This is a genomic window from Micromonospora sp. WMMA2032, from assembly GCF_002688545.1.
GTDB lineage: Bacteria > Actinomycetota > Actinomycetes > Mycobacteriales > Micromonosporaceae > Micromonospora > Micromonospora sediminicola.
Window position 1 is genome coordinate 5,180,752 of record NZ_CP024052.1, and the last position, 416,749, is coordinate 5,597,500.

At 73.7% G+C, this 416,749-nt stretch carries 385 protein-coding genes, 6 tRNA genes and 6 pseudogenes; 237 read left to right on the forward strand and 160 right to left on the reverse strand.

Annotation, left to right across the window (positions count from 1 at the left end; translation table 11 throughout):
* Window positions 1-33 precede the first annotated feature (33 nt).
* The 3 genes from CO540_RS24090 to CO540_RS24100 form a co-directional block, all read right to left on the reverse strand.
* Complete coding sequence (locus tag CO540_RS24090; protein ID WP_099163739.1) at window positions 34-1,440, reverse strand: TldD/PmbA family protein; 1,407 nt, start codon at window positions 1,438-1,440, stop codon at window positions 34-36.
* Window positions 1,437-2,873, reverse strand: a complete 1,437-nt coding sequence (locus tag CO540_RS24095; RefSeq protein WP_099163740.1) for a TldD/PmbA family protein — start codon at window positions 2,871-2,873, stop codon at window positions 1,437-1,439. The genes CO540_RS24090 and CO540_RS24095 overlap by 4 nt, the downstream gene beginning before the upstream one ends.
* Window positions 2,874-2,985: 112 nt before the next feature.
* Window positions 2,986-3,534 carry a Uma2 family endonuclease gene (locus CO540_RS24100; RefSeq protein WP_099164911.1) on the reverse strand — a complete coding sequence of 183 codons (549 nt, stop codon included), beginning with the start codon at window positions 3,532-3,534 and terminating at the stop codon, window positions 2,986-2,988.
* A 237-nt stretch (window positions 3,535-3,771) separates the two neighbouring features.
* Here CO540_RS24100 and CO540_RS24105 point away from each other — a divergent pair, with 237 nt between their 5' ends.
* The 5 genes from CO540_RS24105 (at window position 3,772) to CO540_RS24125 (ending at window position 9,881) form a co-directional block, all read left to right on the forward strand.
* Window positions 3,772-4,875 carry an ABC transporter ATP-binding protein gene (locus CO540_RS24105; protein WP_099163741.1) on the forward strand — a complete coding sequence of 368 codons (1,104 nt, stop codon included), beginning with the start codon at window positions 3,772-3,774 and terminating at the stop codon, window positions 4,873-4,875.
* A 74-nt stretch (window positions 4,876-4,949) separates the two neighbouring features.
* The gene (locus CO540_RS24110) at window positions 4,950-6,023 is read left to right on the forward strand and encodes an ABC transporter ATP-binding protein (RefSeq protein WP_253866773.1); all 1,074 of its coding nucleotides are present in this window, start codon (window positions 4,950-4,952) and stop codon (window positions 6,021-6,023) included.
* Window positions 6,020-7,027: an ABC transporter permease gene (locus CO540_RS24115; RefSeq protein ID WP_099163742.1), complete on the forward strand. Its 1,008-nt coding sequence runs from the start codon at window positions 6,020-6,022 to the stop codon at window positions 7,025-7,027. Before CO540_RS24110 ends, CO540_RS24115 begins: the two co-directional genes overlap by 4 nt.
* A gap of 11 nt (window positions 7,028-7,038) precedes the next feature.
* Window positions 7,039-8,025, forward strand: coding sequence for an ABC transporter permease (locus CO540_RS24120; RefSeq protein WP_099163743.1), 987 nt, complete (start codon window positions 7,039-7,041; stop codon window positions 8,023-8,025).
* A gap of 113 nt (window positions 8,026-8,138) precedes the next feature.
* Entirely contained in the window at window positions 8,139-9,881 is a 1,743-nt protein-coding gene (locus tag CO540_RS24125) for an ABC transporter substrate-binding protein (protein WP_099163744.1), read from the forward strand.
* 93 nt (window positions 9,882-9,974) lie between these two features.
* Here CO540_RS24125 and CO540_RS24130 read toward each other — a convergent pair whose 3' ends face one another.
* Window positions 9,975-12,122: a prolyl oligopeptidase family serine peptidase gene (locus CO540_RS24130; RefSeq protein ID WP_099163745.1), complete on the reverse strand. Its 2,148-nt coding sequence runs from the start codon at window positions 12,120-12,122 to the stop codon at window positions 9,975-9,977.
* Window positions 12,123-12,209: 87 nt separating this feature from the next.
* Here CO540_RS24130 and mshB point away from each other — a divergent pair, with 87 nt between their 5' ends.
* The 3 genes from mshB to CO540_RS24145 all read left to right on the forward strand — a co-directional run bounded on the left by mshB (window position 12,210) and on the right by CO540_RS24145 (window position 14,173).
* Window positions 12,210-13,133, forward strand: a complete 924-nt coding sequence (mshB, locus tag CO540_RS24135; protein ID WP_099163746.1) for an N-acetyl-1-D-myo-inositol-2-amino-2-deoxy-alpha-D-glucopyranoside deacetylase — start codon at window positions 12,210-12,212, stop codon at window positions 13,131-13,133.
* On the forward strand, window positions 13,130-13,624 hold the full coding sequence (locus CO540_RS24140) for a hypothetical protein (RefSeq protein WP_099163747.1): 495 nt from the start codon (window positions 13,130-13,132) through the stop codon (window positions 13,622-13,624). The genes mshB and CO540_RS24140 overlap by 4 nt, the downstream gene beginning before the upstream one ends.
* A gap of 84 nt (window positions 13,625-13,708) precedes the next feature.
* Window positions 13,709-14,173, forward strand: a complete 465-nt coding sequence (locus CO540_RS24145; RefSeq protein ID WP_099163748.1) for a hypothetical protein — start codon at window positions 13,709-13,711, stop codon at window positions 14,171-14,173.
* Between the two features lie 2 nt (window positions 14,174-14,175).
* Here the strand turns inward: CO540_RS24145 and CO540_RS24150 are convergent, their stop codons facing one another.
* On the reverse strand, window positions 14,176-15,132 hold the full coding sequence (locus CO540_RS24150) for a GNAT family N-acetyltransferase (protein ID WP_099163749.1): 957 nt from the start codon (window positions 15,130-15,132) through the stop codon (window positions 14,176-14,178).
* Window positions 15,133-15,211: 79 nt separating this feature from the next.
* Between CO540_RS24150 and fdxA the strand changes: the two genes are divergently transcribed.
* Window positions 15,212-15,538 carry a ferredoxin gene (gene fdxA / locus CO540_RS24155; protein WP_007464872.1) on the forward strand — a complete coding sequence of 109 codons (327 nt, stop codon included), beginning with the start codon at window positions 15,212-15,214 and terminating at the stop codon, window positions 15,536-15,538.
* Complete coding sequence (gene dapC, locus CO540_RS24160; RefSeq protein ID WP_099164912.1) at window positions 15,535-16,644, forward strand: succinyldiaminopimelate transaminase; 1,110 nt, start codon at window positions 15,535-15,537, stop codon at window positions 16,642-16,644. The genes fdxA and dapC overlap by 4 nt, the downstream gene beginning before the upstream one ends.
* Window positions 16,645-16,687: 43 nt before the next feature.
* Here the strand turns inward: dapC and CO540_RS24165 are convergent, their stop codons facing one another.
* Complete coding sequence (locus tag CO540_RS24165; protein WP_099163750.1) at window positions 16,688-18,529, reverse strand: M48 family metallopeptidase; 1,842 nt, start codon at window positions 18,527-18,529, stop codon at window positions 16,688-16,690.
* A gap of 221 nt (window positions 18,530-18,750) precedes the next feature.
* Between CO540_RS24165 and CO540_RS24170 the strand changes: the two genes are divergently transcribed.
* Genes CO540_RS24170 through CO540_RS24180 form a run of 3 tightly spaced genes read left to right on the forward strand, consistent with a single transcriptional unit; the run spans window position 18,751 to window position 21,070 of the window.
* The gene (locus CO540_RS24170; RefSeq protein WP_099163751.1) at window positions 18,751-19,776 is read left to right on the forward strand and encodes a prephenate dehydrogenase/arogenate dehydrogenase family protein; all 1,026 of its coding nucleotides are present in this window, start codon (window positions 18,751-18,753) and stop codon (window positions 19,774-19,776) included.
* Window positions 19,777-19,781: 5 nt separating this feature from the next.
* Entirely contained in the window at window positions 19,782-20,423 is a 642-nt protein-coding gene (locus CO540_RS24175) for an SIMPL domain-containing protein (RefSeq protein WP_099163752.1), read from the forward strand.
* The gene (locus CO540_RS24180; RefSeq protein WP_099163753.1) at window positions 20,423-21,070 is read left to right on the forward strand and encodes a nucleoside/nucleotide kinase family protein; all 648 of its coding nucleotides are present in this window, start codon (window positions 20,423-20,425) and stop codon (window positions 21,068-21,070) included. The genes CO540_RS24175 and CO540_RS24180 overlap by 1 nt, the downstream gene beginning before the upstream one ends.
* On the opposite strand, the gene CO540_RS24185 is transcribed toward CO540_RS24180, so the two are convergent.
* Window positions 21,047-23,635, reverse strand: a complete 2,589-nt coding sequence (locus tag CO540_RS24185) for a hypothetical protein (RefSeq protein WP_099163754.1) — start codon at window positions 23,633-23,635, stop codon at window positions 21,047-21,049. The two genes, CO540_RS24180 and CO540_RS24185, sit on opposite strands and share 24 nt — an antisense overlap.
* Window positions 23,636-23,721: 86 nt before the next feature.
* Window positions 23,722-24,288 (reverse strand): sugar O-acetyltransferase, encoded by a 567-nt coding sequence (locus CO540_RS24190; protein WP_099163755.1) that lies wholly within the window; start codon window positions 24,286-24,288, stop codon window positions 23,722-23,724.
* A gap of 142 nt (window positions 24,289-24,430) precedes the next feature.
* Here CO540_RS24190 and CO540_RS24195 point away from each other — a divergent pair, with 142 nt between their 5' ends.
* Window positions 24,431-27,757 carry a S8 family serine peptidase gene (locus CO540_RS24195; protein ID WP_099163756.1) on the forward strand — a complete coding sequence of 1,109 codons (3,327 nt, stop codon included), beginning with the start codon at window positions 24,431-24,433 and terminating at the stop codon, window positions 27,755-27,757.
* 52 nt (window positions 27,758-27,809) lie between these two features.
* On the opposite strand, the gene dapD is transcribed toward CO540_RS24195, so the two are convergent.
* Window positions 27,810-28,769, reverse strand: a complete 960-nt coding sequence (gene dapD / locus CO540_RS24200) for a 2,3,4,5-tetrahydropyridine-2,6-dicarboxylate N-succinyltransferase (RefSeq protein ID WP_099163757.1) — start codon at window positions 28,767-28,769, stop codon at window positions 27,810-27,812.
* Window positions 28,770-28,872: 103 nt separating this feature from the next.
* Between dapD and dapE the strand changes: the two genes are divergently transcribed.
* On the forward strand, window positions 28,873-29,946 hold the full coding sequence (gene dapE, locus CO540_RS24205) for a succinyl-diaminopimelate desuccinylase (RefSeq protein ID WP_099163758.1): 1,074 nt from the start codon (window positions 28,873-28,875) through the stop codon (window positions 29,944-29,946).
* Between the two features lie 44 nt (window positions 29,947-29,990).
* On the opposite strand, the gene CO540_RS30455 is transcribed toward dapE, so the two are convergent.
* Complete coding sequence (locus tag CO540_RS30455; protein WP_172967923.1) at window positions 29,991-30,152, reverse strand: hypothetical protein; 162 nt, start codon at window positions 30,150-30,152, stop codon at window positions 29,991-29,993.
* 156 nt (window positions 30,153-30,308) lie between these two features.
* Here CO540_RS30455 and CO540_RS24210 point away from each other — a divergent pair, with 156 nt between their 5' ends.
* From CO540_RS24210 to CO540_RS30460, 7 genes are all read left to right on the forward strand, one after another.
* On the forward strand, window positions 30,309-31,175 hold the full coding sequence (locus CO540_RS24210) for a TIGR00730 family Rossman fold protein (RefSeq protein WP_091570715.1): 867 nt from the start codon (window positions 30,309-30,311) through the stop codon (window positions 31,173-31,175).
* Window position 31,176: 1 nt separating this feature from the next.
* Window positions 31,177-31,722, forward strand: a complete 546-nt coding sequence (locus CO540_RS24215; RefSeq protein WP_091570718.1) for a TIGR00730 family Rossman fold protein — start codon at window positions 31,177-31,179, stop codon at window positions 31,720-31,722.
* A gap of 378 nt (window positions 31,723-32,100) precedes the next feature.
* Window positions 32,101-35,715, forward strand: coding sequence for an ATP-dependent DNA helicase (locus tag CO540_RS24220; RefSeq protein WP_099163759.1), 3,615 nt, complete (start codon window positions 32,101-32,103; stop codon window positions 35,713-35,715).
* Window positions 35,712-39,146 (forward strand): ATP-dependent helicase, encoded by a 3,435-nt coding sequence (locus tag CO540_RS24225; protein WP_099163760.1) that lies wholly within the window; start codon window positions 35,712-35,714, stop codon window positions 39,144-39,146. The genes CO540_RS24220 and CO540_RS24225 overlap by 4 nt, the downstream gene beginning before the upstream one ends.
* Before the next feature lie 229 nt (window positions 39,147-39,375).
* A complete protein-coding gene (locus CO540_RS24230; RefSeq protein ID WP_013288421.1) occupies window positions 39,376-39,579 on the forward strand; it encodes a cold-shock protein in 204 nt (67 codons plus the stop codon).
* 213 nt (window positions 39,580-39,792) lie between these two features.
* A complete protein-coding gene (locus tag CO540_RS24235; RefSeq protein WP_245666141.1) occupies window positions 39,793-41,052 on the forward strand; it encodes a DEAD/DEAH box helicase in 1,260 nt (419 codons plus the stop codon).
* A 198-nt stretch (window positions 41,053-41,250) separates the two neighbouring features.
* On the forward strand, window positions 41,251-41,415 hold the full coding sequence (locus CO540_RS30460; protein WP_172967924.1) for a hypothetical protein: 165 nt from the start codon (window positions 41,251-41,253) through the stop codon (window positions 41,413-41,415).
* Window positions 41,416-41,637: 222 nt separating this feature from the next.
* On the opposite strand, the gene CO540_RS24240 is transcribed toward CO540_RS30460, so the two are convergent.
* Genes CO540_RS24240 through CO540_RS24255 form a run of 4 tightly spaced genes read right to left on the reverse strand, consistent with a single transcriptional unit; the run spans window position 41,638 to window position 44,824 of the window.
* On the reverse strand, window positions 41,638-42,108 hold the full coding sequence (locus CO540_RS24240; RefSeq protein WP_099163761.1) for an Rrf2 family transcriptional regulator: 471 nt from the start codon (window positions 42,106-42,108) through the stop codon (window positions 41,638-41,640).
* 4 nt (window positions 42,109-42,112) lie between these two features.
* A complete protein-coding gene (locus CO540_RS24245; RefSeq protein ID WP_099163762.1) occupies window positions 42,113-42,997 on the reverse strand; it encodes an ABC transporter permease in 885 nt (294 codons plus the stop codon).
* On the reverse strand, window positions 42,987-43,766 hold the full coding sequence (locus CO540_RS24250) for an ABC transporter ATP-binding protein (RefSeq protein ID WP_099163763.1): 780 nt from the start codon (window positions 43,764-43,766) through the stop codon (window positions 42,987-42,989). Before CO540_RS24250 ends, CO540_RS24245 begins: the two co-directional genes overlap by 11 nt.
* On the reverse strand, window positions 43,763-44,824 hold the full coding sequence (locus CO540_RS24255) for an ABC transporter substrate-binding protein (RefSeq protein ID WP_099163764.1): 1,062 nt from the start codon (window positions 44,822-44,824) through the stop codon (window positions 43,763-43,765). The genes CO540_RS24250 and CO540_RS24255 overlap by 4 nt, the downstream gene beginning before the upstream one ends.
* A 147-nt stretch (window positions 44,825-44,971) precedes the next feature.
* On the opposite strand from CO540_RS24255, the gene CO540_RS24260 reads away from it, so the two are divergent.
* The 3 genes from CO540_RS24260 to nudC are packed head-to-tail and all read left to right on the forward strand — an operon-like array spanning window position 44,972 to window position 48,571.
* On the forward strand, window positions 44,972-46,282 hold the full coding sequence (locus tag CO540_RS24260) for a pitrilysin family protein (protein WP_099163765.1): 1,311 nt from the start codon (window positions 44,972-44,974) through the stop codon (window positions 46,280-46,282).
* Window positions 46,279-47,610: a pitrilysin family protein gene (locus CO540_RS24265; RefSeq protein ID WP_099163766.1), complete on the forward strand. Its 1,332-nt coding sequence runs from the start codon at window positions 46,279-46,281 to the stop codon at window positions 47,608-47,610. The genes CO540_RS24260 and CO540_RS24265 overlap by 4 nt, the downstream gene beginning before the upstream one ends.
* A 13-nt stretch (window positions 47,611-47,623) precedes the next feature.
* A complete protein-coding gene (nudC, locus tag CO540_RS24270; protein WP_099163767.1) occupies window positions 47,624-48,571 on the forward strand; it encodes an NAD(+) diphosphatase in 948 nt (315 codons plus the stop codon).
* 459 nt (window positions 48,572-49,030) lie between these two features.
* On the opposite strand, the gene CO540_RS24275 is transcribed toward nudC, so the two are convergent.
* The 3 genes from CO540_RS24275 to CO540_RS24285 all read right to left on the reverse strand — a co-directional run bounded on the left by CO540_RS24275 (window position 49,031) and on the right by CO540_RS24285 (window position 50,786).
* Window positions 49,031-49,300 (reverse strand): hypothetical protein, encoded by a 270-nt coding sequence (locus tag CO540_RS24275; protein ID WP_099163768.1) that lies wholly within the window; start codon window positions 49,298-49,300, stop codon window positions 49,031-49,033.
* 195 nt (window positions 49,301-49,495) lie between these two features.
* Window positions 49,496-49,735 (reverse strand): DUF397 domain-containing protein, encoded by a 240-nt coding sequence (locus CO540_RS24280; protein WP_091570763.1) that lies wholly within the window; start codon window positions 49,733-49,735, stop codon window positions 49,496-49,498.
* Between the two features lie 70 nt (window positions 49,736-49,805).
* On the reverse strand, window positions 49,806-50,786 hold the full coding sequence (locus CO540_RS24285) for a helix-turn-helix transcriptional regulator (protein ID WP_091570767.1): 981 nt from the start codon (window positions 50,784-50,786) through the stop codon (window positions 49,806-49,808).
* A 204-nt stretch (window positions 50,787-50,990) separates the two neighbouring features.
* Here CO540_RS24285 and CO540_RS24290 point away from each other — a divergent pair, with 204 nt between their 5' ends.
* Complete coding sequence (locus CO540_RS24290) at window positions 50,991-52,256, forward strand: MFS transporter (protein WP_099163769.1); 1,266 nt, start codon at window positions 50,991-50,993, stop codon at window positions 52,254-52,256.
* Window positions 52,257-52,314: 58 nt separating this feature from the next.
* On the opposite strand, the gene CO540_RS24295 is transcribed toward CO540_RS24290, so the two are convergent.
* The gene (locus tag CO540_RS24295) at window positions 52,315-52,557 is read right to left on the reverse strand and encodes a mycoredoxin (RefSeq protein WP_091570776.1); all 243 of its coding nucleotides are present in this window, start codon (window positions 52,555-52,557) and stop codon (window positions 52,315-52,317) included.
* A gap of 91 nt (window positions 52,558-52,648) precedes the next feature.
* Here CO540_RS24295 and CO540_RS24300 point away from each other — a divergent pair, with 91 nt between their 5' ends.
* From CO540_RS24300 to CO540_RS24310, 3 genes are all read left to right on the forward strand, one after another.
* Window positions 52,649-54,802, forward strand: coding sequence for an ATP-dependent DNA helicase UvrD2 (locus CO540_RS24300; protein ID WP_099163770.1), 2,154 nt, complete (start codon window positions 52,649-52,651; stop codon window positions 54,800-54,802).
* Between the two features lie 130 nt (window positions 54,803-54,932).
* The gene (locus CO540_RS24305) at window positions 54,933-55,187 is read left to right on the forward strand and encodes a hypothetical protein (protein WP_099164913.1); all 255 of its coding nucleotides are present in this window, start codon (window positions 54,933-54,935) and stop codon (window positions 55,185-55,187) included.
* A gap of 131 nt (window positions 55,188-55,318) precedes the next feature.
* On the forward strand, window positions 55,319-55,684 hold the full coding sequence (locus tag CO540_RS24310; protein WP_073828771.1) for a WhiB family transcriptional regulator: 366 nt from the start codon (window positions 55,319-55,321) through the stop codon (window positions 55,682-55,684).
* Between the two features lie 306 nt (window positions 55,685-55,990).
* Here the strand turns inward: CO540_RS24310 and CO540_RS24315 are convergent, their stop codons facing one another.
* The 3 genes from CO540_RS24315 to CO540_RS30235 all read right to left on the reverse strand — a co-directional run bounded on the left by CO540_RS24315 (window position 55,991) and on the right by CO540_RS30235 (window position 58,809).
* A complete protein-coding gene (locus CO540_RS24315; protein WP_091570788.1) occupies window positions 55,991-57,337 on the reverse strand; it encodes an AarF/ABC1/UbiB kinase family protein in 1,347 nt (448 codons plus the stop codon).
* A 10-nt stretch (window positions 57,338-57,347) separates the two neighbouring features.
* Entirely contained in the window at window positions 57,348-58,460 is a 1,113-nt protein-coding gene (locus CO540_RS24320; RefSeq protein ID WP_157779175.1) for a TOMM precursor leader peptide-binding protein, read from the reverse strand.
* A gap of 181 nt (window positions 58,461-58,641) precedes the next feature.
* Window positions 58,642-58,809: a DUF5679 domain-containing protein gene (locus tag CO540_RS30235; protein WP_007464795.1), complete on the reverse strand. Its 168-nt coding sequence runs from the start codon at window positions 58,807-58,809 to the stop codon at window positions 58,642-58,644.
* A 475-nt stretch (window positions 58,810-59,284) separates the two neighbouring features.
* On the opposite strand from CO540_RS30235, the gene CO540_RS24325 reads away from it, so the two are divergent.
* Window positions 59,285-59,806: a M48 family metallopeptidase gene (locus CO540_RS24325; protein WP_091570795.1), complete on the forward strand. Its 522-nt coding sequence runs from the start codon at window positions 59,285-59,287 to the stop codon at window positions 59,804-59,806.
* A gap of 133 nt (window positions 59,807-59,939) precedes the next feature.
* Entirely contained in the window at window positions 59,940-60,557 is a 618-nt protein-coding gene (locus CO540_RS24330) for a hypothetical protein (protein ID WP_099163772.1), read from the forward strand.
* Window positions 60,558-60,785: 228 nt separating this feature from the next.
* On the opposite strand, the gene CO540_RS24335 is transcribed toward CO540_RS24330, so the two are convergent.
* The gene (locus tag CO540_RS24335) at window positions 60,786-62,057 is read right to left on the reverse strand and encodes a zinc-dependent metalloprotease (protein ID WP_091576975.1); all 1,272 of its coding nucleotides are present in this window, start codon (window positions 62,055-62,057) and stop codon (window positions 60,786-60,788) included.
* 115 nt (window positions 62,058-62,172) lie between these two features.
* Between CO540_RS24335 and CO540_RS24340 the strand changes: the two genes are divergently transcribed.
* From CO540_RS24340 to CO540_RS24370, 7 genes are all read left to right on the forward strand, one after another.
* Window positions 62,173-63,186 carry a PDZ domain-containing protein gene (locus CO540_RS24340; protein WP_172967925.1) on the forward strand — a complete coding sequence of 338 codons (1,014 nt, stop codon included), beginning with the start codon at window positions 62,173-62,175 and terminating at the stop codon, window positions 63,184-63,186.
* A gap of 125 nt (window positions 63,187-63,311) precedes the next feature.
* Window positions 63,312-66,293 (forward strand): UPF0182 family protein, encoded by a 2,982-nt coding sequence (locus tag CO540_RS24345; protein WP_253866171.1) that lies wholly within the window; start codon window positions 63,312-63,314, stop codon window positions 66,291-66,293.
* 150 nt (window positions 66,294-66,443) lie between these two features.
* The gene (locus CO540_RS24350) at window positions 66,444-66,953 is read left to right on the forward strand and encodes a SigE family RNA polymerase sigma factor (protein WP_099163774.1); all 510 of its coding nucleotides are present in this window, start codon (window positions 66,444-66,446) and stop codon (window positions 66,951-66,953) included.
* The gene (locus CO540_RS24355) at window positions 66,943-67,878 is read left to right on the forward strand and encodes a hypothetical protein (protein ID WP_099163775.1); all 936 of its coding nucleotides are present in this window, start codon (window positions 66,943-66,945) and stop codon (window positions 67,876-67,878) included. Before CO540_RS24350 ends, CO540_RS24355 begins: the two co-directional genes overlap by 11 nt.
* Before the next feature lie 50 nt (window positions 67,879-67,928).
* Window positions 67,929-68,002: transfer RNA gene (locus CO540_RS24360), tRNA-Met, on the forward strand.
* A 125-nt stretch (window positions 68,003-68,127) separates the two neighbouring features.
* A tRNA-Met gene (locus CO540_RS24365) sits at window positions 68,128-68,201 on the forward strand.
* 106 nt (window positions 68,202-68,307) lie between these two features.
* The gene (locus tag CO540_RS24370) at window positions 68,308-68,556 is read left to right on the forward strand and encodes a hypothetical protein (RefSeq protein WP_091570819.1); all 249 of its coding nucleotides are present in this window, start codon (window positions 68,308-68,310) and stop codon (window positions 68,554-68,556) included.
* Window positions 68,557-68,604: 48 nt separating this feature from the next.
* Here CO540_RS24370 and CO540_RS24375 read toward each other — a convergent pair whose 3' ends face one another.
* Window positions 68,605-69,924, reverse strand: a complete 1,320-nt coding sequence (locus tag CO540_RS24375) for an ABC transporter substrate-binding protein (protein ID WP_099163776.1) — start codon at window positions 69,922-69,924, stop codon at window positions 68,605-68,607.
* Window positions 69,925-70,046: 122 nt separating this feature from the next.
* Here CO540_RS24375 and CO540_RS24380 point away from each other — a divergent pair, with 122 nt between their 5' ends.
* Together CO540_RS24380 and CO540_RS24385 are read left to right on the forward strand one after the other, a co-directional pair.
* Window positions 70,047-70,880 carry a phosphoribosylaminoimidazolesuccinocarboxamide synthase gene (locus tag CO540_RS24380; RefSeq protein WP_099163777.1) on the forward strand — a complete coding sequence of 278 codons (834 nt, stop codon included), beginning with the start codon at window positions 70,047-70,049 and terminating at the stop codon, window positions 70,878-70,880.
* Between the two features lies 1 nt (window position 70,881).
* Entirely contained in the window at window positions 70,882-71,619 is a 738-nt protein-coding gene (locus tag CO540_RS24385) for a VOC family protein (RefSeq protein WP_099163778.1), read from the forward strand.
* 99 nt (window positions 71,620-71,718) lie between these two features.
* On the opposite strand, the gene glpK is transcribed toward CO540_RS24385, so the two are convergent.
* Window positions 71,719-73,203, reverse strand: a complete 1,485-nt coding sequence (glpK, locus tag CO540_RS24390; RefSeq protein WP_216642301.1) for a glycerol kinase GlpK — start codon at window positions 73,201-73,203, stop codon at window positions 71,719-71,721.
* A gap of 65 nt (window positions 73,204-73,268) precedes the next feature.
* Here glpK and CO540_RS24395 point away from each other — a divergent pair, with 65 nt between their 5' ends.
* On the forward strand, window positions 73,269-74,207 hold the full coding sequence (locus tag CO540_RS24395; protein WP_099163780.1) for a ribose-phosphate pyrophosphokinase: 939 nt from the start codon (window positions 73,269-73,271) through the stop codon (window positions 74,205-74,207).
* Window positions 74,208-74,227: 20 nt separating this feature from the next.
* On the opposite strand, the gene CO540_RS24400 is transcribed toward CO540_RS24395, so the two are convergent.
* The gene (locus tag CO540_RS24400; RefSeq protein WP_099163781.1) at window positions 74,228-74,695 is read right to left on the reverse strand and encodes an ATP-binding protein; all 468 of its coding nucleotides are present in this window, start codon (window positions 74,693-74,695) and stop codon (window positions 74,228-74,230) included.
* A 115-nt stretch (window positions 74,696-74,810) separates the two neighbouring features.
* On the opposite strand from CO540_RS24400, the gene macS reads away from it, so the two are divergent.
* Both macS and CO540_RS24410 read left to right on the forward strand, forming a co-directional pair.
* Window positions 74,811-75,932: a MacS family sensor histidine kinase gene (macS, locus tag CO540_RS24405; RefSeq protein WP_099164914.1), complete on the forward strand. Its 1,122-nt coding sequence runs from the start codon at window positions 74,811-74,813 to the stop codon at window positions 75,930-75,932.
* A gap of 11 nt (window positions 75,933-75,943) precedes the next feature.
* Window positions 75,944-76,576, forward strand: coding sequence for a response regulator transcription factor (locus tag CO540_RS24410; protein ID WP_172968067.1), 633 nt, complete (start codon window positions 75,944-75,946; stop codon window positions 76,574-76,576).
* A gap of 4 nt (window positions 76,577-76,580) precedes the next feature.
* Here the strand turns inward: CO540_RS24410 and CO540_RS24415 are convergent, their stop codons facing one another.
* From CO540_RS24415 to CO540_RS24425, 3 genes are all read right to left on the reverse strand, one after another.
* On the reverse strand, window positions 76,581-77,153 hold the full coding sequence (locus CO540_RS24415; RefSeq protein ID WP_091570855.1) for a DUF5709 domain-containing protein: 573 nt from the start codon (window positions 77,151-77,153) through the stop codon (window positions 76,581-76,583).
* 80 nt (window positions 77,154-77,233) lie between these two features.
* Window positions 77,234-77,917, reverse strand: coding sequence for an ATP-binding protein (locus tag CO540_RS24420; RefSeq protein WP_253866173.1), 684 nt, complete (start codon window positions 77,915-77,917; stop codon window positions 77,234-77,236).
* 56 nt (window positions 77,918-77,973) lie between these two features.
* Entirely contained in the window at window positions 77,974-78,975 is a 1,002-nt protein-coding gene (locus tag CO540_RS24425; protein ID WP_099163783.1) for an SDR family oxidoreductase, read from the reverse strand.
* 192 nt (window positions 78,976-79,167) lie between these two features.
* Between CO540_RS24425 and CO540_RS24430 the strand changes: the two genes are divergently transcribed.
* Entirely contained in the window at window positions 79,168-80,421 is a 1,254-nt protein-coding gene (locus CO540_RS24430) for a glycosyltransferase (RefSeq protein WP_099163784.1), read from the forward strand.
* On the opposite strand, the gene CO540_RS24435 is transcribed toward CO540_RS24430, so the two are convergent.
* From CO540_RS24435 to aroA, 4 genes are all read right to left on the reverse strand, one after another.
* On the reverse strand, window positions 80,319-81,275 hold the full coding sequence (locus CO540_RS24435; RefSeq protein WP_172968068.1) for a hypothetical protein: 957 nt from the start codon (window positions 81,273-81,275) through the stop codon (window positions 80,319-80,321). The two genes, CO540_RS24430 and CO540_RS24435, sit on opposite strands and share 103 nt — an antisense overlap.
* A 59-nt stretch (window positions 81,276-81,334) precedes the next feature.
* Window positions 81,335-82,153 (reverse strand): histidinol-phosphatase, encoded by an 819-nt coding sequence (hisN, locus tag CO540_RS24440; RefSeq protein WP_099163786.1) that lies wholly within the window; start codon window positions 82,151-82,153, stop codon window positions 81,335-81,337.
* A gap of 61 nt (window positions 82,154-82,214) precedes the next feature.
* Complete coding sequence (rsgA, locus tag CO540_RS24445) at window positions 82,215-83,342, reverse strand: ribosome small subunit-dependent GTPase A (protein ID WP_172967927.1); 1,128 nt, start codon at window positions 83,340-83,342, stop codon at window positions 82,215-82,217.
* A complete protein-coding gene (gene aroA / locus CO540_RS24450) occupies window positions 83,312-84,613 on the reverse strand; it encodes a 3-phosphoshikimate 1-carboxyvinyltransferase (protein ID WP_099163787.1) in 1,302 nt (433 codons plus the stop codon). The genes rsgA and aroA overlap by 31 nt, the downstream gene beginning before the upstream one ends.
* 102 nt (window positions 84,614-84,715) lie before the next feature.
* On the opposite strand from aroA, the gene CO540_RS24455 reads away from it, so the two are divergent.
* From CO540_RS24455 to rsrA, 5 genes are all read left to right on the forward strand, one after another.
* Window positions 84,716-85,423, forward strand: a complete 708-nt coding sequence (locus tag CO540_RS24455) for an SOS response-associated peptidase (RefSeq protein ID WP_099163788.1) — start codon at window positions 84,716-84,718, stop codon at window positions 85,421-85,423.
* 212 nt (window positions 85,424-85,635) lie between these two features.
* Window positions 85,636-86,028 (forward strand): WhiB family transcriptional regulator, encoded by a 393-nt coding sequence (locus tag CO540_RS24460; protein ID WP_091570883.1) that lies wholly within the window; start codon window positions 85,636-85,638, stop codon window positions 86,026-86,028.
* Window positions 86,029-86,566: 538 nt separating this feature from the next.
* Window positions 86,567-87,181 carry an alpha/beta family hydrolase gene (locus CO540_RS24465; protein WP_099163789.1) on the forward strand — a complete coding sequence of 205 codons (615 nt, stop codon included), beginning with the start codon at window positions 86,567-86,569 and terminating at the stop codon, window positions 87,179-87,181.
* Between the two features lie 241 nt (window positions 87,182-87,422).
* Window positions 87,423-88,229 carry a sigma-70 family RNA polymerase sigma factor gene (locus CO540_RS24470; RefSeq protein ID WP_099163790.1) on the forward strand — a complete coding sequence of 269 codons (807 nt, stop codon included), beginning with the start codon at window positions 87,423-87,425 and terminating at the stop codon, window positions 88,227-88,229.
* Between the two features lie 2 nt (window positions 88,230-88,231).
* Window positions 88,232-88,519, forward strand: coding sequence for a mycothiol system anti-sigma-R factor (gene rsrA / locus CO540_RS24475; protein ID WP_091576980.1), 288 nt, complete (start codon window positions 88,232-88,234; stop codon window positions 88,517-88,519).
* A gap of 87 nt (window positions 88,520-88,606) precedes the next feature.
* Here rsrA and CO540_RS31395 read toward each other — a convergent pair whose 3' ends face one another.
* Complete coding sequence (locus CO540_RS31395; protein WP_369700219.1) at window positions 88,607-88,681, reverse strand: 50S ribosomal protein bL37; 75 nt, start codon at window positions 88,679-88,681, stop codon at window positions 88,607-88,609.
* Window positions 88,682-88,904: 223 nt separating this feature from the next.
* On the opposite strand from CO540_RS31395, the gene CO540_RS24480 reads away from it, so the two are divergent.
* Both CO540_RS24480 and CO540_RS24485 read left to right on the forward strand, forming a co-directional pair.
* Window positions 88,905-89,120, forward strand: a complete 216-nt coding sequence (locus tag CO540_RS24480) for a biotin/lipoyl-binding carrier protein (RefSeq protein ID WP_091068708.1) — start codon at window positions 88,905-88,907, stop codon at window positions 89,118-89,120.
* Window positions 89,117-89,629 carry a GNAT family N-acetyltransferase gene (locus CO540_RS24485; protein WP_099163791.1) on the forward strand — a complete coding sequence of 171 codons (513 nt, stop codon included), beginning with the start codon at window positions 89,117-89,119 and terminating at the stop codon, window positions 89,627-89,629. Before CO540_RS24480 ends, CO540_RS24485 begins: the two co-directional genes overlap by 4 nt.
* A gap of 6 nt (window positions 89,630-89,635) precedes the next feature.
* Here CO540_RS24485 and CO540_RS24490 read toward each other — a convergent pair whose 3' ends face one another.
* Window positions 89,636-90,199 carry a TetR/AcrR family transcriptional regulator gene (locus CO540_RS24490; protein ID WP_091570899.1) on the reverse strand — a complete coding sequence of 188 codons (564 nt, stop codon included), beginning with the start codon at window positions 90,197-90,199 and terminating at the stop codon, window positions 89,636-89,638.
* A 117-nt stretch (window positions 90,200-90,316) separates the two neighbouring features.
* On the opposite strand from CO540_RS24490, the gene CO540_RS24495 reads away from it, so the two are divergent.
* Window positions 90,317-91,906 carry an MDR family MFS transporter gene (locus CO540_RS24495; RefSeq protein ID WP_099163792.1) on the forward strand — a complete coding sequence of 530 codons (1,590 nt, stop codon included), beginning with the start codon at window positions 90,317-90,319 and terminating at the stop codon, window positions 91,904-91,906.
* A 102-nt stretch (window positions 91,907-92,008) separates the two neighbouring features.
* Here CO540_RS24495 and CO540_RS24500 read toward each other — a convergent pair whose 3' ends face one another.
* Window positions 92,009-93,625 (reverse strand): tetratricopeptide repeat protein, encoded by a 1,617-nt coding sequence (locus tag CO540_RS24500; RefSeq protein ID WP_099163793.1) that lies wholly within the window; start codon window positions 93,623-93,625, stop codon window positions 92,009-92,011.
* A gap of 183 nt (window positions 93,626-93,808) precedes the next feature.
* Between CO540_RS24500 and CO540_RS24505 the strand changes: the two genes are divergently transcribed.
* Both CO540_RS24505 and CO540_RS24510 read left to right on the forward strand, forming a co-directional pair.
* The gene (locus tag CO540_RS24505) at window positions 93,809-94,837 is read left to right on the forward strand and encodes an SIS domain-containing protein (protein ID WP_099163794.1); all 1,029 of its coding nucleotides are present in this window, start codon (window positions 93,809-93,811) and stop codon (window positions 94,835-94,837) included.
* Window positions 94,838-94,862: 25 nt separating this feature from the next.
* On the forward strand, window positions 94,863-96,425 hold the full coding sequence (locus tag CO540_RS24510) for a PAS domain-containing sensor histidine kinase (protein ID WP_099163795.1): 1,563 nt from the start codon (window positions 94,863-94,865) through the stop codon (window positions 96,423-96,425).
* Here CO540_RS24510 and CO540_RS24515 read toward each other — a convergent pair.
* The gene (locus CO540_RS24515) at window positions 96,400-98,004 is read right to left on the reverse strand and encodes a glycosyltransferase family 39 protein (protein ID WP_371682242.1); all 1,605 of its coding nucleotides are present in this window, start codon (window positions 98,002-98,004) and stop codon (window positions 96,400-96,402) included. The two genes, CO540_RS24510 and CO540_RS24515, sit on opposite strands and share 26 nt — an antisense overlap.
* A gap of 555 nt (window positions 98,005-98,559) precedes the next feature.
* Between CO540_RS24515 and CO540_RS24520 the strand changes: the two genes are divergently transcribed.
* The 4 genes from CO540_RS24520 to CO540_RS24530 are packed head-to-tail and all read left to right on the forward strand — an operon-like array spanning window position 98,560 to window position 101,910.
* Window positions 98,560-100,269 (forward strand): nitrite/sulfite reductase, encoded by a 1,710-nt coding sequence (locus CO540_RS24520; protein WP_099164917.1) that lies wholly within the window; start codon window positions 98,560-98,562, stop codon window positions 100,267-100,269.
* Entirely contained in the window at window positions 100,266-100,424 is a 159-nt protein-coding gene (locus CO540_RS30465) for a hypothetical protein (protein ID WP_172967928.1), read from the forward strand. The genes CO540_RS24520 and CO540_RS30465 overlap by 4 nt, the downstream gene beginning before the upstream one ends.
* On the forward strand, window positions 100,421-101,179 hold the full coding sequence (locus tag CO540_RS24525; RefSeq protein ID WP_091570927.1) for a phosphoadenylyl-sulfate reductase: 759 nt from the start codon (window positions 100,421-100,423) through the stop codon (window positions 101,177-101,179). Before CO540_RS30465 ends, CO540_RS24525 begins: the two co-directional genes overlap by 4 nt.
* Window positions 101,161-101,910 (forward strand): sirohydrochlorin chelatase, encoded by a 750-nt coding sequence (locus tag CO540_RS24530; protein ID WP_371682243.1) that lies wholly within the window; start codon window positions 101,161-101,163, stop codon window positions 101,908-101,910. The genes CO540_RS24525 and CO540_RS24530 overlap by 19 nt, the downstream gene beginning before the upstream one ends.
* 62 nt (window positions 101,911-101,972) lie before the next feature.
* Here CO540_RS24530 and CO540_RS24535 read toward each other — a convergent pair whose 3' ends face one another.
* Together CO540_RS24535 and CO540_RS24540 are read right to left on the reverse strand one after the other, a co-directional pair.
* A complete protein-coding gene (locus CO540_RS24535) occupies window positions 101,973-102,230 on the reverse strand; it encodes a WhiB family transcriptional regulator (protein ID WP_013288358.1) in 258 nt (85 codons plus the stop codon).
* 446 nt (window positions 102,231-102,676) lie between these two features.
* Window positions 102,677-103,627, reverse strand: a complete 951-nt coding sequence (locus CO540_RS24540) for a diacylglycerol kinase family protein (RefSeq protein ID WP_099163797.1) — start codon at window positions 103,625-103,627, stop codon at window positions 102,677-102,679.
* Window positions 103,628-103,670: 43 nt separating this feature from the next.
* On the opposite strand from CO540_RS24540, the gene CO540_RS24545 reads away from it, so the two are divergent.
* Complete coding sequence (locus CO540_RS24545; protein WP_099163798.1) at window positions 103,671-104,072, forward strand: hypothetical protein; 402 nt, start codon at window positions 103,671-103,673, stop codon at window positions 104,070-104,072.
* Between the two features lie 29 nt (window positions 104,073-104,101).
* On the opposite strand, the gene CO540_RS24550 is transcribed toward CO540_RS24545, so the two are convergent.
* From CO540_RS24550 to sodN, 3 genes are read right to left on the reverse strand one after another with little or no spacing between them, the layout of a single operon-like run.
* Window positions 104,102-104,509, reverse strand: coding sequence for an ATP-binding protein (locus CO540_RS24550; protein ID WP_091570942.1), 408 nt, complete (start codon window positions 104,507-104,509; stop codon window positions 104,102-104,104).
* A gap of 32 nt (window positions 104,510-104,541) precedes the next feature.
* Window positions 104,542-105,066, reverse strand: coding sequence for a GNAT family N-acetyltransferase (locus CO540_RS24555; RefSeq protein WP_099163799.1), 525 nt, complete (start codon window positions 105,064-105,066; stop codon window positions 104,542-104,544).
* The gene (sodN, locus tag CO540_RS24560; RefSeq protein ID WP_089155059.1) at window positions 105,063-105,467 is read right to left on the reverse strand and encodes a superoxide dismutase, Ni; all 405 of its coding nucleotides are present in this window, start codon (window positions 105,465-105,467) and stop codon (window positions 105,063-105,065) included. Before sodN ends, CO540_RS24555 begins: the two co-directional genes overlap by 4 nt.
* Window positions 105,468-105,551: 84 nt before the next feature.
* Between sodN and CO540_RS24565 the strand changes: the two genes are divergently transcribed.
* The 3 genes from CO540_RS24565 (at window position 105,552) to CO540_RS24575 (ending at window position 108,270) form a co-directional block, all read left to right on the forward strand.
* On the forward strand, window positions 105,552-105,902 hold the full coding sequence (locus tag CO540_RS24565; protein WP_253866177.1) for a S26 family signal peptidase: 351 nt from the start codon (window positions 105,552-105,554) through the stop codon (window positions 105,900-105,902).
* A 152-nt stretch (window positions 105,903-106,054) separates the two neighbouring features.
* Window positions 106,055-107,230, forward strand: coding sequence for an NADP-dependent malic enzyme (locus CO540_RS24570; protein ID WP_099163801.1), 1,176 nt, complete (start codon window positions 106,055-106,057; stop codon window positions 107,228-107,230).
* 77 nt (window positions 107,231-107,307) lie between these two features.
* Complete coding sequence (locus tag CO540_RS24575) at window positions 107,308-108,270, forward strand: zinc-binding dehydrogenase (protein WP_172967929.1); 963 nt, start codon at window positions 107,308-107,310, stop codon at window positions 108,268-108,270.
* Between the two features lie 62 nt (window positions 108,271-108,332).
* On the opposite strand, the gene CO540_RS24580 is transcribed toward CO540_RS24575, so the two are convergent.
* From CO540_RS24580 to CO540_RS24590, 3 genes are all read right to left on the reverse strand, one after another.
* Window positions 108,333-109,298, reverse strand: a complete 966-nt coding sequence (locus tag CO540_RS24580) for a chlorophyllase (protein ID WP_099163802.1) — start codon at window positions 109,296-109,298, stop codon at window positions 108,333-108,335.
* A 41-nt stretch (window positions 109,299-109,339) separates the two neighbouring features.
* Window positions 109,340-109,876, reverse strand: a complete 537-nt coding sequence (locus CO540_RS24585; RefSeq protein WP_099163803.1) for a nucleotidyltransferase domain-containing protein — start codon at window positions 109,874-109,876, stop codon at window positions 109,340-109,342.
* Between the two features lie 73 nt (window positions 109,877-109,949).
* On the reverse strand, window positions 109,950-110,900 hold the full coding sequence (locus tag CO540_RS24590) for an alpha/beta hydrolase (protein WP_099163804.1): 951 nt from the start codon (window positions 110,898-110,900) through the stop codon (window positions 109,950-109,952).
* 181 nt (window positions 110,901-111,081) lie between these two features.
* Between CO540_RS24590 and CO540_RS30470 the strand changes: the two genes are divergently transcribed.
* Window positions 111,082-111,255 (forward strand): hypothetical protein, encoded by a 174-nt coding sequence (locus CO540_RS30470; protein WP_172967930.1) that lies wholly within the window; start codon window positions 111,082-111,084, stop codon window positions 111,253-111,255.
* A gap of 185 nt (window positions 111,256-111,440) precedes the next feature.
* Here the strand turns inward: CO540_RS30470 and CO540_RS24595 are convergent, their stop codons facing one another.
* The 7 genes from CO540_RS24595 to CO540_RS24625 form a co-directional block, all read right to left on the reverse strand.
* Window positions 111,441-112,553, reverse strand: coding sequence for an acetate/propionate family kinase (locus CO540_RS24595; RefSeq protein ID WP_099163805.1), 1,113 nt, complete (start codon window positions 112,551-112,553; stop codon window positions 111,441-111,443).
* Complete coding sequence (gene pta / locus CO540_RS24600; RefSeq protein ID WP_099163806.1) at window positions 112,550-114,616, reverse strand: phosphate acetyltransferase; 2,067 nt, start codon at window positions 114,614-114,616, stop codon at window positions 112,550-112,552. Before pta ends, CO540_RS24595 begins: the two co-directional genes overlap by 4 nt.
* Before the next feature lie 156 nt (window positions 114,617-114,772).
* Window positions 114,773-114,952, reverse strand: a complete 180-nt coding sequence (locus CO540_RS24605; RefSeq protein WP_091570976.1) for a DUF6104 family protein — start codon at window positions 114,950-114,952, stop codon at window positions 114,773-114,775.
* 64 nt (window positions 114,953-115,016) lie between these two features.
* The gene (locus CO540_RS24610; protein WP_099163807.1) at window positions 115,017-118,763 is read right to left on the reverse strand and encodes a multifunctional oxoglutarate decarboxylase/oxoglutarate dehydrogenase thiamine pyrophosphate-binding subunit/dihydrolipoyllysine-residue succinyltransferase subunit; all 3,747 of its coding nucleotides are present in this window, start codon (window positions 118,761-118,763) and stop codon (window positions 115,017-115,019) included.
* Between the two features lie 256 nt (window positions 118,764-119,019).
* Window positions 119,020-119,844 (reverse strand): ABC transporter permease, encoded by an 825-nt coding sequence (locus CO540_RS24615; protein WP_099163808.1) that lies wholly within the window; start codon window positions 119,842-119,844, stop codon window positions 119,020-119,022.
* Window positions 119,841-120,782 carry an ABC transporter ATP-binding protein gene (locus tag CO540_RS24620; RefSeq protein ID WP_369700213.1) on the reverse strand — a complete coding sequence of 314 codons (942 nt, stop codon included), beginning with the start codon at window positions 120,780-120,782 and terminating at the stop codon, window positions 119,841-119,843. Before CO540_RS24620 ends, CO540_RS24615 begins: the two co-directional genes overlap by 4 nt.
* A 137-nt stretch (window positions 120,783-120,919) precedes the next feature.
* Window positions 120,920-121,576, reverse strand: a complete 657-nt coding sequence (locus CO540_RS24625; RefSeq protein WP_099164919.1) for a hypothetical protein — start codon at window positions 121,574-121,576, stop codon at window positions 120,920-120,922.
* A 164-nt stretch (window positions 121,577-121,740) separates the two neighbouring features.
* Between CO540_RS24625 and CO540_RS24630 the strand changes: the two genes are divergently transcribed.
* From CO540_RS24630 to CO540_RS24670, 9 genes are all read left to right on the forward strand, one after another.
* Complete coding sequence (locus CO540_RS24630; protein WP_099163809.1) at window positions 121,741-122,520, forward strand: GNAT family N-acetyltransferase; 780 nt, start codon at window positions 121,741-121,743, stop codon at window positions 122,518-122,520.
* A complete protein-coding gene (locus CO540_RS24635) occupies window positions 122,517-123,512 on the forward strand; it encodes a lysophospholipid acyltransferase family protein (RefSeq protein ID WP_099163810.1) in 996 nt (331 codons plus the stop codon). The genes CO540_RS24630 and CO540_RS24635 overlap by 4 nt, the downstream gene beginning before the upstream one ends.
* 471 nt (window positions 123,513-123,983) lie before the next feature.
* Window positions 123,984-124,823: a DUF4097 family beta strand repeat-containing protein gene (locus CO540_RS24640; RefSeq protein WP_099163811.1), complete on the forward strand. Its 840-nt coding sequence runs from the start codon at window positions 123,984-123,986 to the stop codon at window positions 124,821-124,823.
* Window positions 124,820-125,443: a PadR family transcriptional regulator gene (locus CO540_RS24645; protein ID WP_099163812.1), complete on the forward strand. Its 624-nt coding sequence runs from the start codon at window positions 124,820-124,822 to the stop codon at window positions 125,441-125,443. Before CO540_RS24640 ends, CO540_RS24645 begins: the two co-directional genes overlap by 4 nt.
* A gap of 64 nt (window positions 125,444-125,507) precedes the next feature.
* Entirely contained in the window at window positions 125,508-126,209 is a 702-nt protein-coding gene (locus CO540_RS24650) for a response regulator transcription factor (protein WP_088646020.1), read from the forward strand.
* Entirely contained in the window at window positions 126,206-127,750 is a 1,545-nt protein-coding gene (locus CO540_RS24655; protein ID WP_099163813.1) for a HAMP domain-containing sensor histidine kinase, read from the forward strand. Before CO540_RS24650 ends, CO540_RS24655 begins: the two co-directional genes overlap by 4 nt.
* 62 nt (window positions 127,751-127,812) lie before the next feature.
* Complete coding sequence (locus tag CO540_RS24660; RefSeq protein ID WP_099163814.1) at window positions 127,813-129,414, forward strand: trypsin-like peptidase domain-containing protein; 1,602 nt, start codon at window positions 127,813-127,815, stop codon at window positions 129,412-129,414.
* A 135-nt stretch (window positions 129,415-129,549) separates the two neighbouring features.
* Window positions 129,550-130,221, forward strand: a complete 672-nt coding sequence (locus tag CO540_RS24665; RefSeq protein ID WP_099163815.1) for a BON domain-containing protein — start codon at window positions 129,550-129,552, stop codon at window positions 130,219-130,221.
* 166 nt (window positions 130,222-130,387) lie between these two features.
* On the forward strand, window positions 130,388-131,449 hold the full coding sequence (locus CO540_RS24670) for a glycosyltransferase family 4 protein (RefSeq protein WP_172968069.1): 1,062 nt from the start codon (window positions 130,388-130,390) through the stop codon (window positions 131,447-131,449).
* 4 nt (window positions 131,450-131,453) lie between these two features.
* Here the strand turns inward: CO540_RS24670 and CO540_RS24675 are convergent, their stop codons facing one another.
* A complete protein-coding gene (locus tag CO540_RS24675; RefSeq protein WP_099163817.1) occupies window positions 131,454-132,875 on the reverse strand; it encodes a serine/threonine-protein kinase in 1,422 nt (473 codons plus the stop codon).
* 180 nt (window positions 132,876-133,055) lie between these two features.
* Here CO540_RS24675 and CO540_RS24680 point away from each other — a divergent pair, with 180 nt between their 5' ends.
* From CO540_RS24680 to CO540_RS24705, 6 genes are all read left to right on the forward strand, one after another.
* Entirely contained in the window at window positions 133,056-133,889 is an 834-nt protein-coding gene (locus CO540_RS24680) for a patatin-like phospholipase family protein (protein WP_091571019.1), read from the forward strand.
* Entirely contained in the window at window positions 133,889-134,911 is a 1,023-nt protein-coding gene (locus tag CO540_RS24685) for a 1-acyl-sn-glycerol-3-phosphate acyltransferase (RefSeq protein ID WP_099163818.1), read from the forward strand. The genes CO540_RS24680 and CO540_RS24685 overlap by 1 nt, the downstream gene beginning before the upstream one ends.
* Window positions 134,912-134,966: 55 nt before the next feature.
* Window positions 134,967-135,287: a divalent-cation tolerance protein CutA gene (cutA, locus tag CO540_RS24690; protein ID WP_099163819.1), complete on the forward strand. Its 321-nt coding sequence runs from the start codon at window positions 134,967-134,969 to the stop codon at window positions 135,285-135,287.
* A gap of 47 nt (window positions 135,288-135,334) precedes the next feature.
* Complete coding sequence (locus CO540_RS24695) at window positions 135,335-138,817, forward strand: SCO7613 C-terminal domain-containing membrane protein (RefSeq protein ID WP_099163820.1); 3,483 nt, start codon at window positions 135,335-135,337, stop codon at window positions 138,815-138,817.
* A 140-nt stretch (window positions 138,818-138,957) separates the two neighbouring features.
* Window positions 138,958-140,010 (forward strand): acyl-CoA desaturase, encoded by a 1,053-nt coding sequence (locus CO540_RS24700; RefSeq protein WP_099163821.1) that lies wholly within the window; start codon window positions 138,958-138,960, stop codon window positions 140,008-140,010.
* A gap of 204 nt (window positions 140,011-140,214) precedes the next feature.
* Entirely contained in the window at window positions 140,215-141,366 is a 1,152-nt protein-coding gene (locus tag CO540_RS24705) for an FHA domain-containing protein (RefSeq protein ID WP_099163822.1), read from the forward strand.
* A 58-nt stretch (window positions 141,367-141,424) separates the two neighbouring features.
* Here the strand turns inward: CO540_RS24705 and rocD are convergent, their stop codons facing one another.
* The 4 genes from rocD to CO540_RS24725 form a co-directional block, all read right to left on the reverse strand.
* On the reverse strand, window positions 141,425-142,639 hold the full coding sequence (gene rocD / locus CO540_RS24710) for an ornithine--oxo-acid transaminase (protein ID WP_172968070.1): 1,215 nt from the start codon (window positions 142,637-142,639) through the stop codon (window positions 141,425-141,427).
* Window positions 142,639-143,454, reverse strand: a complete 816-nt coding sequence (gene ddaH, locus CO540_RS24715) for a dimethylargininase (RefSeq protein ID WP_172968071.1) — start codon at window positions 143,452-143,454, stop codon at window positions 142,639-142,641. The genes rocD and ddaH overlap by 1 nt, the downstream gene beginning before the upstream one ends.
* Before the next feature lie 308 nt (window positions 143,455-143,762).
* Window positions 143,763-144,560, reverse strand: coding sequence for a thrombospondin (locus CO540_RS24720; RefSeq protein WP_253866179.1), 798 nt, complete (start codon window positions 144,558-144,560; stop codon window positions 143,763-143,765).
* Window positions 144,561-144,707: 147 nt separating this feature from the next.
* Window positions 144,708-145,439 carry a cellulose binding domain-containing protein gene (locus tag CO540_RS24725; protein ID WP_099164921.1) on the reverse strand — a complete coding sequence of 244 codons (732 nt, stop codon included), beginning with the start codon at window positions 145,437-145,439 and terminating at the stop codon, window positions 144,708-144,710.
* A gap of 291 nt (window positions 145,440-145,730) precedes the next feature.
* On the opposite strand from CO540_RS24725, the gene CO540_RS24730 reads away from it, so the two are divergent.
* Window positions 145,731-146,540, forward strand: a complete 810-nt coding sequence (locus CO540_RS24730) for an Fpg/Nei family DNA glycosylase (RefSeq protein WP_099164922.1) — start codon at window positions 145,731-145,733, stop codon at window positions 146,538-146,540.
* 1 nt (window position 146,541) lies between these two features.
* Here the strand turns inward: CO540_RS24730 and CO540_RS24735 are convergent, their stop codons facing one another.
* Window positions 146,542-147,414 carry an aminoglycoside phosphotransferase family protein gene (locus CO540_RS24735; protein ID WP_099164923.1) on the reverse strand — a complete coding sequence of 291 codons (873 nt, stop codon included), beginning with the start codon at window positions 147,412-147,414 and terminating at the stop codon, window positions 146,542-146,544.
* Window positions 147,415-147,502: 88 nt separating this feature from the next.
* A complete protein-coding gene (locus CO540_RS24740; RefSeq protein WP_099163824.1) occupies window positions 147,503-148,756 on the reverse strand; it encodes an Ig-like domain repeat protein in 1,254 nt (417 codons plus the stop codon).
* Window positions 148,757-148,926: 170 nt separating this feature from the next.
* Between CO540_RS24740 and CO540_RS24745 the strand changes: the two genes are divergently transcribed.
* Window positions 148,927-149,442, forward strand: a complete 516-nt coding sequence (locus CO540_RS24745) for a SigE family RNA polymerase sigma factor (RefSeq protein WP_099163825.1) — start codon at window positions 148,927-148,929, stop codon at window positions 149,440-149,442.
* Window positions 149,439-150,668: a hypothetical protein gene (locus tag CO540_RS24750; protein ID WP_157779176.1), complete on the forward strand. Its 1,230-nt coding sequence runs from the start codon at window positions 149,439-149,441 to the stop codon at window positions 150,666-150,668. The genes CO540_RS24745 and CO540_RS24750 overlap by 4 nt, the downstream gene beginning before the upstream one ends.
* Before the next feature lie 208 nt (window positions 150,669-150,876).
* Here the strand turns inward: CO540_RS24750 and CO540_RS24755 are convergent, their stop codons facing one another.
* The 4 genes from CO540_RS24755 to CO540_RS24770 form a co-directional block, all read right to left on the reverse strand.
* Window positions 150,877-151,620 (reverse strand): ABC transporter permease, encoded by a 744-nt coding sequence (locus tag CO540_RS24755; protein WP_099163827.1) that lies wholly within the window; start codon window positions 151,618-151,620, stop codon window positions 150,877-150,879.
* Window positions 151,617-152,558, reverse strand: a complete 942-nt coding sequence (locus CO540_RS24760; protein WP_099163828.1) for an ATP-binding cassette domain-containing protein — start codon at window positions 152,556-152,558, stop codon at window positions 151,617-151,619. The genes CO540_RS24755 and CO540_RS24760 overlap by 4 nt, the downstream gene beginning before the upstream one ends.
* Complete coding sequence (locus CO540_RS24765; RefSeq protein WP_099163829.1) at window positions 152,555-152,977, reverse strand: hypothetical protein; 423 nt, start codon at window positions 152,975-152,977, stop codon at window positions 152,555-152,557. Before CO540_RS24765 ends, CO540_RS24760 begins: the two co-directional genes overlap by 4 nt.
* 188 nt (window positions 152,978-153,165) lie before the next feature.
* Complete coding sequence (locus tag CO540_RS24770; protein WP_099163830.1) at window positions 153,166-153,966, reverse strand: GNAT family N-acetyltransferase; 801 nt, start codon at window positions 153,964-153,966, stop codon at window positions 153,166-153,168.
* Window positions 153,967-154,151: 185 nt separating this feature from the next.
* On the opposite strand from CO540_RS24770, the gene CO540_RS24775 reads away from it, so the two are divergent.
* Window positions 154,152-155,039 (forward strand): LysR family transcriptional regulator, encoded by an 888-nt coding sequence (locus CO540_RS24775; protein WP_099163831.1) that lies wholly within the window; start codon window positions 154,152-154,154, stop codon window positions 155,037-155,039.
* Window positions 155,040-155,049: 10 nt separating this feature from the next.
* Here CO540_RS24775 and CO540_RS24780 read toward each other — a convergent pair whose 3' ends face one another.
* Together CO540_RS24780 and CO540_RS24785 are read right to left on the reverse strand one after the other, a co-directional pair.
* Window positions 155,050-156,429 carry an FAD-dependent oxidoreductase gene (locus tag CO540_RS24780; protein WP_099164924.1) on the reverse strand — a complete coding sequence of 460 codons (1,380 nt, stop codon included), beginning with the start codon at window positions 156,427-156,429 and terminating at the stop codon, window positions 155,050-155,052.
* Window positions 156,430-156,470: 41 nt separating this feature from the next.
* Window positions 156,471-157,619: a glutamate--cysteine ligase gene (locus CO540_RS24785; protein WP_099163832.1), complete on the reverse strand. Its 1,149-nt coding sequence runs from the start codon at window positions 157,617-157,619 to the stop codon at window positions 156,471-156,473.
* A gap of 299 nt (window positions 157,620-157,918) precedes the next feature.
* Between CO540_RS24785 and CO540_RS24790 the strand changes: the two genes are divergently transcribed.
* The 3 genes from CO540_RS24790 (at window position 157,919) to CO540_RS24800 (ending at window position 160,696) form a co-directional block, all read left to right on the forward strand.
* Window positions 157,919-158,194, forward strand: coding sequence for a DUF6412 domain-containing protein (locus tag CO540_RS24790; RefSeq protein ID WP_099164925.1), 276 nt, complete (start codon window positions 157,919-157,921; stop codon window positions 158,192-158,194).
* A gap of 256 nt (window positions 158,195-158,450) precedes the next feature.
* Entirely contained in the window at window positions 158,451-159,194 is a 744-nt protein-coding gene (locus CO540_RS24795; protein WP_099163833.1) for a membrane protein insertase YidC, read from the forward strand.
* A gap of 77 nt (window positions 159,195-159,271) precedes the next feature.
* Window positions 159,272-160,696 carry a carbohydrate-binding protein gene (locus tag CO540_RS24800; protein ID WP_099163834.1) on the forward strand — a complete coding sequence of 475 codons (1,425 nt, stop codon included), beginning with the start codon at window positions 159,272-159,274 and terminating at the stop codon, window positions 160,694-160,696.
* Between the two features lie 9 nt (window positions 160,697-160,705).
* Here CO540_RS24800 and CO540_RS24805 read toward each other — a convergent pair whose 3' ends face one another.
* Together CO540_RS24805 and CO540_RS24810 are read right to left on the reverse strand one after the other, a co-directional pair.
* Window positions 160,706-161,371 (reverse strand): DedA family protein, encoded by a 666-nt coding sequence (locus tag CO540_RS24805; RefSeq protein ID WP_099163835.1) that lies wholly within the window; start codon window positions 161,369-161,371, stop codon window positions 160,706-160,708.
* 70 nt (window positions 161,372-161,441) lie between these two features.
* Window positions 161,442-162,035: a DUF1349 domain-containing protein gene (locus CO540_RS24810; RefSeq protein WP_099163836.1), complete on the reverse strand. Its 594-nt coding sequence runs from the start codon at window positions 162,033-162,035 to the stop codon at window positions 161,442-161,444.
* 53 nt (window positions 162,036-162,088) lie between these two features.
* Here CO540_RS24810 and CO540_RS24815 point away from each other — a divergent pair, with 53 nt between their 5' ends.
* Both CO540_RS24815 and fabG read left to right on the forward strand, forming a co-directional pair.
* On the forward strand, window positions 162,089-163,741 hold the full coding sequence (locus CO540_RS24815; protein WP_099163837.1) for an alpha-amylase family protein: 1,653 nt from the start codon (window positions 162,089-162,091) through the stop codon (window positions 163,739-163,741).
* Window positions 163,742-163,798: 57 nt separating this feature from the next.
* Entirely contained in the window at window positions 163,799-164,557 is a 759-nt protein-coding gene (gene fabG, locus CO540_RS24820; protein ID WP_099163838.1) for a 3-oxoacyl-ACP reductase FabG, read from the forward strand.
* Between the two features lie 22 nt (window positions 164,558-164,579).
* Here fabG and CO540_RS24825 read toward each other — a convergent pair whose 3' ends face one another.
* Both CO540_RS24825 and CO540_RS24830 read right to left on the reverse strand, forming a co-directional pair.
* Complete coding sequence (locus tag CO540_RS24825; protein ID WP_099163839.1) at window positions 164,580-164,996, reverse strand: hypothetical protein; 417 nt, start codon at window positions 164,994-164,996, stop codon at window positions 164,580-164,582.
* Window positions 164,989-165,384 (reverse strand): hypothetical protein, encoded by a 396-nt coding sequence (locus tag CO540_RS24830; protein WP_099163840.1) that lies wholly within the window; start codon window positions 165,382-165,384, stop codon window positions 164,989-164,991. The genes CO540_RS24825 and CO540_RS24830 overlap by 8 nt, the downstream gene beginning before the upstream one ends.
* Before the next feature lie 150 nt (window positions 165,385-165,534).
* Between CO540_RS24830 and CO540_RS24835 the strand changes: the two genes are divergently transcribed.
* From CO540_RS24835 to CO540_RS24860, 7 genes and pseudogenes are all read left to right on the forward strand, one after another.
* Window positions 165,535-166,431 carry a Gfo/Idh/MocA family protein gene (locus CO540_RS24835; protein ID WP_099163841.1) on the forward strand — a complete coding sequence of 299 codons (897 nt, stop codon included), beginning with the start codon at window positions 165,535-165,537 and terminating at the stop codon, window positions 166,429-166,431.
* A gap of 44 nt (window positions 166,432-166,475) precedes the next feature.
* Window positions 166,476-166,598 (forward strand): hypothetical protein, encoded by a 123-nt coding sequence (locus CO540_RS31155; RefSeq protein WP_256385999.1) that lies wholly within the window; start codon window positions 166,476-166,478, stop codon window positions 166,596-166,598.
* 386 nt (window positions 166,599-166,984) lie between these two features.
* Window positions 166,985-167,770, forward strand: a pseudogene (gene erm / locus CO540_RS24840) (ErmE/ErmH/ErmO/ErmR family 23S rRNA (adenine(2058)-N(6))-methyltransferase); the annotation flags it as partial.
* Window positions 167,771-167,870: 100 nt separating this feature from the next.
* Window positions 167,871-168,500, forward strand: a complete 630-nt coding sequence (gene sigK / locus CO540_RS24845; protein ID WP_099163843.1) for an ECF RNA polymerase sigma factor SigK — start codon at window positions 167,871-167,873, stop codon at window positions 168,498-168,500.
* The gene (locus CO540_RS24850) at window positions 168,497-169,234 is read left to right on the forward strand and encodes an anti-sigma factor domain-containing protein (protein ID WP_099163844.1); all 738 of its coding nucleotides are present in this window, start codon (window positions 168,497-168,499) and stop codon (window positions 169,232-169,234) included. The genes sigK and CO540_RS24850 overlap by 4 nt, the downstream gene beginning before the upstream one ends.
* Window positions 169,235-169,320: 86 nt before the next feature.
* Window positions 169,321-169,956 carry a fasciclin domain-containing protein gene (locus tag CO540_RS24855; RefSeq protein WP_091571105.1) on the forward strand — a complete coding sequence of 212 codons (636 nt, stop codon included), beginning with the start codon at window positions 169,321-169,323 and terminating at the stop codon, window positions 169,954-169,956.
* Window positions 169,957-169,985: 29 nt separating this feature from the next.
* Entirely contained in the window at window positions 169,986-171,596 is a 1,611-nt protein-coding gene (locus CO540_RS24860; RefSeq protein WP_099163845.1) for a molybdopterin-dependent oxidoreductase, read from the forward strand.
* Between the two features lie 15 nt (window positions 171,597-171,611).
* Here the strand turns inward: CO540_RS24860 and CO540_RS24865 are convergent, their stop codons facing one another.
* On the reverse strand, window positions 171,612-171,806 hold the full coding sequence (locus CO540_RS24865; protein ID WP_091571113.1) for a DUF2795 domain-containing protein: 195 nt from the start codon (window positions 171,804-171,806) through the stop codon (window positions 171,612-171,614).
* Between the two features lie 79 nt (window positions 171,807-171,885).
* On the opposite strand from CO540_RS24865, the gene CO540_RS24870 reads away from it, so the two are divergent.
* Window positions 171,886-173,142, forward strand: a complete 1,257-nt coding sequence (locus tag CO540_RS24870; protein WP_091571117.1) for an erythromycin esterase family protein — start codon at window positions 171,886-171,888, stop codon at window positions 173,140-173,142.
* A 60-nt stretch (window positions 173,143-173,202) separates the two neighbouring features.
* On the opposite strand, the pseudogene CO540_RS24875 reads toward CO540_RS24870, so the two are convergent.
* From CO540_RS24875 to CO540_RS24885, 3 genes and pseudogenes are all read right to left on the reverse strand, one after another.
* A pseudogene (locus tag CO540_RS24875) lies at window positions 173,203-175,385 on the reverse strand (MMPL family transporter).
* Between the two features lie 34 nt (window positions 175,386-175,419).
* Entirely contained in the window at window positions 175,420-175,965 is a 546-nt protein-coding gene (locus tag CO540_RS24880) for a TetR/AcrR family transcriptional regulator (RefSeq protein ID WP_099164926.1), read from the reverse strand.
* A 91-nt stretch (window positions 175,966-176,056) separates the two neighbouring features.
* On the reverse strand, window positions 176,057-176,650 hold the full coding sequence (locus tag CO540_RS24885; RefSeq protein WP_216642302.1) for a PadR family transcriptional regulator: 594 nt from the start codon (window positions 176,648-176,650) through the stop codon (window positions 176,057-176,059).
* Between the two features lie 55 nt (window positions 176,651-176,705).
* On the opposite strand from CO540_RS24885, the gene CO540_RS24890 reads away from it, so the two are divergent.
* A complete protein-coding gene (locus tag CO540_RS24890; RefSeq protein WP_099163847.1) occupies window positions 176,706-177,884 on the forward strand; it encodes an NAD(P)/FAD-dependent oxidoreductase in 1,179 nt (392 codons plus the stop codon).
* A 1-nt stretch (window position 177,885) separates the two neighbouring features.
* Here CO540_RS24890 and CO540_RS24895 read toward each other — a convergent pair whose 3' ends face one another.
* Complete coding sequence (locus CO540_RS24895) at window positions 177,886-178,287, reverse strand: helix-turn-helix domain-containing protein (protein WP_099163848.1); 402 nt, start codon at window positions 178,285-178,287, stop codon at window positions 177,886-177,888.
* Between the two features lie 107 nt (window positions 178,288-178,394).
* On the opposite strand from CO540_RS24895, the gene CO540_RS24900 reads away from it, so the two are divergent.
* The gene (locus CO540_RS24900; RefSeq protein WP_099163849.1) at window positions 178,395-178,874 is read left to right on the forward strand and encodes a cupin domain-containing protein; all 480 of its coding nucleotides are present in this window, start codon (window positions 178,395-178,397) and stop codon (window positions 178,872-178,874) included.
* A gap of 56 nt (window positions 178,875-178,930) precedes the next feature.
* Entirely contained in the window at window positions 178,931-179,890 is a 960-nt protein-coding gene (locus tag CO540_RS24905; RefSeq protein WP_099163850.1) for a DNA polymerase domain-containing protein, read from the forward strand.
* 45 nt (window positions 179,891-179,935) lie between these two features.
* On the opposite strand, the gene CO540_RS24910 is transcribed toward CO540_RS24905, so the two are convergent.
* A tRNA-Arg gene (locus CO540_RS24910) sits at window positions 179,936-180,010 on the reverse strand.
* A 74-nt stretch (window positions 180,011-180,084) separates the two neighbouring features.
* Entirely contained in the window at window positions 180,085-180,780 is a 696-nt protein-coding gene (locus CO540_RS24915; RefSeq protein WP_099163851.1) for a winged helix-turn-helix domain-containing protein, read from the reverse strand.
* 965 nt (window positions 180,781-181,745) lie between these two features.
* Here CO540_RS24915 and CO540_RS24920 point away from each other — a divergent pair.
* Complete coding sequence (locus CO540_RS24920) at window positions 181,746-182,300, forward strand: hypothetical protein (protein WP_099163852.1); 555 nt, start codon at window positions 181,746-181,748, stop codon at window positions 182,298-182,300.
* Between the two features lie 54 nt (window positions 182,301-182,354).
* On the opposite strand, the gene CO540_RS24925 is transcribed toward CO540_RS24920, so the two are convergent.
* Both CO540_RS24925 and CO540_RS24930 read right to left on the reverse strand, forming a co-directional pair.
* The gene (locus CO540_RS24925; RefSeq protein ID WP_099163853.1) at window positions 182,355-183,029 is read right to left on the reverse strand and encodes a DUF305 domain-containing protein; all 675 of its coding nucleotides are present in this window, start codon (window positions 183,027-183,029) and stop codon (window positions 182,355-182,357) included.
* Window positions 183,030-183,039: 10 nt separating this feature from the next.
* The gene (locus CO540_RS24930; protein WP_099163854.1) at window positions 183,040-183,876 is read right to left on the reverse strand and encodes a DUF3105 domain-containing protein; all 837 of its coding nucleotides are present in this window, start codon (window positions 183,874-183,876) and stop codon (window positions 183,040-183,042) included.
* A gap of 99 nt (window positions 183,877-183,975) precedes the next feature.
* Here CO540_RS24930 and argS point away from each other — a divergent pair, with 99 nt between their 5' ends.
* The 12 genes from argS (at window position 183,976) to prfA (ending at window position 204,263) form a co-directional block, all read left to right on the forward strand.
* Complete coding sequence (argS, locus tag CO540_RS24940; RefSeq protein WP_099163855.1) at window positions 183,976-185,640, forward strand: arginine--tRNA ligase; 1,665 nt, start codon at window positions 183,976-183,978, stop codon at window positions 185,638-185,640.
* Between the two features lie 6 nt (window positions 185,641-185,646).
* Complete coding sequence (lysA, locus tag CO540_RS24945; RefSeq protein ID WP_091571162.1) at window positions 185,647-187,032, forward strand: diaminopimelate decarboxylase; 1,386 nt, start codon at window positions 185,647-185,649, stop codon at window positions 187,030-187,032.
* Complete coding sequence (locus CO540_RS24950; RefSeq protein ID WP_099163856.1) at window positions 187,029-188,333, forward strand: homoserine dehydrogenase; 1,305 nt, start codon at window positions 187,029-187,031, stop codon at window positions 188,331-188,333. The genes lysA and CO540_RS24950 overlap by 4 nt, the downstream gene beginning before the upstream one ends.
* Window positions 188,334-188,448: 115 nt before the next feature.
* Window positions 188,449-189,498, forward strand: a complete 1,050-nt coding sequence (thrC, locus tag CO540_RS24955) for a threonine synthase (RefSeq protein WP_099163857.1) — start codon at window positions 188,449-188,451, stop codon at window positions 189,496-189,498.
* Between the two features lie 547 nt (window positions 189,499-190,045).
* Complete coding sequence (locus CO540_RS24960) at window positions 190,046-193,303, forward strand: efflux RND transporter permease subunit (RefSeq protein ID WP_099163858.1); 3,258 nt, start codon at window positions 190,046-190,048, stop codon at window positions 193,301-193,303.
* A 133-nt stretch (window positions 193,304-193,436) separates the two neighbouring features.
* Window positions 193,437-194,258: a polysaccharide deacetylase family protein gene (locus CO540_RS24965; RefSeq protein ID WP_099163859.1), complete on the forward strand. Its 822-nt coding sequence runs from the start codon at window positions 193,437-193,439 to the stop codon at window positions 194,256-194,258.
* Window positions 194,259-194,267: 9 nt separating this feature from the next.
* Window positions 194,268-195,512, forward strand: coding sequence for an MFS transporter (locus CO540_RS24970; protein ID WP_099163860.1), 1,245 nt, complete (start codon window positions 194,268-194,270; stop codon window positions 195,510-195,512).
* 63 nt (window positions 195,513-195,575) lie between these two features.
* Window positions 195,576-196,478 (forward strand): homoserine kinase, encoded by a 903-nt coding sequence (gene thrB / locus CO540_RS24975; RefSeq protein WP_099163861.1) that lies wholly within the window; start codon window positions 195,576-195,578, stop codon window positions 196,476-196,478.
* A 340-nt stretch (window positions 196,479-196,818) separates the two neighbouring features.
* Window positions 196,819-198,942: a transcription termination factor Rho gene (gene rho, locus CO540_RS24980; RefSeq protein WP_099163862.1), complete on the forward strand. Its 2,124-nt coding sequence runs from the start codon at window positions 196,819-196,821 to the stop codon at window positions 198,940-198,942.
* Window positions 198,943-199,081: 139 nt separating this feature from the next.
* Window positions 199,082-202,519, forward strand: coding sequence for a phosphodiester glycosidase family protein (locus CO540_RS24985; protein WP_099163863.1), 3,438 nt, complete (start codon window positions 199,082-199,084; stop codon window positions 202,517-202,519).
* Between the two features lie 340 nt (window positions 202,520-202,859).
* A complete protein-coding gene (rpmE, locus tag CO540_RS24990) occupies window positions 202,860-203,084 on the forward strand; it encodes a 50S ribosomal protein L31 (RefSeq protein WP_013288272.1) in 225 nt (74 codons plus the stop codon).
* Between the two features lie 90 nt (window positions 203,085-203,174).
* Window positions 203,175-204,263 (forward strand): peptide chain release factor 1, encoded by a 1,089-nt coding sequence (gene prfA / locus CO540_RS24995; RefSeq protein WP_099163864.1) that lies wholly within the window; start codon window positions 203,175-203,177, stop codon window positions 204,261-204,263.
* 67 nt (window positions 204,264-204,330) lie between these two features.
* On the opposite strand, the gene CO540_RS25000 is transcribed toward prfA, so the two are convergent.
* Window positions 204,331-205,884, reverse strand: a complete 1,554-nt coding sequence (locus CO540_RS25000) for a diguanylate cyclase (protein ID WP_091571201.1) — start codon at window positions 205,882-205,884, stop codon at window positions 204,331-204,333.
* Between the two features lie 73 nt (window positions 205,885-205,957).
* On the opposite strand from CO540_RS25000, the gene prmC reads away from it, so the two are divergent.
* The 4 genes from prmC to CO540_RS25020 all read left to right on the forward strand — a co-directional run bounded on the left by prmC (window position 205,958) and on the right by CO540_RS25020 (window position 210,385).
* Complete coding sequence (gene prmC, locus CO540_RS25005; protein ID WP_172967931.1) at window positions 205,958-206,905, forward strand: peptide chain release factor N(5)-glutamine methyltransferase; 948 nt, start codon at window positions 205,958-205,960, stop codon at window positions 206,903-206,905.
* A complete protein-coding gene (locus CO540_RS25010) occupies window positions 206,905-207,549 on the forward strand; it encodes an L-threonylcarbamoyladenylate synthase (protein ID WP_099163866.1) in 645 nt (214 codons plus the stop codon). The genes prmC and CO540_RS25010 overlap by 1 nt, the downstream gene beginning before the upstream one ends.
* Entirely contained in the window at window positions 207,550-208,161 is a 612-nt protein-coding gene (locus tag CO540_RS25015) for a phosphotyrosine protein phosphatase (protein WP_099163867.1), read from the forward strand.
* A 112-nt stretch (window positions 208,162-208,273) separates the two neighbouring features.
* Window positions 208,274-210,385, forward strand: a complete 2,112-nt coding sequence (locus CO540_RS25020; RefSeq protein WP_099163868.1) for a transglycosylase domain-containing protein — start codon at window positions 208,274-208,276, stop codon at window positions 210,383-210,385.
* An 81-nt stretch (window positions 210,386-210,466) separates the two neighbouring features.
* On the opposite strand, the gene CO540_RS25025 is transcribed toward CO540_RS25020, so the two are convergent.
* Window positions 210,467-211,939: an SDR family oxidoreductase gene (locus CO540_RS25025; RefSeq protein WP_099163869.1), complete on the reverse strand. Its 1,473-nt coding sequence runs from the start codon at window positions 211,937-211,939 to the stop codon at window positions 210,467-210,469.
* A gap of 35 nt (window positions 211,940-211,974) precedes the next feature.
* On the opposite strand from CO540_RS25025, the gene glyA reads away from it, so the two are divergent.
* The 14 genes from glyA to CO540_RS25095 all read left to right on the forward strand — a co-directional run bounded on the left by glyA (window position 211,975) and on the right by CO540_RS25095 (window position 224,720).
* Window positions 211,975-213,264 carry a serine hydroxymethyltransferase gene (gene glyA / locus CO540_RS25030; RefSeq protein ID WP_172967932.1) on the forward strand — a complete coding sequence of 430 codons (1,290 nt, stop codon included), beginning with the start codon at window positions 211,975-211,977 and terminating at the stop codon, window positions 213,262-213,264.
* Entirely contained in the window at window positions 213,257-213,688 is a 432-nt protein-coding gene (locus tag CO540_RS25035) for a hypothetical protein (protein WP_099163871.1), read from the forward strand. The genes glyA and CO540_RS25035 overlap by 8 nt, the downstream gene beginning before the upstream one ends.
* A 174-nt stretch (window positions 213,689-213,862) precedes the next feature.
* Window positions 213,863-214,099 (forward strand): AtpZ/AtpI family protein, encoded by a 237-nt coding sequence (locus CO540_RS25040; RefSeq protein ID WP_091577014.1) that lies wholly within the window; start codon window positions 213,863-213,865, stop codon window positions 214,097-214,099.
* An 11-nt stretch (window positions 214,100-214,110) separates the two neighbouring features.
* The gene (atpB, locus tag CO540_RS25045; RefSeq protein ID WP_091571229.1) at window positions 214,111-214,908 is read left to right on the forward strand and encodes a F0F1 ATP synthase subunit A; all 798 of its coding nucleotides are present in this window, start codon (window positions 214,111-214,113) and stop codon (window positions 214,906-214,908) included.
* A gap of 70 nt (window positions 214,909-214,978) precedes the next feature.
* Window positions 214,979-215,212: an ATP synthase F0 subunit C gene (locus CO540_RS25050; protein ID WP_091571232.1), complete on the forward strand. Its 234-nt coding sequence runs from the start codon at window positions 214,979-214,981 to the stop codon at window positions 215,210-215,212.
* A 30-nt stretch (window positions 215,213-215,242) separates the two neighbouring features.
* Window positions 215,243-215,782: a F0F1 ATP synthase subunit B gene (locus CO540_RS25055; protein WP_091571235.1), complete on the forward strand. Its 540-nt coding sequence runs from the start codon at window positions 215,243-215,245 to the stop codon at window positions 215,780-215,782.
* On the forward strand, window positions 215,782-216,603 hold the full coding sequence (locus CO540_RS25060) for a F0F1 ATP synthase subunit delta (RefSeq protein WP_099163872.1): 822 nt from the start codon (window positions 215,782-215,784) through the stop codon (window positions 216,601-216,603). The genes CO540_RS25055 and CO540_RS25060 overlap by 1 nt, the downstream gene beginning before the upstream one ends.
* Before the next feature lie 85 nt (window positions 216,604-216,688).
* Window positions 216,689-218,341: a F0F1 ATP synthase subunit alpha gene (gene atpA, locus CO540_RS25065; RefSeq protein WP_099163873.1), complete on the forward strand. Its 1,653-nt coding sequence runs from the start codon at window positions 216,689-216,691 to the stop codon at window positions 218,339-218,341.
* Between the two features lie 4 nt (window positions 218,342-218,345).
* Window positions 218,346-219,275: a F0F1 ATP synthase subunit gamma gene (locus CO540_RS25070; protein ID WP_099163874.1), complete on the forward strand. Its 930-nt coding sequence runs from the start codon at window positions 218,346-218,348 to the stop codon at window positions 219,273-219,275.
* Complete coding sequence (gene atpD / locus CO540_RS25075; protein ID WP_099163875.1) at window positions 219,275-220,720, forward strand: F0F1 ATP synthase subunit beta; 1,446 nt, start codon at window positions 219,275-219,277, stop codon at window positions 220,718-220,720. The genes CO540_RS25070 and atpD overlap by 1 nt, the downstream gene beginning before the upstream one ends.
* Before the next feature lie 214 nt (window positions 220,721-220,934).
* Window positions 220,935-222,077, forward strand: a complete 1,143-nt coding sequence (locus CO540_RS25080) for an LCP family protein (RefSeq protein ID WP_099164927.1) — start codon at window positions 220,935-220,937, stop codon at window positions 222,075-222,077.
* A 109-nt stretch (window positions 222,078-222,186) separates the two neighbouring features.
* Entirely contained in the window at window positions 222,187-222,465 is a 279-nt protein-coding gene (locus CO540_RS25085) for a F0F1 ATP synthase subunit epsilon (protein WP_047893558.1), read from the forward strand.
* 12 nt (window positions 222,466-222,477) lie between these two features.
* Complete coding sequence (locus tag CO540_RS25090; protein WP_099163876.1) at window positions 222,478-222,933, forward strand: DUF2550 domain-containing protein; 456 nt, start codon at window positions 222,478-222,480, stop codon at window positions 222,931-222,933.
* Between the two features lie 1,235 nt (window positions 222,934-224,168).
* The gene (locus tag CO540_RS25095) at window positions 224,169-224,720 is read left to right on the forward strand and encodes a hypothetical protein (RefSeq protein WP_099163877.1); all 552 of its coding nucleotides are present in this window, start codon (window positions 224,169-224,171) and stop codon (window positions 224,718-224,720) included.
* Window positions 224,721-224,766: 46 nt separating this feature from the next.
* Here CO540_RS25095 and CO540_RS25100 read toward each other — a convergent pair whose 3' ends face one another.
* Window positions 224,767-225,360 (reverse strand): class I SAM-dependent methyltransferase, encoded by a 594-nt coding sequence (locus CO540_RS25100; RefSeq protein WP_216642303.1) that lies wholly within the window; start codon window positions 225,358-225,360, stop codon window positions 224,767-224,769.
* Window positions 225,361-225,489: 129 nt separating this feature from the next.
* On the opposite strand from CO540_RS25100, the gene CO540_RS25105 reads away from it, so the two are divergent.
* From CO540_RS25105 to CO540_RS25115, 3 genes are all read left to right on the forward strand, one after another.
* Complete coding sequence (locus CO540_RS25105; RefSeq protein ID WP_099163878.1) at window positions 225,490-226,665, forward strand: sensor histidine kinase; 1,176 nt, start codon at window positions 225,490-225,492, stop codon at window positions 226,663-226,665.
* The gene (locus tag CO540_RS25110) at window positions 226,662-227,354 is read left to right on the forward strand and encodes a response regulator transcription factor (RefSeq protein ID WP_099163879.1); all 693 of its coding nucleotides are present in this window, start codon (window positions 226,662-226,664) and stop codon (window positions 227,352-227,354) included. The genes CO540_RS25105 and CO540_RS25110 overlap by 4 nt, the downstream gene beginning before the upstream one ends.
* 81 nt (window positions 227,355-227,435) lie before the next feature.
* On the forward strand, window positions 227,436-228,164 hold the full coding sequence (locus tag CO540_RS25115) for a DedA family protein (protein ID WP_099163880.1): 729 nt from the start codon (window positions 227,436-227,438) through the stop codon (window positions 228,162-228,164).
* A gap of 42 nt (window positions 228,165-228,206) precedes the next feature.
* Here CO540_RS25115 and CO540_RS25120 read toward each other — a convergent pair whose 3' ends face one another.
* Complete coding sequence (locus tag CO540_RS25120; protein WP_099163881.1) at window positions 228,207-228,626, reverse strand: VOC family protein; 420 nt, start codon at window positions 228,624-228,626, stop codon at window positions 228,207-228,209.
* Complete coding sequence (locus CO540_RS25125) at window positions 228,602-229,174, reverse strand: cob(I)yrinic acid a,c-diamide adenosyltransferase (RefSeq protein ID WP_047893386.1); 573 nt, start codon at window positions 229,172-229,174, stop codon at window positions 228,602-228,604. Before CO540_RS25125 ends, CO540_RS25120 begins: the two co-directional genes overlap by 25 nt.
* On the opposite strand from CO540_RS25125, the gene murA reads away from it, so the two are divergent.
* Window positions 229,173-230,603, forward strand: a complete 1,431-nt coding sequence (gene murA, locus CO540_RS25130) for a UDP-N-acetylglucosamine 1-carboxyvinyltransferase (protein ID WP_099163882.1) — start codon at window positions 229,173-229,175, stop codon at window positions 230,601-230,603. The two genes, CO540_RS25125 and murA, sit on opposite strands and share 2 nt — an antisense overlap.
* A gap of 65 nt (window positions 230,604-230,668) precedes the next feature.
* Window positions 230,669-231,517, forward strand: coding sequence for a 3-hydroxyacyl-CoA dehydrogenase family protein (locus CO540_RS25135; RefSeq protein WP_091571292.1), 849 nt, complete (start codon window positions 230,669-230,671; stop codon window positions 231,515-231,517).
* Between the two features lie 57 nt (window positions 231,518-231,574).
* On the opposite strand, the gene CO540_RS25140 is transcribed toward CO540_RS25135, so the two are convergent.
* The 3 genes from CO540_RS25140 to CO540_RS25150 all read right to left on the reverse strand — a co-directional run bounded on the left by CO540_RS25140 (window position 231,575) and on the right by CO540_RS25150 (window position 234,180).
* Complete coding sequence (locus CO540_RS25140) at window positions 231,575-232,384, reverse strand: alpha/beta hydrolase family protein (protein ID WP_099163883.1); 810 nt, start codon at window positions 232,382-232,384, stop codon at window positions 231,575-231,577.
* Between the two features lie 105 nt (window positions 232,385-232,489).
* Complete coding sequence (locus CO540_RS25145; protein ID WP_099163884.1) at window positions 232,490-233,335, reverse strand: ABC transporter permease; 846 nt, start codon at window positions 233,333-233,335, stop codon at window positions 232,490-232,492.
* The gene (locus CO540_RS25150) at window positions 233,332-234,180 is read right to left on the reverse strand and encodes an ABC transporter ATP-binding protein (protein WP_091571304.1); all 849 of its coding nucleotides are present in this window, start codon (window positions 234,178-234,180) and stop codon (window positions 233,332-233,334) included. Before CO540_RS25150 ends, CO540_RS25145 begins: the two co-directional genes overlap by 4 nt.
* Window positions 234,181-234,331: 151 nt before the next feature.
* Between CO540_RS25150 and CO540_RS25155 the strand changes: the two genes are divergently transcribed.
* Both CO540_RS25155 and CO540_RS25160 read left to right on the forward strand, forming a co-directional pair.
* Window positions 234,332-236,335 carry a protein meaA gene (locus CO540_RS25155; RefSeq protein WP_099163885.1) on the forward strand — a complete coding sequence of 668 codons (2,004 nt, stop codon included), beginning with the start codon at window positions 234,332-234,334 and terminating at the stop codon, window positions 236,333-236,335.
* Between the two features lie 57 nt (window positions 236,336-236,392).
* Window positions 236,393-236,689 (forward strand): DUF1540 domain-containing protein, encoded by a 297-nt coding sequence (locus CO540_RS25160; protein WP_091577020.1) that lies wholly within the window; start codon window positions 236,393-236,395, stop codon window positions 236,687-236,689.
* A gap of 13 nt (window positions 236,690-236,702) precedes the next feature.
* On the opposite strand, the gene CO540_RS25165 is transcribed toward CO540_RS25160, so the two are convergent.
* Complete coding sequence (locus CO540_RS25165; RefSeq protein ID WP_091571311.1) at window positions 236,703-237,320, reverse strand: DUF4126 domain-containing protein; 618 nt, start codon at window positions 237,318-237,320, stop codon at window positions 236,703-236,705.
* 71 nt (window positions 237,321-237,391) lie between these two features.
* On the opposite strand from CO540_RS25165, the gene nucS reads away from it, so the two are divergent.
* Complete coding sequence (nucS, locus tag CO540_RS25170) at window positions 237,392-238,051, forward strand: endonuclease NucS (protein WP_091577023.1); 660 nt, start codon at window positions 237,392-237,394, stop codon at window positions 238,049-238,051.
* Window positions 238,052-238,054: 3 nt separating this feature from the next.
* On the opposite strand, the gene CO540_RS25175 is transcribed toward nucS, so the two are convergent.
* The gene (locus tag CO540_RS25175; protein WP_099163886.1) at window positions 238,055-239,557 is read right to left on the reverse strand and encodes an aldehyde dehydrogenase family protein; all 1,503 of its coding nucleotides are present in this window, start codon (window positions 239,555-239,557) and stop codon (window positions 238,055-238,057) included.
* 240 nt (window positions 239,558-239,797) lie between these two features.
* On the opposite strand from CO540_RS25175, the gene CO540_RS25180 reads away from it, so the two are divergent.
* From CO540_RS25180 to CO540_RS25210, 7 genes are all read left to right on the forward strand, one after another.
* Window positions 239,798-240,244: an FHA domain-containing protein gene (locus tag CO540_RS25180; protein ID WP_099163887.1), complete on the forward strand. Its 447-nt coding sequence runs from the start codon at window positions 239,798-239,800 to the stop codon at window positions 240,242-240,244.
* Between the two features lie 95 nt (window positions 240,245-240,339).
* Window positions 240,340-241,404: an alpha/beta fold hydrolase gene (locus tag CO540_RS25185; RefSeq protein ID WP_099163888.1), complete on the forward strand. Its 1,065-nt coding sequence runs from the start codon at window positions 240,340-240,342 to the stop codon at window positions 241,402-241,404.
* A 123-nt stretch (window positions 241,405-241,527) separates the two neighbouring features.
* Window positions 241,528-243,318, forward strand: a complete 1,791-nt coding sequence (locus tag CO540_RS25190) for a 3-hydroxyacyl-CoA dehydrogenase family protein (RefSeq protein WP_099163889.1) — start codon at window positions 241,528-241,530, stop codon at window positions 243,316-243,318.
* 40 nt (window positions 243,319-243,358) lie between these two features.
* Window positions 243,359-243,853 carry a SigE family RNA polymerase sigma factor gene (locus CO540_RS25195; RefSeq protein WP_091571332.1) on the forward strand — a complete coding sequence of 165 codons (495 nt, stop codon included), beginning with the start codon at window positions 243,359-243,361 and terminating at the stop codon, window positions 243,851-243,853.
* A complete protein-coding gene (locus CO540_RS25200; protein ID WP_099163890.1) occupies window positions 243,850-244,926 on the forward strand; it encodes a hypothetical protein in 1,077 nt (358 codons plus the stop codon). The genes CO540_RS25195 and CO540_RS25200 overlap by 4 nt, the downstream gene beginning before the upstream one ends.
* A gap of 57 nt (window positions 244,927-244,983) precedes the next feature.
* On the forward strand, window positions 244,984-245,316 hold the full coding sequence (locus CO540_RS25205; protein WP_098747099.1) for a hypothetical protein: 333 nt from the start codon (window positions 244,984-244,986) through the stop codon (window positions 245,314-245,316).
* A 66-nt stretch (window positions 245,317-245,382) separates the two neighbouring features.
* On the forward strand, window positions 245,383-246,192 hold the full coding sequence (locus tag CO540_RS25210; RefSeq protein ID WP_099163891.1) for an alpha/beta hydrolase: 810 nt from the start codon (window positions 245,383-245,385) through the stop codon (window positions 246,190-246,192).
* A 4-nt stretch (window positions 246,193-246,196) separates the two neighbouring features.
* Here CO540_RS25210 and CO540_RS25215 read toward each other — a convergent pair whose 3' ends face one another.
* From CO540_RS25215 to mce, 5 genes are all read right to left on the reverse strand, one after another.
* Complete coding sequence (locus CO540_RS25215) at window positions 246,197-247,276, reverse strand: AI-2E family transporter (protein WP_099164929.1); 1,080 nt, start codon at window positions 247,274-247,276, stop codon at window positions 246,197-246,199.
* Window positions 247,277-248,026: 750 nt separating this feature from the next.
* Window positions 248,027-250,078, reverse strand: a complete 2,052-nt coding sequence (locus CO540_RS25220) for a hypothetical protein (RefSeq protein ID WP_099163892.1) — start codon at window positions 250,076-250,078, stop codon at window positions 248,027-248,029.
* A 169-nt stretch (window positions 250,079-250,247) separates the two neighbouring features.
* Window positions 250,248-251,504, reverse strand: a complete 1,257-nt coding sequence (locus CO540_RS25225) for a DivIVA domain-containing protein (protein ID WP_099163893.1) — start codon at window positions 251,502-251,504, stop codon at window positions 250,248-250,250.
* Window positions 251,505-251,757: 253 nt separating this feature from the next.
* A complete protein-coding gene (gene ccrA, locus CO540_RS25230) occupies window positions 251,758-253,113 on the reverse strand; it encodes a crotonyl-CoA carboxylase/reductase (protein ID WP_098747380.1) in 1,356 nt (451 codons plus the stop codon).
* Between the two features lie 305 nt (window positions 253,114-253,418).
* Entirely contained in the window at window positions 253,419-253,883 is a 465-nt protein-coding gene (gene mce / locus CO540_RS25235) for a methylmalonyl-CoA epimerase (RefSeq protein WP_091571352.1), read from the reverse strand.
* Window positions 253,884-253,945: 62 nt separating this feature from the next.
* Between mce and CO540_RS25240 the strand changes: the two genes are divergently transcribed.
* From CO540_RS25240 to CO540_RS25265, 6 genes are all read left to right on the forward strand, one after another.
* Window positions 253,946-255,145 (forward strand): acetyl-CoA C-acetyltransferase, encoded by a 1,200-nt coding sequence (locus CO540_RS25240; protein ID WP_098747096.1) that lies wholly within the window; start codon window positions 253,946-253,948, stop codon window positions 255,143-255,145.
* Between the two features lie 5 nt (window positions 255,146-255,150).
* The gene (gene meaB / locus CO540_RS25245) at window positions 255,151-256,134 is read left to right on the forward strand and encodes a methylmalonyl Co-A mutase-associated GTPase MeaB (protein ID WP_371682313.1); all 984 of its coding nucleotides are present in this window, start codon (window positions 255,151-255,153) and stop codon (window positions 256,132-256,134) included.
* 93 nt (window positions 256,135-256,227) lie between these two features.
* Window positions 256,228-256,641, forward strand: a complete 414-nt coding sequence (locus tag CO540_RS25250) for an Asp23/Gls24 family envelope stress response protein (RefSeq protein WP_099164930.1) — start codon at window positions 256,228-256,230, stop codon at window positions 256,639-256,641.
* Window positions 256,642-256,738: 97 nt separating this feature from the next.
* Window positions 256,739-258,427, forward strand: a complete 1,689-nt coding sequence (locus CO540_RS25255; protein WP_091571372.1) for a methylmalonyl-CoA mutase — start codon at window positions 256,739-256,741, stop codon at window positions 258,425-258,427.
* A gap of 137 nt (window positions 258,428-258,564) precedes the next feature.
* The gene (locus tag CO540_RS25260; RefSeq protein ID WP_099163895.1) at window positions 258,565-259,482 is read left to right on the forward strand and encodes a tetratricopeptide repeat protein; all 918 of its coding nucleotides are present in this window, start codon (window positions 258,565-258,567) and stop codon (window positions 259,480-259,482) included.
* A 63-nt stretch (window positions 259,483-259,545) separates the two neighbouring features.
* Window positions 259,546-260,757: an arginase family protein gene (locus tag CO540_RS25265; protein ID WP_099163896.1), complete on the forward strand. Its 1,212-nt coding sequence runs from the start codon at window positions 259,546-259,548 to the stop codon at window positions 260,755-260,757.
* A 17-nt stretch (window positions 260,758-260,774) separates the two neighbouring features.
* Here the strand turns inward: CO540_RS25265 and CO540_RS25270 are convergent, their stop codons facing one another.
* Window positions 260,775-262,739, reverse strand: coding sequence for a penicillin-binding transpeptidase domain-containing protein (locus CO540_RS25270; RefSeq protein WP_099163897.1), 1,965 nt, complete (start codon window positions 262,737-262,739; stop codon window positions 260,775-260,777).
* 288 nt (window positions 262,740-263,027) lie between these two features.
* On the opposite strand from CO540_RS25270, the gene CO540_RS25275 reads away from it, so the two are divergent.
* Window positions 263,028-268,097 (forward strand): NAD-glutamate dehydrogenase, encoded by a 5,070-nt coding sequence (locus tag CO540_RS25275; protein WP_098747088.1) that lies wholly within the window; start codon window positions 263,028-263,030, stop codon window positions 268,095-268,097.
* A 64-nt stretch (window positions 268,098-268,161) separates the two neighbouring features.
* Here CO540_RS25275 and CO540_RS25280 read toward each other — a convergent pair whose 3' ends face one another.
* Both CO540_RS25280 and CO540_RS25285 read right to left on the reverse strand, forming a co-directional pair.
* The gene (locus tag CO540_RS25280) at window positions 268,162-268,995 is read right to left on the reverse strand and encodes a class F sortase (protein ID WP_253866182.1); all 834 of its coding nucleotides are present in this window, start codon (window positions 268,993-268,995) and stop codon (window positions 268,162-268,164) included.
* Window positions 268,982-270,169, reverse strand: coding sequence for a hypothetical protein (locus tag CO540_RS25285; protein ID WP_099164932.1), 1,188 nt, complete (start codon window positions 270,167-270,169; stop codon window positions 268,982-268,984). The genes CO540_RS25280 and CO540_RS25285 overlap by 14 nt, the downstream gene beginning before the upstream one ends.
* A gap of 663 nt (window positions 270,170-270,832) precedes the next feature.
* Between CO540_RS25285 and CO540_RS25290 the strand changes: the two genes are divergently transcribed.
* On the forward strand, window positions 270,833-272,635 hold the full coding sequence (locus CO540_RS25290) for a glycoside hydrolase family 6 protein (RefSeq protein WP_099163898.1): 1,803 nt from the start codon (window positions 270,833-270,835) through the stop codon (window positions 272,633-272,635).
* 105 nt (window positions 272,636-272,740) lie between these two features.
* Here the strand turns inward: CO540_RS25290 and CO540_RS25295 are convergent, their stop codons facing one another.
* The 5 genes from CO540_RS25295 to CO540_RS25315 form a co-directional block, all read right to left on the reverse strand.
* Window positions 272,741-273,124: a hypothetical protein gene (locus tag CO540_RS25295; RefSeq protein WP_091571392.1), complete on the reverse strand. Its 384-nt coding sequence runs from the start codon at window positions 273,122-273,124 to the stop codon at window positions 272,741-272,743.
* Between the two features lie 86 nt (window positions 273,125-273,210).
* The gene (locus CO540_RS25300) at window positions 273,211-273,534 is read right to left on the reverse strand and encodes a hypothetical protein (protein ID WP_091571396.1); all 324 of its coding nucleotides are present in this window, start codon (window positions 273,532-273,534) and stop codon (window positions 273,211-273,213) included.
* Between the two features lie 16 nt (window positions 273,535-273,550).
* Complete coding sequence (locus CO540_RS25305) at window positions 273,551-275,206, reverse strand: sodium:solute symporter family protein (protein ID WP_098747084.1); 1,656 nt, start codon at window positions 275,204-275,206, stop codon at window positions 273,551-273,553.
* A 138-nt stretch (window positions 275,207-275,344) separates the two neighbouring features.
* Window positions 275,345-276,433, reverse strand: coding sequence for a hypothetical protein (locus tag CO540_RS25310; RefSeq protein WP_099163899.1), 1,089 nt, complete (start codon window positions 276,431-276,433; stop codon window positions 275,345-275,347).
* Between the two features lie 13 nt (window positions 276,434-276,446).
* Window positions 276,447-277,040, reverse strand: coding sequence for a hypothetical protein (locus CO540_RS25315; protein WP_099163900.1), 594 nt, complete (start codon window positions 277,038-277,040; stop codon window positions 276,447-276,449).
* A 303-nt stretch (window positions 277,041-277,343) separates the two neighbouring features.
* Here CO540_RS25315 and CO540_RS25320 point away from each other — a divergent pair, with 303 nt between their 5' ends.
* The 7 genes from CO540_RS25320 (at window position 277,344) to CO540_RS25350 (ending at window position 285,855) form a co-directional block, all read left to right on the forward strand.
* Window positions 277,344-279,707, forward strand: a complete 2,364-nt coding sequence (locus CO540_RS25320; RefSeq protein ID WP_099163901.1) for a nitrate- and nitrite sensing domain-containing protein — start codon at window positions 277,344-277,346, stop codon at window positions 279,705-279,707.
* Entirely contained in the window at window positions 279,707-280,129 is a 423-nt protein-coding gene (locus CO540_RS25325; protein ID WP_091571415.1) for a roadblock/LC7 domain-containing protein, read from the forward strand. Before CO540_RS25320 ends, CO540_RS25325 begins: the two co-directional genes overlap by 1 nt.
* The gene (locus CO540_RS25330; RefSeq protein ID WP_091571419.1) at window positions 280,119-280,508 is read left to right on the forward strand and encodes a DUF742 domain-containing protein; all 390 of its coding nucleotides are present in this window, start codon (window positions 280,119-280,121) and stop codon (window positions 280,506-280,508) included. Before CO540_RS25325 ends, CO540_RS25330 begins: the two co-directional genes overlap by 11 nt.
* Window positions 280,489-281,091 carry an ATP/GTP-binding protein gene (locus CO540_RS25335; RefSeq protein ID WP_091571424.1) on the forward strand — a complete coding sequence of 201 codons (603 nt, stop codon included), beginning with the start codon at window positions 280,489-280,491 and terminating at the stop codon, window positions 281,089-281,091. Before CO540_RS25330 ends, CO540_RS25335 begins: the two co-directional genes overlap by 20 nt.
* Before the next feature lie 103 nt (window positions 281,092-281,194).
* A complete protein-coding gene (locus CO540_RS25340; protein WP_172967933.1) occupies window positions 281,195-282,229 on the forward strand; it encodes a lactonase family protein in 1,035 nt (344 codons plus the stop codon).
* Window positions 282,230-282,407: 178 nt separating this feature from the next.
* Window positions 282,408-284,162, forward strand: coding sequence for a substrate-binding domain-containing protein (locus CO540_RS25345; RefSeq protein ID WP_099163902.1), 1,755 nt, complete (start codon window positions 282,408-282,410; stop codon window positions 284,160-284,162).
* A 211-nt stretch (window positions 284,163-284,373) separates the two neighbouring features.
* A complete protein-coding gene (locus CO540_RS25350; protein ID WP_099163903.1) occupies window positions 284,374-285,855 on the forward strand; it encodes a sugar transferase in 1,482 nt (493 codons plus the stop codon).
* A 9-nt stretch (window positions 285,856-285,864) separates the two neighbouring features.
* On the opposite strand, the gene CO540_RS25355 is transcribed toward CO540_RS25350, so the two are convergent.
* Window positions 285,865-286,995, reverse strand: coding sequence for a PP2C family protein-serine/threonine phosphatase (locus tag CO540_RS25355; RefSeq protein ID WP_099163904.1), 1,131 nt, complete (start codon window positions 286,993-286,995; stop codon window positions 285,865-285,867).
* A 95-nt stretch (window positions 286,996-287,090) separates the two neighbouring features.
* On the opposite strand from CO540_RS25355, the gene CO540_RS25360 reads away from it, so the two are divergent.
* Window positions 287,091-287,669: a MarR family winged helix-turn-helix transcriptional regulator gene (locus CO540_RS25360; protein WP_253866184.1), complete on the forward strand. Its 579-nt coding sequence runs from the start codon at window positions 287,091-287,093 to the stop codon at window positions 287,667-287,669.
* A gap of 31 nt (window positions 287,670-287,700) precedes the next feature.
* Here CO540_RS25360 and CO540_RS25365 read toward each other — a convergent pair whose 3' ends face one another.
* From CO540_RS25365 to CO540_RS25375, 3 genes are all read right to left on the reverse strand, one after another.
* The gene (locus CO540_RS25365) at window positions 287,701-288,696 is read right to left on the reverse strand and encodes a B12-binding domain-containing protein (protein ID WP_099163905.1); all 996 of its coding nucleotides are present in this window, start codon (window positions 288,694-288,696) and stop codon (window positions 287,701-287,703) included.
* Window positions 288,693-290,288 carry a PP2C family protein-serine/threonine phosphatase gene (locus CO540_RS25370; RefSeq protein ID WP_253866186.1) on the reverse strand — a complete coding sequence of 532 codons (1,596 nt, stop codon included), beginning with the start codon at window positions 290,286-290,288 and terminating at the stop codon, window positions 288,693-288,695. Before CO540_RS25370 ends, CO540_RS25365 begins: the two co-directional genes overlap by 4 nt.
* Window positions 290,289-290,498: 210 nt before the next feature.
* On the reverse strand, window positions 290,499-291,758 hold the full coding sequence (locus CO540_RS25375) for an ROK family protein (protein WP_099163906.1): 1,260 nt from the start codon (window positions 291,756-291,758) through the stop codon (window positions 290,499-290,501).
* A gap of 52 nt (window positions 291,759-291,810) precedes the next feature.
* On the opposite strand from CO540_RS25375, the gene xylA reads away from it, so the two are divergent.
* The 3 genes from xylA (at window position 291,811) to CO540_RS25390 (ending at window position 296,008) form a co-directional block, all read left to right on the forward strand.
* Window positions 291,811-292,998 (forward strand): xylose isomerase, encoded by a 1,188-nt coding sequence (gene xylA / locus CO540_RS25380; protein ID WP_091571451.1) that lies wholly within the window; start codon window positions 291,811-291,813, stop codon window positions 292,996-292,998.
* An 11-nt stretch (window positions 292,999-293,009) separates the two neighbouring features.
* Window positions 293,010-294,467, forward strand: a complete 1,458-nt coding sequence (gene xylB, locus CO540_RS25385) for a xylulokinase (RefSeq protein ID WP_099163907.1) — start codon at window positions 293,010-293,012, stop codon at window positions 294,465-294,467.
* A gap of 110 nt (window positions 294,468-294,577) precedes the next feature.
* Window positions 294,578-296,008 carry an MFS transporter gene (locus CO540_RS25390; RefSeq protein WP_099163908.1) on the forward strand — a complete coding sequence of 477 codons (1,431 nt, stop codon included), beginning with the start codon at window positions 294,578-294,580 and terminating at the stop codon, window positions 296,006-296,008.
* Between the two features lie 59 nt (window positions 296,009-296,067).
* Here CO540_RS25390 and CO540_RS25395 read toward each other — a convergent pair whose 3' ends face one another.
* The 5 genes from CO540_RS25395 to CO540_RS25415 form a co-directional block, all read right to left on the reverse strand.
* Window positions 296,068-297,708, reverse strand: a complete 1,641-nt coding sequence (locus tag CO540_RS25395) for an alpha-amylase family glycosyl hydrolase (RefSeq protein WP_099163909.1) — start codon at window positions 297,706-297,708, stop codon at window positions 296,068-296,070.
* 40 nt (window positions 297,709-297,748) lie between these two features.
* The gene (locus CO540_RS25400; protein ID WP_099163910.1) at window positions 297,749-298,819 is read right to left on the reverse strand and encodes a LacI family DNA-binding transcriptional regulator; all 1,071 of its coding nucleotides are present in this window, start codon (window positions 298,817-298,819) and stop codon (window positions 297,749-297,751) included.
* A 61-nt stretch (window positions 298,820-298,880) separates the two neighbouring features.
* A complete protein-coding gene (locus CO540_RS25405; RefSeq protein ID WP_091571470.1) occupies window positions 298,881-299,840 on the reverse strand; it encodes a carbohydrate ABC transporter permease in 960 nt (319 codons plus the stop codon).
* 1 nt (window position 299,841) lies between these two features.
* A complete protein-coding gene (locus CO540_RS25410) occupies window positions 299,842-300,891 on the reverse strand; it encodes a carbohydrate ABC transporter permease (RefSeq protein ID WP_091571473.1) in 1,050 nt (349 codons plus the stop codon).
* Between the two features lie 73 nt (window positions 300,892-300,964).
* Window positions 300,965-302,305, reverse strand: a complete 1,341-nt coding sequence (locus tag CO540_RS25415; protein ID WP_099163911.1) for an ABC transporter substrate-binding protein — start codon at window positions 302,303-302,305, stop codon at window positions 300,965-300,967.
* Window positions 302,306-302,545: 240 nt separating this feature from the next.
* Here CO540_RS25415 and CO540_RS25420 point away from each other — a divergent pair, with 240 nt between their 5' ends.
* Window positions 302,546-303,325, forward strand: coding sequence for a M23 family metallopeptidase (locus CO540_RS25420; protein WP_099163912.1), 780 nt, complete (start codon window positions 302,546-302,548; stop codon window positions 303,323-303,325).
* Window positions 303,326-303,368: 43 nt separating this feature from the next.
* Here the strand turns inward: CO540_RS25420 and CO540_RS25425 are convergent, their stop codons facing one another.
* The 5 genes and pseudogenes from CO540_RS25425 to CO540_RS25440 all read right to left on the reverse strand — a co-directional run bounded on the left by CO540_RS25425 (window position 303,369) and on the right by CO540_RS25440 (window position 305,782).
* Window positions 303,369-303,866: a TspO/MBR family protein gene (locus CO540_RS25425; RefSeq protein WP_099163913.1), complete on the reverse strand. Its 498-nt coding sequence runs from the start codon at window positions 303,864-303,866 to the stop codon at window positions 303,369-303,371.
* 146 nt (window positions 303,867-304,012) lie between these two features.
* On the reverse strand, window positions 304,013-304,156 hold the full coding sequence (locus CO540_RS30475; RefSeq protein WP_007464364.1) for a GPGG-motif small membrane protein: 144 nt from the start codon (window positions 304,154-304,156) through the stop codon (window positions 304,013-304,015).
* Window positions 304,147-304,924, reverse strand: a pseudogene (locus CO540_RS25430) (metallophosphoesterase). The gene CO540_RS30475 and the pseudogene CO540_RS25430 overlap by 10 nt, the downstream one beginning before the upstream one ends.
* A 10-nt stretch (window positions 304,925-304,934) precedes the next feature.
* Window positions 304,935-305,144, reverse strand: coding sequence for a hypothetical protein (locus tag CO540_RS25435; protein WP_245666557.1), 210 nt, complete (start codon window positions 305,142-305,144; stop codon window positions 304,935-304,937).
* Window positions 305,145-305,200: 56 nt separating this feature from the next.
* Window positions 305,201-305,782, reverse strand: coding sequence for a nucleotidyltransferase (locus tag CO540_RS25440; protein ID WP_099163915.1), 582 nt, complete (start codon window positions 305,780-305,782; stop codon window positions 305,201-305,203).
* Window positions 305,783-305,931: 149 nt separating this feature from the next.
* On the opposite strand from CO540_RS25440, the gene CO540_RS25445 reads away from it, so the two are divergent.
* On the forward strand, window positions 305,932-306,663 hold the full coding sequence (locus CO540_RS25445) for a dTMP kinase (RefSeq protein ID WP_099163916.1): 732 nt from the start codon (window positions 305,932-305,934) through the stop codon (window positions 306,661-306,663).
* On the opposite strand, the gene CO540_RS25450 is transcribed toward CO540_RS25445, so the two are convergent.
* Entirely contained in the window at window positions 306,648-307,325 is a 678-nt protein-coding gene (locus tag CO540_RS25450) for an SDR family NAD(P)-dependent oxidoreductase (RefSeq protein WP_099163917.1), read from the reverse strand. The two genes, CO540_RS25445 and CO540_RS25450, sit on opposite strands and share 16 nt — an antisense overlap.
* 246 nt (window positions 307,326-307,571) lie before the next feature.
* Between CO540_RS25450 and CO540_RS25455 the strand changes: the two genes are divergently transcribed.
* From CO540_RS25455 to CO540_RS25465, 3 genes are all read left to right on the forward strand, one after another.
* Entirely contained in the window at window positions 307,572-308,486 is a 915-nt protein-coding gene (locus tag CO540_RS25455) for a MurR/RpiR family transcriptional regulator (protein WP_099163918.1), read from the forward strand.
* A complete protein-coding gene (locus CO540_RS25460; protein WP_091571499.1) occupies window positions 308,483-309,430 on the forward strand; it encodes an N-acetylmuramic acid 6-phosphate etherase in 948 nt (315 codons plus the stop codon). The genes CO540_RS25455 and CO540_RS25460 overlap by 4 nt, the downstream gene beginning before the upstream one ends.
* Before the next feature lie 456 nt (window positions 309,431-309,886).
* The gene (locus CO540_RS25465; protein ID WP_172968072.1) at window positions 309,887-310,876 is read left to right on the forward strand and encodes an RNA polymerase sigma factor RpoD/SigA; all 990 of its coding nucleotides are present in this window, start codon (window positions 309,887-309,889) and stop codon (window positions 310,874-310,876) included.
* A 69-nt stretch (window positions 310,877-310,945) separates the two neighbouring features.
* On the opposite strand, the gene CO540_RS25470 is transcribed toward CO540_RS25465, so the two are convergent.
* Window positions 310,946-311,911: a C40 family peptidase gene (locus tag CO540_RS25470; protein WP_099163920.1), complete on the reverse strand. Its 966-nt coding sequence runs from the start codon at window positions 311,909-311,911 to the stop codon at window positions 310,946-310,948.
* A gap of 465 nt (window positions 311,912-312,376) precedes the next feature.
* Here CO540_RS25470 and CO540_RS25475 point away from each other — a divergent pair, with 465 nt between their 5' ends.
* Window positions 312,377-312,895 carry a DUF6232 family protein gene (locus CO540_RS25475; protein ID WP_091571507.1) on the forward strand — a complete coding sequence of 173 codons (519 nt, stop codon included), beginning with the start codon at window positions 312,377-312,379 and terminating at the stop codon, window positions 312,893-312,895.
* A gap of 21 nt (window positions 312,896-312,916) precedes the next feature.
* Here the strand turns inward: CO540_RS25475 and CO540_RS25480 are convergent, their stop codons facing one another.
* Together CO540_RS25480 and CO540_RS25485 are read right to left on the reverse strand one after the other, a co-directional pair.
* The gene (locus CO540_RS25480; RefSeq protein ID WP_091571510.1) at window positions 312,917-313,246 is read right to left on the reverse strand and encodes a DUF3817 domain-containing protein; all 330 of its coding nucleotides are present in this window, start codon (window positions 313,244-313,246) and stop codon (window positions 312,917-312,919) included.
* A gap of 25 nt (window positions 313,247-313,271) precedes the next feature.
* Window positions 313,272-313,688 (reverse strand): hypothetical protein, encoded by a 417-nt coding sequence (locus tag CO540_RS25485; RefSeq protein WP_099163921.1) that lies wholly within the window; start codon window positions 313,686-313,688, stop codon window positions 313,272-313,274.
* Window positions 313,689-313,810: 122 nt separating this feature from the next.
* Between CO540_RS25485 and CO540_RS25490 the strand changes: the two genes are divergently transcribed.
* The 3 genes from CO540_RS25490 to CO540_RS25500 are packed head-to-tail and all read left to right on the forward strand — an operon-like array spanning window position 313,811 to window position 315,006.
* Complete coding sequence (locus CO540_RS25490) at window positions 313,811-314,113, forward strand: DUF6158 family protein (protein ID WP_098747077.1); 303 nt, start codon at window positions 313,811-313,813, stop codon at window positions 314,111-314,113.
* Window positions 314,113-314,430, forward strand: coding sequence for a hypothetical protein (locus tag CO540_RS25495; RefSeq protein ID WP_091571520.1), 318 nt, complete (start codon window positions 314,113-314,115; stop codon window positions 314,428-314,430). Before CO540_RS25490 ends, CO540_RS25495 begins: the two co-directional genes overlap by 1 nt.
* Window positions 314,431-314,466: 36 nt before the next feature.
* Complete coding sequence (locus CO540_RS25500) at window positions 314,467-315,006, forward strand: DUF1360 domain-containing protein (protein WP_091571524.1); 540 nt, start codon at window positions 314,467-314,469, stop codon at window positions 315,004-315,006.
* A gap of 55 nt (window positions 315,007-315,061) precedes the next feature.
* Here the strand turns inward: CO540_RS25500 and CO540_RS25505 are convergent, their stop codons facing one another.
* The 3 genes from CO540_RS25505 to CO540_RS25515 are packed head-to-tail and all read right to left on the reverse strand — an operon-like array spanning window position 315,062 to window position 316,670.
* A complete protein-coding gene (locus CO540_RS25505) occupies window positions 315,062-315,271 on the reverse strand; it encodes a hypothetical protein (RefSeq protein ID WP_091571527.1) in 210 nt (69 codons plus the stop codon).
* Between the two features lie 27 nt (window positions 315,272-315,298).
* The gene (locus tag CO540_RS25510) at window positions 315,299-315,532 is read right to left on the reverse strand and encodes a hypothetical protein (RefSeq protein ID WP_369700212.1); all 234 of its coding nucleotides are present in this window, start codon (window positions 315,530-315,532) and stop codon (window positions 315,299-315,301) included.
* 40 nt (window positions 315,533-315,572) lie between these two features.
* A complete protein-coding gene (locus CO540_RS25515) occupies window positions 315,573-316,670 on the reverse strand; it encodes a 3-deoxy-7-phosphoheptulonate synthase (RefSeq protein WP_099163922.1) in 1,098 nt (365 codons plus the stop codon).
* 253 nt (window positions 316,671-316,923) lie between these two features.
* Between CO540_RS25515 and CO540_RS25520 the strand changes: the two genes are divergently transcribed.
* The gene (locus CO540_RS25520) at window positions 316,924-317,139 is read left to right on the forward strand and encodes a hypothetical protein (RefSeq protein WP_099163923.1); all 216 of its coding nucleotides are present in this window, start codon (window positions 316,924-316,926) and stop codon (window positions 317,137-317,139) included.
* On the opposite strand, the gene CO540_RS25525 is transcribed toward CO540_RS25520, so the two are convergent.
* Window positions 317,114-317,827, reverse strand: a complete 714-nt coding sequence (locus CO540_RS25525; RefSeq protein WP_099163924.1) for a phosphodiesterase — start codon at window positions 317,825-317,827, stop codon at window positions 317,114-317,116. The two genes, CO540_RS25520 and CO540_RS25525, sit on opposite strands and share 26 nt — an antisense overlap.
* Before the next feature lie 81 nt (window positions 317,828-317,908).
* Here CO540_RS25525 and CO540_RS25530 point away from each other — a divergent pair, with 81 nt between their 5' ends.
* The 7 genes from CO540_RS25530 to CO540_RS25560 all read left to right on the forward strand — a co-directional run bounded on the left by CO540_RS25530 (window position 317,909) and on the right by CO540_RS25560 (window position 325,539).
* Complete coding sequence (locus CO540_RS25530) at window positions 317,909-319,201, forward strand: pitrilysin family protein (protein ID WP_099163925.1); 1,293 nt, start codon at window positions 317,909-317,911, stop codon at window positions 319,199-319,201.
* Window positions 319,198-320,541, forward strand: a complete 1,344-nt coding sequence (locus tag CO540_RS25535; protein WP_099163926.1) for a pitrilysin family protein — start codon at window positions 319,198-319,200, stop codon at window positions 320,539-320,541. The genes CO540_RS25530 and CO540_RS25535 overlap by 4 nt, the downstream gene beginning before the upstream one ends.
* Before the next feature lie 97 nt (window positions 320,542-320,638).
* Window positions 320,639-321,661, forward strand: a complete 1,023-nt coding sequence (locus tag CO540_RS25540; RefSeq protein WP_099163927.1) for an aspartate-semialdehyde dehydrogenase — start codon at window positions 320,639-320,641, stop codon at window positions 321,659-321,661.
* Between the two features lie 118 nt (window positions 321,662-321,779).
* The gene (locus CO540_RS25545) at window positions 321,780-322,469 is read left to right on the forward strand and encodes a TMEM175 family protein (protein ID WP_099163928.1); all 690 of its coding nucleotides are present in this window, start codon (window positions 321,780-321,782) and stop codon (window positions 322,467-322,469) included.
* A 67-nt stretch (window positions 322,470-322,536) separates the two neighbouring features.
* Entirely contained in the window at window positions 322,537-322,953 is a 417-nt protein-coding gene (locus CO540_RS25550) for a CBS domain-containing protein (RefSeq protein WP_091571557.1), read from the forward strand.
* 154 nt (window positions 322,954-323,107) lie between these two features.
* Window positions 323,108-323,479 carry an SCP2 sterol-binding domain-containing protein gene (locus CO540_RS25555; protein ID WP_099163929.1) on the forward strand — a complete coding sequence of 124 codons (372 nt, stop codon included), beginning with the start codon at window positions 323,108-323,110 and terminating at the stop codon, window positions 323,477-323,479.
* Window positions 323,479-325,539, forward strand: a complete 2,061-nt coding sequence (locus tag CO540_RS25560) for a glycogen debranching N-terminal domain-containing protein (RefSeq protein ID WP_099163930.1) — start codon at window positions 323,479-323,481, stop codon at window positions 325,537-325,539. Before CO540_RS25555 ends, CO540_RS25560 begins: the two co-directional genes overlap by 1 nt.
* A gap of 9 nt (window positions 325,540-325,548) precedes the next feature.
* Here CO540_RS25560 and CO540_RS25565 read toward each other — a convergent pair whose 3' ends face one another.
* Both CO540_RS25565 and CO540_RS25570 read right to left on the reverse strand, forming a co-directional pair.
* On the reverse strand, window positions 325,549-325,941 hold the full coding sequence (locus CO540_RS25565) for a VOC family protein (protein WP_099163931.1): 393 nt from the start codon (window positions 325,939-325,941) through the stop codon (window positions 325,549-325,551).
* 11 nt (window positions 325,942-325,952) lie between these two features.
* Window positions 325,953-326,612: an alpha/beta hydrolase gene (locus CO540_RS25570; protein ID WP_099163932.1), complete on the reverse strand. Its 660-nt coding sequence runs from the start codon at window positions 326,610-326,612 to the stop codon at window positions 325,953-325,955.
* Between the two features lie 99 nt (window positions 326,613-326,711).
* On the opposite strand from CO540_RS25570, the gene CO540_RS25575 reads away from it, so the two are divergent.
* Complete coding sequence (locus CO540_RS25575) at window positions 326,712-327,464, forward strand: 1-acyl-sn-glycerol-3-phosphate acyltransferase (protein WP_099163933.1); 753 nt, start codon at window positions 326,712-326,714, stop codon at window positions 327,462-327,464.
* A 75-nt stretch (window positions 327,465-327,539) separates the two neighbouring features.
* On the opposite strand, the gene CO540_RS25580 is transcribed toward CO540_RS25575, so the two are convergent.
* The 5 genes from CO540_RS25580 to CO540_RS25600 all read right to left on the reverse strand — a co-directional run bounded on the left by CO540_RS25580 (window position 327,540) and on the right by CO540_RS25600 (window position 332,335).
* Window positions 327,540-328,283, reverse strand: coding sequence for a hypothetical protein (locus CO540_RS25580; protein WP_099163934.1), 744 nt, complete (start codon window positions 328,281-328,283; stop codon window positions 327,540-327,542).
* Between the two features lie 74 nt (window positions 328,284-328,357).
* The gene (locus CO540_RS25585) at window positions 328,358-329,074 is read right to left on the reverse strand and encodes a response regulator transcription factor (RefSeq protein WP_099163935.1); all 717 of its coding nucleotides are present in this window, start codon (window positions 329,072-329,074) and stop codon (window positions 328,358-328,360) included.
* Window positions 329,044-330,246 (reverse strand): hypothetical protein, encoded by a 1,203-nt coding sequence (locus tag CO540_RS25590; protein WP_099163936.1) that lies wholly within the window; start codon window positions 330,244-330,246, stop codon window positions 329,044-329,046. The genes CO540_RS25585 and CO540_RS25590 overlap by 31 nt, the downstream gene beginning before the upstream one ends.
* On the reverse strand, window positions 330,236-331,408 hold the full coding sequence (locus CO540_RS25595) for a sensor histidine kinase (protein WP_099164935.1): 1,173 nt from the start codon (window positions 331,406-331,408) through the stop codon (window positions 330,236-330,238). The genes CO540_RS25590 and CO540_RS25595 overlap by 11 nt, the downstream gene beginning before the upstream one ends.
* 126 nt (window positions 331,409-331,534) lie before the next feature.
* On the reverse strand, window positions 331,535-332,335 hold the full coding sequence (locus CO540_RS25600) for a class I SAM-dependent methyltransferase (RefSeq protein ID WP_099163937.1): 801 nt from the start codon (window positions 332,333-332,335) through the stop codon (window positions 331,535-331,537).
* 73 nt (window positions 332,336-332,408) lie between these two features.
* Here CO540_RS25600 and CO540_RS25605 point away from each other — a divergent pair, with 73 nt between their 5' ends.
* Window positions 332,409-332,849: a hypothetical protein gene (locus CO540_RS25605; RefSeq protein ID WP_099163938.1), complete on the forward strand. Its 441-nt coding sequence runs from the start codon at window positions 332,409-332,411 to the stop codon at window positions 332,847-332,849.
* Here CO540_RS25605 and CO540_RS25610 read toward each other — a convergent pair.
* Entirely contained in the window at window positions 332,815-333,666 is an 852-nt protein-coding gene (locus CO540_RS25610) for an alpha/beta fold hydrolase (RefSeq protein WP_099163939.1), read from the reverse strand. The genes CO540_RS25605 and CO540_RS25610 overlap by 35 nt on opposite strands.
* 123 nt (window positions 333,667-333,789) lie before the next feature.
* Between CO540_RS25610 and CO540_RS25615 the strand changes: the two genes are divergently transcribed.
* A complete protein-coding gene (locus CO540_RS25615; RefSeq protein WP_099164936.1) occupies window positions 333,790-334,266 on the forward strand; it encodes a GNAT family N-acetyltransferase in 477 nt (158 codons plus the stop codon).
* A 21-nt stretch (window positions 334,267-334,287) separates the two neighbouring features.
* Complete coding sequence (locus CO540_RS25620; protein ID WP_099163940.1) at window positions 334,288-334,848, forward strand: hypothetical protein; 561 nt, start codon at window positions 334,288-334,290, stop codon at window positions 334,846-334,848.
* A 43-nt stretch (window positions 334,849-334,891) separates the two neighbouring features.
* Here CO540_RS25620 and CO540_RS25625 read toward each other — a convergent pair whose 3' ends face one another.
* Complete coding sequence (locus tag CO540_RS25625; protein WP_099163941.1) at window positions 334,892-335,329, reverse strand: hypothetical protein; 438 nt, start codon at window positions 335,327-335,329, stop codon at window positions 334,892-334,894.
* A gap of 115 nt (window positions 335,330-335,444) precedes the next feature.
* On the opposite strand from CO540_RS25625, the gene CO540_RS25630 reads away from it, so the two are divergent.
* Window positions 335,445-336,665 (forward strand): Clp protease N-terminal domain-containing protein, encoded by a 1,221-nt coding sequence (locus CO540_RS25630; protein WP_099163942.1) that lies wholly within the window; start codon window positions 335,445-335,447, stop codon window positions 336,663-336,665.
* Window positions 336,666-336,685: 20 nt separating this feature from the next.
* Here CO540_RS25630 and CO540_RS25635 read toward each other — a convergent pair whose 3' ends face one another.
* The 5 genes from CO540_RS25635 to CO540_RS25655 form a co-directional block, all read right to left on the reverse strand.
* Window positions 336,686-337,165 (reverse strand): hypothetical protein, encoded by a 480-nt coding sequence (locus CO540_RS25635; RefSeq protein WP_099163943.1) that lies wholly within the window; start codon window positions 337,163-337,165, stop codon window positions 336,686-336,688.
* 169 nt (window positions 337,166-337,334) lie between these two features.
* Window positions 337,335-337,589 (reverse strand): hypothetical protein, encoded by a 255-nt coding sequence (locus CO540_RS25640; RefSeq protein ID WP_157779177.1) that lies wholly within the window; start codon window positions 337,587-337,589, stop codon window positions 337,335-337,337.
* A 3-nt stretch (window positions 337,590-337,592) separates the two neighbouring features.
* Entirely contained in the window at window positions 337,593-338,288 is a 696-nt protein-coding gene (locus CO540_RS25645) for an HAD family hydrolase (protein ID WP_099164937.1), read from the reverse strand.
* 136 nt (window positions 338,289-338,424) lie between these two features.
* The gene (locus CO540_RS25650; protein WP_157779178.1) at window positions 338,425-338,943 is read right to left on the reverse strand and encodes an ATP-binding protein; all 519 of its coding nucleotides are present in this window, start codon (window positions 338,941-338,943) and stop codon (window positions 338,425-338,427) included.
* A 161-nt stretch (window positions 338,944-339,104) separates the two neighbouring features.
* Window positions 339,105-339,177 (reverse strand) — tRNA-Arg (locus CO540_RS25655).
* A gap of 169 nt (window positions 339,178-339,346) precedes the next feature.
* Here CO540_RS25655 and CO540_RS25660 point away from each other — a divergent pair.
* Window positions 339,347-340,081 (forward strand): hypothetical protein, encoded by a 735-nt coding sequence (locus CO540_RS25660; protein ID WP_099163946.1) that lies wholly within the window; start codon window positions 339,347-339,349, stop codon window positions 340,079-340,081.
* A gap of 5 nt (window positions 340,082-340,086) precedes the next feature.
* Here CO540_RS25660 and CO540_RS25665 read toward each other — a convergent pair whose 3' ends face one another.
* Both CO540_RS25665 and CO540_RS25670 read right to left on the reverse strand, forming a co-directional pair.
* Window positions 340,087-341,112, reverse strand: coding sequence for an alpha/beta hydrolase (locus CO540_RS25665; RefSeq protein ID WP_172967935.1), 1,026 nt, complete (start codon window positions 341,110-341,112; stop codon window positions 340,087-340,089).
* Window positions 341,113-341,190: 78 nt separating this feature from the next.
* Window positions 341,191-341,601: an HPF/RaiA family ribosome-associated protein gene (locus tag CO540_RS25670; protein WP_099163947.1), complete on the reverse strand. Its 411-nt coding sequence runs from the start codon at window positions 341,599-341,601 to the stop codon at window positions 341,191-341,193.
* Window positions 341,602-341,885: 284 nt separating this feature from the next.
* Between CO540_RS25670 and ssb the strand changes: the two genes are divergently transcribed.
* The 3 genes from ssb (at window position 341,886) to CO540_RS25685 (ending at window position 345,540) form a co-directional block, all read left to right on the forward strand.
* Window positions 341,886-342,821, forward strand: a complete 936-nt coding sequence (gene ssb / locus CO540_RS25675; protein WP_099163948.1) for a single-stranded DNA-binding protein — start codon at window positions 341,886-341,888, stop codon at window positions 342,819-342,821.
* Window positions 342,822-342,913: 92 nt separating this feature from the next.
* Window positions 342,914-343,999, forward strand: a complete 1,086-nt coding sequence (locus CO540_RS25680) for a cobalamin biosynthesis protein (RefSeq protein ID WP_371682244.1) — start codon at window positions 342,914-342,916, stop codon at window positions 343,997-343,999.
* On the forward strand, window positions 343,996-345,540 hold the full coding sequence (locus CO540_RS25685) for a cobyric acid synthase (RefSeq protein ID WP_099163949.1): 1,545 nt from the start codon (window positions 343,996-343,998) through the stop codon (window positions 345,538-345,540). The genes CO540_RS25680 and CO540_RS25685 overlap by 4 nt, the downstream gene beginning before the upstream one ends.
* A 34-nt stretch (window positions 345,541-345,574) precedes the next feature.
* On the opposite strand, the gene CO540_RS25690 is transcribed toward CO540_RS25685, so the two are convergent.
* Entirely contained in the window at window positions 345,575-345,976 is a 402-nt protein-coding gene (locus CO540_RS25690) for a rhodanese-like domain-containing protein (RefSeq protein ID WP_091571639.1), read from the reverse strand.
* Window positions 345,977-346,087: 111 nt separating this feature from the next.
* Here CO540_RS25690 and CO540_RS25695 point away from each other — a divergent pair.
* From CO540_RS25695 to CO540_RS25710, 4 genes and pseudogenes are all read left to right on the forward strand, one after another.
* Window positions 346,088-346,788: pseudogene (locus CO540_RS25695) on the forward strand (uridine kinase); the annotation flags it as partial.
* Window positions 346,763-348,124, forward strand: a complete 1,362-nt coding sequence (locus tag CO540_RS25700; RefSeq protein WP_099163950.1) for a dipeptidase — start codon at window positions 346,763-346,765, stop codon at window positions 348,122-348,124. The pseudogene CO540_RS25695 and the gene CO540_RS25700, both read left to right, overlap by 26 nt.
* 221 nt (window positions 348,125-348,345) lie before the next feature.
* Window positions 348,346-348,552 (forward strand): hypothetical protein, encoded by a 207-nt coding sequence (locus tag CO540_RS25705; protein WP_091571646.1) that lies wholly within the window; start codon window positions 348,346-348,348, stop codon window positions 348,550-348,552.
* A gap of 170 nt (window positions 348,553-348,722) precedes the next feature.
* On the forward strand, window positions 348,723-350,306 hold the full coding sequence (locus CO540_RS25710) for an ATP-dependent DNA ligase (protein ID WP_099164940.1): 1,584 nt from the start codon (window positions 348,723-348,725) through the stop codon (window positions 350,304-350,306).
* A 4-nt stretch (window positions 350,307-350,310) separates the two neighbouring features.
* Here the strand turns inward: CO540_RS25710 and CO540_RS25715 are convergent, their stop codons facing one another.
* On the reverse strand, window positions 350,311-351,126 hold the full coding sequence (locus CO540_RS25715; RefSeq protein ID WP_091571652.1) for an SURF1 family protein: 816 nt from the start codon (window positions 351,124-351,126) through the stop codon (window positions 350,311-350,313).
* A gap of 135 nt (window positions 351,127-351,261) precedes the next feature.
* Between CO540_RS25715 and CO540_RS25720 the strand changes: the two genes are divergently transcribed.
* Together CO540_RS25720 and CO540_RS25725 are read left to right on the forward strand one after the other, a co-directional pair.
* Window positions 351,262-352,632 (forward strand): cobyrinate a,c-diamide synthase, encoded by a 1,371-nt coding sequence (locus tag CO540_RS25720; protein WP_099163951.1) that lies wholly within the window; start codon window positions 351,262-351,264, stop codon window positions 352,630-352,632.
* Window positions 352,629-353,198, forward strand: coding sequence for a GNAT family N-acetyltransferase (locus tag CO540_RS25725; RefSeq protein WP_091571659.1), 570 nt, complete (start codon window positions 352,629-352,631; stop codon window positions 353,196-353,198). The genes CO540_RS25720 and CO540_RS25725 overlap by 4 nt, the downstream gene beginning before the upstream one ends.
* 107 nt (window positions 353,199-353,305) lie before the next feature.
* On the opposite strand, the gene CO540_RS25730 is transcribed toward CO540_RS25725, so the two are convergent.
* Window positions 353,306-355,438, reverse strand: coding sequence for a transglycosylase domain-containing protein (locus tag CO540_RS25730; protein ID WP_099163952.1), 2,133 nt, complete (start codon window positions 355,436-355,438; stop codon window positions 353,306-353,308).
* 121 nt (window positions 355,439-355,559) lie between these two features.
* Between CO540_RS25730 and cobC the strand changes: the two genes are divergently transcribed.
* From cobC to cobA, 3 genes are read left to right on the forward strand one after another with little or no spacing between them, the layout of a single operon-like run.
* On the forward strand, window positions 355,560-356,642 hold the full coding sequence (gene cobC / locus CO540_RS25735) for an Rv2231c family pyridoxal phosphate-dependent protein CobC (RefSeq protein ID WP_099163953.1): 1,083 nt from the start codon (window positions 355,560-355,562) through the stop codon (window positions 356,640-356,642).
* A complete protein-coding gene (cobT, locus tag CO540_RS25740) occupies window positions 356,642-357,781 on the forward strand; it encodes a nicotinate-nucleotide--dimethylbenzimidazole phosphoribosyltransferase (RefSeq protein WP_099164941.1) in 1,140 nt (379 codons plus the stop codon). Before cobC ends, cobT begins: the two co-directional genes overlap by 1 nt.
* Window positions 357,778-359,031: a uroporphyrinogen-III C-methyltransferase gene (gene cobA, locus CO540_RS25745; protein ID WP_099163954.1), complete on the forward strand. Its 1,254-nt coding sequence runs from the start codon at window positions 357,778-357,780 to the stop codon at window positions 359,029-359,031. Before cobT ends, cobA begins: the two co-directional genes overlap by 4 nt.
* A 130-nt stretch (window positions 359,032-359,161) precedes the next feature.
* Here the strand turns inward: cobA and otsB are convergent, their stop codons facing one another.
* Window positions 359,162-361,681, reverse strand: a complete 2,520-nt coding sequence (otsB, locus tag CO540_RS25750) for a trehalose-phosphatase (protein WP_253866775.1) — start codon at window positions 361,679-361,681, stop codon at window positions 359,162-359,164.
* Window positions 361,682-361,758: 77 nt separating this feature from the next.
* On the reverse strand, window positions 361,759-363,159 hold the full coding sequence (locus tag CO540_RS25755) for a trehalose-6-phosphate synthase (RefSeq protein ID WP_099163956.1): 1,401 nt from the start codon (window positions 363,157-363,159) through the stop codon (window positions 361,759-361,761).
* Between the two features lie 307 nt (window positions 363,160-363,466).
* Between CO540_RS25755 and ettA the strand changes: the two genes are divergently transcribed.
* From ettA to CO540_RS25775, 4 genes are all read left to right on the forward strand, one after another.
* Window positions 363,467-365,143 (forward strand): energy-dependent translational throttle protein EttA, encoded by a 1,677-nt coding sequence (gene ettA / locus CO540_RS25760; protein ID WP_091571685.1) that lies wholly within the window; start codon window positions 363,467-363,469, stop codon window positions 365,141-365,143.
* Window positions 365,136-365,579, forward strand: coding sequence for a thioesterase family protein (locus CO540_RS25765; RefSeq protein WP_099163957.1), 444 nt, complete (start codon window positions 365,136-365,138; stop codon window positions 365,577-365,579). The genes ettA and CO540_RS25765 overlap by 8 nt, the downstream gene beginning before the upstream one ends.
* On the forward strand, window positions 365,576-366,244 hold the full coding sequence (locus tag CO540_RS25770) for a hypothetical protein (protein WP_099163958.1): 669 nt from the start codon (window positions 365,576-365,578) through the stop codon (window positions 366,242-366,244). Before CO540_RS25765 ends, CO540_RS25770 begins: the two co-directional genes overlap by 4 nt.
* Before the next feature lie 131 nt (window positions 366,245-366,375).
* On the forward strand, window positions 366,376-366,960 hold the full coding sequence (locus CO540_RS25775; protein WP_099163959.1) for a YbjN domain-containing protein: 585 nt from the start codon (window positions 366,376-366,378) through the stop codon (window positions 366,958-366,960).
* A gap of 19 nt (window positions 366,961-366,979) precedes the next feature.
* On the opposite strand, the gene CO540_RS25780 is transcribed toward CO540_RS25775, so the two are convergent.
* The 3 genes from CO540_RS25780 to CO540_RS25790 form a co-directional block, all read right to left on the reverse strand.
* A complete protein-coding gene (locus tag CO540_RS25780; protein WP_099163960.1) occupies window positions 366,980-367,366 on the reverse strand; it encodes a globin in 387 nt (128 codons plus the stop codon).
* Between the two features lie 78 nt (window positions 367,367-367,444).
* On the reverse strand, window positions 367,445-368,812 hold the full coding sequence (locus tag CO540_RS25785) for an MFS transporter (protein WP_172967937.1): 1,368 nt from the start codon (window positions 368,810-368,812) through the stop codon (window positions 367,445-367,447).
* Window positions 368,813-369,047: 235 nt separating this feature from the next.
* Window positions 369,048-370,103, reverse strand: a complete 1,056-nt coding sequence (locus tag CO540_RS25790; protein ID WP_371682245.1) for a mechanosensitive ion channel family protein — start codon at window positions 370,101-370,103, stop codon at window positions 369,048-369,050.
* Between the two features lie 187 nt (window positions 370,104-370,290).
* On the opposite strand from CO540_RS25790, the gene CO540_RS25795 reads away from it, so the two are divergent.
* Both CO540_RS25795 and CO540_RS25800 read left to right on the forward strand, forming a co-directional pair.
* The gene (locus CO540_RS25795) at window positions 370,291-371,751 is read left to right on the forward strand and encodes a D-glucuronyl C5-epimerase family protein (RefSeq protein ID WP_099163962.1); all 1,461 of its coding nucleotides are present in this window, start codon (window positions 370,291-370,293) and stop codon (window positions 371,749-371,751) included.
* Between the two features lie 200 nt (window positions 371,752-371,951).
* A complete protein-coding gene (locus CO540_RS25800) occupies window positions 371,952-372,491 on the forward strand; it encodes an HNH endonuclease (protein ID WP_091571705.1) in 540 nt (179 codons plus the stop codon).
* 6 nt (window positions 372,492-372,497) lie between these two features.
* Here CO540_RS25800 and CO540_RS25805 read toward each other — a convergent pair whose 3' ends face one another.
* The 3 genes from CO540_RS25805 to CO540_RS25815 all read right to left on the reverse strand — a co-directional run bounded on the left by CO540_RS25805 (window position 372,498) and on the right by CO540_RS25815 (window position 374,496).
* A complete protein-coding gene (locus CO540_RS25805) occupies window positions 372,498-373,412 on the reverse strand; it encodes a class F sortase (protein ID WP_099163963.1) in 915 nt (304 codons plus the stop codon).
* Between the two features lie 13 nt (window positions 373,413-373,425).
* Complete coding sequence (locus tag CO540_RS25810) at window positions 373,426-373,938, reverse strand: hypothetical protein (protein ID WP_099163964.1); 513 nt, start codon at window positions 373,936-373,938, stop codon at window positions 373,426-373,428.
* 111 nt (window positions 373,939-374,049) lie between these two features.
* The gene (locus CO540_RS25815) at window positions 374,050-374,496 is read right to left on the reverse strand and encodes an Lrp/AsnC family transcriptional regulator (protein ID WP_099163965.1); all 447 of its coding nucleotides are present in this window, start codon (window positions 374,494-374,496) and stop codon (window positions 374,050-374,052) included.
* A gap of 147 nt (window positions 374,497-374,643) precedes the next feature.
* Between CO540_RS25815 and CO540_RS25820 the strand changes: the two genes are divergently transcribed.
* The 16 genes from CO540_RS25820 (at window position 374,644) to CO540_RS25895 (ending at window position 388,284) form a co-directional block, all read left to right on the forward strand.
* Entirely contained in the window at window positions 374,644-375,522 is an 879-nt protein-coding gene (locus CO540_RS25820; protein WP_099163966.1) for a tryptophan 2,3-dioxygenase, read from the forward strand.
* Window positions 375,523-375,536: 14 nt separating this feature from the next.
* Complete coding sequence (gene kynU, locus CO540_RS25825) at window positions 375,537-376,814, forward strand: kynureninase (protein ID WP_099164943.1); 1,278 nt, start codon at window positions 375,537-375,539, stop codon at window positions 376,812-376,814.
* Window positions 376,811-378,142 (forward strand): NAD(P)/FAD-dependent oxidoreductase, encoded by a 1,332-nt coding sequence (locus CO540_RS25830; RefSeq protein WP_099163967.1) that lies wholly within the window; start codon window positions 376,811-376,813, stop codon window positions 378,140-378,142. The genes kynU and CO540_RS25830 overlap by 4 nt, the downstream gene beginning before the upstream one ends.
* Before the next feature lie 20 nt (window positions 378,143-378,162).
* Window positions 378,163-379,644 carry a 2-hydroxymuconic semialdehyde dehydrogenase gene (locus CO540_RS25835; protein ID WP_091577061.1) on the forward strand — a complete coding sequence of 494 codons (1,482 nt, stop codon included), beginning with the start codon at window positions 378,163-378,165 and terminating at the stop codon, window positions 379,642-379,644.
* Window positions 379,645-379,688: 44 nt separating this feature from the next.
* Complete coding sequence (locus CO540_RS25840) at window positions 379,689-380,483, forward strand: 2-keto-4-pentenoate hydratase (RefSeq protein ID WP_099163968.1); 795 nt, start codon at window positions 379,689-379,691, stop codon at window positions 380,481-380,483.
* Window positions 380,480-381,418 carry an acetaldehyde dehydrogenase (acetylating) gene (locus CO540_RS25845; RefSeq protein WP_099163969.1) on the forward strand — a complete coding sequence of 313 codons (939 nt, stop codon included), beginning with the start codon at window positions 380,480-380,482 and terminating at the stop codon, window positions 381,416-381,418. The genes CO540_RS25840 and CO540_RS25845 overlap by 4 nt, the downstream gene beginning before the upstream one ends.
* Window positions 381,415-382,470, forward strand: a complete 1,056-nt coding sequence (gene dmpG, locus CO540_RS25850) for a 4-hydroxy-2-oxovalerate aldolase (protein ID WP_099163970.1) — start codon at window positions 381,415-381,417, stop codon at window positions 382,468-382,470. The genes CO540_RS25845 and dmpG overlap by 4 nt, the downstream gene beginning before the upstream one ends.
* 58 nt (window positions 382,471-382,528) lie before the next feature.
* Entirely contained in the window at window positions 382,529-383,302 is a 774-nt protein-coding gene (locus tag CO540_RS25855; protein ID WP_099163971.1) for a 2-keto-4-pentenoate hydratase, read from the forward strand.
* Window positions 383,299-383,724 carry a RidA family protein gene (locus CO540_RS25860; RefSeq protein ID WP_099163972.1) on the forward strand — a complete coding sequence of 142 codons (426 nt, stop codon included), beginning with the start codon at window positions 383,299-383,301 and terminating at the stop codon, window positions 383,722-383,724. Before CO540_RS25855 ends, CO540_RS25860 begins: the two co-directional genes overlap by 4 nt.
* Entirely contained in the window at window positions 383,717-384,241 is a 525-nt protein-coding gene (locus CO540_RS25865) for a 3-hydroxyanthranilate 3,4-dioxygenase (RefSeq protein ID WP_091571745.1), read from the forward strand. The genes CO540_RS25860 and CO540_RS25865 overlap by 8 nt, the downstream gene beginning before the upstream one ends.
* Window positions 384,241-385,251: an amidohydrolase family protein gene (locus CO540_RS25870; protein ID WP_099163973.1), complete on the forward strand. Its 1,011-nt coding sequence runs from the start codon at window positions 384,241-384,243 to the stop codon at window positions 385,249-385,251. Before CO540_RS25865 ends, CO540_RS25870 begins: the two co-directional genes overlap by 1 nt.
* A gap of 28 nt (window positions 385,252-385,279) precedes the next feature.
* Window positions 385,280-385,498 carry a type II toxin-antitoxin system VapB family antitoxin gene (locus CO540_RS25875; protein WP_091571753.1) on the forward strand — a complete coding sequence of 73 codons (219 nt, stop codon included), beginning with the start codon at window positions 385,280-385,282 and terminating at the stop codon, window positions 385,496-385,498.
* Window positions 385,495-385,923 (forward strand): PIN domain-containing protein, encoded by a 429-nt coding sequence (locus tag CO540_RS25880; protein ID WP_099163974.1) that lies wholly within the window; start codon window positions 385,495-385,497, stop codon window positions 385,921-385,923. The genes CO540_RS25875 and CO540_RS25880 overlap by 4 nt, the downstream gene beginning before the upstream one ends.
* A 141-nt stretch (window positions 385,924-386,064) precedes the next feature.
* Complete coding sequence (locus tag CO540_RS25885) at window positions 386,065-387,525, forward strand: amidase (RefSeq protein WP_099163975.1); 1,461 nt, start codon at window positions 386,065-386,067, stop codon at window positions 387,523-387,525.
* A 74-nt stretch (window positions 387,526-387,599) separates the two neighbouring features.
* Window positions 387,600-387,884 (forward strand): hypothetical protein, encoded by a 285-nt coding sequence (locus CO540_RS25890; protein ID WP_091571767.1) that lies wholly within the window; start codon window positions 387,600-387,602, stop codon window positions 387,882-387,884.
* Window positions 387,871-388,284 carry a DUF5130 family protein gene (locus tag CO540_RS25895; RefSeq protein ID WP_099163976.1) on the forward strand — a complete coding sequence of 138 codons (414 nt, stop codon included), beginning with the start codon at window positions 387,871-387,873 and terminating at the stop codon, window positions 388,282-388,284. Before CO540_RS25890 ends, CO540_RS25895 begins: the two co-directional genes overlap by 14 nt.
* A 64-nt stretch (window positions 388,285-388,348) precedes the next feature.
* Here the strand turns inward: CO540_RS25895 and CO540_RS25900 are convergent, their stop codons facing one another.
* Both CO540_RS25900 and pepN read right to left on the reverse strand, forming a co-directional pair.
* Window positions 388,349-388,912 carry a Uma2 family endonuclease gene (locus CO540_RS25900; RefSeq protein ID WP_253866190.1) on the reverse strand — a complete coding sequence of 188 codons (564 nt, stop codon included), beginning with the start codon at window positions 388,910-388,912 and terminating at the stop codon, window positions 388,349-388,351.
* A gap of 85 nt (window positions 388,913-388,997) precedes the next feature.
* On the reverse strand, window positions 388,998-391,544 hold the full coding sequence (gene pepN, locus CO540_RS25905) for an aminopeptidase N (RefSeq protein ID WP_172967938.1): 2,547 nt from the start codon (window positions 391,542-391,544) through the stop codon (window positions 388,998-389,000).
* A gap of 229 nt (window positions 391,545-391,773) precedes the next feature.
* Between pepN and CO540_RS25910 the strand changes: the two genes are divergently transcribed.
* From CO540_RS25910 to CO540_RS25925, 4 genes and pseudogenes are all read left to right on the forward strand, one after another.
* Window positions 391,774-392,397 carry a disulfide bond formation protein DsbA gene (locus CO540_RS25910; protein WP_091571778.1) on the forward strand — a complete coding sequence of 208 codons (624 nt, stop codon included), beginning with the start codon at window positions 391,774-391,776 and terminating at the stop codon, window positions 392,395-392,397.
* 202 nt (window positions 392,398-392,599) lie between these two features.
* Window positions 392,600-392,926 (forward strand): hypothetical protein, encoded by a 327-nt coding sequence (locus tag CO540_RS25915; RefSeq protein ID WP_253866192.1) that lies wholly within the window; start codon window positions 392,600-392,602, stop codon window positions 392,924-392,926.
* 128 nt (window positions 392,927-393,054) lie between these two features.
* Window positions 393,055-394,253 (forward strand): annotated as a pseudogene (locus CO540_RS25920) (DUF1015 family protein).
* 72 nt (window positions 394,254-394,325) lie between these two features.
* Window positions 394,326-394,796: a ribose-5-phosphate isomerase gene (locus CO540_RS25925; RefSeq protein WP_091571788.1), complete on the forward strand. Its 471-nt coding sequence runs from the start codon at window positions 394,326-394,328 to the stop codon at window positions 394,794-394,796.
* A gap of 34 nt (window positions 394,797-394,830) precedes the next feature.
* Here the strand turns inward: CO540_RS25925 and CO540_RS25930 are convergent, their stop codons facing one another.
* Together CO540_RS25930 and CO540_RS25935 are read right to left on the reverse strand one after the other, a co-directional pair.
* Window positions 394,831-395,319, reverse strand: a complete 489-nt coding sequence (locus tag CO540_RS25930) for a hypothetical protein (RefSeq protein WP_099163980.1) — start codon at window positions 395,317-395,319, stop codon at window positions 394,831-394,833.
* Between the two features lie 27 nt (window positions 395,320-395,346).
* The gene (locus CO540_RS25935) at window positions 395,347-396,567 is read right to left on the reverse strand and encodes a GNAT family N-acetyltransferase (RefSeq protein ID WP_172967939.1); all 1,221 of its coding nucleotides are present in this window, start codon (window positions 396,565-396,567) and stop codon (window positions 395,347-395,349) included.
* Window positions 396,568-396,666: 99 nt separating this feature from the next.
* Here CO540_RS25935 and CO540_RS25940 point away from each other — a divergent pair, with 99 nt between their 5' ends.
* Window positions 396,667-397,191, forward strand: a complete 525-nt coding sequence (locus tag CO540_RS25940; RefSeq protein ID WP_099163982.1) for a hypothetical protein — start codon at window positions 396,667-396,669, stop codon at window positions 397,189-397,191.
* A 49-nt stretch (window positions 397,192-397,240) separates the two neighbouring features.
* Here CO540_RS25940 and CO540_RS25945 read toward each other — a convergent pair whose 3' ends face one another.
* A complete protein-coding gene (locus CO540_RS25945) occupies window positions 397,241-397,732 on the reverse strand; it encodes a hypothetical protein (RefSeq protein WP_253866194.1) in 492 nt (163 codons plus the stop codon).
* Window positions 397,733-398,047: 315 nt separating this feature from the next.
* On the opposite strand from CO540_RS25945, the gene CO540_RS25950 reads away from it, so the two are divergent.
* Window positions 398,048-399,928 (forward strand): propionyl-CoA synthetase, encoded by a 1,881-nt coding sequence (locus tag CO540_RS25950; RefSeq protein WP_099163984.1) that lies wholly within the window; start codon window positions 398,048-398,050, stop codon window positions 399,926-399,928.
* A 43-nt stretch (window positions 399,929-399,971) separates the two neighbouring features.
* Here CO540_RS25950 and CO540_RS25955 read toward each other — a convergent pair whose 3' ends face one another.
* Entirely contained in the window at window positions 399,972-402,086 is a 2,115-nt protein-coding gene (locus tag CO540_RS25955) for a M14 family zinc carboxypeptidase (RefSeq protein WP_099163985.1), read from the reverse strand.
* A 95-nt stretch (window positions 402,087-402,181) separates the two neighbouring features.
* A complete protein-coding gene (locus CO540_RS25960) occupies window positions 402,182-405,103 on the reverse strand; it encodes an Hsp70 family protein (protein WP_099163986.1) in 2,922 nt (973 codons plus the stop codon).
* 128 nt (window positions 405,104-405,231) lie between these two features.
* Here CO540_RS25960 and CO540_RS25965 point away from each other — a divergent pair, with 128 nt between their 5' ends.
* Together CO540_RS25965 and CO540_RS25970 are read left to right on the forward strand one after the other, a co-directional pair.
* Window positions 405,232-405,924: an MOSC domain-containing protein gene (locus tag CO540_RS25965; protein ID WP_099163987.1), complete on the forward strand. Its 693-nt coding sequence runs from the start codon at window positions 405,232-405,234 to the stop codon at window positions 405,922-405,924.
* Window positions 405,921-406,346 carry a nucleoside deaminase gene (locus tag CO540_RS25970; RefSeq protein ID WP_099163988.1) on the forward strand — a complete coding sequence of 142 codons (426 nt, stop codon included), beginning with the start codon at window positions 405,921-405,923 and terminating at the stop codon, window positions 406,344-406,346. The genes CO540_RS25965 and CO540_RS25970 overlap by 4 nt, the downstream gene beginning before the upstream one ends.
* 171 nt (window positions 406,347-406,517) lie before the next feature.
* Here CO540_RS25970 and CO540_RS25975 read toward each other — a convergent pair whose 3' ends face one another.
* Entirely contained in the window at window positions 406,518-407,120 is a 603-nt protein-coding gene (locus tag CO540_RS25975; RefSeq protein ID WP_099163989.1) for a hypothetical protein, read from the reverse strand.
* A gap of 352 nt (window positions 407,121-407,472) precedes the next feature.
* Here CO540_RS25975 and CO540_RS25980 point away from each other — a divergent pair, with 352 nt between their 5' ends.
* A complete protein-coding gene (locus CO540_RS25980; RefSeq protein WP_172967940.1) occupies window positions 407,473-408,249 on the forward strand; it encodes an aminoglycoside adenylyltransferase domain-containing protein in 777 nt (258 codons plus the stop codon).
* Window positions 408,250-408,352: 103 nt separating this feature from the next.
* Window positions 408,353-408,706 (forward strand): annotated as a pseudogene (locus CO540_RS31075) (hypothetical protein); the annotation flags it as partial.
* Window positions 408,707-408,936: 230 nt separating this feature from the next.
* Here the strand turns inward: CO540_RS31075 and CO540_RS25990 are convergent.
* Window positions 408,937-409,010 (reverse strand) — tRNA-Gly (locus CO540_RS25990).
* Between the two features lie 254 nt (window positions 409,011-409,264).
* On the opposite strand from CO540_RS25990, the gene CO540_RS25995 reads away from it, so the two are divergent.
* The 5 genes from CO540_RS25995 (at window position 409,265) to clpX (ending at window position 413,847) form a co-directional block, all read left to right on the forward strand.
* Window positions 409,265-409,338 (forward strand) — tRNA-Pro (locus tag CO540_RS25995).
* 148 nt (window positions 409,339-409,486) lie between these two features.
* Window positions 409,487-410,833 carry a trigger factor gene (tig, locus tag CO540_RS26000; RefSeq protein ID WP_157779179.1) on the forward strand — a complete coding sequence of 449 codons (1,347 nt, stop codon included), beginning with the start codon at window positions 409,487-409,489 and terminating at the stop codon, window positions 410,831-410,833.
* Between the two features lie 174 nt (window positions 410,834-411,007).
* On the forward strand, window positions 411,008-411,649 hold the full coding sequence (locus tag CO540_RS26005) for an ATP-dependent Clp protease proteolytic subunit (RefSeq protein WP_091571833.1): 642 nt from the start codon (window positions 411,008-411,010) through the stop codon (window positions 411,647-411,649).
* A 14-nt stretch (window positions 411,650-411,663) separates the two neighbouring features.
* Window positions 411,664-412,326, forward strand: a complete 663-nt coding sequence (locus CO540_RS26010) for an ATP-dependent Clp protease proteolytic subunit (protein WP_013288034.1) — start codon at window positions 411,664-411,666, stop codon at window positions 412,324-412,326.
* Window positions 412,327-412,554: 228 nt separating this feature from the next.
* On the forward strand, window positions 412,555-413,847 hold the full coding sequence (gene clpX / locus CO540_RS26015; RefSeq protein ID WP_089158259.1) for an ATP-dependent Clp protease ATP-binding subunit ClpX: 1,293 nt from the start codon (window positions 412,555-412,557) through the stop codon (window positions 413,845-413,847).
* A 23-nt stretch (window positions 413,848-413,870) separates the two neighbouring features.
* Here clpX and CO540_RS26020 read toward each other — a convergent pair whose 3' ends face one another.
* Complete coding sequence (locus CO540_RS26020; protein ID WP_099163991.1) at window positions 413,871-414,494, reverse strand: helix-turn-helix domain-containing protein; 624 nt, start codon at window positions 414,492-414,494, stop codon at window positions 413,871-413,873.
* A 41-nt stretch (window positions 414,495-414,535) separates the two neighbouring features.
* Between CO540_RS26020 and CO540_RS26025 the strand changes: the two genes are divergently transcribed.
* Entirely contained in the window at window positions 414,536-415,369 is an 834-nt protein-coding gene (locus CO540_RS26025) for an EamA family transporter (protein ID WP_099163992.1), read from the forward strand.
* 40 nt (window positions 415,370-415,409) lie between these two features.
* On the forward strand, window positions 415,410-416,207 hold the full coding sequence (locus tag CO540_RS26030) for a carbon-nitrogen hydrolase family protein (protein WP_099163993.1): 798 nt from the start codon (window positions 415,410-415,412) through the stop codon (window positions 416,205-416,207).
* A 4-nt stretch (window positions 416,208-416,211) separates the two neighbouring features.
* Here CO540_RS26030 and CO540_RS26035 read toward each other — a convergent pair whose 3' ends face one another.
* Window positions 416,212-416,433, reverse strand: a complete 222-nt coding sequence (locus CO540_RS26035; protein ID WP_099164944.1) for a hypothetical protein — start codon at window positions 416,431-416,433, stop codon at window positions 416,212-416,214.
* Between the last annotated feature and the right edge of the window lie 316 nt (window positions 416,434-416,749).

Genomic DNA, 416,749 nt, shown 5'->3' on the forward strand with positions numbered 1-416,749 from the left:
ATGCGGACGGCGTCGCCGCGTCGGTGTTCCGGATCAGCCGGACGCGCCGCCGGTGAAGTTCCACGACGACAGCCGCAGGGCGGGCCCCTCCCACCAGGACCCGTCCATCCGGTCCGGCTGGCGGACCGGCGACCGGCCCAGGCCGAGCACCCGGCCCGGCCCCAACGCCCGCGGGTACGACTCGGTGAACCGGAGATCCCGGACCGCCCGCACCGGCACGCCGTCCTCGACCAGCCAGACCCCGTTGCGGGTCAGCCCGGTGACGACCAGCTGCTTCGGGTCCAGCACCCGGGTGTACCAGAAGTCGCTGACCAGCAGTCCGCGCCGCACGCCGGCCACCAGGGCCGCGGTGTCCGGGTCGCCCACCGCCCCGGTCACCCCGGCGCTCACCGGTCCGGCCGCGACCCCGGCGTCGACCGTGTCCGGCGCGCCCGGCAGCAGGCGGAGGTTGTGCGGGATCGGCCCGAACGTCGACCCGCCGGCCATGCCGTGCCCGGTGGACGCGACGCCCGCGTCCGCGCCGCTGCGCCGGTCGTGGGCCACCGCCCGGGTGGTGCCGGCCTCCACCAGCGGCAGCGCCCGCCGGGGCGTGCCCTCCAGGTCGAACGGCAGCGTCGAGGCGTGCAGCGGGTCGTCCACCAGCGTCACCGCCGGGTCGAACTGGGCGGCGCCCGGCTCGGCGAAGGACTGGCGTTCGGCGTACCGCTTGCCGTTGAAGCCGAACCAGGCGAGGTTCTGCAACAGGTCGGCCACCGCCGCCGGTTCGAGCACCACCTCGTAGCGCCCGGGCGGCAGTTCCACCGGGTCGGCCGCGGCCCGTGCCTTGGCCGCCGCGCGGGCGCCGAGCGCGGCGCCGTCGAGGTCGGCGAGGCGGTCGGCGCAGTTCCGGGCCACGCCGTCGACGCCCCCGGTGCGGGCGATGCCGTCCATGGCCGCCTCCGCCGCCCGCCCCTGCGCCGAGTGCCCGGCGGAGTTGGCGAACGCGCCGGACCGGTACGCCGTGCGGCAGTAGCCCGCCGCCTCCAGCCCTTCGACCGCGTCCACGAAGGCGCGTACCCGGGCCGCCCGCTCGTCGGGCGAGGCGAACGCGGTGGCCTCGTCGACGCCCGGGCCGGACGGCGTCGGCGTCGGCGCGGTGAGCCCGGGCCAGGCCGGGTCGGCCGGGGCCAGCCGGGCCGCGGCCCGGGTCCGCTCGACCAGCGCGGCCAGCCCGTCGGCGTCGACCCGGTTGCCGCCACCCGCGGCGGTCCGCCCGTCGACGTGCAGCCGCAGCTGGATCGCGGTGCCGGTCTCGGCGACGTTCTGATGGATCGAGGAGTTGGCGAAGCGGGTGAGCGCGAGGTCGGTGCGGGTCACCAGCACCTCGGCCTCCGCGCCCGGCCCGGCCACGCGCCGGACCAGCTCCACCACCCGGGCGGCGAGATCCTGTTCGGCGCTCACGCGCGCACCCCCACACGGACGCCGCGGAAGCGGGCCGGGGCGGCCGGATGGCCGGTGTGCCCGACCTGGCCGGGTTGCCCCTTGCCGCAGTTGGGCGTGCCCCACGGGACGATCTCCGAGGAGAGCATGTCCATCGACCGCCAGAAGACCGGCCCGATGCCGGTGTAGGTGGGATTGCGCAGCATCCGCCCCCGGCGGCCTTTCTTCACCTCCCAGCCGACCTCGCAGCCGAACTGGAAGTTGAGCCTCTTGTCGTCGATCGACCAGGACCGGTTGATGTCCATCAGCACCCCGTCGTCGGTGGCCGCGACGATCTCGTCGAGCGTGTGCGGGCCGGGTTCCAGGCCCACGTTCGTCATCCGCACCATCGGCAGCCGGGCCCAGCCGTCGGCGCGTACGCTGCCGCCGTAGCCCAGGCCGGCGACGGCGGCCGAGTCCCGGCCGGCGAGCACCCCGACCCACCGCCCTTCGCGGACCGCGTCCCGGGCGACCGCCGGGGAGCCCTCGTCGTCGAAGCCGAAGCTGCCCAGCGCGCCCGGGATGGTCGGGTCGATGGTCACGTTCATGAGCTCGGAGCCGTAGCGCAGTGAGCCGAGGCGGGCCAGGTCGAGCCAGGAGGTGCCGGCGAAGGCCGCCTCCCAGCCCAGGATGCGGTCCAGCTCGATGGCGTGCCCGACCGACTCGTGGATCTGCAACGCGAGCTGCTCGCCGCCGAGGATCAGGTCGGTCTCGCCGGCCGGGCACTCCGGGGCGGTGAGCAGCTCGCGGGACTCCTCGGCGATCCGGGCGGCGTGCGCGGCCAGGTCGAGTGAGGTGACCAGCTCCCACCCCGTGGTGCCGTACTGCCCCCGGTAGCTCGGATAGGACCGGCGCTGGGTCTCGCCGTCGCCGATCGAGGTGGCCGAGATGCCGCCGCCGCACTCCCGGATGTGCTGGTCGATCCGGTGGCCCTCGCTGGAGACGAACCACTTCGTGGTGTCCCAGATCTGGTAGAGCCCCTCGGCCAGGTCGGCCCCGTGCTCCCGCATGGTCGCGGTGGCGCCGACCAGCAGGTCGCCCTTGTCGGAGAGCGGCACCCCGAGCGGATCGACCGCGCAGGTCGAGGCCCAGCTCGCCACCGCCGCCTCGACCGGCACGAGGTCGATCGGCGGGCCGGAGACGCGCGCGCTCGCGGTGGCGATCGCCGCGGCGCGCCGGCCGGCGTCGCGGGCCGAGGCGTCGGACAGCTCGGGTACGGCCTGGAAACCCCACCCGGAGCCGACCAGGGCGCGCACCCCCAGGCCGACGCTCTCGTGCTGGGTCAGCTCCTCGACGTCACCGTTGCGCGCCGACATCGACTCGTACCGGCGGTGCATCACCCGGGCGTCGGCATAGCGGGCCCCGGCGTCGAGGGCGGCCTGCACGGCGGCGGTGGCCGCGTCGAACTCGCTCATGACGGCACTACGCTTCGCTCCGCGCGGCCAGGAGGCACGGCCGCACTGCGGTGACGATTCGCTCGATGGCGCTCGCTCATGGGCCGACCCTAGGCGAGCGCACCGACATCCGTCAGGGGACGAGATCCTCCGGCCGGATCGTCGCCCGGACGGGGTCCGTCAGCTCCAGCACCTCGGCGGGCTTGGTCACCGACACCTCCCGGTAGTGCCGGCCCTGGCGGCGGTAGAGGTGCAACGTGCCGGTCTCCTGCTCGACCAGCAGGTACCACTCGATGCCGGCGGCGGCGTAGTAGTGCATCTTGAGCACCTTGTCCGTCGCCGCGTTGCTCGGTGAGATGACCTCGCAGACGAGCCGGACGTCCCGCGCCTCGATCATCGGTTCGTCGAAGTCGATCGGCTCGGTGACGACCAGGTCGGGAATCGGTATCCGGCCCGGCTTGAGCCGGACGTTGACCGTCTCCAGCAGCTCCAGGCCCACGCGCCGCGCCGCGGTTTCGAGCAGGTTGCCGAGGTTCCGCTGGATCCGCTGGTGCCGCGGGGTGGGCGCCGGCGTCACGTGGAGGCTCCCGTCGAAGAGTTCGACGCGTTGCTGCGTCTCGCTGAGGGCGAGGTACTCCTCTTCGGTCCACGGGCCGTCGTGGCCGAACACCGCCGCGGTCATGGTCACCTCCACCTCGTGCCGCGGGAATCTTCCCTTCGTCGCCGGGACCATGGTCGCACCTCAGGTGCGCCGACGAGACGACGATGCCCACTCGCGTCGGTGAATGTCCCTGGTGAGGGCTGTTCAGGTCGGAAACCGAGTCGTTACGCTCTGACCGCTGACAGCCCGGCCTTTGTAGCTTATTTTCGCCTCCAGAGGTTTCCTGTAGGTTCTCTTCATCAGGAGGGGGAGGCGGTCATGGGCAGGTCGGATGCAGTGCCGTCCGGGGAGCCGGACCGCCCGGAGGTGCCGGAGCAGCGCTCCGGCGAGGGCCCCTATCTCCAGGTCCGGGACCTGCGGGTGCGGTTCGACACCGAGGACGGTGTGGTCCGGGCTGTGGACGGGGTGTCGTTCGCCGTCGAGCGGGGTCGCACGCTCGGGATCGTGGGTGAGTCCGGCTCGGGGAAGAGCGTGACGTCGTTGGCGATTCTGGGTCTGCACAACTCCAGGCGGGCGTCCGTCACCGGGGAGATTTCGGTGGGTGGGCGTCAGTTGGTGGGTCTGCCGGAGGAGGAGGTGCGGCGGCTGCGGGGTCGGGACATGGCGATGATCTTCCAGGATCCGCTGTCGGCGTTGCATCCGTACTACACGGTCGGGAAGCAGATCGCTGAGGCGTACCGGGTGCACCACCCGAAGGCCGGTAGGCGGGAGGCGCGTAGCCGGGCGGTGGACATGTTGGGCCGGGTGGGGATTCCGCAGCCGGCGCGGCGGTTCGAGCAGTATCCGCACGAGTTCTCCGGTGGGATGCGGCAGCGGGCGATGATCGCGATGGCGTTGGTCAACGATCCGGATCTGGTGATCGCGGACGAGCCGACGACGGCGTTGGACGTGACGGTGCAGGCGCAGATCCTGGACCTGCTCAATGATCTTCAGGAGGAGTTCCGTTCGGCGATCATCCTGATCACCCACGACCTGGGTGTGGTCGGTCAGGTGGCCGATGACGTCCTCGTCATGTACGGCGGTCGGGCGGTGGAGCACGGCAGTGTGGAGCAGGTGTTGCGGCGGCCGCAGCATCCGTACACGTGGGGGTTGTTGTCGAGCGTGCCGTCGCTGCACGGTGACGCCGACGCGGACCTGGTGCCGATCCCGGGCAACCCGCCGAGTCTGATCAACCTGCCGTCGGGCTGCGCGTTCCATCCCCGCTGCCGCTATGCCGACGTCAACGGCGACCGCTCCCGCACTGAGGTACCGGAGCTGGTTTCGGCGGGGGTGGCAGGGCATCTGGTGGCGTGTCATCTGCCGGTCGCCGCGCGGGAGCGGATCTACCGCGACGAGGTAGCCCAGGTGGGGGTGGCCCGATGAACGTTGTGCCGAACGGACACACGCCGGTGGCCGGCACGTCGGAGGCGGGCCGCGATCCGGGCGGCGCCGCCCGGATCGCGGCTGAGCCGCTGTTGTCGGTGCGGGGGTTGACCAAGCACTTCCCGGTGCGGCAGGGGCTGCGGGGCAGGGCCGCGGTGCGGGCGGTCGACGGGCTGGACTTCGACGTCCGCCCCGGCGAGACCCTCGGTCTGGTGGGCGAGTCGGGGTGTGGGAAGACCACGACCGGGCGGATGCTGGTGCGGCTGTTGGAACCCACCGCCGGCAGCATCACCTTCGCCGGGCGGGACATCACCCACGCCCGCCGGGGCGCGTTGGGGCCGCTGCGCCAGGACCTGCAGATCATCTTCCAGGACCCGTACGCGTCGTTGAACCCCCGCCACACCGTCGGGCGGATCGTGGCCATGCCGCTGCAGGTCAACAACATCACCCCACCCGGCGGCGTCAAGAAACGCGTGCAGGAACTGCTGGAACTGGTCGGACTCAACCCCGAGCACTACAACCGCTACCCGCACGAGTTCTCCGGCGGGCAACGCCAACGCATCGGCATCGCCCGCGCCCTGGCCCTGCAACCCAAGCTCATCGTCGCCGACGAACCCGTGAGCGCCCTCGACGTGTCCATCCAGGCCCAGGTCATCAACCTCCTGCGCGACCTGCAACGCGACCTCGACCTGGCGTTCGTGTTCATCGCCCACGACCTCGCCGTGGTCCGCCACTTCTGCCACCGAGTCGCCGTCATGTACCTCGGCACCATCGTCGAGATCGGCGACCGCGACACCATCTACACCCGCCCCCAACACCCCTACACCCGCGCCCTGCTCTCGGCCATCCCCGACGTCACCACCCTCGGCCCCGCCGGCCGCATCCGCCTCACCGGCGACGTCCCCACCCCCCTGGACCCACCCAGCGGCTGCCGCTTCCGCACCCGCTGCTGGAAAGCCACCGACCGCTGCGCCACCGAAACACCCGCCCTGACCACCCGCGACGGCGGCACCCAACTCACCGCCTGCCACCACCCGGAGAGCGGACCGGTGGACGCCGCCGGGCCGGCGACGGTCGGCGGTGGCACTGTCGCGCCCGCGGCGGTCGGCGGCGGCGACGCCCCGGAACTGAAGGAGGTGGCGGAATGAGCCTGTCCCCGGTCGAGGGCGTGGCGCTCGCGGAGATCGAGTCGCCCGGTGACGGCGACGAGCGCCGGGACAAGGAGTTCGTCGGCCGCTCACCCGGCCAACTCGCGCTGGCGCGGCTCCGGCGGGACCGCACCGCCCTGGTCAGCGGCGCCCTGCTCGTCTTCTTCGTCCTGGTCGCGCTGGCCGTGCCGCTGATCGAGGCGCTGTACGGGGTGGGGCCGAAGGAGCAGTTCCAGAGCCGTCTCGACGGCTACGGCATGCCGCTGGGCTACGCCGGCGGCGTCACCGGCGACCACTGGTTCGGGCTGGAGCCCGGCCTGGGTCGGGACATCTTCATCCGGATGGTGCACGGGCTGCGGACGTCGCTGTTCATCGCGTTCGCCGCCGCCGTGCTGACCGCCGTCATCGGCGTGACGCTGGGTACGCTCGCCGGCTACCTCGGTGGCTGGCTGGACTCGGTGATCAACTGGATCACCGACCTGACCCTGGCGATGCCGTTCCTGATCATCGCGCTGGCACTGATGCCGACCGTCGCGCTGCGCTTCTACGGCCAGCGGGAGGCCGTCCCGGCGTACTTCCAGATCGGCGTGCTCATCTCGATCTTCGCGTTGTTCGGCTGGACCAGCACCGCCCGCCTGGTCCGGGGCCAGATCATCGCGCTGCGCGAGCGCGAGTTCGTGGAGGCGGCCCGGGCCAGCGGGGCCGGTCTCGGGCACATGCTGTTCCGTCAGCTGCTGCCGAACGTGTGGGCGCCGATCCTGGTCGCCTTCTCGCTGGCGGTGCCGCAGTACATCACCAGCGAGGCGGCGCTGTCGTTCATCGGCGTCGGCCTCACCGACGCGACGCCGAGCTTCGGCCGGATGATCTACCGCAGTCTCGACTACCTGCAGACCGACCCGGCGTACGTCTTCTTCCCCGGCATCACGATCTTCGCGCTCGTGTTCGCCTTCAACCTCTTCGGCGACGCGCTGCGCGACGCGCTCGACCCGAAGTCGTCCCGGTAGGAGGCCGACCCATGACGCGTTTCCTCGTCCGCCGGCTGCTCTCGGCCGCGCTCACGCTCTTCGCGGTCAGCGTGCTGAGCTTCCTGATGTTCTTCGCCCTGCCGCGCGACCCGGTCACCGGCATGTGCCCGAAGAACTGCAACCCCGAGCGGCTGGAACGGGTCCGCCAGGAGCTGGGCCTGAACGACCCGCTGATCAGCCAGTACGCCGGCTACATGAAGGGCATCGTCACCGGGCGGGACCTGGGCAGCGCCCAGGGCGGCCAGTGCGACGCGCCCTGCCTCGGCTGGTCGTACGTCTCCAACGAGGCGGTCTCGGACACCATCGCCCGGGTGCTGCCGGTGACGCTGAGCATCGTCATCCCGGCGGCCGTCCTGTGGCTGCTGCTCGGCGTCGGCCTGGGCATGTTGTCCGCGCTGCGCCGGGGGAGCTGGCTGGACCGGGCGGCGATCGGCTTCTCGCTGACCGGCGCCTCGCTGCAGCTCTACTTCGTCGGCGCGGTGCTGCTCATCGTGTTCGTCTACAACCTGCGCCTGCTACCGGTGCCCAGCTACACCTCGTTCTTCGACGACCCCCTGAAATGGAGCAGCGGGCTGGTGCTGGCCTGGTTGGCGCTGGCCTTCCTCTTCTCCGCCATCTATGCCCGGCTGTCCCGGGCGCAGATGTTGGAGACGCTGTCGGAGGACTTCGTCCGCACCGCCCGCGCCAAGGGCCTGGCCAAACGCAAGGTGTACGGCCGACATGCGCTGCGGGCCGCGATCACGCCGGTGGTGACCATCGCCGGCCTGGACGTGGGCGGGGCGCTCGGCGGCACCGTCATCACCGAGACGACGTTCGGCCTGAACGGGATGGGTCGGACCGCGGTGGACGCGGTCCGCTCCGGTGACCTGCCGACCATCATGGCGACCGTGCTGATCGCGGCGGTCTTCGTGGTGCTCGCCAACATGATCGTGGACCTGCTCTACGCGGTGATCGACCCCCGGGTGCGCCTGGGCTGACCGACGGTCCGACGAAATTTATCGAGAACTGTTACACAACTCGTAGTTTTTCTTCTTTACGATCCTCGGGACGTCGGCGGATGCGCCCGGCGTACGGGTGGAGGAGGTAGGACATGCGACCACGCGCAGCGGCCGCCGTCGGCGGCGCCATCGCACTGGTTGTGGGGCTGGGCGCCTGCTCGGAGAACACGGGCGAGGGCACCAAGGTGGACGGCAGCCGGCAGCAGACCGGGGTCATCGCCACCGACCCCAAGGACTCGCAGGGGCCGGCGCCGGAGGTGGAGGGCGCGGCCAAGGGCGGCACGTTCACCATCATCCGGGAGACCCCCATCTCCCACCTGGACCCGCAGCGGACGTACTCGTTCGCCGGGCTGATGGCCAGCCCGCTCTTCGCCCGCTACCTGACCACGTGGAAGGACGACGGCAAGGGCGGCCTGGTCCTGGTGGGCGACCTGGCCGAGACGCCGGGCAAGAACGTCAACAACGACTGCAAGGTCTGGGAATTCACGATCAAGGACGGGGTGAAGTTCGAGGACGGCAGCCCGATCACCGCCAAGGAGATCGCGTACGGCATCGCCCGCTCCTTCGACCCGGACCTCACCAGCGGCCCCACCTACATCCAGGAGTGGCTGGCCGACACCGCGCAGTTCGACACCAAGTGGGACTTCAAGAAGAACAAGACGTCGCTGCCGCCGGGCCTGACCACGCCGGACGACAAGACGCTGCGGTTCGAGTTCGCCAAGCCGCGCTGCGACCTGCCGTTCGCGGTCTCGCTGCCCACCACGGCGCCGCTGAAGCCGGAGAAGGACACCGGGGTCAACCTGGACCAGAAGCCGTTCTCGTCCGGCCCCTACAAGATCGCCAAGAACCAGGTCGGCGTGCAGCTCACGCTGGACCGCAACCCGAACTGGGACGCGAAGACCGACCCGGTGCGCCACCAGTACCCGGACCAGTTCGTCTGGACCTTCGGCCCGACCCAGGACGCCGCCAACAACCGGGTGATCGCGGACAACGGCGCCGACCAGAGCGCGCTGGCGTTCAACTCGGTGCCGCCGGCGCTGGTCGCCAAGGTGGCCGGTGACCCTGCGCTGAAGGCCCGCACCCTGCTGTCCCCGACCCCGAGCGCCAACCAGCTCGTGATCAACACCCAGCGGGTCAAGGACCTGAAGATCCGCCAGGCGCTCAACTACGCGATCGACCGGGAGGGCCTGGTCAAGGCGCTCGGCGGCCAGACCGTCGCCCAGCCGATGACCACCCTGATGCCGTCGTCGACCATCGGTTACAAGGCGTACGACGCCTACCCGGCGGGTGCCAACGGCAACCCGGAGAAGGCGAAGGAGCTGCTCGGCGGACAGACGCCGGAGCTGGTCCTCGGCGTCGCGGACAACACCGACGAGCAGCAGATCGCGGTCCAGCTCAAGGGCAACCTGGAGCGCGCCGGCTTCAAGATCACCGTCCGGAACATCCCGGACGACGCGAAGCTGGACGAGGTCAAGAAGAAGGACAACCCGTGGGACCTCTACATCGGTAACTGGGCCGCGGACTGGCCGAGCGGCGCCTCGATCCTGCCGGTGCTCTACGACGGCCGCACCATCAAGGCCGAGGGCAACAGCAACCAGTCGTACTTCAACGACGACGCGATCAACGCCGAGATGGACCGGATCCTGGCGCTGCCCCCGGCCGACCAGGGCCCGGAGTGGGGCAAGCTGGATGAGCGGATCATGAAGGAGCACGCGCCGGTGGTGCCGCTCTACGTGGACGTGGCCTACAACGTGCACGGCTCCAAGGCCGGAGGGGTCTTCATCTCCTCCGTGTTCGGCTACCCGAACTTCGTGAACGCCTTCGTCAAGCAGTAGCCGTACCTGTGGTTGAAGGAAGGGCCCCTTCTTAACGCGCGACGTTAAGAAGGGGCCCTTCCTCTACCGCAGGCGTTAATAAGGGGCCCTTCCTTACGCCAAGTAGCGGCGGAGGAAGTCCAGTTCCAGGCGGAGCAGGCGTTCGGACACCCCGCCGGCGGCCAGGTGGCTCGCGCCGGTGAGCGGCAGCACCGCGTGCGGGCGGCCGGTGGCCAGCAGCGCGGCGGAGAGCCGCAGCGTGTGCGCGGCCAGCACGTTGTCGTCCACCAGCCCGTGCACCAGCAGCATCGGCCGGGCCTGCGCCGGGTCGCCGAGCGGCTCGGCGGCCAGCTCGACCAGCGAGTGGTGCGCGTAGACGTCCATCCCGTCGTCCGGCATGCCGAGGTAGCGCTCGCTGTAGGCGGTGTCGTACAGCGCCCAGTCGGTGACCGGCGCCCCGACGATCGCGCACTTGAACAGTTCGGGGTGGCGCAGCACCGCCAGCCCGGCCAGCCAACCGCCGAACGACCAGCCGCGCACCGCCACCCGCTCCAGGTCCAGGTCGGGGTGCTTGCCGGCGAGCGCGGTGAGCGCGTCCACCTGGTCGCTCAGGATCACGTCGGCGACCCGGCGGTGGATCGCCTTCTCGAACGACGGCGCGATGCCCGGGGTGCCCCGGTTGTCGATGGTCACCACCGCGAAGCCCTGCTCGGCCCACCACTGCCGTTCCAGCCAGGCGCCGCGGGCCGCGATCACCTCCTGGTGGCCGGGGCCGCCGTAGATGTCCAGCAGCACCGGCAACCGCGTGCCCTTGACGTGCTCGACCGGGTAGAGCACCGCGCTGGGCAGCCGCCGGTCGGTCACCCGGACCAGCGTCGGCCGCGGCGCGTACGAGCAGGTGGCGGCCAGTGAGCGCAGCTCGCCCACCTCGCGGTCGCCGTGCCACACCCGCCACCGCACGCCCGGGTGCTCCAGCGAGGCGATGCCCACCACCAGCGTGGATCCGCCGATCGCGGCGGTGTGCCAGCCCGGGTCGCTGCCCATCCGGCGGGCGTCCATCCCACCGCCGATGGTGGTCCGCACCCGGTAGAGGTGGCGTTGGCTGGGCTCGCCCTCGCTCGCCTCCACCAGCAGGTCGGCCGCCGTGCTGGGACCGGCCGGCAGCCGCCCGACCACTCGCCGCACGTACAGCGAGGGCGGGGTGAGCAGCGTCCCGTCGGCGAAGAGGCAGCGGGCGTCGTACCCGTCGTGGGCCAGCTCGCCGCCGACCAGCACCCGCCCGTCCGGCAGGTGCGCCGGGGTGCCCGGGATCGGCTCCACCCAGCGCGGGTCGGCCAGCTCCGCGTGCACCTGCGTCTCCCCGGTACGCGGGTCCACCGCCAGCACCAGGCCGTGCTGTTGCGAGCGGCGCAGCACGGTGATCAACGGCCCGCCGTCCGCCCAGTCCACCGAGCTGAGGTAGGGGTAGGTCTCGCGGTCCCAGTGCACGTCGACCCAGCCGCCGTCGAGGTCGAGCAGGTGCAGGCTGACCTCCGCGTTCGGGCCGCCGGCCACCGGGTACGCCAGCGACGTCGGCGGGCTCGCCGGCTCGGCCGGGTCGTGCAGGTACCAGCGCGGCAGGCGGGACTCGTCGACCCGGGCGGCCAGCACGCTGCGACCGTCCGGCGCCCACCAGTAGCCCCGGTAGCGGTGGAACTCCTCGGCCGCGATGTGCTCGGCCAGCCCCCAGGTCACCCCGCTGTCCTCACCGGCGAGCAGGTTGTCCGTACCGTCCGGCTCGACGACCCGCAGCTGGCCCCGGCGGACGCCCTCGGCCGCGTCGGTGACGTAGGCCAGCCGTTCGCCGGCCGGGTCGGGGCGCGGGTCGATCACCGGCCCCACGGCGGCGACCTCGACCACGTCACCGTGCACCAGGTCGGCCCGGAACAGCCGCCCGGCCAGCGCGAACGCGGCCACCCGGCCGGCCGCGTCCAGCGCGTACGAGCCGATGCCGCCGGAGCTGAGGCGCAGCCGCTCGCGCAGCGCCCGCTCGCCGGGGGCGAGGCGGGCCGGCTCGGCGTCCGTGCCCAGCAGCACCGCCGGGTCCGCGACCAGGCGTTCCTCGCCGCTGTCGACGTCGAGCAGCCAGAGTGCGTCGGCCGGGTCCTCCGGTCCCGCGGACCGCAGGAAGAGCACCCGGGAGCCGTCCCCCGCGACGGAGACGGCGCGCGGCGCCCCGTGGCTGAACCGACGGGTACGGGCGGCCAGCTCGGGAAAGTCCACGCCTGCAGATCGTAGGCGGGTGCCGGGCGTGATGTGGCCGACCTGGGCGGACGCATGAGCGCCGAGCGGGCAGGACCGCCGGTTAGAGTGACGGGCGTGACGACGCTGCCCGACCGACGCCTCCTGCTGGTCCACGCGCATCCCGACGACGAGTCGATCGGCACCGGCGCGACGATGGCACACTACGCCGCCGCCGGCGCCCACGTCACGCTGGTGACCTGCACGCTGGGCGAGGAGGGCGAGATCCACGTCCCCGAGCTGGCGCGGCTCTGCGCCGCCGAGGCGGACCAGCTCGGCGGCTACCGCATCGGCGAACTGGCCGCGGCCTGCGCCGCGCTCGGCGTCACCGACCACCGGTTCCTCGGCGGCGCCGGCCGCTACCGCGACTCCGGGATGATGGGGCTGGCCACCAACGACCACCCGCGGGCGTTCTGGCGCGCCGACCTCGACGAGGCCGCCGGGCACCTGCTGGAGGTCATCCGCGAGGTCCGCCCGCAGGTCGTGATCACGTACGACCCGAACGGCTTCTACGGGCACCCCGACCACATCCAGGCGCACCGGGTGGCGATGCGGGGCGTGGAGCTGGCCGCCGCCGAGGGGATCGCCCCGGCCAAGGTCTACTGGACGGCCATGCCGCGCAGCGTGCTGGACGCCGGCCTGGAGGCGTTCACCGAGTCGTCGGACAATCCCTTCGCCGGCATCGACGACGTCGACGACCTGCCCTTCGGCACGCCGGACGCGCAGATCGCGGCGCGGATCGACGCCACCGAGCAGCACGCCGCGAAGGAGGCGGCGATGCGCGCCCACGCCACCCAGATCCCGGCCAACTCGTGGCTCTACTCGATCGCCGGCAACTTCGGCGCCGAGTTCATGGGGGTCGAATACTTCACGCTCGCGGTCGGCGGCAAGGGCCCGGGCGTCGGCCCGTACGGCTGGGAGGACGACCTCTTCGCCGGGTTGGGCCTGGACGGGCCGGACCGCACCCCGGTCGCGGCGGCCGGTCTCCGGTGACGCTGCCCGCCGCACCCGTGTCGATCCTTCCCGAGCCGCAGCCACCCGCGTCGCCGTCGCGCGCCGAGCGGGCGTTCGACCGTGCGCTGCGCGTGGCCGGCGGCGTGGTGACGGTCTGGGCCGGTGTCCTGGCCGCGCTGCTCGACCTGATCTTCGCGACCTGGGCGTGGGAGACGGTGCAGGGCCGCTCCGGCGGCGCCCAGGCGCTGGTCGGCATCGGTCTGGTGCTCGCCGGGATCGCGGCCGTGGTCGCGTCGACGGTGCTGCTGGGCTCGTTCGCGCACCGGTCGACCGGCACCCGGTGGGCGGTGGCGCTGGCCGCGTTGCCCTGGTTCCTGGTGATCGTCGTGGGCGGCTTCCGCACCACCGAGGGGGACCTGGCGCTGGCCGGCGACAACGTGCTCGGCCTGGCGCTGATCGTCGCCGGTGCGGTCACCTTCGCGGTGCTCGGCTTCCGGCAGATCGTGGTGCCGCCGCCGGTCTCCCGGTAGGTGCTGACGCCGCACAGGTGGCGGTGGTAGACATTCCTGCCAGAGGCCCGCCGTGGGGGCGGGTGGTACGGCGGGAGGCGTGCGATGGCTCAGAGGTGGCGTGCGGTCGGCGTGCTGGCGGCCGCGTTGTTCGCGGTGAACGTGGTGGCCCGGCTGGTCATCCGGTTCGCGTTCCCGGACGACGACACCGCCTCCGGCCGGGTCTCCCTGGCGATGTTCCTGGTGATCGGGCTGATCCTGGCCGTCACCTCGTTCCGCTGGGGTGCCGATCGGCCGCTCGGGCACTGGGCGGGCGACCTGGCCGTCGGCGTGGTCGTGGCGCTGGCGCTGACCGTGTTCGTCGGCCCGCTGCTGGTCGGGGAGAACCCGTTCGGCGGGGGCGCGGGTCTCTTCTTCGCCCAGATCTGGCTCTACCTCGCGGCCACCCTGGCCGGCGTGCTGGTGGGCTACCTGATCCTCACCGCGCTCGGCCGGGACCACCGGTCCCGCCAGCTGAAGCGGTACGCCGAGATGAAGGCGTCCCGGCCCCGCAAGATCGTCCGCCGCTGACCTCAGGGGGCGACCCGGGTCAGGTAGGTGTGGTGGGTGGTGAAGCCGAGCCGACGGTAGAGCGCCACCGCGCCCACGTTGCGCTGCTCCACCTGGAGGAACGCACGGGACGCTCCCTCCGCCGCGGCCCACCCGGCCAGGGCGCGCACGACCGCCGCGGCGAACCCCTGCCGGCGGGCCTCCGGCAGCACCTCCAGCAGGCTGACGCCGAACCAGCGGCCCTCGCCGGTGACGGTGCCCCGGCCCACCGCGAGCAGCCGCCCGTCGACCCGCAGCTCGGCGAAGCGGACCCGGTCCACGGCGGTGAGCACGTGCCGCGCCTCCGCCGGCAGTCCGCCCTTGCGGTCGGCGGCGACCGCCAGCCAGTCGTCGGCGGGCGCGTCGGCCAGCGTCACCCGCCGCTCCGGCGCGGCGTCGGCGTCCGGTGCGGTCAGGGTGGCCAGCGGGACGGTCTGGACCAGCACCGGCGGGCGGGACGTCCAGCCGCGCGCGTCCAGTTCCGCGCCGACCGGGGCGGCCAGCGGCAGCGGGGTGTTCACCAGCGCCGGTTGGCCCCGGTCGGCGTACCAGTGCTGCACGGCGTCCAGCGCGGCGGGCAGCGGGCGATCGGGGTCGCCGATCGGCAGGGCGCTGTTCGCCCGGCCGGTCCAGCCGGCGGCCGAGCGCAGGCGCCAGTCGCCGAGCCGTCCGCGTACCGGGGCGGGCCAGGCCTCGTCGGCGGCCACCTCCAGGTCGACCACGGCGGCGGCGGTGGGCCGGCGGGCCGGCGGCACCCGCTTGGCCCGGTGCACCTCGCCGACCGGTACGCGCAGCGGACCGGCGTCGGTGGCGAGCGTGATGTGCGTCTCGCTCAGCTCGACCAGCTCGCCGAGCGCGTCGGAGAACAGCGGCCGGCCTCCCCGAATCCCCACAATCCGGCGGACCACGATCCGGTGTCCCACGTCCTGCTGTCGGAGCACGATCGACCCCCTCCCCGGCGAGATACTAGGCTCTTACCGTTGCGGATGATCGCGACGAGTCTTGCGGAGGAGAAGACCGGTGACCTACATCATCGCCGAGCCGTGCGTGGACGTGCTCGACAAGGCATGCATCGAGGAGTGCCCGGTCGACTGCATCTACGAGGGCAACCGGATGCTCTACATCCACCCCGACGAGTGCGTCGACTGTGGTGCCTGTGAGCCGGTCTGCCCGGTCGAAGCGATCTTCTACGAGGACGACGTGCCGGAGCAGTGGAAGGACTACACCGGCGCGAACTACGAGTTCTTCGAGGACCTGGGTTCGCCCGGGGGCGCCTCCAAGATCGGCAAGGTGGAGAAGGACGCCACCTTCGTCGCCGCGCAGCCGCCGCGCGGCGAGGGCCACTGAGCCGGCCCACGCCGGTCTCGGCACGGCTGCCCGAGTTCACCTGGGACACGCTGGACGCCGCGGCCGCCACGGCCGCGGCGCACCCGGGTGGTCTCGTCAACCTCTCCATGGGCACGCCGGTCGACCCGGTGCCACCGTTGATCCGGCAGGCGCTGGCCGACGCGTCGGACGCGCCGGGCTACCCGTTGACCGCGGGCACGCCCGCCCTGCGGGACGCGATCGCGGCCTGGGTGGCCCGCGCCTGCGGCGCGGGCGTCGACGGGCTGGGTGTGCTGCCGACGATCGGCTCCAAGGAGCTGGTGGCCTGGCTGCCCACGCTGCTCGGCCTCGGCCCCGGTGACGTGGTCGTGGTGCCGCCGGTCGCCTACCCGACCTACGAGGACGGGGCCCGGCTGGCCGGCGCGACCACGGTGCGCAGCGACTCGCTGACCGCCCTCGGCCCGGATCCCCGGGTGCGCCTGGTCTGGGTCAACTCGCCCGGCAACCCGACCGGCCGGGTGCTGCCCGCCGCCCACCTGCGCAAGGTGGTCGAGTGGGCGCGGGAGCGCGGGGCGGTGGTCGCCAGCGACGAGTGCTACCTGCCGTTGGGGTGGGACGCGCAGCCCGTCTCGATCCTCTCGCCCGAGGTCTGCGGCGGGTCGTACGCGGGCGTGCTGGCGGTGCACTCGCTCTCCAAGCGCTCCAACCTGGCCGGCTACCGGGCCGGGTTCGTCGCCGGCGACCCGGCGCTGGTGGCCGAGCTGCTCAAGATCCGTAAGCACGCCGGCATGATCGTGCCGGCCCCGGTGCAGGCCGCCATGGTGGCCGCGCTCGGCGACCAGGCCCACGCCGACGCCCAACGGGAGCGCTACCGGGCCCGGCGGGAGAAGCTGCGGGCCGCGTTCACCGGCGCCGGCTTCACCGTCGAGCACTCCGAGGCCGGGCTCTACCTGTGGCTGACCCGCGACGAGGACTGCTGGGACACGGTCGACTGGCTGGCCCGGCGGGGCATCCTGGTCGCCGCCGGGGTGTTCTACGGCCCGGCCGGTGCCCGGCACGTCCGGGTGGCGCTGACCGAGTCCGACGAGCGCGTCGACGCGGTGGCCGGCCGGCTGGCCGAGTCCTGACCACCCGGCCGCCGACCCTGACCGGGGTCGGCGGCCGGAAGGGTCAGCCGTTGATCCTCCGGAACACCGTCAGCAGCGTGTCCCGGCTGCGCTTCTCCAGGAACTCGCTGGCCATCAGCTCCTGCATCTGCACGGTGCGGCCGTCGAACAGGGTCAGCGTGGCCTTCAACGGCACCTCCCGCCGCACCTCCACCGAGGTGATCTCCTCGTACGGCAGGTACGGGTGCCGGCCGGCCAGCTCGGCGACCGGCACCGAGCCGACCAGCGCGGTCAGCCGCTTCTCGCCCTCGCCGGCCTTGCCCGGGTCGGGGATCAGCACCAGGCCGTTGTCGAGCACCAGCACGTCGTGCTCCCGGCCGTCGATCTTGATGTTGGCCAGCCCGCCGATCAGGTCGGCGTCCCGGGCCGACGCGCGGGCCTGCACCACCGTGGCGGCGCCGACGTCGATCCCCAGCGCGGCCAGCCGGGCCAGCGCCTCGTCCAGGCTCTCCGGCGCGACCGCCAGCTTGGCCACCTCGGCCAGGTCCCACGGCTCGCCCGCCGGACCGACCAGCTGCGCCGGCCCGGACCAGGAGAGCTGCCACCGGGCCCGCCCGGCGCGGACCGCCGCGTTGTCCAGCAGGGTCTCCATCGGGCCGGCGAAGGCGGCGGCGGCCTCCTCGCGGGTGGCGCCGCCGAAGAACCGCTCGGCGAACTCGCCGAGCCGGCCGGCGCGGACCAGCTCCAGCACGGTCGGCAGTCCCGGCCCGGCGTTGCCGGTGAACCGGCCGGCCGCCCGGTAGATGCCGTCCGCCTGCTGCTGCACGCCGGCGGCCACCGACTCGGCGACGAACTGCGGCCAGGGCAGCAGCCGCCGCGAGCCGTGCTCGACCACCAGTGACTGGAGCGCACGGCCGGCCCCGGCCACGTCGGCGAGCAGGATCCAGGCCGGTCGGTCGTCCGCACCCGCCGCCGTCGGCGGCACGGACGTCATCGCGGCGACGCGGACGCCGATCGGCGGGTGGGTGTCCCACCGGGACGGAGTGCCCTCCGGGGCGTTCTCCCGCAGCTCGTCGATCTCGTCGCGGCGCGCCTGGAGCAGGTGCGCGAAGCCGCCGAAGAGGTCGTCCGGCGCGAGCCCGGCCGACCAGCCCGGCTCGACGTAGCGGCGCATGTAGAAGCCCCAGGCGGCGTCCAGCGCCGGCAGCGTGCGCAGCGCCGAGGTGGCCGCCTCGGTTCCGGCGAGCGCGACGGAGGCGCGGTCCGCCTCCAGCTCCTGACGGCGCGACGCGGCGTTGTCGACCATCAGGTAGAGCATCGCGTAACCCTTGAACACCCAGCCGATCGGGTTGCGCGGGCTGATCCGCTCGATGGTCTCCCCGATCGCCACCCGGCCCCGGTAGGCGACGCCGCCCAGCCGGGTGTGCCGGCCGGAGTAGTGGCCCAGCTCGTGCGCCAGGACCGACCGGAGCTGGTCGATCCGCATGGCCTGGAGCAGCGGCAACCCGAGGTAGAGGGTGCGCCGTCCGGCGACCAGGCCGAGCAGCCTGCTCTGCTCGCCGACCGCCGCGTTCACCTCCGGCACCAGCCGGATCTCGTCCGGCGCCCGGGTGCCGACCGCCGTCGCCAGCTCACGCACGGTGGCCCAGAGTTGGGGCGCCGCGCGCTCGTCCAGGATCAGGCCGGGCGCCGGCTCGTTCTTCGTACGGATCGCCTTCCACATCCCCACGCCGACCGCGCCGAGCGCGACCACCAGCGGCAGCAGCAGCTTGCCGGTGATCACGCCGCTGGTGTGGCCGAACAGCCAGACCCCGAGCGCGACCACGGCGGCGAGCTGGAGCAGCGCGACGACGTAGAAACCGATCAACATGACCACCGAGGCGAGCGCCCGGTACGTCGCGGACATGCGTCTTCCTTCCCCCGTTGACGAGGGCCCGACCGGTCGATCCGGTCGAGCCGCCGGGGGACCGTACGACGCGGGTCCCACGGGGACAACCCCCGTCCGTCCGAATCGATCTCCCCCGAGGGCCCGACCGTGATCCCGGGCGGGGCGGCGGGCGATATCCTCGGCGGGACTTCCCGCGGGGCCGCCCGGCTCCGGGACGACGCGGACGCCGAGGTGGGCCGATGGTGGGCGAGGCCGGCGGGCTGGCGCGCGCGGCGGTGGTCGGCACCGGGTTGATCGGCGGCTCGGTGCTGCTCCGGCTGCGCGACGCGGGCCTCGACGTGGCCGGCTGGGATCCGGAGCCGGCGGTCCGGCGTCGGCTGCGGGATCGGGGCGTCGCGGTGTCCGACGCGGTCGAGCAGGCGGTCGCCGGCCGGGACGTGGTGTTCGTCTGCGGGCCGCTGCCCACGTTGCCCGCCATGCTGGCCCGGGTGGCCGCCGCCACCGACGACCGGTGCGTGCTCACCGACGTGGGCAGCACCAAGGCGGAGGTGGCCACGGCGGCCACCGCGCAGGGGCTCGGGCGCCGGTTCGTGCCCGGGCACCCGATGGCCGGCGCCGACCGGGCCGGTCTCGGTGCGGCCGGCGCGGACCTGCTCGACGGCGCCGCCTGGGTGCTCTGCCCGGGGCCGACCGGCCTGGACGCGTTCCGTCGGCTCACCGCGCTGCTCGTCGACGTCTTCCACGCGCGGGTGGTGCCGATGTCGGCGCCGGAGCACGACGCCGCCGCCGCGCTCGCCTCGCACGTGCCGCACGTGCTGGCCGGCGCGTTGGCCGGCACGGTGCAGCGCTCGGCGCTGCGGGACGCGGTGCTGGCGCTGGCCGCCGGCAGTTTCGCCGACGGCACCCGGGTCGCCGGTGGCCCGCCCGAGCGGACCGCGAACATGCTGCTCGCCAACCGGGACCGGGTGCTGGTCGAGTTGACCGCCGTCGGCGCGTTCCTGGACGAGGTGGCCGCGGCGTTGCGGGCCGGCGACGCCGACGCGCTGACCGGCCGGCTGGCCGAGGCGCGGGCGGCCCGGGCCACGCTGTACGCGCGGGGGTTCACCGCGCACCAGCGGGAGTTCCCGGCCGGCGCGGACCACGCCGGCGAGCTGGCCTACCTGCGTGAGCTGGGCGCGGCGGGCGGTCACCTGACCGGGTGCCGGGTGACGGCCGGCGCGGTCGGCTACACGGCGCACCTGCCGGCCACCCCGCCGTTAGGCTGAGCGGCATGGCGGACGCACCGGTCGTGGCGGTACGCGGCGAGGCGTACCGGGAGGTGGCCCCCGAGCTGGCCCGGTTCACGGTGACCGCGGTCGCGCGGGACCGCGACCGGGAGACCACGCTGACCCGCCTCGCCGAACGGGCCGCCGCGGTGCGCGCGCTGCTCGACGCCGCCGGGTCGACCGTGGAACGGCGGGAGACCGGCCAGGTCCGGGTCTGGCCGGTGACGAAGCGCTCCGGCGAGCGGGTGGTGGCCTACCAGGGCAGCGTGAGCACCACGGTCACGGTCACCGACTTCACCGCGCTGGGCGAGCTGATGCTGCGCCTGGCCGACCAGGAGCAGGTCGAGGTGGCCGGTCCGGTGTGGTCCCTGCGGCCGGACAGCCCGGCCTACCGGGAGGCGCGGCACGCCGCGATCGCCGACGCGCTGGTCCGCGCCCGGGAGTACGCGGAGGCGCTCGGCGCCCGGGTGACCGCCTTGCGGGAGCTGGCCGACACCGGTCTGACCGCCGCGCCGCCGATGCTGGCGAAGGCCGCGTTCGCCCGGTCCGGCGACTCCGCTCCGGAGCTGGAGCTGGATCCGGCCCCACAGCCGGTGCAGGCGGCGGTCGAGGCGCGGTTCACCATCAGCGAGCCGGTGCTCGACTGATGCCGCCGCCCCAGGTGCTCCCGCTCCGCGAGCTGGTCGCCCGCGCCCGGGCGCTGGCCGGGGACGGCCCCCGGCAGCTGCTCGGCATCGCCGGCGCGCCCGGGGCGGGCAAGTCCACGCTGGCGGAGCGGATCGTGGCCGAGGTCGGCCCGACCGCCCGACTGGTGCCGATGGACGGCTTCCACCTGGCCGGGTCGGCGCTGGCCCGGCTCGGCCGCACGGGCCGCAAGGGCGCGCCGGACACGTTCGACGTCAACGGGTTCGTCACCATGCTGCGCCGGCTGCGGCGGCTGGAGCCGACGTCGGTGTGGGCGCCGGAGTTCCGCCGCGACCTGGAGGAACCGGTCGCCGGGGCGATCGAGGTGCCGCCCGAGGTGCGCCTGGTGGTCACCGAGGGCAACTATCTGCTGCTGCGCGACGACCCGTGGGAGGAGGTGCGTTCGCTGCTGCACCAGGCGTGGTTCCTCGACCTGGACGCCGAGCTGCGGCTGCGCCGGCTCACCGCCCGCCACGAGGCGTACGGGAAGTCGCCGGAGCAGGCACGCGCCTGGGCGCTCGGCAGCGACGAGGAGAACGCCCGGCTGGTGGCCGGCACGGCGGGGCAGGCCGACCTGGTGGTCCGGTTAGCCGATCCGTTGCCGGGGTGACGGCACGGTCCGGCGCAGCAGCCGGGCCACCACGGCCCGCTCGCGGGCGAACTCGACCGCCTCGGGATATCCGCTGTGGCTGCGGATCGGCGGGTCGGCCACCTCGCCGCCGGAGGGGTGCAGCGCTTCCGGGTCGGTCACCGGCACGTCCCGCTGTCCGGCGCTGACCGGCCAGCCGAGCGGGTCGGTGTTCCGCCAGAAGTTCGTCCAGGCGACGTGCCCGCCGGGCCAGGTGACCGCCCGGGCCAGCGTGCGCAGGCGCTCGGGTCCGAAGTAGGCCGGGAAGACCCGACCGTAGAGCCGGGTGAGCTGGCAGCCGTAGGAGAAGAACCAGGTCCGTCGCCGCCACCGGCGGGGCAGTTGGAGCAGCACCGCGGCGCAGATGACGGTGCCCTGGCTGTGCCCGGAGAGGATCACCCCGTCCATCCGGTCGGGATGGTGTGGTGGCAGCGCCAGCAGCCCGGCCACCCGGGTCTGGAGTTCCGGCACGGCGCGCTCGGCGTAGCTGGGCGGGGCGAGCGGGTGCGCCCCCCGGGGCCAGAACGTGCACACGTCCCAGATGACGCCCACCGACCGGCGGACCGAGTCGGTGCGGTAGATCAGCAGCCCGAGCGCGCTCGTCATCACCGGCAGCCAGCCGAGCAACGCGTCACCCCGCTCGGCGGCCCAGTGGACCGCGGCCTGCCAGCCGGCCGGGGAGAGCGGGCTGGGCCGGTGGCCGGAGAGTGCCGCGGCGCAGCAGAGGGTGACCAGCGCCGCGGAGACGGTGGCGTAGCAGCCGACCAGCCGGACGGCGTGCTCGCCGACGAGCCGGTGCAGGGCCCGGTAGGTGCTGACGTCACGGCACCGACGCAGGTCGTGGGCGGAGAGGCCGCCGGCGGCGGTCAGTCGGCCGTACTCGGCGCGGCGCAGGCGGTGCAGCAGGACCGCGACCCGCACCAGCAGCGCGAGCAGGGCGAGCAGGCCGATCACGCAGGCCAGCCCGGCCCAGAACACGGCGAGCGGCGGCACCACCCGGCTCGGCCCGCTCGGCTCCGCCTGCCCGTCGAGCCGGTCGCTGACCCAGTAGAGCAGCCCGGCGCAGTACGCCACGGCCATCATCCAGCCGAAGCCTGCGATGACCGCCGGCGCGCACCCGCGCCAGGCGAGATCGGTGTACGCCCCGAGCGGCTGGGCGGGCACGGCGGGCCGGAGGCGGGGCAACAGCAGGCCGGCGACGGCCAGCGCGACCACCGGGCCGACGAGCATCCAGGTGTTCACTCCGTCCGGCGCGGGGGGAAGACCCGGTAGGCCGCGCTCGATCCAGGTCGTTCCGAGCGGCAGTAGTACCGCGCCGAGCACCGGTCCGAGCAACGCCCGCCGGCCGGAGCGGTTCGCCGCGGCGATGGCCACCAGCAACAGCACCTGGTAGGTGACGAGCCAGGCGACCGCGGTGTCGTACCCGGGCAACGATCGGTCGGTGCGGCATCCGGCCAGGTGGGGTTGCGCGACGCACCCGATCGGCGGTCGGTAGGTCGACAGCGGCTGACCGGCCGGACCGTCCGGGAGCAGCAGCAGGGCGAACGTGCCGACCAGACTCAGCAGGGTGAGCCCGGCCACCGCCGCGCTCCACCGGCCGAGCGGGGTCGCGCCCTGGCGCCGGCTGAGCCAGGGGCGACCCACCGCGACCACGGCGATCGCCACCACGGCGGCGAACAGCGTCACCGTCGACCAGGCGATCACGGCCCGCGTGCCACGTGGCGGATCCATGATCATGACGGCGGCCACCGGCACGGCGGCGGCCACCACCGCCCCGGTGCACAGGTGCAGCACCGCGGCCCGGCGCAGCTGGCCCTCCCCGTTCCAGAACGTCGGGTCCTGCAACGGGTTCTCCGGCACTTCCGGCGGTTCCGGTCGCTCGACCGGCTGACCGCCGTCCTCCGGCGCGATCTGGCGGTGGCGGGGCTCGGCCGGCATCTGCGCCTCGTACTGGTAGGTGCGCCAGGCCACCAGGCCGATCGCGCCGACCACGAGCAGCGGGAGCAGCAGGCCGAGGGCGAGCGCCCGGGTGCCCTGGCGCCACCAGGAGTTGCCGAGGAACTCCCACGGCCCGGGGAGCTGGCCGAGGCAGTCCCGTCCGACGCACTGCCAGCCGATGAGGTCTACGCCGACCCCGGTCACCGCGATCACCAGGGTGCAGGTCAGGCTCAGGCAGAACAGCCGGATGAGCCAGGCGGTGATGCCGGACCGGCTGCCCCAGCGCTCCTGGTCCGGGTCCGGCGGGATGCCGGTGCGGGCGTGCAGGGCGACGTTGGCCAGCGCGAAGGGCAGCAGGAGCGTCCACAGGGCCCGCTCGACGTCCCGCCGGGTCCGCGCGCCGGAGGTCAGCCGCCCCCAGCTGTACGCCTCGACCGTGACCGGGTCGTCCCGCTGGGCCGCGCTCGACCGGTAGAAGCCGGTCACCGGCCCGCCGGCGACCTGTGCGGGTTGCGGACCGTCACCGCCTGGCGTGCCATGGAGACCGAGCAGCTGATCGGGCGGGGTGTTGGACACCCCGTGCACCCGCAGCTCCAGCACCCGTTCCATCGCGCCTCCCCGGAGTGAACTCCTCACTACCCAGGGTGCACGCCCGTCCCGGAATCCGCATCCGCTGGAACGCTTGTTTTTGCAGGTCAGGCCGGATCCCCGAGGGTTCTGACCGGACGCGCAGGGTTACCGACCGCCACCACGTTCGCCGGCAGGTCCCGGGTCACCACCGCGCCGGCACCCACCACCGTGTTGTCGCCGATGGTCACCCCGGCGAGCACGATCACTCCGCCGCCGAGCCAGACGTTGTCACCGATGGTGATGGGTTCGGCGGCTTCCCACTTGGCTCGCCGGGCCTCCGGCTCCACCGGGTGGGTGGCGGTGAGCAGTTGCACGTTCGGTCCGATCTGGACGTCGGCGCCGATGGTGATCCGGGCGACGTCGAGGAAGACCGCGTTGAAGTTGACGAAGCTGCGCGGCCCGATGTGGGTCTGGAAGCCGTAGTCGCAGTGGAACGGCGGCCGTACCCAGGTGTCCTCGCCCAGCGTGCCGAGCAGGTCGCGCAGAGCGGCGAGTCGGCCCTCCGGGTCCTCCGCGGAGCTGCGATTGAAGCGTTCGGTGAGGCGTGCGGCGCGGTCCAGGTCGGCGATGATCGCGGGGTCGTCGGCGATGTACGGCTCGCCGGCGAGCATCCGGTCCCTCATGGCGGTCATCGGTGGATCATGCCCGGTCCGCCCGGCGGTGCGGTACCGGTTCGGTCGGATTGGCGACTTCCCGTTGCATACCCGGTATGCAATTCTGATAACTCGTATCGATGTGTTCCCCATCGATGAAACGTCTGACGGAGGAGGAAGGTTGCTCCGGAACCGCAGAAAACTGGCCGCGTTCGGCCTCGCCCTGGGGCTGACGTTCGGTCTGCCCGTACCCGCACAGGCCGCCCCGACCGGCACGCCCGCGCCGACCCGGGCGCCCGGCCACCCGGTCACCGTCACGCTGATCACCGGCGACCAGGTCACCGTCGCGGCCGGCGGCCGCGCGGCGGTGCGCCCCGGCGCCGGCCGGACCGGCCTCCAGTTCGTGGTCGGCCGCGACCGCGACCGCCTCACCGTGCTGCCCCAGGACGCGCTGCCGCTGGTCCGGTCCGGCCGGCTCGACAAGCGCCTGTTCGACGTCACCGGGCTGATCGAGGCCGGCTACGACGACGCCCGCCGCGACACCGTGCCGCTGCTGGTGTCGTACCGGCCCGGGGTGGCCCGGCGGGCGACGACGCCGCTCGCCGGCACCCGGGTGACCCGGGACCTGCCGGCCATCGGCGGCGCGGCGGTCGTCGCGACCAAGCGCGACGCCCGCGCGCTCTGGGACGCGGTCGGTGCCGGCCGGTCCGGTGCGCGGCTCGACGCGGCGGGGGGTGTCGACCGGATCTGGCTGGACGGCCGACGGCGGGTGACGCTGGACCACAGCGTGCCGCAGATCGGCGCGCCGGCGGCCTGGGCCGCCGGCTGGACCGGCAAGGGCGTCAAGGTCGCCGTGCTCGACACCGGCGTCGACCTCACCCACCCGGACCTGGCCGGCAAGGTCGCCGAGGCGCGCAACTTCAGCGAGGAGGCCAACCCCGACGACATCGTCGGCCACGGCACCCACGTCGCCTCGACCATCGCCGGCAGCGGGGCCGCCTCCGGCGGGAAGTACCGGGGTGTGGCCCCGGACGCCACGCTGCTCTCCGGCAAGGTCTGCGAGGTCTTCGGCTGCACCGAGTCGGCGATCCTGGCCGGCATGCAGTGGGCCGCGGCCGAGCAGCACGCCGCCGTGGTCAACATGAGCCTGAGCGGCCCCGACAGTCCGGAGGTCGACCCGCTGGAACAGGCGGTCGAGACGCTCACCGCGCAGACCGGCACGCTGTTCGTCACCGCCGCCGGCAACGACGGCATCGACGGTTCGGTCGGCTCGCCGGCCAGCGCCGACGCCGCGCTGGCGGTCGGCGCGGTGGACCGCGACGACGAACTGGCCGACTTCTCCAGCCGCGGCCCGCGGGTCGGCGACGGGGCGATCAAGCCGGACATCACCGCGCCCGGCGTGGAGATCGTCGCCGCCCGGGCCGCCAACGGGCAGATCGGCGACCCGGTGGGGGACCGGTACGTCTCCCTCTCCGGCACCTCGATGGCGACCCCGCACGTGGCCGGCGCGGTGGCGCTGATCGCCCAGCAGCACCCCGGTTGGACGGCGGGCCGCTACAAGGCGACGCTGATGGCCTCGGCGCGGCCGCACCCCGACCAGACCGCGTACCAGCAGGGCGCCGGCCGGGTCGACGTGGCCCACGCGATCACCGAGCGGGTGACCAGCGAACCGGCCTCGGTCTCGTTCGGCGTCGCGGCCTGGCCGCACACCGACGACCAGCCGATCAGCCGGACGGTCACCTACCGCAACGACGGGCCGGCGCCGCTGACCCTCGACCTGGCCACCACGTTCGCCGGTCCCGGCGGCCGGTCCGCGCCGGCCGGGATGATCACCCTCAGCGCCTCCCGACTCACCGTCCCGGCGGGCGGCGCCGGGCAGGTCACGGTCGTCGTGGACACCCGCCTCGGCGGCGTCGACGGCTACTGGACCGGCCGGCTGACCGCCCGGTCCGGCGACACCGTCGCGGTGACGCCGCTCGCGGTGGACCGCGAGGTGGAGAGCTACGACCTGACCGTCACGCACCGGAACCGGGCCGGCGCCCTGACCGGCGACCACTACACCAGCCTGCTCGGTCTCGACGACGGCAGCTACCGGGACGTGTACGACGCCGACGGCGACGCCAGGGTCCGGGTGCCCAAGGGCCGCTACGGGGTGCAGAGCCTGCTCTTCGTGGACGGCGACCAGGGCTGGTCCGAGGTCTCCATGCTGGCGCAGCCGGAACTGGTAGTGAAGCGCGACCAGCGGGTCGTCCTGGACGCCCGGCGGGCGAAGCCGGTCCGCACCACCGTGCCGCAACGCGGCGCGGCCCCGCTGCTGATCGACTTCACCGCCGCGTGGGGGTTCGGTGACTACTACGCCAGCTTCGGACTCTGGACCGACCGCTTCGACGGCCTCTACTCGGCCCAACTCGGCCGGTCCGTCTCCGACAAGGTCTTCGTCGGCTCGCTGACCAGCCAGTGGCTCGAACCGACCGCGCCGGAGCGCAGCCCCTACTTCTACGGGTTGAGCGACCTGTTCCCCGGCCGCTTCCCGACCGGGTTCACGCGGCACTACCGGGCGGCCGACCTGGCCCACGTCACCAGCCGGTTCGCGAACGGGTACGCGGGTCTGGAGAACGAACGGATCGTCTACCCGGAGCCGGACTACAACATGGGCGGCTCGGCGATCGTCGTGCCCGTCCAGGTGCCGGGCAAGCGGGTCGAGCACCTCAGCACCGTCCGGACCCGCTGGAACTTCGAGCTGGACCTCGGCCGGCGGGACCCGGACGGCTGGCTCGAGACGCAGGCGGTGCTGGAGTCGGGGCCGACGCGCTACCGGGCCGGACGCGACCACCGGGAGGACTGGAACAACGCGCCCTACGGCCCGTCCTTCCCGCAGCCGCGCTGGCCGGAGCAGGGGATCACCCGCACCGGTGACACGATCGTGGTCTCGCTGCCGGTGCACAGCGACGCGGCCGGGCACGGTGGCGGTTCGCTGAACGACACCGAACGGACCGCGCTCTACCGCAACGGCAAGCTGGTCGGCGAGTCGCCCTACCCCGGGTACGGCGACTTCGAGGTGCCGCCCGGCGCGGCGAACTACCGGGTGGAGACCAGCGCGACGCGGTCCTTCACGGACCTGAGCACCGAGGTGTCGGCGAGCTGGACGTTCCGCTCGAAGCGGGTGCCGGGCGAGGTGCCGGCGCGGCTGCCGGCCATGGCGGTCCGGTTCACCCCGGCGCTCGCGCTGGACGGCACCGCGCCGGCCGGTCGGACGTTCACCGTCCCGGTGGCGGTGCAGCGCCAGCCCGGCGCGCCGTCGGGCAAGGTCGCGGCGCTCACCGTCGACGTCTCCTACGACGGCGGGAAGACCTGGCGGAAGGCGGCCCTGAAGAAGCAGGGCGGCGGCTGGACGGCCACCGTCCGGCACCCGGCCGGGCCGGGCTACGTGTCGCTACGGGCCTCGGCCCGCGACGACGCCGGCAACACGGTGACCCAGCGGATCATCCAGGCGTACCGCCTGCGGTGAGCCGGACCGTCCGGGTCCGCGGCGATGCCGTCGCGGACCCGGACTCCGAACCTCAGTCGTTGGCGTGCAGGGCGGCGTTCAGTTCGATGCCCCGCCCGGTGCGCGGCTTCGCCTCCAGCGCACCGGTCACCGAGTTGCGCCAGAACAGCAGCCCGTCGACGCCGGACAGCTCGCGGGCCTTGACCACCCGGCCGTCCGGCAGCGTGACCTTGGAACCGGCGGTGACGTAGCAGCCCGCCTCCACCACGCAGTCGTCACCCAGCGAGATGCCGATGCCCGCGTTCGCGCCGACCAGGCTGCGCTCGCCGATGCGGACCTTGTCGGTGCCGCCGCCGGAGAGCGTGCCCATGATCGAGGCGCCCGCGCCGACGTCGGAGCCGTCGCCGACCACCACGCCCTGCACGATCCGGCCCTCGACCATCGAGGTGCCGAGCGTTCCCGCGTTGAAGTTGCAGAAGCCCTCGTGCATGACGGTGGTGCCGGAGGACAGGTACGCACCCAGCCGGACCCGGTCCGCGTCGGCGATCCGCACCCCGGCGGGCACCACGTAGTCGGTCATCCGCGGGAACTTGTCCACCCCGTGGACGGCCAGGTGGCGGCCGGCGGCGCGCTCGATCACGCGCAGCTCGTCCACCCGCTCCGGCGGGCACGGCCCCGCCGAGGTCCAGGCCACGTTGGCCAGCTTGCCGAAGATGCCGTCGAGGTTCAGCTCGTTGGGCCGCACCAGGCGGTGGGAGAGCAGGTGCAACCGCAGGTACGCGTCGGCGGCGTCCTTGATCGGGTCGTCCAGCGAGCCGATCACCGTGGTCACCTCGACCGTGCGCAGCCCGGGGAGCGCCCGCTCGCCGATCGCGCCCGGAGGCAGGTCGAGCACGTCGGCCTGGTCCTCCCCGGGCACCAGCGGAAGCTCGCCGAGGCCCAGCTTGCCGGTCGGGTACCAGGTGTCGAGCACCTGGTCGTCGGCGGTCACGGTGGCCAGGCCGATGCCCCACGCGGATGGTGCGGACGTCACGATGTCACCCTCTCGTCAAGGCGGCGGCGTCCGCCGCTGCTCGCGGCCGCGGGCGCGGAACGTGTGCCTCGCGCCCACCGAGGATGACGGTACCGTGCGAGACATGCAGAACCCGTTGACCCCCGAGGTCCTGGCCGATCCGGTGGCGCTCACCCGTGCCCTGGTCGACATCGAGTCGGTCTCCCTCAACGAGAAGGCGATCGCCGACTGCGTCGAGGAGGTGCTGCGGGGCGTACCGCACCTGACCACCTACCGGCACTCGAACACCGTGATGGCCCGCACCGACCTGGGCCGGGCCCAGCGCGTGGTGCTCGCCGGCCACCTGGACACCGTCCCGCTCAACGGCAACTTCCCGTCGACCATGCGCGGCGACCTCATGTACGGCTGCGGCACCTCCGACATGAAGTCCGGGGTGGCGTTCGCGCTGCACCTTGCGGTGACGCTGCCCGACCCGCGCTACGACGTCACCTACTTCTTCTACGAGGCCGAGGAGATCGAGTCGCGCTACAACGGCCTCACCCTGGTCGGGCAGACCCACCCCGAATGGTTGCAGGCCGACTTCGCGGTGCTGCTGGAGCCCACGTACGGCATCGTCGAGGCGGGCTGCCAGGGCACGATGCGGGCGATCGTCACCACGCACGGCGAGCGGGCCCACGCGGCCCGGTCCTGGCACGGGGTGAACGCCATCCACGGCGCCGGGGAGGTGCTGCGCCGGCTGACCGCGTACGAGGGGCGCCGGGTGACCATCGAGGGCTGCGACTACCGCGAGGGGCTCAACGCGGTGCGGATCACCGGTGGCGTGGCCGGCAACGTGATCCCCGACCACTGCGAGATCGAGATCAACTACCGGTACGCGCCGGACCGCGACCCGGCGGCGGCCGAGGCGCACCTGCGCGAGGTCTTCGTCGGCTTCGACCTGGCGGTCACCGACGCGGCGGCCGGCGCGGCGCCGGGGCTGGAGAGCCCGGCGGCGCAGGAGTTCCTGGCGGCGGTCGGCGCCGCGCCGATCGGCAAGCTGGGCTGGACGGACGTGGCCCGCTTCGCGGCCATGGGCATCCCGGCGCTGAACTTCGGCCCCGGCGACCCGAACCTGGCCCACCACAAGAACGAGCACGTCGAGCTGACCAAGATCCGGGACGGTGCGGCCACCCTGCACCGCTGGCTCGCCCCGGCCTGACGTACGCGATCCGGGGCCCGCGCGTCGGCGCGGGCCCCGGACCGTCAGACGGTCGTGGTCAGCGGCGCGTCCGCCTCGCCGGCGTCACCGGCGAGATCGGAGCGGTGGGCCTCCATCATCCGGGTGCGGCGGCGCTCGGCCACCACGTCCCGGATCCGTCGCTGCATCTGCCGGCGGATCCGGATCATCTCGCTGTTGCTGATCAACGCTGGCTCCTCCCCCGAAGGCGCGTCGCCCGGGCATACCGGGTATGTGAATAGTAAGACGTACGGGCGAGCGAATTAGTTGCCCTTGATCGCAAAGAATTTCTCGGGCTCGCCGGCCTCCGCGCCGCGCCGCCGGCGCTCCACTACGGTGGCCCCATGAGCGAGAGCAGCGGGAGGCCGGCTGAGCGGGGGCCGCGAGGGGAGCGGCACCGGGGAGCGGTCACGTTGCGCAACCGGGCGATCCCGACCAGCACCGCGGACCAGCGGCTGCTCGACTCCCGGGGGCGCAGCGACTGGAAGACCAAGGACGCCTGGCGGGCGCTGCGGATCCTGTCCGAGTTCGTCGAGGGGTTCGACACCCTCGCCGACCTGCCGCCCGCGGTCAGCGTCTTCGGCTCGGCGCGGAGCAAGCCGGACAGCCCGGAGTGCCGGCTGGCCGAGGAGCTGGGCGGTGCGCTGGCCCGGGCCGGCTACGCGGTGATCACCGGCGGCGGTCCGGGCGTGATGGAGGCCGCCAACCGGGGCGCCGGCGAGGCGGGCGGTCTCTCCGTCGGGCTCGGCATCGAGCTGCCGTTCGAGCAGGGCCTCAACGACTGGGTCGACCTGGCCATCGACTTCCGCTACTTCTTCGCCCGCAAGACCATGTTCGTCAAGTACGCCCAGGCGTTCGTGGTGCTGCCCGGCGGCTTCGGCACGATGGACGAGCTGTTCGAGGCGCTGACCCTGGTGCAGACCGGCAAGGTGACCCGGTTCCCGGTCGTGCTGATGGGCGCCGACTACTGGCGCGGCCTGCTCGACTGGCTGCGCGACAGCATGGCCGCCGAGGGCAAGATCGGCCCGAACGACCTGGACCTGATCTGCGTCACCGACGACGTCAACGAGGCGGTACGACACATCGTCGAGGCCGAGGCGGTGCTCTCGGCCGAGCAGGAGGCGGTCCGCGAGGAGGCCGTGGCCCGGGTGGCCGCCGACCAGCGTGCCGCCGCCGACGCCGCCCCCGAGGGTCCGGCGGGGCAGCCCTGACATGGCCAACGTCTGCGTGTTCTGCGCGTCCTCCCGTACCCTCGACGACCGCTGGCTGGCGCTGGCCACCGAGACCGGCGCGGAGCTGGCCCGGCGGGGCCACACGCTGGTCAGCGGCGGCGGCTGCGTCGGCATGATGGGCGCCGTGACGGACGGCGCGCGCGCCGCCGGCGGTCGCACGGTCGGCGTCATCCCGCAGTCCCTGGTCGACCTGGAGGTCGCCGACCTGGCCGCCGACGAGCTGCTGGTCACCGACGGGATGGCCAGCCGCAAGACGCTGATGGTCGACAAGTCGGACGCGTTCGTCACGTTGCCCGGCGGCCTGGGCACGCTCGACGAGCTGTTCGAGGTCTGGACCACCGCCACCCTCGCCCTGCACGCCAAGCCGATGGTGCTGGTCGACGCCGACGGGTTCTACCGGCCGCTGCTCGACTGGCTCGGTTCGCTGGCCGACCGCCACTTCCTCAAGCCGGCCGGCATGGACCTGCTGATGGTCGCGGACAGCGTGCCCGCCGCCCTCGACCTGATCGACGCCCGCCTCACCTAGCCGCCCTTCCCCGCGCCGCCCCGTTGACACCCATACCGTTCCACTCACCCGTAGCGAAGCGGGCCGGTGGAACGTCATGGGTGTCTGCGGCCCCGTTTGACACCCATACCGTTCCACTCACGGCGTGCGGGCGGGGCGGGTGGAACGTCATGGGTGTCTGCGGGCCCGCCGGCGGGGTCGGGATTCCGCTGCGGGCGGGCTTCGCACGGGGTTCGAGGGACTGTTCGGGGTGCGGGAGGCCGCGAGCGACCGGCGCTCGGGGCACGCCGGGCCCACTGCCGGCCCGTGTGCCAACCGTTCCCGATGCCCGGGTGAGCTGCGGCGCGTGGGGTGGCGTCGGTTTCCGGGTGTCGTACCGGCGTGGTGGGATGTCGGGTGATGCAGGCGTACCGGTTGGTGCGCCGGCCCGGCGACGCGGGGGCGGGGGTCACCCACGACGCCGGGGCGGGGCAGGGGGTGAGCCGGTCCGACGGGCCGGCCGTGACGCAGCCGCGATCCGGGGGGTCGACGGGCGATGCCGCGCACCCCTCGCACGCCCGGGCCGGGGCCGACGCCGAGGTGGGGTCGGCCGGAGGCGCTCGCCGGCGGGTGGATCCGGTGCAGGCCGAGGTCGTCGCGCACACCGACGGGCCGATGCTGGTCGTGGGCGGTCCCGGCACCGGTAAGACCGCCACCCTGGTCGAGGCGGTGGCCGCGCGGGTGGCCGAGGGCGTCGATCCGGAACGCGTCCTGGTGCTCACGTTCGGCCGGCGCGCCGCCACCGAGCTGCGCCACCGGATCGAGGCGCGGATCGCCGGCGACGGGCACCGGGTGCTGCGCGAGCCGCTGGTCCGGACCTTCCCGGCGTACGCCTTCGGGCTGCTCCGCCGGGCCGCCGCCGAGCGCGGCGAACCCTCGCCCCGGCTGCTCACCGGGCCGGAGCAGGATCTGATCATCCGGGAGCTGCTCGACGTGGTCGGCGAGGACCCGGACGACGACCCGGTCGGCTGGCCGGAGGACCTGCGCCCCGCGCTGCGGACCCGGGCGTTCGCCCAGCAGCTCCGCGACCTGCTGATGCGGGCCGCGGAGCGGGGCGTCGGCCCGGTCGAGCTGGCCCGGCTGGGCGAGAAGTTGGGCCGCGCCGACTGGCCGGCCGCCGCGCGCTTCCTGCGGGAGTACGTCGCCGTCCTCGCGCTGCGCGACGTGAGCAACCGGGGCTCGGTCGCGTACGACCCGGCGGAGCTGGTGCGGGCGGCCACCGGGATGCTGCTCGACGACCCGGAGCTGCTCGCCGCCGAACGCCGCCGGCTGGCCCACGTCTACGTGGACGAACTGGCCGACACCGACCCGGCCCAGCTCGACCTGCTCGCCGTGGTGGCCGGCGGCGGCGCACCCCTGGTCGCCTTCGCCGACCCCGACTCGTCCACGTACGCCTTCCGCGGCGCGGACCCGGCCGGGGTCACCACGTTCCCGCACCGCTTCCGGACCGCCTCCGGCGCACCGGCCGCCCAGGTCACGCTGACCACCTCCTACCGGGCGGGGCCGGAGCTGCTGGCGGCCACCGCCCGGCTGGCCCGCCGGCTGCGCGGCCCGGCGGCGCACCGGCGGCTGCGCCCGCTCCCGGACGCCCCGGCCGGCGCGGTCGAGGTACGCACGTTCCGCTCGGCCACCAGCGAGTCGGCCTGGCTGGCCCACGCGTTGCGCGAGGCGCACCTGCTCGACGGCGTGCCCTGGTCGCGGATGGCGGTGCTGGTCCGGTCGACCGGCCGGCAACTGCCGTCGTTGCGCCGGGCCCTGCACACCGCCGGCGTGCCCACCGTCGTGCACGGCGAGGACCTGCCGCTGCACCTTCAGCCGGCGGTGGCCCCGCTGCTGCTCCTGCTGCGGTGCGCGCTCGAACCCGACCGGCTGGACGAGGAGGCGGCGGTCGCGTTGCTGCACTCGCCGCTGGGCGGGGCCGACCCGCTGGCCGAGCGGCGGCTGCGCCAGGGATTGCGGGCGCTGGCGCTGGCCGGGGGCGACCGCCGTCCCTCGGGCGAGCTGCTGGTGGAGGCGCTGCGCGACCCGGCCGAGCTGGCCGCGATCGAGCGGCGCTGGGCGGCTCCCGCGCAGGCCGTGGCCCATCTGCTGGCGACCGCCCGGGAGGCCGCCGGCACCCCCGGCGCCACCGCCGAGGACGTGCTCTGGGCGGTGTGGCGGGAGAGCGGGCTGGCCGAGCGCTGGGCCGGGCAGATCACGCGGGGGCGGGCGGCCACGGGTGAGCACGAGACCGCCCAGCGCTGGCGGGCCGAGGCGGCCGACCGGGACCTGGACGCGGTGCTGGTGCTCTTCGACGCGGCGGCCCGGTTCACCGACCGCCTGCCCGGCGCGCGCACCGAGGTCTTCCTCGACCACGTGCTCGGGCAGGAGCTGCCGGCGGACACGCTGGCCGCCTCGGCCGACCGGGGCGAGGCGGTACGCCTGCTCACCGCGCACGCCGCGAAGGGCCTGGAGTGGGACCTGGTGGCCGTCGCCGGGGTGCAGGAGGGCGTCTGGCCGGACCTGCGGCTGCGCGGCAGCCTGCTCGGCTCGGAGCGTCTGGTCGACGTGCTCGCCGGCCGCGCCGACGGGGCCGGCCTGCGGGCCAGCCTGGTCGGGCAGACGTCGGCGTTGCTGGACGAGGAGCGGCGGCTGTTCCACGTCGCGGTCAGCCGGGCCCGGCGCCGGCTCCTGGTCACCGCGGTCGCCTCCGCGGCGGTCGGCGGCGACGACCACGAGGAGCAGCCCAGCCGGTTCCTGCACGAGCTGGCCGTGACCGACCCGCCCGCCACCGGCGCGGGCGGCACCACCCCGCCGAGCCCCGACGGCGACGGCCCGAACGGCGACGGCCCGCACGGCGAGCGACGTGACGCCGCGACGCCGAACGGTGGCGGCCCGGCGGGCGGAAGCGGCACCCGTGGCCCGGGACAGCAGCCGGACGGGCCGGTGCCGCACGGCGACGAGCAGCCGCAGGACGCGACGCCCGGCGTGCTCCCGGTGACGTTGCCGCCGCGCGGGCTCACCCTGTCCGCGTTGGTGGCGGAGCTGCGTACCGCGGTCACCGACCCGGCGGCGCCGATCACCCGGCGGCACGCGGCGGCGGGCGAGCTGGCCCGGTTGGCCGCCGCCGGGGTGCCCGGCGCGCACCCGGAGGACTGGTGGGGGCTGCGCGGGCTCTCCGACGACCGGCCGCTGGTCGACGAGGGCGAGCCGGTGCGGGTCACGCCGTCGGCCATGGAGAGCGCGTTGCGGTGCAGCCTGCGCTGGCTGCTGGAGCGGCACGGCGGCAGCGGGCCGGCCAGCGCCGCGCAGGGCGTCGGCAACCTGGTCCACGCCGCCGCGATGCTGGCCGAGGACGCCAGCGTCGACCGGGAGGCGCTGCTGGAGTACGTGGCCGCCCGGTTCGACGCGATCGAGCTGGCCGCCCGGTGGATGGCCGGGCCGGAACGGCAGCGCGCCGAGGCGATGGTCGACAAGTTGCTGCGCTGGTTGGCCGGCAACCCGCGCCGGCTGCTCGCCATCGAGCACGAGTTCGCGGTCCGCCTCGACGACCCGTCCCGCCCGGTCGAGCTGACCGGCCGGGTGGACCGGCTGGAGGTCGACGCCGAGGGGCGGCTCGTGGTGATCGACCTGAAGACCGGCAAGTCGACGGCGGTCACCGAGCGGGAGGTCGCCGAGCATCCGCAGCTCGGGGCCTACCAGGCGGCCGTGGAGGCGGGCGGGTTCGCGGAGTTCGGCGGGGAGTCCGGCGGAGCCGCGCTGGTGCAGCTCGGCACCGGCGCCCGGGACGCCAAGGAGCAGGCCCAGGCCGCCGCCGGCGAAGGCCCCGAGGCCGGTTGGGCGACCGCGTTGGTCCGCCGCACCGCCGACACGATGGCCGCCTCGACATTCGCCGCCGTGGCCAACTCGAAGTGCCGGGTCTGCCCGGTACGCACCAGCTGCCCGGTCTCCGGCCAGGGCCGCCAGGTGGTCGAGCCGCCCCCGGAGAGCTCATGACGATCCAGCCGGCGCTGTTCGGCGCCACCGCCACCCCGACGCCGCGCGCCGCCGACGCCGGGCCCCGCTACACACCTGTCGAGCTGGCCCGGCTGCTCCGGCTGCCGGCGCCCACCCGGGAGCAGGCGGCGATCATCGCGGCGCCGGTGGAACCGCTGCTGGTGGTCGCCGGCGCCGGTTCGGGCAAGACCGAGACGATGGCGGCCCGGGTGGTCTGGCTGGTCGCCAACTCCTACGTCCGCCCCGAGCACATCCTCGGGCTCACCTTCACCCGCAAGGCGGCCGGCGAGCTGGCGCACCGGGTGCGGACCCGGCTCGACCAGCTCGTCCGCCGGCTGGGCCGGCAGGGGCGGGACCCGCAGGACGACCCGCTCGCGGGCGAGCCGACCGTCTCCACCTACCACTCGTACGCCGGGCGGATCGTCACCGAGCACGGGCTGCGGGCCGGGTACGAGCCGACCACCCGGCTGCTCACCGAGGCGTCCCGCTGGCAGCTGGTCGACCTGCTGGTCCGCAACTACGACGGCGACATGTCCGAGGTGGACCGGATGCCGTCCACCATCACCGACGCGGTGCTCGCCCTCGCCGGCGAGCTGGACGAGCACCTGGTCGACCCGGACGAGCTGGCGGCCTGGACCGGCCGGTTCTTCGCCGAGGTGCAGTCGCGTCCCGGGCGGGTCTACGCCGACGTGCGCAAGGCGCTCCAGCTCCAGCAGACCCGGCTGAAGCTGCTGCCGCTGGTGCGCGCGTACGCCCGGCGCAAGGACGACTTCGAGGCGATGGACTTCGCCGACCAGCTGGCCCGGGCGGCCCGGGTGGCGCGCGACCACCCCGGCGTCGGCGTGATCGAGCGGGACCGGTTCCGGGTGGTGCTGCTCGACGAGTACCAGGACACCAGCCACGCCCAGGTGGTGCTGCTCAACGCGCTGTTCGGCGGCGGCCACCCGGTGACCGCGGTGGGCGACCCCTGCCAGTCCATCTACGGCTGGCGCGGGGCCAGCGCCGGCACGCTCGACCGGTTCCCGGGCGAGTTCGCCCGCGCCGACGGCACGCCCGCCGCCGTGCTCGGCCTCACCACGAGCTGGCGCAACCGGCCGGAGATCCTCGCGGTCGCCAACGCGCTCTCGGTGCCGTTGCGGGCCGCCGGCGCGCGGGTGCCGGAGCTGCACGCCGCGCTCAGCGTCCGCGACCCGATCCCGCACCGCACGCCGGGCGGGCAGGCCGCCGGCACCGTGCACTGCGCGCTCCTGGAGACGTACGCCGACGAGGCCGACTGGATCGCGGACAGCGTGCTGGCGGCCTGGCGGGGCGCGGCCGCAATGCCGGGCGCGCTGCCGGAGCACATCCCGGCCGACCGCCGGCCGACCACGGCGGTGCTGGTGCGGCTGCGCAGCCAGATCCCGGCGATCGAGGCGGCGCTGCGGGCCCGCGGGCTGCCGGTCGACGTGGTGGGCCTCGGCGGCCTGCTGGACACCCCGGAGGTACGGGACGTGGTCTGCACCCTGCGGGTGCTCGCCGACCCGACCGACGGGGCGGCGCTGCTGCGCCTGCTCACCGGCGCGCGCTGGCGGATCGGCCCGCGTGACCTGGTGGCCCTGCACCGGCGCGCCCGCGCGATCGCCCGGGGTCGCCGGGAGCTGACCGGCGACGACGGGCCGGAGATCACCGTGGACGCGCTGGACGAGGCGACGCTGGTCGAGGCGCTGGCCGACCTGGGGCCCGCGCAGGCGTACTCGGCGGAGGGCTTCGCCCGGCTGCGGTCGTACGGGATGGAGCTGGCGCTGCTGCGCTACCGGCTGGACCAGTCGCTGCCGGAGCTGATCGCGGACATCGAGCGCACGATCGGGCTGGACGTCGAGGTGGCGGTCCGGGCCGGCCGGGACGGCGCCGGCGACGCCGGCCTGGCCCGGGCCCACCTGGACGCGCTGGGCGACGTCGCGGCCCGGTTCAGCGGCGAGACGCCCGGTGCCACGCTCGCCGGTTTCCTCGCCTACCTGACCGCCGCCGAGGACGAGGAGCGCGGGCTGGCGCCGGGCGAGGTCGAGGTGGTGGCGGGCGCCGTGCAGGTGCTCACCGCGCACGCGGCGAAGGGCCTGGAGTGGGACGTGGTGGCGGTCGCCGGTCTGACCCGGGGCGTCTGGCCGGGGCCGGTCCGCAACTCCGACCACTGGCTGGGCGGCCTCGGCGTGCTGCCCTTCCCGCTGCGCGGCGACGCGGACGGGCTGCCCGAGCTGGGCCTGCCGGATGCGGCGGACCAGCGCGGCGTGGCCCGGGCGGTGACCGACTTCACCGACGCCTGGCGGGCGCACGACGAGCGGGAGGAGCGCCGGCTGGCGTACGTGGCGGTGACCCGGCCCCGTCGGCTGCTGCTCTGTTCCGGCTACTGGTGGGGTGAGGGGACGAAGCGGTTCCGTGGCCCGTCGGTGTTCCTCCGCGAGATCTACGACGTCGGCCTGGCCGGCGTCGACGGACACGTGGTCGACGCCTGGGCGCCGGAGCCGGCCGGGGACGCGGTCAACCCGACCACGGAGACGGTGCTGCGCGCCGAGTGGCCGGCCGACCCGCTCGGCGCCCGGCGGCCCGCGCTCACCGACGCGGCGGCGCTGGTCCGCCGTCACCTCGCCGATCCGGAGGCGGCCCGCCGCGAGGCGGCCCTGCTGGCCACGGTCGGTCCCGTCGCGACCCCGCTGGCCCCGCCCGACCCGGCGTCGCCCCCCGCCGACCCGGCGGGCGACGATCCGGAGGTGGCCCGCTGGCGGCGCGAGGCCGACCTGCTGCTCGCCGAGCGGGCCGAGCTGGCCCGCCGGGCCGAGGCGGTCGAGGTCGAGCTGCCCGGCCAGCTCTCGGTGACCCAGCTGGTGGCGTTGCGCCGCGACCCGGAGGCGCTGGCCCGTACGCTGCGCCGGCCGATGCCGAGCGAACCCAACCCGTACGCCCGGCGTGGCACCGCCTTCCACGCCTGGCTGGAGCAGCGCTTCGGCGCCGACCGCCTGCTCGACGTCGACGAGCTGCCCGGCGCGGCCGACGACGACGCCGCCCCGGACGAGGCGCTCGCCGAGCTGCAGGAGCGCTTCCTGGCCAGCGAGTGGGCCGACCGGGTGCCGCTGGAGGTGGAGGTGCCGTTCGCCACGGTGATCGCCGGTGTGGTGGTCCGGGGTCGGATGGACGCCGTCTTCGCCCGCCCGGGCGGGCGCTACGACGTGGTCGACTGGAAGACCGGCCGGCAGCCCGTCGGCCGGGAGGCGGACGCCGCGGCGGTACAGCTGGCGGTCTACCGGCTGGCCTGGGCCGAACTGGCCGGGGTGCCGGTCGACCGCGTCGGTGCCGCCTTCCACTACGTCCGGGACTCCGCCACGGTCCGCCCGACCGACCTGCTCGACGCCGCCGGTCTGACCGCGCTGGTCGCCGACGTCCCGGAATTTTCCCGGTGATCTCCCCACCGGCCGAGATCCGTGATACGTTGTCCGGGTTGCAGTTTTGGTTTCCAGAGACTCTGTGTGCGCCTGGCGGATTGTGGCCCCAGGCGCTCTTTGTTGTGTCCGGAGTTCTCCGGGCGGGGCGACCAGCAGCGACAGGCACGCCGTGCGACCATCGCGCGGTGGGCTCCTCTCCGGCCCGCAACACGTGCGGGCCGACCGTTCCGTCAAGGAGACGAAACACATGGCAATTGGCACCGTCAAGTGGTTCAACGCTGACAAGGGCTTCGGCTTCATCACCCCGGACGACGGCGGCGCCGACGTCTTCGCCCACTTCTCGGCGATCCAGACCTCCGGCTACCGGAGCCTGGACGAGAACCAGCGGGTCGAGTTCGAGGTGACCCAGGGCCAGAAGGGCCCGCAGGCGGAGAACATCCGTCCGCTCTGATCTTCGGATCAACCGGCACCACCACCGCGCCCCGTCGGGCGTGGTGCACGGGCCGGCCCGCCGCGCCGCCCTCCCGTTCGCGGGACGTGGCGCGCCGAGGCGGGCCGGCCCGTACCCTTTTCGGTTCGTGCTTGTGACCACCGGTGACGCCGGTGACGCGCCGGCTCCCGGCGCCCTTCCTCGACACGTGCCGCCTCGAGGAAGGCTTTCCGCATGACCGTGAGCACCACTGCGCCCACTTTCGCCGACACCGGCCTGGCCCCGGCGCTCGTCGCCGAGTTGACCCGGCAGGGCATCACCGCGCCGTTCCCGATCCAGTCGGCCACGCTGCCCGACTCGCTGGCCGGCCGGGACGTGCTCGGTCGCGGTCGCACCGGCTCCGGCAAGACGCTGGCGTTCGGGCTCCCGCTGCTGCACCGCACGGCCGGTCACCGGGCCCGCCCCGGCCGCCCGCTCGCCCTGGTCCTGGTACCCACCCGGGAACTGGCCCAGCAGGTGACCGCCGCGCTCACCCCGTACGCGGGCGCGCTCAAGCTGCGGTGCGCCACCGTGGTCGGCGGGCTGTCCCTGACCCGTCAGGCGGACGCGTTGCGCGCCGGCGCCGAGGTGCTGGTGGCGACGCCCGGCCGGCTGCACGACCTGATCGACCGGGGTGACGCCCGGCTGGACCAGGTGGCCGTCACCGTGCTGGACGAGGCCGACCAGATGGCCGACATGGGCTTCCTGCCGCAGGTGACGAAGCTGCTGGAGCAGGTCGCGCCGGGCGGGCAGCGGATGCTGTTCTCGGCCACCCTGGACCGGGGCGTGGACCGGCTGGTCCGGCGCTTCCTGACCGATCCGGTGACGCACTCGGTCGACCCGGGCACCGCCACGGTGACCGCGATGACCCACCACGTGCTGCACCTGGAGGCGGAGGACAAGCAGACCGCGCTGGCGCACATCGCCGCCCGCGAGGGCCGCACCATCGTGTTCATCGCCACCAAGCACCGCGCCGACCGGGTGGCCCGGCAGTTGCTCTCCAAGGGCGTACGCGCGGCGGCGCTGCACGGCGGCAAGTCGCAGCCGCAGCGCACCCGGATCCTGGAGCAGTTCCGCACCGGACTGGTCACCGCGCTGGTGGCCACCGACGTGGCCGCGCGGGGCATCCACGTGGACGGGCTGGACCTGGTGGTCAACGCCGACCCGCCGACCGAGGCGAAGGACTACCTGCACCGGGGCGGCCGGACCGCCCGCGCGGGGGAGTCGGGCACGGTGGTCACCCTGGTCCTGCCGGAGCAGCGTCGGGACGTCGCCCGACTGATGAGCACCGCCGGGATCAACCCGCAGACCACCCGGGTACGCGCCGGGGACGCGGAGCTGGGCCGGCTGACCGGGGCGCGGGAGCCCTCCGGCGTGCCGGTGACCATCACGCCGCCCGCCGCCGCGCACCCCGCCCCGGCGACCCGGCCCCGCCGCCGCCCGCGTCGCCGCTGACCGGCCGTTTTCCGGTGGTCCTTCCCGGCGTCGCCGACCGGTAGTTCGCCGGCGTCCCGGACCGGTCGCTCCGCGCTGCCCGCTGAGTCGGGGATCAGCGGATGTTCAGTCGGGTGGCCGACTGTCCGCTGCCGGCCGGGCGACGATGCTGAGTCCCGGGGCGGTCCGGGGGGACCAGCCGGATGCGGAGGGGCGGCCATGGCGGGTGACGCCGGCCCGGGCGGTGCCCGGGAGGTGCTGCTGGTGCTCGCGGTCGCGGGCGCCGGTCTGGCGCTTGCCGTGGTGGCCGCGTTCGGCCCGTGGCACCCGGCCGTGGACGGTCCCCAGGACCGTGGCGCGGCCCGCACGTTCAACCCTGGGTGATCCGCACTGTCGACCGGATCGAGGATGTCACGCAGTGTGACGTCCTCCGGCGACTGTCCGGTAGGAACGCATATACCGCTGAGGCATACATATGCCTCAGCGGTATATCGCCTCGGAGGGATGCCTTCGCCTGTGGGGCACTCACCACAGACGAGCGTCCCGACACGACCGCCGGGGGCGCGAGCAGCCGGGCGGGGCCCCGGCACCGGGCCCCGCCCGGCGTCAGGGCGCCGGCGCGCGGTCCGCCAGCAGGTCCGCGAGCGTGGTCCGGTCCACCACCAGCGCGATCGCCCCGTCCACCGCCAGCCACACGTCCCGCAGGCCGGTGGCCACGCCGTGGTAGCCGGTCCGGTCGGCCGGCATCCCCCGGACGCTGGTGAGCGCGCCCCCGACCGCGCGGAGCACGTCACCGACGCTGATCTCCGCCGGCGGCCTGGTCAGCGCGTAGCCGCCCTCGGTGCCGCGATGGCTGTGCAGCAGCCCGGCCCGCCGCAGGTCGAGCAGGATCCCCTGGAGGAAGCTGAGCGGGATGTCCTGGCTGTCGGCCAGACTGGCCGCCTTGACCAGCTCGCCGCCGCCGGCACCCCCGCCGCCGGCACCCCCGTCGCCGGCACCCCCGTCGCCGGTGGACCCGGCGGCGGCGACGGCGAGCATGGCCCGGAGCGCGTAGTCGGCGCGCGCGGAGATGTACACGGCGTCAGTTGCCGGCCTGGTCCAGCACACCCCAGCGGCGGCGGATCGCCTTGTCGGCCGCGCCGAACGCGGTGTCCACCAGCAGGCCCACCACCAGGATGACGATCATGATGGCCATCAGCCGGGGCGCCTCGCTCAGCTCACGGGCGTAGGTGAGCTGCGCGCCGATCGAGGTGCGGGTGGCGATGACGACCAGCAGCTCGCCGGCCATCAGGCTGCGCCAGGCGAACGCCCAACCCTGCTTGAGCCCGGCCACGATGGCGGGCAGCGCGGCCGGCGCGATCACGTACCGGTAGAGGTTGAGCCCCCGGGCGCCGAGGTTGCGACCGGCCCGGACCAGCAGCGGCGGCACGTAGTCCACGCCGTGGATGACGCCGTTGGCGACGGACGGCGCGGCGCCCAGCACCACGACGAAGAAGATCGCCTGCTCGCTGAGCTGGAACAGCAGGATGGCCAGCGGGAACCAGGCGATCGACGGCATGGTCTGCAACGCGGTGATCATCGAACCGAGCGCGGCGCGGAGCACCTTGACCCGGGCCACCCCGAGACCGAGCAGCAGGCCGACCGCGACCGCCGCGGCGAACCCGACCGCCGCACGCCGGGCGGTGGTGGCCAAGCCCTCCCAGAGCGCCGAGCTGAGCAGGTAGTCCCCGAGGTCGCCGAAGACCACCGCCGGGCCGGGCAGCGCCCACGGCTCCTTCCACCCGGACCAGACCACCGCCTGCCAGATCGCGACGGCCAGCGCGAGCGCGGCGAACTTCGGCCAGGTGGCCGACCACAGGCGGCGGACCCGGGACGGGCCCTTCTCCCGGCCGGCGATCTCCAGCGCGTCCAGACCGGAGATCTCCGCGTCGGTACGCGCCGAGGCGGCGAGGGTGTCACTGGCCATGGCGGCCCACCTCCTTGCGCAGCCGGTCGGTGACCTCGGCGGCGATGGCCGAGACCTCCGGCGAGTCGATCCGCCGGGGCCGTGGCACGTCGACCCGGGTGGAGTAGATGATCCGGCCGGGTCGGCTGGACAGCAGCACGATCCGGTCGGCGAGCCGGGCCGCCTCGCGCACGTTGTGCGTGACGAACAGGACGGTGAGCTTGCGCTCGCCCCAGATCCGCTCCAGCTCGTCGTGCAGGATGTCCCGGGTCATCGCGTCGAGAGCGCCGAACGGCTCGTCCATCAGCAGCACCGGGGTGTCCAGCGCGAGCGTGCGGGCCAGCGCGACCCGCTGCCGCATGCCGCCGGAGAGTTGGTGCGGACGCTTGCGGCCGAAGTCGGACAGGTGGACCGTACGCAGCAGCTCGGCCACCCGCGCCTTGCGCTGGTCGCGGGGGAGCCCGCGCAGCTTCAGCGGCACCTCGACGTTGCCCTCGACGGTCGACCACGGGAACAGCGCCGGCTCCTGGAACATCAGGCCCGGGTTGACGCCCTCGCCCAGCTCGATCGTGCCGCCGCTGATCCGGTCCAGGCCGGCGACCAGGTTGAGCAGCGTGCTCTTGCCGCAGCCGGACGCGCCGACCAGGCAGACGAACTCGCCGGGCGCCACGTCCAGCGACAGCCCGTCCAGCGCCAGGACGGCCTGCTCGCCCTGGCCGTACACCTTGGTCACGCCGCGCAGCGCGACCGAGCCGGTCGCGCCGCGCGGGGTCGTCGTGGTCGACGTCACGGCTGGGTGACCTCGGGCTTGCCCTGCGCCTTGAGCACCTCGTTGAGGTACGTCAGGTCGTAGAGGCCGTTCAGGTCGACCGGCTGGGTCAGCCCGACCGCGACGGCGTGGTCCAGGCCGGCCTTCAGCGAGGCCGCGATCGGGTCGTTGGTGAACTCCAGCGTCGGCCAGGCCTGCTTGATCAGCTTGACGTCCAGCGGCTTGCCGGTGATCTTGCCGATGTGCTCGGAGATCGCCTGCTGGGCCTCGTCCGGCTTGGTGTTGACGAACTCGTTCGCCGCGACCTGCCCCTCGACCAGCTTCTTCACCACGTCCGGGTGCGCCTTGAGGAACTTCGTGCTGACCAGCAGGTTCGTGATGACGAACTTCTTGTCCGGCCAGAGGTCGCGCTCGTCGACCAGCACCTTGCCGCCGGCGTTGACCAGGCGGGAGACGAACGGCTCCGGCACCCAGGCGCCGTCGATGGCGCCGCTGCCGAACGTCTCGACGGTCTGCGCGTTCTCCTGCGGGACGACCTTGACGTCGCCGCCGCCCTCCTTGGTGGTCTGCAGGCCCTTCTCCTTGAGCCAGTAGCGCAGCGCGACGTCCTGGGTGTTGCCGAGCTGCGGGGTGGCGATCTTCTTGCCGCGCAGCTGCTCCACCGAGGTGATGCCGGGCTTGACCACCAGCGCCACGCCGCCGGACGCGGCGCCGGAGACCACCCGGACCGCCTCGCCCTTGGACTTGGAGAAGGCGTTCACGGTCGGGTTCGGACCGATGTACGTGGCGTCGAGCGCGCCGGAGAAGACCGCCTCGATGGCCGCCGGGCCGGCGTTGAACGTCTTCGTCTCCAGCGTGACGTCGCCGCCCAGCTTCTCCTTGAAGATCCCCTTCTCCACGCCGACCACGGCGGGCGCGTGGGTGATGTTGGGGAAGTAGCCCAGGCGCAGCGTCACCGGGCCGGAGTCGCCCGCGGCGTCGCTGTCGTCGCCGCAGGCGGCGGTGGCGCCGAGCGTGGCCGCGCCGACCACGGCCAGGGTGGCCAGGGTGGCCAGGCGGCGCAGGGGGAGCCGTCTCATCACATGTCCAATCCGCAGTATTCCTATTTAGTTGGTAGGAAGAGTGGGGCAAGCGGCCGCCGCCGTCAAGACCGTCCCGCGACAGTCCACCGTTCGGCCGGGGCACACCGCCGGTGCGGTCGGTACGGAGGCGCTAGTGTCGATCTCGTGCCGACGCGCAGAGCGAAGATCCCAGCGACGAAGTACCCGGTCGAGCGGTTCGTCCTCGACAACGGCCTGCGGGTGGTGCTCACGCCGGACCGCAGCGCCCCGGTGATCGGGGTGGCGGTGGTCTACGACGTCGGCATCCGCTCCGAGCCGGAGGGGCGCACCGGCTTCGCCCACCTCTTCGAACACCTGATGTTCCAGGGCTCGGAGAACCTGGAGAAGCTGGCCCACTTCCGGCACGTGCAGGGCGCCGGCGGCACGTTCAACGGCTCCACCCACCTCGACTACACCGACTACTTCGAGACGCTGCCGAGCAACGCCCTGGAACGGGCGCTGTTCCTGGAGGCCGACCGGATGCGCGGCCCCCGGCTGACCGAGGAGAACCTGCGCAACCAGGTCGACGTGGTCAAGGAGGAGATCCGGGTCAACGTGCTCAACCGGCCGTACGGCGGCTTTCCCTGGCTCACGCTGCCCCCGGTGATGTTCGACACCTTCCCCAACGCGCACGACGGCTACGGGTCCTTCGACGACCTGGAGTCCGCCACGGTGGCCGACGCGGCCGACTTCTTCCGCCGCTACTACGCCAGCGGCAACGCCGTGCTCGCGGTCAGCGGCGACATCGACGTGGCCGAGGCGACCACCCTGATCGAGCGGCACTTCGGCGACGTGCCGGCCCGCCCCGCCCCGGAGCGACCCGACTTCGCCGAGCCGGACCTGACCGCCGAGCGACGCAGCTCGTACACCGACGCGCTGGCCCCGCTCCCGGCCGTGGCGGGCGCCTGGCGGGTGCCCGACCCGATCGGCGACTTCACCGGCTACCTGCCCTACGTGGTGCTGGCCGAGGTGCTCACCGACGGCGACGCGTCCCGGCTGGTCGAGCGGATGGTGCAGCGGGACCGCTCGGTCACCGGGCTGGGCGGCTACCTCGGCTTCATGGGCGACCCCTTCGACGTCCGCGACCCCACCGCGCTGCTGCTCCAGGCGCACCTGCCGCCCGGTGGCGACGTCGACAAGGTGCTGCGCACCGTCGACGAGGAGCTGGACCGGCTGGCCACCGACGGGCTGACCGAGGGGGAACTGGCCCGGACCCAGGCCCGGATGGCCACCCACCTGCTGCGCGACACCGACGCGGTGCTCGGTCGGGCGCTGCGGATGGCCGTCCTGGAGCAACAGCGCGGCGAGCCGGGCCTGCTCAACGAGCTGCCCCGGCTGGTCGGCGAGGTGACCGAGGAGCAGGTCCGCGCCGCCGCCGCCACCCTGCGGCCCGAGCGCCGCGCGTCCGTCGAGGTCGTCGCCGGAGGTCTGAAATGAGTACGCCGACCACCGTCCGGCCGCTGCCGGCGCTCGGACCCAACCGTCGCCTCAAGGTGCCGAAGCAGGCCGAGCGCACGCTCGGCAACGGCCTCACCGTGATCGCGGTCCGGCGGCCCGCCGTACCGCTCGTGGAACTGCGCCTCTGGATGCCGTTCGGGCGCGCCCACCTGGCCCGCGGCGCCATGCTGGCGCAGACCGTGCTCGCCGGCACCGAGGCACACAGCGCCACCGAGATCGCCGCCGAGCTGCAGAAGGTCGGCGGCGGGCTCTCCGCCGGCGTGGACCCGGACCGGCTGATGCTCTCCGGCGCGGCCCTGGTCACCGGGCTGGACCGGGTGCTGGAACTGCTCGCCGAGGTGCTCACCGGCGCCACCTACCCGGGTGACTGGGTCCAGACCGAGCGGGACCGCCTGGTCGACCGGATCCAGGTGGCCCAGAGCCAGCCGTCCCACCTGGCCCGGACCGCGTTGCTCAAGCGGGTCTACGGCCGCCACCCGTACGCGGTGCAGACCCCGGAGCCCGACCAGGTCCGGGCGGTCCGCCCGGCCGCGTTGCGCCGGCTGCACGCCGAGCGGGTCCACCCGGCGGGCGCGGTGCTGGTGCTGGTCGGCGACGTCCAGCCGGAACGGGCACTGGACGCCGCCGAGCGGGCGCTCGCCGGCTGGCGGGGGGACGGGCACACCGCCGAGCTGCCGTCCGCGCCGCCGCTCGAACCAGGCCCGCTGGTGCTGGTCGACCGGCCCGGCTCCGTGCAGTCCTCGCTGCGCCTCGCGCTGCCCGCGGTGCCCCGCACCCACCCCGACCACGCCGCGTTGCAGCTGGCGAACCTGATCTTCGGCGGCTATTTCTCCTCCCGCTGGGTGGAGAACATCCGCGAGGACAAGGGCTACACCTACGGCCCGCACTCGCTGGTCGAGCACTCGGTGGCCGGGTCGGTGCTGGTCGCCGGCGCCGACGTGGCCACCGAGGTGACCGCGCCGGCGCTGGTGGAGACGCTGTACGAACTGGGCCGGCTGGCCACCGTGCCGCCGAAACCGGAGGAGCTGGAGCAGGCCCGTCAGTACGCGCTCGGCACGCTCCAGCTCGGCATGTCCACCCAGGCCGGTCTCGCGTCGCTGACCAGCGCGTACGCCGGCAACGGGCTCCGGCTGGACTTCCTCGCCGAGCACGCCGCCCGGCTGGCCGCCGCGACGGTGGACGACGTGGCCGAGGCGGGGGCCCGCTACCTGGCCCCGGCCCGGGCGGTCACCGTGGTGCTCGGTGACGCCGCCCGGGTGGCGGACTCGCTGGCCGTGCTGGGGCCGGTGCGGACGGAGACCCCGTGACGGGGGGCGGCCGGTGACCGGCGAGTCCGCGCCGCCGCTGGCCCGGTCCACCCTGGACCGGGCCGCCCACCTGCGGACCGACCCGGCCTGGTTGGCCGAGGCCTGGGAACGGGCACGGGTGCTGGTGCTGGACTCGGCCGACGAGGGGCGCGCGCTCGTCCGGGGCGTGGCGGCCCCGCCCGAGCTGGTCCTGATCGGCCCCGGTGAGCTGCCCGAGGTGCCCCGCTCGGTACCGATGTTCCTCGGCGTCGAGCCGGACGGGGTGCCGGTCTTCGCGGTGGACGGGCCGCTGCCGGAGCTGCCGGGCACCCGCCGGGCGCACCTGCGCGAGGTCGGCCACCTCATGAGCGACCGGGACGCCGGCGTGTTCACCACCGCGTTGGCCCTGCTCAACTGGCACCTCCGGCACGAATACTCGTCCCGCACCGGGCACCCGACCCGGATCGACGAGGCGGGTTGGTCGCGGATCGATCCCGACGGCGACCGGGCCTGGCCGCGTACCGATCCCGCCATGATCGTGCTGGTGCACGACGGGGTGGACGGCCCGGACGGCCGGTGCCTGCTCGGCAACAACGCGGCCTGGCCGAACACGCCCGGGCTGCGCCGCTACTCCTGCCTGGCCGGCTACGTCGAGCCCGGCGAGTCGGCCGAGGCCGCCGTCCTGCGCGAGGTCCGCGAGGAGGTCGGCGTCGAGGTCGCGGAGATCGCGTACGTGGCCAGCCAGTCCTGGCCGTTCCCCGGCTCGCTGATGCTCGGCTTTCTCGCCCGGGCCGACGCCGACGCGCCGATCCGGGTCGACCCGACCGAGATCGCGCACGCCCGCTGGTTCAGCCGCCGGGAGATCGGTGCGGCGTTGGCCGACGAGCCGGTGACGGTGGACGGCGGGGACCGCCTGCTCCTGCCCCCGCCGTCGTCGATCGCGCTCTTCCTGGTGCACCGCTGGCTCGACGGCCACTGCTGACCCGCTCGGTCCGAGGTGCACGGTCCGTGACCGGCCCACCCGAAGAGTGGGGTTGAGTGCGATATACCGCTGGGTCATAAATATGACCGAGCGGTATATCGCACTCGTCGAGGGTGACTGGGCGGCGAGCGCGACAGGACGATCCGCCGGCCACGCGTCGCGGGGTCCGGCGCGCGCGTCGCGCAACCTCGGCGTGGTGGAGTGGTCCGCAGCGGGTTGTTGCCGCCAGTTCGGCGAGGTGGCGGGCCAGGCGGATTCCGGCGGGCCGGGCGGGCCGGGCGGGCCGGGCGGGCGGGCCGGGCGGGCCGGGCGGGCGGGCCGGGCGGGGGCGGACACGGTCCCGGCCCGGACCGTCGTTGCCGCGGCGGTCGCGGGCCGGGAACACGGGCCGTCATGGCCGGGTGAGGCGTGGAGCGCGGCGGGGGAGCCGGTCCGGCCACGACGGACGTCAGCGGCCGGTCATCCGCCGTCCCAGCGGTAGGGGTGGCCGGGCGCGGTCTCCTCGACGGGCAGCACCTTGACCCGGTGCCGGCCGGCGCGTACCGCACCGACGGCGGACAGGGCGCGGGCGAGCAGGAGGGCGGCGTCCCGGTCCTCCGCGTGCACGACCTGACGGCGGGCCTCCGGCGCGCTCGTCTCGTCCCGCAGGCGGCCCCCGCCCGCCCAGGCGGCGGCGATGTCGGCGTCGGCGGCGTTACGGATCTCGGTGCGGACGATCAGGAACCGCATGGTGTCCCCCGGAGAGCGGACGGATGCGCTGGAACTTCCACGTCACTCCCGCGTCATGTTACGCCCGCATGTCGTCCCAGCAAGTGAAACCGGCCGGCTCGACCGATCGGGGGACCCCAGGTCAGCACGGTTGTCGGGGATGGACACGCGAGGGGCCGTCGGCGTGACGCCGACGGCCCCCGGGCACTCGCCGGATCAGTTCAGGTCGAACCGGCCGTTCTTCGCCCCGGCGATGAAGCCGAGCCAACCGGCCCGGTTGAACAGCAGCACCGGCCCGCTCGGGTCCTTGCTGTCCCGCAGCGCCACGGTGGCCGGCCCGGTGCCGAGCGGCGCGACCTCCACGCAGTTCGAGGTCTGGCTGCGGGTGCTCTTGCGCCAGGCGGCGCCGGCGAGCTGCCCCGAGAGGGAGGTCGTGCTGGTGCGGATCTCGTTCATGGTCCTGCTCCTGATGTGGTGCTCCGATGGGAACGAGCGACGCCGGAGCGCGGGCGGTGTCCGCGAGGGATCACCGTTCCGTGGTGAGGCGCCCCGAGTCCCGGCGACGCTGGGTCGGCGCCGTTGCCGGCCCGTACGCCACCGTGGACTCGACTGCCGTGCCGGTCAGCCGTCCCGTCGCCTCGATCAACCAGGAGAGGGTGTCCGATGCGGAGAGTGCCGACGCGCATAGCCACTCGAACACCACTTTATAGCGATTTAGGGTGTTTACCTCGGTCGACATGACGTCGGTGAACCCACCTTCGATGGCCAGTGTCTCCGGATCGAGGGGATCGGCGAACCGGTAGACCGAGAAGGCGGTCGGCGGAAGGTACCAATCGCCCACCCGCGTGTCCCGCAGCAGCAGCCGCAGCGTCACGTTCGGCAGCAGGGCCAGCTCGCACAGGTGGACGAGCTGCTCGTGCAGCACCTCGGGCGGCCCCGCCCGCCGGCCGAGCGCGGCCTCCTCCAGCACCGCGGTGTAGCGGGGCACGTCGGGGGAGCGGGTCAGCAACGACTGGCGGGACTGCCGGGCGCGTACCTCGGTCTCCGGGTCCTCGGTCTCCGGGTCGCCTGCCTCGGCGGCCACCTGGGCCGCGGACATGATCCGGTGCCGGGCGTAGCCCGGGGTCTGCAGCAGCCCCGGCACCAGCACCGGGTTGTACTCCGAGATCTCCGCGCAGCCGGCCTCCAGCTCGGCGAAGGCGCGTTGCTGCTGGGTCATCACCGGGAAGTTACGCAGCCAGCCCCGCATGTCACCGGCCTCGTGGGTGATCCCGGTCAGCTCCGCGCGCAACTCCTCGTCGGCGCCGTAGAGCGTCAGCAGGACGTCGACGTCGTCCGGGTCGGGCCGGCTCCGGCCGTTCTCCAGCCGGGACAACTTGGATGCGGAGGCCCAGCCGATCCGCTCGATGACCTGGTCACCGGTGAGACCGGCCTGTTCGCGGAGCCGACGCAGCTCGGTGCCGAGTCGGCGACGGCGCAGAATCGGGCCTGGTGCGGCAGGAGGCACGGCGTCCTCTTTCCCGTCGACCGTCGCAGGACGCGACGGTAACTGTATGAAATTCGCCCCCCACGGTCAGTATGGACGGCGCGACCGGTGTCGGAGGTTCCGGCGAGGGCGTGTCACGAGACAAAAAGAGGACCGTGGAGAGCGCCTTCACCGGCGCCCGCCCCCGACGCGCCCGGAGTGGCGCACCCCCGCCGGAGGGAACCGATGCGCACCGTCCTGCGCCGCCCCGACTTCCGCCTCCTGTTCGCCGCGCTGGTGGCGAGCATGGCGGCGGAGTCGATCCTGCTGCTCGCACTGGCCGTCTGGGTGAAGGACCTGACCGGTTCGGACAGCATGGCCGGAGCGACCATCTTCGCCGTCATCGCGCCGATGGCGCTGGCACCGCTCGTCGGCTGGGTGGTCGACCGCTACCGCCGGCGGCCGTTCTTCATCGCCGCCAACCTGGTCGCCGCCGTGCTGCTCGGCCCGCTGCTCACCGTGCGGGACCGGACCGACGTCTGGGTGATCTACGTGGTCGCGGCGCTCTACGGCCTGTCCTACATCACCCTGACCGCCGTGCTCAACGCGCTGATCCGGCAGCTGGTGCCGGCCGAGTTGCTGCCCGACGCGAACGGCGCGTTGCAGACGGTCCGGCAGGGGCTGCGGTTGATCGGCCCGCTCGCCGGGGCCGGCGTGTACGCCGCCGTCGGCGGCTGGCTGCTGGTCACCCTGGCGATGACCGGGTTCCTGGTCGCCGCGGCGGTGGTCGGCCGGCTCCGGGTGCAGGAGAGCGGGCCGCCGCGACCGGTCCGGCGCGGCCCCGCCGAGCTGGGCGCGGGGCTGCGCCACCTGGCCGGCGAGGCAGCGCTGCGCCGGGCGCTGCTCGGGTACGGGCTGGGCTCGCTGGTGATGGGCTTCACCGAATCGTTGATCTTCGCGTACGTCGACCTGGGTCTGGGCCGCGACGCCGCGTTCGTCGGCGTGCTGGTCATGGTGCAGGGCGTCGGTGGCCTGGTCGGCGGCCTGTTCTCGGCCGCGGTGGTGCGCCGGTTCGGCGAGGTCGGCGCGCTGGCCGCCGGGGTGACGTTCTTCGGCCCGGCCGCGCTGGCGCTCGCGTACCCCCGGCTCTGGCTCGGGGTGGTGGCGCTGCTGCTGGCCGGCGTCTCGCTGCCGCTGACCATGGTGGGGTTGCACACGCTGGTCCAGCGGCGGACGCCGCCGGCGCTGCTGGGCCGGGTGACCGCCGCCTCGGAGGCACTGGTCAGCGGGCCGCAGGCGGCTTCGATCGGCACCGGCGCGCTGCTCGTCGGCGTGTTCGACTACCGGCTGCTGTTCGCCCTGGTGGGGGCGGTCACCACGGCCGCCGGCCTCTACCTGTGGCGGGGCCGCGGCCTCACCCCGCCGGCCGTGGGCGCGGCGCGTGTCCCGACCCCGCGCCGGCCGCTCGACGACGAGATGCTGGCCACCGCCCGCCGACGCCGGGCCCCCTGAACGGCGACGAGCGGCCGTACCCGCAACCGGGTACGGCCGCTCGCGCGGCGTGGGCAGGTCAGCCGGGCAGGCTGGCCAGGTGCTGCTTGACCTGGTTGATCGAGGGGTTGGTCAGGGCGCTGCCGTCGTCGAAGCGCAGGGTCGGCACCGTCTGGTTGCCGCCGTTGACGCCCATCACGAACTCCGCGGCCGCGGTGTCCTGCTCGATGTCGACCACCTCGTACGCGATGCCCTCCCGGTCGAGCTGCGACTTCAGCCGGTGGCAGTAGCCGCACCACGGGGTGGAATACATCGTCAACATGGTCTGGTCCTCCAAGGGGTGGCTCGCGCCCGGTCCGATCAGGCCAGGCTAACCGCTGCAACGTCACACGATGCTGGGATGATTCCCTGCTGTGGGCGTTCACTCAGCGGCGGAACGGGTGCTGGCCGGTCTGGATCCGGAGCAGCGGTCCGCGGTGACCGCCCCGGCCGGCCCGGTCTGCATCCTGGCCGGCGCCGGGACCGGCAAGACCCGGGCGGTGACCTCGCGGATCGCCCACCGGGCGCTGACCGGCGACATCGCCGGCCGGCACGTGCTGGCGGTCACGTTCACCGCCCGCGCCGCGGCCGAGATGCGCAGCCGTCTCACCGTGCTCGGGGTGCAGGGCGTGCAGGCGCGCACCTTCCACGCCGCGGCGCTGCGGCAGGTCCGCTACTTCGCGCCCCGGCTGCTCGCCGGCCGGGCCATGCCGGAGCTGCTGGACAGCAAGGTGCGGGTGGTCACCCTGGCCGCCGCCAAGGTGGGCCTGCGCGCCGACCGGGCCGCCGCGCGGGACCTCGCCGGCGAGATCGAGTGGGCGAAGTCGTCCCTGGTCGAGCCCGGGGAGTACGTGGTGGCCGCGGCCAAGGCGCTGCGCGAGACGCCGTACGAGCCGGCCCGGGTGGCCGAGGTGTTCGACGCGTACGAGCGGCTCAAGCGCGGCAACGGGGTGATCGACTTCGAGGACATGCTGCGCGCCGCGGTGTGGGGCATCGAGGAGCACCCGGACGTGGCCGAGCAGGTGCGCAACCAGTACCGGCACTTCGTCGTCGACGAGTACCAGGACGTCAACCCGCTCCAGCAGCGGCTGCTGGAGGCCTGGCTCGGCGGTCGCGACGACCTGACCGTGGTCGGCGACGCCAGCCAGACCATCTACTCGTTCACCGGCGCGACCTCGTCGTACCTGGTCGACTTCCCGCGCCACCACCGGGGCGCGACGGTGGTCCGGCTGGTCCGCGACTACCGTTCGACCCCGCAGGTGGTGGGGCTGGCCAACGCGGTCATCGCGCAGGCCCGGGGCGCCGAGGCGCGGCTGCGGCTGGAGCTGCACGGCCAGCGTCCACCCGGCCCGGAACCGGAGCTGCGGATCTTCACCGACGAGCCGGCCGAGGCCAACGCGGTGGCGGCCCGCTGCCGGGCGCTCGTCGCCGGTGGCACCCCGGCCCGGGAGATCGCGGTGCTGTTCCGCACCAACGCGCAGTCCGAGGCGTACGAGAAGGCGCTCACCGAGGCCGAGGTGCCCTACGTGCTCCAGGGCGCGGAGCGGTTCTTCGAGCGGCCCGAGGTGCGCCAGGCGATGATCGCGCTGCGCGCCGCCACCCGGTCGGTCCCCGGCGGGACGCCGCTGCGGGCGGCCGTCGTGGAAGGGCTCGCCGCGGTCGGCTGGGCACCGGACGCGCCCCCGGCCGGCGGCGTCGCGCGGGAGCGCTGGGAGGCGCTCGCCGCGCTGGTCCAGCTCGCCGAGGAGTACGCGGCCACGCCCGACCTGCTGCCGATCGGCGAGGCCGCGGCGGTGGAACGGCAGCGTGGCCTGGCCGACTTCACCGAGGAACTCGCCCGGCGGGCCGCCCAGCAGCACGTGCCCACCGTGGAGGGGGTCACGCTGGCCTCGCTGCACTCGGCCAAGGGCCTGGAGTGGGACGCGGTGTTCCTGGTCGGGCTCGCCGAGGGCACGTTGCCCACCACCTACGCGAAGACCCCGGAGCAGGTCGAGGAGGAGCGGCGGCTGCTCTACGTGGGGATCACCCGGGCCCGGGAGTGGCTCTGGCTGTCGTACGCGACGGCGCGCTCGCCCGGCGGCCGGGCGCGGCGCCCGTCCCGCTTCCTGCCCCAGCTGGACCGCTCGGGCGGCGGCGAGCGGGCCGCCGCCGGGCCGGCCCGGCGCGCCGAACGGCGCCGGCCCCAGGTGGTCTCGTGCCGGATCTGCGGCGCCACGCTGCTCGCCGGCGCGGACCGGAAGCTGGGCCGCTGCCCCACCTGCCCGTCCGACCTGGACGAGGAGCTGTACGAGCGGTTGCGCGAGTGGCGGCAGCGGGTGGCCGGCGCGCAGAAGGTGCCGGCGTACGTGGTGTTCACCGACGCCACGCTCACCGCGTTGGCGGAGCGGAAGCCGGCCCGCACCGAGGACCTGGTCGCGATCGCCGGGATCGGGCCCCGAAAAGTGGGGCTTTACGGGGATACGGTGCTGGCCCTGGTGGCCGGCGCAGCGGTCGACGACGTCTGCCCGCAGAAAACTTTTGAAATCTAGCCGTAAATCGTTTGCCCTCGCCCGCGGGCGAGGAATAGCCTCAGGACACACCTCGCGAGCAGCGCCGTTCTGGCTGCTCAAGGGGGATGAGTCCATGGTCGGCACGAGGAAAGTCAGGGAGGTGGCCCCAATGGAGATCTACACCTACGAGCGTCCGGCGGCGATGCCAGCTGCCGGCGTTCCGCTGTCGGCCGTGCGGGTGGCCCTCGCCGCCCGACCGTCGGCTCCGCAGGTGCACCAGGTCCGGGTTCAGGCCGAGCTGAACCTGACCGTCGCGCCGCTCACCGGAGTCGAGGGGACCAGTGGCTTCACGGGCATGGACATCGATGGCGGCAAGAAGCGCACGGATGTCCGCGGCGTTCCACCTCGAGGTAGACCGGTCTGATCCACAGACCACCGGCTCACCTCGAGGCCGCGGAACCCGCATACCGGGATCCGCGGCCTCAGTTTTTTGCCCGTCGAAGTACGTCGGAAATGCGATCCACGAGATCGAAGTGAGAGAGAGGTGACCGGAGGATGAGTCTGGCGTTGGCCCCACTCGACGTGAGCGTCGAGGTGGAGGCGAACCTGCCCTGCCGGAAGTTCGACCCCGACCTGTGGTTCTCCGACTCGCCCGCCGAGCTCGAGCTGGCCAAGTCGCTCTGCGGGGACTGCCCGCTGCGCGTCGAGTGCCTGGCCGGGGCGGTGGAGCGGGCCGAGCCCTGGGGCGTCTGGGGCGGCGAGATCTTCGAGCGTGGCGCGGTCGTCCCGCGCAAGCGGCCCCGTGGCCGGCCGCGCAAGGAGGACCTCGCCCGTGACGCCCAGCTCCGGGTCGAGGCGGAGGCGCGACTGGCGGCCAGTGGGCTGTCCGAGTCGCGCAGCGCCGTCCGACTGGCAGCCTGACACACCTGCGTTCCGAAACCGACCGATGCCGGTGTCCCTCCACCGGCCGACCTGAGAGAGAAAACCGATGCTGCACCTGCCGAACGGAACCGAGATGCAACTACTCCACGAAGCGTTGTCCCGGGCTCGAATGCGCCGGCCTCAGGCCGGTCGCACCACCACGAGCACTGAGGCAGCCCGTTCCGCCCGTACCGTCGCCATGCGGGGTCGTAGCCAGTCGGCCCGCGACCTGGGCGTTCTCTAGTACCACCACGATGACGAAAGGGGCGGTGACCGGATGGTCACCGCCCCTTCGGCGTATCCGCGTCAGGCCACCGGAGCGAAGCCGGGCAGCCAACGCTCCAGGATCGCCCGGTAGGACGCCTTCGCCTCCAACTGGCACAGCACCCCGATCGAGCCCAGCGTGACCCGGTGGATCATCAGGTACGACGGCGGCAGGTTGAGCTGCCGACTGAGCTGGTAGGCGGGGGAGCGGGGGCTGGCCAGCCGGGTCGCCTCACCGCGCAGCCAGGCGCGGGTGAAGCGGAACTCGTCGGCGGCGATCGGCTCCAGCATCGGACGGAGGAAGTCGAGCACGCCCTGGGCGTCGATCGGCTCGGTCCGGCTGACGAAGCCCTCGGCGCGCAGCCCGTCCACCACGCCGTCGGCGTCGCCGCGCAGCGCGAGCGCGGCGATCCGGCCGATCGGCTCGGGCGTGCCCTCCGGCATCCGGGCCACCGCGCCGAAGTCGATCACGCCGAGCCGGCCGTCCGGCAGCAGCCGGAAGTTGCCCGGGTGCGGGTCGGCGTGCAGCAGCCCGGCCCGCTCCGGCGCGGAGAGGTGCAGCTCGGCCATCAGCCGCCCGGCCTCGTCGCGCTGCTCCTCGGTGCCCTCCCGGATGATGTGGGACAGCGGGATGCCCTCGACCCACTCGGTGATCAGCACCCGGGGCGCGGCGTCGAGCACCTCCGGGATGTAGATGTCCGGGTCGTCCGCGTACGCGGCGGCGAAGGCGCGCTGCGACTCGGCCTCCAGTTCGTAGTCCAGCTCCTCGGTGATCCGCTCGCGCAGCTCGGCCAGGAGCGGCTTGACGTCCAGCCCCGGCTGGATCGCCCGGAACATCCCGCCCAGTCGGGAGAGCTGCTTGAGGTCGGCGAGCAGGGCCTCGCCGGCGCCCGGGTACTGGATCTTCACGGCCACGTCCCGGTGTCGGGGGCCGCCGTTCGGCCCGTACCCCGGGTCGCGCCAGACCGCGCGGTGCACCTGGCCGATGCTGGCCGCGGCGGCCGGGGTGTCGTCGAAGGAGACGAACCGGTCCCGCCAGTCCGGCCCGAGCTGCTCGGCGAGCACCTTGTGCACGGTCGCCACGGGCAGCGGCGGGGCGGCCTCCTGGAGCTTGGTGAGCGCCTGCCGGTAGGGGGCGGCGACCTCCTCGGGCAGTGCGGCCTCGAAGACCGACAGGGCCTGGCCGAACTTCATCGCCCCGCCCTTGAGCTGCCCGAGGACGCTGAACAACTGCTCGGCCGTGCGCTGCTGGATCTCGGCGGAGATGACGTCGGACGCGAGCCCGGTGACCCGCTTGCCCATGCCCAGGACGGTTCGACCGGCGAATCCGAGCGGCAGGGCGGCGAGTTTGGCGGTGCGGGACACGGCCCGGCGCGGGATGTCGGTCACCCGGCCATTGTTACCGACGCGAGGGGCTCGCTGCTGCCGTGCGGCCGGGAGCGGACGCGGCCGACCGGATCGGGCGACGCCCGGAACAGCCGCAGGAGGGGTGCGGCGACCAGCGGCGGTGCCGGAGGCGGCCGGCGGCCCGGACCTCCACCGCGCCGCCGAGCGTCTCCGGTGTGCCCCCGTCGAGCTGGGCCAGCGCCTCGGCCGCCGCCACGGCCACCGCGGCGAGCCGGGTGGTCGCCGCGCAGGCCCGCTCGTCCCGGTCGGCCGCGAGCTGGGCGGCGAGCGCCGGCCAGTCCGGGTCGCGGTCGGCGCGGTGCAGGTCGAGGCAGCGCAGGCAGGGGCCGGCGGGTGGCCGGACCAGGGGCCCGACGACGGGTACGCCGCCCCGCAGGTCGAGCAGGAGGTGGGGTTGGCGACGGCGGGCGTACCCGGTGGCGAGCGCGTCGGCCGGCCGGTCGACTCCGAGCTGTACCACCAGGTCGGGTCGGGTCGAGCGCAGCGGGTGGCAGCTCGTGCCCGGCGCGCAGCGCCCCAGCGCCGCGCGCAGCGCCGGGGCCAGCGGCCGACCCAGCTCCGCGGCGGTCAGGCCGGTCCCGACCAGGTCGCCGGCGCGTACCGGGCCGGTCAGATCGGGTACGACGTGCCCGATCCCGGCCTGGGCCAGCGCGACGGCGACCGCCGCGCCGAGCCGGCCGGCGCCGGTGACCAGCACCCGGGCGGCGCGACGGCGGCGCAGCAGCGCGGCCGGTGTGCCGGGCAGGTCGGGTGTGGCCAGGGCGAGGGCGTCGGCCTCCGTGCCGAGCCGGGCCCGGACCGGCCCGGAGAGGCCCCGGGGGACCAGGCTCTGCGCCGGTACGACGAGCCCGGCGGCCCGCAGCGCGTCGAGCAGGGCGCGCGCCTCGCCGGCCGGCACCCGGGCGGCGGTGGCCGCGACCAGCACCGCCCGCTCGCTGCGGGAGCCGTCGAGCAGGTCGAGCAGGTGCACGGTGGCCGGGGTGGTCACCTCCAGCAGCACCGCCGGGCCGGGCTCCACGCCGAGCTGGAGCGTGTGCCGGTCCCGCCAGAGGCGGGTCAGACCGGGCAGCAGGGTCGGGCGGGTGATCGGATTCGGTTCGGTCACGCCACGAACAGTGACCGCATCCACGCGCTCCGTCGTTCGTTGTCCACAGGTGCGGCGCGCCGTGGCCAGCGTTGTCCACAAGACATCGCCGGTTTTCCACAACTGGCCGGTAACCGTGTCGGATAGGCGACGGGGGAGGGGCGGCCCGACGGCCGCCCCTCCCCCGTGCGACCCGGACGGGTCAGACCTTGGCCTTGCCCAGGATGCGGTTCACTGTTGTGCCGCACACCGGGCACTTGCCCTTGGCCATGTTCATGCCGGTCTTCGAGACCTCCACGTGCCCCTCGAAGTCCCGCTTCTCCTTGCACTTCACGCAGTAACCGTTGTAGGTCTGGGCCTGGTCGGCCACGGTAGCCTCCTCGTCTCGTCCGCCGGAGGTGCCCGGCGGGTCTCCCTGCGGCGGGGCCACCTGTGGCTCCGGCGCCGGGGGTTCTCCGCGGTCAGTCACCTGACCGCTGGTTGGCGGACCCTACCCAGGTCTGGGCAGTTCCATGTCAGCTGCACGCCGACTCTGTGAGCAAGTCGACGGCAAGAGTGTGCACGCCGGGTAACGTCTGATAAGTCAGTTTCGCGGGGACACGCCGGTTAAATACGCTCAGATCCCCTTCGCGTGGCCCCACCGCCGACGACCCGTGGTAGATCACCTAACGTGGTGGACGGCCGCCAGGTGATGGTCAACTTCCCCCGCAAAGAATTTTTTCAGGACTCCTGACAATCAACCGCCATTTTCCGGGCGCGTGTCGTCGTGTTGACTCTTGCGGAGTCCTGGTCAGTACGCATTAGCTTTCCCTCGTGACAGTCAACCGAGGCTGCGCGGGTCGGTAATGGCCGGGACGCGGAAGCCCGTCGTCGAGGTGCGGCGCAGCCAGCGTCGGCGGCGCACGGTGTCCGCGTACCGGGACGGGGAGCGCGTCGTCGTGCTCATCCCGGACCAGTTCTCCCGGGCCGAGGAGAGCGAGTGGGTCGACCGGATGCTGGCCCGGCTCGCCGCCCGCGAGGGTCGGCTGGCCCGCTCCGACGCCGAGCTGCTCGCCCGCGCCACCCGCCTGATCGGGCTCTACCTGCCGGAGCACATGTCGGCCGCCGCGCCGGCGAGCGTGCGGTGGGTGACCAACCAGAACGGCCGTTGGGGCTCCTGCACCCCCGCCGACCGCACCATCCGGATCTCCCACCGCATCCAGGACATGCCCGACTGGGTGATCGACTACGTGCTCCTGCACGAGTTGGCGCACCTGATCGTGCCGAGCCACAACGCCGAGTTCTGGTCGCTGGTCGCCCGCTATCCGCGCTCCGAGCGCGCCCGCGGCTACCTGGAGGGCGTAGCCGCCACCGCCGCCGTCCCCTGACCCGCCCCCACCGCCTTTCGTGGTCGATCATGAAGGTGGCGGCACCAGTCGGTCCGATTTGTCGCGGCCAACTTCATGATTGACGCTGCCGGTGGGGGCGGGGTGGGGTGGGGGTGGGCGCTAGGGTCGGCGGATGGTGCGACGTGTGGTGGTGGCGTTGCTCGGCCCGGTGAGCTGGTCGCCGCCGGGGATCGAGCCGGCGCGGTGGCGGACCGCCCTGGCCGAGGACGTGGTCGACCTGCTGGCCACGCTCAACGAGGTGGAGACCGCGGTGGCGGTGACCCCGGCGGACCGCTGGCTCGCCGACGCCGTGGTGTGGCCCGGCACCCCGGTGTACGAGGTGCCCGAACCGACGCCGAACGCGGTGTTCGCGGCCCTCACCGGCGACGACCGGCCGGCCTTCGACCAGGTGGCCGTGGTGGCCGCCGACGCTCCGGACGTGCCCGGCCTGACGCTGGGCAAGCTGCTGCGGCCGCTCTCCTCCCGGCCGGTGGCGGTGGCCCCGGTGGACGGGGGTGGACCGGGGCTGCTGGGGGTGGCGGCGCGGCTGCCCGTACCGGCGTGGTTGCCGACGGTGCACCTCGACACGACCGCCCCGGCCGAGGTGCGGCGGGCGGCCCCGAGTCCGGGGGAGGTAGCGGTCGGTGCCGGATGGCGCCGGCTGCGCGGACCCGCCGACCTGGCCACGCTCGACCCGGCCGTCGAGGGCTGGGAGGCCACCCGCGCCCTGCTGTCCGCCCGCCCCGCCTGACCCACCGCCTGCGCCGTCCCACCCGTCGAACGCGTCGATCTTGGACTTGTGGCACCTAACGAAAGGCGCTACCCGGGCATCTTGGGCGCCACAACTCCAAGATCGATGGGCCGGGCCGGGCCGGGGCCGGGGCCGGGGCCGGGGTCGGGGTCGGGGCGGGCTGGGCGGCGGGGTGGGGACGCGGACGGGGCCCGCACGGTGATCCGTGCGGGCCCCGTCGCGTACGTGTCAGTGCTTGTCGTCGTCCTCGCCGGGGGGCTTCTCCTCCGGCGCGCCCGGCGCGGTGAAGTCGAAGTTTGCCAGTTCGTCGTCGAGATCGGTGCTCGTCCTGGCGAACGCCTCCGGGGCGGCGAAGTCGTCGTCCGAGGGGAGCAGGTCGGGGTGGCCCCAGACCGCGTCCCGGCCGGCGATGCCGCGGTGCTCGGTCAGCGCCGCCCAGAGCACCGTCGCCTCGCGCAGCCGGCGCGGCCGCAGTTCGAGGCCGACCAGCGCGGCGAACGTCTGCTCGGCCGGACCACCGGCGGCGCGGCGGCGGCGGAACGCCTCGCCGAGGCGTACGACGTTGGGGAGGCGGTCACCGGCGGCGCTGTCCACGACGTGGCACACCCAACCCTCGACCAGGGCGAGCACGGTCTCCAGCCGGGCCAGCGACGCCTTCTGCGCCGGGGTGTCCTCCGGGGTGAAGATGCCCTCCAGCGCGATCGCCTGCATCGACTCCGGGTCGGTCGGGTCGACCCGGCCCATCGCCTCCTCGATCGCCTCCCGGTTGACCCGGATGCCGGCGGCGTAGTTCTCCACCGCCGTCAGCACGTGCCCGCGCAGCCACGGCACGTGCTGGAAGAGGCGCTGGTGGGCGGCCTCGCGCAGGGCCACGTAGAGGCGTACCTCGTCCTCGGGCAGCTCCAGGCCCTCGCCGTACGCCTTGATGTTGGCCGGGACGAGCGCGGCGGTGCCGGCGGGGCCCAGCGGCAGGCCGATGTCACCGGCGGAGAGCACCTCGGCGGCGAGCGAGCCGAGCGCCTGGCCGAGCTGACCGCCGAAGAGGGCGCCGCCGAGCGTGGCGACCATCGACTGCATCGGGCCGAGCTGCGCGCGCGCCTCCGGCGGCACCAGGTCACCCATCGCGCCCACCATCCGGCTGGCCACCGGGTCGCAGAGCTTGCGCCACACGTCGAGCGTCTTGAAGATCCACTCGTTGCGGTTCCAGGCGACCGAGGTGCGGATGCCGGAGGGCCACGAGGTCGCCGGTTCCAGCCAGAGGTCGGCGATGCGCAGCGCCTCCTCCACCGCGTTGCGCTCGAACGGCGAGACCGCCGGGTCCCCGGCGGCGGCGAGCTGACTCGCGGCCACCTGCCGGGCCAGGTCCCAGTTGACCGGCCCGCTGCCCGGCGCGGACAGCAGGTGCTGCAACTGCGACATGAACTGCTGCATCTGCGCGGGATCGTTGGGGTCTGGTGGTTGACCACCCGGGAGCGCGAAACCGAACGGAATATCAGGCACGACGTCTACGGTACGCGGGCCGCGCCGCAGGTCGTGCCCGTCGGCGTTGCGCTGAGGGCGAAGTCCACCGGTCACCGCGCCGGACGGCGCGGGACGGATCGGTACGCTCTGGCGCATGAGACGTCGCGGCGTGACCGTCCTGCTCGGTGCCCTGCTCACCGCCCTGCTCAGCGTCGGCGTGCTGAGCGTCCCCCTGCCGTACGTGGTGCTCGGCCCCGGTCCGACGGTCAACACGCTCGGCAGTGAGAACGGCAAGGAGATCATCCAGGTCAGCGGCCGCGCGACGTCGACCTCCGCCGGTCAGCTCCGGCTCACCACGGTCGGCGTGCAGCCCACCGTGCGGCTCCGGTCGGCGCTGGCCGGCTGGTTCTCCTCCGACGAGGCGGTGGTGCCGCGCGAGCTGGTCTACCCGCCGGGCGAGTCGCAGGAGGAGGTCGAGAAGCGCAACGCGGAGGACTTCCAGAACTCGCAGACCAGCGCCGAGACGGCGGCCCTGCGGGAGCTGGGCTACCCGATCAAGGTGCTGGTCAAGGCGGTCACCCCGGGCGGGCCGTCGGTCGACGTGCTCCGGCCGGACGACGTGCTGACCTCGGTCGACGGCGCGCCGGTGACCAGCGCGGCCAAGCTCACCGAGCTGATCCGGGCCAAGCCGGCCGGCACCGCGCTGACGATCGGCTACACCCGGGACGGCGCCCCGGGGACGGCCAGGGTGACCAGTCGCGAGCAGGACGGCCGTCCGCGCATCGGGGTGGAGATCGACCAGCAGCAGCCGCACCCGTTCACCCTCAAGATCGACCTCGGGGACATCGGCGGCCCGAGCGCCGGGCTGATGTTCACCCTGGGCATCATCGACAAGCTGGAGCCGGCCGACCTGACCGGCGGCCAGGTCATCGCGGGCACCGGCACCATCGACGACGAGGGCCGGGTCGGCCCGATCGGTGGCATCGCCCAGAAGCTGGTCGGCGCCAAGGATGCCGGCGCGAAGGTCTTCCTGGTGCCCGCCGACAACTGCGCCGAGGCGGTCCGCAACCCGCAGCCCGACCTGCCGCTGCTGAAGGTGGCGACGGTGGACGACGCGCTGACGGCACTGGAGAAACTGCGCGCCGGAGGTCAGCCGACCCGCTGCTGAACCGGGCCGCCGACGGCCCCGGGCGATCGTGACGTGACCTTGACCCGACGTGTACAGGAACACCCCGTACTCTGGGGTGCCTGGTCGGAGCCGATCACATCGAGCGTGCGGAGCCAACAGTGGTCATGCGTAGCAGTCCCCTGCCGAGGATGAGCCGGCGCGGACGCGTCACCATCGGGGTCCTGGTCGGGGTGTTCGTGCTGTTCACCCTGCTCGGTTGGGGGGTCAACGCCTGGACCGACTGGCTGTGGTTCGACGAGGTCCGCTACACCCAGGTCTTCACCGGCGTGCTCGCCACCCGGCTGCTGCTGTTCCTGGTGGTCGGCGTCGGCATGGCGCTGATCGTCGCCGGCAACCTCTGGCTGGCCTACCGGCTGCGGCCCCGGATGCGCCCGCACTCGGCCGAGCAGGCCACGCTGGAGCGCTACCGGATGCTGCTGAGCCCTCGGCTGGGCACCTGGATCGCGCTGGCCTCCGCCGTGATCGGGCTCTTCGCCGGGCTCTCCGCGCAGAGCCGGTGGACCCAGTGGCTGCTGTTCCGCAACGGTGGCGACTTCGGCGTGAAGGACCCGGAGTTCGGCGTCGACGTCGGCTTCTACGTCTTCCAGCTCCCGTTCTGGCGCTACCTGCTCGGTGTCGGCTTCACCGCGGTGGTGCTGGCCCTGCTCGGCGCGCTGGCCGTGCACTACGTGTTCGGCGGGGTGCGGCTGCAGGGTGTCGGCGACCGGATGACCAACGCCGCCCGCGCCCACCTCAGCTCGCTGGTCGCCGTCTTCGTCCTGCTCAAGGCCGTCGCGTACGTGCTGGACCGGCGCGCCATGCTGCTGGAGTACAACGAGGGCGCGAAGCTCTACGGCGCCGGCTACGCCGACGTGAACGCGTTGCTGCCGGCGAAGGAGATCCTCGCCTGGATCTCCGTCCTGGTGGCCGTCGCGATCATCGTGTTCTCCAACGCGGTGATGCGGAACCTGGTCTGGCCGGGCATCTCGCTGGCCTTGCTCGGGGTCTCCGCGGTGGCGATCGGCGGCATCTACCCGTGGGCGGTGCAGACGTTCGAGGTGAAGCCGAGCGCCCGCGACAAGGAGGCGCCGTACATCGAACGCAGCATCGAGGCGACCCGGGCCGCGTTCGGTCTCGAGGTCACGAAGACGACGCCGTACGCGGCGAGCAACCTCGTGCCACCCGCCAGCCTGGCCACCGACACCTCGGTCGTCCCGAACGTCCGGCTGCTCGACCCGCAACTGGTCTCCGAGACCTACACCCAGCTCCAGCAGGTCCGCGGCTTCTACGACTTCGGCTCGAAGCTGGACATCGACCGCTACGCGGTCAAGGACAAGACGTCCGACTACGTGGTCGGCGTCCGTGAGATCAACTACGGCGAGCTGACCGACCAGCAGAACAACTGGATCAACCGGCACACCGTCTACACCCACGGGTACGGCCTGGTGGCCGCCCCGGCGAACCAGGTGGTCTGCGGCGGCCAGCCGTACTTCGTCTCCGGCTTTCTCGGCGAGAAGGCGCAGGAGGCGTGTTCTTCGCCGACCGAGGAGATCACGGCCCAGCAGCCGCGGATCTACTACGGCGAGCGGATGGAGGCCGACGACTACGCGATCGTCGGGCAGACCGGTGACCGCAACGTCGAGTTCGACCGGCCCACCTCCACCGGTGGCGAGCAGTACTACACCTACACCGGCGAGGGTGGCGTCAAGGTCGGCTCGTTCCCCCGGCGGCTGCTCTACGCGATCAAGGAGCAGGAGACCAACTTCCTGCTGTCCGAGGCGGTCAACGAGAACTCGAAGCTGCTCTACGTGCGCAACCCGCGCGACCGGGTGGAGAAGGTCGCGCCGTTCCTCACCCTCGACGGCGACCCGTACCCGGCCTCGGTGAACGGCCGCGTCCTGTGGATCATCGACGGCTACACCACGGCGGCGACCTACCCGTACGCCGAGCGGGTCAACCTCCAGGCGGAGACCGCCGACGAGCTGACCGGCCGGGGCACGTTCCAGCTCGCCCGGGAGAACGTCAACTACATCCGCAACTCGGTGAAGGCGACGGTCGACGCGTACGACGGCACGGTCAAGCTCTACTCGTACGACGACACCGACCCGGTGCTGAAGGCGTGGAACAAGGCGTTCGGCGGTGACCTCGTGCTGCCCAAGGGCGACATCCCGCCGGAGCTGGCCGAGCACTTCCGCTACCCGGCCGACCTGTTCAAGGTGCAGCGCAACCTGCTCACCAAGTTCCACGTCACCGACCCCGGCGACTTCTACTCCGGCCAGGACTTCTGGCAGGTGCCGAACGTGCCGGACGCGCCGGACAGCGGGCAGAAGCAGCCGCCCTACTACCTGTTCACCCAGTTCCCCGGGCAGGACGGGCCCCGCTTCCAGTTGACCTCCGCGGTCACGCCGAACGGGCGGCAGAACCTCGCCGCGCTGGTGTCCGGCTCGTACGTCGACGGCAAGCCCCAGCTGGAGGTGCTGGAGTTGCCGGACCAGACCCGGGTCTCCGGGCCGACCCAGGTGCATCAGCAGATGACCAACAACGGCGACATCCGGCAGCAGCTCAACCTGCTCTCCTCCAACCAGGCCCAGGTGCAGTACGGCAACCTGCTGTCGCTGCCGTTCGCCGACGGGATGCTCTACGTCGAGCCGGTCTATGTGAAGAGCAGCAGCCAGGACGCGTACCCGCTGTTGCAGAAGGTGCTGCTCTCCTACGGCGACGGCGGCTCGTACGTGGTGCTCGCCAACAACCTCAGCGACGGCATCAAACAGCTCGTCGAGCAGGGCAAACGCGCCCAGAACGGCACCCCGCCGCCGAGCGACGACGAGAACACGCCGCCGCCGCCCGGGGGCACGAACACCCCGCCGCCGCTCACCGGTGAGCTGGCCCAGGCCGCCAGCCAGGTGCAGGCCGCGATCGCCGAGGTCAAGGCCGCGCAGACGTCCGGCGACTTCGAGCGGTACGGGCGGGCGCTCAAGGCGCTCGACGAGGCGATGGCCGCCTTCCAGCAGGCCCAGGCGGCGGCCAACGGGCCGGCCGGCCCGGCGCCCTCGGGCAGCGCCTCGCCGTCGGCGCCGGCCTCACCCGCCCCCTCGCCCAGCGGCTGACGCCGAGCGACACCACGAGCCCGTGCTCCGGGACCCGCAGCGGTCACCGGAGCACGGGCTCGTGTCGTGTACCGGACTTCCCGGCCGCAACCCGGCACCCCGCTCCACCGTCAACAGAGCAGGTGGACGTGAGGGGAGGCGGGAGGGCAGATGCGTGACGCGAACAGCTTCGACGACTTCTACCGCAGCACGTCGGGGCGGGCGCTCCGGTACGGCCACGCGGTGGCCGACGACCCCGCCGAGGCCCAGGACCTGGTGCAGGAGGCGTACGCCCGGGCCTGGCGGCAGTGGGCGAAGCTCGCCGGCCATCCCGCGCCGGAGGCCTGGCTGCGGCTGGTGATCAGCCGGCTCGCCACCGACCGGTTCCGACGGCTGCGCGGTTGGCGACTGGCGGTCAGCCGCACCGGTCCGCCCGACGACGTCGGACCACCGGGCGAGGACACCGTCCTGCTGGTGGCGGCGCTACGGCGGCTGCCCGCCCGGCACCGGCAGGCGCTCGCCCTGCACTACCTGTTCGACCTGCCGGTGGAGGAGATCGCCCGGGAGGCGGGCGTCCCCGCCGGCACCGTGAAGTCCTGGCTGTCCCGCGGACGGGCCCGGCTGGCCGAGCTGCTGCCCGGTGTCGCCGCCGAGGAGCTGGAGGTCAACGATGTCGCGTGAACTGCACCGCTACTACCGGGCCCTGGCCGACGACACCGACGAGCGGGTGCTGCCGTCGCCGGACCGGCTGCGTCACGGCGCGGACCGCCGGGCCCGGCACCGGGCCGCGCTCGCGTCGCTGGCGGTCGCCGGTCTGGTCGCCGCCACGGTGGCCGGCAGCCAGTTGGTGCTGGCCGCCGGGCCGGAACCGGTCGCGCCGCCGCCCGCGGGTACGCCGGTGCCCACCCCACCGCCCACCACCGCCGGGCCGGCCGAGGCGCCCTCGCCCGCCCCGCCGACCCCTACCGGCGCCCGTACCTCCGGGGGGCGGAGCCCGGCCGCGCCGTCGAGCGCCGGACGTCCGACGGCGGGCGCCCCGACCACCATCCCGGACCGGGCGTTCTTCGCCCTGCCCGCCGCCAACGACGCCGGTACGGGCAACCAGTTCGGCCCGGGAGCGGTGCTGCCGGTGCTCTGCGGATCGAGCCCCGGCACCGAGTGGGTCGTCGCGTCGCGGGCCCGGACGTTGCCGTACCGCCGGGCCGGCGCGCCGGCCGACGCGGTGCCCTCCGGCAGCTACCGGCACAGCATCACGATCTACCGGGCCGGGCGCGCCGACGAGGCGCTGGCCGAGCTGCGGGTGGCCGTCCGGGCCTGCCCCGCCCAGCCGGTCCCCGAGGCACCCTCGACGACCGTGCGCCAGCGCCTGCTGCCCGACTCCGGGTACGGCGACGAGTCGGTGCTGTTCGAGACGCGCAGGCCCTACCTGGACGCCAACGGCGAGCCGAGCGGCGGCGACGAGGTGCACCTGGTGCGCGCGGTGCGTTCCGGTGACGTGGTGACGGTGCTGTGGGAACAGGGCTGGGAGAGCACCTCGACCGAGCGCGCCCAGTTCGACGCGGACAGCCGGCGGGCGGTCGACGCGGTCCGGCGGTGGCTGGACTGACGACCCGTTTTGCGCCTCCCCGGGTCGGTGCGCTACGGTTGTCGAGCCGACGCGGGGTGGAGCAGCTCGGTAGCTCGCTGGGCTCATAACCCAGAGGTCGCAGGTTCAAATCCTGTCCCCGCTACTCGTGACGAAGGGCCCCGGAGTTCGTTCCGGGGCCCTTCGCCGTTCCCCCCGTCGGGCCTCTTCGGCGGGATCGGGGACCCGGCTGATCTCCACGATTCCAGTGCGATAAGCTGTACGAGCCGACGCGGGGTGGAGCAGCTCGGTAGCTCGCTGGGCTCATAACCCAGAGGTCGCAGGTTCAAATCCTGTCCCCGCTACTCGTGACGAAGGGCCCCGGAGTTCGCTCCGGGGCCCTTCGCCGTTTCCGGATTCCTCCGCCGCGTCCGGCGTGCCCCGGTTGCGCACCTCGGCGAGGATGGGGGCATGGCTGGATGGAACAGATGGTGGGGCCGCCTCGGTGCGGTCCTCGGAACGGTCGCGCTCTCGGTCTTCGTACCGGTCGCGGCCTGGGCGTCGACCGGCACCGGTGAACTCGTGGTGGAGGCCGCACGACGGCGGTCCCGGGGCGGCTTCGGCTTCCTCGGCCTGCTCTGCTGCCTCGTGGTGGTCGGCGGGATCGTGCTGCTGGTGGTGCTGTTGACGCGGAACCGGCGGAACCGCCCGCCGCGCTGACGACCACCCGGGGCTCCGCCCGCCGCGCCCACGCGCGGCGGGCGGCGGTCACTCGGCCAGGGCGGCGTTCGCCCGGGCCATGAACCGGGAGGTCGCGGAGCGGGCGCCGGCCCGCTTGCCCCGGATGCTCTCGGCCGCCTCGATGAGCAACGTCCGCACCTTGGCGTGCCCCTTCGGCGGCGGCGCGGGCGCCGGGCCGGCCAGCTCGTCCAGCTCCGCGCCCAGGCTCGTCACCCGCTTCTCGGCCCGGTCGGTCACGCCCGCGGCCACGTACGTGCGGACCTGGGTGCTGGGGTTCACGCCACGCTCCACGCCGAGGATCCGGCCGGCCGCCACGTTGCTGGTGAGGAAGTTGAGCACGTCCACCACCACACCCGGGTGCCGGGTGCCGCGGAAGCCGGCCCAGTACATCGACGCCCGGGGCCACTGTGCGGCCGGCGTGCCGGGGAAGGCGACCGCGCCCAGCTCGTCCTCGGTGAGGCGTTGCAGCTCCGGCAGCTGGTGGGACCAGGCGAAGGAAGCCGCGGTGTGGCCGGTGACCACGAGCTGGCGGTTCAGTTCGCCGGTGTCCGCCTGCTCCACGAGCGCGGCGCTCGGGGTGGCCCGGTCGAAGCGGGCGACCTCCCAGAACTCGAACCACGAGAGCAGCTCCGCCGAGCTGAAGCCGAGCTGCCGCCCCTGGTACAGCTCGCTGCCCTGGCCGCGCAGCCAGAGCCAGAGCGCCCGGTAGTCGCCGGAGGCGTCCATGGAGCCGGCCACCCGGTTACCGGACGCCCGGGTGACCTGGGCGGCCCAGCGGGCGTACTCCTTCCAGGACATGCCGGTGCGCGGCTCGGGCTGGTCCAGCGAGCGCAGCAGGTCGCGGTTGTAGACCAGCGCCGCGTTGGTCTGGGCGGCGGGCACCGCCACGGTCCGCTCGTCCACCCGGCCGTAGCGGGCCAACTGCTCCGGCAGGTCGCGCAGGTCGAGCCGGCCGTCGTCGGCGTACGCGGTGAGGTCGAGCAGGATGTCGCGGCGGGTGTACTCGGTGAGCAGCGTGTCGTCGATCTGGAACAGGTCCGGCACGTTGCCGCCGGTGCCCTGGGTGGCGAGCCGGTCGTAGTAGCCGGCCAGCCCCTGCCAGGTGATCCGGAAGCTGACCCGGGGGTTCTGCTGGGTGTAGAGGCGCAGCGCCTGCTCGGTGGCCTGGGCCCGGCGGCTGCCGCCCCACCAGAACACCGACAACTCGATCGGGCCGTCCTCGGCGGCCGCCTCCTCCTCCGGGGCGCAGCCGGCCAGTCCGCCGGCGAGCAGCGGCAGCCCGGTGAGCGCGCCGAGGAACCGTCGCCGGTCGAGGCCGGGACGGGGGACGGACCGTTCAGCGCGCACGGTTCTCTCCGAAACTGGGGTGGACGGATCATTCCACCGGCCCCGGCCCGGGGTGTCAACGCCGGACGGGACGGCCGGTGGGCGCGCCGGGCGGGCGGTCGCGCCCATGGTGTACTAGCGCCGTGGAACTTCTGCACTCGGGCAAGGTCCGGGACGTCTACGCCGACGGCGCGGACCTGATCCTGGTCGCCTCCGACCGCATCTCCATCTACGACGTGGCGCTGCCGACCCCCGTCCCGGACAAGGGCAGACTGCTCACCGCGCTCTCGCTGTGGTGGTTCGAGCAGTTGTCGGACCTGGTGCCGAACCACGTCATCTCCGCCACCGACGTACCGGCGGAGTTCGCCGGCCGGGCGATCCGGTGCCGCCGGCTGGAGATGGTGCCGGTCGAGTGCGTGGCCCGGGGCTTCCTGACCGGCGGTGGCTTCGCCGAGTACCAGCGCACCGGCTCGGTCTCCGGCGTGCCGCTGCCCCGGGGCCTGGTGGAGGCGTCGATCCTGCCCGAGCCGATCTTCACCCCGTCGACCAAGGCGCCCAAGGGTGAGCACGACGAGCCGATCACCTACGACCAGGTGGTCGACAAGGTGGGGCCGGAGACCGCCGAGCGGCTGCGGCAGATCACCCTGGACGTCTACCGGCGCGGTGCGGAGATCGCCGCGGACCGGGGCATCCTGATCGCCGACACCAAGCTGGAGCTGGGCTGGGCGCCGGACGGCACGCTGATGCTCGCCGACGAGCTGCTCACCTCGGACTCGTCCCGGTTCTGGCCGGCCGAGTCCTACCAGCCGGGCCGGGCCCAGTTCTCCTTCGACAAGCAGTACGTGCGGGACTGGGCCACCGGCAGCGGCTGGGACAAGCAGCCGCCGGCGCCGGAGGTGCCGGCGGAGGTCGTCGAGGCGACCCGGGCACGCTACGTCGAGGTGTACGAGAAGCTCACCGGAAACCGTTGGGACTGACATGACGACGCGGCTTGTCCAGATCAACCTGAAGGCCCGCGACGAGGTCGCGCTGGGCGCGTTCTGGGCGAAGGCTCTCGGCTGGGAGACCTCCAGCGAGGCGCCCGGAGTGATCAACCTCGAACCGCCGGGCGTCCCGTATCCCGATCCCTCCGCCCTCTTCATCGACCTCGTGGTCTCCGCGGAACCCAAGACGGCGAAGAACCGGGTGCACGTCGACCTGGCCACCACCTCGCCGGACCACCAGGCGGAGCTGGTCGCGCGGCTGACGGGCCTCGGCGCGACAGCCGTCGACATCGGCCAGGGCGACGTCCCGTGGACGGTCATGGCCGACCCGGAGGGCAACGAGTTCTGCGTGCTGGAGCCGCGCGAGGTCTACCGGGACACCGGGCCGATCGCCGCGGTGGTGGTCGACTGCGCGGACCCACGGGAGATGGCGCGGTTCTGGGGCGAGGCGACGGACTGGACCCGGCACGAGGTCACCGACCGGCACGCGTCACTGCGTTCCGCCGCCGGCGTCGGCCCCTACCTGGAGTTCGTCCGCAGCACCGACGCGAAGCCCGGGTGGAACCGCGTCCACCTCGACGTCCGCCCCTATGCGGGGGACGACCTGGCGGCCGAGGTGGCCCGGTTGGGCACGCTCGGCGCCACCGCCATCGACCTGGGCGACCCCGAGATCCACTGGCGGGTCATGGCCGACCCCGAGGGCAACGAGTTCTGCGTCCTCACCCCGCGCTGACCGCCCCCCACCCTCGCGATCTTGCACTTTCGGCCGCCGATTCGCCCGGGAATGTCCCTTGCGTCAGGGCAGTAAGTGCAAGATCGCGGAAAACCGGGGTTAGTCTTCCCAGTTCAGGGTGCGTTGGACGGCCTTGTGCCACTGGTGCAGCTCGTGGTCGCGGTGCGTCGGGTCCATGGCCGGTTCCCACTGGGCGTCGGAGCGCCACTTGTCCCGCAGCGTGGGCAGGTCGGGCCAGAAGCCGACCGCCAGGCCGGCGGCGTACGCGGCGCCGAGGCAGGTGGTCTCGGTGATCCGGGACCGCACCACCGGCACGTCGAGCACGTCGGCGAGGAACTGCATGAGCAGCGCGTTGCCGGTCATCCCGCCGTCCACCCGCAGCCGGCGCAGCGCCACGTCGGAGTCGGCGTTCATCGCGTCGACCACCTCGCGGGTCTGGAAGGCGGACGCCTCCAGCACCGCGCGGGCCAGGTGCCCCTTGGTGATGTAGCCGGTCAGGCCGGCGATCACGCCCCGGGCGTCGCTGCGCCAGTGCGGGGCGAACAGGCCGGAGAAGGCCGGCACCACGTAGCAGCCGCCGTTGTCGTCGACGGTGCGGGCCAGCTCCTCGACCTGCGGGGCGGTGGAGATCAGGCCGAGGTTGTCGCGCAGCCACTGCACCAGCGAGCCGGTGACCGCGATCGCGCCCTCCAGCGCGTACACGGCCGGCTGGCCCTCGATCCGGTAGGCCACGGTGGTGAGCAGGCCGTGCCGCGACGGCACCGGGCTGGCGCCGGTGTTGAGCAGCAGGAAACTGCCGGTGCCGTAGGTGCACTTGGCCTCGCCGGGCTGGAAGCAGGTCTGTCCGAACAGCGCGGCCTGCTGGTCGCCGAGCGCGCTGGCCACCGGCACCCCGGCGAGGACTCCGTCGGCGGTGCCGTAGACCTCGGCCGAGCAGCGGATCTCGGGCAGCATCGCGGCCGGGATGCGCAGCGCGTCGAGCAGCTCCGGGGCCCAGTCGAGGGTCTCCAGGTCCATCAGCAGGGTGCGGCTGGCGTTGGTGACGTCGGTGACGTGCCGCCCGGTCAGCTTCCAGATGATCCAGCTGTCCATCGTGCCGAACAGCACCTCGCCCCGCTCGGCCCGCTCGCGCAGCCCGTCGACGTGGTCCAGCAGCCACCGCAGCTTCGGGCCGGCGAAGTAGGTCGCCAGGGTCAGCCCGGTGCGGGCGCGCAGTCGCTCCTCGTCGTACGCCTCGGCCAGCTCGCGCAGCAGCGGGCCGGTGCGGGTGTCCTGCCAGACGATCGCGTTGGCCACCGGCCGACCGGTGGCCCGGTCCCAGACCACTGTGGTCTCGCGCTGGTTGGTGATGCCCACCGCGGCCAGCTGCTCCGGACCGATGTCGGCGCTCGCCAGCGCCTCACGCACCACGTGCTCGACGTTGGTCCAGATCTCGTCCGCGTCGTGCTCCACCCAGCCGGGCCGCGGGAAGATCTGCCGGTGTTCGCGTTGGGCCACCGCGACGATCTCGCCGTCGGCGTCGAAGACGATGCACCGCGAGGAGGTGGTGCCCTGGTCGATGGCGGCGACGAACTCTCCGGTCACCGCAGCACCGTACCCGCCGGGAGCATCCACCGTCTCCCCTCGATCGACCCGTACGATCAGCAGACGTGCGTGACATTGCCGTGTTCAGCGGGACCGCCCACCCGGACCTCGCCGCCGAGATCTGTGCCCACCTCGACGTTCCGCTGCACCCGGTGCGGGTGTCCCGGTTCGCCAACGACTGCCTCGAGGTGCAGTTGCAGGCCAACTGCCGGGAGCGCGACGTCTTCCTCATCCAGCCGCTGGTGCCGCCGGTGCAGGAGCACCTGGTCGAGCTGCTGCTCATGATCGACGCCGCCCGGGGCGCGTCGGCCGGCCGGATCACCGTGGTGCTGCCGCACTACGCGTACGCCCGGTCGGACAAGAAGGACGCCCCGCGGATCTCCATCGGCGGGCGGCTCGTGGCCGACCTGCTCACCTCGGCCGGCGCGCACCGGGTGCTGGCCATGACGCTGCACTCGCCCCAGGTGCACGGTTTCTTCAGCGTCCCGGTGGACCACCTGCACGCGTTGCGCGAGCTGGCCGCCCACTTCAAGGGGTACGACCTCAGCAACGCGGTGGTCGTCTCGCCGGACCTCGGCAACGCCAAGGAGGCCGCCGCGTTCGCCCGGATGCTGGGCACCCCGGTCGCGGCCGGCGCCAAGCAACGCTTCAGCGACGACCGGGTGCAGATCAGCACGATCATCGGTGACGTGGCGGACCGGGACGTGATCGTGCTCGACGACGAGATCGCCAAGGGCAGCACGGTGATCGAGTTGATCTCGCACCTGCGCGAGCGGCAGGTCCGGTCGATCCGGCTGGCCTGCACGCACGGTCTGTTCTCCAGCGGGGCGCTGGAGCGGCTGAGCGCCCAGGACGGTGTGCTGGAGATCGTCTGCACCAACACGGTGCCGATCCCCGCGGAGAAGCGGGTGCCGAAGCTGGAGGTGCTCTCCGTGGCGCCGGCCCTGGCCGAGGCGATGCGTCGGATCCACAACGGCGAGTCGGTGAGCGCCCTCTTCGGCTGAGGGGACGGCCCGGTGGCCGGTCAGCCGTCCAGCGGACGGTCGGCGGGCTGCCGGGCGCCCAGAGCCGCGGTGATCCGGACGACGGTGCCGGCGTCGCCGGTCTCCACCTCCATCGAGTCACTCAGCTCCCGGGCCAGCCAGAGCCCCCAACCGCCGGCGGTGTCCGGCGCCGGCCGGTCGCGGTCGCGCAACCGTCGCTCGCTGATCCCGTGGCCGTGGTCGGCCACCTCGCAGACCAGGTCGCCGCCCCGGCGCCAGAGCCGCAGCCGGCCCTGCCCGCCGCCGTGCCGAACCGCGTTGGTGATCAGCTCGTTGACCGCCAGCACGAAGTCGTCGAGTCGCTGGCCGGCCAGCCCCGTCGCGTGCGCGCAGGAGGTGACCGAGTGCCGAAGCTCGGTCACCTGGGCCTGGTCGAAGGCCTCGGCGATGAGGAGGGAAGGTTCGATGGGCACAACCGTACGCTGTGCGGGGGATTCTCCGTCCGTCATGACCCCGTCCCAGCGCTGCTTCTCGACGACTTTCGCGGCATTTCCACCGTACGTCAGGGTTTATCGGCCCGCACCAGGCGGCCCGCCGGTGACGGGCTGTGGCATGGTGACGCCCATGCCGTCGTCCTCCGGCCTGGAAGGCCCGTTCTGGCGGTCCATCGCGGTGTTCCGCTTCGCCTCGCTGGCGTACGTCGGCCTGCTCGTGCTGCGCGACGCCACCCGGTACGCGCACCCGGTCGCCGCGGGCGCCGTCCTGCTGGCGATGCTGGCCTGGACCGGTGTCACGGCGGCCGGCTACGGACGCCCGGGCGGACGCCGCTGGCCGCTGCTCCTGGCCGACCTCGGCGTGGTGCTCGCGATCATCCTGGCCACGCCCTGGGTGGTGGGCCGCACGGCGCTCGCCGCCGGCGTGCCCACGCTGACCGTCGCCTGGCTGGCCGGGCCGGTGCTGGCCTGGGCGGTCTCCGGCGGCCGGCGGCGCGGCGCGGTGGCCGCGCTGGTGCTCGGCGGCGCCGACCTGGCCACCCGGGACCGGATCAGCCCGTCCGCGCTGACCGGCGCGATCCTGATGCTGTTGGCCGGCGTCGTGGTCGGGCACGTGGCCCGGCTGGCCGTCGAGGCGGAGGCCCGGTTGCAGCGGGCGGTGGAGCTGGAGGCGGCGACCCGCGAGCGGGAACGGCTGGCCCGGGACATCCACGACTCGGTGCTCCAGGTGCTCGCGCTGGTCCGGCGGCGCGGCGCGGACCTGGACGGCGAGGCGGCGGAGCTGGCCCGGCTGGCCGGTGAGCAGGAGGCCGCGTTGCGGGCGCTGATCGGCCGGGCGGGCGTCGCGCCGGACCGGGACACCGACGAGCGGGACCTGCGGGACCTGCTCGACCGGTACGCCTCGGCCACGGTCCAGGTGGCCGCCCCGGCGACCCCGGTGCCGCTGCCGGCGCGGACGGCCGGGGAGCTGGCCGCGGCGGTCGGCGCGGCGCTGGACAACGTGGCCCGGCACGCCGGCGGGCGGGCCTGGGTGCTGATCGAGGACGAGGAGGAGACGGTGACCGTCTCGGTACGCGACGAGGGGCCGGGTATCCCGGACGGGCGGCTGGCGGAAGCCGCCACCCAGGGGCGGCTCGGGGTGGCCCAGTCCATCCGGGGTCGGGTGGTCGATCTGGGCGGTGAGGTGCGGATCGTCTCCACGCCGGGCGCCGGGACCGAGTTCGAGCTGATCGTGCCGAGGAGCCGGCGGTGAGCATCCGGGTGATGGTGGTCGACGACCACCCGATGTGGCGGGAAGGGGTGGCCCGCGACCTCACCGAGGCCGGCCACCAGGTGGTGGCGACCAGCGGTGAGGGACGGCAGGCGGTCCGGGTGGCCGCGGCGGCCCGGCCCGACCTGGTCGTGCTCGACCTGCAACTGCCGGACGTCTCCGGCGTGGAGGTGATCCACGGGCTGCGCGCCGCCCTGCCCGACGTGCGGGTGCTCATGCTGTCGGCCAGCGGCGAGCCGCAGAGCGTGCTGGACGCGGTCAAGGCCGGGGCCACCGGCTACCTGGTGAAGTCGGCCGCCCCGGCCGAGTTCCTCGACGCGGTGCGCCGCACCGCGGCCGGAGAGCCGGTGTTCACGCCCGGCCTGGCCGGGCTGGTGCTGGGGGAGTACCGGCGGCTCGCGGCCGCGCCGCCGACCCCGCACGACGACGCACCCCGGCTCACCGAACGGGAGACCGAGGTGCTGCGTCTGGTCGCCAAGGGGCTGTCCTACAAGCAGATCGCCGAGCGGCTCGGGGTGTCCCACCGGACGGTGCAGAACCACGTGCAGAACACCCTGGGCAAGCTCCAGCTGCACAACCGGGTCGAGCTGACCCGGTACGCCATCGAGCGCGGCCTGGACGGCTGAGAGCTCAGCGCGCCTCGGGCGGCCGGGTCTCGTGGATCGCCAGCTCCTCCGCGGTGGCGCCGCCGCCGGCCGCGCCGGCGTCGTAGGCGACGTTGTCGGTCTCCTGGTCGGTGCGCGCGCCCTCGTCCGGCTCGACCAGCCGGCCCACCTGGTGGTCGGCGACGGTGCCGAGCTGGCCGTGGTCGTAGATCGAGACCGGGGAGTTCGGGTCGGAGACCGGCCCCGGGTCGATCACGTCCGCGTCGAGCTGGGCCTGCGCCGCGGCCTCCTCGCTGTCCGCCTCGGCGGCGATGTCCGGGTCGACCGGGCCGGCGAGCGGGTCGTCGGCGGGCCGCTCGTACTGCTCGCGGTCGAGCTTGTAGTCCAGCGACTCGCCGTCGAGCTGCTCCTCCGCCGTGGTGCCGAACCGGTCCACCGCGACCGGCGTGCGGTCACCCGGGATCTGGGCCGGCTCGGGACCGTCCGCCTCGCGCCCGGTCAGGACGTCGTCGTTGGCGGTCGAGTCGTCGTCGGCGGTGTCGGGCAGGCCCTCCGCCTCGGGGTCGGACACGGGGGTGGGGTACTCGTCGTCGCGCATGGGGGTGAACTACCCACTGCGTTGACCGCATTAACCGCGACCGAGCGGGTGGATCGGGAGCAAGAGGGCGAAATCCCGCCTCAGTTGCGGAAGGCCGCCTCGTCCTCGGCGTGCAGCACGCACCACACCACCTTGCCGTCGGGCAGCGCGGTGCTGCCCCAGCGCCGGGCCACCACGTCGATGAGCAGCAGTCCCCGGCCGCCCACCGAGTCGACCGGCGCCGGCCCCGCGTACGTCGGACGCCCGGCGGCGTGGTCCCGTACCGCCACGTGCAGGGCGCCGCCGCGGGACGCCAGCCGGAGCGTCATCGGCGTCGCCGCGTGCGCCACCACGTTGTTGACCATCTCGGTGACCGCGATGCAGGCCGGCTCGGCCAGCTCCGGCAGTCCCCAGCGGGCACAGCCGTCGGTGACCAGCGCGCGGGCCTCGCGCGCGGCCTCCACCACCGGGAGCAGCTCGACGTCGAGCAGCTCGGGCGGCGCGTCCGCCGGTCGGGGGACCGGCCGGCCACCGGAAACGAACAGCAGGTCGGTGGCGGGCCAGTCGGCGACCGCGCGGCCGACCTCGTCGAGCGCCTCGCGCGCCTGCGGGTCGGGGATCCGGACCCCGGACAGGTCGACCACCATCGGCCCCGGCCGGGCCCAGAGTCGGCCGAGCAGCGCGCCCCGCACGGCGTCCACCCCGGCCCGGTCGAGCACACCGGTCAGCCGGACCGTCGCGGAGGATTCGGCGGTCTCGACCAGGCAACGTGCGTCCGTCGGCATGATCGTCCCATTGTGCACGTCGGCCTCCCCCCGCGCATCGGTCCGGTCGACGGGACTCATGAGCGACCGGCCCGGGACCGTCGGCCGATCGCCGCGACGGTGCCGACCGCCGTGCCGGCCGCCGCCAGCCCGAACGCCGCGGTCAGCCGCAGGAGTTGGCCGCGCCGACCCGACCAGCCGTCGGTCCGCTCGGCCGCCGCGTCGGGGGTGAACACGTTGCCGGTGGCGTCCAGGCGTACGCCGGGACCGAACTGGGTGCGCGCGGTGTACCAGCCGAGCACCCGCTCGGCCACCGCCGGGGCGAGCCGCCACTGGAGCCCGATCAGCCGGGCCGCGCCCCCCGCGTACGCCTCCCGGCGGGGACGGCGCAGCAGCCGGACGATCGTCTCCGCCACCATCTCCGGCGGGTAGACCGGCGGCGGCGGGGTCAGCTCCCGGCCGGTGTGGTTCGCCGCGTGCCGGAAGAACGGCGTGTCGATGGTGGCCGGCAGCACGGTGCAGATCGAGATGGCGCCCCGGCCGGTCACCCGCAGCTCCTGCCGGACCGTGTCGGCCAGTCCCCGGATGGCGTGCTTGGTGGCGTTGTACGCCGACTGGTACGGCATGGCCACCTCGGCCAGCACGGAGGCGTTGTTGACCAGCACGCCGCCCCCGGCCGCCCCGAGCCAGGGCAGCGCGGCCCGCATTCCGTGCACGGTGCCGAGCAGGTTCACCTCGACCACCCGGCGGAACTCGGCCACCGGAATCTCGTCGAACAGCCCCACCGTGCCGACGGCCGCGTTGTTGACCCAGGCGTCGATCCGGCCGAACTCGGCCGCCGCGCGCGCCGCCAGCCGCTCCACCGCATCCGGATCGGTCACGTCGGTGGGCACCACCAGCGCGCGCCCGCCCAACTCCCGGCAGTGCGCGGCGACCCGCTCCAACGCCGCCTCGGTCCGGGCGGCCAGCACCACGGCGGCGCCCCGACGGGCCAGCGCGTAGGCGGTGGCCGCGCCTATCCCGCTGGAGGCGCCGGTGATGACGACGGTGGCGTCGGCGAGGGTGCGGGTGAGCGGCATCCTTCGCCGGTACCCCCGCGCCGGCCGGTCATGCCGCCCGAGTCGGCCTGATCGGGACCGGTCGGCGCGGTGTCCCGCCCGCGCGACGCTCCGTCGCCACCGGCGATCTGCCAGGTTTGGGCGCACCGGACCCGGGTTAATGGGACGCTCTGACCGGGAGACCCCGCTCGCGAGAACGCATGGAGGTGCACCATGCGCGTCGGCCTTGTATGCGCGCACGCCGGCTCGTCCACCGACGGTCCCACCGTCGGGACCCAGGAGCACATTGCGCGTGTGGCGGCGGAACTCGCCGCCCGGGGCCACGAGGTCCGGGTGTACGAACGCCGCGACGCGGCGGCCCAGCCCGCGCTCACCGAGCTGGACGGCTACCGCCTGGAGCGGGTGCCGGTCGGCCCGGCCGACCCGCTGCCCACCGCCGAACTGGTGCCGTACGTGTCCGAGTTCGGCCGCTGGCTGGCGCAGGAGTGGACCGGTGAGTGGGCCCCCGAGGTCGTGCACGGTCACTACTGGGTGGGCGGTCTCGCCGCCGCCCACGCGGTCCGGGCCACCGACATCCCGGTGGTGCAGACCTTCCACTCGCTCGGCGTCGAGCAGCTGCGTCACCTCGGCCGGAGCTACGGCGGGCCGGGCGAGCGCATCCCGCTGGAGCGGGCGCTGACCCGGGCCGTGGACGTGGCGGTCGCCCAGTGCAACGACGAGGTCGACGAGCTGACCCGGATGGGCCTCCAGCGCACCTCGGTGGCGATGGTGCCGACCGGCGTGGACCTCGGCCAGTTCCACCCGGACGGCGAGGCCGCCCCCCGGGACCAGCGCGCCCGGATCCTCTCCGTGGGCGGGCTCTCCGCCGGCCACGGCCAGGACGACCTGATCCGGGCGATGCGGCTGGTCGGCGACGCCGAGCTGGTGATCGCCGGCGGACCGCCGGCCGAACGGCTGGCCGGCCACGCCGAGGCGCGCCGGCTGCGCGAGCTGGCCGAGCGGGCCGGGGTGGCCGAGCAGGTGAAGCTGGTCGGCGCGGTCCCGCACGACCAGATGGCCACCTGGTACCGCTCCGCCGACGTGGTGGCCTGCACGCCGCACTACTCGTCCGCCGGCCGCGTCTCGCTGGAGGCGATGGCCTGCGGGGTGCCGGTGGTCGGCTACGCCATGGGCGGCATCGCCGACGCCGTGGTGGACGAGGTGACCGGCAAGCTGGTGCCCCCGGGCGACGTCCGCACCCTCGGGGTGACGCTGCGCCGGATGCTCACCGACAACGCCGGGCGGTTCGCGTACGGCCACGCCGCGGTGGACCGGGTGCGGTGCAGCTACACCTGGGAACGGACGGCGGCGGCGCTGGAGCGTCTCTACGAGCGGGTGATCGGGCGCCGTCGGCCGGCCACCCCGGTGGAGCCGACCCCGCCGGTCGAGGTGGTCGTCGAGGCCCGGGGACCGGTCGAGGCGGCCTGAGCGGGCACCACCCCGGCGCCGATCATCGCCGGCCCCCGGTCGCGGGCGGTCGCGTGGTGGTGCTGCGGCTCGGCATACCGGGTCAGGCCCACCACGGCCGCCAGCGTGACCAGGAAGCCGAGCCCGGCCAGCCACTCCCGCCCCGGCCAGATCTTGTCGTTGAGCAGCAGCAGGCCGACGATCGCCGCGGGCACCGCTCCGGCGGCGTCCATCGCGGCCACCGCGGCCGTGGTCGAACCGCGCTGCATCGCCAGGCCGAGCAGCAGCTGACCGACCACCGAGTGGGCGATCAGCAGGTAGAGCAGGGGGTCGCGGACGAACGCCTCCGCCGAATCGGCCGAGGCGAGCGGTCGGGCCGCCACCGCGGCGGCGGAGAACGCCATCCCGGCCAGCGAGCCGAGCACCACCGACCCGGGCGCGCCGTGCAGCCGGGCGGCGAAGAAGCCGGACACGGCGATCGCGCCGAGCGCCACCACCAGACTGATCAACCCGGCGGTGCCCAGCTGCCGCGACGGCGCCGGCTCGGCGGAGAGCACCAGCGCGGTGATCCCACCGAAGAGCAGCACCAACAGGGCCACCTCGGCGGCCGGCAGGCGCCACTTCAGCACCAGCACACCGAGCACGGCGGTCACCCCGAGCCCGGCCGCCACACTGGCCTGGACCAGGAACAGCGGGAGGTCGCGGCGGGCCAGGAAGGCCAGCACGAAGCCGACGACCTGGCAGGCCAGCCCGATCAGGTACGTCCGGTGACCGGCCAGCCGCAGCAGCAGCCCCGGGTCGAACGTGTGGTGCACGGTGGTCCGCGCGGCGGCGACCGACTGGAGAAGGTTGGCGAAGCCGTACGCGACGATCATCGCCGCGAGGAAGCACCAGCCGGAGGAGACCACCTGGCGAGGATAGAGCTCCCGCCGGGTCAGCGCTCGGCCGGCCGGCCGAGCCGGCGCAGGATGTCGCCGTGCAGCGCGCCGTTGCTGGCGATCGCGCTGATGTCGCCGGAGTCCGCGCCGGCCGGCGCGGGCCGCCCGGCCAGGTCGGTGAACGTGCCGCCGGCCTCGGTGACGATCGGCACCAGCGCGGCGATGTCCCACAGCGACAGCTCCGGCTCCACCATCACCTCCAGCGCGCCCTCGGCCAGCAGCATGTAGCCGTAGAAGTCGCCGTACGCCCGGCTGCGCCAGGTGTCCCGCATGAGCTGGAGCATCGCGTCCAGCCGACCGGCCTGCTCCCAGCCGGTGAGCGAGGAGTAGCAGACGCTGGCGTCGGCCAGCGCCGTGACGCCGGAGACCCGGATCGGCGTCGCCTCGGCCGGGCCGGGCCCGGCGAACGCGCCCGCGCCCACCGCGCCCCACCAGCGCCGTCCGAGCGCCGGCGCGGAGACCAGGCCGAGCACCGGCCGGTCGTGTTCCAGCAACGCGATCAGGGTGGCCCAGACGGGTACGCCCCGGACGAAGTTCTTCGTCCCGTCGATCGGGTCGACCACCCAGCGCCGCCCGTCCGGGCCGGCGGCGGGCTGCTCCCCGTACTCCTCGCCGAGCAGGCCGTCGGCCGGCCGGTGCGTGGCCAGCAGGGCCCGGATCTCCCGTTCCACGGCGGTGTCCGCGTCGGAGACCGGGGTCAGGTCCGGCTTCGACTCGACCCGCAGGTCGAGGGCGCGGAACCGGGCCGTGGAGACGGCGTCGGCGGCGTCGGCGAGCAGGTGGGCGAGGGCGAGGTCGTCGGCGTACCCGGTCATGGTCGACACGCTAGCGTCGGCCGCGCCGGTGGCACCGGCGGGTGGGGCGTCCGTCCGCCGGTCAGGACCCGGCCAGCGGATCGCCCGGGTTGCGCTCGGGCTCGCGCGGGTCGCCCTCGCCGCTGCGCGAGGCCAGCAACCGCCGGTACGAGGCCAGCCGGCGCGGGTCCGCCTTGCCGGCGGCCACCCAGGCGTCCAGCGCGCAGTCCGCCTCGTCGGCGGTGTGCGGGCAGTTGGCCGGGCAGTCGACGGTCGCCTCGACCAGGTCGGGGAAGCCGTGCAGCAGGCTCTCCGCCGAGACGTGCGCCAGCCCGAAGCTGCGGACGCCGGGCGTGTCGACGATCCACCCCGGGTCGCCGACCGGGTCGGGCGGCGGCGGCAGGCGCAACGCCACCGCGCTGGTCGAGGTGTGCCGGCCGCGGCCGATCGCGCTGACCGTGCCGACCGCCCGCTCCGCGTCCGGGCAGAGGCGGTTGACCAGCGTCGACTTGCCCACCCCGGAGTGGCCCACCAGCACCGAGATCCGGCCGGCGAGCAGCGCCCGCAGCTCGGCGAGGTCGGACTCCGGGCGGATCAGCACGTACGGCAGCTCCAGCTCGGTGTAGTAGCCGAGCACCGCCTCCGGACCGGCCAGGTCGGCCTTGGTGAGGCAGAGCAGCGGCTCGATGTCGGCGTCGTACGCGGCCACCAGGCAGCGGTCGATGAACCCGGTGCGCGGCGGCGGGTCGGCCAGCGCGCTGACGATCACCAACTGGTCGGCGTTCGCCACCACCACCCGCTCCAGCCGGCCCTCGGCGGTGGTCTCGTCGTCGTCGGCGGTGCGCCGCAGCACGGAGCGGCGCTCGGCGATGCGGACGATGCGGGCCAGCGCGCCGGACGCGCCGGAGGTGTCGCCGACCAGCCCCACCCGGTCGCCCACCACCACCGACTTGCGTCCCAGCTCGCGGGCGCGCATGGCGGTGACGACCGGGGTTTCGGGACCGGCGTCGGGCAGCACGCAGGTGTAGCGCCCTCGGTCCACGGCGATCACGAACCCGTCGACGGCGTCGGCGTGCCGGGGCCGGGTGCGCGTACGGGGCCGCGACGACCGGCCGGGACGTACCCGGACGTCGTCCTCGTCGTACTCCCGCCGCTTCGTCGCCAGGACGTCCCCCGCTCTCAGTTCTTGCCGGTCACCATCCCCGACCATAGTGCCGGGAACTCCGGCATGGTCTTCGAGGTGCACGTCACGTCGTCGACCTCGATGCCGGGGACGGCCAGGCCGGCCACGGCCGCGGCGTGCGCCATCCGGTGGTCGGCGTACGTCCGGAACGTGCCGCCGCGCAGCGGCCGGGGTCGGATCTCCAGGCCGTCGTGGGTCTCGGTGACGTCCGCGCCCAGCCCGGCGAACTCCTTGGCCAGCGCGGTGACCCGGTCGCTCTCGTGGCCCCGGATGTGACCGATCCCGGTCAGCCGGGACGGGCCGTCGGCCAGCAGGGTGAGCGCGGTCAGCACCGGGGTCAGCTCACCCACGTCGGAGAGGTCGGCGTCCAGCCCCCGGACCGTGCCGGTGCCCCGCACGGTCAGCCCGTCGGTGCCGAGCGTGACCTCGCCGCCCATCCGGTGCAGCAGCTCGCGCAGCTGCTCGACCGGCTGGAGGCTGCTGCGCGGCCAGCCCTGGAGGGTGACCTCACCGCCGGTGACCAGCGCGGCGGCGAAGAACGGCGCGGCGCCGGAGAGGTCGGGCTCGATCTCCCAGCCGCGCCCGGTGAGCGGGCCGGGCTCGACCACCCAGACATCGGGCGTGGTGTCGTCCACCGCCGCCCCGGCGGCCCGCAGCATCTGCACGGTCATCCGCAGGTGCGGCGCGGACGGCACCGGCGGGCCCTGGTGCCGGACCACCACGCCCCGGTCGAAGCGGGGGGCGGCCAGCAGCAGCCCGGAGACCAGCTGGCTGGACGCGGAGGCGTCGATGACGACCTCGCCGCCGGTCACCCGGCCGGCGCCGAGGACCACCAGGGGCAGGCTGCCGGTCGGTGGGGTGTCGATGCGGACGCCGAGCGTGCGCAGCGCGTCGATCAGCGGGCCGAGCGGACGGGTGCGCGCGTGCGGGTCGCCGTCGAACGTGACCCGCCCGGCGGCCAGGCCGGCCACCGGCGGCAGGAAGCGCATCACGGTGCCGGCCAGCCCGACGTCGACGTGCGCCGGGCCGACCAGCGCGTGCGGGCGGACCAGCCAGCGGTCGTCGTCGGAGGCCGACATGTGGGCCCCCAGCTCGCGCAGGCCGCCGGCCATCAGCTCGGTGTCGCGGGCGCGCAGCGGCCGGGCGAGCGTCGACGGCCCGCTGGCCAGCGCGCCGAGCACCAGGGCCCGGGCGGTCATGGACTTGGAACCGGGCAGGCGCAGCGTCGCGGCGACCGGGTCGCTCGCGGTCGGCGCGGTCCACGGCTGCGGCGGACGCGTCGCGGTCAGATTCCCCACGCCTCCATTCTGCCAACCCGACGGCCCGGTGGAACCGTCCCCGCGCCCTGCTCCCGGTGAGCGGGACAGCCGAAACGCCCGGGTGGGGCTAGCGTGGGCGCCATGTGCGGGAGGTATGCGACGACCCGGAGCGCGGGGGACCTGAGCGCGCTGTTCGAGTCGGTCGACTCCACCGGCGGCGTCGGGCCCGACTTCAACGTCGCCCCGACCGATCCGGTGCCGCTGGTCCGGCTCGCGCCCGAGGGGCACCGGCTGCTCTCCCTCGGGCGTTGGGGCCTGCTCCCGCCCTGGTCCCGCAGTGCCGCCGGCGCCGCCCGCATGATCAACGCGCGGGCCGAGACGGTCGCCACCAGCCGCGCGTACGCCCCGTCCTTCGCCCGCCGGCGCTGCCTGGTCCCGGCCGACGGGTGGTACGAGTGGGTCCGTCGCACCGACGGCCGCCGGCAGCCCTACTTCATGACCCCACGGGACGGCTCGGTGCTGGCGTTCGCGGGCATCTGGTCGCTCTGGGAGTCGGCCGGCCAGGCCCGGCTGACGTTCAGCGTGCTGACCACCGCGGCGCTCGGCGAGCTGGCCGAGGTGCACGACCGGATGCCGCTGCTGCTGTCCCCGGACCGCTGGGCGGCGTGGCTCGGCCCGACCGACGAGCCCGCCGCGTTGCTCGTCCCGCCCGACGACGCGCAGCTCGCCGGGTTGGAGATCCGGCCGGTCTCACCGGCCGTCGGCGACGTCCGCAACGACGGGCCGGAGCTGGTCCGACGGGTCGGCCCGGCGGGGGCGGAGGCGGATTCCACACTGACGCTGTTCTGATCACGCTCGGCACATTGTCGTGTGCTGATTTGCCGGGGTTACGCCTGAAACGTCGCCCGGACGTTCAGCCATGTTTACCGGAGACCCTTGTCCCCGCGTGCGCGAGTGCGATAGAACACAGCGCCGGTGGTGGGTGTCCGTTCGCACGGGGCGGATGACACCCATCGATCTCTTCGAAGATCCTCGCCGGTCCCACGGGGGAGGTGGGTGTATTGACACGGGCACGCATGCCCCGCCCGCACGAGGTGGCCGCCGCACGGCGCGATCCACGACTGCTACGGGCTCTGCGCGAACGGCGACAGGATGATGCCTGGCGCACCAGAGGCACCTGCCAGAGCGTCGATCCGGAGACGTTCTTCCCGGCGCCCAACGAGCCGGCCGACGCGGCGGTGGCGCTCTGCCGCACCTGCGACGTCCAGGGCTCCTGCCTGGCCTGGGCGCTGGAGGTCGGCGACTGTCACGGCGTCTGGGGCGGCACCACGCCGCGTGAGCGGCGAGCCATGCTCGTCGCCTGGCGCAGCGAGGTGCAGCCGGATCCGGACGCGATCGACGAGGCCGGCCCGCCGGTCCGGGACCGTCTGCTCACGCTGGTGCCGTTGAGCTGATCACGCCCGTCGCCCGCGGTCCGGTCCGCCGGCCCGCGGGCGCCGGGCATCGCCGATCTCGCGCCGAGCGGTGTCGCCGGCCCGCCGGCAGTGCCGATCTCACGTTGGTCGGTGCGGACGGGTCGTCCTGCCGCGCTGATTCGGCGTCGGCGTCGGCGGCGGTGCGGAGCTGGGGCGTTGCCGACGGGCGTTGTCGTGCGCGGCCGGTTCGAGGTGTCGGTTCCCGTCGGTCCGGCCGCGATGGCGTTCACCGTGCGCGGCTCATCCGTCGCCGTTGCCGCTTCGGTTGGCAGTTCGCCACTCGGTGGGATTCCGCTTCCACGGCACGAGACAGCTAGAGATCTTGGTAGAAGAAGGCCCCTACAGGGGCCATTCCGTACCAAGATCTCTAGGGTTCCGAGCCGAATGCGCAGGATCGTGAGCGGTGAGTCGTGGGCCGTGAGTCGTGGGCCGTGGGCTGTGGGCGGCTGAGGCCGTGGTCGGGCGGGATGTCTGCTCCCGTCCGCGTCGCGCGGGGCGTCGCGCGCAGAATGAGGCGGTGCGGCACGACGACGAGATCGACACTGCGCGGGGGCCGGCCCGGATCCGGCTCGACCGGCCGGCGGCGGCCGGCTCCACGGTCCTGGTGCTGGGCCACGGGGCGGGCGGCAGCGTGGACGCGCCGGACCTGGTCGCGGTCCGCGACGCGGTGTGCGACGCCGGGGCGGGAGTGGTGCTGGTGACCCAGCCCTACCGGGTCGCCGGCCGGCGCGCGCCGGCGCCGGCCGGGCACCTCGACGAGGCCTGGACGGCGGTGCTGGCCGAACTGCGTCGACGCCTGCCCGACGCCGGCCGCTGGGTGGTGGGCGGCCGGTCCAGCGGCGCCCGGGTGGCCTGCCGGACCGCCGGGACGGTCGGGGCGTCGGGTGTGGTGGCGCTGGCGTTCCCGCTGCACCCGCCGGGGCGGCCGGAACGCTCGCGGGCGGCGGAACTGGACACCGGCCTGCCGACGCTGGTGGTCAACGGCGACCGGGACCCCTTCGGCGTACCCGCTGCGGGGCCGGGGGTCGAGGTGGTGGTCCGGCCGGGGGAGCGCCACGACCTGCGGGTCGATCCGACGGGTACGGCGGCGGCGGTCCGCGACTGGCTCGCCGCTCGCGGTTGGTTGACCTGAACCACGGCCCGGGACGCGTGACCCTCCCCGGCGGTGGTCGTTGCACCGGGTGGCGCCGGCCGCCCGGTTCGGGCGCGCCGGGGTCACCTCCCAGGCCCTTCCTGGTCCCAGCGTCGGTCGCGGCCGAGGCTGGGGCCGGGAACGGGTGGACGGGTGGTCGAGCCGGTGCGATGGAATGCGACGGCCCGCGCTTCGCGTTGAAGCCCCTTGGATGACATTGTCAGCGCGAGGGGGGTGACCGGTGCCGATCGAGACACGGAACCGGGAGCGGGACGAACGGGACGAACGGCGGCTCCGGCGGCTGCTCGACGCGCCGGAGTGGCCCGCGTCGGGGTCGGCCGTGAGCACCGGCACACACTCGGGAAGTGAATCTGCTGGCTCCCGGGTACGCGTATCCTCGGCGGGAAAGCATCCGACGCGAGGGGATGTGCGGTTGACCACCGAGAAGACGGACGAGCGCAGGGCCCGCTTCGAGCGGGACGCGATGCCCTTCGTCGATCAGCTCTACGCTGCCGGGCTGCGGATGACCCGCAACCCGGCGGATGCCGAGGACCTGGTCCAGGAGACCTACCTGAAGGCGTACGCCGCCTTCCACCAGTTCGAGCAGGGCACCAACCTGAAGGCCTGGCTCTACCGGATCCTGACCAACACCTACATCAACTCCTACCGGAAGCGGCAGCGCCAGCCGGTCCAGGCGCCGACCGACGAGATCACCGACTGGCAGCTCGCCGAGGCGGAGTCGCACACGTCCAGCGGTCTGCGCTCGGCCGAGACCGAGGCGCTCGACCGGCTGCCGGACAGCGACGTCAAGGAGGCCCTCCAGCAGTTGCCGGAGGAGTTCCGCCTGGCCGTCTACCTGACCGACGTCGAGGGCTTCTCCTACAAGGAGGTCGCCGACATCATGGGCACGCCGATCGGCACCGTGATGTCCCGCCTGCACCGAGGCCGACGTAATCTGCGCAAGCTGCTCGAGGGGTACGCGTCGGAGCGAGGTTTCAGCGCCGCGTCGTCGAAGGGCTCGACCGCCACCGCCGGCCGGGAGGTGTGACCGTGAGCTGTGGAGAACCGCACGAGACGGACTGCCGCGAGGTGCTCGCCGAGGTCTACCTCTACCTCGACCTGGAGTGTGCCGAGGAGCGTCGGGTCCTGATCCGGCACCACCTCGACGAGTGCGGCCCATGCCTGCGCGAGTACGGCATCGAGCAGGAGGTCAAGGCGCTGGTCGCCCGGTGCTGCGGCAACGAGGCCGCGCCGGAGAAGCTGCGCGAGCGGCTGCGGCTGCGGCTGACCGAGCTGGTGGTCTTCGAGACGACCGAGTCGCGCGAGCTGGCTGACTGACTGGGCACGTACACCGGTGGCCCGGGTCCGCACGGACCCGGGCCACCGGTCTGTCCGGCCTCGGGCCGGCGCGCTGATCGCGGACGATCAGGAGTTGGGGCGCTTGCCGTGGTTCGCGCCGCTCTTCTTCCGGGCCTTCTTCTTCCGGGCCTTCTTCGCCATGCTCTGCCTCCTTGTGCTGGTCACGGTCCGTCCGCGGCGGAGCGCGGCGGAGGTCGCGTGTGGTCCCCGGCGCGCCGGGAGCCGACCCGCACGATGCTAGTGCCGCCCGGTCCGTCCCGTGGGCGGCGGGGCGGGTCAGCGCGCGGGTGGTCCGAGGGCCGGCGTGACCGGCGTCATGATTGGATACCGTCGCAGGACTGTCGGACAGAGGGAGGGCCGGGACATGGCCGAGGAGATCCGCGCCGAGATGGTGGCGAACGTCTGGAAGGTCGTCGCGTCGGCCGGGGACACCGTGTCCGAGGGCGACACGCTGGTGATCCTGGAGTCGATGAAGATGGAGATCCCGGTGGTCGCCGAGTCCGACGGCGTGGTGCAGCAGCTCGCGGTCAACGAGGGCGACGTGGTGCAGGACGGCGATCTGATCGCGGTGATCGGTTGAGCGGCCTGCTCGTCCGCCGCGCGCAACCGGCGGACTTCCCGGCGGTGGCCCGCCTGACGGTGGCCGCGTACGAGGCGGACGGCCAGCTCAAGGGCGAGAACGGGTACGCCGTGGTGCTCGCCGACGTGGCCGGCCGGGCGGAGACTGGTGAGGTGCTGGTGGCGGTGGACGAGCCCACCGGCGCGGTGCTCGGCGCGGTCACGTTCGTGCTGCCCGGGACCCCGTACGCGGAGCTGGCCGGGCCGGGCGAGGCGGAGTTCCGGATGCTCGCGGTGGACCCGGCCGCCCAGGGCCGGGGCGCCGGCGCGGCGTTGGCGCGGGCGTGTGTGGCGCGCGCCGTCGAGCTGGGTTGCACGGCGGTGGTGATCTGCGTTCGCGACGGCATGGCGGCGAGCGCGCGGCGCCTCTACGACCGGCTCGGGTTCGTCCGGCTGCCGGAGAAGGACTGGTCTCCGCTGCCCGGCGTCGACCTGCTCGGCCTGCGTCTGGCGCTGACCGCCGAGGGCTGAGCCGGCTCAGCCGCCGATCTTCGCCAGCAGCTCGTCGGCCACCTCCAGGGCGATCTTCTTCCGCTCGTCGTCGGAGATGCCCGGCGCGCGCACCGCGAACCAGCTGGTGTGCACCGCGAACAGGGTGAGCGCGGCCCGCAGCTGGGCGGCCGGTGACTCGTCGCCCCGGCACAGCTCGCCGGCCAGCCGCATCATCCGCTCGCGCATCTGCTGGCCGGCGGCGAGGCTCTTGAGCACGGTCTGGTTCTGCTCGAAGAAGCGCATCACCTTGGGCAGTTCGCCGGCGAACATGGCGTCGGCGTACCGGCCGATCAGCGCGCGCCGGGTCTCCAGCGTGGCGGGCTGCTCGGCGGCCCAGGCGATCAGCTCGTCCATCCGGCGGAGCCGGTCGTCGACGAAGCTGGTGACGATCTCGTCCTTGCTCTTGAAGTGGTAGTAGAGCGCGGCCTTGGTCACGTTGAGGCGCTCGGCGATCTCCCGGAGCGAGGTCTTCTCGTATCCCTGCTCGGTGAACAGCTCCAGCGCGACCGCCTGGATCCGCTGGCGCGTGCCGCCTGTGCCCTCGCTCACCGACCGACACCTTCCAATCCGCTTGACGCTCGTCCGTACCCAGCTTACCGTGCGGCTAGTAAGCAAACTAGCCGGGCGGCAAGTAAGTCGATCACCGATCTGCGGGGGAGCCTACCCATGAGTCAACCAGCCGAGGTCACCGCGAGACCCAACGTCCGCGTCGTCCTCTTCGGCCTGATGATCGCGATGATGCTCGCGATGCTCGACAACATGATCGTCAGCACCGCGCTGCCACGCATCGTGTTCGAGTTCGGCGGCGCCGACCACTTCACCTGGGTGGTCACCGCGTACGTGCTCGGAACGACGGTCTCCACCCCGATCTGGGGCAAGCTCGGCGATCTCTACGGCCGCAAGGCGGTCTTCCTCACCGCGGTGGTCGTCTTCCTGATCGGCTCCGCGCTCTGCGGCATGTCCGGCTCCGGCGTCTTCGGCGGCACCGACAACGGCATGGTCGAGCTGATCGCGTTCCGGGCGGTCCAGGGTCTCGGCGCCGGCGGTCTGATGGTCGGCGTCATGGCGATCATCGGCGACCTGGTCCCGCCCCGGGAGCGGGGCCGCTACCAGGGCATGATCGCCGGCATCATGGCCATCGCCATGGTGGCCGGCCCGCTGGTCGGCGGCTTCATCACCGACAACCTGTCCTGGCGTTGGGCGTTCTACGTCAACCTGCCGCTGGGCGGCGTGGCGCTGCTGGTCCTCGCCACCACCATGCACCTGCCGAAGTACCGCACCGAACACAAGATCGACTGGCTGGGCGCGGCGCTGCTCTCGGTCGGCATCACGGCGCTCGTGCTGGTCACCACGTGGGGCGGCAACGAGTACGACTGGGGTTCGCCGCAGATCCTCGGCCTCGCCGCGCTGGCCGTGGTCGCGCTGGTCGCCTTCGCCCTGGTCGAGCGGCGGGTGCCCGAGCCGATCCTGCCGCTGGGCCTGTTCGCCAACCGCAACTTCGCGCTCATCTCGGTGATCGGGTTCCTGCTCGGCTTCGCCATGTTCGGCGCGATGAACTTCCTCCCGCTCTACCAGCAGACCGTCCAGGGCGCGTCCGCCACGAACAGCGGACTGCTGCTGCTCCCGCTGATGTTCGGCATGCTCGTCGTCTCGCTGGTGGTGGGCCGGACGATCACGAAGACCGGGCGCTACCGCGCCTTCCCGATCATCGGCGGCGTGGTGATGGCGCTCGGCATGGGGCTGCTCAGCCTGCTCGACCTCGACACCAGCAAGACGCAGTCCTCGATCTACATGGTCGTGCTCGGCGTCGGCATGGGCTTCCTCATGCAGACCTCGATGCTGATCGCCCAGAACAGCGTCGAGCAGAAGGACCTGGGCGCGGCGAGCGGCGCGGCGACCTTCTTCCGGTCCATCGGCGGCTCGTTCGGCGTCTCGCTCTTCGGTGCCGTCTTCGCCAACCGGCTGGCCGACTCGGCGGCCGGCCCGGCGTTCGCCGGCAAGGGCGGCGGCGAGGGCGGAGCGCTGGACCTGGAGAAGCTCAAGCAGCTCACCGGCGCCACCCGGGAGGTGGTGCTGGGCGCGCTCGCCGACGCCATCTCGCACGTCTTCCTGTGGGCCGTCTTCTTCACCGTGGCGGTCCCGGTGCTCGCCTGGTTCATCAAGGAGGTGCCGCTGCGGGCGACGAACGACGCCCCGCCGGCCGGCGCCACGCCGGAGGACGAGGCCGAGATCGCGCTCGGCAAGGCCCCCGTCTGACGTGTAAGGAAGGGGCCCCGCTTAACGCCTGGCGTTGTACCGGGGCCCCTTCTTAACACCGTGTACCGGCAGCACCGTCCCGGGGGACCGCCCCGGGCGTCGTCAGGCGCGACGGAACAGGGCGGCGAGGTGCCGCCACAGCCGGCGCAGCGGGCCGGCCCCGGCATCGGCGACCAACGCCTCGGCGGTGGCGCGGGCGGCCGGGTCGAGGGCCGGAGTGGCCCGGGCCAGGTGCGCCAGCGACACCGCCGCCGGGGTCCGGCGGGCCCGCCCGCCCGCCACCTCGGCGAGCCGCCCGGCCACCAGGCCGGCCACGTCGGCGCGTACCCCGGGTTCCACCCACGCGGCGGTGACCAGCGCGAACAGCGCCGCCTCGGCGACCGGGCCGGGACCGGCGGCGGCCAGTGCCCCCAGCACCCGGCGGCGGGTGGACTCCGCCCACGGCTCGTCGGTGCGGTGGTGGAGCAGGCCGAGGCAGGCCCAGACCTGGGCGCACCGCACCCAGAGCGCGGGATCCTGGCCGGCGAGCACCCGCCCCAGCGCGGTGGGCGGCGTCTCCGGCGGATGCGCCAGCAGGCCGAGCAGGTCGGCGAGGTCGACGGTGGCGAGGCCGACCGCGGCGTCGTACGCCGCCGGGGGATGGGCCCAGGCCGGCTGGGCGAGCTGCTGGAGCCGTCGTACCGCGCCGGCCGACGGGAGCGTGCTGTCGGCGAGGCTCTCCGGCACCAGCGGATCGTCCGCGCCCACCGGGGTCACCTGACCCAGCCAGGGGCGGCCCCGGCAGCACTCGGCGAGGTCGCCGTGCTCGTGCGAGTCGTCCGGGTGGTCGCGGACGAAGTCGGCCAGGGCCACCAGGTGGTCGACGTTCCCGTCGCGCTGGAAGCGCAGCCGGTGGGCGGTGTGCACGGCGCAGTCGAAGGACGGGTCCTTCGCCAGCGCGCGGTCCACCCAGTCCAGCGCGGCGTCCAGCCGGCCGTGGTCGGCCAGCGTGCCGGCGATGTCCGCGTAGACCGCCAGGTCGTCCGGGTCGAGCGCGACGGCGCGCTCCAGCGCGGCCAGCGCGTCGGCGGTCCGGCCGGCGCTGCGGTACGCGTACCCGAGCCAGACCTCGCCGAGCTTGGTCTGCTCCGCGCGTACCCCCCGGGTGGCCCAGGTGACCGCCAAGGCGACCTCGCCCAGGCGTCGGGCCAGCGCGGACGCCGCGCCCAGCAGCAGCGGGTGCTCGGGGTGCACGGTGATCGCGTTGCGGGCCAGCGCCAGGTAGGGCTGGAGCGGTTCGCGCAGCCGGCGCGGCACCGGGTCCGGCACGGCCGCGCAGACCTGCATGAGGATCCGCGCGGTGCGCTCCGGATCGAGGCGTTCCGGCAGGTCGGCGGCGGTCACCCAGGGCACGGCGGCCCACGGCGCGCCGGGCGCGTAGCCGGTGGCGGCGGCCAGCAGGTCGAGCCCTTCGGCGGGGCGGCCGGCGGCGGCGAGCAGGTGTGCCCGCGCCACCACGGCGCCGACGAACGCGTGCTGTCCCAGCGGGAAGAGGTCCAGGTCGCCTCCGCTGGCCGCGGCGAGCCGGGCGAGCGTCTCGTGCGCCTCGGGCAGGGTGGGGGAGCGGACCAGCGCCGCGGCCACGTGGTCGGCGGCGTGCCGCAGGTCGCCCTCGCCCAGCGCCAGGCGGGCCAGCGCGAGTTCCTCCTCCGCGGAGAGCGCGGCGTCGTCCTCGGGCACGTCGTCCTCTCGCCGGTCGGGTCGTCAGCCGGGCAAGCGTAGGGGATCTTGTCCAGCATTGGTGATCCACTGCGCACTACTGTTCGTTGCGTTGCCCGCGACCGCTCAAACGTGCAAGACTGAGCATCGAACGCGCGGCAATCGCGCAGAAGGGGGTGCGGGGTGACCCGTCCAGGGGTCGGCATGGCCGCCGACATCGACGAGCAGCCGGCCGGCTACGAGCGCCTGCTCTCCACCGAGCACGCCACCGCGATCGCCGAGGTCGCGGCCGTCGTCGCGGACCGGCGGCCCCGGCACGTGGTCTTCACCGCCCGGGGCACCTCCGACCACGCCGCGCTCTACGCCGCCTACCTCACCGAGATCCGCCTCGGGCTGCCCGCCGGGCTCGCCTCGCCGAGCGCGATCACCGTCTTCGGCGCCCGGCCCGACCTTTCCGACGCGCTGGTCGTCGGCGTCAGCCAGAGCGGCGGCTCGCCCGACCTGGCCGAGGTGCTGCGGGTCGCCCGGGCCTCCGGCGCGCTCACCCTCGCCGTCACCAACAACCCCGACTCGCCGCTGGTCGAGACCGCCGAGCTGAGCGTCGACATCGCCGCCGGCCACGAGCGGGCCGTCGCCGCCACCAAGACCTACACCGCCGAGCTGCTCGCGCTGCTCATGCTGGTCGAGGGGGTACGCGCCGGCGACGGCGCGCTGCCCGCCGAGGAACGGGACGCGCTGGCCCGCCTGCCCGAGCTGGCCGCGCGCACCCTCGCCGACGACACCCCGGCCCGGCTCGCCCCGCGCTACCGGTTCGCCGCCCAGCTCGTCACCACCGGCCGGGGCTACGCGTACCCGACCGCCCGGGAGGCGGCGCTGAAGCTGATGGAGACGTCGTACCTGCCGGCGCTCGCCTTCTCCGGCGCCGACCTGCTGCACGGCCCGCTCGCCATGACCGACCCGGACGTGCCGGTGCTGGCCGTGGTCGGCTCCGGCCCCGGCGGCACGTCGATGCGCGAGGTGCTGCCCCGGCTCGGCGAGCGCCGCGCCGACGTGGTGGTGGTCGGCTCCGCCGACGTCGGGGAGACCCGGATGGCGGTGCCCGAGGTCGACGAGCGGTACGCGCCGCTGCTCGACATCCTGCCGCTGCAACGGCTCGCGCTGGCCCTGGCGCTGGCCCGTGGCGAGGACCCGGACGCACCACGCGGGTTGAAGAAGGTCACGGCGACGATGTGAGGTCCGGCGTGGCACGCTGTGGGGCGTGTCCACCCTCCGTGACCTCGCCGAGGAGCACACCGCGCTCCGTCCGGCGGACATCGACCACCTGCACCGGATCGCCGGCGACTGGCAGCTGCTGTCCGACCTCTCCTTCGCCGACCTGCTGCTCTGGGTGCCGGTGGACGGTGACGGCACCTTCCTCTGCGTGGCTCAGGTCCGCCCGACCACCGCGCCGACCGCCTACCTGGACGACCAGGTCGGCCGGATCGTCGGCGGGCCCGAGGTGGCGCACCTGGAGGTGGCCCACCGGCAGGGCCGGATCTGGCGCGAGGGCGACCCGGTCTGGTACGGCGACGTGCCCGCCCGGCACGAGGCCATCCCGGTGCGGCTGCGCACCGGTGACGGGGAGAACGGCGAGGTGATCGCCGTGGTGGGGCGCGACACCAACCTCTCCACCGCGCGCACCCCGAGCCAGCTCGAACTGAACTACCTGACCACCGCCGACGACCTGGCCCAGATGATCGCCGACGGCACGTTCCCGCCGCCCCGGCACCCGGGCGAGACCACCTCGGCGCCCCGCGTCGGCGACGGGCTGGTGCGGCTCGACGCCAACGGGAAGGTCACCTACGCCAGCCCGAACGCGCAGTCCGCGTACCGCCGGCTCGGCTTCGCCTCCCACCTGGTGGGGGAGGACCTGGCCAAGCTGCACCGCCGGCTGGCCGGCGACCCGCTCGAGGGCACCGACGCCGGCAACGCCGTGCTCGCCGCGTTGCGCGGCGAGGCGCCGCCCCGGCGGGAGATCGACGCCCGGGGCGCCACCATGCTGACCCGGGCCCTGCCGCTGATGCCCGCCGGAGTGCCGATCGGCGCGCTGGTGCTGGTCCGCGACATCACCGAGGTACGCCGCCGGGACCGCGCCCTGATCACCAAGGACGCCACCATCCGGGAGATCCACCACCGGGTGAAGAACAACCTGCAGACCGTCGCCGCGCTGCTGCGCCTCCAGGCCCGCCGGGTGGCCATGCCCGAGGCCCGGGTCGCGCTGGAGGAGTCGGTACGCCGGGTCGCCTCGATCGCGCTGGTGCACGAGACGCTCTCCATGTCCAGCGACGAGGCGGTGGAGTTCGACGGCATCGTCGACCGGGTCGCCAGCGCCGCGACCGAGGTGGCCGCCACCGAGGTGACCGTCGGCATGCGCCGCAAGGGCAGCTTCGGCGTGCTGCCCGCCGAGATCGCCACCTCGCTGGTGATGGTGCTCAACGAGCTGCTGCTCAACGCCGTGGAGCACGGCTTCCCGCCGGCCGACGAGGACGGCGCTCCCGCTGCGCCGGACGGGCCGAAGCCGGAGGTGGTGGTCTCGGTGCACCGGCTCCGCAAGGAGCTGCACGTCTCGGTCACCGACAACGGGCGCGGCCTGCCCGGGCAGTTCGACGCCGAACGGGGCGGCAACCTCGGCCTCCAGATCGTCCGGGCGCTGGTCACCGGTGAGCTGCGCGGCACCATCGAGCTGCGCAACGGCGCCGGCGGCGGCACCGAGGCGGCGCTGGTCGTCCCGCTGGCCCGGGGCACCACCGACCGCCTCACCGGGCGAGCAGGGCCACCGTGAGGCCCGGGCGCGGCCAGACCTGACGCACCGTGAAGCCGTCGCGCAGCGCCGCGCCCTTCGCGCCGGGCACCGCCGCCAGCGGGTCCGCCCGACGCCCGGTGACCACCAGCCAGACCCGGTCCACCCCGGCCAGGCACCGCGCCGGGGCCTCACACTCGGTGGCCCACAGGTCCGCGCCCTGCCGCTGGTCGCGGACCACCAGCACGTCACGGGGCAGCCGCGACCCCAGGTGGTACGCCATGCCCAGATCCGGGAACAGCCAACTGTCGCGGGGCGAGTAGACGATCGCGTCACCCGGCCGTTCGCCGGCGGCGATCACGCGGGCCGCGCCCGCGTAGTCGACGGGCGCGCCGCGCGGCCACTCGTGGGTACGGCGCAACGCCGCCTGGTCGGGCAGCCCCAGCAGCCCGGCCAGCGCCACCAGGGCCAGCGCCGCCCCGAGCCCTGCTCCGGCCGGAGCGGTCCCCGTCGGCTTCGTCCCGCTGACCGCCGCCCGGGCGGGCGTGGCCCCGGCGGGCGTGGCCCCGGTGGGCGTGGCCCCGGCCGGCGTGGCCCCGGTCGGTGTCGTCCCGGCCAGGGCCGCGCCGGCGAGCAGGCAGGCGAACGGCACGGTGAAGACCAGGTAGCGGCTCACCCAGAGCGGCACCACCGTGCCGGCCGCGAAGAGCAGCAGCACCGGCAGCAGCACGGCGGCGGCGGGCAGCAGCGCCCGCCGGCCCAGCCGGACCGCGCCGAGCGCCGCGAGGGCCAGCAGGAACCCGCCCACCACGCCGCTCTGCGCCAGCCCACCGGGCAGCGCCGCCAGGTCGGGCAGGCGGGCCGGGTCGACCCAGTCGAGCTGCCGACCGCGCTGGCCCCGGGCGACCAGCGCCAGTGGGGTGACGAGCACGACGGCCGGCACCAGCGCCAGCAGCCACCGCGCCAGCACCCGCCGGCCGGGTACCGGCGCCCCTCGGGCGTCGCGGGCCGCGCCGGCGTCGAGCCTCTCGGGCCGGGACCGGTCGGGCGGGTCGACGGCCGTCGCCGGGCCGCGTGCGGCGGTCAGCAGCACCACCACGGCGTGCACCGCGAGCAGGGTGAGCGCGATCAGGTGGACCAGGGCGAGCGCGGCGACGGCGAGCGCGTACCCGGCCCAACGCCTCCAGGTCGGCCGGCGCAGCGCGTCGACCAGCAGCAGCGTGGCGAGCACGGCGAGCAGCGTCGCGAGGGCGTACGGGCGGGCCTCCTGGCCGTAGCGCGAGGTGGCCGGCAGCACCGCGAACAGCAGCCCGGCCAGCAGCCCGGCCCGGTCGCCGACGAGGCGCGCGCCGAGCCGGGCGGTCAGCGCGGCGGCGGCGGCCATGGCCAGCGCGGAGGGCAGCCGCAACGCGGTCGGCGAGGTGCCGACCAGCGCCGTCCATCCGTGCATGAGCGCGTAGTACGGCCCGGTGGCGGCGTCGATGACGCGGGTCAGCCGGAGCAGGTCGGGCAGCGGGCGGGTGGCGGCGCTCCAGGTGGCCAGCTCGTCGCGCCACGGCTGCGCGTGTCCGATTCCGACCAGCGTGATCCCCAGCGTGAGCAGCCCCGGTACGACCCACACCGGCCGACCGAGGCGGGCTCGGGACGGCGCAGGCCCGGCGAACGCGCTCACATCCCGCAGCGTCACACGCCCGCCCACCCCCGCCACCCCGCTCCGCCGATTCCACCCCCGACCGGGCCCCCCACCCCCGGCCCCCAGCGGTCGATCATGAGGTTGACGGCACCCGCCGTTCCTTTTGCCGCCGCCAATTTCATGATCGACGATCTCGGGTGGGGTGATGCTGGTCACGGGGGGTGGGGGGTGGATGGGTGTCGATCTGGGCGGGGGCGCCCGTGATGTGGGATCACCGGGGCGGGCGGTGGTCGGTGGGACGGTGGTGTGGCAGCATGAGGCCCATGACCGCCGCTGTCGTCCGCCGCTTCGTGGCCCGTCGCCACGTCGACTACGGCCGCGTGCGCAGCGCGATCTGTCCGGCCCACTGACGACGCCCGACCCTTCCGTCTCGGGCGCGTACTCGCGCCGGCCGTCATCGACATCGCCGTCCACGGCCCTTCTCAGGGCCGGCCGCCGCGTCCGCGCTCCAGGCACCACAGCAGACCGATGGAGGACGCCGCGATGGCGGTCAGCAGCACCCCGACCCGTCCCGACAGCCCGGCGCCTGCCGCCCGTGCGCCCCGCCGGCCACGCGGCGAGGGGCAGTGGGCGCTCGGGCACCGTGAGCCGCTCAACCCCAACGAGCGGATCAAGAAGGACGACGACCCGCTCAACGTGCGGGACCGGATCGAGAACATCTACGCCCACCGGGGCTTCGCCTCGATCGACCCGCAGGACCTGCGCGGCCGGTTCCGTTGGTGGGGGCTCTACACCCAGCGCAAGGCCGGCATCGACGGCGGGCGCACCGCCGTGCTGGAGCCGCACGAGCTCGAGGACGAGTTCTTCATGCTCCGGGTCCGGGTGGACGGCGGCCAGCTCAACCTGGCCCAGCTGCGCGTGGTCGCGGACATCTCCCGCGAGTTCGCCCGGGACACCGCCGACATCACCGACCGGCAGAACATCCAGTACCACTGGATCCGGGTCGAGGACATGCCGGAGATCTGGCGCCGGCTGGAGTCGGTCGGCCTGCAGACCACCGAGGCGTGCGGCGACTGCCCCCGGATCGTGCTCGGCAGCCCGGTCGCCGGGGTGGCCCGCGACGAGCTGCTCGACCCCACGCCGGCCATCGACGAGATCGTCCGCCGGTACGTCGGCGACAAGGCGTTCTCCAACCTGCCGCGCAAGTTCAAGACCTCGATCTCCTGGCTGGTCGACACCCCGTACGAGGCGAACGACATCGCGCTCCTCGGCGTCGACCACCCCGAGCACGGCCCCGGCTTCGACGTCTGGGTCGGCGGCGGGCTCTCCACCAACCCGATGCTGGCCAAGCGGCTCGGCGTCTGGGTGCCGCTGCACGAGGTGCCGGACGTGTGGGCGGGCGTGGTCGGCATCTTCCGCGACTACGGCTACCGGCGGCTGCGCAACCGGGCCCGACTGAAGTTCCTGGTCGCCGACTGGGGCGTGGAGCGCTTCCGCGAGGTGCTGGAGAAGGAATACCTGGGCCGCGCGCTGCTCGACGGCCCGGCCGCGGAGCTGCCGGCGAAGCCGGTCGACCACATCGGCGTGCACCCGCAGCGCGACGGCGCCAACTACGTGGGCGCGGCGCCCGTGGTGGGCCGGGTCTCCGGCACCCAGCTGGCGCAGCTCGCCGACGTGGTCGAGGCGCACGGCAGTGACCGGGTACGGCTCACCCCGTACCAGAAGTTGCTGGTGCTGGACGTGGCGCCGGAGCGGACCGAGTCCCTGGTGGCGGCGCTGCGTGGGATCGGCCTGGAGGCCCGGCCGTCGGCCTGGCGGCGCGGCACCATGGCCTGCACCGGCATCGAGTTCTGCAAGCTGGCCATCGTGGAGACCAAGCGGCGCGGCGAGGAGCTGGTGGCCCGGCTGGAGGAGCGGCTGCGCGACTTCGACGCGGACATCTCCATCCACCTCAACGGCTGCCCGAACGCCTGCGCCCGCACCCAGGTCGCGGACATCGGGCTCAAGGGCCAGCTCGTGGTCGGCCCGGACGGCCGGCAGGTCGAGGGCTTCCAGGTGCACCTCGGCGGCGGCCTCGGCATGGCCGCCGGCCAGACCGCCGGTTTCGGCCGCAAGCTGCGCGGCCTGAAGACCACCGCCGACGACCTTCCGGAGTACGTGGAACGGCTGGCCCGCCGCTACCTGGCCGGCCGGACCGAGGGCGAGACCTTCGCCCGCTGGGTGATCAGAGTCGACGAGGAGGAGCTCCGATGAGTGATGCCCGATCCGCGCCTCTCTACTGCCCCTACTGCGGGGAGGAGGACCTGCGACCGCACGAGGCCGGGCACGGCGCCTGGGAGTGCCACGCCTGCGCGCGGGTCTTCTCGGTGAGGTTCACCGGTCTGCTGGGCCGGGCGGTGACCCGGTGAGCGGCCTGGTCTCCGCCGCGGGCCTGGGCCTGGTCGGCGCGGGCGGTGCGGCCGACCCGGCCCGGCGCGACCCGGAGGAGCTGCGTCTGCTGGCCGAGGAGGCCGGGCGGGAGCTGGCGGACGCGCCCGCGCTGGAGATCGCCCGCTGGGCGGTGGAGACGTTCGGCGAGCGGTTCTGCGTGACCAGCTCGATGGCCGACGGTGTGCTGGCGCATCTGGTCTCGCGGGTCGCCCCCGGCGTGGACGTGGTGTTCCTGGACACCGGGCTGCACTTCCCGGAGACGCTGCGGGTCCGCGACGAGGTGGCCCGGCGGATGCCGGTGCGGGTCCGCTCGATCCGGCCCCGGATGACCGTCGGGCAGCAGGACGGCCAGTACGGCCCGCGCCTGTTCAACCGGTCCCCGGACGACTGCTGCCAGTTGCGCAAGGTGGAACCGCTGGAGCGGGCGCTCGCCGGGTACGACGCCTGGGCCGCCGGGCTGCGCCGGGACGAGTCGCCGACCCGCGCGAACACGCCGGTGGTCGGGTTCGACCCGCGTCGCGGCAAGGTCAAGGTGAACCCGATCGCCGCCTGGACGCAGCGCGAGGTGGACGCGTACGTGGCCCGCCACGACATCCCGGTCAACGAGCTGTTCGCCCGGGGCTACGGCTCGATCGGCTGCTGGCCGTGCACCCGCCGGACGAAGGCGGGGGAGGACCCCCGGGCCGGCCGGTGGGCGATGTTCGAGAAGACCGAGTGCGGGCTGCACACCTGACGGCCGCGCCACCGGTGGTGCTGGTGGCGCACGGCAGCCGCGATCCCCGGGCGGCCGAGGCCACCCGGGCGTTGGCCCGGGCGGTGGCGGTCGCGTGTCCCGGCCGCCCGGTGCTGCCGAGCTGGCTCGACCACACCGACCCCGGTCCGACCGAGGTGCTGCGGGGACTGGCCGCCGACGGGCACTCCCGGGTGGTGCTGGTGCCGCTGCTGCTCACCGCCGCGTACCACCGGAAGGTGGACATCCCGGCGGCGGTGGCGGCGGCCGGCGCGGACCTCGACGTGCGGGTGACCGACGTGCTGGGGCCGACCGGCGGCACGGTGGACGGCCGGCTGCTGGCCGGGCTGCGACGCCGGCTGGCCGAGGCCGCCGGGGACGACCCGGGCGACCTGGACGCGGTGGTGCTGGCCGCGGCCGGGACCCGGGACCCGGCCGCGCGGGCGTCGGTGGGTCGGGTCGCCGCGGCGCTCGGCGCCGGCCTGGGCGTGCCCTGCCGTGTCTCCTACGCCTCGGCGGCGCCCCCGGAGGTCGGCGACGCGGTGGCACGGCTGCGCGCGGCGGGGGCCGGTCGGGTCGCGGTGGCGGCCTACTTCCTGGCCCCGGGCCGGTTCCACGACGGGGTACGCGCGGCGGCCCGCTCGGCCGGGGCGGTGGCGGTCGCCGACCCGCTCACCGATCTGCCGGAACTCGCCGACCTGGTGCGTCGGCGGGTGGACGCGGCGGCGCGTTGAGCGCCCGGGGACAGCAGAACGCCCCGGCCGGAATCCCGGCCGGGGCGTCTCGCGTGTGCGGGTCAGGCGGAGTGAGCGCGCAGCACCCGGAGACCGCCGCGGCGCTTCACCGCGCGGCGCTCCTCCTCGCTCATCCCACCCCAGACGCCGGCGTCCTGACCGGACTCCAGCGCCCACTGCAGGCACTGGTCGGTCACGGGGCAGCGCCGGCAGACGGCCTTCGCCTGCTCCACCTGCAGGAGAGCCGGACCGGACGTCCCGATCGGGAAGAACAGCTCCGGGTCCTCGTCGCGGCAGACCGAATCGTGGCGCCAGTCCATGGCGGCAACACTCCTCATTCTTAGTGGATGGCCAGATAACGCTTCGTTGCTATTCCTATATGCATCCGCATTGCCGATAGGTGACGGTCAGCATCCATCAATTCGGCGCTGCGTGAGCAGGCTGCGGGCCCCTGGACCTGCTGGAACAGCTCAACCTGCCGAGCATATCCAGGCAATGTCCCGGTAACACGAGTTCGCTTGTGAATACTTTCACGAACTACAGCGATGTCAAGGGTGACGCTCGGAAAAACTCCGAACAGTGAGCGGGCTCACCACCCATTTGTCCGGGTTTCCGAAGTCTCTCGTTACCCGGCGTGCCACAGTCGAGGATCAATATAGTACGGTCTGCGTGACGTTGCTGACATTTCCGGCACCCTTCCTCGGCGTGGCGGCCACCGCACCCGCGCGGCGGGGGGTCCGCGTCAACCGACTGGGATACCCGAGACCTAGCAGATTACTCTGAGTGCGGCCGGCACGGAGGTAAATCTGACTTTTTCCCGCTCGCCGAGGTAGTCGCCGTCCAGTTGGAACGGCAGCGGACGCGCCGCGAGCAGGGTGAACTCCGCCACGTCGTGCAGCCGGAGCACCTGCTTGCCGTGCGGATCGGGCTTCCGGGAGAAGAACTGGGTCACCGTCCGTGCGGTGCTGGCCACCTTGAGCTGCCGGATGGCGAGCACGTCCAGCCCGAGGTCGAACGACGCCTCCGGATTCGGGTTGATCTCCCGGTCGCCGAGGTACGTCCACGGCGCGGTGTTCTGGATGATGGCGGTGGCCAACTCCGTGGCCGGCGCCTCACCCGGCCGCTCCAGCGTGATCGGCGGATGCCGACGGTCCGAGCCGACGAAGTACTGGCTCGCGGTGGACCGGAAGTAGAGCGCCGGGGTGGAGACCCGACCCCGCTTGCGGGCCTGCTCCACCCGGCGGATGACCGCCGCGTCGAGCCCGAAGCCGGCGCAGAACGTGAAGTAGCGGTCGTCCGCCCGACCCAGCCCGATGGTGCGGGACCGGCCCAGCCGCAACCCCTCCAGGATCATGCTGGTGCCGTCCGGCCACTCGCGGGGCAACCCGAGGGCGCGGGCGAAGACGTTGGTCGAGCCGCCGGGCACGGTCGCCAGCGCCGGCAACCGCTCGGCCGAGGTCTGCCCGGTGCGGAACGTCGGCGGCTCGGCCGCCATCAACCCGTTGACCACCTCGTTGACCGTGCCGTCGCCACCGAGCGTGACCACCAGGTCGACGCCCTCCTGGGCGGCCTCCCGGGCCAGATCCATGGCGTGGCCCCGTCGGCGGGTGTACCGCACCGACAGGTCGACTTCACTGCGCAGCGCCCGGACGAGCACGTCCCGGCTGCGTTCGCTGGTGGTGGTGGCCTTCGGATTGACCACCAGGACGGCCCGCATGGGCGGCACTGTACCGCGACTACCCACCGGTATCGTGGCGCCCGTGACGATCGACTCCGACCCGACCCCCGGCCCGCTCCGCGCGGCGGTGCTCCTGCTGCGCGCCGAGGCGGTGGCGCTCGGGCTGGTCGCGGCGTGGCTGATCTGGTCCGACCTCACCGCACGGACCACCGATCTGGCCTCGGCGCTGCTCGTGACCGCGTTCGCCGTCGGCGGCGCGGTCGCGCTCTGGGCTCTCGGCGGGGCGCTGTCGCGTCGGCGGGCCGGCGCCCGCGCGCCGGCCATCGTGCTCCAGCTCATGCTGCTGCCGGTCGGCTGGTTCATGATCGAGGGCGGCCTGGGCTGGCTCGGGCTGCCGCTCATCGCGCTCGGGCTCGGCATGGTGGGTCTGCTGGTGAGCGGCCCGACCAACCGGGCGCTCGGTTTCGGCGACCCGACCCCCTGACGGCCGCCCCTGCGGCAGCTCCCGGTGGGTCAGTAGCCGCGGGCGCGACGGGTCAGCAGCGAGATGGTGGCCCGGCCGTCGGCAGCGTGAGCGCCGGCCGAGGTGGTCAACGCGGTGAGCACCTTCCAGGCGAAGGACGACTCGGACGGGAGCGTGGCCCCTCGCACGGTCGGCACGGTCACCTCGACGGTCAGCGCGTCCTCGGTGACCGCGAAGCGGCACTCCAACTCGGCGTCCCGGGTCGCGATGGCGAGCAGCATGGCGCACGCCTCGTCGACGGCGATGCGCAAGTCCTCGATCTCGTCGAGGGCGAACTGGAGCCGGGCCGCGAGGCCGGCCGTCGCGGTGCGGAGCACGCCGAGGTAACCACCGTCGGCGGGCACGGTGAGGTGCACGACGTCGTCGTCCGTCGTCGGCTGCCCGGTCAGTTGAGTCACGCCTCATCCCCCCGGTGCGGGACTCTACCCGGTCAGGCGGCCGGGTGGGTGGGTGCGGGCGTCGACTGCGCGGCGAGCTCGCGCAACGCGGGTCCGGTGAGCCGGTACGGGGTCCACTCGTCCATCGGCGTGGCCCCGATCGAGGCGTAGAAGCGGGCCGCCGGGTTCCAGTGCAGCATCCACCAGTCGAGGCGCTCGTAGCCGCGCTCGACGCAGATCCCGGCGAGGGTGGCCAGCAGCATCCGACCCGCGCCGGTGCCCCGGGCCGCCGGCCGGACGTAGAGATCCTCCAGGTAGATGCCGTGCACGCCGGCCCAGGTGGAGAAGTTGAGGAACCAGAGGGCGAAGCCCACCGGCTCGTCGGCCGCGTCCACCGCGACGTGGCCGAAGAGCGCCGGAGCGGCCGGGAAGAGCGCCGCGTGGAGCTGTTCGGCGGTCAGGTGGCACTGCTCCGGGGCGCGCTCGTACTCGGCGAGTTCGTGCACCATGGCGACGACGGCCGGTACGTCCTCGGGACGTACCGGCCGGATCGTCGGTGCCGCGACGGGCGACGTCACGCCTGCTTGGTCTCCCAGAAGATCTTCGAGATCTCGTCGATCTTCGAGAGCAGCTCGTCGGCCTTGGCCGGGTCGGTGCCACCCTTGGCGCCGGCCGCGCCGGCCAGCTTGGTGGCCTCGTTGAAGAGCTGGTGCAGGTGCGGGTACTTCTCGAAGTGCTGCGGCTTGAAGTAGTCGGTCCAGAGCACCCACAGGTGGTGCTTGACCAGGTCCGCCCGCTGCTCCTTGATCAGGATGGCGCGGGTGCGGAACTCCGGGTCGGTGTTGGCCTGGTACTTCTCGCAGATCATTTTGACCGACTCGGCCTCGATCCGGGCCTGCGCCGGGTCGTAGACGCCGCACGGCAGGTCACAGTGGGCACTGGCGGTCACACGGGGCGTGAGGATGCGGGGAAGGCGCATCAGGGTCCTCCATGGGATGTTTGCGATGATCCAAGACGACACTACTCCTGGAGATGCTTTCCAGCGGGCGGGAGGTGAAACCCGGTGCCAGGTGTGGACGAACACGCCGTGCCCGCGCTGCGCGGCCCGCTGGTGCCGGTCCTGGTCACCGGCCCGTCCATGTCGCCCACGCTGCGCCACGGCGACGCGGTGCTGGTCCGCACCGGTGGCCGGCCGGTCCGCCCCGGCGATGTGGTGGTCGCCGTCTTCCGCACCCGCCCCGACCTGCTGGTGGTCAAGCGCGCGGTCGAACCGCGCGCCGGCGGCTGGTGGCTGCGCGGCGACAACGACCTGGTCGCCGACGACTCCCGGGCCTACGGCGTGGCCGACGTCCGCGGGCGGGTGGTGGCCCGCTGGTGGCCGCGTCCGGCCCGGATCAGGGGCCGGCAGGGGTAGCGGCGGATATGACCCCGCTCACATCCTGGGAGCCGGTGCGTGACTATGCTCGGAAAGTGCCCGGGTGACCCCCGCACCGCCGCCCCGCCGGTCGCTGACCACCGCTGACCACGCCGGCCGGTCCGTCTGCATCGACAGATCCTGGAGTCACCATGTCTTCGTCCACCCCGGACCCCGCTGATCCCGTCTTCCGGCTGCACGTCGGCGGCAAGATGGCCGTCACCTCGACGGTGCCGCTGACCAGTCGGGAGGACCTCTCCCTCGCGTACACCCCGGGTGTGGCCCGGGTGTGTGAGGCGATCGCCGCCGACCCCGACCTCGCCGACACCTACACCTGGGTGTCGCACACCGTCGCGGTGGTCACCGACGGCTCCGCCGTGCTCGGTCTGGGCAACATCGGCCCGCGCGCCGCGCTGCCCGTGATGGAGGGCAAGGCGGTGCTGTTCAAGCAGTTCGGCGGCGTGGACGCGGTGCCGGTCTGCCTGGACACCCAGGACGTGGACGAGATCGTCGCGGCGGTCCGGGCGATCGCGCCCTCGTTCGGCGGGATCAACCTGGAGGACATCAGCGCCCCCCGTTGCTTCGAGGTGGAGCGCCGGCTGGACGAGGCGCTGGACATCCCCGTCTTCCACGACGACCAGCACGGCACCGCGATCGTCGTGCTGGCCGCGCTGCGCAACGCGGCGACGCTGCTCAACCGCAAGCTCGGCGACCTACGGGTCGCGGTCAGCGGCGCCGGGGCGGCCGGGGTGGCGGTGACGAAGATGCTGATCGCCGGCGGCGTCGACCCGGCGCGGGTGGTGGTCTGCGACTCCCGCGGCATCATCGGCCGGCACCGCGAGCTGACCGGCACCAAGGCCGAGCTGGCCGACCTCACCAACGCCGAGGGCCGCCAGGGTGACGTCACCGAGGCGCTGCGCGGCGCGGACGTGCTGGTCGGCGTCTCCGGCGGCCAGATCCCCGAGGCGGCGGTGGCCGGCATGGCCCCCGGCGGCATCGTGTTCGCGCTGGCCAACCCCACCCCGGAGGTGCACCCCGAGGTGGCCGCCCGGCACGTGGCGGTGGTCGCCACCGGGCGCAGCGACTACCCGAACCAGATCAACAACGTGCTCGCCTTCCCGGGCGTGTTCCGGGGCGCGCTGGACGCCGGCGCCACCCGGATCACCGACGCGATGAAGGTGGCCGCCGCCGACGCCATCGCGGGCGTGGTCGCCGAGTCGCTGACCGCGGACGCGATCGTGCCGTCCCCGCTCGACCCGCGGGTCGCCCCGGCGGTCGCCGACGCGGTGGCCGAGGCCGCCCGGCGCGACGGCGTCGCCCGCCGCTGAGGGTGTAAGGAGGGGCACCTTCTTAACGCCTCCGGTAGAGGAAGGGCCCCTTCTTAACGGCCGCTCAGCTTGTTACCGTGCCGATCATGCGTGCCGCCTATGCCTCGGCCTTCGACGCCGACAACCCGCTCGCCGCGCTCACCGTCGGCGACCGTCCCGAGCCGACCCACCCGCAGGACGACTGGGTCACCGTGCGGGTGCGGGCCAGCTCGCTCAACCACCACGACCTCTGGTCGCTGCGCGGCGTGGGGCTGACCGCCGACCAGCTCCCGATGATCCTCGGCTGTGACGCGGTCGGCACCGACCCGGACGGCAACGAGGTGGTCATCTACCCGGTGGTGCCCACCCCGGGCGACCCGCGCGGGGTCTCCATCCTCTCCGAGCACTACCAGGGCACCTTCGCCGAGCTGGTCGCCGTACCCCGGATGAACCTGCTGCCGCTGCCCGACGGCCTGTCGGCGACCGACGCGGCGTGCCTGCCCACGGCCTGGCTCACCGCCTGGCGGATGCTCACCACCAAGGGCCGGGTCGCCGACGGCGAGTCGGTGCTGGTCCAGGGCGCCGGCGGTGGCGTCGCCACCGCGGCGGTCGCGCTCGGCGTCGCGCTCGGCAAGCGGGTGTACGCGACCAGCCGCGACGCCGCCAAGCGGGAGCGCATCACCGAGCTGGGGGCGACCGCGCTGGAGCCCGGTGCCCGCCTGCCCGAGCGGGTCGACGTGGTGATCGAGACGGTCGGCGCGGCCACCTTCGACCACTCGCTGAAGTCGGCCGCCCCGATGGCCCGGATCGTGGTCTCCGGCGCGACCGCCGGCCACGAGCCCGCCGTCAACCTGCGCCGGGTCTTCGCCATGCAGCTGGAGATCCTCGGCACCTCGATGGGCACCCCGGACGAGCTGGCCGAACTGCTCGCGTTCTGCGCCGAGCACGAGGTCCGCCCGGTGGTGGACCGGGTGGTGCCGTTCAGCGGGATCGCCGAGGCGTTCGCCCGGCTGCACTCCGGCGAGGTCTTCGGCAAGGTCGTCATCGACCACACCGCCTGAGACGGATGGCGTGTTAAGAGGGGGCCCCTTCTCTACCGGAGGCGTTAAGAAGGGGCCCTTCCTTACAGGCGGTCGTCGAGGGTGGCCAGGCCGCCCCTGGCGGCGTCGGCGGGGAGGCGCTTCTTCGCCGCCGGGTCGCCGTAGAGCGTCCAGCGCAGGAACTCGACGGTGGTGTCGGCGACCACGCCCAGCGCCCTGCCGTCACCCAGCAACGCCCGACCGTGGTCGCCCTTCGGCAGGCTGAGCATCGCCTTGGGCCACGGCACCGCGTCGTAGACGGCCCGGCCGGCCGCGTACGACACCACCTCGTCGGCCTCGCCGTGCACGAACAGTTGCGGCGCGGCGGCCCCGGCGAACGCGGTGCCGACGCCGAGCGCCGTGCCGGCGAAGACGATGCCGGCGTCGAGCCGCTCGTCCCGCCCGGCGGTGAACAACCCGATGGTGGTCACCCCGCCGGCGCTGTGCCCGGTCGCGGCGACCCGCTCCGGATCCAGCCGGCCGCGCAGCCGGTCGCCCGCCTTCTCGCCGAGGGCGAGCACCCGGGTCAGCACGTACGACACGTCGGCCGGCTGGTTGAGCACGTCCAGCGGGTTGCCGTCGCCACCCCGGCCGGTGTGCGGGAAGCGCGGCGCGGCGACCACGAAACCGGCCGCCGCCCAGCGCGTGAGCAGTACCTGGTAGTCCTCCGGCCGGGCGCCGAGGCCGTGACTGAACAGCACCACCGGGAACCGCCCGTCCGCCGCCGGCGCGGACCGCTCGGCCGCGCCACCGGCCGCGCCCTCCGCCGGGTACCAGAGCGTCACCGGCAGCGGCCGGTCGCCGTCGCGGTTCAGCTTCACCTGGCGTACGCCGACCGCGAAGCTCTTCGTGGGCGCCTTCCCGGCGGGTACGCGCGGCGTGGGCGCCGTGGTCGTCGGCGGGGTGTCGGGTGCGGGCCGCCCGGTCGGGGCGGTCGGCTCGGAACAGCCGGTCAGGCCGGCGCCGAACAGGGCGGCGGCGGTGGCCAGGGCGACGGGACGACGACGCATGAACTCGATTGTGCCTCGCGATCGGGGGCGACCCGGGCGGGTCAGCGCACCGAGGGCCCGCCGCCGGTCGACGCCCGGAGGCGGGCCAGGTCGGCGGCGTCCTTGGCGCGGCGCGGCCGGTCGGGCATCCAGACCGGGAACATCTCCTTGAACTCGATCTGCGCGGCCACGCTGATCACCGGCGCGGTGAGCGGACCGATCCGGCCGGACGGGCCGCCCAGCATCCCTTCCGGCAGGGGAGTGCCCGCCCACGGGCCGGCCCCGACCACCACCCGTCCCACCTCGTCCCGGTCCAGGTACGCGAAGCTCAGCTCGACGTCACCCCGGAGCACGTCGAGCTGCGTCGCCGCCGGCATCCGCGGGTCGGGCCGCCAGCCGAGCGCGCCCAGCCGGGCGGACAGTCCCGCGGCGTCCCGGCGCCAGCAGTACCAGTCGACGTCGACGTGCGGGCGGCTCACCGCGCCGAGGTGGAAGTCCATCGCCCAGCCACCCCGCAGCCACACCTCGATCCCGGCCGCCCCGGCCAGCTCGACCACCTCCCGAATCGCGTCCAGTTGCCGCCCGGCCACCCCGTCCACGCCCGCACCCTAACCGTCGATCATGAGGTGGGCGGGTCCGGTGTCCGGTTTGTCGCCGTCAACTTCATGATCGTCAGGTGGGGAGGGAGCGGGTGGTGAAGGTGGTCAGGGCGGGGGCGGTGGCGTCGGCGGGGAGGCGGCGCAGGGCGGCCCGGTCGGCGTAGAGCGTCCAGCGCAGGAAGTCGGTGGTGGTGGCGAGCACCTGGGGGAAGCCGGGTCGGTTGGGGTTCAGGTACTCGCCGTGGCCCTGACCGGGCAGGCTCAGGAACGCGGCCGGCCCGAGACAGCGGGCGTACGCGGCCCGGCCGATCGACTCCGGCACGACGCGATCGGCACCGCCGTGCACGAACAGCATCGGCGCGAGCGGCCGGGCGACGCCGGCGACCGGCCGGCCACCGGCGATCACGATCCCGGCCCGTACCGGGAACGGCTGTCCGGCGGCGAACATGCCGAGCGTGGTGTGACCGCCGGCGGAGTGCCCGGCGGCGGCGAACCGGTCCACGGCCAGGTGCGCGCCGAGCGGGTCACCGGGGCGGGCGCCCAGGCGGACCAGGTGACGGACCAGCCGCCAGGCGTCGGCCGGCTGGTTGCGGACGTCGTCGCGGGTGAAGCTCCGGGCGCGCAGGTTGGTGCGGGGGTAGGTGGGCGCCGCCACCACGAAACCGGCGGCGGCCCAGCGGGTGGTCAGCTGCGCGTGCAGCGCGGGCAGGCTGCGCAGGCCGTGACTGAACACGACCACCGGGAACCGCCCGACGGCCACCCGGGCCCCCGCCCGGACACCCGGCGCGGCGGGAGGGGCGGTGACCGGGCCGGGGGAGGCGGACGGCTCCACCGGGTACCAGACGGTGACCGGCAGGGGACGGACGCCGCCCGGGTCGACGGTGAACTGCCGCATCCCCACCGCGTACGGGCGCTTCGGCGCGGCCCGGACGCCGGCCGGGACCGGACCGGTGGTGGCGACGGCCGACCCGCAGCCGGCCAGCAGCGCCGTCATCAGCACGGCCACCAGCCGCTGCCCCGTCATGCCTGCACGGTAGGCAGCCGAGCGGCCCGGCCGCGCCCGCCGTCCGGGCCGGCTGCCTCCGCCACCCGGCCGGGCCGTGCCTCCACCGCCCGGGCGGGTTTGCGCGCGCCGGCCGCCCGGGTCCGTCGACGCCGGCACGGCGGGGCACGCGGGAACGGCGGGCTTCGCTAGGGTCACCGGCATGGCTGAGAACTACACCGACCCGAGCGGCAACACCGCGCAGTTCCGCGCCTTCGTGGACGCGCCCGAACCGGCCGCCGCCGCGGCCGCGCCGTCCCGGTTGCCGCTCATCGCCGGCCTCGCCGTCGCCGCCGTGGTGGTCGTCGCGCTCGTCGCCTGGCTCGCCCTGGGCTGACCGGGCGAGCCGGCTCCCGGCGTGCTCGTCCTGGGCCGGCGCTCCCGCTCCCGCCCCAGTTCCGCCGGGCATGATCAACACCAGTTCGGCGAGGTTGCCGCATCCAGGGCCCGATGATCCCGCCACTTCGGCGAGGTGGTGTCGATCATGGTTTGCGGTCCTGAGTCGGGCAGGCGGGATTGGGGTCAGGCGGCGAGCACCTCGCGGGTCTCGCGGGCGATCTCCCGCTCCTCGTCGGTGCCGACCACGAGCACGGTGACCTCGGCGCCGGCCGGGGAGATCACCCGGTCGCCCGTGCCGTCGTTGCGGCCCGGGTCGACGGCGACGCCGAGCCGTTCCAGCCCGGCCAGCGACGCCGCCCGGACGGGCGCGGCGTGCTCACCGACGCCGGCGGTGAACGCGATCGCGTCGACCCGCCCGAGCAACGCGTAGTACGCCCCCACGTAGCCGGTGATCCGGCGGCAGTAGACGTCGAACGCCAGCGCCGCGTGCGGGTCACCGGCGTCCCGGCGGGCCAGCACCTCCCGCATGTCGTTGACGCCGGTCAGCCCGAGCAGGCCGCTGCGGTGGTTGAGCAGGTCGTCGATCTCGTCCACGCCCATCCCGCCCTCGCGGCGCAGGTGGAAGATGACGGTCGGGTCGAGGTCGCCGCTGCGGGTGCCCATCACCAGGCCCTCCAGCGGCGACATGCCCATCGACGTGGCCACGCTCCGGCCGCCCTCCACCGCGCACGCGCTCGCCCCGTTGCCCAGGTGCAGCGTGATCGTGTTCAGCTCGGCGTACGGCCGGTCGAGCAGCTCCGCCGTGCGCCGCGAGACGTACGCGTGCGAGGTGCCGTGGAAGCCGTACCGGCGCACGTCGTAGCGCTCGGCGGTCTCCCGGTCGATCGCGTACGTGGCGGCGGCCTCCGGCAGCGTGTGGTGGAACGCGGTGTCGAAGACGGCCACCTGCGGGGTGTCCGGCAGCGCCTCCCGGGCCACCCGGATGCCGGCCAGGTTGGCCGGGTTGTGCAGCGGGGCGAGCGGGACGAGTTCCTCGATCCCGGTGACGACCGCGTCGTCGATCAGCACCGGAGAGCTGAACCGCCGTCCGCCGTGCACCACCCGGTGCCCGACGGCGGCCAGGCCGGTCAGGTCGAGCCGTTCGATGATCTCCCGGACCGCGCTCTCGTGGTCGGCCGGCCCGCCGCCGGGTTCGCCGATCCGCTCCACGGTGCCCTTGTCGCGCACCTCGTCGCCGTCGTACAGCCGGTACTTGACCGACGAGGAGCCGCTGTTGAGGACCAGGATGCGGCTCATTCCGACGCCTCCGCGGCGGCCTGGATGGCGGTGATCGCCACCGTGTTGACGATGTCGGACACGGTGGCGCCCCGGGACAGGTCGTTGACCGGCCGGCGCAGGCCCTGCATGACCGGGCCGACCGCGACCGCGCCGGCCGAGCGCTGCACCGCCTTGTACGTGTTGTTGCCAGTGTTCAGGTCCGGGAAGATGAACACCGTGGCGCGTCCCGCCACCGGGCTGTCCGGCAGCTTGGTCGCGGCGACCTGCGGGTCGATCGCCGCGTCGTACTGGATCGGGCCGTCGACCAGCAGTTCCGGCCGCCGCTCGCGGACCAGCTCGGTGGCCGCCGCGACCTTCTCCACGTCCGCGCCGGCGCCGGAGCTGCCGGTCGAGTACGACAGCATCGCCACCCGCGGCTCGATGCCGAACCGGGCCGCGGTGTCGGCGGAGGAGATGGCGATGTCGGCGAGCTGGGCCGCGTCCGGGTCCGGGTTGACCGCGCAGTCGCCGTAGACCAGCACCCGGTCGGCGAGCAGCATGAAGAAGACGCTGGACGCGACCGAGACGCCGGGCACGGTCCGGATGATCTCGAACGCCGGCCGGATGGTCGCGGCCGTGGTGTGCGTCGCCCCGGAGACCATTCCGTCCGCGTGGCCGGTCTGCACCATCATCGTGCCGAAGTAGTTGGGCTGCGCCACGATGTCGTGCGCCAGCTCCGGCGTCACGCCCCGGTGCGCGCGCAGCTTCGCGTACGTGGCGGCGAACTCGTCCCGCCACTCGCTGGTCGCCGGGTCGACGATCTGCGCGTCGCCGACGTCGACGCCCAGTTCCCGGGTCCGTCGGGCGATCTCGTCCGGGCGGCCGAGCAGGGTCAGCTCGGCGACACCCCGGCGTAGCAGCACCTCCGCCGCGCGAAGGATCCGCTCCTCGGCGCCCTCGGGCAGCACCAGCCGACGGCGGCGGGCCCGGGCCCGGTCGATCAGGTCGTTCTCGAACATCAGCGGGGTGACCCGGGCGGAGCGGGTGACCCGCAGCCGGCGGGCCAGGTCGTCGGTGTCCACGCAGCGCTCGAACGCGCCCAGCGCGGCGTCGACCTTGCGCGGGTTGGCCGTGCTGGGGCGGCCCTCGATCCGGCTGGACGCCTCGACCGTGTCGTAGCTGTCGGTGGGCACCGACAGCACGGCCAGCCCGGTGTTCATCCGCTCGACCAGGCGCATCGCCCGGGGGTCGGGTTGTTCGCCCAGCGTGAGCACCAGCCCGGCCAGCGACACCTGCCCCGCCACGTGCGCGGCGCCGGCCGCGACCAGCAGGTCGGCCCGGTCGCCCGGGGTGATCACCAGCGCGCCGTCGGTGAGGTGGTCCAGCAGCGTCGGCACGTGTGCGGCGCCCACCACGTAGTCGAGCACGTCGCGGTCCAGCGCGGCCTGGTCGCCAGCGAGCAGGGTGGCCCCGAGCGCCGCCGCCACCTCGGCCACCGTCGGCGCCGACACGGCCGGCACCTCCGGGATCGCGTACGCGGGGACCGGCAGCTCGGGCAGCGTCATCGGCCCGGGCACGCGGTTGGCGACCACCGCGACCACCGTCGCGCCGAGGTCGGCCAGATCGTGGTACGCGCCGCGCAGCGCCGCCGCGACCGCCTCGGGCGGCTGCCCGAAGCCGTCCACCACGGGCACCACGACGCTGCCGAACTCGGTCGCCAGCCGGGCGTTGAAGGCCAGTTCGCGGGGGCCGGCGCCGTCGCCGTCGGCGAAGTCGCTGCCCACCACCACGACGGCGGGGCAGCGTCGTTCCACCTCCCGGTAGCGGGCCACGATCGCCGAGATCAGCTCCTCCCGGCGGCCGTTCGCGACCAGCTCGGTGGCCTCGGCATAGGTGGCGCCGTGCAGTTCGCCGACCGGCAGCTCGATCCGGTAGCGCTCGGTGAGCAGGGCCAGGATCGGGTCGGCGCCGTCGCCGGCGACCAGCGGCCGGAACGCGCCGATCCGCCCGACCTGTCGGGACAGCAGCTCGGCCAGCCCGAGCGCCACCGTCGACTTGCCCCCGCCCGACCCCACACTGGTCAGGTACACGCTGCGCGCCACGACCTCACGCTACAAGATCGCACGAACCCGCGCCCGGGTCCTTCGCCCCCCGGCCAGCCCTCGTCGATCTTGCACTTACGGCCCGGACAAAAGCCGCCGTCCGGGCATTTGCCGGGCCGCAACCGCACGATCGCGGGGGAGACGGGAGGGAGGGGACTAGTCCTCGTCCTCGTCGTCGAGGCGGGCCAGCCAGGTGGCGAAGCGTTCGATCGGGGTCTCGAACTCGGGGTTCAGGTCGACGAAGTCCCGCAGGCGCTCGCCGAGCCACTCCAGGCTGACCTGCTCGTCGCCCCGGCGCTCGACCAGCTCCTCGATGCCACGGTCGGTGAAGTACACGGTGTTCCTCTCGTCGTACGGCAGCGGCCCGCCCCGATGTCGGGGCGGGCCGCTGCGGGTGATGTCACGGGCGGGGGAGAGCCGCCTCGATCAGCGCGTTCTGCTCGACCTCGTGCATCTTCGCCGAGCCGACCGCCGGGGCGGCGGCGGACGGGCGGGAGATGCGGCGCAGCCGGACCTCGGGCAGGTGCTCCAGCAGGTTGAGCGCGACGAACGACCAGCCGCCCTGGTTCGCCGGCTCCTCCTGGACCCAGGCGAAGTCCTCGGCGTTCGGGTACTGCGCCAGCGCGGCCCGGACCTCCTCGACGGGCAGCGGGTAGAGCTGCTCCATCCGGAGGATCGCGGTGTCGGTGACGCCCCGCTCCTGCCGGGCCTGGAACAGGTCGTAGTAGACCTTGCCCGAGCAGAGCAGCACCCGCTTCACCTGCTCCGGCGCCGGGGCGGCGGTGTCGGCCAGCACCGGCTGGAAGGTGCCCGTGGTGAAGTCCTCCACCGGCGACACGCAGAGCTTGTGCCGCAGCAGCGACTTCGGCGTGAACACCACCAGCGGCTTGCGCTTGGGCGACAGAGCCTGGCGACGCAGCAGGTGGAAGTAGTTCGCCGGGGTGGTCGGGATGGCCACCCGCATGTTGTCCTCGGCGCAGAGCTGGAGGAAGCGCTCCGGGCGGCCGGAGGTGTGGTCCGGCCCTTGCCCCTCGTGGCCGTGCGGCAGCAGCAGGGTGACCGCGGAGCGCTGGCCCCACTTCACCTCGCCGGAGGAGATGAACTCGTCGATCACCGACTGGGCGCCGTTGACGAAGTCACCGAACTGGGCCTCCCAGGCCACCAGCGCGTTGACGTTCTCCACCGAGTAGCCGTACTCGAAGCCCATGGCGGCGTATTCCGAGAGCAGCGAGTCGTGGACGAAGAAGCGGGACCGCTCGCCGTCGGCGGTGAGCGACTTCAGCGGCAGGTAGTCGTCGCCGGTCTTCGAGTCGACCACCGAGGCGTGCCGCTGGACGAACGTGCCCCGGCGCGAGTCCTGCCCGGCGAGCCGGACCGTCACGCCGTCGTGCAGCAGCGAGCCGAACGCGATGATCTCGCCGAAGCCCCAGTCGATGCCGCCCTCGACGGACATCTTCCGGCGCCGCTCCAGCAGCTGCTGGATCCGCTTGTGCGGGGTGAAGCCCTCCGGCAGGTTGACGTGCGCCTCGCCGATCGCCTTGACCACGGCGGCGTCGGTGGCGGTGTCGACCTGCGGCTCCGGCTCGTCCTCCCGCTTCGGGCGGCTGAGCTGGCGCGGGCTGGTGGCGGCGTCCCGGGTGGCCTTGAAGACCCGCTCCAGCTGCCCCTGGTAGTCGCGCAGCAGCTCCTCGGCGTCCTCCACGGTGATGTCACCGCGCCCGATCAGCTCCTCGGTGTAGAGCTTCCGGACCGACCGCTTCGAGTCGATGATCTTGTACATCTCGGGGTTGGACATCGACGGGTCGTCGCCCTCGTTGTGCCCGCGCCGGCGGTAGCAGACCATGTCGATCACGACGTCCTTGTTGAACGCCTGCCGGTACTCGAAGGCGAGCCGGGCCACCCGGACCACGGCCTCCGGGTCGTCGCCGTTCACGTGGAAGATCGGCGCCTGGATCATCCGGGCCACGTCGGTGCTGTAGAGGCTGGACCGGCTGTACTCCGGGGCGGTGGTGAAACCGACCTGGTTGTTGACCACCACGTGCACGGTGCCGCCGGTGCGGTAGCCGCGCAGCTGGGACAGGTTGAGCGTCTCGGCGACCACGCCCTGGCCGGCGAAGGCGGCGTCGCCGTGCACCGCCAGCGGCAGCACGGTGTAGCCCTCCAGCTTGAGGTCGATCCGGTCCTGCTTGGCCCGGACGATGCCCTCCAGCACCGGGTCGACGGCCTCCAGGTGCGACGGGTTCGCCACCACCGACACCTTGACCGCGTGCTCGCCGTCCGGGGTGGTGAACTTGCCGTTCTGGCCGAGGTGGTACTTCACGTCGCCCGAGCCCTGCGTGGAGCGCGGGTCGAGGTGCCCCTCGAACTCGGAGAAGATCTTCTCGTACGGCTTGCCGACGATGTTGGCCAGCACGTTGAGCCGGCCCCGGTGGGCCATGCCGATGACGACCTCGTCCAGCCCCGCCTCGGCGGAGGACTCCAGCACCTCGCCGAGCAGCGGGATCAGCGACTCGCCGCCCTCCAGCGAGAAGCGCTTCTGGCCGACGTACTTGGTCTGCAGGAAGGTCTCGAACGCCTCGGCGGCGTTGAGCCGGTTGAGCACGTGCTTCTGCTCGTCGGTGCTGGGCTTCTCGTACTTGCGCTCGACCCGCTCCTGGATCCAGCGCCGCTCCTCCGGGTCCTGGATGTGCATGTACTCGATGCCGACCCGGCGGCAGTAGGAGTCACGCAGCACGCCGAGGATCGAGCGCAGCTTCATCCGCTGCTGGCCGGCGAAGCCGTTGACCGGGAAGACCCGGTCGAGGTCCCACAGCGTCAGCCCGTGCTGGAGCACGTCCAGGTCGGGGTGCTTGCGGATCTTGAACTCGAGCGGGTCGGTGTCGGCCATCAGGTGGCCGCGCACCCGGTACGCGTGGATCAGCTCGTGCACCCGCGCGGTCTTGTTGATCTGGCCCTCGCTGTCGACGGCCACGTCGCGCATCCAGCGCACCGGCTCGTACGGGATCCGCAGCGAGGTGAAGATCTCGTCGTAGAAGCCGCGCTCGCCGAGCATCAGCTCGTGCATCACCTTGAGGAACTCGCCGGACTGCGCGCCCTGGATGATCCGGTGGTCGTAGGTGCTGGTCAGCGTGATGACCTTGCTGACCGCGTTCTCGGCCAGGGTGGCCTCGCTCATGCCCTGGTAGGGCGCCGGGTATTCCATCGCGCCGACGCCGATGATGGCGCTCTGGCCCTGCATCAGGCGCGGGATCGAGTGCACCGTGCCGATGCCGCCCGGGTTGGTCAGCGAGATGGTGGTGCCGGAGTAGTCCTCCATGGTCAGCTCGTTGCGGCGGGCGCGCCGGACCACGTCCTCGTACGCCTGCCAGAACTGCCGGAAGTCCATCTGCTCGCAGGCCTTGATGGACGGCACGACCAGGTTGCGGGAGCCGTCCGGCTTGACCAGGTCGATGGCGATGCCCAGGTTGACGTGCTCCGGGCGGACCATCGCCGGCTTGCCGTCGACCTCGGCGAAGGAGTTGTTCATCTCCGGGTGCTCGACCAGCGCCCGGACCATCGCGTACCCGATCAGGTGGGTGAAGCTGACCTTGCCACCACGGCCGCGGGCCAAGTGGTTGTTGATCACGATGCGGTTGTCCACCAGCAGCTTGGCCGGGACGGAGCGCACGCTGGTGGCGGTGGGGACGGAGAGCGAGGCGTCCATGTTCTGGACGATCTTGGCGGCCACGCCGCGCAGCGGGGTGGTGCCGGCGGCGCTCGCGGTCGGCGCCTTCGCGGCCGGCTTGGCCGGAGCGGCCTTCTTCGCCGGGGCCGGCTCGGGCGCCTTCGCCGCCGGCTTGGCAGCGGGCTTGGCGGCCGGCTTGGCCGGAGCGGCGGGGGCGGCCTTGGCGGGGGCGGGCTGCTCGGTGACCGTGGCGACGGCCTCCTGCTGCTCCGCGGGCTCGGGCTTGGCGGCCGGCTTGGCCGGCGCCTCCGGGCGCGGTGTGGCGGAGCCCGGCGCCGGCCGGTAGTCGGCGAAGAAGTCGTGCCAGGCCGAATCGACGCTCGAGGGGTCGGCGAGGTAGCGCTGGTACATCTCCTCGACGATCCACTCGTTCGGGCCGAAACCCGCCAGTGGGTTCTCCTGCGATGTCTGCTGGGTCGACACGGCCGCTAATCGCCTCTTTCACGCGGTTGTGAATGTCACGCGGTGGCTCCCGTGCCCGCTTCGCCGGGGCACGGAAGACGGATCCCAGGCTACGCCGTGCGATTGCCGCAGGCATTCTCGCCTCCGGCTGGTGGCCCGTTTCACAGAAGATGCCAGAAGTTCGGCAAACGCTGCGTGATCCGGCGACTCCTGCTAGACGACGGCGGCCCCGACCGGTGACACGGGGTCACCGGCCGGGGCCACGGAGCGCGGCGACTCAGGAGATGTCGCGCCGGCGGATCGTCAGCACGCCGATCGCGCCGGTCACCACCGCGTACCCGATGAGCACCGCGGCACCCGCCCACCGGGGTGGGTTGCCGGGGATCTCGGCGCCGCTGACCATCAGGCCGGAGGCCAGCGACGGCACCAGCAGCTGGAGCTGGTTGATCCAGTCGCCGAACCGCTGCGCCAGCAGGCCGATGGCGATGGCCGCGCCGATGGTGCCACCCAGGTAGAGCAGGATGCCGGTCACGGTGGCGCCGATCTGGCTGCGGATCAGCACGCCGAGCCCGACGCCGAGCACCGACCAGAGCAGGTAGGCCAGCCCGTTGAGGGCCACCGCGCGCCAGACCGCCCCGCTGCCGAACTGCGCGCCGACGTCCGTGGCGTTCAGGATCAGCGGCGCGAAGATCAGGTTGAGCACCGTGGTGCCGATCCAGAACAGCAGCGCCAGCACACCGGCGGCGGCCAGCTTGGCCAGCATCACCGCGGTGCGGTGCGGCGCGGTGAGGAACGTGGTGGTCACCGTCTGGTGGAAGAACTCGCTGGTCACCACCACGATGCCGAGCAGCATCACGATGAGCAGCCCGAAGAACTGCCCGTTCGTGTAGAGGTTGGCCGCGATGCTGTCGGCGCTGGATACCGCCTGCACCTGGTCGGCCTGGTCGGCCGGCACGTCGCCGACGTTGCCGCTGGCCAGCGCGTCGGTCTGCAGCCAGTTGAAGAGCAGCGCGAGCCCCCACAGGGGAACGCTGATCAGCGCGAAGATCCACCAGGTGCTGGTGGTGCGGATCTTGAGCAGTTCGGATCGGACCAGCGTCATCGGATCTCCGCCTTTCCGGCCGTCAGCTCCAGGAAGACCCCTTCGAGGTCGGGGCGCTCGGTGGTCAGCTCGTGCAGCTCCACCTTTGCCGCCAGCGCGACGCGGCCCACGGTCGGCGCGTCCACGCCACCGACCAGGAGCGCGCCGTGCGGGTCGGCGTCGACCGTGGCGGACTGCTCGCGCAGCGCCGCGGCCAGCTCGTCCGCCTGCGGGGTGCGCACCCGCACCCGGGCGCCGTGCGTCATCGAGCCCATCACCTGCTCGACCGGACCCTGCCGGACCAGCTTGCCGGCCGCGATGATCACCACGTCGTCGGCGAGCAGCTGCATCTCGGAGAGCAGGTGGCTGGAGACCAGCACGGTACGACCCTCGGCGGCCAGCCCTTTGAGGAAGCCGCGCATCCAGCGGATGCCCTCCGGGTCGAGGCCGTTGGCCGGCTCGTCCAGGATCAGCACCTGCGGGTTGCCGAGCATCGCGGCGGCGATCCCGAGCCGCTGCTTCATGCCCAGCGAGTAGCCCTTGAACTTGCGCTTCGCCGCCGGGGAGAGCCCGACCAGGGCGAGCGCCTCGTCCGCCCGCTCCTTCGGCAGCCCGGCCGCCGCGCAGATCACCCGCAGGTGGTTGATGCCGGTGCGGCCCTTGTGCGCGCTGGACGCCTCCAGCACCGCGCCCACCGTGCGCAGCGGGTCGGTCAGGTCGGCGTACCGGTGGCCGCCGATGGTGGCCGTGCCGGCGGTCGGCGTGACCAGGTTGAGCAACATGCGCAGGGTGGTCGTCTTACCGGCGCCGTTCGGGCCGAGGAAGCCGGTGACCCGGCCCGGCTCGACGGTGAACGACAGGTTGTCGACCGCCCGGACGTTCTTGTATTGCTTGGTCAGGCCGGACACGATGATCTGGCCGGTCGCGGCACTGGGGCGTGGCTGCCCGTCGGACATCATTCTCCTCTCCTGCCCCGGCGCGCTGGACGCACGCCGGTGGGGGCGCCGTTGCGGGGGCGCCCCGCACAGCCTTCCAACCCGGCGCAAGGGGGTCAATCAGGCGGGATGCGTACGCGCCGTCCTCCTCAGGGAGGAGATCAGCCCGCCGGCACCGCGACCCAGGTGGCACGGGCCCGGCCGAGCAGGGCGCCGTCCGGCCCGTACAGGCTGGTGTGCACCTCCGCCTTCCGCCCCTCGCCGCCCACCGCGAGGCCGGTCACCACGCACTCGTCGCCGGGCCGCGGCAGCGCGGTGACCTGCGCGGCGATCCGGCCCAACACGTACGGGCGGCCGGCGGAGAGCACCGCCCAGCCGCCCGGGCAGTCCAGCGCCGCCCAGACCGTCGCCGGCACCACCTCGGCCGGCGCGCGGAACGGCGCGGCGGTCCGCCCGTCGGGCAGCCGGCCGGGGAAGATCCGCAGCCCGTCCGGGCGTGTCGGCCCGCAGACGTAGCAGCCGGGGAACGGGTGGTCCACCAGACCGGGGTACGCCCGCGCGGCCTGCTCGGCCGTCGCCCGGTCCACCGGCGGCACGACCGCGTCGACCGGCGCGACCCGGCGTACCTCGGCGACCAGCCGGCCCTCCGGGTCGCGCACCTCGCCGTCGCCGGCGGTCAGCGGGGTGTCCAGCGGCGGCGGTCGGCGCAGGGTGACCTCCACCGGCCCCCGGTCGTCGATCAGCGCGGCGAAGATCCCGGCGCTCCAGCCGCCGTTGCCCGAGCCGTCCGGTCCGTGGAAGCGGGCCTCGACGAGCATGTGCACCTCCGGGTTCCGTGCGCCGCCGGCGCCGTCGTCGGCGGTCGCCCGGCAGCCTCGCACACCCGCCGTCACCGGTTCGCGCACGCCGCCGCCGACGGGCGTTCACCGGATCGACACCCCTCACCCCGGGGGCGGCAACCCGGGGCCCTTACACAGGACCCATGGCCGTTCTGCACGCCGCTGGCGCACCGCTCACGACCAGCGGTTACACCCTGCTGATCGCCGACGACCCGACCCTGGTCGCGGCCGCGCAACGCCTGCGCCACGAGGTGTTCGCCAGCGAACTCGGCGCCACCCTGCCGCCGGGGTCCGCCGGGCTCGACGCCGACGAGTTCGACGCCCACTGCGACCACCTGGTGGTGGTCCGCGAGGGCACCGAGGAGGTGGTCGGCACCTACCGGCTGCTGCCGCCCGGACGCACCGACCGGCGGTACGCCGACGGCGAGTTCGACCTGGCCCCGCTCGCCCCGCTCCACGACGACCTGGTCGAGGCGGGGCGCTCCTGCGTGCACCCGGACCACCGCACCGGGGCGGTGATCAACCTGATGTGGGCCGGGATCTGCCGCTACCTGCACCTGCGTGGCTCGCGCTGGCTCGGCGGCTGCGCCTCGGTGCCGGTCGCCGACGGGGGGACCGCCGCCGCCGAGGTGTGGGCGCAGGTGCGGGCGCGGCACCTCGCCCCGCCGCCGCTGCGGGTCACCCCGCGCCGGCCCTGGCTCGCCGAGGCGTCGGCCGCCGTCGACCCCGCCACGCTCACCCCCGCCGAACGCCGCGCGCTCGTGCCGCCGCTGCTCCGCGGCTACCTGCGGCTCGGCGCGTGGGTCGGCGGCGAGCCCGCGTACGACCCGGACTTCGGCTGCGCCGACTTCTACGTGCTCTTCTCGCTGGACCGGATGAATCCGCGCTACCTGAAGCACTTCCTCGGCGAGGCCGGCTCGTGACCGCCGAGGGGCTCTGGCGGCCCGCCTCGGGCTGCGGGCCGGACTGCCTGCCGCCGCCCGCCGCGCCGGACGTGTCGTGGGCGCGCCGGACCGGGCGGCTGCTCGGCGTACTCGGGATGCTGCTGGCCGGGGCCGGCCTGGCGGCGGTGCTGCCGCTGCTGCCGGCGGCCGACCGGCGGGCGGCGCTGCGACGCTGGGCCCGGGGAACGCTGCGCGCCCTCGGCGTCCGGCTGACGGTCCGGGGCCGGCCGCCGCGCCGCCGCGCGCTGCTGGTCGCCAACCACGTCTCCTGGCTGGACATCCTCGCGGTGCTCGCCGTCGCGCCGGCCCGGATGCTGGCCAAGCGCGAGGTCCGGAGCTGGCCGGTGGTCGGCGCGCTGGCCGCCGCGGCGGGCACCGTCTTCGTGGACCGGTCCCGACCGCGCGAACTGCCGGCCACGGTCGACCGGGTGGCCGGGGCGTTGCGCGCCGGGCACCCGGTGGCGGTGTTCCCGGAGGGCACGACCTGGTGCGGCGCGGCGACGGACTGCCGCCCCGCCCGGGGCTTCCGACCGGCGATGTTCGAGGCCGCGGTCGTCGCCGGGGCGCCCGTGGTGCCGCTCGGCCTCGCCTACCGGTACGCCGGCGACCCGAGCACGCTGCCCGCGTTCCTGGGCGAGGAGACGCTCTGGGCGTCGGTGCGCCGGGTGTTGGCGGCCCGGGACCTGACCGTGGCGGTGACCGTGACGGCCGCCCTGCACCCGGCCGACGGGGCGGACCGGCGGCTGCTGGCCCGAGCCGCCGAGTCCGCCGTCCACCCGGCCCCGCCCACCCGGACCCGGGTGGCCCGTCCCGCCCCCGTGCTCGGTGGCCCGACCGTGTATTCGCTCTTGTCGGCACCCCGGTCCCGCTCCCTCATCGATGTCGTGTCCCGGGCCGACGTTTCGTCCTCCCCGGGCGTCGTGCCGTCGCCGTCGGGCGTGGCCGGGCCGGACCTCGACCTGGTCGCCTGACCACCACCCCGCCGCCGCGTCACCGCACCGCACCGCCCCGCCCCGCCCCCCTCCCGCCGACAGCGGTTCGCGCTTCACCCCCCCCGGAACCCTTCCACCCAAAGGGATCGATCTTCCACCTCTCAGAACGTCCGCAGATCTTGGTACAGAACGGCCCCTATGAGGGCCCTTTCGTACCAAGATCTCGGCGTCCGCAGCGTGAGCGGAGCCTCGCGGCCCCGGACGGTGGACGACCGAGGCCGGCCTCGGGCTGACGTCCCGGGCTTCCCGGTCCGGGGACTCGTCTCGTTGATCAAGGAGTTTGCGTCGGCGGTCTTGCCGGAAGTCGACGCGAACTCCTTGGTCAACGGGGGAAGTGCGAGGGGAGACGCGATACGGTCGCGATAGGGACTTGTTCAGTCGCGATGTATCGCGTTATAGTTCTCCTTCACCGGGCGTGCCATCGGGGGGCGCGCGACGAGGGGAGGACCCATGGCCAGCTGGACGGTCGACAGCCCGCAACGGCTCACCCTGGACGAGCCGGTCACCCGGCTCGAGGTCCGGCTGGTCAGCGGCCGGCTCAACGTGGTGGCCACCGACGGCCCGGCCCGGATCGACGTCACCCGGATCAGCCGCCGACCCCTCGTGGTCGAGCTGCGCGACGGCCGGTTGACCGTCCGGCACGAGCGGACCACCCACTGGCCGGGCGTGCTCTGGTGGCTGGGTCAGCTCCGCCGCCGCTACCGCGCCGAGGTGTCGGTGGCGGTGCCGGCCGAGGCGCTGGCCGACCTGCACCTGGTCGACGGCGCGCTGGTCGCCTCTGGACTGCGTCGCGACACCCGGGTCGACGTCACCTCCGGCCAGGTCACCCTGATGGGGCTACGTGGCCGCACCACCGCCAAGGTCGTCTCCGGCCCGGTGGAGGCGCTCGGCATCGGCGGCGACCTCGACCTGGAGACGGTCTCCGGCGAGCTGATCCTGGCCGACAGCGCGCCCGAGCGGGTCCGCGCCCACGCGGTGTCCGGCTCGATCACCTGCGACCTGGACAACCCGCGCGGCAGTGAGATCCGGCTCAGCGCCATCTCCGGCAGCATCACCGTGCGGGTCCGCGAGGACAGCGACCTCAGCGTGCACCTGCACACCACCTCCGGCCGGATCACCAGCGGCTTCCCGCAGATCTGCGGCGGTCAGCACGGCTTCGGCGCGGTCAAGGACAGCCACGGGGTGCTCGGCGGGGGCGCCGGTAAGCTCTGGGCGTCCGCGACGTCCGGCAGCATCGCGCTGCTGGCCCGCCCGGTCGCGGACGCCGACGACGTGGAGGACCTGCCGTGACCGCCGTGTTCAGTCACGGGCGGCTCCGGCTCTACCTGCTCAAGCTCCTCGACGACGGGCCCAAGCACGGCTACGAGCTGATCCGCCTGCTGGAGGAGCGCTTCCTCGGCCTCTACGCGCCCAGCGCCGGCACCATCTATCCCCGGCTCCAGCGGCTGGAGGTGGAGGGTCTGGTGACCCACACCGCCGTGGGTGGGCGCAAGGTCTACGAGATCACCGACGCCGGTCGGGCCGAGCTGCGGCAGCGGGCCGACGAGCTGGCCACCCTGGAGGCCGACATCAGCGCCTCCGTCGAGGACCTCTCGGCGCTCGCCGGCGAGATCCGCACCGAGGTACGCGGTTCGGTGCGCGACCTGAAGCGGGAGCTGCGCGAGGTGGCCCGGCAGACCCGGCAGGGCCGCTGGACACCCCCGCCCCCGCCCCCGCGCCCGGGCGGCGACGGGAGCCCGCCCGGCCCGGCCGAGTCGCCGTTGCTCGCCGAGTTCGACACGCGGCTGGCCGCGTTCACGGTCGAGGTGGGCGCCCTGGTCCGGGCCGGGCGGCTCAGCGACAACCAGCTCCGCACCGCGATCCGGGTGCTCGACGGCGCGCTCGACGGGCTGCGACGACTGCTCCGCTGAGCTCACAGGTTGTTTCCAGGTGGCGCCCAGCGCGACCGCAGCCGGAGCACGGATGATGGGAGCCATGGCGGCTACCCAGACCGAGGCCCGACTGCTCGTCGTCGAGGACGATCCCAACATCCTCGAACTGCTCTCCGCGAGCCTGCGCTTCGCCGGTTTCGACGTGGCGACGGCGACCAGCGGCAGCGCCGCGCTGCACGCCGCCAAGGACCACCGGCCCGACCTGGTCGTGCTCGACGTGATGCTGCCCGACCTCGACGGCTTCGAGGTCATCCGGATGCTCCGCGAGGGTGGCACGCGTACCCCGGTGGTGTTCCTGACCGCGCGGGACGCCACCGACGACAAGATCCGTGGGCTGACCCTGGGCGGCGACGACTACGTCACCAAGCCGTTCAGCCTGGAGGAGTTGACCGCCCGGATCCGGGCCGTGCTGCGGCGCACCGCGACCGGCGAGCACGCGCCGTCCCGGCTCACCTTCGCCGACCTGGAGCTGGACGAGGAGACGCACGAGGTGCACCGGGCCGGCCAGCGGGTGCAGCTGTCGCCGACCGAGTTCAAGCTGCTGCGCTACCTCATGCTCAACGCCAACCGGGTGCTCAGCAAGGCGCAGATCCTCGACCACGTCTGGAACTACGACTTCCGCGGTGACGACAACATCGTCGAGTCCTACATCTCCTACCTGCGGCGCAAGGTCGACAACACCCAGCCCCGGCTGATCCACACCCTGCGCGGGGTGGGTTACGTGCTCCGCAAGCCGGCGGCGTGAGCGCCGTCCACGACGCGAAGGGCTGGCTGCGCGGGATCCCGCTCCGGCTCAAGCTGGTCACCGCCGTGCTGGCACTGGTCGGCGGGGCACTGCTGGTCATCAGCGTCTCCACCGCGTACTTCCTGCACGACTATCTGGTGGGCCGGATCGACGGCGAGCTGGACGACCAGCTCGACCGCGGTGTGACGGTCAGCCAGGAGAACCTGAGCACGCTTCCGACCGACTACCTGGTCGCGCAGTGGAACAGCACCGTCCGGCAGGGCAAGGTGGCACGCGACCGCGCGCTCGACGACCAGGACCTGCCGGCGGGCATCGGCCAGCAGAGCTGGTACGACGAGCACGCCAACGGGGAAGCGTTCACCGACGACGGCGCCGACAAGCGGGTCCGGTGGCGGTTGATGGTGCGGCAGGACGGCGACGACTCGTACCGGGTGGTCGGCCAGAACCTCGACGACGTCGATCTCTCCGTCCGGCAGCTGCTCTGGATAGACCTGCTGGTCGGTGGAGCGGTGATGATCATCCTGGCGTCGGTGGGTGCGGGCATCGTGCGTACCAGCCTGAAGCCCCTGGTGGAGATCGAGCGGACCGCGGCGGCCATCGCCGGCGGCGACCTGACCCGGCGGGTGCCCGACCCGGAGGAGGGGCGGGCCTGCCCGACCTCCGAGCTGGGCCGGCTCTCCCGGGCGTTGAACGCGATGCTGGCCCAGATCGAGGCCGCGTTCACCGCGCGGGCCGCCTCCGAGGCGGCGGCGCGCAGCGCCGAGATGGGCGCCCGGGACGCGGCCGCCTCGGCGCAGGCGTCGGAGGCGCGGGCCCGCCGCTCGGAGGAGCGGATGCGGCAGTTCATCGCGGACGCCTCGCACGAGCTGCGTACCCCGCTGACCACCATCCGGGGCTTCGCCGAGCTGTACCGGCAGGGCGCGGCGCGGGAGCCGGAGCAGACCGCCGACCTGCTGCGCCGGATCGAGGACGAGGCGTCCCGGATGGGGCTGCTGGTCGAGGATCTGCTGCTGCTGGCCCGGATGGACCGGGAGCGGCCGATCGCGCTGGCCCCGGTGGAGCTGCCGGTGCTGGCCTCGGACGCGGTGGAGGCGGCCCGGGTGGTGGATCCGGACCGGCGGATCGAGCTGGAGCGGGAACCGGGTTCCGGCCCGCTGGTGGTGCTCGGCGACGACGCCCGGCTGCGCCAGGTGATCGGCAACCTGATGACCAATGCGCTCACCCACACGCCGTCGGACGCCGCGGTGACGCTGCGGCTGCGGGCGGAGACCGGCAACGTCGCCGTGGTGGAGGTCGCGGACACCGGGCCCGGCCTGACGCCGGAGCAGGCCGAACGGGTCTTCGAGCGGTTCTACCGGGTGGACGCCGCCCGGACCCGGCGGGCCGGCGGGCCGACCAGCACCGGGCTCGGCCTGGCCATCGTCGCCGCGCTGGTGGCGGCGCACCACGGCACGGTCGAGGCGGCCGAGACGCCGGGCGGGGGCGCCACGTTCCGGGTGAAGCTGCCGCTGCTGCCGGAGTCGCCGGAGCCGGGCGAGTGACTTACAGAAAACATTCAGGCGGATTCCAGGCTGGTGACAGTGCCACGGGGAAAGCTGGTGTCATGACCGAGCACGAGACCGATCCGCAGCGGTCGCCGGCCCCCGCCGACGCCGAGCCGTCGCACCACACCGCCGAGCTGCCCCGCGTCGAGAGCGGGACGTCGGACTCCACCACCACCCCGGCCGCCGCGCCGGTTCCGGCCGACTCCCCGGCCGCCGGAACCACAGCCCACGCCGGCTCTCCCGACACGCCGACTCCGTCGGGGTGGGCGACCCGGCCCGGCCCGGATTCGCCGGCCGCCGCCGGCGCCCAGGCCGACCCGGCAGCCCACGGCGGCCAGAGCACCCCCGCCGGCTCGCCGGGCCACCCGTACGGGCCGTCCGCCGCGACGCCGTCCGCCCCGCCGTACCCGGTCTCCGGGCAGTCGCAGCAGCCCTACCCGTGGTACGGGGGCCAGCACCAGGGCGGTTGGGCGCAGCAGGGCAGCGCCGGCTACCCGTCGTCGCCGCACTCCGCCGGCCCGGTACCGACCTACCAGGCCCAGCCGCACCAGCAGTACCCGCACCAGGCCGGGCAGCCGGTCCCGCCGTGGGGTCCGCACCAGCCGGCGCGGCCGAGCCGGGCCGGCAAGTTCGTCGGCGCGGGCGCGCTGGCGCTGGCCCTGATGCTCGGTTCGGGCGTGGCCGGCGGCGCGCTGGCCCTCGCGCTCGACGACGGCGGCGGCGTCACCCGCACCTACTCCGCCGCCCCGGTGATCAACAGCGCCGACCTGCCCAAGATCGCGGCTGCGGTCCAGGACAGCATCGTCACGATCATGACGAACAGCGGTGAGGGCTCCGGGGTGATCCTCAGCGCCGACGGGTACGTGCTGACCAACAACCACGTGGTCGCCTCCGCCGGCGGGGACACCGTCAAGGTGGTCTTCGCCGACGGCAAGACCGCCTCGGCGAAGATCGTCGGGACCGACCCGAAGACCGACCTCGCGGTGGTCCAGGCCAGCGGCGTGAGCAACCTGAAGGCGGCGAAGTTCGGCGACAGCGACGCCATGCAGGTCGGCGACCAGGTGCTCGCCCTGGGCAGCCCGCTCGGCCTCCAGGGCTCGGTGACCGCCGGCATCCTGAGCGCCCGCGACCGCACCATCGCCGCCGGCGAGGGCGGCCAGCAGCAGAACCCGCAGCAGGGCGCCAGCTCGATCTCCGGGCTGCTGCAGACCGACGCGCCGATCAACCCGGGCAACTCCGGCGGCGCGCTGGTCAACACCCGGGGCGAGGTGATCGGGATCAACACCGCGATCGCCACCGCCGGGCAGGGCAGCAACGGCAACATCGGCGTCGGCTTCGCCATCCCGAGCAACAAGGCCAAGGACGTGGCCGAGAAGCTCCAGCGGGGCGAGAAGGTCAGCCACCCGTCGCTCGGGGTGAGCGTGAACGCCGCCGAGGACGGCGGCGCCCTGGTCGCCGCCGTCACGCCGGGCAGCGCCGCCGAGAAGGCCGGGCTCCAGCGGGGCGACGTGATCACCAAGTTCGGCGACACGGTGGTCAACGACTCCAACGATCTGGTCGGCGCCGTGCAGGCCGGCAAGGTCGGCGACCGGGTCGAGGTCCAGTACAAGCGAAACGGATCGGCCGAGACGGCAACCGTGACGCTCGCCGAGACGTCATAGTCCGCGAGACCTGCCTCCCTCCCGGGCGGCGGGTGACGGAGCCAAGGGGGTTGGCTCCGTCACCCGCCGCCCTTTTTCGTGCCTCACCCGGTCCGGGTGACCCGGGCTCACCCCCACCGGCGGCACCCTCGGGACATGACCACCACCGTCGCCGTACGCACCGACCAGGAGATCCAGCGGGACGTCCTCGCCGAGCTGGACTGGGACGCGCAGACCCGGCCCACCGAGATCGGCGTGACCGTCGCCGACGGCGTGGTCACGCTCACCGGCCACGTGGACAGCTACGCCCGGCGCTGGGCGGCCGAGCGCTGCGCGCACCGGGTACGCGGGGTGCGTGCCGTCGCCAGCGAACTCGACGTCGACCTGCCGGTCACGGACCGGCGTACCGACGCCGACATCGCGATCGCGGCCAGCCGGGCGCTGGAGTGGGACAGCTTCGTGCCGGCCGAGCGGCTGGACGTGACCGTCGCCGACGGCTGGGTCATGCTCCGCGGCGAGGTGGAGTACGGCTTCCAGCGTCGGACCGCCGAACGCGAGCTGCGCCGGCTGCGGGGCGTACGCGGGGTGACCAACCTGGTCGAGGTGCGCCCGCCGACTCCGCCCAGCGACGAGCAGAACCGCCGTGACCTGCGCCGCCTGCTCGTCCGGCGGACCGGGACCGAACGCGTCGACGCCCGGGTCGAGGGCGACACCGTGGTGCTCGCCGGCGTGGTGCGCGCCTGGTGGCAGCGGGAGGAGGCGGAACGGGCGGCCTGGGCCCTGCCCGGCGTACGGGAGGTGCACGTCGGGATCGTGGTGACCGACTGAGCGTCGGCCGCCCGCCGTCGCCGTCGGCCGAGGGCCGGCGGCGCCGCCGTTTACCGCCGGTCGGGTCGGGAACCCGCCGCCGATCGGGTACGCCGGGGACCAACGGGGAGGGCTCGTGGCCGTGAACCAGCCGGACCGCGCGTGGACCGGACCTCTCCGGATCGCGATGGTGGTGCCGCCGTGGCTCTCGGTGCCGCCACCCGGGTACGGCGGGCTGGAGACGCTGGTGGCCGGGCTGGTCGACGCGCTGATCGACCGGGGGCACGCGGTGACGTTGTTCGGCGCGGGCACGGAGCACGGCACGAACGCCCGCTTCGTCTCCACCTGCGCGGAGTTGCAGTACGACCGGCTCGGCGAGTCGCTGCCCGAGCTGGCCCACCTGGCCCACGTCGACCGCCTGGTGGACCCGGCCGACTTCGACCTGGTGCACGACCACACCACCATCGGCCCGATGGTGGCCGGCCGCCGCCGCGTCCCCACCGTGGCCACGGTGCACGGCAACCCGGTCGGCGAGTACGGCACGGTGCTCAGCAACACCGACCGGGGCGTGGGCCTGATCGCGATCTCGCACGCCCAGCGTCGGGCCAACCCGGGCCTGCCGTGGGTCGGCACGGTGCACAACGCGATGCCGCTGCGGGACGTCCCGCGCAAGCGGTCGCCGGGGGCCGGGCCGGTGCTCTGGCTCGCCCGGTTCAGCCCGGACAAGGGCCCGGACGTGGCGATCCGGGCCTGCCGCGCGGCCGGGCTGCCGCTCACCCTGGCCGGCAAGTGCCACGAGCCGGCCGAGCGCCGCTACCTGGAACAGGTGGTCGAGCCGATGCTGGACTCCGACGTGACGCTGGTGGTGAACGCGGACCGGGAGGCCACGCTGCGGCTGCTGCTCGACGCCCGCTGTCTGATCATGCCGATCCAGTGGGCCGAGCCGTTCGGCATGGTGATGGTGGAGGCGATGGCGACCGGTACGCCGGTGGTCGCGCTGGGCCGGGGCGCGGTGCCGGAACTGGTCCGACCGGGCGTCACCGGGCTGGTCTGCGACCACGCCGACGAGCTGCCGGCGGCCCTGCGGGCGGCGGCCGGCCTGGACCCGGCGGACTGCATCGCGCACGTCGCGGAGAACTTCTCGGTGGAACGGATGGCCGCCGATCACGAGGCGGTGTACCGGGGCTTCCTGGCCGCGCGGGCCACCACCGACCGCCCGCGCGCGGTCACCCCGGTCGTCGCCGGCTGACCGGTCAGGTCGGTCCGGCCAGCAGCCGCGCGGCGGCGGCGTCGAGCTGCCGCGCGTACCCGGGACTGATGCTGCCCTCGCGCCGGCGCTCGGCGATCTTGCCGCGGAGCCGGTCCACGGCGGCGGTCACCTCGCCCTCGTCGGCGGCGACCGCGTTGCGCAGCAGGTTGCGCAGGTCGACGCCGACGTCGTCGCGGATCTGCCCCTCCGCCAGCCCGGCCGCGATCAGCCCGTCGACCCGTTCGGCCGCGTCGGCCGGGTCGGCGGCCGGAGCGGTCGGCCCGACGGTGGCGGCCGGCGGCGTCGGCTCGGTGGACGGGGTGCCGGCCGTCTCCTCCGGCGCGGTGGACGGCACCCGCACCGGCGCGGTGGTCGGCAGCGCCCCGGGCTGGCTCGGCCGGTCCGGGGTGAGCGCGGGCACCAGCAGCGCGGCGGCGGCGACCACCGCCACGCCGGCCCCCGCCCACGCGAGCGCGCGTCGCCGGTCCGGCGCGGGACCCGGCGTCGCCGCGGTCGCCGTCGTCGGGTTCGGGGGAGCGGGCAGCGCGGGCAGGGTCATCGTCGGTGCCAGCATGGTGGCCGCCTGCGGGTCGGCGGGCAGCAGCTGGTCGCGGAGCACGGCCGCCACCCGGTGCGCGGTCGGCCGGCGGCGCGGGTCCCGGTCCAGGCAGCGCAGGCAGATCTCCGCGACCGGCCGGGGCAGCCCCGGCACGCCGTCCAGGGTGGGCGCCGGGCTGTCCGCCAGCGCGGCGCTCAGCTGCTCCCAGGTGTCCGCCGGGTACGGCGGCTGGCCGGTCAGCGTCTCGAACAGCAGCACGCCCAGCGAGTAGACGTCGGTGGCCGGCTGGGCCGGGGCGCCGTCCAGCCGCTCCGGCGCCACGTACGCCGGGGTGCCGAACGTGCCGCCGTCCTCGTCCTCGTCCGGCTCGCCGATCCGGGTGGCGATGCCGAAGTCGAGCACCTTGGCGCCGTTGCCGGTCATCATCACGTTGGCCGGGGTCACGTCCCGGTGCACGATGCCGAGCCGGTGCGCCGCGGCGAGCGCCTCGGCCACCTGGGCGCCCGTCTCCACCGCCGTCGGCCAGGGCAACGGCCCCTCGGTCAGCCGGTGCTCCAGCTCCTCGCCGCTGAGCAGCTCCATCACCACGAACGAGGTGATCGCACCGTCCGGGGCCACCGTCTCGCCGTAGTCGTGCACGGCGGTGACGTGCGGGTGGTCGAGCTGGGCGGCGGAGCGGGCCTCCTCGCGCACCATGTCCCGGAAGCGGGCGTCCGCGGCGAGCGAGGGGGCGAGGACCTTGACCGCGACCACCCGGTCGAGCACCTCGTCGCGGGCGCGCCAGATCACCGACATGCCGCCGGCGCCGATCCGGTCGATGAGCCGGTACCGCCGGGCCAGCAGACGGCCGGCCTGCAGTGTCGCCATCGCCTCGCACCTGCCTGGGCTCGGGAGCGCTACCAGGTTGCGGGAATGTGTCCGACCTGTCAACGGCCGTCCGATCCCGGGTCGCGGCCCGCGCGCCGCCGCTGACCGTCCGTGACGGCCGTGGTCGGCCCCGCCGCCACCGACGGGCCGGGCTGTGGGCCGCGTGCCAGGATGAACGGCATGGCGGGTGGTCCGGTGGCGTTCGTGCTCGGCGGCGGGGGAGTGCTCGGCGCCGTCGAGGTGGGCATGCTGCGGGCCCTGTTCCGCCACCGGATCCGACCCGACCTGGTGCTCGGCACCTCGATCGGCGCGGTCAACGGCGCCCTGGTGGCCGCCGACCCGACCGAGGCGGTGACCGACCGGCTGGTCCGCCTCTGGGCCTCCCCGGAGGCCAGCGAGGTGTACGGCGACTCGGTCGCCCGGCAGCTGCGCCGCTTCGCCGCGCGCACCCACCTGCACTCGCCCCGCCCGCTGCGCCGCCTGCTGGAGAGCGAGCTGGGCGAGGGCACCACGTTCGCCGACCTGGCCGTGCCGTTCCGCTGCTGCGCCGCGAACATCGAGCGCGCCGCCGAGCACTGGTTCAGTGAGGGCCCGCTGGTGCCGGCCGTGCTCGCGTCCGCCTCGGTGCCGGGGCTGCTGCCACCCACCCAGATCGCCGGGCAGCACTACATCGACGGCGGGGTGGTCAACTCGATCCCGGTCGGCGAGGCGGTGGCCGCCGGCGCGACGCAGATCTTCGTGCTCCAGGTGGGCCGGATCGACCGCGAGCTGAGCCCACCGCGCCGGCCCTGGGAGATCGCCCAGGTCGCGTTCGAGATCGCCCGCCGGCACCGCTTCGCCCGCGAGATGGCGGCGCTGCCCGACGGCGTCGCGGTGCACGTGCTGCCGACCGGCGGTCTGGACCCGCGCGACGACAGCCCGTGGGCGTACCGGGACATGGCGGCCGTGGGGCGGCGGATCAGCCGGGCGTACACCGCCTCGCGCCGCTACCTGGACACCGCGCTGGAGCGTTGATGCCGCTGCCACCCCGCTGGCTACGCCGGTTGCTGCTCGCACCCGGCGTGGTGCTGCTCGCCGTCGCCGTGGTGACCACGCTCCCGGTCTGGGCGCTGCTGGCGCTGGCCGCGTCGCCGCTGGTGCCGGGGCGGCTGCGCCCGCTGCGACTGCTCTGGATCGGTGCCGTCTACCTGGTCTGGGACGCCGCCGCGCTGCTCGCCCTCTTCCTGCTCTGGGTGGCCTCCGGCTTCGGCGCGTACAAGCGGTCGCCGGCGTTCCAACGGGCCCACTACGTGGTCGCCGGCCGTTTCCTGCGGGTGCTGTTCTGGCAGGCCCGGTGGACGCTGCGGCTGAGCATCGACGTGGTCGGCACCGACCCGGACACCGCGCTGCCCGGCCGGCCCGAGTTGGTGCTCTGCCGGCACGCCGGGCCCGGTGACTCGTTCATCCTGATCCACGCGCTGGTGAACTGGTTCCACCGGGAACCCCGGATCGTGCTCAAGGAGAGCCTCCAGTGGGACCCGGCCATCGACGTGCTGCTCAACCGGCTGCCCAACCGCTTCATCGCGCCCGGCGCGGACGGCCGGGACTCGGCGGTCCGGCAGATCGGCCACCTGGCCACCGGCCTGGACGACGACGACGCCTTCGTGATCTTCCCCGAGGGCGGCAACTTCACCCCGTCGCGCCGGCTGCGCGCCATCGCCCGGCTGCGGTCGCTCGGCCTGGAGCGGATGGCGCTGCGCGCCGAGCGCATGCAGCACGTGCTCGCCCCGCAGCCCGGCGGGCTGCTCGCCGCGCTCGACGCCGCGCCGGACGCCGGGGTGATCTTCGTGGCGCACACCGGGCTCGACCAGATGCTCACCGTCGCGGACGTGTGGCGCGAGCTGCCGATGGACAAGCGGATCGTGATGCGGTTCTGGTCCGTCCCACCGGAGGAGATCCCGGCCGGCAAGCAGGAACGCGTCGACTGGCTGTTCGACTGGTGGGGTCGGATCGACCGGTGGGTCGCGGCCAACCGGGACGACACGGCCGACGCCTGACCGGATTCCCGCGCGGTTCGCGGCGGCGGCGCGGTCGTCCGCGTAGGGTGCGCTGGTGGAGCAGATCTGCGTGGTGACGACGGTGGTGGACGCCCGCGGGGTGGCGGACGTCCTGGCGGCTGCCGCCGTCGCCGGCCGGCTGGCGGCGTGCGCCCAGGTCGGTGGGCCGGTGGACAGCACCTACTGGTGGCAGTCGGCGATCCAGACCACCGCCGAGTGGTCGGTGCGGTTCAAGACCGCGCCGGACCGGGTGGACGCGCTGGTCGACCAGCTCCGCGCCAACCACCCGTACGAGGTGCCGGAGATCCTGGTCAGCCGCGAGGACAGCGGCAACCCCGGCTACACCGCCTGGGTGCGCGAGCAGACCCGTCCCTAGGTACGCCTACTCTGTCCGCCCGCCCCGGGGGCGACGAAGCTGGCGGGGTGGAGAACACCGGTTACCCCTGTCCCGGTTGCGGCGCCCCGGCCGACCTCGTCGCCGGATGCCGCGGCTGCGGCCGCCCGCCGTACCCGCCCGCCGCCGAGGTGGTCCGGCTGGACCGGGAGATCGCCGCGCTGACCCCGAAGGTCGAGGCGGCCCGGGCCGCGTACCAGGATCTCGCCGGCCGGCTCTCCACGGTCCGTCAGGCCCGGGCGGCGCTGGCCGCCCGGATCCGCCTGGAGATCCCCGCGCCGCGTCCGGTCGCCGCGCCGGCGCCGGTCGTCGCCGGACCGCCGCCGGTACGACCGCTGCCGCCCGTCGCGTCGGCCCGCCCCGGCGGCGCGGAGACCTCCACCCGGGCCGTGCAGGGCCTGCTCTTCGTCCTGGGTGGACTGTTGCTCGGCACCGCCGCGGTGGTCTTCACCGCGGTCGCGTGGGCCGCGTTCGGGGTGGCCGGTCGGGCGCTGATCCTGCTCGCGGTCACCGTGGTCGCCCTCGCCGCGCCGCTGGTGGCCCGGGCGCGCGGGCTGCGCGGCACCGCCGAGACGATCGCCGCGGTGGGTCTGCTCCTGGTGCTCCTGGACGGGTACGCCGCCTGGTCGGTGAACCTGTTCGGGGTGGCCGGCTGGCCGGGCAGCCGGTACGCCGCGCTGGTGGCGGCGGCCGCTGCGCTGGTGGCCGCCGGGTACGGGCGGCTCAGCCGCCTCACCGGGCCGTGGTTCGCGGCGTGGCTGGCCGCGCAGCCGGTGCTGCCGCTGGCCGTGGCGGCGGCCCGGCCGGGCGCGGCGGGTTGGGCCTTGGTGCTGACCGCGTCGGCGCTGGGCGACCTCGTGGTGGTGGTCGCCCTGCGTCGCCGGACCCGCGCCGGTGGGGGGTCGGCCGCCGGGGCGGTGCTGGCCGGCGAGGTGCTCGGCTGGGTCGGGCACGGCGCGGCGCTGGCCCTGGCGGCCGGCTGCGCGCTGGTGCCGTTGGCCCTCGGCCGGGCCGCCGGCACGCCGCTGCTGGCCGGTGGCCCGCTGCTGGTGGTCGCGCTGGCCCTGCTCGCCGGCGCGGTCGCGGCCGGCGGGCGGCTCTGGCGGGCGGTGACCGCCGGCCTGCTGGTGCCGGTGCTCGCGGCCGCGCTGCTGCGGCCGGTGGCCGAGCTGCGTCCCGGGCTGCTGCTGCTCGCGGCCGGGCTCGCGGTGGCGGTACTGGCCGGAGCGGTCCGGGCGTTGCCGGCGGGGCTGCGGACCGGCCCCCGGGTGGGCGCCCTCGCGGTGACCGCCGGGCTGGGCCAGGTCGCCGTCGTGCTCACCGGGCTGGTGGCCGCCGCGAGCGCGGCCGTCGCCTTCCCGGCCTGGCAGGGCGGCCGGATCGCGCCGGCCCCGTCCTGGGGCTGGCAGCTGCCGCCGGCGTTGCTGCTCACCGCCGGCGCGGTCGCGCTGCTGACGCCCCGGGCCGCCCGGCCGCTGGTGGGGGCGGTCGCCGCCGGGCTGACCGCCCTGGCCGTGCCGGCCGTGGCCGCGACGCCGTGGCCGCTGGTGCTGGTCGTCGACCTGGTGGCGGCCACCGCGCTGCTGCTGGCCGCCGTGGCCCGCCCGCGCCCGGGCCGGGTCGTCGTCCCCGTCGCCTCGTCGACCGGCGCGGTGCTGCTCGGGCACGCGCTGCTGGTCGGTTGCGCCGCGCCGGCCGGGGCGGGCGCGGTGCTCGCCGTGTCGGCCGCGCTCGGCGTGACGGTGGCCGCGCTCGGCCGGCGTGGGCGGGGCGCGCAGCCGGTCGTCGCCGGCGTCGCGTTGGCAGTGGCGCTGGTCGCCGTCCCGGCCGGGGTGGTCGTCGGGCTGCTCGGCCTGGGCGCGCCGCCCTGGTGGCAGCTGCGGGGCGGGACCGCCGCCGTCGTGGTGCCGGTGCTCGCCGTCCTGGCGGCCCGCCGCACCTGGCCCGACCTGAGCGGGTACGCCTCGGCGGGGCTGGCCGTCACGCTCGCCGCGGTCGGTCTCGGGTCGCTGGTCGGGGCGGGCGCGGAGCCGGTGGGGCTCTACGCCGTGGCGGGTGCGCTGCTGGCGCTGGCCGCCGGCGGCGGGGCCCGGCCGGCGCCCGTCCTCCGCGCGGTGGGCTTCCCGCTGGCCGGGCTCGCGCTGCTGATCGCCGCGCCGGTGGCGCTGGCCGTGCTGGTGGACCTGCCGGTCCGACCCTGGTCCGGGGTGCCCGCCGCCACGGCGGCGCCGGTGGAGGCGGCCCGGGCCGGGCTGGCGCTGCTGCTCCTGGGTGTCGCCGCGGCGGCGTACACCCGGGTCGCGTCGCCGGGCGGGCGTCGGTGGCTGCCGGCGCTGGCCGCGTCGCCGTTCGGCGCGGTGGCCCTGCCGGTGCTGCTGTCGGCGGCGGGGGCGCCCTGGCCGGTGGTGCCGGCGCTGGCGTTCGGGACCGGGCTCGTCGCGCTGCTGGTCGCCGCGTCGGCCGGCCCGCGTCCGGCGCTGCCGGCGGTGCTGACGCCGTTGGGGACGGTCCTGGTGGCGACCGGCTTCGGTGGCCTGCTGGCCACCCGCGCCGGGACGCTCGCCGGGCTGGGCGCGCTGGTGGTGGCCGGCGCCGTGGCCGGGGTGACGGGGCGCCCGGTCGTGGTCCGGCTCGCCGGCTGGCTGGGCGCGGTCGCCTCGGCCACCGGCTTCGCGCTCACCGCGTCGCTGGCCGCCGGGCTGCCGCCGCGTACCGCCGGGTTCGCGGTCCTGGCCGTCGCGGCGGTGACCCTGCACGCGGTGCCATCGCTGCGCGGCGGCGTGTCGGGGGTGCCGGCGGCGGGCGGGCGGCCGGGGGAGCGGGCCGCCTCGCCCGGCGGGGTGGCCCGAGCCGGTGCGCCGGCGCTGGAGGCGGCGGCCCAGGCGGTGGCGCTGCTCGCACTGCTGCTCACCGTGGGCGCGCTGCGCCACGCGGCGGCGGTGTGCGTGCTGTGGGGGGCGGTCGTCGCGCTGCGGGTGCTGCGTCGGGGCGAGACGCCGGCCGGGCGGCGGGCGCTGGCGGGCGGCGCGGCCGGAAGTGAACTGTTCGGCGGCTGGCTGCTGCTCGGTGCCGGCGGGGTGACGGTGCTGGAGGCGTACACCGTGCCGGCGGCGGTGCTCGCGCTCGCCGCCGGTCTGGTGGCGCTGCGGCACCGGCCGGGGCTGACCAGTTGGCTGGCGCTCGGCCCGGGGCTCGGCGCGGCGTTGCTGCCCAGCCTCGTCTCGGTGCTGGCGTCCGGGGAGCCGCAGCCGTGGCGACGCCTGGCGCTCGGGGTGGTGGCGCTCGGTGTCGTGCTCGGCGGGGCGGTCCGGCGCTGGCAGGCCCCGGTCGTGCTGGGCGCGGCCACGCTGGTGCCGTTGGCGCTGCACGAGCTGGCCCGGGGCTGGGACCTGCTGCCCCGTTGGATCTTCCTCGGGCTGGGCGGCGTGCTGCTGATCGCCCTGGCCGCCACGTACGAGCGCCGCCGCCGCGACCTGGCCCGCCTGCGCACCCTGGTCGGTCGCCTGACCTGACCCCCCGACGGGACGGGTGGGGGTAGCACCACCGGGGATCCGGGGGTGTGCGGGATTAACTCCGGGTGTTCAGGTCGGGAGGATCGGTGACGGAGAGTCGCGCGGCGTGCGCGGCTCGCGGCACCGGGGGGCGACACCGCATGAGCACTTCCACGTTGGCGGCGCCGGGGGCGCGGCGGGGCAGCGACTACGCGCGCCTGTCCCGCCGGGTCGCCGAGGCGGGCCTGTTCCACCGGCGGCCCGGCCGGTACGCCGTCCGCATCGTCCTCACCCTGGGCGCCTTCCTGGCCGGCTGGGCGCTGGTGGCGGCGGTCGGGGACTCCTGGTGGCAGCCGGCGCTGGCGGTCGCGATGGCGGTGGCCACCACCCAGGTGGCGTTCCTCGGCCACGACGCGGGGCACCGGCAGATGTTCCGCCGGCGCGGCCCGAGCGAGGTGGCCGGCCTGGTCGCCGGCAACCTGGCGGTCGGGCTCAGCTACGGCTGGTGGGTGGACAAGCACAACCGGCACCACGCCAACCCGAACCACACCGACGAGGACCCGGACGTGGGCGCCGGCGCGCTGGTCTGGACGCACGAGCAGGCGCGGTCCACCCGGGGCCTGAGCCGGTGGATGGCCCGTCGGCAGGCGTGGCTGTTCTTCCCGCTGCTGCTGCTCGAAGGGTTGGCGCTGCACGTGGCGAGCGTCCGGGCGCTGACCGGCCGGGAGCCGGACGGCCGGTGGCGCGTCCCGGTGCGGCACCGGGTGGTGGAGGGGCTGCTGCTGGCGGCGCACGGCGTCGGCTACGTCGGACTGCTCCTGGCGGTGATGTCCCCGGGCAAGGCGTTGGTCTTCGCCGCCGTGCACCAGGGCCTGTGGGGCCTCTACATGGGGTGTGCGTTCGCCCCCAACCACAAGGGCATGCCGATGCCGACGGCCGAGGACGACCTCGACTACCTGCGCAAGCAGGTGCTCACGTCCCGCAACGTGCGCGGCGGCCGCGTCGTCGACCTGGCGCTGGGCGGCCTGAACTACCAGATCGAGCACCACCTGTTCCCGAACATGCCCCGCGCCAACCTGCGCCGGGCCCGGCCGCTCGTCCGGGCGTACTGCGCCGAACAGGGCATCCCCTACGCGGAGACCGGGCTGATCGAGTCGTACCGGCAGGCGTTGGCGCACCTGCACGACGCGGGCCGCCCACTGCGGACGGGCTGAGTCGGGGGGAGACACGGCAGGGGGCGTCGGGGGGACGTCCCCTGCCGTGGCGCGCGCCCCTTCCGGGCGGGCGGCACCGGGCCGCCGTCGGGAGCGGCCGGTAGGGTCGTCGCCAGGTGGAGGGCGCGCCACGGTGGTGGCGCGCGGCCCAACGGGGCGGATCGCCCCGGGCGGGTCAGGCGACGACATCGTGCGGAGCGCGGCATGAGATTCGAGATCAGCAAGGTGCTGGACGCCATCGAGGGGCGGGTCTGCACCGACCCCTCGCTGGCCCGGGCCGTGGTCGACCTGGCCGAGGTCATCCGCTGGCAGAACCTGGACGGTGGCCGCCCGGCCAGCCTGTTGCGGCTCGGCATGGTGATCGACGCCCTGTCCCGGCAGATCGGCGAGGACAGCGTCCCGGTCTACGCGATCGTGCACCGGGCGCTCCTGTCCGACGCGGACCTGACCTCCAACGAGCGGATGGTGGTCCGCCGCTGGGCCGACGACGGCCTGGTGGAGGTGCTCGACCAGCCCGGTGACCGGATGTTGGAGGTGGCCGATCTGCTCGGCCTGCCGGTGCTCACCCGGGCCCGGTTGGACGGGCTCGTCGGCCGCTACCCGTGGCTCGGCCAGGCCGGCCGGGTGCTCGCCCCGGTGCCCGGCGCCGGCGGTCCGGTCTTCATCGCGCACGTCGGCGGCGGCCAGGACCCGACCACGGGCAGTCGCTCGCCGGCCGGGGTCAAGGTGCTCTCCCGGCAGTGGCGCTGCCCCGAGCCGGGGTGCGCCCTGTTCGGCGGCGGCGGGGGTGGCGGCGCGTTCGCCGACCTGGCCGCGGTGGACCGTGCCCCGGCCGAGCAGCCGCCACCCACGCTGCGCACCGGCGTACCGACGTGTCCGCGGCACGGCGCTCGGCTCTCCGACGGCGGACCGCGTCCGCGCAGCGAGGTGCTGGCGGTGCGGATCGGCGGGCTGGTGCGGCGGCGCTTCGCGCTCACCGAGACCGAGCCGGTGGCGGTCGGGCGGGCGCCGGACGGGCCGGGCGGGGTGACGCTCGGCCAGTGGCTCAACGACGAGGCCCGGCGCTGGATCAGCCGCAGCCACGTCCAGTTCGCGCTGGGCCGCGGCGGCGAGGTGGTGGTCACCGACATCAGCACGAACGGCTCCGGCGTACGACCGGGCGGATCCATGGTCGAGACGGAGCGGATCCCGCTGCCGCCGCAGCAGTCCCGGGTGCTGGGCGAGGGCGACCTGATCGAGCTCTACCCGGGCGTGCAGGTCGGCCGCGCCGGCGAGATGGCCAGCGACGCGACCTACACCCCGAACTCGGTGATGGCCGAGGCGCCGACCATGGCGATGCGGCTGCCGCGCCCCTGACCGTCGCACGCGAGGGCGCCGGGACCGTCGTGGTCCCGGCGCCCTGTCGCGTACGGAGTCAGCCGGCCAGCACGGCGGCGAGCTGCGCCACCGCGTGGTCGATCTCCTCGGCGGTGATCACCAACGGCGGGGCGAGCCGGATGGTCGAGCCGTGGGTGTCCTTGGCCAGCACCCCCCGCTCCATCAGCCGCTCGCAGGCCTCCCGGCCGCTCATCAGCGCCGGGTCGATGTCGACGCCCGCCCAGAGGCCGCGGACGCGCACGGCGACGAGGCCCTTGCCGAGCAGCGCCTCCAGACCGGTCCGCAGCCGCTCGCCCAGCTCGGCCGAGCGCCGCTGGAACTCGCCGGTGGCGAGCAGGCGGACCACCTCGGTGGCGACCGCGCAGGCCAGCGGGTTGCCGCCGAACGTGGAGCCGTGCTGACCCGGCTGGAGCACGCCGAGCACGTCGGCGTTCGCGGCCACCGCGGAGACCGGCACGATGCCGCCGCCGAGCGCCTTGCCCAGCAGGTACATGTCCGGGACGACGCCCTCGTGGTCGCAGGCGAAGGTGTGGCCGGTGCGGCCCAGGCCGGACTGGATCTCGTCGGCGACGAAGAGCACGTTCCGGTCGGTGCAGAGCTGGCGCACACCCGGCAGGTAACCCTCCGGCGGCACCACCACGCCCTGCTCGCCCTGGATCGGCTCCAGCAGCACGGCCACCGTGTTCTCGTCGATCGCCGCGGTGAGCGCGTCCAGGTCGCCGTAGGGGACCACGGTGAAGCCCGGCGTGTACGGCCCGAAGTCGGCCCGTGCGTCCTCGTCGGTGGAGAAGCTGACGATGGTGGTGGTGCGGCCGTGGAAGTTGCCCTCCGCCACCACGATGTTGGCCTGGCCCGGGGCCACACCCTTGACCTGGTAGCCCCACTTGCGGGCGACCTTGATGCCGGTCTCCACCGCCTCGGCGCCGGTGTTCATCGGCAGCACCAGCTCCTTGCCGCAGAGCGCGGCGAGTTCCCGGCAGAAGTCGGCGAACTGGTCGTGGATGAACGCCCGGCTGGTCAGCGTGAGCCGGTCGAGCTGCGCGTGCGCGGCCTCGATCAGCTTCGGGTGCCGATGGCCGAAGTTCAGCGCGGAGTAGCCGGCCAGGCAGTCCAGGTAGCGGCGGCCGTCCACGTCGGTCAACCAGGCGCCCTCGGCCGAGGAGATCACCACGGGCAGCGGGTGGTAGTTGTGCGCCGTGTGACGCTCCGCGTCCCGGACCGCGGACGGAGTCCGCAGCATGTCGTCGATGATCACTTGCTCGCCTTTCCCTGACGGAGTCGCAACGTGCAGCACTTCGGTCCGCCGCCGGCCTTGCGCAGCTCGGACAGGTCGATCCCGATGGTCTCGTAGCCCCGGTCGCGCAGCTTCGCGGCCAGGTCGGTGGCCTGCGCTGGCAGCACCACGTGCCGGCCGTCGCTGACCGCGTTCAGGCCCAGCACCTCGGCGTCGGCCATGGTGGCGTGGATCGCGTCCGGGAAGAGCCGGCGCAGCACCGCCCGGCTGCCCGGGGAGAACGCCTCCGGCAGGTACGCCACGGTCCGCTCGTCGAGCACGGTGAGCGCGGTGTCCAGGTGGTAGAAGCGCGGGTCCACCAGCTGCATGGTGATCACCGGATAGCCGAAGACCTCCTGGAGCTGCGCGTGCGAGGCGTGCGCGGTGCGGAACCCGGTGCCGGCGAGCAGGTGGTCGCCGACCAGCAGGACGTCGCCCTCGCCCTCGTTGACGTGCTTCGGGTCGTACATCTCGAAGCCGGCGGCCTCGAACCAGGCCCGGTAGGCGGGCGCCTCGTCGGCGCGCTGCGGGTCACGGAACTGCACCGCCATCGCCCTGTCGTCGATCACGGTGCCGCCGTTGGCGGCGAAGACCATGTCCGGCAGCCCGGCGACCGGGTCGATCAGCTCGACGTCGTGACCCAGGTCGAGGTAGGTCCGGCGGAGCTGCTCCCACTGCCGGATCGCCAGGTCGGCGTCGACCGGGGCGGTCGGGTCCATCCACGGGTTGATCGCGTAGTCGACGGCGAAGTACGTCGGCCGGCACATGAGGAAGCGCTGGCGGGTGGCGTCCATCGTCATGTCGTGCTCCCAGGGTCGGGCGCGCCCGGCCACGGTCGGCCCACGGGCTGGCGCCGTGGTCCAACGTTATGCGCCCCGGTACGACGACATCCACCGCGATAACGTGCGTCGAGCAGCGGATCGTTGCGTCTGGACCGCTCGGCACGACGGAACGTTGCGTCGACAGCTCACGCTGGCCGCCCGTACCCCGGACACAACTTCGGGGGCGGCGAACCGCCGCCCCCGAAAGAGGTTGTGCCCGGCCGGTGAACCACCGGAGCTGGTCGGGCTGCCGGCGCTGCCGGCGATCGGAAATGTGCCCGTCAGAACCGATCGGCAAACTGTGAGTCGAGCCACTCGCGCAGCCGGCCCACCCACTCGCCGTCGGTCGTCGGCCAGTCGAACTGGCCGGTCATCGCCACCACGCCGAGCACCACGGCGGCGATGCCGACCGCCACGCCGATCAGCGCGTCGGTCTTCCCGGCCACGTGCCGGCGCCGGGTGGCGATCAGCCCCAGGACGGCCAGCACCGCGCCGACCGCGCCCAGCCCGATGCCGTAGCCGGCAAGCGTGCCGGAGAGCACGAACAGCGCGCCGACCACGGAGACGATCAGGCCGAGCGTGGCGAGGAAACTGGCCCGCGGCTTCTTCGTCAGCGCCGGGTCGGGCTCGCGGTCGGGACGGCCGTCGCCGTCGGCGTCCACCGGACGGTCGGGACGGCCGTCGCCGTCGGTGTCGACGGGGCGGGCCACGGGGCCGGCCACGGTCGGGTCGACGGGACGGTCGGGACGCCCGTCACCGTCCAGGTCGACGGTGCGGTCCCTGGTGGGGTCCGGGTCGACGGGCGTCGCGGTCGAGCCCGACGGGCGTCGGGTCACCGCGCGCGCCGCGGCGGCCCGCTGCGCCGCCCGCCGCTCCGGCTCGCCGGTCCGCTCCGCGACCTCGACCCGGTCGGCGTCCGCGACCCGGTCGGCCTCGGCGGCCCGCTCCGACTCGGTGGCGGTCGCGCCGCTGCGGTACGTGGTCTGCGTGGCGTCCCGGTCGGTCACCACCGGCCGGTCGGCCGGCGCGTCCGCGGCGGTGTTCCCGTCGCGGGCGTCCACCACGCCGTCGCCGTTCACATCGGTATTCGACGCCGGAGGGTTCCGGCGGGACAGGATCTTCACGATGGCACCTCCTGATCCAGGCGCGGAGGCCGCGCATGACAGGGAAGGGATACCCAGGCGCGCGGAAATCGACACCCGTCGCCCGCTCCGCGCCTCCCCGGGTCACCCGCGGCAGTCCGGCGTGATGGTGCCGGGCGCCGCGCTGGTCGCCACGAGCAGGCCGAACATCGTCGAACCGCCCGGGGGCAGCGTCCCGTTCCAGGAGGCGTTGCGGACCGTGACGTCCGGGCCGACGCCCTCCGCGACCCCGCCCCAGACCGACTGGACGCGTTCGTCACCGGACCACCGCCAGGAGGTGAGCCAGCCCGACATCGGCGCGGTCCCGTTGTTGCGCACGGTGACCGTGGCGACGAAGCCGCCGCCCCAGCTGCTGTCGATCGTGGCCGTCGCGGCGCAGAACGACAGGGTCCGCGCCGGCCCGCCGATCACGTACGGATCCCGGACGCCCTTGGTGTCGCCGAACCGGAACCAGTAGGCGGTGCCGGGTGTCAACCCGCCGACGGTCACCGACCCGGAGCGTTCCGGGCCCGTGACGGCCTCGGCCACCGGATCGCGCCACTGCGTGGCGTCCTCGCGGCTGGCGAAGAGGCTGACGACCAGCGGGGGGTCGTAGCCGCAGGGTGGGCTGAGCACCATCCAGTAGGCGATGGTGAGACTGCTGGTGGTGGCCCCGGTGACCTGGCCGCTGACCGGCAGCGCGGGCGGGCAGGTCAGCGTCGGGGCGGGCGTGGGCGTCGCCGCCGTGGAGGCGGGCGAGCGGAGGGCGCCGGCCGGAGCGGCCAGGCCGGTCAGGGCGAGCGCGGCGGCCAGGGCCGCGCCGAACGTGCGAACCATGGGGTACTCCTGGGACTGCGGGCGCCGGGCCGGGCCGACGCCGGACGGGAGACGGTCACGGCCCCGCCGCGCGATCGCCTCGGCGCGGCCCTGCGCCGTGGCGCGACCAGCGGGACGGGTGGGGGAGAGGCTGCCCGGCGCCGGGTGGCGCACCACCCCGCGCGTCCCTCCCCGGATCGAGCGGCTCGCACCGGCTCCCGGGCGCGAACGCGACCAGTCTGGCATTCGACAGGCGTCGATTCAATGACGTCCCGTGGCGGGGCCCGGCCCGGCTGGCTAACCTTGGCGGTCGTGCCAGAGGGACACACCATCCACCGCCTCGCCGCCCGGCACGCCGAGCTGTTCGCCGGCGACAAGGTGCACGCCGACAGCCCGCAGGGGCGCTTCGCCGAGGGCGCCGCCCGCCTCAGCGGCACCGTCCTCGACGGCACCGAGGCGTATGGCAAGCACCTGCTGCACCACTACGCGGGCGAGCTGACGCTGCACGTGCACCTCGGGCTGTACGGGAAGTTCGCCGACGGGTCGGGGGAGCCGCCGCCGGCGGTCGGGCAGCTGCGGCTGCGGCTGCGCAGCGACCGGCACTGGCTGGAACTGCGTGGACCCACCGCCTGCGAGCTGCTCACCTCGCCTGAGGTGGCGGCGCTGCGCGAGCGGCTCGGCCCCGACCCGCTGCGCGCCGACGCCGACCCGGACCGGGCGTACGCGCGGATCCGGCGCAGCCCCACCCCGCTGGCCGCGCTGCTGCTGGACCAGTCCGTGGTGGCTGGCACCGGCCTGATCTTCGTGACCGAGGCGCTGTTCCGCGCCGGCCTGCCGCCGCTGCTGCCCGGCCGGGACCTGACGCCGGCCGGGTGGGCGGACCTCTGGGTGGACCTGGTGACCCTGATGACCCGCGCGGTCGAGCGGGGCCGGATCGACACCGTGCGCGACGAGGACCTGCCGGAGGCGACGGGCCGGGCGCCCCGGGTCGACCGGCACGGTGGCGAGGTCTACGTCTACCGCCGTCCCGGCGCGCCCTGCCACGTCTGCGGCGCCGAGGTGCGCCGGGGGACGCTGGCGGGCCGCAACCTCTACTGGTGCCCCACCTGCCAGGCGGGCTGAGTCACCCCTCGTCCAGCAGCCAACGGACCGTCTCGACCTGGCCGGGGAAGACCTGGTCGCCGCCGATGCTCCAGGCCAGCGTCTGACCGACCGCCCAGCCGCGCACCCGCTCCCGGTCCAGGCCCAGCTCCGCGCTGAGCCGGTCGAGCCGGTGCCGGACCGCCGCCGGGGAGTGACCCAGCTCGGCGCCGCGCACCAGCGGCACCACCGCGAACTCCCGCTCGCCGACCAGCGGCTTCGGGTCGATGACCAGCCACGGCTCACGACCGGCGGCCAGCACGTTGCCGGCGTGCAGGTCCTGGTTGACCAGCACCTGCTCGCCCTGGTCCGGCGCCAGCTCGGCCAACAGCCCGAGCGCGGCGTCCAGCAGTCGTCGCTCGTACGGGCGGTTGGCCCGCCGCCAGTTCCCCGGCATCCGCTCCGCCCAGCCGGCCGCCTCCTCGGCGAGCGGGGTGAACGGCGGCCCGGCCGGCACCCCGAGCCGGGGCAGCAGGCCGACCGCGACGTCGAGCGCGGCGTCGGGCGGCAGCGCGTGCAGCGGCGTACCCGGGTCGCACCGCTCGACCAGCAGCGCCCGACGCCCGGCGTCGTGGGCGAGCAGCCGGATCGCGCCCTGACCGGCCCAGTGCGCCAGCGCGGTGGCCTCGTGGACGCTGTCGTCGTCCGGGTACTGGAGCTTCAGCACCGCCCGCGTCCCGTCCGGCAGCTCGGCCGGCAGGGCCAACGACGCGAACGCGTAGGCGAACGGCGGGCCGAGCGTCAGCTCCCAGCGCGCCGCGCAGTCCGCCAGCCGGCCGGGCAGATCGGTCAGCCACGCCCGTCCGGCCGGTGCCCGCTCGACCCACCGCAATCCGTTCGGAATCTCCCACCGCATCCGGTCATCCTGACCGACCCGGGCGACCGACACCGCCCCGCCGTGCCGGGGCCGGAGAAGCCGGGCAAGCGTCGGCATCCTGCCGTGCCTAGCGGCCGGTGACGTGGCCCTCCGTCGCGGTGACCACCCGGCGTCGCCGGGCCACCAGCATCAGGCCGGCGCCGGCGAGCAGGAGAGCCGCCGCGCCACCGACCAGCGACGGAATCGCGGGGCCGGTGATCGGCAGCGTCCCGGAGCCGCCGCCGGAGCCGCCGTCGGGCTGGCCGGCACCGCCTGGCGCCACCACCCGGACCGTGACGGTCTCGGACACGCCCGCCAGCGCCGGGTCGTCCTTGGGCGCCACCACCCGGTAGCGGAAGGTGCCGGCTGTTGGCGGGGTCACGGAGAGGGTGTAGCGGCCGCCGTCGCCGACCGACGCGCCGGCCACCTTGCGCCACGTCCCGCCGCGCAGCTGCTGGAGCACGACGTCGGGCGTGCTGGGCTTGACCGTGCCGGTGAAGGTGACCTTCCTGCCCGGTGCGACGCTGGTGCTGCTGGCGGTCACCGAGACAAGCGGCCTGACCCGCGGGTGACGCGCCGCGACGACGATGAACGAGGTGGCGATCCTGATGTCGGACGGGCGCAGGATGCCGACGCAGTGCAGGAAGTCGTCGCCCCTCGGGTAGACCCGGGAGAAGGTGCCGTCCGCCCGGGTGGTGCCGTTGGGTGGGCTCGGGGACTCGACGCAGAGGTTGTCCTGGCCGAAGTAGATCGGTTGGTTGCCGATGCCCTTGCCGGTGTCCTCGTCGTAGAACCGCCCCTCGACCGTGAGCGGACCGTCGCCGGCCAGCGGATCCGGCGCGAACCGCATGGTGACCGCGGGCTTGTGGGTGCCGGTGACGGCGAGCCTCGTGTCCGCCGAGGCCGGCGGGTCGACGTCGAGACGGTTGGCGGCCGAGTCCACCGCGACCAGCCGGCTGACCTCCCACTCACCGTCCCAGGTGGACGGCACCTGGATCGTCGCGCTCCAGACGCCGTCCTGCGGTGTGCCGGAGGTGAGCGACAGCTCGGCGGACTGGGAGGCGGTCGCGTCGGCGCCGGCAGCCCGCAGGAGGGTGACGGCCGGCAGGTTGCTGCCGTCCATCTCGCCGCTCGGCTCGACCCCGGTCTCGTCGGTCAGGTGCGCGGACACGGTCACCGGCACCAGGTCCACCCCGGACACGGAGACCGCGTCGGGGGAGACGGTGATGCCGGCCAGCACCGGCGGCGCCTGATCGGCCGCGGCGCTCGCGGCCGGAGCGCCGGCGACCAGGCCGCCCGGCAGCAGGAGGAGACTCGCCGCAGCCGTTCGCCACCACCGCATGTCAGGTGCCCCTTCCGGGTCGGATCGACGCGACGGAGAGTCGCTGTCTGGGCACCGTACTGAATTCCGTTCCGCCTCCGCTGCCCCGTTGCGGGCAACGAACCGGCGGATCCGTACAACCGAATCCGGCCGGACCCCGTCTGAACGGGTGGAGCGACGGAGGTAACCGGATGCCAGACGCATCGGACCAGGAGTACATGGAGTACGTCAGCGCTCGCCTGCCTGCGCTGCACCGTCTGGCGTACGCGCTCAGCGGCGACGTCGACCAGGCGGACGACCTGGTGCAGGAGACCGTGACCCGGCTGTTCCAGCGCTGGTCCCGGGTGGCTCGGGCCGAGCACCGGGACGCCTACGTCCGGTCGGTCCTGGTGCGACTGTTCCTCGACGGCCGGCGCACGGGCTGGTGGCGGGTGCGGCTGTTCGGGTCGCCGCCGGACACCCGACCGGTCGAGGACCGGGGCGCCGACGACCGGACGACGCTGCGCGCCGCGCTCGACCGGGTGCCGCCCCGGCAGCGGGCCGTCCTGGTGCTCCGCTTCCTGCACGACCTGCCGGTCGAGGAGGTGGCCCGGATCCTGGGCTGCTCCCCGGGCACGGTGAAGAGCCAGACCTCGCACGGTCTGACCGCGATGCGCCGGCTGCTCACGGAGACAGCGCCGGCCGGGACGACGGGAGTGACGCGATGACATGGGACGAGGACCGGATCACGCTGCTCCTGCGCGAGGCGGGGGATGAGCCGCCCCGGGGGCCGAGGGTGGATCTGGGCGACGCCCTGCGCGAGGGCCGTCGGCGTCGTCGCCGACACCGGGGCGCCGTGGCGGGAGGGGTGGCGGTGGCCATCGCGCTGGCGGCCGGCGCGACACCGCTGTTCCTCCGCCCCGCCCCGCCGCCCGCGCCGTCCGCGGTGCCGCCGCCGACGGCCTGCACCGTCGCGCCCCTGCCGCTGCCCGAGGGCACGGACGGCGGCGCGGTGAGCGGCGGCGACCGGACCGGCCGGTGGCTGATCGGCTCCGCCGCGCGACGCGGTTCGGATCAGCAGACGGCCGTGCTCTGGCACGGTGACCGGGTGACGGAGCTGCCGGGTGCCCTGCGTCACGGGGTGGCGGCGGCCGTCAACTCGGCCGGCACGGTCGTCGGGGCCGCGGACGACCGGGCGTACGTCGTCCGGGACGGCCGCGTCGACCGCCTCCCCGGAGGCGACGGCCTCCGGCCGACAGCGGTGGACGACGCGGGTCGGGTGGTGGGGGAGCGGCTGCAGCCGGTGGGACGGCGGGTCCGGCCGGTCCCGGTCCTCTGGGCCTCGGCCACGAGCGAGCCGGTGGACCTCGCGCTGCCCGGGCCGGGGTGGGAGGGGACGGCGATCGGCATCGCCGGCGACGGCACGATCATCGGTACGGTGAGCGAGGAGGGGCTGGAGCTGACCGATGGCTACGGACCGAACCTCAACCGGGGCTACCGGTGGCGGCCGGACGGAACCGGTGAGTTCCTGCCGATGCCGACCACGGCGGGCAACGGGGCGCGCGGATTCCTGCCCCGGTCGGTCGGGGGAAACTGGTTGCTCGGTTCCACCCCCCGTGAGCAGCCGCGCGCACTGTACGCGCCGACGCTGCTGGACCTGCGGACCGGTGACTTCGTCGCCCCGCACACGAGCGCGGAGTTCGTACCGGTCGCGGTGAACTCCCGGGGTTGGACCGTGGGCTCGTACGGCCAACCGGTGGCGCATCCGACCGGCGCCCTGCTGACCGGTTCCCGCCTGCTCCACCTGCCGGCTCCCGAACCGGGCGTCGGCCTGCGCCACACAGTGCCGTGGGTCGTGAGCGACGACGGGCGGATCATCGCGGGCGAGCAGCTCGGTGACACGGACGCCGACCCGTCGGCGGTGGGACGACCGATCCGCTGGCTCTGCCGGTGAGCCGGCAGCAGCTCCGACCGCGGAGCCAGCGTGACGGCGGGCGCGAGGCGGGAACGCTCCCCACCGGACGGCGTGCCGCGCGCCACGCCTGGCGCGCGGGTGCCGCGCGCCAGGCGTTCTCGATCCGGCGGTGCCCTGACGTCCGCGGCACTGCCGGATCGGGCCAGGGCCGCCGGGGCGGCGCCGCGAACAACTCCACCGGCGAAGGTCACGCTCGCTTGCGGAAGGTCGAGCGCGCCCACAGGTAGCCGACGAGCGCGATGGCCACGCACCAGGCGACCGCGAGGGACGCGTCGGTGGTGTCGGGCGCGCCGTCGAGCAGCCCGCGCACGGTCTCGATGATCGGCGTGAAGGGCTGGTACTCGGCGAACTGCCGCAGGCCGGGGCCCATCTTCTCGGCCGGGACGATGGCGCTGCTGAAGAACGGGAGCATGACCAGCGGGACGGCGGCCATGCCCGCCGTCTCCGGCGACTTCGCGGACAGCCCCAGCGCGACGGTGAACCAGCCCGCCGCGAACGCGAGCAGCACCGTGACGCCGCCCACCGCGAGCCAGTCGACCAGGCCGGCATTCGGGCTGAACCCCAGCAGGAAGGCCACCCCGACGAGCGCCGCGACGGCGATCAGGTTGGTCAGCAGGCTGGCGATGACGTGGCCCGCCAGGATCGCGCCGCGGGAGACGTCCATGACCTTGAACCGGTTGATGATGCCCTTGGTCATGTCGGAGTTCACCGCCGTGGCGGTGCCGCCCAGCCCGTAGCAGACGGCCAGCAGGATCAGGCCCGGCGTCGCGTAGTCGATGTAGTCGACGCCGACGTCGAAGGCGTCGCCGAACATGTAGACGAACATCAGCATGATGATGATCGGCATCAGGACGGCGTTGAACACCGACGTCGGGTTCCGGCCCAGGTGTTTGACGTTGCGGCGCAACATGACGAATGAGTTGGCGCTCATTTCGCGTCCACCTCCGTGGGGTGGCCCGTCAGGGCGAGGAAGACGTCGTCGAGGTCGGGGGTGTGCACGGAGCACCCCTCGGCGCTGAGGGAGTGCTCGTCCAGTCGGTCCAGCACGGCCCGCAGCGACTTCGTGCCGCCGTCGGCGGGCACCCGCAGGGCCAGCGCGTCGTCGTCGCGGGCCGCCTCGGGGAATACCCCCGCGGCGGCGTCGAGGTCGGCGGCGGTGGCGAACCGCAGGCGTACATGGGTCCCGGGAACGAGGCGTTTGAGCTCCTCGGGCGTGCCCTGCGCGACCAGGCGACCCCGGTCGAGCACCGCGACGCGGTCGGCGAGCTGGTCGGCCTCCTCCAGGTACTGCGTGGTGAGGAGGACGGTCACACCGTCGGCGACCAGGTCCCGCACGATCGACCACATGGTGCGGCGACTGCGGGGGTCCAGGCCCGTCGTCGGCTCGTCCAGGAAGATGATCTTCGGGTCGCCGACCAGCGTCATCGCCAGGTCGAGCTTGCGCCGCATGCCGCCGGAGTAGGTGGAGGCCGGCTTGTCCGCCGAGGCGGCCAGCTCGAACCGGTCCAACAGACCCGCGACGATCCGCCTGCCGTCGCCGGTCACCCGCCGGTTGAGGTCGACCATCAGCTGGAGGTTCTCCCGGCCGGTCAGCAACTCGTCGACGGCCGCGAACTGGCCGGTGACGCCGATCGCGGCGCGGACCGCGCGGGCGTCGGTGGCGAGGTCGTGGCCGGCGACACGGACCGTGCCCCCGTCGGCGTCCAGCAGCGTGGTCAGCACGTTGACCGTGGTCGTCTTGCCCGCGCCGTTGGGGCCGAGCAGGGAGAAGATGGTGCCGGCGGGAACCTCGAAGTCGATGCCGTCCAGGACGGACTTGTCCTTGTACGCCTTGCGCAGCCCCGAGACCGAGATCGCCGGGGCCGTCACGCGATCACCTCGGCGGCGTCGAGGGCCGCGACGATCTTGTCGATCATATCGGTGACGGCGGGGCCGGGCCCGCCCTGCCGACTCCGCACGCCCGCGTCGAGGGCGACCACCACGGTACGGCGGAAGTTGTCGGCCTCGCTCGGGTCCTGCCGGGCGAGCAGGCGCATCGCCTCGGTCAGTGCGGGCAGCACCCGGTCGGCGATCGCGGCAACCGACCTGCCGCTGAGGTCCACGCCCGTCGACTTCTCGGCGAGCACGTGCCCGACCAGGCCGGTTGCCGAGGCCAGGGCGATGGATCCGTCGGTGGCGATCCGATGGGGTGAGCCGCCGGCGGCTCCGGCGGCGGACAGCAGCGTGACGGCGCCGTAGGCGGCTGTTCGGAGCGTGAGTTTGTCGTGGGCGGAAAGGGTGACGGACATGGTGACGGACTCCTGAGTGGGTGACGTCGGTCGGATTCGGGGGGGCGGCGGAGCCGCGATCGTGCGGCGGGTCCCTGCCTCCGGCCGGGGCGACGCAGTCTCTCGGGCATACTTCACCTTTCATGACAAACCTCTCCTTGATGGCGCGCGTGGGCTCCGCGCGCTGTCGTGGTGGTCGGGGCCGCCGGTTACGGCAGGGTGAGCTCGTAGCGGACACTCCGCCCGAGAGGTCGGAAGCCCAGGTGCCGGCGCAGGGCCAGCTGGGCCGGGTCGTCGTGGGCGGTACGGGTCTCGACCTCTTCGACGTGCGGGTGGATCTCCCGTATCCGCTTGATCAGGGCGGCGTTGACCCACAGGCCCAGTCGCCGTTCGCGATGGTCGCCCCGCACCGCCGGCCCGTACTGGCGGGCGCGCCGCCGCCGCGGTCCGTCGCTCCGTGCCAGGGCGTACGCGACCAGGTCGCCGTCCGCCTCCGCCGCGCTCACCACCGCGTCACCGGGGCGGCTCGGGCGCCGGAGCAACTGCTCGACGCTCGTCGCGTCGCCCGGGTCCCCGGCCCAGTGCCGCAGGCGGTAGCCGGGGTGCTCGACGTCGACCAACTCGCCCAGCCAGGCGTGGTGGACATCGCAGTAGGTGAGCAGGTCGTGATCCCAGGACCCGGTGCGTCGGAAGCCGTGCCGGACACAGAACGACTCCCCGGCCGAACCCGCCCCGACCTCGGCGACCAGCCGCCGGCCCGCGGCGTGCGCACCGGCGGCGGCCAGCAGCCGCGAGCCGATCCCCCGTCGGCGCCACGGCGGCTCCACGTGCAGGCTCAGTTCGAGAGCGCCGGAAGGCGCGGCCGTCGGCGGCGGCCACCCGCACTCGAACGGCTCGACCGGGCGCAGACCGGCGAACCCCGCCACCCGGCCGGGGGAAGCCACGGCGTGCCACCGCGCGACGCCGAGCTGATCCGGCTCCGCCACGATGTCGATCCGGCCTTCGCTCATGCGTCCACCCTCGTCCGGCCGCCCTCGCCGAACAACGCAGAAGATCGCATCGCCGCATGAGCCACGGGTAATCGATCGACGCCGGCCCTCACGGTGACGCGTGGCCCGGATCGCACCGGGCGGCGCGTCTCCGCCGCGGCCTAGACTCTGCGGTCGAGTGTGACGATGGGAGACAGGGCCGCCCGGTGGAACTACGTGACATCGAGATCTTCCTGACGCTGACCGAGGAGCTCCACTTCGGCCGCACGGCGGAACGCCTGCACGTGTCGCAGTCGCGGGTCAGTCAGTCGATCAAGCAGCAGGAGCGTCGGATCGGCGGGGGCCTGTTCGAGCGTACGAGCCGCGCCGTCCGGCTCACGCCACTCGGCGAGCGGCTGCGGGAGCGTCTCCGCGCCGGCTACGACGAGATCATGTCCGGCATCGAGGAGGCCACCGCCACCGCCCGCGGCCAGGCCGGCACGCTGACCGTCGGCACCATGGCCACCCAATACCTGTCGGTCGAGGCCGCTCTCGACCTGTTCCGGCAGCGACACCCGCAGTGCGAGCTGCGCCTGCGCGAGATCCTGCCCACCGACCCCCTCGGGCCGCTGCGGGCCGGCGCGATCGACATCGGGATCCTCTGGCTACCCATCCGTGAGCCCGACCTCACGGTCGGGCCGGTCCTGCACCACGAGGATCTGGTGCTGGCGGTCGCCGCCGATCATCCGCTGGCCAGCCGGGGCAGCGTCGAACTGGAGGATCTCGGCGACCATCCGGTGGTCTACCCCGAGGGACCCATTCCCGACTACGTGTGGGAGGCGCACACCCCGTCCACCACCCCGGCCGGGCGACCCGTCCGGCGCGGACTGGGCGTGCACACCCTCGAGGAGGCCTTCCGGGGGATCGCCGGCGGCAAGGTGGTGTCTCCGGTCGGATCGGACGTGGCATCCACCCGGCAGCGAGGCGACATCACCTTTCTGCCCATCACCGACGGGCCGGTGTTGCACTACGCGCCGGTCTGGCGCACCGGCGGGGAGACCGCCCTGGTCCGCGCCTTCGTCCAGGCCGCCACGGAGTCGCGGCAGACGACATAGCCGGCCCGGGTCAGCGACCCGTGCCGGCCAGGGCGTCGACGGCCTTGCGGGCGGCGATCAGCACCGGATCCCAGACCGGGGCGTACGGCGGGGCGTAGCCCAGGTCGAGCGCGGTCATCTCGTCCACCGTCATGCCGTTCCAGAGCGCCACGGCGAGCGCGTCGATCCGCTTGGCCGCCTCGGACCGGCCGACGATCTGCGCCCCGAGCAGCCGCCCGCTGGGTCGCTCGGCGATCAGCTTCACGGTCATCTTCTCCGCGCCCGGGTAGTAGCCGGCCCGGCTCGTCGACTCGGCAAGCACGGTGACGAACTCGAAGCCGGCCTTGGCCGCGTCCTGCTCGCGCAGCCCGGTGCGCCCGACCTCCAGGTCGCACACCTTCGTCACGGCGGTGCCGATCACGCCGGGGAAGGTGGCGTACCCGCCGCCGATGTTGATCCCGACCACCCGGCCCTGCTTGTTGGCGTGGGTGCCGAGGGGGACGTGCACCGGCATGCCGCTGACCCGGTGCAGGCTCTCCACGCAGTCGCCGGCCGCCCACACGCCGGGCACGCCGGGCACCCGCATCCGGCGGTCCACCCGGATCCCGCCGGACGGGCCGAGCGGCAGGCCGGCGGCCTCGGCGAGCGCGGTGTTCGGGCGTACGCCCAGACCCAGCACCACGACGTCGGCCGGGATCGGTCCCTCGGTGGTGACCACCGCGGCGATCCGCCCGTCCCGCTCATCCAGGCCGGTGACCTTCATCCCGGTGCGGATGCCGATGCCGGTGCCCCGCATCGCCTCGGCCACCAGCTCGCCCATGTCCGGGTCGACCGTCGACATCGGCTGCGCGGCCTGCTCGACCAGCTGCACCGAGAGCCCGCGCTGCACCAGCGCCTCGGCCATCTCCACGCCGACGTAGCCGCCACCGACCACCACCGCGTGCCGGGGCCGGGGCTCGCGTTCGAGCCAGTCGAGCAGTGCGGCGCCGTCGTCGAGCGTCTGCACGCCGAACACGCCGGCCACGTCGTCGCGCGCCCACTCCGGCTGCACCGGTCGGGCGCCGGTGGCGTATACCAGGGTGTCGAAACCGACGCGGACCTCGCGGTCGCCGTCCAGGTCGCGCGCGACCACCTCGCGACGGTCGAGGTCGATGGCGGTGACCTCGTGCCGCATCCGGACGTCGATGTCGAAGTCGTCGCGGAAGGCTTCCGGGGCGCGGGCCACGAGCTGGTCGCGTTCCGGCACCAGGCCGCTGATCCAGTAGGGGATGCCGCAGGCCGAGTAGGACGTGAAGTGACCCCGCTCGAAGGCGACGATCTCCAGGTCCGTGCGGTCACGACGGCGTCGCGCCTGGGAGGCCGCCGACATGCCGGCGGCGTCCCCGCCGACGACGATCATCCGCTCCGCCACGCCGCTCATCCTGTCACGCCGGGCCCCGGCCGGCGGGCAGCTCAGCCACGGGTCTGCCGGGCCACGTCCGCGACCACGTCGACCATCTTGCCGGTACGCGCGAACACCGCCCGCTGCCGCGCCGCGCCGCTGCCGTGCCGGCGCAGCCCGCCGAGCAGGTCGGTCACGCGCTCGAGGTCGCCGTGCCGCTCCAGTTCCGGGCGGAGCCGGTCGACCAGCCGGTCCAGCAGCTCCCAGGCCGGGCGCAGCTCGCCGTCGGTCAGGTCGACGCCCTCGCCCTCCAGCCCGTCGTGGGCGGCCCGCCAGTGCGCCGCGACCAGCAGGTGGTGGTCGGTGTTGACGGCCGGCCGGCCGGCCGCGATGTCGGTCAGCGCGGTCGCCACGAGCGCCCGGACCAGCGCCGCGACCAGCACCGCGTCGTCCACGGATGGGCAGACGTCGCCGATCCTGATCTCCACGGTCGGGTACTTCGCGGAGAGCCGGGCATACCAGTAGAGCATCCCCTCGTCCAGCATCACGCCGCTGGCGATGAGCTGGCGGATCAGGCGCTCGTAGTGCTCGTGCGACTCCAGGAAGGGAGTGGGCGCGACCGACGGCCAGCGTTCCCACTCGACCGAGCGCCAGCTCGCGTAGCCGGTGTCCGCACCCCGGGAGAACGGGGAGTTGGCGGTGACCGCGTGCAGGATCGGCAGCCAGGGGCGGACGTGGTTGAGCACGTGGACGCCGGTGTCCGGGTCCGGGATGCCGACGTGCACGTGCATGCCGTTGTTGCCGGGGCCGGGCACCAGCAGCCGGAACCGTTCGATCATCCGGTCGAAGCGGGGCTTGTCCACCACCGGCGGCACCGGGCCGTCGACCGGACCGGTGCCGATGGCCAGCAGCCGTACGCCGGCCCGCTCGGCGGCGTCGGCCAGCTCGGTGCGGAGCATCGCCAGCGAGTGCCGGATCGAGGACAGCTCCAGCCCGGGCGGGCTGCCGATCTCGATCTGGCTGGTCTGGAACTCGCGCTCCACCTGCCCCCGCAGCTCGGCCGGCACCTGCTCCATCACCAGGTCGACGGCGGGTACGGCGGCGCCGGTGTGCGGGTCGGCCAGCAGGAACTCCTCCTCGACGCCGACCGTCAGCAGGTCCGTTCCGCCCGGCGCGGCGTTCCGTTCCCGCTCCGCCACTGAGCCGCCCATCGTCACCACCGCTTCCTCCGGACCCGCTGCGGCACCGTGCCGCGTGGTCGAGGCCCTGTTACCCACCGTGTCGTCGCCCGGAAACGCGCCGTTCGGCGTGTCGGCCCGTTTCGCCCGTTCGAGCCCCCGTGATCCCTCCAGTTCGGGGAGGTGGGGGGATCAGGCGGGCTTCGATACCGCCACCTCGCCGTAGTGGCGGGTCCGGGCCGCGTGGGTCGGGCGGGAGGGGATTGCGCCAGCTCGGCGAGGTGGTGCGAAGGGGCACTCCGGACGTGACACGGGGGGCTACGGTGGTGTTCGTGGCGGGGATGCTGGGGGTGCTGACGGGGCTCTGGGCCTATGGCCTCGCCCTGGTCGCGGACCGGCCGGTCGGGCTGCTCGCCGGCGCGGCGGTCGCCGCCGCGCTGTTGCTGGCCACGCTGCTCGCATTGCGCGTCCGGGCGCTGCCCGCGCCGCCCGGCAGCCGCTACGCCGCCGCCCTGCGGGCCCGCGCCCGCCGGCGCGGGGTGCCCCGGCAGGTCGACCCGGACGCGGCGGGCCGTCCGCGTCCCCGGGCGCCGGGGCTGCGCCCCTCGGCCGCGTAGCCACACCGGACCGGGCAGCCGCACCCCACACGGACCACCGGGCAGCCACATGCCGGCGGCCGCACGCCGGACGCCCGGCGGGCAGCCACCCGCACCAGGCGCCGCCCGGCTGCGGTCCCGTCGCCCGCCCCTGGGGGGCGAACCGGTGTCCTCCGCCTGTCCTTCCTGCTGGCTTTCCTGGCCGACTCCGTCGTCCTCCGTCCCGCCGCGCGTCGCCGCCCCGGGGCATCCGGAATCGCCACCGAGGGGTCTTCCCATGCTTGCCTTCGCACCGTTGCACGCCGCGGCCTCGGCCGCCGCGGTCGTCGTCACCTGGCTCGCCGACACGCTCGCCCCGCTCGCCGGCGGCGCCGCGACGGCCGCCGCCATCGTCCTGTTCACCGCCGGGGTCCGGCTGCTGATCTCGCCGCTCACCGTGGCCCAGGTCCGTGGGGAGCGGCGCCGCGCGGCGCTCGCGCCCGAGGTCCGCGACCTCCAGCGCCGGTACGCCGACGACCCCACCCGCCTGCAGAGCGAGCTGTTCGCGCTCTACCGGCGGGCCGGCGCCAGCCCGGTCGCCGGTTGCCTGCCGGCGCTGTTGCAGGCGCCGTTCTTCCTGGTCATGTACCGCCTCTTCGCCACCGGTGACGGCGCGCCGGAGCTGCTGGGGGAGCGGTTGGCCGGCGTACCGCTGGGGTGGCACCTCGGCGACGGGCTGGCCGGGCCGGTGCCGGTCGTGTTCGGGGTGCTGCTGGCGGTCCTGCTGGCGTTGGCCTGGTGGTCCTCCCGGCGGGCGCGTCGGGCGGCCGCCGCCACCGGCACGGTGGCCGGCGCGCCGGCCGAGGGCCCCGGCGCGGCGGTGCTCGGCCGGCTGGTGCCGCTGCTGCCGTTCGGGACCGTGCTGGTGGCGCTGGTGGTGCCGCTCGCGGCCGTGCTCTACCTGGTCACCACCACCGCGTGGACCGCGGTGGAGCAGGCGGTGCTGCGCCGCCCGGTTCCGGAACCCATCGACAAGCGTTGACAAGTGCGGGGGCGGGCGCGTAGAAATCGCTCTCAGAGAGCGCTCTCCGCCCCGTCCCCGCAGAGAGGCACCCCGACATGGACCCGATCCCGGCGGCCCCGGCCGCCCCCACCACCGTGCCCCGGCCACGCCGCCGGCTCGCCCTGGCCGCCGCCGTGCTCGCCGCCACCACCGCGCTCGCCGGCGTCTCGATGACCGCGCAGGCGGCCGTGCCGGCCCCACCCTCCGGATGGAGCCTGGTCTGGAGCGACGACTTCACCGGCGCCGCCAACACGCTGCCCTCGTCCGCCAACTGGATCGTCGACACCGGCACCAGCTATCCGGGCGGGCCGGCCAACTGGGGCACCGGCGAGATCCAGACCTACACCTCCAGCACCGCCAACCTGGCCCACGACGGCGCCGGCAACCTGCGCATCACGCCGCTGCGGGACGCCGCCGGCCGCTGGACCTCGGCCCGGATCGAGACGGTACGGGCCAACTTCAAACCGCCGTCCGGCGGCGTGCTGGCCCTGGAGGGCCGGATCCAGATGCCCAACGTCACCGGCGCGGCGGCGGCCGGCTACTGGCCGGCGTTCTGGGCGCTCGGTTCCCCCTACCGGGGCAACTACCAGAACTGGCCGGGCATCGGCGAGTTCGACGTGATGGAGAACGTCAACGGGATCAACTCGGTCTGGGGCGTGCTGCACTGCGGGGTCGCGCCGGGCGGCCCGTGCGGCGAGTTCAACGGCATCGGCGCGTCCCGGGCCTGCCCTGGCAGCACCTGCCAGTCGGCGTTCCACACCTACCGGTTCGAGTGGGACGCCTCGGTGAGCCCGCAGCAACTGCGCTGGTACGTCGACGGCCAGCTCTTCCACACCGTCGGGCAGAACCAGGTCGGCGAGCCGTACTGGGGTCAGATGACCAACCACGCCGGCTACTTCCTGCTGCTCAACGTGGCCATGGGCGGCGGCTTCCCGGACGGGGTGGCCGGCTCGGCCACGCCGACCTCGGCCACCGTGTCCGGCCGGTCCATGCTCGTCGACTACGTGGCGGTCTACACCCGCGGCGGCGGGGGCAACCCGTCGCCGACCCCGACCACCCCGCCGCCCGGCGGGGTGCGGGACGCCTACGCCACCATCCAGGCCGAGTCGTTCAACGCGCAGAACGGCGTGCAGGTGGAGACGTGCGCCGAGGGCGGCCAGGACATCGGCTGGCTGGCCAACGGTGACTGGGCCCGCTACGACAACGTCGACTTCGGGTCGACCCCGCCGCGCGACTTCGTGGCCCGGGTCGCCTCCGGCGCGGCGGCCGGCGTGAGCGGGCTGGTCGAGGTCCGGGTGGACAGCCCGACCGCGCCGCCGATCGGCAGCTTCGCGGTCGGGAACACCGGTGGCTGGCAGACCTGGCGGTCGGTCCCCGGCAACGTGGGCGGGGTGACCGGGCGGCACACGGTCTACCTGACGTTCAGCAGCGGCCAGCCGTCCGACTTCGTCAACGTCAACTGGTTCACGTTCCGTCGCTGAGGCGGGCGGTCAGCGCCCGGCGGTCACCGACTGCCGCCGGGCGCGCCGCCGGCGTACCTTCTTCACCGCCCAGCTCACGATCATGACGCCGAACACGGCGAAGATCGCGTAGTTGAACCACTGGCTGTACCGGTCGACGTCCTTCCACCGCGACCCGAGGGTGAAGCCGGCGCCGACGATCAACGCGTTCCACACCCCACTGCCCAGCGTGGTGAGCAGGACGAACTCGCCCAACGGCATGCGGTTGGCGCCGGCCGGGATCGAGACCAGGCTGCGGACCACCGGCACCACCCGGCCGATCAGCACCGCCCAGCGGCCGTGCCGCTCGAACCACCGGTCGGCCTTCTCCAGGTCCTCCAGGTCGACCAGCGGGATGTGGTCCAGCCACCGCTTCAGGCGGTCCTCGCCGAGCGCCGCGCCGAGCCAGTAGAGCACCAGCGCGCCGAGCAGCGAACCGACCGTCGCGGCGAGCACGATCAGCAGGACGTTGAACCGGCCCTCGGCGGAGAGATAGCCGGCCATCGCCAACACGATCTCGCTCGGGATCGGCGGGATGATGCTCTCCAACGCCACCAGCAGGGCCACGCCGACCGCGCCGAACGAGTCGATCACGCTGGCCACCCAGCCGGTCAGCCCGGTGAACTGGTTCGGGTCGACGTCTTGGGCCAGGGCCATCGTGGTCCTTCCACAGGGTTGCCGGGGATCCGGGGGTAGTACCCGGCCCGGCCCCGCCCACACCTGTGGCTCAGCTCTCCGGATGCAGCGCCGCGTCCGCCGGTCCCCGCCGCCAGCCGGTGAAGCGGACCACCAGGCCGCCCCGGCTGGGGGAGCAGCAGTACGGCCCGGCCGACGCCTCGGCGGCCGGGTCGAGCGGTGCGACCCGGACCAGTCGCCACGGCTCGTCCGCCACCCGGGCCCGTACGGTCAGCGCGTCCCCGGCCCGGCTCACCCGCACCGTCACGTCCCGCCCCGACCAGTCCGGCACCGGCGCCACCGACCAGTCGGAGAACTCGTCCGTCACCACCGCGCCGACCTGCGGGGCGCCGTCGCTGACCTCGACGCCGGCCTTGGTCCACCGCCGCTCGTCCACCCGGACCAGCACGCCGGCCTGGTCGAACTGCGCGCCGTAGTCCAGCCGGAAGGAGACCTCGACGGCGCTGTCCACCGGGAACGGCGCGAGCAGCGCCGAGCCGTCGTCGTGCACGAAGCCGTAGCTGGTGCGCCGCCAGAAGTCGCTGCCGCCGCGCGGCTCCACCAACAGGCCACCGTCGACCGGCTCGGCGCGCTCCGGCGGGTTCAGCCAGACACCGGCGGACCAGTCCGAGGCCTCCTCGCTCATGGGGGCACCGTACCGGGTTTGCCGGATCGGCCGTTCGGAGAAGTAGTTGCCGCATGGGTGACAGGTGGTATCAGGAGGCGGTCGTCTACTGCCTCGACGTGGACACGTACGCGGACTCCGACGGCGACGGGGTGGGTGACTTCCAGGGCCTGATCGGGCGACTGGACTACCTGGCCAGGCTGGGAGTGACCTGCCTCTGGCTGAACCCGATCCACCCCTCGCCGAACAAGGACGACGGGTACGACGCGACCGACTTCTACAACGTCGATCCGCGCCTCGGCACCCTGGGCGACTTCGCCGAGCTGCTGCACCAGGCGCAGAACCGCGGCATCCGGGTGATCATCGACCTGGTGGTCAACCACACCTCGGACCAGCACCCCTGGTTCCAGTCCGCCCGGTCCTCACCGGACTCGCCCTACCGCGACTGGTACGTCTGGGCCGACCACGAGCCGGACGACCGGCACCAGGGCATGGTGTTCCCGGGCGAGCAGCACGAGACGTGGACCTATGACCGCACCGCCAAGGCCTGGTACTACCACCGCTTCTACAAGTTCCAGCCGGACCTCAACATCGAGAACCCGAAGGTCCGCGCGGAGATCAAGAAGATCACCTCGTTCTGGCTCCAGCTCGGCGTCTCCGGCTTCCGGATGGACGCCGTGCCGTTCATCATCGAGAAGACCGAGCCGGGCAACCCGAACTCGCCCAAGGACTTCGACTTCCTCACCGACCTGCGCCAGCACGTGCAGTGGCGCCGGGGTGACGCGGCCCTGCTGGCGGAGGCGAACGTCGAGCCGGACCAGTTGCCGGTCTACTTCGGCGACGGCAGCGGCTCGGGCAACCGGATCCACATGCTCTTCGACTTCATGCTCAACGGCCGGCTGATGCTCGCCCTCGCCCGGGAGGACCCGGAGGCGATCATCGACGCGCTGCGCGACACCCCGAAGCTGCCCACCGGCGGCCAGTGGGCGACGTTCCTGCGCAACCACGACGAGATCGACCTGTCCCGCCTCACCGCCGACCAGCGCAAGGACGTGCTGGCGAAGTTCGGGCCGGACGAGAACATGCAGCTCTACGGCCGGGGCATCCGCCGCCGCCTCGCCCCGATGCTCGGCAACGACCGGCGGCACATCGAACTGGCGTACGCGCTCCAGTTCTCGCTGCGCGGCACGCCGGTGCTCCGCTACGGCGAGGAGATCGGAATGGGGGAGGACCTGGCGCTGGACGGCCGGGACGCGATCCGCACCCCGATGCAGTGGTCGTACAAGGAGAACGCCGGCTTCTCCACGGCCGAGCCGGAGAAGCTGGTCCGCCCGGTGATCGACAAGGGGGACTTCGGCTACCAGCAGGTCAACGTCACCGTCCAGCGCAAGGACCCGCGTTCGCTGCTGGGCTGGTTCGAGCGCATGATCCGCACGCTGCGGGAGGCGCCGGAGATCGGCTCCGGCAGCACCACCCACATCGACGTGCCGATGCCGCCCGGCGTGCTCGCGCACCGCGCCGACGGGCGTACCGGGACCATGGTCTTCCTGCACAACCTCGGCACCGAGGACGTGGAGATCGACCTGAGCACGCTGGCCCCGGAGGCGGACCTGCCGATCGACGTGCTGACCGACCGCAACTACGAGGACGTCGGCAAGCTCGACCGGCTCAAGCTCGCCGGCCACGGCTACCGCTGGATCCGGCTCTGCCGGGGCCGGGACCTCTGATCGCGGCGCGCGCGGGTTAGGCTCCTTCGATCGACCCCAAGTTACCGGGAGGTAATCATGTCGGAGGAGCCCCGCGTCGCCATCGTGACCGGAGCCGCGCGCGGCATCGGCGCGGCCACCGCCCGCCGGCTGGCGGCCGACGGCATGGTCGTCGCCGTGGTCGACATCGACGAGTCCGCCACCAAGGAGACCGTGGACGCCATCGGCTCGGCCGGTGGCCGGGCTCTCGGCGTCGGCGCCGACGTCTCCGACCGGGCCCAGGTCGAGGCCGCCGTGGCACGGATCGCCGCCGAACTGGGCGCCCCGACCGTGCTCGTCAACAACGCCGGCGTGCTCCGGGACAACCTGCTGTTCAAGATGACCGACGTCGACTGGGACACGGTCATGGGCGTGCACCTGCGCGGCGCCTTCCTGTTCAGCCAGGCCGCGCAGAAGCACATGGTCGAGCGCAAGTGGGGCCGGATCGTCAACCTCTCCAGCACCTCGGCGCTGGGCAACCGGGGGCAGGCGAACTACTCGGCCGCCAAGGCCGGCCTCCAGGGCTTCACCAAGACGCTGGCGATCGAGCTGGGCCCGTTCGGGGTGACCGTCAACGCCGTCGCGCCGGGCTTCATCGTCACCGACATGACCGCGGCCACGGCAGCACGGATGAAGGTCGACTTCGAGGCGCTCCAGCAGCACGCCGCCGCCGAGATCCCGGTACGCCGTGCCGGCCGTCCGGAGGACGTCGCGCACACCATCTCGTTCCTGGCCAGCGAGGGCGCGTCGTTCGTCTCCGGCCAGGTCATCTACGTCGCCGGCGGCCCGAAGGACTGACCGCTGCCCGGCGCGGCCCCGCTCAGGCGGGGTCGCGCCGGGTGCGCCAGAGCCAGAACAGGCCGAGCACCGGCAGCACCAGCGGGATGTAGCCGTAACCGCTGCCGAAGTCCGACCACACCGTCTCGTCCGGGAACAGCTCGGGGTCGGCGATGCTCAGCACGCCGACCGCGAGGACCCCGACCAGCTCGACCGAGCAGCAGGCCAGCGCCACCCGGCGGCCGGCGTGCCCGGCGCGGGCCAGCCCGACCGCCGCCACGATGTAGATCAGCGCCGCCAGCGCGGAGAGCAGGTACGCCACCGGCGCCTCGCCGAACTTCGTGGCGATCTGCAGCCCGGCGCGCGAGGTCGCGGCGATGGCGAACAAGATGTAGACCGCGATCAGCAGCCGGCCCGGCCCCCGGTTGGTGGCACGTTCCGGCGTCCGGGTCTCAACCACCGACGACCTCCCAGGTCTGCTGCAGCCGGACCACCACGACCGGCGTCACCAGGCAGATCGCGCAGACGATCGCGGAGCCCCACCGGGTCGGTTCCATCCGGGCCAGCACCCAGGCCAGCGGCGGCAGGCAGACCAGCGTCACCAGATAGCCGAAGAACGCGCCCGGCTCGCCCGGCCGGTCGCCCCCGCCGAGCGCGACGAGCGCGACCACGGTCAGCGCGAGCAGCGCCACCTCCAGCACGGCCAGGCCGACGAACTGGAGCCGGTCCGGCGGCTGCCGGCGCACGGCGGCCACCAGGGCCCAGACCGCGACCACCAGCGAGAGCACGATCGGGATCGTGGCGAGGATCCCGTCCACCGGCGAGCCGGCCGCCGCGGCGCTGGTCATCGACGCTGTGTCGTTCACCGGCCCAGTCTACTAATCCGTGTAGTAGCGCCGTCCCCGCCGGGTCGGGGCGCGCCGGGCGGTTCGGACGACTAGCGTGGATCACGGCCCCGGGCGTACGCCGGTGGCCGACGACGACGGCAGGGGGTCGGGGTGCGCTTCGGGTTGTTCGGCACCGGTCACTGGGCGGCGGAGACGCACGCCGCGGCCATCGACGCGCATCCGCGGGCGCGCCTGGCCGGCGTGTGGGGACGGAACCCGGCGAAGGCGGAGGAACTGGCCACCCGGCACGGCGTCCCGGCCTTCACCGAGGTCGACGCGTTGCTCGACGCGTGCGACGCGGTCGCCGTGGCGCTCCCGCCCGACGTGCAGGCCGACATCGCCGTCCGGGCCGCCACCGCCGGGCGGCACCTGCTGCTGGACAAGCCGCTCGCGCTCGGCCTGGCCGACGCCGACCGGGTGGTCGCCGCCGCCCAGGGGTCCGGGGTGGCCTCGGTGGTCTTCTTCACCCAGCGCTTCCACCCGAACGTCACCGGCTTCCTCGCCTCGACCGCCGCCGCCGGCGGCTGGCAGCACGCGCGGGCCACCATGTTCGCCTCGATCTACCAGCCCGGGAACCCGTACGGCGACTCGCAGTGGCGGCGGGACCGGGGTGCGCTCTGGGACATCGGCCCGCACGCGCTGTCGCTGATCCTGCCGGTGCTCGGTCGGGTCACCCGGGTCGCCGCGATGGACGGGCCGAGTGGCCTGGTGCATCTCCTGCTCACCCACGACGGCGGCGCGACCAGCTCGCTCTCGCTCACCCTGGACGCGCCGGCCGACGCGGTCGCCCGGGACTTCGTCTTCTTCGGCGAGAACGGCACCGAGAGCGTCCCGCCCGGCGACGGCAGCGTGCTCCAGGCGTTCGGCGCCGCGCTGGACCAGCTGCTGGAGGAGGTCGACGCGGGCACCCGGGACCACCGCTGCGACGTGCGCTTCGGTCGCGAGGTGGTGGCGGTCCTCGACGCGGCGGAGACCGCCCGGGCCCAGGGCCGCACGGTCGAGCTGTAGAAATCCCGTCGCGGGCCGAGCGGCCCGCCGCTAGCGTGGCCGGCATGTTCACGCATGCCCTGATCGACGTGGCCGCCGCGCCGGCCGCGTGGGGGCCCCTCCTGGTCGCCCGCCCGCGGGTCCGGCGCCCGGCCCTGGCCGGCCGGGACGCCCACCGCCGCGCCTGACCCGACCACCTGCCCCGAGCCTCCCCGGCCCGGGCACCCGCCGGTCCCGCCACCTCCCGGAGGTGGCGTTCCTCGGCTCAGGCCCGCCATCTCCCCGAGGTGGCGGCATCCGGTATCCGCCGACCGCGCCACCTCGCCGAGGTGGTGGCGTCGGGCGGTCACGGGCCACCCCACCTCACCGAGGTGGCGCGGTGGTCCGGCCGGTCCGCGTCCCGACCAACCCTCCAGGGTCGTCCGAGTCCCGATCCGCTCGGACCGCCCGACCGATCCACGCCGGCTCACCCACGCCGACGGCACCCGGCCTGTCCGGAGCGCCGCCGGCCCGGCGTCGACACCCGCGCAGCGGTCCGTACCCGTCGCCGTCCGGCGACAGACAGGACGAACCCGTGGCGCCCCGCCGACCCACCGCACGCGACCGGTCCCGTCGCGTACTGTCCCAGAACTTCCTCGCCGACCCGGCCGCCGTCGCGCGGATGGTCCGGGCGGTCCGGCCCGAACCGGACGACCTGCTGCTGGAGGTGGGCGCCGGACGTGGACAGCTGACCCGGCCGCTCGCCGCGCGCTGCGGCCGGCTGGTCGCCTACGAGGTCGACCCGACCGTGCTGCCGGACCTGGCGGCGACCTGCGCGCGGCTGCCGCACGTGGAGATCCGGTCGGCCGACTTCCTGTCCGCGTCCCCGCCCGACCAGCCGTTCTCGGTCGCCGGCAACATCCCCTGGTCACTGACCGCGGCGGTGGTCCGGTGGTGTCTCGCCGCGCCCGGACTGCGGGCCGCGACGCTGCTCACCCAGCTCGACTACGCCCGCAAGCGCGCCGGTGACCACGGCCGGTGGAGCCGGCTGACGGTGTCCACCTGGCCGGAGCACCACTGGCGGCTGGCCGGGCGGGTGCGTCGGGACGCGTTCCGGCCGGTGCCGGCCGTGGACGGCGGCATCCTGCGCCTGGAGCGCCGCGCCGTGCCGCTGCTCGCGCCGGACGTGCTGCCCGCGTACCGGCGGATGGTGGAGCTGGGGTTCGGCGGCGTCGGCGGCTCGCTCGCGGCGTCGCTGCGCGCCGCTCATCCCGGCCGCCGGGTGGACGGTGCGCTGCGCGCCGCCCGGGTCGCGCCGGACACCCCGGTCGGGCTGGTCTGGCCCGAGCAGTGGCTGGTGCTGTTCCGGCTGCTGCACGCGAGCGACAGCGGCCGGAGCGGGAAACCCCGCCCATCCGGGACGGCCCCGGCTCCGAATGCCTACCGTGCTGGCAGACGGAGCGGACGGAAGGCGGGACCGGATGACCCACGGCGACAGCGCCGGTGACGTGCCGGGGCGGTCGAGGCTGCACGCGCTGTCCCCGGCCGCCCCGGACCCGGGGGTCGAGGCCGACGACCTGTTGCGGGCGGTGGCGCGCGGCGACGAGACCGCGTTCGAACGGCTCTACGGCATCGTCTCGCCCCGGGTCTACGGCCTGGCCCGGCGGGTGCTGCGGGATCCGGCCCAGGCCGAGGAGGTGGCCCAGGAGGTGCTGGTGGAGGTGTGGCGCACCGCCGCGCGCTTCGACCCGGCCCGGGGCTCGGCGACCGCCTGGGTCTTCACCATCGCCCACCGCCGCGCGGTGGACCGGGTCCGGTCGGAACAGGCGGGCGCCGAACGCGCCCGTCGGGTCGCCGCCGGTTCCCGGGAGACGCCGTACGACGAGGTGGCCGAGGAGGCGGCGGCGCGGCTGGAGCGGCAGCAGGTGCGGCGCTGCCTGGACGTGCTGACCGAGGTGCAGCGCGAGGCGATCACGCTGGCCTACTACGGCGGACACAGCTACCGCGAGGTGGCCGGCCTGCTGGACGCCGCGCTGCCGACCGTCAAGACCCGCATGCGGGACGGGCTGATCCGTCTCCGCGACTGCCTGGGAGTGGAGCTGAGCCGATGACCGACATCCACGCGCTCGCCGGGGCGTACGTGCTCGACGCGGTGGACGACGTCGAGCGGGCCGCGTTCACCCGGCACCTGGACCACTGCGAGAGCTGCGCGCTGGAACTGGCCGAACTGCGCGAGACGGTCGCGCGGCTGGCCGACCCGACCTGGTCGGTGCCGCCGCCCACGTTGCGCGCGGCGGTGCTGGCGGAGATCCGGCGCACCCCGCAGGAACGGCCCGGCCGGGCGGGTCGCGCGGAGCCGCCCGGCGCCGGGACCTGGCGGCGCCGGGTGGCCGTCGCGGCCGCCGCCGTGCTGCTGGCCGGCGGCGCGGGCGCGGCCACCTGGGTGGCCCAGGAGCAGCGGGTACGCGACGCGCGCACCGAGGCCGGCGCGGCCCGGGACGAGGTGGGCCGGATCCGGGCGGTGCTGGCCGCCCCGGACGCGGTCGTCCGCGGCGCCACCGCACCGGCCGGTGGCCGGGTGACAGTGGTCGCGTCGGCGAGCCGGGACGAGGGGGTGGCGCTGCTGGACGGACTGGCCGCGCCGGCGCCGGGGCGGGCCTACCAGCTCTGGCTGATCGAGGGCGGCACCGCCACCTCGGCCGGGGTGCTGCCGTCCGGGCAGGGCGCCGGCACCCGGCTGCTGGTGGGCGTACGCGGCAAGGGGTCCTTCGGGGTGACCGAGGAGCCGGCGGGCGGGTCGACGCGCCCGAGCACGACGCCGCTGGTGGCGTTCGCGCTCACCTGATCTTTTCCGTACCGGACCCATCCGCGCGGCGATCCGCGCCGAATCCCTTCCAGACCGACAGTTCACCACTTGAAGGGATTCACCCGATGCGCCCTGTGAAGCTCACCGCCGTCGCCCTCGCCGCCATGCTCGGCCTCGGACTCGCCGCCTGCGGCGGGGACGGCGAGGACAGCGGCGCCGCCGCGCCGGCCGGCAGCGCCCCGATGAGTTCCGCGCCGGCCAGCAGCGCCCCGGCGATGGCCGACGGTCAGTTCGGACCCGGCTGTGCCGCGGTGCCGACCGACGCGTCGAACCCCGGCAGTTTCGCGGCCATGGCCAAGGTGCCGGTGGCGACCGCGGCGTCCGGCAACCCGGTGCTGAGCACGCTGGTCACCGCCGTCAAGCAGGCCGGACTGGTCGACTCGCTGAACAGCGCCCCGGGGGTGACGGTCTTCGCGCCGACCAACGACGCCTTCGGCAAGCTGCCCAAGGCCGATCTGGACAAGGTCCTCGCCGACAAGAAGATGCTCACCGACGTGCTGACCTACCACGTGGTGGAGGGGCGACTCAGCCCGGACCAGCTCGCCGGCACGCACAAGACCCTCCAGGGCGGCGAGGTGACGGTCGCCGGCAGCGGTACCGAGTTCACCGTGAACGGCGCCTCGACGGTCGTCTGCGGCAACGTGCAGACCGCCAACGCCACCGTCTACATCGTCGACTCCGTGCTGATGCCGAAGTCCTGACCCGGACCGGCCGGTGAGGGGAGGAACCGATGATCCGCCGCACCTCGGCGGCCGCCGGGACGGGGCTGCTCGCGGCGGCCGCCGGGGTGGCGGTCGCGGAACTGCTCGCCACCGCCGTCCGGCCACAGGCGGCACCCCTGGTCGCGGTCGGCGGCGCCGTCGTGGACGGCGCGCCGACCCCGGTCAAGGAGTGGGCGGTGCGCACCCTCGGCACCTACGACAAGCCGCTGCTCCTGGGCGGAATCGCGGTGGCGGTGGTCGTGCTGGCCGCGCTCACCGGCGTCGCCGTCCGCCGTCGCCCGACGCTGGGCCTGCTCGGGCCGGCGGTGCTCGGGATCGCCGGCGCCGCCGCCGCCCTGAGCCGCCCCGACGCCCGCCCGGCCGACGCCCTGCCGGCCCTGGCCGGCGCCGCCGTGGCCGCCGCCCTCCTGCGCTGGCTGCCGCTGCCCGGCCGGCCGGCCGCCCCGGGCGCCGCACCCGACCCCGTGGGGGTGGGCCGGGCGGCGTCCGGGGCCGACGCGGCCGGTCCGGGCGCAGCCGGTTCGGACCCGGCCGGTTCCGGTGCGGCCCGTTCCCGCCGTCCGGCGGCGACGCGGCGGGCGGTGCTGCGCAACGCCACGCTGGTGGCGGTCGGGACCGCCCTGGCCGGGGCCGGCACGGTCGCGCTGCGCCGGCTGAACCTGGCCGACGCCACCCGCGGCCGGGACGCCGTCCGGCTGCCCGCCCCGGCCTCGCCGGCCCCTCCGCTGCCCGCCGGGGTGGGGCCGGGGTTCCGCACGCCGACCGCGGACTTCTACCGGGTGGACACCGCGCTGACCGTGCCGCGGCTGGACGTGGACGCCTGGCGGCTGCGGCTGCACGGGATGGTGGAGCGGCCGGTCGAGCTGACCTTCGCCGACCTGCTCGACCGAGGGCTGATCGAGCGCGACGTCACGCTGAGCTGTGTGTCCAACGAGGTCGGTGGCCCGTACGTGGGGACCACCCGGTGGCTCGGCGCGCCGCTGGCCCCGCTGCTGCGCGCCGCCGGCATCCGGGCCGGCGCCGATCAGCTGGTGGCCCGCTCCGACGAGGGGATGACCATCGGTACGCCGATCGCCACCCTCCTCGACGGACGGGACGCCATGCTCGCGGTGGGCATGGACGGCGCACCGCTGCCGTTCGTGCATGGCTTTCCGGTCCGGATGCTCACCCCCGGCCTGTACGGCTACGCCGGGGCGTGCAAATGGGTCACCGAGCTGGAGGTGACCACCTTCGACGCGTTCGACGCGTACTGGGTGCGGCGGGGCTGGGCCCGGGAGGCGCCGGTGAAGACGGCGTCGCGGATCGACCGGCCCGCGCCGTTCGCCCGACTTCCCGCCGGTCCGGTGACCGTGGCCGGCGTGGCGTGGGCCCAGCACCGGGGCATCGCGGCGGTGGAGGTCTCGGTGGACGACGGCCCGTGGCGGACGGCGGAGCTGCTGCCCACCGCCTCCTCCGACACCTGGGTCCAGTGGCGGTTCGCCTGGTCCGCCCCGGCCGGCCCGCACCGCCTGCGGGTACGCGCCACCGACGGCACCGGCGCGCCGCAGCCCGAGGACCGCCGCCCACCGTTCCCCGACGGCGCCACCGGCCACCACACCGTCGCGGTCACGGTGCGGTGAGAGGCGGGCTCCCGCTCAACGGGTCACGACGACGAGCGCCTCGCCCAGCTCCGCCGGCGTGCCGAACTCCTCGGCCGGCAGCGTCCGCAGCGTCTGGAGCGTCTCGGTGCTGGCGCCGTTCTCCTGGGCCCACCGGACCAGGTCCTCCCGGGAGACCGGGTAGTCGAGCCCGGCCAGGAACTCCTGCAACTGCGCGCCGCTGACGGTCATGCCGCGCGGCTACCCGCTGGGCGGGGTGGCATGCCCCGGGACGCCGGTTTGCCCCGACCGGTCCCGGGTAGCCGCGGGCATGCTGGTACAGCGGCTCGGCGCGCCGAGCGACTTCGACCCGTTGCTGGAACGCGTCCGGGACGCCCGCATCGTGATGATCGGCGAGGCGACGCACGGCACCTACGACTACTACCGGTTGCGGGAGCAGGTGACCCGGCGCCTCATCGCCGAGCAGGGGTTCGACTTCGTGGCGGTGGAGGGGGACTGGCCGGACTGCGACCGGGTGCACCGGTCCGTGGTGGGTGCGCCGGGCGGACTGGCCGACCCGCTGGTCGCGCTGGAACGGTTCGAACGCTGGCCCACCTGGATGTGGGCGAACGCCGAGGTGGCCCGCTTCTGCCGTTGGCTGCGGGCCTGGAACCTGGAGCGGTCGGAGGGGGAACGGGCGGGATTCCACGGCCTCGACGTCTACTCCCTCTGGGAGTCGATGCAGGCCATCTTCGACTACCTGGGCGAGGAGGACCCGGCGTCGCTGGAGGCGGCCCAGGAGGCCTACCGCTGCTTCGAGCCGTACGGCAAGCAGGTCGAGGAGTACGGGATGGCCAGCCGGTTCGTCTCCGCACGCTGCGAGGAGGAGGTGGTCCGGCTGCTGGCGCGTACCCGGGAACAGGCCGCCGCGGACGGCCCGGACCGCTTCTCGGCCTGGCAGAACGCGGAGGTGGTGGCCGGCGCGGAGCGCTACTACCGGGCCATGGTCGGCGGCGGGCCGGAGTCGTGGAACGTCCGGGACATCCACATGGCGGACACGCTGGACCGGCTGCTCGACCGCTACGGCCCGGACGCGCGCGGCGTCGTCTGGGCCCACAACACGCACGTCGGGGACGCCCGGGCCACCGAGATGGCGGCGGACGGCATGGTGAACATCGGTCAGCTCGCGCGGGAACGGCACGGCCGGGACGCGGTGGCGCTGATCGGCTTCGGCAGCTACCGGGGCACCGTGGTCGCCGCCCCGCGCTGGGGTTCGCCGGCCGAGACGATGGTGGTGCCGCCGGCCCGCGAGGGGTCGGTCGAGCGCCGGCTGCACGAGCTGATGCCGGATCGGGCGGTGCTGGTCTTCGGCGGGGAGGACCAGCCGGAGTGGGTGACCGGCGAGGTCGACCACCGGGCCATCGGCGTGGTGTACGACCCGAGCTTCGAGTCCTGGGGCAACTACGTGCCGACCCGGCTCGGTGAGCGGTACGACGCGTTCGTCTGGTGCGACGAGACGACCGCGCTGCACCCGCTGCCGGCGCTGGTGACGCCGGGCGAGATGGAGACGTACCCGGCCGGTGTGTGAGGTCAGGCGTTAGGAGGGGCCCCCTGTTATACGCCAGGCGTTAACAGGGGGCCCCTCCTTTCACCTCACCTCGGCGGGCTCGCGCTCGGCGAGGTGGGCGCGCAGGCCCTCGCCCTCGACGTCCACGTTGGGCAGGATCCGGTTCAGCCAGCGCGGCAGCCACCAGGCGGCGTTGTTCAGCAGCGACATCACCGCCGGGACGATGGTCATCCGGACCACGAACGCGTCGATGGCGACGCCGATCGCGAGCGCGAAGCCCATCGACTTGATGATCGGGTCCTCCAGGAAGACGAAGCCGCCGAACACCGAGATCATGATCAGCGCGGCGGCGGTGACCACCCGGGCGCCGTGCCCCATCCCGTTGATGGTGGCCTGACGCGCGGTGTCGCCGTGCACGTAGTCCTCGCGCATCCGCGACACCAGGAAGACCTCGTAGTCCATGGCCAGGCCGAACAGGATGCCGATGAGCAGGATCGGCAGGAAGCTGACCAGCGGGGCCGGGGTGTCCAGACCGACCAGGTCGGCCAGGTGACCCTGCTGGAACACCGCGACCGTGATGCCGAACGTGGCCGCCACGGTGAGCAGGAAGCCCAGCGCCGCCTTCACCGGCACCAGGATCGACCGGAACACCAGCATCAGCAGCAGCACGGACAGGCCCACCACCAGCAGCAGGTAGACCGGCAGCGCGTCGGAGAGCTTCTCCGACACGTCGATGCCGATCGCGGTCACGCCGGTGAGCAGCACCTCCGCGTTCTGGATGCCGCCGACCTGCTCGCGGATGTCGTGCACCACCGTCTCGGTCGCCTCGTCGGTCGGCCCGGTCTTCGGGATCACGCCCAGCAGCGCGGTACGGCCGGACGGGTCGAGCTGCGGCGGGGCCACCGCCAGCACCCCGTCGGTCTTCTGGATCAGCGCGGTGACCTGCGGCACCGCCGCCTGGGTGGCCTGCGGGGAGTCGGCCGTCACGACGACCGCGAGCCGGCCGGTGAAGCCGGGGCCGAAGCCCTCCTGGATCAGGTCGTTGCTGACCCGGGCCGGGGTGCCCTCGGCGGCGGCGGACGCGTCCGGCAGGGCCAGGCGCATGTCCTGGGCGGGGATCGCGAGCAGCCCCAGGCCGAGCAGGCCGACCAGGATCACCGGGATGCGGAACCGGGTCACCCAGTGCGCCCAGCGGAACCCGAAACCGGATCGGTCCTCCGAGCCGGTGCCCGGGTACGTGACCGCCTCCCGGTTGCGCAGCTTGCGCGGCAGCACCTTGCGGCCGGCGAACCCGAGCAGCGCGGGCGCCAGGGTGATCGCCACCAGCACGGCCACGGTGACGGTGCCGGCGGCGGCCAGGCCCATCACGGTGAGGAACGGGATGCCCACCACGGCCAGGCCGGCCAGGGCCACCACGACGGTCGCGCCGGCGAAGACCACGGCGGAGCCGGCGGTGCCGACCGCCCGGCCGACGGCCTCCTCGGGGAGAGCCCGTCGAGCAGGTTCTGCCGGTGCCGGGAGGTGATGAAGAGCGAGTAGTCGATGCCCACCGCGAGGCCGAGCATCAACGCAAGGATCGGGGCGGTGCTGGTCAGCTCGACCGCGCCACTGAGCGCGAACAGGCCGGCCATGCCGACGCCGACGCCGATCAGCGCGTTCAGCATGGTCATTCCGGCCGCCACCAGCGAGCCGAACGTGATGATCAGGACGATCGCCGCGACCAGCACGCCGATGGCCTCGGTCGAGCCGACCTCCGGCTCGGCGTTGAGCACCTCGCCACCGGGGGCGACCTGCCAGCCCTGCGCCTCGGCCTGCGCGCCGACCTTCTCGTACGCGTCGCGCTGCTCGGTCGTGACGTCGTCGGCCCGGCCGGCGAACTGCACCTGGATCAGCGCGTACCGGCCGTCGGGCGTGAGCGCCCGGGCCTGGTACGGGTCGACCGCACCGACCACGCCGGGCAGCGTGGCCGCCTCCTGGGTGAGCTGTCCGACCACCGCCTGACCGGCCGGGGTGGTGAGCGCGCCGTCCTGGGGCGCCTTCACCGCGATGGTGCCGGTCGCGCCGCTGGCCGCCGGGAAGCGGTCGGCGAGCAGGTCGATCGCCTTCTGCGACTCGGTGCCCGGCATGGTGAAGTTGCTCGCCGTCGGGCCCTTCAGCGTGGCCGCGGCCAGGCCGAGACCGACGAGTACGACGAGCCAGACGACGGCGACGAGTCGCCGCCGGCGCAGGGATGCCCGGCCGAGCCGGTACAGCAGGGTCGCCATGGACCTTCCTTCGTCCTCGGGTTGGACAGTGCAATCAGGTGGTGGGTTCGAGCGCGCGGTGTGCCACGGCGAGCAGCGCGGGTCGCAGCTCCTCGTCGGGGATGTCCAGGAACTCGCCGCAGGTCTCGGCGATGCCGGCGAGGACGACCAGCGCGGCGACGCGGGCCGCCGGCCGGTCGGAGAAGCCGGCGAAGGCGGCGACCAGCCGTTCGGAGATCTGCTGGATGTGTGCGAACGCCGGCTGCTGGAGCAGGTCCGGGAACTCGCCCCGGAGCAGCGCGATCTCCCGGCGGAAGCGGACCGCCAGGTCGACGAAGCCCTCCGCGGCGACCCGCTGGGCGTCCGCCCCGGTGCGTCCGGCGAGGCGGGTGTCGAGTTCCTCCAGCACCGCGATGGCCGGGGCCATCAGCTCGCAGAGCAGGGCGTCCTTGCTGGCGAAGTGGTAGAGCACGGTGGCCTTGGAGCAGCCCACCTCGCGGGCGATGTCCTGCAACGAGGTGCCCTTGTAGCCGGTGACGGCGAACCGACGGGCCGCCGCGGTGAGCAGCTCGTCGTGGGTGGCCGGGGTCGCGCGTGCCATGTCCTCCAGCATGCCTGACCGATCGGTCAGCACCTGACCGATCGGTCAGACGGAAGACGTGGTCTTCGCCACAGCGCCGGGTCGCCGCAGGTCAGGTGGCCGGTGCTCCGGTCCAGTCGGCGAGCCAGTCGCCCGACCAGGTGAGCGCGCCCGACCGCAGGTCGGCCACCAGACCGCGTACCCAGTCCAGTTCGGTGCGGAGCAGGGCGAGCTGGTACTCGTCCTCGACCAGGAAGAGTCGGGGCAGGTCGACCGCGCCCAGCGCCGCCTCGCGTTCGCGCAGCCGCGCCTCGATCGCGTCGGCCCGCTGGTCGAGCCGCCGGACCGCCTCCTCCGGCGGCAGGATGGGCAGGAAGGACAGCGCGGCGGGGAACTCGGGGAACTCCCGCGCGGGGGTGGCGAGCGCCTCGGCGAGCCAGGCGTCGAGGGCGCGGCGACCGGCCGGGGTGAGCGCGTACACGGTCCGTTCCGGCCGGCCCTCCGCGCGTGTCGTCTCCGCGACCCGGATCAGCTCGTCCCGGCGCAGCCGCTCGATGGCCTGGTAGATGCTGTTGCGCTGCGCGACGTTGACCACGTCCTGCTTCTCCCGCTCCCGGACGAGCTGCTGCATCCGGTACGCGTGCATCGGCTCCTCGACCAGGAGGGCCAGCACCATCATCGCCAGCGGCGAGCGACGAGCCGTCATGGGCCCACCCTAGGTGACCCTGTTCTTCATTAGTCATTTTATGTATAGTCATCACATGACTAAAGCTCTCGTCGTCGGTGCGGGACTGGCCGGTCCCGTCGCCGCCATGGCACTTCTGCGCGCCGGGATCGACGCGGTCGTCCACGAGGCGTACGAGCGGGACGCCGTCGGGGTGGGCGCGTTCCTCACGCTCTCGGTCAACGGGCTGGACGCGCTGCGCGCCGTCGGGCTCGACGACCTGGTCGCCGGGCTCGGGCATCCCACGCCGCGGATGGTCATGCACAACCACCGGGGGCGCCGGCTCGCCGCGTTCGACGCGGCGGGCAGCCGCACGGTCGGCCGCTCCGACCTCTACCGCGCGCTGCGGGACGAGGCGCTGAGCCGGGGTGTCGAGTTCGTCCACGGATCCCGGCTGACCGGCGCCGCGCCGACCGAGGGCGGGGTGACCGCCCGGTTCGCCGACGGTCGCACCGAGCACGGCGACCTGCTGGTCGGCGCCGACGGGCTGCGGTCCCGGGTCCGCACGCTCATCGACCCGGCCGCCCCCGCGCCGCGCCGGGTGCCACTGCTCAACGCCGGCGGGTTCGCCCGCGGGCTGCGCCTGCCCGACGAGCGCGGCACCATGCAGATGATGTTCGGCCGACGCTGCTTCTTCTGCTGGATCGTGGTGGGGGAGGACGAGGTGTGGTGGTTCGCCAACCCGCCGCAGCCGGTCGAGCAGAGCCGGGAGCAGCTCGCCGCGGTCGGCCCGGAGGAGGCCCGCTCCCGGCTGCACGCCCTGCTCGCCGACGATCCCGGCCCGGCGGCGGCGATCCTCGACCACACCCCGCGGATCGAGTACGGCTGGCCCACGTACGACCTGCCCTCGGTGCCGGTCTGGCACCGGGACCGCATGGTCGTGATCGGCGACGCCGCGCACACCGCCGCGCCCTCCTCGGGGCAGGGTGCGGCGATGGCCTTCGAGGACGCCGTCCAGCTCGCCCGCTGCCTGCGCGACCTGCCGGACGTGCCGGCCGCGTTCGCGGCGTACGAGCGGCTGCGCCGCGCTCGGGTGGAGCGGGTGGTCGCGCAGGGGCGGCGGACCAGCACCGCCAAGGTGGCCGGCCCGGTCGGGCGCCTGGTCCGGGACCTCGGCATGCCGGTGTTCGCCCGTCTCCTGGCGCGCAACGGGGGCGCCGCGCAGGCCTGGCTCTTCGACCACCACATCGAGTGGGCCGAGCGGGTCCGGGCCTGACTCAGCCCGCCGACGTGCCGTGCTCCCGGTCGTACGTCGTCCGGGCCGCGCTGATCGCCTCCCGGTGCCGCTCGGCCCAGCGGGTGAGGGCGACCAGCGACTCGTACAGCTCCCGGGCCATCGGGGTGGCGGTGTACTCGACCTTCGGCGGCACGGTGGGGTGCACGTGCCGGACGAGCAGGCCGTCGCGCTCCAGGTTGCGCAGGGTCAGCGTGAGCATCCGCCGGCTGATCCCCTCCACCCGCCGCTCCAGCTCGGTGAAGCGGACCGGACCGGTCGAGGCGGCGATCAGGATGCCGATGCTCCACTTGCCGCCGACCCGGTCCAACGCCTCCCGCACGGTGCAGGCCCGGGCCTGGTCCGCCGCGCCGGGCCCACACCGGTTCGCCTGTTCGTCACGCACGCCCTCATCGTCACAGGCCGGGGGCCCGGTGACAAAGCGCGCGGGACGGGGCGGCGGCCCGAGCGAAACGGACGTACGGTCGGGATTCCACCGGCAGAGGAGGGACCGTGACGTATCCACCGCCGCGTTACACCGGGGACCGGGGCGAGACGACCGCGACGTTCCGACCGGCCGGGCACCCGCCGGAACTGGTTCACACCGGCGGCGGCTCGGCCGGCTACCTCGCCACCGGGGCGACCACCAACGGCCAGTTCGGGCTCTACCGCTGGGAGATGGGTCCGCAACCGTCGGGCCCGGCCCCGCACTTCCACCGGTCCATCTCGGAGTCCTTCTTCATCCTCGCCGGCACCGTGCGCATCTACGACGGCCGCCGCTGGATCGACGCGGAGCCCGGCGACTTCGTGCACGTCCCCGAGGGCGGGGTGCACGCGTTCCGCAACGAGTCCGGCGAGCCCGCGTCGATGCTGCTGCACTTCGCCCCCGGCGCGCCCCGGGAAGGCTACTTCGAGGGGCTGCGCGACCTCGCCGACCGCAGCGAGGAGGAGCGGGCCGAGTTCTTCCTGCGACACGACACGTTCTGGGTCTGACCGCCGGCGACCGTGTCGGGGTTGCCGAGACGGGCCCGGCCCGGGAAGGTGGGCGGATGGCCGCCGCTGACGAGACCCGGGCCGGGGTGTCGCTGACCAACCTGGACCAGCCGCTGTTCGACGGGGCGGGCGCGACCAAGCGTGACCTGGTCGACTACCTCGACGCGGTGCACGGGCGGATCCTGCCGGAGTTGCGGGACCGGCCGCTGTCGGTGCTGCGGGTGCGGCCCGGGCAGGAGCCGTTCATGCAGAAGAACCTGCCGAAGTACACGCCGGACTGGGTGCGCCGCACCGACGTCTGGGCGGAGGCGTCGCACCGGCGCATCGCGTTCGCCCTCTGCGACGACCGGCGGACGCTGCTCTGGTTCGCCAACCAGCGGGCGGTGGAATACCACCCCACGCTGGCCCACGCCGGTCAGCCCGAGCACCCCACCCACCTGGTGCTCGACCTGGACCCGCCGGAGGGCGACTCCTACCCGGCGGCGGTCCGGGTCGCGCTGCTGGTGCGGCAGGCGCTCACCGACGCCGGCCTGGCCGGCGCGGTGAAGACCAGCGGGGCCAAGGGCCTGCACGTCATCGTGCCGGTGGATCCGGCCACCACGGCCGAGGAGGCCGCCGCCGCGACCCGGGCGCTCGCGGCCCGTACCGAACGGCTCGACCCGGCGCTGGCCACCACCGCGTTCATCGTGGCCGACCGCGGCGGCCGCGTCTTCGTCGACTCCACCCGCGCGTACGGGACGACGGTGGTGGCCGCCTACAGCCCCCGGATCCGGCCCGGCACGCCGGTGTCGTACCCGGTCGGTTGGGCCGACCTGGAGTCGGCGACGCCGGCCGACTTCACCGTGCGGACCGTGCCCGGCCTGCTGGGGGAGCGGGACCCGTGGGCGGAGGCGCTGCCCGCCCCGCAGCCGCTGCCGGCCGACCTGGTCGCCGAGGGGCGCACCATCCCGGTGGCCCGGGTCCAGGCGATGCACGAGGGCAAGCGGCGGGCGAAGGCGCGGCGCGAGGCGGGCTGACCACACGCGAAAGCCCGGGCACTGTGGCCCGGGCTTCGACGTGACTGGTGCCCCCGGCAGGATTCGAACCTGCGCCCCCGCCTCCGGAGGGCGGTGCTCTATCCCCTGAGCTACGGGGGCTCAGCGACCCGAGAAGAGTAGCAAACCCCTCCCCGGATCACCGAATCGGTATCCGCGAGTCGATCTTCGCCGGCTCAGGCGGCGGCGAGGGCGCGCCCGCAGCTCGGCAGCGGGTGCAGCACGATCCGACGGGGCAACCGCCGGGGCCACTCGTTGCGCGGCCAGGAGCCGTCCACGATGAGGTGCACCGTACGCTCCTCGGCGCCGCTCAACCGCAGGACGAAGTCCCGGGGCAGTGGCGGGTCCACCGAGGGCGTGGTGACCATGAACCGCACCCGTCCACGGGACGACACCGCCGACACCACGTCCGCGGCCGGCATGGTGCCCCGCAGGCGCACCCGGCCGATCCAGTAGACCTCCGCGGCGTGCTCCTGGGCCGCCCGGGTGATCGCCGGGTACTCGCTGCGTACCCAGCGCTCGACCGCGCCGACGCAGAGGCCGCAGGCGCGCTCGCGCGGCTCGCGCGGCCCCAACCCCCAGGCCCGCAGGTACGCCCCGACGAGGCCGGCGTCCATGCTCAGCCCGAACCGGCGCTCGATGAGAGTGGTCAGGCTCTGGCGCGTCCAGAGCTCCTCGTCGATGCCGAACTCGTCGGGGTGGACGCCCCGCAACACGTCGATCAGTTCGAGTTCCTGTTCGCGGCTGAGCGTTCCCGGCTCGCCCTGCCGCAGTCCGCGACGGACGGCTGCCACCGCCCCGTCACCGCCGATGGTGTGGCGTCGGCACCAGCTGGTCACCGACCGCCCTGCGTCTCTGAGTGCAACCCCCACGTCCTGCGCAACGAGCCCGAATCGCAACTGGTCACGATATGTATGGAGAAACTTCTCAGAGCGCCGCAATGACCCGTTAGCCCCAAAACGTTACAAAGCGGCATATCCGACATACCACCCGCGCCCTCCCGGTGATCAAGGAGATCATGTCGGCGGCGAGGGCGTGACCCGACACAAACTCCTTGAGCACCACACTGCCCCAGCTCCAGGGCGCGCAGCGCCCGGCCCGGCAACGGGCAGCCGGCCGGTGGCCCGTGTAGCCGCCGGCTGGGTGGGGTGTTCTGGTCATTGCGCCGCGCTTGGCCGGTGCGAGGTCCGGGCGCTCTCCCGGCGGCCCCAACCTTGAACGGCGGGGTAGACGAGCGGGGCTGGTGTCTCCCGGCCGGCACACCCGTGGCGTTCCACTCGCAGGGCTGCCGGGCGCTGGGTGGAACGGGGTGGGTGTCTCCCGGGCCGGGACACACCCATGGTGTTCCACCGACGGCGTTGGCGGGCGCTGGGTGGAGCGTCATGGGTGTCTCCGCGGCCGGGATGCACCCATGGTGTTCCACTGACCGGGTTGCCGGCCGGTGGGTGGAACGTCATGGGTGTCTGCGGGGTTCCGGATGCACCCGTGGTGGTCCACCCGCCCGGCCCGTGTGGGGTGGGTGTCCGGTTCGGTGGTGGTGGGCGGCACCCCGGGCGCGGAATCGTCGTGGGCCGGGCGGCGTTGTAGACGGGTGAACGACCGAGCAGGCGACCCCCCGAGGCCGCCGCCGCGCCTGCGGGAATGACGGCAGGCCGCCGGTCGTTACACATCATCCGGCGCCGCGTGCAGGCCCCCCGGCCCCGCGAGCCAGCCGGACACCCGGCCCCCGTGAACTGGCCCCCCGGCCCCACGAGCCTGCCGGATCCCCTCAAGACTTTTCGAGCGCCTGACGGTGCCCACACCCCCCGGTGTGTTGACCCCCGAATGGAGCCCCCTCATGAACACGATCCTGCGTAAGAGCATTCTCGGTATCGCTGGTCTGGCCTTCACCGGTGGCGTGTTCGCCGGTCCGGTCGCCGCCCACGCCGACACCCCCGCCCACGCCGCCGCTGGTAAGCCCGTCGCGGTCGCGTCCGTGCAGGGTGAGCAGTCGACCATCAAGCTGAACGACGAGCAGCTGGCCAACGCGAAGGCGATCATCGCCGCGACGAAGAAGGCCGGTCTGCCGGAGCGGGCCGCGGTCATCTCGATCGCCACGAGCCTGCAGGAGTCGAAGCTGGAGAACCTCGGGCACCTCGGCGACAAGAATGACCACGACTCGCTGGGCCTGTTCCAGCAGCGCCCCTCCTCGGGTTGGGGCACGCCGGAGCAGATCACCGACCCCGAGTACTCGACCCTGGCGTTCCTCAAGGGTCTGAAGCAGGTCGACGGCTGGGACACCATGCCCCTGACCGACGCCGCCCAGACCGTCCAGGTCAGCGCGTACCCCGACGCCTACGCGCAGTGGGAGAAGCAGGCCACCGACATCGTGGCCCAGCACTGGACCAAGTAGGACCAACGCGAAAGGCCGGCACCCCCAACCCGGGGTGCCGGCCTTTCGCGTCTGTTACGGGGTGCCGCCCAGGCGCTTCAGCGCCGCGCTGAGGTTGGTCAGGTCGTTCTGCTGCGTGTTCTTCATGGTCTGGGCCACCGCGAGCACGTCGTCGTCGTGCCCCTCGGCCAGGATGCCGTCGATCATGTGCACGCCGCCGATGTGGTGCCGGATCATCATGTTCAGGAAGAGCAGGTCGAACTGACGTCCGCTGGCCGCCTTCAGCTTCGCCATCTCCTCGGGAGTGGCCATGCCGGGCATCAGCCCGTTCTTCACCAGCCCGGCCCCGTCCGGCATCCACGCCATCGCCGGCTGGTCGCCGGTCGGGTCCAGCTTCCAGGAGCGCAGCCACGTCTGCATGGTGCCGATCTCGCCCTGCTGGCCGGTGGCGATGTCGACGCCGACCTGGCGGACCTCCGCGTCCTGCCCCTGCCGGAACGCCAGCAGGCCCATGGCCACCGCCTGGTTGTGGTGCGCGGTCATGTCCCGGGCGAAACCGGCCTCGGCCGAGTTGTCACCCGGCCGGGTGAGCGTCGGCGTGAGCAGGCCGCCGGCGTACCCGAGCAGGAGCCCGACCACGATGGCGGCGGCCACGGCCAGCAGGCCGTAGCGGCGCGCCGCCGGCCGGCCGCCCTCGTCGGTGGCCGGTGCCTCGTCGAGCTCGCTGTCGGTGGTCACCGGAGCGGTCATCGCGACGTCCTTACTGGGTCGGCTGCTCGGGCATGTTGTTCTGCAGGTTGTCCCGCGGGGTGGTGCCGGTGGCGGTGACGCCCTGGTCGCAGAGGGCGTTCGGGCCCTCGATCGAGGCGTTCACCCGCAGCGTCTTGATGAAGTCGTCGATCCGGCTGTCGTCGGCGTTGTCGACCTTGAGCTGGAAGCCCCAGGCCTGCAGCGAGATCGGCTTGTCCAGCCCCTCGTACGGGCTGAGCATCAGCTTCTCCTTGCCCTGCACCTTGCTCTTGAGCTTCTCCACCTGGTCGGCGGGCAGGTCCGGGCGGTAGGTGATCCAGACGGTGCCGTGCTCCAGGCTGTGCACCGCGTGCTCGTTGGCGATCGGGGCGTCGTAGACGTCACCCATGCAGTTCTGCCAGGCCTGGTTGTGCGGGCCGGCGACCGGCGGGGAGACGTCGTACTTGATCGTGCCGGGCTGGTGGTTGCCGCCCTTGACCAGGTCCTTGTCCTTCTTGCGGAAGTCGACCATGCCGTTGATGGCGTCCGCCCGCTTCTGCCACGGCTGGGCGCCCTGGTAGACGGCCCAGGCGCCGATGCCGATGATGCCGACGGCGAGCACGCCGACCGCGACGAACAGGGCGATCGGACCCCACGAGCGACCCTGGCTCACCTTCACCGGGGTGACCGGCTTGCGGCCCTTGCCCCCGGCGCCCGGCCGTGGCGTGCCCTTGCCGCCCCCGGCCTTGCCCGCGCCGGCCTTCGCGGCGGGCTTGTCGCCGGCCGCCGGACGGCCTGCGGCCGGCTTCTTGCCGGTGCTGACCACGGTGGGACGGCGCTCCGGGCCGCCCGGGGTGCTGATGCTCATCGTGCCTCGTCAGGTCGGTCGGTCAGGGGGACCGCGGGGCCGGTTCACATGCTGGGTCGCCTCCGCGGTGCCCGAGTCTACCCCCGATAACATGGTTCAGTGACTCCCGCAGAACTCGCCGAGGTCGTCCTCGCCGCAGCCCACGCCGTCTTCGACGAGCGGGGCCTGGACCGTGCCGCGCTGCCCGCGCAGACCACCGTCGAGCGACCCCGTAACCCCGATCACGGCGACTACGCCTCGACGCTGGCGTTGCAGCTCAGCAAGAAGGTGGGCGTCCCCCCGCGGGAGCTGGCGTCGGCCCTGGCCGACCAGCTGGGCCGGGCGCCGGGGGTCAAGTCGGTGGAGATCGCCGGCCCGGGCTTCCTGAACATCCGGCTCGACGCGGGCGCCGCCGGCCAGTTGGCCAAGGTGATCGTCGAGGCCGGCCCGGCGTACGGGCGCTCCGACACCCTGGCCGGGCAGCGGATCAACCTGGAGTTCGTCTCGGCCAACCCGACCGGCCCGGTGCACATCGGCGGGGTCCGCTGGGCGGCCGTCGGAGACGCGCTCAGCCGCCTGCTCCGGGCCACCGGGGCCGACGTCGGCACCGAATACTATTTCAACGACGCCGGCTCGCAGATCGACCGGTTCGCCCGCTCGCTGCTGGCCGCGGCCAAGGGCGAGCCGGCGCCGGAGGACGGCTACGGCGGCGCGTACATCGCCGAGATCGCGGCGGAGGTCGTCAAGCGCCGGCCCGACGTGCTGGACCTGCCCGAGGACGCCGCCCAGGAGGTGTTCCGGGTCGAGGGCGTCCAGCTGATGTTCAGCGAGATCAAGTCCTCGCTGCGCGACTTCGGGGTGGAGTTCGACACCTACTTCAACGAGAAGGACCTGCACGACCGGGGCGAGCTGGAGAAGGCGCTGCTCCGGCTGCGCGAGCACGGGCACGTCTTCGAGTCCGAGGGCGCCACCTGGCTGCGCACCACCGACTTCGGTGACGACAAGGACCGGGTGCTGCGCAAGTCCAACGGTGAGTGGACCTACTTCGCCGCCGACTGCGCCTACTACCTGGACAAGCGGGAGCGCGGCTTCGAGCGGGTCGTGATCATGTTGGGCGCCGACCACCACGGCTACATCGGCCGGATGAAGGCGATGGCCGCCTGCTTCGGCGACGACCCGGCGCGCAATCTCGAGATCCTCATCGGCCAGCTGGTCAACCTGCTCCGCGACGGCGCACCCGTGCGGATGAGCAAGCGGGCCGGCACCGTGGTCACCCTGGAGGACCTGGTCGACGCGATCGGCGTGGACGCCTCCCGCTACGCGTTGGCCCGTTACTCCAGCGACTCGCCGATCGACATCGACGTGGAACTCTGGACCCGGGCCACCCGCGACAACCCGGTCTACTACGTCCAGTACGTGGCCGCCCGGACCGCCAGCGTCGGCCGCAACGCGGCCGAGGCGGGGCTGACCCGGGGTGACGCCGCCGACTTCCGGGCCGAGCTGCTCGTGCACGAGAAGGAGAACGACCTGCTCAAGGCGCTCGCCGAGTTTCCGGCCGTGGTCGCCTCGGCGGCCGAGCTGCGCGGGCCGCACCTGGTGGCCCGCTACCTGGAGCGGCTCGCCGGGGCCTACCACCGGTTCTACGACAACTGCCGGATCCTGCCGCGCGGCGACGAGGAGGTCACCGACCTGCACCGGGCCCGGCTCTGGCTCAACGACGCCACCCGGACGGTCATCGCCAACGGCCTCCACCTGCTCGGCGTCTCCGCCCCGGAGAGGATGTAATTCCCGATGCGCGCGCACGAAGCCGGTGCCCTGCACGGCGACATCGGCAACCGCAGTCCGGCCTGGTTGCGCACCCCGGTCGACGTCAACGCCCTGGTGCCGCAGCTCTGGCCGCGTCACGTGGCGCGCGGCCCGGCCGGCGCGCTGACCGTCGCGGGCCTGGACGTCCGCGACCTCGCCGCCGAGTTCGGCACCCCGGCGTACGTGCTGGACGAGGACGACCTGCGCGAGCGCTGCCGCGAGTTCCGCGCCGCGTTCCCGGACGCGGACGTCTACTACGCCGGCAAGGCGTTCCTCTGCCGCGCCGTGGTCCGGATGATCGCCGAGGAGGGCATGTTCCTCGACGTGTGCACCGGCGGGGAGCTGGCCACCGCGCTCTCGGCCGGGATGCCGGCGGAGCGGATCGGCTTCCACGGCAACAACAAGTCGGTGGCCGAACTGACCCGGGCGGTGGACGCCGGGGTCGGCCGGATCATCGTCGACTCGTTCGCCGAGATCGACCGGCTCTCCGAGCTGGCCCGCGAGCGCGGGGTACGCCCGCGGGTGCTGGTCCGGGTCACGGTCGGCGTGGAGGCGCACACCCACGAGTTCATCGCCACCGCGCACGAGGACCAGAAGTTCGGCTTCTCCCTCGCCGGCGGCGCGGCGGCCGCGGCCGCCTTCAAGATCCTCGACGAGGACGTGCTGGAGCTGCGGGGGCTGCACTCGCACATCGGCTCGCAGATCTTCGACGCCAGCGGCTTCGAGGTCTCCGCCCGCCGGGTGCTCGCCCTGCAGGCGCAGATCCGCGACGCCCGCGGCGTGGAGCTGCCGGAGCTGGACCTGGGCGGCGGCTTCGGCATCGCGTACACCACGCAGGACGACCCGGCGTCGCCGCACGACCTGGCCAAGCGGCTGCGCAAGATCGTCGACGGCGAGTGCGCGGCGGAGAACCTGGCCGTGCCGCACCTGTCGGTGGAGCCGGGCCGCGCCATCGTGGGGCCGGCCGTGTTCACCCTCTACCAGGTGGGCACGGTCAAGGACGTCGACGGCATCCGCACCTACGTGAGCGTCGACGGGGGGATGAGCGACAACATCCGGACCGCGCTCTACGACGCCTCCTACTCGGCCACGGTGGCGAACCGCACGTCGGCGGCGGAGCCGATGCTCGCCCGCGTGGTGGGAAAGCACTGTGAGTCCGGGGACATCGTGGTGAAGGATGAATTCCTGCCCGCCGACGTGCAGCCCGGAGATCTTGTCGCGGTGCCCGGCACCGGGGCCTACTGCCGGAGCATGGCCAGCAACTACAACCATGTCCCGCGGCCCCCGGTCGTCGCGGTCCGCGACGGTCGGGCCCGGCTGATCGTCCGCCGGGAGACCGAAGACGACCTGCTCGCATTGGATGTGGGATGACCTCACCGGTTCGCTTGGCGCTGCTCGGCTGCGGCACGGTCGGCAGCGACGTCGTGCGGCTGCTGCACGAGCAGTCCGCCGATCTCGCCGCCCGGATCGGCGCCCCGCTGGAGATCGCCGGCATCGCCGTACGCCGGCTCGGCCGGGACCGGGGCGACCTGCCGGTCGACCCGGCGCTGTTCACCACCGACCCGCTCGGGCTGGTCAAGCGGGACGACGTGGACGTGGTGGTCGAGGTCGTCGGCGGCATCGAGCCGGCCCGGGGCTGGTTGGTCGAGGCGCTGCGCGCGGGCAAGAGCGTGGTGACCGCCAACAAGGCGCTGCTCGCCGAGGACGGCGCCACGCTGCACGACGCCGCCGCCGAGGGCGGCGCGGACCTCTACTACGAGGCCAGCGTCGCGGGGGCGATCCCGCTGCTGCGCCCGTTGCGCGAGTCGCTGCACGGCGACCGGATCACCCGGGTCACCGGCATCGTGAACGGCACCACCAACTTCATCCTCTCCGCCATGGACGCCACCGGCGCCGGCTTCGCCGAGGCGCTGGAGGAGGCCACCGAGCTGGGGTACGCGGAAGCCGACCCGACGGCCGACGTGGAGGGCTTCGACGCCGCCGCCAAGGCCGCCATCCTCGCCTCGCTGGCGTTCCACACCCGGGTCACCGCCGCCGACGTGCACCGTGAGGGCATCACCGAGGTGACCGCCGCGGACGTGGCCAGCGCCAAGGCCATGGGCTGCACGATCAAGCTGCTCTGCATCGCCGCCCGGGGCGTCGACGCGGACGGCCGCGAGACCGTCAACGTCCGGGTGCACCCGGCGATGATCCCGCTGACCCACCCGCTGGCCGGCGTCGGCGACGCGTTCAACGCGGTCTTCGTCGAGGCCGACGCGGCCGGTCAGCTCATGTTCTACGGTCGGGGCGCGGGCGGCGCGCCGACCGCCAGCGCGGTGCTCGGCGACGTGGTCGCGGTGGCCCGCAACCGTCTCGCCGGGGTGCACGCGGCCAGCGAGTCGGCGTACGCGGACCTGTCGGTGCGGCCGATGGGCGAGGCGCTCACCCGCTACCACATCAGCCTCGACGTGGCCGACCGGCCGGGTGTGCTGGCGGCGGTGGCCGGGGTGTTCGCCCGGCACGAGGTCTCCATCGCGACCGTGCGGCAGGGGCCGGCCGGGGGCGACGCCGAGCTGGTGATCGTCACCCACGTGGCGCCGGACGCGGCGCTCGCCGCCACCGTCCGCGAGCTGCGCGGGCTGGACATCGTCCGTTCGGTGGCGAGCGTGCTGCGGGTCGAGGGCGGCGCGTAACCCGGGCGTCCCGCCTGATGGTTAGGACGGGGTGTGCCGGTGACCGGTCGGGGAGGCTGGTCCACGCTGTTGGCGGGTCCCGGTCGGCCGGGGCCGGAGAGGCGAGGAGCGCGACATGTGGCGGGGACTCATCGAGGCGTACCGGGACCGTCTGCCGGTCACCGACGCCACTCCCGTCGTCACCCTGCACGAGGGGAACACGCCGCTGCTGCCGGCGCCGGTGCTCTCCGCCCGGGTCGGCGCGGACGTGTGGCTCAAGGTCGAGGGGGCGAACCCGACCGGCTCGTTCAAGGACCGGGGCATGACCCTCGCCGTCTCCAAGGCCGTCGAGGCGGGGGACAAGGCGATCATCTGCGCCTCCACCGGCAACACCAGCGCCTCGGCCGCCGCGTACGCGGCCCGGGCCGGGATCACCTGTGCGGTGCTGGTGCCCCAGGGCAAGATCGCGCTGGGCAAGCTGGCCCAGGCGCTGGTGCACGGCGCCAAGCTGCTCCAGGTGCAGGGCAACTTCGACGACTGCCTGGGCCTGGCCGGCAAGCTCGCCCAGGACTTCCCGGTCGCGCTGGTCAACTCCGTCAACATCGACCGGCTGCACGGGCAGAAGACGGCCGCCTTCGAGATCGTCGAGGCGCTCGGCGACGCGCCGGACATCCACTGCCTGCCGGTGGGCAACGCCGGCAACATCTCCGCCTACTGGATGGGCTACTCCGAGGACCTGCGCGACGGCAACGCCACGAAGGCACCCAGGATGTACGGGTTCCAGGCGGCCGGTGCGGCCCCGATCGTCACCGGCCAGGTGGTGCCCGAGCCGTCGACCATCGCCACCGCCATCCGGATCGGCAACCCGGCGAGCTGGACCAAGGCCGTCGACGCGCGGGACGCTTCGGACGGTCTGATCTCGGCGGTCACCGACCGGGAGATCCTGTCGGCTTACCGGCTGCTGGCCCGTGAGGTCGGGGTCTTCGTCGAGCTGGGCAGCGCGGCCAGCGTGGCCGGGCTGCTCCAGCAGGCCGCCGCCGGGCGCGTGCCGGCCGGGTCGCGGGTGGTCTGCACGGTCACCGGCCACGGCCTGAAGGACCCGGAGTGGGCCATCTCGACGGCTCCCGCGCCGGTCACCATCGCCAACGACGCCCTCGCCGCCGCCCGCTCCCTCGACCTCGCCTGAGTCGACCCGCTCGGCGTGCCCCGACCGGTGCGGTGCTGATCTCCGTCGGGTGCGGGCCGGCGTGCTCGCTGGTCGTCGTCGTCCGTGCCCGGCTCCCTCGCTGCCGCCGTGCGCGACGGCATGTGCCCGCCTCCGACCACCTCGCCGCGCGCCTTCGCCGACGTGGCAGACACCCATGACGTTCCACTCACGGCCGTCGCAGGGCACGAGTGGAACGCCATGGGTGTCTCCGGGCCGTCCAGACACCCATGGTGTTCCACTCACTGCCGTTTCCGAGCACGGGTGGAACGTTGTGGGTGTCTGGACGGGTCGTTCCGACGCCACTACGGGTTCCCGCCTACCGACACCGGTCCCGGGCGGCGCCAGGCCGGGGAGGCGCGACGCCCCGCCCGCACGTGGTGGTGGGCGAGGTCGAACGGGGGTGAGGAGGTCAGCTTGGAGCGTGAGCGGGGCCCGATACCTCACCCGGGGCGGATGCGGGGCCGGCGAGCGTGTGCGGCAGACTCAGGGCACCCCGTAGACCCCTCTTCAGGAGTGAGTAACGCCCATGTCGCTGCTCGCCAGATTCAGTCTCGCCAACCGGGGCCTGATCGCCCTCATCGCGTTGGTGACCACGGCGTTCGGGGCGTTCGCCGTGCCGTCGCTGAAGCAGCAGCTGCTGCCGTCGCTGGAGTTCCCCGCCGCGTTCATCGTGGCCCCGTACCCGGGCGCCGCCCCGGAGATCGTCGAGTCCCAGGTCGCCGAGCCGATCGAGAACAGCCTCCAGGGCATCCCGGGGCTGGAGAAGGTCACCTCGACCTCCCGGGAGGGCGCGGCCACGGTCCAGGTGCAGTACGAGTTCGGCACCGACCTGGACGACGTGGTCAACAAGATGGAGACCGCGCTCAACCGGATCGACGCCCAGCTCCCGGAGGGCGTCGACCCGCAGGTGATCGCCGGCAGCACTGACGACCTGCCCGCCGTGGTGGTCGCCGCGACCGGCGACGGGGACGAGCGGGCGCTGGCCGAGAAGCTGCGCGCCACCGTCGTACCGGAGCTGGAGGGGCTGGACGGGGTCCGCTCGGTGGACGTCACCGGCGCCCGCGACCAGGTGGTGACCGTCACGCCGGACCCGGTGAAGCTGGCCGCCGCGAAGGTGGCGCCGACCGCGATCGCGCAGGCACTCAAGACCAATGGGGTGGCCGTGCCGGCCGGCGCGCTGGCCGACGGCGACCGCTCGCTGCCGGTGCAGGTCGGCACGCCGATCCGCACCGTGGACGACCTGCGGGGCATCGTGCTCACCACGGCGCCGGCCGCGCCGGTGCGCCTCGGCGACGTGGCCCGGGTGGAGCAGCAGCTCGCCCCGGCGACGTCGTTCACCCGCACCAACGGCAAGCCGAGCCTCGGGATCGCGGTCACCGCCAGCCCGGACGGCAACGCGGTCGGCATCTCGCACGACATCCGGGACCGGCTGGACGAGTTGGAGGCCGCCTCCGGCGCCGAGCTGACCGTGGTGTTCGACCAGGCCCCGTTCGTCGAGCGGTCCATCGAGAGCCTCACCACCGAGGGCCTGCTGGGCCTGCTGATGGCGGTGGTGGTGATCCTGGTCTTCCTGCTCTCGGTGCGGTCCACGGTGGTCACCGCGGTCTCCATCCCGCTCTCGGTGCTGGTCGCGCTGATCGTGCTCTGGGCCGGCGACTACTCGCTCAACCTGCTGACCCTCGGCGCGCTGACCATCGCGGTCGGCCGGGTGGTGGACGACTCGATCGTGGTGCTGGAGAACATCAAACGGCACCTGGAGTACGGCGAGGAGAAGCGGGCGGCGATCCTGACCGCGGTCCGCGAGGTGGCCGGCGCGGTGACCGCCTCCACGCTCACCACGGTCGCGGTGTTCGCGCCGATCGCCCTGGTCGGCGGCTTCGTCGGGCAGCTGTTCGCGCCGTTCGCGATCACCGTTACGGTGGCCCTGCTCGCCTCGCTGCTGGTGTCGCTGACCGTCATCCCGGTGCTGGCCTACTGGTTCCTGCGCCCGCGGCGCGGGGCCGACGACGCCGCCGCCCGGGCGGCCGCCGAGGAGAAGGAACTGCGCAGCCCGTTGCAGCGGGCGTACCTGCCGGTGATCGGCTTCGCCACCCGATCCCGCAAGAGCCGGTGGGCCACCGTGGCGCTCGGCCTGCTGGTGCTGCTGGGCACGTTCGGTCTGGCGCAGAAGCTGGAGACCAACTTCCTGGACGACTCCGGCCAGGACACGCTGGCGATCCGCCAGGAGATGCCGGCCGGCACCGGACTCGCCGGCACCGACCGGGCCGCCACCCGGGTCGAGGAGGTGCTGAAGCATACGTCGGGGGTGGAGACCTACCAGGTCAGCGCCGGCGGCGGGGACAACCCGTGGGCGGGGGGCGGCAGCGACAGCGCCTCCTGGTCGTTGGCGCTCTCCGACGACACCGACGCCACGGCCGTGCGGCAGGTGCTGCGCAAGGAGTTCGACGCGCTCGGCCCGGAGGTCGGCGAGCTGACCTTCGGCGGTGGCCAGAACGCCTCCGCCAACCAGGTCGAGGTGGTGGTGCAGGCCGCCGACCAGGAGACGCTGACCCGGGCGGCGGAGGAGGTCCGCGCCGCGATGGCCGACACCCCCGGCGTGGAGGACGTCACCAGCGGCCTGGCCACCCGGGTGCCCCGGGTGGAGGTGACAGTGGACCGGGCCGCCGCGGCCCGCGCCGGTCTCACCGAGGCGGCCGTGGGGCAGCTCGTCGCGCAGACGTACCGGGGCGCGCCGCTCGGCCAGGTCACGCTGGACGGCACCGCGCAGGACGTGGTGCTGAGCACCGGGGCCCGGCCGCCGGTGAACGTGGCCGAGCTGCGGGCGCTGCGGGTGGGCCCGGTGACGCTGGACGCGATCGCCGACGTCAACCAGGTCGACGGCCCGCAGCAGGTCACCCGGATCGACGGTGAGCGCAGCGTCTCGGTCACCGGCACCGCCACCGGTTCGAACCTCGGCGCGACCACCCAGGAGCTGCAGAAGCGACTGGACGCGCTGGACGTGCCGGGCGCCACGTACGTGATCGGCGGGGTGAGCGCCGACCAGGCGGACGCGTTCGCGGACCTCGGCCTGGCCGTGCTGGCCGCCATCGCGATCGTCTTCCTGATCATGGTGGCGACGTTCCGGAGCCTGACCCAGGCGCTCATCCTGCTGATCTCGGTGCCGTTCGCGGCGACCGGGGCGATCGCGCTGCTGCTGGCCACCGGGACGCCGCTGGGCGTGCCGGCGCTGATCGGCGTGCTCATGCTGGTCGGCATCGTGGTGACCAACGCGATCGTGCTGCTCGACCTGATCAACCAGTACCGGGCGCAGGGCATGGGCGTCACCGAGGCCGTGGTCGAGGGCGGCCGGCGTCGGCTGCGACCGATCCTGATGACCGCGGTGGCCACCATCTTCGCGCTGCTGCCGATGGCGTTCGGGCTGACCGGCGAGGGTGGCTTCATCTCGAAGCCGCTGGCCGTCGTGGTGATCGGCGGCCTGCTCAGCTCGACGCTGCTGACGCTGGTCCTGGTGCCGACGCTCTACACCATGGTGGAGCGGACCAAGGGCTCGCTGCGGGCCCGCCGGGACCGCCGCCGGGGCGCTCCGGAGCAGGTCGAGGCGGCCGAGCCGGCCGAGGCGCCCGCCCCGGAGCCGGTCCCGGTGGGAGTCGGCGGCGGGGAGCGCCCGGCCGAGGTGGCCGCGCCGCCGGCCCGGCCGTCGGGCGCGCTGATCGACGGTACGGACCAGTTCGAGGTGCTCCGCCTGCCCAAGAGCCGGCAGTCCCCGCTGCCCCCGACCGAGTGAGAGGGGGCCCCCGGCTCGACGCCTCCTGGACGAGCGGGGGCCCTTCCACGCGTGTGCCCGCGCGGGGCACATGGTGAGCCACCTCGGACGGTACGCTCAGTGAGCTGGTGCCTACTCGGGGTGCGGGGGCGTGATGGTCGACGGCGGGGGCCGGTGGGGTCGGCGCACGCTGCTGCGCCGGTCCGCGCTGCTGCTCGGCGGAGCCGCGCTCGGCTCCGCCGCCACGCTGGAGAGCGCCCGGGTGGCCGACCGCCGGCTGCCGCTCGCGGGCGGCCCGGCCAGTGCCACCCTGGGTAACCGCCGGCAGGACGTCGGCTCGGGCGGGGTGCAGGTCGTCTGGGGCGTCCGCACCGACACGCCCCTGGTCGCGCTGACGTTCGACGACGGGCCGCGCCCACAGTGGACGCCGATGGTGCTGGACACGTTGGCCGAGCACCGGGTGCCGGCCACGTTCTTCCTGGTGGGCGAGCGGGCCCGGCGGCACGCCGCGCTGGTGCGGGGGCGGATGGGCGGGCACGAGGTGGGCAACCACAGCTGGGCCCACCACGACCTCGCCCGGATGGACGCCACCAAGGCCCACGACGACCTGAGCCGCAGCCACGACGCGATCACGGCGGCCACCGGGGCGGCTCCCCGGCTGCTCCGTCCGCCCTGGGGGCACCTGGGCGGGTCGGTGCTGCACGCGGCCGCGCGGCTGGACTACCGGCTGGTGCTCTGGACGCTCCAGATGGTCGAGAGCGAGTTCCCGCACGACCCGGCCGGGCACGCCCGGCGGATCGTCGCCGACATCCGGCCCGGCACCATCCTGCTCGGCCACGACGTCGGTGACGAGCGGCGGTTGGTCGCCCTCCGCGGCCTGCCCGACATGATCACCGGGCTGAAGGCCCGGGGCTACACCTTCGTCACCGTCTCCGACCTGCTGCGTCACGCTGCCGGTCCGGGGGCGGCCCGATAGGGTGCCGGCGTGTCGCCCACCCTCTCGGTCCTCGTCCGCAACCGCGACTTCCGCAACCTGTTCCTCGCCGAGTTGGTGGTGTTCGGCGCGGACTGGTTCGTCATGGTGCCGTTGCTGGTGCTGCTGCCGCAGCTGACCGGCAGCGGCGTCTGGGGCGCGCTGGTGCTGGCGGTGGACACCGGCACCACCGCGCTGCTGCTCCCGTACGCCGGCACCGTGGCCGACCGGTTCGACCGCCGCAAGGTCATGATGGTGGCCAACCTGGCCGCGCTCGCCGGCATCCTGCTGCTGCTCGGCGTCCGTGACGCCGGGACGGCCTGGCTGGCGCTGGTGTCGATCGCGATCGTGGCGGTGGCCAAGGCGTTCTACTCGCCGGCCGCCCAGGCGGCCCTGCCCAACGTGCTCGATCCGGCGGACCTGGCGGCCGGCAACGCGGTCGCCGGCTCGGCCTGGGGCACGATGACGGTGGTCGGCGCCTCGCTCGGCGGCATCCTGAGCGCCGCTGCCGGCGCGTACGCCAGCTTCTGGGTGGCCGCCGCGGCGCTGGCCGGGGCGGCGGGCCTGGCGGCGTTGATCCGTCGGCCGCTCCAGGCGCCCCGCGACCCGGCGGCGACAGTGCCGCGCACCTGGGCGGCGATCCGCGAGGCGCTGGGCTACATCGCGCACCGGCCGCGCGTGCTCGCGCTGGTCACGGTGAAGTCGGCGGTCGGTCTGGGCAACGGCGTGCTGACCGTCTTCCCGCTGCTGGCCGGCGTCTACGGGGTCGGGGCGGTCGGCGCGGGCCTGCTCTTCGCCGCCCGGGGCGCCGGCGCGCTGGTCGGCCCGATCCTGATGCGCCGGGTGCTCAGCAACCGGGCCTGGCTGCTCACCGGCCTGGCGCTGTCGATGTCGCTGTACGGCCTGGCCTACCTGGGCGCCTCGGCGGTGTCCTGGTTCCCGCTGGTCCTGGTCCTGGTCTTTCTCGCCCACCTCGGCGGCGGCAGCAACTGGGTGTTGTCCAACTACGCCCTGCAGGGCGAGGTGCCGGACCGGCTGCGGGGCCGGGTCTTCGCCACCGACATGATGCTGGCGACGCTGGCCATCGCGGTCAGCCAGCTGGTGGTGGCGCTGGTCGTGGACCGGGTGGACGAGCGGACCGTGCTGGCCGGCTGCGGCCTGGTGACCGTCGTCTACGCGATCGGCTGGCGGTTCGCGACGCGTCGCCTCTCGCTCGCCGACCCGGTGCCGGCGCAGGCGCCGGGCGGCGCCGGGTGACCCGTGGGTCCCACGCTGCGGGCGATCCGGCCGGCTGTCGGTGGCACGCCCTAGCATGAGCCGGTGCCGACCACTCTCACCTCCGGCCCGGTCCGGGTCCGGGTGCCCGCGACCAGCGCCAATCTCGGCCCCGGGTTCGACGCGCTCGGGCTGGCGCTCGGTCGCTACGACGACGTCACCGCCGAGGTGACCGACGGCGGCGTGCGGGTGGCGGTCACCGGCGAGGGCGCCGGTGAGTTGCCGGCGGACGAGCGGCACCTGGTGGTGACCGCCATGCGGGCCGCCTTCGACGTGCTCGGCGCGCAGCCGGCCGGCCTGGCGCTGGAGTGCGTCAACCGGATCCCGCAGGCCCGTGGCCTCGGCTCGTCCTCGGCCGCCATCGTGGCCGGGGTGCTGGCGGCCCGCGCGCTGGTGGCCGACGGCGGGCAGCGGCTCGGTGACGACGCGGCGCTGCGGCTGGCGGCGGAGCTGGAGGGGCACCCCGACAACGTCGCGCCGTGCCTGCTCGGCGGCTTCACCATCGCCTGGACGGAGCCGTCCGGCGCCCGGGCGGTCTCGCTGCCGGTGGCGTCGGCCGTCCGCCCGACCGTCTTCGTGCCCGCCGAGCGGGGCCTGACCGCGGAGGCCCGGGCCGCGCTGCCGACCACCGTGCCGCACGCCGACGCGGCGTCCAACGCGGGTCGGGCGGCCCTGCTGGTGCACGCGCTGACCGCCGACCCGGCCCTGCTGCTGCCGGCCACCGTCGACCGCCTGCACCAGGACCAGCGGGCGCCGGGGATGCCGGCCACCGCCACGCTGGTGAGCGCGCTGCGTGGGGCGGGTGTGGCGGCCGTGGTCAGTGGGGCCGGTCCGACCGTGCTGGCGTTGTCCGAGGTCCCGGCGGGATTCGACCCGGGAACACAATGGCGCCGCTGGGAGTTGCCGATAGATGTCAGCGGGGCCCGGGTTTCCCGGGGTAGACTTTGACACGCCGAGCGGGACCCTGTTGCCGCAGGTCGGAAGAGTTGATTACGCTCTAGACCGAGCACAGCCGCGAAGCATGCGATCTTCCTGCGGTTCGGCGCACCCCCGAAGCTCTCGGCGGTCAGCCCGTCACCCCTGCCCAAGGCCCACGCCGCACCGCAGTTTCCACAGGTCGCCGCAGACGGCGAGACCTGCTCACCGATGGTTGGTGAGTCGGGAAACCGACCGGCTGCTGTGTTACAGACTCCCGCGACGCGTCCTTGCGAGGCGGGTGCACCGAGGCCGCCCGGCCACCTGGTTCCACGACTCCGGGCAGCCCCGGCCTATCGAGGGAAGGAATCCATTGAGCGACACCACCGACGTGACGTCGGATGTTTCCAACGTCGCTGGCGATGCCACCACCGCCGCCCCCACGCGTCGTCGGCGTAGCGGCACCGGCCTGTCGGCGATGCTGCTGCCGGAGCTCCAGAGCCTGGCCGCGTCGCTCGGCATCTCCGGTACGGCTCGCATGCGCAAGGGCGAGCTGATCAGTGCCATCACCGAGCGGCAGGGCGGCGCCGCCGCCGGAACCCCTCGACCGCGGGCCGAGGTCGCGGCCGCGGCCGCTCCCGCCCGCGAGGAGGTGCACGCCGAGGTCCGTGAGGAGCGGGCCGAGGCGCGTCCCACCGAGCAGGCGCCCACCGCCGAGGCGACCGAGGGCCGTACCCGTGGCCGTCGCAGCCGGGCCACCGCCGCCACCGCCGAGACGCGGCCGGCCGAGACGCGCGCCGAGGAGGCTCCCGCCGTCGAGACCGGCGAGCGGGCCGAGCGCGGCGAGCGTGGTGACCGGGCGGATCGTGGTGACCGGGCCGAGCGTGGTGAGCGCAACGACGGCCGGGGCCGCGAGCGCAACGGCGAGCGGGCCGACCGCAACGAGCGGGCCGACCGCAACGAGCGGGCCGACCGCACCGAGCGGGCCGACCGGGGCGAGCGAACCGACCGGGGCGAGCGCAACGACCGGGGCGACCGCGGCGACCGGGGCGAGCGGGCCGAGCGCAACGACCGGGGCGAGCGCGGCGACCGGGGCGAGCGCGGCGACCGCAATGACCGGGGCGAGCGCAACGACCGGGGCGAGCGCGCCGACCGCAACGACCGTGACCGCAACGACCGCAACGACCGCGGTGACCGTAACGACCGGGGCCAGCGCGCCGAGCGGGGCGACGACGGTGACGACGACGGCGAGGGCGGCGGCCGGCGGGGCCGGCGCAGCCGGTTCCGGGACCGTCGACGCGGCCGTGGCGAGCGGGGCGAGGTCGGCGACAACGGCGGCGGCCGCGAGCCGCAGGTCGGTGAGGACGACGTGCTCGTCCCGGTTGCCGGCATCATCGACGTGCTCGACAACTACGCCTTCGTCCGGACCACCGGCTACCTGGCCGGTCCGAACGACGTGTACGTCTCGATGTCCCAGATCAAGAAGTACGGCCTGCGCCGCGGTGACGCCATCACCGGCGCCGTGCGGGCCGCGCGGGACGGCGAGCAGCGGCGCGACAAGTACAACCCGCTGGTCCGGCTGGACACCATCAACGGCATGGAGCCGGACGAGGCGAAGCGCCGGCCGGAGTTCTACAAGCTCACCCCGCTCTACCCGCAGGAGCGACTGCGGCTGGAGACCGAGCCGCACATCCTGACCACCCGGGTGATCGACCTGGTCATGCCGATCGGCAAGGGCCAGCGTGCGCTCATCGTGTCGCCGCCGAAGGCCGGTAAGACGATGGTGCTGCAGGCGATCGCGAACGCGATCACCCGCAACAACCCGGAGTGCCACCTGATGGTGGTGCTGGTCGACGAGCGGCCGGAAGAGGTCACCGACATGCAGCGGTCGGTGAAGGGCGAGGTCATCGCGGCCACGTTCGACCGTCCGCCGCAGGACCACACCACCGTGGCGGAGCTGGCGATCGAGCGGGCGAAGCGCCTGGTCGAGCTGGGGCACGACGTGGTCGTGCTGCTCGACTCGGTGACCCGGCTCGGCCGGTCGTACAACCTGGCGGCGCCGGCCAGCGGTCGGATCATGTCGGGTGGTATCGACTCCACCGCGCTCTACCCGCCGAAGCGCTTCCTCGGCGCCGCCCGCAACATCGAGAACGGCGGCTCGCTGACCATCCTCGCCACCGCGCTGGTGGAGACCGGGTCCATGGCGGACACGGTCATCTTCGAGGAGTTCAAGGGCACCGGCAACGCCGAGCTGAAGCTGGACCGGAAGATCGCCGACAAGCGGGTCTTCCCGGCGATCGACATCAACCCCTCCGGTACGCGCAAGGAGGAGGTCCTGCTCGCGCCGGAGGAGCTGGCGATCATCCACAAGCTCCGCAAGGTGCTGCACTCGCTGGACTCGCAGGCGGCGCTCGACCTCCTGCTGGACCGGCTCAAGCAGTCCCGCACCAACATCGAGTTCCTGATGCAGATCGCGAAGTCCACTCCGGGCGAGTGACCTGACGGATCCGACGACGAGGGGCACGGCCGACGGCCGTGCCCCTCGTTCGCGTACCGGCCCCGACGGCGTGAAGTTTTTCTACGGTTAAGCCGTCAGGTATTGAAACTTCTGTTCACGGTCGGGTTGACTGTCGTCCATGCGAATCCGCAGACGATCCGCCCGTTTCGCCGGCGTCCTGCTGCTGACGCCCCTGCTCACGCTCACCGCGCCGGTGTCACCGCCCGCTGCCGTGGCCGCGCCGCCGGTGTCCACTTCGGCCGAGGACGCTCCGGCGGCCTCCTCCCGTCCCGATTCCGCGGTCGCGTTGGCCGGCGTGGAACCGGCCGGCGGGCTGGAGACCACGAAGACCACCCGGCCGGTCGCGCCCGGCCTCGACCTGACCTCCTTCGACCGGTACGACGCGGCCGGCTGGCTACGCGCCGACGCGCTCACCGCGGACCTGTCCGGCGGGCTGACCGTCGACTACGTGAACTCCGGCGCGGTGACCCGGGACGAGCCGCTGCGCGCCGCGGTGGACCGCTCCCGGGCGGTGGCGGCGGTGAACGGCGACTTCTTCGACATCAACAACTCGGGCGCGGCGCAGGGCGTCGGCATCCGCTCCGGTGAGCTGGTGCAGTCGCCGATCGCCGGGCACTCGAACGCCGTGGGAATCAGCGCCCAGGGCATCGGCCGGGTCGTCCAGGTCGGCTTCGAGGGCACCGCCGCGCTGCCCACCGGCCCGGTGTCGCTGACCCAGTTCAACAACATGGTGCAGCGCGACGGCGTGGGCGTCTTCACCCCGCTCTGGGGCTCGTACCCCCGGCAGCGCGCGGTGGACGGCGCGGCGCGGGTGGTCGAGGTGACGCTGACCGGCGGCCGGGTGGCCGCCGTGGCCTCCGCGGCGGGGGAGGGCCCGATCCCGGCCGGCAGCACCGTGCTGCTCGGCCGGGAGGCCGGCGCCGACGCGCTCGCCGCGCTGCGCCCCGGCGACGCGGTGGACCTGTCCTGGCGTCCGCGCTCCTCCGACGGCGGCGACCTGCGGGCCGCCGTGGGCGGTGGCAGCGTGCTGGTCCGCGACGGCGTGGTGCAGACCGTCGCCGACCAGTCGCTGGCCCCGCGTACCTCGGTGGGCTTCTCCGCCGACGGCCGAAAGATGATCATGCTGACGGTGGACGGGCGGCAGGTGGACAGCCGCGGCGTCACCCAGACCGAGATGGGCCGGATGATGGCCGAGCTGGGCGCGGCGAACGCGCTCAACCTCGACGGCGGCGGCTCCTCCACCCTGCTGGCCCGCGAGCCGGGCGCGCCGGCGGTCCAGGTGGAGAACAGCCCGTCCGACGGCAGCGAGCGCCCGGTGCCGAACGGCCTGGCCGTCTACGCGCCGAAGGGCAGCGGCCGGCTCACCGGCTACTGGCTGGAGACCGCCAGCGACCCGACCGCCGCGCCGGGCGTCGCCCCGGTGCGGGGCGGTCGGCCGGACCGCGTCTTCCCCGGCCTCACCCGCCGACTCACCGCCGCCGGCTACGACGAGACGTACGGCCCGGCCGCCGGCGAGCCGCGCTGGCGCGCCACCCACGGCCGGGTCGACGGCGACGGCGTGTTCCGGGCCACCGTCCCCGGCCGGAGCACCGTCACCGCCTCCCGGGGCCGGGCCCGGGGCACGATCGAGCTGACCGTGCTCGGCCCGCTGGAGCGGATCGACGGCACCGTCGACCGGGTCGGGCTGGACCGGGCCGGCGACACCGGCCTGTTCGGCGTGGTCGGCTACGACGCCGAGGGGAACACCGCGCCGATCGAGCCCGGCGACCTGACGCTGGAGTACGACCACGACCTGCTCTCGATCACGCCCACGAGCGACGGCAACCTGGCCGTGAAGGCGCTCGGCGGGTCCGGCTCGGCGCTGGTCACCGCCCGCGTCGGCGCGCGCAGCACGGTGCTGCCGGTGACCGTCGGGCTGACCGACGTGCCGGTGGCCGGCTTCGACGACGCCGCATCCTGGAAGTTCAGCCAGGCCCGCGCCTCCGGGTCGGTCGCTCCGGCCGAGGGGCACACCGGCACCGGCCTGCGGATGTCGTACGACTTCAGCCAGTCGACCGGCACCCGGGCCGCGTACGCCGACCCGCCGGCCTGGATCGACGTGCCCGGTCAGCCGCAGGCGTTCGGGATGTGGATCAAGGCCAACGGCACCGGGGAGTGGCCGAGCCTGCACCTGCACGACGCGCAGGACACCCAGTTCGTGCTCCGCGGCCCCTACCTGGACTGGACCGGCTGGAAGTACGTCGAGTTCGCGGTGCCGCCCGGGGTGCAGTACCCGGTGCGGGTGCGCCGGTTCTACGTGGCCGAGACCGACCCGGCCGAGCAGTACCGCAGCGAGGTGGTCATCGACGACCTGGTGGCCCGGGTGCCGCCGGACGTGCAGGCGCCGCCGGAGCCGAACCGGACCGACCGGGTGGTGCTGCGCGACGGCACGGTGGACGGCGCGCCCTGGCGCTTCGCGGTGCTCTCCGACGCCCAGTTCGTCGCCGCCGACCCGGACAGCGAGCTGGTCGCCCAGGCCCGCCGCACGCTGCGCGAGGTCCGCGCCGCCCGACCGGACTTCCTGATCATCGATGGCGACTTCGTGGACACCGCGTACCCGGCGGACTTCGCGTTGGCCAAGCGGATCCTGGACGAGGAGCTGGGCGGCCAGGTGCCCTACTACTACGTGCCGGGCAACCACGAGATCATGGGCGCGCCGATCGACAACTTCCGGAGCGTCTTCGGGGACACCTCGCGCGTCTTCGACCACGCCGGGACCCGTTTCGTCACCCTGTCCACGGCGACCGGGTCGCTGCGCGGGGGCGGGTTCGACCAGGTGGAGCTGCTGCGCCGGACGCTCGACGCGGCGGCCGCCGACCGGTCGGTCGGCTCGGTCGCGGTGTTCTTCCACCACCCGCCGCGTGATCCCAGCCCGGCCAAGGCCAGCCAGCTCGGCGACCGGAAGGAGGCCGCCCTGGTCGAGCAGTGGCTGGCCGACTTCCAGCACCGCACCGGCAAGGGCGCGCTGGTGGTGAACGGGCACGTCGGCACGTTCCACGCCGACCGGGTGGACGGGGTGCCGTACGTGATCAACGGCAACGCGGGCAAGGATCCCTCCACCCCGGCCGGCCTCGGCGGTTTCACCGGCTGGACCGAGTTCGGGGTGGACCCGGTGACGCCCCGGGAGGCCGAACGGGCCCGCCGGGACCCGCTGGCGGAGGGGCCGCGGTGGGTGGCGGCGGAGACGCACGCCCACGTCGACCGGCTCGACCTGACCGCGCCCGCCGAGGTGCGGGTGGGGACCCCGGCGGCCGTCGCCGCCACGCTCACCCAGCCCGGCGGCCGGCAGGTGCCGGTGGCCGCGCCGGTCAGCGCGGACTGGTCCGGCTCGCCGAACCTGCACATCGGCAGCGCGGCGGGCGTCCGTCCCTGGCACGCCGCCCGCTTCGACCCGGTGACCGGCAAGCTGACCGCGCTGCGCCCCGGCGTCCAGGTCCAGCTGAGGGTGACGGTGAACGGAGTGAAGGCCGAGGCGCAGGTGACCACCGTCGCCGCGGTCCGGGCCCCCGCGGCCTGACCCCAGGGCCGGGGCTCCTCGACCTGGGGGAGGAGCCCCGGCACCGGCTCGTCGATCATGAAGTTGGCCGGGACAAAAGCGACAGGAAACGCGGCCAACTTCATGATCGACCGGCTCGGCGCGGGTGGGTTGGGGCGGGTCGGGGGCGTGGGCGGAGTGGGGGCGGGAATGCGGTGGGGCGGGCGGGCGTTGTGGCAGCCGGACCTGCTGTGTCGAGTGGGCGACGCCCATGGCACACTGGTCAATCGGCCACCGGTTCCGGTTCACGCCCGAGCCCGTCGCGGACGACGGGGAGCACCGACGGCGACCCGGCGACCACCGACGAAAGGACCGAGGCGACATGAAGCCCAACATCCACCCGGAGTACGTGACCACCGAGGTCCGCTGCTCCTGCGGCAACACGTTCACGACCCGCAGCACCGCCAAGGGCGGCGCCATCAGCGTCGAGACCTGCAGCGCCTGCCACCCGTTCTACACCGGTAAGCAGCGCGTGCTGGACACCGCCGGTCGGGTCGCGAAGTTCCAGCAGAAGTACGCCAAGGTTCAGGCCAAGAAGGCCAAGTAGCTCCGTCGACGACGCCCGTGTCCGGCTCCGTGCCGGGCGCGGGCGTTCGTCCGTTTTTCGCCCGGCGTCTTCCGAAGGAGCATCCGCAGCATGAGCAGTGAGCGCCTGGCCGCCCTCCTCGACGAGTACGCCGAGCTGGAGAAGCGGCTCGCCGACCCGGCCATCCACGCCGACCAGGGCGCCGCCCGGCGGGTCGGCCGCCGGTACGCCGAGCTGGTGCCGCTGCACAAGGCGGCCGGCGAACTGGAGCAGGCTCGGGCCGACCTGGCCGCGGCCCGTGAGCTGGCCGCCGAGGACGCGGCCTTCGCCGCCGAGGCGGAGACCATCGCGGCCTCGCTGCCGGCGTTGGAGGAGCGGCTGGCGGAGCTGCTCATCCCGCGCGACCCGCACGACGCCAAGGACGTGATCGTCGAGATCAAGGCCGGCGAGGGCGGCGAGGAGTCCGCGCTGTTCGCCGGTGACCTGCTGCGGATGTACACCCGCTACGCCGAGCGGCGCGGCTGGGTCACCGAGGTGATCGACGCCCAGGACTCCGACCTCGGCGGCGTCAAGGACGTCTCGCTGGCGATCAAGACCAAGGGTGTGCCGGACGGCGGCAACGGCGTCTGGTCCCGGCTCAAGTGGGAGGGCGGCGTGCACCGGGTGCAGCGGGTCCCGGTCACCGAGTCGCAGGGCCGGATCCACACCAGCGCCGCCGGCGTCCTGGTGCTGCCCGAGGCGGAGGACGTCGACGTCACCATCGACCCGAACGAGCTGCGGATCGACGTGTTCCGCTCGTCCGGCCCCGGTGGCCAGTCGGTCAACACCACGGACTCGGCGGTCCGGATCACCCACGTGCCGACCGGCATCGTGGTGTCCTGCCAGAACGAGAAGTCGCAGCTGCAGAACCGGGAGCAGGCCATGCGGATCCTGCGCGCCCGGCTGCTCGCCGCGGCCCAGGAGCAGGCCGACGCGGCGGCCTCCGACGCGCGCAAGGCGCAGGTCCGCACCGTGGACCGGTCGGAGCGGATCCGCACCTACAACTTCCCGCAGAACCGGATCACCGACCACCGGATCGGCTACACCGCGTACAACCTCGACCTGGCGTTGGCCGGCGAGCTGGACGGGGTGCTCGACGCGCTGGCCGAGGCGGACCGCGCGGCCCGGCTGGCCGGCGAGACCGAGCTGTCCCGCCGCTGACCGCCGGGGCGTTAAGCGGGGGCCCCTCCTCTACCGGAGGCGTTAACAGGGGGCCCTTCCTTACCGCTCAGCTCGCGCGGAGCCGGTCCTTGGCGCGCAGCATCGCCCGGTCGGCCAGCTCGAACGCGGTGCCGAGCGCCTCGCGGACGCTGACCGTGGTGCTGCCGTCGACCTCGGCGAAGCCGATCGTCACGCCGACCGGGGTGCCCGGGACCAGCGACTCCCAGTCCTCGGTGCGGACGGCCGCCTCGATCCGCCGCGCCACCTCGACCGCCTCCGCCATGCCGGTGTCCGGGAGCACCACGACGAACTCGTCGCCGCCGTAGCGGGCGACGAAGTCGCCCCGCCGCATCACCCGGTTGATCACGCCGGCGATCCGTTGCAGCACCAGGTCGCCGGAGTGGTGGCCGTGCCGGGTGTTGACCGCCTTGAACCCGTCGAGGTCGCACACGCCGATCACCACCCGCTCGCCCCGGGACACCACCGCGCCGAGGTAGCGCTCCAACCGCCGCCGGTTGGGCAGGCCGGTGAGCGGGTCGGTGAGGGCCTCGCCCTCGTACCGGGCCGCCTCGCGGCGCATCTCCTCGTGGTCGATCCGGGCGGCGATGCCGTCGATGTAGACGTCCCGCAGGCGGTCGCTGCGCCGCGCGGCCAGCCGGAACGCGTGCCGGTCGGCCCGGTGTGCGCCGGCGTGGTCGCCGGCCCGGGCCAGCGCGACGCTGCGCAGCCGGGGCGCCTCGGCCGCGCCCAGCGTCTCGTCGGAGACCCGCAGCGCGTCCAGTCGGGTGACCGCCTCGATCGGCCGGCCGGCGGCGACCGCCAGGCAGACCTGGCCGAGCTGGCGCAGGTCGCGGGCGCGGGCGCTGTCGCCGCCGTGGCCGAGCAGGCGGTTCGGGTCGGCGTCCCCGGCCGACTCCACCCGGTCGCCGAGCGCGGCCCGCCGGGCGGCGGCGTAGCCGTAGGCGGCGAGGCTGCTGGGGCGCAGGTTGCCGGCCCGCCCGCCGCGCAGGAACCGGGCCAGGTCGCCGGCCACGTCGCGGAGCACCCGCAGGCAGCCGTCGCTGTCGCCGTTGTGGTCCAGGGCCACCGCGTTGCGCAGCCGGATCCCCGGCGCGGCGAACGTCTCCTCCGGGATGCCCGCGCTCAGCCCGACCTCGCGGGCCCGCTCGATCGCGCCGAGGGCGTGGCCGTGGAAGCTGAGGTACGAGTACGCCATCGCCAGGTCGTGCCAGCCCCAGGCGGTGTCCCGGTCCGGGGTGTCGTCGGCGCCCAGCGCCCGGGCGGCCCGGACCAGGTGCATGACGCACCGGTCGAGCGCGCCCTGGTGGTGGGCGGCGAGCGCGGCGAGGGCGTTGAGGTGCCCGTGCAGGTAGGGCTCGGCGAGATCCCGCACGGCGGCGGAGGCGTCCTCGATCGCGCGGGTGAACTCGGCCGTCCGACCGAGATTGATCAGCGCGGAGAGGCGTTGCACCAACGCGTCGGCGCGCGCGTACGGGTCGTCGGTGGTGCGGATCACCCGGTCGAGCAGGACGCAGGCCTCCGCCGAGCGGCTGACCTCCTGCAACGCCCGGGCACGTCGGAGGGCGTCAACCTGGTCCTCGACCTGGTCGAGCCAGCCCACTCGCGACCTCCCTGCCGTGTGCGCCCGGACGCACCCGCTCGTGAGGTGACCCGCGACGCTTCATGATTATTGCGTGAGCACACTCCCGCAACACCCGTCCGAAGGGACAGAACGCGAACGGGCCTCGCTGGTGGTGGCCCGGGTCGCCCGGGCGCTGGCCGCGGCCGGGGTCGAGGCGCCCCGCGCGGAGGCCGAACAGTTGGCCGCGTACGTGCTGGCGGTGCCGCGCGGCCGGCTGGCGCTGGCCGACGGGTTCGGTCCGGCCCAGCGGGACCGCCTGGACGCGCTGGTCGCCCGGCGGGTGGCCCGGGAGCCGTTGCAGCACCTGGTCGGCGCGGCCGGGTTCCGGCACCTGGAGCTGGCGGTCGGGCCGGGGGTGTTCGTGCCCCGGCCGGAGACCGAGCTGCTCGCCGGTTGGGGGATCGACCGCGCCCGCCGGCTCGCCGCGCCGCTCGTGGTGGACCTGTGCAGCGGCTCCGGCGCGATCGCCCTCGCGGTGGCGCAGGAGGTGCCGGCGGCCCGGGTGGTGGCGGTGGAACGGTCCCCGGCCGCGCTGGCCTGGCTGCGCCGCAACGCCGCCGCCCGCGCCGGGGCGGGGGACCGGCCGATCGAGGTGGTGGTCGCCGACGTCACCGACCCGGAGCTGCTGGCCGACCTGGCGGGCCGGGTCGACGTGCTGCTCTGCAATCCGCCGTACGTGCCCCGGTCGGTGGTGGTGCCGCCGGAGGTGGCCGGTCACGACCCGGACGAGGCGGTGTTCGGCGGCGCGGACGGGCTGGACGTGATCCGCCCGGTGGTGGCCCGGGCCGCGACGCTGCTGCGACCGGGTGGCGCGATCGGCGTCGAGCACGACGACACGCACGCCGCGGCGGTGCCGGCGCTGCTCGCCGGCGACGGCCGCTACGAGCGCGTGGCGGAGCACCGGGACCTGGCCGGGCGGCCCCGCTGGGCGACGGCGTCCCGCCGGGCGGACGGCCGACACGCCGACCCCGGCGCGGCGTGGCAGACTGACTCCTCGTGATGCTCTACGACTGTCGGTCGCCCGCCGACCGGGACCGCGGCATCGCCGCTGCCATCGAGGCGGTCAAGAACGGGGAACTGGTCGTCCTGCCGACCGACACGGTCTACGGGATCGGGGCGGACGCCTTCACCCCGTACGCGGTGAAGGCGCTGGCGGACACCAAGGGCGGCGCCCGGCAGGCGCCGCCGGTGCTGATCGGCTCCCGGCACACGCTCGACGGCCTGGTGTTCTCGCTGCCGCAGGCGGCCCGCGACCTGGTCGAGGCGTTCTGGCCGGGCGCGCTGACGATCGTGGTGGAGCACTCGCCGAGCCTGGCCTGGGACCTGGGCGACACCAGCGGCACGGTGGCGGTGCGGATGCCGCTGCACCCGGTCGCGCTGGAGGTGCTGCGGGAGACCGGGCCGATGGCGGTGGCCTCGGCCAACAAGATCGGCCAGCCCGCCGCGCTCACCGCGGAGGAGGCCCGCGACCAGCTCGGCTACGGCGTGCGGGCCTACCTGGAGGCCGGGCCGGCGGTGGACCCGGTGCCGAGCACCATCGTCGACCTGACCGGCGAGGTGCCGCGGGTGCTGCGGCAGGGCGCGGTGACGCTGCCCAAGCTGCGCGACGTGGTGCCGGGCATCCTCGACGAGCGGGGGCTCTGAGTGCCGCCCTTCACCGTCCTGCACGTCTGCATGGGCAACATCTGCCGTTCCCCGATGGCCGAGCGGCTGCTGCTGCTCGCGGTCCGGGAGCGGCTGGGCCGCCTCGACGTCGACCCGGCCGGTTCGGACGCGCTGGTGCACAGCCACAGCGCCGGCACCGGTGGCTGGCACGCGGGTGAGGAGATGAACCCGCCCGCCGCCCGGCAGGTGACGGCGCGCGGCGGTGACGTGGCCGGGTTCGCCGCGCGCCGGCTCCGCTCGGACCTCATCGACGCCGCCGACCTGGTGCTCACCGCCACCGCCGACCAGCAGGAGTACGTGGTGGCGCTGCGTCCGGACGCCGCCGGGCGCACGTTCGTGCTGGGTGAGTTCGGCCGGCTGCTCGGCGGCCTCGAGCGCTCCGCCCTGCCGCCCGCCGAGCCGACCCCGGATGCCGTGCACGCCCGCGGGGTGGCGCTGGTGGCGGCGGTCGACGCGCTCCGCCGGGGCGCCGCCGCGCTGCCCACCGACGATCTGGACGACCCGTGGGGTCGGGGTGACCAGTGCTTCAGCCGGGTGGCCGACGAGATCGAGGAGACGGTCCAGCCGCTCGCCGCCGCGCTGCTGCCCTGACGTTCATCCTTTCTCGCGAACTTCCTGCGCATTTCGCCGAAGATGGCGGTGAAAGCGGCGATTCCGGTCATTCTTGACGGGTCCGTACGGCCGGCTCCTGCGGGGAGAGCTGATGAACCGGGCCCATCTCGACAAGCTGTTCACCGTTCTGCTCGCCGGCGTGCTCGCCGGACTGGCCCTGGCCGCCGCGGCGCTGCCGGCCGCGCTGGTCCTCGGGTTGGGCGTGAAGAACCTGATGCCGTACACCACGCTGCCGGAGGCGCTCAAGGCGCCGCAGCCGGCGCAGCGATCCAACCTCTACGCCAACGACGGCCAGACGCTGATCACGTCGTTCTACGTCGAGGACCGGGTGGACGTGCCGGTCGGCGAGGTGGCGTCGGTGATGCGGGACGCCATCGTGGCCGCCGAGGACGTGCGCTTCTACGAGCACCACGGCGTCGACGTGCGCGGCGTGGTGCGGGCGTTCACGGCCAACCGCCGGGAGGGCACCCGGCAGGGCGCCTCCACGCTGACCATGCAGTACGTGCGCAACGCGCTGGCCGGTGACCCCCGGCTGACCGAGGAGCAGCGGGCCGCGGCCACCGAGATCACCGTCGGCCGCAAGATCCGCGAGATGCGGTACGCGCTGACGTTGGAACGGCAGGTCGGCAAGGACGAGATCCTGGGGCGGTACCTGAACATCGCGTACTTCGGCGCGGGCGCGTACGGCATCGCCGCCGCCAGCAAGCGCTACTTCTCCACCACCCCGGACCGGCTCACGCTGGCCCAGGCCGCGCTGCTCGCCGGGCTGGTCCGCTCGCCGGCGAGCGACGACCCGATCAACGGTGACGCCGACGCGGCGGTGGCCCGCCGGGCGTACGTGCTGGACCGGATGGTGGAGACCGGCCGGGTGAGCGCGGCGGACGCCGCCGCGGCGAAGGCGACGGAACTGGCCCTCGACCCCAAGAGCACCCCGAACGACTGCGCCGCCGTGCCGGCCGGGCACAACGACTGGGGCTTCTTCTGCGACTGGTTCACCCAGTGGTGGAACGCCCAGCCGGCGTTCGGCAAGACCGTTGACGAACGCCAGCGCACGCTGCGCCGGGGCGGGTGGTCCATCGTGTCCTCGCTCGACCCGGACGTGCAGGGCAAGACCAGCGAGCAGGTACGCGCGATCTACCCGGAGACGATCCAGCGCGCCGCCCCCACCGCGGTGGTGCAGCCGGGCACCGGACGGGTCCTGGCCCTGGCGGTCAACCGCACCTACGGCGTGGCCGAGAACCCGGCCGGGCAGCAGAACTACCCGAACACGGTCAACCAGCTGGTGGCCGGCGGCGGTGGCATCACCGGCTACCAGGCCGGTTCGACGTTCAAGCTGTTCGCGCTGCTGGCCGCGCTGGAGTCCGGGCTGCCGCTGGACACCGAGTTCGACGCCCCCCGGGTCTACGTCACGAAGTACCCGATCGACGGCGGTCCGGCCAGCTGCGGCGGCCGGTGGTGCCCGGAGAACGCCAACACCTACTGGATGGACGGCGACCGGGACATGTGGGACGCGTTCGGTCGCTCGGTCAACACCTACTTCGCCTGGCTGACCGAGCGGGTCGGCGCGGACCGGGTGGTCGAGATGGCCGAGCGGCTGGGCATCGTGTTCCGCGCCCCCGAGGACGCGCGGATGGCCCGCGACGGGGCGAAGAACTGGGGGCCGTTCACGCTCGGCGTCTCCGCCACCACGCCGCTGGACCTGGCCAACGCGTACGCCACGGTGGCCGCCGAGGGCACCTGGTGCCGGCCCACCCCGGTCACCTCCATCACCGACCCGTCCGGCCGCAAGGTGGCCGCCGGGAACACCGACTGCCGGCAGGTGCTGGACACCGAGGTCGCCCGCGCGGCGGCCGACGCCAGCCGCTGCCCGGTCGGCGACCAGTCGATGTACCGCAAGTGCGACGGGGGCACGGCCGAGGAACTGGCCCCCGGCCTGCGCCGCCCGCTCGCCGGCAAGACCGGCAGTTCGGAGCGGAACGCCACCGAGACGGTCGTCGCGTTCACCCCGCAGCTCTCCGTGGCGACCATCGCCGCCAACCCGGACGACCCCCGGGACGCGGTCGGCGGCGGCGTGCAGAAGCGGCAGATCGCCGCCGTCGGCCGCATCCTCGCCTGGGCCCTGCGAGACCAGCCGGTCGAGGACTTCGTCCCCCCGGGCCAGCCCGTCGCGTTCGAACACACCAGCCCTCGCACCGGCAACTGACCCGACCCACCTTGCTGATCTTGCAGTTGCGGCCCGGGCGAAAGCGGCACAAGCCGCGAAAGCCGGGCCGCAACTGCAAGATCAACGGGAAGGGGGGCTCTGTTCGGCGCCTCGGGCTATGTTGCGGGCCATGCCGCCGAAGACGACGGCGTGGAACGGGGCGACCGAGGCCCAGTAGAGGTGGCCGGGGAGGCCGTGCGGGAGGAAGACCGCGCGCTGGACGTAGCGGCTGCGGCCCTCGCCGGTCGGCTCGGCGCGCATCTCCAGCCAGGCCCGGCCGGGCAGCCGCATCTCGGCCCGCAGCCGCAGCAGCTCACCCGGGACGATCTCCTCGACCCGCCAGAAGTCCAGCGCCTCGCCGACCTGGAGCCGGTGCGGGTCGCGCCGGCCCCGGCGCAGCCCGACGCCGCCGACCAGCCGGTCCAGCCAGCCCCGCACCGACCAGGCCAGCGGGAACGAGTACCAGCCGTGCTCGCCGCCGACGCCCTCGATGACCCGCCACAGCGCCGCCGGTGGCGCGTCCACGGCCCGCTCCCGCAGGTCGGTGTAGGTCGTGCCGCCGGACCAGTGCGGGTCCGAGGGCAGCGGCTCGGCCGGCGCGTCCGGCCCGCTCGCGGTCGACCAGCGCGTCTCCACCTGCGCGTCGCGCACCTTCGCCAGCGCCAGCGCGACCGCCTGGTCGAAGCCGGTCAGCCCCTCCGGCGGGTCCGGCACGTAGCGGGCGATGTCGTGTTCGTGCGCCACCGCCTCGTGGACCAGGCTCTCCACCAGCGGCCGGGCGATCGCGTTCGGCACCGGCGTGATCAGGCCGACCCAGTGCGAGGAGAGCGACGGGGTGAGCGGCCGCACCGGCAGGATGAGCCGGCGCCGCAGCCCGGCCACCCGGGCGTAGCGCTGCATCATCTGGGCGAACGTCAGCACGTCCGGGCCGCCGATGTCGAAGCCCCGGTTCACGTCCGGCGGCAGGGAGGCGCAGCCGACCAGGTAGCGCAGCACGTCCCGGACCGCGATCGGCTGGATCCGGTTGCGCACCCAGCGCGGGGTGACCATCGCCGGCAGCCGCTCGGTCAGGTGGCGCAGCATCTCGAACGAGGCCGAGCCGGACCCGATGATCACCGCCGCGCGCAGCACCGCGGTGGGCACGCCGCTGTCCAGCAGGATCCGGCCGACCTCCGCCCGGGACCGCAGGTGCGCCGAGGGCAGCCCCTCCCGTTCCGCCGGCTCCGGCCCGCCCAGGTAGACGATCCGGCGTACGCCGGCGGCGCGCGCCGCCTCGGCGAAGTTCGTCGCCGCCTCCCGGTCGGCCGCCTCGAAGCCGCGCTGGCCCAGCGAGTGGACCAGGTAGTACGCGACGTCCACGCCCTCGAACGCGGCCGGCAGCGTCTCCGGCCGGCTCAGGTCGCCCTCGGCGATCTCCGCCTCGGCCGCCCAGGGCACGTCGCGCAGCCGACCCGCCTTGCGGGCCAGGCAGCGTACGGTGTGCCCCTCGGCCAGCAGCCGGGGCGCCAGGCGCCCGCCGATGTAGCCGGTCGCACCGGTGACGAGGCATCTCACGGCATCCAGTGTGCGGCTCCGTAGACTCCTTCGCTGTGGAGAACGCGAGGGACACCTTCTGGGGACCGGACTTCCAGCAGCTCAGCGCCGTCGACCCGGAGATCGCCGAGGTGGTGCTGGGTGAGCTGGACCGGCTGCGTGGCGGCCTGCAACTGATCGCCAGCGAGAACCTCACGTCGCCGGCGGTGCTGGCCGCGCTCGGCTCCACGCTCACCAACAAGTACGCCGAGGGCTACCCGGGCCGGCGCTACTACGGCGGCTGCGCCGAGGTGGACCGCGCCGAGGAGCTGGGTATCGCCCGGGCCAAGGAGCTGTTCGGCGCCGAGCACGCCAACGTCCAGCCGCACTCCGGGGCGAGCGCCAACCTGGCCGCGTACGCCGCCCTGGTGCAGCCCGGCGACACCGTGCTGGCGATGGACCTGCCGCACGGCGGGCACCTGACCCACGGCAGCCGGGTGAACTTCTCCGGCAAGTGGTTCCACCCGGTCGGCTACCCGGTGCGGCCGGACACCGAGACGATCGACTACGACGAGGTGCGCGACCTGGCCCGGGCGCACCGGCCGAAGCTGATCATCTGCGGCGCGACCGCGTACCCCCGCCTGATCGACTTCGCCCGGTTCCGGGAGATCGCCGACGAGGTCGACGCGTACCTGATGGTGGACGCCGCCCACTTCATCGGCCTGGTGGCCGGCGGCGCGATCCCGTCGCCGGTGCCGCACGCCGACGTGGTCACCGCGACCACCCACAAGGTGCTGCGCGGCCCGCGCGGCGGCATGATCCTGTGCCGGGAGTCGCTCGCCGCCCGGATCGACAAGGCGGTGTTTCCGTTCACCCAGGGCGGCCCGCTGATGCACGCGGTCGCCGCCAAGGCGGTCGCGCTGCGCGAGGCCGCCCAGCCGGAGTTCCGCACCTACGCCGCCCAGGTGATCGGCAACGCCCGCGCGCTGGCCGACGGGCTCGCCGCCGAGGGCCTGCGTCCGGTCTCCGGCGGCACCGACACCCACCTGGCCCTGCTCGACCTGCGGGAGGCCGGCGTGACCGGCGCCCAGGCCGAGGCGCGCTGCGACGCCGCCGGCGTCACGCTCAACAAGAACGCGATCCCGTACGACCCGCAGCCGCCGATGGTCGCCTCCGGCATCCGGGTGGGCACCCCGAGCGTCACCACGCAGGGCATGCGCGAGGGAGAGATGCGGCGGATAGCGGCGTTGGTCGGCCGGGCGGTGCGAACCGATCCGGAGGCGCCCGGGGGCGCCGACGAACTGGCCCGGATCGCCGCCGACGTGACCGAGCTGGTCACCGCGTTCCCGGCGTACCCCCGTGGCTGAGCCGGGGACGCGCGCGGCGGAGGCGGCCGCGGACCGGGGCTGGCGACTGCGTCACCTGCCCGTGCTGCTGGCCGCGGTGGCGGTCGTGGCCGCGGTGGCGGCGGTGGCCGGCGGGGTGTGGCGCGGCGCGGACGGCGCGCTCGGCGCGGCGGCCGGGGTGGCGGTCACGGCGGCCAGCTACACGCTGACCACCGTCGTGCTGGCCTGGGCGGACGCCCGGGACCCGCAGCTCGTGCTGCCGTTCGGGCTGGGCCTCTACGTGGCCAAGATGACCGCGCTGGGCGGGGTGATGGTGCTGGTCGCCTCGACCGGCTGGCCGGGGCTGATCCCGTTCTGCGTGGGCGTCGCGGCGGGTGTCGTGGTCTGGACCGGAGTGCACATCTGGTGGTTGGCCACCGTCCACGCGCGACGGCAGGCGCGCTGAGCTGTCCCACCCTTCGGGCGACGCGCCGGTGTGTCCGCGATCGGTCATTCTCTCAGTGGCGGGGGAGGAGTACGGTGCCTCCAGACGACTTCGCCCGCCCGTGTCCCACACAACCAGGTTGTGCGGGGGGTGAGGCACAACCTCTTCTGCTCGACTGATATCGTTCGCCCCGTCATGGCCGGTGACCAGAAACCCCCCAACACTGGCGGCCCGGGCGACGTTCCGTCCGGTGCCGGTCAGGGTTGGACCGCGCTCTCATACCTCATCGGAGGCATGCTCGTCTGGGGTTTCATCGGCTGGTTGGTCGACCGTTGGCTCGATACCGGCGGCATCGCCACCGGCATCGGGGTCGTGCTCGGCATGGCCGGGGGCATCATCCTGGTCGTCCGCCGGCTGGGCACGCCTACATAGGAAGGGACGCGGTGTTCGGACAGGCGAACGTCCTGGCTCAGGGCCAGGCGGAATTCCCACCGAGCGTGGGGGACTTCTACCTGCCCAGCATCCTGCCCTGGGGTGCGGAGAACTCGTACTGGTTCACCAAGATCACGGCGATGGTGTGGGTCGCCGTCGGTATCTTGATCATCTTCTTCCTGGTCAGCTACCGGAACCCGCAGCTCGTGCCCACCAAGAAGCAGTGGTTCGCCGAATCCATCTACGGCTTCGTGCGCAACAACATCGCGGTGGACATGATCGGGCACGCGGGGGTGCGGTTCGCGCCGTACTTCACCACGCTCTTCTGCTTCATCCTGCTGACGAACTTCTTCGCGATCGTGCCGTTCTTCCAGATCTCGCCGAACTCGCACATCGCCTTCCCGGCCTTCCTCGCCGTGATCAGCTACGTGATGTTCAACTACGTGGGCATCCGGCACCACGGCTTCGTGAAGTACTTCAAGAACTCTCTGGTTCCGCCGGCGCCCTGGTTCATCCTGCCGCTGCTGATCCCGATCGAGCTCTTCTCGACTTTCATCGTCCGGCCGTTCTCGCTGGCCGTCCGTCTCTTCGCGAACATGTTCGCCGGCCACATGCTCCTGCTGGTCTTCACGCTCGGCGGGTTCGCCATGATCAGCGCCAACGCCTGGCTGGCACCGGTCTCGGTACTGTCCTGGACGATGACGATCGCGCTGACCTTCCTCGAGTTCCTGGTGATCTGTCTGCAGGCGTACGTCTTCACGGTGCTGACCGCCAGCTACGTGCAGGGCGCCCTCGCCGACGAGCACTGATCCGATCTTTCGCACCAACCGTTGTCGTCCCGCGTGACCGTCACGCGTGATAACCAGGAGGAACCAACCAATGGACATCTACGCCGCGGTAGAGGGCAGCACCGCCGCCATCGGCTACGGTCTCGCGGCCATCGGCCCGGGCATCGGCGTGGGCCTGGTCTTCTCGGCCTACATCCAGTCGACCGCCCGTCAGCCGGAGTCGTCCCGGATGACCCTGCCGTACGTCTGGATCGGCTTCGCCGTCATCGAGGCCCTGGCGCTGCTGGGCATCGCGTTCGGCTTCATCTGGCAGGGCCAGCTCTAATCCAGCCCCCCTTCGACCGGGAGGTCTTCCATGTTCTTCCTCGCCGCTGAGGGTGGTGAGACGACCCACAACCCGATCATTCCCGTCTGGGAGGAGATCGTGGTCGGTGGGATCGCCTTCATCGTGCTCTGCTTCGTGCTGATGAAGTTCGTCTTCCCGCGCATGGAGCAGACGTTCCAGGCCCGGGTCGACGCGATCGAGGGTGGCATCAAGCGCGCCGAGGCCGCCCAGGCCGAGGCCAACCAGCTGCTCGAGCAGTACCGGGCGCAGCTCGCGGAGGCGCGTACCGACGCCGCCAAGATCCGCGACGACGCCCGGGCCGACGCCGAGGGCATCCGTCAGGACATCCTCGCCAAGGCGCGCGAGGAGTCCGACCGGGTCATCGCGGCCGGCAAGGAGCAGCTCGCCGCCGAGCGGGCCACCATCGTGCGCGAGCTGCGCACCGAGGTCGGCACCATCGCGGTGGACCTGGCCAGCAAGATCGTCGGTGAGTCGCTGGCCGACGAGGCGCGTCGCAAGGGCACCGTGGACCGGTTCCTGAGCGGTCTCGAGAGCACGGGGGCCCGCTGATGCAGGCCGCCAGCCGGGAGTCGTACAAGGTCGGGGCCGAGCGCCTCGACGCGTACGCCCGCGGCGCGGAGCCGTCGGCGGTGGCCTCCACCGCCGACGACATCCTCTCCGTCGCCGCCCTGCTGCGGCGCGAGCCGCGGCTGCGCCGGGCGCTCTCCGACCCGGCCCGCTCGGGCGAGGACCGCAGCGCGCTGCTCACCGGGATCCTGGGCGGCAAGGTCGGCGCGGACGCGCTCGACCTGCTCACCACGCTGGTCTCCGGCCGCTGGTCGGCCCCGTCCCAGCTGCTCGACGGCGTCGAGCGGCTGGGCGTGGAGGCGCTCCTGGCGAGCGCCGACTCGGCCGGCGAGCTGGGCGAGGTCGAGGACGAGCTGTTCCGCTTCGGGCAGGTCGTCTCCGGCTCCACCGAGCTGTCCAACGCGCTCTCCGACCCGATGGCCCCGGTCGAGCGGCGGGCCACCCTGGCCCAGCAGCTGCTCTCCGGCAAGGCCCGGCCGGTCACCGTCCGCCTCGTCGAGGTCGCGCTCGCCGGCTTCGGGGGGCGCTCCTTCAGCGGAGCGCTGACCCGGCTGGTCGAGCTGGCCGCCGACCGGCGGGACCGGCAGGTCGCGTACGTGACCGTGGCGGCCCCGCTGACCGACGAGGAGGAGCGACGCCTCGGTGCCCGCCTCACCGAGATGTACGGTCGGGAGGTGTCCGTCAAGCAGACGGTCGACCCCGACGTGCTCGGCGGGGTGCGCGTACGGGTCGGCTCCGACCTGTACGACGGCACCGTCCTGCGCCGCCTCAACGAGACCCGCAACGCGCTCGCGAAGCGCTGACCAGCGTCTTAGCAGCCCTGATTCGACGCCATCGGACCGGTCGGTACTAGGTATCCCGGGCCCCTGAACTTTAAGGAAGCAGAGGATGGCCGAGCTGACCATCTCGACGGAGGAGATCCGCGGCGCCCTGGAGCGCTACGTCTCCTCCTACTCGACCGACGTCTCCCGCGAGGAGGTCGGCACCGTCGCCGACACCGGTGACGGCATCGCCCACGTCGAGGGCCTGCCCTCGACCATGACCAACGAGCTCCTGGAGTTCGAGGACGGCACGCTCGGCGTGGCGCTGAACCTCGACGTCCGGGAGATCGGTGTCGTCGTCCTGGGTGACTCCGCCAAGCTGGAGGAGGGGCAGCGCGTCAAGCGCACCGGCCGGGTGCTCTCGGTTCCGGTCGGCGACGCCTTCCTCGGCCGCGTGGTCAACGCCCTCGGCGACCCGATCGACGGCCTCGGCGACATCGCCAACGAGGGTTACCGCGAGCTGGAGCTCCAGGCCCCGAACGTGATGGCCCGGCAGTCGGTGTTCGAGCCGCTGCAGACCGGCATCAAGGCCGTCGACGCGATGACCCCGATCGGCCGTGGCCAGCGCCAGCTGATCATCGGCGACCGGAAGACCGGCAAGACCACGGTCGCCCTGGACGCGGTGCTCAACCAGCGCGACAACTGGCGCTCCGGCGACCCGACCAAGCAGGTCCGCTGCATCTACGTCGCGATCGGCCAGAAGGCCTCCACCATCGCCTCCATCAAGGGGACGCTGGAGGAGGCCGGCGCGATGGAATACACCACCATCGTCGCCTCCCCGGCCTCCGACCCGGCCGGCTTCAAGTACCTCGCGCCCTACACCGGCTCGTCCATCGGGCAGCACTGGATGTACGGCGGCAAGCACGTCCTGATCATCTTCGACGACCTGAGCAAGCAGGCCGAGGCGTACCGCGCCGTGTCGCTGCTGCTGCGCCGCCCGCCGGGCCGCGAGGCCTACCCGGGTGACGTCTTCTACCTGCACTCCCGCCTGCTGGAGCGCTGCGCGAAGCTCTCCGACGAGCTGGGCGGCGGCTCGATGACCGGCCTGCCGATCATCGAGACCAAGGCGAACGACATCTCGGCGTTCATCCCGACCAACGTCATCTCGATCACCGACGGCCAGATCTTCCTCGAGACCGACCTGTTCAACCAGGGCGTCCGACCGGCCATCAACGTCGGCACCTCGGTGTCCCGGGTCGGTGGCGCCGCGCAGGTGAAGCCGATGCGCAAGGTCGCCGGTTCGCTCCGGCTGAACCTGGCCCAGTACCGGGAGCTGGAGGCGTTCGCCGCCTTCGCGTCCGACCTGGACCGGGCGTCGCAGAACCAGCTGAACCGTGGCGCCCGCCTGGTCGAGCTGCTCAAGCAGCCGAACTACTCGCCGTACCCGGTGCAGGAGCAGGTCGTCTCCGTCTGGGCCGGCGTCGAGGGCAAGCTCGACGACGTCCCGGTCGGCGAGATCCGCCGCTTCGAGTCGGAGTTCCTGCAGTACCTCCGGCACAAGCACGAGGGCGTGCTCGCGGCGATCGCGGACAACAAGTGGGACGACGACATCATCTCCTCGCTGGACTCGGCCATCGCCGAGTTCAAGCAGGTCTTCCTGGGCAAGGAGGACGAGGTCCGGGTCAACGACGCGCCGGCGCAGCCGCTGGAGGGCGAGGAGACCCGCGAAACGGTGACCCGCTTCCGCGACGGCACCACCGACCGCCCGGCCGAGAGCTGATCCGATGGCCGCCCAGGTACGCGTTCTCCGACAGCGGATCCGTTCCGCCAAGGGGATGAAGAAGATCACCAAGGCGATGGAGCTCGTCGCGACGAGCCGCATCGCCAAGGCCCAGGCCAAGGTGGCGGCCTCGCTGCCGTACGCCGAGGCGATCACCGGCGTGCTGACGGCGCTGGCCTCGAACGCGCGGATCGACCACCCGCTGCTCACCCCGCGCGAGCGGGTGCGGCGGGCGGGCGTCCTGCTGGTCACGTCCGACCGGGGTCTGGCCGGCGGCTACAGCTCGAACGCGATCCGGACCGCCGAGTCGCTGATCGCCCGGCTCCGCGCCGACGGCAAGGAGCCGGTGCTCTACGTCATCGGTCGCAAGGGCGTGGCGTACTACCGGTTCCGCAACCGGGAGATCGCCGGCAGCTGGACCGGATTCTCGGAGCAGCCGTCGTTCGAGGACGCCCGCGAGGTCGGTGAGACGCTGATCAAGGCGTTCACCGCCGGCGCGGACGACACCGACGGCAGCGCCGGCGCGGACGGGATCCTCGGGGTCGACGAGCTGCACATCGTCTACACCGAGTTCAAGTCCCTGATGACGCAGAACCCGGTGACCCGGATCGTCGGCCCGATGCAGGTCGAGGACCGCCCGCGGTCCGAGGGCCTGCTTCCGGCGTACGAGTTCGAGCCGGAGCCGGAGTCGCTGCTCGACGCCCTGCTGCCGAAGTACATCAACACGCGGATCTACGCGGCGTTGCTGGAATCGGCGGCGAGCGAGTCGGCCGCCCGTCGGCGGGCGATGAAGAGCGCCACCGACAACGCCGAAGAGATGATCGAGAAGTACACGCGCGAGATGAACTCGGCCCGTCAGGCCGGGATCACCCAGGAGATCAGTGAGATCGTCGGCGGCGCGAACGCGCTGGCCGCGTCGGGAAGTGAAGTGTGATGACTGTATCCGCAGTTGAGACCAAGACGGCCACGGGTCGCGTGGTCCGGGTCATCGGCCCGGTCGTCGACGCCGAGTTCCCGCGTGACGCGATGCCGGAGTTGTTCAACGCCCTGCACGTCGACGTGACGCTCTCCGGTGGTGAGAAGACGCTGACCCTGGAGGTCGCCCAGCACCTGGGTGACAACCTGGTCCGCGCCATCTCGATGCAGCCGACCGACGGTCTGGTCCGCGGCACCGACGTGCGGGACACCGGCGCCCCGATCAGCGTGCCGGTCGGCGACGCGGTCAAGGGCCACGTGTTCAACGCGATCGGCGAGTGCCTCAACCTCACCGAGGGCGAGACGATCAACGCCGACGACCACTGGGGCATCCACCGCAAGGCTCCGGCCTTCGCGGACCTGGAGCCGAAGACCGAGATGCTGGAGACCGGCATCAAGGTCATCGACCTGCTCGCCCCGTACGTCAAGGGCGGCAAGATCGGCCTGTTCGGCGGCGCGGGCGTGGGCAAGACGGTGCTCATCCAGGAGATGATCACCCGGGTGGCCCGGAACTTCGGTGGTACCTCGGTCTTCGCCGGCGTGGGTGAGCGCACCCGTGAGGGCAACGACCTCATCGCCGAGATGACCGAGTCGGGCGTCATCGACAAGACCGCGCTGGTCTACGGCCAGATGGACGAGCCGCCGGGCACCCGGCTGCGGGTCGCGCTCTCCGCGCTCACCATGGCGGAGTACTTCCGCGACGTGAAGAAGCAGGAGGTGCTGCTCTTCATCGACAACATCTTCCGCTTCACCCAGGCCGGTTCCGAGGTCTCCACGCTGCTCGGCCGCATGCCGAGCGCCGTGGGTTACCAGCCGACCCTGGCCGACGAGATGGGCGAGCTCCAGGAGCGGATCACCTCCGTCCGGGGCCAGGCCATCACCTCGATGCAGGCGATCTACGTGCCCGCCGACGACTACACCGACCCGGCGCCGGCCACCACGTTCGCCCACCTCGACGCGACCACCAACCTGGAGCGGTCGATCTCCGACAAGGGCATCTACCCGGCCGTGGACCCGCTGGCGTCCTCGTCCCGGATCCTCGCCCCGGAGTTCGTGGGCGAGGAGCACTTCGCCGTCGCCACCGAGGTGAAGCGGATCCTGCAGCGCTACAAGGACCTGCAGGACATCATCGCCATCCTCGGCATCGAGGAGCTCTCCGAGGAGGACAAGCTCACCGTCGGCCGCGCCCGCCGGATCGAGCGGTTCCTCTCGCAGAACACCTACGCCGCCGAGCAGTTCACCGGCGTCCCGGGCTCGACGGTTCCGATCGCGGAGACCATCGACGCCTTCCGCCGGATCAGCGAGGGGGAGTTCGACCACTTCCCGGAGCAGGCGTTCTTCATGTGCGGTGGCCTGGAGGACCTCAAGGCCAAGGCCAAGGAGCTGATGGGTGAGGAGGGCTGAGAGCCCGATCACACCCACGGAGGCCGCCCCGACGATCGTCGGGGCGGCCTTCGCCTGTTCAGGGCGCCTCTCTACCAGATGCCCGGTTCACCGGCAAGCGGTTCGCCGACGCGCGCGGTACCGTTCCTGACACGACTTCACATCCCGACCGTCGATCTCTGCAACGAAACGGACCCCCGCGCCCGTCTCCTCCTCGTGGGCGCGACGATTGGAGATGCTCGTGGGTAAGGGCGGCACGGACCGCGGCAAGCGGTCCATGTGGCGTGGCGTGCCCCGGTGGGCCCGCGTCAGCACCATCCTCGGCATCGTCATGATGGTGCTCAGCGGCTCGGTGCTGGTGGGCTATCACGCCCTGGTCGCCCGCTACGAGGGCTCGGTCGGCAAGGGCGACCTCTTCGGCGACCAGGCGGCCGGCGCGACGGAGAAGAAGAGCGACATCAAGGGGCCGCTCAACATCCTCCTGGTCGGCGTGGACCCCCGCACCCCGACGGCCCGCCCGCTCTCCGACTCGATCATGATCCTGCACGTGCCGGCCGGCATGGACCGGGGCTACCTCTTCTCGCTCCCGCGCGACCTGCGGGTGGAGATCCCGGCCTTCCCCAAGGCCGACTACGCCGGCGGCACCGACCGGATCAACGCCGCCATGTCCCACGGCAGCAACGTGCCGGGCAAGAACCCGAGCGCGGCGCAGGGCTTCGAACTGCTCGCGAAGACCGTCCAGCAGGTCACCGGCATCAAGCGCTTCGACGCCGGCGCCATCATCAACTTCAGCGGGTTCAAGAAGATCGTCGACGCCATGGGCGGCGTCGACATGTACATCGAGCGGGACGTCAAGTCCGAGCACCTCAAGCCGGACGGCACGCCCCGCCAGCTCAAGCCCGGCGGCGGGGGCTACCTCGGCCCGCAGGCCAAGTACGAGAAGGGCAACGCCCACCTGAACGGCTGGCAGGCCCTGGACTACGTGCGGCAGCGCTACCCGAAGAACGGTGTACCGGACGCGGACTACGGCCGGCAGCGGCACCAGCAGCAGTTCGTCAAGGCGATGGTGAGCCAGGCGTTCAGCGCCGACGTGGTGGCCAACCCGATCAAGCTGGACCGGGTGCTGCGCGCGGCCGGGCAGTCGCTGATCTTCAACGGCCGAGGCAACAGCGTGGTCGACTTCGGAGTGGCACTGAAGGGCATCCGCCCCGACGCGATCGAGACGATCAAGCTGCCGGGCGGCCCGATCGGCAGCGGCAGCGCCTACCGAGGTGAGCAACTGCTGCCCCCGGCCGACGACTTCTTCGCGGCCCTGCGCGCCGAGCAGCTGGACGCGTTCCTGCTGGAGCACCCCGACTTCAAGCAGAAGACCAAGTAGCCTGAGCGGGTGCGGGGCCGTCGTGGCCCGGCTCTCACCACCCGCGTTGGGTGGGCGGCGGGGGCGCGACTAGACTTTCGGCAATCCGCCGCCGCAGCAAGGAGACAGCGTGGCACAGCAGCTTCACGTCGAGCTCGTAGCCGTCGAGGAGAAGGTCTGGACCGGCGAGGCCGAGATGGTCGTCGCCCGGACGACCGAGGGTGAGCTTGGTGTGCTGCCGGGGCACGCGCCCCTGCTCGGCCAGCTCGCGGAGCCCAGCCAGGTGCGCATCAAGCAGGCCGGTGGCCAGCAGGTCGCGTACGACGTCGCCGGCGGCTTCCTGTCGGTGACCGGCGAGGGCGTGACCGTCCTGGCCGAGAGCGCCACCCCGGCCACCCCGGCCCGCTGAGCCGACCCGCCGATGGAGATCGTCGAAGGGATCGGAATCGGCGTCGCGGTCGTCGTCGTCGCGCTTCTGGTTCTCTTCGTCCGGCGGGCCCTGTTCACCCGTAGCGGGGGCATCATCCGACTGAGCGTCCGGGTCACCACGGTGCTCGACGGTCGCGGATGGTCCCCCGGCTTCGGTCGCTTCGTCGGCGACGAACTCCGCTGGTACCGCATGTTCAGCTTCGCGCTCCGCCCGAAGCGGGTGCTCTCCCGCAAGGGGCTCGCGGTGGAGCGGCGCCGGTTGCCCGAAGGGCAGGAGCGCCTCTCCATGCCGTCCGACTGGGTGATCCTCCGCTGTACCAGTCACCACGCTCCGGTCGAGATCGCCATGGCGCGCTCCACGGTCACCGGATTTCTCTCCTGGCTCGAGGCCGCCCCTCCGGGGGCGGTCTCGCCGCGTCTGGCCTCTCAGGACTGGCCCGCCGCCTGACCCCAGCCATCGTCCGAGCGGTCCGACTGACTCCGCTGCGGCGAGGTGGCGGGATCACCCCCGGCCGGACACACCATCTCCACGTCGTTGCGCTCCGCCTCCCCACGCGGGCGCCGCTTCCGTCCCGGTCCCGGCACCGAACTAGGCGTCGCGAGATCTTGGAAGCTGAGCGCCCTCCTGGCGGCCCTTACCTTTCAAGATCTCGCCCTGTCGCCACGCGCCCGCCCCCGCGCCCTCCCTCCTCGACCGACTGGTTGATCAAGGAGTTTGTGTAGTGCCTCCGGGCGATTGTCGACACAAACTCCTTGATCGACGTGCCGTGGGGGTTTGTGGGTGGTGGGTGGAACGTGGCGGGGTCGGGATGCGCCCGTGGTGTTCCACTCGCGGGGTTGGCTTGCGCCGGGGGGAACGGTGTGGGTGTCTGCGGGGGCGGGACACCCCATGGCGTTCCACCCGTGGGTCTGCCGGGCGTTGGATGGAACGCCGTGGGTGTCTCGATGGCCGGGACACACCCACTGCGTTCCACCGATAGGGCTGGCGGGCGCTGGGTGGAACGTCATGGGTGCCTCGGCGGCCGGGATGCACCCATGGTGTTCCACTGGCCGGGCTGGCGGGCGCTGGGTGGAACGTCATGGGTGTCTCGGCGGCCGGGATGCACCCATGGTGTTCCACTGGCCGGGCTGGCGGGCGCTGGGTGGAACGTCATGGGTGTCTCGGCGGCCGGGATGCACCTATGGTGCTCCACTCGCGGGGTTGGCGAGCGCTGGGTGGAACGTCATGGGTGTCTCCGCGGCCGGGTGCACCCATTGGTGTTCCACGCACGGGGTTGGCGGCCGGTGGGTGGAACGTCATGGGTGTCTGCGGGGTTCCGGATGCACCCGTGGTGGTCCACCCGCGCGGCCTGTGTGGGGTGGGTGTCCGGTTCGGTGGTGGTGGGCGGCACCCCGGGCGCGGAATCGTCGTGGGCCGGGCGGCGTTGTAGACGGGTGAACGACCGAGCAGGCGACCCCCCGAGGCCGCCGCCGCGCCTGCGGGAATGACGGCAGGCCGCCGGTCGTTACACATCATCCGGCGCCGCGTGCAGGCCCCCCGGCCCCGCGAGCCAGCCGGACACCCGGCCCCCGTGAACTGGCCCCCCGGCCCCACGAGCCTGCCGGATCCCCTCAAGACTTTTCGCGCGCCTGACGGTGCCCACACCCCCCCCGGTGTGTTGACCCCCGAATGGAGCCCCTCTGATGAACACGATCCTGCGTAAGAGCGTTCTCGGTATTGCTGGTCTGGCCTTCACCGGTGGTGTGTTCGCCGGTCCGGTCGCCGCCCACGCCGACACCGCCCACACCGCCGCCAAGCCGGTCGTGGCTGTCGCGTCCGTGCAGGGTGAGCAGTCGCGCATCGACCTGAACGACGAGCAGCTGGCGAACGCGAAGGCGATCATCGCCGCGACGAAGAAGGCCGGTCTGCCGGAGCGGGCCGCGGTCATCTCGATCGCCACCAGCCTGCAGGAGTCGAAGCTGGAGAACCTGGGCCACCTCGGCGACAAGAATGACCACGACTCGCTGGGCCTGTTCCAGCAGCGCCCGTCCTCGGGTTGGGGCACGCCGGAGCAGATCACCGACCCCGAGTACTCGACCCTGGCGTTCCTCAAGGGCCTGAAGCAGGTCGACGGCTGGGACAAGATGCCGCTGACCGAGGCCGCGCAGACCGTCCAGGTCTCCGCCTACCCCGACGCCTACGCGCAGTGGGAGAAGCAGGCCACCGACATCGTGGCCCAGCACTGGACCAAGTAAGACCGAAGGCCGGCACCCCGAACACGGGGTGCCGGCCTTTCGCATGTCAGCGCGGCACGGGCCGGCGGCAGTGGTAGACCAGGGCCGGTGGCACGTTCGACCAGACCGTCCGGCCGACGGTCACCTCCTCGAAGGCTCCGGTCAGCAGCCGTCGGAAGCGACGGGCCGGCCGCGTCGCGAGCGCGTGCCGGTACGCGAACGTGGTGAACGCGCCGCTCGGCCGGAGCGTCCGCAGCACCGCGTCGAGGACGGCGAGTTGACGCCCCGCGCCGAACGCCGCCCACGGCAGCCCGCTCACCACCACGTCGGCGGCGGGCAGGTGCCGGTCGGACAGCACCCGGTCGAGGGTGGCGGCGTCCGCGCGGATGACCTGTACGGCCGGGTGACGTCGGGAGAGCGCGGCGGCGAAGCTGGGGTTCACCTCGACCGCCAGGTGCTGGCCGCGTCCGGCCAGCCGCTGCTGGATGGTCCGGGTGAAGGCACCGGTGCCGGGGCCGAGTTCGACCACCAGCGGCTGTCCGGTCCGGGGGACGGCGGCGGTGATGTCCCGGGCCAGCGCCGATCCGCTGGGCAGCACCGCGCCGGTGGCGAGCGGGTGCCGGGCGAACTGGCCGAGGAAGGCGGGGGCGTCGCTGATCACGGTCACCGACGCTAGGCGGGCGTACGCGGTCGGGGTCTCGTGCGGTGGGCCGGCACACCGGCCAGTCGGAGGAGGGGCACCGGCCGGTGGAAGGGCCGACCTGCCCTTCCCGCTCCGTATCGTGGCCGCATGAGGGGCGGGCGGTGGACCGGGTGGCCCGAGCTGCTGCTCGGGCTCGGCACGGCCGCCCTGGGTCTGATCAGCACCCGGATCGTGATACCCGGCATCCCGCGCGAGGCGTGGGCCGGCGTCTTCGCGGTGCTCGCCGGGCTCCTCCTGATCGGGGTGCGCCGCTGGCCGTGGCCGGTGCTGCTCGCCACGTCGGCGCTGCTGGTCGTCGCCGACACGGTGACGGTGACCGGTGCGGACACCGCCCAGTTCGCCGCCTCGGTGGCGTTGGGCTACGTCGCGTACCGCTCGGGATGGCCGGGCACCGCCGTCGCGTACGGGCTCTTCCTGGCGGTGACGCTGGTCAACGTGATCGACCCGGGGAACGCGGAGTTGCTCCGTGGTGGTGTCGGCGTGCTCCGGGTGCTGATGCTGGCCGGGTTCGCCGCCGCGCCGGTGACGTTCGGCCGCTATCTGCGCGGGGTACGGCAGGCGGCGGCGGCGGCCGAGGAGCGGGCCCGGGAGGCCGAGGAGCGGCGGACGACCGAGGCGCGGATGGTCCGGCTGACCGAGCGGACGGCCATCGCCCGCGACCTGCACGACATCGTCGCCCACCACGTCGCGGCGATCGCGCTGCGGGCCGGGTCGGCGCGGTACGCCGTGCAGCACACCGGCCGGCCGGAGGAGGCGGTGACGGCGCTCGGCGAGTTGCGCGACACCGCCGGGCAGGTGCTGGACGAGTTGCGGGAACTGCTGGAGGTGCTCCGCGACCCGGACGCGGTGGAACCGGCGGAGTCGCAGGTCGAGCCGGTCCAGGTGATCCGCGACGCGGCCCGGCGGGTACGCGAGGCCGGCCTGGCGGTGCAGGTGCGGATGCCGGAGATGCTGCACCGGGTGCCGTTGGTGGTCGGGACGACCGCGGCCCGGGTCGTGCAGGAGGCGTTGACCAACAGCCTGAAGCACGCCGGGCCGGGCGCGGTCGTCTCGGTCGACGTCCGGGTGACCGACGGGGCGCTCCTCCTGGAGGTGCTGGACAGCGGCCCGGCGCGCCCGCGTACCCGGCTGCCCGTGTCGGGCCACGGCCTGCGCGGCATGCGCGAGCGGGTCGGCCTGCTCGGTGGGACGCTCGTCGCGGGCGGCACCGACGGCGGCGGCTGGCGGCTACGGGTCCGACTGCCGATCAGGGAGAACGAATGATCAGAGTGCTGGTGGTCGACGACCAGGCCCTTGTCCGCGCCGGCGTGGGCCTGGTGCTGCGGACGGCCGGCGGCTTCGAGGTGGTCGGCGAGGCGGGGGACGGGCACGAGGCGGTCCGGCTCGCCGAGCGGCTGCGGCCGGACGTCATCCTGATGGACCTGCGGATGCCCCGGCTCGACGGCATCGAGGCGACCCGGCGGATCCTGCGGCAGCAGCCGGCGGCCCGGGTGCTGGTGCTGACCACGTTCGCCGACGACGCGAACGTCTACGGTGCGCTCGGCGCCGGCGCGCAGGGCTACCTGGTGAAGGACGGCGCCCCCGAGGATCTGGTCGACGCGGTGCGGCGGGCGGCATCCGGTGAGCCGCTGCTCGCCGCGCCGGTGTTGGCCCGGGTGCTGCGCCGGGCGCTCGCCGCGCACGACCGCGAGCGCGCCCCGGACCCGGCCGCCGCCGGGCTCGGCCTGCTCACGCCCCGGGAGCGGGAGGTGCTGGCGCTGGTCGGCGCGGGGCTGTCCAACGCCGAGATCGGGGCGCGGCTGCACCTCGGGGTGACCACGGTGAAGACCCACGTCTCGGCCGCGATGGAGAAGCTGGAGCTGCGCAACCGGGTCCAGGCCGCGGTGGTGGCGCACCGGCTCGGCCTGGTCGACGACGGCTTCAACCCGGTGCCGGATCCGGGTGGACCCTAGGGCGACGACCGGCCACCCGGAGGACCCGGCCCGACCGTGGGCAGGACGTCGTCGCCCGGCCGGGGCGCGACGCTGGTAGGCATGACCTTCCCGGATTCCCTGGTGGACCGGCTCGACGCGCTGCCGCCGGGCCTCCTGCTGCTGGTCGCGGCGGCGGTGCTCGCCGGCGAGGTGGGGCTGCTGGCCGGTGTGGTGCTGCCGGCCGCGACCACCATGCTGACGGTCGGGTTGCTGGCCCGCGCCGGTCGCGTCGACCTGGGCGTCGCGCTGGCGGTGACCACCGCCGCCGCGTTCGCCGGGGACCAGCTCGGCTATCTGGAGGGGCGGCTGCTCGGCCCGAGGCTGCGGCGCGGACCGCTGGGCCGTCGGGTGGGGGAGGAACGGTGGCGGCGCGCCGAGGCGCTGGTCGCCGCCAAGGGTGGGAGCGCCGTGCTGCTCGGCCGCTGGACCGCGTTCGTCCGGACGCTGGTGCCCCGGGTGGCGGGGGCCGCCGGCCTGCCGTACCGCCGGTTCGTGCTCGCCGACGGCCTGGCGGTGGTCGTCTGGGTGCCCGGCACGGTGCTCGTCGGTTGGGCGGCCGGCGGCCTGCCGGCCGGTGTGCCGGCCGCCGCCGGGGTGGCGGTGGTCGCGGCGGTCGCGCTCGCGCTGGGGTTCCGGCGGCTGCGGGTACGCCGACGGCGCGCCGTCCGTCGTGCCTGCACCGGGCCGGTCCGCGGCCGGAGCGGCCCGACCCGCCGCCGGCCGGGCTCGCGGCGGCCGGGGGCCGGTCGGACCGCGCCCGTCCGCCGGGGCGCGATCGACCGGTGCTGAGGTCGGGCGGGGGCGTGGGGCGGTGTCACCCGCGCCCCCGGATCAGCTCGTCTCGCCGACCAACTCGACCTCGTAACCCTGACCGTCGGTCAGGTAGGCGGCGTAGCTGTCCGGGCCGCCCGCGTGCGGGTGCCGGTCCGGGAAGAGCAGCGTCCAGCCGTGCTCGGGCGCGCCGGCGACCAGGCGGTCGACGGCCGCCGGCGGGCCGGCGTGGAAGGCCAGGTGGTTGAGGCCCGGCGCGAGCCGGTCGTGGGTCCGGCCGGTGAGCGCCGGCGACTCCTCCAGCACCAGGTAGGTGGGCCCGTGCCGCCAGGACCGGCCGGCCGGCCAGTTCTGGTACGGGGCCCAGCCCAGCTCGCCGAGAAGCCAGCCCCACGAACGACTGGCCGCCTCCAGGTCGGGTACCCAGACCTCCACGTGGTGCAGGCCGCCGACGGTCAGCGCTTCCCGCCCGGCACCCATAGCACGTCTCCGTCCGGATTTGCCGTTCTTGACAGGATAAAGAGCAGATCGGAGAGCCGGTTGAGATACTTTGCCGGGAGGGGGCTGGTCCGATCGGGGTCGTGTGCGACCAGCGCCCATGCCGCACGCTCGGCGCGCCGGGCGGTCGTCCGTGCCACGTGCAGCAGTGCCGCGCCTGCGGTGCCGCCGGGGAGGATGAAGGAGTCGAGCTTGCTCAGGCGCGCGTTGTACTCGTCGCACCAGCCTTCGAGGCGCTCGACGTACTCCTCGGTGACCCGCAGCGGCGGATACTTCGGGTCCGGCTCCACCGGCGTGGCCAGGTCCGCGCCGACGTCGAACATGTCGTTCTGCACGGACTCCAGCACTGCCCGCAGCTCGTCCGGGAGCTGCCCCAGGGCGAGCGCGACGCCGATCGAGGCGTTGCACTCGTCCACGTCGGCGTACGCGGCGATCCGCGGATCGGTCTTCGGCACCTGCTCGTTGTTGCTCAGCCTGGTCATGCCGGCGTCGCCGGCCTTGGTGTAGATGCGCGTGAGGTGGACGGCCATGACGCACAGCCTACGGATACCGGACCTGACGATCCCGGTGCGGCCGGACCGGCCGACCGCGGTGGGGCCGGGTGACGCCGGCGACCCGGCGATCAGCGACGTCGACGTCATCCGGGTACGGGGGGACGCCCGGCTGGCCGGCACCGTGCACGTGGTGGGTGCGAAGAACTCGGCGTTGAAGCTGATGGCCGCCGCGCTGCTCGCGCCCGGCCGCAGCGTGATCACCAACGTGCCCCGGATCACCGACATCGCGATCATGGGCGAGGTGCTGCGCCGGCTCGGCTGCGGCGTACGCTTCGGCCCGGACGACCCGGTCGACCCGATGGTGGCCCGCGGCGGTGTGGAACGGTCCCGCTCGGTCGTCATCGACGTGCCGGAGCGACCCGGCGCGGAGGCCGACTACGACCTGGTCCGCCGGCTGCGCGCGTCGATCTGCGTGCTCGGCCCGCTGCTCGCCCGTCGGGGCTACGTCCGGGTGGCCCACCCCGGGGGCGACGCCATCGGCTCGCGCGGCCTGGACATGCACATCGCCGGCCTGGCCCGGATGGGCGCGGAGATCTCCGGCGAGCACGGCTTCGTCATCGCCGAGGCCCCGGACGGCCTGCACGGCGCGGACATCGTGCTGGACTTCCCGAGCGTGGGCGCCACCGAGAACCTGGTGATGGCGGCGGTGCTGGCCCGGGGCGGCACGACGATCGACAACGCGGCCCGGGAGCCGGAGATCGTCGACATCTGCACCATGCTCAACCGGATGGGCGCGCGGATCTCCGGCGCCGGCAGCTCGACGCTGCACATCGTCGGCGTACCCGAGCTGCGTCCGGTCCGCCACGCCACGGTGGGGGACCGGATCGTCGCCGGCACCTGGGCGTTCGCGGCCGCGATGACCCGGGGGGACGTCACCGTGACCGGCGTCGACCCGGCCTACCTGGAGGTCGCGCTGGACAAGCTGGTCACGGCCGGCGGCCTGGTGGAGACCCGGGGCGACGGCTTCCGGGTACGGATGGACGACCGCCCCAGGGCGGTCGACGTGGTCACGCTGCCGTACCCGGGCTTCGCCACCGACCTGCTGCCGATGGCGATCGGCCTGGCGGCGGTCAGCGACGGCGGCTCGCTGATCACCGAGAACATCTTCGACGGCCGGTTCATGTTCGCCAACGAGATGATGCGGCTCGGCGCGGAGATCCGCACCGACGGGCACCACGCGCTGGTCTGCGGCCGGGAGCGGCTCTCCGGCGCCCCGGTACGCGCCACCGACATCCGGGCCGGCGCCGGCCTGATCATCGCCGGGCTGTGCGCCGACGGGACGACCGAGGTCTCGCACGTGCACCACGTGGACCGGGGCTACCCGGACTTCGTGGCGGATCTGCGGGCGCTCGGCGTCGAGGTGGAGCGCGGCACCGCGCCGGAGGAACCCGACCTGGCCATCTGACGGCCCTTATCCCTCGTTAAGTAGGGTTCTGGAGGACATTCCAGAACACGGCGAGGGAGAAGCAGATGGCGGGTCGACTCGCGGTCGTCGGTGCCGGGCTGATGGGCTCGGGCATCGCCCAGGTGGCGGCGCAGGCGGGCTGGCAGGTGACGCTGCGCGACGTGGACGACGCGGCCACGAAGCGGGGCGTCGACGGCATCCGGAAGTCGCTGACGAAGTTCGCCGAGAAGGGCAGGATCGAGGCGTCCGACGTCGAGGCGACGCTGGGTCGGATCACCCCGACCACCGAGCTGGAGGCGGCGGCCGACGCGGACATCGTGGTCGAGGCGGTCTTCGAGAAGATCGAGATCAAGCACGAGGTGTTCCGCGCGCTGGACAAGATCTGCAAGGCGGACGCGGTGCTGGCCACCAACACCTCGGCCATCCCGGTCACCCAGATCGCCACCGCCACCGAGCGCCCGGAGTCGGTGGTGGGTACCCACTTCTTCTCGCCGGTGCCGATGATGAAGCTCTGCGAGCTGGTCCGGGGCTACAAGACCAGTGACGCGACCATGGACACCGCCCGGTCGTTCGCCGAGGAGATCGGCAAGACCGTGGTGGTGGTCAACCGGGACATCGCCGGTTTCGTCACCACCCGGCTGATCTGCGCGCTGGCGATGGAGGCGGTCAAGCTGGTCGAGTCCGGCGTGATCTCCGCCGAGGACCTGGACACCGCCTGCAAGCTGGGCTTCGGGCACGCCATGGGCCCGCTGGCCACGGTCGACCTGACCGGGGTGGACGTGCTGCTCAACGCCACCCGCAACATCTACACCGACACCGCGGACGAGAAGTTCTTCCCGCCGGAGCTGCTCCAGCGCATGGCCACCGCCGGCGACCTGGGCCGCAAGACCGGCCAGGGCTTCTACTCGTACTGACCGGCTGGTCCCGCCCCCGGCCCGTGCGGCCGGGGGCGGTTCACGTCCGCGGCCCGTTCACGGCCGGGGCGGGGTGAGCGCGGCGCCGATCAGCGCGAACGCGTCCGGGAGGACGGTGCCCCAGTAGCCGAAGTTGTGCCGCCCGTCGGCCCAGGCCGCGCGTACCGGCTTCTCGGGCAGCACCCGGGCCAGCGCGCGGACGTCGGAGAGGAAGTTGTCCTGCCGGCCGCACCAGAGCCCGACCGGGGTGCCGCGCAGCTTGTCCACGCCGGTGAAGACCGCGTCGCCGGGGCGCACCGCGGGTGAGAAGGCCGCCGCCATCCTCAGCCAGCCCGGGTACGTCTCGGCCAGCAGCAGCGCCCCGAAGCCCCCCATCGACCAGCCCCAGACGGCCGTCCGGCTGATGTCGAAGCCGCGCCGGGCGCACCAGGCCGGCACCTCCTCGCGCACCATCCGTCGCGGGTCGTCGTCGCCGGCGGGACGCCAGGAGAGCCGGCCGCCGGTCGCTCCGGCGAGCGCGAACGGCGGGGCGCCGCGCCGCACCGCGTCGGTGAGGAAGCGGGCCAGCCCGAACCGGCCGTAGTCGCGCGGGGTGGCCGAGGCGCCGTGCAGGACCAGGCAGACGGGCAGGCCGCGGCCGTCGCCGTACCCCTCGGGCACGGCGGTCCAGAAGTCCACCTCGCGCCCGCGGGCACCGGAGGCGATCCGGATCAGCCGCTCGTCCCCGACCGGTGCGTCCGGCACTGTGGGTTCCGGTCCGGGCCGGGCAGTGGAGAGCTGCCGGGCGGCCAGGCCGCCGACCAGGCCGGCGCCGGCGATCCCTCCGGCGGCGGTCAGCAGTGTCCGCCGGCTCAGCGTGCGTGCCATGCCGGGCAGTGTGCCACCTCGCGCGAGGCGCGTGCGGTCGTGTGCGTGGTTAGGAAGGGGCCCTTCCTCTACCGCAGGCGTTAAGAAGGGGCCCTTCCTTACACCTCAGCCGTCGCGGCGGGTGGTCCACCGGAAGGTGCTCAGGCAGAGCACCAGACCGATCACGCACCAGGCTGCCAGCACCAGCGCCACCTTGCCCAGCTCGAACGACCCGCCCGGCTCCTGGCCGCCGAAGCTGTCCGGCAGGAAGACCGAGCGCAGCCCCTGGCACATCCACTTGAGCGGGAAGATCGCGGCGACCTGCTGCATCCAGGTGGGCAGGCTGGTGAAGACGAAGAACACGCCGGAGATGAACTGGAGGACCAGCGCGACCGGGGTGACCACCGCGGAGCCGCTGCGGGCGGTGCGGGCCAGCGACGAGATGGCGATGCCGCAGAGCGTGCAGGCGGTGACGCCGAGGACGGCGACCCAGCCGAAGGTGAGCCACTTGGCGGCGGTCTGCGGCAGGTCCAGGTCGAACAGCGCGACCGAGACGGCGAGCAGGAGCGCGGTCTCGGCGATGCCGATGACCACCACCATGATCACCTTGCCGGCGAACCAGACCCACTTCGGCATCGGCGTGCCCCGGTAGCGCTTGAGCACGCCCCGGTCCCGCTCGATCGGGATCCAGATGCCGAGGTTCTGGAAGCTCACCGTCATCAGCCCGGTCGCGATCATGCCGGTGATGAAGTACTGCGTGTAGCTGACGCCCGGGGCGATCTCGTCGCTGAAGATCGCCGCGAAGATCAGGATCATGATGATCGGGAAGCCCATCGTGAACACGACGGACTCCCGGCTGCGCAGGAACTGGGTGATCTCCAGCCGGCCCTGGCGCAGCGCCAGCGTGCCCGCGCCGAGCCGCCGGGCCGGTGCCGCGGCGACCGGGGCCGTCGGCTTCGTCGTGGTGGTCATGAGTGTCCGATCATCCGCAGGTAGACGTCTTCCAGGGTCGGCCGGGTCACGGTCAGGCCGGGCACCTCGCCGCCGAAGCGCGCGGCCAGCTCGGCCACCAGCGCCGTCGGCGTCGCGGTCTCCGCCGAGCCCGGCGTTCCCTCCGGGGTACGCCAGGAGACGGTCGCCAGCGACTCCTGCCGGTTGCCCAGCGCGTTCGGCGGCGCGACCTCGATCACCCGCCCGGCGGCGATCACGCCGACCCGGTCGGCGAGCGCCTCGGCCTCGTCCAGGTAGTGGGTGGTGAGCACGATCGTGGTGCCGGCGGCGGAGAGGTCCCGGATCAGCTCCCAGAACTCGCGCCGGGCCTCCGGGTCGAAACCGGTGGTCGGCTCGTCGAGGAAGAGCAGCTCGGGCCGGCCGATGATGCCCAGCGCCACGTCGAGGCGGCGCTTCTGCCCGCCGGATAGCGTGTGCGTACGCGCCCTGGCCTTGGCGCCCAGCCCCACCCGCTCGACCACCTTGTCCGGGTCGTCGGCGTCGGGGTAGAAGCCGGAGAAGTGCCGGACCACCTCGCCGACGGTCAGCTCGTCGAACTCGCCGGTGCCCTGGAGCACGATGCCCACCCGGGAACGCCAGCCGGCGTCGGGCCTGGCCGGGTCGACGCCGAGCACCCGCACCTCGCCGGCGTCGCGGTGCCGGTAGCCCTCCAGGATCTCCACCGTGGTGGTCTTGCCCGCGCCGTTCGGGCCGAGCAGGGCGAACACCTCGCCCCGGTGGACGTCCAGGTCCACCCCCGCCACCGCGACGTTGTCGCCGTACGTCTTGCGCAGTCCCCGTACGGAGATCGCGAGCTCGTCTTCCATGACGTCCAGTGTGCGACTGCCGCGTGCCCGGCCGCGGGCCGGGGTGTGGTGGTGTCGCCCATCTGTCGCCGTCCGTGCCCGTCGGTCCGCTCCATGGACCTGTGTGGTTTTCCACAGCCCGTTTTACTGAACGGTAACTTAAACTCCGGCCATGGATGACGCGACGCCGGGACGCCTGCCGGAGCGGGACCGCCCGTGGGTGATGCGCACGTACGCCGGGCACTCCTCCGCCGCGGCCACCAACGCGCTCTTCCGCCGCAACCTGGCGAAGGGGCAGACCGGGCTGTCGGTCGCGTTCGACCTGCCGACGCAGACCGGATACGACCCCGACCACGAGCTGGCCGCCGGCGAGGTGGGCCGGGTCGGCGTGCCGGTGGCGCACCTCGGCGACATGCGGGCGCTCTTCGAGGGCATCCCGATCGCCGAGATGAACACCTCGATGACGATCAACGCGCCGGCCATGTGGCTGCTCGCCCTCTACGGCACGGTCGCCGCCGAGCAGGGCGCGGAGCTGAGCCGCTGCGCCGGCACCACGCAGAACGACATCATCAAGGAGTACCTGTCCCGGGGGACGTACATCTTCCCGCCGGCCGCCTCGCTGCGGCTGACCGCCGACGTGATCGCGTACACGCTGCGGGAGATGCCGCGGTGGAACCCGGTCAACATCTGCTCGTACCACCTCCAGGAGGCCGGCGCGACGCCGGTGCAGGAGGTCGGCTTCGCGCTCGCCACCGCCGTCGCCGTGCTCGACACCGTGCGCGACTCCGGCCAGGTGCCGGCCGAGCGGATGGGCGACGTGGTCCAGCGGATCTCGTTCTTCGTCAACGCCGGGGTGCGCTTCGTCGAGGAGATCGCCAAGATGCGCGCGTTCGGCGCGCTCTGGGACGAGATCACCCGCGACCGCTACGGCGTGGAGAATCCGAAGCAGCGCCGGTTCCGCTACGGCGTGCAGGTCAACTCGCTGGGCCTGACCGAGGCGCAGCCGGAGAACAACATCCAGCGGATCGTGCTGGAGATGCTCGGCGTCACCTTCTCCCGGGACGCGCGGGCCCGGGCGGTGCAGCTGCCCGCCTGGAACGAGGCGCTCGGTCTGCCCCGCCCCTGGGACCAGCAGTGGTCGCTGCGCATGCAGCAGGTGCTGGCGTACGAGTCGGACCTGCTGGAATATCCGGACCTGTTCGAGGGCTCGCACGTGATGACCGCGCTGGTCGACGATATCGTGACCGGCGCGCGGGTCGAGTTGGAGAAGGTGCTGGAGATGGGCGGCGTGGTGACCGCCGTGGAGTCCGGCTACCTCAAGAGCGCGCTGGTCGCCTCGCTGGCCGACCGGCGTCGGCGGATGGAGTCCGGCGCGGACGTGGTGGTCGGCGTCAACCGGTTCACCGAGACCGAGCCGTCCCCGCTGACCGCGGCCGGCGCCGAGGCGGTCGAGCAGGTCGACCCGGCGGTCGAGGCGGCCGCCGCGGACGGCGTACGCCAGTGGCGGGCCGGCCGGGACGCGGCGGCCGTGGACGCCGCGCTGGACCGGCTGCGCGCGGACGCCGCTACCACCACGAACCTGATGGACGCGACGCTGGCGTGCGTGCGGGCCGGGGTGACCACCGGCGAGTGGGCGGGCGCGCTGCGCCGGGTCTTCGGCGAGTACCGGGCGCCGACCGGGCTCTCCGGCGCGGCCGGGGTCGGTGGCGACGCCGGGCTCGCGTCGGTCCGCGAGCGGGTCGCCGCCACGGCCCGGGAGTTGGGCAGCGGCCGGCTGCGGCTGCTGGTCGGCAAGCCGGGGCTGGACGGGCACTCCAACGGCGCCGAGCAGATCGCGGTACGCGCCCGCGACGCCGGCTTCGAGGTGGTCTACCAGGGGATCCGGCTGACCGCCGGGCAGATCGTGGCCGCCGCCGTGGAGGAGGACGTCGACCTGGTCGGTCTCTCCGTGCTCTCCGGCTCGCACCTGGCGGCCGTGCCGGCCGTGCTGGACGGGCTGCGCGCGGCCGGGCGGGGCGACCTGCCGGTGGTGGTGGGCGGCATCATCCCGGCCGGTGACGCCGACGCGCTGCGGGCCGCCGGCGTGGCCCGGGTGTTCACGCCGAAGGACTTCGCGCTCACCGGCATCATCGACCAGCTGGTCACCGTGATCCGCGAGGCCAACGGGTTGAGCTGACGCGGAGGGCGCAAAAGCCTAAAATCGGGGCAAGACACCCACGGAAGGGCGGGAATGATGACCGCGTCGATGGAGATGCCCCGGGTCCAGGAGTGCGCCGTCCGGTCCTGCGCCTACAACCACACGAACGACTGCCACGCGTTCGCCATCACGATCGGCAGCAGCGACCACGCCCACTGCCACACCTTCGTGGAGCTGCCGGTGCGCGGCGGCATCGACCAGTTGGTCGCCCAGGTCGGCGCCTGCTCACGCTCCGACTGCCAGCACAACTCCGACCTGGAGTGCCACGCCCCGGCCATCACGGTGGGCCCGGACATGGACATGGCCGACTGCATGACCTACCGGAGCCGCTGACCGGCCCAGCCGGCTAGACGCGGAAGCCGGCCGCGCGGGCGGCGGCGCGTTCCCGGCGTCGGTGCCGGCGGCGGCGGACCAGCCAGACCGCGAACACCACCAGGCCGACCGCGAACACCAGCACCAGCACCGGCAGCAGGATCGCCACCACCGACATGACCACGCTCGTCGCGTCCTCGGCGGTGCTGGCCACCGGCGCGCCGAAGCCGGCCGTGGTCGCGTTGACCACCGGCCGGGCGGCGGCCTTGAGCAGGTGCACCCCGAGCGCGATCAGCACCCCGACCACCACCGGCACCCACTGGTGGGTGGAGAAGAACGTGTCCGGGTCGCTGACCGTGACCGTCTCCGAGCCGGAACCGGCGCCGAAGGCCAGGCCGCCCGCGGTCGGCCGGACCACCGTCTGCACCATGTCGTTGACGTGGTCGACCACCGGCACCTTGTCGGCCACCACCTCGACCGCGAGCAGCACGGCGAGGATCGCCAGCACCCAGCCGTTGCCGAGCCACTGCCAACCGCTGGGCAGCTCGATCAGGTCGGTGTAGCGGGCCAGCAGGCCCATCAGCATCAGCGGGATGTAGGCGTTCAGACCCGCCGAGGCGGCGAGTCCGGAACCGGTGAGGACTTCGAGCACGATCTCAATATGGCACCGGTGCGCCAGTGGCGCTCGTCGGCGGCGGCCGGGGGCTCCGCTACCCTCGTCGGGTGCGGTTGGTCATTGCGAAGTGCTCGGTGGACTATGTCGGACGGCTCTCGGCCCACCTGCCGCCGGCCACCCGGTTGCTCATGGTGAAGGCGGACGGCTCGGTGTCGATCCACGCGGACGACCGGGCGTACAAGCCGTTGAACTGGATGAGCCCGCCGTGTCGCCTGGAGGAGGCGCCCGGCGTGTGGCGGGTGGTCAACAAGGCCGGCGAGGAGCTGCGGATCACCCTGGAGGAGATCTTCCAGGACACCTCGTACGAGCTGGGGGTCGACCCGGGCCTGCGCAAGGACGGCGTCGAGGCGCACCTGCAGGAGCTGCTCGCCGCCAACCCGGAGACGCTGGGGGAGGGCTTCACGCTGGTCCGCCGGGAGTACATGACCGCGATCGGCCCGGTCGACCTGCTCTGCCGGGACGCGAACGCCCGCGCGGTGGCGGTCGAGGTGAAGCGGCGCGGCGAGATCGACGGCGTGGAACAGCTCACCCGCTACCTGGAGCTGATGAACCGCGACCCGCTGCTCGCGCCGGTGACCGGCGTGTTCGCCGCGCAGGAGATCAAGCCGCAGGCCCGGGTGCTCGCCACCGACCGGGGCATCCGGTGCGTGGTGGTCGACTACGACAAGCTGCGCGGCATCGAGCGCGACGAGCTGACGCTGTTCTGAGGCTCAGCGCCCCCGGCCGTACATCAGCTTGGCGACCTTGACCAGGCGGGCGACGTCGGCCGGGGTGCGCTCGAACGTCATGGCCGGCAGCAGCGAGCGGGCCCGGCGGCGGGTGACCGCCTTGGGGCGGCCGAACTCGCGCAACCCGTCCTCGCCGTGGATCCGGCCGAAGCCGGACTCGCCGGTGCCGCCGAACGGCAGCGTGGACATGCCGGCGAAGGTCAGCGCCGAGTTGACCGAGGCCATCCCGGAGCGCAGCCGCCGCGCCACGGCCACCGCCCGCGCCCGGCCGAAGACCGAACCCCCGAGGCCGTACGGGAGGGCGTTGGCGCGCTCCACGGCCTCGTCGACGTCGCGGACCCGGTTGACGGTCAGCGTCGGGCCGAACGTCTCCTCGCGGACGGCCACCGAGTCCTCCGGCACGTCGACCAGCACGGTCGGGTGCACGTACGGCGGTTGGACCGCCTCCGGGCCACCGAGCACCGCACGGCCACCCCGGGCGACCGCGTCGTCGATGTGGCGGCGGATGACGTCGATCTGGGACGGCATGGTGATCGGGCCGAGGTCGGTGCCGTCCGCGCCGACGGTGAGTCGGCCGGCCCTCGTCACCACCTTGTCGACGAACGCGTCGAAGACCTGGTCGACCGCGTAGACCCGTTCGATGCCGATGCAGGTCTGGCCGGCGTTGGTGAGCCCGCCCCAGACGGCGGCCTCGGCCGCGGCGTCCAGGTCGGCGTCGGCGTCCACGATCATCGCGTCCTTGCCGCCGGCCTCCAGCAGCACCGGGGTGAGCGTCTCGGCGCAGGCGGCCATCACCTTCTTCGCGGTGGCGGTCGAGCCGGTGAACGCCAGCTTCGCCACCCCGGAGCGGCACAGCGCCGCGCCGACGTCGCCGAGCCCGTGCACCGCCTGGAACACCGGCTGCTCCGGCACCACCTCGGCGAAGCGGTCGACCAGCCACTGGCCCACGGCCGGGGTGTACTCGCTGGGCTTGAACACCACCGCGTTGCCGGCGGCCAGCGCGTACGCGGCGGAGCCGATCGGGGTGAAGACCGGATAGTTCCACGGGCCGATCACGCCGACCACGCCGTAGGGCTGGTATTCCAGGTGACCGGTGAACTCGGCCAGGATCAGCCGGGAGCGGACCCGCCGGGGGCCGAGCACCCGGCGGGCGTTGCGGGCCGCCCAGTCGATGTGCTCCAACGCGGTGAGGATCTCCACCACGGCGTCGCCGACCGGCTTGCCGCCCTCGGTGTGCATCAGCTCGGCCAGCTCCTCGATCCGCCGGGCGAGCACGCCGCGCCAGCGCTGGAGCCGGTCCCGCCGGCCGGCGAAGCCGAGCCCGGCCCACCAGTCGGCCGCCGGGCGGGCCCGGTCGACGGCGGCGCGCACGTCCGCCTCGGTCGCCACCGGGAGTCGCCCGGCCTCCGCGCCGGTCGCCGGGCTCGTCGACACCAGTCGACCGGCCTCGATGAGCGGGGTTCCGGGGACATGCACAGCGGTCATGGCCGCAGTCTAGACCCGAACATTACTCACCGGTAGGTGTCACGGACCCCGTACGCTGCCCGGACCGGCCCGCGTCGCATCGACGCCGGTGCCACCCGATCGCGCCGCGGCCGACTGCCCGAACGGCGAACGGGAGATGGCCGGCCGGGGTCACGGGGGTGACCGCGCGGTGGTGGGAGCCACTACGGTGAGGTGGCAGGCTGACGCCGCGGGGCGATGTGGGGTGGAGGTCGACGGTCCATGGAGGATCATCCGGAGCTGATGCCGCTGCTGACGGTGTCCGGTGGGGCGATGCGTGGGCTCAGTTTCCGGGTCGGACGGGGCGTCCAGGTGATCGGTCGGGCGCCGAGCGCCGACATCGTGCTCGCCGACCCCCACCTGAGCCGGCGGCACGCCACCGTCCAGGCCACCACCGACGGGGTGCTGCTCACCGACCTCGGCTCGACCAACGGCACCTGGCTCAACGACCGACGGATCAGCGGCAGCGTGCCGCTCGCCGACGGCGACGTGGTCCGTCTCGGTCGCACCGACCTGCGCCTCTACGACCCGGGCGTGGCCCGCACCGACCCGGTCGGGATGAGCTTCGGCGCGCCGCGGCGCGACCAGCGCCCGACCCTGCCGCTGCCGGTCCCGGCGCCGCGCCAGCCGATCGAGTCGCGCGAGGCGCTGCCGGTCGACGCCCGCTGACCGCCGGCGCCGCCCCCGGCGGCGACAGGCCCGGGCCGACCGGTGTGGAGGTCGGCCACATGGCTGCGGGCGGGCTGATGTGCCAGCATGCGCTGATGCGGAGCGCACGGCACACGGTCCAGGCCAACGGCATCACCCAGGCGGTCCGGGTGGCCGGCCCGCCGGACGGCGTGCCGGTGCTGCTGGTGCACGGCAACGTCTCCTCCTCCGCGTTCTGGGAGCCACTGCTGCCCCGGCTGCCGGAGACGCTCCGGGTGGTCGCCCCCGACCTGCGCGGCTACGGCGAGACCGACACCGCGCCCGTCGACGCCACCCGGGGCCTCGGCGACTTCGCCGACGACGTGGCCGCCCTGCTGGACGCGCCCGGGCTGTTCGCGCCCGGGTCCCGGCCGGTGGTGGTCGGGCACTCGCTCGGCGGCGGCGTGGCGATGCGGCTGCTGGTCGACCACCCGGAACGGGTGGCCGGGCTGCTGCTGGAGGCGCCGGTCTCCCCGTACGGCTTCGGCGGCACCCGGGACCTCGACGGCACCCCCACCACGCCCGACTTCGCCGGCACCGGCGCGGGCGGCGCGAACCCCGACTTCGTGGCCCGGCTCGCCGCCGGCGACCGGGGCGCGGACGGCCCGACCAGCCCGCGCAACGTGCTGCGCGCCGCGTACGTGGCCGACCCGGCGTCGCTCGGCGACGACGAGGACCTGCTGCTGGAGAGCATGCTCACCACCGCCACCGGGGACGACAACTACCCGGGCACCGCGGTCGCCTCGGCCCACTGGCCGGGGACCGCCGCCGGGCGGCGCGGCGTGCTCAACACGTTGGCCCCGGCCCACTTCCGACTCGCCGACGAGTTGGTCGCCGTGCCGGTCAAGCCGCCGGTGACCTGGGTACGCGGCGACGCCGACGTGATCGTCTCGGACACCTCGCTGTTCGACCTGGCCTACCTCGGTCAGCTCGGCATGGTGCCCGGCTGGCCCGGCGCCGAGCAGTGCCCGCCGCAGCCGATGCTCGGGCAGACCCGGGCGGTGCTGGAGCGGTACGCGGCGGCCGGCGGGACGTACCGGGAGGTGGCGCTGCCCGGCTGCGGGCACAGCCCGCACCTGGAGCGGCCGGCCGAGTTCGTGGCCGAGCTGCTGGCGCTCGCCGGGGTCGCCGCGCCCGCCTGAGACGCGGTGCGTGAAATATCCCACGGCGTCTCGACAACGCAGCGTCACGTGGCAGACTCCGGCGCATAACCTTAGCGGCCGTTCATGTCGGCAACGGCGGAGTCAACCAAGGGGAGGCCGGTCGTGGCGCGCGAGTTCACCAGGGTGGGTGTGGTGGGTCTGGGCACCATGGGTGCCGGCATCGTCGAGGTGTTCGCCCGCAACGGCCTCGACGTGACCGCCGTGGAGATCTCCGACGCCGCGCTGGAGCGGGGTCGGGTGACGCTGACCGGCTCCACCGACCGGGCCGTCGCCAAGGGCAAGCTCGCCGAGGCCGACCGGGACGCCCTGATGGCGCGGGTCGACTTCCGGGTCGGGCTGGACGCGCTGCACGACGTGGACCTGGTGATCGAGGCGGTGCCCGAGCACCTGGACCTCAAGCAGCGGATCTTCGCCGAGCTGGACCGGGTGTGCAAGCCCGAGGCCATCCTGGCCACCAACACGTCGTCGCTGAGCGTCACCGAGATCTCCGTCGCCACGACCCGGCCCAACCAGGTCATCGGCATCCACTTCTTCAACCCGGCCCCGGTGATGAAGCTGGTCGAGGTGGTTCGCACGGTGGTCACCTCGGCCGACGTGGTGGCCGACGTGGAGGCGCTCTGTGAGCGGCTCGGCAAGGTCGACGTGACGATCAGCGACCGGGCCGGCTTCATCGCCAACGCGCTGCTGTTCGGCTACCTGAACCACGCGGTCGGCATGTTCGAGGCCCGCTACGCCACCCGCGAGGACATCGACGCCGCCATGAAGCTCGGCTGCGGTCTGCCGATGGGCCCGCTGGCGCTGATGGACCTGATCGGCCTGGACACCGCGTACGAGATCCTCGACACGATGTACCGGCGCGGCGGCCGGGACCGCCGGCACGCCCCGGCCCCGCTGCTCAAGCAGATGGTCACCGCCGGGCTGCTCGGTCGGAAGTCCGGCCGTGGCTTCTACACCTACGAGCGGCCGGGCTCGCCGAGGGTGGTCGCCGACGAGCACACGCCGGCGGCCGGCGACGCCGCGCTCGCCGACGGCGCCCGGGTGGTCGCCAAGGTCGGCGTGGTCGGCTCCGGGACCATGGCCACCGGCATCATCGAGGTCTTCGCGAAGGCCGGCTACGAGGTCATCTCGGTGACCCGGGGCGCGGAGAAGTCCGCCAAGGTCTGCGAGGCGGTCAAGACCTCGCTCAACAAGGGCGTGGTGCGGGGCAAGCTCAGCGAGACCGACCGGGACGCCGCGCTGGGCCGGATCACCTGGTCCGCCACGCTGGAGCACCTCGCCGACGTCGACCTGGTGGTCGAGGCCGTGGTCGAGGAGCTGAGCGTCAAGAAGGCGCTGTTCGCCAGCCTCGACGAGATCTGCAAGCCGGGCGTCGTGCTCGCCACCACCACCTCGTCGCTGCCGGTGATCGACGTGGCGATGGCCACCCAGCGGCCGGCCGACGTGGTCGGCCTGCACTTCTTCAACCCGGCGCCGATCATGCCGCTGGTGGAGATCGTGCAGACCATCCGCACCTCGACCGAGACGTCGGCCACCGCGCGCGCGGTCTGCGCGAAGCTGGGCAAGACCGGCGTGGTCTGCGGCGACCGCTCCGGCTTCATCGTCAACGCGCTGCTCTTCCCGTACCTGAACGACGCGGTGAAGATGCTGGAGGCCAGCTACTCCACCGCGGACGACATCGACTACGCGATGAAGCTGGGCTGCGGCTACCCGATGGGCCCGTTCGAGCTGCTCGACGTGGTCGGCCTGGACGTCTCGCTGGCCATCCAGCGGGAGCTGTACCTGGAGCTGCGTGAGCCCGGGTTCGCCCCGGCGCCGCTGCTGGAGCACCTGGTCACCGCCGGCTACCTGGGCCGCAAGAGCGGCCGGGGCTTCCGCGACCACACCCGGCGCTGAGCCGGTCAACAACCGGCGCCGGTGACGGCGTCATGAGGGTGTGACCTTCGAGGAGTACGTCGGCAGTCGCGGCCCGGCCCTGTTGCGCCTGGCCCGGCTGCTGACCGGCGACGCGCACCGCGCCGAGGACCTGACCCAGGACGTGCTGGCCCGCGCGTACGTGCACTGGCGGCGGATCGCCCGCGCCGACCGGCCCGACGTGTACGTGCGCCGGATGCTGGTCAACGCCCACAACTCCTGGTGGCGCCGGCGCGTCAACCGGGAGCTGGCGGTGGACACCTTCGCCGAGCGGCCCGAGCGGGGCGACCTCGACGGCGAGGCGGCCGACCGGGACGCGATGTGGCGACTGATCCGCGCCCTGCCCGACCGCCAGCGCGCCGTGCTGGTGCTGCGCTACTACGAGGACCTGGACGACGCGACGATCGCCCAGATCCTCGACTGCTCGCCGGTCACCGTCCGCACCCACGCGATGCGGGCGCTCGCCCACCTCCGGGAGCGCTGCGGCGTCCCGACGACCAAGGGGAGCCGGCAGTGACCGACCTCGACCAGCGGATCACCTCGGCGCTGCGGGAGCGTGCCGAGGGGGAGATCGACACCGGCCGTCTGCTGCGGGACGCCCGCACGCTCGGCCGCCGCCGGCAGGTGCGTCGCCGGCTCACCGCCGGAACCGCGCTCGCCCTGGTCGGCGTGCTCGGCCTCGCCGGCGCGGTACGGACGGACGTCGGCGGGCTGCCCGGACGGATGCCCTGGGCCGCCACGACACCGACGGCGGTCGCGCCGGTCCCGCCGAGGGCCGACGCGGCGCCGGGTGCCGCCTGGCACCCCGACCTGGTCGGCGGCGACCCACGTGTGCTGCACCTGGGGCTGGACACCCGCCGGGCCCGTTACCTGGGATGGGCGGTCTACACCGCGAACCGGACCGAGTCGATCCGGTACCGCGTCGGCGACGGGCGACCGGTGCTGGTCGAGGTGAGCCCGGACCGCCGGGCGGTGAACGAACTTCTGCTCAACGGCCTCCCCGGCGCCGAGGGCGCGATCCCGGTGACCTTCGACGGCAGGGTCCGCGAGTTCCGTGTCGGGGGCGGCGGCGTGGTCCGGGCCTGGCAGCCGGTCCCCGGCCTGTACGCCCGGGCGAGCATGCTCGGCGGCGACCGGAGTGCCCTGACCGAGGCGGTGGGCGCCATCCGCTGGAACGAGGCACGCCGGTGCGACGCGCCGCTGCGGCTGGGCGCCGTGCCGCCGGACGCCCAGGTGGCCACCTGCGCGGTCGACGTCGACGCCTTCCCGGGTGGCCTCACCGTCGAGCTGACCATCGTCCGCTCGCCGACGGCGACGATGAGTGTGCAACTGGTGCATGGGGCGCAGATCGCCCAGGACGTCACCAGCGGCAACCGGACGGTGGACGGGCGTCCCGCCCGCCTCTCCGCGGACGGACACCAGCTCGAACTGCTCGGCATCCCGAAGGCGCACCTGACCGCCACGTTCGGCTGGCTGTGGCCGAACGAGCCGCCCGCGGGACAGGTCGACTTCACCGAGGCCGAGGCCACGAGCGTGCTGGCCGGGACCCGGGTGGCGCCGGACCTGACCGATCCGGCGACCTGGGACTGACCCCCGCCGGCCGGGCCGCCCGACCCGGACCGGTCCGGCCGGCGGCCCGTACGCTTGGTGACCGTGAGCCCCCGTCGCAACCGCCCCCGCCGGGACGAGACCACCGGCCTGGACGCCGAGCGCGCGCGCCACGGCGTGCCGACCGTGCAGCAGTGGCGCGACGGCGACTGGCAGGTGCGCGCGATCAGCGGTGGGGCGTCCGTCAAGACGTACCGCTGTCCCGGCTGCGACCAGGAGATCCGCCCGGGCGTGGCGCACCTGGTGGCCTGGCCGGCCGACGACCGGGGTGACCTCACCGACCGCCGGCACTGGCACAGCGGCTGCTGGCGGGCCCGGGACCGGCGTGGTCCCAACCTCCAGCGCGGCCGCGGCGCCCCCCGCTACGGCTGAGCGATCTGGATCACCAGGTTCCCGCCCCGGCGGGCGGCGGGGCCGGTGGCGCGGGAGACTGGCACGGTGAGCACTCCGATTCGCGCGTCGTCGATCCTGCCCGGCCGCCGGGAGGACATCGAGCTGCACACCGCCGACGGCCTCACGCTGGTCGGCGAGCTGGCCCGGCCGCTGGAGCGCGAGCCGGTCGCCACCCTGGTCTGCCTGCACCCGCTGCCCACCCACGGCGGAATGATGGACAGCCACGTGTTCCGCAAGGCGGCCTGGCGGCTGCCCGCGCTGGCCGACCTGGCCGTGCTCCGGTTCAACACCCGGGGCACCAGCAGCGTCCGCGGCACCAGCGAGGGGGCGTTCGACGGCGCGGTCGGCGAGCGGTTCGACGTGGCCGCCGCGATCGAGTACGCCGAGTTCCACGAACTGCCGAACATCTGGCTGGTCGGCTGGTCGTTCGGCACCGACCTGGCGCTCAAGTACGGCTGCGACCCGGCGGTGACCGGCGCGATCCTGCTCTCCCCGCCGCTGCGCTTCTCCGCACCGGAGGACCTCGCGGTGTGGGCCGAGTCCGGTCGGCCGCTCACCGCGGTGGTGCCGGAGTTCGACGACTACCTGCGCCCGGAGGAGGCCCGGCAGCGCTTCGCCGCGATCCCGCAGGCCGAGGTCGTCGGCGTGGACGGCGCCAAGCACCTCTGGGTCGGTGACGCGGAGAGGGTGCTCGACGAGATCGTCCGGCGGGCCGCCCCCGACGTGCCCCTGCCGCTGCCGACCACCTGGGACGGGCCGATGGAGACCGGCGACGTCAGCGCGTACGCGGACCGCACCGTGGCCGCCTTCGCCGACACCCCGGTCCCCGGGCCGGCCCAGCGGCGCGCGGAGTAACGGCTCAGCGGGCGTCCTGCCGGGGCAGCACCACCTCGCGCAGGATCAGCTGCAACGCGGCCACCGTGGGAATCGCGATGAGCGCGCCCACCACGCCCAGCAGCGACACCCCGAGCAGCGCGGCCAGCAGGGCGGCCACCTCGTTCACCGACACCGCCCGGCGCATGATCTTCGGATAGATCAGGTAGTTCTCCACCTGCTGGTAGACCAGGAAGAACACCAGGCAGGCGATGCCCACCGGCAGGTCGGTGGCGAGCCCGACGAGGGTCACCACCACCGCGCCGAGGGTCGCCCCGATCTGCGGGATCAGGTCGGTCACCGCGACCACCACCGCCAGCGCGAACGGATACGGCAGGCCGACCACCAGCGCGAACACGAACGTGCTCGCCCCGGCCAGCACCGCGATGGCCAACGCGCCGACCATGTACGCCCCGACCCGGGTCAGGATCTCGTCGCCGATCAACCGGACCCGCTCCCGGCGCGAGCGCGGCACCAGCGCGTACCCGAGGTCGCGCAGCCGGTCGAAGTAGGCCAGGAAGTAGATCGTCAGCACCAGCACGGTCAGCACGCGGAAGATCGTGCCGAAGATCAGCTGCGCGCCGCCCAGCACGCCGCCGAGCGCCCGGCCGATCGTGCCGGCGTCCGCCGCCGACCGGACCCGCTCCATCACGTCGTAGCGGACCACGAGGTCGTTGACGGTGGGATTGCGGCGCAGGTCCTCGACATAGCCGGGAAGCTGCTGCACGAACTGCCCGGACTGGGTCACCACCGGCGGCACCAGCGCCAGCAGCCCGCCGATGATCAGCAGCAGGACGGTCAGCGTCACCACCGCCACGGCCAGCCCGTGCGGCAGCCCCCACCGGCGCAGCCGGACCACCGCCGGGTGCAGGCCGACCGCGAGGAAGAGCGCGATCACCACCAGCACCAGGATGCCGGCCGCGTTGCGTACGCCCAGGAAGACCGCATACGCCAGCAGCACCCCGAGCGCCCCGGTGAACCCGACCAGGAAGCTGCTGCGCCGCAGCGGCCGGCCGGGAACGCCGAACCGCCCGCTCGGCTCGAACTCGCCCGGTTCGACGAGCACGTCGGTGTCGCCCGCTTCCGTTGCGGTGTCTGCGGCGCGGCTCGGCCGACCCCGGTTGACCGGGCCCGTGCGGTGCCCGGGCTGGCCGGCGTCAGGCACGGTCTCGGTGCTGCCGTCCTCGGGGCGGCCGATGTCGTCCCGGACCGGCCCGCTGCCGTCCCCGGGGCGGCCGATGTCGTCCCGGACCGGCCCGCTGTCGTCCCCGGCCGGGGTGGTGCCGTTCTGGTCCGGGGTGGCCGATCCCTCCTGCGACACCCGTTCCTCCCGGCTCCCGCTGCTCCGGCCGACCCGCGGAGCGGCCTCCTGGCAAGCCGCGCTACGGACGCCGCGACCCCTGCCCGCAGGTTAGCCGCCACCGCCCGGGCGGACCATCCTTCCGAGGCTTCCCGCCGCATCGAGGCAGACCCCTGTTGCCGATTCGAGACGGTGGGAGCGCCCCGGGCACGTCGGTTTCGAGCGATATACCGCTGAGTCATAAATATGACCCAGCGGTATATCGCCTTCGACGGGTGCCATGGGCCGACGGCGTCACCGTCCGTCACGCGCGGACGACGCAGGTTGGCGACTGACCTGCGGCGGTGGCGGGCGGAACGTGGTAGGTGCCGACGTGGTGCGCACGGGACACGGGGATGCCGCCCTCGGGGCGACCTGGTGTGGATCTTGCCGGGTCGGAGCGCGAGCGCGGGCTCGGGGAGGTCGAGCGACGGCGGGTCCGGCGAGCGGCCGAACCCGCCAGAACGCGGGGTCGGGTCAGTCCTTGTCGACCGTGACGGTGCTCGGCTTGGCGCTGCGCTCGTCGGTGGTGGGCTTCGTCGGGCGCTTCCCGTTCTCCCCGGTGCTGGTGATCTTCGTCGGGGTGGCGCCGCGGCCGCCCTCGCCCGGCACGGCGGCCACTGTGGGCTCGCCGTCGACGCCGGCGCCGCCGGGGGAGTCCATCGTGGTCACCGGCTCGGCGACCGGCTTGGTCTTTCCCGCCTCAGCCGGCTCACCTGCCGACGTCACCGGCGCGGACCCGTTGACCGGAGCCGGGCCGGCCCCCTTGCCCACCGCCGGCGCGCCACTGCCCACCGGCGTGCCGTCACCCGTCGGGCGGCCGGTGTCGCCGCCGGCGGCGGCCGCGAGGTCGCCCGGGTCGACCGGGGTGGCGGCGATGCCGGCCGAGTCGGCGTCGCGCCGCAGCTCGGTGAGCCGGTGCTGCAGGTCGTCGGACTCCTGTCGCGACTTCCACGTCTCGGTGCGCAGGTCGGCCAGCTCCTGCTGCGCCTTGGCGATCTCCAGCATCACCTGGGCGAGCTGCTGCCGGCCCGCGGCCACCTCCTGCTGGGTGGCGGCCAGGTGCTGCTGGGTGGTGGCGAGGTGCTGCTGGGTCGTGGCCGCGTACTCCTCGAACTGCCGCCGCGAGGCCGCGACGTGCTCGTCGGCCTTGCGGCGCTGGGCGGTGGCGTCCGCCTCGGCCCGGCGCAGCAGCTCGGCGGCCTCCAGCTCGGCCTGCTGCCGCATGCCGAGCGCGTCTTCCTCGGCGGCCTGCCGGACGCTCGCGGCGGTCCGTTCGATCTCGTCGCGCCGGGTGGCGTACGCCTTCTCCAGCTCCTCGTGCCGCTTGGTGTGCTGGTTGTCCAGCTCGTCGCGGCGCTTGGCGTACTCCTGCTCGGCGGTGGCCCGGCGCTGGGCCAGCTCCTTCTCCGCCTTCTCCCGCCGCTCGGCGACCTCCTTCTCCACCCCGGCCCGCCAGGCGCCCAGCTCCTGCTGGGTCTGCGCGCGGGCCTGCTGCACGTACGCCTCGGTCTCGGTGCGCATGCGCTGCACGTACGCCTCGACCTCGGAGCGGTTGCGCTTGCCCGCCTCGACGGCCTCGGTGGTGAGCCGGTTGGCCTCGGTCCGGGCGCGGCCGCGGGTGACCTTGGCGGCCTCCTCCGCGTCGTCCACGATCTTCTTGGCCTCGGCCAGCGCCTTGGCGTGGGTGGCCCGCCCTGCCTCGGCGGCGGCGTCGGTGAGCCGCTTGGCCTCCTGCTGGCCCTTGGCGTGCACCTCCTTGGCCGCCTCGCGGAGCTGGTTGGCCTCCTGCTGGGCCTTGGCCAGCGCCTCCTTGGCCGACTCGCGCAGCCGGGCGGCCTCCTGCTGGGCCCGGGAGTGGATCTCCTTGGCGGTGTCCCGCAGCTGGGTGGCCTCCTGCTGGGCCTTGGCCAGCGCGTCCTGGGCGGTCCGGCGCAGCTTCTCGGCCTCGTCCCGGGCGGCCGTGCGCAGCCGGTCCGACTCGTCCTTGGCGGTGGTCCGCAGCTTCGCCGACTCGTCCTTGGCGGCCTTCAGCGTGGCCTCGGCCTCGGCCTTACGAGCGGCGGTGTGCCGCTCCTCCTCGGCCCGGCGGGCGGCGAGCGCTATCTCGAAGTCCTTGAGCGCCTGGGCGGCCTGCTCCCGGGCCTCCTCGACGATGTGCTCGGCGGCGGCCCGGCGGGCCTCGATCTCCTCGTTGGCGGCGGCGAGGATGTCGTCGGCCTGCTCCTCGGCCATGGTGAGGATCTGCTCGACCCGCGGACCGAGGTGGCGGAACGAGGCCCGGTCCACCACACCTATCTGCTTGCGCACCTGGGCGAGGTCGCGTTGCAGCACCTCGACCTGGCCGGCCAGCTTGTGGATCTGGGTGTACGCCTGTTCCCGCTCGGTGGTCAGCGCCGCGATCTCGTGTTCCGCGCGGGCGACGTAGCGGTCGACCTGTCGTTTCTCGTATCCCCGCAGCGCGGACTCGAAGCTGGGCTCCGTGGTCACGTCCCCGCCGAGCGCGAACAGTTCCTCGCCGTGCGACATGCCCCCATCCTCACACGCATCCGGCTCTGCTGGGGCGATACGGACGCCCCTTCTGGGACCTACTTCACCCTCGTGGCGAAACGGGCCGGACAGCATGACGGCGCGGGGCGGCACCGGTCACCCGGTGTCACCCCGCGCCGTGGCTCATGCCCCGTCAGCGGGTGGTCGATCAGCTGGCCGACTCGGCCGTCACCTTCTGCCCGGAGGCGTCGGCCTTCGGCGCCTCGGCCTTGTTGGCGCCGCCGGCCGGCACGCCCGGCACGATGCCGGCCAGGCCGGAGAGCATCTGCCCGAGCTGCGAGGTGACCGCGTCCTTCTGGCGGGTGAGGTCCTCGACCTCGCGGCGGGCGGCCTGCGTGGTCAGCTCGGCCTCGGTGCGGGCCTCGTTGAGCACGCGCTGCGCCTCGGCGCGCGCCTCGTTGAGCGTCTTGTCGGCCAGCGCCTTGGCCTTGTCGACCGTGTCGTTGGCGGTGCGCTCGGACTCGACCCGGCGGGCCTCGGCCCGCTGCTCGATCTCCTTCGCCCGCTCCTGGGCGGCGCGGGCCCGCTGCTCGGCCTCGTTCACCAGCTTCTGGGTCTGCGCGACCTGGGCGGCGTGCCGCTCCGACTCCTGGCGCTCGGCCTTCTCGCGCCGCTCGGCGAGCTGGAGCTCCAGGGCCTGGAGGTCCTTGTCGCGCTTGTCGCGCGCGTCGGTGAGCAGCTTGGTCGCCTCGGCCCGCTTCTCCTCGGCCTCCCGCGCGGCCTTGGCCCGCTGCTGGGTGATCTCCCGCTCGGCGGTCGCGCGCAGGGTGGCGACCTCCCGCTCGACAGTCGACTTCAGCTCGGCCACCTCGTGCGCGGTGACCGTACGCAGCTGCTTGGTCTCGCGGTCGGCGTCGGCGCGGAGGGTGTCCGCCTCGCGGCGGGCCTGCACGCGCACCTCGGCGGCCTCCCGCTCGGCGGCGGTACGCACGCTGCCGGCCTCGCGCTCGGCGGTGGCCTTCATGGCGGCCGCCTCGGCGCGGGCCTTGTCGGTGATCTCCCGCGCCTCGAGGCGGGCGGCGGAGAGGATGCCCTCCGACTCGCGCTTGGCCTCGTTGCGGTGGTCGTTGGCCTGCTCCTCGGCCAACCGGAGGATCTGCTCGACGCGAGTGCCCAGGCCGCTGAGCGTCGGCCGGCTGTTCTCCTCGAGCTGCTTGTTGGTCTCGGTCAGCTTCTGCTCGAGCGCGCCTTGGCGCTGCTCGGCCTGGCGGAGGCGGCGCTGCGCGTCGTTCATCCGCTGCTCGGCCTCGGCGCGGGCCTGCTCGGACTGGCTCAGTGCGGCGCTCAGCCGGCCGATGAAGTCGTCGACCTGGTTGGTGTTGTAACCGCGCAGGCCAACGGTGAAATCGGGCTGTGAGTTCGCGTTATCGAAGAACGCAAGAGGGGAGGACTGCTGCTGGGGCATTGGGACATACTCGCAGACGCCCCAGGGTGGTTCGCAAGAGTGGTCGGCAGCTTTCGCGTCCTGTTTACATGGTCAACTCCGCCCGGCGGCGGGACCGGACCAACCGGCGATCTTGGCAGGTCCCGGGCGGGTCGGACCGGACCCGGACCGGGGCGCGAAAAGGGCCGCGAGGCGGTGCCCGCGGCCCTTTGTCATCACGACAGTCGAATGGTGTCCCGGTCGTCCGGAAAGGCAATCCGGGACAACCGTACGGTCAGTGCCCGCGGAACCGGTTGATCGCGCTTTCGTGGCGGGACCGCAGCTCGGTGTCGCGGACGCCGAGTCCGTCGGTGGGGGCCAGGCAGCGCACGCCGACCTTGCCCTGGTGCGCGTTGCGGTGCACCTCGTACGCGGCCTGGCCGGTCTGCTCCAGCGCGTAGGTCTTCGACACGGTCGGGTGCACCTTGCCGAGCGCGACCAGGCGGTTGGCCTGCCACGCCTCGTGGTAGTTGGCGAAGTGGCTGCCGACGATGCGCTTGAGGTGCATCCAGAGGTAGCGGTTGTCGTACTGGTGCAGGAAGCCGCTGGTGGACGCGCAGGTGACGATCGTGCCGCCCTTCTTGGCGACGTAGACGCTGGCGCCGAACGTCTCCCGGCCCGGGTGCTCGAAGACGATGTCCGGGTCCTCGCCGCCGGTCAGCTCGCGGATGCGCTCGCCGAAGCGACGCCACTCGTCCTGGTCCTGGGTCTCCTCGTCCTTCCAGAACCGGAAGCCCTCGGCGCTGCGGTCGATGACCAGCTCGGCGCCCATCTTCCGGCACAGCTCGGCCTTCTCCGGGGAGGAGACCACACAGACCGGGATCGCGCCGCCGTTGAGCGCCATCTGGGTGGCGTAGCCGCCGAGGCCGCCGGAGGCGCCCCAGATCAGCACCACGTCACCCTGCTTCATGTTCGCGCCGTGGTGCGAGACGAGCTGCCGGTAGGCGGTGGAGTTGACCAGGCCGGGGCTGGCCGCCTCCTCCCAGCTCAGGTGGCGTGGCTTCGGCATCAGCTGGTTGGCCTTGACCACGCACAGCTCGGCCAGACCGCCGAAGTTGGTCTCGAAGCCCCAGATCCGCTGCTGCGGGTCGAGCATCGTGTCGTCGTGGCCGGCGGCGTCCTCCAGCTCGACCGACAGGCAGTGCGCGACCACCTCGTCACCGGCCTTCCACCGGGTGACGCCGGGCCCGGTGCGCAGCACCACGCCCGCCGCGTCCGACCCGACCACGTGGTACGGCAGGTCGTGCCGCCGGGTCAGCTCGGAGAGCCGGCCGTAGCGCTGGAGGAACTTGAAGGTGGGCAGCGGCTCGAAGATGCTGGTCCACACGGTGTTGTAGTTGATCGCGCTGGCCATCACCGCGACCAGCGCCTCGCCCGGGCCCAGCTCGGGGGTGGGCACCTCCTGGACGTGCAACGCCTTGCGCGGGTCCTTGTCGCGGGTGGCCATGCCGTCGAACATCCGGGTGTCCTCGGCGCGGACCACCACGCCCCGGTAGCTCTCCGGCACCGGCAGGCCGGCGAGGCCGGCAAGGTCCCGCTCGGGCTGCGCCGAGCCCTCCGCCGCCATGATCGCTTCGAGGATGTCCTGCACGGTGACCTCCCGTTCGTCCGCACCCACACCGGGGGCAGGGGTGCTGCCATCGTCGGCGCCGGTGCGACGGGACCGCCATGTCGGCAATCGACACATCCGGCACCGGTCGCGTTCCTGTGGGGCCGGACGTTACTGAACGGTAGCTAGGGCGGGAACCCCTCTGTGAAAAACTGCATCGACCGATGCGTGGAGGTGTCCGTGGGAAGGTTCAACCGCGCAGGGCCGCGCGCGTTCCCACGTGTTAGGACGCAAGGAAGGGCCCCTTGTTAACAGACGTCTGTTAACAAGGGGCCCTTCCTTGCGTCTCAGGCGGGCTGGACCAGCTCGATCAGCACGCCGCCGGCGTCCTTCGGGTGCACGAAGTTGACCCGCGAGTTCGACGTGCCCCGCCGCGGGGCCTCGTAGAGCAGCCGGACGCCGCGCTCGCGCAGCGCCGCGCAGGCCGCGTCGATGTCCGCCACCGTGTACGCGACCTGCTGGATGCCGGGACCGCGCTTGTCCAGGAACTTGCCGATCGTGGTGTCCGGCGAGAGCGGGGCGAGCAGTTGCACCATGCCGCCGGAGGCGTCCGGCCCGACCGCCAGCATCGCCTCGCGTACGCCCTGCTCGGTGTTCGTCTCGGTGTGCACGCAGCGCATGCCGAACGTGCGCTGGTAGAAGTCGATCGCGGCGTCCAGGTCGGCCACGGCGATCCCGACGTGGTCGATGCGGCGCAGGCCGATGTCTGTGACAAACTCGGCAGCGGGCTCGACGGGGGAGTTCTCAGCCATGGCGCTAGTCTGACCGAACAATCGTTAAGGCGTACAGGTCGGCACCCCCTCGGAGGCAGGCAATGGCTTCGGTGATCGTCAGCGGCGCGCGAACCCCGATGGGGCGCCTGCTGGGCAACCTCAAGGACCTCCCCGCGACCAGACTCGGTGGCATCGCGATCAAGGCGGCCCTGGAGCGCGCCGGCGTGGCGCCCGAGCAGGTGCAATACGTGATCATGGGGCAGGTGCTCCAGGCCGGCGCCGGGCAGATCCCGGCCCGGCAGGCGGCCGTCGAGGCCGGCATCCCGATGTCCACCCCCGCGCTGACCATCAACAAGGTCTGCCTCTCCGGGCTGGACGCGATCGCGCTGGCCGACCAGCTCATCCGGGCCGGCGAGTTCGACGTCGTGGTGGCCGGCGGCATGGAGTCCATGACCAACGCCCCGCACCTGCTGCTCGGGCAGCGCTCCGGCTACAAGTACGGCGACGTGACGGTCAAGGACCACATGGCCCTGGACGGCCTCACCGACGCCTGGGACTGCTGCTCGATGGGTGAGTCCACCGAGCGGCACGGCGCGAAGCACGGCATCAGCCGGGAGGAGCAGGACGCCTTCTCGGCGGCCAGCCACCAGCGCGCCGCCGCCGCGCAGAAGAACGGCCACTTCGCCGACGAGATCACCCCCGTGATCATCCCGCAGCGCAAGGGCGACCCGCTGGTGATCAGCGAGGACGAGGGCATCCGGCCGGACACCACCGCCGAGTCGCTGGGCAAGCTGCGTCCCGCCTTCACCAAGGACGGGACCATCACCGCCGGCAGCTCCTCGCCGATCTCCGACGGCGCCGCCGCGGTGGTCGTGATGAGCAAGGCCAAGGCCAAGGAGCTGGGGCTCACCTGGCTGGCCGAGATCGGCGCGCACGGCAACGTGGCCGGGCCGGACAACTCCCTGCACTCGCAGCCGTCCAACGCCATCAACCACGCCCTGAAGAAGGGCGGCCTGAGCATCGACGACCTCGACCTGATCGAGATCAACGAGGCGTTCGCGGCGGTCGGCATCCAGTCCACCCGTGACCTGGGGATCGACGCGGACAGGGTGAACGTCAACGGCGGCGCGATCGCGCTCGGCCACCCGATCGGCATGTCCGGCGCCCGCCTCGTCCTCACGCTCGCGATGGAGCTGAAGCGGCGCGGCGGCGGCACCGGCGCGGCCGCGCTCTGCGGCGGTGGCGGGCAGGGCGACGCGCTGATCATCCACGTGCCGACGGGTGGCGAGACCCAGGCGTGAGCGACGTGAACAGCCGGGCCGCCGGTCCGGTGCGCCGCAGCCGGGACGTACCCCTGCTGGTGGAACGGGCCCGCGCGGGTGACCCCCGCGCGGTGGCCCGGCTGATCACCCTGGTCGAGTCCGGCGACGAGGTGCTTCCGCAGGTCGCGGCCGCGTTGGCGCCGTACGCCGGGCAGGCCCAGGTGGTCGGTCTCACCGGCTCGCCCGGGGTGGGCAAGTCGACCACCACCAACGAGCTGGTACGGGCGCTGCGGGCGCGCGGTCACCGGGTCGGGGTGTTGGCCATCGACCCGTCCAGCCCGTTCACCGGCGGGGCGATCCTCGGCGACCGGGTGCGGATGCAGGACCACGCCACCGACCCCGGCGTCTACATCCGCTCGATGTCCAGCCGGGGCCACCTGGGCGGGCTCTCCGCGGCCACGCCCCAGGCGGTACGGGTGCTGGAGGGCGCCGGCTGCGACGTGGTGCTGGTCGAGACGGTCGGGGTCGGGCAGGCCGAGGTGGAGGTGGCCTCACTGGCCGACACCACGCTGGTGCTGCTCGCCCCGGGCATGGGTGACGCGATCCAGGCGGTCAAGGCCGGCATCCTGGAGATCGCCGACGTCTTCGTGGTCAACAAGGCCGACCGGGACGGCGCCGACGCCACCGTCCGCGACATCCAGGGCATGATCGCGCTGGGTGAGCGCGGTCCGGGGGAGTGGCGCCCGCAGGTGGTCCGCGCGATCGCCGCCCGGGCCGAGGGCATCGACGACATCGCCGCCGCGATCGACAAGCACCGCGACTGGCTGGAGCGGCACGGCGAGCTGCGCCGCAGGCGGGAGGCGCGGGCCGCCGCCGAGATCGAGGCGATCGCGCTGGGCGCGCTCCGCGCCCGGATCGGTTCGCTGCGCGACGGTACGCAACTGCCGACGCTCGCGGCGAAGGTGGCCGAGGGCGCGATCGACCCGTACGCCGCCGCCGACGACCTCCTGGCCCAGCTCGCCACCTGACGCCGCCGGTCCACCCTCGACGGTGGGTCGGGCGGGCGGCGGTGCGGCTTGTACGCTCCCGGGGTCGGTAGGAGCGAGGGTGTGGGGGAGAGCGTGGAGCACGAGGCGACGCAGGAGCTGTCGGTGACGCCCGCCACCACCGCGGGCGGGACGACGCACGTCTCCGACGAGGTGGTGGAGAAGATCGCGGTGGCCGCCGCGAAGTCGGTGCCCGGCGTGGCCGAGCTGGGCGGCGACGTGGCCCGGTTCTTCAACTCCGTGCTCGACCGGATCGGGCTGGACCAGGTCGGCGACGCGCGGCGCGGCTGCTCGGCGCACGTGACGAACGGCGCGGCGGTGGTCAACCTGGTCATCGTGATCGACGGCGGCCGGCCGGTGCCCGAGGTGACCGAGGCGGTCCGCGCGGCCGTGACCTCGGCCGTCGAGGCGTACGGGCTGCGGGTCGACGAGATCAACATCAAGGTGGACGACGTGGCGCTGGGTGGCCCGGCGGTGCCCTCCGCCTGAGTCGGGTTACCGGCCGGTACGCCCGTCCTTAGCGATCGTTCAGGCCAGCGTTCTACACTCGGTCTTCGGCACGAGGACTCGAGGAGGAGCTCCGCGCATGGACGCTGACGAGATCGCCGCCGGCCGGGCCCGCTGGCAGGCCCGCTACGACGCTGCCCGCAAGCGCGACGCGGACTTCACCACGCTCTCCGGGCTGCCCGTGGAGCCGGTCTACGGCCCGCCTGAGGGCACCGCCTACCCGGGCTTCGAGCGGATCGGCTGGCCGGGCGAGTTCCCGTACACCCGGGGTCTGCACCCGACCGGTTACCGCGGGCGGACCTGGACCATCCGGCAGTTCGCCGGGTTCGGCAACGCCCGGCAGACCAACGAGCGCTACAAGATGATCCTCGGCGCCGGTGGCGGCGGGCTCTCCGTGGCCTTCGACATGCCGACGCTGATGGGCCGCGACTCGGACGACCCGCAGTCGCTCGGCGAGGTCGGCCACTGCGGCGTCGCGGTCGACACGGCCGCCGACATGGAGGTGCTCTTCGACGGCATCGACCTGGCCGCCGTGACCACCTCGATGACCATCTCCGGCCCGGCCGTGCCGGTCTTCTGCATGTACCTGGTCGCCGCCGAGCGGCAGGGCGCCGACCTGTCCACGCTGGACGGCACGCTCCAGACGGACATCTTCAAGGAGTACATCGCGCAGAAGGAGTGGCTGTTCGACCCCGAGCCGCACCTGCGCCTGATCGGCGACCTGATGGAGTACTGCGCCCGGGAGATCCCGCGCTACAAGCCGCTGTCGGTGTCCGGCTACCACATCCGCGAGGCCGGCTCGACCGCCGCGCAGGAGCTGGCGTACACCCTGGCCGACGGCTTCGGCTACGTCGAACTGGGGCTCTCGCGTGGGCTGGACGTCAACGTGTTCGCCCCCGGCCTGAGCTTCTTCTTCGACTCCCACGTGGACTTCTTCGAGGAGATCGCCAAGTTCCGGGCCGCCCGCCGGATCTGGGCCCGGTGGCTGCGCGACGTCTACGGCGCGACCAGCGAGAAGGCGCTCTGGCTGCGGTTCCACACGCAGACTGCCGGGGTGTCGCTGACCGCCCAGCAGCCGGTCAACAACGTGGTCCGGACCGCGGTGGAGGCGCTCGCCGCGGTGCTCGGCGGCACCAACTCGCTGCACACCAACGCGCTGGACGAGACGCTCGCCCTGCCCACCGACGAGTCGGCCGAGATCGCCCTGCGGACCCAGCAGGTGCTGATGGAGGAGACCGGGGTGGTCAACGTGGCCGACCCGCTCGGCGGCTCCTGGTACGTCGAGGCGCTCACCGACCGGATCGAGGCCGAGGCGGAGGAGATCTTCGCCCGGATCCGTCAGCTCGGCGGCGAGGGCCCGCACACCATCGGCCCGATGACCTCCGGCATCCTGCGGGGCATCGAGGACGGCTGGTTCACCGGGCACATCGCCGAGTCGGCGTTCGTCTACCAGCAGGCGCTGGAGAAGGGCGACAAGAAGATCGTCGGCGTCAACTGCCACACCGGCACGGTCGCCAAGGACCTGGAGATCCTGCGCATCTCGCACGAGGTGGAGCTGGAGCAGCGCCGGGTGCTCGCCGAGCGCAAGTCGGCCCGCGACGAGGCCGCGGTCACCGCCGCCGTCCGCCGGATGGTCGAGGTCTCCCGCACCGGCGAGAACATGATCCCGGCGATGCTGGACGCGGTCCGCGCCGAGGCCACCCTGGGCGAGATCTGCGACGCCCTGCGCGCCGAGTGGGGCGTCTACCGCGAGCCCGCCCGCTTCTAGTGCAAGGAGGGGCCCCTTCTTAACAGACGTCTGTTAAGAAGGGGCCCCTCCTTGCACCTCTGAGCAGGGGTGAGAGTCGCAACGTCGCCGTTGCGGGTGAGCGGCGTTCCGTGTGACACGTGCGAGACTAGACAACCATGAGCGACCCACGGATCACCTCGTCGATCTTCACCCGCGGCGCGGTCGACCTCAGCGCGCTGCGCACCCCCGCACCGGCCGACACCCCCTCCGCCACACCGTCACCGGGCGGTCCGCCCGCCGGGCTGCCGGGCAGCCCCGCCGGCTCGGCCGCCGTGATCGACGTGACCGAGGCGAACATCCAGTCCGAGGTGCTCGAACGCTCGCTCTCCACACCGGTCGTGGTCTTCTTCGGCGCGGCCGGCTACCCGGAGAGCGACCAGTTCGCCCCGGTGCTGGAGCGGCTGGCCGCCGAGGGCGCGGGAGCGTGGCTCCTGGCCCGGGTCGATGTGCAGCAGCAGCCGCGGCTCGCGCAGATGTTCCAGCTCCAGACGTTGCCGACCACGTACGCCATCGTCGGCGGTCGCCCGGTCGACGCCTTCCCCGGCGTGGTGCCCGAGTCCCAGCTGCGGCAGTGGCTCCAAGCCGTGCTCAAGGCCGCCGGGGTCACCGTGGCCGAGCCCGAGGACCCGCGGCTCGACGCGGCCGACGACGCGCTGATGAGCGGTGACCTCGACGCCGCCGAGGCGGCGTACCGGAAGATCCTGGCCGAGTCCCCGGCGGACGCGGCGGCGGAGGCGGGCCTGGCGCAGGTCGGGCTGGCCCGCCGGGTGGCCGGCGCGGATCCGCAGGGCGCGCTCGACGCGGCCGCGGCCGCCCCCGACGACGTGGCGGCGCAGCTGCTGGCCGCGGACATCGAGGTGCTCAGCGGCCTGGCGGACCAGGCCTACCAGCGGCTGGTCGGCCTGGTCCGCCGGACCGCCGGCGACGAGCGGGACACGGTACGCCAGCACCTGCTCAGCCTGTTCACGATCGCCGGCCCGGACGATCCCGCCGTGGCCTCCGCCCGACGCGCCCTGGCCAGCGCGCTGTTCTGAGTTCGTCGCACACGTGCGGGCCGGCGCACCGCCGGCCCGCCCGACCACCGAGGACGGGAGCCCATGATGCGCCGGATCGCCGTCCTCGACGCGCCGACCAACCTCGGCCTGCGGCCACCCACGCCCAGCTCCGTCCCGGGCTGCGGCAAGGCCCCCGGGGCGTTGCGCGACCACGGGCTGCTCGCTCGGCTGCGGGCCCGGGACGCCGGCTGCCTGACCCCGCCCCGCTACGACCCCGGTGACTGGCGGCCCGGCGACGGCGTCTGCCACGCGCCGGAGATCTCCGGATACTCCGTGGCGTTGGCCGACCGGATCGGCGCGATCATCGACCGCGGCGAGTTCCCGCTGGTGCTCGGCGGGGACTGCTCGGTGCTGCTCGGCTCGGCGCTGGCCATGCACCGGCTCGGTGAGGCGGTCGGCGGACGGATCGGGCTGGTCTTCGTCGACGGCCACTCCGACTTCCGGCACCCCGGCAACGCCTCCTACGTGGGCGCCGCCGCCGGGGAGGACCTGGCGCTGGTCACCGGGCGGGGGCAGCCCGACCTGGCCGCCATCGAGGGGCGACGCCCCTACTTCCGCGACATCGACGTGGTGGTGCTCGGCATCCGCGCGCAGGACGAGTACCGCCTCGACCTCCAGGCCGCCGGCATCACCACCCGTCCGGTGCCGGCGCTGCGCGCCGAGGGCGCGGCCCGGACCGCCCAGTGGGCGCACGAGCAGCTCGTCGACTGCGCCGGCTACTGGGTGCACATCGACGTGGACGTGCTCGACCCGGCCGTGATGCCGGCCGTGGACGCGCCCGACCCCGGCGGGATCGCCTTCGCCGAGCTGGAGATCCTGCTCGCCGGGCTGGTCGACACCCCGCACTGCCTCGGCGTCGAGCTGACCGTCTTCGACCCCGACTACGACCCGGACGGCGCGTACGCGGCGGAGATCGTGAACACGGTGGTGGCCGGGCTCGCCCCGGTGGTGGCGCCGGGCGCGGTACCGCCCCGGCTGCTGCCGGCCACCCCGCCGGCGCCGGCGCCCCGGGCGGGCAACGGCCGGCCGGAGCGGGACCGGCTGTCCGCCCCCGTTGCCGTACCGGCCCCCGCCGTGGCCGTGGAGCCGATCGGCCCGGTTCCCACCGCCGACGGCGACGGGCCGGACGACGTCGACGACCGTCCGCCGGGTGAGCCCGTCGGTGACGACCCGTTGGGGCCGGGCCGCCTCCGGCGTCCGCCCGTCGAGGACGACGAACCGGCCGTGGACCGGCCGGGCATCGACGTCACCTGAGGACGCCGGCGCGCTGCTCAGCGGGCGAGGCCGCGCAGGAAGCGCTCGGCGATCGGCACCGCGCTCGTCGTGCTCGACCCGCCCTGCTCGACGAAGACGGCGAACGCCACGTCGCCCTGCCAGCCGACGAACCACGCGTGGGTGTGCGCCGGGTTGTTGTCGTACTCGGCGGTGCCGGTCTTGCCGTGCACCGGCTCGCCGGGCACCTTCGCCAGCGCCGTGCCGGTGCCGGACGTGACCACGCCGCGCATCATCGTCTTCAGCGCCGCGACGGACTCCGGCTTGAGCGCCGGCCCGGCCGGTGCGGGCTTCGCCGGCGCCGGGTCCAGCAGCAGCTTCGGCTGCTCCCAGCGGCCCCGCGCCACCGCCGCGGTGGCGCCGGCCATCGCCAGCGGACTCACCACGGTGGTGCCCTGGCCGATCGCGGCGGCGGCCTGCTCGGTGGGCCCACCGTTCGCGGAGACCTTGCCGGTGAACACGTCCGCGCCGAGGTCCCAGCCGGCCTCCAGGCCGAGCGTACGGCCCGCCTGCGCGAGCCCGTCCGGGCCGAGCTTCGGCGCGAGCGCGGTGAAGGCGGTGTTGCAGGACTTGGCGAAGTCGGTGGCGAAGGGCACCGGGCCCAGCTCGAAGTTGTCGGAGTTCTTGAAGATCCGGCCGTCGACCTCGGAGGTCTTCGGGCAGTCCACCGTCGTCTGCGGGGTCACCGCGCCCCGGTCGAGCAGGCCGAGCGCGCTGACCATCTTAAACGTCGAGCCGGGCGGCACCTGGGCGGTGAAGGCGAGGTTCTCGCCGGCCGCGCCGGGCCCGTTCGCGGCGGCCAGCACGGCGCCGTCGCTGATCCGCACGGCGACCAGCGCCGAGCGCCGGGTCTGGCCGCGCAACGCGGCGTCGGCGGCGTTCTGGGTGGCGACGTCGAGCGTGGTCCTCACCGGCTGCCCGGCCTTCGGGTCGCTGCGGAACAGTTCGGCGCCGGTCGGTTCGGTGGCGCCCTCCGGGGTGAGCCGCTCGGTGATCACGGTGATCCCGGGGACGCCGCGCAGGCGCTCGTCGTACCGGCCCTGCAGGCCGCCGTGGCCGACCAGGTCGCCGCGGGCGTACCGGTCGGGGTGGGCCTGGAGGTCGTCGGCCTGGGCCGGGTCGACCGAGCCGAGCAGCGCCCGGGCGAACTCCCGGGTCGGGGCGAGCATCAGCTTGTCGGTGGGGAACCGGGTGCCGGGCAGCTCGTAGATCCGGGGCTTGATCTGCCGGTAGGCCTCCTCGCGGAGGGTCACCACCTCGACCTGCGCGTCCCGGTCCGCCTCCTTGAGGCGTTTGGGCAGGTCGCTCAGGTCGACCGGCGGGGTGAGCGCGGGCCGCACCGCCTTGAACGCGGCGTCCAGCCGGCGCACCAGGCCCGGCACGTCGGTGACCTCGCCGGGGGCGATCTGCACCCGGACCACCGGGCGCGGCGTGACGATCGGCTGACCGGCGGCGTCCAGCACGCCGGCCCGTTGCGCCGCCTCCCGGCGCAGGGCGAGGCGGTCGCCCTCCTCCAGCTTCTCGTGCACCACGGCCGGCTCCCAGATCACCTGCCACCGGTCGTCGCCGCCGCGCTTGAGGCGCAGCGGGTTGTCGTAGGACCAGCGGACGCCACCGGGCAGCGGCCAGGTCAGCCGGACCCGGGCGGTCGCGATGTCGCCCTTGGTGGTGATCTCGCCGGTGCGCTCCAGGGCCGGTGGGTCGGCGGCCAGCTCGCCGGAGAGCGTCTTGAGTCGTTTCGTCACCTCGGCGGCCGGCACCCGCGCGCCGGTCGGCTCGACGAAGCCGACCGGTTGCAGGTCACCGGAGCGCCAGCCGGTCAGGAACGCGTCGACGGCCTGCTCCGGCCCGTCCTCGCCGGAGCAGGCGGTCACCGCACCGGCCGCCATCAGGACGGCGGTCGCCGTCGCGACCAGGCGGTGACGGGTGTGACGGCGGGGGCGGACGGGGTACGACACGGGCATGAAGCGGTCCCTCCGGTGCTCAACTGCCCTGCACGCTAGTACGACCCGCGGCTCCCCACCGTCCCGCCGCCTCGTCCGCCGGGGTGACACGCGGCGCGTGGCAGTGTGATGAACATCGCCAGTCGGGGTACTCCGCGACCGGCCGACCACGAACCCGCAACGGGTGAAAGGACAGAGTCCCGATCCGGACGTCCGGCCGGTGGTCCGCCGACGAAGGCACACAGCGGCAGGGCCTAGGCTGGGCGGCAGAGTGACCCACAACGCGGTGGGTCGAGGGGAGTGGCACCGATGGACCGGCGTCCGGCGATCAAACCGGGACCCGACCTCCGGCAGGCTGACACCAGCCGGGACGATGACAGCTTCGATTCGGCGACCGACGGGGACGGTTACGGCCGTCTCGACACAGGAGTGACCGGGATGACCGGTTCCAGCATCGACACCCTCTACGACCTGGGTCTGCCCGCGCAGGCACTGGCCGACGAGTCCGAGGACGCCGAGCTGGACGAGCCCGTACCCAACGCGGAGCGCCTGGTCGCCCAGGCGGTGGCGCTGGCCGGCGACGACCACGACGCGGCCACCCTGGTGGACCGGTTCTGGCGGTTCGCGCCGGACGAGGAGTTGATCGGCTTCACCGCCGAGGAGATGCTGGAGGCGGCCCGGGCCCACCGGGACCTGGCCCAGCAGCGGGTGCCGGGCGAGCTGAAGCTGCGCATCCACGAGCCGGACGCCGAGCAGCACCACACGGTCGTCGAGATCGTCACCGACGACATGCCGTTCCTGGTCGACTCGGTCACCGCGCTGCTGAACTCCCGTCACCTCGACGTGCACCTGCTGGTGCACCCGCTGGTCGTGGTCCGGCGCGAGCCGCTGGGCCGGCTCACCGAGGTCTCCGCCGACGTGGAGCCGGACGACGCGATCGCCGGTGACCTGGTCGAGAGCTGGATGCGGATCGAGATCGACCCGGTCCGCGACCCGGCCGAGCGGGAGGCGCTGCGCCGCGAGTTGCAGCGGGTGCTGACCGACGTGCGGGAGGCCGTCGAGGACTGGCCCAAGATGCGGCAGCGGGCGCTGGCGCTCGCCGACGAGCTGGCCGCCGCCCGGACGTCGGACAACCGGCCGCCGGTGCCGGAGAAGGACATCACCGACTCGGTGGAGCTGCTGCGGTGGCTCGCCCACGACCACTTCACGTTCCTCGGCTACCGGGAGTACCGGCTGGTCGACACGGACGGGACGGGCGGCGGCGGGCAGGCCCTCGAAGCCGTCCTCGGCACCGGGCTGGGCATCCTGCGCTCGGACTCGCCGGAGGCCCGGTCGCTCAACTCGATGACGCCCGAGGCGCACGAGAAGGTGCTGGAGAAGCGCCTGCTCATCATCACCAAGGCCAACTCGCGGGCCACCGTGCACCGGTCGGCCTACCTGGACTACATCGGCTTCAAGATCTTCAACGAGGCCGGCGAGGTGGTCGGGGAGCGTCGGTTCCTCGGTCTGTTCTCCACCGCCGCGTACCGGACCAGCGTGCAGGAACTGCCGGTGGTGCGCCGCAAGGTCGCCGAGGTGCTGGACCGCTCGGGCCTGAGCCTGCGCAGCCACTCCGGCAAGGACCTGCTCCAGATCCTGGAGACCTACCCGCGCGACGAGCTGTTCCAGATCAAGACCGACGACCTCTACCACGCGGTGATCGGCGTGCTGCGGATGGCCGGCCGCCGGCAGCTGCGGGTCTTCCTGCGCCGCGACGCGTACGGGCGGTTCATCTCCTGCCTGATCTACCTGCCGCGGGACCGGTTCACCACGCAGAACCGGTTGCGCATGCAGGACATCCTGCTGCGCGAGCTGAACGGCGTCGGCGTCGACTACACCACCCGGGTGACCGAGTCGATGCTGGCCCGGGTGCACTTCATCGTCCGCACCGACCCGAACAACCCGCCCGGTGAGATCGACGCCGACCTGCTGGCCGAGGAGCTGGCGGACGCCACCCGGCTCTGGGACGACGACTACCGGCTGGTGCTGGAGCGCAAGCTCGGCGACGAGCAGGCCAAGCACCTGTTCAGCCGGTACGCCGACGCGTTCCCGGAGGGCTACAAGGACGGGCACACGCCGTACGAGGCGATGAAGGACCTGGCCAAGCTGGAGCTGCTGGAGGAGCCCGGCCAGCTGGAGATGCACCTGTTCCGCAAGCAGCTGGCGCCGCGCCCGTACGCCGCCGGTCGCGCCGCCGAGGCCGACGAGGCCATGGACGTGCGGTTCAAGGTCTACCGGTACGGCGAGCCGATGATGCTCTCCGCCGTGCTGCCGGTGCTGCACTCGCTCGGCGTGAAGGTGGTCGACGAGCACCCGTACGAGGTGGAGCGCGTCGACGGCCGGATCTGGCTCTACGACTTCGGTCTGGAGCTGCCCGAGCGGCACCAGGACCTGGCCGAGGTACGGCCGCACGTGGAGAACGCGTTCGCCGCCGCGTGGCGGGGCGAGGCCGAGGTGGACGGCTTCAACGAGCTGGTGCTGCGGGCCGGGCTCACCTGGCGGCAGGTGGTCGTGCTGCGGGCGTACGCGAAGTACCTGCGGCAGGCCGGCACCGTGTTCTCCCAGGAGTACATGGAGCAGACGTTCATCGCGTACCCGCGGATCGCCGGGCTGCTGGTGGAGCTGTTCGAGACCCGGTTCGCGCCCGGCGCGACCACGCTGGACGAGCGCCGGCAGCGCAGCGGCGAGCTGGTCGAGGCGATCGGCGAGGCGCTGGACGAGGTGGCCAGCCTGGACCAGGACCGGATCCTGCGCGCCTACCTGACGCTGATGCAGGCCACGCTGCGCACCAGCTTCTACCAGAAGCCGGTGGGCGGGCGGCCGAAGGCGTACGTGGCGTTCAAGCTGGACCCGCAGGCGATCCCGGACCTGCCGGCGCCCCGGCCCAAGTTCGAGATCTTCGTCTACTCGCCCCGGTTCGAGGGCGTGCACCTGCGGTTCGGGCCGGTGGCCCGGGGCGGCCTGCGCTGGTCCGACCGGCGCGAGGACTTCCGCACCGAGGTGCTCGGCCTGGTCAAGGCGCAGATGGTCAAGAACGCGGTGATCGTGCCGGTGGGCGCCAAGGGCGGCTTCGTGCTCAAGCAGAAGCCGGGCGACCGGGACGAGGCGGTGGTCTGCTACAAGGAGTTCATCTCCGCGCTGCTCGACGTCACGGACAACATCGTCAGCGGCGAGATCGTGCCGCCGGTCGACGTGGTCCGGCACGACGGCGACGACCCCTACCTCGTGGTGGCGGCGGACAAGGGCACGGCCACGTTCTCCGACATCGCCAACGAGATCTCCACCGCGCACAACTTCTGGCTGGGCGACGCGTTCGCCTCCGGCGGCTCGGCCGGCTACGACCACAAGAAGATGGGCATCACCGCCCGGGGCGCCTGGGAGTCGGTGAAGCGGCACTTCCGCGAGCTGGGCCACGACACCCAGACCCAGGACTTCACCGTGGTCGGCGTCGGCGACATGTCCGGCGACGTGTTCGGCAACGGCATGCTGCTGTCGAAGCACATCCGGCTGCTCGCCGCCTTCGACCACCGGCACATCTTCCTGGACCCGGACCCGGACGCGGCCCGCTCCTGGGACGAGCGCAAGCGGTTGTTCGACCTGCCCCGGTCGTCGTGGGAGGACTACGACGCCGAGCTGATCTCGGCCGGCGGCGGCATCTACCCGCGTACCGCGAAGTCGGTGCCGATCACGCCGCAGGTGCGCGCGGTGCTCGGCCTCGACGACGACGTCACGCAGCTCAGCCCGCAGGAGCTGATGAAGGCGATCGTCACCGCGCCGGTGGACCTGTTCTGGAACGGCGGCATCGGCACCTACGTCAAGGCGTCGACACAGACCAACGCCGAGGTCGGGGACAAGTCCAACGACGCCATCCGGGTGGACGGCCGCGCCCTGCGCTGCCGGGTGGTCGGCGAGGGCGGCAACCTGGGCTTCACCCAGCAGGGCCGGATCGAGTACGCCTCCGGCGGTGGCCGCATCTACACCGACTTCATCGACAACGCGGCCGGGGTGGACTGCTCCGACCACGAGGTGAACATCAAGATCCTGCTCAACACGGCGGTCGCCGACGGTGAGCTGGACCGGCCGGAGCGCGACGAGCTGCTGGCCCAGATGACCGACGAGGTCGCCGAGCTGGTGCTGCGGGACAACTACGACCAGGCCCGGGCCGTCAACAACGCCCAGGCGCAGGCCGCCTCGCTGCTCCCGGTGCACCGGCGCATGATCAACGAGCTGGAGCGCTCCGGTGCGCTGGACCGGGCGTTGGAGGCGCTGCCGCCGGACGAGGAACTGGCGGTCCGCGCCGAGAACGGGCTGACCGCGCCGGAGTTCGCGGTGCTGCTCGCGTACGTGAAGATCGTGCTGGAGCGCGAGATCGTCGGCGAGGGACTGGCGGACGAGGAGTGGACGACCGACGTCCTGGTCAACTACTTCCCGACCCCGCTGCGGCAGCGCTTCGCCGACCGGATGGGCCGGCACCGGCTGCGTCGGGACATCGTCACCACGGTCCTGGTCAACGAGGCGATCAACCGGGGCGGCATCTCGTTCGTCTTCCGGGTGGTCGAGGAGACGGCGGCCTCCGCGGCCGACGTGCTGCGGGCGTACGTGGTGGTCCGCGAGGTGTTCGGGCTGGGCGAGCTGTGGAACGCGGTCGAGGCCCTGGACAACAAGGTCTCGCCCGAGCTGCAGACCGCCGTCTACCTGGACACCCGGCGGCTGCTCGACCGCGCGGTGCGCTGGCTGGTGACCAACCGGCGCTCACCGATCGACGTGCCGGCGGAGATCGCCCGGTTGCGCGACGGGGTGACCCGGCTCCTGCCGGACCTGGAGCACCTGTTCTGGGGCACCGAGCGCGAGGCGATCGCGGCGCACATCGAGTCGCTGGTCGGCAAGGGGCTACCGCGTGACCTGGCCGAGCAGGCGACCCGCCTGATGTACAGCTTCGGCCTGCTCGACATCGTCGAGACCGCGCAGACGACCGGGCGGGACGTGAGCGAGGTGGCCTCGGTCTACTTCGTGCTCAGCGACCGGTTCCGGGTGGACGCCCTGCTGTCGAAGATCTCCCTGCTGCCCCGGGAGGACCGGTGGCAGACCCTGGCCCGGATGGCGCTGCGCTACGACCTGTACGCCGCGTTGGCCGCGCTCACCGCGGAGGTGCTCGGGTCCACCCCGGACAGCCTCCCGCCGGCGGAACGGGTGCAGGAGTGGGAGCAGGCGAACGCGACCTCGATCCACCGGGCCCACCGGGCGATGGGGGAGTTCGACGAGTCCCGCGCCGACCTGTCCGCGCTGTCCGTGCTGCTGCGTCAGATCCGTACCCTGGTCCGGACCTCGGCGGCGGCCTGACCGCTTCCGTCCGCGCGTGGCCCGGTGGTCGGGGAACCGACCGCCGGGCCACGGCCGTTCGCGGCTACGCGGTCATCCGGGCGTAGACGACGATGTTGTTCAGGTAGCTGCCGGCGGTCCGGTCGAACACCCCGCCGCAGGTGACCACCCGCAGGCCGGGCACGTCGGACGGGCCGTAGACCTGCTCCGCCGGGAACGCGGTCTTCGGGTACGACCGGACCTCGTCCACGGTGAACGTGGCGGTCGAGCCGTCCTGCCGGACGACGGCGATGGCGTCGCCCGGCACCAGCGCGCCCAGGTTGAAGAAGACCGCCGGGCCGAGCTGGGCGGAGTCGACGTGCCCGACGACCACGGCGTTGCCGACCTCGCCGGGACTGGCGCCGGGGGAGTACCAGCCGGCCTTCATCGCCTGGTCCAACGGGGGCACCTGGACCGTGCCGTCCGGGTTGGTGCCGAGCGTCATGATCTCGGCCCGCACCCCGATCCGGGGGATCGAGATGGTGGTCGGCGCCGACCGGGGCAGCGCGACCGGCGCAGCGACCGGCGCGGCCGGTGAACCCGGAACGGCCGGTGTGCCGGAGACGGCCGGTGCCGGCGGGGTGGCGACCGCCGGGGTGGGGGAGCCGACGGCGGCGTCGGGCGGCGTGACCGGCACGTCGGGGGAGGACGTCTCCTCCGCTGTCGGGTCGAGGTCGACGTCCGGGGCCGGGTCGGTGGCGACCGGCCCGGCCTGCGCGATCGGTTGCGGCGGGGTGGGTGCTGGGACGGTCCGTACGGACGCGCCGATCAGCCCCGCGCCCACCATGGCGAGCAGGACGACGACGGCCGCGCCGGCGGCACGCCACGGTCTCCCGTGACGGCCGCCGGCCCGGGTCGTCGTCCGGTCAGACCAGGCCACCGGCCCGCCGCCGGCGCAGCAGCACCAGGCCGCCCAGCGCCGCGGCGCCGATCATGCCCGCGCCACCGGTGGCGAGACCGCGGTCCACGCCGGTGGTGGCCATCCCGCCGTCACCGCCGTCGACCCCGCCGCGGGGCAGGACCACCAGCTCGCCCTCGCCGCAGGAGCCCCTGAGCTCGTAGCGGCCCGGGCGGGCGTGCTCGGAGACGGTGGCCTCGCCGTAGTAGACGAAGTCCTTCCCGTGCTCCCAGCCGGCCTCGTCGCCCCCGCGGCCGTACTCGTCCCCGCCGCGGCCGTACTCGCCGCCGGACTGCCAGTCCTTGCCGTGGTCGTCCTTGGCGTAGTCGTCCTTGCCGTGCTCGTCCTTGCCGTGCTCGTCCTTGCCGTCCTGCCAGGCGCTGTGCTCGTCCTTGGCGTAGTCGTCCTTGCCGTCCTGCCAGGCGCCGTGCTCGTCCTTGGCGTCCCGGCCGTGGCCGTCCTTGCCGTCCTTGCCGTGCTCGTCCATCGCCCAGTCGGCGGCGTTCCGGCCCGGCTGTTCCTTCTCCCAGCCCGGTTCGGCGTCCTGGCCGTACTCCTCGTGGCCCTTCCAGTCGGCCTGGTCGCCGTGGTCGGCGGCCACACCGCCGCCCATGCCACCGGGCTGGCCGCCCGGCTGCGGCACGTCGGCCGGCGGCTGCGGCATGCCGTTGCCACCCGGGCCGTGCTCGTCCTTGCCCTGCTCGCCCTTGCCCTGCTCGCCCTTGCCGTGGTCGTCCTTGCCCTGCTCGTCCCTGCCGTGGTCGTCCTTGCCCTCGGGGCCCTTGCCGTGGTCGTCGCGACCGTGCCCGTCCTTGCCGTCGGGGCCCTGGTCGGCGTCCCAGCCCCCGTCGGACCAGTCGCCGCCCTTGTCGGACCAGTCACCACCCTTGTCCGACCAGTCGCCGTGCTCGCCGTCACGGGCCGGGTGGAGGTCGACCTTGCCGGTCACCTTCGACCAGACGGAGGCGTGCTCCTGGGGCTCGGAGCAGATCTCGAGCAGTTCGACGGTGTCACCCGCCTTGACCACGTGCGGCTTGGCGATGACCTTCCCCTCGTCGTGTCCGCCCGCGTAGGCCATCCCCGGGGTGAACACGAGAAGGCCCGCGCCGCCCAGAGCGGCACCCGCGACGACCTTCCCGAGCATCTTCTTAGCCATGACCAGCGTCACTCCATCCCTGTTCGTCCTGAGCCCGACGTCAGTCGAGCTACCGCCGACGTTAGACCTTTTCGCGACTTATTCGGGGAAAGATTCGTTTTTAGGAGTTTGCCGATGATGTGCCGATCCTGGTGCTAAGCCGCCTGAGATCCGATGTGCGTGCGTTCGGGCCCACCCCGCCCTGCTGCCCCGTTCGCTCTGCTACTCCAACCACCCCCTGCGTCCTGCTCGCTGGGACGGTCGTTCCGCATTGCGGACAAGCTGGAGATCTTGGTACGGCGAGGCCCCTCTGGGGGCCGTGTCGTACCAAGATCTCGCCGCGCTAGCCGCGCGAGCCCGCGTGGGGCGGGAGGTCGGGGGTAGGGTCGGGGAGGCGTATCGAGGCATTGCCATGGAAGCGCTCCCATGCAAGAATCGCTGCACGCGGTTCGGGGAGCCACACCGCGAGCTGAGGCGTCGAGGGCAACCGGTCTCACCGGGCGACGTCGGGCTCCCATCGGCCGGTCCTGCGGACCGGTCGGCACCACCACCACCTCACGCCCGTCCGGGTCGGGCGTCCCCCGAAGAAACCCGTGGCGCGCACGGCCGTTCCCGCAGGACGACCGCCGCCGCCATTCCGCCGGGCCGTACGCGGATCCGGTCTCGCCCAAGGAGATCAGTGGCATGAATCTGTGGAGAAGGCTGTCCGGCCGAAGCCGGACGCTCGCGCTCACCGGCGCCGGCGTCCTCGTGGCCGGCGGGCTGGTGACCCTCCCGGTCACCGCGGCTCAGGCCGCCACCCAGTGCAGCGTGGACTACACCACCAGCGACTGGCCCGGTGGCTTCACCGCCACCGTGGTCATCAAGAACCTCGGTGACCCGGTCAGTTCCTGGAACCTCGGCTTCACCTTCCCGAACAGCTCGCAGCGCGTGCAGCAGGGCTGGTCGGCGAAGTGGTCGCAGACCGGCCAGAACGTCACCGCGCAGAACGAGTCCTACAACGGTTCGCTGGCCACCGGCGCCAGCACCAGCATTGGCTTCAACGGCGCGTGGAGCGGCAGCAACCCGAAGCCGACCCAGTTCACCCTGAACGGCACGGTCTGCAACGGCGGCACGCCGCCCACCACGACCCCGCCGACCACCACCCCGCCGACGACGACGCCGCCCACCACGACGCCGCCGACCACCACCCCGCCCACCACGACCCCGCCGACCACGACCCCGCCGGGGCAGAAGGTCGACAACCCGTACGCCGGGGTGAAGGGGTACGTGAACCCGGAGTGGAAGGCCAAGGCCGAGTCGGTCGCCGGTGGCAACCGGGTGTCGAACAACCCGACCGCGGTCTGGCTCGACCGGATCGCCGCCATCAACGGCACCACCGGTAGCAGCTCCAACGGCGCGATGGGGGTCCGTGACCACCTGGACGCCGCGCTCGCCCAGGGCGCCGGCTACATCCAGTTCGTCATCTACAACCTGCCCGGCCGGGACTGCTCCGCGCTGGCCTCCAACGGCGAGCTGGGCCCGGACGAGCTGCCGCGCTACAAGTCCGAGTACATCGACCCGATCGCCGCGATCCAGGGCGACGCGAAGTACAAGAACCTGCGCATCGTCAACATCATCGAGATCGACTCGCTGCCCAACCTGGTGACCAACACCTCGGGCAACCCGGGCGGCACCGCGATGTGCGACACGGTCAAGGCCAACGGCGCCTACGTCAACGGCGTCGGCTACGCGCTGGCGAAGCTCGGCGCGATCGGCAACGTCTACAACTACATCGACGCAGCGCACCACGGCTGGATCGGCTGGGACAGCAACTTCGGCCCGGTCGCCGACCAGCTCAAGGCCGCCGCCGTCGCGTCCGGCAGCACGGTGCGCAACGTGCACGGCTTCATCGTCAACACCGCCAACTACTCGGCGCTCAAGGAGCCGTACGTCAAGGTCACCGACTCGGTGAACGGCCAGACCGTGCGGCAGTCCAAGTGGATCGACTGGAACCAGTACGTCGACGAGCTGTCGTTCGCCCAGGCGTTCCGGCAGAAGCTGGTCTCGGTCGGCTTCGACAGCAACATCGGCATGCTGATCGACACCTCCCGCAACGGCTGGGGCGGCTCGGCGCGCCCGACCGGCCCTGGCCCGCTGACCAGCGTGGACGCGTACGTCGACGGGGGTCGGGTCGACCGCCGCTACCACACCGGCAACTGGTGCAACCAGGCCGGCGCGGGCCTCGGCGAGCGGCCGAAGGCCAACCCGGAGCCGGGCATCGACGCCTACGTGTGGGTGAAGCCCCCGGGTGAGTCGGACGGCTCCAGCAAGGAGATCCCGAACAACGAGGGCAAGGGCTTCGACCGGATGTGCGACCCGACGTACACCGGCAACGCCCGCAACGGGAACAACCTCTCCGGCGCCCTGCCGGACGCGCCGATCTCCGGCGCGTGGTTCCCGGCCCAGTTCGCGCAGCTGATGCAGAACGCCTACCCGGCGCTCTGAGTCACGCCGGACCACCCGCGGCGGCGGGAGTGAGGCACCGCCGCGCGGGTTCCCCGGGCCCCTGGTCGACGCCCACGTCGGCCAGGGGCCCCCGGCCGTCCGGGGTCAGGGGACCGTACGCTCGATCGCCGCCCGGCCCAGCTCGGCCAGGTCGTGGCGGGCCCGCTCCAGGTTCTCCGGGGTCATGTCCTGACCCCGGGCCCGCACCAGGTCCTCCGGTTCCCACGGCTGCTCCGCGCCGGTGCGGATGTTGTCCCCGCCGGCGCCCGTGCCGGTGCCGGTCGCACCGGTGCCGGCCGCGTAGGGGTCGCCGATGATGTCCGGCGCGCCGGTGTCGGCCACCGCGCCGTCCGGCTCGGTGAAGGTCGGGTTGTCCGGGTCGGTGCCGCCGGTACGCAGCTGCGGCACCGTGCTGTCGTCGTCCACCGCCGCCGCCACCTCGGGGGTCTCCTCCAGCGGCCGCTCGCCACCGCGGTCACGATCGGTCATGCTGCTGCCCTCCTGTCCCACTGCGTGATCCCCGGCGTACCCCGTGCGGGCCCGGCCATGCCGACCGGGCCCGACAGCCCGCCGGATCAGGACTCGTCCGGCCCGGGCTCCGGCGCCTCGGTCGGGCTCAGCCGCTGCCACAGCAGCATGAGCAGCCCGAAGACCAGCATCACCGCGCCGGCCCACAGGTTGATCCGGACGCCCTGCGCCTTGTCGATCTCGGCCGAGGAGTCGAAGAGTCCCATCAGCCCGACGATCAGGCCGTACACGACGAACAGCCCGCCGATCACCCGGCGGATGTCGAACAGCCGGGCCGCCGCCGAACGCGCCTCCCGGGCGTCCTCGGTCTCGTCGACCAGCGGGTCGTGGGCCTCGCCGCCCTGGTAGTGGCGGTCCTCGTTGTCTGCCATGGCGTGGGTCCCTTCCTCAGAAGACCGGGATGTAGAAGAGGGCGGCCAGGATCACGGCGACGACGCCGAGCAGCACCGGCGAGCGGTACCAGGCCGCGTCGCCGGCCAGCGAGTCGTCGGCCAGCGTGGTGTCGCTGCGGCCGTACACCAGCCCGGTCAGCTCGCTGTCGGTCTTCGGCCGGGTCAGCGGCGTGACGATCGCGGCCACCACCGCGACGGTCACGAAGGCCAGGCCCGCGCCCCAGAAGCTCTCCTCCAGGTCCGAGTTGAAGCTGATCACGCCGGTCTTGTAGAGCACGTAGGTGGCGATCGCCACCACCGTGCCGGACAGCAGCGACCAGAAGCCGGCCAGCGCGCTCATCCGCCGCCAGAACATGCCGATGATGAACGTGCCGAAGAGCGGGGCGTTGAAGACCGAGAAGAGCGCCTGGATGTAGTTCATGATGTTGCTGAAGCCGGCCGCGATGAACGCGGTGCCGATGCCGACCACCACGGCCACGACGGTGGCGATCCGGCCCACCTTCACGTAGTACCCGTCCGGCCGGTCCCGTCGGAAGTACGCCTGCCAGATGTCGTACGTGAAGACGGTGTTGAAGCCGCTGACGTTGGCCGCCATGCCGGCCATGAACGAGGCCACCAGGCCGGTGACCGCGATGCCGAGCACGCCGTTGGGCAGCAGGTCGCGCATGAGCAGCGGGATGGCGTTGTTGTAGACCAGGTCGCCCTGGTCGGCGCCCAGTCCCTTGACCGTGATCAGGGCGATCAGGCCGGGGATCACGGTGACCACCGGGATGAGCAGCTTCGGGTACGCCGCGATGATCGGGGTACGCCGGGCGGCGCTCATGTTGCGCGCCGACAGCGCGCGCTGCACCTCGGCGAAGTTGGTGGTCCAGTAGCCGAAGGAGAGCACGAAACCGAGGCCGAAGACGATGCCCAGCCAGTGCGCGCCGAGGGGGTTGTCGGTGCTGCCGGTGCCCTGCCAGGCGTGCAGGCCGGCCTCTCCGAGCTTGGACTCCCGTACCGCGTCCATCAGCCCGTTCACGCCGCCGACCTTGACCAGGCCGATCACCGTGATCGGCACCAGGCCGGCGATGATCACGAAGAACTGGAGCACCTCGTTGTAGATCGCGCCGGAGAGGCCGCCGACAGTGATGTACGCCAGCACGATCACCGCGCCGACCACGATCGCGACCCAGAGCGGCCAACCCAGCAGCGCCTGCATGATCAGCGCCAACGCGTAGAGGTTCACGCCCGCGATCAGCACCTGGGCGACCGCGAAGCTGATCGCGTTGAGCAGGTGGGTGGGGCGGTTGAAGCGCAGCCGCAGGTACTCCGGGACGCTGCGGACCTTCGAGCCGTAGTAGAAGGGCATCATCACGATGCCGAGGAAGACCATCGCCGGCACGGCGCCGATCCAGTAGTAGTGGACCGTCATGATGCCGTACTGGGCGCCGTTGGCGGCCATGCCGATGATCTCCAGCGCGCCCAGGTTCGCCGAGACGAACGCCAGGCCGGTGACCCAGGCGGGCAACGACCGCCCGGACAGGAAGAAGTCCACGCTGGTCTTGATGGCGCGGCGGGCGGCGAAGCCGACCCCCAGCACCGTGACGAAGTAGAGCGCCAGGATCAGGTAGTCCAGGGCGTTCATGTTCAACCGTAGGCCGCTGCCCATGCCCGTTGCTCCCCTCGTGTGGGTGCGTGCTGCGCCGGCAGGTACCCCGATTGCGAAATTTCATGCCTCCTGCGTGGTCCGTCGGGCACGACGGAGCCCCGGCCGTCGGCGGCCGGGGCTCCGGGGCAGGTCAGGGCCTCAGCGGCCCAGCACGCGGTCCAGGAAGTCGCGGTAGCCGCGCACGGCCACCCGGAGCTGCTCGGTGTCGGTCGAGCCGGACTCCTGCCAGGCGCCGAGCCGGGTGCGCTGCTCCCGCAACGCCGTGGCCAGCGCCTCGATCGCCTCCTCGACCAGTGACTCGGCCTCGCCGACCGCGGCGCGCGGGTCGTCCACGAAGCGCAGCTGGACGTCGCGCCAGCGGTCCCGGAAGCCCTGCGCGGCCTCCGGGGCGAACAGCGTCGCCGCGTCCGCCGGCACCGCGCCCGGCGTGGGCCGGTCCGCGCCGGCCAGCGCCGCGCCCGAGCCGGCCGCGCCGACCGCCGCCGCGCCCGCCGCCGTGGCGGTGTCCGGGTCGACGGTGTGGTGCCGCCCGCCGTCCGCGTCCGCGGGCACCGGCTCGCTGTCCGGGTCGACCAGACCGGGCTCGGCGCTGCCGTACCCGACCGCGCCGTCCGCCGGCGCGCCGTCCCGGACCACCCCGTCGGTGGACCGGTCGTCGCGGACCGCGTCGGCGCCCGGGCCGGCGTCGGAGTGCTCCGCCTCCCAGCGGTCCCGGTCGTGCAGCCGGTCCCCGGCGGTCGGGTCGGCCCGCTCGTCGTCCAGCGGCTCGGTGCGGCCCGGCGCGCCGTCACCCGGAACGGCGGTGTCCTCGTCGCGCGCGTCCCGCTCGTCCTGCGGCCGGCCGCTCGCCAGCGCCGACGCGGCCACCGCGTCGCCCACCGAGGCCGCCCCGAACGTGGTCGGCAGCGGCGCCGGCTCGTGGAACTCCGGCCGGCCGTCGTCGTCGCGCGTGGTGTCGGTGTCGTCCGTCCGGTCGGCCGCGTCCCGCAGCTCCCCGGCGTCGTACCCGCGGGTCTCGTCGAGGTCCGCGTCCCGCCGGTCGGTCACGGCCGGGTCGTCGAAGGTGCCCCGGTCGTCGAGCGCGTCCTCGGGCACGTCGGCCCGGTCCGCGCGGTCGGCCCCCGGCCGGTCGGCGTCGGTGTGGTCACCCGGCGGGGGGACCGGCACCGGCGCGGACCGTACGGCCTCGGGGTGGTCCTGTGTGACCTGCTGCTCTTCCTGGCGCATGGCGGCGGCCTCCTCAGCGGCTCGTGGCGTCGTGCTCGTGGTCGGGGTGGCGCTGCTCCGGCGGCTGCTGGCCGACCGGGTCCTCGCCGAGCAGGTCGGCGAAGAGGGCCCGGTAGTGCACCAGCGCCTGCCGGAGGTCCTCGGTGCCGGCCTCGCCGCGCTCGTTGCGCTGCCGGATCTCGTGGGCGTCGCGGTAGTGGGTCAGGGTGCGGGCGTGCTCGACGGAGAGGTGGGCGATCTGGTCCGAGAAGTCCCCGGTGGGGTATCCGCGCTCGGCGATCAGGCGGCCGACCAGTTCGTCGGCGTCGCCGACGGTCTCCGCCGGCGAGTCGACGAAGCGCACCTGGAGGTCCTCCCAGGCGGCGGCGTACCGGGCCCGGGACTCCGGGCTCAGCGGGGTCAGCTCCAGCTCGGCGTGCCGGCGCTCGCGCTCGCGCAGCTCACGCTCGGCGGCGCCCCGGCTGTCCTGCTCGGCGACGGCCCGGTCGTACTCCGGGCCGAAGCGCTGCTTGAGGGCCCGCCGGCGGTTGGCGACCACGGCGAGCGCGACCAGCGCGGCGATGACGGCGACGACGATGACTATGACGACTACCTGGGTGGGCGACATGGCTCCTCCTTCGCCCGCAGGTATTCCCTCCTGCGGGTGATCGCCAATCCCGTTCCGGAGCACTTTCCGCCGCGGTCCGCGGGAGCCGGCGGTTCGGCGACGCCCTAACGGCCCGCGGCCGGAGTCCATCGGTGTCCGGCGTGACCGTTCCGGACCGTAGTGAGCGGCGAGACGGCCGGTAGTGCATCCGTCCGGGATTACGTATCCTGCCCAAGGCGTCCGGGTCGGGGCCCGGCGTCGTGGCCGGCGATCTGGCGGCCGCTGCCGGCGCCACCCAGCGACACCTTCCCGGGCGAGGTCTGATTGAACACCCGCGACTGGCCGATCCGCGCCAAGCTGACCGCGCTGGTCATCGGCCCGGTGACCGGGCTGCTGGCGCTGTGGATCTTCGCCACCACGCTCACCTTCGGCCCCGCCCTCGACCTGCTCGCCGCGCGTACCCTCCTCTACGACCTCGGCCGCCCGGGCGAGACCGTGGTCGCCGAGCTGCAACGGGAACGGCGGCTCTCGGTGGTCCAGCTCGCCGGTGACGCCGCCCTGCCGGAGCTGGGCGAGCAGCGGGCCCGCACCGACCGGGCGGTGGCCGAGCTGCGCCGCCGGCTCGACGGCGAGGACCTGCGCGACGCGGCCGACGACCAGCTCGACGCCCGGCTCGACCAGCTGGGCTCGGCGCTGGAGGCGCTGCCCGCGGGGCGGGCCTTCATCGACGACCGCAAGGTGGACCGGGCCGGCGCCGTCGGCCTCTACAGCGGGATGGTCGGTTCCGCCTTCCAGGCGTTCTCCGCCATGGCCGCGCTGCCCGACGTGCAGCTCAACCGGGAGGCGTCGGCGCTCACCGCGCTGGGCCGCTCCCGCGAGCTGCTGGGCCAGGCCGACGCGCTGCTCGCCGGCGCGGTCACGGCCGGCCGGTACGCCGAGGGCGAGCACGAGCAGCTCGTGCGCACCGTCGAGAACCAGCGCTTCCTGGCCGAGAACGCGGTCGCCGACCTGCCGCCCGACGAGCGCGCCGGCTACCAGCGGCTGACCGAGGGCCCGGGCTTCCTCCGGCTGCGCGCCCTGCAGGACACCCTGATCCGCTCCGCCGAGCTGCCCGCCCGGTTCGACGTCCGGGCCTGGGAGAGCAGCCACACCGAGGTCTGGCAGGGACTGCGGGACTTCGAGCTGCGCGGTGCGGACAGCCTGGCCGAACGGTCGGTGCCGATGGCCGTGCGCATCCTGGTCCAGCTGGCCGCCGCCGGGGTGCTGGGCCTGGTGGCCGTCGTGGTCTGCGTCCTGGTGGTGCTGCGGGTCGGCCGGTCGCTGGCGCACCGGCTGACCGGCGTGCGGGGCGCCGCGACCGACATGGCCGAGCGGCGGCTGCCCGACGTGGTCGCCCGACTGCGCCGGGGCGAGGAGGTCGACGTCGACCGGGAGGCCCCCGAACTCGACCACGGCGGCGACGAGATCGGCCAGGTGGCGCGCGCCTTCAACGAGGTGCGGCGGACCGCGGTGCGGGCCGCGGTGGACGAGGTCACCCTGCGCCGCGGGTTCAACGAGGTCATCCTCAACCTGGCCCGCCGCAGCCAGGGCCTGGTGCACCGGCAGTTGGCGCTGCTGGACCGGCTGGAGCGCCGCACCGAGGACCCGGACGAGCTGGCCGGGCTGTTCCAGGTCGACCACCTGGCCACCCGGCTGCGCCGGCACGCCGAGGACCTGGTCATCCTCGCCGGCGCCGCGCCCGGACGCGGCTGGCGCCGCCCGGTCGCCGCGGTGGACGTGATGCGCGGGGCGATCTCCGAGGTCGAGGCGTACGACCGGGTCGACGTGGGCGAGGTGCAGTCCGCCGGGGTCCTCGGCCGGGCCGTCGGTGACGTGATCCACCTGCTCGCCGAGCTGATCGAGAACGCCACCGCGTTCTCCCCGCCCGGCACCCGGGTGGACGTCACCGGCCGGACCGTCCCGGGCGGTTACGCCATCGAGATCACCGACCGGGGCCTGGGCATGTCACCGCCGGCGCTGGCGGCGGCCAACCGCAAACTGGCCGCGCCACCGGAGTTCGACCCGGCCGACAGCGCCCGGCTGGGCCTGTTCGTGGTGGCCCGGCTGGCCGCCCGGCACGGGGTCCGGGTGGAGCTGCGACCGGCCGGGCCGGCCGGCACGACCGCCTCGGTGCTCGTCCCCTCCGATCTGATCACCGACGAGCCGCCGGTCGGCGCGGACGCCACGCCGGCCGGGCCGGAGCGGCGGCGGATGGCGAAGGTGACCCGGCTGACCACGGTGCCGCGGGGGCGGCCGGGCCGGCCGAACCGGGACCGATCCGAGCCGACCGTGGTGCCGTTGCCGACGGCCCGCGCGTCGACCGTGGAACCGCCGGCCGACGGCGACGGGCTGCCCCGCCGGGTGCGCCGACGCGGGCCGACGGCGCGTCCCCGGGCGGCCGTCGCCGACGTGCCGGCCCACCGGACGCCGGAGGAGGCCCGCCGGGCCATGTCCGCGTTGCAGGCGGGCACCGCCCGGGGGCGTCGGGACGGCTCCCGCGCCACCGGCGGCCCGTCCGCCACCCGGCTGCGGGACGCGTCCGCCGCCGAGCCGGCCGAGACCGGTACGCCGTCCACCGCGCCGGAGCCGGCGGCGGAGCCCTCTTCGCCGGCGCCGGACCATCGAACCGCGACTGAGAGGGACGCCTAGTGGTGCACACGACGCGGCAGAACGCCGATCTCGACTGGCTGCTCGACGACCTGGTGGAACGGGTCCCCGCCGCCCGCCAGGCGGTGGTCCTCTCCGCGGACGGGCTGCTGCTCGGCGCCTCCGCCGACCAGGACCGCGCCGACGCGGAGCACCTCTGCGCGCTGGCGTCCGGCTTCTCCGGCCTGGCCAAGGGGGCCACCCGGCACCTGGGCGGCGGCGCGGTCCGCCAGACGGTGGTGGAGATGGAGTCGGCGTACCTGTTCGTCACGGCCGCCGGGCAGGGCGCCTGCCTCGCCGTGGCCAGCGACGCCGACGCCGACATCGGCCTGGTGGCGTACGAGATGGCGATGCTGGTGATCCGCGTCGGGGAGAATCTGGCCGCACCGGCCCGGGCCGTGGGGGAGCCGACCGATGCGCGCTGAGTCCCCGGGCCCCCAGCACGAGTGGCTGGACGCCGACGCGGGCCCGGTGGTCCGCCCGTACACGCTCACCGGTGGGCGGGTGCGCCCCCCGGTCGACGGCTTCGACCTGCTGGCCTTCGTGCTGACCACGCCGGCGGCCGAGCCGGCCGGCGCGCCCGGTCTCCAGCCGGAGCACCGCCGCCTGGTCGAGCTGGCCCGGCGGCCGAAGGCCGTCGCCGATCTCGCCGCCGACCTGGACCTCGCCGTCGGCGTGGTCCGGGTGCTGCTCGGCGACCTCCTCGCCCACGGGTTCGTCGCGGTGCACCGTCCCCCGGCCACCGCGTACCTGCCCGACGACAACATCCTCAAGGCGGTGGTCAGTGGACTCCGTGCGCTTTGACCGGGAGCCGGCCGCGTCGCGGTTGCCGCTGGCCCTGAAGATCCTCATCGCCGGCGGCTTCGGCGCCGGCAAGACGACGCTGGTCAGCGCGTTGAGCGAGGTGCGGCCGCTGCAGACCGAGGAGGTGCTGACCGGGGCGGGTCTCGGCACCGACGACGTCTCCGGGGTGGAGCAGAAGTCCACCACCACCGTGGCCATGGACTTCGGCCGGATCACCATCAACGACGACCTCCAGGTCTATCTGTTCGGCACCCCGGGGCAGGACCGGTTCTGGTTCCTCTGGGACGAGCTGGCCTTCGGGGCGCTGGGCGCGGTGGTGCTCGCCGACACCCGCCGGCTGGCCGACTGCTTTCCCTCGATCGACTACTTCGAGCAGCGGGGCGTGCCCTTCGTGGTGGGGGTGAACTGCTTCGAGGGCTCCCGGCGGTTCGGGCTGGAGGCGGTGCGGGACGCCCTGGACCTCGATCCGGACGTTCCGCTGGTGCTCTGCGACGCCCGGGACCGGCAGTCCGGCAAGCTGGTGCTGATCTCGCTGGTCGAGCACGTCGCGCGGCAGCGCGGCGAGCCGGTGCCGGTGGGCTGAGCGCCGCCCCGTCCTGGATCCGGTCCGCGAATCACGAGTGACCGGGCGGTTCTCCGGGAAGCCTCTGGTGGGATCGCGGCAGGATCGGCGGAAGGTGGGAGCGGTGACCGGCACGGGCGAGGTCGTCCACATCGGCGGCTACACGGCGGAGGCGGGGGGACGGGCGGAGGGGATCGTCGCGGCGCGGCGGGACCCGGCGACCGGGGCGCTGACCCCGCTCGGCACGGCGGCGGTCACCCCGTCGCCGTCGTTCCTCGTCCGGCATCCGGTGCTTCCGGTGCTCTACGCGGTCAACGAGTTGTCCGAGGGGCGGCTGAGCGCCTTCCGGGTGGCGCCGGACGGCGACCTCGCGCCGCTGGGCGTCCTCCCGACCGGCGGTGGCGAGCCGTGCCACCTCGCGGTGGCGCCGGACGGCCGGCACGTCTTCGTGGCCAACTACGGCGGCGGCAGTGTGGCGGTGTTCCCGGTGGACGCCGAGGGCGTGCCGGGGGAGCGCACCGACCTGGTCCGGCACGAGGGGCACGGCGCCGACCCGGAGCGGCAGGAGAAGGCCCACTGCCACATGGTCTCGCCCGACCCGGGGGACGGGCCCCTGCTCGCCGTCGACCTGGGCACCGACTCGGTCTACCGGTACGACCTCGACGTCGCCTCCGGGCGGCTGGTGCCCCGGGCGCCCCGGTTGCGGACGCCGGCCGGCACCGGCCCCCGGCACCTGGCCCGGCACCCGGACGGCCGCCGGGCCTGGCTGGTCGGTGAGCTGGACGCCACGGTGACCGCGTACGACCTGACGGCGGAGGGGTTGCACCAGCGGGTCCGGGTCGACGCCAGCGGCCGGACCGGGCACGTGCAGCCCTCGGAGGTGGCCGTCGGACCGGACGGCCGCTTCCTCTACGTGGGCAACCGCGGCGTGGGCACGGTCTCCGTCTTCGCGCTGGACGGCGCCGCGCCGGAGCTGGTGGCCGAGGTCGACACCGACGGTGGGTGGCCCCGGCACTTCGCCCTGGCCGGGGAGCACCTCTACGTCGCCGACGAGCGGGCCGACCTGATCGGCGTCTTCCGGGTGGACCCGGGCAGCGGCGTGCCGGAGCGGGTCGGTGAGCCGGTTCCGGTGGCGAGTCCGACGTGCGTGCTGGTGTGACGGAACGGTGACGGACAGCACTGTCCGGAGTGGACCGGAATCACCTGGGATCACTGGCTCGTGACTCAGTGTATCGATTAGGTGATCAACTGTTTCTCCTGCGTAACTTTCGTCCGAACGGTTGTGGCAGTAACCCCACGAGATACGCAAGATGGTCACCGTGTCTGGCCGCCATCGCATGCGTACTAACCTTCGTGGGGCAGGTGCCGCCGCGGCGGCGACCGCTCTCGTCGCCGTCGTAGCCGGCTCCTGGTTCGGATACCAGCAGCTGGCCGGCCCGAACTGCTCGGGTCGGATCGAGCTGTCGGTGTCGGCCGCCCCGGAGATCGCCCCGGCGGTACGCGGCGCTGCCGACGACTGGGTCGCCAACGGCGCCCGGGTCGGTGACACCTGCATCGCCGTCAACGTCACCTCGGCCGATCCGGTCGACGTGGCCGCCGCCGTGGCGAGCAAGCACGGCGCCACCCTGGCCGGCGTCGGCCAGGCCAGCGGCACCGCTGTCACCCCTGACGTCTGGGTGCCCGACTCCTCCACCTGGCTGGTCCGGCTGAAGAGCGGCGGCGCCACCGCGTTCGCGCCGGGCAACGGCGCCTCGATCGCCCGCAGCCCGGTGGTGGTCGCGCTGCCCGAACCGGTGGCCTCTCGTCTCGGCTGGCCGGACAGGGACCTCCGCTGGACCGACCTGCTGAGCCAGGTCACCAGCGGCAAGCCGTTGCGCGCCGGGATCGTCGAGCCGACCCAGGACGCGGCCGGCCTGTCCGGCCTGCTGTCGCTGACCGCCGCCGCCAGCTCCACCGGTGAGGCCGGTTCCCCGAAGGCCCAGGAGGCCATGGTCGGGGCACTGCGGGCGCTGGCCACCAACCGCTCCTCGCTGCGGCAGGACCTCCTCGCGCGGTTCCCGCGCTCGTCCGACCCCACGGCCATCGCCAACGGGCTGGGCGCGGCGGCGCTGTCCGAGGAAGACGTCATCGCCTACAACAACACCAAGCCGCCGATCTCGCTGGCCGCGCTCTATCTCAAGCCGGACCCGATCGCGTTGGACTACCCGTTCGCGGTGCTGCCCGGCATCGAGCCGAGCAAGGCGTCGGCCGCGCGGGTGCTCTACGAGGCCCTGCGCTCCGGTGACTTCAAGGACCGGCTCGCCGCGCAGTCGCTGCGCGCGCCCGACGGCAACTGGGGTAACGGGTTCAAGGCGCCGCAGGGGGCGCCAAGCCCGGCGAACGGCGGGGCGACTCCCGTCCCGGCGTCCGGCCAGGGCGGGGCTGCCGACCTGGACCCGGTCGCCATCCAGAAGGCGACCACCACCTGGTCGGTGGCTACCCAGTCGGGCCGCATGCTCTGCGTCATCGACGTCTCCGGCTCGATGAAGAGGCCCGTGGCGACCGCGGGTGGCGCCAGCCGAGAGCAGGTCACCGTCGCCGCCGCGAGCCAGGGCCTCGGACTCTTCGACGACTCCTGGTCGATCGGCCTGTGGACCTTCTCCACGAACCTGAACGGTTCGCAGGACTATCGCGAGATCGTCGGGATCAAGCCGCTGTCGAGCAACCGTGGGGCGCTCCAGCAGGGTCTGGGGTCGATCCGTCCGTCAGACGGCGACACCGGCCTCTACGACACCATGTTGGCCGCGTACAAAAAGGTCCAGCAGGACTGGGAGCCGGGCAAGGTCAACTCGATCGTGCTGTTCACCGACGGCAAGAACGACGACGACAATGGCATCTCGCAGAAGGCGTTGCTCGATCAGCTGAAGAAGCTGCAGGACGACGAGCAGCCGGTTCAGGTGATCATCATCGGCATCGGCAACGAGGTCAGCCTCGCCGAGCTCAAGTCGATCACGAATGTGACCAAGGGTGGCGCGTTCGTGACCACCGACCCGAGCAAGATCGGTGAGATCTTCCTGCAGGCGATCGCGTTGCGGCCGCCCGCTCCGCGCTGACCCGACACTCAGCGATAGCCTTCCGCCGTACCGGATTTCCGGTACGGCGGAAGGCTTCCCGGGTCAAGCACGGGAAAGTGAACTGACGGTAATGTGTCCGAATCAATCGGTAACCATAATTGTCTTGGCATGATGACCGGGTGCCCCGACCGCAGGCTCCCTCCGGAGCCGGGCGGGGGCGGGGCGGTCCTGAGCAGAGTGGGGAGGACCCGTGACCTCGGCGACGCTGTTGACCCCCGCCAGGACGTCGCGACCCGGCGGTGACCGCCCCGGTGCGACGACGCGAGCCGCGGAGCGGGCCTACATCCGGGTCCTGGTGGTGCTCGACACCGCCGTGCTCGCCGTGGCCATCCTGGTGGGTTACCTGGCCCGGTTCGGTGACGAGCAGCCGACCGGATCCGAGATCCCCTACGTGGTGGTCGCCCCGGCGCTCCTGCTGGTCTGGCTGGTCTCGCTCAAGGCCATGCGCTGCTACGACGACCAGGTGCTCGGCTACGGCGCGGACGAGTACCGACGGGTCAGCGCGGCAAGCCTGCGGCTCGCCGGCGGCATCGCCATCGCCGGGTACATCGCCGACGTCGGCGTGTCCCGCGGTTTCCTGGCGATCTCCTTCGCGGTCGGCACGATCGGGCTGGAGGCGGCCCGGTTCGCGGCCCGCAAGCGGCTGCACAAGGCCCGCTACCGGGGCGGCGGCTGGTCGCGCAAGGTGCTCGTGGTCGGCGACACCGCGCACGTGCTGGAGCTGGTGCACACGCTGCGCCGGGAGCCGTACGCCGGCTACCAGGTGGTCGGCGCCTGCATCCCGGACGCCCTGCTCGCCCCGGTGCCGCAGCGGCTGGGCGACGTGCCGGTGGTCGGGTCGTTCCGGGGCATCCCGGAGGCGGCCACCGCGATCGGCGCGGACACCGTGGCGGTCACCGCGTCCGGCGAGCTGACCGCGACCCGGCTGCGCCGCCTCGGCTGGCAGCTGGAGGGCACCGGGGTGGACCTGGTGGTGGCTCCGGCGCTGACCGACGTGGCCGGCCCCCGCATCCACACCCGCCCGGTCGCCGGCCTCCCGCTGATCCACGTCGAGGCGCCCGAGTTTCGCGGCGCCCGCAAGCTGGTCAAGGGATTCGTCGACCGGTCGATCTCGCTGATCGCCCTGCTCCTGCTCTCGCCGCTGCTGGCGGTGATCGCGCTGGCCATCAAGGTCGACAGTCGGGGTCCGGTGCTGTTCCGCCAGACCCGGGTCGGCCAGGGCGGCGAGGAGTTCGGCGTCTTCAAGTTCCGCACCATGGTGGTCAACGCCGACGCCCTGCTCGCCGAGCTGGCCGCACGCAACGAGACCGACGGCCTGATGTTCAAGATGCGCGACGATCCGCGCGTCACCAGGGTGGGCCGGCTGCTGCGCAAGTGGTCGCTGGACGAGCTGCCCCAGCTCGCCAACGTCCTGCTCGGGCAGATGAGCCTGGTCGGCCCGCGCCCGCCGCTGCCCTCCGAGGTGGCCCGCTACGACGGCGACGTGGCCCGCCGACTGCTGGTCAAGCCCGGCATGACCGGCCTCTGGCAGGTCAGCGGCCGATCCGACCTGAGCTGGGAGGACGGCATCCGGCTCGACCTCTACTACGTGGAGAACTGGTCGCTCGCGGCCGACCTGACCATCCTCTGGAAGACGTTCGGCGCCGTGCTCAACAGCCGCGGCGCGTACTGAGGCGGACCGTCAGGGCTGCGGGCCCAGCCAGTCCAGGCAGACCACCACCGCATCGTCGACCAGGTCGCCGGCCACGAACGCGCGCAGGTCGCCGATCAGCGACCGGACGGCGTCCAGCGCCTCCATCGGTCCGGTGCGGCGCAGGAACCGGTCCAGCGCCGCCTCGCCGTACCGGACCCGCTCGGCGGTCGCGTCGATCACCCCGTCGCTGACCACGAAGAGCCGGTCGCCGCGCTCCAGCTGGAACCGCTGCTCCCGGTAGTCGGTGGCCTCGAACATGCCGAGCGGGAACTGCTTGTCCAGCACCTGCTCGGCCACCACGCCGTCGCGCAGCCGGATCAGGCGGGGCGAGCCGGCGTCGACCGCGGTCAGCGCGCCGGTGGCCAGGTCCAGCTCCAGCAGGAGCACGGAGAGGTGCTGCGCGCCCCGATGCTGCGCGAAGATCGCCTGGTCGGCCAGGGCGGCCTGGTCGGCGAGGGAGATACCGGCCCGGCGGGCGTTGCGCAGCGCGTACGTGGCCAGCGAGGTGAGCAGCGCCGCCGCCACGCCCTCGCCGAAGCCGTTGAGCACCGCGAGCCAGAGCCGGTGGCCGTCGTCGGACCAGTCGAAACTGTCCCCACGCACCGCGTACGCCGGCTCCAGCTGCCCGGCGAGGCTGAACGAGGGCCGGATCCGGCTGCGCCCGGGCAGCAGCTCCCACTGCATCTCGGCGGCCAGGGTGAGCCGTCGGCTGCGGCGGGCGCCCAGGTAGATGTCGGTGGTCGAGGTGACGGCGGCCAGCTCGTGCCCGACCACGGTGGCGATGGTGTCCAGCTGCCGGAGGGCGTCCGGGTCGTCGGGCGCCGGTGAGATCCGCAGCACGCCCCGGCGCTCACCCCGCATCCCCACCGGGAACCAGCCGGTTCCGTCGACGACCACCGGCTCCTGGTGGTCGAAGGCGCGCCAGGCCGGGTGACCGGGGCCGGTGATCGGCTCACCGCCGCCCAGCGGCAGCAGTTCGGCGAGCCGGTAGTCGACCTGGTAGAGCTCGGTGCGGGTGATCCCGTACCGGCGGGCCAGTTCGGCGGCGAGCCGGTCCACGATGAGATCTGTCGGCGCATCCGTCACGATCTGACGCGCGCGAACCTCCGCTCCGCTCATCTTTGCTCCTTTGCACAGGTCGCCGGGCTGGTCCGGGGAGTAGTCTCGGGCCCACCATGACCGAAGAGCGCGGTCCCCGGGGACCTGAAGCGAGTATGTCCGCCGCCCTGGACGAGGCGGCGGGCACCCTGCTGGCCGTCTGGGAGGCGGCGCGGGAGCGCACCACCAGCCGGCTCTCCGGAGCCCAGCTCCGCGCGGTCATGGTCATCGAGCAGTATGACGGGATCAACCTCCGTCGGCTCGCCACCCTGACCGACATGCTGCTCTCCTCCGCCAGCCGACTCTGCGACCGGTTGGTGGCGGCCGGGATGCTGGAGCGCGAGCCGGGCCGCTACGACCGCCGGGAGATCTCGCTGCACCTCACCCCGGCGGCCCGACGGCTCCTCGCCGAGCTGCGCACCGACCGGCGACACCGGCTGGCGCGGATCCTGGCCGGGATGAGCGTGGACGGCCGGGCGGCCCTGCTGCGCGGGATGCGCGAGTTCGACGAGGTCGGCCGGCGCGGTGAGGCCACCGTGGCCGAGGGCTGGCCGGTCCTGCAACCCTCCGGGGAGCGCATCGGGGACCCGTCGGCCGAGCCGACGCCGCCGGCGCCGGCCGCCGAACCCACCCCGCCTGCCCCGGCCGGCGAACCGCACCCGCCCGGTGAACCCCCGGTGGCCCGCACCGCCTGACCCGGCCCGGTCGACCACCGGGACCGCGCCCTCAGTCGAGGGCGACCGCGGCCCGGGCCGTGCGCAGCCGCGCGACCACCCGGGGATGCTCGGTCAGAGCCCGTTCCAGGGCACCGAGGACGTCGTCGAGCACCTCCCGCCCGCCCCGGGCGGTGAGCGCCTCCCCCTGCCACCGGACGAAGTCCAGCAGCAGCTGGTCGTCGTCCACCCGGACGGCCGCGACCAGCGCGTCCACCAGGTGCGCGAGTCCCGAGGCGACGTCCTCGGCGGTCTCCTCCGGCGGATCGACCACGCTCAGCGCGAGCCGGACCAGATCACGCCTGCGGTGCAGCACCGCCACGTACGCGTCGTCCGGCGGGGGCGGCGGGGCGCCGGTGTGCGCGCCGGCCGACAGCGGTCCGGACAGCAGCCGGACCGCGTCCCGGGCGCTGGCGCCCCAGGCCGCCGCGCCGATCGCCGTCGCCCACCGACCCTCCGGACCGAAGCCGGGACCGCCGGCCAGCACCGGCACCCCGGCCGTCCGGCTCGCCTCCACCATCCGCGCCGCCCGGACCAGCCGGTTGGGCTGCACACAGCTCAGCAGCACCGCGTCCGGGCCGGTCTGGTGCAGGTAGGAGACCAGGTGCCGGGCCGGCACGCTGGCGCCCAGGAAGGTGACCCGCCACCCGGCCGCCCGGACCACCTCGCTGACGATCCGCGCGGCCAGCGCGTGCCACTCGCCCTCGACGCAGGCCACCACCACGTGCCCGCGGCGCGGCGGGCCGACGGCCGCGCCCAGCGCGTCGACCACCAGTTCGCTGACGTGGGTCGCGGCGTGCTCCTGGGCGACGCTCCAGGAACCGGTGAGCCACCGCCGGCCGATCTCCCGCTGGGCGACCGCGACCAGGTCGACCAGGACGTCCGCGACCGAGCAGCCCTCGGCCAGCAGGCCCTGGGCGAGCGCGACCGCGCCGGCCCGGTCGGCCCGCTCCAGGTGGTCGAGGTACGCGGCGAGCGACTCCGGCCCGATCCGGCAGGCCGCACTCACGCGGCGGCCACGGCCAGCATGGCGATGTCGTCGTGCGGCTGCCCGTCGAGCCACTCGTCGACGAGCTGGAGGACCCGGTCGACCAGGGCCGCCGGCGGCAGCCCGGCGCCGGAGGCCAGCGCCTGGCGCAGCCGGGCCTCGCCGAACATGGCCACCTCGGTGGGGCCGCCCCGGGCCTCGGTCACCCCGTCGGTGTACGTCAGGAGCAGGTCGCCCGGGGCCAGCCGGATCTCCGCCTCGACGAACCGCGCGTCGGTCAGCGCCCCCACCGGCATGCCGCCGACGGGGGCCGTCTCGATCCCGCCGCCGGCCCGGACGACCAACGGCGCCGGATGGCCGCCGCCGGCCACCCGGACCAGCAGCCCGCCGTCCGGCTCCCGGGTCAGCGTGCCCAGCAGGAGCGTGGTGAACTGGGCCCGGCGGGCCGCGCCGGGCGCGTCCAGCAGGGCCCGGTTGAGCAGCTCCATCAGCTCCCGGGGCCGCTGTTCGACCAGGCGCAGCGTCTGCAACGACTGGCGGACCCGGCCGGTCAGCACGGCCGCGCCGACGCCCTTGCCGCAGACGTCGCCGAGCGCGAACAGGCCACCCGCGGGGGTGGGGAAGAGGTCGTAGAAGTCGCCGCCGATGCGCAGGCTGTCCCCGGCCGCCCGGTAACCGCCGGCCAGCGCCATCCCGGCCAGTCGGGGCAGCTCCGGCGGAAGCAGGCTGTTCTGCAGCACGCGGGCCAGGTGGGCCTGCTCGCCGTAGAGTTCGGCGGCGGCCAGCGCGGCGCCCGCCCGGGCGGCGAACTCCCGGGCCAGCGAGATCTCCCGCTGGTCGAAGCCGGGCCGCTCGGGGCGCCGGGCCAGGACGAGCGCGCCGGCCGGGCCGCCGGCGCTGGGCATCGGGCTGATCAGCACGGTGCCCGGCCGTCCGAAGCCCGCCGGCAGCACCTCGGCCAGGTCGGCCAGCTCCGCGTCCAGCCAGGGGCTGGGCTCGGTGAGGTCGCCCTCCAGCGCCTCGACCAGCCCGGGGACCGACTCCACCGTCCGCCAGCCGGCCACGCCGGTGACCGGGCCGGGGTCGCCGGTCGCGTACCGGATCCAGTGCGGCTCGTCCTCGGCCGGGGGCGGCGGGCGGTGCACCACCACGGCGACGTCGGCCAGGTAGGGCACCGGCAGGTCGACGGCGGTGCGCAGCGTCTGGTCACGGTGCAGGGAGAGCCCGAGGCGGCTGCCGGCCTGGGCGAGGAAGGCGGTCCGGGACCGCTCGGTGAGCAGCGCGTCGGTGCGCGCCTGCTCCTCGGTGACGTCCCGCACGTACCAGGCGCGGCGTTCCCCGGCGAGCCCGCGTCGTACGCCCCGCAGCCGCCGGCCGTGGTGCTCGGTCTCGAACGATTCGGCGCCGTCGCGGGTCGCCTCGGCCAGCCCGGGCACCGCGCAGCCGGCCAAATCCACGCCCGGCGTCAGCTCGGGGAGGAGTTCCGCCGCCATGGCGTTGACCAGGGCCACCTCGCCGGCGGCGTCGACGGTCACGACGGCCTCGGCCAGCCCGTCCAGCAGTTCCCGGGCGAGCTGGTCGTCGGCCGGCAGCGCGGCACCGACCCCGGCCACCCGCCGGGGTCGCTTCCTCCGGGCGTGTCCACCGCCGCTGACCGGCCCGGCGACACCGCCCCGGCGCGCGGCGGTCACCGCCGGTGGCCGGGCGCTTCGGTCGGTCGACCCGTGCGCATGCTGTCGGTGCACCCCTCACTCGCCGGACAGGTTGCCTGACGGCAAGCGTACCCAGCGGGCACGACGAATGCTTGTCGAGGACGGCCCCGGTCAGCCGCTCCGGGCCAGCCAGCCCACCGGTCGGTCGACGATCCGGCGGACCACCGAGGTGGCTCCGCCGACCGCGGCGGACTGGGCGCCGAGCACGGCGGGTCGCACCGTGACCGGGGACCAGGCGGCGGTGAGCACCCGACGGGAGACCTCCGCCGCCACCGGGGGACGCAGCCAGGGGGAGAGCGGGGCGTATCCGCCCCCGAGCACCACGGTGTCCAGGTCCAGCAGGTTCACCACGCCCGCCACCGCCACGCCGAGGGCGGTGCCGGCGTCGGCCAGGGCGGCCAGCGTGGCCGCGTCACCGGCCTCGGCCAGGTCGGCGAGGCGGGTGGCGGCGGTGTCCGCCGGCAGTTCGGCGCCGGGCAGCCCGGCGGCGGCCAGGATCGCCTCCTGGCCGGCGTACCGCTCCAGGCAGCCCCGGCCACCGCAGCGGCAGGGCCGCCCCTGCGGCTGCACCGGGAAGTGACCGATCTCTCCGCTCCAGCCGCGCGCCCCCCGGTAGAGCGCACCGTCCAGCACGATGCCGGCGCCGATGCCGATCTCACCGGTGACGTGCAGGAAGCTGCGCGGGCCGGCGGGGCCGGCGTACAGCTCGCCGAGCGCGGCGAGGTTGGCCTCGTTGTCGACCACCAGCGGCGGGACGCCGTCGACCGGCTCGGCGAGGGGCTGCCCGGCGAGCAGCGCCGGCACGTCCACGTCCCGCCAGCCCAGGTTCGGCGCCAGCCGGACCAGGCCGCCGTCGCCCACCAGGCCCGGCACGGCGAGCGCGGCGCCGGCCAGGGTCAACCCGTCGCGTACGGCGGCGGCACGCGCCTCGGCGGCCAGCGCGGCCAGCCGGGCGAGCGCGTCGGCGGGGGAGACCGGGCGCAGGTCGGCGCGGCGGACCAGGTGGTGCCGGACCGTGCCGGTCAGGTCGACCACGCAGGCCGCCAGGTAGTCGACGTTCACCTCCAGGCCCAGGCCGGCCGGGCCGTCGGCGGCGAGCACCAGGCCCCGGGCCGGCCGGCCCGCACCGGTGCGCGGCGGTGGCTCGGCCTCGGCGACCAGCCGCCCGGCGATCAGGTCGTCGACGACGGCGGAGACGGTGGCCCGGGTCAGCCCGGTCCCGGCGGCGAGGCCGGCCCGCGAGGGCGGTCGGTCGGCGGCGGCGATCCGCCGGAGCACCACCGCGAGATTCAGCTCACGCAGGCTGCCCTGCCGGACCGCTCCGGCGGTGCTGGCGCTGGTCACCACTTGACACTGCCACATCCCCGCCATTTAATTCAACCGCTGAACAAATCGCGGACGCCACCACCACCCGGAGGTTCCCATGGCACCCCGTCCCACCCCCGCGGACAAGTTCTCCTTCGGCCTCTGGACCGTGGGCTGGCCCGCCCGCGACCCGTTCGGCGACGCCACCCGGCCCGAGCTGGACGCCGTCGAGGCCGTGCACAAGCTCGCCGAGCTCGGCGCGTACGGGATCACGTTCCACGACGACGACCTGGTCCCGTTCGGCGCGGACGCGGCCACCCGCGACGCCCGGCTGAGCCGGTTCCGCAAGGCGCTCGACGAGACCGGCCTGGTCGTGCCGATGGTCACCACCAACCTGTTCAACCACCCGGTGTTCAAGGACGGCGGCTTCACCAGCAACGACCGCGACGTGCGCCGCTACGCGCTGCGCAAGGTGCTGCGCAACGTCGACCTCGCCGCCGAGCTGGGCGCGAAGACGTTCGTCATGTGGGGCGGGCGGGAAGGCGCCGAGTACGACGTGGCCAAGGACGTCCAGGCCGCGCTCGAGCGCTACCGGGAGGCCGTCGACCTGCTCTGCCAGTACGTCGTCGACAACGGCTACGACCTGCGCTTCGCGCTCGAACCCAAGCCGAACGAGCCGCGGGGCGACATCCTGCTCCCCACCGTCGGCCACGCGCTCGGCTTCATCTCCACCCTGGCCCGCCCGGAGATGGTCGGGCTCAACCCGGAGGTCGGCCACGAGCAGATGGCCGGGCTCAACTTCGCCCACGGCATCGCCCAGGCGCTCTGGCAGGGCAAGCTGTTCCACATCGACCTCAACGGCCAGCGCGGCATCAAGTACGACCAGGACCTGGTCTTCGGCCACGGCGACCTGCTCAACGCGTTCGCCCTGGTCGACCTGCTGGAGCACGGCGGCCCGAACGGCGGCCCGGCCTACGACGGCCCGCGCCACTTCGACTACAAGCCCTCCCGCACCGAGGACATGACCGGCGTGTGGGCCTCCGCCGAGGCGAACATGCGGACCTACCTGCTGCTCAAGGAGCGGGCCGCGGCGTTCCGCGCCGACCCGGAGGTCGCCGAGGCGCTCGCCGCCGCCCGGGTGGCCGAGCTGGCCACCCCGACGCTGAACCCCGGTGAGGGCTACGCCGAGCTGCTCGCCGACCGGACCGCGTTCGAGGAGTTCGACCCGGAGGCGGCCGGGGCGAAGGGCTTCGGCTTCGTCCGGCTCAACCAGCTCGCCGTCGAGCACGTGCTCGGCGCGCGCTGAGGCGGGCCGCCATGCCGCTCGTCGCGGGGGTCGACTCGTCGACCCAGTCCTGCAAGGTGGTGGTCCGGGACGCGGAGACCGGGGCGCTGGTCCGGCAGGGCCGGGCGCCCCACCCGGCCGGCACCGAGGTCGACCCCGCCGCCTGGTGGGACGCCCTGCGGGCGGCCGTCGCCGAGGCCGGCGGCCTGGCCGACGTGGCCGCCGTCTCGGTCGGCGGCCAGCAGCACGGCATGGTCTGCCTGGACGAGGCGGGCGAGGTGGTCCGCCCGGCGCTGCTGTGGAACGACACCCGCTCCGCCGACGCCGCCCGGGACCTCGTCGAGGAGGCCGGCGGCGGGGAGACCGGCCGCCGGTTCTGGGCCGAGGCCACCGGCGCGGTGCCGGTGGCCAGCTTCACCGCCACCAAGCTGCGCTGGCTGGCCCGGCACGAGCCGGCGAACGCCGACCGGGTGGCCGCGGTCTGCCTGCCGCACGACTGGCTCACCTGGCGGCTGGCCGGCGCTCCCGGCCTGGACGCGCTGCGCACCGACCGGGGCGACGCCAGCGGCACCGGCTACTGGTCGCCGCGCACCGGCGAATACCGGCTCGACCTGCTGGAGCAGGCCTTCGGCCGGCGCCCGCGGGTCCCGGTCGTGCTCGGTCCGGCCGAGGCGGCCGGACAGCTCGACCCGGCGACGCTCGGCGACGGGCCGACCGCCGCCGGTCCGGTCGGCGGCGCAGGGTCCGGCGCCGCCGGCCGGGTCCTCCTCGGGCCGGGCACCGGAGACAACGCGGCGGCGGCGCTCGGCGTCGGCGCCGGCCCGGGGGACGTGGTCGTCTCGATCGGCACCTCCGGCACGGTGTTCGCGGTGGCCGACGCGCCGGCCGCCGACGCCGCCGGCGCGGTGGCCGGGTTCGCCGACGCCACCGGGCGGTTCCTGCCGCTGGTCTGCACGTTGAACGCGGCCCGGGTGCTCGACGCCGCCGCGACGCTGCTCGGCGTCGACCTCGACACGCTCGGCGAGTTGGCGCTGGCCGCTCCACCGGGCGCGGACGGCCTGGTCCTGGTGCCGTACCTGGAGGGGGAACGGACGCCGGACCGCCCGCACGCCACCGGCGAGCTGCGCGGCCTGACGCTGGGCACGTCGACCCCGGCGCACCTGGCCCGGGCCGCCGTCGAGGGCATGCTCTGCGGGCTCGCCGACGGCCTCGACGCGCTGCTCGCCCAGGGCGCCCGCGCCGACCGGATCATCCTGGTCGGCGGTGGCGCCCGGTCCGCCGCGGTCCGCGCGATCGCGCCGCAGGTCTTCGGCCGCCCGGTGGTGGTCCCGCCGCCCGGTGAGTACGTGGCCGACGGCGCGGCCCGCCAGGCCGCGTGGGTCGCGCTCGGCGGCGACGCCCCGCCGGCCTGGTCGATCGGCGACACCGAGGAGTACACGGCCGAGCCGGTGCCCGCCATCCGCGAGCGCTACGCCCGCGCCCGAGGGTAAGGAAGGGCCCCTTCTTAACGCCTCCGGTAGAGGAGGGGCCCCTTTTTAACACGCGCGGCAGGCCGGGGGCGGTGTCCCGGATCCGGCGCGTACCTGGTTGGCTGCCCTGCATGAGGGGCACCAGGATCTCCCGGCGCGGGAACGCGGCGCACCGGTACTACAGCGTCGTCGTCTTCGTGGTGCTCGCCTCGCTGGACAACGTGGCGATCGGTCTCGTGCCGCCGCTGTACGGGCCGATCTCCGAGGCGTTCGACGTACCCCAGCGGATGCTCGGCCTGGTCACCGCGGTCAGCTTCCTGGTCAGCGCGGTGGCCGCGGTGGGCTGGGCGTACGTCGGCGACCGGAGCAACCGCAAGCCGTTGCTGATGGTCGGCACGCTGGTCTGGGCGGCCGGCACCGGCGGCAGCGCGCTGGCCGGGCAGTACTCGATGTTCCTGGCCGCCCAGCTCGTCGCCGCGGTCGGGCTGGGCGCTGTCGGCTCGGTCGGCTTCTCCGTGGTCACCGACCTGATCTCGCCGCGCCGCCGCGGCCTGGTGATGAGCTTCTGGGGCCTGTCCCAGGGCGTCGGCACGCTGGCCGGCACGCTCACCGGCGGCCTGCTCGGCGCGACCGACTGGCGGCGGCCGTTCCTGCTGCTGACCGTCGTCGGCCTGGCCGCCACCGCGGCGTACCTGTTCACGTACGACATCCGGCGCGGGCAGAGCGAGCCGGAACTGGCCGAGGCGCTCGACGCCGGCGGCGAGTACGACTATCGGATCAGCCGCGCCGACCTGCCCCGGATCCTGGCCCGGCGGACCAACCGGTGGCTGATCCTGCAGGGGCTGACCGCCCAGGCCGCGTTCGGCTCGCTGGTCTGGCTGCCGAACCTGTTCCGCGAGCGAGCCGAGGCGCAGGGCTACTCCGAGGCCACTGCCGTCGTGGTGGGCAGCGTCTTCGCCACCCTATTCCAGCTCGGTGGCGCGCTGTCGATCGTGGGCGGGCTGGTCGGCGACGCGCTGCAACGGCGTACGCCGAGCGGCCGGGCAACGGTGGCGGCCGTGGGCGTCCTCGCGGCCGTGCCGTTCTACCTGGTGCTGTTCTTCGTGCCGATGCGTATCGACGTGCCCGACGGCGGCGGCTCCGGCGCGGTGGTGGCGGCGGTGCTGTCCAGTGTGCTGACCGAGCCGACGGTCGGGCTGAGCCTGCTCACCGCCGTGGTGGCGCTGGCGCTCACCTCGGCCAACTCGCCCAACTGGTTCGCGCTGATCGCCGACGTCAACCCGCCCGAGCACCGGGGCACGGTCTACAGCCTGGGCAACCTGGTCAACGGCGTGGGACGGGCGGCCGGCAACGGGGTGGTCGGGCTGGTGTTCGGCGGGCTGCGGCTGGTGTTCCCGCCGCCGCTGAACTACGCCGTCGGGCTGGCCGCGTTCCAGCTCTTCTTCATCCCCACCGGCATCATGTACTGGCTCGCCGCCCGCACGTCACCCCGGGACATCGCGCAGGTCGACGCGCTCCTGCACACCCGCGCCGACCGCCTGGAAGGAAGGGCCCCTTCTTAACGGGTGAGTGTTAAGAAGGGGCCCTTCCTATACCGGAGGCGTTAACAGGGGGCCCTTCCTTACATCCACCACACGGTGACGTCGGTGGGGACCGTGTCGCCGTCCAACGGGGCGCTGGACGCCAGCACCGAGGCGCCGGCCGGCAGCGGCACCGCCGCCGCGCCGAAGTTGGTCAGCACGGTGAGGTCACCGTTGGTGAACGTCAGCACCTCGTCACCGGAGGACAGGAACCGCAGCGGGCCCCGTGCCAGCGCGTGCTCGCGGCGCAACCGCAGCGCCGTGCGGTACAGCTCGTACGTCGAGCCGGGCACGCCGCGCTGCCGGTCCAGCGCGTACTCGGCCCACATCGGCGGCTGGGGCAGCCAGCTCGCGTCCGTCGGCCCGAAGCCGTACGACGGGGCGTCGGCCTCCCACGGGATCGGCACCCGGCAGCCGTCGCGGCCGCGCTGGGTGTGCCCGCTGCGGGCCCAGGTGGGGTCCTGCCGGGCCTCGTCGGGCAGCGTGGTGTGCTCCGGCAACCCCAGCTCCTCGCCCTGGTAGAGGTAGGCCGAGCCGGGCAGCGCGAGCATGAGCAGGCTGGCCGCCCGGGCCCGGCGCAGGCCGAGCGCCACGTCGGGCTGCGGGTCGTCGACGCCGATGCCGTTCATCCGGCCGCCGGCGGTGGTCAGCCCGAGCCGGGAGGCGTGCCGGACCACGTCGTGGTTGGACAGCACCCACGTGGTCGGGGCGCCCACCGAGTCGGTGGCCTCCAGGGAGCGGGTGATCACCGCGTACTGGGCCGGGGCGGTCCAGGCGGCCATCAGGTATTCGAAGTTGAACGCCTGGTGCATCTCGTCCGGCCGGACGTAGCGGGCCAGCCGCTCGGCCGGCTCCACCCACGCCTCGGCGACCAGGACCCGCTCCCCGGCGTACGAGTCGAGCAGCCGGCGCCACTCCCGGTAGATCTCGTGCACGCCGTCCTGGTCCCACATCGGCGGCCGGGGCTTGTCCACCTCGCTGCCGGAGAGGATCTCCTGCGGTTCCTGCCAGTCGGCCAGGTCGGCCTGCTTGATCAGGCCGTGCGCGACGTCCACCCGGAACCCGTCCACGCCCCGGTCGAGCCAGAAGCGCAGGACGCCGAGGAACTCCTCGCGCACCTCCGGGTTGTCCCAGTTGAGGTCGGGCTGGCCGGGGTCGAACAGGTGCAGGTACCACTGCCCGTCCGGCAGCCGGGTCCAGGCCGGTCCGCCGAACACGCTCTCCCAGTCGTTCGGGGCCTCGGCGCCGTCCGGGCCCTTGCCGTCCCGGATGACGTAGCGCTGCCGCTCCGGGCTGCCCGGCGCCGCCGCCACGGCGGCGGTGAACCAGCGGTGCGCGGAGGAGGTGTGGTTGGGCACCAGGTCGACGATCACCCGCAGGCCGCGTGCCTTCGCCTCGGTGATCAGCTTGTCGGCGTCGGCGAGCGTGCCGAAGAGCGGGTCGACGTCCCGGTAGTCGGCCACGTCGTAACCGGCGTCGGCCTGCGGGGACGGATAGAACGGGGACAGCCAGAGCGCGTCGACGCCCAGCTCGGCGAGGTGGTCGAGGCGGGCCGTGATGCCCGGCAGGTCGCCGATGCCGTCGCCGTCGGAGTCGGCGAACGAGCGCGGGTAGACCTGGTAGATGACCGCCTCGGTCCACCAGCCGGTGGCCGGGCTCTGCTGCGTCGCGTCGGTGTTCAGCGCCTTCTCCCTGTCGTGCGTGCGGGGCGAACGGGTCCGTTCAGTGTGCCCGGGGCGGCGCGGTCGACTCCCGCACCACCAGGCGAGTGGGGAGGATCACCGACGACGGCGTCCCCCCGTCGGTGTCGGCGTCGCGCGGGGCCGGCACCAGACCGGCGTACGGCTCCGCGACCCGGGCGCCCAGCGGGTCGAGCAGGATGCGCGCGGCGAGCAGTCCCTGCTCGGCGGCGGGCTGGGCGATCGTGCTCAGCCCGAGCACCCCGGCCAGGTCGTGGTCGTCGATGCCGATCACGCTGACGTCCTGCGGGACCCGGAGTCCGGCGTCGCGCAGCGCGGTGACCGCGCCCATCGCCATCTCGTCGCAGGCGGCGAAGATGGCGGTCGGCGGTTCGCCCCGGGCGAGCAGCTCGGCGGTCGCCCGGGTGCCGCCGTCGATGGTGAAGCGGGACTCGACGTCGAGGCTCGGGTCGGGGCGGATGCCGGCCCCACGCAGCGCTTCCTGGTAGCCGCGCCGCCGATCGAGGTGGGTGGTGAAGGCCAGTTCGTCGTCGGGGTCGCCGGAGATGTGCGCGATCCGGGTGTGGCCGAGGTCGAGCAGGTGGCGGGTGGCGGTCCGGGCGGCGGCCACGTCGTCGATGCGGACGCAGGGCCAGCCGGGCACACCGCTGCCGGAGCTGATCGTCACCCCGGGCAGGTCCAGCTTGGTCAGCGCGTGCACGTCGGCCGCGCGCAGCGGGGTGGCGACCAGCATGATCGCGTCCACCCGCTTGTGCAGGCCGGCCGGGCGGAGCACCCGCTGGCGGGTCTGCTCCCGGCCGCCGAGGTTGTAGAGCAGCAGGTCGTAGCCGTTCTGCTGGAGGTAGTCCTCGACCGCCTCGACCACGGTGCCGAAGAACCAGCGGGTGATCCGGGGGACCACCACGGCGACGGTGCCGGTCCGGCCGCCGGCCAGTCGGGAGGCGCTCGGCGAGACCGCGTACTGGAGCTGCTCGGCGGCGGCGAGGACCCGCCGGCGGGTGGCGGCGGAGACCGTCGGCAGCCCGCGCAGCGCCCGGGAGACGGTGGCCGTGGAGACCCCGGCCAGGCGGGCGACGTCGTCAATCTTGGTCATCGTGGCTCCCCGCTGCGACCCGTGTCCCGCCGCCGCCGGCCGGCGGCGGCGGGACGACGGATCAACCCTTGACGCTGCCGGCGAGCAGGCCCCGCACGAAGTAGCGCTGGAGGGACAGGAACACCAGCAGCGGTACGACGATCGAGACGAACGCGCCGGCGGTGAGCCGTTGCCACTCGTTGCCCCGCGTGCCGGCCAGCTCGGCGAGCCGGACCGTCAGCGGGGCGGTCTCGTCGCCGCCCCCGGCGAAGATCAGCGCGACCAGCAGGTCGTTCCAGACCCAGAGGAACTGGAAGATGCCGATCGCCGCGAGCGCGGGCGTGATCAGCGGCAGCACGATGGTCCGGAAGATCTTCGGGTGGGTGGCGCCGTCGACCCGGGCCGCCTCCATCAGGTCGCCGGGGAGCTGCGAGATGAAGTTGTGCAGCAGGTAGACGGCGAACGGGAGCGCGAAGCAGGTGTGTGCGAACCACACCTGCGCGAACTTCTGCTCGTCGACCAGGTCCCACGCGGGGAGGATCTGGACCCCGCCGAGGGTGACGCCGGTGGAGAAGAACCTCAGCAGCGGCACGAGGGCCATCTGCAGCGGCACGATCTGCAGCGCGAAGATCCCGATGTAGAGCCAGTCCCGGCCCTTGAAGTTGATCCAGGCCAGCGCGTACGCGGCCAGCGAGGCGAACGCGATCGGGAAGAGCACCGACGGGATGGTGATCGCCAGTGAGTTGATGAAGTAGCTGGCGAGCTGCCCCGACGAGCCGGTGCTGAACAGCACGTCCTGGTAGTTCTGCAGGGTGAACTGCGGGTCGCGGAAGAACGTCCACCAGCCGGTGGTCTTGATCTGGTCCTCCGGCCGGAACGAGGAGATGAACAGGCCGAAGGTCGGGATCGTCCAGAGCAGCGCGAGCACGATCGAGACCAGGGTGGCGGTGCGGCTGTTGAGCCGCTTGCGGACCCGGGCGGCCCGGGTGAGCGGCGCCGGGGGTTGGACGCCGGCTCCGACGGTGGGCGTGGCGGTGGTCATCTCAGCCCTCCCGCTGCTTGCGCAGGTTGCGGATCTGGTAGATCACGAGCGGCAGGACCAGGACGAACAGGAAGACCGCGAGCGCCGAGCCCTGCCCGTTCTCGCCGTACCGGAACGCCTGGTTGTACATCTCGGTCGCGATCACGTTGGTGTCGTAGTTGCCGTTGGTGGCGGTCCGGACGATGTCGAAGACCTTGAGCGTGGCGATGGAGATCGTCACCACCACCACGATCAGCGCGGGCCGGATGCTCGGCATGGTGATCCGCCAGAACATCTGCCAGGCGGTGGTGCCGTCCAGCCGGGCCGCCTCGATGATGTCCGCCGGGATGGCCTTGATGGCCGCGGAGAGCACCACCATGGCGAAGCCGGCCTGGATCCACACCATGATCACGATCAGCAGGAGCGTGTTCAGCGGCGAGTCGAGCAACCACTGCTTCGGCTCGCCGCCGAGGCTGACCACGATCTGGTTGAGCAGGCCGATCTGCTCCTGCCCGTCGCCCCGGAAGGCGTAGATGAACCGCCAGATGATGGCGGCGCCGACGAACGAGATCGCCATCGGCAGGAAGATCAGCGACTTGGCCGCCGACTCGAACCGGGCCTTGTCCACCAGGACGGCGTAGACCAGGCCGAACGCGCTGGCCACCAGCGGGACCAGCAGCACCCAGACCAGGGTGTTGAGCAGGACCCGGAAGATCGAGTCCTCGGAGAACATCCAGCCGTAGTTGTCCAGCCCCACCCAGTCGGTGCTGCGCGCGTCCATGAAGGAGAGCAGCGTGGTGCGGATGGCCGGCACCACCAGACCGATGGTCAGGAACAGCAGCGTCGGCAGCAGGAAGAAGAACGCGAACAGGCCCTCACGCTGCTTGCGCCGGCGCGGCGGCGGACCGCCGGCCGTCACGGCCGCGACCAGCTGCGCCTCCCGGCGCCGGGCGAACCAGGCCGGCACCACGTCGAGGAGCAGGAGCAGGCCGCCCACCACCGCGACGAAAGCGATCAGCCCGTACATCAGCATGAGGAACTTCGGCTGTTCCGCCGCGAAGTCGAACTCCATCAACCCTCCCTCAAGGGTTCGGATGCCTCGAGGGTGGCCCGGTCCGCGTCGCGGACCGGGCCACCCTCTCAGATCACTTCCAGCTGCCCTCGATGTCGTTCAGGACGCTCGTGGTGTCCTTGCCGTTGATCCAGGCGACCATGCCCTTCCAGAAGGTGCCCGCGCCGACCGCGGCCGGCATCAGGTCCGAGCCGTCGAAGCGGAAGACGGTCTTCTCGTCCTGCAGGATGCCCACGGAGAGCTTGTCCACCGGGTTCGGGACGTTGTTGAGGTCCAGCTTCTTGTTCGCGGACACCCAGTCACCGATCTTGGCGCGGCTGTTGGCGTACTCGCCGGAGGCCAGGTAGGTCTGCACCGCCTGGACCTCGGGACGGTCGGCGAAGGCCGCGACGAACTCGCCGCCACCCAGCACCGGCTTGCCCTTGGCCGGGTCGATCGCCGGGAAGTAGAACGCGAAGACGTCGCCGTCCTCGGCCACCTTGGTGCCCTGCGGCCACTGGTTGGCGTAGAAGGACGCCTGGCGGTGCAGCGCGCACTTGCCGGAGGTGATCGGCGTGCCGGCCTCCTGGAACGCGGTGGTGGCGATGCTCTTCACGCCGCCGAAGCCGCCGTTGACGTACTTCTCGTTCTTCAGGATGGTGCCGGCCTGGTTGACGGCCGTGGCGACCTGCGGGTCGTTGAACGGGATGCCGTGGGTGGTCCACTGGTCGTAGACCTCGGGGCCCGCGGTACGCAGCAGGACGTCCTCGATCCAGTCGGTGGCCGGCCAGCCGGTGGCGTCACCGGACTCGATGCCGGCGCACCACGGCTTGGTGCCGCTCGCCGCGATCTTGTCGCTGAGGTCGATCAGCTCCTGCCAGGTGGTCGGGACCGACCAGCCCTTCTCCTTGAAGGTCTTCGGCGAGTACCACACGAAGGACTTCACGTTGGAGCCCAGCGGGGCGCCGTAGAACTGGCCGTTGACGGTGCTGTACTTCAGCCAGTCGGGGGAGTAGTTCTGCTCGGCCATGGCCTTGGTGTCGGCGCCGGCCGGCTTGAGCTTGCCCGAGTCGACGAAGCGCTTCAGCAGACCCGGCTGCGGGATGAAGGCGATGTCGGGGGCGTTGCCGCCGTCCACCCGGACGGGGAGCTGGGCCTCGAACTCGCCCGAGCCCTCGTGGTCGATCTCGATGCCGGTGCAGTCCTCGAACTGCTTCCAGGACTGGTCCAGCCGGTCGGCCTCGATGTCACGGATCGAGGAGTAGATCGTGACCTTCTTGCCGTCGTTGCCCTGGTACTTCTCGTATGCCGCGCACTCGGGCGAGCTCGCGTTGTCGCTCTTCTTGTCGTTGCCGGTGCCGCAGGCGGCGACGCCGAGCGCCAGCCCCAGCACGCCGGTGACCGCGAGAGCCTGGCGTGATCTGGCAAACGCCATGCCGATCTCCTTCCTTGCCGGCGCGTGGGGGGAAATCGAACCCGCGCCGGTCCGATGGTCGTCCCCACATGTAAGCGCTTGCATCGCGTCCGGTCCACCCCCCTGCCGGACACGGCCCGGTAACAATCCCGAAACCCTCGCCAGCGGCCGTGGGTGCGCTCCCACGAATCTTCCGTTCGATGGAACTTTCTGTCACGCTGTCCGCATCAGATTGAAGACTTTCAACATAGGAGGCAGTGGATGCGTAAGCGGTGGCTCAGTCTCGCGTCCGGGGTGGCGGTCCTGGCGGCGGCGGTCCTGGTCCCGGCGGCGCCCGCCCTGGCCGCGCCGACCTTCAAGGTCCCGTTCCCGTGCAACCAGTCCTGGTCCGGCCAGACGCGGACCAATCACAGTCCGGCGAACGCCATCGACTTCAACCGCGCCGACGACCTCGGCGACCCGGTGGTGGCCAGCGCGCCCGGCACGGTCGACGTGGTGACGAACCTCGGCGACACGAGCTACGGCAAGTACGTCCGGATCAACCACGGCGGTGGCTGGACCACCTACTACGCGCACCTGAACGCCTTCAACGTCTCGGTCGGGCAGACCGTCGGGTACGGCCGGGTGATCGGCTACGTCGGCACCACCGGCGGGTCGACCGGCCCGCACCTGCACTACGAGCAGCGCTCGAGCGGCAGCGCCGTAAAGATCAAGTTCAACGGCGCCCAGGCCCTCTACTGGGGCACGAAGACCTACACCAGCGACAACGGCTGCGCCGGGGCGGACACCGGCGCGGGCACGGTCAACACCGCGGGCGCCGCGCTCACGGTCCGGTCCGGTCCGGGCACCGGCTACAGCGCGGTCGGCACGGTGGCCGACGGCGCCGGGGTGACGATCTACTGCCAGACCAGCGGCACCAGCGTCACCGGCACCTACGGCACCAGCTCGATCTGGGACCGGATCGGCTCCGGGCGGTTCATCTCCGACGCCTACGTCTACACCGGCTACGACGGCTACATCCCCGGCGTGCCCCGCTGCTGACCCCGGCGGGCGCGGGGACGACCGGTCCCCGCGCCCGCACCGGTCAGGAGTTCAGCCGCCAGATGGCGAAGTTGAGCGCGGCGGCGAACGTGACCCAGGCCCAGTAGGGCAGCATCAGCAGCGTCGCGGGCCGGGAGACGCGCCGGAACAGGGCCACGGTCACGCCGATGGCCAGCCACATCACCACGATCTCGGCGAAGGCCAGCCCGTACCGGCCCTCGCCGAAGAACAGCGGCGTCCAGATCGCGTTGAGCACGAGCTGCGCGACCCAGGCTCCGAGCGCGGGGCCGAACCCGACCCGGCGCCAGACCAGCCAGCCGGCGATCGCGATCAACGCGTACAGCACCGTCCAGACCGGGCCGAACAGCCAGGAGGGCGGCGCCCAGGCGGGCTGCTCCAGGCTCTGGTATTCCGCGGAGGTGCCCCGGACGCCCAGCCCGCCGATGGCGGCGGCGGCGAACGTGGCGGCGCCGAAGCCGAGCAGGGCCCACCACTTCCGGACCCCGGCGGTGCGCCGCCCGGCGCTCTGAGTTGTCTCCATGGTCGAGATGATTGCCGTTCCGCGCCGGGGACAAACCCCTCCGGACGCGAAAGCGCCGGGATCGCCGGGTCCGGACGCTCCGGTCTGGGAGGACAGAGCGCCGGACCCGACGACCCCGGCGGGTCAGGGGTGAAGGACAGGGGTCGCTAATTGAAGATGCTGACGCCACCCGGGCCGACCAGCAGGCCGACGACGATGAGGACGATGCCCCAGAGGATCTGCCGGCGGAACAGCGCGAGAATTCCGGCGACCACGAGTACGACTGCGAGAATCCAGAGAATCAGCTCCATGACGGCTGGATACCCGGCGCGCCGATCCCGGAAACCTCCCGGTCAGTCGACCTGGTCGCCCAGGTGGAACACGCTGTAGGCCTGTTTGATCACGGGGTGCGCGACGTTGCGGACGCGGACTCCGCCCGGCGTGGTGCCACGCTCGGTGCCGTGGTGGGCGTGGCCGTGCAGCGCCAGTGCGGTCGGCGCCGAGTCGATCGCCTGCCCGAGCTGGTAGCAGCCCAGGAACGGGTAGATCTCCAGCGGCTCGCCGGCCAGCGTGTCCGGCACGGGGGAGTAGTGGGTGAGCGCGACCAGCGAGTCGCACTCCAGCGACAACAGCGCGGCGGCCAGCGCGTCGGCGCTCTCCCGGGTGGTCCGGACGAAGGCCTTCATCTCCGGCTCGCCGAAGTCGCTGGCACACCGCCCGGCGAACCCGCCGCCGAACCCCTTGACCCCGGCCACCCCGAGTCGCCCGCCGGCGCACTCCAGCACGGTGCCGGTGCCCTCCAGCACGGTGATCCCCGCGTCCTCCAGCACCTTGACCACCTGCGGCACCTGGTCGCACTGGTGGTCGTGGTTGCCGAGCACGGTGATCACCGGTACGCCGAGGTCGCCGAACTCCCGCGCCACGCACCGGGCCTCGGCCTCGGTGCCGTGGCGGGTCAGGTCGCCGGCGAGCAGCAGCACGTCGGCGCAGTCGGGCAGCTCCTCCAACGCAGGACGGAACCGGCCCACCACGTCCTCGTCCACGTGCACGTCGCCGACGGCGGCGATCCGGATCACCATCGAACCTCCCTCACGGCAGCTCCTCGACCTGGGTGGGCGCCTGGGTGCGGATCACCCCGATGTCGCTGGTCACCGGCGTGTCCGGGAAGCGCTCGGCCACCCGGCGGAGGATCTCCTCCCGCCGGTGCGGGCTCTCCACCTCGCCGTAGAGCACCAGCCCGCGCTCGCGGCGCACCACCGTGATGCCCTGCTCGGCCACGGACGGGTCCTCGGCCAGCATGCTCTGGATCTCCGCCTCCACGTACTCGTCGGGGGGCACGTCGCCGGACCGTCCGGTCACGGGGTCTCCCTTCCGCCGGGCGTGCCGCCGGGCAGCACGTCCAGCCGGTCGAGCAGCACCAGGAACGCCTCCGCGTACGGCGAGTGCTGCGTTTCCTTCCGTACCCGTTCCCAGTCGATCTGTTCCCGCAGCGAACGGGCGAGCGGCAGGGCGCGGGCGAAGTCGCAGTAGTGCTGGGAGAAGCTGAGCAGCTTGTGCACCATGAGCTGGCTGGCCGAGAGCACCGGCATGTGGATCGCGTCGACCGGGCGCACGATGGTGTCGGCGAACGTCTCCTCGGTCACCGGGGTCTCGATCGGCCGGTGGATGAGGTCCACCATGCGTCCCTCGTCGTAGACCTTGACCAGCCAGTCCTCCGGCGGGCGCTCGGCGGTGAAGCCGGCCTCGACCAGCGCCTCCAGGGCCCGGTCGACGTCGGCCTCGCGGAGCAGGAAGTCCACGTCGTGGTCGCTGGAGTGGCCGCCGTGCGCGTACACGGCGAAGCTGCCGCCCAGGGCGAAGGGGATCTCGGACTGCTTGAGCACGGCGGCGACCTTCTTCAGCGTGTGCACCAGGGTCTCGTCCCCGCGCTCGGCCATCTGGGTCTCCCGTCGTCGTCATGGGCGGTGGGATCAACAGGCGTACCCGGCGGAAGCTCCGGTCACACCTGATCGGGCGCGGTGCGTCCGCTCGGGGAGGAAAGCGACAAATCGCCAATGGTGAGCGTCGGTCGGATAGCCTCGGCAAGGTGGCCAGCTCACTGCGAACGCGGCGCGGCAGGGCCCGACTGCGCGCCGTCGCCCTGATCGGCATCGACGGCTCGGGCAAGACCACCCAGGCCCACCGGCTCGCCGAGGCGCTCACCGCCGCCGGCCACCCCGCCACCTACCACCGCAACGCCGGCGGTCGCCGCTGGCTCGGCCGCCTCGCCCAGCGGGTCGGCCGGCCGGACGCGCAGCGGCTCGTCGGCCGCGACGGGCTGCTCGCGGTCGAGTCCGCGCTGCGCTGGCTCGCGATCGCGCTGGCCCTGGTCAGTTGCCTGGTGACCGGCCGGACGGCGGTGATGGACCGCTGGTCGGCCTGCCAGTACGCCAGCATCCGGGCGCACGGCGGGCAGCGCTGGGAGCGGCTGGCCCGAGCCGGGTACCGGATCTTCCCGTCGCCCCGGGTCACGTTCCTGCTCACCCTCGACCCCGCCGAGGCGTACCGGCGGATCGAGCGGCGCGGCACCGACCACGAGAGCATGCGGTGGCTCACCGCGGCGGACGCCGCCTACCGGTCGCTGCCGGAGTACGCCGGGTTCGTGGTGGTGGACGGCAGCGGCACACCGGAGGAGGTCGCCCGCCGGATCCGGGCGCACCTGAGCGAGTGGCTGCCGGACGACCCGCCGGCCCTGGCCGTACCGGGCCCGGAGGGCACGCCTCGGCCCTCCGGCGGCGCGGGGCGGGACGGACCGGTGCCGGCTCAGGCCCGGCCGTAGACCGGGACGCTCGCGCCGCTGGTCGGCGCGGACTCGTCGGAGGCGAGGAAGCGGATCACGGCGGCGATCTCGGCCGGCGGCACCCACCGCCGGTGGTCGGCCTCGGGCTGGGCGGCCCGGTTGGCCGGGGTGTCGATGACGCTCGGCAGCACCGTGTTGCACCGCACTCCGTGCGGCCGGTACTCGACCGCGACCGCGTCGGCGAACGCCCGCACCGCGGCCTTGGCGGTGACGTAGCCGGCCGCCCCGGGGAACGGCGCCACCGCCGCCCGGGCCGACACGCAGACCACCGCGCCGCCACCGGCCTCGACCAGGTGCGGCAGCGCCGCGTGGGTGACCAGGTAGGTCGGACGCAGGTTGATCCGCAGCATCCGCTCGAACTCCGCGACCGGGGTCTCGTGCACGAGCCCGCCGCTGGCGTACCCGCCGACGAGGTTGACCACCGCGCGCAACGGCGCGGCCGGCTCGTCGGTCGCCGCCTCGACCGCCCGCGCCGCCCCCTCGGGGGTCAGCAGGTCGGCCACGACCCGGACCGGACCGTCGTCCGTCCCGGGCTCCCGCTGGGGTACGACCACCCGCCAGCCGCTCCGGAGGAAGGCGGCGGTGACCGCGCCCCCCAGCCCGCCCGTGCCTCCGGTCACCAGCACCGTGCGATCCGCCATGCCCACACGCTAACCGGCCGCCCGGAGGGCCGACCGGTGACCCGGCGACGGCCGTCCGGCCGGTCCGGGAGCGCATGACGGTGGACGGTCCGGTCGGCCGGCGGCACCGACTCGACCGGACCGGATGAGGCGGCCGGGCTGCGACGATGGGACCCTGGGCGAGGGGGCCGGGCGCGGAAGGCGGTAAATTTCCCGATACGCGGCGTCATGGTTGACGCTCACGGCCTGTGAAAGTAAGTTTCATCCGTGGCGAAGAGTCCGAAGATTTCTGCGAGTCACGAGCCCGGTGGACTGATCGTCCACATCAGCGGCCTCCTTCCCTCGCTGTCCCCGGCCGAGCAGCGGGTGGCCCGGCTGGTCGTCGCCGATCCGGCCGACGCGGCCCGGCGTACCATCACCGACCTCGCCACCGCCGCCGAGACATCCGAGGCGACCGTGATCCGGTTCTGCCGGTCGGTCGGCATGGACGGCTATCCCCAGCTGCGGATCCGGCTCGCCGCCGAGGCCGCGCGCCGGGTCGAGCCGCCGGACGCCCGGGTGGTCGGCGGCGACATCCCGCCGGGCGCGGACCTGGCGCAGATCATCGCCACCATCGCGTTCAACGACGCGCGGGCCGTCGAGGAGACCGCCGAGCAGCTCGACCCGGCGGTCTGCGAGCGGGTCGTCGAGGCGATCGGCGCGGCCGGCCGGATCGACGTCTACGGCGCGGGCGCCAGCGGCTTCGTCGCCTCCGACTTCCAGCAGAAGCTGCACCGCATCGGCCGCATCGCGTTCTACTTCCCGGACGTGCACACCGCGCTCACCTCGGCGGCGCTGCTGGGCCGGGGCGACGTCGCGGTCGGCATCTCGCACACCGGCACCACCTCCGACGTGATCGAGGTGCTGGAGCAGGCCCGGGCGCGCGGGGCCACCACGGTGGCGCTGACCAACTTCCCCCGCTCGCCGATCGCCGACGTCGCGGACCACGTGCTCACCACCGCCGCCCGGGAGACGACCTACCGGTCCGGCGCGACGGCCAGTCGGCTGGCCCAGCTCACCGTGGTCGACTGCCTCTTCGTCGGAGTGGCCGCCCGGAGCCGGACCCGGACCAAGAAGGCCCTGGAGGCCACCGCCGAGGCCGTCCTGTCGCACCGGGTGGGTCCCGGGCGGAGGCGGGGATGACGGCGGGCCGGGTGGAACGGGACGAGGTGGCCGTGGTGCGTCCGGTGGTGCGGGTCGGTGCGCCGACCGAGCGACGCAACCCGCAGAGCGTCGACCTCGACCTGATGTCGACCCGGGACGTGCTCACCGTCATCAACGAGGCCGACCGTCGGGTGCCGGCCGCGGTGGCCGCCGTGCTCGACGAGATCGCCGAGACCGTCGACCTGGCCGTCGCCGCGCTGCGCGGCGGGCACCGGGTGCACTACTTCGGCGCCGGCACCTCCGGCCGCCTCGGCGTGCTGGACGCGGCCGAGCTGGCCCCCACGTTCAACTCGCCCCGGCACTGGTTCTGCGCGCACCTCGCCGGCGGCCCGGAGGCCATGTGGCGGGCCGTCGAGGACGCCGAGGACGACGAACGGGGCGGCGCCGCCGAGGCGGGCGAGTGCGTGCACCCCGGCGACCTGGTGGTCGGCCTGGCGGCCAGCGGGCGCACCCCGTACGTCCTCGGGGCGCTCGCCGCGTCCCGGGCCCAGGGGGCCGGGACCGTGCTGCTGTGCGCCAACCCGGAGGCCGAGGCCGCCCCGTCGGTGGACGTGTTCATCGGGGTGGACACCGGACCCGAGGTGGTCACCGGGTCGACCCGGATGAAGGCGGGCACCGCGCAGAAGCTGGTGCTGAACACGTTCTCCACGGCCGTCATGGTGCGCCTGGGCCGGGTCTACTCGAACCTGATGATCGACATGGTGGCCACCAACGCCAAGCTGCGCGGCCGGATGATCTCGATCCTGGTGGAGGCGACCGGGTGCGCCGAGGAGGTCTGCCGGGTTGCCCTGCGGGAGGCCGACGGCGACCTCAAGACCGCCCTGGTGGCGCTGGTCTCCGGCGCGGAGGTGCCCGCCGCCCGGGCCGCGCTGGCCCGCTCCGCCGACCAGGTACGCGGCGCCCTGGCCCTGCTCGCCTCCTGACCCCGAGCGCGAAACCACCCGCCCGGCGCATCCGCCCGGCGGGTGCGACGCGTATCACGTGGCGGGAGGGGACGTCTCTCCCCGAGCGGATTGTTCAACGAGGCGGAGGGTAATCCTCAGCGTGGCTGAACCGGTGGGTCCACGGGCGCGTATCAGGCAGTGACCAGGATCGCAATGACGCGGTGACGCGGCTCGCTGTGTTCATGGAACAGGCAATGGTGCCATTCCATGGGCGGACGGCGATTCCGCTGCTCCCGCGCCCACCGACCAGGGCGGTCGCGAGCCGCCCGAGCAGGGGTCCTGACAGGAAACATGGACCGGGCTCTCAGCTACTACTCAGGCATTCGTGACAGTTTCGACTCACGACATGGAATCCCCGACGCGTCACATCTGTTGTGTAGGTGTCAGCACCTACGGGCACAGCGGAGGTTACGGGGAGGGCTGATGAACGTGGGGATGGCAAGGAACCGGGCAACCGGCGCGAGCGAGGGGACCGTGGCAATCGTGGACAAGAACATCGGCATGCGTACCGACGAGGTCGCCGAGGAGCGGGACCTGGTCGGCGTCTACCTGCACGAGATCTCCCGGACGCCGCTGCTGGACGCCGCCCGCGAGGTGGATCTCTCCAAGGCGATCGAGGCGGGTCTCTACGCCGAGCACCTGCTCGACACCGACCGGCTCCCCGACGGGGCCACCCGGGAGGAACTGGAGCGCGTGGTGGTCGAAGGTGAGCGGGCGAAGGACCTGTTCATCCGCGCCAACCTGCGGCTGGTCGTCTCCATCGCCCGGCGCTACGTGCGCTCCGGCATGCCCATGCTGGACCTGATCCAGGAGGGCAACACCGGCCTGGTCCGCGCGGTCGAGAAGTTCGACTACGAGCGCGGCTTCAAGTTCTCCACCTACGCGACCTGGTGGATCCGGCAGGCGATCAGCCGGGCCATCGCCCAGCAGGAGCGCACCGTCCGGCTGCCCGTGCACCTGGTGGAGGACGTCAACCGGATGCGCAACGTGGCCCGGCAGCTCACCCGCGAGCTGGGCAGCGACCCGGAGCCGGAGCAGATCGCGACCGCGCTCGGCGTCACCGTCGAGCGGGTCAACGAGCTGCGCCGCTGGTCGCAGGACACCGTCTCGCTGGACACCCCGGTGGGCGACGACGGCGACACCAACCTCGGTGACCTGGTCGCCGACAGCGACGCGCCGTCGCCGGAGGAGATCGTGCTGACCGGCCTGGAGCGGCAGCGGATCGAGGGTCTGCTCAACCACCTCGACGACCGGTCGGCCGGCATCATGCGGGCCCGCTACGGCCTGGAGGACGGGCGCGAGCACTCGCTGACCGAGGTCGCGTCGCGGTTCTCGCTCTCCCGGGAGCGGATCCGCCAGCTGGAGATCCAGGCCCTCGGCCGGCTGCGTGAGCTGGCCCGCGCCGAGGGGCTGCAGGCGGCCTGACCTGGTAGTAATGGAAACGACGAACGGCCGGCGTCCGACAGGGGGACGCCGGCCGTTCGTCGTTACGGGTCAGACCCGGCCGTAGCCGGCGATGCTCATGATGTTCATGCCCCGCTTGCTGACGTTGCGGCCCGCGCTCGGCGCGTCGATGATCTGACCGCCGCCGACGTAGAGCGCCACGTGTCCGAGGCCGGAGTAGAACACCAGGTCGCCCGGTTGCAGCTGGCTGCGACTGATCCGCGTCACCGCGTTCCACTGTTGCGCCGCGCTGTGCGGCAGCGACTTCCCGGCGGCCCGCCAGGCGGCCAGCGTGAGCCCCGAGCAGTCGTAGCTGCCGGGGCCGTCGTCGCCGTAGCCGTAGGGCTTGCCGACCGCGCCGTAGGCGTACCGCACCGCGACACCGGCCTTGCCGGAGACGGCCGGGGGCGTGCCCGCCGAACTCGCCTTGACCGGGGCCTCGGTGGCCCGCCCGTACGCCTTGCGACGCATCTCGTAGAGGCCGGCCAGGTCCGCCTCGATCCGCTTCTTGGCGGCGGTCAGCTGCTTGGCCTGCGCCGCCTCCTTCGCCAGCGTGACGTCGAGCCGGGTCTTCTGGTCGATCAGCCGGCGCTGGTCGCCGGTGAAGCTGTCGATGGTGCGCTGCCGCTGGCGGGTGAGCTGGTCGAGCGTGCCCAGCCGGTCCGGCAGCGACGCCGGGCCGCCCGGCTCCAGCAGGGCCGCCGCGGTGCGCATGCCACCGGTCTTGTACGCCGTCGCGGCGATCGCGCCCACGTCGGCGCGACTCCGCTCGGCCTGTTCCTGCAACGGGCCGATCCGGGCCTCCAACGTGGCCGCGGTGGCCTTGTTGGCCTTGATCTCCTCGTTGAGCTTGTTGTACGACTCGACGATTCGCTCCAGCTCAGTCGAGGACTTCTCGATCTGCTTCGTCAGCTCGGCGGGGGTGGGCTCGGCCCGAGCCACCGACGCCGGAGCGAGCAGCGCGGCCGAGAGGCCGGCCACCGCCAGCGAGCGGAGCAGCATCCGTAAGGACGACAAGAGCGGAAAGCTCCTCTCCACGGTCGACGGGAGGCGTGCCACGCCCCGTCGACACCGACCCGGCGCCGTCCGGGCGGACGGCGGTCGACCGGACCGACCTGGACAACCTAACCCGTGATCGGAGTGGACGGGAGTTCAAGCAGGGGCGAAAGTTGGCAAAGTGTCGGAAAGTGACAATGGGGCAGCTGACCGTCCGTGACCGTTTCGCGGACCTCACGTCGCGGGCTTCGGCGCTCCTGGGCGGAAGGCGCGACTCGCCCGATTCGTCGTTCTGGACGGATGTCGCCAGGCCACGCCAGGCAAAGTCATGACAAAGACGGAAATCGTTCTCTGTTTCCGGCGGGCCGGTCCGGCGACGTACCGGCCGGGCGGGCGAAAACCCGAGGTCGGGTGGCGTGTCCGCCACACAATGAAGCGCGGAACCGGGAATCCCCACCACGGGATCCGCGACCCCGGGAGGCCGCCGTGCAGACCGATCGCTCCTCCGCCCGCCCGCCCCGGTCGCCGCACGCGACCGCGCCCACGCTGCTCTACGCCCGACCCGGCATCGTCGTCACCGCCGAGCGTTTCACCGTCGGCCGCAACAGCTGGGCGGTGACCGAGATCACCCAGCTCTGGACCACCCGCGGCCCGCACGACCGGCTCGCCGTGCGGGCGGTCGCCGTCTCCGCCGCGCTGATCGCCGCGGTCGGTCTGCTGCTCGGCTTCACCGGCGGCCTGGAGCGGCTCACCGCCGGGGCGTACCTGACGCTCGGCGCGGTGGGACTGCTGCCGCTGCTGCTGGTGCTGCTCGGCGACCGCTGGCGCCCGCCCGCACACGAGCTGTGGGGGCGGATCCGGGGTGCCGAGGTGCTGCTGTTCAGCAGCGACGACGAGCGGCAGTTCGGCCAGGTGACCCGCGCGCTGCGCCGGGCCCGCGAGGGCGCGCGCCTCGGTGGCTGGACCGACCCGCCCGCCGCCGCGCCGTGGCGGCCGGCGCGCTGAGCCGGCGCGGCGGTCCGGGGGTCAGCCGGCGACCGGCTCCGGGGTGCGGGGCCGGTTCCCGGCGGCCACCCAGTGGCTCACCCGCCGTTCCGCGTAGAACGAGACGAACGGCACGGTGCCGGCGAGCATCACCAGCAGCATCCGCTTCAACGGCCAGTCGGCCCGGCGGGACAGGTCGAAGGTGAGCGCCAGGTAGAGCATGTAGAGCCAGCCGTGCGCGACGCCGACCACGGCCACCACGCTCGGGTTGTCGAAGCCGTACTTCAGCGGCATGCCGATCAGGACCAGCACCACCAGCGCCACGCCCACGATCCAGGCGATCACGCGGTACCGGGTAAGGGCTCCGCCCACCGTCGTCCGTCCTTCCGCACCGGCCTCAGCCGGGATAGTCGCCGGGCCGGGCGCCCGGATTCGCGTTCAACCAGGAAAGGTAGCGGTTGTAGGCGGCCAGTTCGCCGTCGTCCGCCCCGTCGAGCGGCGCCGCCGGCACCCGGACGGCGCGCACCGGCCGGCGTACCGCCGGGGTGGTGGTGACCGGCTCCGGGTCGGTGGCCGCCGGCGGCGGCGCGGCCGGCGGCCCCGGCGCGGCGCGCAGCGCGTGCCGCACCTCACGCCACCAGACGAAGACCACGAAACCGGCGAAGACCGGCCACTCGATCGCGTAGCCGAAGCTCAGCGCGTTGCCCTGGGCGGCCCGGGTCACCTGCCACCAGCCCAGCCCGAGAAAGCCCACCACCAGCACGACCATGGCCACGTGGCGGAGGATCCACGCCGGTGTCCACAGCCGCTGCATGCCATCGAGGGTACCGGGGCCGCCGGCCGTCTCCGACGCGGCGTCGTAGGTGCCCCGGGTTTGGTGGCAGCCGCGCTGGGCATCCGTCTAGTCGCCAGCCCGAACGAGACGAGGGGGCGACGATGACCGAATCGGTACGCCGGGACGCCAGCCCGGAGCAGCGCGTCACCGAGTGGGACGGCGACCACGCCCGCACCACCGGGGCCGGCGACGGTGAGCTGCTCGGGGTGGACCCCGCCGAGCTGGGCGACGAGGACCTGATCCGGGAGATGCAGAGCCTGCACCGCACCCGGCTGGACACGCTGCGGCACGCCACCGACTCCGCGCTCGCCAACCACCTGCGCCGGACCGCCGAGCTGGAGACCGAGTACCTGGCGCGGCACCCCGGCCGGGAGGTCGACCCGAGCCGACTGCGGGACGCCTGATGGCCAGCCACGCCGAGCGCGGCATGTCCGCGCCGCCCGAGGTGGTGTTCAACACCGCGACCGACCCGGACCGCTCCTCCGCCTGGTTGCCGGAGGAGCTGCGCCGCTCCGGCGACTGCCAGGTGGAGGTGGTCGACGCCGAGGACATGCGGGCCCGGTGGAGCGCCGCCGACTGGTCCGCGGAGATCGACGTGGAGCCGGCCGACGCCGGCGGCGCCCGGGTACGCCTGGACCTGGCCGGTCCGGACCACGCCCTGGCCGACGAGATCCTGGCCAACCTCGACCGCGAGGTGGCCGACAACCTGACCGCCGGCTGAGCCCGGCCCGCCACGACGCACGAGAGGGAGGCCGGGTTGACCGGGAGTGGCCTGAAGCAGAAGGTGGCGCGCCTGCGCCAGGCGTACGCGCCGCACGAGCACCGACCGCTGGAGGGCTACCTGAAGGCGATGGGCACCTACGCCGGGGTGACCGCGGCGCTGGTCGGTCTGGTCCGGGCGACCGGCCGGCCGGTGCCGGAGCGGCCCTCGCCCGGCGACGTGGTGCTGCTCTCGGTCGCCACGCACAAGCTGAGCCGGCTGCTGTCCAAGGACGCGATCACCAGCCCGCTGCGGGCGCCGTTCACCCGCTACGACCACCCGATCGGCAGCGGCGAGGTGATGGAGCAGGTCCGGGACGAGGGCAGCCCCACCCGGCACGCGCTCGGCGAGCTGGTCAGCTGCCCGTTCTGCCTGGCGGTCTGGGTGGCCACCGGGCTCACCGGCGGCCTGGTGCTGGCGCCCCGGCTGACCCGGCTGGTCGCCACCGCGCTGACCGCGGTGGCCGCCTCCGACTTCCTCCAGATGGGCTACGCGGTGGCCCAGCAGGCCGCCGAGGGCGGGCACCACGAGAAGTGAGCACGACGGGAACGGGGCCGGCGCGAGTGCGCCGGCCCCGTCGTCGTGCCGAAGATCAGGTGGGGGTGGTGCCGTGGTCCTCGCCGGCCCAGCCGCGCGAGGTCTCCGGCTCGCGCTCGTCCTCGTCCGCCCCGGTGATGATGTCCCGGTCCACCGCCGTGCGGTCGTGCTCGTTGGCGAAGTCCGGCTCCGGCAGCGTGTCCATGCCCTCCGGGGGCTGGCCGAGCGCCGCCAGGTGCTCGTGCTCGGGCTCGCGGTCGGTCATGTCGGGTCCTCTCGGTCGGGCGGGTGTTCAGGCGACCGTGCCGCCCAGCAGTTCGGCCGCCTCGTCGACCGCGTACTCGCCCTGGGGGAGCGCGGCGATCCGGGTGAGCAGCTCGGCCGGGAGCTCGGCGGCCACCGCCCGGCGGTAGATGTCCGCCTGGGTGATCCGTTCCTGACCGCGGTAGAGGTCGTCGAGCAGGTCGTCGAGCGGCCTGGTGTCCGGCTGCTCGGTCACGGGCGCGTCATCGGTCACGCCGACCACCTACCCGGCCCCGAACCGGTCAAACTCCCCCCAACCCCGCCTAGGCCGGGGTCGGGAGCGTGGCGCGGCGCGCCCGGACGGCCTGGGCCAGGTGGTCCAGGACCTCGCCGGTGGTGTCCCAGCCGATGCAGGCATCGGTGATCGACCGGCCGTACTCCAGCTCCCGCGTCGGGTCCAGGTCCTGCCGGCCGGGGAGCAGGAAGCTCTCCAGCATGATGCCCACGATCCCGCGCTGCCCGGCGGCGAGCTGCGCCGCCACGTCGGCGGCCACCACCGGCTGGTTGCGGTGGTCCTTGCCGCTGTTGGCGTGGCTGGCGTCGACCACGACCCGCTCGGGCAGGCCGGCCGCGCGCAGCAGGTCCAGCGCCCCGGCCACCGACTCCGCGTCGTAGTTGGGCCGGCCGCCCCCGCCGCGCAGCACCAGGTGACCGTCGGCGTTGCCCCGGGTGTGCATGATCGCCGGGGTGCCGGAGACGTCGATGCCGGGGAAGACGTGCGGCACGCCGGCGGCGCGGATCGCGTCCACCGCGGTGGCGATGCTGCCGTCGGGCCGGTTCTTCATGCCGATCGGCATGGACAGGCCGGAGGCGAGCTGCCGGTGGACCTGGCTCTCCACGGTCCGGGCGCCGATCGCCCCCCAGGCCACGGTGTCGGCGATGTACTGCGGGGTGATCGGGTCGAGGAACTCGCACCCCACCGGCAGGCCCAGCCGGAGCACGTCGAGCAGGAGCGCCCGCGCGGTCCGCAGACCCGTGTTCACGTCGCCCGAGCCGTCCAGCGCCGGGTCGTTGATCAGGCCCTTCCAGCCCACCGTCGAGCGCGGCTTCTCGAAGTAGACCCGCATCACCACCAGCAGGTCGTCGGCGACCCGGTCGGCGGCCTCGCGCAGCCGTCCCGCGTACTCCAGGGCGGCGGCCGGGTCGTGCACGGAACAGGGGCCGACGACGACGAGCAACCGGTCGTCGTCGCGGTCCAGCACCCGGCCGACGGCACGCCGGCCGGCCACGACGGCCTCGGCCAGCGGGGTGTCCAGCGGCAGGTCGTGGTGCAGCAGGGCCGGGGTGGTCAGCGGCACCACACGGTCGATGCGCTGGTCGATGACCCGATGGGCGTCCTGGGACGTGGTCACGGTGGGGATTCCTTCCGCCGACCGTGCCCCCGTGCCGGGTCCGGGGGATCGAGCCGGCTGCTCGCATACGAAAGGGCAGGGAAAAGAATCCCTGCCCGGCCGGCTCGAAGAGGTGGTGACGTCAGCTCATGGTCGAGTCACCGGCTCCTCCAGCCGGCTGCCTAAACCATCGATACGACCGCGTCACGTCGGCCAGCCTACCCGACGCGACCGGGAAGTCCCGCTCCGTTCCGCAGAGCGGAACGCGGGGTATGGAACGACCATGAGCCACGACCAGAGCGACCAGGACCGGATCGAGTCCCGAGCCCACCTGCTGCCGGAGGAGGCGGCGGTGGGCAGCGACGACGCGGAGGCCCAGGCCGACGCGATCCTCGCCGAGTCGGACCTGCGCGAGGAGGACCGCAACGCCGCCCCCGACACGGTGCTGGAGCACCGCACCTCCGAGGAGACCGTCACCCCGATCGAGCCCCCCGACTGAGCCCGACGCCCCGGCCCCGACGCGACCCCCGGTAGCCGGCGTCCCGCAGCCGGGCCAGCGGACCGGCCAGGCGCAGGCCGGGCGGCACGTTGCCGACCGGGTCGAAGGCGAGCGCGGCGTCCTCCGGGGCGCCGCGCCGCCCGTCGAGGCGTACCTCGCCGAACGGGCGCCACGGGCCTACCGCCGAGGCCACCGCGAGCACCAGCCGGGGCTCGTCCGCGGCCACCGCCGCGTCGACCCCGGCCAGGGAGCGACCCAGGTCGGGCGAGTCCGGGTCGGCCAGCACGGCGAGGAACAGCCGCCGCGCCCCGGCGCGGAACGGCATGATCGAGGTGTACGTCCCGGTGAAGCGTCGCCGGGGCAGCGGCAGGTTCCGCAGCACCGGCGCGGCGCCGCTGGAGCTGACCAGCAGGTCCACCGGCGGCTCCGGATCCCGGTGCAGGCGGACCGCCACGCCCAGCACGTCCGGCCAGCCGCCCGGCGTCGGCACCCCCTTGGAGAGGCGGACCGTGGCCGGCCACCGGCCCGGCCGGTCCAGCAGCGGCACCCCGGTCGGCGGTCCCGACGTACCCCAGATCAGCACCTCGGCGGCGAAGGTGCGGCCGGCGGGATGCAGCAGCCGGGCGTGCCGCAGGCGGGCCAGCGCGGCGGCGGCCCGCTCGACGGCGGACGGTACGGGGGTGACCATGGCGCTCGGGTACCCCGGCGCGCGGCGACGATGCTCCCCGCGCGTCACCTTTCCGCCCCCGGGATCGGATAGCGTCGTGCCATGCCCGACAGCGGTTACCCCTGGCCGATCGAGACGACCCGACTGGACAACGGCCTGCGTGTGGTGGTGAGCGAGGACCGCACCGCCCCGGCCGTGGCCGTCAACCTCTGGTACGACGTGGGTTCGCGCCACGAACCGGCGGGCCAGACCGGCTTCGCCCACCTCTTCGAGCACCTGATGTTCGAGGGCTCGGTGAACGTGGCGAAGACCGAGCACATGAAGCTGATCCAGGGCGCGGGCGGATCGCTGAACGCGACCACCAACCCGGACCGGACCAACTACTTCGAGACCGTCCCCGCCGAGCACCTGGAACTGGCGCTCTGGCTGGAGGCCGACCGGATGGGCGGCCTGGTGCCGGCGCTGACCCAGGAGACGCTGGACAACCAGCGCGACGTGGTCAAGAACGAGCGGCGGCAACGCTACGAGAACGTCCCCTACGGCGACGCCTGGCTGCGGCTGCTGCCGCTGCTCTATCCGCCCGGCCACCCCTACCACCACGCCACCATCGGGTCGATGGCCGACCTGAACGCCGCCGACCTGGCCACGTTCCAGGCGTTCCACAGCACCTACTACGCGCCGAACAACGCGGTGCTGACGGTGGTCGGCGACACCACCGCGGCCGAGGTGTTCGCGCTGGCCGACAAATACTTCGGCGGCCTCGCCGCCCGCTCCGACATCCCGGCCGCCCCGGACGGGCGCACCGTGCCCGCCACCGGCACGCCGGCGGTTCAGACGGTCACCGCCGACGTGCCCGCCCCCCGCGTCTACCTCGCGCACCGCACCCACCCGTTCGGCGACCCGGGGTACGACGTGACCACCGTGCTCGCCACCGTGCTGGGCAGCGGCCGGGGCAGCCGGCTCTACCAGCGGCTCGCCGACGGCGAACGGATCGCCCAGCCGGACCTGGTCGGCGCGTACGGGGTGGACCTGGCGCACGCCCCCGCGCCGCTGATCGCCACCGCCACCGCCCGGCCCGGCGTGACCGCCGAGCGGCTGCGCGACGGGCTCGCCGAGGTGGTGGACGAGCTGGCCACCGTGCCGGTGACCGCCGCCGAGCTGGACCGCGCCAAGGCGCTGCTGAGCACCATGTGGTGGCGGCAGATGTCCACCGTCGACGGTCGCGCCGACACGCTCGGCCGGTACGCCACCCAGTTCGGCGACCCGGCCCGGGCCGCCGACCGGCTGCCCGGCTGGCTCGCCGTCACCGCCGAGCAGATCGCCGAGCAGGCCGCCGCGCTGCTCGGCGCCGACGACCGGGTGATCCTGACCTACCTGCCCGAGGAGACCTCATGACGCTGATCGCCACCCGTCCCGGCCCCGGCGCCGCCCGCGCCTACCGGTTCCCGCAGGTGGTCCGGCGGACGGTGGCCGGCGGTCAGGTGGTCGCCGCGCACCTGCCCGGGCAGACGCTCGCGGTCGCGCTGCTGCTGCTCGACGGCGGCGCGGGCCGCGAGCCGGTCGGCAAGGAGGGGCTCGGCGCGGTGCTGGCCAAGGCGCTGGAGGAGGGCACCGCGCAGCGCGACGCCACCGCCTACGCGCTGGCCATCGAGGCGCTGGGCACCGAGCTGGTGGCCGGCCTCGACTGGGACTCGTTCCAGGTGAGCGTGCAGGTGCCGGTCGACCGGCTGAGCGCCGCGGTGGAGCTGCTCGCCGAGGCGGTCCGCACGCCCCGGCTGGACCCGACCGACGTGCTGCGGGTCCGCGACGACGAGGCGACCGCGCTGCGGATGGACTGGGCCAACCCCGGCCCGCGCGCCGACGCGGTGCTGCGTGCCGACCTCTTCGGCGCCGACAACCGGTGGGGCCGCCCGCTCTACGGCGACCCGGAGAGCGTGGCCGCGCTGGAGGCGGACGACGTGACCGTCTTCCACTCCGAGTGGTTCATCCGTCCCGGCACCCTGATCGTCGCCGGTGACCTGGAGCGGATCGACCTGGACGCGCTGGGCGCGACCGCGTTCGCCGGCACGGGCGGCGGTCCGGTCGACCGGGGCGGCCCGATCGAGACGACGCTCGCCGGCCGGCGACGGGTCATCCTGGTCGACCGGCCCGGCTCGGTGCAGTCCACGCTGCGGCTCGGTCACCCGTCCCCGCACCGCGCCCACCCCGACCACGTGCCGATGACACTGGCCGGCACCGTGCTCGGCGGCGCGTTCACCTCCCGGCTCAACCACCTGATCCGCGAGGTGCGCGGCTACACGTACGGGATCCGGGGCGACTTCGCCTCGTCCCGGCGGTTCGGCCGCTTCGCGGTCACCTCCGGCGTGCAGACCGCGGTGACCGCGCCGGCGTTGGTCGAGTCGGTGGGCGAGGTCTCGCGTACCCAGCTGACCGGGGTGACCGAGGAGGAGCTGGAGGTGGCCCGCTCGTGGCGGGCCGGCCAGCTCTCGGTCGAGTTGCAGAGCCCGCGGGCCATCGCCTCGGCGCTGACCACGCTGGTGGTGCACGACCTGCCGGACGACTACCACGCGCGGCTGCGCGAGGCGCTGCTCGCGGCGACCGTCGAGGAGGTGTCCGCTGCCGCCGCCGCGCACCTGCACCCGGAGTCGCTGACGCTGGTGGTCGAGGGGGACGCGGCGGTGATCCGGGACGAACTGGTGGCCGCCGGCCTCGGCGACGTGGTCGACCACGGCTGACCGGGCGGGGCGGCGGGACGTGTGATTCCCGTCGCCCCGGCCCGCGCGCTGGGAAAGGCTTCCCGCCCGCCCCGCCCGGCTGGGTAGCCTCGCGGGCATGAGGATCGGCATTGTGGGAGCCACCGGCCAGGTCGGTGGCGTCATGCGTCAGGTGCTGGCGGAGCGCGAGTTCCCGGCGGAGCAGGTGCGGCTGTTCGCGTCGGCCCGGTCGGCCGGGCGCACCCTGCCCTGGCGCGACGGCGAGGTGACCGTCGAGGACGCGGCCACCGCGGACTACCGCGGGCTGGACATCGTGCTCTTCTCGGCGGGCAAGGGCACGGCGAAGGAGCTGGCCCCCCGGGTCGCCGAGGCCGGCGCGGTGGTCATCGACAACTCCTCCGCGTTCCGGATGGACCCCGAGGTGCCACTGGTGGTCGCCGAGGTCAACCCGCACGCCCTCGCCGACCGGCCCAGGGGCATCGTGGCGAACCCGAACTGCACCACGATGGCCGCGATGCCGGTGCTGCGCCCGCTGCACGCCGAGGCCGAGCTGGTCAGTCTGGTCGTCGCCACCTACCAGGCGGTCTCCGGCGCCGGCCTGGCCGGCGTGGCCGAGCTGGACGAGCAGGTCCGCAAGGTGGCCGAGGACGCGAGCGCGCTCGCCTTCGACGGTTCGGCGGTGCCGTTCCCGACGCCGCGCTCGTTCGCCGCCCCGATCGCGTTCAACGTGCTCCCGCTGGCCGGCTCGATCGTCGACGACGGCTCCGACGAGACCGACGAGGAGCAGAAGCTGCGCAACGAGAGCCGCAAGATCCTGGAGATCCCGGGGCTGAAGGTCTCCGGCACCTGCGTGCGGGTGCCCGTCTTCACCGGTCACTCGTTGCAGATCAACGCCCGGTTCGCCCGGCCGATCGACCCGGCCCGCGCCCGGGAGCTGCTCGACGGCGCGCCCGGGGTGGCGCTGCGCGACGTGCCCACGCCGCTGGAGGCGGCCGGCCAGGACCCGACCTACGTCGGCCGGATCCGGGTCGACGAGACCGTCGCGCACGGGCTCGCGCTGTTCTGCGCCAACGACAACCTGCGCAAGGGCGCGGCGCTCAACGCCGTGCAGCTCGCCGAGCTGGTCGCCGCCGAACGCTGAGCCGGCTCGGCGCCGGAGCGTCGAATCGTTGCGGGGGCGTCCGTGACCGCACGGACGCCCCCGCAGCGGGTATGCGGGCCCGGTCGTCGGCGAACCACGCCGGCGGGCGGGAGGAACCATGGCGGCCGGACGGGACCCGGGGGACGTCGACGAGGTCGAGATCGAGGCCGGGCTGCGCTCGGACACGGCCCGGGCGATCGGCTTCAGCGACGCGGTCTTCGCCATCGTCATCACCCTGCTGGTGCTCGACCTGCGCGTGCCCGAGTCGGCGCCGGGCGGGATGCTGCACGCGCTGCTCGACCAGTGGCCGGTCTACCTCGCCTACGTCACGTCCTACCTGTACGTGGCCGTGAACTGGCTGAACCACAAGGGGACGTTCCACCGGGTCCGCTGCGCCGACCGGGGCCTGCACTGGGCCAACCTCGGGGTGCTGTTCAGCGTGGCGCTGCTGCCCTTCGTCACCGCGCTCGTCTCCCGCGCGGTGGAGAAGGGTGACACCTTCGACGAGCGGGTCGCGGTCGCCGCGTACGCGGTCGTCGGCGTCGTCCTCTCGGCGGCCTGGCTCTGGCTCTACCACTACCTGAGCCGGCACCGGGAGCTGCTGCAGGCGGGCGTGACCGCCCGGTTCTTCGCGGCCGAACGGATCCGGGCGGCGCTCGGCGTCGCCGCGTACGCGATCGCCGGCGGGGTGGGGTGGTGGGTGAGCGTGCCGGTGGCGCTGGTGGTGCTCCTGCTGCTGCCGCTCTTCTACGGGCTGTCCAGCAACGGCTCCTACGACCTGCTCCGGCGGCTGCGGCACCGGCGGTGAAGCGGCCCGCGTTACCCCGCCTCGGGCGGCGGGTAGACGGCGGTGCCGACACCGAGAGGGGAGCACCATGACAACGGTCGGAGAGTTCATGACGACCCGGTTGGTGACGATGGACGGCAACGACACGCTCACCGCCGCGGCGCAGGAGATGCGCGACAGCGCCATCGGCGACGTGGTGGTGACCGACGGCGACAACGTGATCGGCATCGTCACGGACCGGGACATCACGGTCCGGGGCGTCGCCGAGGACATGAACCCCAGCTCCACCACGCTCAACCAGATCACCAGCAAGGACGTGGTGACGGTGAGCCAGTACGACGACGCGGTGGCCGCCGCCGACCTGATGCGCACCTACGCGGTCCGGCGGCTCCCGGTGATCGACGACGGGCGGCTGGTCGGCCTGATCTCGATGGGTGACCTGGCGGTGGAGCGGGAACCCCAGTCGGTGCTCGCGGACATCAGCGCCGACGACCCCAACAACTGACCGGTCCACGCGGTGACGCCGGCTCCCGGTTCGGGGGCCGGCGTCTCGCGTACGCCGACGGTCGCCTCACCCGGAACGGGCGAGGTTGACCCGCCGCCCGGCGGGGACCCGTGCTCGGACGGAGGAGGCCGGGAGCGCGGGAGGAGTCGGCCGGATGGTGGACATGACCACGAGATTCTTCGAGGACCTGGACCGGCGGGGGTTCGAACCCCTGCTGGTCAAGACGTCCGGGACGCTCCGGTTCGACCTGCACGAGGGTGCGCAGACCACGCACTGGCTGCTGGAGATCGACCGGGGCAACCTGCGCGTGCGGCAGGAGGACGGGGAGGCGGACACCGTGGTCGGCACCGAGCCCCGGCTCTTCGCCGACCTGGTCGGCGGCGAGGAGAACGCCGTCGCCGCGCTGCTGCGGGGCGACATGACCGTCGTCGGTGACCTGCGGCTGGTGCTCCAGGTCGAGCGGGTCTTCCCCGGTCCGCCGAACTCCCGGGGGCCGCACCACACGTTCCAGAGGAGGGCCGCCTGATGCCCGGGACCAACACCGTCCGGATCCTGGACGGCAACACGTTCGTGGTCTCCGAGGACACCGGTGACATCGAGGCCACGCCGAGCGAGCCGACCGGCCTCTTCTCGCTCGACACCCGCTACCTCTCCAAGTGGGTGCTGACGGTCAACGGCGAGCGGCTCAACGCGCTGTCCTACGACGACCTGCAGTACTACGAGGCCCGGTTCTTCCTGGTGCCGGGAATGGCCACGCACTACGTCGACGCGAAGCTGTCGATCATCCGGGAACGGGCGGTGGGCGGCAGCTTCCGGGAGACGCTGACCATCCTCAACCACGACGAGAAGCCGGTCGACCTGGAGATCCGGATGGACGCCGGGTCCGACTTCGCCGACCTGTTCCAGGTCAAGGACGAGATCCTGAACAAGAAGGGCGAGCTGTACTCCGAGGCGGAGTCCGACCGGCTGCGCCTGGGCTACCGGCGCGGCAACTTCAAGCGGGAGACGGTGGTCTCGGCGAACCAACCGGCCCGCTACGACCGCAAGGGCTTCGCCTGGAGCATCCACCTGGAGCCGAACGAGCAGTGGGACGTGCTCATCGACGTGCAGACGTTCGCCATCGGTCCGGGCGGTCGGGACCTGCGGATGGGGCTGCGCGCGCACGGCACCGAGCGGCTCGCGCTCCAGCACGACCTGGAGGAGTGGATCGACCGGGCGCCGAAGGTGAACAGCGAGCACGGACGGGTCGCGGCCACCTACCGGCGGAGCCTGGTCGACCTCGCGGCGCTGCGCTTCTCGCCGCTGTCGCTCGGCGGGCAGACGCTGCCCGCCGCCGGCCTGCCCTGGTTCATGACCATGTTCGGCCGGGACAGCATCCTCACCTGCCTCCAGGTGCTGCCGTTCGCACCGGAGATGTCGAAGACCACGCTGCGCATCCTCGCCGCGTTGCAGGGCACCCGGTTCGACGACTTCCGGGACGAGGACCCGGGCCGGATCCTGCACGAGATGCGGTACGGCGAGACCGCCGCGTTCGAGGAGCAGCCGCACTCGCCCTACTACGGCTCGGTCGACGCCACCCCGTTGTTCGTGGTGCTGCTCGACGAGTACGAGAAGTGGAGCGGCGACGTCGCGCTGGTCCGGGAGCTGGAACGGGAGTGCCGCGCCGCGCTGAAGTGGATCGACGACTACGCCGACCTGATCGGCAACGGCTACATCTGGTACGAGCGGCGCAACACCGACACCGGCCTGGAGAACCAGTGCTGGAAGGACTCCTGGGACTCCATCTCGTACGCCGACGGCACGCTGCCGCCGTTCCCGCGCGCCTCCTGCGAGGTGCAGGGCTACGCGTACGACGCGAAGATGCGCGCCGCCCGGATGGCCCGGGAGTTCTGGGGCGACCCCGCGTACGCCGACCAGTTGGAGCGGGAGGCGGCGGAGCTGAAGGCGCGGTTCAACCGCGACTGGTGGGTCGAGGACGGCGGCTTCTACGCGCTCGCCCTGGACCCGGAGGGGCGCCAGTGCGACGTGCTCAGCTCCAACATCGGCCACCTGCTGTGGAGCGGGATCGTCGACGACGAACGGGCGCCGATGCTCGCCGAGCACCTGGTGGGGCCCCGGCTCTGGTCGGGTTGGGGCGTGCGGACGCTGGCCGAGGGCGAGGTCCGCTACAACCCGATCGGCTACCACAACGGCACGATCTGGCCGTTCGACAACTCGTTCGTGGCGTGGGGCCTGCGCCGGTACGGCTTCGCCGAGGAGGCGGCCACCGTCGCCAACGGCATCCTGGACGCGGCCACCTACTTCGACGGCCGGTTGCCGGAGGCGTTCGGCGGCTACCAGCGGGACCTGACCAAGTTCCCGGTGGAGTATCCGACCGCGTGCAGCCCGCAGGCCTGGTCGACCGGGGCGCCGCTGCTGCTGATCCGGACGATGCTCGGGCTGGAGCCGCACGAGGGGCACCTGGCGGTGGACCCGCGGCTGCCGGTGGGCATGGGCCGGATCGAGGTGCTGGACATCCCGGGCCGGTGGGGTCGGGTGGACGCGTTCGCCCGCGGCCGGCTGGACCTGCACAAGCTGGGCGACTGAGCCGGCCGGTCAGTGCCCGGCGGGCGGCGAGGCGGCGTGTGCCTCGTTCGGGGGCAGCAGGCAGAACTCGTTGCCCTCCGGGTCGGCCAGCACGGTCCAGCGGGGCAGCTCGCGCACCACCGTCGCGCCGGCCTCCAGCACGGCGGCCCGCTCCTCCGCGTCGCCGACCAGGTCCAGGTGGATCCGGCCGGGCGCGGGCAGCTCGGCGGCGGGACTGATCCACAGGTCGGGCCGCCGCCCGTGCGGGTCGCGCAGGAGCACCGCCTCGCTCGGGGCGAGCGTACGCTCGGCGAGCTTCGCCCGGTCCGCCTCGACCACGGGCAGCCCGCTGACCGCGCTCCAGAACGGGGCGAGCAGGTAGGGGTCCCGGCAGTGGATGACGATCGCGGCGAGGTCGGGCATGCCTGTAGAACCTAGTCGGCCGGGACCTCCGGCAGGACGCTGTCCAGGAACGCGGCGGCGACGGCGCGCAGGTCGGGCCGGGCCAGGTCGAGCGCGTGGCCGCCGTGGGTGAGCCAGAGGTGCGTCGGGTGGCCGGCGGCGAGCAGCCGGGCGGCCAGCCCGACCGCCTGGGCGGCCGGCACCGGCACGTCGTCGCGCCCCTGCACCAGCAGCACCGGCACGCCCGAGCCGAGGTGGGTGGCGACGGTCGCGTCCGTGGTGGCACGGTCGCCGGCGGCCGGCGGGTGGCCCAGCAGGTCGGTCCACGGGTCGTCGCCGGGGGGACGGTGGCGCCGCTGCTCCGGGTCGAGCGGGTCCACCGGAGCCCAGTACGCCAGCGCGCCCGCCACGTCGCCCGGCCGGTCCACCCCGCGCAACGCGACCTGGAGGGCGAGCATCCCACCGGCCGAGTCGCCGCCGACCAGCAGCGGCAGGTCACCGGCCGAGGCCCGGGCCGCCCGCGCGGCGGCACGGACGTCGTCGAGCTGCGCCGGCCAGTGGGCCTGGTGCGAGAAGCGGTAGCCCGCCGGCACCACCCGCAGCCCGAGCGACGTGAGCGCGGCACCGTCCTCGTGGTCCCGGGCCCGCCAGCCCCCGCCGTGGATCCAGAGCAGCACGCCGCGTTCGGTCATCAGGCCATCGTGGCGGTGGCCGGGCCGGTAAACCACCCCGGTCTGCGCAGGGCAGAGCGGCCCTACGGTCGCGTAACCTACCCGGGGTAAAGTTGCCGGATGCCGGAGCTCGTGTACCCGCCCGTGATCACCGCCGCCAAGACGATGTTCCGCGCCCTCGACCTGCGCCTGGACGTGCAGGGCAGCGATCATGTGCCGCGCACCGGTGGCGCCGTGCTGGCGTCCAACCACGTGAGCTACCTCGACTTCATCTTCTGCGGCTACGGCGCGCACGAGTCCCGCCGGCTGGTCCGGTTCATGGCCAAGGACAGCGTCTTCCGGCACCGGATCTCCGGGCCGCTGATGCGCGGCATGAAGCACATCCCGGTCAACCGCGCCGCCGGCGCCGGGTCCTACGCCGCCGCGGTCGGCGCGTTGCGCCGGGGCGAGGTGGTCGGCGTCTTCCCGGAGGCGACGATCAGCCGCTCCCTCACCGTGAAGGACCTGAAGAACGGCGCCGCCCGGATGGCGCAGGAGGCCGGCGTGCCGCTGCTGCCGGTCGCGCTCTGGGGCACCCAGCGGTTGTGGACCAAGGGCCGGCCGCGCACGCTGACCCGCCGGCACACCCCGATCACCATCCTGGTGGGGGAGCCGATGGACCCGGCCGCCTACCCGGACGGCAACGCCATGACGGCCGACCTGCGTACCCGCCTGTCGGCGCTGGTCGACCGCGCCCAGCGGGAATACCCGGACCAGCCGGCCGGCCCGGACGACGCGTGGTGGCAGCCGGCGCATCTGGGCGGCAGCGCGCCCACGCCGGAGCAGGCCGCCGAACTGGACCGGTCGGACCGCCGCTCCCGCAGCACCTCCTGACCCTCCGCGTCCACGTCCCCACCGCCCAGGACGGGCGGGCGGGGACGACCGGACGGCGGTCGACGGGGAGAGGCGTCAGCAGGCGGAGCCGGGCTGGTCGCGGACCGGGAAGTCGGTCACCGGCCAGGCGGGCGTGTCCACCGCCAGCGGGCGGTAGTAGTCGTCCCGGGACAGGAACTCCACCGGCAGCGAGCCCGGCAACGTCACCGCGCCCAGCGTCGGACCGGGGGACGCGGCCACCCGGGTGGCGAGGACGTCGCGTTCCGGCGGGGACAGGTCCACCAGGTCCGGGTGGGCCAGCCGGAACCCGGCCACCGACCGGCGTACCTGCCGGGCCAGCGCGGTGACCAGGTCGACGGGGCCGCTGAGCGCGAGCGCCGGCTGCCGGATGGTGCGCAGCGCGTCGCAGACCACGCGCAGCTCCGCGGTGTCGTCGCCGACCTCGGCCAGCTCCAGTCGGGACGGCCACTGCCAGCGGATCTGACCGCTGACCAGACGGGACAGCCGGACGGTACGCCGGTGCCGGGCGTCCGTCCGGCTGTCCCGCCCGGAGACCAGGGACAGCTCCGAGCCGGTGCAGACGTACGCCAGCCGCCGGTCGGTCACCGTGACGGACGCCGGGGCGGGCATCGCCCAGCAGCGCACGTCCTCGGACGGGCCGAGCAGGTGACCGGCGACCGGCAGCCGGTGCTGGCCGAGCAGCCGCTCGCCCGGCTCGGGCACCAGCGCGTAGCGCCGGTCGAGCACGGGACGGGTGGGGTCGTCGTCGGCGTCGAACCGGTGTGGCCCGATGAAGAAGGGTGCGGCGTCCTCCGGCACGGTACGACCTCCCGGTGACGGTTGGCGATACTGACGAGCCTCGCGGATTCCTGGGGTGATTGTCATGACAGCCGTTAGGGGGTCGGCCGGTCGGCCGACGCCTGCGACCGGTAGATGCCGATATCTTCCGGTCGGACGAGGCCGTCCTCGATCGCCCGGGCGAGGAGCGCCGCCTTGGTGGCGGCCGGACGCCCCGCCCGGGTGTACTTGATGCGCGCCCGGTCGACGTACTGCTTCACGGTGTGCTCGCTGATCTGCATCCGCCGGGCCACCGACGCCTTCGACATCGACTGGAACCACAGCAGCAGCGCCTCGCGCTCCTTGTCCGACAGGGACGGACGGTCCGGGCGCGCGTCGCCGACCATCGCCCCGGCCAGCGCCGGCGGCACGTACGGGCGGTCGCTCGCCGCGGCGAGCACCGTGGCCACGCAGTGCTCGCGCCCCTCGTGCTTGGCCAGGAACGCGATCGCCCCCGCGTCCAGCGCGGCCAGCATGGTCTGCGGGTCGGTGTGCTCGGAGTAGACCACCACCCGCCGCCCGGCCGCGCTCAACTCGGCCAGCTTGTCGAGCACCATCCGCCCGTGCAGGCGCAGGTCGAGCAGCACCACCTCGGCGTCCGGCGCCGCCCGCAGCACCGCGTCCGGGTCGTCCCCGGTGGCCAGTACCCGCAGCCGTGGCTCCGTGGCCAGCCAGGCGCGCACCCCGTCGATGACGACGGGATGGTCGTCCACGATCGCCACCCCGATCGCCCGTCCCGCGTTCACATCCGCCGCCAGCGGGTCTGCGTCCATCTGATCTCCCCGTCCCGCTCGTGCAGATGCTCCACCGACCCGTCCCCGCCCGGTGGGGCGACGCCGTCGTCCGGGCCGTCGTGGTCCGGTGTCACCAGGCTGACCACCACCTCGTCCGGGCCGGCGACCACGGTCAGCCGGGCCCACCCTCGGGCGCCGGCGAGCGCCGCCGTCAGCGGGTCGGCCAGGCCCCGGCGCACCTCGACCGGCAGCGCCGGCGGGGTGCCGACCGCGACCAGCTCGATCGGCAGGCCGTTCCGCTCGGCCAGGTCGGCGGCGGCGCGCAACTCGTGCAGCAGCGGGTCGGGCACGTCGTCCGACTCGGCGATCAACCGGCGCAGCCGGGCCGCGGCCAGCACCGCGCGGCGGCGTACCGCCGGGTCGGCCGGATCGGCGTCCCCGGCGGCCAGGGCGGCCAGCACCTCCTCGGCCGTGCCGCTGACCAGCGCGAGCCGTTCCTGCCGTTCGCCGCGGGCCCGCTCGGCGGCCTCGCGCTCCGCGGCCACGGCCAGCACCGCCGCGGCGGTGCCGGCCCGGTCCCGGACCAGGGCGGTCAGCGCCGCCGCGCCCGCGAAGACCGCCACCGGCAGGGTGGAGGTGCCGTAGACGTACATCGCGTAGCGGCTCAGGTCGGCCGGCGCGGTCGCCCCGTGGAGCACGACGGCGGCCAGCGCGATCGTCGCGTGCGCGGCGAGCAGCGCGAGCAGCCAGCGCACCGGCCGCCGCCAGAGCACCAGCAGGAAGAACCACGCCAGGCCGCCCCACACCCAGTTGGCGGAGGTGAACAGGAACCGCCCGCCGGCCGCCGCGAACACCGCCGCGTCGACCACCAGCAGCACCGCGGCCAGTCGCCCGGCCGGGGGCAGGCCGCCACGCAGCAGGCGTACGCCGGTCGCGACGCCGACCAACGCGGTCACCAGCCAACCGGCGGCCACCACCGCCGGGGCGGCCATCCCGGGACCGGCCGCCAGCACCGCCGGCAGCCCGATCGCCAGATGCCAGGCGAGCGCGATGACGACCGCGACGACCCGGGCGCCCCGGTCCGACGCGTCCGCCACCGCGTGCGCCTCCGGCGGGGCGGAGGCGGTCCCGGAGCGCGCCGCCAGCCGGGGCCGGGGCAGGGTACGCGGCGCGGCGCCGGTGGTCACCGCCGTACCCGCCTCAGTCGCCATTCGACCACTCCAACCGGACTCCGGTGCCGGCGCCAGGGGCGGAGGTCACGACCGCCCGGCCGTCCACGGTGGCCATCCGACCGTGGATCGACTCGCGCAGCCCGTACCGGTGCGCCGGGACGGTGGTCGGGTCGAAGCCGGGACCGTCGTCGACCACCTCGACCACGACGGCGCGCCCCTCGCGGGCCAGGCGCAGCGTGGTGGTCGCGCCGGGCGCGTGCCGCGCGACGTTGGCCAACGCGGCGGCGGCGCTGTCCGCGAGCGCCGCGGCGACCTCGGCCGGCACCCGGCACGGCGCCAGCGTCGCGGCCACGGACAGCTCGGGCAACCCGGCCACCACCGCGCGGAGCCGCTCGTCCAGGTCCACGTCGCCGGTCGCGGTCCGCGCGCCGGCCAGCGCGGTGAGGGTACGCAGGTCCGCCGCGCACCGCTCGCGCAACGCCGCCGAGCTGCCGGGAACCGCGCCGAGCCCGACCATGGTGAGCGTCCCCAGGACGGTGTCGTGCAGGTCCCGGTGGTGCCGCCGTTCGGCCTCGCGCGCGGCACGGGCCACCACCGCCTCGTGGGAGAGGCGCTGGTAGTCCGCGAACGCCGCGTCGGCCCGCCCGATCCGCCGGCGCATCACCGCCGTCATCACCGCAGTGCAGCCGGTCTGCACCAGCAGCGTGCCGGTGTGCGCCCGCGCCTCGACCGGGTTCCCGGCCACCGTGGCCCCGGTGGCGTAGGCGGCGGTCACCAGCAGGCCGGCCGGCACCGACCAGCGGGCCGGGGCGGTGGCCTGCGCGTTGATGACCGTGGTGCTGGCCAGCACCGCGACCCAGCTCGCCTCGCCCGGGAGCACCTCCGGGGCGACCAGCCAGGGCAGGGCGAGCACGGCGGCGGTGGTCAGCGCCACGTCACCGGCGACCAGCGCGCCGCCGATGCCGTGCCGCAGCGCGCGGAAGGCGTACCAGCCGGACCAGGCGGTGAGCAGCGCGACGGCGGGCAGCAGCAGCGCCACCCGCACCGGCGGCGTCCGCACGGACAGCGCGACGACCGCGCCGACCAGGCCGCAGGTGAGTCGCAGCAACGCGGGCAGCGTGGTGAAGATCAGGGTGAACGCGCCGCCCGCCGGACGGTCCAGAGGCGACCGGGACAGGGGCGTGGCGGCAGCGACCGGCATCGGGGAGGTGTCCTTCCGGCAGCGACCCGGCCGGGTCCGCACGGCATAGATTGACGCCGGAGAATAACATACCTTTTCGGAATTGGTCACCCTCGGTACGCGGTGCGTCGCTGCCGTACCCCCGGATCAGGCGCGTGCGACCGCGAGCAGGTGCGCGCTGGCCCCGAGCACCGACCAGTCCCGTTCGAACGTCTCGGCGCAGGCCACCGCGTCCTCGAACAACCGCTCGGACGGGGCGGTGTCGAGCGCGTTCAGCAGCGGCCAGAGCGGACCCTCCACCCCGTACACGGTCGGGTCGGGCAACCCGGCCGCGGTGAACTCGCCGACCAGCTCGTCCGGCCGATGGAAGTACGCGGTGGTGAAGCCCGTGCGCGGGTCGTTCACCCCGGTCGCGTACTCCTCCCGCAGCAGCCAGCGGTTCTCCTCGTCCACCAGGCCCCGCGCGGTCAGGTCGATCAGGGCCGCGTTGCGGCTGATCACGGCCGCCACCACCGGCCCACCCGGCCGGGTCAGCCGGGCCGCCTCGCGCAGCGCCGCCACCCGGTCCGCCCGGTCGGGCAGGTGGTAGAGCGGGCCCAGCAGCAGCGTCGCGTCGGCCACCGCGTCCGGCAGCGGCACCGCCCGGGCGTCCCCGACCGTGGCCGTGACCAGCGGATACGCGGCCCGCGCGGCGGCCACGTGCGCGGGCACCAGGTCGACCAGGTGCACCCGGTGACCGGCGGCGGCGAGCGGGCCCGCGTAGGCCCCCGGGCCGCCGCCGATGTCCAGCACGTCGGCGGGCGGGGCGGGCAGCAGCCGGGCCAGCAGGTCGCGGGTGCGCCGGCCCTCCAGCCGCCCCTGCGGCGACCGGTCGAGGCGGTCCGCCTCGACGAAGACGTCGGTGTAGTAGGTGCGGATGTCCGGCTCGGGTGGACGGTGTGCGGGCATCCGTCGATGGTCGCCGAGAAGCGGAGGACCGGCATCCGGTTTACCGGTTGACCGGGCTCCCTACCCTGCCGGCATGGCGTACGAGCCGGCCATGGTGCCACCGAAGAAGTCCAAGCGGACGCTGTTCATCGTGCTGGGTGTGGTGCTCGCCCTCTGCTGCTCGGGCGGCGTCGTGGGTGGCTTCGTCCTCTACCGGGTGGTGCAGGACGCCACCGGTCCGGCCCGCGCCACAGTGGACACCTTCGCCGGCGCGGTCGTCGCCCGCGACTATCCGGCCGCCTACGAGCTGTTCTGCGCCGACGTGCGCGACCGGCTCGGCGAGGCGGACTTCGTCCGGCAGCAGTCCGCCCAGCCGGAGCTGACCGGTTACGAGATCGTCGGGTTGAACGTCACGAACAACAACGGCCGGGTACGCGGCTCGGCGAACGTCCGCTTCACCCCGCGCGAGGGTGTCGCCATCACCCAGGTCCTCCCGCTGGTCAAGGAAGACGGGGACTGGCGGATCTGCGACTGAGCCACTCCAGCGCCGGCTCGGCGTGCCGCAGCACGGAGATGTGCCCGTCCTCGGGGAAGGTGCGCAGCTCGGCGGCGGGGCAACGGTCGGCCAGCCACCGCGCGTGCGCCACCGGCGCGATGCCGTCCCGCTCGCCGTGCACCAGCAGCACCGGCGCGGTGACGGCGGCCGGGTCGAAGCCCCACGGCCGCACATATGCCAGGTCGTCGGCGATCGACCCGTCGGGGCCGGCCGCCACCGCCGGGCCGACCACACTGTCGAACCAGGACCACTCGGCGTGCAGCGCGGCCAGGTCGGCCTCGGTGAACTCCGGGTCGTACTCGACGTCGGACGCCTCGTGCGCCTCCTTGGCCGCCCGCCCGGCAGCGGCGGCGCGCAGTGCCGCCACCCCGGACGGCACCATGCCGGCGAACCAGTCCAGCCCGGCCGCGCCGTAGGGCGCGAGCCCGGCGCCGACCACCACCGCGACCACCCGGTCGGCCAGCAACGCGCCGCAGGCCAGGGCGTGCGGGCCGCCGCCGGAGTGGCCCATCGTCGCGAACCGGTCGAGACCCAGCGCGTCGGCCACCGCGGCCACGTCGCCCGCCACCGAGGCGACGTCGCGGTCGGGCAGCGGGGTCGACCCGCCGTAGCCGGGGCGGTCGTGCGACACCCAGCGCAGGCCGAGGCGGTCGGCGGCGGCGAACAGCGGCGCGGGCGGGGCGCCGACGTTCGGCGTGCCGTGGTGCCAGAACACCGGCAGCCGGTCCGCCCCGCCCGTGTCGTAGACGTGCAGGGTGCGGCCGTCGGGCAGGCGGAGATCGGTCTCGGTCACCATGCGGGGAGCCTACGGGCGGCGGGCGACACTTCCGGCCGCTATGGTCGGCGCGTGACCGGGACGAGCAGGGCCGACGGCGTACCGGCGGTGCGGCTGCGGCCGGTCGCCGAGGAGGATCTGGCGATGTTCCGCCGGTTCGCCACCGAACCCGGCCTGATCGGCCTGGACTGGGCCGGCTTCACCGACCCGCAGGCCCCGGCCCGGCGCTTCGCCCTCGACGGCTGGCTGGGCACGGAGAACAGCCGGCTGATGGTCGAGGTGACCGACGAGCGGACGGCGGCCGGCTTCGTCGGCTGGGGCCGGCGCGACTTCGGCGGCCCCACCTGGTGCTGGGAGATCGGCATCGCGTTGCTGCCCGAGTGGCGGGGCCGGGGGATCGGTGCGCGGGCGCAGGCGATGCTCTGCGACTACCTGTTCACGCACACGCCGGTGCAGCGGATCCAGGCCGGCACCCACCCGGAGAACACGGCCGAGCAGCGGGCGCTGGTGCGGGCCGGCTTCCGGTTGGAGGGCGTGGTGCGGGCGTGCGAGTTCCGGGACGGCCGCTGGTGCGACGGCCTGCTCTACAGCCGACTCCGCACCGACCCGCCCCCCGCCTGACGCTGGCGCACACTCCGCGACATGGTCACCGACATCCGAGGGGACGGGCAGACCCGAATGCCGATCCGAGTTCGTCGTCGAGCCACACTCCTCGCCGTACTGTCGCTCGGGCTTGTTCTGCTCTGCGGTGCCTGTCTGCACCCGCCGCGCCCCGACTACGACCTGGGCTTCGCGCGCATCGGCGACCGAACCGTCGTCCACGCGCCGATCTGCCCCGGGGACACGGTCGACGGGGTGGAGTTCCACCGGCTGCCCGACAAGGACAAGGGCGGTGACTTCGTGCTGCTCTGGGAGGCCTGGAAACCGACCGACGAAGACACACGCTCCGGCCTGATCGTCCTCGGCGCGGGGTTCGGCAACGTCCGGCAGGCGCCGCCGGCCCGGTTCGACAGGCGGTTGTCGGTGACGATCGTGACGACCGACGGCCGGACGTACTCCGATGCGCTCGAACTGCCGGAGGAGATGATCGCGTATCCGGCCGGCACGCCCGTCACCGAGATGTCGTTCGAGACCCAACACGGTCGGGTCAGCTACGACGCGTTGCGGGCGCACTTCAGGTCCGAGTACCGACGGTGCCAATGAGGCCGCCCGTCGAGACTGCTTCCCGTCGGCCGCCCCGAAGGTGTCAGTCCGGCGGTGGGGCGAAGGGACGGCGTCGAGGTTGCCGCAGCTCCCACTCGGCTGGACACAGGTAGGCCCAGGCACCCGACGTCACCGAGCTCATCTCGGGCAGCGCGGAGCCCCACCGTGGCGAGCGATCTCCGACGTGCTGCTCGTAGCGCTGGTAGACAGCCTGAAAGTGGTACCGAGCATCCGTTCGCCACAGGGCGTACGGCTGGTCGCGCATCCAGTCGCACGCCGTCTCGCCCTCGGCGACCAGATCGGCGGCGGGCGGCAGCACCGGTACGGGGTTGTCGCTCCCCGGATCGCCGTACCGCTGGAGATAGGCGAGGTAACCGTCCTCGTCCCTGGGGTGGGCGAGGTGGACGCCGAGGACGGTGGCCGGCGCCACCAACGCGCCGGCCAGCGCGACACCGAGCGCGATCCGTAGCCGCTTGCGCATACCGCAGAGGTTAGGCCGAGGACGCCCGATCCTGATCGGACGAACGGCGGTGGCGTCGTCGACACGCGCCGCCTACCGTTTGACGAGCGCGACTTCGTCCGAACGGGGAGGACCGATGCCGCCGTACGAGGAACAGCGACCGTTCGTCGCGTTCGGGGACCGGCCCATGACGGTCATGCGGCAGGCCTACGCGGTGGCGGTGCGCAACGGTTCGAGCAGCGTCGGCACCCTCGACCTGCTGTGCCGCGTGGCCCCGTACCAGAGGTCGGTCCCGCCGTGGCTGTTCGCGGGCGCCAACGGCGCCAACCTCATGCGGATCGTCGCCGACCCGCGCCGCCTCCCGGCCGGGCGGTCCGTCGGCGAGCTGGTGACGCAGCCCGTCGGCGAGTTCGACGCCGAGGTGCGGGCCGCGCTGCGCGAGGTCGAGTGGAGCGTCCACCGCCGTCCGAACAGGCGCGGCAGGGCCGACCCGACGGCTCCGCGGCACCGTCCGACCTGGACCAACGGTGCCCGGGGCGCGTTGACCGGCGCCCTGCGGGCGGCGCGCGACGGCCGGACCCCGTTCGCCAACCTGTCCCACCTCGTGCTCGGCATCCTGGAACTGCCCACCTGCGACGGAACCCGCTACGTCTTTCCGTACGAACACGCCCGCACCGAGGCCGTCGACCGGTTGCGCGCCGACCCGGCCATGCGCCGGGCCGACGACCCCCATCCGGACCTCGACGTGGAGAGGCTCGCGGTGTCGCCGGGTGCCGGGTCGCTGGGCGCCCGACTCGCGGGAAGGTTGTTCGCCCGCATGTCCCGACTGAGCCGCCTCGGACCCGTCCTGGCCGGAGTCGACGTCGAGGCGAGGCGACAGGCGGTCCGGCTGGGCCACGGCGTGATCGGGCCGCCGCACATGCTGCTCGCAGTTCTCACCCACGACGACACGCTCGCCGCGGCCCGGATCCCGCTGACCGCCGAACACGCCAGCCGTAACCAGGGCGCGGCCGTCCTCCGTGCCCACGGCGTCGACGCCGACCGCGTGCGCGACCTGGCCTCGCGACGTGGCGCTCCCGAGGAGCCGCCCGCTGAGGCGCTCGCCGAGCAACTGGGCAGTCTGCGCCCCGGCGACCCGTTCACCGGCGCCGACGTCACCGCCGCGATGGCACGGGCGATGGAGATGTCCCTCGCCCACCGTCACCCCGACACCGGCACCAGTCACCTTCTGCTGGCGTTGGTCGAGGACGACGCCGGCGAGGCCGCCGCGATCCTGCGCGAACTCGGCGTCGACCCGGAGTCGGTGCGCGCGCGGGTCGAACAGGACCTCCGTGCCGCACCGACCGCCTGGGCGTGACCGGAGTCGTCGGGCATGGCTCAGAGGCAGATCCAGCAGTAGATGTACTCCCCGTTCCCGCGCGCTCGCCGGGCCAGCCCGACGAACTCCCGCAGACGCGACAGCATGACCTCCGGCCGCGTGTCGCTGTAGTACGACAGCTCCTCGACGCGCGACCACCGCTCGGCCAGGCCCGGCAGGCGGTCGTCGGGGATCTCGGCGAGCGCGTCCCGGGCGCGTTCGCCCAGCACGACGACCCAGGGTCCCTCGTACTCGCGGTCCTGCGCGACGCCCTCCGGCCAGACGAGCCGATCCCCGACCAGGTCGGTGGACCACGGCACGTCGAGGGCGAACGCGACGACCTTGCCGAGGACGACGGCTGGATCGATCGCCGTGCCGTCCACGGCATCCGCGACGGGGGAGTTTCCCGCCCGCACCACGGGACCGCCGTCGGTGGCGGCCATCAGCTTCGCGACGGCCTCGTCGTCGGGAGCGCGGAAATAGTCGTACAGAACACCCACAGGAGCCTCCGGTCGGACGTGGTGCCGCCGCCGGCGGGCGACCGGGAGAACATATCCGAACGGCTGTACGGGGGCCGTCGCCCGCGCAGGGTGTCTGCCGGCGCCCGGGAGTCTCGGCCCCAGCGCCGTCGGCTTTCGCGCGGTACGCCCCGGCGTCCGTCGCCGCGCCTCAGCGGCACAGATCGCCGGGGTAGGCGTCCAGCTGGCCGTTCTTCCGCCTCACCACGAGGTGATACTGCGGCGTGCGGTGCTCAGGTAGCCCGAAGTCCTCGACCCAGATCGTCTCTCCGGCCCGGACCAGGACCGGGCGCTCGGGCACGAAGTTGCGCCACTCGGTGAGCAGCGTCAAGCGGTCCGCCTGCTCGGGCCCTGTCCGGTAGGGCCTGTTCACGCGGGGCCCCGGGTATCGGTTCTTCTTGCCCATGTCTCACCGCCCTCGCTCGCACGCTCGGTCGGCCGCCGTGTCGGGCACGCCAACGCCTCGCAGTACCTCGACAGCGGCCACTACGCCCGTGACGGTGCGGTCGGGCGGGGTGAGTTCCGCCGGCCATTCCTTCCCTCGGCTGACCCAGATGGTGGCGAGCCCTGCCGCGCGGCCACCCTCGACATCAAGTACAGGGCTGTCACCGATTGCCCAGCCCCCGCCCCGCAGATCGAGGCCGCACCCACGGGCCGCCGCCTCGAAGATCTCGCGTGCTGGCTTCCGGATGCCCAACTCTCCGGACACTGCCCAGGCATCGACGCATCGGTCCAGCCCGGTACGCCTGATTTTCCCCAGCTGATTGTCGGCCTGACCGTTGGTCACGATCGCGACCGTCCAGCCGTCGTCGCGCAGTAGCGTCAGCGACGCCAGCACCTCGTGGTGGCAGCTCACCAGCTCCGGTATCCGGCGTCGGTACTGCCTCCATGTCTCATCCACCGAAGCTGCCAGGCCGAAACGCTTCGTCACCTCGCCGAAGAACCAGTCGCGGGGCACGGACCCGTCCTGATCCATAGCGATCAGCCAGGCCAATGCGTCGTCCGGAAGTCCGCGATCGGCGCAGAACTCGACCGCCCAGCGCCGGAATGCCTCCGAACGGTCCACGAGCGTGTTGTCGAGATCGAAGAGCGCCAACCGCTGCATGGTCAACAACCGTACCGAGCGGTTGAGGCGGATCTCCTCGTCGGGCAGTCGTCAGCCCGTCCAGCCTGTCCCGGACGGTGACACTGTGGAGCCCACCTGCTCGCGGCTGCGCGTGCCGTACACGGCCTTCAGCTCGTCAGTCGGCGGCCACCTCCACAATTTCCTCCCCCTCGCCGAACGGCGGCTCGAAGCTTTGGAGGTAGCGGTCCAGCAGTTCGTCGGTGATCGGAAACGCGGCGTTGGCGTCGAAGCGCTCAGCTCGCGCATGGAGACGCTGCCGTAGCAGCGCCGGGTCGGTCTTCAGGTAGACGAGGCGCCAACGGGCCCCGGCCTGCTCGATCAGCTCCTTGTACGCCTGGCGACGTGACCGTTGCCAGAAGCTGGAGTCGATGACGACGTTGCGATGCTGTGCGATGAGTGAGAGCAACCGCTCCCGCACAGCCTGCCTCGCGACTTCGGTGTGCATCTCGTACCGGTCGGGCTCGTAGTCCATGCCATAGCGACCGAAGCGACGCCAGATCTCCTCATCGACGGACAGGCGGACGTAACCCATGGCCTCGAGGCCGTTGGCGAATGTCGTCTTTCCCGCGCCAGCCACCCCGCACATCAGGACGACCTCAGGTTGTTCGGGAAGCCCTGCTTCGTCCGCTCTCATGGTCGCCAGGGTGGCGGACAGGACCGGCGCTGTCGCCTGGAATTCGGCTACGAAGCCGCGAAGCACCTCGTCGGCTGACTCGGCTGCACGAATGGCCGTACGGAGGCCGTGGAGATCTTCCCGACCGGGAGCGGAAAGCCGCTGACCTGCGGTGGTGGGGGTGCGCCCGGCAGGATTCGAACCTGCGGCCTTGGGATTAGAAGTCCCCTGCTCTATCCGCTGAGCTACGGGCGCGCGCCGACGATCGTCGCGCCAAGAGGGTACCGCCGGCTCCGGCCCGCCCGGGGGTACGGGTCGGCGCGTCCACGTCGTCGCCCAGCGTCCCATGCCGGGGCCCCGCCCGGCATCCCGGTTCCGGCGGGTCCCGGGCCGGCGGCCACGGCGCGGTCCGTACCCTCGGCGGATGCTGCTCGACCAGGAAACCGAGAACGAGATCGTCTTCGAGCTGTGCCAGCTGCTCGGGCGGGCCATCCTGCCCGTCACCGGGTCGGCGGGACCCGGCGCGGCGGTCGGCACGGTCGGCACCGCCTTCTTCTACAGCGAGCTGGTCGGCGCGACCGACGACGGGGAGATCGCGCACGAGTGGCTGCTCACCGCGGACCCGGTCACCGCTTCCGCGTACGGGGAGATCGGGCTGCGGCCGAGCGTCACCGACCCGGCCGAGGGGGCGGAGGAGCCGATCGAGCTGCCCGGCTTCGCCGACCACTGGCTGCACCTGCCGGATCTGGGACTGGCCGCGATGCCCACCGGCGGGCTGCACGGCTACGCCGACGACCGGGGCTGGCGCTGGCGTACCCAGCAGGTGACCGAGGCGGTGGCCGCGCCGGCCGACGCGGTCGCCCGGATCGGCGCGGCGCCCGCCTCGGCGTTCGTGCTGGCCCTGGGCGTGGGGGAGGACGGGTCGCGGCCCCTGGAGGCGGTGGTCGAGCGGGTCGCGCGGGACGGCGACGAGGTGCGGGTCACCCGCGAGCTGCCCGCCGGGTACGTGGGCGCGCCGGTGTTCGCGGTCGAGGCCGGGCCGGACGGCGGGCCGGCGCTGCGCTGCCTGGGCGTGCTGCTGCCATCCGGCGGGGGCGGACACCCGGTCGCGACGTTCGACCGGATCCGGGCGGCGCTCGCCGAGGTGGTCGACGGCTGACCGGGTCAGCCGTCGGCGGTCGCCCCGGCCGGCTCGTCGGCCGGCCGGCGCGGGGCCGGCGGCGCGGACTCCGGCTCGGTCGGGCCGGCCCGGAGGAAGCCCTCCGCCCAGCGCCCGACCTCCGCGAAGACCTTCTCGCGTACGACGGGACTGGACAGCGTGAGGTCGTGCAACCCGCCGTCGAAGCGGGCCAGGGTGACGTGCCGTCCGAGGCGGGGCGCCCAGCGCACCATGTGCTCGACGTCGAGCACCGCGTCGGCGAGCGTGGCGTTGTCGTGCCACTTCGCGCCCCGGAAACTGCGGGTGGAGCACGCCAGCAGCACCGGCACCGGGATGTCGAGACCGGCCCGCAGCCGGCGCTGGCCGGCCCGGATCGCGTTGATCCAGCCGGCCCGGACCGGGAACCCGGCGAGCGGCTTCCAGGCCAGGTCGTAGCGCCACTCGCCCCGGTGGTCGGCGTGCAGGCTCTCGCCGTACACCGTGCCCAGCCCGAACGGCAGGATGCGCTGCGGCGCCCGACGGCCCAGGCGGGAGACGGCGGCCGCGAGGGGCCGGCGGACCACCCAGGGGGCGTTGATGTCGAAGAAGGGGCTGTTGAGCACGATGCCGTCGACCAGGCCGGCGTCGCGTCGGGCGTCCGCCCACAGCGAGATGATCAGGCCGCCGGTGGAGTGGCCCATGGCGAGCAGGGTGTCGTGCCCCTCCTCGGCCCGGATGATCTCGGCCGCGGCGTCCAGCTCGGGGAAGTAGTCGGCCAGGTCGCGGCAGAAGTTCGGGGTCTGGTGCGGGAGCAGGCTGCGGCCGTACTTGCGCAGGTCGAGGGCGTAGAAGTCCCACCCGCGCTCGGCGAAGAAGTCGGCCACGTGGGTCTGGAAGAAGTAGTCGACGAAGCCGTGCACGTAGAGCACGGCGCGGCCGGTCGGGCGGTCGGCCCGCCGGCGGACCAGGGTGGCGACCACCGGGCCCTCGTCGTCGGTGCCCAGGTCGATCGTCCGCCGCTCGTAGGGCGCTCCCAGCACGTCCGGTTCCACGACCGCGACGGTACGCCGCCTCGCTACCCGGCGGTAGCCCCCGCCCGCCGGCACCGTGCGGGCGGGGGCGTACGGGGCTCAGGCGGTCTCGGCGTCCTCGCGCGCGGTGGCCTGCACCGGAACGTCCTCGGGCTGGTCGACCGCGCGCAGATGCTTGTTGCTGCGCGGCTCCTGCCGGGTCTTCGCGTCGTTCAGCTTGCGGCGCAGGTCGTCCCGGACGTCGTTGAGCGCGGCGTGCAGGTCCTCCTCGGTCGAGGTGGTGACGATCTTCTGCCGGCCGGCGACCCAGCACTCCAGGGTCACCTTCTGGCCCCGGGCCTCACGGTCCTTGACCGACACCTCCAGCTCGGTGGCGTCGGCGTGGAAGCCGGCGAGCCGGGCGTCCAGCGTCGCGAACTGCTCGGCGATCCAGTTGCGGTCGCCCTGGGAGAACCCGGCACCGACCCGCAGGCACTCGGCCACGGTCGCGGGGTTCGCCACGGCGCTCATCGCCCTGCCTCGCGGACGTCTCGGAGAAGCATCGGCGCTCCCTTTCTCTCGGTTGATCAAGTACTTACCCAGCCGGCGTGATTCCGGAACGCCCTCCGCCGGTCACATTCCGATCATGCGTCGCCGCAGGTCGGCACCGTAGGGTCCGTGGTCCTAGCAGACCGGGACCTTGATCAGGGGGTTGTCCACAAGGCGGTCCGTCGTCCACAGGCGGGGCGCCGGCGGTCGAACCGACCGGGCGAAGCGGCCACGCTCTGCCGGACAAGCCGATCCCTGGAGGGGCGATGTTCGATACGTACGTCACGATCGTCGGCAACGTGCTGACCGCGCCGGAATGGCGCCGGACCACCCAGAGCGGGACACTGGTGGCCAACTTCAAGGTGGCCTCGACCGCCCGCCGGCTCGACCGCGACAGCGGCCGCTGGGTGGACGGCAACAGCCTGCGCGTGCGGGTCAACTGCTGGCGCCGGCTGGCCGAGGGGGTGGCCGCGTCGGTGGCGGTCGGCGACCCGGTGATCGTCGCCGGCCGCCTCTACACCCGCGACTGGACCGACGAGGCCGGCACCCACCGCACGCTCTACGAGCTGGAGGCGGTCGCGGTCGGGCACGACCTGTCCCGGGGGCGGGCCCGCTTCCTGCGCAACCAGCCCCGCGCCGCCACCAGCTCGGTCGAGGACGCGGAGGCGGAGCAGCGGGTGCACGGCGAGGCGACCGCGCCGGTGCCCGACGCGCAGGCCCCGGCCACGTTCGACGACCGGCCGTTCGACGACGACTTCCCGCCGCCGGAGTTCGGGGCGGCGCGGGTCGGGCTCGCCGGCCGGATCGAGCGGGCCGGCGAGCCCCACCCGTTCGACGCCCGCCCCGACGCGGCCGGCGGGTTCGACGGCGCGGGCGGCGCCCACGGCGGGCTCGGCCGCGCCGAGAGCCGGCCGGGCGGTGGGGACGGTCGGTTCGGCGGCGCGGTCCCCGACGGGGACGCCTGGCCCACCGGCCTGGACGCGGGGGAGCACGACGAGTTGTCGGCCGACGAGGGCGACGAGCCGGTCGAGGCCGGGGACGACGAGTTGGCCGAGGTCGACCTGCCGGAGACCGACCGCGCGGGCGGCGACGAGCCGGGCGACTCGGGGACGGGTGACGGGAGAGCGGGTGGCGCGGGCACGGGCGGCGCCGGGGCCGCCCCGGGTCGTCGCGGACGGCGGCGCACGCCGGTGCCCGCCTGACCGTCGGGCTGTGCGAACGGGGGCGCGGGGTGGCGACGACGACGTGGCCACCCCGCGGTACGGCTAGGCTGGCCGGCCGGAGGTGGTGACGGGTGCGGCAGGCGACCGCCATGGCGAACGCGACCGGGCTGGTGGCGGGCTACGCGCTCGACGCGCTGCTCGGCGACCCGCGCCGGTGGCATCCGGTGGCCGGCTTCGGCCGGTCTGCGGGCGCGCTGGAGCGCCGGCTCTACCGCCCCGACCGGTCGGCCGGCGCCGCGTTCACCGCGCTCGCGGTCGGCGCGCCGGTGCTGCTCGGCGCCGCCGCCACGCTGGCCACCCGCCGGCATCCGGCCGCCCGGGCCGCGCTGGTCGCCGCCGGCACCTGGACGGTGCTGGGCGGGCGCACGCTGCGGCACGAGTCCCGGGTGATGGCGCGGGCGCTGCGTCGGGCCGACCTGCCCGCCGCGCGGGCCCGCCTCGGTCACCTCTGCGGCCGCGACCCGTCCGCCCTCGACGAGCCCGAGCTGGCCCGGGCCACCGTCGAGTCGGTCGCCGAGAACACGTCCGACGCGGTGGTCGCGCCGCTGGTGTGGGGCGCGGTCGCCGGGCTGCCCGGCCTGCTCGGCTACCGGGCGGCGAACACGCTCGACGCCATGGTCGGCCACCGCTCGCCCCGCTACGCGCGCTTCGGCACCCCGGCCGCCCGCCTGGACGACCTGCTCAACCTCGTGCCGTCCCGCCTGACCGGGCTGCTCACGGTGGCCGTCGCCCCGGTGGCGCACGGCGACCGCGCGGCCGCCTGGCACGTCTGGCGGCGGGACCGGGCCGACCATCCCAGCCCGAACGCGGGCCAGTGCGAGGCGGCCATGGCGGGTGCGCTCGGCGTCCGGCTCGGTGGGCGCAACGTCTACTTCGGTCGCTCCGAGACGCGGCCGTTCCTCGGCGACGGCCCCCGCCCGGAGGCGCGGCACCTGAAGCGGGCCGCCCGCATCTCCGGCGCGGTCGGGGTGGCCGCGCTCGGCCTGGCCGCGCTCTACCCGGTGACCGTCGGCCGGCTGGCCGGTGCCACCGGCCGCGCCGCGGCGCGCGGGCTCCTGCGCGCCGCCGGCGGCCGGTCCACCGCCGGTCGCGTCCTCGCCGGCTCGGCCCCGGTGGGCGGCGGCGTGCGCGCCGGGCGGCGGGGGAGCGGGCGGTGAGCGGCGGCCTGCTGGTCGCCGGCACCACCTCGGACGCCGGCAAGAGCGTGGTCACCGCCGGCATCTGCCGCTGGCTGCGCCGCCGGGGCGTCCGGGTGGCCCCGTTCAAGGCGCAGAACATGTCCAACAACTCGGCGGTGGTGGTCGGCCCGGACGGCCGGGGCGGCGAACTGGGCCGGGCCCAGGCGATGCAGGCCGCCGCCTGCGGGCTCACCCCCGACCTGCGCTTCAACCCGGTGCTGCTCAAGCCCGGCAGCGACCACGCCAGCCAGGTGGTGCTGCTCGGCGAGGCGGTCGACACGGTCACCGCCGGCAACTTCCACACGCTGCGACCCCGGCTCGCCGCCACGGCGTACGCGGCGCTGGCCGAACTGCGGTCCGAGTACGACGTGGTGATCTGCGAGGGCGCCGGCAGCCCGGCCGAGATCAACCTGCGCACGGGCGACTACGTCAACCTGGGCCTGGCCCGGCAGGCCGGCCTGCCCACGGTCGTGGTCGGCGACATCGACCGGGGTGGGGTCTTCGCGTCGATGTTCGGCACGGTCGCGCTGCTCGACGCCGCCGACCAGGCGCTGGTCGCCGGCTTCGTGATCAACAAGTTCCGGGGCGACCTCGGGCTGCTCCGACCCGGGCTCGACATGCTGCGCCAGGTCACCGGCCGTCCGACGTACGGGGTGCTGCCCTGGGCGCTCGACCTGTGGCTGGACGCGGAGGACTCGCTCGCCTACGGGCGGGTGCTCGGCCGGCCGGCGGCGCCGCGGGGCACCGACTGGCTCGACGTGGCGGTGGTCCGGCTGCCCCGGATCAGCAACGCCACCGACGTCGAGGCGCTCGCCACCGAGCCGGGCGTGCGGGTCCGGCTGACCGTGGAGCCGGCCGAGCTGGCCGCCGCCGACCTGGTGGTGCTCCCGGGCTCCAAGTCCACCGTCGCCGACCTGGCCTGGCTGCGCGAGACCGGCCTGGCCGACGCCGTCCGGGCGCACGCCGCCGCCAACCGGCCGCTGCTCGGCATCTGCGGCGGCTTCCAGATGCTGGCCCGGGTCGTCCACGACCCGGTGGAGAGCGGCCGGGGCACCGTCCCCGGCCTCGGGCTGCTCCCCGTCGAGATCACCTTCGACGAGCGCAAGACGGTGCGCCGCGCGGTCGGCACCGCCGCCGGGGACGTGCCGGTGCACGGCTACGAGATCCACCACGGGCGGGTCTCGGCCGCCGACCCGGGTCTGCCGCCGCTGCTGCGCCACGCCGACGGCACCGGCGAGGGCGCCCGGCTCGGCGCGGTCTACGGCACCCACTGGCACGGCACGTTCTCCTCGGACGCGTTCCGCCGCCGCTTCCTCACCGAGGTGGCCGAGGCGGCCGGGCGGACCGGCTTCAAGGTCGCGCCGGACACCTCGTTCGCCGCCGCCCGGGAGCGGATGCTGGACCTGCTCGGCGACCTGGTCGAGGAGCACCTCGACACGGACGCGCTCTGGCGGCTGATCGAGTCCGGCCCCCCGCCGGGCCTGCCGTTCGTGCCACCCGGCGCGCCGCGGACACCGTGACCGCGGGGTCCGGGCGGGGAGCGGTCGGCGCGACTCAGTGGCGCACGTCGGCCGGCCGGTCGGACATCGGCAGCCCGGCCTCCCGCCAGCCCTGCACCCCGCCGATCATGTCGGTCGCCTGCCGCAGGCCCAGCGTCTGCAGGCTGGCGGCGGCCAGGCTGGAGCTGTAGCCCTCCCGGCAGACCACCACGATCTCGCGGTCGTACCCGGTCGCCTCCGGGATGCGCCAGGCGCTGGCCGGGTCGAGCCGCCACTCCAGCACGGTGCGGTCGATGACGATCGCGCCGGGCAGCTCACCCTCCTCGCGGCGCTGCGCCTCGGTACGCGTGTCGATGAGCAGCGCGCCGCCGCGGACCGCCTCGACGGTCTCGTGCGGGGTGAGCCGGCGGAGACCGGCGCGGGCCTGTTCCAGGAGGGCGTCGACGCCCGGACACATCACGTCATGGAGCACCCCCCGATCATGCCCAGGGTGCCGCCACGCCGCCCGGTGAACGGGTCCGCCCGGGTCGCAGGATCCAGCGGACGGGGGAACGTTAGCGTCGGTCGGGTGAACGTGGCGGTGGTCGAGGCGTACGCCGATCTGGCCGGGCGGGTGCTGGCCGGGCCGGCGCGGTTGGGGCGTACCCGCCTGGTGGCGGTCGACGGGCCGAGCGGCGCGGGCAAGAGCGTGTTCGCGACGCGCCTCGCGGACGCCCTCGCGGCGCGGGCCGGCGGGGACCGGCCGCCGCTGGTGCGCACCGACGACCTGCTCGACGGCTGGGACGACCAGCTCACCTTCTGGACCCGGCTGGAGGAGTGGGTGCTCGGGCCGGTGCGGGCCGGGCGGCCGGGCGGCTACCGGCGGTACAGCTGGGTCCGCCGCCGCTTCCTGGACCGGGTGACGGCGGTGCCGGCCGGGCCGGTGCTGATCGTGGAGGGGGTGAGCGCCGCCCGCGCCCTGGTGCGCCCCGAACTGACCCTGTCGGTGCTGGTCACCGCGCCGGCCGAGCTGCGGCTGTCCCGCGCGCTGGCCCGCGACGGCGCGCAGGTCCTGCCGGAGCTGCGTCGCTGGCACGCGGGGGAGCGGGCGCACTTCGCCGCCGACGGCACGGTGGCGGCGGTGGACCTGGTCGTCGACGGCGCGCCGGCGGTGCCGCACGACCCGGACCGCTACTACGTGCGGTTCGGCCGGCGACCGGGCTCGGACACCGTGCTCGGGTAAGGCCGGCATACGATTCCGGTCATGACCTCACCGATCATCTCCGAGTCCGAGGTGCGGGCCGCCGTCGAGCGCGAACTGCCCGGCGTCCGTGCCGACCTCGAACGCCTCGTCCGCATCCCGGGCATCGCCTTCGAGGGCTTCGACCACTCGCACGTGGAGCGCTCCGCCGAGGCGGTGGCCGAGCTGCTGCGCGGCTGCGGTCTCGACACCCGGATCGTCCGGTCGGGCGGCCAGCCGGCGGTGATCGGGACGAGGGCGGCCCCGCCCGGCGCGCCCACCGTGCTGCTCTACGCGCACCACGACGTGCAGCCGGTCGGTGACCTGTCGCTGTGGGAGTCCGACCCGTTCGAGCCGGTGGAGCGCGACGGCCGCCTCTACGGCCGGGGCGCCGCCGACGACAAGGCGGGCATCATGGCGCACGTCGCCGCGCTGCGCGCGTTCGGTGACCGGCTCCCGGTCGGCGTGGTGCTCTTCATCGAGGGCGAGGAGGAGTACGGCTCGGACTCGCTGGAGCGGCTGCTCGCCGAGCACCGCGACGAGCTGGCCTCGGACGTCATCGTGATCGCCGACTCCGCCAACTGGGACGTCGGGGTGCCGGCGCTGACCACCTCGCTGCGCGGCATCGTGAACTGCTTCGTGGAGGTGCGGACGCTGGAGCACGCGGTGCACAGCGGCATGTTCGGCGGGGCCGTTCCGGACGCGCTCACCGCGCTGGTGAGGCTGCTCGGCACGCTGCACGACGACGCCGGTGACGTGGCGGTGGAGGGCCTGGCCGCCCGCGAGGGCGCCAGCGTCGACTACCCGGAGGACCGGTTCCGCGCGGAGGCCGGCCTGGTCGACGGCGCGCGGCTGTTCGGCACCGGGCGGATCACCGACCGGCTCTGGACCAAGCCGGCGCTGGCGATCCTGGGCGTCGACGCGCCGTCCACCGGGGAGGCCCCGAACGCGCTGGTGCCGTCCGCCAAGGCCAAGCTGAGCGTGCGGCTGGCGCCCGGCGACGACCCGAAGAAGGCGTACGCGGCGCTGACCGCCCACCTGGAGCGGCACGCGCCGTGGGGCGCGCGGGTGACGGTGACGTTCGAGCACGACGGTTCGCCGTGCGTCATCGACGCGACCGGCCCGATGTTCGACGCGGCGCGGGCGGCGTTCCGGGGGGCCTGGGACGGCACCGACCCGGTGGACATCGGGGTGGGGGGCTCGATTCCGTTCATCGCCACGTTCCAGGAGATGTTCCCGCGGGCGGCGATCCTGGTGACCGGCGTGGAGGACCCGCACGCCCGGGCGCACGGGCCGAACGAGAGCCTGCACCTGGGCGAGTTCGCCCGGGTCTGCCTGGCCGAGGCGTTGCTGCTGGCCAAGGTGGCCGAGGCGGGCCGCGCCTGACCGGCACGTCCGGACGGCGTCGTCACGAAGAGTGACGGTCGTAGGGGAGTTGAGGTGGTCGGAGCGATATACCGGTGAGTCATGATTATGCCGCTGAGGTATATCGCTCCTGACCGACCTCTCACCTCGCCGACGACGCGCCCGGTGTCGAAACCGTAACTTCGGGGCGGATGTCGGAGTTTGCGGTGTGTCGGCCGGCTGGGTGTTATAGCCTTTCGAACATGCGTACGAACGACGAGATGGCGCGGCTCCAGGCCGCCGTCCGTGCTCTGGGGGACGTCGACGTCTCCGCGTGGCCCGAGGCCACGCTCAAGGAACAGCTCGGTGAGCTCTCCGCCACGCTGGTCACCCTCGACGCGTTGCTGACCCGGGTCGCCGACGGCGTGCGCGGGCGCGGCCTGCGCGTCGAGGAGCCGGTCTCGGCCTGACCTTCGTCCCGGTCCCGGAGCGATCCGGGCCCGTCCCCGGGGCGCGCGGCCCGGCGACCGGCACGCCCGGGTCGTCGCGTCCGAGCTTCCGGCGGTCCCGGCGACACCCGTGTGGTGCGCCGGGCCGCCGGAAGCGCCCCGCCGTCACAGGTCACTGGCAGGATGTGCACGTGCGTTTCGCGGAGCTGGCGGCCACCTCGGCCGCGGTCGGCGCCACCGGCGGCCGTCGGGCCAAGGTGGAGCTGCTGGCCGCCGCGTTGCGCGCGCTCGATCCGGGCGAGATCCCGGCCGGCGCCGGCTACCTCGCCGGCGAGCTGCGTCAGCGCCAGACCGGTGTCGGCTGGGCGGGTCTGCGTGACCTGCCCCCGCCGGCGACCGAGCCCACCCTGACCGTGGCCGCTGTCGACGCGGCGATCGAGGAGATCTCCCGCATCGGGGGCGCCGGCTCCCAGGCGCGGCGGCGTGAGCTGGTCGGCCGGCTCTTCGCCGCGGCGACCGCCGACGAGCAACGCCTGCTGGTCGGCCTGTTCCGGGGTGAGCTGCGCCAGGGCGCCCAGGCCGGCCTGCTCACCGAGGCGGTGGCCCGGGCCGCCGACGTGCCGGCCACCGCCGTGCGGCGCGCGCTGCTGCTCGCCGGCGACCTGCGGGCGGTGGCGGTCGCGGCGCTCACCGGCGGCGCCGCCGCGCTGGCCGGGTTCGGGCTCCAGGTGGGCCGGCCGCTCGCGCCGATGCTGGCGCAGAGCGCGCCCTCGGTCGACGAGGCCCTCACCGCCACCGGCCTCCCCGCCGTGGTCGACGTCAAGCTCGACGGCATCCGCATCCAGGTGCACCGCTCCGGCCAGGACATCGCGGTGTTCACCCGCAGCCTCGACGAGATCACCGGCCGGCTGCCCGAGGTGGTGGCCGCCGTCCGCGCGCTGCCCGCCCGCGAGCTGGTGCTCGACGGCGAGGCGATCGGGCTGGACGCCACCGGCCGTCCACTGCCGTTCCAGGAGACGTCCAGCCGCGCGGCCCGGCGCACCACGCCCAGCACCACCGGCCGCACCCCGGTCGCGCCCGCCGTGCTGGCCGCCGCCGAGCGCACCGGCGAGCCGGTGCTGACGCCGTACTTCTTCGACCTGCTGCACCTCGACGGCGCCGACCTGATCGATGAGCCGGGCCGCGAGCGCTGGGCGGCGCTGGCCGGGGCGGTCGACCCGTCGCTGCTGGTCGGCCGGGTCGAGGTGGACGACGTGGCGCAGGCCGGCGCGGCGTTCGCGGCGGCGGTCGACGCCGGTCAGGAAGGGGTGGTGGTCAAGGATCCCGCCGCGCCCTACGACGCGGGCCGGCGCGGCTCGGCCTGGGTCAAGGTCAAGCCCCGGCACACGCTCGACCTGGTGGTGCTCGCGGTCGAGTGGGGCAGCGGCCGGCGTCAGGGCTGGCTGTCCAACCTGCACCTCGGCGCCCGCGACCCGGGCACCGGCGAGTTCGTCATGCTCGGCAAGACGTTCAAGGGGCTCACCGACGAGCTGCTGCGCTGGCAGACCGAGCGCTTCCTGTCGTTGGCCGTGGAGAAGGGCGACTGGGTGGTGCGGGTCCGGCCGGAGCAGGTGGTCGAGATCGCCTTCGACGGGGTGCAGACCAGCAGCCGCTACCCGGGCGGGATGGCGCTGCGTTTCGCCCGCGTGGTGCGCTACCGGGACGACAAGACCGCCGCCGAGGCGGACACGATCGACGCGGTGCGGGCGATCCACGCCGGCCGGGTCACCGGCTGACGGATCAGGTGGCGGCGGGCTCGGCGGCCCGGTCCACCGGCTCGCGCGGGCCGTCCAGGCCGGCCCGTCGACGCGCCTCCCGGCGGGCCACCCAGCCGTAGCCGACCAGGCTCATCACCGCGAAGATCCACCACTGCCAGACGTAACCGAAGTTCTGCCAGTTGTTCGTGTGCCCGATCGGCACCGCCTGGAACGCCGGGTCGGCGGCCGGGGTCTGCCCGTCGAGCAGCACGTAACCGCCGGTCACCGGGTAGGGCAGCTGCTTCGCCAGGCGGGGGATGACGATCCGCCGGGCCTCCAGCTTGCCGTCGCGCCGGTCCACCCCGCCGCCACCGCTCTCGCTGCCGACCACCCGGCCGGTGACGGTGACCTCGCCGGTCGGCGCGGCCGGCACCGAGGGCTGGGCGGTGGCGCCGGCGCCCGGCGCGGGCGGGACCCACCCGCGGTCGACCAGCACCGCGCTGCCGTCGGCCAGCACCAGCGGCGTGAGCACCTCGAAGCCGACCTTGTTGTCCACGGTCCGGCCCCGGATCAGCACGACGTTCGCGGTGTCGTAGCGGCCGGTGGCGGTGACCCGGCTCCAGGTGAGCCGCTCGGCCGGGGCGGGACCGACGCTGCCCGGGCCACCGGTCGGTGCGGGCAGCGCGTCGCGCAGCGGCGCGGGGGTCATCGTGGCGCCGGCGTCGATCCGGTCGTTGATCGCCGACCGGCCCCGGTAGCGGTCCAGCTGCCAGTTGCCCAGGAACACCATCACCGTGGCGGCCACCAGCGTCAGCGCGAGGTAGCCGAGCCAGCGCGGGGTCAGCAGGAACCGGTACACGTTGGCCAAGGCTACCCGTATGAGCGGGGCCACTCGCGGCTGCCGGGCGGAACGGGACGCTCCGCGGCCGACGGGCGCCGGGGCGGACGGGTATGGTCACGCGGGCGGAAATCACCCCGGACCCAGGAGTCGATGATGACCGACGTGCCGCGCGTCGTGCTGAGCGCGCCCTCCTCCGGGCACGGCACCGGTGCCCTCTCCCTCGGCCTGCTCGCCGCCCTCGCCGAGCGCGGCGTGCCGGTGGCCGGCTTCAAGGTCGGGCCGGACCAGGTGGACGCGGCGTACCTGGGGCTGGCCGCCGGTCGCCCCGGCCGCACGCTGGACCCCCGGCTGGTCGGCCCGGAGCGGGTCGCCCCGCTCTTCGCGCACGGCGCGGCCGGCGCCGGGTTCGCGCTGGTCCAGGGCACCATGGGGCTCTACGACTCGGTCGCCGGTCGGCCGGAGAGCGAGTCCACCGCCGCCGTGGCCACCGCGCTGCGCAGCCCGGTGGTGCTGGTCGTGGACGTCGCCGCGATGGGGCAGTCGGTGGCCGCGCTGGTGCACGGCTTCCGCTCCTACGACGAGCAGCTCTGGCTGGGTGGCGTGATCCTCAACCGGGTGGCCTCGCCCCGGCACGAGACGCTGCTGCGCGAGGCGCTCGACGACGTGGGGGTGCCGGTCTACGGCGCGCTGCGCCGGCACGAGCTGCCCCCGGTGCTGCCCGCCCGCCGGCACGGCGCCGCGCCCGTGGTGCGCGGTGACGCCGAGGCCGAGCGCGGCGTGCGCCGGCTCGGTGAGGCGGTCGCCGCCACCGTCGACCTGGACCGGTTGCTGGCGCTGGCCCGGTCCGCTCCCGCCCTGAGCGTGGAGCCCTGGTCGCCGGAGCCGGCGGACGGTCCGTCCGCCCCGGCGGAGCGGCCGGTGGTGGCGCTGGCCGGCGGCCCGGCCGGCAGCTACAGCCATCCGGAGGTCGCCGAGCTGCTGCGGGCCGCCGGCGCCGAGGTGGTCACGCTCGACCCACTGCGCGACGAGGCGCTGCCCGCCGGGGCCCGCGCGCTGGTCGTCGGCGGCGGGCTCCCCGAGACGTACGCGGAGCAGCTCTCCGCCAACCGCCGGCTGTGCATCGCGGTGGCGGAGCTGGCCCGGTCGGGCCGTCCGGTGGTCGCCGAGGGGGCGGGCCTGCTCTGGCTGGCGCGCGAGCTGGACGGCCTGCCGATGTGCGGCGTGCTCGACGCGGTCGGCACGGTCCGCGACGGCCTGGTGGTCGGCTACCGGGACGCCACGGCGGTCACCGGCAGCGTGGTGGCGCCGGCCGGCGCGACCGTGACCGGGCACAAGCAGCACGCCGCCGTGCTCACCCCGCGCGCCGGTGACCAACCGGCCTGGCGCTGGGACGGCGGCACCCCGGAGGGCTTCGTCCGCCACGGCGTGCACGCCTCCCAGCTGGTGCCGCACTGGGCCGCGCTTCCGGGCGTCGCGTCCCGCCTGGTGGCCGCCGCGCTGGCGCCCTCGGCGGCCCTGGCGTGATCGGTCAGGTGGCGGTACGCCGGTTCCCGGCGCTGACCGTCTCCACCCCGCGGACCGAGGTGCGCCGGTTGGTCGCGACGGACGCGGCGGCGGTCGACGAGGTGTTCGGCGACCGGCAGACCCAGCGGTGGCTGCCGCTGGCCGAGGCGGCCGGGCAGATCGACGGGCGGGCGTGGTGCACGGAGCTGGCCCGGCAGCGGCGGGACAGCGGCGACGGCGACCACTGGGCGGTGGTCCGCCGGGAGGACCAGCGCGTGGTGGGGTGCCTGTGGACCCGCCGCACCGACTGGGGCGCCCGGCTCACCGAGGTGTCGTACGCGATCGCGCCGCACGCCCGCGGCTACGGCCTGGCCGCCGAGGCGGTGGACGCGGTGGCCATCGCGCTGATCCTGGAGCACGGATTCCACCGGGTGGAGCTGCGGGTGGCGCCCGGCAACGTCGCGTCCCGGCGGGTGGCCGAGAAGGCCGGTTTCAGCTACGAGGGCCTGCTCCGCAACGCCGGTTTCGTCCGCGGCGCCCGGGTGGACCTGGAGTTGTGGTCCTTCGTCGCCGCCGACCTCCGCTGAGCCCCTCTCCCACGTCGATCAAGGAGTTCGCGTCGGCGGATCTGGGGATCCCGGACGCAAACTCCTTGATCAACTACCCGGGCGCACCCCCGGGCGGAACGTGGGGCTCAGCCGACTATCTGGTCGGAGGGCGGGGTGAACTGGCGGGTGGGCTGGCCCTTCAGGGAGTCCCGTAGGGTCTGGGCCACCGCGTTCACCGGGATCTGCGACTGCCCGTCGCCCACCGCGTTGAACGGATTGTCCGGGTCGGCGATGAAGCTCGCCGCCGCCAGCTCCGGCGTGTAGCCGACGAACCAGGCGGACCGGGTGCTGTCGGTCGTACCCGTCTTGCCGGCGACCGGGCGGCCGACCGTGCCCCGCACGCTGTCGGCCGTCGACCAGCCGCCACAGCTCCCCTTGGCCGGGGTGTCCCCGGTCGGGCAGCGCGCCGCGTCGGTGGCGGCCCGGGCCGCGTCCGCGTTCACCACCTGCCGGCACCGGGGCTTGGCGATCTCCCGCTGCACCCCGCCGGCGGTGGAGTAGGTGGCCGGCGTGCCGTCCCGGTTCATGATCGCGTTGACCGGGATCGCCTCGCAGTAGCGCCCGTCGGCGGCGATCGCCGCGTACGCGTTCGCCATCTCCAGCGGGGTGGCGTCCGAGACGCCCAGCGTGAACGCGCCCCACTTCTTCGCCTTGGCCGGCGACGCCTGCTCCTTGTCCACGTCGGTCCGCCAGCGCAGGCCCAGCTGCTCGGCCAGCCGCACCCCGGCGTCCGCGCCGATCTTCTCCTCCAGCTGGATGAAGTAGGTGTTCACCGACTTGCCGAAGCCGGACCACATGGTCTGCCGGCCGGTCATCGCGCCACTGGCGTTGGACGGGGCCCAGCCGTCGTAGACCGCCGACTTGTACGTGTACGGCGAGTCGTAGGCGGTGGACAGCGGCATCCCGGCGTTGAGCGCGGCGAGCATCGGGAACATCTTGAACGTCGAGCCGGCCTGGTAGCCGGGGAGCGACCCGCCGCCCAGCAGCGGTGCCACCGTGTTCGGGTAGTTCGCCTTGACCTTCGGGCCGGCCTCGGGGTTCGAGCTGTTCGGGTTCTCCGCCAGGTCCAGCGAGTAGTTCCGGTTGACCGCCATCGCCTTGATCCGGCCGGTGCCGGGTTCGGCGACCACGATGCCGTTGGCGAACGGGCTGCCGGTGTTGTCCTTGGCGCCCACGTTCTTCTCCGCCGCCGCCTGGGTCTTCGGGTCGAGGGCGAGCACGATCCGGTAGCCGCCGCGCCGCAGCTTGTCCATCCGTTCCAGGCGGTTCTCGCCGAACGCGGGCTGCGCGCTCCACCAGTTCTTCAGGTAGTCGCAGTAGAAGCCCCAGCTGCGGTGCCCGCCGTCGATCGCGGCGCAGTCGTTCGGCGGCGTGGTCAGCTTCAGCCTGATCGGCTGGCCCTTGGCCGACGCGGCGGCGTCCGGCGAGAGGTAGCCGAGGCGGGCCATGTTGTCGAGCACGTAGTTGCGCCGGCCGGTGGCGTCCTTCTGGTCGGAGGTGATCGGGTCGTACTCCGAGGGGGACTTCACCAGGCCGGCCAGCGTGGCCGCCTCGACCGGGGTGAGCGTGGCCGGCGTCTTGGAGAAGAAGATCTGCGCGGCGGCGTAGATCCCGTAGGCGCGGTGGCCGAAGTAGGCCGAGTTGAGATAGCGCTCCAGGATCTGGTCCTTGCTCAGGTGCTTCTCGATGTCCAGCGCCATGCGCATCTCCTTGACCTTGCGCAGGCTGGTCTGCTGGGTGGCCTCCTGGACCTCCCGGGGCGTGGTCGCGCTGTCCCGCAGGGCCATCCGGACGTACTGCATGGTCAGCGTCGAGGCGCCCTGGGAGACGCCGCCGGAGCGGGCGTTGGACACGAACGCCCGCGCCACGCCCTTCGGGTCGACGCCGTGGTGCTGGTAGAACCGGTTGTCCTCGGCGGCGACGATCGCCTGCTGGATGTTCGGCGACATGTTCTCGATCTTGGTGTACTGCCGGTACTCCTCGTAGAACATGGTCAGCACGGTCTTGCCGTCGGGCGCGTAGACGTACGACGTCTCGGCCGGCAGCGCGGTCTTGAGGATGTTCGTCTTCTGTTCCACGGCGTGCGCGGTGGCCTTGGCGCCGATGCCGGTGACGGCGACGAGCGGGTACAACGCGGCGGCGACGACGATGCCGGCGATCAGCCCGGCGCGGAGAAGGGGCACGGCACGACCAGCGGAGGCAAGGGGTCGGTTGCTCACGGGGTCAAGCTATGACATTTCCGATTCGGAAATGAGAAGAACTCATAAACCGGCGGGTCGTGACGCGACCCACGCCGGGATGCGCTGTCCCGGGCGGCGGCTTCCCGGCAGGATCGCGGACATGCCCGCACCACCGACCGGGAGCGCCGCCGCGCTCGACGAGCCCGACCTGGGCCACCACGGGGACTCCGAGGCCACGCCCGGCCTGGTCGACCTGGCCGTCAACGTGCGCCGCGCGCCGATGCCCGAGTGGCTCGCCGACCCGCTGACCGCCGCCCTGGGCGATCTGGCCGCGTACCCGGACCCGACGCCCGCCCGCGCCGCCGTCGCTCACCGGCACGGGCGACCCCCGGACGAGGTACTCCTCACCGCCGGCGCCGCCGAGGGTTTCGTGCTGATCGCCCGCGCGCTGCGCGACGCCCGCCACCCGGTGGTGGTGCACCCGCAGTTCACCGAACCGGAGGCCGCCCTGCGCGCCGCCGGCCACCGGGTGGACCGGGTCCTGCTCGACCCGGCCGACGACTTCCGGCTCGACCCGGCCCGGATACCCGCCGACGCCGACCTGGTCATGGTCGGCAACCCCACCAACCCGACGTCGGTGCTGCACCCGGCGGACACGATCGCCGCACTGGCCCGCCCCGGCCGGGTGCTGGTGGTCGACGAGGCGTTCGCCGACACCACCGCCGCGCCCGGCGTCGACGGCGAGCCCGAGTCCCTGGCCGCCCGGCGCGACCTGCCCGGCCTGGTGGTGGTCCGCAGCCTCACCAAGACCTGGGGGCTGGCCGGGCTGCGGATCGGCTACCTGCTCGGCGACGCCGCGCTGCTGGCCCGGTTCGCCGCCGCCCAGCCGCTCTGGGCGGTCTCCACCCCGGCGCTCGCCGCCGCCACCGCCTGCGCCGCCCCGGTCGCCGTGGCGGCCGAACGCGCGATCGCCGCCGGGCTCGCCGCCGACCGCGACCACCTGGTGACCCGCCTGTCCGGCCTGCCCGGGGTACGCGTGGCGGGCCGCCCGGCCAGCGCCTTCGTGCTGATCCACCGCGTCGGCGCCGCCGACGTGCGGGAGCGGCTGCGGGAGCAGGGCTGGGCGGTACGCCGGGGTGACACGTTCCCCGGGCTCGGCCCGGACTGGCTCCGGATCGCGGTGCGCGACCGGGCCACCACCGACGCGTTCATCGAGACGCTGGCACGGATCCTGGAGGCATGATGCTGGAGTCCACCGTCGCGGCGATCCGGCCGCTCGACGAGACGGCCATGGCGGCCGCGCGTGAGTTGCAGGGCCGGCTGACCAAGCCCGCCGGCTCGCTCGGCGCCCTGGAGCCGCTCTCGGTACGCCTCGCCGGGCTGGCCGGCGCCTGCCCGCCGCCGCTGCCCGACCAGGCCGCGGTGGCGATCTTCGCCGGGGACCACGGCGTGCACGCCCAGGGCGTGACCCCGTGGCCGCAGGAGGTCACCGCCCAGATGATCGGCAACTTCCTGGCCGGCGGCGCGGTGGTCAACGCGTTCGCCCGGCAGGCCGGCGCCTCGGTCACCGTGGTCGACGTCGGCGTGGCCACCCCGCTGTCGGTCACCCCGCCCGACCCGGCGGCGCGCGCCGCCGACCCGGCCGGCCCGTCCGCGCTCACCGTCGACGTCGTCGCGACGCCCGCCGACCCGGACGGGCCGCGCCTGGTGGCCGCGAACGTCCGCGCCGGCACCCGCGACATGACCGTCACCGCCGCGCTCACCCGGGACGAGGCCCGGGCGGCGGTGGAGACCGGCATCCGGGTCGCCGACGAGCTGGTCGACGGCGGCGCGGGCATCCTGCTCACCGGCGACATGGGCATCGGCAACACCACCCCGGCCGCCGCGCTGGTCGCCGTGTTCGCCGGGGTGGACGCGGCGGCGGCGACGGGCCGGGGCACCGGCGTGGACGACGAGACCTACGCTCGCAAGGTCGCCGTGGTCCGGGCCGCGCTGGCCCGGCACACGCCCGACCCGGCCGACCCGCTGGGGGTGCTCGCCGCGGTCGGCGGGCTGGAGCACGCCGCGCTGGCCGGCCTGATCCTCGGCGCCGCCGCGCGTCGGGTGCCGGTGCTGCTCGACGGCGTGATCGCGGTCAGCGCCGCGCTGGCCGCCGCCGCGTTCGCGCCGGACGCGGTCGGCGCCATGGTCGCCGGGCACCGCAGCGCCGAGCCGGGCGCCACGGCGGCGCTGCGGCACCTCGGGCTCGATCCGCTGATCGACCTGGGACTGCGCCTCGGCGAGGGCACCGGGGCCCTGCTCGCCCTGCCGGTCGTCACCGGCGCCGTCCGGGTGCTGCACGAGGTGGCCACGTTCGACGCGGCCGGGGTGGCCGAGAAGTGAGCGAGCCGGCCCCGGAGGCGTCGCCCAGCCCGTACCCCCTGGGGTTGCGGCTGGCCGGCCGGCGCGTGGTCGTGGTGGGCGGGGGAGCGGTCGCCACCCGGCGGGTGCCCGCGCTGCTCGACGCGGGCGCGGACGTCCTGCTGGTGTCGCCCGAGCTGACCCCGGCGCTGCGCGCGCACTCCGACGCCGGCCGGCTGCGCTGGGAGCCGCGCCGGTTCGCCCCCGGCGACCTGGACGGCGCCTGGCTGGTCCAGGTGGCGGTGGACGACCGGGTGGCCGCCGCGGCGGTCAGCGCCGCCGCGGCCGAACGGCGGATCTTCTGCGTCCGGGCCGACGACCGGGCCGCCGCCAGCGCCTGGACGCCCGCCGTGACCCGGCACGGCCCGGTGACCGTGGCCGTCCTCGGCGGCGGCGACCCGCGCCGGGCGATGACCGTCCGCGACGCCGTCCGCGACCTCCTGGGCGCAAGGAAGGGCCCCCTGTTAACGCCTCCGGTAGAGGAAGGGGCCCCGCTTAACACCACGGGCGGTCGGGTAGCGCTGGTGGGCGCCGGGCCGGGCGATCCGGAGCTGATCACCGTGAAGGGCTGGCGGCTGCTCACCGAGGCCGAGGTGGTGGTCGCCGACCGGCTCGTCCCGGGGCTGCTCCTGGACGAGTTGCGGCCGGACGTCGAACTGGTCGACGCCTCGAAGATCCCGTACGGGCCGTCGCGCGCCCAGGAGGAGATCAACCGCATCCTGGTGGAGCGGGCCCGGGCCGGCAAGGTGGTGGTCCGGCTCAAGGGCGGCGACCCGTACGTCTTCGGGCGCGGCGGCGAGGAGTTGCTGGCCTGCGCCGAGGCCGGTGTGCCGGTGACCGTGGTCCCGGGGGTCACCAGCGCGGTCGCGGTGCCCGGGGTGGCCGGCGTGCCGGTGACCCACCGGGGCGTGGCGCACGAGTTCACCGTGGTCTCCGGGCACGTCGCACCGGATTCGCCGGCGTCGCTCGTGCGCTGGGAGTCCCTGGCCGGGCTGCGCGGCACGCTGGTGGTCCTGATGGGCCTGAAGAACCTGGCCGCGATCGCCGCCGCCCTGATCGCGCACGGCAAGCCGGCCGACACCCCGGCCGCGGTGATCCAGGAGGGCACCACCGCCGCCCAGCGGACGCTGCGCTCCACCCTCGCCACGGTCGCCGCCGACGTCGAGGCCGCCGCGCTGCGCCCGCCCGCGATCGTGGTGATCGGCGACGTGGTCCACGCCCTGACCCCCTGACGCCCGCCAACCTCGCCGATCGTGCACTTGGCGCCCGAGAGATGCCCGTTGCGCCCCCTTTGCCGGGGCAGCAAGTGCAAGATCGCCGGGGGCGGGGCGGCGGGGGAACGGGGCCCCCGCCGCCGTCGGGTCACTGCTTGAGCATGTTGTCCAGCAGCAGGGCGCAGCGGATCAGGCCCAGGTGGCTGTAGGCCTGGGGGTGGTTGCCCAGGCCCCGCTCGGCGAGCGGGTCGTACTGCTCGGGCAGCAGGCCCGTGGGGCCGGCCGTGTCGACCATCTGGGTGAACAGCTCCTCGGCGTCGGTGCGGCGGCCGGTGCGCAGGTACGCCTCGATCAGCCACGCCGTGCAGATGTGGAAGCCGCCCTCCCGGCCGGGCAGGCCGTCGTCCCAGTGGTAGCGGTAGACGACCGGGCCGCTGCGCAGGTCCGCCTCGATCTTCAGCACGGTGGAGAGGAAGCGCGGATCGTCGCCGGCGAGCAGGCCGGAGATGCCGATCCAGAGCGACGAGGCGTCCATCTCCTCGTACCCGTACGCGACGCTGTACGCCTCGGCCTCCGGGTGCCAGCCGTGCTCCAACACGTTGGCGGCGATCCGGTCGCGCAGCTCGACCCACTCCGGCCGGTCCTCGCCGCCGTGCTGACGCACCACGTGCAGCGCCCGGTCGACGGTCATCCAGAGCATGACCTTGGAGAAGACGTGGTGCCGGGGTGGGAGGCGGGCCTCCCAGATGCCGTGGTCGGGCTCGTGCCAGCGGCGGCGTACCGCCTCGACCATGTTCTCCAGCACCCGCCACTCGTCGTCGCGGACCGAGCCCCGGGCGTCGGCCACCGCGGCGATCAGGTCGGCGACCGGGCCGAAGACGTCGAGCTGGAGCTGGTGGTTCGCCAGGTTGCCGACCCGGACCGGCCGGGAGCCGGCGTAGCCGGGCAGCGTGTCGATGACCGCCTCGGCGCCCAGCTCGAAGCCGTCGACGGTGTAGAGCGGGTGCAACCGCTCCGGATGGCCGCCGGTGCGGTCGACCACGCCGTCGATCCAGCGCAGCAGCCCCTCGGCCTCCTCGGTGGAACCGAGGTCGACCAGCGCGCGGGCGGTCATCGCCGCGTCCCGCAGCCAGCAGTAGCGGTAGTCCCAGTTGCGGACCCCGCCCAGCTCCTCGGGGAGCGACGTGGTCGCCGCGGCGAGGATCGAGCCGGTCGGCTCGTGACAGAGCCCGCGCAGCGTCAGCGCGCTGCGGGCGACCAGGTCCCGGGCGGTGGCGGGCAGCCGCAGCGAGGCCACCCAGTCCTTCCAGGGCTGCTCGGCGGCGGTCTGCCGCTCGTGCACCGGCAGCCGGTGCGGCTCCAGGCTCTGCGTGCCGAAGCGCAGCTCCAGCACCACCTGACCGCCGGCGGCGGAGAGGTCCACCACCGCCTTCGCGGTCTCGTAGCCGGCGTCGTTGGTGACCTCCCACTCGACACCGGGGGAGTGCAACGCGACCGGCTCGTTGGAGCCGAGCACCAGCAGACCGTCGTCGAGTGGCTGGAGCTGGACCGCCACCTGACCGAACTCGGGGCGCGGGGCGAACTCGACCCGGGCCCGCCCGGTGCCGCTGAGCACGCGGACCAGGGTCGAGTCGCCGCTGACCACGACCGGGTCGTCCGGGGTCGTCTCCCGGACGGGCAGGTCCAGCCAGTCGGTGACGGTCAGGCCGGACCAGCGGGTCTCCACGGTCATGGTGTTGCTGCGGTAACGCTGGCCCAGTGGGATGCCGCCGCGCTCCGGGCCGACGGTGAAGTGCCCGGCCGGGCTGCCGCCGACCAGGTCGGCGAAGATCGCCGCCGAGTCCGGCTTCGGGTGACACAGCCAGGTGATCTTGGCTTCGGGCGTGACCAGTGCGACGGTACGGCCGTTGGCCAGCATCGAGTGCCGCTCGATCGGCACCGCCCGCTCGCCGAAGAGCCAGTGCCGCCGGGTCTCCAGCAGCAGGCCGAGCGCCCGGGCCGCCTCGATCGGCTCGGCCACCCGGTAGTCCGCCTGGGTGTCCCCGGGGCCGATCTTGATGCCGACGTCCGGCCCGTGCAGGTTGCCGAACGCGTTCTCGTCGGTGACGTCGTCGCCGATGAAGAGCACCGCGCTGGCCGCGAGCTGGGTCCGGAGCTGGTCGACGGCGGTGCCCTTGTGGGTGGCCACCACCGACAGCTCGATGACCTCCTTGCCCTGGGTGACGGTGACGTCCTCCCAGGTCGCGGGCCCGCTGCGGACCGCCTCGACGGCGGCGGCGGCGATCTGCGGGTCGACCCCGCGGGTGTGCACGGCCACGCTGGCCGGCTTGCGCTCCAGGCGGACCCCCGGATGCGCGGCGGCGATGTCGCGCAGGACCTCGCGGAGCCGGTGCCGGACCGCGATCAGCTCCGGGGTGAGCCGCTCGACGAAGCCGATGTCGAACTCCGAGCCGTGGCTGCCGACGAGGTGCACCTCGCTGGGCAGCCGGGAGAGCGTGGCCAGGTCACGCAGCGCGCGACCGGAGACCACCGCGACGCTGGTCTGCGGCAACGAGGCCAGCGCGCGCACCGCGGCGACCGACTCGGGCAGCGGCACGGCCTTGCTCGGGTCCTCGACGATCGGGGCGAGCGTGCCGTCGTAGTCGCAGGCGACGAGGAGCTGGGGCATCCGGGCGATGCGGCCGATGGCGGCTCGCAGTTCCGGGTCCAGCGCGCCACCGTGGGCGGTGGCGGTTGCGGGCGAGGTCACGCCACCTCCGTATCGGGGACACCGAGCTCGCTGAGGAACGACTTGGCCCAGTGGCCCACGTCGTGGCTGCGCAGGTGCCGCTGCATGACGCGCATCCGGCGGCGGGCCTCGGGTTTCTCGATGTGTACGGCCCGGAGCAACGCGTCCTTGACCGCGTCCGGGTCGTGCGGGTTACACAGGAACGCCTGGCGCAGCTCGGTGGCGGCGCCGGCGAACTCACTGAGCACGAGCGCGCCGCCCTGGTCGGCGCGCGATGCGACGTACTCCTTGGCCACCAGATTCATTCCGTCTCGCAGCGGGGTCACCATCATCACGTCGGCCGCGACGTACATCGCGGCCAGTTCGGAGCGACTGTACGACTGATGCAGATAATGCACCGCCGGCACGCCGACCCGGCCGAATTCACCATTGATCCGGCCAACCTCGCGTTCCACCTTCACCCGAAGTGCCTGGTAGTGCTCCACGCGCTCGCGGCTGGGCGTGGCGACCTGCACCATAACCGCGTCGGGAACTGTCAACTTTCCGTCAGCGAGGAGTTCCCGGAAGGCCTTGAGGCGGAGTTCGATGCCCTTGGTGTAGTCGAGCCGGTCGACGCCCAGGATGATGGTCTTCGGGTTGCCCAGCTCCTCGCGGATCTGCTTGGCCCGGGCCTGGATCGCGGGGTCCTCGGCCAGCCGCTCCATCTCCTTGGTGTCGATCGAGATGGGGAACGCGCCCGCCTTCACCTGCCGGCCGTCGACCTGGATCATCTGCCCCTCGTAGCGCAGGCCGAGCAGGTGCCGGGCCAGCCGGACGAAGTTCTGCGCCGCCAGCCGCTGCTGGAAGCCGACCAGGTCCGCGCCGAGCAGGCCGCGCAGGATCTCGGTGCGGAACGGCATCTGCATGAACAGCTCGATCGGCGGGAACGGGATGTGCAGGAAGAACCCGATCCGCAGGTCCGGACGCAGCTCGCGGAGCATCGCCGGCACCAGCTGGAGCTGGTAGTCCTGCACCCAGACCGTGGCCCCCTCGGCCGCCACGTCGGCCGCGGCCTCCGCGAACCGGGCGTTGACCAACCGGTACGCCTCGCGCCAGCGCCGCTTGTAGGCCGGCGTCTCCACCGCGTCGTGGTAGAGCGGCCAGATGGTCGCGTTCGACTGGCCCTCGTAGTAGCGCTCCAGCTCCTCGGCGCTCAACGGCACCGGGTGCAGCCGGATCCCCTCCAGGTCGAACGGCTCGGGCGCGGCGCCGGTGCCGCCGGCCCACCCGACCCACGTGCCCTGGTGCTCGGCGAGCACCGGGTGCAGCGCGGTCACCAGGCCGCCCGGGCTGCGCCGCCACTGCCGCCCCTCGGGTGTGCTCACCTCGTCGACGGGCAGGCGGTTGGCCACTACGACAAAGGAGCTACGGACGGTCACGATCGGCCACCTCCGGGTATGACGGGTCCACCGCGATGAGCGTACTGAGCGTAGCTGCGGCGTCTGATCCCCCGTGCCGGAGTTCCCTACCCGTCCGAGAACCGCCGAACCCTCCGCGTGATCTTGTCGACATCCCCGGCCTCGTACCGCTGGGGTGGGGTGATGTGGGCGGGGCCGCCCGTACCTGTCAGGATTGACGACGGCGTGCGCGCGGCCGGCCCCCGGCCGGCGGCGGCGGGCGGAGATCGACGCCCGCGCCTCGCGCCCCGCAAGCCCGCGATCGCAACCGACGGAGGTAGCCCGCACCGTGGCCCAGTTCATCTACGTCCTGGACAAGGCGCGCAAGGCGCACGGCGACAAGGTCGTGCTCGACAACGTGACGCTGAACTTCCTGCCGGGTGTCAAGATCGGTGTGGTCGGTCCGAACGGCGCCGGCAAGTCCAGCCTCCTCAAGATCATGGCAGGGCTCGACCGGCCGAGCAACGGCGAGGCCCGACTGATGCCCGGCTACTCCGTCGGCATGCTGGCGCAGGAGCCGCCGCTCAACGACGCCAAGACGGTCCTCGGCAACGTCGAGGAGGCGGTCGCCGAGACCAAGGCCAAGCTGGAGCGGTTCAACAAGATCGCCGAGCAGATGGCGACCGACTACTCCGACGAGCTGATGGAGGAGATGGGCAAGCTCCAGGAGGAGCTGGACACCGCCGACGCGTGGGACATCGACTCCAAGCTCGAACTGGCCATGGACGCGCTGCGCTGCCCGCCGCCGGATGCCGACGTCACCACGCTGTCCGGTGGTGAGCGTCGCCGGGTGGCGCTGTGCAAGCTGCTGCTGGAGGCGCCCGACCTGCTGCTGCTCGACGAGCCCACCAACCACCTGGACGCGGAGAGCGTGCAGTGGCTGGAGCAGCACCTGGCCAAGTACGCCGGCACCGTCCTGGCCATCACCCACGACCGGTACTTCCTGGACAACGTGGCCAACTGGATCCTGGAGCTGGACCGCGGCCGGGCCTACCCCTACGAGGGCAACTACTCCACCTACCTGGAGAAGAAGGCCGCCCGGCTCTCCGTCGAGGGCCGCCGCGACGCCAAGATGAAGAAGCGCCTCTCCGAGGAACTGGAGTGGGTCCGCTCGAACGCCAAGGCGCGGCAGACCAAGTCCAAGGCCCGTCTCGACCGCTACGACGAGATGGCCGCCGAGGCGGAGAAGACCCGGAAGCTGGACTTCGAGGAGATCCAGATCCCGCCGGGCCCGCGTCTGGGCAACACGGTCATCGAGGCGAACAACCTGACCAAGGCGTTCGGCGAGCGGGTCCTGATCGACAACCTGTCGTTCTCGCTGCCGCGCAACGGCATCGTCGGCATCATCGGACCGAACGGCGTCGGCAAGACCACGCTGTTCAAGACCATCGTCGGGCTGGAGGAGCCGACCGGCGGCTCGGTCCGGGTCGGCGAGACGGTCTCGCTGTCGTACGTTGACCAGAACCGGCAGGGCCTGGCCGGCGACAAGAGCGTGTGGGAGGTCGTCTCCGACGGGCTGGACCACCTCATGGTGGGCAAGGTCGAGATGCCCTCGCGGGCGTACATCGCCGCGTTCGGCTTCAAGGGGCCGGACCAGCAGAAGCCGACCAAGGTGCTCTCCGGCGGCGAGCGCAACCGGCTCAACCTGGCGCTGACGCTCAAGATCGGCGGCAACGTCATCCTGCTCGACGAGCCGACCAACGACCTGGACGTGGAGACGCTCTCCAGCCTGGAGAACGCGCTGCTGGAGTTCCCCGGCTGCGCGGTGGTCATCTCCCACGACCGGATGTTCCTGGACCGGGTCGCCACGCACATCCTGGCCTGGGAGGGCGACGACCAGAACCCGGCCAAGTGGTTCTGGTTCGAGGGCAACTTCGAGGCGTACGAGAAGAACAAGATCGACCGGCTCGGCGCCGAGGCGGCCCGGCCGCACCGGGTGACCTACCGCAAGCTCACCCGTGACTGACCGGTTCGTCTACCACTGCGCGCTGCGCTGGTCCGACCTGGACGCGTACGGCCACGTCAACAACGCCCGCTTCCTCACGCTCTACGAGGAGGCCCGGGTGGCGATGATGTTCGCCGGCGGCCGGGCGTGGGGGGTGGGCTCGTTCGCCGACGGTGTGGTCATCCGCCGGCACGAGGTCGACTACCTGCGCCCGGTCGACTACGCGCTCGGCCGGGCCACCGCGGAGGCGGCGCCCACCGTGCGGATCGAACTCTGGGTCGACGAGATCCGCGCCGCGTCCTTCTCGGTCGCCTACGAGCTCTACGACGGCGACGCGCTGGCCGGCACCGCCCGGTCGGTGCTGGTGCCGTTCGACCTGTCCGCGCAGCGGCCGCGCCGGATCGCGCCCGAGGAGCGGGCGTTCCTGCTCCGCTACGCCCCCGGGCTGGCCGGGTGACCGGGCCGGCGGCCGGGCACGGGCTGACCGCGGTGGCCGACGCCGGCGCGTTCCTGGCCCGGCTGGTCCGGCTCGACCCGGCCTCCCCGGTCCGGCTCCGGCCGGTGCCCGGCGCCGGCCGTACGGCGCTCTGGGCCCACCTGCCCTGGGGCGTGCTCGTGGTGCGCAGCGTGCCCGGCACGGCCCCCGGTGACGTCACGGTCGCCGCCGGGGAACTCCTGGCCGAACTCTCGGCCGGCGGGAACGGGCTGCCGCGGCGGCGGGACGACGCCTGGCGCTGGCCGTTGCCGCCGCCGGCCAGCCGGCCGGTGGAGGTGCTGCCCGGCGGGGAGGTGCGCCGGATCGCCGAGGCGGCGGCCGGGACGCTGCGCGAGGCGGCGGCGCACGGGGTGGCCGGGCGGGCGGTCGGTCAGCGCGTGCTGCGCGACGCGCTGCTGGACCACGTCGCGGTGGTGGTGACCCCGGACGAGGCGCCGCAGGCGCCGGTGGAGGTGTCCCAGCGGTTGGTGCAGGGCGTGGTCCGGATGGGCTTCGTCGGCGCGGGTGACGTTCAGGTGCGGGTGGCCGGCCGTTGGGTCGGACTCGTCGGTCCGTACGGGGCGGCGTGGTCGCGTACCGTCGCGGATCTTGCACTGACGCCTACCCGGGCTCATCCGAACGGCTGACCCCGCATCGTTCTTCCGGGCTGGGGCGGTCGTTGGGGGGATGCCTCCTGCCGGCTGTCCGGGTACCGTCCATCCTCGGATCCAACGCACCGTAGGCGGCTGGATCCGCTGGGGAGTGAGGTGCGCGAGCGATGCCGTGGTGGTCATGGCGCCCCGGTCCCGCCGGTGGCGGCGATCCGGAGACTCGAAGCGGGACCACAGTGGACGACACCGTCCGGGTCGGGCCACCGGCCCCGCGCCAGCCGGGAGACGACGCGGCGGCGCCCGAGCGTCCGGTCATCGCCGACATGCCGGCCACGGTCGCCCCGGTCACCCTCCGCCGGGTCTGCGACGCGCTCGACCTGCTCGACGTGCGTTACCTGGCCGACGGCGACGGCAACCTGCTCGCCATGTGGGAGCGGCACGCCGTGCTGGTCGCGCTGGAGGGCCCGGAGGACGAGATCCTGGTGATGCGGGCCCGTCCTCACGCGACGGTGCCGCCGGACTGGGCCGACCGGGCCTACCGGGTGGTCAACGAGTGGAACCACACCCGACGGTTCTGCAAGGCCTACATCGGCGACCCGACCGAGCGGGGGCAGCTCCCGATCTACGCCGAGCTGCAGGTGCCGCTCGGCGCCGGCACCCACGACGCGCTGCTGGTCGAGATGCTCGACTGCGGTGCCGCGGTGGCCACCACGTTCGTCGACTGGCTGCACGACGAGGGCGCCCTGCTCTGACTTTCCACCGGGCCGTCGGTCAGCCGGCGGCCGGGTCCTCCACCACGTTCACCATGAAATAGGCGGCCCGCTCCAGGTAGTCCCAGAGCGCGGCGGCGAGCTGCGGCGGCAGGTCCAGCTCGTCCACCGCCCGGCGCATGTGACGAAGCCAGGCGTCCCGCTCGGCCGCGCCGATGCGGAACGGGGCGTGCCGCATCCGCAGTCGCGGGTGGCCGCGCTGCTCGGAGTAGGTGTGCGGGCCGCCCCAGTACTGGACCAGGAAGAGGGTCAGCCGGTCCGCCGCCGGGCCCAGGTCCTCCTCCGGATACATCGGCCGCAGCAGCGGGTCGTCGGCGACGCCGGCGTAGAACACGTCCACCAGCTTGCGGAAGGCCGGTTCACCGCCGATCGCCTCGAAGAGCGTCATCGACTCGCCTGGGGAAGTCACGCTTCCATCCTGCCAGGTGCGCCCCGGCCGCCGCCTCCGCCCGCCGGGCGGCGCCGGTCACGTCACCGCGTGCCGGCGTCGGCCGTGCTCCCGCCCCCGCTCGCCCCCTCCCGGCCCCCGGGCCGGGGTGTGCGCCCGCGCGGCGCTGGACTCGGCCTGGGCGGTCTCGACGGCCGCCTGGATCGTCGCCGGGCGGGGCCAGGTGGCCGCCGCGACGAGCATCAGGAGCACCCCCGCCGCGCTCCAGACCCCGACGACCGCCGGGATGGAGAAGTGCTCGGCCAGCGCGCCGGTGGCCAGCACCGCGCCGCCCTGGATGACCTGAGTGCCGCTGGCCATCACCCCGAACGCCCGCGCCCGGTAGCCGTCCGGGAGGGCCTGCACGAAGAGGCTGTTGGCGACCGGGACGATCCCGGCGACCGCGAAGCCGCACGCGGCGGCGAGCAGGGCCACCACGGCCGGCGGCGGGTCGAGCAGCGCGGGCACGAGCGCGGCCGGCGCGAGCACCGCCAGTGGCGGCAGCAGGGTCAACCGGCGGGTCGGACCGACCAGCCGCGCGATGAGGATCCCGCCGATGACGTAGCCGACCGGGTTGGCCGCCATGATCAGCGCCTGCGCGGTGCCGGCGTCCATGCCGCCGCCGGTGCGCTCGGCGGCCCAGCCGGCGGCGAGGCCCTCGGGGACGATCGAGAAGACCATCGCGCTGAACACCAGCACCGCGATGGCGCGCAGCACCGGTCGCTCGAAGACGATCCGGAAGCCCTCGGCGGTCTCCCGCAGCAGGTGGTTGCGGGGCCCCGTGGCCAGTGCCGGCGCCCGGTCCCGCAGGCCGAACCGGACCAGGAGGGCCGACAGGGCGAACGTGCCCGCGTTGATCAGCAGCGCGGTGCTCGGGTTGAGCGCCGCGATGGTGGCGCCGGCGAGGTAGCCGACGACCTGGGCGGTCTGGACGGCGCTGGTGGAGGCGGTGAGGCCCACCACCAGCCGGTCGCCTTCGAGGATGTGCGGCAACAACGCCGAACGCGCGGCCTGGCTCGGCGGGTTGGCCAGCGTCGCCACGAAGATCAGGACGAGGATCGCCCAGGCCGGCATGAACGGCATCGCGACCAGCACCATCAGCGCCATCCGGATGAGGTCGCAGAGGACCATCACGCGGCGGTAGCGGTGCCGCTCGGCCAGCGCCGACAGCAGCGGGCCGCCGATCAGCCAGGGCAGGTAGCTGGCCGCGAAGGCGGCGGCGGAGAGGGCGACCGAGCGGGTCTCCTGGAGGACCAGCACCGTGAGCGCGGCCTTGGCGAGGTAGTCACCGATCCAGGAGAGGACGTTGGCGGCGAAGAGCGCGCGGAACTCGGACTGACCGAACACGTCGCGGAAGGTGGCCGGACCCTCCTGGTCGGGTCGCTCGTCGGACACCGTCGCCTCCATCGTTCCTGGTCGACCACTTGTGATGGCCCGGCCGGGAACCGTCGTCAGATCAACCGATCAGCGAGGACAGGAGCACACTCCCCGGTGGAGTGCGTTCACCGGATTCTGCCCGATCGTCTGACAACTGGCTAGGGCGAACGGATTGATCGTCGCATCTCCGACTGAACGAACGGACGATACCCGAGGGGCCGCGCGACGCGCGACCCCCGGAAATCGTCCGTCCGGTACGGGTACGTCAGGTGGCGCCGCCGGTGCCCGTCCCCTCCGGCCGCGGCGGCGGCGAGGGCTGCGGGGGCAGGCCGGGGAAGAGCCGGGCCGCCGCGATCCGGGCCGTGATCCCCGAGTTCTCCAGCGCCTCCGCGAGGCGCCGACGCAACTCCCGACCGACCGCGAACTGTCCCTCGGCGGTGGTCTTGACCACGGTACGGATCACCGCGCCGTCGACCGTCATCTGCTCGACGCCGAGCACCTCCGGCTGCTCCACGATCTCCGGCGCCAGCTCCGGGTCCAGCGCCACCGACGCCGCCGCGGTACGCAGCACCGCGGTGGCCTCCTCGGTGCCGGCGAAGCCGATCGGCAGGTCCACCACGACCAGCGCCCAGCCCTGGCTCTTGTTGCCGACCCGGACGATCTCACCGTTGCGGATGTACCAGAGCACACCCCGGCCGTCGCGGACCGTGGTCACCCGCAGGCCCACCGCCTCCACCACGCCGGTCGCCTCGCCGAGGTCGACCGTGTCGCCCACGCCGTACTGGTCCTCGATCAGCATGAACAGGCCGGCGATCAGGTCCTTGACCAGGCTCTGCGCGCCGAAGCCGAGGGCCACGCCGACGATGCCCGCGCTCGCCAGCAGCGGGGCCAGGTCGAAGCTGAACTCCTTGAGCACCATCAGCAGCGCGATGCCGAAGACGAACGCGGTGACCATGCTGCGCAGCACCGACCCGATCGCCTCGGCCCGCTGCCGGCGCCGCTCCGGCACGAACTGCTCCGGGTCGAGGGCGGCGCTGGGGATCCGCTCCCGCAGCGGGCGGAGCATGGTCGGCACCGCGCCGTGGGTGGTGGTGCGCACCAGCCGGTTGATGGTGCGGTGCAACGCCCAGCGCGCGGCCACCGCGAGCAGCAGGATCAGCGCGATCCGCAGCGGCTTGAACAGGATCCAGTAGCTGCTCTCGGCGAACCAGGCGGAGCCGGACACCCGGTACACCCACTCGCAGGAACTGCTGCCCTGGCAGTCCGGTCGCCGGTCGGCGACGGCGGCCAGCACAGCGGTGATCAGGTCGGAGAGATTCACAGTGCTTTCGTACCGCACCCGCTGACCCCGTCCGGCGCGGACCCACCGTGCGCCGGTGCGTGGGCAACCCCCTTGCCTCCCTGCTCCGTTGTACCCGGGGGGCGGGAGAACGCGCCCTGGCCCACACGGGGGCCTCGTGACTGGCCGTCCACGTCGAGGTTGGGCGAGCAAAGGGGAGAAGAGCGACATGACGGAGGAACACTTAGGCACGAACCGGTCCTGGTCCCGCCGGCGGGTGCTGACGGTGGCGGCCGCGGCGGCCGGTGCGGCGTCGCTGGCGGCCGCGGGGGCGGCGGCGACGCTGTCCGGCGACTCGCCGCTGAGGTTCCGGTACGACCCGTTCGAGATCCGCGATCTGCCGCAGGGCCAGCGGCCGTACTACAGCGGCGTCCGGCTGCCGATCGTCGACTCGGGCACGCACGACGAGCACGGCGCACGCATGTCGATGCTCGGCGGAAAGCTCTACGACCATCCGGTCGGCCAGGCCCAGTACGGCATCAACCTGCTGGAGACCTACCGGGTCACCGGCGAGCAGGTGTTCCTCGATCGGGCGATGACGCAGGCGCAGCGCCTGATCGACCGGCGGGTCGTCCACCAGGGCGGCTGGTTCTACCCGTACCGATTCCGGCACGCCATGCACCGGGAGACCGACGTCTACGAGACGCCGTGGTACTCGATGATGGCCCAGGGGCAGGCGCTGAGCCTCTTCGTTCGGCTGGCGCAGGTGGTGGGCGAGCGCACCCCCTGGCGTGAGGCGGCGGACGCGACGTTCGCGTCCTACCGGGTCCCGCCGGTGGCCGGCGAGCCGTGGGGGATGTACGTCAAGGACGAGTTGCTCTGGCTGGAGGAGTACGCCCACCCGAAGCGGGTGCGCGGCGACCGGACCTACAACGGGCACATCTTCTCGGCCTTCGGCCTCTGGGACTACTGGACCATGAGCCGCGACGCCAAGGCCAAGCAGATACTCCAGGGTGCGATCACGACCGCCCGGGACGTCCACCATCTCGTCCGTACCCGCCAGTGGCGGAGCAGGTACTGCCTCACCCACCGCAAGGACGCGGGCATGTACCACTCGACCCACATCATCCAGCACGCTGTGCTGCACGCGATCACCGGCGACCCGGCCTTCGCCGGGATCATGGACCTGTTCTACTCCGACCACCCCACCCGAGGGGTGTCCGGAACGGTCGTGCTCGCCGCCGGGGACCACGAGGGGTACAGGTTCGACGCGTCCGGCACGGTCCTCGACCGGAAGCGGGTCACCCTGACCCGGCCCGCGGAGGCGGCCTCCGCGGAACGGCACAAGGTGCTCCGGCAGACCGGCATCTGGTACGACCTCACCGAGGGCGCGCTGAGCGGTTACCTGGTCCGGGAGATCCCCGGCCGGTCGTACCAGAGGGGGAGGGCTGCGCCGATCGGCTACCGCATCCCGCGGCCGGCGGTGGTCGTCGCCGCGCCCGGCAGGGCGTACTCCGTCGACGAGGCCGGAAGGGTGACGTCGGTGGCCGCGGACCTCGCCGTCGGTGACACCGTGACGGTGGATCTACGCGCCGCCCTCGACGGTGTCCAGCACTACCGCCTGGCCTCCGGCGCTCACGCCGGCCAGTGGGTCAGGCTCGACACCCTGCGTAGCGCCGGCCCGGCGTAGCGTGCGGCGCCGGACCGACCCGATGCGGGTGATCCGGTGGGCGGCTTTGAAGATTCGTGCGTGCAATCCGGGGCGCGATCAGGGACTATTGGCGCAACGGACGTCGGTGGTCCCGGCCGGCGCTCGGGGCCGTCGCGCGCTGTCGCGGGCGGTCCCGGAGTGCAGGCGGCGGGAGCGGCTGGACCGGGAGGGTGAGCGCGATGCCTGACATACGACCCACGGCGGGCTCCGGTGCACTCGTTCTCAACGCCACCTACGAGCCCCTGTGCGTCGTGTCGGTGCGTCGTGCCGCGATCCTCGTGCTCTCCGCCAAGGCCGTCTGCGTGGCCGACGGCGAGGGCATCCTGCACAGCGCCCGCAACGCGCTCCCGGTGCCCTCGGTGGTGCGGCTGACCCGCTACGTCCGGGTGCCCTACCGCACCCACGTGGGGCTGTCCCGCCGGGCGATCTTCGCGCGCGACGGGTGGCGGTGCGCCTACTGTCGCGGGCCGGCGGAGACCATCGACCACGTCTTCCCACGCAGCCGGGGTGGCCGGCACGCGTGGGAGAACGTGGTCGCCGCCTGTGCCCGGTGCAACCACACCAAGGGCGACAAGACCCCGGCCGAGCTGGGCTGGCGGCTGCACCACCTGCCGGCCGCGCCGAAGGGCAACGCCTGGCGGGTGCTGGGCCACCGCGCTCCCGACCCCCGCTGGGCGGACTGGCTCGACCTGCGTGAGCCCGAGGTCGAAGCGGCCTGAGGGCGCTCAGCGGGCCTGGACCAGCGACGCGTAGACCACCAGGTTGTCGGCGTACCCGGTCTCGCCGCCCACCCAGCGCCCGCCGCAGGTGATCAACCGCAGGTTGGGGCGGCTGAAGTCGCCGTAGACGTCCTCCACCGGCAGCTTCTCCTTGCCGTACCGCTCGATCGAGGTCACCTCGAAGACCGCCACCGAGCGGTCCTGCCGGGTCACCTCGATCCGGTCGCCGTCGTCGAGTTCCTTCAGCCCGTGGAAGACGGCCGGCCCGGTGGTGGTGTCGACGTGCCCGACCAGCACCGCGGGCCCGTACTGGCCGGGGGTGGGGCCCTGGTCGTACCAGCCGACCTCGCCGGCGCGGCTCACGTCCGGCACCGCGATGCTGCCGTCGGGCGCGATGCCGACCCGGTGCACCGGCGCGCGCAGGTCGAGCTTGCCGATGGTGAGGTCGGTCGGCGGGCTGGCGGGCAGCACCGGGAACTTCTTCGGCGGCGGGCGCAGGCCGGCCACGATCCGGTCGGGCAGCACGCTGACCCCGGTCACCCGCTCCACCCCGAGCATGGCCACGATCAGCGCCATCAGGCTCGCCACCACCAGCACCGGGGCGCCGGGGCTGCGCCCCGGGGCGTACCGGCGGGTGGTGGTCCGGCCGGGACGGACGGCGACCGGGCGGGCCTGCGGGTCGGCGGTGGCGACGCTGGCCGAGAAGGCGTGCCCGGCGGCGTGGGCGAACCGGCGGGCGGCGCGGGACGTCAGCCGTAGCGCGGCTCGGAGCCGCCGTCGGGCGCGATCCCGGCCGTCGCGACCCACCTCGGTGGCGACGGCGCGGGGCGGGTGCGCGGCGCCGCGCCGTCCCGTGCCGCCGGGGCGACTCCGGGGCGGCTGCGGTCCGGTGCGGGTGTGGCGTCGCGGTGAGCGGGCCATGGCCGCACCCCGGTCAGACGCGGCTACCGGACTTGCGGCGGGCGCCCACGCCGGCCACCACGGCCACCGCCACCAGGCCGCCGACCAGCAGCAGCGAGCCGGCGCCCCGGCCGCCGCCGGCGGTGCCCCCGCCGCCGGTCGCCGGGCCCTTGCTCGGCTGGCTCATGTTCAGCACGGTGAGCATGGTGGAGGCGGTGTTGCCGTTGGAGCAGTCGAGGTTCACCGGGTAGTCGCCGGGCGCCTTGTTGCCGGGCACCGTGACCGAGCCGGTCAGGAAGCCGTTGTCCGGCCGCAGCATCACCCGGCCGAAGGCGTCCGAGGTGACCTGGGCCTGGCGGTTGTTGCTGTTGTCGCAGCCGGCCCGGATGGTCACCCGGGACCCGGCCTGGACGCTGTTCGGCGTCACCTCGATGAACACGCTCTCCCCGGCCCGGGCCGGTACGGCGGTGGTCAGGACGAACGCCGCGACCAGGCCGACCAGGCCCAGGACGGACGACAGCGCACGGTGTGACAGGAGCCCTCGCATGGTTCCCCCCTCCCGGTGCGTCGGTGCACCGGAATCCTGCTGACGGGCAGTGGGGGCTGCGTTCCCGGACGGCGGGGGTGTTAACAGGGGGTCCCGCCTATACCGGAAGCGTTAAGAGGGGGCCCCGCCTTTCACGACCGGGTGCCAGGCCAGCGGGGTGGAGAGCACCATCGTGCTGGACGGCTGGCCGTACGGGGCGAGCCGGTCGATGACCTCCTCGAACTCGCCCATCGACTCGGCCGCGACCTTGAGCATGCTGCACGCGTCGCCGGTGATCCGGTGGATCTCCATGATCTCCGGCCACTGCGCCACCCGGGGGTCGTTCAGGATGCAACGCGAGCCGTAACAGGACATCCGGATCAGCGCCAGCACGGTCCGCCCGGCCCGGGTGAGGTCCACGTGGGCGTGGTAGCCGGTGATCACCCCGGACTCCTCCAGCCGCCGGACCCGCTCCGCGACCGCCGGCGGGGACAGGTGCACCCGGCGGGACAGCTCGCTGTAGGAGAGCCGGGCGTCGGCCTGGAGCTCGCGCAGCAGCGCCCAGTCCATGTCGTCCACGCGGCGACCTTCCTTACGTTAAGTCGGCGACCCGAGATGCTTTCAGGTCGTGAGGTCAGACCACCTTACCGCCGTTGAACAGGCATTCCATCCGCGCCCGGACCGGCGAGATCATGGCGTCTACCCCGCGTACGGACGGAGAAGACGGTGGAACAGACGACGGCGGTGCGCCCGGCCACCTCGCAGCAGCGGGCGGCCCGAGCGGCACGCAACGGTGGCGAGCCGACGCTGGAGTTCGCCGACCGTGTGCCCTACGACGCGTACGTGCACGCGAGCACGCTGCACCGGCTCCAGCAGCCGCTCAGCGACGATCCGGGCGAGATGTCCTTCCTGATGGTCAGCCAGATCATGGAGCTGTACTTCAAGCTGACCTGCCACGAGCTGCGGCACGCCCAGCGCGAGGTGCGGGCCAACCGGATCTGGGAGGCGCTGCCCCCGCTGCGCCGGGCCGCGCTGCACCTGGAGGGGCTGAACGCGGCCTGGCAGGGGCTGCGCTGGATGACGCCGGCCGACTTCAACCGGTTCCGCGACCGGCTCGGTGAGGGTTCCGGCTTCCAGTCCGCGATGTACCGCCAGCTGGAGTTCCTGCTCGGCCTGCGGGACCCGGCGCTGATCCGTCCGTTCCGCCGGCAGACCGACGTGCACGCCGAGCTGACCGCCGCGCTTGCTACGCCGAGCCTCTGGGACGACGTGGTGGCGCTGCTCGCCCGCCGCGGCTTCGACCTGCCGGACGATCTGCTGGACCGGGACGTCGCGGCCGAGCACGAGCCGCACCCGGGCGTCGAGGCGGCCTGGGTGCGCGTCTACGCCGACAGCGGCCCGGACAACCACCTGCGCCTGCTCGGCGACGCGCTGACCGAGGTGGCCGAGCAGTTCGGCGACTGGCGCTGGAACCACGTCAAGGCGGTGCAGCGGACCATGGGCGCCAAGGTCGGCAGCGGCGGTTCGGCCGGCCTGGCATGGTTGCAGCGCAGCATGGCCCGGGTCGTCTTCCCGGAGCTGTGGTCGGCCCGTACCGCTATGTGACCGGAGAGAACAGCATGCACACCCCCGAGAGCGAAGCCCACCGGCGGGACGCCGCCGATCCCGGCCACCGCCACCTGTTCCACGTGCCGCCGGCCGAGGGCGGGCGCCATCCCGACGTGGCGTACCTGGCCGGCAACTCGCTGGGCCTGCAACCCCGGGCCACCCGGGACGAACTCGTCGCCGACCTGGACGCCTGGCGCCGGCTCGGCGTGGAGGGGCACCTGGAGGCGGAGCGGGCCTGGCTGCCGTACCACGAGCTGTTGACCGCGCCGGCCGCGCGCCTGGTCGGCGCGCTGCCCACCGAGACCGTGGTGATGAACTCCCTCACGGTCAACCTGCACCTGCTGATGGTCAGCTTCTACCGCCCGGCGGGGGAGCGGACGACGATCGTCATCGAGGACAGCGCGTTCCCGTCGGACAGCTACGCGGTGCGCAGCCAGGCCCGCTTCCACGGCCTCGACCCGGACGCCACGGTGGTGCGGCTCAAGCCCCGCCCCGGCAGCGACACGCTGGGCACGCAGGACGTCCTGGACTACCTGGCCCGCGAGGGGCACACGGTCGCGTTGCTGCTGCTCGGCGGCGTCAACTACCTGACCGGCGAGCTGATGGACATTCCGGCGATCACCGCCGCCGGCCGGGCCGCCGGGGCGGTCGTCGGCTGGGACCTGGCGCACGCCGCCGGCAACGTGCCGCTGGCGCTGCACGACTGGGACGTCGACTTCGCCGCCTGGTGCTCCTACAAGTACCTGAACTCCGGCCCGGGCGCCCTGGGCGGCGTCTTCGTCCACGAGCGACACCACGGCGACCCCTCGCTGCCGAGGTTCGAGGGCTGGTGGAGCACCGAGGCGGCCACCCGGTTCGAGATGACACCGGTGTCCCGGCCGCCGGCCACCGTCGAGGCGTGGCAGATCTCCAACCCGCCGATCTTCGCGATGGGCCCGGTGCGCACCTCGCTGGAGCTGTTCGACTCCGTCGGCATGCCCGCGCTGCGTGAGCGCAGCCTGCGGCTCACCGGCTGGCTGGAGGAACTGCTCGACGAGGTGACGCCGGGTCGCCCGCTGACCGTGGTCACCCCGCGCGATCCGGCCCGCCGCGGGTGCCAGCTCTCCGTCCGCATCGGTACGGGCAGCGCGAACGAGCTGACCAAGCGGCTGCGACACGAGCACGGCGTGATCGCCGACGCCCGGGAGCCGGACATCGTCCGGTTCGCCCCGGTGCCCCTCTACTCGACGTACCACGACTGCTGGCGCGTCGCCGACGCGCTCGCCGCGACTGTGGAGGCCGCCTCATGAGCAGGGAGCGCGACGAGGTCGCGGTGGTCGGCGCCGGACTGGCCGGCTGCCTGCTGGCCTGCTTCCTGGCCCGGCGCGGCTACCCGGTGGCCCTCTACGAGCGGCGGCCGGACCCGCGGACCGGCACCGTCGAGCGGGGCCGCTCGATCAACCTGGCGCTCTCCGAGCGCGGGCTGGACGCGTTGCGCCGCATCGGCCTGGACGAGCAGGTGATGGCGGACGCGCTGCCGATGCGCGGCCGGATGATCCACCCGGTCGAGGGCGAGTCGCAGTTCCAGTCGTACAGCGTCTCCGGGGACCGGGCGATCAACTCGATCAGCCGGGGCGCGCTGAACAACGCGCTGCTCGACGCCGCGACCGCGCTGCCGGGCGTGCGGGTCGCGTTCGACCACCGGCTGGTCGGCCTCGACCCGGTCGGCGGCGAGATGACGTTCGAGACCCCGCAGGGCAAGGTCACCGCCACCGCGTCGGTCGTCCTCGGCGCCGACGGCGCCGGATCCGCGGTGCGCGGGCAACTGCTCGCGTACGGGGGCCTGACCGAGAGCCTGGACTTCCTCGACTACGGCTACAAGGAGCTGACCATCCCGCCGATCGGCGGGGAGTTCGCGCTCGACCCGGGTGCGCTGCACATCTGGCCGCGCGGCACCTCCATGATGATCGCGCTGCCGAACCCGGACCGCTCCTTCACCTGCACGCTGTTCTGGCCCACGCACGGCACCCGCAGCTTCGCGTCGCTGAGCAGTCCCGCCGCGATCGAGCGGTTCTTCGCCGATCACTACCCGGACCTGGTCCCGCTCGCCCCGAACCTGGTCGACGACTACCAGCACAACCCGGTCGGGGTCCTCGGCACGGTGCGCTGCACGCCGTGGCAGGTGGCCGGCCGGGTCGGCCTGCTCGGCGACGCCGCGCACGCCATCGTGCCGTTCTACGGCCAGGGCGCGAACTGCGCCTTCGAGGACGTCGTCGAGCTGGACCGCTGCCTCGACGAGTGCGACGACGAGTGGGCCGCCGCGCTGCCGCTGTTCCAGCACCGCCGGCAGGACGACGCGGAGGCGATCGCCCGGATGGCGTTGGCCAACTTCGTGGAGATGCGGGACAAGGTCGCCTCGCCGGTGTTCCGGACCCGCAAGAAGGTCGAGCACGCGCTGGAGCGCGCGCTGCCCGGCCGCTACGTCTCCCAGTACGAGCTGGTCTCCTTCTCCACCACCCCGTACGCGCAGGTGCGCCGCCGGGTGCGCCGGCAGTACGCGGTGGTCGGCGCGGTCGCTGCCGGCGCGGCGGCGCTGCTGGCCGCCGGTGTCGGCGCGGCGCTGGGGCGGCGGCGATGACGCTCTGGGACCCCCGGCTGATGGCCGGGCACGCGCCGGACGGCCCCGGCCTGCTGCGCAACTTCGTCGGCGGCGCGTTCGTCGACGCCGGGACCCGGTTCACCAAGCGCAGCCCGGTCACCGGCGAGCCGGTGTTCGAGGTCGTCGAGGCATCCTCGTCGGTGGTCGACGACGCCGTGGCCGCCGGCCGGGCGGCGCTGCGCGGCCCGTGGGGCCGGATGGGGGAGCGGGAACGCGCCGAGGTGCTGCGCCGGGTCGCCGACGAGCTGGAACGGCGCTTCGACGACCTGGTCGCGGCCGAGGTGGCGGACACCGGCAAGTCCATCTCGCAGGCCCGCACGCTGGACATTCCGCGCGGCGCGGCCAACTTCCGCGCGTTCGCCGAGATCGTGGCGACCGCGCCGACCGAGTCGTTCACCACCGTCACCCCGACCGGCGGCCGGGCGCTCAACTACGCGGTCCGCAAGCCGGTCGGCGTGGTCGCGGTGATCGTGCCGTGGAACCTGCCGCTGCTGCTGCTCACCTGGAAGGTCGCCCCGGCGCTCGCCTGCGGCAACGCCGTGGTGGTCAAGCCCAGCGAGGAGACCCCGGCCTCGGCCACGCTGCTGGCCGAGGTGATGGCCGCGGCCGGCGTGCCCGACGGCGTGTTCAACCTGGTGCACGGCTTCGGGCCCGGCTCGGCCGGCGAGCACCTGACCCGGCACCCCGGCGTGGACGCGATCACGTTCACCGGCGAGTCGGCCACCGGCAGCGCGATCATGCGGGCCGCGGCCGACGGGGTGAAGGCGGTCAGCTTCGAGCTGGGCGGCAAGAACGCCGGCCTGGTCTTCGCCGACGCCGACCTGGACGCGGCGGTGGCCGGCTCGGTCCGCTCCAGCTTCACCAACGGCGGCCAGGTCTGCCTCTGCACCGAACGGATCTACGTGCAGCGGCCGGTGTTCGAGGAGTTCACCGCGCGGCTGGCGAAGCGCGCCGACGAGCTGGCGTACGGCTGGCCGGCCGACGAGGCGACGGTGAACATGCCGCTGATCTCGCACGGCCACCGGGACAAGGTGCTCGGCCACTACGCGCTGGCCCGCACCGAGGGCGCCGAGGTCCGCGCCGGCGGTGGCACGCCGCGCTTCGGCGACGCCCGCGACGGCGGGGCGTACGTGCAGCCGACGGTGCTCACCGGCCTCGGGCCGGACGCCCGCACCAACCAGGAGGAGGTCTTCGGTCCGCTGGTGCACGTCGCGCCGTTCGACGACGAGGACGAGGCGTACGCGCTGGCCAACGGCACCGAGTACGGCCTGGCGGCGACCGTCTGGACGCGGGACGTGGGCCGGGCGCACCGGGCCGGGTCCCGGCTGGACGCCGGCATCGTCTGGGTCAACACCTGGTTCCTGCGCGACCTGCGCACGCCGTTCGGCGGGGTGAAGGCGTCCGGCGTGGGCCGGGAGGGCGGCGTGCACTCGCTCGACTTCTACTCCGAGCTGACCAACGTCTGCGTGGACCTCTCATGAGTGAGAATGGCCGGCGTCCCGAGGACAGTGAGCGAGGAGCCGACATGACAGTGGACATCGAGGCCGCCAACCGGGAACTCGCGGTGGCCCGGCAGGAGGGGAAACCCTGCCCGCCGCTGCGCGGCCGGCTGCTGCCCGAGGGCGACGTCGAGGCCGCGTACCAGGCGCAGCAGGTCTACACCCGGCAGCGTCTGGGCAAGGGGCACCGCCGGGTCGGCGCGAAGATCGGCCTGACGTCGCGGACCGTGCAGGAGAGCTTCGGCGTCTTCCAGCCCGACTTCGGGGTGCTCTTCGACGACATGGCCGTCGGCGACGGCGTCGAGGTGCCGATCGGCCGGCTGCTCCAGCCCCGGGTGGAGGCGGAGATCGCCTTCGTGCTCGGCGCCGACCTGCCGGACGAGCGGGTCACCACAGTCGACCTGATCCGGGCCGTGGACCACGTGCTGCCGGCCGTCGAGATCGTCGACTCGCGCATCGCCGACTGGGACATCTCCATCGTGGACACGGTGGCGGACAACGCCTCCAGCGGGCTGTTCGTGCTCGGCACCGCGCCCCGCCGGCTCGCCGACGTGGACCTGCGGCTGTGCGGCATGGTGCTGGAGCACGCCGGGGAGCCGGTCTCGGTCGGCGCCGGCGCGGCCTGCCTCGGCAACCCGCTGCACGCGCTGCAGTGGCTGGCCGGCACCATGGCCCGCGCCGGTGACCCGCTGAAGGCCGGGGACGTGGTGCTCTCCGGCGCGCTCGGCCCGATGGTGCCGGTCACCCCCGGCGCCGCGTACGAGGCGCGCATCTCCGGGCTCGGCTCGGTGCGTACCTGCTTCTCCCGGGAGGTTTCGTGACCACGACAGGTGTGGCGGTGCTCGGGTCGGGCAACATCGGCACCGACCTGATGATCAAGGTGCTGCGGCTCAGTGAGAGCCTGCGCATGGTGGCGATGGCCGGCATCGACCCGGCCTCCGACGGCCTGGCCCGGGCCCGCCGGCTCGGCGTGACCACCACCGCCGAGGGCGTCGACGGCCTCGTCGCGCTGCCCGAGTTCGCCGACGTCCAGCTCGTCTTCGACGCCACCTCGGCCGGCGCGCACAAGCGTCACGACGAGGTGCTGCGCGCACACGGCCGGACGGTCGTCGACCTGACGCCGGCGGCGATCGGCCCGTACGTGGTGCCGCCGGTGAACCTCGACGAGCACCTGCGCGAGCCGAACGTCAACATGGTCACCTGCGGCGGCCAGGCCACCGTGCCGATCGTGCACGCGGTCGGCCGGGTCACCCCGGTCGCGTACGGGGAGATCGTCGCCTCGATCGCCTCGAAGTCCGCCGGCCCGGGTACCCGGGCCAACATCGACGAGTTCACCGAGACCACCGCCCGGGCCATCGAGGTGGTCGGCGGCGCCGAGCGCGGCAAGGCCATCATCGTGCTGAACCCGGCCGACCCGCCGCTGCTCATGCGCGACACGGTCTACTGCCTCTGCCCGGACGCCGACGCCGACCGGGCGGCGATCGCCGCCTCGGTGGCCGACATGGTGGCGACCGTGCAGGAGTACGTGCCCGGCTACCGGCTCAAGCAGGACGTGCAGTTCGACCCGGTGGACACGTACGCGCCGGTGCTGGGCCGGCACGTCACCGGCCTCCAGGTGTCGGTGTTCCTGGAGGTGTCCGGCGCCGGGCACTACCTGCCCGCGTACGCCGGGAACCTGGACATCATGACGTCGGCCGCGCTGCGTACCGCGGAGCGGCTGGTGGCGCTGCGCGCGACGGAGGTGAGCGTCCGATGACCGACCTCTACATCCAGGACGTGACGCTGCGCGACGGCATGCACGCCATCGGGCACCGCTACACCGTCGACCAGGTGCGGACCATCGCCGCGGCGCTCGACGCCGCCGGGGTGGCCGCGATCGAGGTGGCGCACGGCGACGGCCTGGCCGGCTCCAGCGTCAACTACGGGCACGGCGCCGCCGCCGACGCGGACTGGATCGCCGCCGCCGCGGAGGTGCTGACGAACGCGCGGCTCACCACGCTGCTGCTGCCGGGCATCGGCACCATCGCCGACCTGAAGGCGGCCAAGGCGCTCGGCGTGACCAGCGTCCGGATCGCCACGCACTGCACCGAGGCGGACATCTCCGCCCAGCACATCGCGTGGGCCCGGGAGAACGACATGGACGTCTCCGGGTTCCTCATGATGTCGCACCTCAACGACCCGGCCGGGCTGGCCGCGCAGGCCAAGCTGATGGAGTCGTACGGCGCGCACTGCGTCTACGTCACCGACTCCGGCGGGCGGCTGCTGATGTCGGACGTGGCGCAGCGCGTCGACGCGTACCGGCAGGTGCTGGAACCCGAGACGCAGATCGGCATCCATGCCCACCACAACCTGTCGCTGGGCGTGGCGAACAGCGTGCTGGCGGTCGAGCACGGCCGGATCCTCGGCGACGGCCCGCTCGGGTCGCCGGCCGGGCGGACCGTCCGGGTGGACGCGTCGCTGGCCGGCATGGGCGCCGGCGCCGGCAACGCGCCGCTGGAGGTCTTCGTGGCGGTCGCCGAGCTGCACGGCTGGAAGCACGGCTGCGACGTGTTCGCGCTGATGGACGCCGCCGACGACCTGGTCCGCCCGTTGCAGGACCGGCCGGTCCAGGTCGACCGGGAGACGCTCTCCCTCGGGTACGCGGGCGTCTACTCCAGCTTCCTGCGGCACGCCGAGCGGGCCTCGGCCAAGTACGGCGTGGACGTCCGCTCGATCCTGGTCGAGCTGGGCCGCCGCCGGATGGTCGGCGGCCAGGAGGACATGATCGTGGACGTGGCACTCGACCTGGCCGGCAAGGAGACCCGGTGAGCGCGAGGAGTGAGCCGGGTTTGCGAGCCCCGCAGTCGCGAACGAAAGGTGGCGCAGCATGATCGGGCCGGACATCGCCGGCATCGCGGAGAAGCTGGGCGCGGCGGCCGACGACGCCACCGCGGTCCCGCAGCTGGCCGCCGAGACCGGCCTCGACGTCGACGCGGCGTACGCGGTGCAGACCGCGCTGGTGCAGCGCCGCCTCGACCGGGGTGAGCGGCTGGTCGGCCTCAAGATGGGGCTGACCAGCAAGGCGAAGATGGCGCAGGTCGGCGTGGACGAGGTGATCTGGGGCCGGCTGACCGACGTGATGCGGGTGCCCGACGGCGGCGGCGTCGACGTGGGCGACTTCATCCACCCCCGGGTCGAGCCGGAGGTGGCGTTCCTGCTGGACCGGCTGCCCGACCCGGGCGAACCGGTCGGCTCGTTCACCCGGGCGGTGCGCGCGGTCGCCCCGGCGATCGAGCTGATCGACTCCCGGTACGCGAACTTCACCTTCTCGCTGCCGGACGTGATCGCCGACAACACCTCGGCCGCCGCGTTCGTGGTCGGTCCCTGGTCGCCGGTGCCGGACGGGCTGGACAACCTCGGCGTGCTGCTGGAGATCGACGGGCGGGTGGCGCAGGTCGGCTCGACCGCCGCCATCCTCGGCGACCCGCGCCGGGCGCTGGACGAGGGCCTGCGGCTGGCCGGCCGGCACGGCGTACGGCTGCGCAAGGGCTGGGTGTTCCTGGCCGGCGCGGCCACCGCCGCGGTGCCGTTGCGCCCGGGCGCGCACGTCCGCGCCACCGTGGAGAAGCTCGGTTCCGCCTCCCTCAAGGCGCTCCCGTGACCGCCCGCGTGGTGGCCGGCAAGGCCGTGCCGCGGGGTGCGTTCCCGCACGTCAAGGTGGCCGGCGGGTTCGTCTACGTCTCCGGTACGTCGTCGCGCCGGCCGGACAACACGTTCGCCGGGGTGTCGGTGGACGAGTTCGGCACCACCGACCTGGACATCCGGGAGCAGACCCGGGCCGTGGTCGGGAACATCCGTGACCTGCTCCGCTCGGTCGGCGCCGACCTGGCCGACCTGGTGCAGGTCACCAGCTACCTGGTCAACATGAACGACTTCGGTGGCTACAACGAGGTGTGGGCGGAGTTCTTCGACGCCACCGGGCCGACCCGGACCACGGTGGCCGTGCACCAGCTTCCGCACCCGCACCTGCTGATCGAGATGCAGGCCGTCGCCCTACTTCCGTCGGGAGGTCCCCATGAGTGAGATCGCCGAGCCGTTCAGCTTCTCCGGCTGGATCGGGGAGAACCAGCACCTGCTCAAGCCCCCGGTGGGCAACAAGGAGATGCTGCCCGGCAGCGACGACTTCATCGTCATGGTGGTGGGTGGCCCGAACCAGCGCACCGACTTCCACGTCGACCCGTACGAGGAGTTCTTCTACCAGGTCAAGGGCAACATGCACATCAACCTGATGCTGCCCGAGGGCCCGCGTACGGTGCACGTGCGCGAGGGTCAGATGTGGATGCTCCCGCGTAACACCCCGCACTCGCCGCAGCGCCCCGAGGCCGGTTCGATCGGCATGGTGATCGAGCGGGTCCGCGAGGAGGGCACGCTGGAGAAGTTCCAATGGTACTGCGCCGAGTGCCACCACAAGGTGCACGAGGTCGAGTTGCAGGTGCGCGACATCGCCGCCGACCTGCCCCCGGTCTTCGCCGCGTTCTACGCCGACGAGAAGGCCCGCACCTGCGACAACTGCGGCGCGCTGCACCCGGGCAAGGGCTGATGCCGGTGCCGGTGGTGGACGTGCACACGCACGTCGTACCGAAGGGGTGGCCGGACCTCGCCGCGGCGTGCGGCGGGTCCGGCTGGCCCTGGCTGCGGGTGGACTCCGAGCGCGCGGCCATGATCATGGTGGGGGAGACGGAGTTCCGGCCGGTCGGCGCGCCGTGCTGGGACGCACCCACCCGGCTGGCCGACATGACCGCCGACGGCGTCGACGTGCAGGTCGTCTCGCCCACCCCGGTCTTCTTCAGCTACGACCGCCCGGCCGACCAGGCGGTCAAGGTGGCCCGGATCTTCAACGACCTCACCCTGGAGGTCACCGCCGCCGACGGCGACCGGCTGGTGCCGTTCTGCCAGGTGCCGTTGCAGGACCCGGACGCCGCCTGTGCCGAGCTGGACCGCTGCCTGGCGGCCGGGCACGCCGGCGTGGAGATCGGCAACCACGTCGGCGACCGGGACCTCGACGACGCCGGCATCGTGGCGTTCCTGACCCACTGCGCCGAGGTCGGGGCGCCGGTCTTCGTGCACCCGTGGGACATGCCCGGAGGGCCCCGGCTGGACCGGTGGATGGCCCGCTGGCTGACCGGGATGCCGGCGGAGACGCACCTGTCGGTGCTGGCGCTGATCCTCGGCGGGGTGTTCGACCGGGTGCCGGAGACGCTGCGGATCTGCTTCGCGCACGGCGGCGGCAGCTTCCCGTTCTGGCTGGGGCGCGCCGACAACGCCTGGCACCGCCGTGGTGACCTGGTACGCGGGGCGTCCACCGCGCCGCCCAGCTCCTACGTCGACCGGTTCAGCGTCGACTCGGTGGTGTTCGACCCGGCCGCGCTGCGGCTGCTGGTGGACACCATGGGCGCCGACCGGGTGCTGCTCGGCAGCGACTACCCGTACCCGCTGGGGGAGCGGCCGGTCGGGCAGGTGGTGCACCGGTCCGACTTCCTCACCGACGACCAGCGGGCCGCGCTGCTCGGCGGCAACGCCCTGCGCTTCCTCGGCCGAACCGATATATAAATAGCTTAGAAGAGTATATAGTCGCTCCGTGAAGACTGTCATCGACCTTGACGACGAACTGCTCGAACGCGCCCGGCGTGAACTCGGCACAAAGAGCAAGAAGGACACGATCCACGCGGCGTTGCGGCTGGTCGCCGAGCGCAGCGAGCGGATGGAGGCGATCCGGGAACTCCTGTCGGTCGATCGCGACTGGACCGGCATCGTCGGCGACGACAAGGTGCCCGCCAGCGAGAAGGACGCGGCGTGAGCGTCGCGGGCGGGCTCTATCTCATCGACACCTCGGCGTGGGCTCGACTCCGACTGCCCGTCGTGGCCAAGCGGGTGAGCGCCATCCTGGAGGAGGGCTTGGCCGCGACATGTCTGCCACTCGATCTCGAGGACGGTCGCAGCGCGCGGGACTTCCGGGACGCGATGACCATCCGCGCCCGTCGCGCTCAGGTCATGGTCGACCTGCCGGTGACCGAGGCCGTCTCCACCCGTGCCCGGGACCTGCAACTCGCGCTCACCGCGCGGGGCCATCACCGGGCGGCGAGCCCGGTTGACCTCACGGTGGCGGCGGTCGCGGCGGAATACTCCGCGACCGTCCTCCACTGTGACCGGGACTTCGACCTGCTGGCGGACGTCGGTGGCCCTCGATCGGAGTGGGTGGCCCCGCCCGGGACCCTGTCCTGACCGCGCTCGGCCGCTGACCCGGCGGCCTCGGGGGCGTCTGTCAGGACGGGTCGGTGCGAAGGCGCAGGGTGCGCGGCTCGGTCGGGGTCACCTCGGTCGTGTCGTCCGGCCGTCCGACCGCGCACCGGGCAGGATGGCGGAATGGCCGAGCCGCACGACCTGACCGCGCTGGAGCAGGCCGCCGCGATCCGGCGGGGTGAGCTGTCCAGCCTGGAACTGGTCGACCACCACCTGCGCCGGGTCGACGCGCTCGCCGACACCGTCGGCGCGTTCGTCACGGTCACCGCAGAGCGGGCCCGCGCGGCGGCCCGGGCCGCCGACGCCGCCCCCGCCGACGCGCGCGGGCCGCTGCACGGGGTGCCGACCGCGATCAAGGACCTCACGTTGAGCGCCGGGGTGCGGACCACCTTCGGCTCCGCCGCCTTCGCCGAGTTCGTCCCGCCGGTCGATGCCGACGTGGTCCGCTTCCTGACCGCCGCCGGGCTGGTCAGCCTCGGCAAGACCACCACCTCCGAGCTGGGCTGCTCGCTCTACTCCGAGGGGCGGGTGGCGCCGCCGGCCCGCAACCCGTGGGACCTGGCGTACACGGCGGGCGGGTCCAGCGGCGGCGCGGCCGCCGCGGTCGCCGCCGGGCTGGCGCCGGTGGCGCAGGGCTCCGACGGCGGCGGCTCGCTGCGCATCCCGGCCGCGCTCTGCGGCCTGGTCGGCTACAAGCCGAGCCGCGGCCTGGTCTCCGGCGGTCCGCTCGGCTTCGGCGCGTTCGGGCTGCCCACCAACGGCCCGCTCGGGCGCACCGTCACCGACGTGGCGGCGCTGCTCGACGTGCTGGCGCAACCGGTGCCCGGGGAGCCCTACCTCCCACCGGCCGCCCCGGCGGGCGGCTACCTCGGCGTCGCCCGCACCGTCCCCGGCCGGCTGCGGATCGGTCGCTTCACCACGCCGATGCTCGCCGACGAGCCGGTCCACCCCGACTGCGTCGCCGCCGTCGACCGGGCCGCCGCGCTGCTCACCGAGGCCGGCCACGAGGTGGTCGAGGTCCCCGCGCCGCTCGGCCCGGAGGCCTGGCCGATGTTCGAAACCGTCTGGTACGCGCTGGCGCTCGCCCCGGTGCCCGCCGACCGCGAAGACGACCTGCTGCCGCTGACCCGGTTCCTGCGCGAGCGGGGCGAGGCGCTCGGCGCCGCCCGGCTGATGGCCGCGCTCGGCGAACTCCAGGCCCAGGTGCGCCGCGGGGTGCGCCGCACCGCCGGCTGCGACCTGCTGCTCTGCCCCACGCTGGCGGCTCCGCAGGCGCCGGTCGGCGCGTTCGCCGCGCTCGACCCGGCCGAGGATTTCGACCGGCAGCGACGCTTCTCGCCGTACTGCGCCGTCTTCAACGTCACCGGCGACCCGTCCGTTTCGCTGCCGGTCGGCCGGACCGCCGAGGGCCTGCCGGTCGGGGTGCTGCTCACCGGCCGGTACGGCGACGACGCGACATTGATCGCCACTGCCGCGCAACTGGAGCACTGCTGTGGCGGATGGGATCAGCACCCCGCAATCTGGCGGGCCGCCGACTCCGCTAACGTGAACATCACAAGCGAGGTCGGGCGCGGCCCGTCGTGACCGTCCACCCGACCCGGAACATTCCTGGTCTCTCTTTCCGCCTGGGGGCGTTGGGATTGTCTGTTACCGAGACGTTGGTGGTCTTCGTCGGCATCCCGCTCGCCGCGGTGCTGGTGATCGCCGGGCTGGCGGCCGTCGGCAACCGTGGCAGCGGTGGCGGCGCCAAGCGCTACCGGCCGGGCCGGCCCTTCGACTTCACTCCGGTCTGGTTCCTGGGCCGTCCGGAGCAGCTGGCCGACTCGGCCGGCACGGCGCTGACCGCCGGGGCGCAGGCCCCGGCGCTGACCAGCCGCAAGCAGGAGCAGGCCGGCCGGGAGGCGCCGGCCGGTGGAACCGGAGGCGCAAGTGACCGTTGGTGAAGCGCGGCCCATGACCGGGACGGGCACCCCGCCCGACGTGCTGGACGGGCCGTTCTCGACCCGGCAGCTGCTCCGCATCGACGAGGCGCTCCGCCTGGCCGACCAGGGCACCGGCCTGGTCTTCTCGGTCTACGTGGGCGGCCTCGACGAGCCGATCCGGGAGCACGCCGAGCGGCTGCACCGGCAGCTCGCCGAGCCGGACAAGTCGGTGCTGATCGCCGTGTCGCCCAACCAGCGGCAGCTGGAGATCGTCACCGGCAAGTACGCGCGCAAGCGCATCCCGGACACGTACGCCAAGCTGGCCGCGCTCTCCATGGTGGCCGCCTTCGGCGGCGGCGACCTGGCCGGCGGCGTCATCCAGGGCCTCGACCAGCTCGCCAGCCACGCCGGCAAGGGCTGAGCGCCCGCCCACCCGCACGACGAAGCCCGGCCCGCGTACGCGTGGGCCGGGCTTTCTCGTGGTCTCAGCGCGGCCAGGCGGAAGGGTCGAGCCGCATCGGCCACGGCTCGTCGACCTGCACCGGATCGTCGGGGCCAACCGTGCCGAGCGATTCGTAGTGCACGCCCTTGGTCAGCTGGTAGCGGTAGATCACCGGCCCGAACTCGCCCCGCTCCACCCGCCAGTAGTGCGGGATGCCGGCCTCGGCGTAGACGGAGGGCTTGGTGAAACGGTCGTGCCGCCGGCTGCTCGGCGACTCCACCTCCACCACCAGCACCACGTCCGCCGCGTGCAGCCACAGGCCGTCGCGGGGGGCGTCCGGCTTGACCACGCTGATGTCGGGAGTGAGATTGCTGCCGGGCGCGCGCAGGCCGGCTTCCCGGATGACCCGCCATCCGGCAGGCGCGGCGAGGCGGAGGGCCATGCGCAGATCGTCCGCCAACTCCTGGTGGGCGAACCCCGGGGGTGGGGTCACGTGCAGGCTCCCGTCGATGATCTCGTAGCGGTTTCCGTCCTCGGGCAGGTCGAAGAGATCCTGCTCCCGCCAGTCGCGCTCGGGTGGCCGCCACTCGTAGATCGGCTGTGCCATCACGTCCACCTCCTCCGTACACGATAAACGGCCGGGGTCGGCGCGGGCTCCCGCCCACGCCGGCCCCGGCCGTCGTGCTCCCTGCTCAGGCGCTGCGGGCGTCCCGCTCCCGGGCCTTCAGCGCGCGGACCACGCCGTCGCGTCCCTCGGCCACCAGGCGGCGCAGCGACCCCGGCTGGCCGTCCCGGGCCAGCCAGGCGTCGGTCGCCGCGACCGTGTCCTCGTCGACCAGGTAGGCCGGGTAGGCGAGCTGCACGAACTCCTGCGCCGGCTCGCTGTCCCGCTGCGCCCACACCTGGTCGACGGTGGCGAAGTAGCGCTCCCGGTAGGGCGCGGTCAGCTCGACCTGCGCCGGGTGGGTGAAGCCCTGCAGCAGCGCCCGGTTGCGCCAGTTGGGCAGCGCGTCCGGGCCGGTGAGCTGCGCCCAGACCGCGGCCTTGTTCGCCTCGGTCGGCACCAGCGCGTACGCGTAGGCGGCCTCCCGCTCGCCGCTGGCCGTGCGGTCGCCCGCCAGCTCGGCGTCCACCTCGGCCGGACCCGCCGCACCGTTGGCGACGAGCGCCTGCAGCACGGCCCAGCGCAGCTCGGTGTCGACGGTCAGCCCGTCCGGCACGCCGTTGCCGTCCAGCCAGCCGCGCAGCGTCGCCAGGTCTTCGCTGGAGCGGGCCGCGGAGGCGTACGCCCGGGCCCAGGCGAGCTGGAAGCCGCTGCCCGGCTCGGCCGCGGCGAGCGCGGTCCGCGCGGTGCGGGCCAGGTCCGCCCAGCCGGTCGGCGCCCACGCCGGGTCGGCGTAGAAGGTGAGCGCCGTGGTGGCCTGCCGCAGCGTGGCGGTCACCAGGTTGATGTCGGTCTCGGCGGTCAGCCCGGCCAGCACCAGCGCCACGTAGTCGCGGGCGGACAGCTCGGCGTCGCGGGTCATGTCCCAGGCGGCCGTCCAGCACAGCGCCCGGGCCAGCGACGAGTCGAAACCGGAGATGTGCTGTACCACCGTCGACATGGACCGCTCGTCCAGGCGCAGCTTGGTGTAGGTGAGGTCCTCGTCGTTGAGCAGCAGCACGTCCGCGGCGGGCTTGCCGTGCAGCGCGGACAGCTCGGTCACCTCACCGGTCACGTCCGTCTCGACCAGCTCGCGGCGGACCAGGCGGCCGTCGGTCAGGTCGTAGAGACCCACCCCGATCCGGTGGGTACGCAGCGTCGGGTACCCGGCCGGCGCCTCCTGTCGGACCAGCACCCGCTCGTACGCACCGTCGGCGCCGATCGTCACCTCCGGGCGCAGCGTGTTGACCTGCGCCGTCTCCAGCCACTGGGCGGCGAACTTGCGCAGCTCCCGGCCGGAGGCCGCCTCCAGCTCGGAGAGCAGGTCGTCGAAGGTGGCGTTGCCCCAGGCGTGCTTGCCGAAGTAGGCGCGCAGGCCGGCCAGGAACGGCTCCTCACCCACGTACGCGACGAGCTGCTTGAGCACGCTGGCGCCCTTGGCGTACGTGATGCCGTCGAAGTTGACCTCGACGGCCTCCAGGTCCGGCATCTCGCAGTAGACCGGGTGGGTGGAGGAGAGCTGGTCCTGCCGGTAGCCCCAGTTCTTGCGGATGGACAGGAACGTCGTCCAGGCGTCGGTGAATCGGGTGGCGTTGGTGTTGCACCAGTGGCTGGCCCACTCGGCGAACGACTCGTTCAGCCACAGGTCGTTCCACCAGCGCATGGTGACCAGGTCGCCGAACCACATGTGCGCCAGCTCGTGCAGGACCGTGTTGGCGCGCTGCTCGTACTCGAAGTCGGTGACCTGGGAGCGGAAGATGTAGTGCGACTCGGCGTGCGTGACGCAGCCGAAGTTCTCCATCGCGCCGGCGTTGAAGTCGGGCACCCAGAGCTGGTCGTACTTGGGCAGCGGGTAGCGGACGCCGAACTTCTCCTGGAAGAAGTCGAAACCCTGCGTGGTGATCAGGTGCAGGTCGTCGGCGTCCAGGTGCGGCGCCATGCTGGCCCGGCAGAAGTAGCCCATGTCGATGCCGTCGTGGGTGTGGCGCACCTCGTGGTACGGCCCGGCGCAGAGCGCGGTGATGTAGGTGCTCATCCGCTCCGACCCGGTGAAGTGCACGGTCTTCAGGCCCTCACCGGCGGCCTCCTCGCGCTCCACCGGCATGTTCGACACGACCCGCCAGTGGTCCGGGACGGTGGCGTGCCAGGTGTAGACGCTCTTCAGGTCGGGCTGGTCGAAGCAGGCGTAGACCTTCTGCGCGTCGGCGGTCTCGAACTGGCTGTAGAGGTAGGTCTCGCCGTCCACCGGGTCGACCGTGCGGTGCAGACCCTGCCCGCTGTTCGAGTAGCCGAAGTCGGCGTCCACCACGAGCACGTTCTCGGCGGCCAGGCCGGTCAGCGTGAGGCCCTTCTCGGCGGACCAGTCGGACAGGTCGACCGGATCGCCGTTGAGCGTGGCCGAGCGCACCGACTCGGCGGCCGTCTCGATGAAGGTGGTCGCGCCCGGCTCGGTGCAGCGGAACCGGACCTCGGTCACCGAGCGGAACGTGCGGCCGGTGGGCTGCACGGCGGTCGACAGGTCAAGGCTGATGTCGTACCCGGTCACCTCGAGCAGGCGGGCCCGCTCGGTCGCCTCGACCTGGGTCAGGTTGCGCACTCCCGGCACTGTTCGTCTCCATCCCACTCGTCTCGCCGCGCCCCGCGGCACCGGCCTCGCCCCGGTCCGCTCGTGGCGGCCGGCCGAAACCGAGTCTTCCATGCACACACCGCTTTCGGTGGCCGAGGTCACGCTCTCATTCCGGTACCGGTCGATGCGGCGCGGGGTGAGGATCGGAGGTGAAGGCGCCGGGCTCCCGGCGCGGGGAAAGTCGTGAAGGGATGACACCGTGACCGAACGTGTCACCGCGGACATGTGGTTCGACCCGCTGTGCCCGTGGGCGTGGATCACCTCCCGCTGGCTGCTGGAGGTCGAGCAGGTCCGGGACGTGGACATCCGGTTCCACGTGATGAGCCTGGCCGTGCTCAACGAGGGCCGGGACCTGCCCGAGGAGTACCAGGACCTGATGCGCAAGGGCTGGGGTCCGGTGCGGGTGTGCATCGCCGTCGAGCAGGCCCACGGGGCCGAGGCGCTGGCGAAGCTCTACACCGCCATGGGCACCCGGATCCACCTCGGCAAGGAGGAGTTGGGTCGGGACATGCTGGTGGGCGCGCTCACCGACGTCGGCCTGGACCCGGCGCTCGCCGACGCCGCCGAGTCGACGCAGTACGACGACGCGCTGCGGGCCAGCCACGAGGCGGGCATGCGGCCGGTCGGCACCGAGGTGGGCACCCCGGTGGTCCACGCCCCGGGGCCGGACGGCCGGCAGGTGGCGTTCTTCGGTCCGGTGATCACGCCGGCGCCGAAGGGGGAGGCGGCCGGCCGCCTCTGGGACGGCGTGCTGCTGGTCTCCGCGACGCCGGGCTTCTACGAGCTCAAGCGCACCCGCACCCAGGGCCCCATCTTCGACTGAGGGGTAAGGAAGGGCCCCCTCTTAACGCCTCTGGTAGAGGCGGGGCCCCTTATTAACAACCCGCGCCGCAGCGCGCCGAGCCCCGCGCCGCCCGTCACCGGGTCGGCGCGGGGCTCGTTTCACCGGGTGTCCCAGCCGGCGGCCCGAACGAGGCCGCACCACGGCAGCTCCTGGAGGCGTTCCCATGGGTAAGCACCGCCGCATGTCCGACGACGCGCCGCAGCCGGCGACCGAGGACTCCGGTGCGACGTACTGGTCCGTGGCCGAGGGCGACTGGCCGGCCGGCCCGGCCGACCTGGCCGATTTGCTGGCCCCGCCGATCGTGGTCGGCGTGGCCCGGGTGGTGGCCACCTCGCGGATGACCCCGCCCGAGGCCGACCGCCCCGGCCGTGCCCCGGCCCGGTCCGGCGCCGCCGGCCTCCCGGCCACCGCGGGGGCGACGACGGTACGCCTCAACGCCGGCTCCCGTCCGGCTGCGCCGACCCGCCGTCCCGCGACGCCCGGCCGGCACCGCAACCCCACCGCCTGACCCCGACCGCTGTTAACAAGGGGCCCCTCCTCTACCGCAGGCGTTAACAGGGGGCCCTTCCTTTCACCTGGTGGAAGGGAGCGAGTCCGGCGGCGGCGGCGGAGCGGGCCCGGGTAGCGTCAGCGGGCATGACGGTCGTGCATCCGATCGCCCGGGCCTGGATCACCACTGGCGGCACCGGCGCGCAGAACTACGACGAGTTCGCCGACGACGCGGAGATCACCGCCATCGTCGAGGCGAACCCGCACAGTGCCCTGGGCATCGAGATGCCCCACCGGGCGCCGGGCAGCCTGGGGAAGTCCTTCCTCGACGCGCTGCCGGACGCGGTGGCCCGCCTCGGCGAGGCCAAGGCGGACGGCAGTTACACCCCGGCCGAGCAGGTCGTGGTGCTCTACCGGATCAGCGCGCCCGGTGAGGAGAGCGCGTACGGGCTGTGGGCGATGGTCGACACCGACCAGATCTCCACCCGGGCCGACGAGCCGGGTCTGGTGATCCGCAACGAGGACGTGTTCATCGCCAAGGTGCGCGAGCGCGTCGCGTTGGCCGAGGCGCTCGGTCACCTGCTCTCACCCGTACTCCTGCTCCAGACCGGGCGGGGCGACGAGCTGCACGCCGCGCTCGCGGCGGCGACCGAGACGGCCGGCGCGCCCGCCGCGACCGACGTCGACCAGTCCGGCCGCACCCACGCCATCTGGCTGGTCGGCCCCGGCCGGACGCAGGACGAGCTGACCGCCCTGGCCGGCGGCGGCGAGCTGGTGGTGGCGGACGGCAACCACCGCAGCCTGGCCGCGCAGACCGGCGGTTTCCCGCGCTTCCTGGCGGTGGTCACCACGCCCGCGTCGGTCGCCATCCAGCCCTACAACCGGCTGGTCAGCGAGCTGACCACAACCCCGGAGGAGCTGCTCGACCGGCTCCGCGCCGCCGGCGCGGAGGTCACCCCGGCGGACGGCCCCCCGGCGTCCCGGCCACCGGCGGCGCCGTGCACCTGCACCTCGCCGGCCGGGGGTACGCGGTGACGCTGCCGCACGTCGGCGCCGGCCGGCTGGAGAACCTCGACCACGCGCTGGTCGAGCGGCTGCTGCTGCGCGACGCGCTCGGTCTCGACCCGGGCGACAAGCGGATCACGTACGTGGGCGGCGACTACCCGGCGAGCTGGCTGACCGGCGAGGTCGACGCCGGCCGTGCCGAGCTGGCCGTGCTGGTGGCGCCGGTGACCGTGGACGACTTCGTCGCGGTCAACCTGGCCCGGGAGAAGATGCCGCGCAAGAGCACCTGGTTCACCCCGAAGGCGCGGGCCGGCCTGGTGGTGGCCGAGCTGCCGCACTGACCGTGTGACGAATCCGCCTCGCAGCCGCCGCCCGCGCGCCGGCTGCGAGGCGGGCCTGTCAGACTGCGCGGTATGCGCGTCTACCTGGGATCCGACCACGCCGGCTTCGAGTTGAAGGTGCACCTGGCCAACCACCTGGCCAAGCAGGGCTACGAGGTGGTGGACGTCGGTCCGCACGCCTTCGACCCGGACGACGACTACCCGGCGTTCTGCCTGCACACCGGTGACCGGGTGGTCGGCGACCCGGGCAGCCTGGGCGTGGTGATCGGCGGCTCGGGCAACGGCGAGCAGATCGCCGCGAACAAGGTGGCCGGCGTCCGGGCGGCGCTCGCCTGGAACGTGGACACCGCCCAGCTCTCGCGGGAGCACAACGACGCCAACATCGTCGCGATCGGCGCCCGGCAGCACACGCTGGACGAGGCCACCGCCCTGGTCGAGGCGTTCCTGACCACGCCGTTCTCCGGCAACCCCCGGCACAGCCGGCGGATCGCCCAGGTGGCCGACTACGAGCAGAGCCGCCGGCTGCCCGAGCTGCCCGCCTGATCCGCGTCCGGCCGCACCCGCCCGGGTGCGGCCGTCAGCGTCCGCCGCGCGGCAGCTCCTCGCGGGGCACCCAGTTGCGGCGGACCAGCACCATCCGTTCCTCGGCCTCGGCGAGGTCGTCGTCGGTGGGGCGGGCGGCGTCCCGGGCCCGCATCGCCGCGGTCACGCTCACCTGCGACGACCCCGAACCGACCAGACCGCGCAGCCCGCGCTCGCCTTCGTCTGCGGTGGGGCCGGCGCGCCGGCCCCGTGGTTCCGACTCCGGCTCGGCACGTCGGGTGCCGCGCGGCGACCGCGAGCCGCCGTCGGAGGTCCCGTGCTCGGCCCGCCGGGGGCCGTGCGGTGGGCGGGGCGCGACGTCGTCGTGCACCCCGGACGTGCTCGCGCTCGTCTCCACGGCCGCGCCCGCCGCCCCGGCCGTGTCGGCGCCCGTCTCGCGGGTCGGGTGCGCGCCCGCCGCGCCGGTGTCGACCGCCTCGGCCTGATGCCGCAGTCGCCGTCGCCGTCGCTCCGCCTCACCCATTCCCCGACCGTACCGCCCCGGGACCCGTCAGAAGTTCTCCATCGGGGCGGGGGCGCGGTGCCAGGTGAAGGCCGGCGAGACGGTACGGAGGGTGTGCGGGACCAGTTCGCGGACGCGGCCGGTGCCGGCCAGCGCGGCCGGGGTGGTGCCGCCCAGGTACAGCTCGCCGAGCGCGCGCACGTCGCAGGCCAGCCCCGCCGGTGCGGTGGTGGCGGCGCACTCCGCCCCGCCCGGCCCGCCGACGAGCCGCCACCGGCCGGTGTTCTCCGGCAGCAGCTCGTCGGTGACCTCGATCACCACGTCCACGTCGGTGGCCCAGCGGCGGGCGGCGAGCGCGGCCGGCACGTCCACCACCCGCACCCAGAGCCCGTCGACGAGCTGCGGGGCGAGCTGACGCGGCTCGTCGACCAGGCGCAGCAGCGGCTCGTCGACGGCCGCGATCGGGAACGACAACCGCCGGGTCAGGTCGACCGAGAGCAGCAGCCGCCACAGCGCCAGGTACGCCTCCGGCGTGACCGCGACGACCTCGTCGACCCGTACCTCGCCGCGGGGGACCTCGCCGACCCACTCCTCCTTCGTCCGGTAGAGCGCGTACCCGTCGAGCCCCTCCGGTCCGTCGTGCCGCAGCACCCGCCGCTCGGTCGCGCCCTGCCGCCGGCTCGTCACGTCCGCCAGCACGTACGTCCACCAGCGCTCGTCGCGTCGGGACCAGCCGGGCCGGTCGGCGCGCGCCCGCTCGTACAGTCGGGCCAACTCGTCGCGGTGCGCGACCGGGCGGTCCAGGCGCAGCGTGCCCTCGGCGGCCGTCGGGGCGGGCAGTCGCAGCCCGGTGGTGTCGGCGCTCAGGATCAGCCGTTGCGCGGCCGAGCCGTAGCCGAACCGGGGGTAGATCCGTCCCTCGCTGGCCCAGAGCACCGCGACCGGCTCGTGCCGGGCGTCGCGGACCTCGCGCAGCTGCCGGCGCATGAGCCCGCTGAGCAGACCCCGCCGGCGGTGCGTGGGGGCGACCGCGACCATGGTGACGTGTGCCGCCGGCACGGTCGCCCCGGGTACGGTCAGGTCGCGGCTGAACGCGGCGGCGTGCGCCACCGCCGTGCCGGCGTCGCGGACCAGGAGCGAGCGTTCCGGCTCGAAGATCGGGCGCTCGACCGCCTGGAGCTCGGGGTTGAGGTCGCCGTGGAAGGCCAGCGCGAGGAGCGCGGCGATCTCGTCGAAGTCGTCGGCCCGGGGCACCACCGCGTCGGTCATCGCCCGTGTGTACCCCATCACCGTGGGGGTCGGCACCCTATTTGCCGGGTGGCTACCCTCGGAACCGTGGCCGACGTCGGTCGAGGGGGAGGACGGAAGATGGCGGACCAGACACAGCCGTGGGCGGAGCGCACCGTGGAGGTGCCGCCCCAGCCGGTGCCCGAGCAGCGGGACGCGTTCCGGCGCGGGGTGGCGGCGGTCGGCCGACCGCGTACACCCCGCACCGAGCAGTTCCCGACCGTCGAGCACGCCGACTGGTCCGGCGAGCCGGCGCCGCGCCGGTCGATGAGCTGGCACCTCACCCAGGCCCGCCGGGGAGGTGAGTGGAGCGCCGCCGGCGCCCTGTTCGCGTTCGTCTGCTGGGGCATCTGGGCGATCTCCGGTCGGGGCAACCTGATCGCTCCGCTGCTCACGTTCGTCCTCAGCCTGCTCACCGCGGTCGGCCTGTTCGCGCTTTCCCGGCTGCTCGGCCGGTTGATTCTGGAGCGGCAGCTCGGCCGGGTGCGCCGCGGCGCCCGCGGCGCCCACCTGATCACCGCGCTGTTCCTGGTCGGGGTCGGGGTGGCCTACCTCCAGCAGACCGAGTGGGTGGTCTCCGCCTGGAACTGGGTCACCGGCAACTGATCACCGCAGGACGCGCGGGCGGCAGCCCGCCCGCGCGTCCCGGCGTCGCTCAGAAGACGGTGGTGACGCCGACCGCCTTGCAGGCGGCGTTGAAGTCCTCGCCGGCCTTGGCCATGGTCGGGTTGTCGGCGGCGGTGACCGGGTCGGGGGCCGCCGCGGCCTTGGTGACCTCCACGCTGAACTGCCGCAGGGCGGTGGCCGCCGGGCCGTCGCCGGCGGTCGCGAACAGTGCGCTGACCTTTCCGCCCAGCTCCTTGAGGATCTTCGCGAGCTGGGCGTTCGTGTCGCCGCTGGACTGCATGGCCGCGACGAGCTTCGCCTTCATCTCGTCGTTGATCTTCTTGGCGGAGGTGCAGAGGTCCTTCTCGCCGACGGTGGCCGCGGCGGCCGCCGAGGTCGGGGCGGTGGAGGGGGTCGACGAGGCGGGCGTCGGCGCGGCGGAAGTGGCGGCGGAGTCGGCCCGGGTGGAGCTGTCCTCGCCGCCGCAGGCGCTCAGCGCCGTGACCGCGACGCAGGCCAGCACGACAGGGAAAATGCGCATCGATTTCACGTGGGCGCACGCTAGTCGACGGAACCCTCTTGATCAAAAAATCCGGCGGCACGCGGGCGGACGGCGTGTCACCGTCCGCCCGCGGGGTCGCGGTACGCCGCGACGCCGGTCGTCACTCCACCAGGACGGCGTTGGCATTACCCGGCGCCGCCCGGTTCATCCGTCGCCCGTCGGGATGAGCCAGCCGGGCCGACGGGCGACCGCCCGTCGGCGGCTCCGGGCCGCTCACCGAGCCGGGACGCGCTTCCGGCGCACCGGCCCCGGTCGACCGTCGTGCCCGGACCCGACCCGGGTCAGCATGGCGGCATGGGCGCGTATCGATCAGCGTACGAGCGGAGCATCGCCGACCCGACCGGCTTCTGGCGGGACGCGGCCGGGGACATCGACTGGTTCACGCCCCCGGAGCGGATCCTCGACGACTCGGCCGCGCCGCTGTACCGATGGTTTCCGGACGGGCGGCTCAACACCTGCCACAACGCGCTCGACCGGCACGTCGCCGCCGGCCGGGGCGACCAGCCGGCGCTGATCCACGACAGCCCGGTCACCGGCACGGTCCGCACCCTCACGTACGCCGAGCTGCTCGCCGAGACCGCCCGGTTCGCCGGGGCGCTGCGCCGGCTCGGCGTCCGGCCCGGTGACCGGGTGCTGCTCTACCTGGCCATGGTGCCGGAGGCGGTGATCGCCATGCTGGCCTGCGCCCGGATCGGCGCGGTGCACTCGGTGGTCTTCGGCGGCTTCGCCGCGCACGAGCTGGCCGTGCGGATCGACGACGCCCGGCCGACGGTGGTGGTGGCCACCTCGTGCGGCATCGAGGTCGACCGGGTGGTGCCGTACCACCCGATCCTCGCCGCCGCGCTCGACGAGGCCGACCACGCGCCGCGGCACTGCGTGGTGGTGCAGCGCCCGCAGGAGCCGGCGCCGCTGGTCGCCGGCCGCGACCTCACCTGGGACGACGCGATGGCGGACGCCGAGCCGGCGGAGTGCGTGCCGGTCGCCGCCACCGACCCGCTCTACATCCTCTACACCTCCGGCACCACCGGCCGCCCGAAGGGCGTCGTGCGGGACAACGGCGGGCACGCGGTGGCGCTGCGCTGGTCGATGCGCAACGTCTACGGGATCGAGCCGGGCGACGTGTTCTGGGCCGCCTCCGACGTGGGCTGGGTGGTCGGCCACTCCTACATCGTCTACGCGCCGCTGCTCACCGGCGCGACCACCGTGCTCTACGAGGGCAAGCCGGTCGGCACCCCGGACGCCGGGGCGTTCTGGCGGGTCGCCGCCGAGCACCGGGTGGCCGCGCTGTTCACCGCGCCCACCGCGATCCGGGCGATCCGCCGGCAGGACCCGGACGGCGCGCACCTCTCCCGGTACGACCTCGGCGCGCTGCGCACCCTCTTCCTGGCCGGTGAACGCCTGGACCCGGACACCTGGGCCTGGGCGGGCGAGCGGCTCGGCGTACCGGTGGTGGACAACTGGTGGCAGACGGAGACCGGCTGGCCGGTGGCGGCCAACCCGCGCGGCCTGGAGCCGCTGCCGATCAAGGCCGGCTCACCGTCCGTGCCGGTCCCCGGCTACGACGTGCGGGTGGTCGACGGCGCGGGCCGGGAGGTGCCGGCCGGCGTCGACGGCTCGATCGTGATCCGGCTGCCCCTGCCGCCCGGCTGCCTGCCCACGCTGTGGGGCGACGACGAGCGGTTCGTCCGCTCCTACCTCGCCACCTTCCCCGGCCACTACCTGACCGGCGACGGCGGCCGGTTCGACGACGACGGCTACCTCTACGTGATGGGCCGCACCGACGACGTGATCAACGTGGCCGGGCACCGGCTCTCCACCGGGGCGATGGAGGAGGTGCTGGCGGCCCACCCGGCGGTGGCCGAGTGCGCGGTGATCGGGGTGGCCGACGCGCTCAAGGGCCAGGTGCCCAGCGGGTACGTGGTGCTCAAGGCCGGCGCCGAGGTGGACCCGGAGGCGCTCGCCGGTGAGCTGGTCGCCCTGGTCCGGCAGCGGATCGGCCCGGTCGCGGCGTTCCGCCGGGTGGCCGTGGTGCCGGCCCTGCCGAAGACCCGGTCCGGCAAGATCCTCCGTCGCACCATGCGTGGCCTGGTAGAGGGGCGGGACGAGCCGGTGCCCCCGACCATCGACGACCCGGGCGCGCTCGCGGTCTTCCGGGACCTCGGGGCCACGGACTGACGCCGGGGTCCCCGGCCGGACGCGCCGGCCGGGGACCCTCGGATCAGCGCCGGACCGGGTTGCGGGCCGCGTAGTCGCGGGCCACCCGGACCAGCTCCACCAGGCCGCCGGCATACTCCTGCGACTCGCCGTGCGCCTCGTCGAAGGGCGGCTGGAAGCCGACGCCCTCCCACTGCCCGGTGGCCTCGTTCCAGCGGTCGTTGCCCACCTCGAAGTCCCAGGCGAAGATGCCCAGCTCGTAGTAGAGCTGGTCGGCCGAGTTGCCGGCCGCCGAGTAGAGCACGTCGGCGACCGGGCCGGTCTGCGACGGCCAGGTGACCGTGCCCCGCTCGGCCGCGATGGCCCCGACGATCCGCCGGGCGCTGGCCAGGAACAGGGTCGACTCGTCGATCGACGGGCGCGGCAGCGTGACCCGCCCGTCCGCCTTGTACGCCCCGGGCGGCCACATGAAGTAGCCGCCGTAGGAGTGCACGTTCATCGCGAACCTGATGTTCGGGTGGGCCTTGGCCAGGTCGATCACGTTGCGGCTCTCCGCCTCGGACAGCTCGGCGGTGCCCGCGTAGTTCCCGGACAGGCAGTTGGCGCTCGCGCCCACGTACCCGTCGAACAGGGACCCGACGGTGTAGTTGCGGTTGACGTCCACGCCCCAGCTGGTGCGGTATTTCGGGTCGCGTGCCGTGCCGGCGCAGTGGTTGACCAGGTTCTTGCGCTGGAAGTTGTAGTCGTGGAACGAGTAGTTCGCGCCGTCCGGGTTGACGGTCGGGATCACGAACACGTCCACCTGCTCCAGCAGCTGCCGGGTCGCCGCGTCGGTGCGGGCGTTGGCCAGCAGCCGCTCGGCGAACTCCAGCGTGACCAGCGGCGTCGCCCACTCCCGGGCGTGTTCCTGCGAGTAGGCGAGCACCCCGACCCGGGAGCCGTCCCGGTGCCTGCCGATGCGCAGCGCCTGCACGGTCCACGGTCGGGCCGGCACCTCGGTGCCCTGCAACCCGTCGTCGAGGCGTACCGGCCCGGCCACCGGCATCGGCAGTCCGGCCGAGCCGTCCTCCACGGTGGCCCGGAACCGCGCCCCCTGCCGGGCGTTGATCGCGGCCGCGACGTCGTCGGTGCTGCTGGTCACCTTGCCGGCGACGTCGGTGGCCAGGGAGACCGTGAGCACCCGGTCGCGGTACCGGACGGTCAGCGGCCGGTTCGCCCGACCCGGGTCGACGGTGCGCACCTGGACACCGTTCATGCCCTGGTCGCCGAAGCGGACCGACTCCACCACCACCGCGGCGGCGGCCGGATCACCCAGGTAGGCGGCGGCGGTGCGCCGGTAGCCCTGGGTGCGGTTGGGCAGGTCGATCACGTCGACCAGGTCGCGGTACTGGCGACCCAGCCGGGCGATCCGCGCCTTGATGTCGATGGGCGTGAGGTAGGCGTCGATGAAGTCCTTCTGGTAGCCGGCCGGCTGCGGTGGGGGTGCGGCGTCCGGCCAGAGCGCGGGCGTGACCGGCCGGCTCGTCCCGCCCAGGCTGGAGGTGGCGGTCAGCTGCACCGGCCGGGCGGGCACCGGCTGGGGGAGCGCGTAGTGGTACTGGTACTCGCCCGAGTCCTCGAACCGGTAGAGCGGGAAGGAGCCGGTGGCGCCGTCGGCCGTCCGCCAGCTCACCGTGATCTCCACGTCCGGGTCGTCGGTCGCGGTGGTGGCCACCTGGGCCTGGAGGAACGTCCGCCCGCCGGTGGTCCACCAGTAGGCCTGGAGGAACTGGAGGGTGTCCGCCCCGTCGGCGGCGCGCAGGCCGCCGCGGGTGCGGGCCTCGGCGGTCCGGACGCTCTCGGCGAGTCGCCGGGCGCCGTCGTCGGCGCGTTGCACGACCTGCACCGCGCTCGCGCCCTGCCGGGTGAGGTCGGCGAGTTGCCGGCCGGTGAGGACGAGGTCGGCGACCGGCCGGCCGTCGCGCGAGCGCGGCCGGTTGGCCAGGTCGGCGCCGCCGGCCACCAGGCGGTCGAGCTGCCCCTGGTCGGCCAGGCGCACCCGGACCAGCGCGGTCTCGGTGGGGGCGAGGGTGATCGTGGGTGCGGCCGGCGCGGCCGCGCCGGGATCCGGATGGGACAGGGCGGCGGTGATCAGGATGCTGGTGGCGGCGAGCGCGGTCCACCGTCGTCGGACGAACACGGGGCCTCCTGACGGACGTCGATGTCACTGCCGTCCACACCAGCCGAGACATCGATCGCTGTCAAGCTCACTTTCGGTCCGCCGTCCGGACGCCCTCACCCGGCGAACCGGTACAGCCGGAACTCCTTGTCCGCGCCGCACACGAGCGTCTCGGTGTTCCACGAGCAGGACTCGCTGCGGATCTGCTTGACCAGCCCCATCTCGAACGGCTTTCCGGCCACCGCCAGCCCGGCGAGGCTGCGGTCGTCCTCGTAGCCGCTCGGCGCCTCGCTGAACAGCAGCAGGTTGCCGGCGTCCAGCCGGACCGCCACGCCGTCGCGGTCGCGCAGGACCGGAGCGGCGCCGTCCGGCCCGAACAGGGTCACCGCGTCGCGCGGCGTGTCCCGCTCGGCGAGCAGGTGCTCGCCGAGCGGGACCAGCCGTTCCGCCTGGGGGGCGGGCCACTGCCGGCTGTCCTCGCCCTCGGTCACCGCGACCACCCGGGTGCCGTCCGCGCCGGCCTCCGGCACCTCCAGCAGGCAGGCGCGGTGTTCCCCGCAGGTGACCAGGTCCTTCGCCCGGCTGCCCGGCTCCGAGGCGTACAGCACGTCGGGCACGCCCAGGCTGCCCAGGTCGTAGGAGACCAGGCGCAGGCCCCGGTCGGTCTCCGCCACGTACAGCCGGTCGTCGCGGGCGGTCACCGGGTCGTCGAGGTCGGCCACGTTGCCCCGGCTCTTCAGGATCTCGCCGCTGCTCATGGCGAGCACCCGCACCGACCGGTCCGCGCCGACCTGCACCAGCCGGTCGGCCTTCCCCGCCCACGGCGCGCGCGGCGAGCCGTCCGGATATCCGGCCCCGTCGAGCGCCTCGGCGGTGCCGACCGGGACCACCACGGTCCGGGCGTCGCCGTACTCGCTGCGCGGATTGTCCTGCACCCAGCGCTGCCGGCCGTCGTCGAGCCGCAGCCCGACCAGCCGGTTGCCGGTCCGGTCCAACCACACCACCCGGTCGGCGCCGAGGAAGATCTCGTCGTCGCCCCGGATGTCGATCTTCCACCGCTGGTCGCCGTTCCCGCCGTCGAGCACCAGCAGGGGGCGGGGCGTGGCGGAGCCGGACGCCTCGGCGAGGACGGCGACGCCGTCGGGCAGCGCCCGGATCCCGGCCCACCGGTCCGCGCCCACCCCGGTCTGCTGCTCCCAGATCTTCTTTCCGGTGGCGGTGTCGACCGCCCGCACGGTGAGGCGGTCGTCCGGCCGCGACCAGGCCAGGTAGGCGCGGTCGGCCAGGGTCGCGGTGAACATCTCACCCGGCCGTTCGTCGCCGACGGCCACCGTTCCGACCAGCACCGGCGCCTGGAAGTCCAGCGCCGGGTGCCGGTCCCGGAACACCCAGAGCAGCGTCGCGGCCACCAGGCCGACCACCACCACACCGGCGCCCAGCGCGATCCACCGGCCCCGCCGGCCGCGTCCCCGACCCCCGCCGCCCGGCGGTGCGGCGTCCGGGGTCGGCGGGAGCGGCGATCCGGGTACGCCGGCAACCGGCGCCGCGCTCGGCCAGCCGCCATCGGCCGGCCGCGCCTGTTCGGTCGTCGCAGGGGCGGCGTACGCCGACGCGTACCCCGGCGTGAACGCGCCGGCGTGCGGCGGCGCGTTCCCCGGCGGCGGGGGCGCCGGACGGGCCGTGCCCACCGGGTTCTGCTCGGGCGCGTCGGCGACCAGCGTGCCGTGCGGGCCGGCGGGCACCGGGGCCGCCGCCTCGGGGACGGTGCCGTGCGGTCCGCGCACCGAGGCGGGGCCCTCGCCGACGCGGGCCGCGGGGGCGGTGGTCGCCTCGTGTCCGGCCGGCGCCGGCGGTCCGGGCTGCGGTGGCGCCGCCGGCGCCCCGGGACGCCGGGCCGCGCGGGGCAGCGGCAGGTCGGTCAGCGCGCCCTCGGCGACCGGCAGCTCCGGCTGCTCCAGCACGGTCGGCGCGATCCCCAGCTCGGCGTGCAGCAGCCGGGCCACCAGCGGCACCCGGGTCGAGCCGCCGACCAGGAAGAGACCGGAGAGCTGGTCCGGGCGCAGGCCGGCGGCGGCGGTCACGTTCCGGGTCTCGGCGACCGCGCGGGCGAGCAGCGGCGCGGCGAGCCGCTCGAAGTCCTCCCGGGTCAGCGGAACGGCCTCCTCCACCCCCGGTACGGCGACCGGCGCGACCACGGCCCGGGAGAGCATCTCCTTGGCGCCGCGCACGTTGTCCCAGAGCTGCTGACGGTCCCGCCGCTCGGCGGTCGTCGTCGGGTCGGTCAACCGGGCCCACCGCTCGGGATGGGCCGGTCGCACCAGCTCGCCGAGCCGGCCCAGCAGGGCCGCGTCCAGGTCGAGGCCGCCGAGGTCGGCGATCCCGCCGGTGGCGACGAGCGGGAAGCCGGAGTCGCCCCACGGGTCGGCGCCCTCGTTGCGGAGCACGGCGACGTCGAGCGTCCCCCCGCCGAAGTCGAAGACCGCCACCACGCCGCCCACCGGCACCGGCCGGCGCAGGACCTGGGTGTAGTAGCGGGCCGCGGCCACCGGCTCGCGCAGCAGGCGGGTGCCGGGCGCGATCGGCCCGGCGAGGGTGTGCTCGGCCGCCGCCGGCCACCCGGCCAGCTCCAGCGCGTCGTGCAGCACCTGTCGCCGGGGCGCCGCCCAGGCCGCCGGATGGGTCACCACCGCCGGGGGCAACAGGCCGACCGCGGCCACCGCCGCGTCCGCGACCGCCCGCAGCGTCGCGGCCAGCAGCTCCGCCGGCCGGTACGCGCGCCCGCGCAGCTCGACCGTCTCCTCGTCGACCCGCCGCTTCGGGTTCGGCTCGTAGCCGGCCGGGTCGGCCTGGGCCAGGCGCTGCGCGTCCCGGCCGACGTGCAGGTGACCGTCGGCGTCGGCGTACACACCGGACGGCAGGATCGGGTGACCGTCCACCAGCAACGGCCGGGTACGCCCGTCGGGCCGGCGCAGCACCGCCACGGTGTTCGAGGTGCCGAGGTCCACGGCGAGCGCGAAACCGTCCTGCTGGCCTGACATCCGTCGCTACCTCCACCCGACGAGCCGATGTCCGGCCCCGCATCGTACGCAGCCCGCGCCGCCGCGCTTCCCGCCCCGGTGCGGGAATGGGGTGGCCCGGTCGGCCGTCAGCGCCTACCGTCGCCGCCATGAAGGTGCTCTCGGTCAACGTCGGCCGGCCGCGACCCAACCCGTGGAAGGGAATCGAGGCCACCGGCATCGACAAGCGGCCCGTCGACGGTCCCGTCCTGGTCACCGCGCCCGGCCCCAAGGGCACCGGCCAGGTCGGGCTGGCGGGCGACCGGGTCTACGACGTGGCCCACCACGGCGGCCCCGACCAGGCGGTCTACGCGTACGCCCGGGAGGCCCTGGACCGCTGGGAGGCCGAGCTGGGCCGGGCGTTGCGCAACGGCGCCTTCGGGGAGAACCTGACCACCTCCGGCGTCGACGTCGACGGCGCGCTGATCGGGGAACGGTGGCGGGTCGGCGCGGACCTGGTGCTGGAGGTCTCCTGCGCGCGCATCCCGTGCGGCACGTTCCAGGGGTGGCTGGGCGAGCACGGGTGGATCATGCGGTTCACCGAGGCGGCGCGTCCGGGGGCGTACCTGCGGGTGGTCACTCCGGGCAGCGTGCGGGCCGGCGACCGGGTCGAGGTCGTGCACCGCCCCGACCACGACGTGACCGCGGCCGTCGTGTTCCGGGCGACGACGCGGGAGCCGGAGTTGCTGCCCCGGCTGCTGGTCGCCGACGCGCTGCCAGGGGAGGACAGGGAACGGATCCGCCGCCGACTGGAGGCGTCCGCGGCCGTGGCGACGCACGACGGCCCCGAGGAGGCCCGATGACACCGGACGACGAGGCGTTCCTGCGCCACGCCGTGGACCTCGCCGACCGGGCCGGAGCGTCCGGCGAGCGGCCGTTCGGCTCGCTGCTGGTGGGTCCGGACGGCTCGGTCCTGATCGAGGACCACAACACCGTGGTGTCCGACTCGGACATCACCGCCCACCCCGAACTCAAGCTGGCCCGCTGGGCCGCCCGGGAACTGGCCCCCGACGTGGCCGCCGGCACCACCATGTACACCAGTTGCCAGCCCTGCCCGATGTGCGCGACCGCGATCGGCGTGTCCGGCCTCGGCCGGGTGGTGTACGCGCTGTCCAGCGAGCAGTTCGCCGCGGTGAAGCCGGCCACCCCGGCGCCGCCCCCGGTGCGCTACGAGGGGCCGGCGCTGTTCGACGAGGCGCGCCGGCCGATCGAGGACCACTACTGACGCACCGGATCCGCCGTCGGGGCAACCTCCCCGCGCCACCGCGCCGTTCACCAGTCATGGGACCGGGAGACGTGGCGCGGTGAAGCGCGCCGACGAGGACGAGTACCGGCAGTTCGTGACGGCCCGACGTCTCGTCGGGCCGGGCGCGGGGCAAGCGAGCCCCGCGCGCGGCTACGCGACCCACCACCAGCCGTCGCCGAGATGCCGCACCGGCTGACCGAGGTCACCGGGTGCGGTGGCGATCAGCGTGTCGGGTCCGGGCGGGGTGGGGAAGTAGGCGATGCCGACTCCGCTCTCCCCGCGCCAGTCCTGCCACAGCGGCAGATACCGCGCGTCGCCGCGCCGGTGCGACTGCCCGTCGACGGAGAGATGGCCGAGCTGCCACGGGAGTCGGGCATCGGCGGGCAACGTCCCGGCGCGGTGCTGCGCCGCCAGGTCGTCCAGTCCGCCGCGGTGCAGGCGGAACTGGCTGTCGACGTACACGCGTTCCCAGTCCGTGGTCCACAGGACGCCCCCGACCCCGGCCGCCGCGAGCAGGACAACCGCCGCCCACACGTACGCGCGCCGTTGCAGCAGCGCGACAAGCGCGGCCACCGAACATCCCGCGGCCAGCACCCAGCACGCGGCTCCCACCACCAGCCCGCCCAGCGGCAGCACGGCGGACAGGGGGTACGCCAGATAGTGGCCGACCAGCAGAGCGAGCCAGCCGGTGGCAGCTCCGATCAGCCAACGGCGGACCCGGCCGGCACGACGAGGACCCTCGACAACGGACATCTCGACAGTATGGGCGGCCGATCGCTCACCGTGGGTACGGGCGGACGCCAGGTCGGCCGGCTTGACCGCCCTGCCGACCGGTCGGTAGGAGACGGCGCACCGATCCGGCGCGCGCCCGCGGTCACGCGCTCGACCTGGGCCTTGACGGGTGGAGCGGGCGACGGGAATCGAACCCGCGTAGTCAGTTTGGAAGAGCGCGCTCAACCGGTCGTGATGCCCGAAACGCCTGCGGCCGGCGGCGGCGCTACGTGCCCCTCGTGCCCGCTCATGACCGCTGCGCGCCACGGTTACTGGCCCGTGGATGGCCCAGCCAGGACTCCGGCGTCGACGTCGAGTTGCTACGGTCGATCTCATGATCGATGAGCTGACGCGGGCCTATCTCCAAGCGGTTGATCAGGCACTGCCCGGCTATGTGCGAGGCCTCTACGTCGTCGGGTCCGCCGCGCTCGGGGCCTGGCAGCCCGGTGTCAGCGATGTCGACACAGTGATCATGACGTCGCGTCCGGCAACGGGCCACGACCTCGCCCATCTCGCGAAGATCCATGCCGAGATGCCTCGGTCACCCCATCTCGACGGGGTCTACCTGGAGCCCGCGCTGGCGAAGTCCTGGCCGAGCGACAGGCGGGTCCTGCCGTTCGTGGTCAACGGTGAATTGAGGACCGACAAGCCCTGCGGCGAGCTCACGCCGGTGCTATGGCTGACCTTGCAGCGGTACGGCATCCCGGTTCGCGGCCCGGCCGCCGTAGAACTGGGGGTGCGAGTCGATCCCGAGCAGTTGCGCCGCTACAACCTCGACAACCTCCGTGAATACTGGCAGTCGACGGCTTCGACGTTCCCCGCAGAGCTAGCCGACGTGGCACCCGACGCAGCCATGGACGCCGAGACGGTGGCCTGGTTCGTGCTCGGACCCGCGCGACTGCACTACACGCTGGCCCACGGTGACATCATCTCGAAGGCCGCAGCCGGCGACTACCTCGCGCAACTGTTCCCTGAGTACGCCGATCTCGGTCACCGAGCGGTCCGCTGGCGTTTGGGTGAGGCGGAACGGTTCACGACTACAGACCTTGTTGCCGCAGGTGAGAGTGTCAACGCGGTAGTCGAAGATGCTTGGCGTCGCTTTGGAAAGTGAGCTACCTGGCTGTGCGGATCTCCGAGGAGGGTCGGGGTTCGGGGCGGAGCCCCGAGGTCTTCACGGGATTGTCGTCCCCAAGCGTGGCCGGCCGGCCCGGCCGATGCCGGCCGGAGGTCGCCAGCAGGCCGGGGCCGGGCCGGCGCGGCCCGCTTTGCGGGCCGCCTTGAATTCGGGCCGCCCAAGTCGGCGGCCGGGGTCCGGGTCGTCGCCCTGCCGGCCGCCGCCGTCGAAGCCCTGCGGGCGCATCTGGCCGAGTTCACCGCCGTCGACGCTGACGCCCTGGTCTTCACCGGCGACAAGGGTGCGCTGCTGCGATCCGGCAACTTTCGGCCGTGCGGTCAAATGGACGCGAACGGTCGCCTCGGTGGGCCTTCCTGGCTTCCACTTCCATGACCTGCGGCACACCGGGAACACCCTCGCCGCAGCCTCTGGCGCGAGCACTCGCGAGCTGATGCAGCGAATGGGGCACGCAAGCATGCGAGCGGCGTTGATCTATCAGCACGCAACCAGCGAGCGGGACCGCGAGATCGCCTCGGCCATGGACCGGCGGATCGTCCGGCACACCCGAGGCAAGGGCGGCCAGAACAGCTAATGGCCCACGGATGGCCCGCAAGATCGGAGCGGGGGAGTGGCCGACCGGCCCAGGGTCGGGGGATGCAGCCTCTGACCTGGGCCGGAGGGTGTTGGAGCGGGCGACGGGAATCGAACCCGCGTAGTCAGTTTGGAAGACTGAAGCTCTACCATTGAGCTACGCCCGCGTGCACCCCACAGCGGCGGGGCGCGCCCGACAGCCTACCGAATCCCCGATCCGGACGCGCGGCGGTATACCGCGTCGTCGTCGACCTCCATGATCGACGCCACCTCGGCGAGGTGGCGGGGTTCGGGGCAGGACGATTCCGCCACCTCGGTGAGGTGGCGGGGCACGGCCACCGGCCGGCAGGCCCCGCCGGGCGACGCGGCGCGCCCCGGTCACCCGCTCGGGGGGTCGGACGGCATACACTCTTCGTCGCCACGGGGTGTGGCGCAGCTTGGTAGCGCACTCGCTTTGGGAGCGAGGGGCCGTGGGTTCAAATCCCGCCACCCCGACTGTCGTACGCGACCGGATCGTCCCGGGAACCGCCGGTTTTTCCGCGCGGCACCCGGGCGCTGCCCGTGCCGCAGCCCGGCTCGCCTACACTCGATGCGCGCAATCACGCCCCAGACTCAACACCCAGATCCGTCAAGGAGTACGCCTGTGAAGAGCACCGTCGAGACTCTGAGCCCGACGCGCGTGCGGCTCGCCATCGAGGTGCCGTTCGTCGAGCTCGAGCCGAGCCTCAAGAAGGCGTACCGGGAGATCGGCCAGCAGGTCCAGGTTCCCGGCTTCCGCCGGGGCAAGGTTCCCAGCGCGGTGATCGACCAGCGGGTGGGCCGGGGGACCGTCCTCAACGAGGCGATCCAGGAGGCCATCCCGCAGAACATCCTCGCCGCGGTCCGCGAGCACGACCTCAAGACGCTCGGCCGCCCCGAGGTGGACATCACCGAGTTCAACGACGGTGACTCGCTCAACTTCACCGCCGAGGTCGACGTCCGTCCGGAGATCACGCTGCCGGACCCGGCCACCATCGAGGTGACCGTCGACGAGATCGAGATCGCCGACAGCGAGATCGACGACCAGGTCAACAGCCTGCGCGAGCGCTTCGCCACGCTGAAGACCGTCGAGCGGGCCGCCCAGGAGGGCGACTTCGTGCAGATCGACCTGAACGCCACGGTCGACGGCGAGGAGGTGCCGGGCGGCTCGGCGAGCAACATCTCGCACGAGGTGGGCAGCAAGCAGCTGCTGCCGGGTCTGGACGAGGCGCTGGTCGGCCTGGCCGCCGGCGAGAGCACCACCTTCACCACCCAGCTCGTCGGCGGCGACTACGCCGGCCGCGACGCCGACGTGGCGGTGACCGTCCGCACGGTGAAGGAGAAGGAGCTCCCCGAGCTCGACGACGACTTCGCGCAGATGGCCAGTGAGTTCGACACCATCGAGGAGCTGCGCGGCGACCTGCGGGAGCGGGTCACCCGGGGCAAGCAGGTCGAGCAGATCTACGCCGCCCGCGACAAGGCCCTCGAGCAGATGGTCGCCGCCGCCGAGGTGCCGGCGCCGGAGGGTGTCGTCAAGGAAGAGGTCGAGAGCCGCAAGGCCGCGATGGTCGACCAGCTCGAGCGCATCGGCGCCTCCCTGGAGGAATACCTCGCCGCCGAGGAGAAGACCGAGGAGCAGATCGACGCCGAGCTGACCGAGGCGGCGACCGACGGCGTCAAGATCCAGCTCCTGCTGGACACCCTGGCCGACGCCGAGGACGTGCAGGTCTCCGACGACGAGTTCGGGCACGAGATCGTGCACCGCGCCCAGCGTGCCGGCATGGCTCCCCAGCAGTACTACGACCAGCTGGTCCGCTCCGGCGCCGCCGCGGCCGTCTTCGGTGACGTCCGCCGGGGCAAGGCGCTCGCCGCGGTGATGGAGAAGATCACGATCAAGGACGCGGCGGGCAACGAGGTCTCCCTCGACGCGCTGCGGGCCCAGAACGAGGCCGAGCACGACCACCAGCACTGATCGTCAGGGCGTCGGCCGTCGTCCCGCGTTGCGCGCCGGGCGGCGGCCGAAACCCTTTCCGGGGTACGCCGAGCGGGTGACTGCGCTGAGAGCGAACAGTGCCCCGACCGGGAGTACGCCTCCCGGCAGAGCGGTTAGTGTCGGGTAGGACGGTACGGAGAGCGAAGGGCTGCCATGACCGACATGCACATCCCCAAGAAGTCGCTCCGGGCGATCGAGGCCCGCGGTGGCGACTCCATTGGCAACCTCGACGACTCGGTCTACAACCGGTTGCTCAAGGAACGGATCATCTTCCTGGGCAGCGAGGTGAACGACCAGGTGGCCAACCGCATCTGCGCGCAGCTGCTGCTGCTCGCGGCGGAGGACCCGGACCGCGACATCTTCCTCTGGATCAACTCGCCGGGTGGCTCGGTCTACTCCGGCATGGCGATCTACGACACGATGCAGTACATCGACAACGACGTGTCGACGGTGGCCATGGGCATGGCCGCCTCGATGGGCCAGCTCCTGCTCTGCGCGGGCACCAAGGGCAAGCGCTACGCCCTGCCGCACGCGCGGATCATGATGCACCAGCCCTCCGGCGGCCTCGGCGGCACCGCGTCGGACATCGCGATCCAGGCCGAGCAGATGCTCTACACCAAGCGGATGTTCCAGGAGCGGGTCGCGCACCACACCGGCCAGTCCCAGGAGCAGATCGAGGCCGACTCGGACCGCGACCGTTGGTTCACCGCCCAGGAGGCCATGGACTACGGCTTCATCGACAAGGTGATCATCGGAGCCGCCCAGGTTCCGGATGGCGCCGGGACCCTGAGCTGAGCGAGGAGCTGACGATGACCGACCTGAGCCTGCCGCCCCAGTTCGCGGCCGTGCACAACCGCTACGTGCTGCCGTCGTTCGTCGAGCGCACGTCGTACGGGATGAAGGAGTCCAACCCGTACAACAAGCTCTTCGAGGACCGGATCATCTTCCTCGGCGTCCAGGTGGACGACGCGTCGGCCAACGACGTGATGGCCCAGCTGCTGACGCTGGAGGGCACCGACCCGGACCGCGACATCATCATGTACATCAACTCGCCCGGCGGTTCCTTCACCGCCATGACGGCGATCTACGACACCATGCAGTACGTCCGCCCCGACATCCAGACCGTCTGCCTCGGGCAGGCGGCCAGCGCGGCGGCGGTGCTGCTCTCCGCGGGCACCCCGGGCAAGCGGATGGCGCTGCCGAACTCCCGGATCATCATCCACCAGCCGGCCACCGAGGGCGGCTACGGGCAGGGCTCGGACATCGAGATCCAGGCGCGGGAGATCCTGCGGATGCGGACGCAGCTGGAGGACATGCTGTCCCGGCACTGCAACCGCCCGATCGAGCAGGTTCGCAAGGACATCGACCGTGACAAGATCATGACGGCCGAGGAGTCCAAGGAGTACGGGCTGGTCGACACGATCCTGACCAGCCGCAAGAAGGGTCTGCTGGCGTCCCACGCCGCGGGCTGAGCGACGCGGGGTCGGAGGTCGGTCGGGGCATCGTTCCCGGCCGACCTCTGACACACCCGTTTTGGGGGTCGGAGAAAACCCGGCCACCGGGTAACGTCGGGTCTGTACCGCTCCGCGGGTCGGATCGGGTGGAGCCGACAGCATGGTGGAACGACAGGACGGACGAGCGCCTCGGGCGCTCGCAGGTCAGGGCCGGCGCTCCGGCCGATGAGTGCAGGGAGAACGTAGGTGGCACGGATCGGTGACGGCGGCGACCTACTGAAGTGCTCCTTCTGTGGCAAGTCCCAGAAGCAGGTCAAGAAACTCATCGCGGGCCCCGGCGTCTACATCTGCGACGAGTGCATCGATCTCTGTAACGAGATCATCGAGGAGGAGCTGGCCGAGTCCGGCGAGGTGAAGTGGGAAGAGCTTCCCAAGCCGATGGAGATCTGCCAGTTCCTCGACAACTACGTCGTCGGCCAGGAGCAGGCCAAGAAGGCGCTCGCCGTCGCGGTCTACAACCACTACAAGCGGATCCAGGCGGAGGCCGCCGGCGCGCCCGGCTCGGGCAGCGACGGCGTCGAACTGGCCAAGTCCAACATCATGCTGCTCGGCCCGACCGGCTGCGGTAAGACCCACCTGGCGCAGACGCTGGCCCGGATGCTCAACGTCCCGTTCGCGATCGCCGACGCCACCGCGCTCACCGAGGCGGGCTACGTCGGCGAGGACGTGGAGAACATCCTCCTCAAGCTGATCCAGGCCGCCGACTACGACATCAAGCGCGCCGAGACCGGCATCATCTACATCGACGAGGTCGACAAGATCGCCCGCAAGTCGGAGAACCCGTCGATCACGCGCGACGTCTCCGGCGAGGGCGTGCAGCAGGCGCTGCTCAAGATGCTGGAGGGCACGGTCGCCAACGTGCCGCCCCAGGGCGGCCGGAAGCACCCGCACCAGGAGTTCATCCAGATCGACACCACGAACGTGCTGTTCATCTGCGGTGGCGCGTTCGCCGGCCTCGACCAGATCATCGAGGCCCGCACCGGCTCCGGCGGCACCGGCTTCGGCGCCCGACTCCGGTCGGTGTCGGAGCGGTCCACCGACGACATCTTCAGCCAGGTCATGCCGGAAGACATGTTGAAGTTCGGGCTGATCCCCGAGTTCATCGGCCGGCTCCCGGTGATCACCAACGTGCGCAGCCTCGACCGGGGCGCCCTGGTGAAGATCCTCACCGAGCCGCGCAATGCCCTGGTCCGGCAATACCAGCGCCTGTTCGAGCTGGACGGCGTCGAGCTGGAGTTCGAGCAGCCGGCGCTGGAGGCCATCGCCGACCAGGCCATGCTCCGCGGCACCGGCGCCCGCGGCCTGCGGGCGATCATGGAAGAGGTGCTCCTCTCCGTGATGTACGAGGTGCCGAGCAACCCCGACGCCGCCCGAGTGCTGATCACCCGCGAGGTCGTCCTGGAGAACGTCAACCCGACGATCGTGCCCCGCGAGTTCACCGGCCGGCGCCGGCGGGACCGCGAGGAGAAGTCGGCCTGACCGCCGTCGCGACCGCGCCCGGGTCAGCTCGGGCGCGGTCCGCGTGACCGGGTCCGCCGGTCCCACTCGCCCGACGGGGTGACCACCACCATCACGAGGCGTACCGGTTCGTCGCCGGCGGCGCGGTAGCCGTGCTCCCGGTCGGCGTGGAACTCCACCGTCTGGCCGACGCGTACCTCGTGGTCGGCGCCGTCGACGGTGACCGTGACGGCGCCGTCCAGCACGTACAGGACCTCGCGGGTGCCGTGCGCGTGGTCGGCGGAACGCAACTCCTCACCGGGCCGCATCCGCCAGTCCCAGAGTTCCACCAGGTCGGGTTCGCCGATGCCGCTGAGCAGCTGCGCGGTGCCGCCGTGCGCGCCGCGCCACAGCACCGGCGCCTCGTCCGCCGTGGTGACCCGTACCGCCTTCTCCTCCGCCGGCTCCAGCAACCGGGCGATGTTGACGCCGAACGCGTCGGCCACCCGGCAGAGGGTGCCGATGCTCGGGTTGGTCCGGGCGCCCTCGATCTGCACGAGCATGCCCTTGCTGACGCCGGACCGGCCGGCCAGCTCGTCGAAGGACCAACCCCGGGCGGCCCGCAGTTCGCGTACCTGTCGGGCGACCGCGGAGGTCACCGCGCTCACGCGTCCGCCGGTATCGGTCATCACACTGTCCTTCGCGGTCAATATTATGGTACGACTGTCGGGTGCTTCCCATTGTGCTCGCCGCGGTGTCCGCGATCGCGTTCGGCACGGCCGACTTCTCCGGGGGCAAGGCGTCCCGGCACGCCCACCCGATCGCCGTGACCGTCGTCTCGCAGCTGCTCAGCCTGCCGCTGCTGCTCGTTCTCGTGCTCGTCGTGCCCGGCAGACCGCTGCCGCTCGACCTGGCCTGGGGCCTGCTCGCAGGGGTGGCCGGCGCCGCCGGCGTCATGCTGCTCTACCGCGCGTTGGCCACCGGCGTCATGGCGGTCGTGGCACCGGTCACCGCGATCACCGCCGCGGTCGTGCCGATCGTCGCGGGCCTGCTCCTGGCCCACTCCCCGGGCACCCTGGCGTTGGGCGGTGCCGGGCTCGCCGTGGTGGCCATCGCGCTCGTCAGCCTGGGGGAGCGGGGTGGCGCCGGCCGCCTCTCCGGCCGGGTGATCGGGACCGCCCTCGCCGCCGGTCTGCTCTTCGGCATCTTCTTCGCCCTGCTCGGCCAGGCCGACGAGAGCGCCGGCATGTGGCCGGTGCTGGCGGTACGCGTCAGCTCGATCGCCTTCGGCCTCGCGCTCGTCGCCCGCACCGGCGCCCGCCTGGGACTCGGCCGGCGGGTGCTCGGCTGGGCGGCCGCCGCCGGCCTGCTCGACTCCGCGGCGAACGCGCTCTTCCTCGCCGCCGCCGGTCGGGGGCACCTCAGCGTGGTGGCCGCGATCGCCTCGCTCTACCCCGCGAGCACGGTCCTGCTGGCGCTCGCCGTGGACCGGGAACGGCTGCGGCCGGTGCAGCTGGCCGGGCTCGGATTCGCCGCCGCCGCGCTCGTGCTGGCCAGCGTCTGAGCCCTGTCGCCCATCCGCCTGCCCCCGTACCCTCGGGGTCATGCGCGTCGCCGTCTGCCAGCTCAACGCCCGCGACGACCGGGCGGCGAACCTCGCCGCCGCCGAGGCCCTGCTGGTCCGGGCCGCGGCGGCCGGCGCCGACCTCGCCGTCCTGCCGGAGTACGTGGACTACCTCGGCCACGCCGACCGGATGCCACCGGCCGAGCCGGTGGACGGCACGGTGGGGCGGTTCTTCGCCGAGGCTGCCCGACGGCTCGGCATGTGGGTGATCGCCGGCTCGTTCCACGAGGCCGGGCCGGATCCGGAACACACCTGGAACACCTCGCTGGTCTTCGACCGCGAGGGCGTGCTCGCCGCCGCCTACCGCAAGATTCACCTGTACGACGTGGAGATCCCCGGTCGGGTGTCCTACCAGGAGTCGGCCACGGTCGCGCCGGGGGAGAAGCCGGTCGTCGTCGACGTCGAGGGACTCCGGGTCGGTCTGTCCGTCTGTTACGACCTCCGGTTCCCCGAGCTCTACCGGCTGCTCGCCGCCGACGGCCGGGCCGAGCTGCTGGTCGTGCCGGCGGCGTTCATGGCGCACACCGGGCGGGACCACTGGGAGGTGCTGCTCCGGGCCCGGGCGATCGAGAACCAGTGCTTCGTGGCGGCGGCCGGCCAGACCGGTGACCACGACCCCGGGCGGACGTGCTTCGGGCGCAGCATGGTGGTGGACCCGTGGGGGACGGTGCTGAGCCAGGTTCCGGACGGCCCCGGGCTGGCGGTCACCGAGCTGGACCTGGACCGGCTGCGGACGATCCGCGCCGAGCTGCCGAGCCTCGCGAACCGCCGGCTCTGAACGGTCAGCTCCCCAGGAGCACGCCCACCACCGTGAAGCCGGCGATCGCCGCCGCGCAGATCAGGAGGGCGGTGGTCATCCGCGACGGCCCCCGCCGGATCAGGCGGCCCACCGACAGCAGCAGCACGGCGAGGACGAAGGCGCCGATCACCAACTGCCAGAACGGCAGCAGGAGCCCGAGCAGAGCCTCTTCGGCGAGCACCGGGTGCCGGGTCAGGTCAGCCATGCCGACCACTCTGGCACGGCAGGTCCCTACGCGGATCCCTCCGCCGGGTCGGAATCCGGCGACCGCGCGCGGGGTAGTCACGATCATTGATTTGCCTTCCCGGGGCGGTCCGCGTAACTTTCTCTCTGCACGCGGGAGGCCGGGGCAAACCGGCCGAGAGCGGGCGCCAGGCTGGTGGCGGGAACGCCGAGCCAGACTGAGGATTCGGGCGGTGCTCGACACTCCGGGAACACGGGGTTGCGAATGCGAAGCCGACCGGGTAGAGTGCGAAAGCCGGCAGGGAGCCGGGCGGGTGGCTGCGAGAGCGGCGCCGGCC

Coding starts and splice junctions, on each gene's coding strand:
- xylB (WP_099163907.1), top strand. CDS start 293,010: ATGCCGCTCGTCGCGGGGGTCGACTCGTCGACCCAGTCCTGCAAGGTG.
- CO540_RS24280 (WP_091570763.1), bottom strand. CDS start 49,735: ATGAACGAGATCCGCACCAGCACGACCTCCCTCTCGGGGCAGCTCGCC.
- CO540_RS25930 (WP_099163980.1), bottom strand. CDS start 395,319: ATGGGTGAGGCGGAGCGACGGCGACGGCGACTGCGGCATCAGGCCGAG.
- CO540_RS25255 (WP_091571372.1), top strand. CDS start 256,739: ATGGACGCTGACGAGATCGCCGCCGGCCGGGCCCGCTGGCAGGCCCGC.
- CO540_RS25925 (WP_091571788.1), top strand. CDS start 394,326: ATGCGCGTCTACCTGGGATCCGACCACGCCGGCTTCGAGTTGAAGGTG.
- CO540_RS25095 (WP_099163877.1), top strand. CDS start 224,169: ATGAACACGATCCTGCGTAAGAGCGTTCTCGGTATTGCTGGTCTGGCC.
- CO540_RS24685 (WP_099163818.1), top strand. CDS start 133,889: ATGCCGCTGCCACCCCGCTGGCTACGCCGGTTGCTGCTCGCACCCGGC.
- CO540_RS24800 (WP_099163834.1), top strand. CDS start 159,272: ATGGACCCGATCCCGGCGGCCCCGGCCGCCCCCACCACCGTGCCCCGG.
- sodN (WP_089155059.1), bottom strand. CDS start 105,467: ATGCGCCTTCCCCGCATCCTCACGCCCCGTGTGACCGCCAGTGCCCAC.
- CO540_RS24580 (WP_099163802.1), bottom strand. CDS start 109,298: ATGCGTCGTCGTCCCGTCGCCCTGGCCACCGCCGCCGCCCTGTTCGGC.
- CO540_RS24740 (WP_099163824.1), bottom strand. CDS start 148,756: ATGCGGTGGTGGCGAACGGCTGCGGCGAGTCTCCTCCTGCTGCCGGGC.
- CO540_RS24410 (WP_172968067.1), top strand. CDS start 75,944: ATGGTGGTCGACGACCACCCGATGTGGCGGGAAGGGGTGGCCCGCGAC.
- atpD (WP_099163875.1), top strand. CDS start 219,275: ATGACTGTATCCGCAGTTGAGACCAAGACGGCCACGGGTCGCGTGGTC.
- CO540_RS25260 (WP_099163895.1), top strand. CDS start 258,565: ATGAGCGACCCACGGATCACCTCGTCGATCTTCACCCGCGGCGCGGTC.
- CO540_RS25010 (WP_099163866.1), top strand. CDS start 206,905: ATGCTCTACGACTGTCGGTCGCCCGCCGACCGGGACCGCGGCATCGCC.
- CO540_RS24255 (WP_099163764.1), bottom strand. CDS start 44,824: ATGAGACGGCTCCCCCTGCGCCGCCTGGCCACCCTGGCCACCCTGGCC.
- CO540_RS24700 (WP_099163821.1), top strand. CDS start 138,958: ATGAGCACTTCCACGTTGGCGGCGCCGGGGGCGCGGCGGGGCAGCGAC.
- CO540_RS25055 (WP_091571235.1), top strand. CDS start 215,243: ATGTTCTTCCTCGCCGCTGAGGGTGGTGAGACGACCCACAACCCGATC.
- CO540_RS26035 (WP_099164944.1), bottom strand. CDS start 416,433: ATGGCTGACCTGACCCGGCACCCGGTGCTCGCCGAAGAGGCTCTGCTC.
- CO540_RS25940 (WP_099163982.1), top strand. CDS start 396,667: ATGGCGGACCAGACACAGCCGTGGGCGGAGCGCACCGTGGAGGTGCCG.
- CO540_RS24235 (WP_245666141.1), top strand. CDS start 39,793: ATGACCGTGAGCACCACTGCGCCCACTTTCGCCGACACCGGCCTGGCC.
- CO540_RS24330 (WP_099163772.1), top strand. CDS start 59,940: ATGGTGCGACGTGTGGTGGTGGCGTTGCTCGGCCCGGTGAGCTGGTCG.
- CO540_RS24225 (WP_099163760.1), top strand. CDS start 35,712: ATGACGATCCAGCCGGCGCTGTTCGGCGCCACCGCCACCCCGACGCCG.
- CO540_RS25785 (WP_172967937.1), bottom strand. CDS start 368,812: ATGGAGGCGACGGTGTCCGACGAGCGACCCGACCAGGAGGGTCCGGCC.
- CO540_RS24985 (WP_099163863.1), top strand. CDS start 199,082: ATGCGAATCCGCAGACGATCCGCCCGTTTCGCCGGCGTCCTGCTGCTG.
- CO540_RS25690 (WP_091571639.1), bottom strand. CDS start 345,976: ATGTGTCCGGGCGTCGACGCCCTCCTGGAACAGGCCCGCGCCGGTCTC.
- CO540_RS25660 (WP_099163946.1), top strand. CDS start 339,347: ATGCTGCTCGACCAGGAAACCGAGAACGAGATCGTCTTCGAGCTGTGC.
- dapE (WP_099163758.1), top strand. CDS start 28,873: ATGCAGAACCCGTTGACCCCCGAGGTCCTGGCCGATCCGGTGGCGCTC.
- CO540_RS25585 (WP_099163935.1), bottom strand. CDS start 329,074: ATGGACGCAGACCCGCTGGCGGCGGATGTGAACGCGGGACGGGCGATC.
- CO540_RS25070 (WP_099163874.1), top strand. CDS start 218,346: ATGGCCGCCCAGGTACGCGTTCTCCGACAGCGGATCCGTTCCGCCAAG.
- CO540_RS24175 (WP_099163752.1), top strand. CDS start 19,782: ATGGCGGACGCACCGGTCGTGGCGGTACGCGGCGAGGCGTACCGGGAG.
- CO540_RS25565 (WP_099163931.1), bottom strand. CDS start 325,941: ATGCCCGACCTCGCCGCGATCGTCATCCACTGCCGGGACCCCTACCTG.
- CO540_RS24880 (WP_099164926.1), bottom strand. CDS start 175,965: ATGGCACGCGCGACCCCGGCCACCCACGACGAGCTGCTCACCGCGGCG.
- CO540_RS25425 (WP_099163913.1), bottom strand. CDS start 303,866: ATGGAGACAACTCAGAGCGCCGGGCGGCGCACCGCCGGGGTCCGGAAG.
- CO540_RS24265 (WP_099163766.1), top strand. CDS start 46,279: ATGAGTACGCCGACCACCGTCCGGCCGCTGCCGGCGCTCGGACCCAAC.
- CO540_RS24640 (WP_099163811.1), top strand. CDS start 123,984: ATGGCCAGCTGGACGGTCGACAGCCCGCAACGGCTCACCCTGGACGAG.
- CO540_RS25400 (WP_099163910.1), bottom strand. CDS start 298,819: ATGACCAAGATTGACGACGTCGCCCGCCTGGCCGGGGTCTCCACGGCC.
- CO540_RS25265 (WP_099163896.1), top strand. CDS start 259,546: ATGATGCGCCGGATCGCCGTCCTCGACGCGCCGACCAACCTCGGCCTG.
- CO540_RS24210 (WP_091570715.1), top strand. CDS start 30,309: ATGAGCGAGAGCAGCGGGAGGCCGGCTGAGCGGGGGCCGCGAGGGGAG.
- CO540_RS24435 (WP_172968068.1), bottom strand. CDS start 81,275: ATGATCGTCGCGTACGGCTTCGCCAACCTTCTCCAGTCGGTCGCCGCC.
- CO540_RS25795 (WP_099163962.1), top strand. CDS start 370,291: ATGACGGAGGAACACTTAGGCACGAACCGGTCCTGGTCCCGCCGGCGG.
- CO540_RS25410 (WP_091571473.1), bottom strand. CDS start 300,891: ATGGAGTTCGACTTCGCGGCGGAACAGCCGAAGTTCCTCATGCTGATG.
- atpA (WP_099163873.1), top strand. CDS start 216,689: ATGGCCGAGCTGACCATCTCGACGGAGGAGATCCGCGGCGCCCTGGAG.
- CO540_RS25285 (WP_099164932.1), bottom strand. CDS start 270,169: ATGGCTAAGAAGATGCTCGGGAAGGTCGTCGCGGGTGCCGCTCTGGGC.
- CO540_RS24230 (WP_013288421.1), top strand. CDS start 39,376: ATGGCAATTGGCACCGTCAAGTGGTTCAACGCTGACAAGGGCTTCGGC.
- CO540_RS25720 (WP_099163951.1), top strand. CDS start 351,262: ATGACCGACGTGCCGCGCGTCGTGCTGAGCGCGCCCTCCTCCGGGCAC.
- CO540_RS25945 (WP_253866194.1), bottom strand. CDS start 397,732: ATGCGCATTTTCCCTGTCGTGCTGGCCTGCGTCGCGGTCACGGCGCTG.
- CO540_RS25485 (WP_099163921.1), bottom strand. CDS start 313,688: ATGCAGCGGCTGTGGACACCGGCGTGGATCCTCCGCCACGTGGCCATG.
- CO540_RS25305 (WP_098747084.1), bottom strand. CDS start 275,206: ATGGGCAGCGGCCTACGGTTGAACATGAACGCCCTGGACTACCTGATC.
- cobT (WP_099164941.1), top strand. CDS start 356,642: ATGCTGGAGTCCACCGTCGCGGCGATCCGGCCGCTCGACGAGACGGCC.
- CO540_RS25375 (WP_099163906.1), bottom strand. CDS start 291,758: ATGGCGGGGATGTGGCAGTGTCAAGTGGTGACCAGCGCCAGCACCGCC.
- hisN (WP_099163786.1), bottom strand. CDS start 82,153: ATGACCGGGTACGCCGACGACCTCGCCCTCGCCCACCTGCTCGCCGAC.
- CO540_RS25775 (WP_099163959.1), top strand. CDS start 366,376: ATGCCGTGGTGGTCATGGCGCCCCGGTCCCGCCGGTGGCGGCGATCCG.
- CO540_RS26010 (WP_013288034.1), top strand. CDS start 411,664: ATGACCGACCTGAGCCTGCCGCCCCAGTTCGCGGCCGTGCACAACCGC.
- CO540_RS24770 (WP_099163830.1), bottom strand. CDS start 153,966: ATGAGCGAAGGCCGGATCGACATCGTGGCGGAGCCGGATCAGCTCGGC.
- CO540_RS24480 (WP_091068708.1), top strand. CDS start 88,905: ATGGCCGAGGAGATCCGCGCCGAGATGGTGGCGAACGTCTGGAAGGTC.
- CO540_RS24570 (WP_099163801.1), top strand. CDS start 106,055: ATGTCTTCGTCCACCCCGGACCCCGCTGATCCCGTCTTCCGGCTGCAC.
- CO540_RS25965 (WP_099163987.1), top strand. CDS start 405,232: ATGAAGGTGCTCTCGGTCAACGTCGGCCGGCCGCGACCCAACCCGTGG.
- CO540_RS24810 (WP_099163836.1), bottom strand. CDS start 162,035: ATGAGCGAGGAGGCCTCGGACTGGTCCGCCGGTGTCTGGCTGAACCCG.
- ssb (WP_099163948.1), top strand. CDS start 341,886: ATGTTCGATACGTACGTCACGATCGTCGGCAACGTGCTGACCGCGCCG.
- CO540_RS24905 (WP_099163850.1), top strand. CDS start 178,931: ATGGCCGCCGCTGACGAGACCCGGGCCGGGGTGTCGCTGACCAACCTG.
- CO540_RS25950 (WP_099163984.1), top strand. CDS start 398,048: ATGGGCGCGTATCGATCAGCGTACGAGCGGAGCATCGCCGACCCGACC.
- murA (WP_099163882.1), top strand. CDS start 229,173: ATGACGCACAGCCTACGGATACCGGACCTGACGATCCCGGTGCGGCCG.
- CO540_RS30460 (WP_172967924.1), top strand. CDS start 41,251: ATGGCGGGTGACGCCGGCCCGGGCGGTGCCCGGGAGGTGCTGCTGGTG.
- CO540_RS24275 (WP_099163768.1), bottom strand. CDS start 49,300: ATGCGGTTCCTGATCGTCCGCACCGAGATCCGTAACGCCGCCGACGCC.
- CO540_RS25160 (WP_091577020.1), top strand. CDS start 236,393: ATGACCGCGTCGATGGAGATGCCCCGGGTCCAGGAGTGCGCCGTCCGG.
- prfA (WP_099163864.1), top strand. CDS start 203,175: ATGAGCAGTGAGCGCCTGGCCGCCCTCCTCGACGAGTACGCCGAGCTG.
- CO540_RS24190 (WP_099163755.1), bottom strand. CDS start 24,288: ATGACCGCCATGAGGGACCGGATGCTCGCCGGCGAGCCGTACATCGCC.
- CO540_RS24350 (WP_099163774.1), top strand. CDS start 66,444: ATGCGTGACGCGAACAGCTTCGACGACTTCTACCGCAGCACGTCGGGG.
- CO540_RS25110 (WP_099163879.1), top strand. CDS start 226,662: ATGATCAGAGTGCTGGTGGTCGACGACCAGGCCCTTGTCCGCGCCGGC.
- CO540_RS24100 (WP_099164911.1), bottom strand. CDS start 3,534: ATGACCGCGGCGGTGTTCGGCCACGACGGCCCGTGGACCGAAGAGGAG.
- CO540_RS25835 (WP_091577061.1), top strand. CDS start 378,163: ATGGCCGGGCACGCGCCGGACGGCCCCGGCCTGCTGCGCAACTTCGTC.
- CO540_RS25355 (WP_099163904.1), bottom strand. CDS start 286,995: ATGAGCGGAGCGGAGGTTCGCGCGCGTCAGATCGTGACGGATGCGCCG.
- CO540_RS24885 (WP_216642302.1), bottom strand. CDS start 176,650: ATGACGGCTCGTCGCTCGCCGCTGGCGATGATGGTGCTGGCCCTCCTG.
- CO540_RS24115 (WP_099163742.1), top strand. CDS start 6,020: ATGAGCCTGTCCCCGGTCGAGGGCGTGGCGCTCGCGGAGATCGAGTCG.
- CO540_RS25705 (WP_091571646.1), top strand. CDS start 348,346: ATGCGTACGAACGACGAGATGGCGCGGCTCCAGGCCGCCGTCCGTGCT.
- CO540_RS24310 (WP_073828771.1), top strand. CDS start 55,319: ATGAGTCTGGCGTTGGCCCCACTCGACGTGAGCGTCGAGGTGGAGGCG.
- CO540_RS24215 (WP_091570718.1), top strand. CDS start 31,177: ATGGCCAACGTCTGCGTGTTCTGCGCGTCCTCCCGTACCCTCGACGAC.
- cobC (WP_099163953.1), top strand. CDS start 355,560: ATGCCCGCACCACCGACCGGGAGCGCCGCCGCGCTCGACGAGCCCGAC.
- CO540_RS25935 (WP_172967939.1), bottom strand. CDS start 396,567: ATGACCGACGCGGTGGTGCCCCGGGCCGACGACTTCGACGAGATCGCC.
- CO540_RS24540 (WP_099163797.1), bottom strand. CDS start 103,627: ATGCGGGCCGTCCTGGTGGTCAATCCGAAGGCCACCACCACCAGCGAA.
- CO540_RS24890 (WP_099163847.1), top strand. CDS start 176,706: ATGACTAAAGCTCTCGTCGTCGGTGCGGGACTGGCCGGTCCCGTCGCC.
- CO540_RS25060 (WP_099163872.1), top strand. CDS start 215,782: ATGCAGGCCGCCAGCCGGGAGTCGTACAAGGTCGGGGCCGAGCGCCTC.
- CO540_RS24290 (WP_099163769.1), top strand. CDS start 50,991: ATGCGCACCGTCCTGCGCCGCCCCGACTTCCGCCTCCTGTTCGCCGCG.
- CO540_RS25590 (WP_099163936.1), bottom strand. CDS start 330,246: ATGGCGACTGAGGCGGGTACGGCGGTGACCACCGGCGCCGCGCCGCGT.
- CO540_RS25440 (WP_099163915.1), bottom strand. CDS start 305,782: ATGGCCGAGCGCGGGGACGAGACCCTGGTGCACACGCTGAAGAAGGTC.
- CO540_RS25830 (WP_099163967.1), top strand. CDS start 376,811: ATGAGCAGGGAGCGCGACGAGGTCGCGGTGGTCGGCGCCGGACTGGCC.
- CO540_RS25270 (WP_099163897.1), bottom strand. CDS start 262,739: ATGCCCGTGTCGTACCCCGTCCGCCCCCGCCGTCACACCCGTCACCGC.
- CO540_RS25390 (WP_099163908.1), top strand. CDS start 294,578: ATGAGGGGCACCAGGATCTCCCGGCGCGGGAACGCGGCGCACCGGTAC.
- CO540_RS25600 (WP_099163937.1), bottom strand. CDS start 332,335: ATGCCCGCACACCGTCCACCCGAGCCGGACATCCGCACCTACTACACC.
- CO540_RS25300 (WP_091571396.1), bottom strand. CDS start 273,534: ATGGCAGACAACGAGGACCGCCACTACCAGGGCGGCGAGGCCCACGAC.
- CO540_RS25640 (WP_157779177.1), bottom strand. CDS start 337,589: ATGGGCAAGAAGAACCGATACCCGGGGCCCCGCGTGAACAGGCCCTAC.
- CO540_RS24620 (WP_369700213.1), bottom strand. CDS start 120,782: ATGATGTCCGACGGGCAGCCACGCCCCAGTGCCGCGACCGGCCAGATC.
- kynU (WP_099164943.1), top strand. CDS start 375,537: ATGCACACCCCCGAGAGCGAAGCCCACCGGCGGGACGCCGCCGATCCC.
- CO540_RS25420 (WP_099163912.1), top strand. CDS start 302,546: ATGCGTAAGCGGTGGCTCAGTCTCGCGTCCGGGGTGGCGGTCCTGGCG.
- CO540_RS31155 (WP_256385999.1), top strand. CDS start 166,476: ATGTTCACGCATGCCCTGATCGACGTGGCCGCCGCGCCGGCCGCGTGG.
- CO540_RS25310 (WP_099163899.1), bottom strand. CDS start 276,433: ATGCGCCAGGAAGAGCAGCAGGTCACACAGGACCACCCCGAGGCCGTA.
- CO540_RS24950 (WP_099163856.1), top strand. CDS start 187,029: ATGACCTCACCGGTTCGCTTGGCGCTGCTCGGCTGCGGCACGGTCGGC.
- CO540_RS25330 (WP_091571419.1), top strand. CDS start 280,119: ATGCGCGCTGAGTCCCCGGGCCCCCAGCACGAGTGGCTGGACGCCGAC.
- CO540_RS25545 (WP_099163928.1), top strand. CDS start 321,780: ATGGCGGCCGGACGGGACCCGGGGGACGTCGACGAGGTCGAGATCGAG.
- CO540_RS24185 (WP_099163754.1), bottom strand. CDS start 23,635: ATGGAACGGGTGCTGGAGCTGCGGGTGCACGGGGTGTCCAACACCCCG.
- CO540_RS24420 (WP_253866173.1), bottom strand. CDS start 77,917: ATGCCGACGGACGCACGTTGCCTGGTCGAGACCGCCGAATCCTCCGCG.
- CO540_RS25090 (WP_099163876.1), top strand. CDS start 222,478: ATGGAGATCGTCGAAGGGATCGGAATCGGCGTCGCGGTCGTCGTCGTC.
- CO540_RS26030 (WP_099163993.1), top strand. CDS start 415,410: ATGCGCGTCGCCGTCTGCCAGCTCAACGCCCGCGACGACCGGGCGGCG.
- CO540_RS25800 (WP_091571705.1), top strand. CDS start 371,952: ATGCCTGACATACGACCCACGGCGGGCTCCGGTGCACTCGTTCTCAAC.
- CO540_RS24750 (WP_157779176.1), top strand. CDS start 149,439: ATGACATGGGACGAGGACCGGATCACGCTGCTCCTGCGCGAGGCGGGG.
- CO540_RS25560 (WP_099163930.1), top strand. CDS start 323,479: ATGCCCGGGACCAACACCGTCCGGATCCTGGACGGCAACACGTTCGTG.
- CO540_RS24495 (WP_099163792.1), top strand. CDS start 90,317: ATGAGTCAACCAGCCGAGGTCACCGCGAGACCCAACGTCCGCGTCGTC.
- CO540_RS24145 (WP_099163748.1), top strand. CDS start 13,709: ATGGCTCAGAGGTGGCGTGCGGTCGGCGTGCTGGCGGCCGCGTTGTTC.
- CO540_RS24850 (WP_099163844.1), top strand. CDS start 168,497: ATGACCGACATCCACGCGCTCGCCGGGGCGTACGTGCTCGACGCGGTG.
- CO540_RS25150 (WP_091571304.1), bottom strand. CDS start 234,180: ATGGAAGACGAGCTCGCGATCTCCGTACGGGGACTGCGCAAGACGTAC.
- CO540_RS24305 (WP_099164913.1), top strand. CDS start 54,933: ATGGAGATCTACACCTACGAGCGTCCGGCGGCGATGCCAGCTGCCGGC.
- CO540_RS25125 (WP_047893386.1), bottom strand. CDS start 229,174: ATGGCCGTCCACCTCACGCGCATCTACACCAAGGCCGGCGACGCCGGC.
- CO540_RS24455 (WP_099163788.1), top strand. CDS start 84,716: ATGTGCGGGAGGTATGCGACGACCCGGAGCGCGGGGGACCTGAGCGCG.
- CO540_RS24385 (WP_099163778.1), top strand. CDS start 70,882: ATGACGACGCGGCTTGTCCAGATCAACCTGAAGGCCCGCGACGAGGTC.
- CO540_RS24765 (WP_099163829.1), bottom strand. CDS start 152,977: ATGTCCGTCACCCTTTCCGCCCACGACAAACTCACGCTCCGAACAGCC.
- CO540_RS24170 (WP_099163751.1), top strand. CDS start 18,751: ATGGTGGGCGAGGCCGGCGGGCTGGCGCGCGCGGCGGTGGTCGGCACC.
- xylA (WP_091571451.1), top strand. CDS start 291,811: ATGGCACCCCGTCCCACCCCCGCGGACAAGTTCTCCTTCGGCCTCTGG.
- CO540_RS25535 (WP_099163926.1), top strand. CDS start 319,198: ATGACGCTGATCGCCACCCGTCCCGGCCCCGGCGCCGCCCGCGCCTAC.
- CO540_RS25140 (WP_099163883.1), bottom strand. CDS start 232,384: ATGGCACGCACGCTGAGCCGGCGGACACTGCTGACCGCCGCCGGAGGG.
- CO540_RS24675 (WP_099163817.1), bottom strand. CDS start 132,875: ATGGCGACACTGCAGGCCGGCCGTCTGCTGGCCCGGCGGTACCGGCTC.
- CO540_RS24595 (WP_099163805.1), bottom strand. CDS start 112,553: ATGAGCCGCATCCTGGTCCTCAACAGCGGCTCCTCGTCGGTCAAGTAC.
- CO540_RS25525 (WP_099163924.1), bottom strand. CDS start 317,827: ATGGTCACCCCCGTACCGTCCGCCGTCGAGCGGGCCGCCGCCGCGCTG.
- CO540_RS24860 (WP_099163845.1), top strand. CDS start 169,986: ATGATCCGCCGCACCTCGGCGGCCGCCGGGACGGGGCTGCTCGCGGCG.
- CO540_RS24165 (WP_099163750.1), bottom strand. CDS start 18,529: ATGTCCGCGACGTACCGGGCGCTCGCCTCGGTGGTCATGTTGATCGGT.
- CO540_RS24755 (WP_099163827.1), bottom strand. CDS start 151,620: ATGAGCGCCAACTCATTCGTCATGTTGCGCCGCAACGTCAAACACCTG.
- CO540_RS24520 (WP_099164917.1), top strand. CDS start 98,560: ATGGCGGTCAGCAGCACCCCGACCCGTCCCGACAGCCCGGCGCCTGCC.
- CO540_RS24425 (WP_099163783.1), bottom strand. CDS start 78,975: ATGCCGCTCACCCGCACCCTCGCCGACGCCACCGTCGTCATCACCGGC.
- CO540_RS24340 (WP_172967925.1), top strand. CDS start 62,173: ATGAGACGTCGCGGCGTGACCGTCCTGCTCGGTGCCCTGCTCACCGCC.
- CO540_RS24105 (WP_099163741.1), top strand. CDS start 3,772: ATGGGCAGGTCGGATGCAGTGCCGTCCGGGGAGCCGGACCGCCCGGAG.
- CO540_RS25530 (WP_099163925.1), top strand. CDS start 317,909: ATGCCCGACAGCGGTTACCCCTGGCCGATCGAGACGACCCGACTGGAC.
- CO540_RS24125 (WP_099163744.1), top strand. CDS start 8,139: ATGCGACCACGCGCAGCGGCCGCCGTCGGCGGCGCCATCGCACTGGTT.
- CO540_RS25555 (WP_099163929.1), top strand. CDS start 323,108: ATGGTGGACATGACCACGAGATTCTTCGAGGACCTGGACCGGCGGGGG.
- CO540_RS25980 (WP_172967940.1), top strand. CDS start 407,473: ATGATCGATGAGCTGACGCGGGCCTATCTCCAAGCGGTTGATCAGGCA.
- CO540_RS25625 (WP_099163941.1), bottom strand. CDS start 335,329: ATGCGCAAGCGGCTACGGATCGCGCTCGGTGTCGCGCTGGCCGGCGCG.
- CO540_RS25050 (WP_091571232.1), top strand. CDS start 214,979: ATGGACATCTACGCCGCGGTAGAGGGCAGCACCGCCGCCATCGGCTAC.
- CO540_RS25605 (WP_099163938.1), top strand. CDS start 332,409: ATGGCGTACGAGCCGGCCATGGTGCCACCGAAGAAGTCCAAGCGGACG.
- CO540_RS25840 (WP_099163968.1), top strand. CDS start 379,689: ATGACAGTGGACATCGAGGCCGCCAACCGGGAACTCGCGGTGGCCCGG.
- CO540_RS25615 (WP_099164936.1), top strand. CDS start 333,790: ATGTTCCGCCGGTTCGCCACCGAACCCGGCCTGATCGGCCTGGACTGG.
- CO540_RS24415 (WP_091570855.1), bottom strand. CDS start 77,153: ATGCGCGACGACGAGTACCCCACCCCCGTGTCCGACCCCGAGGCGGAG.
- CO540_RS24795 (WP_099163833.1), top strand. CDS start 158,451: ATGCTTGCCTTCGCACCGTTGCACGCCGCGGCCTCGGCCGCCGCGGTC.
- CO540_RS25240 (WP_098747096.1), top strand. CDS start 253,946: ATGGCTTCGGTGATCGTCAGCGGCGCGCGAACCCCGATGGGGCGCCTG.
- CO540_RS25145 (WP_099163884.1), bottom strand. CDS start 233,335: ATGACCACCACGACGAAGCCGACGGCCCCGGTCGCCGCGGCACCGGCC.
- CO540_RS24960 (WP_099163858.1), top strand. CDS start 190,046: ATGTCGCTGCTCGCCAGATTCAGTCTCGCCAACCGGGGCCTGATCGCC.
- CO540_RS25450 (WP_099163917.1), bottom strand. CDS start 307,325: ATGGCGGATCGCACGGTGCTGGTGACCGGAGGCACGGGCGGGCTGGGG.
- CO540_RS24180 (WP_099163753.1), top strand. CDS start 20,423: ATGCCGCCGCCCCAGGTGCTCCCGCTCCGCGAGCTGGTCGCCCGCGCC.
- CO540_RS24855 (WP_091571105.1), top strand. CDS start 169,321: ATGCGCCCTGTGAAGCTCACCGCCGTCGCCCTCGCCGCCATGCTCGGC.
- CO540_RS24325 (WP_091570795.1), top strand. CDS start 59,285: ATGGCCGGGACGCGGAAGCCCGTCGTCGAGGTGCGGCGCAGCCAGCGT.
- CO540_RS25575 (WP_099163933.1), top strand. CDS start 326,712: ATGCCGGAGCTCGTGTACCCGCCCGTGATCACCGCCGCCAAGACGATG.
- CO540_RS24220 (WP_099163759.1), top strand. CDS start 32,101: ATGCAGGCGTACCGGTTGGTGCGCCGGCCCGGCGACGCGGGGGCGGGG.
- CO540_RS25865 (WP_091571745.1), top strand. CDS start 383,717: ATGAGTGAGATCGCCGAGCCGTTCAGCTTCTCCGGCTGGATCGGGGAG.
- sigK (WP_099163843.1), top strand. CDS start 167,871: ATGACCCACGGCGACAGCGCCGGTGACGTGCCGGGGCGGTCGAGGCTG.
- CO540_RS24245 (WP_099163762.1), bottom strand. CDS start 42,997: ATGGCCAGTGACACCCTCGCCGCCTCGGCGCGTACCGACGCGGAGATC.
- CO540_RS25185 (WP_099163888.1), top strand. CDS start 240,340: ATGCGGAGCGCACGGCACACGGTCCAGGCCAACGGCATCACCCAGGCG.
- CO540_RS25295 (WP_091571392.1), bottom strand. CDS start 273,124: ATGACCGATCGTGACCGCGGTGGCGAGCGGCCGCTGGAGGAGACCCCC.
- CO540_RS25595 (WP_099164935.1), bottom strand. CDS start 331,408: ATGCCGGTCGCTGCCGCCACGCCCCTGTCCCGGTCGCCTCTGGACCGT.
- CO540_RS30475 (WP_007464364.1), bottom strand. CDS start 304,156: ATGGAGCTGATTCTCTGGATTCTCGCAGTCGTACTCGTGGTCGCCGGA.
- thrC (WP_099163857.1), top strand. CDS start 188,449: ATGTGGCGGGGACTCATCGAGGCGTACCGGGACCGTCTGCCGGTCACC.
- CO540_RS24830 (WP_099163840.1), bottom strand. CDS start 165,384: ATGACCAGCGCCGCGGCGGCCGGCTCGCCGGTGGACGGGATCCTCGCC.
- CO540_RS24790 (WP_099164925.1), top strand. CDS start 157,919: ATGCTGGGGGTGCTGACGGGGCTCTGGGCCTATGGCCTCGCCCTGGTC.
- CO540_RS25885 (WP_099163975.1), top strand. CDS start 386,065: ATGGCCGAGCCGCACGACCTGACCGCGCTGGAGCAGGCCGCCGCGATC.
- lysA (WP_091571162.1), top strand. CDS start 185,647: ATGCGCGCGCACGAAGCCGGTGCCCTGCACGGCGACATCGGCAACCGC.
- CO540_RS25490 (WP_098747077.1), top strand. CDS start 313,811: ATGACCGAATCGGTACGCCGGGACGCCAGCCCGGAGCAGCGCGTCACC.
- CO540_RS24630 (WP_099163809.1), top strand. CDS start 121,741: ATGGCCGTTCTGCACGCCGCTGGCGCACCGCTCACGACCAGCGGTTAC.
- CO540_RS25275 (WP_098747088.1), top strand. CDS start 263,028: ATGGACCGGCGTCCGGCGATCAAACCGGGACCCGACCTCCGGCAGGCT.
- CO540_RS25465 (WP_172968072.1), top strand. CDS start 309,887: ATGGCAAGGAACCGGGCAACCGGCGCGAGCGAGGGGACCGTGGCAATC.
- CO540_RS24965 (WP_099163859.1), top strand. CDS start 193,437: ATGGTCGACGGCGGGGGCCGGTGGGGTCGGCGCACGCTGCTGCGCCGG.
- CO540_RS24505 (WP_099163794.1), top strand. CDS start 93,809: ATGGCCGCCGACATCGACGAGCAGCCGGCCGGCTACGAGCGCCTGCTC.
- CO540_RS25520 (WP_099163923.1), top strand. CDS start 316,924: ATGAGCCACGACCAGAGCGACCAGGACCGGATCGAGTCCCGAGCCCAC.
- CO540_RS24815 (WP_099163837.1), top strand. CDS start 162,089: ATGGGTGACAGGTGGTATCAGGAGGCGGTCGTCTACTGCCTCGACGTG.
- CO540_RS25105 (WP_099163878.1), top strand. CDS start 225,490: ATGAGGGGCGGGCGGTGGACCGGGTGGCCCGAGCTGCTGCTCGGGCTC.
- CO540_RS25670 (WP_099163947.1), bottom strand. CDS start 341,601: ATGAGCGCCGTGGCGAACCCCGCGACCGTGGCCGAGTGCCTGCGGGTC.
- CO540_RS24805 (WP_099163835.1), bottom strand. CDS start 161,371: ATGGCCCTGGCCCAAGACGTCGACCCGAACCAGTTCACCGGGCTGACC.
- CO540_RS24870 (WP_091571117.1), top strand. CDS start 171,886: ATGCTGGTACAGCGGCTCGGCGCGCCGAGCGACTTCGACCCGTTGCTG.
- CO540_RS25550 (WP_091571557.1), top strand. CDS start 322,537: ATGACAACGGTCGGAGAGTTCATGACGACCCGGTTGGTGACGATGGAC.
- dmpG (WP_099163970.1), top strand. CDS start 381,415: ATGACCGACCTCTACATCCAGGACGTGACGCTGCGCGACGGCATGCAC.
- CO540_RS25620 (WP_099163940.1), top strand. CDS start 334,288: ATGGTCACCGACATCCGAGGGGACGGGCAGACCCGAATGCCGATCCGA.
- CO540_RS24615 (WP_099163808.1), bottom strand. CDS start 119,844: ATGACGCTGGTCCGATCCGAACTGCTCAAGATCCGCACCACCAGCACC.
- CO540_RS24865 (WP_091571113.1), bottom strand. CDS start 171,806: ATGACCGTCAGCGGCGCGCAGTTGCAGGAGTTCCTGGCCGGGCTCGAC.
- CO540_RS24650 (WP_088646020.1), top strand. CDS start 125,508: ATGGCGGCTACCCAGACCGAGGCCCGACTGCTCGTCGTCGAGGACGAT.
- CO540_RS25810 (WP_099163964.1), bottom strand. CDS start 373,938: ATGCGAGGGCTCCTGTCACACCGTGCGCTGTCGTCCGTCCTGGGCCTG.
- CO540_RS25315 (WP_099163900.1), bottom strand. CDS start 277,040: ATGTCGCCCACCCAGGTAGTCGTCATAGTCATCGTCGTCGCCGTCATC.
- CO540_RS24725 (WP_099164921.1), bottom strand. CDS start 145,439: ATGGTTCGCACGTTCGGCGCGGCCCTGGCCGCCGCGCTCGCCCTGACC.
- CO540_RS24920 (WP_099163852.1), top strand. CDS start 181,746: ATGAACACGATCCTGCGTAAGAGCATTCTCGGTATCGCTGGTCTGGCC.
- CO540_RS25225 (WP_099163893.1), bottom strand. CDS start 251,504: ATGCCCCAGCAGCAGTCCTCCCCTCTTGCGTTCTTCGATAACGCGAAC.
- CO540_RS30470 (WP_172967930.1), top strand. CDS start 111,082: ATGGCTGAGAACTACACCGACCCGAGCGGCAACACCGCGCAGTTCCGC.
- CO540_RS25970 (WP_099163988.1), top strand. CDS start 405,921: ATGACACCGGACGACGAGGCGTTCCTGCGCCACGCCGTGGACCTCGCC.
- rpmE (WP_013288272.1), top strand. CDS start 202,860: ATGAAGCCCAACATCCACCCGGAGTACGTGACCACCGAGGTCCGCTGC.
- CO540_RS25180 (WP_099163887.1), top strand. CDS start 239,798: ATGGAGGATCATCCGGAGCTGATGCCGCTGCTGACGGTGTCCGGTGGG.
- CO540_RS25870 (WP_099163973.1), top strand. CDS start 384,241: ATGCCGGTGCCGGTGGTGGACGTGCACACGCACGTCGTACCGAAGGGG.
- CO540_RS24665 (WP_099163815.1), top strand. CDS start 129,550: ATGACCACCACCGTCGCCGTACGCACCGACCAGGAGATCCAGCGGGAC.
- CO540_RS24625 (WP_099164919.1), bottom strand. CDS start 121,576: ATGCTCGTCGAGGCCCGCTTCCACGGACCGGACGGCTCGGGCAACGGC.
- CO540_RS25900 (WP_253866190.1), bottom strand. CDS start 388,912: ATGGCACAGCCGATCTACGAGTGGCGGCCACCCGAGCGCGACTGGCGG.
- CO540_RS24535 (WP_013288358.1), bottom strand. CDS start 102,230: ATGGACTGGCGCCACGATTCGGTCTGCCGCGACGAGGACCCGGAGCTG.
- CO540_RS24925 (WP_099163853.1), bottom strand. CDS start 183,029: ATGACCGCTCCGGTGACCACCGACAGCGAGCTCGACGAGGCACCGGCC.
- CO540_RS25175 (WP_099163886.1), bottom strand. CDS start 239,557: ATGACCGCTGTGCATGTCCCCGGAACCCCGCTCATCGAGGCCGGTCGA.
- CO540_RS25040 (WP_091577014.1), top strand. CDS start 213,863: ATGGCCGGTGACCAGAAACCCCCCAACACTGGCGGCCCGGGCGACGTT.
- CO540_RS25805 (WP_099163963.1), bottom strand. CDS start 373,412: ATGGCCCGCTCACCGCGACGCCACACCCGCACCGGACCGCAGCCGCCC.
- CO540_RS25570 (WP_099163932.1), bottom strand. CDS start 326,612: ATGACCGAACGCGGCGTGCTGCTCTGGATCCACGGCGGGGGCTGGCGG.
- CO540_RS24680 (WP_091571019.1), top strand. CDS start 133,056: ATGGCGGGTGGTCCGGTGGCGTTCGTGCTCGGCGGCGGGGGAGTGCTC.
- CO540_RS25650 (WP_157779178.1), bottom strand. CDS start 338,943: ATGAGAGCGGACGAAGCAGGGCTTCCCGAACAACCTGAGGTCGTCCTG.
- CO540_RS24095 (WP_099163740.1), bottom strand. CDS start 2,873: ATGAGCGAGTTCGACGCGGCCACCGCCGCCGTGCAGGCCGCCCTCGAC.
- CO540_RS25645 (WP_099164937.1), bottom strand. CDS start 338,288: ATGCAGCGGTTGGCGCTCTTCGATCTCGACAACACGCTCGTGGACCGT.
- CO540_RS24745 (WP_099163825.1), top strand. CDS start 148,927: ATGCCAGACGCATCGGACCAGGAGTACATGGAGTACGTCAGCGCTCGC.
- CO540_RS26005 (WP_091571833.1), top strand. CDS start 411,008: ATGACCGACATGCACATCCCCAAGAAGTCGCTCCGGGCGATCGAGGCC.
- CO540_RS25020 (WP_099163868.1), top strand. CDS start 208,274: ATGAACCGGGCCCATCTCGACAAGCTGTTCACCGTTCTGCTCGCCGGC.
- CO540_RS25405 (WP_091571470.1), bottom strand. CDS start 299,840: ATGACCACCGCCACGCCCACCGTCGGAGCCGGCGTCCAACCCCCGGCG.
- CO540_RS25610 (WP_099163939.1), bottom strand. CDS start 333,666: ATGGTGACCGAGACCGATCTCCGCCTGCCCGACGGCCGCACCCTGCAC.
- macS (WP_099164914.1), top strand. CDS start 74,811: ATGCCGTCGTCCTCCGGCCTGGAAGGCCCGTTCTGGCGGTCCATCGCG.
- ddaH (WP_172968071.1), bottom strand. CDS start 143,454: ATGGACGCCACCCGCCAGCGCTTCCTCATGTGCCGGCCGACGTACTTC.
- CO540_RS24430 (WP_099163784.1), top strand. CDS start 79,168: ATGCGCGTCGGCCTTGTATGCGCGCACGCCGGCTCGTCCACCGACGGT.
- CO540_RS30465 (WP_172967928.1), top strand. CDS start 100,266: ATGAGTGATGCCCGATCCGCGCCTCTCTACTGCCCCTACTGCGGGGAG.
- CO540_RS25975 (WP_099163989.1), bottom strand. CDS start 407,120: ATGTCCGTTGTCGAGGGTCCTCGTCGTGCCGGCCGGGTCCGCCGTTGG.
- CO540_RS25135 (WP_091571292.1), top strand. CDS start 230,669: ATGGCGGGTCGACTCGCGGTCGTCGGTGCCGGGCTGATGGGCTCGGGC.
- CO540_RS24400 (WP_099163781.1), bottom strand. CDS start 74,695: ATGACGGACGGAGAATCCCCCGCACAGCGTACGGTTGTGCCCATCGAA.
- CO540_RS24355 (WP_099163775.1), top strand. CDS start 66,943: ATGTCGCGTGAACTGCACCGCTACTACCGGGCCCTGGCCGACGACACC.
- CO540_RS25540 (WP_099163927.1), top strand. CDS start 320,639: ATGAGGATCGGCATTGTGGGAGCCACCGGCCAGGTCGGTGGCGTCATG.
- CO540_RS25290 (WP_099163898.1), top strand. CDS start 270,833: ATGAATCTGTGGAGAAGGCTGTCCGGCCGAAGCCGGACGCTCGCGCTC.
- CO540_RS25855 (WP_099163971.1), top strand. CDS start 382,529: ATGATCGGGCCGGACATCGCCGGCATCGCGGAGAAGCTGGGCGCGGCG.
- mce (WP_091571352.1), bottom strand. CDS start 253,883: ATGGCTGAGAACTCCCCCGTCGAGCCCGCTGCCGAGTTTGTCACAGAC.
- CO540_RS25915 (WP_253866192.1), top strand. CDS start 392,600: ATGTCCGACGACGCGCCGCAGCCGGCGACCGAGGACTCCGGTGCGACG.
- CO540_RS24590 (WP_099163804.1), bottom strand. CDS start 110,900: ATGACGGGGCAGCGGCTGGTGGCCGTGCTGATGACGGCGCTGCTGGCC.
- CO540_RS25415 (WP_099163911.1), bottom strand. CDS start 302,305: ATGGCGTTTGCCAGATCACGCCAGGCTCTCGCGGTCACCGGCGTGCTG.
- fabG (WP_099163838.1), top strand. CDS start 163,799: ATGTCGGAGGAGCCCCGCGTCGCCATCGTGACCGGAGCCGCGCGCGGC.
- CO540_RS25080 (WP_099164927.1), top strand. CDS start 220,935: ATGCTCGTGGGTAAGGGCGGCACGGACCGCGGCAAGCGGTCCATGTGG.
- CO540_RS25345 (WP_099163902.1), top strand. CDS start 282,408: ATGCGTACTAACCTTCGTGGGGCAGGTGCCGCCGCGGCGGCGACCGCT.
- CO540_RS25700 (WP_099163950.1), top strand. CDS start 346,763: ATGACCTCACCGATCATCTCCGAGTCCGAGGTGCGGGCCGCCGTCGAG.
- CO540_RS24345 (WP_253866171.1), top strand. CDS start 63,312: ATGCGTAGCAGTCCCCTGCCGAGGATGAGCCGGCGCGGACGCGTCACC.
- CO540_RS25220 (WP_099163892.1), bottom strand. CDS start 250,078: ATGTCGCACGGCGAGGAACTGTTCGCGCTCGGCGGGGACGTGACCACG.
- CO540_RS25115 (WP_099163880.1), top strand. CDS start 227,436: ATGACCTTCCCGGATTCCCTGGTGGACCGGCTCGACGCGCTGCCGCCG.
- CO540_RS25495 (WP_091571520.1), top strand. CDS start 314,113: ATGGCCAGCCACGCCGAGCGCGGCATGTCCGCGCCGCCCGAGGTGGTG.
- CO540_RS25505 (WP_091571527.1), bottom strand. CDS start 315,271: ATGACCGACCGCGAGCCCGAGCACGAGCACCTGGCGGCGCTCGGCCAG.
- CO540_RS24120 (WP_099163743.1), top strand. CDS start 7,039: ATGACGCGTTTCCTCGTCCGCCGGCTGCTCTCGGCCGCGCTCACGCTC.
- CO540_RS25435 (WP_245666557.1), bottom strand. CDS start 305,144: ATGCTGGCCGAGGACCCGTCCGTGGCCGAGCAGGGCATCACGGTGGTG.
- CO540_RS24735 (WP_099164923.1), bottom strand. CDS start 147,414: ATGCGGTGGGAGATTCCGAACGGATTGCGGTGGGTCGAGCGGGCACCG.
- CO540_RS24295 (WP_091570776.1), bottom strand. CDS start 52,557: ATGTTGACGATGTATTCCACCCCGTGGTGCGGCTACTGCCACCGGCTG.
- CO540_RS25960 (WP_099163986.1), bottom strand. CDS start 405,103: ATGTCAGGCCAGCAGGACGGTTTCGCGCTCGCCGTGGACCTCGGCACC.
- CO540_RS25780 (WP_099163960.1), bottom strand. CDS start 367,366: ATGACGCTCTTCGAGGCGATCGGCGGTGAACCGGCCTTCCGCAAGCTG.
- CO540_RS24930 (WP_099163854.1), bottom strand. CDS start 183,876: ATGAGCATCAGCACCCCGGGCGGCCCGGAGCGCCGTCCCACCGTGGTC.
- CO540_RS24705 (WP_099163822.1), top strand. CDS start 140,215: ATGAGATTCGAGATCAGCAAGGTGCTGGACGCCATCGAGGGGCGGGTC.
- otsB (WP_253866775.1), bottom strand. CDS start 361,681: ATGCCCCAGCTCCTCGTCGCCTGCGACTACGACGGCACGCTCGCCCCG.
- CO540_RS25155 (WP_099163885.1), top strand. CDS start 234,332: ATGGATGACGCGACGCCGGGACGCCTGCCGGAGCGGGACCGCCCGTGG.
- CO540_RS25460 (WP_091571499.1), top strand. CDS start 308,483: ATGACGGCGGGCCGGGTGGAACGGGACGAGGTGGCCGTGGTGCGTCCG.
- CO540_RS25360 (WP_253866184.1), top strand. CDS start 287,091: ATGTCCGCCGCCCTGGACGAGGCGGCGGGCACCCTGCTGGCCGTCTGG.
- rsgA (WP_172967927.1), bottom strand. CDS start 83,342: ATGGTCGGGGATGGTGACCGGCAAGAACTGAGAGCGGGGGACGTCCTG.
- CO540_RS24660 (WP_099163814.1), top strand. CDS start 127,813: ATGACCGAGCACGAGACCGATCCGCAGCGGTCGCCGGCCCCCGCCGAC.
- CO540_RS24370 (WP_091570819.1), top strand. CDS start 68,308: ATGGCTGGATGGAACAGATGGTGGGGCCGCCTCGGTGCGGTCCTCGGA.
- CO540_RS25120 (WP_099163881.1), bottom strand. CDS start 228,626: ATGGGTGCCGGGCGGGAAGCGCTGACCGTCGGCGGCCTGCACCACGTG.
- CO540_RS26020 (WP_099163991.1), bottom strand. CDS start 414,494: ATGACCGATACCGGCGGACGCGTGAGCGCGGTGACCTCCGCGGTCGCC.
- CO540_RS25630 (WP_099163942.1), top strand. CDS start 335,445: ATGCCGCCGTACGAGGAACAGCGACCGTTCGTCGCGTTCGGGGACCGG.
- CO540_RS24670 (WP_172968069.1), top strand. CDS start 130,388: ATGGTGGTGCCGCCGTGGCTCTCGGTGCCGCCACCCGGGTACGGCGGG.